This window comes from Brevundimonas sp. SS2672 (assembly GCF_059579685.1).
Genome location: NZ_CM184201.1, coordinates 2,249,512 through 2,689,459, shown reverse-complemented (window position 1 = coordinate 2,689,459; position 439,948 = coordinate 2,249,512). Strand labels below are relative to the sequence as shown.

General features: G+C 66.9%; 456 protein-coding genes, 5 tRNA genes, 1 other RNA gene, 6 pseudogenes and 3 riboswitches (2 of these 471 running past the window's edge). Of the genes and pseudogenes, 269 read left to right on the top strand and 199 right to left on the bottom strand.

Annotated features, from left to right (window positions below; genetic code table 11):
• Positions 1-133, bottom strand: partial view of a ribonucleoside-diphosphate reductase subunit alpha gene (locus AC52GN_RS13560; RefSeq protein WP_496527430.1) — the beginning only. Its footprint begins 1,757 nt before the window's first position; the window shows 133 of its 1,890 coding nt (coding positions 1-133); its start codon is at positions 131-133; its stop codon lies off the left edge, out of view.
• Between the two features lie 273 nt (positions 134-406).
• Between AC52GN_RS13560 and AC52GN_RS13555 the strand changes: the two genes are divergently transcribed.
• The 3 genes from AC52GN_RS13555 (at position 407) to AC52GN_RS13545 (ending at position 4,727) form a co-directional block, all read left to right on the top strand.
• Positions 407-1,144 carry a phosphatase PAP2 family protein gene (locus AC52GN_RS13555; RefSeq protein ID WP_496527429.1) on the top strand — a complete coding sequence of 246 codons (738 nt, stop codon included), beginning with the start codon at positions 407-409 and terminating at the stop codon, positions 1,142-1,144.
• 83 nt (positions 1,145-1,227) lie between these two features.
• On the top strand, positions 1,228-2,547 hold the full coding sequence (locus AC52GN_RS13550; protein WP_496527428.1) for an acetyl-CoA hydrolase/transferase family protein: 1,320 nt from the start codon (positions 1,228-1,230) through the stop codon (positions 2,545-2,547).
• A gap of 71 nt (positions 2,548-2,618) precedes the next feature.
• Positions 2,619-4,727, top strand: coding sequence for a response regulator (locus tag AC52GN_RS13545; RefSeq protein ID WP_496527427.1), 2,109 nt, complete (start codon positions 2,619-2,621; stop codon positions 4,725-4,727).
• 11 nt (positions 4,728-4,738) lie between these two features.
• Here AC52GN_RS13545 and AC52GN_RS13540 read toward each other — a convergent pair whose 3' ends face one another.
• The gene (locus tag AC52GN_RS13540) at positions 4,739-5,395 is read right to left on the bottom strand and encodes a glutathione S-transferase family protein (protein ID WP_496527426.1); all 657 of its coding nucleotides are present in this window, start codon (positions 5,393-5,395) and stop codon (positions 4,739-4,741) included.
• A gap of 149 nt (positions 5,396-5,544) precedes the next feature.
• On the opposite strand from AC52GN_RS13540, the gene AC52GN_RS13535 reads away from it, so the two are divergent.
• Positions 5,545-6,591: a ribonucleotide-diphosphate reductase subunit beta gene (locus tag AC52GN_RS13535; protein WP_312218584.1), complete on the top strand. Its 1,047-nt coding sequence runs from the start codon at positions 5,545-5,547 to the stop codon at positions 6,589-6,591.
• 68 nt (positions 6,592-6,659) lie between these two features.
• On the opposite strand, the gene AC52GN_RS13530 is transcribed toward AC52GN_RS13535, so the two are convergent.
• From AC52GN_RS13530 to AC52GN_RS13520, 3 genes are all read right to left on the bottom strand, one after another.
• A complete protein-coding gene (locus tag AC52GN_RS13530; protein ID WP_496527425.1) occupies positions 6,660-7,175 on the bottom strand; it encodes a cell wall hydrolase in 516 nt (171 codons plus the stop codon).
• Between the two features lie 104 nt (positions 7,176-7,279).
• Positions 7,280-8,782 (bottom strand): sensor histidine kinase, encoded by a 1,503-nt coding sequence (locus tag AC52GN_RS13525; RefSeq protein WP_496527424.1) that lies wholly within the window; start codon positions 8,780-8,782, stop codon positions 7,280-7,282.
• Positions 8,779-9,507 (bottom strand): TVP38/TMEM64 family protein, encoded by a 729-nt coding sequence (locus AC52GN_RS13520; RefSeq protein WP_496527423.1) that lies wholly within the window; start codon positions 9,505-9,507, stop codon positions 8,779-8,781. Before AC52GN_RS13520 ends, AC52GN_RS13525 begins: the two co-directional genes overlap by 4 nt.
• A gap of 180 nt (positions 9,508-9,687) precedes the next feature.
• Here AC52GN_RS13520 and rpmH point away from each other — a divergent pair, with 180 nt between their 5' ends.
• The 6 genes and pseudogenes from rpmH (at position 9,688) to AC52GN_RS13490 (ending at position 14,413) form a co-directional block, all read left to right on the top strand.
• Complete coding sequence (gene rpmH, locus AC52GN_RS13515) at positions 9,688-9,822, top strand: 50S ribosomal protein L34 (RefSeq protein WP_003164000.1); 135 nt, start codon at positions 9,688-9,690, stop codon at positions 9,820-9,822.
• A gap of 34 nt (positions 9,823-9,856) precedes the next feature.
• Positions 9,857-10,285 carry a ribonuclease P protein component gene (gene rnpA, locus AC52GN_RS13510; RefSeq protein WP_346486145.1) on the top strand — a complete coding sequence of 143 codons (429 nt, stop codon included), beginning with the start codon at positions 9,857-9,859 and terminating at the stop codon, positions 10,283-10,285.
• Between the two features lie 5 nt (positions 10,286-10,290).
• Positions 10,291-12,092: pseudogene (gene yidC / locus AC52GN_RS13505) on the top strand (membrane protein insertase YidC).
• Between the two features lie 4 nt (positions 12,093-12,096).
• On the top strand, positions 12,097-12,765 hold the full coding sequence (yihA, locus tag AC52GN_RS13500; RefSeq protein WP_312218592.1) for a ribosome biogenesis GTP-binding protein YihA/YsxC: 669 nt from the start codon (positions 12,097-12,099) through the stop codon (positions 12,763-12,765).
• A 73-nt stretch (positions 12,766-12,838) separates the two neighbouring features.
• On the top strand, positions 12,839-13,342 hold the full coding sequence (locus tag AC52GN_RS13495; protein WP_496527422.1) for a DUF3617 domain-containing protein: 504 nt from the start codon (positions 12,839-12,841) through the stop codon (positions 13,340-13,342).
• 75 nt (positions 13,343-13,417) lie between these two features.
• Positions 13,418-14,413, top strand: a complete 996-nt coding sequence (locus AC52GN_RS13490) for an LLM class flavin-dependent oxidoreductase (RefSeq protein ID WP_346486143.1) — start codon at positions 13,418-13,420, stop codon at positions 14,411-14,413.
• On the opposite strand, the gene AC52GN_RS13485 is transcribed toward AC52GN_RS13490, so the two are convergent.
• Genes AC52GN_RS13485 through AC52GN_RS13470 form a run of 4 tightly spaced genes read right to left on the bottom strand, consistent with a single transcriptional unit; the run spans position 14,410 to position 18,364 of the window.
• Positions 14,410-14,916: a hypothetical protein gene (locus AC52GN_RS13485; protein WP_496527421.1), complete on the bottom strand. Its 507-nt coding sequence runs from the start codon at positions 14,914-14,916 to the stop codon at positions 14,410-14,412. The genes AC52GN_RS13490 and AC52GN_RS13485 overlap by 4 nt on opposite strands.
• A gap of 5 nt (positions 14,917-14,921) precedes the next feature.
• Entirely contained in the window at positions 14,922-16,067 is a 1,146-nt protein-coding gene (locus AC52GN_RS13480) for a polysaccharide biosynthesis/export family protein (protein ID WP_346519874.1), read from the bottom strand.
• 21 nt (positions 16,068-16,088) lie between these two features.
• A complete protein-coding gene (locus AC52GN_RS13475; RefSeq protein WP_496527420.1) occupies positions 16,089-17,369 on the bottom strand; it encodes a glycosyltransferase family 4 protein in 1,281 nt (426 codons plus the stop codon).
• On the bottom strand, positions 17,369-18,364 hold the full coding sequence (locus AC52GN_RS13470) for a KpsF/GutQ family sugar-phosphate isomerase (RefSeq protein ID WP_496527419.1): 996 nt from the start codon (positions 18,362-18,364) through the stop codon (positions 17,369-17,371). Before AC52GN_RS13470 ends, AC52GN_RS13475 begins: the two co-directional genes overlap by 1 nt.
• A 179-nt stretch (positions 18,365-18,543) precedes the next feature.
• On the opposite strand from AC52GN_RS13470, the gene otsB reads away from it, so the two are divergent.
• From otsB to aguB, 8 genes are all read left to right on the top strand, one after another.
• The gene (otsB, locus tag AC52GN_RS13465) at positions 18,544-19,329 is read left to right on the top strand and encodes a trehalose-phosphatase (RefSeq protein WP_452111072.1); all 786 of its coding nucleotides are present in this window, start codon (positions 18,544-18,546) and stop codon (positions 19,327-19,329) included.
• The gene (locus AC52GN_RS13460) at positions 19,326-21,110 is read left to right on the top strand and encodes a glycoside hydrolase family 15 protein (RefSeq protein ID WP_291782983.1); all 1,785 of its coding nucleotides are present in this window, start codon (positions 19,326-19,328) and stop codon (positions 21,108-21,110) included. Before otsB ends, AC52GN_RS13460 begins: the two co-directional genes overlap by 4 nt.
• Positions 21,107-22,480: an alpha,alpha-trehalose-phosphate synthase (UDP-forming) gene (locus tag AC52GN_RS13455; protein WP_496527418.1), complete on the top strand. Its 1,374-nt coding sequence runs from the start codon at positions 21,107-21,109 to the stop codon at positions 22,478-22,480. The genes AC52GN_RS13460 and AC52GN_RS13455 overlap by 4 nt, the downstream gene beginning before the upstream one ends.
• A 240-nt stretch (positions 22,481-22,720) precedes the next feature.
• A complete protein-coding gene (locus tag AC52GN_RS13450) occupies positions 22,721-23,869 on the top strand; it encodes an outer membrane beta-barrel protein (RefSeq protein WP_496527417.1) in 1,149 nt (382 codons plus the stop codon).
• A gap of 285 nt (positions 23,870-24,154) precedes the next feature.
• Positions 24,155-25,285, top strand: a complete 1,131-nt coding sequence (locus tag AC52GN_RS13445; RefSeq protein WP_496527416.1) for a capsular polysaccharide export protein, LipB/KpsS family — start codon at positions 24,155-24,157, stop codon at positions 25,283-25,285.
• A 169-nt stretch (positions 25,286-25,454) separates the two neighbouring features.
• The gene (locus AC52GN_RS13440) at positions 25,455-28,742 is read left to right on the top strand and encodes a TonB-dependent receptor (protein ID WP_496527415.1); all 3,288 of its coding nucleotides are present in this window, start codon (positions 25,455-25,457) and stop codon (positions 28,740-28,742) included.
• A 173-nt stretch (positions 28,743-28,915) separates the two neighbouring features.
• The gene (locus AC52GN_RS13435; protein WP_496527414.1) at positions 28,916-29,917 is read left to right on the top strand and encodes an agmatine deiminase family protein; all 1,002 of its coding nucleotides are present in this window, start codon (positions 28,916-28,918) and stop codon (positions 29,915-29,917) included.
• A complete protein-coding gene (aguB, locus tag AC52GN_RS13430) occupies positions 29,917-30,783 on the top strand; it encodes an N-carbamoylputrescine amidase (RefSeq protein ID WP_496527413.1) in 867 nt (288 codons plus the stop codon). The genes AC52GN_RS13435 and aguB overlap by 1 nt, the downstream gene beginning before the upstream one ends.
• An 85-nt stretch (positions 30,784-30,868) precedes the next feature.
• On the opposite strand, the gene AC52GN_RS13425 is transcribed toward aguB, so the two are convergent.
• The 7 genes from AC52GN_RS13425 to AC52GN_RS13395 form a co-directional block, all read right to left on the bottom strand.
• On the bottom strand, positions 30,869-33,814 hold the full coding sequence (locus AC52GN_RS13425; RefSeq protein ID WP_496527412.1) for a TonB-dependent receptor domain-containing protein: 2,946 nt from the start codon (positions 33,812-33,814) through the stop codon (positions 30,869-30,871).
• 216 nt (positions 33,815-34,030) lie between these two features.
• Positions 34,031-35,002 carry a right-handed parallel beta-helix repeat-containing protein gene (locus AC52GN_RS13420; protein ID WP_496527411.1) on the bottom strand — a complete coding sequence of 324 codons (972 nt, stop codon included), beginning with the start codon at positions 35,000-35,002 and terminating at the stop codon, positions 34,031-34,033.
• Positions 35,002-35,820, bottom strand: a complete 819-nt coding sequence (locus AC52GN_RS13415) for a phosphatase PAP2 family protein (RefSeq protein WP_496527410.1) — start codon at positions 35,818-35,820, stop codon at positions 35,002-35,004. Before AC52GN_RS13415 ends, AC52GN_RS13420 begins: the two co-directional genes overlap by 1 nt.
• On the bottom strand, positions 35,817-36,314 hold the full coding sequence (locus tag AC52GN_RS13410; protein WP_338576960.1) for a hypothetical protein: 498 nt from the start codon (positions 36,312-36,314) through the stop codon (positions 35,817-35,819). Before AC52GN_RS13410 ends, AC52GN_RS13415 begins: the two co-directional genes overlap by 4 nt.
• 70 nt (positions 36,315-36,384) lie before the next feature.
• The gene (locus AC52GN_RS13405; protein ID WP_291783352.1) at positions 36,385-36,705 is read right to left on the bottom strand and encodes a ribonuclease; all 321 of its coding nucleotides are present in this window, start codon (positions 36,703-36,705) and stop codon (positions 36,385-36,387) included.
• A gap of 134 nt (positions 36,706-36,839) precedes the next feature.
• The gene (locus AC52GN_RS13400) at positions 36,840-37,892 is read right to left on the bottom strand and encodes a 1,9-bis(guanidino)-5-aza-nonane synthase (RefSeq protein ID WP_291783350.1); all 1,053 of its coding nucleotides are present in this window, start codon (positions 37,890-37,892) and stop codon (positions 36,840-36,842) included.
• 126 nt (positions 37,893-38,018) lie between these two features.
• Complete coding sequence (locus tag AC52GN_RS13395; RefSeq protein WP_338576956.1) at positions 38,019-39,281, bottom strand: type III PLP-dependent enzyme; 1,263 nt, start codon at positions 39,279-39,281, stop codon at positions 38,019-38,021.
• Positions 39,282-39,555: 274 nt separating this feature from the next.
• Here AC52GN_RS13395 and phnC point away from each other — a divergent pair, with 274 nt between their 5' ends.
• The 4 genes from phnC to AC52GN_RS13375 all read left to right on the top strand — a co-directional run bounded on the left by phnC (position 39,556) and on the right by AC52GN_RS13375 (position 43,345).
• Positions 39,556-40,350 (top strand): phosphonate ABC transporter ATP-binding protein, encoded by a 795-nt coding sequence (gene phnC, locus AC52GN_RS13390; RefSeq protein WP_291783344.1) that lies wholly within the window; start codon positions 39,556-39,558, stop codon positions 40,348-40,350.
• Entirely contained in the window at positions 40,347-41,351 is a 1,005-nt protein-coding gene (phnD, locus tag AC52GN_RS13385) for a phosphate/phosphite/phosphonate ABC transporter substrate-binding protein (RefSeq protein WP_291783342.1), read from the top strand. Before phnC ends, phnD begins: the two co-directional genes overlap by 4 nt.
• Before the next feature lie 71 nt (positions 41,352-41,422).
• On the top strand, positions 41,423-42,166 hold the full coding sequence (phnE, locus tag AC52GN_RS13380) for a phosphonate ABC transporter, permease protein PhnE (protein WP_291783384.1): 744 nt from the start codon (positions 41,423-41,425) through the stop codon (positions 42,164-42,166).
• 105 nt (positions 42,167-42,271) lie between these two features.
• Positions 42,272-43,345 carry a substrate-binding domain-containing protein gene (locus tag AC52GN_RS13375; protein ID WP_343829853.1) on the top strand — a complete coding sequence of 358 codons (1,074 nt, stop codon included), beginning with the start codon at positions 42,272-42,274 and terminating at the stop codon, positions 43,343-43,345.
• A 66-nt stretch (positions 43,346-43,411) separates the two neighbouring features.
• On the opposite strand, the gene AC52GN_RS13370 is transcribed toward AC52GN_RS13375, so the two are convergent.
• A complete protein-coding gene (locus AC52GN_RS13370) occupies positions 43,412-44,497 on the bottom strand; it encodes a glycosyltransferase family 4 protein (protein ID WP_496527409.1) in 1,086 nt (361 codons plus the stop codon).
• 264 nt (positions 44,498-44,761) lie between these two features.
• On the opposite strand from AC52GN_RS13370, the gene putA reads away from it, so the two are divergent.
• From putA to AC52GN_RS13335, 7 genes are all read left to right on the top strand, one after another.
• Positions 44,762-47,872, top strand: coding sequence for a bifunctional proline dehydrogenase/L-glutamate gamma-semialdehyde dehydrogenase PutA (gene putA, locus AC52GN_RS13365; RefSeq protein WP_496527408.1), 3,111 nt, complete (start codon positions 44,762-44,764; stop codon positions 47,870-47,872).
• Between the two features lie 166 nt (positions 47,873-48,038).
• Positions 48,039-49,328: a glycosyltransferase family 4 protein gene (locus AC52GN_RS13360; protein ID WP_496528815.1), complete on the top strand. Its 1,290-nt coding sequence runs from the start codon at positions 48,039-48,041 to the stop codon at positions 49,326-49,328.
• Positions 49,329-49,537: 209 nt separating this feature from the next.
• The gene (locus tag AC52GN_RS13355) at positions 49,538-50,266 is read left to right on the top strand and encodes an ABC transporter permease (protein ID WP_496527407.1); all 729 of its coding nucleotides are present in this window, start codon (positions 49,538-49,540) and stop codon (positions 50,264-50,266) included.
• Between the two features lie 35 nt (positions 50,267-50,301).
• On the top strand, positions 50,302-51,465 hold the full coding sequence (locus AC52GN_RS13350; RefSeq protein WP_496527406.1) for a KpsE/RkpR family capsule polysaccharide export protein: 1,164 nt from the start codon (positions 50,302-50,304) through the stop codon (positions 51,463-51,465).
• A complete protein-coding gene (locus AC52GN_RS13345; protein WP_496527405.1) occupies positions 51,465-51,770 on the top strand; it encodes an ATP-binding cassette domain-containing protein in 306 nt (101 codons plus the stop codon). The genes AC52GN_RS13350 and AC52GN_RS13345 overlap by 1 nt, the downstream gene beginning before the upstream one ends.
• The gene (locus tag AC52GN_RS13340; RefSeq protein WP_496527404.1) at positions 51,715-52,170 is read left to right on the top strand and encodes an ABC transporter ATP-binding protein; all 456 of its coding nucleotides are present in this window, start codon (positions 51,715-51,717) and stop codon (positions 52,168-52,170) included. Before AC52GN_RS13345 ends, AC52GN_RS13340 begins: the two co-directional genes overlap by 56 nt.
• Positions 52,152-53,003, top strand: coding sequence for a hypothetical protein (locus tag AC52GN_RS13335; protein ID WP_496527403.1), 852 nt, complete (start codon positions 52,152-52,154; stop codon positions 53,001-53,003). Before AC52GN_RS13340 ends, AC52GN_RS13335 begins: the two co-directional genes overlap by 19 nt.
• Before the next feature lie 3 nt (positions 53,004-53,006).
• Here AC52GN_RS13335 and AC52GN_RS13330 read toward each other — a convergent pair whose 3' ends face one another.
• A complete protein-coding gene (locus AC52GN_RS13330; protein ID WP_496527402.1) occupies positions 53,007-54,143 on the bottom strand; it encodes a glycosyltransferase in 1,137 nt (378 codons plus the stop codon).
• A complete protein-coding gene (locus tag AC52GN_RS13325) occupies positions 54,140-54,460 on the bottom strand; it encodes a hypothetical protein (protein ID WP_496527401.1) in 321 nt (106 codons plus the stop codon). The genes AC52GN_RS13330 and AC52GN_RS13325 overlap by 4 nt, the downstream gene beginning before the upstream one ends.
• 146 nt (positions 54,461-54,606) lie before the next feature.
• Here AC52GN_RS13325 and AC52GN_RS13320 point away from each other — a divergent pair, with 146 nt between their 5' ends.
• The 12 genes from AC52GN_RS13320 (at position 54,607) to AC52GN_RS13265 (ending at position 64,012) form a co-directional block, all read left to right on the top strand.
• The gene (locus tag AC52GN_RS13320) at positions 54,607-55,431 is read left to right on the top strand and encodes a hypothetical protein (protein WP_496527400.1); all 825 of its coding nucleotides are present in this window, start codon (positions 54,607-54,609) and stop codon (positions 55,429-55,431) included.
• Positions 55,416-55,883, top strand: a complete 468-nt coding sequence (locus AC52GN_RS13315; protein WP_496527399.1) for a hypothetical protein — start codon at positions 55,416-55,418, stop codon at positions 55,881-55,883. The genes AC52GN_RS13320 and AC52GN_RS13315 overlap by 16 nt, the downstream gene beginning before the upstream one ends.
• Positions 55,829-56,563, top strand: coding sequence for a hypothetical protein (locus tag AC52GN_RS13310; protein WP_496527398.1), 735 nt, complete (start codon positions 55,829-55,831; stop codon positions 56,561-56,563). Before AC52GN_RS13315 ends, AC52GN_RS13310 begins: the two co-directional genes overlap by 55 nt.
• Positions 56,560-57,753 (top strand): glycosyltransferase, encoded by a 1,194-nt coding sequence (locus tag AC52GN_RS13305; RefSeq protein WP_496527397.1) that lies wholly within the window; start codon positions 56,560-56,562, stop codon positions 57,751-57,753. Before AC52GN_RS13310 ends, AC52GN_RS13305 begins: the two co-directional genes overlap by 4 nt.
• The gene (locus tag AC52GN_RS13300) at positions 57,750-58,811 is read left to right on the top strand and encodes a WcbI family polysaccharide biosynthesis putative acetyltransferase (RefSeq protein ID WP_496527396.1); all 1,062 of its coding nucleotides are present in this window, start codon (positions 57,750-57,752) and stop codon (positions 58,809-58,811) included. Before AC52GN_RS13305 ends, AC52GN_RS13300 begins: the two co-directional genes overlap by 4 nt.
• Positions 58,812-58,816: 5 nt before the next feature.
• On the top strand, positions 58,817-59,554 hold the full coding sequence (locus AC52GN_RS13295; protein WP_496527395.1) for a glycosyltransferase family 2 protein: 738 nt from the start codon (positions 58,817-58,819) through the stop codon (positions 59,552-59,554).
• Positions 59,551-60,165: a PI-PLC domain-containing protein gene (locus AC52GN_RS13290; protein WP_496527394.1), complete on the top strand. Its 615-nt coding sequence runs from the start codon at positions 59,551-59,553 to the stop codon at positions 60,163-60,165. Before AC52GN_RS13295 ends, AC52GN_RS13290 begins: the two co-directional genes overlap by 4 nt.
• Positions 60,162-60,788: an HAD family hydrolase gene (locus AC52GN_RS13285; protein WP_496527393.1), complete on the top strand. Its 627-nt coding sequence runs from the start codon at positions 60,162-60,164 to the stop codon at positions 60,786-60,788. Before AC52GN_RS13290 ends, AC52GN_RS13285 begins: the two co-directional genes overlap by 4 nt.
• Positions 60,785-61,522, top strand: coding sequence for a glycosyltransferase family protein (locus tag AC52GN_RS13280; RefSeq protein ID WP_496527392.1), 738 nt, complete (start codon positions 60,785-60,787; stop codon positions 61,520-61,522). The genes AC52GN_RS13285 and AC52GN_RS13280 overlap by 4 nt, the downstream gene beginning before the upstream one ends.
• Positions 61,497-61,856 (top strand): hypothetical protein, encoded by a 360-nt coding sequence (locus AC52GN_RS13275; RefSeq protein WP_496527391.1) that lies wholly within the window; start codon positions 61,497-61,499, stop codon positions 61,854-61,856. Before AC52GN_RS13280 ends, AC52GN_RS13275 begins: the two co-directional genes overlap by 26 nt.
• A 31-nt stretch (positions 61,857-61,887) precedes the next feature.
• The gene (gene gmd / locus AC52GN_RS13270; RefSeq protein ID WP_496527390.1) at positions 61,888-62,871 is read left to right on the top strand and encodes a GDP-mannose 4,6-dehydratase; all 984 of its coding nucleotides are present in this window, start codon (positions 61,888-61,890) and stop codon (positions 62,869-62,871) included.
• A gap of 157 nt (positions 62,872-63,028) precedes the next feature.
• A complete protein-coding gene (locus AC52GN_RS13265; protein ID WP_496528814.1) occupies positions 63,029-64,012 on the top strand; it encodes a WcbI family polysaccharide biosynthesis putative acetyltransferase in 984 nt (327 codons plus the stop codon).
• 416 nt (positions 64,013-64,428) lie between these two features.
• Here the strand turns inward: AC52GN_RS13265 and AC52GN_RS13260 are convergent, their stop codons facing one another.
• The 6 genes from AC52GN_RS13260 to AC52GN_RS13235 form a co-directional block, all read right to left on the bottom strand.
• Complete coding sequence (locus AC52GN_RS13260) at positions 64,429-65,127, bottom strand: DUF1796 family putative cysteine peptidase (RefSeq protein WP_496527389.1); 699 nt, start codon at positions 65,125-65,127, stop codon at positions 64,429-64,431.
• A 141-nt stretch (positions 65,128-65,268) separates the two neighbouring features.
• Positions 65,269-66,141 (bottom strand): NAD-dependent epimerase/dehydratase family protein, encoded by an 873-nt coding sequence (locus tag AC52GN_RS13255; protein ID WP_496527388.1) that lies wholly within the window; start codon positions 66,139-66,141, stop codon positions 65,269-65,271.
• Between the two features lie 31 nt (positions 66,142-66,172).
• Complete coding sequence (locus AC52GN_RS13250; protein ID WP_496527387.1) at positions 66,173-66,850, bottom strand: glycosyltransferase; 678 nt, start codon at positions 66,848-66,850, stop codon at positions 66,173-66,175.
• Positions 66,736-69,219: a glycosyltransferase gene (locus AC52GN_RS13245; protein WP_496527386.1), complete on the bottom strand. Its 2,484-nt coding sequence runs from the start codon at positions 69,217-69,219 to the stop codon at positions 66,736-66,738. Before AC52GN_RS13245 ends, AC52GN_RS13250 begins: the two co-directional genes overlap by 115 nt.
• Before the next feature lie 304 nt (positions 69,220-69,523).
• A complete protein-coding gene (locus tag AC52GN_RS13240; RefSeq protein ID WP_496527385.1) occupies positions 69,524-70,444 on the bottom strand; it encodes a hydroxymethylglutaryl-CoA lyase in 921 nt (306 codons plus the stop codon).
• The gene (locus tag AC52GN_RS13235; protein ID WP_496527384.1) at positions 70,441-72,117 is read right to left on the bottom strand and encodes an ArnT family glycosyltransferase; all 1,677 of its coding nucleotides are present in this window, start codon (positions 72,115-72,117) and stop codon (positions 70,441-70,443) included. Before AC52GN_RS13235 ends, AC52GN_RS13240 begins: the two co-directional genes overlap by 4 nt.
• 103 nt (positions 72,118-72,220) lie before the next feature.
• Between AC52GN_RS13235 and AC52GN_RS13230 the strand changes: the two are divergent.
• Positions 72,221-72,959 (top strand): annotated as a pseudogene (locus tag AC52GN_RS13230) (glycosyltransferase family 2 protein).
• 274 nt (positions 72,960-73,233) lie between these two features.
• Here the strand turns inward: AC52GN_RS13230 and AC52GN_RS13225 are convergent.
• The 3 genes from AC52GN_RS13225 to trhA all read right to left on the bottom strand — a co-directional run bounded on the left by AC52GN_RS13225 (position 73,234) and on the right by trhA (position 75,006).
• Positions 73,234-73,599, bottom strand: coding sequence for a hypothetical protein (locus AC52GN_RS13225; protein ID WP_346486104.1), 366 nt, complete (start codon positions 73,597-73,599; stop codon positions 73,234-73,236).
• Between the two features lie 8 nt (positions 73,600-73,607).
• Positions 73,608-74,192 (bottom strand): polyhydroxyalkanoate synthesis repressor PhaR, encoded by a 585-nt coding sequence (gene phaR / locus AC52GN_RS13220; RefSeq protein ID WP_291783382.1) that lies wholly within the window; start codon positions 74,190-74,192, stop codon positions 73,608-73,610.
• A gap of 118 nt (positions 74,193-74,310) precedes the next feature.
• A complete protein-coding gene (gene trhA, locus AC52GN_RS13215) occupies positions 74,311-75,006 on the bottom strand; it encodes a PAQR family membrane homeostasis protein TrhA (RefSeq protein WP_313418649.1) in 696 nt (231 codons plus the stop codon).
• A 183-nt stretch (positions 75,007-75,189) separates the two neighbouring features.
• Between trhA and AC52GN_RS13210 the strand changes: the two genes are divergently transcribed.
• A complete protein-coding gene (locus AC52GN_RS13210) occupies positions 75,190-76,362 on the top strand; it encodes an acetyl-CoA C-acetyltransferase (RefSeq protein ID WP_496527383.1) in 1,173 nt (390 codons plus the stop codon).
• A gap of 229 nt (positions 76,363-76,591) precedes the next feature.
• Here the strand turns inward: AC52GN_RS13210 and AC52GN_RS13205 are convergent, their stop codons facing one another.
• The 4 genes from AC52GN_RS13205 to argB all read right to left on the bottom strand — a co-directional run bounded on the left by AC52GN_RS13205 (position 76,592) and on the right by argB (position 81,477).
• Entirely contained in the window at positions 76,592-78,607 is a 2,016-nt protein-coding gene (locus AC52GN_RS13205; protein WP_496527382.1) for a S8 family peptidase, read from the bottom strand.
• A 349-nt stretch (positions 78,608-78,956) separates the two neighbouring features.
• Positions 78,957-79,826, bottom strand: coding sequence for a 2,3,4,5-tetrahydropyridine-2,6-dicarboxylate N-succinyltransferase (gene dapD, locus AC52GN_RS13200; protein WP_496527381.1), 870 nt, complete (start codon positions 79,824-79,826; stop codon positions 78,957-78,959).
• Positions 79,823-80,551: a pyrimidine 5'-nucleotidase gene (locus AC52GN_RS13195; RefSeq protein ID WP_291783233.1), complete on the bottom strand. Its 729-nt coding sequence runs from the start codon at positions 80,549-80,551 to the stop codon at positions 79,823-79,825. Before AC52GN_RS13195 ends, dapD begins: the two co-directional genes overlap by 4 nt.
• On the bottom strand, positions 80,548-81,477 hold the full coding sequence (gene argB / locus AC52GN_RS13190) for an acetylglutamate kinase (protein WP_496527380.1): 930 nt from the start codon (positions 81,475-81,477) through the stop codon (positions 80,548-80,550). The genes AC52GN_RS13195 and argB overlap by 4 nt, the downstream gene beginning before the upstream one ends.
• Positions 81,478-81,613: 136 nt before the next feature.
• Between argB and AC52GN_RS13185 the strand changes: the two are divergent.
• The 5 genes and pseudogenes from AC52GN_RS13185 to AC52GN_RS13165 form a co-directional block, all read left to right on the top strand.
• A pseudogene (locus tag AC52GN_RS13185) lies at positions 81,614-81,817 on the top strand (sugar phosphate nucleotidyltransferase); the annotation flags it as partial.
• A gap of 10 nt (positions 81,818-81,827) precedes the next feature.
• Positions 81,828-83,564, top strand: a complete 1,737-nt coding sequence (locus AC52GN_RS13180; protein ID WP_496527379.1) for an AGE family epimerase/isomerase — start codon at positions 81,828-81,830, stop codon at positions 83,562-83,564.
• A complete protein-coding gene (locus tag AC52GN_RS13175; protein ID WP_496528813.1) occupies positions 83,561-83,818 on the top strand; it encodes a hypothetical protein in 258 nt (85 codons plus the stop codon). The genes AC52GN_RS13180 and AC52GN_RS13175 overlap by 4 nt, the downstream gene beginning before the upstream one ends.
• A gap of 158 nt (positions 83,819-83,976) precedes the next feature.
• Entirely contained in the window at positions 83,977-85,134 is a 1,158-nt protein-coding gene (locus AC52GN_RS13170) for an outer membrane beta-barrel protein (protein WP_496527378.1), read from the top strand.
• 185 nt (positions 85,135-85,319) lie between these two features.
• Positions 85,320-86,636, top strand: a complete 1,317-nt coding sequence (locus AC52GN_RS13165; protein WP_496527377.1) for a UDP-glucose dehydrogenase family protein — start codon at positions 85,320-85,322, stop codon at positions 86,634-86,636.
• Positions 86,637-86,912: 276 nt separating this feature from the next.
• Here AC52GN_RS13165 and AC52GN_RS13160 read toward each other — a convergent pair whose 3' ends face one another.
• Positions 86,913-87,587 (bottom strand): YiaD family glycine zipper/OmpA-like lipoprotein, encoded by a 675-nt coding sequence (locus tag AC52GN_RS13160; protein WP_291777117.1) that lies wholly within the window; start codon positions 87,585-87,587, stop codon positions 86,913-86,915.
• A gap of 194 nt (positions 87,588-87,781) precedes the next feature.
• Here AC52GN_RS13160 and AC52GN_RS13155 point away from each other — a divergent pair, with 194 nt between their 5' ends.
• The gene (locus AC52GN_RS13155) at positions 87,782-88,201 is read left to right on the top strand and encodes an Hsp20 family protein (RefSeq protein WP_313415869.1); all 420 of its coding nucleotides are present in this window, start codon (positions 87,782-87,784) and stop codon (positions 88,199-88,201) included.
• A gap of 60 nt (positions 88,202-88,261) precedes the next feature.
• On the top strand, positions 88,262-88,531 hold the full coding sequence (locus AC52GN_RS13150) for a DUF1150 family protein (protein ID WP_312218280.1): 270 nt from the start codon (positions 88,262-88,264) through the stop codon (positions 88,529-88,531).
• 83 nt (positions 88,532-88,614) lie between these two features.
• Here AC52GN_RS13150 and AC52GN_RS13145 read toward each other — a convergent pair whose 3' ends face one another.
• The 11 genes from AC52GN_RS13145 to rplU all read right to left on the bottom strand — a co-directional run bounded on the left by AC52GN_RS13145 (position 88,615) and on the right by rplU (position 96,055).
• Positions 88,615-89,079: a PTS sugar transporter subunit IIA gene (locus AC52GN_RS13145; RefSeq protein ID WP_291777126.1), complete on the bottom strand. Its 465-nt coding sequence runs from the start codon at positions 89,077-89,079 to the stop codon at positions 88,615-88,617.
• A 77-nt stretch (positions 89,080-89,156) separates the two neighbouring features.
• Positions 89,157-89,807: a ribosome hibernation-promoting factor, HPF/YfiA family gene (hpf, locus tag AC52GN_RS13140; protein WP_291777129.1), complete on the bottom strand. Its 651-nt coding sequence runs from the start codon at positions 89,805-89,807 to the stop codon at positions 89,157-89,159.
• A 71-nt stretch (positions 89,808-89,878) separates the two neighbouring features.
• On the bottom strand, positions 89,879-91,402 hold the full coding sequence (rpoN, locus tag AC52GN_RS13135) for an RNA polymerase factor sigma-54 (RefSeq protein WP_496527376.1): 1,524 nt from the start codon (positions 91,400-91,402) through the stop codon (positions 89,879-89,881).
• A 95-nt stretch (positions 91,403-91,497) separates the two neighbouring features.
• A complete protein-coding gene (gene lptB, locus AC52GN_RS13130) occupies positions 91,498-92,295 on the bottom strand; it encodes an LPS export ABC transporter ATP-binding protein (protein ID WP_291777135.1) in 798 nt (265 codons plus the stop codon).
• Positions 92,296-92,301: 6 nt separating this feature from the next.
• Positions 92,302-92,802, bottom strand: coding sequence for an LptA/OstA family protein (locus AC52GN_RS13125; RefSeq protein ID WP_291777138.1), 501 nt, complete (start codon positions 92,800-92,802; stop codon positions 92,302-92,304).
• A complete protein-coding gene (gene lptC, locus AC52GN_RS13120) occupies positions 92,799-93,461 on the bottom strand; it encodes an LPS export ABC transporter periplasmic protein LptC (RefSeq protein ID WP_496527375.1) in 663 nt (220 codons plus the stop codon). The genes AC52GN_RS13125 and lptC overlap by 4 nt, the downstream gene beginning before the upstream one ends.
• A 20-nt stretch (positions 93,462-93,481) precedes the next feature.
• Entirely contained in the window at positions 93,482-94,096 is a 615-nt protein-coding gene (locus AC52GN_RS13115; protein WP_496527374.1) for a ribonuclease D, read from the bottom strand.
• Positions 94,097-94,257: 161 nt separating this feature from the next.
• Positions 94,258-94,344, bottom strand: a tRNA-Leu gene (locus AC52GN_RS13110).
• Positions 94,345-94,467: 123 nt separating this feature from the next.
• Positions 94,468-95,001 carry a GNAT family N-acetyltransferase gene (locus AC52GN_RS13105; RefSeq protein WP_291777148.1) on the bottom strand — a complete coding sequence of 178 codons (534 nt, stop codon included), beginning with the start codon at positions 94,999-95,001 and terminating at the stop codon, positions 94,468-94,470.
• Positions 95,002-95,178: 177 nt separating this feature from the next.
• On the bottom strand, positions 95,179-95,463 hold the full coding sequence (rpmA, locus tag AC52GN_RS13100) for a 50S ribosomal protein L27 (protein WP_040344569.1): 285 nt from the start codon (positions 95,461-95,463) through the stop codon (positions 95,179-95,181).
• A 97-nt stretch (positions 95,464-95,560) separates the two neighbouring features.
• Positions 95,561-96,055, bottom strand: coding sequence for a 50S ribosomal protein L21 (gene rplU, locus AC52GN_RS13095; protein WP_496527373.1), 495 nt, complete (start codon positions 96,053-96,055; stop codon positions 95,561-95,563).
• A 291-nt stretch (positions 96,056-96,346) separates the two neighbouring features.
• Between rplU and AC52GN_RS13090 the strand changes: the two genes are divergently transcribed.
• The 4 genes from AC52GN_RS13090 (at position 96,347) to AC52GN_RS13075 (ending at position 99,413) form a co-directional block, all read left to right on the top strand.
• Entirely contained in the window at positions 96,347-97,006 is a 660-nt protein-coding gene (locus AC52GN_RS13090) for a hypothetical protein (RefSeq protein WP_291777162.1), read from the top strand.
• Positions 97,007-97,091: 85 nt separating this feature from the next.
• Positions 97,092-98,087 carry a cation diffusion facilitator family transporter gene (locus AC52GN_RS13085; RefSeq protein WP_496527372.1) on the top strand — a complete coding sequence of 332 codons (996 nt, stop codon included), beginning with the start codon at positions 97,092-97,094 and terminating at the stop codon, positions 98,085-98,087.
• 49 nt (positions 98,088-98,136) lie between these two features.
• Positions 98,137-99,219, top strand: coding sequence for a CobW family GTP-binding protein (locus AC52GN_RS13080; RefSeq protein WP_343830467.1), 1,083 nt, complete (start codon positions 98,137-98,139; stop codon positions 99,217-99,219).
• Entirely contained in the window at positions 99,216-99,413 is a 198-nt protein-coding gene (locus tag AC52GN_RS13075) for a DUF2093 domain-containing protein (RefSeq protein WP_312218272.1), read from the top strand. The genes AC52GN_RS13080 and AC52GN_RS13075 overlap by 4 nt, the downstream gene beginning before the upstream one ends.
• Before the next feature lie 193 nt (positions 99,414-99,606).
• On the opposite strand, the gene AC52GN_RS13070 is transcribed toward AC52GN_RS13075, so the two are convergent.
• The gene (locus tag AC52GN_RS13070) at positions 99,607-100,293 is read right to left on the bottom strand and encodes an alpha/beta fold hydrolase (protein ID WP_496527371.1); all 687 of its coding nucleotides are present in this window, start codon (positions 100,291-100,293) and stop codon (positions 99,607-99,609) included.
• Between the two features lie 88 nt (positions 100,294-100,381).
• On the opposite strand from AC52GN_RS13070, the gene AC52GN_RS13065 reads away from it, so the two are divergent.
• From AC52GN_RS13065 to AC52GN_RS13055, 3 genes are all read left to right on the top strand, one after another.
• A complete protein-coding gene (locus AC52GN_RS13065) occupies positions 100,382-101,347 on the top strand; it encodes a WD40 repeat domain-containing protein (protein ID WP_496527370.1) in 966 nt (321 codons plus the stop codon).
• Between the two features lie 40 nt (positions 101,348-101,387).
• Positions 101,388-102,095: a monofunctional biosynthetic peptidoglycan transglycosylase gene (gene mtgA, locus AC52GN_RS13060; protein ID WP_496527369.1), complete on the top strand. Its 708-nt coding sequence runs from the start codon at positions 101,388-101,390 to the stop codon at positions 102,093-102,095.
• Between the two features lie 125 nt (positions 102,096-102,220).
• On the top strand, positions 102,221-104,122 hold the full coding sequence (locus AC52GN_RS13055) for a ubiquitin-activating E1 FCCH domain-containing protein (RefSeq protein WP_496527368.1): 1,902 nt from the start codon (positions 102,221-102,223) through the stop codon (positions 104,120-104,122).
• A 75-nt stretch (positions 104,123-104,197) separates the two neighbouring features.
• On the opposite strand, the gene AC52GN_RS13050 is transcribed toward AC52GN_RS13055, so the two are convergent.
• The 5 genes from AC52GN_RS13050 to AC52GN_RS13030 form a co-directional block, all read right to left on the bottom strand.
• Entirely contained in the window at positions 104,198-105,220 is a 1,023-nt protein-coding gene (locus tag AC52GN_RS13050; protein WP_496527367.1) for an isopenicillin N synthase family dioxygenase, read from the bottom strand.
• Positions 105,221-105,273: 53 nt separating this feature from the next.
• A complete protein-coding gene (locus AC52GN_RS13045) occupies positions 105,274-106,086 on the bottom strand; it encodes a DUF4908 domain-containing protein (RefSeq protein WP_496527366.1) in 813 nt (270 codons plus the stop codon).
• 69 nt (positions 106,087-106,155) lie between these two features.
• Positions 106,156-106,881 (bottom strand): acetoacetyl-CoA reductase, encoded by a 726-nt coding sequence (gene phbB, locus AC52GN_RS13040; protein ID WP_496527365.1) that lies wholly within the window; start codon positions 106,879-106,881, stop codon positions 106,156-106,158.
• A gap of 100 nt (positions 106,882-106,981) precedes the next feature.
• Positions 106,982-108,052, bottom strand: coding sequence for an NAD(P)-dependent alcohol dehydrogenase (locus AC52GN_RS13035; protein ID WP_496527364.1), 1,071 nt, complete (start codon positions 108,050-108,052; stop codon positions 106,982-106,984).
• A 4-nt stretch (positions 108,053-108,056) separates the two neighbouring features.
• A complete protein-coding gene (locus tag AC52GN_RS13030; protein ID WP_312204346.1) occupies positions 108,057-108,809 on the bottom strand; it encodes a DUF72 domain-containing protein in 753 nt (250 codons plus the stop codon).
• 135 nt (positions 108,810-108,944) lie between these two features.
• On the opposite strand from AC52GN_RS13030, the gene AC52GN_RS13025 reads away from it, so the two are divergent.
• Positions 108,945-109,313 (top strand): hypothetical protein, encoded by a 369-nt coding sequence (locus AC52GN_RS13025; protein ID WP_496527363.1) that lies wholly within the window; start codon positions 108,945-108,947, stop codon positions 109,311-109,313.
• Between the two features lie 81 nt (positions 109,314-109,394).
• Positions 109,395-110,186: a TSUP family transporter gene (locus tag AC52GN_RS13020; RefSeq protein WP_496527362.1), complete on the top strand. Its 792-nt coding sequence runs from the start codon at positions 109,395-109,397 to the stop codon at positions 110,184-110,186.
• Here the strand turns inward: AC52GN_RS13020 and AC52GN_RS13015 are convergent.
• From AC52GN_RS13015 to AC52GN_RS12980, 8 genes are all read right to left on the bottom strand, one after another.
• The gene (locus AC52GN_RS13015; protein WP_496527361.1) at positions 110,183-111,790 is read right to left on the bottom strand and encodes an ATP-binding protein; all 1,608 of its coding nucleotides are present in this window, start codon (positions 111,788-111,790) and stop codon (positions 110,183-110,185) included. The genes AC52GN_RS13020 and AC52GN_RS13015 overlap by 4 nt on opposite strands.
• A gap of 94 nt (positions 111,791-111,884) precedes the next feature.
• Entirely contained in the window at positions 111,885-113,246 is a 1,362-nt protein-coding gene (locus AC52GN_RS13010; RefSeq protein WP_496527360.1) for a glutamate--cysteine ligase, read from the bottom strand.
• 69 nt (positions 113,247-113,315) lie between these two features.
• On the bottom strand, positions 113,316-114,035 hold the full coding sequence (locus tag AC52GN_RS13005) for a 16S rRNA (uracil(1498)-N(3))-methyltransferase (RefSeq protein WP_496527359.1): 720 nt from the start codon (positions 114,033-114,035) through the stop codon (positions 113,316-113,318).
• Between the two features lie 14 nt (positions 114,036-114,049).
• Entirely contained in the window at positions 114,050-115,213 is a 1,164-nt protein-coding gene (locus tag AC52GN_RS13000) for an acyl-CoA dehydrogenase family protein (protein WP_496527358.1), read from the bottom strand.
• Between the two features lie 100 nt (positions 115,214-115,313).
• A complete protein-coding gene (locus AC52GN_RS12995; RefSeq protein WP_496527357.1) occupies positions 115,314-117,095 on the bottom strand; it encodes an acyl-CoA dehydrogenase C-terminal domain-containing protein in 1,782 nt (593 codons plus the stop codon).
• A gap of 4 nt (positions 117,096-117,099) precedes the next feature.
• Positions 117,100-117,588, bottom strand: coding sequence for a MerR family transcriptional regulator (locus AC52GN_RS12990; RefSeq protein WP_291777208.1), 489 nt, complete (start codon positions 117,586-117,588; stop codon positions 117,100-117,102).
• Between the two features lie 178 nt (positions 117,589-117,766).
• On the bottom strand, positions 117,767-118,180 hold the full coding sequence (locus tag AC52GN_RS12985; protein WP_291777211.1) for a DoxX family protein: 414 nt from the start codon (positions 118,178-118,180) through the stop codon (positions 117,767-117,769).
• Between the two features lie 204 nt (positions 118,181-118,384).
• Positions 118,385-119,893, bottom strand: coding sequence for a protein adenylyltransferase SelO family protein (locus AC52GN_RS12980; RefSeq protein WP_496527356.1), 1,509 nt, complete (start codon positions 119,891-119,893; stop codon positions 118,385-118,387).
• 222 nt (positions 119,894-120,115) lie between these two features.
• On the opposite strand from AC52GN_RS12980, the gene nhaA reads away from it, so the two are divergent.
• The 3 genes from nhaA to AC52GN_RS12965 all read left to right on the top strand — a co-directional run bounded on the left by nhaA (position 120,116) and on the right by AC52GN_RS12965 (position 124,846).
• A complete protein-coding gene (nhaA, locus tag AC52GN_RS12975) occupies positions 120,116-121,327 on the top strand; it encodes a Na+/H+ antiporter NhaA (RefSeq protein ID WP_496527355.1) in 1,212 nt (403 codons plus the stop codon).
• 232 nt (positions 121,328-121,559) lie between these two features.
• Positions 121,560-124,154 (top strand): TonB-dependent receptor, encoded by a 2,595-nt coding sequence (locus AC52GN_RS12970; protein ID WP_496527354.1) that lies wholly within the window; start codon positions 121,560-121,562, stop codon positions 124,152-124,154.
• A 116-nt stretch (positions 124,155-124,270) separates the two neighbouring features.
• Entirely contained in the window at positions 124,271-124,846 is a 576-nt protein-coding gene (locus tag AC52GN_RS12965) for a hypothetical protein (RefSeq protein ID WP_496527353.1), read from the top strand.
• Between the two features lie 81 nt (positions 124,847-124,927).
• On the opposite strand, the pseudogene AC52GN_RS12960 reads toward AC52GN_RS12965, so the two are convergent.
• From AC52GN_RS12960 to AC52GN_RS12920, 9 genes and pseudogenes are all read right to left on the bottom strand, one after another.
• Positions 124,928-128,018 (bottom strand): annotated as a pseudogene (locus AC52GN_RS12960) (efflux RND transporter permease subunit).
• Positions 128,019-128,027: 9 nt separating this feature from the next.
• Positions 128,028-129,188, bottom strand: a complete 1,161-nt coding sequence (locus AC52GN_RS12955; protein ID WP_496527352.1) for an efflux RND transporter periplasmic adaptor subunit — start codon at positions 129,186-129,188, stop codon at positions 128,028-128,030.
• A gap of 169 nt (positions 129,189-129,357) precedes the next feature.
• Positions 129,358-129,774, bottom strand: coding sequence for a DUF6491 family protein (locus tag AC52GN_RS12950; protein ID WP_496527351.1), 417 nt, complete (start codon positions 129,772-129,774; stop codon positions 129,358-129,360).
• A gap of 135 nt (positions 129,775-129,909) precedes the next feature.
• Complete coding sequence (mnmC1, locus tag AC52GN_RS12945; protein ID WP_496527350.1) at positions 129,910-131,730, bottom strand: FAD-dependent 5-carboxymethylaminomethyl-2-thiouridine(34) oxidoreductase MnmC1; 1,821 nt, start codon at positions 131,728-131,730, stop codon at positions 129,910-129,912.
• A gap of 136 nt (positions 131,731-131,866) precedes the next feature.
• Positions 131,867-132,142 carry a hypothetical protein gene (locus tag AC52GN_RS12940; RefSeq protein WP_291777233.1) on the bottom strand — a complete coding sequence of 92 codons (276 nt, stop codon included), beginning with the start codon at positions 132,140-132,142 and terminating at the stop codon, positions 131,867-131,869.
• A 173-nt stretch (positions 132,143-132,315) separates the two neighbouring features.
• A complete protein-coding gene (locus AC52GN_RS12935; protein ID WP_291777236.1) occupies positions 132,316-132,642 on the bottom strand; it encodes a hypothetical protein in 327 nt (108 codons plus the stop codon).
• A gap of 91 nt (positions 132,643-132,733) precedes the next feature.
• The gene (gene motA, locus AC52GN_RS12930; RefSeq protein ID WP_291777239.1) at positions 132,734-133,603 is read right to left on the bottom strand and encodes a flagellar motor stator protein MotA; all 870 of its coding nucleotides are present in this window, start codon (positions 133,601-133,603) and stop codon (positions 132,734-132,736) included.
• Positions 133,604-133,897: 294 nt separating this feature from the next.
• Entirely contained in the window at positions 133,898-135,697 is a 1,800-nt protein-coding gene (locus AC52GN_RS12925; RefSeq protein ID WP_496527349.1) for a long-chain-acyl-CoA synthetase, read from the bottom strand.
• 257 nt (positions 135,698-135,954) lie between these two features.
• On the bottom strand, positions 135,955-137,286 hold the full coding sequence (locus AC52GN_RS12920) for a PQQ-dependent sugar dehydrogenase (protein WP_496527348.1): 1,332 nt from the start codon (positions 137,284-137,286) through the stop codon (positions 135,955-135,957).
• A gap of 109 nt (positions 137,287-137,395) precedes the next feature.
• Here AC52GN_RS12920 and AC52GN_RS12915 point away from each other — a divergent pair, with 109 nt between their 5' ends.
• From AC52GN_RS12915 to AC52GN_RS12905, 3 genes are all read left to right on the top strand, one after another.
• Entirely contained in the window at positions 137,396-138,331 is a 936-nt protein-coding gene (locus tag AC52GN_RS12915) for an ABC transporter ATP-binding protein (protein ID WP_291777249.1), read from the top strand.
• On the top strand, positions 138,331-139,098 hold the full coding sequence (locus AC52GN_RS12910; protein ID WP_291777252.1) for an ABC transporter permease: 768 nt from the start codon (positions 138,331-138,333) through the stop codon (positions 139,096-139,098). The genes AC52GN_RS12915 and AC52GN_RS12910 overlap by 1 nt, the downstream gene beginning before the upstream one ends.
• Before the next feature lie 92 nt (positions 139,099-139,190).
• Positions 139,191-140,288 (top strand): hypothetical protein, encoded by a 1,098-nt coding sequence (locus AC52GN_RS12905; protein ID WP_496527347.1) that lies wholly within the window; start codon positions 139,191-139,193, stop codon positions 140,286-140,288.
• A 15-nt stretch (positions 140,289-140,303) separates the two neighbouring features.
• Here the strand turns inward: AC52GN_RS12905 and AC52GN_RS12900 are convergent, their stop codons facing one another.
• From AC52GN_RS12900 to AC52GN_RS12890, 3 genes are read right to left on the bottom strand one after another with little or no spacing between them, the layout of a single operon-like run.
• Complete coding sequence (locus AC52GN_RS12900; protein ID WP_496527346.1) at positions 140,304-141,086, bottom strand: TonB family protein; 783 nt, start codon at positions 141,084-141,086, stop codon at positions 140,304-140,306.
• 17 nt (positions 141,087-141,103) lie between these two features.
• Positions 141,104-141,481 (bottom strand): hypothetical protein, encoded by a 378-nt coding sequence (locus tag AC52GN_RS12895; protein WP_346486038.1) that lies wholly within the window; start codon positions 141,479-141,481, stop codon positions 141,104-141,106.
• Positions 141,482-141,527: 46 nt separating this feature from the next.
• The gene (locus tag AC52GN_RS12890) at positions 141,528-142,310 is read right to left on the bottom strand and encodes a ribonuclease T2 family protein (protein WP_496527345.1); all 783 of its coding nucleotides are present in this window, start codon (positions 142,308-142,310) and stop codon (positions 141,528-141,530) included.
• 93 nt (positions 142,311-142,403) lie between these two features.
• On the opposite strand from AC52GN_RS12890, the gene AC52GN_RS12885 reads away from it, so the two are divergent.
• Positions 142,404-142,688 carry a hypothetical protein gene (locus AC52GN_RS12885; RefSeq protein ID WP_496527344.1) on the top strand — a complete coding sequence of 95 codons (285 nt, stop codon included), beginning with the start codon at positions 142,404-142,406 and terminating at the stop codon, positions 142,686-142,688.
• A gap of 26 nt (positions 142,689-142,714) precedes the next feature.
• Here AC52GN_RS12885 and cuyB read toward each other — a convergent pair whose 3' ends face one another.
• Positions 142,715-143,377, bottom strand: a complete 663-nt coding sequence (cuyB, locus tag AC52GN_RS12880) for a cysteate racemase (RefSeq protein WP_496527343.1) — start codon at positions 143,375-143,377, stop codon at positions 142,715-142,717.
• Between the two features lie 272 nt (positions 143,378-143,649).
• A riboswitch (TPP riboswitch) is annotated at positions 143,650-143,758 on the top strand.
• A gap of 67 nt (positions 143,759-143,825) precedes the next feature.
• On the opposite strand from cuyB, the gene thiC reads away from it, so the two are divergent.
• The 4 genes from thiC to AC52GN_RS12860 all read left to right on the top strand — a co-directional run bounded on the left by thiC (position 143,826) and on the right by AC52GN_RS12860 (position 148,432).
• Complete coding sequence (gene thiC, locus AC52GN_RS12875; protein ID WP_496527342.1) at positions 143,826-145,733, top strand: phosphomethylpyrimidine synthase ThiC; 1,908 nt, start codon at positions 143,826-143,828, stop codon at positions 145,731-145,733.
• Between the two features lie 42 nt (positions 145,734-145,775).
• A complete protein-coding gene (locus AC52GN_RS12870; protein ID WP_496527341.1) occupies positions 145,776-146,663 on the top strand; it encodes a hypothetical protein in 888 nt (295 codons plus the stop codon).
• A 12-nt stretch (positions 146,664-146,675) separates the two neighbouring features.
• Positions 146,676-147,497 (top strand): DUF7946 domain-containing protein, encoded by an 822-nt coding sequence (locus AC52GN_RS12865; protein WP_496527340.1) that lies wholly within the window; start codon positions 146,676-146,678, stop codon positions 147,495-147,497.
• 107 nt (positions 147,498-147,604) lie between these two features.
• Positions 147,605-148,432 carry a hypothetical protein gene (locus AC52GN_RS12860; RefSeq protein ID WP_496527339.1) on the top strand — a complete coding sequence of 276 codons (828 nt, stop codon included), beginning with the start codon at positions 147,605-147,607 and terminating at the stop codon, positions 148,430-148,432.
• 110 nt (positions 148,433-148,542) lie between these two features.
• On the opposite strand, the gene AC52GN_RS12855 is transcribed toward AC52GN_RS12860, so the two are convergent.
• Entirely contained in the window at positions 148,543-149,214 is a 672-nt protein-coding gene (locus AC52GN_RS12855; protein ID WP_454005587.1) for a DsbA family oxidoreductase, read from the bottom strand.
• A gap of 111 nt (positions 149,215-149,325) precedes the next feature.
• On the opposite strand from AC52GN_RS12855, the gene AC52GN_RS12850 reads away from it, so the two are divergent.
• Both AC52GN_RS12850 and AC52GN_RS12845 read left to right on the top strand, forming a co-directional pair.
• The gene (locus AC52GN_RS12850; RefSeq protein WP_496527338.1) at positions 149,326-150,261 is read left to right on the top strand and encodes a nucleoside hydrolase; all 936 of its coding nucleotides are present in this window, start codon (positions 149,326-149,328) and stop codon (positions 150,259-150,261) included.
• Positions 150,258-151,103, top strand: a complete 846-nt coding sequence (locus AC52GN_RS12845; RefSeq protein WP_341023373.1) for a ribokinase — start codon at positions 150,258-150,260, stop codon at positions 151,101-151,103. Before AC52GN_RS12850 ends, AC52GN_RS12845 begins: the two co-directional genes overlap by 4 nt.
• A gap of 6 nt (positions 151,104-151,109) precedes the next feature.
• Here AC52GN_RS12845 and ruvB read toward each other — a convergent pair whose 3' ends face one another.
• From ruvB to AC52GN_RS12805, 8 genes are all read right to left on the bottom strand, one after another.
• A complete protein-coding gene (gene ruvB / locus AC52GN_RS12840; RefSeq protein ID WP_496527337.1) occupies positions 151,110-152,141 on the bottom strand; it encodes a Holliday junction branch migration DNA helicase RuvB in 1,032 nt (343 codons plus the stop codon).
• Positions 152,142-152,151: 10 nt separating this feature from the next.
• The gene (gene ruvA, locus AC52GN_RS12835; RefSeq protein ID WP_496527336.1) at positions 152,152-152,775 is read right to left on the bottom strand and encodes a Holliday junction branch migration protein RuvA; all 624 of its coding nucleotides are present in this window, start codon (positions 152,773-152,775) and stop codon (positions 152,152-152,154) included.
• A complete protein-coding gene (ruvC, locus tag AC52GN_RS12830; protein ID WP_496527335.1) occupies positions 152,772-153,284 on the bottom strand; it encodes a crossover junction endodeoxyribonuclease RuvC in 513 nt (170 codons plus the stop codon). Before ruvC ends, ruvA begins: the two co-directional genes overlap by 4 nt.
• Before the next feature lie 71 nt (positions 153,285-153,355).
• Positions 153,356-153,601: a hypothetical protein gene (locus tag AC52GN_RS12825; RefSeq protein ID WP_496527334.1), complete on the bottom strand. Its 246-nt coding sequence runs from the start codon at positions 153,599-153,601 to the stop codon at positions 153,356-153,358.
• Position 153,602: 1 nt separating this feature from the next.
• Positions 153,603-154,325 carry an MgtC/SapB family protein gene (locus tag AC52GN_RS12820; RefSeq protein ID WP_291777307.1) on the bottom strand — a complete coding sequence of 241 codons (723 nt, stop codon included), beginning with the start codon at positions 154,323-154,325 and terminating at the stop codon, positions 153,603-153,605.
• Between the two features lie 59 nt (positions 154,326-154,384).
• Entirely contained in the window at positions 154,385-155,086 is a 702-nt protein-coding gene (locus AC52GN_RS12815; RefSeq protein ID WP_346486017.1) for an MgtC/SapB family protein, read from the bottom strand.
• A complete protein-coding gene (locus tag AC52GN_RS12810) occupies positions 155,079-155,597 on the bottom strand; it encodes a hemerythrin domain-containing protein (RefSeq protein WP_346486016.1) in 519 nt (172 codons plus the stop codon). The genes AC52GN_RS12815 and AC52GN_RS12810 overlap by 8 nt, the downstream gene beginning before the upstream one ends.
• 123 nt (positions 155,598-155,720) lie before the next feature.
• Positions 155,721-156,494, bottom strand: coding sequence for a YebC/PmpR family DNA-binding transcriptional regulator (locus AC52GN_RS12805; protein ID WP_291777318.1), 774 nt, complete (start codon positions 156,492-156,494; stop codon positions 155,721-155,723).
• 127 nt (positions 156,495-156,621) lie between these two features.
• Here AC52GN_RS12805 and AC52GN_RS12800 point away from each other — a divergent pair, with 127 nt between their 5' ends.
• The 13 genes from AC52GN_RS12800 (at position 156,622) to ftsH (ending at position 167,775) form a co-directional block, all read left to right on the top strand.
• Positions 156,622-156,831 carry a hypothetical protein gene (locus tag AC52GN_RS12800; protein WP_291777321.1) on the top strand — a complete coding sequence of 70 codons (210 nt, stop codon included), beginning with the start codon at positions 156,622-156,624 and terminating at the stop codon, positions 156,829-156,831.
• A gap of 162 nt (positions 156,832-156,993) precedes the next feature.
• Positions 156,994-157,350 carry a hypothetical protein gene (locus tag AC52GN_RS12795; protein WP_291777324.1) on the top strand — a complete coding sequence of 119 codons (357 nt, stop codon included), beginning with the start codon at positions 156,994-156,996 and terminating at the stop codon, positions 157,348-157,350.
• A 3-nt stretch (positions 157,351-157,353) separates the two neighbouring features.
• Complete coding sequence (ybgC, locus tag AC52GN_RS12790) at positions 157,354-157,809, top strand: tol-pal system-associated acyl-CoA thioesterase (RefSeq protein WP_496527333.1); 456 nt, start codon at positions 157,354-157,356, stop codon at positions 157,807-157,809.
• 124 nt (positions 157,810-157,933) lie between these two features.
• Complete coding sequence (tolQ, locus tag AC52GN_RS12785) at positions 157,934-158,686, top strand: protein TolQ (protein ID WP_291777331.1); 753 nt, start codon at positions 157,934-157,936, stop codon at positions 158,684-158,686.
• Between the two features lie 3 nt (positions 158,687-158,689).
• Complete coding sequence (locus tag AC52GN_RS12780; RefSeq protein WP_291777333.1) at positions 158,690-159,151, top strand: ExbD/TolR family protein; 462 nt, start codon at positions 158,690-158,692, stop codon at positions 159,149-159,151.
• Between the two features lie 121 nt (positions 159,152-159,272).
• Positions 159,273-159,980: a cell envelope integrity protein TolA gene (gene tolA, locus AC52GN_RS12775; RefSeq protein WP_496527332.1), complete on the top strand. Its 708-nt coding sequence runs from the start codon at positions 159,273-159,275 to the stop codon at positions 159,978-159,980.
• Between the two features lie 281 nt (positions 159,981-160,261).
• A complete protein-coding gene (gene tolB, locus AC52GN_RS12770) occupies positions 160,262-161,635 on the top strand; it encodes a Tol-Pal system beta propeller repeat protein TolB (RefSeq protein WP_496527331.1) in 1,374 nt (457 codons plus the stop codon).
• Positions 161,636-161,787: 152 nt separating this feature from the next.
• On the top strand, positions 161,788-162,342 hold the full coding sequence (pal, locus tag AC52GN_RS12765; protein WP_291777342.1) for a peptidoglycan-associated lipoprotein Pal: 555 nt from the start codon (positions 161,788-161,790) through the stop codon (positions 162,340-162,342).
• Positions 162,343-162,448: 106 nt separating this feature from the next.
• Positions 162,449-163,597 (top strand): DUF3667 domain-containing protein, encoded by a 1,149-nt coding sequence (locus AC52GN_RS12760; protein WP_496527330.1) that lies wholly within the window; start codon positions 162,449-162,451, stop codon positions 163,595-163,597.
• A gap of 43 nt (positions 163,598-163,640) precedes the next feature.
• Positions 163,641-164,489 (top strand): tol-pal system YbgF family protein, encoded by an 849-nt coding sequence (locus tag AC52GN_RS12755; RefSeq protein ID WP_291777347.1) that lies wholly within the window; start codon positions 163,641-163,643, stop codon positions 164,487-164,489.
• Positions 164,489-164,653, top strand: coding sequence for a hypothetical protein (locus tag AC52GN_RS12750; RefSeq protein ID WP_496527329.1), 165 nt, complete (start codon positions 164,489-164,491; stop codon positions 164,651-164,653). The genes AC52GN_RS12755 and AC52GN_RS12750 overlap by 1 nt, the downstream gene beginning before the upstream one ends.
• Positions 164,590-165,780 carry a PP-loop family protein gene (locus AC52GN_RS12745; protein ID WP_496528812.1) on the top strand — a complete coding sequence of 397 codons (1,191 nt, stop codon included), beginning with the start codon at positions 164,590-164,592 and terminating at the stop codon, positions 165,778-165,780. Before AC52GN_RS12750 ends, AC52GN_RS12745 begins: the two co-directional genes overlap by 64 nt.
• Positions 165,781-165,822: 42 nt before the next feature.
• Positions 165,823-167,775: an ATP-dependent zinc metalloprotease FtsH gene (gene ftsH / locus AC52GN_RS12740; protein WP_312220300.1), complete on the top strand. Its 1,953-nt coding sequence runs from the start codon at positions 165,823-165,825 to the stop codon at positions 167,773-167,775.
• A 78-nt stretch (positions 167,776-167,853) separates the two neighbouring features.
• Here the strand turns inward: ftsH and rnk are convergent, their stop codons facing one another.
• The gene (rnk, locus tag AC52GN_RS12735) at positions 167,854-168,261 is read right to left on the bottom strand and encodes a nucleoside diphosphate kinase regulator (RefSeq protein WP_291777357.1); all 408 of its coding nucleotides are present in this window, start codon (positions 168,259-168,261) and stop codon (positions 167,854-167,856) included.
• Positions 168,262-168,291: 30 nt separating this feature from the next.
• Positions 168,292-168,465: a hypothetical protein gene (locus AC52GN_RS12730; RefSeq protein WP_312220304.1), complete on the bottom strand. Its 174-nt coding sequence runs from the start codon at positions 168,463-168,465 to the stop codon at positions 168,292-168,294.
• Between the two features lie 259 nt (positions 168,466-168,724).
• Here AC52GN_RS12730 and folP point away from each other — a divergent pair, with 259 nt between their 5' ends.
• Positions 168,725-169,555, top strand: coding sequence for a dihydropteroate synthase (gene folP / locus AC52GN_RS12725; protein WP_496527328.1), 831 nt, complete (start codon positions 168,725-168,727; stop codon positions 169,553-169,555).
• Here the strand turns inward: folP and AC52GN_RS12720 are convergent.
• Positions 169,552-170,019: an SRPBCC domain-containing protein gene (locus tag AC52GN_RS12720; protein ID WP_496527327.1), complete on the bottom strand. Its 468-nt coding sequence runs from the start codon at positions 170,017-170,019 to the stop codon at positions 169,552-169,554. The genes folP and AC52GN_RS12720 overlap by 4 nt on opposite strands.
• Positions 170,020-170,145: 126 nt before the next feature.
• Between AC52GN_RS12720 and AC52GN_RS12715 the strand changes: the two genes are divergently transcribed.
• From AC52GN_RS12715 to AC52GN_RS12705, 3 genes are all read left to right on the top strand, one after another.
• On the top strand, positions 170,146-170,490 hold the full coding sequence (locus AC52GN_RS12715) for a DMT family transporter (RefSeq protein ID WP_291777365.1): 345 nt from the start codon (positions 170,146-170,148) through the stop codon (positions 170,488-170,490).
• A 116-nt stretch (positions 170,491-170,606) separates the two neighbouring features.
• On the top strand, positions 170,607-171,386 hold the full coding sequence (gene thiD, locus AC52GN_RS12710; RefSeq protein WP_452111006.1) for a bifunctional hydroxymethylpyrimidine kinase/phosphomethylpyrimidine kinase: 780 nt from the start codon (positions 170,607-170,609) through the stop codon (positions 171,384-171,386).
• 41 nt (positions 171,387-171,427) lie between these two features.
• On the top strand, positions 171,428-172,009 hold the full coding sequence (locus tag AC52GN_RS12705) for a nucleotidyltransferase family protein (protein WP_496527326.1): 582 nt from the start codon (positions 171,428-171,430) through the stop codon (positions 172,007-172,009).
• Here AC52GN_RS12705 and AC52GN_RS12700 read toward each other — a convergent pair.
• Positions 171,994-172,539: a hypothetical protein gene (locus AC52GN_RS12700; protein WP_496527325.1), complete on the bottom strand. Its 546-nt coding sequence runs from the start codon at positions 172,537-172,539 to the stop codon at positions 171,994-171,996. The genes AC52GN_RS12705 and AC52GN_RS12700 overlap by 16 nt on opposite strands.
• A gap of 267 nt (positions 172,540-172,806) precedes the next feature.
• On the opposite strand from AC52GN_RS12700, the gene pelA reads away from it, so the two are divergent.
• The gene (pelA, locus tag AC52GN_RS12695; RefSeq protein WP_496527324.1) at positions 172,807-174,021 is read left to right on the top strand and encodes a pectate lyase; all 1,215 of its coding nucleotides are present in this window, start codon (positions 172,807-172,809) and stop codon (positions 174,019-174,021) included.
• Positions 174,022-174,081: 60 nt separating this feature from the next.
• On the opposite strand, the gene AC52GN_RS12690 is transcribed toward pelA, so the two are convergent.
• Complete coding sequence (locus tag AC52GN_RS12690) at positions 174,082-175,458, bottom strand: trimethylamine monooxygenase (protein WP_496527323.1); 1,377 nt, start codon at positions 175,456-175,458, stop codon at positions 174,082-174,084.
• A gap of 539 nt (positions 175,459-175,997) precedes the next feature.
• Here AC52GN_RS12690 and AC52GN_RS12685 point away from each other — a divergent pair.
• The 3 genes from AC52GN_RS12685 (at position 175,998) to AC52GN_RS12675 (ending at position 179,091) form a co-directional block, all read left to right on the top strand.
• A complete protein-coding gene (locus AC52GN_RS12685; protein WP_338576717.1) occupies positions 175,998-176,954 on the top strand; it encodes a glycosyltransferase family 9 protein in 957 nt (318 codons plus the stop codon).
• A gap of 68 nt (positions 176,955-177,022) precedes the next feature.
• On the top strand, positions 177,023-178,360 hold the full coding sequence (locus AC52GN_RS12680; RefSeq protein WP_496527322.1) for a dihydroorotase: 1,338 nt from the start codon (positions 177,023-177,025) through the stop codon (positions 178,358-178,360).
• Positions 178,357-179,091, top strand: coding sequence for a prephenate dehydrogenase/arogenate dehydrogenase family protein (locus AC52GN_RS12675; protein WP_496527321.1), 735 nt, complete (start codon positions 178,357-178,359; stop codon positions 179,089-179,091). Before AC52GN_RS12680 ends, AC52GN_RS12675 begins: the two co-directional genes overlap by 4 nt.
• Before the next feature lie 32 nt (positions 179,092-179,123).
• Here the strand turns inward: AC52GN_RS12675 and AC52GN_RS12670 are convergent, their stop codons facing one another.
• Genes AC52GN_RS12670 through AC52GN_RS12660 form a run of 3 tightly spaced genes read right to left on the bottom strand, consistent with a single transcriptional unit; the run spans position 179,124 to position 181,034 of the window.
• Positions 179,124-180,053, bottom strand: coding sequence for an alpha/beta hydrolase (locus AC52GN_RS12670; RefSeq protein ID WP_496527320.1), 930 nt, complete (start codon positions 180,051-180,053; stop codon positions 179,124-179,126).
• Positions 180,054-180,082: 29 nt separating this feature from the next.
• Complete coding sequence (locus AC52GN_RS12665) at positions 180,083-180,754, bottom strand: SdpI family protein (protein WP_496527319.1); 672 nt, start codon at positions 180,752-180,754, stop codon at positions 180,083-180,085.
• Complete coding sequence (locus tag AC52GN_RS12660) at positions 180,747-181,034, bottom strand: metalloregulator ArsR/SmtB family transcription factor (RefSeq protein WP_312220071.1); 288 nt, start codon at positions 181,032-181,034, stop codon at positions 180,747-180,749. The genes AC52GN_RS12665 and AC52GN_RS12660 overlap by 8 nt, the downstream gene beginning before the upstream one ends.
• Positions 181,035-181,151: 117 nt before the next feature.
• Here AC52GN_RS12660 and AC52GN_RS12655 point away from each other — a divergent pair, with 117 nt between their 5' ends.
• The gene (locus AC52GN_RS12655; RefSeq protein WP_496527318.1) at positions 181,152-181,910 is read left to right on the top strand and encodes a 3-oxoacyl-ACP reductase; all 759 of its coding nucleotides are present in this window, start codon (positions 181,152-181,154) and stop codon (positions 181,908-181,910) included.
• 38 nt (positions 181,911-181,948) lie between these two features.
• Positions 181,949-182,698 (top strand): SDR family NAD(P)-dependent oxidoreductase, encoded by a 750-nt coding sequence (locus AC52GN_RS12650; RefSeq protein ID WP_346485988.1) that lies wholly within the window; start codon positions 181,949-181,951, stop codon positions 182,696-182,698.
• 18 nt (positions 182,699-182,716) lie between these two features.
• Here the strand turns inward: AC52GN_RS12650 and gltB are convergent, their stop codons facing one another.
• From gltB to AC52GN_RS12630, 4 genes are all read right to left on the bottom strand, one after another.
• Complete coding sequence (gene gltB / locus AC52GN_RS12645; RefSeq protein WP_496527317.1) at positions 182,717-187,243, bottom strand: glutamate synthase large subunit; 4,527 nt, start codon at positions 187,241-187,243, stop codon at positions 182,717-182,719.
• Positions 187,240-188,673, bottom strand: a complete 1,434-nt coding sequence (locus AC52GN_RS12640) for an NAD(P)-dependent oxidoreductase (protein WP_496527316.1) — start codon at positions 188,671-188,673, stop codon at positions 187,240-187,242. Before AC52GN_RS12640 ends, gltB begins: the two co-directional genes overlap by 4 nt.
• A 217-nt stretch (positions 188,674-188,890) precedes the next feature.
• Positions 188,891-190,189, bottom strand: coding sequence for a sigma-54-dependent transcriptional regulator (locus AC52GN_RS12635; RefSeq protein ID WP_496528811.1), 1,299 nt, complete (start codon positions 190,187-190,189; stop codon positions 188,891-188,893).
• A gap of 31 nt (positions 190,190-190,220) precedes the next feature.
• A complete protein-coding gene (locus AC52GN_RS12630) occupies positions 190,221-191,978 on the bottom strand; it encodes a sensor histidine kinase (protein WP_496527315.1) in 1,758 nt (585 codons plus the stop codon).
• Between the two features lie 309 nt (positions 191,979-192,287).
• On the opposite strand from AC52GN_RS12630, the gene AC52GN_RS12625 reads away from it, so the two are divergent.
• From AC52GN_RS12625 to AC52GN_RS12595, 7 genes are all read left to right on the top strand, one after another.
• On the top strand, positions 192,288-193,571 hold the full coding sequence (locus AC52GN_RS12625) for an MFS transporter (RefSeq protein WP_496527314.1): 1,284 nt from the start codon (positions 192,288-192,290) through the stop codon (positions 193,569-193,571).
• 111 nt (positions 193,572-193,682) lie between these two features.
• On the top strand, positions 193,683-196,193 hold the full coding sequence (locus AC52GN_RS12620) for a TonB-dependent receptor plug domain-containing protein (protein WP_496527313.1): 2,511 nt from the start codon (positions 193,683-193,685) through the stop codon (positions 196,191-196,193).
• A 66-nt stretch (positions 196,194-196,259) separates the two neighbouring features.
• Positions 196,260-198,422, top strand: a complete 2,163-nt coding sequence (locus AC52GN_RS12615) for an acylase (RefSeq protein ID WP_496527312.1) — start codon at positions 196,260-196,262, stop codon at positions 198,420-198,422.
• A 72-nt stretch (positions 198,423-198,494) separates the two neighbouring features.
• Positions 198,495-199,949: a CRTAC1 family protein gene (locus tag AC52GN_RS12610; protein WP_496528810.1), complete on the top strand. Its 1,455-nt coding sequence runs from the start codon at positions 198,495-198,497 to the stop codon at positions 199,947-199,949.
• A gap of 225 nt (positions 199,950-200,174) precedes the next feature.
• Positions 200,175-201,209 carry a tRNA dihydrouridine(20/20a) synthase DusA gene (gene dusA, locus AC52GN_RS12605; protein ID WP_496527311.1) on the top strand — a complete coding sequence of 345 codons (1,035 nt, stop codon included), beginning with the start codon at positions 200,175-200,177 and terminating at the stop codon, positions 201,207-201,209.
• Positions 201,210-201,391: 182 nt separating this feature from the next.
• On the top strand, positions 201,392-202,216 hold the full coding sequence (locus AC52GN_RS12600; RefSeq protein ID WP_496527310.1) for a sulfite exporter TauE/SafE family protein: 825 nt from the start codon (positions 201,392-201,394) through the stop codon (positions 202,214-202,216).
• A gap of 98 nt (positions 202,217-202,314) precedes the next feature.
• Positions 202,315-204,138, top strand: coding sequence for a methyl-accepting chemotaxis protein (locus tag AC52GN_RS12595; RefSeq protein ID WP_496527309.1), 1,824 nt, complete (start codon positions 202,315-202,317; stop codon positions 204,136-204,138).
• Positions 204,139-204,434: 296 nt separating this feature from the next.
• On the opposite strand, the gene metB is transcribed toward AC52GN_RS12595, so the two are convergent.
• Positions 204,435-205,613 (bottom strand): cystathionine gamma-synthase, encoded by a 1,179-nt coding sequence (gene metB / locus AC52GN_RS12590; RefSeq protein WP_496527308.1) that lies wholly within the window; start codon positions 205,611-205,613, stop codon positions 204,435-204,437.
• Positions 205,610-206,674 (bottom strand): homoserine O-succinyltransferase MetX, encoded by a 1,065-nt coding sequence (metX, locus tag AC52GN_RS12585; RefSeq protein ID WP_496527307.1) that lies wholly within the window; start codon positions 206,672-206,674, stop codon positions 205,610-205,612. The genes metB and metX overlap by 4 nt, the downstream gene beginning before the upstream one ends.
• Before the next feature lie 82 nt (positions 206,675-206,756).
• Positions 206,757-206,883, bottom strand: a riboswitch (SAM riboswitch).
• 455 nt (positions 206,884-207,338) lie between these two features.
• Here metX and AC52GN_RS12580 point away from each other — a divergent pair.
• Positions 207,339-209,075 carry an amino acid kinase family protein gene (locus AC52GN_RS12580; RefSeq protein WP_496527306.1) on the top strand — a complete coding sequence of 579 codons (1,737 nt, stop codon included), beginning with the start codon at positions 207,339-207,341 and terminating at the stop codon, positions 209,073-209,075.
• Between the two features lie 2 nt (positions 209,076-209,077).
• Positions 209,078-210,040 (top strand): homoserine kinase, encoded by a 963-nt coding sequence (locus AC52GN_RS12575; RefSeq protein WP_496527305.1) that lies wholly within the window; start codon positions 209,078-209,080, stop codon positions 210,038-210,040.
• Positions 210,041-210,043: 3 nt separating this feature from the next.
• Here the strand turns inward: AC52GN_RS12575 and AC52GN_RS12570 are convergent, their stop codons facing one another.
• Both AC52GN_RS12570 and thrC read right to left on the bottom strand, forming a co-directional pair.
• Positions 210,044-210,790 (bottom strand): glutaredoxin family protein, encoded by a 747-nt coding sequence (locus AC52GN_RS12570; protein ID WP_291777523.1) that lies wholly within the window; start codon positions 210,788-210,790, stop codon positions 210,044-210,046.
• Between the two features lie 62 nt (positions 210,791-210,852).
• The gene (gene thrC / locus AC52GN_RS12565; protein WP_496527304.1) at positions 210,853-212,241 is read right to left on the bottom strand and encodes a threonine synthase; all 1,389 of its coding nucleotides are present in this window, start codon (positions 212,239-212,241) and stop codon (positions 210,853-210,855) included.
• A gap of 177 nt (positions 212,242-212,418) precedes the next feature.
• Here thrC and AC52GN_RS12560 point away from each other — a divergent pair, with 177 nt between their 5' ends.
• The gene (locus AC52GN_RS12560; protein ID WP_496527303.1) at positions 212,419-213,363 is read left to right on the top strand and encodes an aspartyl protease family protein; all 945 of its coding nucleotides are present in this window, start codon (positions 212,419-212,421) and stop codon (positions 213,361-213,363) included.
• A 65-nt stretch (positions 213,364-213,428) separates the two neighbouring features.
• A complete protein-coding gene (locus AC52GN_RS12555) occupies positions 213,429-214,730 on the top strand; it encodes a DUF418 domain-containing protein (protein ID WP_346520142.1) in 1,302 nt (433 codons plus the stop codon).
• Between the two features lie 22 nt (positions 214,731-214,752).
• Here AC52GN_RS12555 and ypfJ read toward each other — a convergent pair whose 3' ends face one another.
• Both ypfJ and AC52GN_RS12545 read right to left on the bottom strand, forming a co-directional pair.
• Entirely contained in the window at positions 214,753-215,604 is an 852-nt protein-coding gene (gene ypfJ, locus AC52GN_RS12550) for a KPN_02809 family neutral zinc metallopeptidase (RefSeq protein ID WP_343830710.1), read from the bottom strand.
• Positions 215,605-215,697: 93 nt separating this feature from the next.
• Positions 215,698-216,093: a hypothetical protein gene (locus tag AC52GN_RS12545; RefSeq protein ID WP_496527302.1), complete on the bottom strand. Its 396-nt coding sequence runs from the start codon at positions 216,091-216,093 to the stop codon at positions 215,698-215,700.
• 115 nt (positions 216,094-216,208) lie between these two features.
• Between AC52GN_RS12545 and AC52GN_RS12540 the strand changes: the two genes are divergently transcribed.
• Complete coding sequence (locus AC52GN_RS12540) at positions 216,209-216,817, top strand: type 1 glutamine amidotransferase domain-containing protein (RefSeq protein WP_496527301.1); 609 nt, start codon at positions 216,209-216,211, stop codon at positions 216,815-216,817.
• A gap of 23 nt (positions 216,818-216,840) precedes the next feature.
• On the opposite strand, the gene AC52GN_RS12535 is transcribed toward AC52GN_RS12540, so the two are convergent.
• Positions 216,841-217,188, bottom strand: a complete 348-nt coding sequence (locus AC52GN_RS12535) for a HesB/IscA family protein (RefSeq protein ID WP_312220022.1) — start codon at positions 217,186-217,188, stop codon at positions 216,841-216,843.
• A 108-nt stretch (positions 217,189-217,296) separates the two neighbouring features.
• Here AC52GN_RS12535 and AC52GN_RS12530 point away from each other — a divergent pair, with 108 nt between their 5' ends.
• The 10 genes from AC52GN_RS12530 (at position 217,297) to AC52GN_RS12485 (ending at position 224,721) form a co-directional block, all read left to right on the top strand.
• Positions 217,297-218,484: a deoxyguanosinetriphosphate triphosphohydrolase gene (locus AC52GN_RS12530; RefSeq protein ID WP_496527300.1), complete on the top strand. Its 1,188-nt coding sequence runs from the start codon at positions 217,297-217,299 to the stop codon at positions 218,482-218,484.
• A gap of 86 nt (positions 218,485-218,570) precedes the next feature.
• Entirely contained in the window at positions 218,571-219,368 is a 798-nt protein-coding gene (locus AC52GN_RS12525) for an SPOR domain-containing protein (protein ID WP_496527299.1), read from the top strand.
• Between the two features lie 13 nt (positions 219,369-219,381).
• Positions 219,382-220,431: a beta-N-acetylhexosaminidase gene (gene nagZ, locus AC52GN_RS12520; protein WP_496527298.1), complete on the top strand. Its 1,050-nt coding sequence runs from the start codon at positions 219,382-219,384 to the stop codon at positions 220,429-220,431.
• Between the two features lie 16 nt (positions 220,432-220,447).
• The gene (locus AC52GN_RS12515; RefSeq protein WP_278448315.1) at positions 220,448-221,272 is read left to right on the top strand and encodes a segregation and condensation protein A; all 825 of its coding nucleotides are present in this window, start codon (positions 220,448-220,450) and stop codon (positions 221,270-221,272) included.
• A complete protein-coding gene (scpB, locus tag AC52GN_RS12510; RefSeq protein WP_496527297.1) occupies positions 221,269-221,949 on the top strand; it encodes an SMC-Scp complex subunit ScpB in 681 nt (226 codons plus the stop codon). Before AC52GN_RS12515 ends, scpB begins: the two co-directional genes overlap by 4 nt.
• Positions 221,950-222,103: 154 nt before the next feature.
• The gene (locus tag AC52GN_RS12505; RefSeq protein ID WP_291777558.1) at positions 222,104-222,475 is read left to right on the top strand and encodes an AtpZ/AtpI family protein; all 372 of its coding nucleotides are present in this window, start codon (positions 222,104-222,106) and stop codon (positions 222,473-222,475) included.
• Positions 222,476-222,480: 5 nt separating this feature from the next.
• Positions 222,481-223,269, top strand: coding sequence for a F0F1 ATP synthase subunit A (locus AC52GN_RS12500; protein WP_291777561.1), 789 nt, complete (start codon positions 222,481-222,483; stop codon positions 223,267-223,269).
• Between the two features lie 58 nt (positions 223,270-223,327).
• Positions 223,328-223,552, top strand: a complete 225-nt coding sequence (locus AC52GN_RS12495; protein WP_003168985.1) for a F0F1 ATP synthase subunit C — start codon at positions 223,328-223,330, stop codon at positions 223,550-223,552.
• Positions 223,553-223,633: 81 nt separating this feature from the next.
• Positions 223,634-224,206 (top strand): F0F1 ATP synthase subunit B family protein, encoded by a 573-nt coding sequence (locus tag AC52GN_RS12490; RefSeq protein WP_291777570.1) that lies wholly within the window; start codon positions 223,634-223,636, stop codon positions 224,204-224,206.
• Complete coding sequence (locus AC52GN_RS12485; RefSeq protein WP_496527296.1) at positions 224,206-224,721, top strand: F0F1 ATP synthase subunit B; 516 nt, start codon at positions 224,206-224,208, stop codon at positions 224,719-224,721. Before AC52GN_RS12490 ends, AC52GN_RS12485 begins: the two co-directional genes overlap by 1 nt.
• A 112-nt stretch (positions 224,722-224,833) precedes the next feature.
• Here AC52GN_RS12485 and AC52GN_RS12480 read toward each other — a convergent pair whose 3' ends face one another.
• From AC52GN_RS12480 to gcvT, 6 genes are all read right to left on the bottom strand, one after another.
• Positions 224,834-225,244, bottom strand: a complete 411-nt coding sequence (locus AC52GN_RS12480) for a DUF6789 family protein (protein ID WP_496527295.1) — start codon at positions 225,242-225,244, stop codon at positions 224,834-224,836.
• A 176-nt stretch (positions 225,245-225,420) separates the two neighbouring features.
• Positions 225,421-225,825 (bottom strand): PGPGW domain-containing protein, encoded by a 405-nt coding sequence (locus AC52GN_RS12475; protein WP_312219998.1) that lies wholly within the window; start codon positions 225,823-225,825, stop codon positions 225,421-225,423.
• Positions 225,826-225,996: 171 nt separating this feature from the next.
• Positions 225,997-227,574, bottom strand: a complete 1,578-nt coding sequence (gene gcvPB / locus AC52GN_RS12470; RefSeq protein ID WP_496527294.1) for an aminomethyl-transferring glycine dehydrogenase subunit GcvPB — start codon at positions 227,572-227,574, stop codon at positions 225,997-225,999.
• A gap of 15 nt (positions 227,575-227,589) precedes the next feature.
• Positions 227,590-228,936 (bottom strand): aminomethyl-transferring glycine dehydrogenase subunit GcvPA, encoded by a 1,347-nt coding sequence (gcvPA, locus tag AC52GN_RS12465; protein ID WP_496527293.1) that lies wholly within the window; start codon positions 228,934-228,936, stop codon positions 227,590-227,592.
• Between the two features lie 116 nt (positions 228,937-229,052).
• Complete coding sequence (gene gcvH, locus AC52GN_RS12460) at positions 229,053-229,418, bottom strand: glycine cleavage system protein GcvH (RefSeq protein ID WP_496527292.1); 366 nt, start codon at positions 229,416-229,418, stop codon at positions 229,053-229,055.
• A gap of 133 nt (positions 229,419-229,551) precedes the next feature.
• The gene (gcvT, locus tag AC52GN_RS12455) at positions 229,552-230,661 is read right to left on the bottom strand and encodes a glycine cleavage system aminomethyltransferase GcvT (protein ID WP_496527291.1); all 1,110 of its coding nucleotides are present in this window, start codon (positions 230,659-230,661) and stop codon (positions 229,552-229,554) included.
• A gap of 160 nt (positions 230,662-230,821) precedes the next feature.
• A riboswitch (glycine riboswitch) is annotated at positions 230,822-230,918 on the bottom strand.
• Between the two features lie 114 nt (positions 230,919-231,032).
• On the opposite strand from gcvT, the gene AC52GN_RS12450 reads away from it, so the two are divergent.
• Together AC52GN_RS12450 and pncA are read left to right on the top strand one after the other, a co-directional pair.
• Positions 231,033-232,001, top strand: a complete 969-nt coding sequence (locus tag AC52GN_RS12450; RefSeq protein ID WP_496527290.1) for a class 1 fructose-bisphosphatase — start codon at positions 231,033-231,035, stop codon at positions 231,999-232,001.
• A gap of 4 nt (positions 232,002-232,005) precedes the next feature.
• Positions 232,006-232,635 carry a bifunctional nicotinamidase/pyrazinamidase gene (gene pncA / locus AC52GN_RS12445; protein ID WP_496527289.1) on the top strand — a complete coding sequence of 210 codons (630 nt, stop codon included), beginning with the start codon at positions 232,006-232,008 and terminating at the stop codon, positions 232,633-232,635.
• Between the two features lie 156 nt (positions 232,636-232,791).
• Here the strand turns inward: pncA and AC52GN_RS12440 are convergent, their stop codons facing one another.
• Genes AC52GN_RS12440 through AC52GN_RS12430 form a run of 3 tightly spaced genes read right to left on the bottom strand, consistent with a single transcriptional unit; the run spans position 232,792 to position 236,291 of the window.
• Positions 232,792-233,802, bottom strand: a complete 1,011-nt coding sequence (locus AC52GN_RS12440; protein WP_496527288.1) for an adenosine deaminase — start codon at positions 233,800-233,802, stop codon at positions 232,792-232,794.
• Positions 233,803-233,840: 38 nt separating this feature from the next.
• Positions 233,841-235,640 carry an arginine--tRNA ligase gene (gene argS / locus AC52GN_RS12435; protein ID WP_496527287.1) on the bottom strand — a complete coding sequence of 600 codons (1,800 nt, stop codon included), beginning with the start codon at positions 235,638-235,640 and terminating at the stop codon, positions 233,841-233,843.
• A 3-nt stretch (positions 235,641-235,643) separates the two neighbouring features.
• Positions 235,644-236,291 carry a Tat pathway signal sequence domain protein gene (locus tag AC52GN_RS12430; RefSeq protein WP_291777603.1) on the bottom strand — a complete coding sequence of 216 codons (648 nt, stop codon included), beginning with the start codon at positions 236,289-236,291 and terminating at the stop codon, positions 235,644-235,646.
• A 149-nt stretch (positions 236,292-236,440) separates the two neighbouring features.
• Here AC52GN_RS12430 and ispH point away from each other — a divergent pair, with 149 nt between their 5' ends.
• The 3 genes from ispH to AC52GN_RS12415 all read left to right on the top strand — a co-directional run bounded on the left by ispH (position 236,441) and on the right by AC52GN_RS12415 (position 238,253).
• Positions 236,441-237,412, top strand: a complete 972-nt coding sequence (gene ispH, locus AC52GN_RS12425) for a 4-hydroxy-3-methylbut-2-enyl diphosphate reductase (protein WP_496527286.1) — start codon at positions 236,441-236,443, stop codon at positions 237,410-237,412.
• A 34-nt stretch (positions 237,413-237,446) separates the two neighbouring features.
• A complete protein-coding gene (locus AC52GN_RS12420; RefSeq protein WP_291777607.1) occupies positions 237,447-237,902 on the top strand; it encodes an Lrp/AsnC family transcriptional regulator in 456 nt (151 codons plus the stop codon).
• Positions 237,903-238,013: 111 nt separating this feature from the next.
• A complete protein-coding gene (locus tag AC52GN_RS12415; protein WP_312219631.1) occupies positions 238,014-238,253 on the top strand; it encodes a DUF6356 family protein in 240 nt (79 codons plus the stop codon).
• 22 nt (positions 238,254-238,275) lie between these two features.
• Here AC52GN_RS12415 and AC52GN_RS12410 read toward each other — a convergent pair whose 3' ends face one another.
• Positions 238,276-238,683: a protein tyrosine phosphatase family protein gene (locus AC52GN_RS12410; protein WP_312219630.1), complete on the bottom strand. Its 408-nt coding sequence runs from the start codon at positions 238,681-238,683 to the stop codon at positions 238,276-238,278.
• 193 nt (positions 238,684-238,876) lie between these two features.
• Between AC52GN_RS12410 and AC52GN_RS12405 the strand changes: the two genes are divergently transcribed.
• Positions 238,877-240,016: an ABC transporter substrate-binding protein gene (locus tag AC52GN_RS12405; protein ID WP_496527285.1), complete on the top strand. Its 1,140-nt coding sequence runs from the start codon at positions 238,877-238,879 to the stop codon at positions 240,014-240,016.
• A 23-nt stretch (positions 240,017-240,039) separates the two neighbouring features.
• Complete coding sequence (locus tag AC52GN_RS12400) at positions 240,040-241,107, top strand: YncE family protein (protein ID WP_496527284.1); 1,068 nt, start codon at positions 240,040-240,042, stop codon at positions 241,105-241,107.
• Between the two features lie 230 nt (positions 241,108-241,337).
• Here AC52GN_RS12400 and AC52GN_RS12395 read toward each other — a convergent pair whose 3' ends face one another.
• Positions 241,338-242,123 carry an ABC transporter ATP-binding protein gene (locus tag AC52GN_RS12395; RefSeq protein ID WP_496527283.1) on the bottom strand — a complete coding sequence of 262 codons (786 nt, stop codon included), beginning with the start codon at positions 242,121-242,123 and terminating at the stop codon, positions 241,338-241,340.
• Positions 242,120-243,178, bottom strand: coding sequence for a FecCD family ABC transporter permease (locus AC52GN_RS12390; RefSeq protein WP_496527282.1), 1,059 nt, complete (start codon positions 243,176-243,178; stop codon positions 242,120-242,122). The genes AC52GN_RS12395 and AC52GN_RS12390 overlap by 4 nt, the downstream gene beginning before the upstream one ends.
• A 67-nt stretch (positions 243,179-243,245) precedes the next feature.
• On the opposite strand from AC52GN_RS12390, the gene AC52GN_RS12385 reads away from it, so the two are divergent.
• Entirely contained in the window at positions 243,246-244,016 is a 771-nt protein-coding gene (locus tag AC52GN_RS12385; protein ID WP_496527281.1) for an alpha/beta hydrolase, read from the top strand.
• A gap of 47 nt (positions 244,017-244,063) precedes the next feature.
• Here the strand turns inward: AC52GN_RS12385 and AC52GN_RS12380 are convergent, their stop codons facing one another.
• Positions 244,064-245,485, bottom strand: coding sequence for a YncE family protein (locus tag AC52GN_RS12380; RefSeq protein ID WP_496527280.1), 1,422 nt, complete (start codon positions 245,483-245,485; stop codon positions 244,064-244,066).
• A gap of 18 nt (positions 245,486-245,503) precedes the next feature.
• Positions 245,504-247,573, bottom strand: a complete 2,070-nt coding sequence (locus AC52GN_RS12375) for a TonB-dependent receptor domain-containing protein (RefSeq protein ID WP_496527279.1) — start codon at positions 247,571-247,573, stop codon at positions 245,504-245,506.
• Between the two features lie 308 nt (positions 247,574-247,881).
• On the opposite strand from AC52GN_RS12375, the gene AC52GN_RS12370 reads away from it, so the two are divergent.
• The gene (locus tag AC52GN_RS12370; RefSeq protein ID WP_496527278.1) at positions 247,882-248,817 is read left to right on the top strand and encodes a LysR family transcriptional regulator; all 936 of its coding nucleotides are present in this window, start codon (positions 247,882-247,884) and stop codon (positions 248,815-248,817) included.
• Here the strand turns inward: AC52GN_RS12370 and AC52GN_RS12365 are convergent.
• Genes AC52GN_RS12365 through AC52GN_RS12355 form a run of 3 tightly spaced genes read right to left on the bottom strand, consistent with a single transcriptional unit; the run spans position 248,804 to position 252,125 of the window.
• A complete protein-coding gene (locus AC52GN_RS12365; RefSeq protein WP_496527277.1) occupies positions 248,804-250,006 on the bottom strand; it encodes an MFS transporter in 1,203 nt (400 codons plus the stop codon). The genes AC52GN_RS12370 and AC52GN_RS12365 overlap by 14 nt on opposite strands.
• 57 nt (positions 250,007-250,063) lie before the next feature.
• Positions 250,064-251,470: a sensor histidine kinase gene (locus tag AC52GN_RS12360; RefSeq protein ID WP_496527276.1), complete on the bottom strand. Its 1,407-nt coding sequence runs from the start codon at positions 251,468-251,470 to the stop codon at positions 250,064-250,066.
• Positions 251,448-252,125 (bottom strand): response regulator, encoded by a 678-nt coding sequence (locus AC52GN_RS12355; protein WP_496527275.1) that lies wholly within the window; start codon positions 252,123-252,125, stop codon positions 251,448-251,450. The genes AC52GN_RS12360 and AC52GN_RS12355 overlap by 23 nt, the downstream gene beginning before the upstream one ends.
• 140 nt (positions 252,126-252,265) lie before the next feature.
• Here AC52GN_RS12355 and AC52GN_RS12350 point away from each other — a divergent pair, with 140 nt between their 5' ends.
• From AC52GN_RS12350 to AC52GN_RS12320, 7 genes are read left to right on the top strand one after another with little or no spacing between them, the layout of a single operon-like run.
• The gene (locus AC52GN_RS12350; protein WP_496527274.1) at positions 252,266-253,513 is read left to right on the top strand and encodes an isochorismate synthase; all 1,248 of its coding nucleotides are present in this window, start codon (positions 252,266-252,268) and stop codon (positions 253,511-253,513) included.
• Entirely contained in the window at positions 253,510-255,138 is a 1,629-nt protein-coding gene (locus AC52GN_RS12345) for a (2,3-dihydroxybenzoyl)adenylate synthase (protein WP_496527273.1), read from the top strand. The genes AC52GN_RS12350 and AC52GN_RS12345 overlap by 4 nt, the downstream gene beginning before the upstream one ends.
• Positions 255,135-255,782: an isochorismatase family protein gene (locus tag AC52GN_RS12340; RefSeq protein WP_496527272.1), complete on the top strand. Its 648-nt coding sequence runs from the start codon at positions 255,135-255,137 to the stop codon at positions 255,780-255,782. Before AC52GN_RS12345 ends, AC52GN_RS12340 begins: the two co-directional genes overlap by 4 nt.
• A complete protein-coding gene (locus AC52GN_RS12335; RefSeq protein ID WP_024353927.1) occupies positions 255,779-256,042 on the top strand; it encodes a phosphopantetheine-binding protein in 264 nt (87 codons plus the stop codon). Before AC52GN_RS12340 ends, AC52GN_RS12335 begins: the two co-directional genes overlap by 4 nt.
• A gap of 10 nt (positions 256,043-256,052) precedes the next feature.
• Positions 256,053-257,930, top strand: a complete 1,878-nt coding sequence (locus AC52GN_RS12330; protein ID WP_496527271.1) for a condensation domain-containing protein — start codon at positions 256,053-256,055, stop codon at positions 257,928-257,930.
• Positions 257,842-259,941: an alpha/beta fold hydrolase gene (locus tag AC52GN_RS12325; RefSeq protein WP_496528809.1), complete on the top strand. Its 2,100-nt coding sequence runs from the start codon at positions 257,842-257,844 to the stop codon at positions 259,939-259,941. Before AC52GN_RS12330 ends, AC52GN_RS12325 begins: the two co-directional genes overlap by 89 nt.
• Complete coding sequence (locus AC52GN_RS12320) at positions 259,938-260,708, top strand: 2,3-dihydro-2,3-dihydroxybenzoate dehydrogenase (RefSeq protein WP_313573743.1); 771 nt, start codon at positions 259,938-259,940, stop codon at positions 260,706-260,708. Before AC52GN_RS12325 ends, AC52GN_RS12320 begins: the two co-directional genes overlap by 4 nt.
• A 21-nt stretch (positions 260,709-260,729) precedes the next feature.
• Here AC52GN_RS12320 and AC52GN_RS12315 read toward each other — a convergent pair whose 3' ends face one another.
• Positions 260,730-261,881, bottom strand: coding sequence for an amidohydrolase (locus AC52GN_RS12315; RefSeq protein WP_496527270.1), 1,152 nt, complete (start codon positions 261,879-261,881; stop codon positions 260,730-260,732).
• Between the two features lie 185 nt (positions 261,882-262,066).
• On the opposite strand from AC52GN_RS12315, the gene AC52GN_RS12310 reads away from it, so the two are divergent.
• From AC52GN_RS12310 to AC52GN_RS12295, 4 genes are read left to right on the top strand one after another with little or no spacing between them, the layout of a single operon-like run.
• On the top strand, positions 262,067-264,562 hold the full coding sequence (locus AC52GN_RS12310) for a heavy metal translocating P-type ATPase (protein ID WP_496527269.1): 2,496 nt from the start codon (positions 262,067-262,069) through the stop codon (positions 264,560-264,562).
• Positions 264,562-264,981 carry a Cu(I)-responsive transcriptional regulator gene (gene cueR / locus AC52GN_RS12305; RefSeq protein ID WP_346485791.1) on the top strand — a complete coding sequence of 140 codons (420 nt, stop codon included), beginning with the start codon at positions 264,562-264,564 and terminating at the stop codon, positions 264,979-264,981. Before AC52GN_RS12310 ends, cueR begins: the two co-directional genes overlap by 1 nt.
• 60 nt (positions 264,982-265,041) lie before the next feature.
• The gene (locus AC52GN_RS12300; protein WP_346485790.1) at positions 265,042-265,239 is read left to right on the top strand and encodes a heavy-metal-associated domain-containing protein; all 198 of its coding nucleotides are present in this window, start codon (positions 265,042-265,044) and stop codon (positions 265,237-265,239) included.
• Between the two features lie 2 nt (positions 265,240-265,241).
• Positions 265,242-265,727, top strand: a complete 486-nt coding sequence (locus AC52GN_RS12295; RefSeq protein ID WP_496527268.1) for a DUF411 domain-containing protein — start codon at positions 265,242-265,244, stop codon at positions 265,725-265,727.
• Positions 265,728-265,829: 102 nt separating this feature from the next.
• Here the strand turns inward: AC52GN_RS12295 and AC52GN_RS12290 are convergent, their stop codons facing one another.
• Positions 265,830-266,390 carry an OmpA family protein gene (locus AC52GN_RS12290; RefSeq protein ID WP_291778398.1) on the bottom strand — a complete coding sequence of 187 codons (561 nt, stop codon included), beginning with the start codon at positions 266,388-266,390 and terminating at the stop codon, positions 265,830-265,832.
• Between the two features lie 303 nt (positions 266,391-266,693).
• Between AC52GN_RS12290 and AC52GN_RS12285 the strand changes: the two genes are divergently transcribed.
• Positions 266,694-267,587 (top strand): hypothetical protein, encoded by an 894-nt coding sequence (locus AC52GN_RS12285; RefSeq protein WP_496527267.1) that lies wholly within the window; start codon positions 266,694-266,696, stop codon positions 267,585-267,587.
• Here the strand turns inward: AC52GN_RS12285 and AC52GN_RS12280 are convergent.
• On the bottom strand, positions 267,584-268,375 hold the full coding sequence (locus AC52GN_RS12280) for a prepilin peptidase (RefSeq protein WP_496527266.1): 792 nt from the start codon (positions 268,373-268,375) through the stop codon (positions 267,584-267,586). The genes AC52GN_RS12285 and AC52GN_RS12280 overlap by 4 nt on opposite strands.
• A 179-nt stretch (positions 268,376-268,554) precedes the next feature.
• Here AC52GN_RS12280 and AC52GN_RS12275 point away from each other — a divergent pair, with 179 nt between their 5' ends.
• The 5 genes from AC52GN_RS12275 to AC52GN_RS12255 all read left to right on the top strand — a co-directional run bounded on the left by AC52GN_RS12275 (position 268,555) and on the right by AC52GN_RS12255 (position 273,610).
• Positions 268,555-269,049 carry a helix-turn-helix domain-containing protein gene (locus AC52GN_RS12275; protein ID WP_312220047.1) on the top strand — a complete coding sequence of 165 codons (495 nt, stop codon included), beginning with the start codon at positions 268,555-268,557 and terminating at the stop codon, positions 269,047-269,049.
• A 101-nt stretch (positions 269,050-269,150) separates the two neighbouring features.
• Positions 269,151-269,897 carry a hypothetical protein gene (locus AC52GN_RS12270; protein ID WP_496527265.1) on the top strand — a complete coding sequence of 249 codons (747 nt, stop codon included), beginning with the start codon at positions 269,151-269,153 and terminating at the stop codon, positions 269,895-269,897.
• A gap of 117 nt (positions 269,898-270,014) precedes the next feature.
• Positions 270,015-272,390, top strand: a complete 2,376-nt coding sequence (locus AC52GN_RS12265; protein WP_496527264.1) for a TonB-dependent receptor — start codon at positions 270,015-270,017, stop codon at positions 272,388-272,390.
• Positions 272,391-272,605: 215 nt separating this feature from the next.
• Positions 272,606-272,926 carry a DMT family transporter gene (locus AC52GN_RS12260; protein WP_291777693.1) on the top strand — a complete coding sequence of 107 codons (321 nt, stop codon included), beginning with the start codon at positions 272,606-272,608 and terminating at the stop codon, positions 272,924-272,926.
• A gap of 27 nt (positions 272,927-272,953) precedes the next feature.
• On the top strand, positions 272,954-273,610 hold the full coding sequence (locus tag AC52GN_RS12255; RefSeq protein ID WP_496527263.1) for a glutathione S-transferase: 657 nt from the start codon (positions 272,954-272,956) through the stop codon (positions 273,608-273,610).
• A 201-nt stretch (positions 273,611-273,811) separates the two neighbouring features.
• On the opposite strand, the gene AC52GN_RS12250 is transcribed toward AC52GN_RS12255, so the two are convergent.
• Positions 273,812-275,521 carry a lytic transglycosylase domain-containing protein gene (locus tag AC52GN_RS12250; protein ID WP_496527262.1) on the bottom strand — a complete coding sequence of 570 codons (1,710 nt, stop codon included), beginning with the start codon at positions 275,519-275,521 and terminating at the stop codon, positions 273,812-273,814.
• Between the two features lie 95 nt (positions 275,522-275,616).
• A complete protein-coding gene (locus AC52GN_RS12245) occupies positions 275,617-276,426 on the bottom strand; it encodes a uracil-DNA glycosylase (RefSeq protein WP_496527261.1) in 810 nt (269 codons plus the stop codon).
• A 189-nt stretch (positions 276,427-276,615) separates the two neighbouring features.
• On the opposite strand from AC52GN_RS12245, the gene AC52GN_RS12240 reads away from it, so the two are divergent.
• The 4 genes from AC52GN_RS12240 (at position 276,616) to AC52GN_RS12225 (ending at position 282,269) form a co-directional block, all read left to right on the top strand.
• A complete protein-coding gene (locus AC52GN_RS12240; protein ID WP_496528808.1) occupies positions 276,616-278,271 on the top strand; it encodes an electron transfer flavoprotein-ubiquinone oxidoreductase in 1,656 nt (551 codons plus the stop codon).
• 273 nt (positions 278,272-278,544) lie between these two features.
• Positions 278,545-280,434, top strand: coding sequence for a tetratricopeptide repeat protein (locus tag AC52GN_RS12235; RefSeq protein WP_496527260.1), 1,890 nt, complete (start codon positions 278,545-278,547; stop codon positions 280,432-280,434).
• A gap of 7 nt (positions 280,435-280,441) precedes the next feature.
• A complete protein-coding gene (locus AC52GN_RS12230; RefSeq protein WP_496527259.1) occupies positions 280,442-281,341 on the top strand; it encodes a 4-(cytidine 5'-diphospho)-2-C-methyl-D-erythritol kinase in 900 nt (299 codons plus the stop codon).
• Positions 281,342-281,375: 34 nt separating this feature from the next.
• Positions 281,376-282,269 carry a hypothetical protein gene (locus AC52GN_RS12225; protein ID WP_496527258.1) on the top strand — a complete coding sequence of 298 codons (894 nt, stop codon included), beginning with the start codon at positions 281,376-281,378 and terminating at the stop codon, positions 282,267-282,269.
• Here the strand turns inward: AC52GN_RS12225 and AC52GN_RS12220 are convergent.
• Entirely contained in the window at positions 282,266-283,015 is a 750-nt protein-coding gene (locus tag AC52GN_RS12220; RefSeq protein WP_496527257.1) for a polysaccharide deacetylase family protein, read from the bottom strand. The genes AC52GN_RS12225 and AC52GN_RS12220 overlap by 4 nt on opposite strands.
• Positions 283,016-283,126: 111 nt before the next feature.
• On the opposite strand from AC52GN_RS12220, the gene AC52GN_RS12215 reads away from it, so the two are divergent.
• Together AC52GN_RS12215 and glyS are read left to right on the top strand one after the other, a co-directional pair.
• Positions 283,127-284,026, top strand: a complete 900-nt coding sequence (locus AC52GN_RS12215) for a glycine--tRNA ligase subunit alpha (RefSeq protein ID WP_496527256.1) — start codon at positions 283,127-283,129, stop codon at positions 284,024-284,026.
• Complete coding sequence (glyS, locus tag AC52GN_RS12210) at positions 284,026-286,227, top strand: glycine--tRNA ligase subunit beta (RefSeq protein ID WP_496527255.1); 2,202 nt, start codon at positions 284,026-284,028, stop codon at positions 286,225-286,227. Before AC52GN_RS12215 ends, glyS begins: the two co-directional genes overlap by 1 nt.
• Before the next feature lie 153 nt (positions 286,228-286,380).
• Here glyS and AC52GN_RS12205 read toward each other — a convergent pair whose 3' ends face one another.
• The 5 genes from AC52GN_RS12205 to AC52GN_RS12185 form a co-directional block, all read right to left on the bottom strand.
• Positions 286,381-286,806 carry an acyl-CoA thioesterase gene (locus AC52GN_RS12205; protein ID WP_496527254.1) on the bottom strand — a complete coding sequence of 142 codons (426 nt, stop codon included), beginning with the start codon at positions 286,804-286,806 and terminating at the stop codon, positions 286,381-286,383.
• A gap of 5 nt (positions 286,807-286,811) precedes the next feature.
• Positions 286,812-287,162 carry a Grx4 family monothiol glutaredoxin gene (grxD, locus tag AC52GN_RS12200; RefSeq protein ID WP_291777723.1) on the bottom strand — a complete coding sequence of 117 codons (351 nt, stop codon included), beginning with the start codon at positions 287,160-287,162 and terminating at the stop codon, positions 286,812-286,814.
• 85 nt (positions 287,163-287,247) lie between these two features.
• A complete protein-coding gene (locus AC52GN_RS12195) occupies positions 287,248-288,525 on the bottom strand; it encodes a hypothetical protein (RefSeq protein WP_496527253.1) in 1,278 nt (425 codons plus the stop codon).
• A gap of 104 nt (positions 288,526-288,629) precedes the next feature.
• Positions 288,630-288,998, bottom strand: coding sequence for a hypothetical protein (locus AC52GN_RS12190; protein WP_291777729.1), 369 nt, complete (start codon positions 288,996-288,998; stop codon positions 288,630-288,632).
• Between the two features lie 119 nt (positions 288,999-289,117).
• Positions 289,118-290,032: a LysR family transcriptional regulator gene (locus tag AC52GN_RS12185; RefSeq protein ID WP_496527252.1), complete on the bottom strand. Its 915-nt coding sequence runs from the start codon at positions 290,030-290,032 to the stop codon at positions 289,118-289,120.
• Positions 290,033-290,088: 56 nt separating this feature from the next.
• On the opposite strand from AC52GN_RS12185, the gene AC52GN_RS12180 reads away from it, so the two are divergent.
• From AC52GN_RS12180 to AC52GN_RS12170, 3 genes are all read left to right on the top strand, one after another.
• Complete coding sequence (locus AC52GN_RS12180) at positions 290,089-291,240, top strand: MFS transporter (protein ID WP_496527251.1); 1,152 nt, start codon at positions 290,089-290,091, stop codon at positions 291,238-291,240.
• A gap of 30 nt (positions 291,241-291,270) precedes the next feature.
• Entirely contained in the window at positions 291,271-291,879 is a 609-nt protein-coding gene (gene yczE / locus AC52GN_RS12175) for a membrane protein YczE (protein ID WP_496527250.1), read from the top strand.
• A 108-nt stretch (positions 291,880-291,987) separates the two neighbouring features.
• The gene (locus AC52GN_RS12170) at positions 291,988-293,142 is read left to right on the top strand and encodes a Fic family protein (protein WP_496527249.1); all 1,155 of its coding nucleotides are present in this window, start codon (positions 291,988-291,990) and stop codon (positions 293,140-293,142) included.
• On the opposite strand, the gene AC52GN_RS12165 is transcribed toward AC52GN_RS12170, so the two are convergent.
• A complete protein-coding gene (locus tag AC52GN_RS12165) occupies positions 293,143-294,771 on the bottom strand; it encodes a peptide chain release factor 3 (RefSeq protein ID WP_496527248.1) in 1,629 nt (542 codons plus the stop codon).
• Between the two features lie 158 nt (positions 294,772-294,929).
• Between AC52GN_RS12165 and AC52GN_RS12160 the strand changes: the two genes are divergently transcribed.
• The gene (locus AC52GN_RS12160) at positions 294,930-295,070 is read left to right on the top strand and encodes a hypothetical protein (RefSeq protein WP_343830819.1); all 141 of its coding nucleotides are present in this window, start codon (positions 294,930-294,932) and stop codon (positions 295,068-295,070) included.
• A gap of 12 nt (positions 295,071-295,082) precedes the next feature.
• On the opposite strand, the gene AC52GN_RS12155 is transcribed toward AC52GN_RS12160, so the two are convergent.
• From AC52GN_RS12155 to AC52GN_RS12145, 3 genes are all read right to left on the bottom strand, one after another.
• Entirely contained in the window at positions 295,083-296,453 is a 1,371-nt protein-coding gene (locus AC52GN_RS12155) for a DUF1570 domain-containing protein (RefSeq protein ID WP_496527247.1), read from the bottom strand.
• Positions 296,454-296,791: 338 nt separating this feature from the next.
• Positions 296,792-297,172: a hypothetical protein gene (locus tag AC52GN_RS12150; RefSeq protein ID WP_003165872.1), complete on the bottom strand. Its 381-nt coding sequence runs from the start codon at positions 297,170-297,172 to the stop codon at positions 296,792-296,794.
• 368 nt (positions 297,173-297,540) lie between these two features.
• The gene (locus AC52GN_RS12145; protein WP_427789021.1) at positions 297,541-297,870 is read right to left on the bottom strand and encodes a DUF1491 family protein; all 330 of its coding nucleotides are present in this window, start codon (positions 297,868-297,870) and stop codon (positions 297,541-297,543) included.
• A 55-nt stretch (positions 297,871-297,925) separates the two neighbouring features.
• On the opposite strand from AC52GN_RS12145, the gene AC52GN_RS12140 reads away from it, so the two are divergent.
• Positions 297,926-298,789: a hypothetical protein gene (locus AC52GN_RS12140; protein ID WP_496527246.1), complete on the top strand. Its 864-nt coding sequence runs from the start codon at positions 297,926-297,928 to the stop codon at positions 298,787-298,789.
• Between the two features lie 8 nt (positions 298,790-298,797).
• Here the strand turns inward: AC52GN_RS12140 and AC52GN_RS12135 are convergent, their stop codons facing one another.
• Complete coding sequence (locus AC52GN_RS12135; RefSeq protein ID WP_496527245.1) at positions 298,798-299,739, bottom strand: S41 family peptidase; 942 nt, start codon at positions 299,737-299,739, stop codon at positions 298,798-298,800.
• Between the two features lie 50 nt (positions 299,740-299,789).
• Here AC52GN_RS12135 and AC52GN_RS12130 point away from each other — a divergent pair, with 50 nt between their 5' ends.
• Both AC52GN_RS12130 and AC52GN_RS12125 read left to right on the top strand, forming a co-directional pair.
• Positions 299,790-300,263, top strand: a complete 474-nt coding sequence (locus AC52GN_RS12130; protein WP_496527244.1) for a MarR family transcriptional regulator — start codon at positions 299,790-299,792, stop codon at positions 300,261-300,263.
• Positions 300,264-300,322: 59 nt separating this feature from the next.
• Positions 300,323-300,946, top strand: a complete 624-nt coding sequence (locus tag AC52GN_RS12125; RefSeq protein WP_496527243.1) for a LysE family translocator — start codon at positions 300,323-300,325, stop codon at positions 300,944-300,946.
• Positions 300,947-300,949: 3 nt separating this feature from the next.
• Here the strand turns inward: AC52GN_RS12125 and AC52GN_RS12120 are convergent, their stop codons facing one another.
• Entirely contained in the window at positions 300,950-302,587 is a 1,638-nt protein-coding gene (locus tag AC52GN_RS12120) for a sensor histidine kinase (RefSeq protein WP_496527242.1), read from the bottom strand.
• Positions 302,588-302,733: 146 nt separating this feature from the next.
• Between AC52GN_RS12120 and AC52GN_RS12115 the strand changes: the two genes are divergently transcribed.
• Both AC52GN_RS12115 and AC52GN_RS12110 read left to right on the top strand, forming a co-directional pair.
• The gene (locus tag AC52GN_RS12115; protein WP_496527241.1) at positions 302,734-303,171 is read left to right on the top strand and encodes a SufE family protein; all 438 of its coding nucleotides are present in this window, start codon (positions 302,734-302,736) and stop codon (positions 303,169-303,171) included.
• A 234-nt stretch (positions 303,172-303,405) separates the two neighbouring features.
• On the top strand, positions 303,406-303,699 hold the full coding sequence (locus tag AC52GN_RS12110; protein WP_496527240.1) for a hypothetical protein: 294 nt from the start codon (positions 303,406-303,408) through the stop codon (positions 303,697-303,699).
• Between the two features lie 22 nt (positions 303,700-303,721).
• On the opposite strand, the gene AC52GN_RS12105 is transcribed toward AC52GN_RS12110, so the two are convergent.
• The 4 genes from AC52GN_RS12105 to AC52GN_RS12090 form a co-directional block, all read right to left on the bottom strand.
• Positions 303,722-304,780 (bottom strand): linear amide C-N hydrolase, encoded by a 1,059-nt coding sequence (locus AC52GN_RS12105; RefSeq protein WP_496527239.1) that lies wholly within the window; start codon positions 304,778-304,780, stop codon positions 303,722-303,724.
• A gap of 41 nt (positions 304,781-304,821) precedes the next feature.
• Positions 304,822-305,613 (bottom strand): hypothetical protein, encoded by a 792-nt coding sequence (locus tag AC52GN_RS12100; RefSeq protein ID WP_453989530.1) that lies wholly within the window; start codon positions 305,611-305,613, stop codon positions 304,822-304,824.
• A 110-nt stretch (positions 305,614-305,723) separates the two neighbouring features.
• Positions 305,724-306,437 carry a DUF6456 domain-containing protein gene (locus AC52GN_RS12095; protein ID WP_496527238.1) on the bottom strand — a complete coding sequence of 238 codons (714 nt, stop codon included), beginning with the start codon at positions 306,435-306,437 and terminating at the stop codon, positions 305,724-305,726.
• Positions 306,434-306,805: a chromosomal replication initiator DnaA gene (locus AC52GN_RS12090; protein ID WP_496527237.1), complete on the bottom strand. Its 372-nt coding sequence runs from the start codon at positions 306,803-306,805 to the stop codon at positions 306,434-306,436. The genes AC52GN_RS12095 and AC52GN_RS12090 overlap by 4 nt, the downstream gene beginning before the upstream one ends.
• 375 nt (positions 306,806-307,180) lie before the next feature.
• Between AC52GN_RS12090 and ctrA the strand changes: the two genes are divergently transcribed.
• From ctrA to AC52GN_RS12070, 4 genes are all read left to right on the top strand, one after another.
• A complete protein-coding gene (ctrA, locus tag AC52GN_RS12085; protein ID WP_003165857.1) occupies positions 307,181-307,882 on the top strand; it encodes a response regulator transcription factor CtrA in 702 nt (233 codons plus the stop codon).
• 449 nt (positions 307,883-308,331) lie between these two features.
• Positions 308,332-311,022 carry a pyruvate, phosphate dikinase gene (gene ppdK, locus AC52GN_RS12080; protein WP_496527236.1) on the top strand — a complete coding sequence of 897 codons (2,691 nt, stop codon included), beginning with the start codon at positions 308,332-308,334 and terminating at the stop codon, positions 311,020-311,022.
• Between the two features lie 219 nt (positions 311,023-311,241).
• Entirely contained in the window at positions 311,242-311,775 is a 534-nt protein-coding gene (locus tag AC52GN_RS12075) for a porin family protein (RefSeq protein ID WP_496527235.1), read from the top strand.
• Positions 311,776-311,986: 211 nt separating this feature from the next.
• The gene (locus tag AC52GN_RS12070; RefSeq protein WP_040346021.1) at positions 311,987-312,514 is read left to right on the top strand and encodes a porin family protein; all 528 of its coding nucleotides are present in this window, start codon (positions 311,987-311,989) and stop codon (positions 312,512-312,514) included.
• A gap of 73 nt (positions 312,515-312,587) precedes the next feature.
• On the opposite strand, the gene AC52GN_RS12065 is transcribed toward AC52GN_RS12070, so the two are convergent.
• From AC52GN_RS12065 to AC52GN_RS12025, 9 genes and pseudogenes are all read right to left on the bottom strand, one after another.
• Positions 312,588-312,854: a hypothetical protein gene (locus tag AC52GN_RS12065; RefSeq protein ID WP_291777814.1), complete on the bottom strand. Its 267-nt coding sequence runs from the start codon at positions 312,852-312,854 to the stop codon at positions 312,588-312,590.
• 98 nt (positions 312,855-312,952) lie between these two features.
• Positions 312,953-314,098 carry a beta-ketoacyl-ACP synthase III gene (locus tag AC52GN_RS12060; RefSeq protein WP_496527234.1) on the bottom strand — a complete coding sequence of 382 codons (1,146 nt, stop codon included), beginning with the start codon at positions 314,096-314,098 and terminating at the stop codon, positions 312,953-312,955.
• Between the two features lie 149 nt (positions 314,099-314,247).
• A complete protein-coding gene (locus tag AC52GN_RS12055; RefSeq protein WP_496527233.1) occupies positions 314,248-316,311 on the bottom strand; it encodes a capsule polysaccharide biogenesis protein in 2,064 nt (687 codons plus the stop codon).
• Between the two features lie 80 nt (positions 316,312-316,391).
• On the bottom strand, positions 316,392-317,210 hold the full coding sequence (locus tag AC52GN_RS12050; protein WP_496527232.1) for an HpcH/HpaI aldolase/citrate lyase family protein: 819 nt from the start codon (positions 317,208-317,210) through the stop codon (positions 316,392-316,394).
• Complete coding sequence (locus tag AC52GN_RS12045; RefSeq protein WP_496527231.1) at positions 317,210-317,887, bottom strand: SDR family NAD(P)-dependent oxidoreductase; 678 nt, start codon at positions 317,885-317,887, stop codon at positions 317,210-317,212. The genes AC52GN_RS12050 and AC52GN_RS12045 overlap by 1 nt, the downstream gene beginning before the upstream one ends.
• Positions 317,888-317,950: 63 nt before the next feature.
• Positions 317,951-318,845, bottom strand: a pseudogene (locus tag AC52GN_RS12040) (ROK family protein).
• Positions 318,846-319,105: 260 nt separating this feature from the next.
• A complete protein-coding gene (locus AC52GN_RS12035) occupies positions 319,106-319,603 on the bottom strand; it encodes a GAF domain-containing protein (protein ID WP_496527230.1) in 498 nt (165 codons plus the stop codon).
• Positions 319,604-319,621: 18 nt separating this feature from the next.
• Positions 319,622-320,377, bottom strand: a complete 756-nt coding sequence (locus tag AC52GN_RS12030; protein WP_496527229.1) for a hypothetical protein — start codon at positions 320,375-320,377, stop codon at positions 319,622-319,624.
• 191 nt (positions 320,378-320,568) lie between these two features.
• A complete protein-coding gene (locus tag AC52GN_RS12025; protein WP_496527228.1) occupies positions 320,569-320,841 on the bottom strand; it encodes a hypothetical protein in 273 nt (90 codons plus the stop codon).
• 147 nt (positions 320,842-320,988) lie between these two features.
• Between AC52GN_RS12025 and AC52GN_RS12020 the strand changes: the two genes are divergently transcribed.
• The gene (locus AC52GN_RS12020) at positions 320,989-321,264 is read left to right on the top strand and encodes an excalibur calcium-binding domain-containing protein (RefSeq protein WP_496527227.1); all 276 of its coding nucleotides are present in this window, start codon (positions 320,989-320,991) and stop codon (positions 321,262-321,264) included.
• Positions 321,265-321,868: 604 nt separating this feature from the next.
• Here AC52GN_RS12020 and AC52GN_RS12015 read toward each other — a convergent pair.
• A tRNA-Ile gene (locus AC52GN_RS12015) sits at positions 321,869-321,944 on the bottom strand.
• Between the two features lie 189 nt (positions 321,945-322,133).
• Here AC52GN_RS12015 and AC52GN_RS12010 point away from each other — a divergent pair.
• The 16 genes from AC52GN_RS12010 to AC52GN_RS11935 all read left to right on the top strand — a co-directional run bounded on the left by AC52GN_RS12010 (position 322,134) and on the right by AC52GN_RS11935 (position 339,448).
• Positions 322,134-322,904, top strand: coding sequence for an SIMPL domain-containing protein (locus tag AC52GN_RS12010; protein ID WP_496527226.1), 771 nt, complete (start codon positions 322,134-322,136; stop codon positions 322,902-322,904).
• A gap of 152 nt (positions 322,905-323,056) precedes the next feature.
• On the top strand, positions 323,057-324,856 hold the full coding sequence (gene sppA / locus AC52GN_RS12005; RefSeq protein ID WP_496527225.1) for a signal peptide peptidase SppA: 1,800 nt from the start codon (positions 323,057-323,059) through the stop codon (positions 324,854-324,856).
• A gap of 121 nt (positions 324,857-324,977) precedes the next feature.
• Positions 324,978-325,301, top strand: coding sequence for a hypothetical protein (locus AC52GN_RS12000; RefSeq protein WP_291777845.1), 324 nt, complete (start codon positions 324,978-324,980; stop codon positions 325,299-325,301).
• A gap of 10 nt (positions 325,302-325,311) precedes the next feature.
• Positions 325,312-326,073, top strand: coding sequence for an N-acetylmuramoyl-L-alanine amidase (locus AC52GN_RS11995; protein ID WP_496527224.1), 762 nt, complete (start codon positions 325,312-325,314; stop codon positions 326,071-326,073).
• 32 nt (positions 326,074-326,105) lie between these two features.
• Positions 326,106-326,482, top strand: an RNA gene (gene rnpB / locus AC52GN_RS11990) — RNase P RNA component class A.
• Between the two features lie 303 nt (positions 326,483-326,785).
• Positions 326,786-327,316 (top strand): division/cell wall cluster transcriptional repressor MraZ, encoded by a 531-nt coding sequence (locus tag AC52GN_RS11985; protein WP_496527223.1) that lies wholly within the window; start codon positions 326,786-326,788, stop codon positions 327,314-327,316.
• Positions 327,258-328,220 (top strand): 16S rRNA (cytosine(1402)-N(4))-methyltransferase RsmH, encoded by a 963-nt coding sequence (rsmH, locus tag AC52GN_RS11980; RefSeq protein WP_496527222.1) that lies wholly within the window; start codon positions 327,258-327,260, stop codon positions 328,218-328,220. Before AC52GN_RS11985 ends, rsmH begins: the two co-directional genes overlap by 59 nt.
• Positions 328,217-328,615 carry a cell division protein FtsL gene (ftsL, locus tag AC52GN_RS11975; protein ID WP_496527221.1) on the top strand — a complete coding sequence of 133 codons (399 nt, stop codon included), beginning with the start codon at positions 328,217-328,219 and terminating at the stop codon, positions 328,613-328,615. Before rsmH ends, ftsL begins: the two co-directional genes overlap by 4 nt.
• Positions 328,612-330,390 carry a peptidoglycan D,D-transpeptidase FtsI family protein gene (locus tag AC52GN_RS11970; RefSeq protein WP_496527220.1) on the top strand — a complete coding sequence of 593 codons (1,779 nt, stop codon included), beginning with the start codon at positions 328,612-328,614 and terminating at the stop codon, positions 330,388-330,390. The genes ftsL and AC52GN_RS11970 overlap by 4 nt, the downstream gene beginning before the upstream one ends.
• Positions 330,387-331,844: a UDP-N-acetylmuramoyl-L-alanyl-D-glutamate--2,6-diaminopimelate ligase gene (locus AC52GN_RS11965; protein ID WP_496527219.1), complete on the top strand. Its 1,458-nt coding sequence runs from the start codon at positions 330,387-330,389 to the stop codon at positions 331,842-331,844. The genes AC52GN_RS11970 and AC52GN_RS11965 overlap by 4 nt, the downstream gene beginning before the upstream one ends.
• Complete coding sequence (locus AC52GN_RS11960; RefSeq protein ID WP_496527218.1) at positions 331,837-333,276, top strand: UDP-N-acetylmuramoyl-tripeptide--D-alanyl-D-alanine ligase; 1,440 nt, start codon at positions 331,837-331,839, stop codon at positions 333,274-333,276. The genes AC52GN_RS11965 and AC52GN_RS11960 overlap by 8 nt, the downstream gene beginning before the upstream one ends.
• Positions 333,276-334,385 carry a phospho-N-acetylmuramoyl-pentapeptide-transferase gene (mraY, locus tag AC52GN_RS11955; protein ID WP_286949962.1) on the top strand — a complete coding sequence of 370 codons (1,110 nt, stop codon included), beginning with the start codon at positions 333,276-333,278 and terminating at the stop codon, positions 334,383-334,385. The genes AC52GN_RS11960 and mraY overlap by 1 nt, the downstream gene beginning before the upstream one ends.
• A 4-nt stretch (positions 334,386-334,389) precedes the next feature.
• Positions 334,390-335,868 carry a UDP-N-acetylmuramoyl-L-alanine--D-glutamate ligase gene (gene murD / locus AC52GN_RS11950; protein ID WP_496527217.1) on the top strand — a complete coding sequence of 493 codons (1,479 nt, stop codon included), beginning with the start codon at positions 334,390-334,392 and terminating at the stop codon, positions 335,866-335,868.
• Positions 335,865-337,046: a putative lipid II flippase FtsW gene (ftsW, locus tag AC52GN_RS11945; RefSeq protein ID WP_291777877.1), complete on the top strand. Its 1,182-nt coding sequence runs from the start codon at positions 335,865-335,867 to the stop codon at positions 337,044-337,046. Before murD ends, ftsW begins: the two co-directional genes overlap by 4 nt.
• 13 nt (positions 337,047-337,059) lie before the next feature.
• A complete protein-coding gene (murG, locus tag AC52GN_RS11940) occupies positions 337,060-338,145 on the top strand; it encodes an undecaprenyldiphospho-muramoylpentapeptide beta-N-acetylglucosaminyltransferase (RefSeq protein ID WP_496527216.1) in 1,086 nt (361 codons plus the stop codon).
• Between the two features lie 172 nt (positions 338,146-338,317).
• On the top strand, positions 338,318-339,448 hold the full coding sequence (locus AC52GN_RS11935) for a mechanosensitive ion channel family protein (protein WP_496527215.1): 1,131 nt from the start codon (positions 338,318-338,320) through the stop codon (positions 339,446-339,448).
• A 1-nt stretch (position 339,449) separates the two neighbouring features.
• Here AC52GN_RS11935 and AC52GN_RS11930 read toward each other — a convergent pair whose 3' ends face one another.
• From AC52GN_RS11930 to AC52GN_RS11910, 5 genes are all read right to left on the bottom strand, one after another.
• Positions 339,450-340,580 carry a DUF2336 domain-containing protein gene (locus AC52GN_RS11930; protein WP_496527214.1) on the bottom strand — a complete coding sequence of 377 codons (1,131 nt, stop codon included), beginning with the start codon at positions 340,578-340,580 and terminating at the stop codon, positions 339,450-339,452.
• Positions 340,577-341,998, bottom strand: coding sequence for a hypothetical protein (locus AC52GN_RS11925; protein ID WP_496527213.1), 1,422 nt, complete (start codon positions 341,996-341,998; stop codon positions 340,577-340,579). Before AC52GN_RS11925 ends, AC52GN_RS11930 begins: the two co-directional genes overlap by 4 nt.
• A 172-nt stretch (positions 341,999-342,170) precedes the next feature.
• Positions 342,171-343,199 carry an ABC transporter substrate-binding protein gene (locus tag AC52GN_RS11920; protein WP_496527212.1) on the bottom strand — a complete coding sequence of 343 codons (1,029 nt, stop codon included), beginning with the start codon at positions 343,197-343,199 and terminating at the stop codon, positions 342,171-342,173.
• 718 nt (positions 343,200-343,917) lie between these two features.
• Positions 343,918-345,459 carry a S10 family peptidase gene (locus AC52GN_RS11915; RefSeq protein WP_343830885.1) on the bottom strand — a complete coding sequence of 514 codons (1,542 nt, stop codon included), beginning with the start codon at positions 345,457-345,459 and terminating at the stop codon, positions 343,918-343,920.
• Between the two features lie 187 nt (positions 345,460-345,646).
• The gene (locus tag AC52GN_RS11910; protein ID WP_496528807.1) at positions 345,647-347,473 is read right to left on the bottom strand and encodes an ABC-F family ATP-binding cassette domain-containing protein; all 1,827 of its coding nucleotides are present in this window, start codon (positions 347,471-347,473) and stop codon (positions 345,647-345,649) included.
• 171 nt (positions 347,474-347,644) lie between these two features.
• Between AC52GN_RS11910 and AC52GN_RS11905 the strand changes: the two genes are divergently transcribed.
• The 6 genes from AC52GN_RS11905 to AC52GN_RS11880 all read left to right on the top strand — a co-directional run bounded on the left by AC52GN_RS11905 (position 347,645) and on the right by AC52GN_RS11880 (position 353,904).
• Positions 347,645-348,154 carry a hypothetical protein gene (locus tag AC52GN_RS11905; RefSeq protein ID WP_496527211.1) on the top strand — a complete coding sequence of 170 codons (510 nt, stop codon included), beginning with the start codon at positions 347,645-347,647 and terminating at the stop codon, positions 348,152-348,154.
• Between the two features lie 47 nt (positions 348,155-348,201).
• A complete protein-coding gene (locus tag AC52GN_RS11900; RefSeq protein WP_291777905.1) occupies positions 348,202-348,792 on the top strand; it encodes a TetR/AcrR family transcriptional regulator in 591 nt (196 codons plus the stop codon).
• Positions 348,789-349,127, top strand: a complete 339-nt coding sequence (locus AC52GN_RS11895) for a DMT family transporter (RefSeq protein WP_496527210.1) — start codon at positions 348,789-348,791, stop codon at positions 349,125-349,127. Before AC52GN_RS11900 ends, AC52GN_RS11895 begins: the two co-directional genes overlap by 4 nt.
• A 44-nt stretch (positions 349,128-349,171) precedes the next feature.
• The gene (locus AC52GN_RS11890) at positions 349,172-349,657 is read left to right on the top strand and encodes a YcgN family cysteine cluster protein (protein WP_496527209.1); all 486 of its coding nucleotides are present in this window, start codon (positions 349,172-349,174) and stop codon (positions 349,655-349,657) included.
• Between the two features lie 66 nt (positions 349,658-349,723).
• Positions 349,724-352,132 carry a hybrid sensor histidine kinase/response regulator gene (locus AC52GN_RS11885; protein ID WP_496527208.1) on the top strand — a complete coding sequence of 803 codons (2,409 nt, stop codon included), beginning with the start codon at positions 349,724-349,726 and terminating at the stop codon, positions 352,130-352,132.
• A 386-nt stretch (positions 352,133-352,518) separates the two neighbouring features.
• Positions 352,519-353,904, top strand: coding sequence for a hypothetical protein (locus AC52GN_RS11880; RefSeq protein WP_496527207.1), 1,386 nt, complete (start codon positions 352,519-352,521; stop codon positions 353,902-353,904).
• 563 nt (positions 353,905-354,467) lie between these two features.
• Here AC52GN_RS11880 and AC52GN_RS11875 read toward each other — a convergent pair.
• The 9 genes from AC52GN_RS11875 to AC52GN_RS11835 all read right to left on the bottom strand — a co-directional run bounded on the left by AC52GN_RS11875 (position 354,468) and on the right by AC52GN_RS11835 (position 359,042).
• Positions 354,468-354,653: a helix-turn-helix domain-containing protein gene (locus AC52GN_RS11875; protein WP_496527206.1), complete on the bottom strand. Its 186-nt coding sequence runs from the start codon at positions 354,651-354,653 to the stop codon at positions 354,468-354,470.
• Positions 354,650-355,069 (bottom strand): thermonuclease family protein, encoded by a 420-nt coding sequence (locus AC52GN_RS11870; RefSeq protein ID WP_496527205.1) that lies wholly within the window; start codon positions 355,067-355,069, stop codon positions 354,650-354,652. Before AC52GN_RS11870 ends, AC52GN_RS11875 begins: the two co-directional genes overlap by 4 nt.
• Positions 355,066-355,311 carry a hypothetical protein gene (locus AC52GN_RS11865; RefSeq protein ID WP_346532475.1) on the bottom strand — a complete coding sequence of 82 codons (246 nt, stop codon included), beginning with the start codon at positions 355,309-355,311 and terminating at the stop codon, positions 355,066-355,068. Before AC52GN_RS11865 ends, AC52GN_RS11870 begins: the two co-directional genes overlap by 4 nt.
• Positions 355,308-355,853: an HD domain-containing protein gene (locus tag AC52GN_RS11860; protein ID WP_496527204.1), complete on the bottom strand. Its 546-nt coding sequence runs from the start codon at positions 355,851-355,853 to the stop codon at positions 355,308-355,310. The genes AC52GN_RS11865 and AC52GN_RS11860 overlap by 4 nt, the downstream gene beginning before the upstream one ends.
• 7 nt (positions 355,854-355,860) lie before the next feature.
• Positions 355,861-356,538 (bottom strand): hypothetical protein, encoded by a 678-nt coding sequence (locus tag AC52GN_RS11855; RefSeq protein ID WP_496527203.1) that lies wholly within the window; start codon positions 356,536-356,538, stop codon positions 355,861-355,863.
• Positions 356,538-357,374, bottom strand: a complete 837-nt coding sequence (locus AC52GN_RS11850) for a hypothetical protein (RefSeq protein ID WP_496527202.1) — start codon at positions 357,372-357,374, stop codon at positions 356,538-356,540. The genes AC52GN_RS11855 and AC52GN_RS11850 overlap by 1 nt, the downstream gene beginning before the upstream one ends.
• A complete protein-coding gene (locus tag AC52GN_RS11845; RefSeq protein WP_496527201.1) occupies positions 357,371-358,222 on the bottom strand; it encodes a DNA cytosine methyltransferase in 852 nt (283 codons plus the stop codon). The genes AC52GN_RS11850 and AC52GN_RS11845 overlap by 4 nt, the downstream gene beginning before the upstream one ends.
• Complete coding sequence (locus AC52GN_RS11840; protein WP_496527200.1) at positions 358,219-358,449, bottom strand: XkdD/Y8K6 family phage-associated protein; 231 nt, start codon at positions 358,447-358,449, stop codon at positions 358,219-358,221. Before AC52GN_RS11840 ends, AC52GN_RS11845 begins: the two co-directional genes overlap by 4 nt.
• Positions 358,450-358,709: 260 nt before the next feature.
• Positions 358,710-359,042 (bottom strand): hypothetical protein, encoded by a 333-nt coding sequence (locus AC52GN_RS11835; protein WP_496527199.1) that lies wholly within the window; start codon positions 359,040-359,042, stop codon positions 358,710-358,712.
• A 184-nt stretch (positions 359,043-359,226) separates the two neighbouring features.
• Here AC52GN_RS11835 and AC52GN_RS11830 point away from each other — a divergent pair, with 184 nt between their 5' ends.
• Positions 359,227-359,676, top strand: coding sequence for a hypothetical protein (locus tag AC52GN_RS11830; protein WP_496527198.1), 450 nt, complete (start codon positions 359,227-359,229; stop codon positions 359,674-359,676).
• A 94-nt stretch (positions 359,677-359,770) separates the two neighbouring features.
• Here AC52GN_RS11830 and AC52GN_RS11825 read toward each other — a convergent pair whose 3' ends face one another.
• The 10 genes from AC52GN_RS11825 to AC52GN_RS11780 form a co-directional block, all read right to left on the bottom strand.
• Positions 359,771-360,157, bottom strand: a complete 387-nt coding sequence (locus AC52GN_RS11825) for a DUF7831 domain-containing protein (protein ID WP_496527197.1) — start codon at positions 360,155-360,157, stop codon at positions 359,771-359,773.
• Entirely contained in the window at positions 360,150-360,524 is a 375-nt protein-coding gene (locus AC52GN_RS11820) for an HNH endonuclease (protein WP_496527196.1), read from the bottom strand. Before AC52GN_RS11820 ends, AC52GN_RS11825 begins: the two co-directional genes overlap by 8 nt.
• A complete protein-coding gene (locus AC52GN_RS11815) occupies positions 360,524-361,237 on the bottom strand; it encodes an exonuclease domain-containing protein (RefSeq protein WP_496527195.1) in 714 nt (237 codons plus the stop codon). The genes AC52GN_RS11820 and AC52GN_RS11815 overlap by 1 nt, the downstream gene beginning before the upstream one ends.
• Positions 361,238-361,240: 3 nt before the next feature.
• On the bottom strand, positions 361,241-361,393 hold the full coding sequence (locus AC52GN_RS11810) for a hypothetical protein (protein WP_496527194.1): 153 nt from the start codon (positions 361,391-361,393) through the stop codon (positions 361,241-361,243).
• A complete protein-coding gene (locus tag AC52GN_RS11805; RefSeq protein ID WP_496527193.1) occupies positions 361,390-362,277 on the bottom strand; it encodes a recombinase family protein in 888 nt (295 codons plus the stop codon). Before AC52GN_RS11805 ends, AC52GN_RS11810 begins: the two co-directional genes overlap by 4 nt.
• The gene (locus tag AC52GN_RS11800) at positions 362,274-363,248 is read right to left on the bottom strand and encodes a PD-(D/E)XK nuclease-like domain-containing protein (RefSeq protein WP_496527192.1); all 975 of its coding nucleotides are present in this window, start codon (positions 363,246-363,248) and stop codon (positions 362,274-362,276) included. Before AC52GN_RS11800 ends, AC52GN_RS11805 begins: the two co-directional genes overlap by 4 nt.
• Positions 363,245-363,475, bottom strand: coding sequence for a hypothetical protein (locus AC52GN_RS11795; protein WP_496527191.1), 231 nt, complete (start codon positions 363,473-363,475; stop codon positions 363,245-363,247). Before AC52GN_RS11795 ends, AC52GN_RS11800 begins: the two co-directional genes overlap by 4 nt.
• A 100-nt stretch (positions 363,476-363,575) precedes the next feature.
• Positions 363,576-363,899 carry a hypothetical protein gene (locus AC52GN_RS11790; protein ID WP_496527190.1) on the bottom strand — a complete coding sequence of 108 codons (324 nt, stop codon included), beginning with the start codon at positions 363,897-363,899 and terminating at the stop codon, positions 363,576-363,578.
• Positions 363,896-364,201: a hypothetical protein gene (locus AC52GN_RS11785; RefSeq protein ID WP_496527189.1), complete on the bottom strand. Its 306-nt coding sequence runs from the start codon at positions 364,199-364,201 to the stop codon at positions 363,896-363,898. The genes AC52GN_RS11790 and AC52GN_RS11785 overlap by 4 nt, the downstream gene beginning before the upstream one ends.
• On the bottom strand, positions 364,201-364,521 hold the full coding sequence (locus tag AC52GN_RS11780) for a TetR/AcrR family transcriptional regulator (protein ID WP_496527188.1): 321 nt from the start codon (positions 364,519-364,521) through the stop codon (positions 364,201-364,203). Before AC52GN_RS11780 ends, AC52GN_RS11785 begins: the two co-directional genes overlap by 1 nt.
• 175 nt (positions 364,522-364,696) lie before the next feature.
• Here AC52GN_RS11780 and AC52GN_RS11775 point away from each other — a divergent pair, with 175 nt between their 5' ends.
• From AC52GN_RS11775 to AC52GN_RS11765, 3 genes are all read left to right on the top strand, one after another.
• Complete coding sequence (locus tag AC52GN_RS11775; RefSeq protein ID WP_496527187.1) at positions 364,697-365,059, top strand: hypothetical protein; 363 nt, start codon at positions 364,697-364,699, stop codon at positions 365,057-365,059.
• Positions 365,060-365,113: 54 nt separating this feature from the next.
• Positions 365,114-365,641 (top strand): SH3 domain-containing protein, encoded by a 528-nt coding sequence (locus tag AC52GN_RS11770; RefSeq protein ID WP_496527186.1) that lies wholly within the window; start codon positions 365,114-365,116, stop codon positions 365,639-365,641.
• Positions 365,642-365,744: 103 nt separating this feature from the next.
• Entirely contained in the window at positions 365,745-366,014 is a 270-nt protein-coding gene (locus tag AC52GN_RS11765; protein ID WP_496527185.1) for a hypothetical protein, read from the top strand.
• Positions 366,015-366,079: 65 nt separating this feature from the next.
• Here AC52GN_RS11765 and AC52GN_RS11760 read toward each other — a convergent pair whose 3' ends face one another.
• Positions 366,080-366,307, bottom strand: coding sequence for a hypothetical protein (locus tag AC52GN_RS11760; RefSeq protein WP_496527184.1), 228 nt, complete (start codon positions 366,305-366,307; stop codon positions 366,080-366,082).
• 431 nt (positions 366,308-366,738) lie between these two features.
• Here AC52GN_RS11760 and AC52GN_RS11755 point away from each other — a divergent pair, with 431 nt between their 5' ends.
• Entirely contained in the window at positions 366,739-368,190 is a 1,452-nt protein-coding gene (locus AC52GN_RS11755) for an ATP-binding protein (RefSeq protein ID WP_496527183.1), read from the top strand.
• Positions 368,191-368,237: 47 nt separating this feature from the next.
• On the opposite strand, the gene AC52GN_RS11750 is transcribed toward AC52GN_RS11755, so the two are convergent.
• Positions 368,238-368,498 (bottom strand): hypothetical protein, encoded by a 261-nt coding sequence (locus AC52GN_RS11750; protein WP_496527182.1) that lies wholly within the window; start codon positions 368,496-368,498, stop codon positions 368,238-368,240.
• Between the two features lie 82 nt (positions 368,499-368,580).
• Positions 368,581-369,018 carry a helix-turn-helix domain-containing protein gene (locus AC52GN_RS11745; protein WP_496527181.1) on the bottom strand — a complete coding sequence of 146 codons (438 nt, stop codon included), beginning with the start codon at positions 369,016-369,018 and terminating at the stop codon, positions 368,581-368,583.
• A gap of 51 nt (positions 369,019-369,069) precedes the next feature.
• On the opposite strand from AC52GN_RS11745, the gene AC52GN_RS11740 reads away from it, so the two are divergent.
• Genes AC52GN_RS11740 through AC52GN_RS11690 form a run of 11 tightly spaced genes read left to right on the top strand, consistent with a single transcriptional unit; the run spans position 369,070 to position 374,869 of the window.
• Entirely contained in the window at positions 369,070-369,327 is a 258-nt protein-coding gene (locus tag AC52GN_RS11740) for a helix-turn-helix domain-containing protein (protein WP_496527180.1), read from the top strand.
• 1 nt (position 369,328) lies between these two features.
• Positions 369,329-369,664, top strand: a complete 336-nt coding sequence (locus tag AC52GN_RS11735) for a hypothetical protein (RefSeq protein ID WP_496527179.1) — start codon at positions 369,329-369,331, stop codon at positions 369,662-369,664.
• 38 nt (positions 369,665-369,702) lie between these two features.
• Positions 369,703-370,176, top strand: coding sequence for a hypothetical protein (locus tag AC52GN_RS11730; protein ID WP_343828689.1), 474 nt, complete (start codon positions 369,703-369,705; stop codon positions 370,174-370,176).
• A gap of 47 nt (positions 370,177-370,223) precedes the next feature.
• Positions 370,224-370,868, top strand: a complete 645-nt coding sequence (locus tag AC52GN_RS11725) for a hypothetical protein (protein ID WP_496527178.1) — start codon at positions 370,224-370,226, stop codon at positions 370,866-370,868.
• Positions 370,868-371,317 carry a RusA family crossover junction endodeoxyribonuclease gene (locus AC52GN_RS11720; protein ID WP_496527177.1) on the top strand — a complete coding sequence of 150 codons (450 nt, stop codon included), beginning with the start codon at positions 370,868-370,870 and terminating at the stop codon, positions 371,315-371,317. Before AC52GN_RS11725 ends, AC52GN_RS11720 begins: the two co-directional genes overlap by 1 nt.
• Positions 371,314-371,946, top strand: coding sequence for a GcrA family cell cycle regulator (locus tag AC52GN_RS11715; protein WP_496527176.1), 633 nt, complete (start codon positions 371,314-371,316; stop codon positions 371,944-371,946). Before AC52GN_RS11720 ends, AC52GN_RS11715 begins: the two co-directional genes overlap by 4 nt.
• The gene (locus tag AC52GN_RS11710; protein ID WP_496527175.1) at positions 371,943-372,302 is read left to right on the top strand and encodes a hypothetical protein; all 360 of its coding nucleotides are present in this window, start codon (positions 371,943-371,945) and stop codon (positions 372,300-372,302) included. The genes AC52GN_RS11715 and AC52GN_RS11710 overlap by 4 nt, the downstream gene beginning before the upstream one ends.
• The gene (locus tag AC52GN_RS11705; RefSeq protein WP_416019792.1) at positions 372,299-372,517 is read left to right on the top strand and encodes a hypothetical protein; all 219 of its coding nucleotides are present in this window, start codon (positions 372,299-372,301) and stop codon (positions 372,515-372,517) included. The genes AC52GN_RS11710 and AC52GN_RS11705 overlap by 4 nt, the downstream gene beginning before the upstream one ends.
• Positions 372,514-372,699 (top strand): hypothetical protein, encoded by a 186-nt coding sequence (locus AC52GN_RS11700; protein ID WP_496527174.1) that lies wholly within the window; start codon positions 372,514-372,516, stop codon positions 372,697-372,699. The genes AC52GN_RS11705 and AC52GN_RS11700 overlap by 4 nt, the downstream gene beginning before the upstream one ends.
• Positions 372,699-374,117, top strand: a complete 1,419-nt coding sequence (locus AC52GN_RS11695) for a DnaB-like helicase C-terminal domain-containing protein (RefSeq protein ID WP_496527173.1) — start codon at positions 372,699-372,701, stop codon at positions 374,115-374,117. Before AC52GN_RS11700 ends, AC52GN_RS11695 begins: the two co-directional genes overlap by 1 nt.
• A complete protein-coding gene (locus AC52GN_RS11690; RefSeq protein ID WP_496527172.1) occupies positions 374,114-374,869 on the top strand; it encodes a hypothetical protein in 756 nt (251 codons plus the stop codon). The genes AC52GN_RS11695 and AC52GN_RS11690 overlap by 4 nt, the downstream gene beginning before the upstream one ends.
• A gap of 11 nt (positions 374,870-374,880) precedes the next feature.
• Here the strand turns inward: AC52GN_RS11690 and AC52GN_RS11685 are convergent, their stop codons facing one another.
• Complete coding sequence (locus AC52GN_RS11685; protein ID WP_496527171.1) at positions 374,881-375,423, bottom strand: hypothetical protein; 543 nt, start codon at positions 375,421-375,423, stop codon at positions 374,881-374,883.
• Between the two features lie 47 nt (positions 375,424-375,470).
• On the opposite strand from AC52GN_RS11685, the gene AC52GN_RS11680 reads away from it, so the two are divergent.
• The 32 genes from AC52GN_RS11680 (at position 375,471) to AC52GN_RS11525 (ending at position 397,783) form a co-directional block, all read left to right on the top strand.
• Complete coding sequence (locus AC52GN_RS11680; protein ID WP_496527170.1) at positions 375,471-376,277, top strand: hypothetical protein; 807 nt, start codon at positions 375,471-375,473, stop codon at positions 376,275-376,277.
• A 15-nt stretch (positions 376,278-376,292) separates the two neighbouring features.
• Entirely contained in the window at positions 376,293-377,177 is an 885-nt protein-coding gene (locus AC52GN_RS11675) for a hypothetical protein (RefSeq protein WP_496527169.1), read from the top strand.
• Positions 377,178-377,336: 159 nt separating this feature from the next.
• A complete protein-coding gene (locus AC52GN_RS11670; protein ID WP_496527168.1) occupies positions 377,337-377,516 on the top strand; it encodes a hypothetical protein in 180 nt (59 codons plus the stop codon).
• A 13-nt stretch (positions 377,517-377,529) separates the two neighbouring features.
• Positions 377,530-377,979 carry a terminase small subunit-like protein gene (locus AC52GN_RS11665; RefSeq protein ID WP_496527167.1) on the top strand — a complete coding sequence of 150 codons (450 nt, stop codon included), beginning with the start codon at positions 377,530-377,532 and terminating at the stop codon, positions 377,977-377,979.
• Positions 377,903-379,477: a phage terminase large subunit gene (terL, locus tag AC52GN_RS11660; RefSeq protein WP_496527166.1), complete on the top strand. Its 1,575-nt coding sequence runs from the start codon at positions 377,903-377,905 to the stop codon at positions 379,475-379,477. The genes AC52GN_RS11665 and terL overlap by 77 nt, the downstream gene beginning before the upstream one ends.
• Before the next feature lie 97 nt (positions 379,478-379,574).
• The gene (locus tag AC52GN_RS11655) at positions 379,575-380,873 is read left to right on the top strand and encodes a DUF4055 domain-containing protein (protein WP_496528806.1); all 1,299 of its coding nucleotides are present in this window, start codon (positions 379,575-379,577) and stop codon (positions 380,871-380,873) included.
• Positions 380,870-381,307: a hypothetical protein gene (locus AC52GN_RS11650; RefSeq protein WP_496527165.1), complete on the top strand. Its 438-nt coding sequence runs from the start codon at positions 380,870-380,872 to the stop codon at positions 381,305-381,307. Before AC52GN_RS11655 ends, AC52GN_RS11650 begins: the two co-directional genes overlap by 4 nt.
• A complete protein-coding gene (locus tag AC52GN_RS11645; RefSeq protein ID WP_496527164.1) occupies positions 381,307-382,302 on the top strand; it encodes a minor capsid protein in 996 nt (331 codons plus the stop codon). The genes AC52GN_RS11650 and AC52GN_RS11645 overlap by 1 nt, the downstream gene beginning before the upstream one ends.
• Positions 382,303-382,309: 7 nt before the next feature.
• Positions 382,310-382,543 (top strand): hypothetical protein, encoded by a 234-nt coding sequence (locus AC52GN_RS11640; protein ID WP_496527163.1) that lies wholly within the window; start codon positions 382,310-382,312, stop codon positions 382,541-382,543.
• A gap of 120 nt (positions 382,544-382,663) precedes the next feature.
• A complete protein-coding gene (locus tag AC52GN_RS11635; RefSeq protein ID WP_496527162.1) occupies positions 382,664-382,939 on the top strand; it encodes a hypothetical protein in 276 nt (91 codons plus the stop codon).
• Between the two features lie 19 nt (positions 382,940-382,958).
• Positions 382,959-383,744: a hypothetical protein gene (locus AC52GN_RS11630; RefSeq protein ID WP_496527161.1), complete on the top strand. Its 786-nt coding sequence runs from the start codon at positions 382,959-382,961 to the stop codon at positions 383,742-383,744.
• Between the two features lie 65 nt (positions 383,745-383,809).
• Positions 383,810-384,823, top strand: a complete 1,014-nt coding sequence (locus tag AC52GN_RS11625; protein WP_496527160.1) for a hypothetical protein — start codon at positions 383,810-383,812, stop codon at positions 384,821-384,823.
• A 62-nt stretch (positions 384,824-384,885) separates the two neighbouring features.
• The gene (locus AC52GN_RS11620) at positions 384,886-385,461 is read left to right on the top strand and encodes a hypothetical protein (RefSeq protein ID WP_496527159.1); all 576 of its coding nucleotides are present in this window, start codon (positions 384,886-384,888) and stop codon (positions 385,459-385,461) included.
• Positions 385,461-385,910 (top strand): DnaT-like ssDNA-binding protein, encoded by a 450-nt coding sequence (locus AC52GN_RS11615; protein ID WP_496527158.1) that lies wholly within the window; start codon positions 385,461-385,463, stop codon positions 385,908-385,910. Before AC52GN_RS11620 ends, AC52GN_RS11615 begins: the two co-directional genes overlap by 1 nt.
• A complete protein-coding gene (locus tag AC52GN_RS11610; RefSeq protein WP_496527157.1) occupies positions 385,907-386,254 on the top strand; it encodes a hypothetical protein in 348 nt (115 codons plus the stop codon). The genes AC52GN_RS11615 and AC52GN_RS11610 overlap by 4 nt, the downstream gene beginning before the upstream one ends.
• Positions 386,254-386,649, top strand: a complete 396-nt coding sequence (locus AC52GN_RS11605) for an HK97 gp10 family phage protein (RefSeq protein ID WP_496527156.1) — start codon at positions 386,254-386,256, stop codon at positions 386,647-386,649. The genes AC52GN_RS11610 and AC52GN_RS11605 overlap by 1 nt, the downstream gene beginning before the upstream one ends.
• Positions 386,646-386,834, top strand: coding sequence for a hypothetical protein (locus tag AC52GN_RS11600; RefSeq protein ID WP_496527155.1), 189 nt, complete (start codon positions 386,646-386,648; stop codon positions 386,832-386,834). The genes AC52GN_RS11605 and AC52GN_RS11600 overlap by 4 nt, the downstream gene beginning before the upstream one ends.
• Positions 386,831-387,262: a hypothetical protein gene (locus AC52GN_RS11595; protein WP_496527154.1), complete on the top strand. Its 432-nt coding sequence runs from the start codon at positions 386,831-386,833 to the stop codon at positions 387,260-387,262. The genes AC52GN_RS11600 and AC52GN_RS11595 overlap by 4 nt, the downstream gene beginning before the upstream one ends.
• A 79-nt stretch (positions 387,263-387,341) precedes the next feature.
• Positions 387,342-387,788: a phage tail tube protein gene (locus AC52GN_RS11590; RefSeq protein WP_496527153.1), complete on the top strand. Its 447-nt coding sequence runs from the start codon at positions 387,342-387,344 to the stop codon at positions 387,786-387,788.
• Positions 387,788-388,189 (top strand): hypothetical protein, encoded by a 402-nt coding sequence (locus AC52GN_RS11585; protein ID WP_496527152.1) that lies wholly within the window; start codon positions 387,788-387,790, stop codon positions 388,187-388,189. The genes AC52GN_RS11590 and AC52GN_RS11585 overlap by 1 nt, the downstream gene beginning before the upstream one ends.
• A gap of 86 nt (positions 388,190-388,275) precedes the next feature.
• The gene (locus AC52GN_RS11580; RefSeq protein ID WP_496527151.1) at positions 388,276-388,452 is read left to right on the top strand and encodes a hypothetical protein; all 177 of its coding nucleotides are present in this window, start codon (positions 388,276-388,278) and stop codon (positions 388,450-388,452) included.
• Between the two features lie 30 nt (positions 388,453-388,482).
• Positions 388,483-388,890 (top strand): DUF2513 domain-containing protein, encoded by a 408-nt coding sequence (locus AC52GN_RS11575; protein ID WP_496527150.1) that lies wholly within the window; start codon positions 388,483-388,485, stop codon positions 388,888-388,890.
• A 108-nt stretch (positions 388,891-388,998) separates the two neighbouring features.
• Positions 388,999-389,496, top strand: coding sequence for a hypothetical protein (locus AC52GN_RS11570; RefSeq protein ID WP_496527149.1), 498 nt, complete (start codon positions 388,999-389,001; stop codon positions 389,494-389,496).
• A gap of 123 nt (positions 389,497-389,619) precedes the next feature.
• Positions 389,620-389,772 (top strand): hypothetical protein, encoded by a 153-nt coding sequence (locus AC52GN_RS11565; RefSeq protein ID WP_496527148.1) that lies wholly within the window; start codon positions 389,620-389,622, stop codon positions 389,770-389,772.
• Between the two features lie 89 nt (positions 389,773-389,861).
• The gene (locus AC52GN_RS11560; protein WP_496527147.1) at positions 389,862-390,848 is read left to right on the top strand and encodes a hypothetical protein; all 987 of its coding nucleotides are present in this window, start codon (positions 389,862-389,864) and stop codon (positions 390,846-390,848) included.
• Positions 390,849-391,140: 292 nt separating this feature from the next.
• Positions 391,141-391,485, top strand: coding sequence for a hypothetical protein (locus AC52GN_RS11555; protein WP_496527146.1), 345 nt, complete (start codon positions 391,141-391,143; stop codon positions 391,483-391,485).
• Entirely contained in the window at positions 391,485-392,231 is a 747-nt protein-coding gene (locus AC52GN_RS11550; protein ID WP_496527145.1) for a phage antirepressor KilAC domain-containing protein, read from the top strand. The genes AC52GN_RS11555 and AC52GN_RS11550 overlap by 1 nt, the downstream gene beginning before the upstream one ends.
• Positions 392,228-393,418, top strand: a complete 1,191-nt coding sequence (locus tag AC52GN_RS11545; protein ID WP_496527144.1) for a DNA cytosine methyltransferase — start codon at positions 392,228-392,230, stop codon at positions 393,416-393,418. The genes AC52GN_RS11550 and AC52GN_RS11545 overlap by 4 nt, the downstream gene beginning before the upstream one ends.
• Positions 393,419-393,495: 77 nt before the next feature.
• A complete protein-coding gene (locus AC52GN_RS11540) occupies positions 393,496-394,587 on the top strand; it encodes a DUF262 domain-containing protein (protein WP_496527143.1) in 1,092 nt (363 codons plus the stop codon).
• Positions 394,584-395,300: an MAE_28990/MAE_18760 family HEPN-like nuclease gene (locus AC52GN_RS11535; protein WP_496527142.1), complete on the top strand. Its 717-nt coding sequence runs from the start codon at positions 394,584-394,586 to the stop codon at positions 395,298-395,300. Before AC52GN_RS11540 ends, AC52GN_RS11535 begins: the two co-directional genes overlap by 4 nt.
• 84 nt (positions 395,301-395,384) lie before the next feature.
• Positions 395,385-397,448: a hypothetical protein gene (locus tag AC52GN_RS11530; RefSeq protein WP_496527141.1), complete on the top strand. Its 2,064-nt coding sequence runs from the start codon at positions 395,385-395,387 to the stop codon at positions 397,446-397,448.
• 17 nt (positions 397,449-397,465) lie between these two features.
• Positions 397,466-397,783: a hypothetical protein gene (locus AC52GN_RS11525; RefSeq protein WP_496527140.1), complete on the top strand. Its 318-nt coding sequence runs from the start codon at positions 397,466-397,468 to the stop codon at positions 397,781-397,783.
• 29 nt (positions 397,784-397,812) lie between these two features.
• Here AC52GN_RS11525 and AC52GN_RS11520 read toward each other — a convergent pair whose 3' ends face one another.
• Positions 397,813-398,202 (bottom strand): DUF805 domain-containing protein, encoded by a 390-nt coding sequence (locus AC52GN_RS11520; protein ID WP_496527139.1) that lies wholly within the window; start codon positions 398,200-398,202, stop codon positions 397,813-397,815.
• Between the two features lie 112 nt (positions 398,203-398,314).
• Between AC52GN_RS11520 and AC52GN_RS11515 the strand changes: the two genes are divergently transcribed.
• The 12 genes from AC52GN_RS11515 to AC52GN_RS11460 all read left to right on the top strand — a co-directional run bounded on the left by AC52GN_RS11515 (position 398,315) and on the right by AC52GN_RS11460 (position 407,666).
• Positions 398,315-398,902, top strand: a complete 588-nt coding sequence (locus AC52GN_RS11515; RefSeq protein ID WP_496527138.1) for a hypothetical protein — start codon at positions 398,315-398,317, stop codon at positions 398,900-398,902.
• Positions 398,902-399,552, top strand: a complete 651-nt coding sequence (locus tag AC52GN_RS11510; RefSeq protein WP_496527137.1) for a hypothetical protein — start codon at positions 398,902-398,904, stop codon at positions 399,550-399,552. The genes AC52GN_RS11515 and AC52GN_RS11510 overlap by 1 nt, the downstream gene beginning before the upstream one ends.
• Positions 399,553-399,558: 6 nt before the next feature.
• Positions 399,559-399,987, top strand: a complete 429-nt coding sequence (locus tag AC52GN_RS11505; protein ID WP_496527136.1) for a DUF6950 family protein — start codon at positions 399,559-399,561, stop codon at positions 399,985-399,987.
• Positions 399,987-403,508: a fibronectin type III domain-containing protein gene (locus AC52GN_RS11500; protein WP_496527135.1), complete on the top strand. Its 3,522-nt coding sequence runs from the start codon at positions 399,987-399,989 to the stop codon at positions 403,506-403,508. The genes AC52GN_RS11505 and AC52GN_RS11500 overlap by 1 nt, the downstream gene beginning before the upstream one ends.
• Positions 403,509-403,511: 3 nt before the next feature.
• Positions 403,512-403,853 carry a hypothetical protein gene (locus AC52GN_RS11495; RefSeq protein ID WP_496527134.1) on the top strand — a complete coding sequence of 114 codons (342 nt, stop codon included), beginning with the start codon at positions 403,512-403,514 and terminating at the stop codon, positions 403,851-403,853.
• A 46-nt stretch (positions 403,854-403,899) separates the two neighbouring features.
• Positions 403,900-404,349 (top strand): hypothetical protein, encoded by a 450-nt coding sequence (locus AC52GN_RS11490; RefSeq protein WP_496527133.1) that lies wholly within the window; start codon positions 403,900-403,902, stop codon positions 404,347-404,349.
• The gene (locus AC52GN_RS11485) at positions 404,346-404,633 is read left to right on the top strand and encodes a hypothetical protein (protein ID WP_496527132.1); all 288 of its coding nucleotides are present in this window, start codon (positions 404,346-404,348) and stop codon (positions 404,631-404,633) included. The genes AC52GN_RS11490 and AC52GN_RS11485 overlap by 4 nt, the downstream gene beginning before the upstream one ends.
• A 492-nt stretch (positions 404,634-405,125) precedes the next feature.
• Positions 405,126-405,728, top strand: coding sequence for a glycoside hydrolase family 19 protein (locus AC52GN_RS11480; RefSeq protein WP_496527131.1), 603 nt, complete (start codon positions 405,126-405,128; stop codon positions 405,726-405,728).
• The gene (locus AC52GN_RS11475; protein ID WP_496527130.1) at positions 405,725-406,006 is read left to right on the top strand and encodes a ubiquitination-like system serine protease family protein; all 282 of its coding nucleotides are present in this window, start codon (positions 405,725-405,727) and stop codon (positions 406,004-406,006) included. The genes AC52GN_RS11480 and AC52GN_RS11475 overlap by 4 nt, the downstream gene beginning before the upstream one ends.
• Positions 406,000-406,374: a hypothetical protein gene (locus tag AC52GN_RS11470; protein ID WP_496527129.1), complete on the top strand. Its 375-nt coding sequence runs from the start codon at positions 406,000-406,002 to the stop codon at positions 406,372-406,374. The genes AC52GN_RS11475 and AC52GN_RS11470 overlap by 7 nt, the downstream gene beginning before the upstream one ends.
• Positions 406,375-406,739: 365 nt before the next feature.
• Entirely contained in the window at positions 406,740-407,285 is a 546-nt protein-coding gene (locus tag AC52GN_RS11465; RefSeq protein ID WP_496527128.1) for a DUF4760 domain-containing protein, read from the top strand.
• 201 nt (positions 407,286-407,486) lie between these two features.
• Positions 407,487-407,666: a hypothetical protein gene (locus tag AC52GN_RS11460; protein ID WP_496527127.1), complete on the top strand. Its 180-nt coding sequence runs from the start codon at positions 407,487-407,489 to the stop codon at positions 407,664-407,666.
• Between the two features lie 156 nt (positions 407,667-407,822).
• Here the strand turns inward: AC52GN_RS11460 and AC52GN_RS11455 are convergent, their stop codons facing one another.
• The 9 genes from AC52GN_RS11455 to AC52GN_RS11415 form a co-directional block, all read right to left on the bottom strand.
• Complete coding sequence (locus tag AC52GN_RS11455; protein ID WP_496527126.1) at positions 407,823-408,116, bottom strand: hypothetical protein; 294 nt, start codon at positions 408,114-408,116, stop codon at positions 407,823-407,825.
• Positions 408,117-408,231: 115 nt separating this feature from the next.
• Positions 408,232-408,504, bottom strand: coding sequence for a hypothetical protein (locus AC52GN_RS11450; RefSeq protein WP_496527125.1), 273 nt, complete (start codon positions 408,502-408,504; stop codon positions 408,232-408,234).
• Positions 408,505-408,696: 192 nt separating this feature from the next.
• Positions 408,697-409,398, bottom strand: coding sequence for an SOS response-associated peptidase family protein (locus AC52GN_RS11445; RefSeq protein WP_496527124.1), 702 nt, complete (start codon positions 409,396-409,398; stop codon positions 408,697-408,699).
• A 10-nt stretch (positions 409,399-409,408) separates the two neighbouring features.
• Positions 409,409-409,684: a hypothetical protein gene (locus tag AC52GN_RS11440; RefSeq protein WP_496527123.1), complete on the bottom strand. Its 276-nt coding sequence runs from the start codon at positions 409,682-409,684 to the stop codon at positions 409,409-409,411.
• Positions 409,685-409,693: 9 nt separating this feature from the next.
• Positions 409,694-410,227, bottom strand: a complete 534-nt coding sequence (locus tag AC52GN_RS11435) for a hypothetical protein (RefSeq protein WP_496527122.1) — start codon at positions 410,225-410,227, stop codon at positions 409,694-409,696.
• Positions 410,228-410,230: 3 nt separating this feature from the next.
• On the bottom strand, positions 410,231-410,410 hold the full coding sequence (locus tag AC52GN_RS11430) for a hypothetical protein (RefSeq protein ID WP_496527121.1): 180 nt from the start codon (positions 410,408-410,410) through the stop codon (positions 410,231-410,233).
• Complete coding sequence (locus AC52GN_RS11425) at positions 410,407-410,568, bottom strand: hypothetical protein (protein WP_496527120.1); 162 nt, start codon at positions 410,566-410,568, stop codon at positions 410,407-410,409. Before AC52GN_RS11425 ends, AC52GN_RS11430 begins: the two co-directional genes overlap by 4 nt.
• Positions 410,569-410,576: 8 nt before the next feature.
• A complete protein-coding gene (locus AC52GN_RS11420; RefSeq protein ID WP_496527119.1) occupies positions 410,577-411,764 on the bottom strand; it encodes a tyrosine-type recombinase/integrase in 1,188 nt (395 codons plus the stop codon).
• A 187-nt stretch (positions 411,765-411,951) separates the two neighbouring features.
• Positions 411,952-412,041, bottom strand: a tRNA-Ser gene (locus AC52GN_RS11415).
• A 145-nt stretch (positions 412,042-412,186) separates the two neighbouring features.
• On the opposite strand from AC52GN_RS11415, the gene msrA reads away from it, so the two are divergent.
• Positions 412,187-412,837, top strand: coding sequence for a peptide-methionine (S)-S-oxide reductase MsrA (gene msrA, locus AC52GN_RS11410; protein ID WP_496527118.1), 651 nt, complete (start codon positions 412,187-412,189; stop codon positions 412,835-412,837).
• A gap of 1 nt (position 412,838) precedes the next feature.
• A pseudogene (locus AC52GN_RS11405) lies at positions 412,839-413,179 on the top strand (MmcQ/YjbR family DNA-binding protein).
• On the opposite strand, the gene AC52GN_RS11400 reads toward AC52GN_RS11405, so the two are convergent.
• From AC52GN_RS11400 to flgF, 9 genes are all read right to left on the bottom strand, one after another.
• Positions 413,176-413,544 carry a hypothetical protein gene (locus tag AC52GN_RS11400; RefSeq protein ID WP_496527117.1) on the bottom strand — a complete coding sequence of 123 codons (369 nt, stop codon included), beginning with the start codon at positions 413,542-413,544 and terminating at the stop codon, positions 413,176-413,178. The pseudogene AC52GN_RS11405 and the gene AC52GN_RS11400 sit on opposite strands and share 4 nt — an antisense overlap.
• Positions 413,545-413,561: 17 nt before the next feature.
• Complete coding sequence (locus AC52GN_RS11395) at positions 413,562-415,352, bottom strand: DUF885 domain-containing protein (protein WP_496527116.1); 1,791 nt, start codon at positions 415,350-415,352, stop codon at positions 413,562-413,564.
• A gap of 63 nt (positions 415,353-415,415) precedes the next feature.
• Positions 415,416-415,928: a hypothetical protein gene (locus tag AC52GN_RS11390; RefSeq protein ID WP_496527115.1), complete on the bottom strand. Its 513-nt coding sequence runs from the start codon at positions 415,926-415,928 to the stop codon at positions 415,416-415,418.
• 8 nt (positions 415,929-415,936) lie between these two features.
• Positions 415,937-416,440, bottom strand: coding sequence for a hypothetical protein (locus tag AC52GN_RS11385; RefSeq protein ID WP_312218449.1), 504 nt, complete (start codon positions 416,438-416,440; stop codon positions 415,937-415,939).
• A 37-nt stretch (positions 416,441-416,477) separates the two neighbouring features.
• Positions 416,478-416,954: a hypothetical protein gene (locus AC52GN_RS11380; protein ID WP_496527114.1), complete on the bottom strand. Its 477-nt coding sequence runs from the start codon at positions 416,952-416,954 to the stop codon at positions 416,478-416,480.
• Positions 416,955-417,078: 124 nt separating this feature from the next.
• Positions 417,079-417,804, bottom strand: a complete 726-nt coding sequence (gene flgH / locus AC52GN_RS11375; RefSeq protein ID WP_256968228.1) for a flagellar basal body L-ring protein FlgH — start codon at positions 417,802-417,804, stop codon at positions 417,079-417,081.
• Positions 417,805-417,815: 11 nt separating this feature from the next.
• The gene (gene flgA, locus AC52GN_RS11370; protein ID WP_496527113.1) at positions 417,816-418,622 is read right to left on the bottom strand and encodes a flagellar basal body P-ring formation chaperone FlgA; all 807 of its coding nucleotides are present in this window, start codon (positions 418,620-418,622) and stop codon (positions 417,816-417,818) included.
• Positions 418,623-418,637: 15 nt separating this feature from the next.
• Positions 418,638-419,426: a flagellar basal-body rod protein FlgG gene (gene flgG / locus AC52GN_RS11365; RefSeq protein ID WP_496527112.1), complete on the bottom strand. Its 789-nt coding sequence runs from the start codon at positions 419,424-419,426 to the stop codon at positions 418,638-418,640.
• Positions 419,427-419,440: 14 nt separating this feature from the next.
• Positions 419,441-420,178, bottom strand: a complete 738-nt coding sequence (gene flgF, locus AC52GN_RS11360; protein WP_312218447.1) for a flagellar basal-body rod protein FlgF — start codon at positions 420,176-420,178, stop codon at positions 419,441-419,443.
• 179 nt (positions 420,179-420,357) lie between these two features.
• On the opposite strand from flgF, the gene AC52GN_RS11355 reads away from it, so the two are divergent.
• The 11 genes from AC52GN_RS11355 (at position 420,358) to AC52GN_RS11305 (ending at position 427,413) form a co-directional block, all read left to right on the top strand.
• On the top strand, positions 420,358-420,999 hold the full coding sequence (locus tag AC52GN_RS11355; protein ID WP_312218445.1) for a flagellar basal body-associated FliL family protein: 642 nt from the start codon (positions 420,358-420,360) through the stop codon (positions 420,997-420,999).
• 2 nt (positions 421,000-421,001) lie between these two features.
• Positions 421,002-422,072: a flagellar motor switch protein FliM gene (fliM, locus tag AC52GN_RS11350; protein WP_291776873.1), complete on the top strand. Its 1,071-nt coding sequence runs from the start codon at positions 421,002-421,004 to the stop codon at positions 422,070-422,072.
• Between the two features lies 1 nt (position 422,073).
• Positions 422,074-422,682, top strand: a complete 609-nt coding sequence (locus tag AC52GN_RS11345; protein ID WP_496527111.1) for a DUF6468 domain-containing protein — start codon at positions 422,074-422,076, stop codon at positions 422,680-422,682.
• Between the two features lie 105 nt (positions 422,683-422,787).
• On the top strand, positions 422,788-423,684 hold the full coding sequence (locus AC52GN_RS11340; RefSeq protein ID WP_496527110.1) for a MotE family protein: 897 nt from the start codon (positions 422,788-422,790) through the stop codon (positions 423,682-423,684).
• A gap of 66 nt (positions 423,685-423,750) precedes the next feature.
• Entirely contained in the window at positions 423,751-423,990 is a 240-nt protein-coding gene (locus AC52GN_RS11335; protein WP_024354808.1) for a DUF3297 family protein, read from the top strand.
• Between the two features lie 109 nt (positions 423,991-424,099).
• Positions 424,100-425,506: a M28 family peptidase gene (locus tag AC52GN_RS11330; RefSeq protein ID WP_496527109.1), complete on the top strand. Its 1,407-nt coding sequence runs from the start codon at positions 424,100-424,102 to the stop codon at positions 425,504-425,506.
• A 10-nt stretch (positions 425,507-425,516) separates the two neighbouring features.
• Positions 425,517-425,601: transfer RNA gene (locus tag AC52GN_RS11325), tRNA-Leu, on the top strand.
• Between the two features lie 587 nt (positions 425,602-426,188).
• A complete protein-coding gene (locus AC52GN_RS11320) occupies positions 426,189-426,605 on the top strand; it encodes a hypothetical protein (protein WP_496527108.1) in 417 nt (138 codons plus the stop codon).
• Positions 426,606-426,622: 17 nt separating this feature from the next.
• The gene (locus AC52GN_RS11315) at positions 426,623-426,793 is read left to right on the top strand and encodes a phage tail assembly chaperone (RefSeq protein WP_496527107.1); all 171 of its coding nucleotides are present in this window, start codon (positions 426,623-426,625) and stop codon (positions 426,791-426,793) included.
• Positions 426,794-426,998: 205 nt separating this feature from the next.
• A complete protein-coding gene (locus AC52GN_RS11310; protein ID WP_496527106.1) occupies positions 426,999-427,205 on the top strand; it encodes a hypothetical protein in 207 nt (68 codons plus the stop codon).
• A gap of 10 nt (positions 427,206-427,215) precedes the next feature.
• Positions 427,216-427,413 (top strand): hypothetical protein, encoded by a 198-nt coding sequence (locus AC52GN_RS11305; protein WP_496527105.1) that lies wholly within the window; start codon positions 427,216-427,218, stop codon positions 427,411-427,413.
• Positions 427,414-427,550: 137 nt separating this feature from the next.
• Here AC52GN_RS11305 and AC52GN_RS11300 read toward each other — a convergent pair whose 3' ends face one another.
• The gene (locus tag AC52GN_RS11300) at positions 427,551-427,802 is read right to left on the bottom strand and encodes a hypothetical protein (RefSeq protein ID WP_496527104.1); all 252 of its coding nucleotides are present in this window, start codon (positions 427,800-427,802) and stop codon (positions 427,551-427,553) included.
• Positions 427,803-428,078: 276 nt separating this feature from the next.
• Positions 428,079-428,372: a PraA/PraB family alkane oxidation protein activator gene (locus AC52GN_RS11295; protein WP_496527103.1), complete on the bottom strand. Its 294-nt coding sequence runs from the start codon at positions 428,370-428,372 to the stop codon at positions 428,079-428,081.
• Positions 428,373-428,765: 393 nt separating this feature from the next.
• Here AC52GN_RS11295 and AC52GN_RS11290 point away from each other — a divergent pair, with 393 nt between their 5' ends.
• Complete coding sequence (locus AC52GN_RS11290; protein ID WP_496528805.1) at positions 428,766-429,152, top strand: ImmA/IrrE family metallo-endopeptidase; 387 nt, start codon at positions 428,766-428,768, stop codon at positions 429,150-429,152.
• A gap of 39 nt (positions 429,153-429,191) precedes the next feature.
• Positions 429,192-430,271, top strand: coding sequence for a hypothetical protein (locus tag AC52GN_RS11285; RefSeq protein ID WP_496527102.1), 1,080 nt, complete (start codon positions 429,192-429,194; stop codon positions 430,269-430,271).
• Here AC52GN_RS11285 and AC52GN_RS11280 read toward each other — a convergent pair.
• On the bottom strand, positions 430,245-430,784 hold the full coding sequence (locus tag AC52GN_RS11280; RefSeq protein ID WP_496527101.1) for a Pycsar system effector family protein: 540 nt from the start codon (positions 430,782-430,784) through the stop codon (positions 430,245-430,247). The two genes, AC52GN_RS11285 and AC52GN_RS11280, sit on opposite strands and share 27 nt — an antisense overlap.
• Positions 430,785-430,893: 109 nt before the next feature.
• On the opposite strand from AC52GN_RS11280, the gene AC52GN_RS11275 reads away from it, so the two are divergent.
• The 9 genes from AC52GN_RS11275 (at position 430,894) to AC52GN_RS11235 (ending at position 438,969) form a co-directional block, all read left to right on the top strand.
• Positions 430,894-431,325, top strand: coding sequence for a hypothetical protein (locus AC52GN_RS11275; protein WP_496527100.1), 432 nt, complete (start codon positions 430,894-430,896; stop codon positions 431,323-431,325).
• A 29-nt stretch (positions 431,326-431,354) separates the two neighbouring features.
• Entirely contained in the window at positions 431,355-431,582 is a 228-nt protein-coding gene (locus tag AC52GN_RS11270; protein WP_496527099.1) for a phage tail length tape measure family protein, read from the top strand.
• Between the two features lie 124 nt (positions 431,583-431,706).
• A tRNA-Leu gene (locus tag AC52GN_RS11265) sits at positions 431,707-431,821 on the top strand.
• A 585-nt stretch (positions 431,822-432,406) separates the two neighbouring features.
• The gene (locus AC52GN_RS11260; RefSeq protein ID WP_496527098.1) at positions 432,407-434,110 is read left to right on the top strand and encodes a sodium:solute symporter family protein; all 1,704 of its coding nucleotides are present in this window, start codon (positions 432,407-432,409) and stop codon (positions 434,108-434,110) included.
• Positions 434,111-434,122: 12 nt separating this feature from the next.
• A complete protein-coding gene (locus AC52GN_RS11255; RefSeq protein WP_291776856.1) occupies positions 434,123-434,254 on the top strand; it encodes a putative transporter small subunit in 132 nt (43 codons plus the stop codon).
• A gap of 111 nt (positions 434,255-434,365) precedes the next feature.
• Positions 434,366-436,060 carry an alkaline phosphatase family protein gene (locus AC52GN_RS11250; RefSeq protein WP_496527097.1) on the top strand — a complete coding sequence of 565 codons (1,695 nt, stop codon included), beginning with the start codon at positions 434,366-434,368 and terminating at the stop codon, positions 436,058-436,060.
• Between the two features lie 158 nt (positions 436,061-436,218).
• The gene (gene pyk, locus AC52GN_RS11245) at positions 436,219-437,685 is read left to right on the top strand and encodes a pyruvate kinase (RefSeq protein WP_312219815.1); all 1,467 of its coding nucleotides are present in this window, start codon (positions 436,219-436,221) and stop codon (positions 437,683-437,685) included.
• A 9-nt stretch (positions 437,686-437,694) separates the two neighbouring features.
• The gene (locus AC52GN_RS11240; RefSeq protein ID WP_343828754.1) at positions 437,695-438,735 is read left to right on the top strand and encodes a DNA adenine methylase; all 1,041 of its coding nucleotides are present in this window, start codon (positions 437,695-437,697) and stop codon (positions 438,733-438,735) included.
• 111 nt (positions 438,736-438,846) lie between these two features.
• Complete coding sequence (locus tag AC52GN_RS11235; RefSeq protein ID WP_312219813.1) at positions 438,847-438,969, top strand: hypothetical protein; 123 nt, start codon at positions 438,847-438,849, stop codon at positions 438,967-438,969.
• Between the two features lie 9 nt (positions 438,970-438,978).
• On the opposite strand, the gene rnhB is transcribed toward AC52GN_RS11235, so the two are convergent.
• Both rnhB and AC52GN_RS11225 read right to left on the bottom strand, forming a co-directional pair.
• On the bottom strand, positions 438,979-439,629 hold the full coding sequence (rnhB, locus tag AC52GN_RS11230) for a ribonuclease HII (RefSeq protein WP_496527096.1): 651 nt from the start codon (positions 439,627-439,629) through the stop codon (positions 438,979-438,981).
• 116 nt (positions 439,630-439,745) lie between these two features.
• Positions 439,746-439,948: the final stretch of a DUF4350 domain-containing protein gene (locus AC52GN_RS11225; protein ID WP_496527095.1), read on the bottom strand. Its footprint extends 808 nt past the window's final position; 203 of the gene's 1,011 nt are visible here — the last part of the coding sequence; the start codon falls outside the window, past its right edge; it ends in the stop codon at positions 439,746-439,748.

Here is a 439,948-nt window from a genome sequence, read left to right as displayed (position 1 = left end):
TCAGAAGGGCGTCGCGCGTGCGGTCCAGTTTCAGGCCGCCGACCACCGTCAGCTGAGGCTTGCCCTCCGGCGGCGCCGAGGAAACCGTAGAGAATTCCGTCGTCTGCAGAGCTTCGCCGCCAGCCATTTTCATCCCTGTCCCGAACAAATCGATTAGAAGGCCGTACCGGTTTGAGACACTACATCTAGTGGCTGCTCGCCGGTGTTCGGCTAGATATATGGGTGCATATCCCTAACCGCAGGTAAAGCTCTTGACGGGAGCTTTTCTGACGAGATCGGTGGGCGGCTGATCACACCCTGTGGAAATGACTCAGGAATTGGGGGTGATCACATTTTTCACCGAACCGTCGTCGATTTCTGCGAGGCCTGAAAGGGAACGTCGCAACAGCTTGGCCGTTAGCGCCCCATGGCTCCGCATCCCACCGCCTTCCTGACGCGCGCCCTGCGGGTCGCCCGCACAGAAATCGCCGCTGTGGCCGCCATGCTGGTGGTCGCCCTGGGGGTGCTGATCTTCATCGAGGTGGCCGACGACATGCGCGAGGCGGACGGCCAGGCCTTCGATCAGGCCGTGCTGGCGGCGGTCCGACCCTTCGCCGATGATCCGGGTCGACCCTGGGGGCCGTGGTGGCTGCACGAGGCGGCGGCGGACCTGACCTCGCTCGGCGGCATATCCGTTCTGACCCTGTTCGCCGTCATCGCCATCGGCTTCCTGCTGATCATGGGCAAGCGGCTGTCGGCCCTCATGCTGATCGTCGGCCTGGCCGGCGGGGTGGCCCTGAGCGAGGGGCTGAAGGCCCTGTTCGAGCGCGAGCGGCCGCCGCAGATCTATCAGGCGGTGGAGACGCTGAACGCCAGCTTCCCCTCGGGCCACGCCCTGCTGTCGACCGTCTTCTACCTGACGCTGGGCGTCATGCTGACACGCGCCTTTCCGCGCAAGCGGCTGAAGGCCTATGTTCTGGGCTGCGCGGTGGTGATCGCCCTTCTGATCGGGCTGACGCAGATCTACCTGGGCGCGCACTGGGCGTCGGACGTGTTTGCTGGCTGGAGCGTGGGCGCCGCCTGGTCGATGGCCCTGTGGCTGGTCGCCTACGCCGCCGAGCGCCGCCAGCGTCTGCATGACGCGCCGCTTCAGGATGCGCCCTAGCCGTCCTTCCTTAGACCAAGGTCTAGCGCCGCGACGGCGCGCGGCTGACGGATAAGGAAGGACGACGCTTCAGGAGTTTCCCCATGACTGATTTCGCCGCCCTCTACGCCGAACGGCTGACGACGCCCGAGGCGGCGGCCGCCCTGATCCCCTCAGGCGCGAAGGTCGCCATGGCCCTGGGCGTCGGCCAGCCGCCCGCCCTGCTGAAGGCCCTGGCCGACCGGGCCGAGGCGCGGCAGGTGGGCGACGTCAACCTCTACTACCTGCTGTCCACCGCCACCGCGGGCGAGACGGTGATGCGCTACGAGCTGACCGACCGCATCCGCCCGCACAGCCTGTTCCACGGCGCCATCGAACGGAAGCTGGAGGCGCGCGCGATCGAGGAAGGCCGTCGCGCCGTCTGGTTCGTGCCGACCGGCTTTCAGCAGACGCCGCGCGTGCTGACGCGCGAGATCGGCGTCGACACCCTGCTGGCGACCGTCTCGCCGATGGACGCCGAAGGGTATTTCAGCCTGGGGACCAACACCGACTACGCCCTGGCCGTGTCGAAGACGGCCGAGCGGGTGATCCTGGAGGTCAATCCGCACATGCCGCGCGTGTTCGGCGACTGCCGCGTCCATGTTTCGCAGGTCGCGGCCCTGGTCGAGCATTCGGCGCCCCTGCTGGAGGCGGGCAAGGCGCCTCAGCAGCCGCAGGATCTGGCCATCGGCGCCCTGATCGCGGGACTGGTCGAGGACGGGGCGACGCTGCAGATGGGCATCGGCGCCCTGCCGGACGCCGTTTGCGCGGCCCTGCATGACCATCGCGATCTGGGCATCCATACCGAAATGCTGACGCCTGGCCTGGTCGAACTGATGAAGGCGGGCGTCGCCACCAACGCCCGCAAGACCCTGCATCCGGGCAAGACGGTGTTCACCTTCTCCATGGGGGACCGATCCACCTACGAATTCCTGCATGAGAATCCGGCCGTCGAGGCTCACCCGGTCGACTATGTGAACGATCCCGCCGTCATCGCCCGCAATGACCGGATGATTTCGGTCAACGCCACCTTGCAGATCGACCTGTTCGGCGCCTGCTGTTCCGAACATCTGAACGGGCGGCAGTATACGGCGGCGGGCGGGCAGCTGGACTTCGTGCGCGGCGCGGCGGCGTCGCAGGGCGGCAAGTCGATCATCGCCTGCCATTCGACGGCGGCGAAGGGGACGGCCTCGCGCATTGTGGCCCGGCTGGACGGTCCGGTGACGACGCCCCGCAACGACATCCACTACGTCGTCACCGAGCATGGGGCCGCCAATCTGAAGGGGCTGACCGACGACGCCCGCGCCCGCGCCCTGATCGGCCTGGCCGCGCCCGAGTTTCGCAAGGGGCTGGAGGAAGACGCGAAGGCGATGGGTCTGCTTTAAAGGCCGCCCGAAGGAGGCTTTTTTACAATTCCCGTACAGACTGCCCGCAAACGGGGGAGAGAAGACCAGTTATGCACGGGCGCTGGCGATTGTTTCGTCATGCGGCCGGCCGCGAGGCCGGTCCGCCGGCGGTCGCCTATGTGGCGCTGTTCGCCCTTTGCCTTCTGGTCGGCCAGTGGAGCGTCGACGCCTATAAGGCGGTGATCGTCTGGCCGGCGAACGGGGTGTTGCTGGCCGCCTACCTGCAATTGCCGCGTCGCAAGGCGTTCGCCGTGCTGCTGCTCTGCCTGGGCCTGAACCTGGGCAGCACGGTGATGCGAGGGGACGGGCCGCCCTACGTCTGGCTCAATCCCCTGCTGAACCTGACCCAGGTGTTGATCGCCGGCGTGTTGGCGCGGCGACTTTGCGGCGCCGCCCTGGATCTGCGGCGTCCCCGCCGTCTTCTCACCTTTGCTCTCGGCGCGGCGGTTCCGGCGGTGCTTGTCACCAGTACGGCGTCGGTTCTGCTGGCGGTCTGGGTGCGCGGCTATTCGCCCGAGCTGGCCGTCTTCGTCTGGACGCACCTGGTCATGATGGAGACGCTGGGTCTGCTGGTCGTCACCCCCAGTCTGCTGTTCCTGGCGCGGGCGCATCGTTTCCGGGGCGAGACCGCCTCGCCCTGGCTGTCTCTCAGTCTCCTGGCGTTGACGGCGGTGGTGGTTTCCGCAGTGTTCCTGCAGTCGGGATCGCTGCTGTTTCTCATCTTTCCGCCCCTCATGCTGGCGGCCTATCTCCTGTCGCCGCCCTGGATGGCGGCGACCCTTCTCGCGGCGGCTGGCGTCAGCTGCATCCTGACCCTGGAAGGGCATGGGCCCGTGGCTGCGGCGCAGGTGTCCGAGGTGGCGGCGCTGGTCCATGTGCCGGGGCGGCTGCGGCAGATGTCGCTGTACCACGGCTTTCTTCTGGTCGCGGTTCTGTGCTCCCTGCCCCTCAGCGCCCTGATGGCCGAAAGGCGCGCGGCGGCGAAGCGGCTGGCCCAACGCACCGCCCTGGCGCTGGCGCAGCGGCGGCGAGCCGAGGCCGCCGCGGCCGCCAAGGCCCGCTTTCTGGCCCTCATGAGCCATGAGATGCGCACCCCGCTGAACGGGGTCAGCGGCTATGCCGACCTTCTGTCCCGGCGGGCGGGCCTGACGGACGAGGCGCGCGCCCAGGTCGTCGCCGTGCGCGATGCGGGCGAAGCCATGCTCAGGCTGGTGGAGGACGTGCTGGACGCCTCCGACGATGACGCCGCAGTGCGATCCGAGATCTTCCCCGTCGCGGCCCTCGTGCGCGAAGCTGGCGAATCCGCCGCCATGGCCGCTGAGGCCAAGGGGCTGGCCTTCGATCTCGACCTGGACGTGGATGAGGCGGTCAGGGGCAGAGGCGATCCTCATCGACTGGCGGCCGCCCTGCGTCACCTCCTGTCCAACGCCGTCGAATTCACCGACCAGGGACGCGTGGCCCTCAAGGCGCGCCTGGACGGCGGTCGGCTGACCCTGACGGTGCAGGACATGGGGCCGGGGATCGCGCCGGAGCTGGAGCCGGTGCTGTTCGACCTGTTCCAGTTGGGCGATGATTCCCTGAACCGTCGCCATGGCGGCGCGGGCCTGGGCCTGCCGGCCGCTCGGCGACACGCCAGGGCCATGGGCGGCGACGTGATCTTGAGCCGGACCTCGGCGCAGGGCTCCGTCTTCACCCTGACGGCGCAACTGGACTTGAGTGCGATTGAAACAGACGTCGAGAGCCCGGGCGGATTGACGGATGCGGCGTCGTCGCTTCGGGTTCTGGTGGTGGACGACCATCCGACCAATCGTCTGATGCTGCGGACCATGATGGAGGCGGCGGGCTGCGCCGTGGCGGAGGCCGTGGACGGACGCGACGCTGTCGGTCGGGCCGCCCTGGAGATCTTCGACCTGATTCTGATGGATGTGCGGATGCCGCGCCTGAACGGGCTGGAGGCGACGCAGATGATCCGCGACGGCGGCGCGGCCTCCGCGCAGGCGGTGGTTTTGGCGGTGACCGCCGACGCCATGCCCGAGGACGCCGCGCGATGCCTGGGCGTGGGCATGGACGGCCATCTGGCCAAGCCGGTCACCCATGATCGGCTTTACGCCGCCGTGGACCAGGCCTTCCGAGCCGCCCAGGCGCGTCTGGCCGCCTAGTCTATGGCCGCCTAGCCTTCCCAGCCGTCCTCGAAGGGGAAGCGTTCCGACCAGAAGGCCTGAAGCGCGGGCAGGGCGTCGACGCGGCGCACCACTTCGGCCATGCGGGGCGCCTCGGCGTAGAAGCGTCGCCGCTGCGGCGTCCAGCGGCTGGCGGTCGCGACATAGAGGTCCAGCACCGTCATCTCCTCGCCCAGCAGGAAGCGGCCCGGCGCGACCTGGGCGTCCATCATCCGCCAGCAATCGGCGATGCGGTCGATGGTGCGGCGCTGGATTTCGGTCTGGGCTTCAAGGTTGTCGCCGACAAGCCGCGCGGGTTCGTCGCGCACCCAGAACATCGAATAGATGGAGGCGGGGATGAAGCTCATCCAGCGCAGGAACTGCGCCCGACGCGGATCGTCGAGCGCGGGCGACAACCGCGCCTGTGGATGGGAATCGGCCAGCCAGATCAGGATGGCGGCGCTTTCGGTGATGATCTCGCCGCCGGGCGTGACCAGGGCCGGCACCTGGCGCATGGGATTGACCGCCGCCACCTTGTCTCGCTCGGCCTCGCCTTCCCAGGTCGGCGCCTCGACCACCCGATAGTCCTGTCCGATCAGCCGCAGCGTCGCTTCGACCGGAACCGAGCCTGACCCGGCTGCGCCGTAGAGTGTGAAAACCATCCCCATCTTCCTCCCCAGTTTCCTGTCATCGAAACACCATATCTAGCGGTCTGATGAAAAGTGATCGCTAGATGTGCGCATCTTCCCTTGTCCCCGCGCGCCGGCGGACGCATGGTGGAACGCACCTTCTCCGGATTCGCCTCAGGTCTTCTACGATGAACGCTCCCGCCACGATCATTCGTCCCGGCACGCCCGGCCTGCTAACCCCCTCGGCCGCCTACAAGCCCTTCCGCTACCCGTGGGCCTTCGACATGTGGAAGAAGCAGCAGCAGGTCCACTGGATGCCCGAGGAAGTCCCGATGGGCGAGGACGTCAAGGACTGGGCCGCCAATCTGAACGACGGCGAGCGCAACCTGCTGACCCAGATCTTCCGCTTCTTCACCCAGGCGGACATCGAGGTGCAGGACAACTACATGGAGCGCTACGGCCGGGTCTTCAAACCGACCGAGGTGAAGATGATGCTGGCCGCCTTCGCCAATATGGAGACCATCCATATCGCGGCCTATGCCTTGCTGCTCGAGACGATCGGGATGCCGGACAGCGAGTTCGGCGCCTTCATGGAATACGAGGCCATGAAGGACAAGCACGACTACATGGGCCAGTTCGGGGTCGACAGCGACGCCGACATCTGCCGCACCCTGGCCATGTTCGGGGGCTTCTCGGAAGGGCTGCAACTGTTCGCCAGCTTCGCCATGCTGATGAACTTCCCGCGCCAGTCCAAGATGAAGGGCATGGGCCAGATCGTGTCCTGGTCGGTGCGCGATGAAAGCCTGCACTGCGAAGGCATCATCAAGCTGTACCACGCCTTCAACAAGGAGACGGGCGCCGTCACCAAGGCCGTGGCCGACGACATCGTCGACTGCTGCAAGACGGTGATCGAGATGGAGGACAAGTTCATCGACCTGGCCTTCGAAATGGGCCCGGTGAACGGCATGACGCCGGACGACATCAAGGCCTACATCCGCTTCATCGCCGACTGGCGCCTGCGCCAGCTGAACCTGCCGGAAGTCTACGGCGTGACCGAGAACCCGCTGCCGTGGCTGCAGTCGCTGCTGTCGGGCGTGGAGCACGCCAACTTCTTCGAGGCGCGCGCTACCGAATACTCCAAGGCGGCGACGCAAGGGTCGTGGCACGGCGCCGACGGCGTCTGGGACAGCTTCGACAACATGATGAAGCGCCGCACGGAACCGGCCGAGGCCTGAACCCCGCGGTCACGCGATCAGGGGCGCCCCGACGAAAGGTCGGCGGCGCCCTTTTCTTTTCAAGCGTCTCAGTTCGGCGCCTGACGCCCCGCGTTGCAGCGCGCCGTATCGCCACGCTCGCAGGCGGCCACGGTGGCCCGCCAGTCGGCCATGTCGCGTTCATAGCGGGCTTGGGCTTCCTCGGCCGCGCGCAGTTCGGCCTCGTGTCGTTCCTGGGCGAGACGAGCGTCGGCCTGGGTCTGATCGACCTCGGCCTGCCAGCGGCGCTGGGCGTCGGCCTGAGCGGCCTGGTTGGCCCGGTCCTCGTTCTCGGCCAGGTCGTTCTGGGCGACGATCTCGGCGTTGAGGGCCTGGGTCTCACGCAGTTCCTGGGGGGTCTGGGCTGAATCCGGCGCGCGGTGATAGCGCTCGCCCTTGGCCAGCATCTCGGCCACGGGGTCCTTGGGCGCCGGGGGCGTGGCGCCCTGATTCTGGCTTTGGGCGTAGCTCGCGCCGGCGCTCAGGGCGAGCGCCAGCGCCGAAGGCAGCATCAACGCCGTCCAGACGCGCGAGGGGAGGGGGCGCGAAGGCGTGTGACGGATCATGAGGTCTCTCCTTTGCAGGGCGAGGATGCGAAAGGCCGCAAGCTTGGCGCTTCCGACGCTTGATGGAAACAACGTTCCGGAACGGGGAAGGCTGCGCCTGCGCCTCACTGCGGCAGCAGAAGCTCGAAGCGCGTGCCCTGGGGGCCGGTGTCCAGCAGGACCAGGGCGCCGCCGTGGTTGGCCGCCAGCTCGCGCGAGATGGTCAGGCCCAGGCCTGTGCCGTCGGCCCCGCCGCCGCTGACGAAGGGTTCGAACAGGCGGTCGGCCAGACGCGGCGGGATGCCGGGACCGTCGTCGCGCACGCCGATGGCGGCCATGCCGTCGCGAAGCTCGGCGCTGACGGTGATCGCGCCCTTGCCCTTGTTGAGGCCTCCGGCAGCGGACTCGATGGCCTGGCGGGCGTTGCGCATCAGATTGACGAGGATGCGGTGCAACTGATCCGGATCGGCGTTGACGGTGAAGCGAGCGGGCAGATCGCGCACCAGGCGCACGCCGTCGGGCTCCAGCCCAGCGTCCTCGGCGGCGGCGGCCACGGCGCGGGCCAGCAGCATCTTCTGAAGCTGGGGCGCTGGCTCCTCGGTCTTGCCGTAGGCCAGGACGTTGCGCGCCAGGGTCGAGGCGCGGCCCAGCGCCCGCTCCAACCGGGGCAGGGCGGTCGCCACCAGGGGATCGGACGAGGTCGACAGCCGCTCGGACGCCATCTGGGCCGAGGTCAGCATGTTGCGCAGATCGTGGTTGATCTTGGCCACCGCCTCGCCCAGCGCCGCCAGACGGGCGCGTGAGCGCAGGGACTGACGCACCTCCTCCTGCATCCGAGCCAGTTCGCGCTCGACCCGGCCGATCTCGTCCTTGCGGTCCGAGGGCGTTTCGGCCGGGCTTTCTGGATTGGCGGCGAAACGCTCGATCGAGCGGGTGACGCGGCGCAGGGGCTGCAGCACCAGCATCGACAGGGCGGCGTACAGCAGGCCGCCCGCCACCGCCGCGATCAGCAGCGACATCATCAGGCTGTTGACCAGGAAGCTCTCCAGCTCCTTCTTCAGCGGCTGGGCTGGGGCCAGGATCTCGATCAGGTCGCCCGAGCGATAGCGCGGCGCCGCCTGCACCCGCAGCGAGCGGTCGGGGTGGCCGAACAGGGTCTTCCACGGGTCCAGCAGCCGGGCGCCGACGCTGCGCTGGCGCAGGTCGATCAGTTCGGGCGCGCGCGGCAGGTTGGGGGCCTGCAGCAGAAGGCGCCGCACCCCCTGTTCGCCGATGACCACCGACTGCACCCCGCCGATGCTCAGCAACTGTTCAGCGGTGGAATCCTCGACGGCGGAATAGGGCAGGGCCTCGACCCCGACCGAGGCCAGTTCGGCCGCCTGCAGCCGGTCCATCAGCCACCGCTCCTGGAAGGAGGCGGCGCTGGGCACGATGATCAGGGCGGCGACCGCCAGGGTGAAGGCGACCGTCAGCAGCAGCAGTCGGCTGGACAGGCCGTCGGGCGCCCGCGGCTTCAGCCGCCGGCGCAGGGCGCTCCACCGGGCGGGCAGGGCCGCAGGCGTCCTGGCGTGCGTCGCCGGGGGCAGGGGCGTCTGCAGGTCGGTCGGAAGGGCCTCGCGCTCGGTCATGACGCCTCCGCGCGAGGGCGCGTGCGCAGCTTCTGGGCCAGCTTGAGCAGCAGGGGCAGCAGCATGGACAGGAAGGCGACTCCCATCAGAGGCCAGAAGAATTCCGCGAACAGGCTCCGAATGTCGGGATTCGGGTCCGTGACCAGAACGTCGTGCAGGCTGTCGCCGATCCAGCAATAGATGGTGTGGGCGGGCAACAGGCCGATGAAGGTGGCGATCACATAGGGCCGCAGCGGCGCCGCCATCACGCCGGCCGCCACATTGATCATGTGGAACGGCACGGTGACCACCAGCCGCGCGACCAGCACATACCAGAAGGTGTTCTTGTCCACCCCGGCGCAGACCTTGTTCAACAGGCCCGTATCGGCGGCGGCGCGGCGGCGCAGGGAATCGCCCAGGGCGGTGCGCCCCACATAGTAGACGGCCAGGGCGCCGACGGTGGCGGCGAAGGCGGTGGCGACGCCGCCGACCCACGGCCCGAACAGATAGCCCGCCGTCACGGTGATGAAGACCACCCCCGGCACCACGCTGGCCGTCAGCAGAGCGAAGACCAGCATCAGCGCGCCGAGCATCAACAGATAATGTCGGGCGGTCAGGGCCTCCAGCGCCGTTCCATGCTCGCGCAGGGTGTCCAGCGACAGATAGCGATTCCAGCCCATGCCGAAGATCAGGGCGACGGCGGCCAGCAGCACGGCCAGGGGCAGAAATCTTTTGACCCGGTCCAAGCCGCGCTCCGTCCTCTTCTTCCTGACATCCTTAGCGTATTTCCAGACGCCGTGCGCCCCTGTCGGCGATGTGGAAAAGCCGCTTCGGCGTTGACTCTCGTCCTGCCGCCGCTTATACGCCCGCCTCTCTCGCGGCTGACGCTTGTGTCTGTCGCCAACCCCAGTAACCCGGAGCCGACCGTGAAGCGGACCTATCAGCCGTCGCGACTCGTGCGCAAGCGCCGTCACGGCTTCCGTTCTCGGATGGCCACCAAGAACGGTCAAAAGATTGTCGCGCGTCGCCGCGCCAAGGGCCGCAAGCGCCTGACGGCCTGACGTCACGCGCCCATTTCCCTTCAGGGCGGGGCGCATGACCGATCTGATGAAAATCGATCGCCTGTTGCGGCGGCCCCAGTTTCTGGCGGCCGCCAAAGGCGTTTCCCAGGCCCGCGGCGCCGTGGTGGTCCAGCAGTTGGATCGCGCCGACGGCGACCCGACGGTGCGCCTGGGATTCACCGCCACCCGCAAGATCGGCGGCGCCGTGATCCGCAACCGCGCCAAGCGGCGCCTGCGCGAGGCCGCCCGCCTGCTGACCCCGCTGCACGGCCGGGCCGGGTGCGACTATGTATTCATCGCCCGGATGGGCACGGCGGACCGCGACTGGGACCGTTTGCTTGACGACGTGAAATCGGCCCTTACAAGGCTCGCAACCCCGCGCGCGGCTTCCGATATGGGAGACCGGGCCGCTTCGACCGCCCGCGTCGCCCCCGACCCGCGCCCCGCCGACCAGGACCGCTGATCCCGATGCAGAACCAGAATTCGCGCAACACCATCATCTTCTTCGTGTGCGCGGCCCTGATCATGGGCGTCTACTACTTCATGGTGATGCGCCCGCAGGCCGAGGCGCGTCGCCAGGCTCAGGTCGTCGCCGCCGAGCAGCAGAAGGCGCGCGAGGCTTCGGCCGACGCCGGTCTGACGCCGTCGAGCGCCGCGCCGGGCGTCTTCATCAAGGAGCGCGCCGAGGCCCTGGGCACGGTCGCGCGCGTGCCGATCCAGACCCCGACCCTGAAGGGCTCGCTGTCGCTGCAGGGCGCGCGCATCGACGACCTGTACCTGACCAACTACAAGGAAACGCTCGACAGGAATTCGCCCCGGTCGAGCTGTTCCGCCCGCAGGGCATGGAGCACGCCTATTTCGCCCAGTTCGGCTGGAGCGGCCCGAACGTCCCCGGCGGCGTGCCCGGCCCCAACACCGTCTGGCGCCTGACCCAGGGTTCGACCCTGACGCCGACCACCCCGGTCGAGCTGACCTGGGACAACGGCTCGGGCCTGCGCTTCACCCGCGTCGTCTCGATCGACGACCAGTATATGTTCACGGTCAAGGACACGGTGGCCAACCTGGGAACCCAGGCCATCGCCATCGCTCCCTACGGCCGCGTCGAGCGCCAGGGCGTGCCGGTCGACCTGGGCAAGCAGATGATCCTGCACGAGGGCGCGATCGGCGCCTTCGGTTCGGACGGCAAGTTCACCACCGAACAGGTCAAGTACAAGGACTGGGCCAAGAAGCCGCGCATCGAGAAGGACTCGACCGGCGGCTGGCTGGGCATCACCGACAAATACTGGCTGGCGGCCCTGATCCCGACCCAGGACGAGGCCATCGAAGGCCGCTTCTCGGTGCGCGACGCCGACGGGATGAACATCCACGAAGCCGCCATGCTGGGGGCCACCCACACCATCCAGCCGGGCCGCCAGATCGAGGAGACCCAGCGTCTGTTCGCCGGCGCCAAGCGCGCCGAGGTGCTGAAGGGCTATGAGGAATCGCTGGGCCTGCCGCGCTTCGTCTACGCCATCGACTGGGGCATGTTCTGGTTCCTGACGCGTCCGATCTTCACGGTGGTGGAGTTCTTCTACGGCGTTCTGGGCAACTTCGGCCTGGCCATTCTGGCCCTGACGGTCGTGGTCAAGCTGATCCTCTTCCCGCTGGCCAACAAGTCCTATGAGAGCCTGTCCAAGATGCGGACCCTCCAGCCCAAGATGGAGGAGATCAAGAAGAAGCACGGCTCCGATCCGCAGAAGCAGCAGCAGGAGATGATGGCCCTCTATCAGCGGGAGAAGATCAATCCGCTGGCGGGCTGTCTGCCGATGGTGGTGCAGATCCCGGTCTTCTACGCCCTGTACAAGGTGCTGTTCGTGACCATCGAAATGCGTCACGCGCCCTTCTTCGGCTGGATCCGCGACCTGTCGGCGCGCGACCCTTCGACGATCTGGAACCTGTTCGGCGCCGTGCCGTGGGACCCGGCCACCCTGCCGATCCTCGGCGGCATCCTGAACGGCCCGCTGCACCTGGGCGTCCTGCCGCTCGTCTACGGCTTCACCATGTGGCTGCAGATGGCGATGAACCCGCCGGCGCAGGACCCGATGCAGCGTCAGATTTTCGCCCTGATGCCGATCGTCTTCACCTTCATCATGGCCCCGTTCGCGGCCGGCCTGCTGATCTACTGGGCGTGGAACAACGTGCTGTCGATCATCCAGCAGTATGTGATCATGCATCGCTTCGGCGCCGAGAACCCGATCGACAGCTTCATCGCCCGCTTCAAGAAGGCCTAATCGGTTGGACGCTTCGGACGAGCCCAAGGTCGGAGAATACTCGGACGCCGAGGTCGAGGCGGCGCGCATCCTGTTCGCGCGCCCCGCGACCTTCATCATGGGCTGCGCCAAGATCGAGCAGCTGCCGACGCCGGACCTGCCCGAGATCGCCTTCGCCGGCCGCTCCAACGTCGGCAAGTCCAGCCTGATCAACGGGCTGGTGGGGATGCACAAGCTGGCGCGCGCCTCGAACGAGCCGGGCCGCACGCGCGAGGTGAACTTCTTCGACCTGGACGGGCGGATGCGCCTGGTCGACCTGCCCGGCTACGGTTGGGCCAAGGCGTCCAAGACCACGGTCAAGAAGTTCCAGGATCTGGGCCGCGACTATCTGCGCGGCCGGGTGACGCTGAAGCGCGTCTATCTGCTGATCGACGCCCGCCACGGCCTGAAGAAGGTGGACGACGAGGCCCTGGATGCGCTGGACCTGTCGGCCGTCTCCTACCAGATCGTCCTGACCAAGGCCGACAAGCTGAAGAAGGGCGAGGCGGAGAAGGTCCAGGCGGCGACGCTGAAAGCCATCTCCAAACGCCCGGCGGCCTATCCGCATGTCGCCGTCACCTCCTCGGAAAAGGGCTTCGGCCTGCCCGAGCTGCGCGCGGAGATCATGCGCACCACCGGCGTCGTTCTCGACTGAATCTCACGTTGGCGTGAACCGTTAAGCCAGACCTGCGTTGTCCCCTCGGTTCTTAACGAGAGGGGAGCGCTCCATGCGTTCAGCGATCATCGGCGGCGTCGCCGTCGCCTGCCTGCTGGGTCTGTCGGCCTGCGGAAACAACAACAAGGCCGAAAGCCCGGCCGCCGACGGGGCCGAGACCGCCTCGACGGCTCCTGCGGCGACGCTCGACGCGCCCAAGCCGGGCCTGTGGCGCGTGTCCACCGCCATGGAAGGCATGCCGGGCGGCGCAGCCATCGCGCCCCAGGAAGTCTGCATCAAGGAAGCCAAGCTGGAGGCTCCGGCCAACACCCAGCAGCCGGGCGCCGATTGCACCACCCAGCCCTTCACGCGCCAGGGCGACGCCATGGTCGCGACGTCGACCTGCACCCTGCCGGGCAATATGAAGGCCGACTCCACCATCCGCGTGACCGGCGACTTCAACAGCCGCTACGTCACCGAGGTCACCACCAAGATGGACCCCGCGCCGACGCCGCAGATGGCCCAGACCAAGGTCACCATGACGGCCGAGCGCATCGGCGACTGCCCCGCCGCCTGATCGCGGCCTGCCGGATAACGACATGATCGTCACGGCCGGTATGGCGTCGCTGAAAAGCGGCCCCATATCGGTCGGATGATCCCTCTGTCCATTCTCGACCTCGCCCCCGTGCCGGAAGGCTCCGACGTGGGCCAGGCGCTCGCCAACACCATCGATCTGGCCCGCCACGCCGAGAGGCTGGGCTACAACCGCTACTGGCTGGCCGAGCATCACAACATGCCGGGCATCGCCAGCGCCGCGACCTCCGTCGTCATCGGCGCGGTGGCGGCGGCGACGAAGACCATCCGCGTCGGCGCCGGCGGAGTCATGCTGCCCAACCACGCCCCCCTGGTCATCGCCGAACAGTTCGGCACCCTTAACGCCCTTCATCCCGGCCGGATCGACCTGGGCCTCGGTCGTGCGCCCGGATCGGATCAGGCGACGGCGCGCGCCTTGCGCCGCACGCTTCAGGGCGACCACGACGCCTTCCCGCAGGACGTGATGGAGCTGATGCAGTGGTTTGCGCCCGCCACGCCGGATCAGCGCATCATCGCCAATCCGGGCGAGGGTCAGGCCGTGCCGATCTGGATTCTCGGCTCCTCGACCTACGGCGCTCAGCTGGCGGCGCATCTGGGCCTGCCCTACGCCTTCGCCAGCCATTTCGCACCGGGCGAGATGATGCGGGCCCTCGACATCTATCGCCAGACCTTCCGCCCGTCGCCGTATCTCGAGAAGCCCTATGTCATGCTGGGCTACAACGCCTTCGTGGCCGAGACGGATGAGGCGGCGCGCCTGCTGTTCACCTCGGTCCAGCAAGCCTTCGTCAACCTGAGGACCGGTCGCCCCGGCAAGCTGCCGCCGCCGGTCGAGGGCTATTACGAGCGGCTGGACGGCGCGGCGCGCGGCATGATCGACGCCGCCCTGGCCTGCTCGGCGGTAGGCGCGCCAGCGACGGCCAAGGCCGCCCTCGACGCCTTCATCGCCCAGACCGACGCCGACGAGCTGATGCTCACCAGCCAAATCTGGGACCCGCCCGCCCGCGTGCGATCGATCGAACTGCTGGCGGGGGCGACGGGACTGGCGGCTGCCTAACGCTCGCTTTCGGGCGCCTGGAACAGCAGGGGCGAGGCGACGCTCTCGGCGTCCAGATGACGCCAGGCTGCGCCCAGGCGGATGGCGTCGGCCAGGTCCTGCGGGGATATGGGCTCGGCCTCCGTCAGACGCTGGCGCAGCCCGGCGCAGGCCGCCAGCACGGCGGCGGCGCGCCGCACCTCGGGGACCGACGATCGGGCGCCCAGGCCGTCCAGAGACGCGAAGCGCCACCCCTCATCGGGCGGGGCCGCCTGGATGAGCGCCCATTTCTCGGCGGGGGAAAGGCGGTCGGACAATCGCTCCCAGACGCCGTCGTCGCCCCGTCGGCGATACTGGCCCGGTTGAGCGGGCAGGCCGTGCCGACCATAGACCTCGCACGCGGCCGCCTCGATGGCGGCGACCTCCGCCAGCAGACTTTCCACGCCGTCCATAGGCGCCTCTCGAGGGGCGACGGCGCGCGGGTCGCCTCGGTCGTCGCGACGGCGTCCGAAGCGACCCAGCATGAGCCTTAGCGGCTCAGCGTGCTGGTGACCGAGACGTCGTAGACCACGCGGGTGATGCTCTGGACCACCTCGAAGAATTTGCGCATCTCGGCCGCGCCGGCGCGCGGCGTGTAGAGGAGGTCGTCGGGCTGCATCTGGAAGTTGCTGGCGATGAAGAAGCCCTCGCCCTCGGTCAGGTTCAGGCGATAGACCACCGGCACGCCGCGTGAGGTCGCGGGTTGCTGGATGCCCAGCGCCTGGGCCACTTCCGGCCGCTCGAAGCGGAAGACCAGCACCGACTTGGCGTCGGCCAGGTTGGAGTCCAGCCCGCCGACGCCGCTGAGGGCCTCGGCCAGGGTCAGCGGACCGGGCGGCAGTTCGCTGCGCGCCACGGCGTTGAAGGCGCCGAAGGAGCTGAACCGGCGCGGTTGATAGACCAGGTTCACCTGATCGCCGCGCTGCAGGCGGACGTTCTCGTTGAACTCGGTCGTGACGATCGACATCGGGGCCGTATAGGTGCGGCCCTGGCGCTGGATCTGGACATTGACGTCATAGATGGAACGCGAAGAGCCGCCGGCGGCGGCGATGATGTCCAGGATGCGGTCATGGTTGGCCGACAGAGGCTGGCGGCCGGGGTTGCGCACCTCGCCCAGCACGGTCACGGCGTTGGAGGTATTGCCCGCCACGGTGACGATCACCTGGGGATTGGCGACCTTGCCGACCAGGGCGCGACGCACGGCCGCCGAGGCCTGTTCCGGGGTCAGTCCCTCGACCCGGACGTCTCCGGCGAAAGGCACGGGCACGGCGCCGTTGCGATTCACCACCAGGGGCGGAAGGGTCTGATTGCCAGACGCCGCGGGCGCCGTGGCGCTGCCGCCGCCGAACAGGGAGCCGCCGGGCTCGAAGATGCTGACGGCCAGGGTGTCGCCGATGCCGATCACATCGGTGGGGGCCTCGCTGGAGGCCAGGGCCAGACTGCTGAACGAGGGGGGCGGCGCGGCCTTCAGGCGTTCGCTCAGCTCGAAGTCCAGATTGACCAGGGCGTAGTCGCCTGCACGCTCGGGCGAGGCGGCGCTCCCGACCACGTTGCGGCCCGACGGTCCGTCGCGCGGCAGGGTGGAGCAGCCCGCGAGCAGGGCGACGATCATCAGGCTGGCGGCGGTTCTGGTCATGACGGCCCTATTGCAGTTTGATCAGTTGCTTACTCGCAGGGCGTCCGCGCCGCCAGAGGGCGGCAGCACCTGTTGCTCCACGACTTCGAAATGCCGTTCCCACGTCGGAGCGGAATAGGACGGGGCCACGGGCGCGGTGCGTGTCCATTCCTCCAGGGCGGTTAGCCAGCCCAGGCCGTCCAGCGGATCGATCAGGCGGGCGTGCGGCACCAGTTCGCGGTGGGCGGCGATGTCCGAGGCGATCAGGGGAATTCCCATGGCGCTGGCCTCGACGGCGGGCAGGTCGAAGCCTTCGGTCGACGAGGGCGCGACCACGGCGCGGGCTCCCCGCATCAGGGCCGACAGGGCGCAGTCGGGCAGGTTCTCGGCCTGATGGACCAGGCCCTGCAGATTAGGCGAGCGCTGCAGCAGATCGAGCACCGCTTCATTCTCCCAGCCGTAGCGTCCGACCAGGACCAGACGCGGGGCCTCGGCGCCCATCCTTTCCTGCAGGCGACGCCACACCGTCAGCAGGAAGGCGAGATTCTTGCGGGCCTCGATGGTGCCGACATGGACGAAATAGGGATGGGCGGCTCCGACCACGACGCTGCCGTTCAGGGTGCGCTCCAGGCCCAGGTGGGCGACATCGACTGGCGGCGACGTCAGGCCGGATCGTCCGGCGAAGGCCAGAAGCTCATCGGCCGTGTGCTGGGAGTTGACGATGATCCTTGAGGCGTGGCGAAGAACATTCACCACCCGGCGCTCATGCTTGGTCCGGTCGCCCGGTCGGCAGAACTCGGGATGGGTGATGGGAATCAGGTCGTGCACCATGACGACCCGTTCGATGTTTCCAGCGTCCAGGGCGGTCAGGATATCCGGCGTGTTCAGGCTGGTGTGGCCGACATTGACATAGGCTCGGGCGGCCGGCGGCGCCTTGACGCTGCGGGTGCGGAAATACTGCTTCCAGACGCGGCGCTTGATCCGCTTGGGCGGAGCGTCCTCGTCGGGTACGCGGCCGAGGATGGACGCCCCGTTGTCCGAAGAGCGTAGGGCGGCGAACAGGCGCTGGGCCTCGGGGCTCAACTCGCTGACCCTGCCCGGGCCGGTCCAGCGTGCGCGCAGTTCGGCGATCCGGTCGCGGAACCACTCATCATCGACGCGCGCCAACTGATCATGACGCGCCCGAACCGGCACCATGCGATAAACGGGATGCTCGATCAGCCATTCTGCATAGGCCAGGCAGACGCGATCCACACCGGTCGGTGCGCTTCGCTCCGTGCGGCTGAGCAGTCGGCTGGCGTCGAACAGGATATCCTCAGGCATCAGGACACATAGCCCGCCTGCATCAGTTCGGCGATATGGATGATGGCGACCGGACGGCGTTCCTCGATAACGAACAGATTGCTGATCTTGTTCGCCGTCAGCAGATCGACCACGTCGCTCATCCGCGCTTCCGGATCGACGACGATTGGACTACGGCTCATGATGTCCGCAGCGCGCAGGGTCGAGATGTCGTTGGCGAAAGCTCGGCGCACATCGCCGTCGGTGATAATGCCGGCCAAAGCTCCGTCCGGCGCCAAGACGGCGACCGCTCCTTTACGCCCCTGAGTGATCGCCGAGACCACCGCGCTGAAGTCCGCGTCCAGCGGCACGCTGGCTGGGGCGGCGGCGTTGTCGCCCATCCATTCGCGCACGGTCTGCAGGCTCATGCCCAGGGCCCCGCCCGGATGGTGCAGGCCGAAATCCTCGCGCGTGAAGCCGCGACGGTCCATCAGCACCATGGCCAGGGCGTCGCCGATGGCCAGGTTCATCAGCGTCGAGGTCGTCGGCGCCAGGCCGTTGGGGCAGGCCTCGGCCACCTTGGGCATGGTCAGGCAGACGTCCGAATGGCGGCCCAGGAAGCTCTGGGGCCTCTGGGTGACGCCGATCACCGGAATGTCGTTGCGGGCGCAGAAGAGCAGCGGATCGCGCAATTCGCGGCTTTCGCCCGAGTTGGAGATGGCCAGAAGCGTCGTGTCGGGGCGCAGCATCCCCAGGTCGCCATGGCTCATCTCGGCCGGGTGAACGAAGAAGGAATTGGTTCCGGTGGAGGCCAGGGTGGCGGCGATCTTGCCGCCGATATGGCCCGACTTGCCCATGCCCGTCACCACGACATAGCCGGGACGCGACAGGATGACGTCGGCGGCGCGCGCGATGGAGGAGTCCAGCGAACGCTCCAGCGCCTCCAGCGCCTCTATGTTCAGGCGTACGACTTCGCGCGCCCGATCGGACATGGCGGTCAATTGTTCCGGAGAGGAGGGGGCGGAAAAAGCAGTCATGACGGCTCCAGACGCCAGGGCCGCTTCGGCGGCTCTTCATAGCGCAGTGGCAAATGCCTCATTCGCGAGTTCGATACAATGGCGCCGTCGCGGGTGAATGGTCGATGAATAAATGACAACCAAAGCGACCCTCATGCGTTGCAATACGTCCTGGGGATAGAAAAAGAATCTTGAGACGTATGTCATCACCACAGGGGCTCGCCTGCCCTCGACTGCCCGCGCCGCCTGCCCGACTGGCCGAGGCTGCGCTTTTTCTCGATCTGGACGGGGTGCTGGCGCCCCTGGCGCCGACGCCCGACGCCGTGGGGCCGGAGCCGCGTCGCACCCGCACCCTCACGCAATTGACACAGGCCCTGGGCGGGCGGGTCGCCGTCGTCAGCGGCCGCACCCTGGCGGAGATCGACCGCATCGTCGACGGCGCGGCGAGCGCGGCGTCCGGGGTGCATGGGTTGGAGCGGCGCCGCGCCGACGGCGCCCTGAGCGCGCGGGCTCCGGCGCCTTCGGTGCGGACCGCCGTGGCCGCCTTTGAGGATTTCGCCCAGAGTCGCCCCGGAGTGATTGTCGAGGACAAGGGGCTGTCGGCCGGGCTGCATTTCCGTCAGGCTCCGAACGAGGCGGCTGCGGCCCTGACCCTCGCGACAGCCCTGGCGGATCAGACCGGCCTGACGCTTCAGCCGGGCTCCATGGTGCTGGAGCTCAAGACCCCCGGCGCGGACAAGGGCGTCGCGGTCGCGGCCTTCATGACCGAGCCGCCCTTCAACGGCGCCACGCCTGTCATGGTGGGGGACGACCTGACCGACGAGGCGGGCTTTCGGGCGGCCGAGGCGCTGGGCGGTTTCGGCGTCCTGGTGGGGCCCGAGCGGCCCACCGCCGCCCGCTACAGGCTGGAGAATGTGGAGGCGGTGCTCGACTGGCTCGGCGCCCTGGCCTCCTCCGCCGCAGAGGAGAAGGAGGCGCGCGCATGACGCCCAACCTGGATCTGGCGCCCATCGGCAACTGTTCGGTCAGCGCCCTGATCGACCGTCAGGGGCGGTTTGTCTGGGCCTGCGCCCCGCGCATCGACGGCGATCCTGTCTTCTCCGCCCTGATGGACGGCGCCGCCCCCGAGCACGGCTTCTGGGCGATCGAACTGGAAGGCCAGGTCTCCGTCGAGCAGGAATACGTCCGCAACACCGCCGTCCTGCGGACGGTGCTGACGGCGGCGGACGGCGCCGCGATGGAGATCATCGACTTCTGCCCGCGCCACCTGAAGCATTCGCGTATCTACCGCCCGGTGGCCTTCGCGCGCGTGGTGCGTCCGCTGGTCGGAACGCCGCGCGTCACCATACGCCTGCGCCCTTCGGCCGACTGGGGCGCGAGCCGCGCTCAGCATACCTCGGGCTCCAACCACATCCGCTATCTGTGCAGCGATGTGACCCTGCGGCTGACCACCAACTGCCCGGTCAGCCATGTGCTGAACGAGCGGACCTTCCGTCTGGAGGAGGAGATGGCCTTCTTCCTGGGGCCGGATGAAGGTTATGACCAATCGGTCCTGGCCGGCGTCAACGCCGCCCTGGACCTGACCATTGCGCACTGGAAGCACTGGACCAGGACCCTCTACCTGCCTCTGGACTGGCAGGAAGCGGTGATCCGCGCCGCCATCGCCCTGAAGCTGTGCGTCTATGAAGAGACCGGCGCCATCGTCGCCGCGATGACCACCTCCGTGCCGGAATTCCCCGAAAGCGGGCGCAACTGGGACTATCGCTACTGCTGGATCCGCGACGCCTACTATACGGTGCGGGCGCTCAACCGGCTGGGCGCGGTGGACATCCTGGAGAGCTACCTCGGCTACCTGCGCAATCTGGTCGACGCCTCTGCGGGAGGGCATGTCCAGCCGGTCTATGGGGTAGGGCTGGAGCCGGCCATCGTCGAGCGTATCGTCGACAGCGTCGAAGGCTATCGCGGCATGAAGCCGGTGCGCGTCGGCAATCAGGCGCACGAGCATCTTCAGCACGACGTCTACGGCCAGATCGTCCTGCCCTTGGTCCAGGCCTTCTTCGATCATCGCCTGCTGCGTCCCGGCACGATCGAGGACTTCCGCGCCCTGGAGAAGGTCGGCGAGCGCGCCTTCGCCATGCACGATCAGGTCGACGCCGGATTGTGGGAGTTCCGCACCATCGCCCGGGTTCATACCTATTCCTCGGTCATGTGTTGGGCGGCCTGCGATCGCCTGGCGCGGGCGGCGCATCATCTGGGTCTGGACGACCGCTGCGAGCTGTGGCGCGAGCGGGCGCGCATCATCCGCGAGCGCATCGAAGCCGAAGCCTACTTGCCCGACGAAGGCCGTTTCGCCGCCAGCTTCGGCGGGACGGAGCTGGACGCCGCCCTTCTGCAGATGACGGACCTTGGCTTCCTCGACGCCCACGATCCGCGTCAGGTGAAGACCTTCGAGGCGGTCGAGCGCGATCTGAAGCGCGGTCCCTACCTGTTCCGCTACGCCCACGCGGACGACTTCGGCGAGCCGGAGACCGCCTTCAACTTCTGCACCTTCTGGTACATTGAGGCCCTGGCCCTGAACGGCCGAGTCGAGGAGGCGCGCGTCATCTTCGAGGAGATGCTCAGCCGCCGCACCCATGCGGGCCTGCTCAGCGAGGACATCTCGATCCAGGACGGCGAGCTGTGGGGCAACTACCCGCAGACCTATTCCCTGGTCGGGATCATCAACTGCGCGGTCCTGCTCAGTCGCTCGTGGACGGACGCCCGATGAGCCGCCTGATCGTCGTCTCGAACCGCGTCTCGGCGCCCAAGGACCCCGCGGCGGGTTCCGCCGGAGGCCTGGCCATGGCCCTGTCGGCGGCGCTGCGGAAGTATGAGGGGCTGTGGTTCGGCTGGTCCGGCGAGACGGTTGAGCATTTCACCGGCGAACTGAATGTCGAGGACCGGGCCGGCGTGACGGTCGCCACCGTCGACCTGGAGCCTCAGGACGTCGACGAATACTACAACGGCTACGCCAACAAGACGTTGTGGCCCCTGTTTCATCACCGGGTCGACCTGACGGCTTATGAACGGTCCTACGGCGAGGGCTACGAGCGGACCAACCGGCGCTTCGCCGAGGTGCTCGAGCCGCTGCTCAAGCCTGACGACGTCATCTGGATTCACGATTACCACATGATTCCCATGGCGCGGGATCTGCGGCGGCTGGGCGTGAAGAACCGCATCGGCTTCTTCCTGCACACGCCCTGGCCCGCGCGTCAGTTGCTGGTGACGCTGCCGCATCACCGTCGGCTGGTGGAATCCATGTTCGACTTCGACCTGCTGGGTTTCCAGACGCGCGAATGGCTGGGGCTGTTCCAGCGCTATGTCGAGGTCGAGGCGCGCGGCCGGGTGCTGGACGACGGCCGCCTCGAAGCCTTCGGCCGCAGCGTCCGGGCCGGGGTCTTCCCCATCGGCATCGATGTGGACGGCTTTCTGGCGGCGCGCGATTCTCCGCTGGGACAACGGACCTATGACCGGATGGCGGCCTCGGCTGTTTTTCGCTCGGTGATCGTGGGGGTTGATCGGCTGGACTACTCCAAGGGGCTGGAGCAGCGCCTGCTAGGCTATGAGCAGTTCCTGGAGGACAACCCCGACCAGCGCGGTCAGGTTTTCCTGCTGCAGGTCACGCCCATTTCGCGCGATGAGGTGGATACGTATCAGGACATGCGGGTGCGGCTGGAGGCTCTGGCGGGACGGGTCAACGGCGCCTACGCCGAAATGGACTGGCAGCCGGTCCGCTATCTGAACCGCACCTTTCGCCGCGACCAACTGGCGGGCCTCTATCGCGCGGCGCGGGTCGGACTGGTGACGCCTCTGCGCGACGGTATGAATCTGGTGGCCAAGGAATATGTGGCGGCTCAGGACCCGGATGATCCGGGCGTCCTCATCCTGTCGCGCTTCGCGGGCGCGGCCGAACAGATGGGCGAGGCGCTCCTGGTCAATCCTTTCAGCCGCGAAGAGTTGTCCGAGGCGATCCAGAAGGCTCTCACCATGCCCTTGTCGGAACGCATCCGAAAGTGGAAGGCGCTGATGCAGGTCGTGCGGGACACAGACGTCGCGCGCTGGCGCGATGACTATGTCCGGGCCTTGCTGGCGACTTGAGTGATCTCGAAACGACGTCTTGATCATCTCATATTGTAAACTCGATGCGGGCTTGATGTTTCAAAATGACCAGGTTTCGGGGACTTGGGCGGCGATGAAGGCATTATGTGTTGAAACGGCGCCACAGTGGACACATTCAGCGCCCAAATGGGGAACCGCTGCACTGCAATACCGTTCGGCTTTCGAGCGCCTTCGCGGTAACGCATGGGCTTTCGGATCAACCAAGAGTGTGAGGACACCATGAAGCTGAAACTTCTGGCCAGTGTCGCTGCCGCGGGGCTGTTCGCAGCCGGTGCTGCATCGGCGGAGCCCGATGGCTGGTACGGCGCGATCGACGCTGGCTACCACATCATCGACGACATCAACACCGAAGCGTCGGCGACCGGCCACAACTGGAACTGGGAAGTCAACGACGGCTGGGCGGCGTTCGCTCGCCTGGGCTACCGTTTCAACCCGAACTGGCGCGTTGAACTCGAAGGCGGCTACCGCTCGGGCGACATCGGTCGCGTGCGCGCCGTCTCGGGCCCGAACGGCCTGTGCAACATGACCCCGGCCACCGGCCCGTGCCACTCGCCGGAAGGCGACATCACGTCGACGACGCTGATGGCCAACGTCCTGTACGACTTCGGTTCGCCGGACTGGACCATCCGTCCGTTCGTCGGCCTGGGCGTGGGCGTGAACCGCGTCAACACCGACACCGCCGGCCGTCTGCGCCAGAACCCGGGCGTCGCCTTCACCGCCGACGACAGCTCGACCAAGTTCGCCGCTCAGGCGATCGCCGGTCTGGCCTGGGCCGTGTCGGACCGCGCCAACATCGACCTGACGTACCGTTACCTGACGGGCGACATGGAGTTCGACACCAACCAGTCGGCCGCTCCGGCCTTCGGGACGCTGTCGGGCGACTACGACCAGTCGCACACCGTGACGCTGGGCCTGCGCTATGCGTTCGGCGCCGAGCCGGTGGCCCCGCCGCCGCCGCCGCCGCCGCCGCCCCCGCCGCCGCCGCCTCCTCCGCCGCCGCCTCCGCCGCCTCCGCCGCCTCCGGCCAAGCCGGCTGCGCGTCAGTTCGTGGTCTACTTCGACTTCGACCGTTCGGACCTGACGGCGGAAGCCCGCTCGGTGGTGACGCAAGCCGCCAACTACGCCAAGTCGGGCGCTCCGACGCGCGTGCTGGTGGTCGGCCACACCGACACTTCGGGCAACGCGGCCTACAACATGGGCCTGTCGAACCGCCGTGCGCGCACCGTGGCTGACGCCCTGGTCGCTCAAGGCGTCAACGGCGGCGTGATCTCGCTGGACGGCAAGGGCGAGACCCAGCTGGCCAAGCCGACCGCCGACGGCGTGCGCGAGCCGCTGAACCGTCGCGCCACCGTCGACATCAACTTCTAAGCCCTGAGGGGGCCGGTCGCGATCGGTCCCCGAAGGCTGTGTTGATGAGGGTTAAGGCCGCCGAGCTCCGTCGGGTTCGGCGGCCTTGATTCAATAGCTTAGGCCCCATTTCGCCTTGCCAAGACGTCGGCCTGGCTATTAATAGGGCCTGCCTTCGAGAGATATCAGCGTTTGCTCGCGCCCTTTGACCCCGACCAGTCCGAGCTAAGTCTTCAGATCTCAGTGGATCTGACGGGCCGTCGCTTTCTTATCGTGTCCGCGCCCTTCGGTGGTTTCGGACGCGCGTTGGCGCGCGCCATCGAGTCGCGCGGCGGCGAGGTGCGACGCATGTTGTTCAATGCGGGCGACGTGTCGAACTGGGGGCGTTCCGGCGGCTTGGCGTTCCGCGAGAAGGCGGAGCTCTGGCCTGAACGGCTGTCCGCCCTCTCCGCCGAGTTCACCGACATTATCGTGTTCGGAGAAGGCGGCCCCTACAATCAGGGCGTGCTCAGCCAGGCGGATCGCTTGAAAGCGCGTGTCTGGGTGCTCGAAAATGGGTATTTCCGACCCGACTGGATCACCCTGGAGCGCAACGGCGTCAACGCTTCCAGCGCCTTACCGCGCTCGGCTGCAGGCTATCCGCCGCCGCCGCCGGAATTGCCGGTGTCCCGACCTGTCGGCAGAATCCTGCCGCATCATGTCATCAACATCAGTCTCTATCATGCGGTTCAGCCGCTGGGGCGGCTGCTGTTTCCCCAGTACCGCCATCACTATTCGGCCTCGCCCTGGCGTCAGTGCCTGGGTCACGTGCGCCGCTATCTTGAGTTGGGCCTGCGCCCCCGAGGCGCCAGCGACGCCGGGCGCCTGAGGGCCAAGGGCCCCTTCTTCATCGCCTGTCTGCAGCGCGACGGCGACGCGCAACTGCTGCGCTATTCCGACATTCACGACAACCTGTCCTTCCTGGCGCAGGTGATGGACAGCTTCGCCGCCAGCGCGCCGGCAGGCAGCCGCCTCGTGGTCAAGAATCATCCGCTTGATCCGGGCATCATCAACCTGGCGCGCGAGACGCGTCGGATGGCCGAGGCGCGCAGTCTGCAGGACCGCGTCGACTTCATCGACGGCGGCAACCTGGCTCAGCTCTGCCGCGCTTCGCAGGGCATGGTGGTCAACAATTCCAGCGCCGCCCTGTCGGCTCTGGGCTTCGGTACGCCGGTCAAGGTGCTGGGGCAGGCCTTCTTCGATTTCGAAGGGCTGGCGGATCAACAGTCGCTGGACGGTTTCTGGCGGGCGCCGCAGCCGGCCGATCTCAAACTGTTCGCGGCGTTCCGCGCTTATGTGATCAATCGCACCCAGATCAACGGCAACTATCATGAGCCGCGCGCCATGATCGCCACGGCCGAACGCGTGGCCGACGCCTTGGAGACCCGGCTGGCCTAGATCGCCGAACGGCTGTTTCCGGGTGTGGCTCTCAGGCCACCCTTTGGCGCTGTCATGATTCTGTCATCTAGCTGTCGCCCGAGCGTCGGATGGCGGGCTTAAAGCCGCCCCATCAATGACCGCGCTGATCGTCGTTCTGGCATCCGCGTCGAAAGGGATCACAGCACCAATGTTGAACCGCAACCTCGCCTATGGGGTTTCCGCCGCAGCCATCCTGCTGGCGACTTCCAGCGCCGCCTTCGCCCAGGAAACCACGGGCGGCATTCGGGGCGTGATCACGGACGCGGCGGGCGCGCCGGTCGCTAACACGGCTGTCGTCGTCACTCACATTCCGTCGGGCACCAGCACCACGACGGTGACCAATGAAGACGGTCTCTACACGGCCCGCAACCTGCGCGTGGGCGGCCCGTACGCCGTGACCGTGGTTGTCGACGGCCAGACCGAGACGGCGCAGCTGGGTAGCGTCGGCATCGGCGCTCCGACGGTCTTCGATGTCACCGTCTCGGCCGTCGCGGCCGATACGGACGCGACGGAAGTCGCCGAGGTGGTCGTGCGCGGGGTCCGCGCCGTCCGCACTTCGCCGACGGCTCGCCTGAATCTGGAAGATATTGAGACGCTGCCTTCGATCAGCCGCGACATCAAGGACATCGTGCGCACGACGCCGTTCGCCACGGTGGATCCGACGAACAACGACGCCCTTTCGATCGGCGGCCAGAACACTCGCTACAACGCGATGCTGATCGACGGCATCAAGCAGGGCGACGACTTCGGTCTGAACGGCAACGGCTATCCGACCCTTCGCTCGCCGATCTCGCGTTCGGTGCTTCAAGCGGTGAGCGTCGACGTCGCTCCCTATGGCGTGCAGTACGGCAGCTTCACCGGCGGCGTGATCAACTCGGTCACCAAGTCGGGCGGCAACGAGTTCCACGGCGAAGCCTTCTGGGAAGTCACCAACGACAGCCTGCGCGGCGACAGCTTCAGCTACAAGGATTTCGTCTCGGGCGAGCGTCAGAACCGCTCCTTGACCGGCGAGTTTGAAGAAAAGACCTGGGGCGCCACTCTCAGCGGCCCGATCATCAAGGACCGTCTGTTCTTCCTGCTGAACTACGAAAAATATGAATCGACCCAGCCGGTCCTGTCGGGTCCGGAAGGTTCGGGCGCCGTCAACCAGGTGCCGGGCATCACCCAGGCCCAGGTCGATCAGGTCCGCGATATCGCCAAGCGCATCTACGGTTATGATCCGCTCGACTGGTCGGCCGACGCCCTGACGGTTCAGGACGAGAAATACTTCGCCAAGCTGGACTGGAATATCAACGACCAGCACCGCGCGGTCTTCTCGTACCAGCAGACCAAGGGTAGCGATCTGCGCCTGAACAACACGGTCACCAGCGGCAATTATGTCAGCGTCGGCCTGCTGTCGTCGGCCTATCAGATCGACCAGAACCTGACGGCCTACAAGGCCCAGCTGTTCTCGGACTGGACCGACACCTTCTCGACCGAGTTCTCGATCAGCCGCAAGGAAACCGAGAACCTGTCGAACGGCCTCGGCGGCAACGACTTCGCCGCCATGCAGGTCTATCTGGATGACCCGACCGGCCCGAACACCGGCGTGCGCCGCTCGATCCGTTTCGGGCCTGAGCGTTCGCGTCATGCCAACATGCTGACGGTCGACACGATGCAGTACCGCCTGGTCGGCAACTGGGAAGCCGGCTTCGGTCACCGCTTCACTGGCGGTTACGAGCGTGAAGAGCAGGACATCTTCAACCTGTTCGTCCAGGTCGCGAACGCTGAGTACGAGTTCGCGTCGCTCGCCGATTTCGAAGACCGCAAGGCTGCTTCGGTCGGCTACACCAACGCCGCGAGCAACAACAAGAACGACGGCGGCGCCAGCTTCAGCTACGCGCTGAACACCCTGTTCCTGCAGGACGAGTGGTCGGTCAGCCCCAACCTGACCCTGACGGCGGGCCTGCGCTACGACTGGTACACCTCGGATGATAAGCCGAAGTACAACCAGGCTTTCTATGACCGCTTTGGCTTCGGCAACGACACCAACCTGGACGGCATCAGCATCCTGCAGCCGCGCTTCGGCTTCAACTGGCGCCCGGATCCCAGCCTGACCGTCTACGGCGGCTTCGGTCGCTTCCAGGGCGGTTCGCCCAACGTCTGGATCTCGAACTCCTATTCGAACCCCGGCAACCTGACGGGCTCGTTCCAGTGCAAGACGGCCGCTGACTACCAGTCGCAGTTCGCCGGCGGCTTCGGCGTCTGCCCGGACGGTTCCTATCTGACCAACGTCGATGGTTTGAACCCGAACCAGCAGCTCAAAGACAAGGTCACCGAAAGCGCCGAACTGGGCACCGGCAACATCAACTTGATCAGCCCGGCGTTCAAGACGCCGTCGATCTGGAAGACCTCGCTGGGCGTCAACAAGATCTTCGATCTGAGCCGCTTCAACATGGGCGCAGGCTGGAGCGTGACCGCCGAGTACGTCCACTCGGAACTGGAAAACGCCATTGGCTGGGTCGACCTCAGCATGGCCGAAACCCAGAACGGCACGGCTCCGGACGGACGTCCGACCTTTGACCCGAATCCGGTTCGTCGCGGCCAGCAGGTGCTGATGCTGACGAACCTGAACGGCGGCAAGACCGACCAGTTCGCCATCGGCCTGGACAAGGCTTGGTACGAAGGCTGGCTGAACGGCGCGGGCTTCAACCTGTCCTACACCTATCTGGACAGCACGGATCGCTCGCCGGCCACGTCGTCGACGGCCAGCTCCAACTTCGGCAACATCGCCCTGTCGGACCCGAATGACCCGACCCTGGCGACCTCGAACTATGAGATCGAGCACGCGCTGAAGCTGAACCTGACCTACGCGCGGGCCTTCTTCGGCGACTACCGCACGCGCTTCAATCTGTACGCTCAGCGCCGTTCGGGCCTGCCCTACAGCTACACCTTCGGCTCCAGCCCGGCGATGTATGGCGAGTATGTCTCGACCCAGCGTCAACTGCTGTACGTGCCGACGGCGGACTCGTCGGGCAACGTCACGGCGACCAGCGATCCGCTGGTCACCTATGGTCCGAACTTCAACGTCGGCGCCTTCAACGACTTCCTGCACTCGACGGGTCTGATCAAGTACGCCGGGGAAATCTCGCCGCGGAACGCCTTCAACTCGCCGTATGTGACGACGGTCGACCTGCACATTTCGCAGGAACTGCCCGCCTTCTTCCCGGGCGGCGCCAAGCTTGAGGGCTACCTCGACGTCAAGAATCTGGGCAACCTGATCAACGACGAGTGGGGCACGATCCAACAGATCGGCTTCCCCTACACCTCGAACAACGTTGCGGCCTCGATCGTGGACGGCAAGTACAACTTCACGGGCTTCACGCCGCGTAGCGCGACCACCTTCGGCACCGAGTCGGTGTGGCAGGTAAAGGTCGGCGTCCGCTACCGTTTCTAAGCGACGCATCTATTGAGACAGGGAAGGGCGGTCCGGCGACGGGCCGCCCTTTCTTCTTTTGGCTTAGGGCGAACTCCGCCTTGCCGCCATTGAACCCAGGGGCGTCAGGGCCTATCTCGCCCCCTTCGTGCTTCATCCCTTTATGTGGACGTTTTCGCCCCATGACTTCGCCCATGACCCTGCCTATTCCTGCCGAATGGACGCCGCATCGCGCGATGTGGGTCGGTTGGCCCAGTCACGCCGATCTGTGGGAAGACAACCTCGAACCGGCGCAGGCCGAGGTCGAGGCCCTGGTCCGCGCCCTCGCTGGCCCCGGCCGGGAGCAGGTCAAGCTGATGGTCGGCAATGACGAGGCCCTGGCCGACGCCCAGGCGCGCTTCGCCGACGTGGCGGGGGTGACGGTTGTGGCCGGACGCTTCGGCGACATTTGGCTGCGCGACACCGGGCCGATCTTCGGCGCCGGCTCGGCTTCGGCTCAGGCCTTCGTCTTCAACGGCTGGGGCGGCAAATACGACCTGCCGCATGACGACGAGGTCGCCGACCAGATCGGCGAACAGACGGGCGTCGCCCTGACCCGTCACGACTTCATCCTGGAAGGCGGCGCCGTCGATCATGACGGCGAGGGCACGGTGCTGACCACCCGCCAGTGCGTGCTGAACCGCAACCGCAACACCGGCTGGACGCAAGAGGCGGCCGAAGCCGCCTTTGCGCAGGCTCTGGGCGCCACGAAGGTGCTGTGGCTGGGCGACGGCCTGCTGAACGACCACACCGACGGCCACGTCGACAACCTAGCCCGCTTCGTCGCGCCGGGCGTGGTCGCCTGTCCGATCGGCTTCGGCCCCAAGGATCCCAACGCCGACGTCTATGACGAGACGGCCCAGGTCCTGTCCGCCATGACCGACGCCGCCGGCCGCCCTGTCCAGGTGCTGCGCATCCCTTCGCCGGGTCTGGTGCTGGACGAGGACGAGCGCCCGGTTCCGGCCAGCCATATGAACTTCCTGATCGCGGACAGCGCCGTCATTGTGCCCACCTATGGCAATGACATGGCCGCCCGCCTGGCCTGCGAGGCCCTGGCGACCGTCTTCACCGATCGCGAGATCATCCCCCTGCCGTCGACCGCCATCCTGTCGGGCGGCGGCTCGTTCCACTGCATCAGCCAGCAGGAGCCCGCCTGATGACCCGTCAGATCACCGTCGCCGCCATCCAGACCGCCTACGGCGAGGACATGCAGGCGAACATCGACAAGACCATCGGCTTTATCCGCGCGGCGGCGGCCAAGGGCGCCCAGGTCATCCTGGCGCCGGAGCTGTTTCAGGGGCCGTATTTCTGCGTCTCGCAGGAGGAGAAGTGGTTCGGCGCCGCCTATCCGTGGCGCGAGCATCCGGCCGTGACCCAGCTCCAGCCGGTGGCCAGGGAACTGGGCGTGGTCCTGCCCGTCTCCATCTTCGAGCGCGAGGGGCCGCACTACTTCAACAGCCTGGTGATGATCGACGCCGACGGCGAGCTGATGGGCGTCTATCGCAAGAGCCACATCCCTGACGGCCCCGGCTATCAGGAGAAGTACTACTTCCGCCCCGGCGACACCGGCTTCAAGGTCTGGGACACGCGCTTCGGCCGTATCGGCGTCGGCATCTGCTGGGACCAGTGGTACCCCGAAACGGCCCGCGCCATGATGCTGCAGGGCGCCGAGGTGCTGCTGTACCCGACCGCCATCGGCACCGAGCCGCATGACGATACCCTGGACACCGCCGCCCCGTGGCGGCGCGCCATGCAGGGCCATGCCGTATCGAACGTCGTGCCGGTCGTCGGCGCCAACCGCATCGGCCACGAGCAGGTGACCGAGGCGGGCCAGACCTACTACGGCCACTCCTTCATCGCCGATCATCGCGGCGACCTGGTCGAGAGCCTGGACCGGGAGGAGGGCGTGCTGGTCCACACCTTCGACCTGGACTTCCTGGACCGTCACCGCGCGGCCTGGGGCTTCTTCCGCGATCGTCGGACGGATCTGTACGGCGCCCTGGCGACAGGCCGCCCGGCCTGACCCGCTCTAACGGAAACCAGATCCAAAAGAAAAGAGGCGGAAGACCGGGGTCTTCCGCCTCTCTCATTTCACGCGTTGAACGCTATCAGAACTTCAGCGTGGCGCCGAAGGTGAAGTAGCGGCCGATCGCGTCGTAGGTCTGCGGGAAGGTGTTCCCGTTGTTCGCCGACGTGGTGCCGATCTGCGAACCGACGACTGGCGGGGCCTTGTCGAACAGGTTGTTGATCGTCGCCGTTAGACGGACCGTCTGGGTGATGTCCCAGCGGCCGCTCAGGTCGAAGTAGTCATAGCTGTCGATCTGGGCGTAGTCCGGGAACCACTTGGTGTTGCTCGGCTCGACTTCGACGCCCGACAGGTGGCGCCACATCAGAGAGGCCGAGTAGTCGCCCATCGTCCAGGTCGCGCGGCTGTTCCAGCGTTGCTTGACCTTGGGTTCGCCGCACGACACCGAGTAGTAGCCGACGCAATCGCGCAGCGTGGACGCCGGGTTGGACTGGGTTTCATGCTTGGTGACGATGTTGCCGTTGACGCTTAGGTCGACACGACCGATGTCCCAGCCGAAGTCGGCCAGTTCAACACGGTAGTTGGCGGCCAGGTCGAAGCCCGAGACGCGTTCGTTGCCGGCGTTGGTCAACGGGCGGATCACGCCCTTGGCGTCGACGCCGTTCAATGAACCGTTGGCGGCGCTGCGCTGAATGGCCTGGCAGGTTTCGTTGAACGCCAGGGTCGGGTTCAGGGCCTTATCGTAGCAGCCATTCATGACATCATCCAGGCTGGGGCTGTTGATCGTCTTGTCGATCTTGATGTCATAGTAGTCGAGGCTCAGGCGCAGGCTCGGCACGAAGGCCGGTTGCCAGACGGCGCCCACGGTCCAGGTGTCGGCTTCTTCCGGACCCAGGTTCGGGTTGCCGCCGGTCTGCTGGTTGATCTGACCCGAGTTGGGCTTGGCCACATAGCCGATCGCGCCTTCCGGCACGCCGGTCAGACGGCACAGGTTGCTGAGCGTGCCAGCGGTGTGGGCGTCGGCGGCGTTGATCAGGTCCAACTGGCACGGATCAATGGCGCGGTTGCCCAGGCCGGTGACCTGCGGGTTGAACAGTTCGCCGATGTTGGGCGCACGGGTGGCGCGCTGGTACATGGCGCGAACGCGGATGTCTTCGGTCGGGGACCAGTCGCCGCCCAGCTTGTAGCTGCCGTATTGCGACTTGTGTCCGGCGGCCTTGAACTCGGTCTGACGGTAGCCCGCTTCCAGGTTCATGCTGTGGATGAAGGGCAGGTTCTCGATCAGCGGCACCGCGAACTCAGCGAAAGCTTCACGCATTTCGAACTGGCCGTTGCGATCCGGAACCGGCGCTCCGGTGCCCAGGATCTCGCCATTGGCCTGCGAAGCCGCGTCACCACGCGTGCCGGCGCTGGAACGACGCCATTCGGCGCCGAAGGCGACGGCGATCTGGCGATCGCTCCACGGGCTGCTCAGGTTTTCCGGCAGGACGCCTGAGATCGAGCCTGAGGCCACGTCTTGCTTGATCGTGGTTTTGCTCATCGACGACAGGTTGATGTAGTCGATCATTTCCTGGGTGATCGTGCCTTCGGGACCGAAGACGTTGATCGGCACGCAGCCGGCGACAGCTGTCGTGGCGCCGGGCACCATGCACTCGGTCGCGGAGACGGTGTTCAGCGCGTTACGCAGCTTGGACAGCGAGCCCCAGTTGCGGCGCGTCAGCAGTTGCTGGGTTTCACCGTGCGAGATGTAGGCGTCGTAGTTCCAGTCCGCGTTGATGTCGCCGCGAACACCGGCCAGCAGCTGGACCGTCTTGTTCTCGATATCGACCGGACGGGTGCCCATCTCGGTGAATCGGCGGTTGATGGTCAGGTCCATCATGGTGTCGCCGGCCGCGCCGGAGACGCACTTGGCCGGATCGATCAACAGGGCGCCGCAGAATTGCTGGCGCATGGCGTCCGGGATGAACGGGTTGCCGATCGGCACCTTGTAGGTGTTGCCGAAGGTGCCGCTCGACGCGTTGTCCAGCGAGACGTCGCTCTGAACATAGGTCAGGTGGCTGTAGACTTCCGCCGCCGAGTTGATCCTGAAGCTGCCCAGGCCGTTGATCTGGTAGCGGCTCAGCGGCGTTTGGTACAGGTTGTACGGGTTGTAGTTGTAGCCGGCCGAGTTGTAGTTCGGGTGATCCGAACCGATCAGGGCGCCCGTGGTGGGGTCCAGTTCCGCGCCTGACGGCAGAGCGACGCCGCCGTTGACGGGGGTCAGGTCGAAACGGCCGGGAACCGAGGTGCCCGAGCCCAGCGGATTGCCGGTCGTCGAAGAGAGCGCGACCTCGCCCCAGGGACGACGCACCTGGTACAGCGGGTCGGTCTTGGTGTAGCCGAAGCTGACGACGGCGTTGCCGCGGTCATCGGCAAAGTTGCCGCCCAGGGTGACGTCGAACTTGCGACGGACAGCGTCGTCTTCACCCGAGAAGCCGTAGGAGGAGTTGACTTCAACGCCTTCGAAATTGTTCTTCAGGATGAAGTTGACCACGCCGGCGACGGCGTCAGCGCCGTACACGGCGGAGGCGCCGCCGGTGACGGTGTCGACGCGCTCGACCAGGGCCAGCGGGATGGTGTTGGTGTCGACCACGCCTTCGAGGTTGAACGGCACCACGCGGCGGCCGTTGATCAGCACCAGGGTCCGGTTGGTGCCCAGGCCGCGCAGGTTGATGGTCGCGCCGCCGCCCGAGCCGTTGTTGGTGGCCGAACCGACGGCCGGCACGGCGGCCGGCAGGTCCTTGACCAGTTCTTCAACAGCCACCGGCTGCGACATGGCGATGGTTTCAGAGCTCATCGAGGTGATGGGGCTGGACGCCTCATAGCCCGGCTGGCGGATGCGCGAGCCGGTGACGACGATAGAGCTGACTTCGGAAACTTCTTCTTCGACCGATTGGGCGAAAGCCGGCGTGGCGGCCATGAAGCTGAGGGCGGCGCCCCCGATGATGGTCGAGGCGAGCAAGGACTCGCGGATAATTCTCTTTTTCAAAAGAGACCCTCTCCTGAACAAAACAAGCCGTCGCCCGCCCCCTTACGACGAGGGCTGAACCGACGGCTCGCGGCACATGCAGGACCGTGTGGCCTGCGACGGAGACATTACGGCGAGGCTTGCCTCAGACAAGTCAGAATTGCGTCAATAATGGCACAGATCGGAAAAAATTACCATTGTTCGAAGCATATTCGGAAATATTGGCAAAAATTACGCTCATTTTCCGAAATTCAGACTAACGATGTTCTCTGATGCGCCGTCCCGATCATCGGCGCTGCTGCCCCAAGGGTAGCCCCTGTCGGCCCCGCAGTAGGGACGGCGGCCCTGTCGGGCGTTCTCGACCACCAGGCGCGGGCGCAGGCGGGCGGCGCCCGTGAAGACATTGTCGGTGATGACATTGTGGGAAGGCGTCTGGTGGCGGATGACGCCGCGCTCGCCGCAGTTGCGATAGAGAAGGACGCCGGGGCGCCCGCCCAGTTCGAAGCGGTTGCCCGTGATCCGGTTCCGCGCCGAGCCGTCGACGGCGATCATCTCCCGCCCGGTGCGCGTGCGAAAAAGGTTGTCCTCAATCCGATTGTCGGCGCTTTCAGCGTCCAGATAGAGGGCGGTGGCGACGCTGCGCCCCTCCAGGGTCGAGCGGGTCAGGCTCACTCCCGTGACGCCGGGGCCGACATAGAGGGGGATGGAGCCCGTGCCGCGAACGGTCACCTGTTCGAGGATGATGTGGCTGGGCGCGGCGGCCTGGGCGACGGACGTATGTTCGGCCGTGCGGGACGAGGCGCGCAGGTCGTCATAGCTCCCGTCCGCCCCCATGCCCCAGATTCGCACCGAACCGTGGATCAGGCAGTGCGACAGGCGCACGTCGGTCGGGCGGCTCCAACGGTCGGCGGCGAGGCGGCGCGACCAGACGGCGATGGTCGGCGAGCGGGTGGTGACGGCGGCGCCGGGGCGGCCGACGGCGCCCCCCGCGCAGTCCAGCCCTGCGCCCGAGGCTTCGGCGCCTTCGATCAACACGGGGCGCACGACCGCCTGCCCTGGTGTCAGAACCGCGCGACAGGTCAGACGATAGGGCGCCCTGGTCTCGGCCGTCAGCTCGCCCAGTTCCGAGGCGGAGCAGGGACGGGCGGCAGGCAGGGACCAGGCCTGGAGGCCGCCGGCCAGGATCATTCCCGCCAGCAGCATCGCCATCAGGGCAGGGGCGTGGCCAGCGCCAGGGCCTCGGACGCGCAGCCGGGAGCCCCGGGGCCTTGCGCCCGCAGAGCCGTCAGTTCGGCGCGGGCGGCGGCCAGGTCGGTTGCGAATTCCGGCTGGTCAGCGGCGCCGGCGTAGACGAGGCGCCCCAGATCCTCGCCGGCGGCGACGTCGCTGGGATAGTGCATGCCGCACACCAGCCGGCTCTGGCCGATCTCATGGGCCATGCGGCGAATCTCGGCCGCGCGGTCGGGGGCCAGGGCGGCGAAGGCCTCGCCGTAGGCGACGGCGACCGTCGAGCTGCCGGACGGATAGGAGGCGCTGCGTCGACCGGCCTCGGTCAGGCGCTGGCAGGCCTGACGGGACGGATCGTCGCCCACCGGTCGGGCGCGGAAGGCGCGCGCCTTGACCGTTTCCGCCGCCGCATCGGCGTCGTGAAACAGCCGCTGCATGAGACGGGTCAGCTCAGGCGTCTGCTGCGGCTCCAGCCGCACGCCCAGGACGCAGTTGAAATGCTGCAGCGCCAGGGGCGGACGCAGTTCGGCATGGGCCGTGGCCAGCAGCCAGCGGTCGGTGTTCTCCAGCGTCGCCATGCGCGTCGAACGATCCTTGTCGGACTGATCGACGGCGGAGCCGGGCGCGGGCGGCGGGGGCGCGGCGGCGGCCAGCGCCTCCACCTCTGCGGCGTCGAGGTAGCCCGGCGGCGCGGCGGCGACCCGCGCCGCTTCGGGACGCAGAGCCGCCGGGGTGCCGGCGCAGGCGCTCAGCAGAAGCGCCGCCGCCGCAGTCGTCGCCAACGCCGGGCGGCGGATCACGCGCCGCTGTTCCAGCTCAGTTGCACCGAGGTCAGGCCGCCTTCGCCCGGCGCGGCCACGACCTGAAGGCTGGCGCCCTTCTCGGCGCGGGCGGAGGCGCCGTAGGCGCGGGCCTCGCCCTGGTTCATGGCCATGATCGGAGACAGGCCCGCCTTCTCGGCGCGCTGACGATAGAAGTCGATCACCGCATCGGGCGTGGCGTCGGTGGTGAAGGTGATGATGCCGCCCGGACCTTCGGGGCCCGACGCCATGAGGGGCGCCCCGTCGGTCTGGGCGCCGGGATAGAGGGCGGCGAAGGTCGGCGCGCCGTCGATGGCGGCGCCCGGCGCCTCAGGCGTCGACGGCGTCGGAGCTGCCGCAGGCGCGGCGGTTTCGGCCGGCTCGGCGGCGGCGATCGACGGCGATTCGCCTTCGGGCGCGGCCTGACTGCGGTCATCGCACGCCGCCAGGCCGACGCTGAGCGCCAAGACGACGGTTGCCACGCTACGCTTCATTCAGCCTACGTCCTTAATCCTATGCGACTATCTGCACCGTGGCCTATCCGTGCGGCGGCAGCAAGGCGGTTCAACCGGTAGGGGCGTCCACATCATCGCCGGGCTGGCCCGTGGACTTGCGCGCCTGCTCCGGTCCGCCGGCCGGGCGGGCGGGCGGGTCGGACATCTCACGCCCCTGACGCGCGATGTCGGCGTTGATGGCGTCCTGATCCGGGTCGATCTCCGAGCCGGACGCCGATCCGCCCCGCAGCGAGCCGGCGCGGGTGTCCGAGCCGGAATCGGTGCCTTGGAGGGCCTTCTTCAAGGCGTCTTCGACATGGCCCAGGTCGGGTTTCTCGCCCATGGCGGCGGCCTCACGGGCGTCTTCGTTCTCGGCGGCGGGATCGGTCATGGATGGTCTCCTTGCTCGTGCAAGACAAGCGGACCGGCCGTCCGGAGGTTCCCGATCGCGCAGGCCGCGCGCGCCAAAGGAAAAGGGCCGGCGGATCTCTCCGCCGGCCCCCTCCATCTTACGTACCGATCGTCTTACTTGACGAACAGCTTGTTCCAGCGGCGCGGCTGGCGCTTCTTCCAGGCGCCGCGGTGATAGGCGTCCGAACCGATCAGCGGCACGACGGTCGTGGCTTCGGCGTAGACCATCTGTTCGTAGGTGGTCTGGACCTTGCCCCACGAGGCGGCTTCCTGCAGCGTCGAGGACGAGCAGGCGCCGTCGCGCACGTCGGCGACCGTGATCTGCACGGCGTAGCGGTGCATGTCGGCGTCGACGCCGAGGATCTCGGCGCAGACGACGGTGTCCTGGGCGAAGTTCTTCGGCACGCCGCCGCCGACCATGAACAGGCCGGTGACGCCCGCCGCGATCTTGATGTCGGTCAGTTCGCGGAAGTCCGCGACCGCGTCGATCATCATGTAGGGCTTGCCCTCGGCCATGCGCTCCTTCTGGTGCTTGACCAGGCCGAAACCGGCCGAGGAGTCGACGAAGGCCGGGCAGAAGATCGGCGCGCCTTCTTCATAGGCGGTCTGGATCAGCGAGCCGGGCTTCTTGGCGTTGCCTTCCGACAGCCACTTGCCCATCTCCCAGATGAACTCGCGCGAGGAATAGCCGCGCGGCTCTAGGCGGCTGGCGATCTCATAGATCGCGTGGTCGCAGGCCTGCAGTTCTTCTTCGTCGATGTAGGTGTCGTAGATGCGGTCGATGTAGTGCGAGCGCAGGATGTTGTCGTCCACCTCGCCGGCGGCCTGATAGTGCTTGTAGCCAAGGGCCTCGAAGAAATCCATGTCGACGATGGAGGCGCCGGTGGCGACCACGGCGTCGACCATGCCGAACTTCACCATGTCGCGGTAGACGTCCATGCAGCCGCCGGCCGAGGTCGAACCGGCCAGGATCAGCCACGGCGAGCAGGCCTCGTCTTCCAGGGCCATGTTGAAGATGTCGGCCGCGCGGGCGGTGTCGCGCGAGCTGAAGGACATCTTGCGCATGGAATCGATGATCGGGCGCGCGTCGAAGCTGGTGATGTCGATGTGCTCGACAGTGGTGGCCAACAGCTCCGCCTTGGCGTTGGAACGAACCGGTGCGTTCATCTCTCGGGTTTCCCTTTGGTTTGAGCGCCCGTCGTCAATAAGGAACAGCGGCCCGGACGGAGCGACGGGCCGCTGCTTGTATCAAAGCCTTGAGACATTTTTCAGTTCAAGGCGTGATGCGATGGATCAGCGCTTGCGCTTGCGCTGGCCGGCCTTGCCCTTGGGGCGCGACAGGCGGACGACCTTGCGGGCGTTCTCCTCGGCCGTGGTGCGCACGGTCGGGATGGAGCGCGGCGCCAGGCCGTACATCGAACCCATGGGGGCGTCCTCGACCACGGCGATCTCGTGTTCGCCATAGCCGTTGAAGCCCGTGGTCATGGCCACGCCATAGGCGCCCAGCATGCCGATCTCGATGAAGTCGCCTTCCTGGACATCGGCCGGCAGCCAGAACGGGCCCGGCATGTGGTCGATGCTGTCGCAGGTCGGGCCATAGAAGCGGAAGGGCTTCAGCTCCGACGAGGATTCACCGTCCCGGACCAGCTTGGTCGGGAAGGGCCAGCGCGAGTGGGTGGCGTCGAACAGCGAGCCGTACGACCCGTCGTTCAGATACAGGGCGTCGCCCTTGCGCAGGTCCACGCGGCACAGCACCGACGACGATTCCGCCACCAGCGCCCGGCCGGGCTCGCACCACAGCTCGGTCGTTTCCGACACCGGCATCTCATTGAAGCCGCGATGGATGGCGTCGGCGTATTCGCTCAGGTCCGGCGGGACCATGCCCGGATAGACCGAAGGGAAGCCGCCGCCGACATCGACGATGTCGACGAAGACGCCCGCCTTCTTGATGGCGCGGCCGACCTGGGTCATCGCCGCCTCGTAGGCCGAGGGGCGCATGCACTGCGAACCGACGTGGAACGACACGCCCATCAGGCCGTCCTTGACCGCGTGGCGCGCGGCCAGCAGCAGGGCGGGGGCCTGATCCGGGGTGACGCCGAACTTGCCCGACAGGGAATAGGCGGCGCCGTCGGCCGACACGCCCATGCGCACGATCAGGTTCAGGTCCTCGGCGTGGCCGGTGGCCTCGAGGATCTTGTTCAGTTCGTCATGGCTGTCGAGCACGAAGGTGCGCACGCCGTGGTCGGCGTAGGCCGCACGGATCGCGCCGCGGCTCTTGACCGGGTGCATGAAGGCCAGACGCGCGTTTGGGCTGACCGACCGAACAAGTTCGATCTCGGCCAGGGACGCGACGTCGAAGGCGTTGACGCCGTTCTCGACCAGGGTCTCGATGACCCAGCGCGAAGGGTTCGCCTTCACCGCATAGAAGACGTCGGCTTTCAGATTATCCTGGAACCACTGCGCCGCTACGGCAACGGAGCGGGGACGCACGAGTGCGACCGGACGCTCCGGGGACCGCTGACGGACCAGGTCCAGGGGAAGCTGGTACGTGTGCAACTCACGTAACCCCCTGATGATTGTTAACCCAGACCCGGCGTTAGCGGCGCAAGTTAGGACCTACGGGGTCCGCCGGAACGCGCGATATGGGGATATTGGGCTGTCATGTAAAGCGGAAATTTCATGGCGGGGTTGCATGGGGACGGCGCTGGGCCGTTCCGCAGAATCTGCGCCGCACTGGACGAAATCGACGCAGACATGCCATTAAGACTTGCCCTTGCGCCCATCTCGCGTCATGCGGCGCCCCCTTTGTCGCAACCTCATCCATAGGTTCATGAGTTCTTCAACAGCCGCCGTCGCGTCCGTTCGCGACGTCTCGAAGACCTACGGGGCCAGAAAGGCGCTCGACGGCGTGTCCGTCGAGGTCGGCGCCGGTGAAATGGTCGCCCTGATCGGTCCCTCCGGTTCGGGCAAGTCCACCCTGCTGCGCTCGATCACGGGTCTTCACCCCATCGATCCCGGCGGAACCATCACCGTCTTCGGCGATGTCGTTCAGCAGAACGGCCGCGTCACGGGCGCCGTGCGCCGCGCGCGCAGCCGCCTGGGCATGATCTTCCAGCAGTTCAACCTGGTGGGGCGGCTGAGCCTGTTCTCCAACGTCATGCTGGGCGCCCTGGGGCGACTGCCGTCGTGGCGCGGCCTGTTCGGCGTCTGGCCGGGCGCGGACAAGGCCAAGGCCATGGCGGCCCTGCACCGCGTCGGCGTGTCCGACTACGCCGCCCAGCGCGCCAACACCCTGTCGGGCGGCCAGCAGCAGCGCGGCGCCATCGCCCGCGCCATCGTCCAGGGCGCCAAGGCCATTCTGGCCGATGAGCCGGTCGCCTCGCTCGACCCCGTGTCGGCCCGAAAAGTGATGGAGCTGCTGGTCGAGCTGAACAAGCGCGACGGCATGGGCGTGATCGTCACCCTGCACCAGGTCGACTACGCCATCCGCTACTGCAACCGCGTCATCGCCCTGCAGAAGGGCAAGGTGGTCTATGATGGTCCGTCGACGGGCCTGGACACCAAGCGCCTGATCGAAATCTACGGTCCCGAATACGAGGACGCGTTCTGGGAAGCCAAGGCATGACCCGCACCGCCATCACCCGCCGCCTGCTGGGCGCCGCTGCCATCGCCGTCACCCTGGGCCTCGTCGGCTGCGGCCAGGGCGAACAGGCCAAGTCCGGCGCCGCCCCCAGCGAAATCACCTTCTCCATCCTGTCGGCGGAAGGCCAGGCCTCGGCCGGCCCGCTGTGGCAGCCGCTGCTGGACGACATGTCCAAGGCGATCGGCGTGCCGGTGAAGCCCTATTTCGGCTCGAACTACACCGTGCTGGTCGAGGCCATGCGCGGCAACCACACCCAGGTCGGCTGGTTCTCGGCCAAGCCCGAGGTCGAGGCCATCGACCGCGCCAACGCCGAGGTCATCGCCCGCACCGTCAACCGTGAGGGGCTGGACTCCTACCAGTCGACCCTGATCGTCAAGAAGGGCTCGGGCATCACGCTGGACAAGGTGCTGGCCTGCGGCAAGGTCTACAACTTCGGCATCGGCGACGCCCAGTCGACCTCGGGCACCCTGGCGCCCATGACCTTCCTGTTCAACGAGCGCGGCGTCGTCCCGGCCCAGTGCTTCAAGACCGTGCGCTCGGCCAACCACCAGGCGAACGCCTTCGGCGTGGCCACCGGCGTGATCGACGTCGCCACCTCCAACAGCGTCAACCTGGTCTTCATGCGCCGCGAGAACGCCCAACTGGCCGACCAGATCGAGGAGATCTGGACCTCGCCGCCCGTGCCCGAGAGCGGCATCGTCGTGCGTCAGGATCTGGACCCGGCCCTGAAGGAGAAGATTCGCAGCTTCTTCCTGACCTATGGCCAGGGCGAGGGGCCTGAAGCCGAGCGTCAGCGCAAGGTGCTGGCGGGGCTGGAGTATTCCCGGTTCGCCCCGGCTGACGATTCCTATCTCAACCCGATCCGCGAGATGATCGCCGACCAGAAGCGCGGCGAAGCCGAAGCCAAGGGCGACAAGGCCGGCGTCGCCGCCGCCGAGGCGGAAATCCAGCGCCTGCGCAGCCTGCGCGAGGTCCAACCTTGACCGAGGCCCCCCTTCCGACCTCGGCGTCGCCGGTTCCGGCCGCGCCGCAGAAGTCCGCCGTCTCCTGGGCGATGGACGTCCTGGTCTGGGGCGGCGTGATCGCCGTCCTGCTGTACAGCGTCAACGCCGTCGATCTGGGCAACATCTCGCGCCTGTTCTCGGGCAACGACAGCATGAAGATGTTCGTCCACGACCTGCTGCGGCCGGACTTCTCCGACTGGAGGATGTTCGTCGCCAAGATGTGGGAGACGATCCAGATCGCCCTGTGGGGCACCTTCCTGGCCGTGCTGTTCGGCATTCCGCTGGGCCTGGCGGCGGCCCGCAACATGGCGCCCCAATGGGTCGTGACCCCGGTGCGCTGGATCATGAACCTGCTGCGCTCGGTGCCGGACCTGGTGATCGGTCTGCTGTTCGTCACCGCCGTGGGCCTGGGCCCGCTGGCCGGCGTCCTGGCCATCACCCTGAATACGGCCGGCGTTCTGGCCAAGCTGTTCTCCGAAGCGGTCGAGTCGATCGACAAGGGGCCGGTCGAGGGCGTGCGCGCCACCGGCGCCTCCAAGCTGCACGAGATCGTCTGGGGCGTGATTCCCCAGGTGGCCCCGCTGTGGACCTCCTTCGCCCTCTACCGTTTCGAATCGAACAGCCGCTCGGCCACCGTGCTGGGCCTGATCGGCGCGGGCGGCATCGGCCAGGTGCTGTTCGACAGCATGAACGCCTTCAACTTCAAGGCCGTGTCCGCCATCGTCATCATCGTGGTCATCGCCGTGACCCTGATCGACACCCTGTCGCAGATCATGCGCAAACGCCTGCTCTGACGACGCATCGAGTCAGGTTTGCCCTGACTGTCACAAAGGTCTGGCCGGACCGTCACATTCTCCTGCTTTAAGCGTCGCACACTGACGACTGGAGAAGGTCCGGCCATGATCCGTACACTGAAGTTCACGGCCTGCGCGGCCGCCCTGCTGGCCCTGGCGGCCTGCGGAAACAACGAGGGCGGCGCTCCCGGTTCGCAGAAGGCCCGCACGGGCATCTGGGCCGCCGGCTCTTCGACCGTCTTCCCCTTCGCCACCCGCGTGGCTGAGACCTTCGCCCGCAACGGCGGCGGCGGTTCGGCCCCCCGCGTCGAATCCCTGGGCACCGGCGGCGGCATCCAGGCCTTCTGCGCCGGCATCGGCCCCTCGACCCCGGACATCGCCAACGCCTCGCGCCCGATGAAGCAGAGCGAGTTCGACCGCTGCGTCGAGAACGGCGTCACCGACATCGTCGAGATCAAGATCGGCTATGACGGCATCGTCGTCGCCACCGCCCGCACGGGTCAGAGCTTTAATCTCGAGCTGAACGACCTCTACGAGGCCCTGGCCAAGGAAACGCCGGGCGCCGACGGCCAGTTGGGCGCCAACGCGGCCAAGACCTGGAACGACGTCAACAAGGCCCTGCCGGCGACCCGCATCCAGGTCTACGGCCCGCCGCCGACCTCGGGCACGCGCGACGCCTTCCTCGAACTGGGCATGGCGCCGGGCGCCAAGCTGATCCCGGCGGTCGCCGCCATCGAGGCGCAGGACAAGACCCGCTTCGAGACCGTGGCCCACACCCTGCGCGAAGACGGCGCCTGGATCGACTCGGGCGAGAACGACAACGCCATCGTCCAGACCCTGACCCGCACGCCGGGTTCGCTGGGCGTGTTCGGCTTCTCCTTCCTCGAGCAGAACATGGACACGGTGAAGGCCGAGACCATCGACGGCGTGGCCCCCTCGGTCGCCACCATCGCCGACGGCTCCTATCCCCTGGCCCGCAGCCTCTACATCTACGTCAAGAAGGCCCACATCGGCGTGACGCCGGGCCTGGAGCAGTTCGTCCAGGAGTTCATGTCCGAAGGCGCCGCCGGCCGCGGCGGCTATCTGCAGGACCGCGGCCTGGTGCCGCTCGTCGCCGAGGAGCTGACGGCGGAACGCGCCAAGGCTTCGGCCATGACCTCGATGGCCCGTCCGAACTGAGGCGGCTGAATGCGAAACGCCCCGGACATCGTCCGGGGCGTTTTTGCTTTCTCGCGAGGCCCGTGGTTAGGCCGCCGCGCGGCGTCTCAGCCGCGCCACCCGGCGCAGGCGGCGCCAGAAGCGGCCGCGCGCGGGCTCGGGATAGGGCTGCAGGTTCTCGATGAACTGCTCGGCTGAGGCACGCCAGCTGAACTTCTCCGCATAGGCGCGGACGTCCTTGCGGTCGAGCTCCAGGCATTTCAGGCAGGCGGTCTTCAGGTCCTCGTCGATGAAGCCCGCGCCGGAACCGGGGATGATGTCGATCGGGCCGTGGGCCGGATAGGCGGCGACCGGGGTGCCCGTGCCCATGGCCTCCAGGATCACCAGGCCGAAGGTGTCGGTCCAGCTGGGGAAGACGAAGACGTCGGCGTCGGCGAAGCAGCGCGCCAGGTCCTCGCCGAAGCGGGCGCCCAGGAATTTCGCCTCGGGGTATTTCTCTTCCAGCTCGGCGCGGGCCGGGCCGTCGCCGACGATGATCTTGGTGCCCGGCAGGTCCAGCTCGAGGAAGGTCTCGATGTTCTTCTCGACCGCCACCCGGCCGACATTGAGGAAGAAGGGGCGGGGCCAGTTCTCGCCGCCCATCTCCCTGTAGATCGGCTCGAGGTCGGGGCGGAACAGTTCAGTGTCCACCCCGCGTGTCCAGGGCGAGACGTTCTTGAAGCCGTGCTCGACCAGCTCGTCACGCAGGGTCGGCGTGGCCACCATCAGCCGCCCCGACGGCTTGTGGAACCACTTCATATAGGCGTAGCCGACCTGCACCGGGATCGGGAAGCGGGCCGAGACGTACTCGGGGAATTTGGTGTGATAGCTGGTGGTGAACGGCAGCTTCCACTCCACGCAGATGCGCCGCGTGGCGATGCCCAGCGGGCCTTCGGTGGCGATGTGGACGGCTTCGGGCTCGAAGGCGCGCAGGCGCTCGCGAATCTCTTCCTCGGCGCCCAGGGCCAGCCGGATCTCGGGATAGGTGGGGCAGGGGATGGTCTTGAACTGGCTGGGCTCGATGACCTCCACCTCATGGCCCATGGCGCGGCATTCAGCCACGGTGCGGGTCAGGGTGCGGACGACGCCGTTGACCTGGGGCTCCCAGGCGTCGGTGACCAGAACAATGCGCATGAAGTCGATAGGGCCTTGAGCCGTTTCGCGAAGGCGAAACTTCTAGACGCTCCTCATGACGAAGGCGAGACGGCATGATAGAGCAGGGTTCGAACAGGGTTCACCTCTTCGCGAACGGCCACGTTTAGCCGGACCTCATCTTCGAATGAGGCTTTCCCCAGAAGATTTTCCGCTTTCCCGAATTCTATGCGGCTGATGGCGGGATGATGCGATGCACATTCGGGCGTAGTCGCCATATATGCGGAAATTCACAGGATGGATTTCATGACGCCGACCGATCTTCGCCATTGGGATGAGCTGGACCGGAACAAGTACCGGGACGAACGTGAGGTGGTGGCCGAACTGCTGGCCGCTGAACCCCTGACGCCTGACGGTCGCGCGGCGGTCCTGAACGACGCCATCGGCCTGGTCGAAAGCGCCCGCAAGAGTCAGAAGCGCCAGGGCGTGGTCGAAAGCTTCCTGCAGGAATTCAGCCTGGGCACCCGCGAAGGTCTGGCCCTGATGTGCCTGGCCGAGGCCCTGCTGCGCACGCCCGACGCCGACACCCGCGACCGCCTGATCGCCGAGAAGATCGGCTCGGCCGACTGGGCCAGTCATATGGGCCAGTCCGACAGCCTGTTCGTCAACGCCTCGACCTGGGGCCTGATGTTGACCGGCAAGCTGGTCGACGTCGACGACGAGGCGCGCAGCGACCTGCCGAACTTCCTCAAGCGTCTGGTCGGGCGTCTGGGCGAGCCGGTCATCCGCCAGGCCGTCGCCACCGCCGTGAAGATCATGGGCGAGCAGTTCGTCGTCGGCCGCACCATCGACGCGGCCCTGAAGCGCTCGGATCGCGAAAACTGGCTGTGCAGCTTCGACATGCTGGGCGAGGGCGCCCGCACCGCCGCCGACGCCGAACGCTATGAAAAGATCTACGCCGACGCCATCGAGGCCGTGGGCAAGACCGCCAAGGGCGAAGGCCCCGAGCGCGGCCACGGCGTCTCGGTCAAGCTGTCGGCCCTGTCGCCGCGCTATCAGGCGGTGCAGGAGGACCGGGTGTGGGAAGAGCTCTATCCCCGCATCCTGCGTCTGGCGCTGATCGCCGCCAAATACGACATCAACTACACCATCGACGCCGAAGAGGCCGACCGTCTGGCCCTGTCGCTGAAGCTGCTGGAGCGGCTGGCGCGCGAACCGGCGCTGGGCGACTGGCAGGGTCTGGGCCTCGCCGTTCAGGCCTATCAGAAGCGCACGACCGAGACGGTGGCCAAGCTGGCCGAACTGGCCAAGTCCTCGGGCCGTCGCCTGATGGTGCGCCTGGTCAAGGGCGCCTATTGGGACACTGAGATCAAGCTGGCCCAGGTCAACGGCCGTACGGACTATCCGGTCTTCACGACCAAGCCGGCGACCGACCTGAACTATCTGGTCTGCGCCAAGGCGCTGATCGAGGCCTCGCCCTACATCTTCGCCCAGTTCGCCACCCACAACGCCCACACCCTGGCCGCCGTGCACCGCATGGCCGCCGATCGCGGCGTGACCATCGAGTTCCAGCGCCTGCACGGCATGGGCGAGGCCCTGTATGACGGCGCCAAGGTCGAGTGGGGCGACGTCGTCGTGCGCGCCTACGCCCCCGTCGGCGGCCACGAAGAACTGCTGCCCTATCTGGTGCGCCGCCTGCTTGAGAACGGCGCCAACTCCTCCTTCGTCCACGCCCTGCTGGACGAGCGCGTGCCTGCGGCCGACGTGGCCGCCGATCCCATCACCTCGGTCGAGGCCCAGCCCGACCGCCATCCGAAGATCCCTGTACCCATGAACATCTACGGTGACCGCCAGAACTCCCTCGGCCGCGACTATTCGCAGGCGACCGACCGCGAGCGCCATGCGGCGGCTCTGGAGCGCGTCGACAGCGAGAAGCTGACCGCCGGCCCGATCATCGGCGGCAAGCTGCGCGCCGGCGTGAACGCCCAGGACGTCACCAATCCCTACGACCGCACCCGCATCCTTGGCCATGTGTCGGAAGCCTCGGTCGAGGACGTCGACGCCGCCGTCAACGCCGCCGCCAACGCCCAGGTCGCCTGGGACCGTCTGGGCGGCGCGGGCCGCGCACCCGTCCTGCGCGCCATGGCCGACGCGCTGGAGGCCGATCTGGACCGTCTGGTCGCCCTGCTGTCGCGTGAAGCGGGCAAGACGCTGAACGACGGCGTGGCCGAGGTGCGCGAAGCCGCCGACTTCTGCCGCTACTACGCCCTGCTGGCCGAGCGCGACTTCGGCGGCCGCCAGACCCTGAAGGGTCCGACCGGCGAGACGAACGAACTGGTCCTGCACGGCCGTGGCGTCTTCGGCTGCATCAGCCCGTGGAACTTCCCGCTGGCCATCTTCACCGGCCAGATCGCCGCCGCCCTCGCCGCCGGCAACGCCGTTGTGGCCAAGCCCGCCGAGCAGACGCCGCTGATCGCCGCCGAAGCTGTGCGCCTCTATTACAAGGCCGGTCTGAACCCCGACCTGCTGGCCCTGGTCCCCGGTCGCGGCGAGACGGTCGGCGCGGCCCTGACCAACCATCCGGGCATCGACGGCGTGGCCTTCACCGGCGGCACCGACACCGCCTCGGCGATCAACCGCGGCCTGGCCGCGCGTCCGGGCGCCATCATCCCCTTCATCGCTGAAACGGGCGGCCTGAACGGCATGTTCGTCGACACAACGGCGCTGAAGGAACAGATCATCGACGACGTCATCCTGTCGGCCTTCGGTTCGGCGGGGCAGCGCTGCTCGGCCCTGCGCGTCCTCTATGCGCCCAAGGATTCGGCCGACGCCCTGATCGAAGGCCTGAAGGGCGCCCTGGCCGCCCAGGTGCTGGGCGATCCGACCGACGCCAGGACCGACATCGGCCCGGTGATCGACGCCGAAAGCCGCGCCAACCTGGAAGCCCACGTCGAGCGCCTGTCGAAGGAAGCCAAGATCATCGCCCGCGCCGAACTGCCGGCGGGCACCGACAAGGGCGACCTGTTCGCCCCGGTCATCGCCGAAATCCCGACCCCGGACTTCCTCGAGCGTGAAGTCTTCGGCCCGATCCTGCACGTTTACCGCTACGAGCCGAAGGACCTGGAAAAGGTCGCGGGCAAGCTGGCGGCGCGCGGCTTTGGCCTGACGCTGGGCGTCCACAGCCGCATCGACGCCTTCGCCAAGGAGGTGATGGAGCTGGTCCCAGCGGGCAACGTCTACGTCAACCGCTCGATCATCGGCGCAGTGGTCGGCGTCCAGCCCTTCGGCGGCGAAGGCCTCAGCGGCACGGGCCCCAAGGCCGGCGGCCCCAACAGCCTGATCCGCTACGCAGCCGAAAAGGCCATCAGCATCAACATCGCCGCCCAGGGCGGCGACCCGGCGCTGCTGAATTTGTGACGTCGGTCATGGCTCGCCAGAATTGGCGGCGTTGCGGCAGGTTCACGCTGGCGGTATGAAGCCACCTTGGTCGATCTATCGGCGGCGTGGATTTAGTCAGATTTGTATCATGGCCCGGCTTTTTCGTCCGCGATAGACTTCACCGTCGCTCGAAAGTCGGGACTTGATGACGTCTGTTTGCCTTGATGGTTATAATCTGGCCCTGCCTTCGGGTACGGGGATAGCTACTTACGCGCGGACCCTTATCGCTGCCGCCCATGGAATGGCGTTTTCTCCGCAACTGCTGCATGGCCCACAAATGCGCCAGCGCGGGGATCCGCTCATGGCTCAGTTGGCGCTGACCGACGCGCGTCGAATTGTTAAACCCGGGCGGTCGGTGCGCCATCTCGAGGTCGCCGCTGCGTGGGCTGGACGCACGGCGCGGCGCGTGGAAGCTACGGACGAAATATTTTGGCCTACGCCTGATGGCCGGCCCGAGGTCGACGCTTTCTGGATCGCACCAGATCTGTACCGTATCGCTGCAAAGGCTCACGCTAAATATGGCGCGATTACCCTTGTCAATTTCGCCCCGTTTCGGTCTGCGCCGGACATTATGCATTGGACCATGCCCACGCCCCTTCGGGCGAAGGGGGTACCGAATATCTACACGTTCCATGATCTGATCCCGCTTCGATTGCCGCACACAACCTCCGAGAACAAGGCGCGCTATCTTCAAATGTGTCGCGAACTGGCGCGGCGGGCGGACCATGTGGTCACCGTCTCTGAAACCACTCGAAACGATGTCGTGAGGCTGCTCGGGATTTCGCCCGATCGCGTAACGAACACATTCCAAGCCGTCCCTCCCGTAGACGTTTCTAATAGGTCGGACGAGACAGTCGCGGCGACGTTGGAGGATACTTTTGGGTTGAGGTGGAAAGACTATTTTATCCACTTCGGAGCGGTAGAGCCCAAGAAGAATCTCGGTCGAGTGGTGGAGGGCTATGTGCGCGCGGACGTCAGGTCGCCTCTGGTCGTTGTGGAGGGGCGCGCTTGGCTGGAGCAGCCCGAGATCGCCTTGCTGGAGGCTATTGAGGCCTTTCCCGAGGCGAGGGCCGCCAAGCGCATTCACAGACTACGCTATCTGCCGCGTTCGTTGCTTCAGGACCTGATCCGCGGGGCTCGCGCGACGGTGTTTCCTTCGCTGTATGAAGGTTTTGGTTTGCCTATCCTGGAGTCTATGGGGCTGGGGACGGCGGTCTTGACGGCCAATCTTGGCGCAGCCGTTGAGGTTGCGGGAGAGGCGGCGCTTCTCGTCAATCCCTACGACGCTGACGCCATCGGCGCAGGAATGCGCAGGCTGGAGCAGGATGATGCGTTCCGCCTTCATCTTGAACGTCTTGGCCATGGACAGGCCAGAAAATTTGGAATGGACCTTTATCGGGAGAGGCTGCACGATGTGTATCGCGCCGTCGTCTAGAAGGAGCGCTGTTCACACTTGCACAGGTCGCTTGCCGGGGTATGTACACTGCCGGCGATGCCGCTGAGTTTTAACGTTTTTTTCGGCGCGCTTGCATTGCGCTGCGCTGTTGATGGCAGATATTATTGTCCCCCACTTCTCCGAATAGCACTCTGGCACGTTTCAAGCCGTCGGAACTTGTCCGGCAGGCCAACATAATCGGCGCGCTCATGATGCGCGAAATTAGCACGCGGTTCGGCCGGGAAGGGCTGGGTTTCGCGTGGCTTGTCCTTGAACCTCTTGCCTTCTGCATCGGCGTGATCATTCTCTGGTCCGCCACTAAACCAGCGTATGAACATGGGATACGCGTCGCAGCCTTCACCATGACCGGCTATATGTGCGTGGTCCTGTTTCGGCACCAGATCATGTACAGCGTTGCAGCTCTGCAGGCGAATATCGGGCTGCTGCATCACCGGCAAGTGAAGCCGGTGCATATATTCGTTTCTCGAAATCTCCTGGAGTTTGCAGGCGCGACAATAGCCTTCATTGTCGTTTACGTCGCGCTGCTTGGGTTGGGTCAAATCGAGCTGCCCAAAGATTATCTGCTGGTTTATCTGGGATGGATGCTCCTCGGCTGGAACGGCATGGGCCTCGCTATGTTGATGGCAGGCTTGGCTATGAGGTTTGAGATTCTTGAACGGGTGATCCAACTGATCACCTATATCCTGATACCGCTTTCGGGCGCTTTCTCCATGGTGGCATGGGTGCCAGCCCACCTTCAGGCCGCCTATCTTTTCCTTCCTCTTCCTCATTGTATCGAAATGCTCCGAGCTGGAGTGTTTGGTGAATTTGTTCCAACACACTATGACGCTCTCTATGCTTTGGCCTGGGGCACTTCGCTGAACATCTTGGGGTTGCTTCTGATCGCCAGCGCCAGAGATCTTCTAGATGTCGAATAAGCCCCGTTTTCTTTACTTGATCGTCAAGAGTTCCAATGTCTGACGCCGAACTGAAATATCTGGGTCCCGTGCCCAAGGCCTTGGAAGGGCCTGTCCGGACGAAGCCTTGGTGGCGCGGTCTTCCGGTAGCATTTTTCATTGTCGTCGTGGCGCCCACGGTGATTGCTTGCATCTACTATTTGTTGCTGGCGTCGCCGCGTTATGTTTCGGAAGCTCGATTTATCGTTCGCGCACCATCGCAAGGTCAGCCGTCGTCACTGGGTGTAGCCCTGCAAGGCGTGGGCCTGTCGTCGGGGCCCGTGGATTCATTCGCTGTCCATGAGTTCATCAATTCTCGCGATGGATTGCGCGCCGCGCTTAAGCTTGTCGATGTGAGAGCAATGCTCTCTGATCAGGGGGCGGACGCTCTTTCGCGATATCCTCGTCCTTTCGAGACGCCCTCGGAAGACGGCTTGTTCAAGGCCTACCAGCGATTTGTAATCGTAGGGTACGATTCGACGACGGGTATCAGCACGCTTCGCGTTGAGGCCTTCCGCCCGGAAGACGCCCAGCGTTTGTCCGGAGCTTTGCTCGCTGGTGGTGAGGGGTTTGTGAACGCCTTGAACGAGCGTTCCCAAGCAGATGCTGTTGTGGCCGCTAAAAGCGCACAAACTGTTGCACGAGAAAGACTTTCAGCTGCGCAGGCTCGGCTTGTCGCTTTTCGAAACCAGGAGGGGTTGATCGACCCGCGAACCGCAGTTGAAGAATCCGGGGCCATCATAACTTCGCTGCAGGCGACTGTTTCGAAACTGAAGGCCGAGCGCGACCGACTGGCCGCAGAGGCTCCTAGCAGCCCTCAACTGGCTCCTCTCTCCGGGCAAATCGCCGCTTATGAACGGCAGGTTGCAGCCGAGCGTGCGAAGATGACGGGCAATAGCCAGTCCTTGGCTCCTCGAATTTCGACGTATGAAGATCTCACTCTTGAGCGAGAATTCGCGGGCAAAGAACTCACTCAAGCTAACGCCGCTGTCTTGTCTGCAGAACAGGATGCTCGCAGGCAGCGCCTCTATCTCGAGCGTATCGTCAGTCCGAACCTGGCTGACAAGCCGACCGAACCGCGTCGTTGGCGTGCGATTCTCACGGTCCTGCTTTCCAGCTTGCTTGCCTATGGTGTTGGTTGGTTGATGTGGTCGGGCGTAAGGGAGCACAAGCAGCACTGATGCTTGTTGATGTAACGCCCAGAATCGGAGCGGAGGCCGCGCCAGACACGGATCCAGGTCTTGTTGTGACGGGGCTTTCGAAAACCTATCCCAAAAGCCCGAGGCCGTTGTTTACCGACCTCTCCTTCTCGGTAGAACGGCAGGGCCGGCTCGCGTTGCTTGGGCGAAACGGTCAAGGGAAGTCCACCCTTATCAAACTTCTGGGGGGTTTTGCCCTCGTCGTCTGGTTTGATCGATTGGAGGATGAGCGTGTCATGGCCGATCGGTTTCGGCGGGGGGTTCCAAGGCAGTCTAACCGGAATTGACAACGTTCAATTTCTTGCACGTCTCTACAACAAACCCTTTCGGGAACTATTGGATCGTGTTGACGATTTTGCCGAGTTGGGCGCGGCGCTGCGACGGCCGGTTAAGCACTACTCATCCGGAATGCGTGCCCGTCTGGCTTTCGGTCTTTCGCTGGCTATCGAGTTCGACAGCTACCTGATCGACGAGGTCGTTGCGGTCGGCGATGCCCGTTTTCAGAAGAAGTGTGAAGAGGAACTGTTCCAGCGTCGAGGAGACCGCGCTTTGCTGATGGCTTCGCATGACACGCATCTGATAGCGCGCCACTGCGACAGGGCTCTGATAATAGAGAGCGGAAAGGCCAAGATGTTCGATGACATCGATGAAGCCATTGATGTCTACACATGGCTGCGAGCGGCATGATGTCCTCGCAACTTTGTGTCGTCATTTTGCCCTCGGCAAATCAGATGGGATGGTTTGAGGCAATTTCGTCGGCGGCAGATGCCGGCGGTTGGACAGCATCTCCCTCCGAGATAGGGACCAAGCCGTTTCTGGTTATTTGCACTAATGCCGAGAGTGTCGTCGGATGGGCGGGGCAGGATGTCGTGGTCATCGGCTCTTCGACCAAAGCCGCCATCAAGGCAACGGTCGACGCCAACCAGACGGATTACCTGACCGCCGTGCGAAATGTAGCAGCACAGTATGCTTATGCCGAACGCCTTCAATCCGACGGCGCCGTTTGGTTGTCGGCAGATGCCGATGTGTTGGACTTTCCTTTCGGGTCGGTTCGAAATCCCGGCCCGAACAATCTGTCTCCGGACGCCAGCGGCCGGGAGGTTTTGTCTCACCTTGACGGCGTGCACGCAGGCGGTTCGCTACAGGGGGTCTGGCCGTCTCATCTCTTTCTTCACGAAAGACCGGGCTTGCCGGACAAGGATGGAGAAATTTTTGATCTGACCGGCCGCCGGCGAGTCATCCGATACGGTCCCTACATTGAAATGCCTGCTGGAGTTTGGCAGGCCAAGGTGCCGTTCACTCTTTGGATCGATCATGCGATCGTCGAGATCAGAGTTGAATGGGGATCAGGTCTTGATGTGACGTCCGTGACGGAAGTTATTCGGAACTCTGGACGGTACGAGGTGACGCTAGTCCGAGAGTGGCGTCAAGTGGAGGTTTGTGAGATCCGGATCTGGCTGGATCGCGGGGTTTTTGATGGCACGATACAGTTGCACGATCCCAGCATCATTCGCCTTTGAGTTTCACAGGGACTTAGTCCAGCATCTGGCGCGCACCAGAGCGCAGATTGCCGTGTCAAATTCGGATGGCGAGAAGTGATCGACATAGGCGTTTGCTCTGTCGTCGAATTCGGCGGCATAGATGTCGCCGATATCTATCCGTAGCTGCTGGCCTTCATGCAGATCCTGCATGAGGTTGATAAGTTGTGTCGCTAGGGCGGCGGGCGTCATATCGTCCGCTAACCGGCCCAGGCCGCCAGCGATGAAGCGCAGATTACTGATGTTGTAACTGACAGGTAGGCAACCGGCAGCAAGCGCTTCGATGACGGGAACACAGAAGCCTTCGTGGCGAGAGCCAGTTACGTAAATGTGCGCCCTGCCATACGCTTCGGCCAACTCATGCTGCGTGACCGAGCCGACGAAATCGACGTGTTCCTGGACATTCAGCCGTTGGATTTCATTCCGGACCGACGCGACGTAGTCCGGGTCCGAAAAATTCAGGTTCCCGAGCAGGCGAATACGGAAGGGTATGTCCGAACGCTCGCGCAACAATGCGGCCGCACGCACGACGTCCAGGACCCCCTTGGACTCGAAGAAGCGACCGACGTAGAGCATCTCGATCCTCTTGGTCGGCTTTTCGGCCAATCGCGCGCGAACCAGCGGGGTGACGGCGAGGGGCACGATAAGGGTTCTGGCCTCGTAGTCGCCTTGCCTCAGAAGTTCTTCGAAATTCTCCCTGCTATCAGCCCAGATCTCGTCTGCGTGAGAGAAGTTGGCGATCTGGACAAACGAACGATCAATAATCGGCCAGTGCTTTTCAGGCATCAGCGCCTTGGGGGTGACGTTGTGAAACCTGACTATTTGCTGAGCTTTTCCATTGCCGACCAGCAAGGCGTCGAAGAGCTCATGATAAACTGCGAACACGTAGATCAGGACATCAGCTTCCAGGAATGTCGGCTCCAGCAGCATATCGGCGACGCCGTTGACCTTGGTTCCCACGACATCGCTGTAGTCATTGGACGTATAGATGGCGGAGACATCGAACGCTTCGTTGTCTTTGAGCGAAAGGTAGGTGTCCCGTGCAGCCGCACCCACAGCGTCCCGGGCGAAAAACCAGGGGCAGACGACGACTACTTTGAAGCGAGGTACGCTTTGGCTCATTTTCGGTTTGAAGGTTCAAGCTTTGCGAGGCGTTTCTCGATATCGCGGTAGCTGGCGTTCATGCGCGCGGAAAGGCGATCTACATCCTGCCTCAAGGCATCGATCCGCGCATGCACGTCGTCGCTAGCCTTGGCGTCATTTTCCGCCACTGAGATCGCATCGAGGATTCTGGGGATATGCTGGCGCCAGCCGGATTCGAGCCGGCGGATGTCAGCCTCCAATTGATCCGTCGATATGCCGCAAACATGCGCGCTGCCCCGGGAAGTCCGTAGCTGTTGCCGCAGCGGATAGGTCAGACGAGCAAGCGCTTTCTTCATGCCTAAAGGCCCTTCGATCTCAAGGCTTTGCTAGAGGGCGGTCCGCCGCCGGTCAACCTCACGGTATCTCATGTGTTAGCCGCCTTGACCCGGATGCGCCCAATGGTCAGGAAGAAGATCGCACACTAAACGGAGTGACCTGCGCCTTGGGGCCCGTCCATCAAGATATTCTGGAGATGCTGACTGAGGGGCCCGCATTCTGGGCTGGTAGCCGCCCGCCGCAGGGAAGCATGATGGCCTCGGAGGCGATTTACGACCCGGATAGCGACTTCAGACTTCCGTCGAGGCTGCATCAGACCTTCAGGCTCGCCTATTTGGTTGAGCGCGATCTGGGGCGCATAAAACAATGGCCTCTGGTCCTCGATGAGGGGCTGAGGCTCCTTCAACCGGGTGGCGTGCTGCGAGTTCGCTTTTCCGAATCGGCGCTGCTTTCCGTGTTTCAGTTTGCGAACTTCCTCCAGAAATGGACAGGAGGCGCACTGGAACTGGTGAGCCAGTCGAGACGGATCTCCGACTATGTGTTCTCCGTGCGGCTCACCCACCGGGTTGAGCGCGACGCCAAGGTCGGCGACCTCAGTTTCGCGGTCGTCACGGATGGCCGAAAGCCGGAGGGGGTGCGCAAATTCGTCAACAGTGTTCGTCGTGCGTGCGCAAGACGGAAACAGGGGTATGAGATACTCATCTCCGGTCCGCCGTCAGTGCTGGATGATCTTGGAGCGCCGGCTGACGTGATTTTCGTGCCCCAGCCCGAAGCGTTCACGCAGGCTGGCTGGATATCCGAGAAGAAAAACCTTCTGGTGGACGCGGCCTCTGCTCCGATCATAATCGTCACTCATGACCGATATGAGGTTCCCGATGGATTTGTGGAGGCGCTGGATACGTTCGGGGGGGATTTCGACGTGTTGGCTCCCCGTCAGATCACGAGTGGGGAGACCCAATCCCTGACTGGGTCACTTTGTCTGACGAACTGAACTGGACCACGCCAGCCTGGATGCAGCATGGCGACTATCATCCCTATGCCTACGTCAACGGTGGAGCGGTTATCGCTCGCACATCAAGACTCAGGCAGGTTCGCTGGAGCCCGTTGCTGTTCTGGGGGCAGGGGGAGGATGTGGATCTGAGCCGGCGACTTGCTGACGCAGGGGCGGTTCTACGGTTCTCCCGCGATGTGATGCTGGTCAGTGCGCCTCCGCGCGCGGGCTTCATCGAAGGCTTCGAGCGCCTGCCCTGGCTTGATGATTCCTATGCCCAATCGGCTCCGACTCCGGGCATCGTTCGCCGTGGGCCGCTGGGTGTTGATCGGAAGCCGACACCGCCAGCGATTGTCGGCCAGGATGTCAATCTGAAGGGAGTGAAGCCCGAAGATGCGTGCGTGTCCGGCTTCGTCTTCCCACGGTCCTGGCGCTCGACGCCTGGGGGCTGAAAGGGCGGGAAGGGGTGCTTGGCGATGCGTTGAATTGGTTCAGCTTCCGGATCCCGGACACGGGCGGAACCTATTCACTCTATCTTGAGCACAGGGGCTCTTCGGCGCCCCGGTTAATCGTCAACGGCGCCTTATGCGAGGCTTCCGGGTATAGGGATGGCATCAGTCGTTTCGAGCTGCCGAACGCGGTCTGGCGGCAGAGCCGGATCGTTCATATCGTCGTCCAGGCGAGGGCGGTGGGAGATCTCGTTCTTGCCCGAGTACGTCTCGAAGGAGATGATCGCAGGCTCGCTCTGGATCGCACCCTGGTGTTTACGCCGAAGACGCCCGAGACGGAGTGGCTGGCGCAGGGGTGGAGATCAGCTCCTGACGGCGCGCAAATGGTCGCCGAGCGATCCACGCTGATGTTGCCGTTTGCAAAACGCCCTGCGTCCGACTTGACGGCCGTCGTCGAGATGAAGTCATCGAGAGTCGGCGCCGAATTTTCGGTCGACGTTCTTCTCGACGGTGTTCCCGTCGCAGAGGTGACTTCGGCGGCGGAAGATGGAAGCTCGCGGACGCGGTTCGTCATTGCGCGTCCGTCCGGGCGAAAGATCAGGATTGATTTTGTTCGACGCCCGAGAGGCGAGGGGGACGTGGATCCCATCCTGACGTTGCTGCGTCTGGCAGGCACGAAATGAAGACTTGCCTACTTATTGTCGAGCACGACTTTTTGCATGTCCATGTCGGGGTGAGACGTGTGATCCTTCACTGCTGGGCGGAACTGGAACGACGCGGCTTCCGTGTCGCTTTGGCAGCGCCTGACGGAGGGCGGCTGCGCCTAGGGCATTTCGAACTCGCGCAGATTCTCCAATCGGTGCGCAAGGAAAGGATGGACGCCCCGCAATGGACATCCGGAAACCGAGTGCTGAGAAAATCCTTGTTTCCCAAGATCGTTCATGGACGTTGGACCTCACGCGAAGCTAGGCTTGATGATTACGATGTGACTGTCGTGACCAACCCGTGGCTCTGTCGGGCCGGGTTGCCCGAAGGGCGTGTCTCGGCCGGTATCGTCTACGATATGGTGCCAAACATGGTCGCGACGGGCGTACTCGACTTCGGGCGCCCGCTGGACGTTTACGATTTCGCACACGCTCATGATGTCGGCTACCGACTGTACCAGGATCGTGCGGAAACGATCCTCTGCATCAGCGAGAGCACGCGGAACGATTTTATCAGGTTCTACCAGAGCGATGTTGCGGAGCAGCGCAAGATAAGGGCGTTTCTTCCCTATGCCGCGCCCATTATGCTCCCGCCTAGACGGCGCCCAGCCCTGGATGGGCAAAGGCGTCGCCTCCTGATGGTCAATGTCCTGGACCCTCGAAAAAATTTCGAGGGTATCCGAAATGCGCTGAAGTCGATCAGCCCGGACGTGCCGTTCGATATCGATATCGTCGGCTCCGAGCGGATTGGGTTGCCCGAAGCGCTTCGCTTCCTGAACGAACTGGCGGACACGGGCCGCGAGGTGCGCTGGTATCGGCAGGCATCGGATGCTTGTCTTGCCAGGCTAAATGAAGACGCCGATCTTCTGGTTTTCCCTTCCCTTTACGAGGGGTTGGGCTTGCCGATCCTTGAAGCCCAGACCCATGGCGTGCCGGTGATCTGCTCCAATCTGTCATCTTGTCCAGAGATCAACATGAATCCGGATCTCTGCTTGAATCCTGAAGATCACGCGCTCATGGGCGCTGTAATGGGGGCCGTGCTGACGGAACGGACTGCGAGCCAACGGCAAGGTGAGGCATTGCAGGTGGCGCTTGCCGAATATATCGGCCAGAGACCGACCTTCTGCACTGCTATCGGCTTGGAAGAGGCGCTGGAGATGAGGGTGTGAGCCTGAACATCTATGTCCATGGCAACTGTCAGGCCACGGCGATCGCCTCACTTCTCCAAGAAGCGTTGGAAGATAAAGCGTCGATAGAGGCGCGCGAGGTGTTCAGTGTCAATCTTGATCAGGGCGATGACATCACTTGCCTAGTCGAGAATGCCGACGTGATCATATCCCAGCCAATTGGCGCTGGTTATCGGGGGGTAGAATTCCTGTCCACCGCATGGATCGGCGCGCACGTCAAAGCAGGCGGTTGTCTCCTGAAGGTGCCGGTCATTTATGATCGGACTCATCTGCCGCAGTGCTTTCCTCTGGCGGGGTTGCATGACGGACGTCTTGCTTATCACGACGCCCATGCACTCGACTATTTTCTGCGTGGGCTGTCAGCCGATGAATTCCTCCGGGATACAGGGCGTAGCGACTTCCTTTCCGATAGTTTCGTACTGTCAGAAGCCATCCGTTCTCTAAATGAGATCCTGCGACGGGAGCGCGACGCGAACGTTGATGTCCGGGTATCCGACAGCCTTGTTGAAGCTCTCGCCGTTCGACAGCCGATGTCTAGCGTCAATCACCCGGACCGCGGCCTTCTAGTGGAAGTGACCAATCGCCTTCTGACGAAGATGGGGCGATCCGAGAGGGTGGCGGTCGACGGCGAACCTCTACTCGATCATTTTGTCATTCCGCCCTATCTCTCTACGGTTCTGGCCTTGGGTCACACAGGGGCCGGGATGGATTTTGAGCGGGTGCGACACGATGCGCGCTGGGAGGATCGTCACGAGTACTTCAAGGAAGTCTTCTCGACCTATGCAGTCATAGGTCAGGAAAAATTAGGTGAAGCGTGCGCCTCCCAGTATGAACTAGGTGCCTACTTGGCTCGGCGCCAGCACTCCATTGGGGCTGCTTTTCAAGACTCGCGAGCGCTGGTCGAGGGAATGTACCGCGGCTTCTTCGGTCGCAATCCGGATACCAGAGAAGTCCTTCACCATCTGAAGGTCTTGGAGCAAGCCGGGTTCGAGGTGCTGCTCAGCCAGTTCCTGACATTATCAAAGGCAAACAGGGGCTGATCAGCATGTTTACCATCATTATTCCAATGGCAGGTCACGGAAGCCGCTTCAGCGCTGCGGGATACCGCGATCCCAAACCCCTGATTGATGTGCGCGGCCAACCGATGATCCAGAGGGTTATCCGGAACCTGACGCCCTCCCGTGCGCACCGCTTCGTATTCATCTGTCAGGCCTCGCACCTTGCCGAATACAACCTGGAGGAAAAGCTGTCGCTGTGGGCGCCCGGATGCAAGGTCGTGTCTACGGATGACGTTACAGAAGGCGCCGCCTGCACCGTTCTGTTGGCGCGTGAACATATCGACGCCGCGCCGCTTATGATCGCTAACAGCGATCAATATCTGGCCCTCGACATCGACACATATCTGTCTGCAAGCGATGCGGCGCCTGATGGTATGATCATGACTATGAAGGCGGACGATCCAAAATGGTCGTTTGTGGCTCGCGACGCGTCCGGATGGGTGACGCGCGTCGTGGAGAAAGAAGTCATTTCGGAAGAGGCTACGGTCGGCGTTTACAACTTCCGTCGAGGCGACGACTTCATCCTTGCGGCCGAGGAAATGATTGCCCGGGATTGGCGCGTCAACGGCGAGTTCTATGTGGCACCCGCCTACAACCTGATGATCGAGAATGCCGCCAAGATCGGTGTTTTCAACATCGGCCCCGTTGGCAGGGCGATGCACGGATTGGGTACGCCAGCCGACCTGGATGCCTTTCTAGCGTTGGGCGAAAGCGCAGTGAGATGATTATTCTGAGCCATAGGGGCATGTGGGTCGACTCTTCAGAGAAGAACAGCCTGGCCGCATTCGAGCGTACGCTCGATATGAGATACGGCACTGAGACCGACGTGCGGGATCAGGGCGGCCTGTTGGTGGTTTCCCACGACCCTGCTGATGGAAGCGCCATGTCGTGGGGCGACTTGCTGGAAATGTTCGACGGCAGCGGTCTCCCGCTCGCCGTCAATGTGAAGGCTGATGGCCTGTCGGAGATGCTGGCGCGCAGTTTCGTCGGAAGGAAGATTGACGCGTTCATGTTTGACATGTCGGGTCCAGAGACGGTCCGCTATGCGCGTGCAGGGCTGCCGTTCTTCACGCGGCACAGCGACGTGGAGCACAGCCCCATTGTGTACGATTCCGCGAGCGGCGTTTGGCTTGATTCCTTTGGACCTGAATGGTTCGACGGTGACGTGATTGAGCGACACCTCGCCCACGGGAAAAAGGTGTGCGTGGTATCGTCGGAATTGCACGGGCGTGATTACCGAAGGTTGTGGGATATGCTGGATGCGTACAGGCATGTGGAGGGGGTGATGATCTGCACGGATCTGCCGGTCCAGGCCGCAGAAAGGTTCGCGTCGTGATCAAGGCTGTCATTTTCGACATGGACGGCGTGCTGATCGATGCACGAGAGTGGCATTATGACGCGTTAAATCGGGCGTTAAGGCTCTTCGGGCAGGAAATCAGCCGAACGGAACATCTCTTGACGTTCGATGGCCTCCCTACCCGGCGAAAGCTTGAAATTCTCTCCTCGACGAGAGGTTTCCCTAAGAATCTGCACGCTTTCGTGAACCAGTTGAAGCAGCAATATACGATGGAAATCGTCTACGGGCGCTGCAAGCCTGTCTTCGCCCGCGAGTTTGCGTTGTCTCAACTGAAAGCGCGAGGCTTCCAGCTTGCGGTGGCGTCCAACTCTGTCAGGGAGAGCGTGGAGGCCATGATGACGCAGTCGAACCTCATGGGCTATCTAGATCTCGTGCTTTCAAATGAGGATGTGATCCGCTCGAAGCCCGATCCGGAAATTTACCTCGCAGCGATGAAGGGGCTCAGCGTGACGCCGGAGGAAACCCTGATCATCGAAGATAACGATCATGGAGTGCGCGCGGCGCGATCTTCCGGCGCCCATGTTATGGTCGTGCGAGGCGTCGATGAGGTCAATTTAGAGGCCATCAATCACGCGTTGGCCAGTCATGGGACGATGCTGTGAACATTTTGATCCTCGCCGCTGGCGACACACGCAACGGCGACGCTAGGGCCTATCCGATCTGGTTGGAGGAGATGGATGGCCGTCTCATGTTGGAGCGCCAAGCAGAGGCTCTACAGCTAAAGGAGGAGGCGCATTTCATCTATGCATTTCGTAGCGTGGATATTGTCAATTTTCACGTCGACAACATCGTCAGCCAGATCGCCCCGGATGTGGCGATCGTCGAAATTCAAAACGATACCTGCGGCGCTGCCTGTACAGCTCTCCTGGCCATTGATCAGGTGCGCATGGATGCAGAACTAATTGTGACCAGCGCTACCGACTTCAGTGCTGTGGACTACGACGCTGTGCTGACCCGCTTCCGCGAGGTCGGCGCGGACGTTGGCGTGTTAGCGTTTGAATCACTCCACCCACGCTATTCCTACCTCAGGCTGAGAGAGGAGTGCTGGGTCGAGGAGGCCGCTGAAAAACGCCCCATTAGCAGGCATGCCAACGCTGGATTCTATTGGTACGCCCGGGCAGGAGATTTCTTCTCGAGCCTTCAGGCGATGATCGCTAAGGATGTGCAGACTGACGGGGTGTTCTACATCAGCCCGTCCTTGAACGAACTCGTCCTCCAAGGACGGAAGATAATGGCTTGGCGGCTGGGCCCTGACGAGTACCGTCCCCTGAAGGACCAGAGGCAGGTTAACACCTTTACCCAGGCTATCGATGGACGAGACCGCCATGCGACATGATCGACTTGATGACATGACGAAGGGTTGGTTCGTCGGCGACTTCGTTCCTGCCGCCATCCGGACCAAAGAATGTGAGGTCGCAGTCAAACATTACCGCTCAGGTGACTTCGAAGCCACGCACTATCATAGCATCGTAACCGAGGTGACAGTTATCGTTTCGGGCGAGGCGCGCATGTTTGAGCGCGTCTGGCGGGCAGGCGATATTGTCACTATAGGGCCCGGAGAGGCGACCTCGTTTCTGGCCGTCACTGATGTAACCACCGTAGTTGTAAAACTTCCCTCAGCGCCCGACGATAAACATTTCGTCCAAGCTGAATCCCAAACGCCAAATTGATTGGCATATTACTCTCAGGACTAATTCGATCATGACGAAGAAATGCGCCGTGATAACCGGCATCACAGGCCAAGATGGCGCTTATCTAGCCCAGCTTCTGCTGGCCAAGGACTACAAGGTTGTAGGTGTGGTTCGCCGTTCTAGCCACTTTGGTGTAGCCACGCACCGACTGGATTGGCTTGGCATTGCCGATCAGGTGGAACTGGTCGACGGTGACCTCTTGGATCTCGGTGGCCTTTCGCGCATCATTCGCGAACACCAACCGGACGAAGTTTACAACTTGGCGGCGCAGTCTTTTGTGAAGACGTCCTGGTCGCAGCCTTCACTGACGGCGCAGGCGACGGGCGTCGGAGTGGTCAACATGCTGGAGGCTGTGCGGGCTGAAGCGCCGACGGCTCGGTTTTACCAGGCGTCATCCTCGGAGATGTACGGTCTGATCCAGGAAGCCGAACAAAGCGAAGCGACACCGTTCTACCCTCGCTCGCCCTATGCGGTGGCGAAGCTCATGGGGCACTGGATGACCGTGAATTATCGCGAGAGCTTTGGCATGTTTGCGTGCTCGGGCATTCTGTTCAATCACGAGTCGCCTCTGCGTGGTCTCGAGTTTGTGACCCGGAAGGTTACGGACGCGGCCGCCAGGATCCACCTTGGATTGGCGAACGAGTTGGCGATGGGCAATATTGACGCCAAACGCGATTGGGGCCACGCGCGAGACTATGTTCGAGCGATGTGGATGATGCTGCAGCATGACACGCCCGACGACTATGTCGTGGCGACGGGGCGCACCGTTACCGTGCGTGATATGGTCAATGTAGCCTTCTCGCACGTTGGGCTGGAACCTGAAAAATATCTTCGCATCGATCCGCAATTCTTCCGTCCGGCGGAAGTGGATGTGCTGCTTGGCAATCCGGAAAAGGCTCGCAGGGTGCTTGGATGGGAAGCGACGACCTCTATGGAAGACATGATCCGCGAAATGGTTGATGCGGACATCGCGCGTCACCGCGCGGCGAAATGATAGGTCCCCCATCCAGCCGTCGTGCTGGATGGGGGACCTGTCCATCATGGCGTCCGGTTAAGTTCGGCGGTTCAGATTGAGAATACATTTTCAAGGGAATGCGCAGGCCAAAGTCTTATCGGATTTTGCCCGATCTGGTTTAGGCGCTTGCGCATCGGTGACGTATTCAGGCCATGTGGGTCAAGCGAGGCCGGATGGGCATCCCCATCCGGCGGAAGACGCAGATGTCATTGTGGCGCAAGCTGGCCGAAACGCAGCTGGCGCCTTGGACACTCGACACATTGATTGGATCGGGAGATTGAGGCGTCCTGAAGCACGTCTCATTGTGATCCCGTTTGTCAGTTGTCGTGCATTGACGCCGCAGTATTTCTATATCCCAGAACTCGAATCAAGTTTGTGTGGGTATCATGATGTGCACGCGATGCAGTTTTTTCTCAACGACCTTGGTGTTTCACAGTTTCTGGGACGAACGGATAGTAGTGACTTTTTTTCAGAATATTTTGCCTGCCAAGAGTTGCACTCATCGCTGTTAGACCTTGTTGACTTGGAGAGAGGCTCTGGGGCCAACGTCACCGTTTCGGATCTCTTGGTTGAAGCGGTAGTGCAGCGGCAGGGGTTTTTGGCTCCTGACCGTCCCGACATGCAGCTTCTTGGCGAGTTCTCGCGGAGGATACTGATGGCTATGGGCAAGAAGTCCGATGGTAATCCTGCGAATTGTGATTGGGAGGACGAAGTTGTCTTACCTCCTTACTTATCGACCTTGCTTGGACTTAATCATGAAAGCCATGACGTCGACATAGGTGTTATTAAGTTATTTGGCAATAATGTTATGAGGGAGGATTATTTTGAAGAAATATTTAGGTTATATAAGGGGCGTGGTCGCGATAGGGTGATCGACCTACTTCAATGTAGGGCAGACATTTCTAGGTATATCAATCGATATCATGCGTGTCGGAAACGATGTCATGGAAATGATACTCGTCAGATAGTTTCCGCAGTTTATGAGCATTGCTTCGGTCGACGGCCTACGAGTTCAGAAGTGTATCATCAGGTGCGTTATTATAATCGGTTTGGGATTGAGGCTCTAGTGTCATTCTATAAAAGCTTGCCTACTTTTGTAAATCTATACGCACCTGTGTAACGTGGCCTAAGGATTACGAGACTACTGAAATTTTTGGCAGAGCGACTTTTTCGATTTCCTTTGGTGCGATGATTTCTGGCGTGGATCGGGGCGCATGCGCCGTTGTGCTCGCCCAAAGTACGAGCGACGCGACAGTAAAATTTTCTGCCGACTGCGACGTAAAAATTGCGCCACGATAGGCTGGCCGGGTTGCTGGGGGCTTGGAGTCGTTGCAACGCGCTGGGCGTGCGTAGGGCTCTGGGCGTCCTGGCGAGATCGATGACGTGTATGTTTTTAGGAAGTGCACCCCTGCCGTGAAGGCTCCTCGCGGAGTGCGCACGCCGCTCTACCCGAGCCGTCGAAGGAACGCCTAACTTGGCGGGCTTCGATTGCTCGGGTCATGAGTGTGAAATTGGCAAAGCGTCGTCCGGAAACCTCTAGGCGCTCTTGAGCTGGAGCGTAGGCGCTACTGGTAGGCTTTCCGTCTGAGGCTCAGCAAGGCGAAATTGTTGACGCGCCAGCATTTGATCCCAGGCGGCGTCGCTGCCTGACCATATGCCAGCGCCCTCGCCGTAGGTGCTTACGCTATCAAATGTAAGATTGGGTCGCTCGCCAAAGATTGGCACGTCCATAAGCAGCACGTGATATTCTAGGTTTGGATTCAGACGTGAAAGGGCTGATGTAAAACGATCGTACATGTTTTCATCAATTTCTGAATTGTGCCCAAAGTATTTTACATGCCCGCCGCCAACTCGAACGAAAAGAACCTTTCCCTCCAGGGATAGAAATTTTCGAACTAGATGTTCATACTTTGGTAGGATGGATTGGCATCCAGCGCGAACAAGGAAAGGATTGTATTTATCTTTTACTTTTGCGTTGTAAAAATCATGATAGTGCATAAGCCCGTAACGACTGCACATCACCGCTTCGCCAGCATCCTCTGCCACGATCCTCATATTTTCCGGCAACAAGAGGTCGGAAAAACCGGTCTCGAGAAGGTCGATTAAGGCTCTAGATGGTGTCACCCACCAGTCGAAAACATGTGCGCCGCGATCTCCAAAAAGTCTTCGAAGCTGATAGGCCGTTTGGCAGAAGCTTCCCAAGCTAATGATGTGATCAAAATCTTGCCCAATCATTCTCGCTCTCCACTTAGTACTTTGTGCCTTTTCTAGAAGGCGGATGGCCGATGTTTTCCTTGGTGTTCTCAGCGTCTCTGTAGGGCTATGGGGCCGCTGCAGCGCCACTATGATCCGGCCGCGCGGATCATTCGGGCGATTTTACGCTGACGACATCATTTCTTCCAGAACCTCGCTCAGATCCGGCGGCGTTATCCAGCAGTCCTCTTCGATCAATCGTTTGTTCGAGCCGATCAATCGCCAGACTTCTGACTGCCGCACGAAGGCGGGGTCGACAACCACCTTGATCTCATAACCGGCGATCTTAGACATGTGTTGAAGGAGTTCGTCGAGCGAGGTCGCGCGCCCCGCGCATAGGTTCAGAGTTTGTCCCACGGTGTTTGAATTTTCAGCGATCCGCACCAGCATCTCGCTTGCGGTCCGTAGGTCGATGTAATCGCGGTAAACGTTGGTGTTGCCCAGCCGAACGGAAGGGCTTCGAGCGGCGAAGGCGCGCATCAGCTTCGGGACGATGAAAGCTTCTTGTTGGCCCGCTCCGATGATGTTGAACGGTCGGACAATCGTGATGTCCAAGGCGTCGCCATGCATCACGGCCAAACGTTCACAGGCAAATTTGCTGATGCCGTAGTGATGGACGGGGGCTGGATGGAGATCCTCAGTCAGTTCGCCTGTGGGTTGGTTCCCATAAACGCCTGCGGTGCTGATAAGGACCACTCTCCGTCGACGGCCAGATGCTGCTCGAAGCACGTTCTCGGTGCCGATAACATTGACGGTATAATAGTCGATCGGTCGACCGGAGGTGACGCTCGATAACGCCGCGCTGTGAATGATGACGTCAGGATCGACGTCATTCACTACCCTTTCGACAGCGTCGTAGTCCACGATGTCGCACTCTATCAATGGCCCGCCGGACCGCGTGGTGGTGCCCACCACGTCGTAACCGCTTGCCGCGAACGCCTCCATCATTCCTTTGCCAAAGAAGCCGCTGCCTCCCGTTACGAGCACCTTGGTCATTGCTTCTTAGCTCCCTGAAATGTCCCGGGCATCATGCGTCGAACTGAGTCTTGTGGGCGCGTTGCAGCACGTCGATCAAATCCGATGTGGCGCTTTCCCACGATTTCGGATTCCATTCCTTCTTGATGCGGGCAACGCGCTTGCTGACCTCGCGCGGATGGTTCGCATAGTATTCGATCCGTTCGGCCCATCTGAAGGTGTCAAGCGGGTCAATGTACTCGACGAGATCGCCGCCAGTTTCGCGCAGGGGGTCCACGTTGGACACCAGGCAGAATTTCCCGTGGCTGAGTTTCTCAGGCAGCGTCAAGCTCCAGCCTTCATAGAAGCTAGCCAGAAGCGTGAAGGCTGAGTGGCGATAGAGAACCTCGAGTTGGTCGTCCGTCGGCGTCAACCAGAGCAGCTTGCCCTTGATCCTGTCGTCCGCGAGCAAGGTCGCCAGGAAGTCGTCCGTCTTCCAGCCGCGATGTCCAACGAAGATCATCTGCAGCGGTTCCTTGAGTTGGTCGCGCTTGAGAATCTCAAGGTAGGCCTTGTAGAGCATCTCATGATTTTTACGGGGCTCGATCGTTCCGACGGTCATGACGAACCTTGACGTCACGCCGAGCTCGGCCAGAATCTTGTCGTCGTTGGTGGTGTCGACGTCGGAGTTGTTGCCGGCGATCGTGATGTCGGATCCGAATTCCACGAAGTTGCTGGCGGGGGAGCGCACCCTCTCTCTTTTTGGATGTGGATGCCGTCGCGCTGCGCCGTTCGGCCGCCATAGACGATGTGATCGTAATTTTCCGAGATGAACTCGAAGAAGGGCACATAGCCTTCCGGCGTCTGCGGGATATGGAACTGCGGCAGCAGGAAGGGAGTGAAGTCATAGAAGACCTGTGAGGTCATGACTCGCCGGTCTGCGGACACCAGACTCAGCAACTCCCCGGTGCGATGAACACCGAAATCGATGCCGGCGAGAAAGACGATGGAGTTGTCGGGGAAGGCCGTCAGATAGGCGGAATGGCCTGTGTGCGGACGCCCGAGGCCGAATGGATTGCGATAGGCGCTGCCTTCGCGTTCGCGTGGCAGCCAGAAATCGTGGAACTGCTTATAGGCCGTGGTGAGATCTGTCGCATCGAACAGCCACATCAGCATTTCGTCGGGGATTTCGATAAAATAGGAACCTTCCGCATGCGCCTGCCAAGCGAAGAAGCGCGTGTCGGGCGCCAACTTCTTGAGGTGATAGGCATAGGTCAGTTCAGCCCGGATCACTCCGGTCACACCCTTTTCCCACTGCAGGAAGGTCAGGGTCAGGTCCATCCAGATTGTCGGCTTGCTGAGATAGCGTTTCTGACGTTGCTGGGCGTGTTTGTGCGTTTGACCGAGATCGTCGATGGCGTTTTTTACCATCACGGCGGTGTCAGACCAGCGGATGGGCGTCCATTCCGTACGAATTCTAGTTTCGCGAGCGCTCAGAAGTTCTGGGTGAGAAGCGTAGCTCAATATGGCTTCGGCCCAGCCGCGAACGTCGTAGGGCTGGACGTAATCAACGAGATCACGCCCGACTTCTCTCAGCGGCGCGACATCGGAAGCAAGACAGAATTTTCCGGCCTGCAGACTCTCGGGCAAGGTTAGACTCCAGCCTTCATATAGGCTGGGCAGAACCGTAAAGAGACAACTGCGGTAAAGGGCGGCGAGCTCCAGGTCGGAAGGGGTGATGCGGATCACTTTACCCTTCAGCCTGGGGTCCCGATCGAACCGATCTACGAGATCGTCGGCACGATAGGGGCGTCCGCAGATGACCAGCATCGGTAGATGATCGGCGTCTTCCTGAAGCGCTAGAAGGTAGGCTCGGTAGAGTGTTTCGTGGTTCTTTCGCCCTTCGATGGAACCGACTGTCATGATGAAGGGGCTGGTGACGCCCATTGCGTTCAGCATTGCGGCATCGTTCTCAGCGCCGGCGTATTCTCCGACGATATCTGCGCCGAACTTCACGGCGCGTCCATCGGGTGAAGGCCAGTTCTGCTGCTGCTGCAGCGCCATCATGTCTCGCTTCGCTGTTTCTCCGCCAAACAAGAGAAAGTCGGCGTTTTGAGATGCCCAGGCGAGATATTTCATGAACCGGTCGCAGTCGTGAGCCGGGTAGAAGTGTTTAGTCTGCTCCAAAACCATGATGATGTCGTAGATCAGGTAGGATATGCGAACATCTGCACCGGTAGATTTCAGAATTTCGAAATAACGTTCTTTCTGACTATCAATCCATCCAAGCGAAAGGACAATGTCACCAGCCGAGTAGGGATGGAAGAAAGCGGATGTCTCAGGTACATCAACGGTGATGTGTTGGGAGTTGTCGTACTGACCTGGATTTCGTCCGAAGAAATTCATATAGGCGTCTGTGACATTCGACGCATTTAGCAGCCAGTAAATCTGCTCTTCGGCAATTTCTACAAACCCCTCGCCATACTGCATCGAGAAGCCGATTTGCGGATTGAGCGCCTTGAGGTTTCGGGCCATCTCCAGTTCGGCGCGCACGATGCCGACCACTCCGCCTTGCCATTCGAAGGCTGTGGTCATGTCCAGCCAGAGGCGTCCGCCGGGTTTTGGTTTCGGGGCTGTCCATGCCGGGGTGGCGCGCGCAACGACGGTGGGTTTGCGCTGGGAAGGAGCGTGCGAACCTTCGCGTCGTTCCACGGTTGGAAGCTGGAGGTTGCCGCCCGCCGAAACGGCGAGCTGTTCGCCAACCGTCGTCAGCAGAGCTGACATCTGTTCGTCGAGGCGCGCACTAGCGACTAAATTCTCGAGTTTTGCTTGTAAAACTTCTCTCGCGAGCGGCGAGATATGGCTTTTCTTCTCATGCGCTTCTGCTGAACGCGCGATGTGATACGCGATGTCCACCTGATCCATGCCTTCGTCCAGCATGCGAAGGTGGACCATCATACCGCCTTCATCTGCCGGCCGGTACAAAAGGCTTAGGTAGCAGCACTCGACAAAGCGTTCGCGGGTCAGAGTGAGTAATTCTGTGAGTGTCGTGACTGGGCTCACATCCTTTAAGGAGTCGAAATCGATAACAAGCGAGGGCGTGCCAGAAGATTTTGACATAGGTTCTTATCACTACAACGATGACGGGAAAAAAGAGCGCGTGCCCTCATGTGGCCAGTCCTTACATGAAAATGCGAGGCTTATCACTTGGCGCTTTGGGGTAGCGGAGATATTTTGAAATATAGAGGTTCCCCGGTCGGGAGGGCTGGCCGTTTGCCCACCCCAAAGCCCGACTGGCAGCCGCTGTCGTCAATAGGGTGAGGAGTCGTCGGTTTGTCCTACTCGCGAACTCTCCAGTGAACCCAGCCCGTTGTCGCCGGCCAACACGGGGAAGGTTATTGAGCATAGGTCACTGGTTTTAGAGCTAACTTTGAGGAGGCCAACCGCCCGCGCGGCTGAGGGCGCTGGGGTTGGGCTTGCCGATCTGGCCGCCGATCCAGCGCGCCGTAGCGATAAGGGCGTCCAGGTCGTAGCCGGTCGAATAGCCCGCGCGCTCCAGCATATAGACCAGATCCTCGGTGGCGATGTTGCCGGTCGCGCCGGGGGCGAAGGGGCAGCCGCCGATGCCGCCGACCGAGGCGTCCAGCACGTCCACGCCCGCCTCGACGCCCGCATAGGCGTTGGCAAGGCCCGTGTTGCGGGTGTCGTGGAAATGCAGGCGCAACGTGGCGTCAGGCGCGGCCTGGCGGGCGGCTTCGACCTTCTTCGTCACGCTCCACGGATCGCCGACGCCGATGGTGTCGGCCAGGGCGATCTCCTCGACGCCGAGCGCCGCGATGCGGGCGACAAGGTCGCTGACCTGCTGCACCGAGACCTCGCCGTCGAACGGGCAGCCCCAGACGCAGGACAGGGTGGCCGACAGCTTGGGCGTCGCGCCCGGCGCGCCGTCTGCATTGGCGCGGCCCGCCACGATCTCGGACAGCATCTGCACCTGCTGGTCGACGCTGAGGCCCTGGTTCTTCAGGCCGAAGCCGTCGGTGGCGGACATGGCGACGTTGACCTCGTCCACCGCCGTGCCCAGCGCGCGGTCATAGCCCTTGCCGTTCAAAACAAGGCCGATGCGGCTGTGGCCCTCAGTGCGGGGCAGGGCGGCCATGACCTCTTCGGCGCCTGCCATCTGTGGCACGTATTTGGGGTGGACGAAGCTGACGGCCTCGATGCGTCTGGCTCCCGCCGCCTCGAGCCGCTGGACGAAGTCGGCGCGGGCGGCCGGCTCCAGCACCGTCTTCTCGTTCTGCAGGCCGTCGCGCGGGCCGACCTCGACGATCTGGATGAAGCGGCTCATCGGGCGATGCTCCTTTGGCCGGGCCCGGCCGGGGCGTAGACGGTCAGGCGCACGTCGTCGCCCGAGGAGTAGTTGTGGCCGCTGACCACGCCGACGGCCCGCCCGGCGGCGCCCAGGTCGGCCAGGGCGCGGCGGAAGGCTTCGTCGTCTCGGGCCTCGACGATGGCCGGGCGGCCTTCAGCCAGGGCGCGGGCGGCGCCGGCGCCGTCGGTCAGCTGGGTGTCCTTGCCGGTCAGGAAGACGAAGCTGGGCTCATGGAAGGTGGTGATGGCCACCGGCCCCGGATAGCGGCCTTGGGCGGGGTTCAGCTCGGCCGAGTCCAGCGTCTGCACCAGGCGCGGCGCGATCGACAGGGGGCGCAACTGCCGGATGGTCCCGGCCAGCCCCGCGTGGGCCAGAACGCCGAAGACGACGGCGATCAGCACCCCGGTGATCGCCGCGCGGTTGACCAGCAGGAAGCCTCCCACGGCGGCGGCCATGACGGCGAAGACGATGGTGACCGTAGCCCAGGTCTGGGCGGTCGAGCGGCCGAACTCGGTCAGGCCGTAGACGGTGATCAGACAGATGACCACGGCGGCGAACAGGCCCAGCAGGGCGCCGGTGACGCGCGAGACTTTGCCGATCGGCTGGGTCAGGGCGGCGGCGGCCAGCAGGGCGATCGCCCCGAAGGTCGGCAGGGTGTAGTGCCACAGCTTGGTCGGAGCCAGTTCGAACATCAGCCAGGCTGGGACCAGCCAGCAGACGGCGAAGCGGATCGCGGGCTCGGCCCGGCGATGCCAGCCCGTCGACAGGGCGGCGGGCAGCATCAGGGTGACGGGGAACAGCAGCAGCGGCGACAGCAGCACATACATGCCGGGGAAGCCGCCGTGACTTTCATGAGCGCCTGCGATCTTGGGCGCCAGATCCCCGCCGATGGCCTCGCGCCAGAATCCGCCGTCGGTGGCGATGGTGATGGCGATGGCCCATGGCCCGACCAGCAGGGCCACCAGCGGCAGGCCCCAGCCCCAGCCCAGCTGCCCCAGCCACCGGATGTTCCGGTCCCACAGCGACAGGGCGATGATGGTCAGGGCCACGACCAGCAGGCCGATCGGCCCCTTGATCAGTATGGACAGACCGATGCCCGCCCAGAACAGCAGCTTGTGCAGCCGGTTCGCCTTCTCGCCCGCTCGCGTCGCCATATAGATGCGCGCCAGCGCCGCCATCGACAGGGTGGTCAGACCCGCCAGCATGGCGTCGGTCTTGGCGATGCCCGCCTCGGTCGACAACAGGAAGGTCGCGCCCAGCATGACGCCGGCCAGGAAGCCCGCCCTCTGACCGAACAGGGCGGCGCCCGCCCAGGCCACGGCCCAGGCCGCCAGCATGGCGCCCAGCAGCGACGGCAGGCGATAGGGCTGGATGTTGCGGTCCTCGACGTCCGAGGTCGCGGCCACGGCCGCCGCCTGCATCCAGTAGATGCCGATGGGCTTCTTCCAGCGCGGATCGTCCTGGAAGCGGATGTCGACATAGTCGCCGCCCTCCAGCATCTGGGCGGTGGCCTGGGCGAAGCGGCTCTCGTCCCGATCCAGCGGCGGCAGCAGCAGCAGGCCGGGCAGGCCGGCGATCAGGGCCAGCAGGGCCGCAAGGACAGGGCCGCGCCAGCCGGCGATGTAGCGATCCAGGTTCGGGCGGTTCATGCCGCTGTCGTATCACGCCGGGTGCGGCCCCGGAAGCTTCACCTTCCTCATCGCTTGTGGACGCGCCGTTTCGCCCAGGCGCGGCCTGCGCTAAAGAGCGTCGATGATCGACCGCTCCGCTTCTTCGCCCGACATTTCCGTCGTCGTGCCCGTGCATGACGAATCCGGCGCCGCCGTGCTCCTGGCGCGCGAGATCGCCGAGGCCTTCGCCGGGCGGTCCTATGAGATGATCTTCGTCAACGACGCCAGCCGGGATCTCGACCCTGGCCGAGCTGCAGGCGGCGATGGCGGAACTGCCCGCCCTGCGGGTGCTGTCGCACGGAACCAATGCGGGGCAGAGCCGGGCGGTGCGCACCGGCGTCCTGGCCGCGCGGGCGCCGATCGTGGTGACCCTGGACGGCGACGGCCAGAACCCGCCCGCCGACGCGCCGCGTCTGGTCGACGCCCTGCTGGCCGCCCCTCCCAGCGTCGCGCTGGTCGGCGGGGTGCGCGCCAAGCGCCAGGACACCAACGCCAAGCGTCAGGCGTCGCTATGGGCCAACCGCATCCGCAAGAAGCTGCTGGGCGACGACGCCGACGACACCGGCTGCGGGCTGAAGGCGTTTCGCCGCGACGTCTTCCTGCGCCTGCCCTACTTCGATCACATCCACCGCTACCTGCCCGCCCTGATGATCCGCGAGGGGTATGAGAACCGCTACCTCGACGTCGATCACCGCCACCGCGAGACGGGCCGGTCGAAATACACCAACTGGGGACGACTGCGGGCGTCCTTCTCGGACCTGCTGGGCGTGATGTGGTTGAAGTCCCGCTCGCGGCGTCCGGGCGACATCCGCGAGTTCTGAGAACGCTACCCCTACGCCGTCATCCTCGGGTCAAGCCCGAGGATCCAGTTGTCCGCCTGCCCGACGGCCGGGAGTGAGGGCGTCGCTGCGCTCGATCCTCGGGGCAAGCCCGAGGATGACGGCGGGAGGGGAGGAGCCTCCTAGCTGAACGCCAGAAAGATCACGGCCACCACGGTCACGTCGAACAGGCGGGAGGCAAGGCTGAAAGCGGCGGGCATGGCGCGATCCGAAAGCGGTTGAGCCTTCGTCTACGCAAGTCGCGCGCCAGTCGCCCTCAGATCTCGGTCTTGCGCGACCGTCCGGGCGAGGGGCGCCGATCGTGCCGCCCCGAATATTCCCGGCCCAGATAGGTGGTGCGCGCCGCATCCAGCACCGGCGCCCCGCCCTTCAGCCCGCGCTTCTGCCCCGACTGGCCCAGCACCTGGGCGGCGAAGGCGGCGGGCGGCGGAGGCGGGGTGACGGCAGGCTTTGCCGGGGAGGCGGCAGGATCGGCCGCCTCGTCCGACGTCTCGGCCTCGGTCGGGACCAGGGCGCGGGCGCGCCGCCGCTCGCGACGGCGACGGTCGCCCTCGCGGCGGTCGTCCACGACGGGATCGTTCAGCGGTCCCGCCGCGCCGATGGGACGGATCTCGTCCGTCACGGGCGGCCTCAGCCCTTGGACTGGGCGAGGCGGTCGATCTGGGCCCGCATCTCGTCCATCTGGCGGCGCATCTCGTCCAGGGCCGCCCCGTCCTTCGCCGGTTCGGCCTTGGCCTCGGCGGCCGCAGGCGTCTCGGCCGCTTCGCCTTCGGGGCGGCCGTAGGCGAAGCCGGGGAACATCCGCATGGCGCGCTCGAACATGGCCATGTTCTGGCGCACGGCCTCTTCCATCAGATTGCCGCCGGGCGCCGAGGCGAAGGCGCGCGTGAACTGGCCGCGCAACTGCTCCTGCTGGCGGGTGAAGCTGTCCAGCGACATCTCCAGATATGACGGCAGCACCCCCTGCATGGAGTTGCCGTAGAAGCCGATCAGCTGACGCAGGAACTGCACCGGCAGCAGGGCCTCGCCCCGGCTTTCTTCCTCGAAGATGATCTGGGTCAGGATCTGGCGCGTCAGATCGTCATTGGTCTTGGCGTCGTAGACGGTGAACTCCACGCCCTCGCGCACCATGCGGGCCAAATCATCCAGCGTCACATAGGCGCTGGTGGCGGTGTTGTAGAGCCGCCGGTTCGCATACTTCTTGATGACGACCATGCCGTCACGGGTTTTTCCGCCCTCGGATTTCTTGTCGGTCACGCTTGTTCTCGCGATGTTGCAACGCCCAAGCATCCCGCATTGCGCGCGCGAAGGCGAGTCCCGTCTTTGACGCGGCTCAGACGTTCACCAGCACCACGCCGATCAGCACGGCGGCCCAGTGCACCCCGGCCCCCGTGACGACGAAGCCGTGCCAGATGGCCCGGCGGAACCTGACCTTCTGGCGGATGAAGACGAAGACGCCGGCCGTATAGATCAGCCCGCCGGCTACCAGCAGGCCCAGCGCCAGCGGATGCACCGTCTCGATCATCGGCTTCAGCGCGAACACCGCCACCCAGCCGAACAGGACGTAGATCACGCTCCAGAAGGCGTCGGACAGGCGCGGCGCCAGCATCTTCACGCCCGCGCCGACGATGGCCATGGTCCACACCGCCAGGGTGAAGCCCACGGACCATGCCCCCTCGAAGCGCACGGTCGTAAAGGGCGTGTAGCTGCCCGCGATCATCAGGAAGATGGCCGCCTCGTCCAACCGCCGCAGCACCGGCCGCGCCGCACACGGATGGGTCAGGTTGTAGATGGTCGAGGCCGTCAGCATGGCCACCAGACACAGGGCGTAGATGGCCGTCGAGACCGCCGCGCCCACCCCCGCATAGACGCCGGCCAGCACCGCGAGCACCACGCCTCCCGCCGCCGCCAGGGCCAGACCCACGGCGTGCACCCACAGATCGGCCAGCCGCTCGGCCCGCGTCTGATAGTGTTCGATCATGTCCAGATCGTCGGGGGTGCAGATGCGGCGGGCCAGACGTTTCAGCATGTGGGGGCTTTCGGCAAGGTCGCGTCTCCTTCTCCTTCTGAAAGCGCGGCTGCGGGCATCGTTCCCGGCGGATGCTGCGGCGCGGCGATGACGTTTTGCTGATTGCTGCATCGCAACAGGTGACGAGCGCCTGCGAATGCGGCACAACCTCGCGCAAAGAATTTCTCCAGGGAGTGAATAAAAATGACCGACGTCGTCATCGTCTCCGCCGCCCGCACGCCGGTCGGCTCCTTCCTCGGCGCCCTGTCGACCCTGCCGGCCTCCAAGCTGGGCGAGGTCGCCATCAAGGCGGCGCTGGAGCGCGCAGGCGTGGCCGCCGCTGATGTGGACGAGGTGATCCTGGGCCAGGTGCTGCAGGCGGGCGCGGGCCAGGGCCCGGCGCGTCAGGCCGCCATCGGCGCGGGCCTGGCCAATGAAACCCCGGCCTGGAGCCTGAACCAGCTGTGCGGCTCGGGCCTGCGTGCCGTGGCCCTGGCCTATCAGCAGATCGTGCAGGGCGATGCGAAGATCGTCGTCGCCGGCGGCCAGGAAAGCATGAGCCAGTCGCCGCACACGGCCCAGCTGCGCAACGGCCAGAAGATGGGCGAGCTGGCCTTCAAGGACAGCATGCTGCAGGACGGCCTGATCGACGCCTTCCACGGCTATCACATGGGCCAGACGGCCGAGAACATAGCCGCCAAATGGTCGATCGACCGCGCGTCTCAGGACGCCTTCGCCGTCGCCTCGCAGAACAAGGCCGAGGCCGCCCAGAAGGCGGGCAAGTTCGCCGACGAAATCGTTCCCGTCACCATCTCGACCCGCAAGGGCGACGTGGTCGTGGATCAGGACGAATACATCCGCCACGGCGCGACCCTCGAGGCGATGGAGAAGCTGAAGCCCGCCTTCGTCAAGGACGGCACGGTGACGGCGGCCAACGCCTCGGGCATCAACGACGGCGCCGCCGCTCTGGTGCTGATGTCGGCCGATGAAGCCAAGGCGCGCGGGCTTGAGCCGTTGGCCCGCATCGCGTCGTGGGCCACCGCGGGCGTCGATCCGGCCATCATGGGCACCGGCCCGATCCCGGCCTCGAAGAAGGCGCTGGAGAAGGCGGGCTGGACCGTCGCCGATCTGGACCTGATCGAATCCAACGAGGCCTTCGCCGCCCAGTCGCTGTGCGTGGTCAAGGAGCTGGGCCTCGACCCGGCCAAGGTCAACGTCAACGGCGGCGCCATCGCCATCGGCCACCCGGTCGGCGCCTCGGGCGCGCGCATCCTGACCACCCTGCTGCACGAGATGAAGCGCTTGGGCGCGAAGAAGGGCCTGGCCACCCTGTGCATCGGCGGCGGCATGGGCGTGGCGATGTGCGTGGAGTGCTAAGAGCTTTAACGATAGACTGAAACTGTAAAGGCCGGCGAGCGATCGTCGGCCTTTTTTGTTGCGCCCTATCACCCCGCTCATCCCGGCGGACGCCGGGACCCAGTGCTTTTGGCTTCAGGCGCTTCGTCTTGGCTTTGCTGCTTCAAGAACCCTGAAGACTGATGTGCGTCGTTCGCACTGGATCCCGGCGTCCGCCGGGACGAGCGGGTGGTGATGGCAGAGCCTCGTCTCAGAACCCCCGCCGCCAGCTGCCGAGCAGGGCGTAGCCGGTCGGGGCGTCGGCGCGGTGCTGTTCTTCGCGGCTGGCGACGGCCTCCAACTGTAGCCACGACCCGCCCGGCAGGGCGTGCAGGCTGCGGACGCTGAAGTCGATCTGCCGCCCTGACGGCGCGGCCGAGAAACGCCGCTCCGAGAAGGTCACCGGATCGAAATAGTCCAGCGGCGCGTCGGCCAGATAGGCGCTGAACGTCCCGTCCTCGATCCGCAGGGGCTGGGAAATTTCCCACGTCAGGCTGCGGCAGCCGAGGGCCTTGGCGAAGGACCACGTCGGACAGGCCGACTGCAGCGACGCGCGCCAGGTCGAGCTGAGCGCCGGGGCCGACAGGTGCAGGAACCGCCCCTCCAGTTCGGTGCGGCCGAAACCCGCCTCGCCCGACAGGGTGAAGCCGCGCCCCAGGTCCACATCCGCCCCGACCGCCGCAAAGCGGGTACGCGACGGCAGGGCGAAGTCCGACTGCGTCGGCAAGTAGGCCCCCAGCGGCCCCATCCGCTCGTCCAGCGCGCCCAGACTGAACGAAAGGCCGCCGTTCTCGGCGCGCCAGTCCAGCCCGGCGCGGGCGTAGGTCGAGGCGTCTCGCTCGACCGGACGTAAGGGAGCGCGCCGGTCGCCGGACCCGCTCTCGGCGCTGAAGGTCAGGGCGCCGAAGTTCAGGGCCCCGCGTAGGGCGTGATCCGCCTGGCTCAGGGCCACGAAGCCGTCGCCGGACCCGCTGCGGAACGGCGATCGCGCCCCGCCCTGGCCCTGCCACGCCGCGAACGACAGCCGCCCGGCTTGAACGTCGAACAGTGCCTCGCCGCGCGTCTCGTCGCCCAGCCACGGCGCGTCATAAGGGCTGTAGCGCGCCGCCACGGGCTCGGGGGTGGCCACGGGCGTGGCGGCGGCCAACGACAGTCGCGTTCCGCCCGGCGTGTCGAGCGTCACCTGCGACTGCTGCATGGGGGTTGGGTTGCTGGGCTGGTAGCTGCGGCGCGGCGCGGGGCCGTAGGCGGCGCCGAGGTCCACCCGAAACAGCCGTTCATACTCGTCGTAGGCGATGGTGCCGAGCGCCCCTGTGCGGCCCATCGCGTCCCCGAACGGCCCGCCGACATGGGCGCCGGGCGCCACGGCGATGCTCACGGGCGTCCCCGCCGCCATGGGCGAGGCGGTCGCGCCCACCGGCTGGAAGGCGCGGGCGATGTCCAGGGCGCCGCGTCCGAAGATGATGTCCGTCCCCGCATCGCCCAGGTCCGCTCCGGTACGCAGCAGGATGTCCACCGCTTCACGACCGGTCAGATTGGGAAAGGCCTCCAGCAAAAGGGCCAGGGCGCCCGCCACGGCGGGGGAGGCGAAGGAGGTGCCTCCGCCCTTCCAGCACTGGTCGCCTTCGCAATTGAAGACGACCTCGACGCCCGGCGCGGTCAGATAGGCGCTCTGGGACACGCCGGCCCTGTTGGAGAAGTCGCCGAGCTGGCGCGCGCGATCATGGGCGCCGACGACGATGATCGAGCCGGCGAAGCGCGGATCGCTGGCGTAGCGGCCGGGCCATTCGGGATTGACGCCGGCCTCATTGCCGGCGGCGACGGCGAAGACGACTCCTGCGTTGACCGCCCGCTGCAGGGCCGCCTCGAACTGCGAGCCCAGCGGCCCTTCGCCGCCCAGGGACAGGTTGATGATCCGGGCGCCGTTCTGCACGGCGTAGTCCAGGGAGCGCGTCAGGTCGGACGAACGGAAGCAGATCTTGTCGTCGGGATCGGTGCAGTCGCTGACGTCGGCGCGGATCGACATGATGGTGGCGTTGAAGGCCACGCCGACCGTGCCGTAGTTGTTGAACGGCGCGGCGATGATGCTGGCGACGCTGGCTCCGTGGTCGTCCGTGCCCTCGGGCTGGTTGCGGCCGGGCACGACGTCGGTGGACAGGGGCGAGATGTTCACGCCCAGGTCCCGGTGGTTCAGCTTGATGCCGCTGTCGACTACGGCGACGGTCATGCCGCGCCCGGTCGCGCCCTGTCGCCAGGCGCTGATGGCCCCGGTGTCTCCGACGCCCCAGTTGCGCAGATATTCCGATGACGTCGCGCTGGGGATCGCCGGAGGTGGGGGAGGAGGCGGAGGTGGTGGCGGTGGAGGCGGCGGCGACGGCGTGACGACGCCTCCGCCCATTCCTCCGCCTCCGCCGCCCCCGCAAGCCGCCAATGGCAGGGCCAGAAGGCCCAGGACGCTGATCGAGATCGCGTATCGTCGCAGTCGTTGAACGGACATGGTTTCCTCTCCCGAAACCTATCCAGCTATTAGGCGGGTTTCGAAGAGATTGACGAGTCCGCTCGGTCGAGCGCTCAGGTCAGTCGCGCAGCAGTTCATTCACGCCGGTCTTGGCGCGGGTCTGGGCGTCGACGCGCTTGACGATGACGGCGCAATACAGGCTGGGACCGCCGTTCGGGTCGGGCAGGGCGCCCGGCACGACGACAGAGTAAGCCGGGACCTCGCCGCGGAAGATCTCGCCCGTCGCCCGGTCGACGATCTTGGTCGAGGCCGACAGATAGACGCCCATGGCCAGGACCGCGCCCTCGCGAACGATGACGCCTTCGGCCACCTCGGCGCGGGCGCCGATGAAGCAGCCGTCTTCGATGATGGTCGGGTTGGCCTGCAGCGGCTCCAGCACGCCGCCGATCCCCGCGCCGCCCGACAGGTGGACGTTCTTGCCGATCTGCGCGCAGGAGCCGACCGTGGCCCAGGCGTCGACCATCGAGCCTTCATCGACATAGGCGCCGATGTTCACGAAGGACGGCATCAGCACGACGTTCTTGCCGACATAGGCGCCGCGACGGACGACGGCGCCCGGCACCGAGCGGAAGCCGGCGGCCTGATAGTCGGCGGCGCTCCAGTCGCCGAACTTGTTGGGCACCTTGTCCCAGAAGGGGCCGATTCCCGCCGGGTGATCGGCCGACAGCGGCAAGGTCGGGGCGTGGCCGGCGCGCATGATGACGTTTTCGTTCAGGCGGAAGGACAGCAGCACCGCCTTCTTCAGCCACTGGTGCGTGCTCCACACGCCGTTCTCGCTGCGCGAGGCGACGCGCGCCTGGCCGGAATCCAGCAGGGCCAGGGCGGTGTCGACGGCGTCGCGCACCTCGCCGCGCGTGGCGGGCGAGACCTCGGCGCGGGCTTCCCAGGCGGCCTCGATGACGGATTCCAGGTGGGTCAGGTCGGTCATTGCGGATCTCCGTCCAGCATGGCGGTGGTCAGGAAGGGGCCGAGGGAGGCGGCCCGGTGTTGGATGTGGTCGCCCTCGGCGGTGAAGGCCTTAGGCCCGACCAGGACGGTGGTCATGCCCAGGTCGCGCGCCGGCTCCAGGTTCTTGGGCGTGTCCTCGAAGAAACAGGCGGTCGCCGGATCGACGCCGAAGCGCGTCAGCATCTTGTGGAAGGTGCGCGGGTCCGGCTTGGGGATCAGGTCGGCGTCCTCCAACGCGAACACTCCGTCGAAGAAGGGCGTCAGCTCCAGCTTCTCCATCACCCGCCTGGCGTGACCGGCCGAGCCGTTGGTGAAGATCAGACGCGGGCCGTTCAACCGCGCCAGCGCCGCGTGCAGGCCGGGATCGGGCGCTAGCACGTCCAGCGGCACGTCGTGGACCTCGGCCAGGAAGTGATGCGGGTCGATCTCATAGTGCATCATCAGCCCGGCGAGGGAGGTGCCGTAGTCATGCAGATAACCGCGCTGCACCGACAGGGCCTCGGCCGATTCCAGACCGGACGTCCGCACGACGTACTGATTGATGCGCTGCTCCACCTGACGCAGGAACTGCGTCTCGGGCGGATACAGGGTGTTGTCCAGGTCGAAGACCCAGGACCGGACATGACGCAGGTCTGCGGCGATCTCCGTCGAGGCGGAGTCCGGCCGGGCGGTTTCGGGCGCCGTCTTCGACGCCGAACCCGTCACTTCCTTTTGACCAGGGTGCCGGCGCCGTGCTCGGTGAACAGTTCGACCAGCATGGCGTGCGGCCGGCGCCCGTCCAGGATGACCACGGCCTCGACGCCCGCGCGGACGGCGGCCATGGCCGTCTCCAGCTTGGGGATCATGCCGCCGGTGGCGACGCCCGCGTCGATCAGGCCTTGCGCCTCGTCCAGCGTCATCTGGCGGATGATCTCGCCGTCGGCGCCCTTGACCCCCGGCACGTCGGTCAGCAGCAGCATCCGCTTGGCGTGCAGGGCGCCCGCCACGGCCCCGGCCACGGTGTCGGCGTTGACGTTGTAGGTCTGGCCGTCCTCGGCCACGCCGATGGGGGCGATGACCGGCACCCAGTCCTCGGTCTCCGAGGCGATCAGACCCTTGATCAGCTTGGGATCGACCTTGGTCGGTTCGCCGACGAAGCCCAGATCGACTTCATGCTCGATCATGCTGTCGGGGTCGCGCTTGGTCCGGCGCGTCTTCTCGACCGTCATCAGGCCGGCGTCCTTGCCCGACAGGCCCACGCCGCGCACGTCGGCTTCCTTGCCGGCGACGGTGATCCAGTGGGCGATCTCTTTGTTGACGGCGCCGGACAGGACCATCTCGGCCACCGTCATGGTGTCCCTGTCCGTCACGCGCAGGCCGTCGACGAAGGCCGACTTCACCCCCGCCTTGTCCAGCATGGCGCTGATCTGAGGGCCGCCGCCGTGAACGACCACGGGGTTCACTCCCATCAGCTTCAGCAGCACCACGTCCGCGGCGAACTGCTTCGCCACCGCGCTCTCGCCCATGGCGTGGCCGCCGTATTTGATGACCACGGTCTCGCGGTCATAAACTTGGATATAGGGCAGGGCCTCGGCGAGCGTCTTCGCCGTCTCCCAGCCGCGTTCCTCGGATTGCCGATCAGTCTCTATCATCGTGCGGGCTCGATAGCCCCAAGGGCGACGGGAGTCACGGGCGAAGGTGCTGTTGAAGTTAGCGAGGGTTGTCATTCTTTCGTAATTCTATGATCGGGTACTTCCTTTCTGCGCGATTCAGATTAGGCATCCTCGCATGAGATTATATCCTGTCATTATGTGCGGCGGTGCGGGAACCAGGCTTTGGCCGGCCTCTCGCCCCTCAAGGCCTAAGCAGTTCATCCCGCTTTCAGGTAACCGCTCCCTTTTTCAGGAAGCCGTTTTGCGAACGCAGCCGCTGGTTTCCGGTGGTGGGCGCATTATTGTTATTGGCGGCCAGACGCATCGCAGCGCCATTCTAGAACAGCTTCATGAAATCGACGTCGTTGCTCAAGTCCTGCTTGAGCCTGAGGCGCGAGATCTCGGCAGCCGCTATGGCGGCGGCGGCGGCATGGACGGAGCAACACGACGCGGACGGCGTGAACGTTTTTGTCGCGTCAGATCACCATATTCCGGACCATGGCGCCTTCTGCGAAGCCGTACGAAAGGCGAGCGAAGGCGCGTTGAAGGGGCATATCGTCACTCTGGGTGTCAAGCCGACAGAACCCTCGACAGCTTATGGATACATTCAGCCAGCTACGAGTAAGCTTGCTCCAGTGCAACAGTTTGTTGAAAAGCCGGACCGAAATGTAGCTCGAGATTACATTGAAAAAGGTTTTCTTTGGAATAGCGGAAATTTCATACTTTCCGCCAAGGTGCTGCTTTCTGAGCTCGCGCATTATGCTCCCGATGTTCTTCAATCGGCGAGAGCGTCGGTTAATGGTTGTGCTGGAGATGTCTTTGATCTTGGTGTGGATTTTCGTTCAGCGCCTAAGATTTCAATCGACTATGCCTTGATGGAGCGTACGCAGCGAGCTTGGGTCTTGCCGGTCGATTTCCAATGGTCGGATCTGGGAGCTTGGGACGCGGTCGCCGCAACGGGCGAAGGGGAATTCGGCGGCCATATCTTCGAGGACGCTGAAGGATGCATGGCTCGCGCACCCGAAGGCGTGGTTGTCGCGGCGCTTGGGGTTCGAAACCTGGCCATTGTGGTTGAAGGCGACGCTGTCTTGGTATGCGATCTGTCTCGGGCTCAAGACGTGAAGAAGGTGGTGGAGCGACTGCGAAAGTCTTCTCCGCAGCATATAGACTTCGTCAAACCGGAAATGGAGACGCTTGAAGCTGGTGCGCGCCGATTCCGGGAGTGGTTGCGCTTACGCGCATTGCCGCTTTGGTCGTCTGTGGGGCAGGCTGAGAATGGATCGTTTGCGGAATTACTCAATCTTGATGGACGAAGTGTAGCGGCGGAGCGACGTGCGCGCGTTCAGGCTCGGCAGATTTATGTTTTCGCGCAGGCTGGATTACTTGGATGGCAAGGGTCTTGGCGTCAGAACGTCATGGACGGGCTTGCATATCTGGAACGAACCTTCCTGCGTCCGGACGGCTTCATGCGAACGTTGGTGGCGCATGACGGCTCGCCTCTGGACGACGATTTCCGTGTCTACGATCAGGCTTTTCTCCTGCTCGCGCTAGCGACGGCTAAGAAAGCGGGCGTTGACTGGGAGGGGCGTGCTGAAACGGTCGCCCATGAGGTGAGGAGGCGGTTGCTGGAAAGGGCGGATGACGGTGGAGCCATCGTCGAAGCCGGAGACCAGCCGTACCAGTCAAACGCCCACATGCACCTGCTGGAGGCGGCCTTGGCTTGGTCCGAGGTCAGCGATGATCCGGCGTGGAGTACGCTTGTAGAGCAGGTTGCGGGCTTGGCCACGACTGTTTTCATGGATTCGAAGACCGGCCGGTTGAGAGAGTTTTTCGAGGCTGACTGGACGCCCGCTTCCGGCGAGAAAGGGCGTCTTGTCGAGCCGGGTCATCAATTCGAATGGGCTTGGTTGTTGGCGCGCTTGCACCGTAGCGGCGGAGATCCGAGGTGGCTGACGGCCGCTAGAACTCTATTTGATCGTGGGGTGGAGGGAGTGGATGCGCGCGGTCAAGTCGCCGTAGACGCTTTGGATGAGGAAGGGGAGTTCGTGTACGGCGCGCTCGTCTATGGCCTCAGACGGAGTGGCTGAAAGCCTCCCTGCTTCTTGCTGATCTGTGTCCGTCAGATGAAGATCGTTTTCTTTCGGAGGCGGCTCGCGCTCAGCGCGCCGTTTGGACATATCTGACCCACGATGGACTTTGGCGGGATAAGAGGCTTGAAAACGGCCGCTTCATTGATGAAGCTGCGCCTGCCAGTTCATTGTATCATATTGTTTCCGCCTTTACGCAGGTCGCTGAAGCGGGAACCTTGGGGAGCGGCGCTCCCTCACTTGCTCTGAGCTAAAGAGGCACTGGGTTTTTGTAGCTTTTGGAACACGCTTGTGTTGCCTAAAGCTTGTAGCGAGCGTTTCGTGCTCGACCCGCTATGGTGACGCTGGTAAGGGTCGCCTCAGGCGGTGACTTAATCGCCCACCTATCAATAACCTCGGAGGGCCGCATCCTATGCGTGTCAAGAGTTTGATCCTGGCGTCGAGCGCAGCGGCCGCCCTGGCCTTGTCGGCCGGCGCTGCATCGGCGGAGCCCGATGGCTGGTACGGCGCGATCGACGCTGGCTACCACATCATCGACGACATCAACACCGAAGCGTCGGCGACCGGCCACAACTGGAACTGGGAAGTCAACGACGGCTGGGCGGCGTTCGCTCGCCTGGGCTACCGTTTCAACCCGAACTGGCGCGTTGAACTCGAAGGCGGCTACCGCTCGGGCGACATCGGTCGCGTGCGCGCCGTCTCGGGCCCGAACGGCCTGTGCAACATGACCCCGGCCACCGGCCCGTGCCACTCGCCGGAAGGCGACATCACGTCGACGACGCTGATGGCCAACGTCCTGTACGACTTCGGTTCGCCGGACTGGACCATCCGTCCGTTCGTCGGCCTGGGCGTGGGCGTGAACCGCGTCAACACCGACACCGCCGGCCGTCTGCGCCAGAACCCGGGCGTCGCCTTCACCGCCGACGACAGCTCGACCAAGTTCGCCGCTCAGGCGATCGCCGGTCTGGCCTGGGCCGTGTCGGACCGCGCCAACATCGACCTGACGTACCGTTACCTGACGGGCGACATGGAGTTCGACACCAACCAGTCGGCCGCTCCGGCCTTCGGGACGCTGTCGGGCGACTACGACCAGTCGCACACCGTGACGCTGGGCCTGCGCTATGCGTTCGGCGCCGAGCCGGTGGCCCCGCCGCCGCCGCCGCCGCCGCCGCCCCCGCCGCCGCCGCCTCCTCCGCCGCCGCCTCCGCCGCCTCCGCCGCCTCCGGCCAAGCCGGCTGCGCGTCAGTTCGTGGTCTACTTCGACTTCGACCGTTCGGACCTGACGGCGGAAGCCCGCTCGGTGGTGACGCAAGCCGCCAACTACGCCAAGTCGGGCGCTCCGACGCGCGTGCTGGTGGTCGGCCACACCGACACTTCGGGCAACGCGGCCTACAACATGGGCCTGTCGAACCGCCGTGCGCGCACCGTGGCTGACGCCCTGGTCGCTCAAGGCGTCAACGGCGGCGTGATCTCGCTGGACGGCAAGGGCGAGACCCAGCTGGCCAAGCCGACCGCCGACGGCGTGCGCGAGCCGCTGAACCGTCGCGCCACCGTCGACATCAACTTCTAAGCCCTGAGGGGGCCGGTCTCGATCGGCCCCCGAAGGCTTCCAGGTTGAAAGACATCAAGGACGGTCGATCCATCGGGTCGGCCGTCCTTTTTCTTTGGCTTTCTTCGACCTGCGTCGGCGGGACGCTGGCGAAGCGCCTCGACCGGGGCTATTGCGGCAGAGACGGTTGATGAGAGGAGCCATCCATGCGCGTCGCCATGATCGGAACCGGCTATGTCGGCCTGGTGTCGGGCGCCTGTTTCGCCGACTTCGGCCACACGGTGACCTGCGTCGACAAGGACGCCTCCAAGATCGAGCGTCTGCACCAGAACATCATGCCCATCTACGAGCCGGGGCTGGATGATCTGGTCGCTAGCAACGTCCGCGACGGACGGCTGGCCTTCGCCGTCGACGGGGCTGAGGCGATTCGCGCGGCAGACGCCGTCTTCATCGCCGTGGGCACGCCTTCGCGGCGCGGCGACGGTCATGCGGACCTGTCCTACGTCTACGCCGCGGCCGAAGAGATCGCCGACCTGATGGACGGCTTCACCGTCGTGGTGACCAAGTCGACCGTCCCCGTCGGCACCGGCGACGAGATCGAGCGCATCATCCGTCAGCGGCGACCCGATGCGGACTTCGCCGTCGTCTCCAACCCGGAGTTCCTGCGTGAAGGCGCCGCCATCGGCGACTTCAAGCGCCCTGACCGGGTGGTGGTCGGAACAAACGACGAGCGCGCCCGCGCCGTCATGGCCGAGCTCTACCGGCCGCTGAATCTCAATGAGACGCCGATCATGTTCACCGGGCGGCGCACGTCCGAGCTGATCAAATATGCGGCCAACGCCTTCCTGGCCATGAAGATCACCTTCATCAACGAGGTCGCCGATCTGTGCGAGGCGGTCGGCGCCGATGTGCAGCAGGTCGCGCGCGGCATCGGTCTGGACAACCGCATCGGCTCCAAATTCCTCCACGCGGGGCCGGGTTACGGCGGCTCCTGCTTCCCGAAGGACACCCTGGCCCTGGTGCGCACGGCGACCGACGCCGGTTCGCCGCTGAAGCTGATTGAGACCACGGTGGCCATCAACGACGCGCGCAAGAAGGCCATGGCCGACCGCGTCGCCGAGGCCCTGGGCGGCGAGCTGAAGGGCAAGACGGTCGCCCTGCTGGGCCTGACGTTCAAGCCGAACACCGACGACATGCGCGACGCCCCCTCTCTGGACGTGGCCCCGACCCTGATCGCGCGCGGCGCGCGGGTTCAGGCCTTCGACCCGGAGGGCATGGAGGAGGCGGCCAAACTTCTGGACGGCGTGGTCTTCACGGACGGTCCTTATGACGCCCTGGCGGGTGCGGACGCCGCCGTCATCATGACCGAATGGAACCAGTTCCGCGCTCTGGACCTGGACCGGATCAAGCTGCTGTTGAAACAGCCGGTCATGGTCGACCTGCGCAACGTCTACCGTCCGGAGGACATGCGGGCGCGCGGTTTCCGCTACTTCTCCATCGGCCGCCCCCTCGACGCGGCCTAGCTAGAGAAGCAGGCGGCCGATCGCGATGACCGCAGCGGCGACCACGACGGCGGTCGCCGCCGCGATGCCGATCAGCCTTATCGTCCTGCCCAGCCCGTCGCCGTCCATCGGAATCTCCTGCCGACACAGCAGGCCGACAGTGAACCGGCCAAGGCAAGGGGATAGAGGTCAAGCTAGGCCGTTTCTTTCGTCCCGGCCGCCGGACTGACGGCCAGACATGAAAAAGGGGCGGCGCCGAACGGGCCGCCCCTTCCTGTTTCAGGCCGTTCCGGCCGATCAGCCCGTGAAGGGGCGGATCAGGATCTCGACGCGACGGTTCTGGGCCTTGCCCTCGACCGTGTCGTTGGAGGCGATGGGGTTGCGGGCGCTCATGCCGGCCACATAGATGCGTTCGCGCATCACGCCCCGGTCGATCAGATAGGAGGCGACCGAGGAGGCGCGACGTTCGGACAGCGGCTGGTTGATGGCGTCGCCGCCCGAGGAGTCGGTGTGGCCGACCACATCGACCATGGACCGGTCGTATTCGTTCAGCACGCGGGCCACGTCGTCCAGCACCGGCAGGAAGCGGGCGTCCAGCGACGACTGGTTGGTGGCGAAGGTCACGTCGGAGGGCATGCGCAGCACCAGGTTGTCGCCCTGACGGGCCACGCCGACGCCGGTGCCCGACAGCTCGGCTTCCAGGGCGCGCTGCTGACGGTCCATGTACTGACCGACGCCGGCGCCGGCCAGGGCGCCGATGCCCGCGCCGATCAGGGCGTTCTTGCGGCCCTGTTCGCCGCTCGAGGTGTTGGTCAGATAGCCGAGCAGGGCGCCGCCCACGGCCCCGGCGATGGCGCCGGTTCCCGTGTTGTTGCGGCGAGGGGCGGAGCTGTAGGGATCGGTCGTGGTGCAGGCGGCGGCGCCCAGCAGGGCGGCGATGCTGACGCCGACGACGGCGAGCTTGGCGCTCATGGGGAATTCCTTTCGATGGTCGCGATCTTCGCGAAAAACGCGAAGCATATGGTGAAGGTTCCAACCTGTATGCGGAGTGAACGAAGGTCCGGCGTTGACCCGAAGGCCCCATCTTCCCATCTATCCTTCAGGCCGGATCTTCTGCCGATGTCGGGGAAGATCGGACGGCCGAGGTCGCTTCGTTAGAGGGCCCCATGACTACGCGCACCCTGCTGTTCGACAGCCCCTTTCTGTTGGGCTTCGATCATACCCGAGCCCTGATCGACCGGGCCGCCAAGGCGGCGGCCGAATCCTACCCGCCCTATAATGTGGAGCAACTCGGCGACGCCGCCGTGCGCATCACCCTGGCTGTGGCGGGGTTCACGCCGGAGGAGCTGTCCGTCACCGTCGAGGGACGGCAACTGACCATCACCGGCAAACGAGAGGACGCCGGGCGCGACCCTCAAGCCTTTCTGCATCGCGGCATCGCGGCGCGGGGCTTTGTCCGCAGTTTCGTCCTGGCCGATGGACTGGAGATCGCGGGCGCCCGGCTGGAGCACGGTCTGCTGCACGTGGACCTGATCCGCCCGGAGCAGGAACGCAGCGTGCGGCGCATTCCCATCACGACGGGCTGAGCCCAGCCGTCGAACCGCCTGGCTCTGCAGGCGTTCAGTCAAGCGTAAGGAGGCGGTCTTATGACGCCCACCATGAAGATGCCCAATACGAAGATCCCCGACTTCGCCGATTTCGGCGCCCCGGATCTGGTCTATGTGCGCGCGATCCGCGCCTCCGACGTTCTGGCCGACGCTCGCGTCGAGACCGCGTCCGATCTGGAGATCGATCCCGATCAGATTCTCTACGCCGTGCACGGCGCTGACGGCGAACGTCTGGCGGTCATGCTGGATCGCGAAACCGCCTTCGCCGCCGCCGTCGCCCATGACCTGGAGCCGATGTCGGTTCATTAGACTCGGCTCGGATGGAATCGATCCGAACTCCGATATTCGCTCCGGGCGGCGGACGTTCGCCCTTCCTGTAAAGGGAAGGCCGCTCAGGCGGCGGTCTTCGACACGTCCTTGACGAACAGGGCGCGGATGGCGTCGACCGTCCGCGCCTGACGCAGTTGTTCGCGCAGTTCCGGCGAGCGCAGGGCGCGCGACACGGCCGCCAGGGCGCGCAGGTGTTCGGCCCCGGCCTCCAGCGGCGCGAACAGGGCGAACAGCAGGTCGACCGGACGATCGTCCAGCGACTCATAGGCCACCGGCGTGTCCAATCGCACGAAGACGGCACAGACGCGGTCCAGTCCCTGGATGCGGGCGTGCGGCACGGCGACGCCCGAGCCCAGGCCCGTCGAACCCAGGGCCTCGCGCTCCTGCAGCGCCTCGAACGCCTTGTCGGCGTCCATGTCGAAGGCGGCGCCGAAGGCTTCGGCCACGGCGTGAAGGGCCTGACGTTTGGATGACGCGCCGCCCCGCAGGACGATCCCGTCCGACGACAGCAAATCAGCGATGTCCATGCTTACCCCGAAAATCGAACCCGACATTGGCGGAAGGGCGAGTGCTCTTTAGCCTCTTCGCCCTTCCTGAGGAAGCCTCAGCCGACGGCTTGCGCCGCCGCGCCCTTGGTCGTGCGTTGCGGATCGATCCAGCCGACGTTGCCGTCGGGCCGGCGATAGACCACGGCCAGACCGCCGTGGGCGGCGTTGCGGAACATCACCAGCGGATAGCCGGTCATGTCCAGTTCGGCCACGGCGCGTCCCACGGTCAGGGTGCGGATCTCCGACTCGGTCTCGGCGATGACCATGCCCACGGGCGGCGGTTCGCCAGGCAGGCCGGCGTCGCCGAAGGCCTCGTCCTCGACCGTGTCGGGATCCCGGAAGATGGTCATGGCGGCGACTTCACGCGCGGCGTTTTCGGTCTTCTCGGGCGACAGGCCCTTGGGACCGATATGGTGGTCCTTCAGGCGGCGCTTGTAGCGGCGCACGCGCTTTTCCAGCTTGTCCAGGCTGTCCGAGAAGGCGGCCTGGGCGTCGCCGCCGAAACCTGTCGTCACCAGGGACTGGCCCGAGGCCAGACGCACCCAGCAATCGACCCGGAAGCCGTGTCGATCCTTGGACACCACGACCTCGGCGTCTTGAGCGCCGCGGGCGAAATATTTGCCGACTCCCTCTTCGAGTTCCTGGGAGATGCGCGAGCTTAGCGCTTCGCCGACATCCACTTGCTTGCCGCTGACTTGGATCTTCATGTCCCTAGAACGCGACTGACCGGCTTTGGTGTCAATGGCGATCACCGATTTGTGGTGACGCTTGGTCGCAGTCAGCCGGCCTTCAGCAGGCGGCGACGCTGGATCGACGAGGGAATGCGCAGGGCTTCGCGATATTTCGCCACAGTGCGTCGGGCGATGTCGATTCCCGCCTCGTTCAGGATCTCGACGATGCGGTCGTCGCTCAGCACGTCGCCGTCGCCGGATTCGCCGTCGATCATGGTCTTGATTCTCTGGCGCACGGCCTCGGCCGAGTGGGCCGCGCCGCCGTCGCTGGACTGGATGGCGGCGGTGAAGAAGAACTTCAGCTCGAACACCCCGCGCGGGGTGGCCACGTATTTGTTCGAGGTGACGCGGCTGACCGTCGATTCGTGCATCTCGATGGCTTCGGCCACCGTCTTCAGCGTCAGGGGGCGCAGGAACTCGACGCCGAAGGCCAGGAAGGCGTCCTGCTGGCGCACGATCTCGGACGCCACCTTCATGATGGTGCGGGCGCGCTGGTCCAGCGACTTGACCAGCCAGCTGGCCTGGGCCGCGCAGTCGGCGACGAAGGTCTTCTCGACGTCCGAACGAGCGCCCGCCGCCACCACGGCGTGATAGCGTTTGTCGACCAGCAGGCGGGGCAGGGTGTCGGTGTTCAGCTCGACCCGCCAGCCGCCCGCCGGATCGGGACGCACATGGACGTCGGGCACGACCGTCTGGGCCGGTTCGCCGCCGAAGCCTGCGCCGGGGCGCGGCGTCAGGGCCTTCAGCTCGGCGATCATCTCGGCCAGATCCTCGCCGTCGACGCCGCAGACCTTGCGCAGGGCGGTCAGGTCGCGTCGCGCCAGCAGCTCCAGATTGTCCAGCAGGGCCCCCATGGCCGGGTCGAAGCGGTTGCGCTCGATCAACTGCAGCTTCAGGCATTCGGGAATGGAGCGGGCCATGACGCCCGTCGGCTCGAAGCCGTGGCAGACGGCCAGCACCGTCTCGATGCGCGCCGCATCGACGCCCAGCCGTTCGGCGATCTCGTCGAGGTCGGCGCGCAGATAGCCGCCCTCGTCCGTGGCGTCGATCAGGGTCAGGGCGATGGCGTGGTCGGCCGGGCCGAACCCGGCGGCCGAGGCCTGGGCCTGCAGATGCTCCCACAGGGTCTCGTCCCGATGGTCGGGCCGCTCGCGCTCCTCGCCGTCGGCCAGGCCGCCGCCCGAGCCTGCGCGGGACCAGTCGGTCAGGCCGGGCTGGTCGGTCGCCTGGTCGCCCTGGCGGTCGCCGACGCGTTCGCCGGGGGCGGCGTCGCCGTAGAGGTCGTCGGCGCCGGCGTCCAGGGTCTGGGCGTGGGCGTCCGAGCCTTCGACGAAGCGCAGTTCGCCCTCGTCGCCGCCGTCGGCGGTTGCGGCGTCCTGGGAAGCCTCGGGCGCGGCGTCGACGCCGGGTTCGCCCTCGTCCCGTTGCAGCAGGGGATTGCGCTCCAGTTCGCCCTCGACGAAGGCCTCCAGCTCAAGGTTCGACAGTTGCAGCAGCTTGATCGCCTGCTGCAGCTGGGGCGTGATGACCAGCCCCTGCCCCTGTCTGACCTCCAGCCTCTGCCCGATCACGTCGTTCCACCCCGCACGCAGGCGCTGTTGGCCCGCTTCTTGCTGGGATCATGATCCGAAGCTGTTAACGTCAGGCGAACGGCGGCCTTTCGACGTCAGGCGTACATCTCGCCCAGGTAGACGCGGCGCACCTCGGCGTCGGCCACCGCCTCGTCGGCCGTGCCCTCGAACAGGACGGAGCCGGACGAGATGATCGAGACGCGGTCGATGATGTCCAGGGTCTCGCGCACATTGTGGTCGGTGATCAGCACGCCGATGCCCTGACCCGACAGATAGCGGATCACCTGGCGGATGTCGGCGATCGCCAGCGGATCGATGCCGGCGAAGGGTTCGTCCAGCAGCATGAAGCTGGGCCGGGCGGCCAGGGCGCGGGCGATCTCGACGCGCCGGCGCTCGCCGCCGGACAGGCCGGTGGCCGGGGCGTGGCGCAGATGGTCGATGCGCAGCTCCTCCAGCAGGCGGGTGGTCTCGTCCCGCACGCCGGCGGCCGTCGTCTCGCGCAGTTCGACCACGGCCTTGACGTTCTGCTCGACCGTCATGCCGCGAAAGATCGAGGCTTCCTGCGCCAGATAGCCCAGGCCCATGCGCGCGCGCTGGTACATGGGCTGTTGGGTGATGTCCTCATTGTCCAGCCAGATCGAGCCGCTGTCGGCGGGGATCAGGCCGGTGATCATGTAGAAGCAGGTCGTCTTGCCTGCCCCGTTGGGTCCCAGCAGGCCGCAGACCTCGCCGCGCTGGACGTTCAGGGAGACGTCGCGCACCACCTGACGCTGGCCGAAGCTGCGGGCGATGTGCTCGACGCGCAGCCCGGTGGGACGCGCCTCCTCAAGCGCCGTCGTCTCTGCGGCGGCGGGGGCGTCCCGGTTGAGGGCGGAGAGTTCCTTGCGCGCCACGCGGGGTCAGTTCCCTTGCGGATAGAAGACGCCCTGGACGCGGCCGTTGGCGCCCCCGCCCTCGATGCGGGCCGTCTCGGTGCGGACGTTGTAGACGAGGCGGTTGCCGGTCAGGACGCTCTTGCCCTGGGTCAGGATCACGTCGCCGGTCACCACGACGTTGCCGTCGTTCAGCGTATAGACGGCGCGGTCGCCCTTCATGCTCTGGTCCGGGGTGACGAAGTAGACGCCGCCGCTCGCCTCGATGCGGGTCAGGTCGCCGTTGGCGGTGAAGCCGCGGATGGCGTCGGCGCGCAGGCGGTTCGACCCCTGCGTCACCTCGGCCCGGCCCCGCAGGGAGAAGCCGTCGGGCGTGTATTCGCCGGCGTCGGCGCCGTACTGGACCGGCTGGCGGCTGGCGTCGGCGCGGTTGGCTGATGCGTTCTGGGCGCCCGAAACGGCGGGCAGGGCCAGGGCGGTCAGCAGGGCGACGCCCGCGAGCGTCAGTTTGGACTTGGACATGTTCATCTGTCGGCTCCGGCGGGATTGATGGTCCCGCGCACCTTGTTTTCGCCCTGGCCGTTGAAGACGACCCGCTGGCCCTGATCATAGATCGCATAAGACGAAGCATCGATGCTTCCAAGGGGGCCGCGACCCTGCACCCCCTTGTCGCCGGTGACGACGCCGGTGTCCGTGTCGACCACGGCTTCCGGCGTGGTCAGCTCCCAGCCCGTGCCGCCGTCGGAGATCTTGACGTTAGGGCCGATGACGACCTTGCGCTGCGTCTCGATATAGGCGCCGGCGTCGGCGCTCAACTCCGTCGTCTTTCGCGCGCCCAGGTTCAACCGCAGCAGAGGGCCGATCAGGCGGAAATGGCCGGTCGCCGGGTCGCGCACCGCGCCCTGGGCGCCGATGACGAAGGAGCGCCCCTGCGCGTCCTGGCCGTGGAACATGGGGTTGTCCAGGCGGATCTCGCGGCTCTCGCTGGCCTTGCGCTCCACCCCCGACATGACGGTGCGGAACACGGTCCAGGTCAGTGCGCCCCCCGCCAGCATCAGGATGACGATGGGCAGGACGCGCCGATACAGCTTCACCCGTCGCGAGCGCGTGCGCCAGCGTTCGCCGGCGCGGGCGACGCGCGCCTCGTCGGCGCGCTTCTGCTCGTCCTGGGCGTGCTGTTCGCTCATCGGCGTTTCAGGTCCGTCCTTCAGGCGTGGGCGAAGATGTCGATCTCGTCCCAACCGGCCAGGTCGAGGCGCGAACGCATGGGCAGGAAGTCGAAGCAGGCCTGGGCCAGTTCCATGCGGCCCTCGCGGACCAGCATCTCGTTCAGCCGGTTCTTGATGGCGTGCAGGTAGAGAACGTCCGAGGCGGCGTAGTCCATCTGCGCCTGGCTCAGTTCGGCCGCCCCCCAGTCCGAGCTCTGCTGCGCCTTGGACATGTCGACCCCGGCCAGTTCGCGCGCCACGTCCTTCAGGCCGTGCCGGTCGGTATAGGTGCGCGCCAGCTTGGACGCGATCTTGGTGCAGTAGACCGGCCGCGTCTCGACGCCCAGGTGCAGTTCGAACATGCCGATGTCGAAGCGGCCGAAGTGGAAGATCTTCAGCACCTTCGGATCGGTCAGCAGCCGCTTCAGGTTGGGGCAGTCATAGGCGGGGCGGTTCAGGCGCACAATGTGGGCGTTCCCGTCGCCGGACGACAGCTGCACCACGCAGAGCGGGTCGCGACGGAAGCGCAGGCCCATCGTCTCGGAATCGATCGCAACCTCGGGGCCCAGGTCGAGGCCGTCGGGCAGGTCGCCCTCGTGGAAATAAACCGTCATGCGCGCAAACTCGTCAGTCGTTCAGGCCGTAACATAGACGAACCGCGCGCTATCGCCAGAACGCAGGCTCGACCTTTGCTGTCGCGGCCATCGAAAGGGAAGGGGAGGGCCGAAATGACAAACGGCGCCGCATCCGGTCGGATACAGCGCCGTTTGAGAAATGGTGCCCAGGAGAGGACTCGAACCTCCACGGCCGTTAAGCCACTGGCACCTGAAGCCAGCGCGTCTACCAATTCCGCCACCTGGGCCCGGTGGGTCGCCCCGCCGAGGCGCGGACTAATAGGGGGACCCTCGGGGCGGTCAACAGCCTTTTTCCGCTTTCGTGAAAAAACTGCGTCGCTGACCGAAAGCCCCGCGATTTCCGCGTCCTATCAGGCCAGCCAGACCATCATCCGCGTATCGGCGCTTTCGCCCCGGGCGCGGCTGAAGGCCGGACGGGTCTCGCCGGTGTAGAGGAAGCCCGCCTTCTCCAGCACCCGGCCCGAGGCGGGGTTGTCAGAGAAGTGGCCGGCCATCAGGGCGCGGCGCTTCCACCGCGTCGAGGCCCAGACCAGGGCGCCTTGCAGCGCCTCGGTCGCATAGCCGCGACCCCAGAACTCCCGTCCGATCCAATAGCCCGCTTCGGGCACGGCGTCGGCGTCGTGGAACATGCCGATGACGCCCACCGGGCCGTGATCCTCATGCTCGATCAGGAAGGTGTTGGCCTTCTTCGGGTCCTGGGACGCCACCTGCAGCACGAAGTCCTCGGCGTGGTCGACGCCGAAGGGGTGGGGCATCCGCTTGGTCATGCGGGCGATGTCGTGGTCATTGGCCAGGGTCGCGATCCGCGACACGTCCTGGGCGCCGGGGGCGCGCAGCAGCAGGCGCCGCGTCTCGACGACGGGAGAGGTTTCGATCACGCACATGGTTCGGCCTCGATGTCTTCGGCGCCGCCTCCTTGGAGGGCTCGGGCGGCTTCGAGGCGGGGAAACGCAAACGGGGAGCCTGGTGATCCAGACTCCCCGCGGAAAATTTTCCCTTGGTCCGGATCGGGCTGCTGTCGAGAGCAACGCGATCCGGGGAAATACTGTCCTGGCTTCGCGTTACTCGGCGGCCATCGCCTGGGCGTCGTCGTTGGCCGGGAGAATCGACACGTAACAACGGCCGCCACGTTTGGTGGTGAACTGCACCGCGCCGGTCGCCGTGGCGAACAGGGTGTGGTCGCGGCCCAGGCCGACGTTGGCGCCCGGGTGGAATTTGGTGCCGCGCTGACGCACGAGGATGTTGCCGGCCAGCACGCGCTCGCCGCCGAACTTCTTCACGCCAAGGCGCTTCGACTCGGAGTCGCGACCGTTGCGCGACGAACCGCCGGATTTCTTGTGAGCCATCTTGCTGCTCCTCTTCTTGGGGCGCTATCGGCCATTCGGCCTGCTTGAGCGCACCCTCACGATCTGGACTGGCGCTGATCCAGCGCCGGTGAAACTCTTAGGCTTCGGCGCCTTCGGCGGCGTCAGCCTTCTTGGCGGCGGCCTTCTTGGCCGGAGCCTTCTTGGCCTTCGGAGCCTCGGCTTCGACAGCCTCGACGCGCGGGGCCAGGCCACGGGCGCGGGCGTTGATTTCCGCCTTGGTGATCAGCTCGACCTTGCCGTCCCACTTGGCCTTCTCGCCGGCGCCTTCGATGCCGGTGATGCGCAGGACCGATTCCATCTGGCGATGGCCGTTCGTGCGGCGATAGCCCTGACGACGGATCTTCTTGAAGATCTTGATCTTCTCGCCCTTGCGGGTCTCGATCAGCGTGGCTGCGACAGCGGCGCCGTCGATCAGCGGAGAGCCGACCGTAACACCCTTGTCGCCGCCCAGCATGAGGACTTCACCGAAATTGACGGCAGCGCCAGCGTCGCCGTCGATCTTCTCGACAACAATCACATCGCCCGGTTGAACCCGGTACTGCTTTCCGCCGGTCTTGATCACCGCGTACATTAGGAAGCCTCAGCGTGAACGCAAAAATGGATGCGCCCGCCAGGAGACCCTGCGGGCGAAGAGCGGCGACATATACGGATGGTCACGGAAGAGTCAACGTGAAACGGACGCCTGCCGGGCCAAAACCCGCATGAAACCGGTTCCTGGCGGACTCTGTGGCCGGATCGCACGGACCACGCAAGCCGATAGGCGCGCATGGGGGCATATAGAGAGCGCGGCGTGACGCCGCGCATGAAGATTCTTCGCCGATTCTTCTCGACTGTTATAAGATAACATTCTAAGGGAGCGGCCATGTCTTCTCCCGATCTCGCCGAGCCGGTGCTGCTGTCGCTTCTGGGCGGCGGCTTCGTCGCGGCCTTCCTGCACGCGGCCCTGCCGACCCACTGGCTGCCTTTCGTCCTCGTCGGCCGCGCCCAGCGCTGGAGCGTGGCGCGGGTGATGACGGCCGTGGTCACGGCCGGTCTGGCGCATATCGTATCGACCGCCGTGGTCGGCTCGCTGATCGTGGCGGCCGGTCTGGCGCTGAACCGCTGGGTGGAGGGGCTGCTGCCCCACCTGTCGGCGGCCCTTTTGTTCCTGTTCGGCGCCTTCTACCTGGCCAGGGCCTCGCTGAGGCGCCCGGCGACCGCAGGCGGGCCCGCGACCGAACTGGCCGAGCCGGCGGTGTCGGATCGCGCCGCCTTCTGGGGCTTGGTGCTGATGATGGCCGTGACGCCGGGCGAGGTGCTGCTGCCCATCTATCTGTCTTCGGCGACCGAGGGCGTGGGGGCGCTGGCCCTTCTGACTCTCGCCTTCACGGCCGGGACGGTGCTGGGCATGACCCTGCTGGCGGCCCTGGCGACCGCAGGCTACTCCATCCTGCGGCTGGAGCGGTGGGCGCGTTACGAGGGAGCCATCCTGGGCGGAGCCCTGATCCTGATCGGCTTCCTGGTGCTGACGCACCAGCACTGAGTTTCGATAGGTTATATATTTACATTCAAAGACTTATCCTGGCGGGTCTTGACCTTCCCGCGAGGGAGGATCTAGCTGAACGGACATGGCGCACGATCACGCACACGGCCATGACGGCCACGATCATCACGATCATTCCCACAGCCATGCTCACGGGCATTCGCACGGCCATTCCCATGGCCATTCCCATGGTCTGGGCGGGCATCATCACCATCATGGCCCGACCGACACGGGCGACTGGCGCTACGCCGTCGGCCTGATCGTCAACCTGGCCTTTGTCGTCGCCGAGTTCACGGCGGGCTTCATCGCCGATTCCACCGCCCTGATGGCCGATGCGGGTCACAATCTTTCGGACGTGCTGGGTCTGGCCATGGCGGGCGGGGCGGCCTGGCTGGCGCGGCGCGCGGCGGGGCCGAAGCGCACCTACGGCTATGGCAAGGCGACGGTCCTGGCGGCCCTGGGCAACGCCCTTCTGCTGATCTTCGCCTGTGGCGCCATCGCCTTCGAGGCGGTGCGCCGCCTGGCCGAGCCCGCGCCGGTGTCGTCGGGCGTCATCATCGCCGTGGCGGGGATCGGCTTCGTCATCAACCTGGGCACCGCCTTGCTGTTCATGAAGGACCAGCACAAGGACCTGAACGTGCGCGGCGCCTATCTGCACATGATGGCCGACGCCGCCGTGTCGCTGGGCGTGGTGATCGCCGGGGCGGTCATCCTGTTGACCGGCTGGTCGATGATCGACGGGATCGTCAGCCTGCTCATCGTCGCCGTCATCATGATCGGCACCTGGGGCCTGCTGAAGGATTCGGTGAACCTTGCGCTGGACGCCGCGCCGAACGGCCTGGACGTGGGCGAGATTCGCGCCGCCTTCCTGGTCCTGCCGGGGGTGACGGCGGTGCACGACCTGCACGTCTGGGGCCTGTCGACCACCGATGCGGCGCTGACCGCCCATATCGTCCACCAGCGTCCCGACGGCGACGCCCTTCTGGCCGAGGCGCAAAGCCTGGCGCGCGGTCGATTCGACATCAGCCACACGACCCTTCAGCTGGAAACGGCGGTCCTGCCGGATTGTCCGACCTGCTGAGCGGTTTCGCCTCTTCCCAAGGCGGCCCTCAGCCGCCATCTAGCGAGCCATGACCCAGAAGACACCCGTGACCGTCCTCACCGGCTACCTCGGCGCCGGCAAGACCACCCTGCTGAACCGCATCCTCACCGAGGACCACGGCAAGCGCTACGCCGTCATCGTCAACGAGTTCGGCGAGATCGGCATCGACAACGACCTGGTGGTCGGCGCCGACGAGGACGTGTTCGAGATGAACAACGGCTGCGTCTGCTGCACGGTGCGCGGCGACCTGATCCGCGTGGTCAACGGCCTGATGAAGCGCCAGCGTCCCGGCAAGCCCGCCTTTGACGCCATCATCGTCGAGACCACCGGCCTGGCCGACCCCGGCCCGGTGGCCCAGACCTTCTTCGTCGACGACGAGGTCAAGGCCAAGACCCAGTTGGACAGCGTCACCGCCCTGGTCGACGCCAAACACGTCATGGCGCGTCTGGACGACTCCAAGGAGGCGCGCGAGCAGGTCGCCTTCGCCGACCGCATCATCCTGAACAAGATCGACCTGGTGGACGAGGCCGCTCTGGCCGATGTCGAGGCCCGCCTGCGCGCGCTGAACCCGCTGGCCCCCATCGTCCGCGCCGAGCGCTCGAACGTGCCGCTGGATCAGGTGCTGGGCCTGCACGCCTTCGATCTGGACCGCATCCTCGAGGTCAAGCCGGACTTCGTGAACCCGCCCCACGGCGCCGAGGGCCACGTCCACGACGAGCATTGCGGCCATGATCACCACCATCATGATCACGCGCACGATCATGACCATCACGATCATGGGCATGACCACGGCCCGCGCGGCCACGCCCATGAGGACGACATCAAGGGGATTTCCCTGACGCTGGACCGCCCGCTGGACGGCGCCCGCTTCACGGCGTGGCTGGACAAACTTCTGGGCGAGCAGGGCCAGAACATCCTGCGCGCCAAGGGCATCATCGACGTGGCCGGCGAGGACCGCCGCCTGGTGTTCCAGGCCGTGCACATGATCCTCGAAGGCGACCTCCAGAAGCCCTGGGGCGAAAAGGAGCGCCGCTGGAGCCGCGCCGTCTTCATCGGCCGTGATCTGGACGAAGCCGCCCTGAAGGCCGGGTTCGAGGCCTGCGCGGCATGACGGGGCGTGTGGAGGCCAGATTGATCTACGGCACGCCCGATTTCGAGATCCTGCAGCGCGGCGACTTCGTCCGCTGCGCCGTCTCGGGCGCCCCGATCCCGCTGGAGGCCCTCAACTACTGGAGCGTCGAGCTTCAGGAGGCCTATGCGTCCGGCGAACTGATGACGAAGCGCTGGGTCGAGACGCACAAGTAACATTGGCATTCATAGTGGGTGTTGGCGAACCGTTACCCTGACCCGCTCATCCCCGCGGAGGCGGGGACCCAGTGCTTTGGCTTCAAGGCGCTTCGATCAATGAGAGGCCAACTGTTTGGCGCTCTCACTGGGTCCCCGCCTCCGCGGGGATGAGGGGAATGGGACCGCTCACCGCAGATAAAGCCCTCTCCCCTCAGGAGAGGGTTTTCAGCCACTCTGTCATAACCCGCGCCAGCGCCTTCGGCTGTTCCAGCGGGATCATGTGGCCGGTGTGCGTCACCGTCTCCAGCGTCGAGCCTGCGATCCCGCGGTGCAGTTCCTCCGCCTCCTCAGCGCTGCGCAGCCGATCCGCATCCGCCGCCACGATCAGCGTCGGCTGAGCGATCTCTCCCAGCCGCTCCAGATCGCCCGCCCGCGCCATCGCCGACTGACGGTGAAACACCTCGCCGCCCAGCCGCAAGCCCATGTCGCGCACCCGCGTGATCATCGCCTCGTCGTCCGCCAGATCGGGGTGCAGGGACGAGACGATGGCCGGTCGGCTCAACCCCTTGAAGGCCTTCGGCGGCGCCTTCAGGGCCGAGCGCCGTTGGCGGATCAGTTCGTCGGTATCTCCCCGCGCCGAGGTAGCGATCAGGATCAGGGCTTCCACCCGCTGCGGCGCGATCCGCGCCAGTTCGCGCGCCACATAGCCGCCCATGGAGAAGCCCACGGGGACGAACCGTTCGGGCGCGTCGCTCAGGATCGCCGCCGCCATGCTCTCTATATCCTCGCCCCGGCTGAGGTCGGTGGCGACCAGCGGCCCGAACGGGGCCAGATCGTCTTTCAGGGCGTCCCACAGGGTCGCATCGGCCATGAAGCCGGGAATGAGCAGCAGGGTCATGGCCCCCTCATAGACCCGCCACGCGACAGACGCGACGGGGGAGGTTATGAGGCGCATCCGACTTCTTTTTCGCCCTGCGTGAGCCGACATGACGACCTTCTCCTTCGACGCCCAGGTCACCGCCGCCCTGTTCGACAAGACCGGCGCGATCTTCGCCCTGGGCGACGGCTCGGTGCGGTTCGAGAGCGGCGCCCGCAGCGAGGTCCATGACGGCGCCGTCCTGTGCGCCTGCGTCCACCCCTCGGGCGAGGGCGTCGTCACCGGCGGCGACGACGGCAAGCTGGTCTGGAGCCGCGAGGGCGAGGCCGTCCTGCTGGCCCAGACCAAGGGCCAATGGATCGACGCCGTCGCCGCCTCGGCCGAGTCGGGGCTGATCGCCTTCTCCTCAGGCCGCACCCTGAGCGTGCTCGACGTCAAGGACCCGCACTTCCGCCGCGACTTCCAGCACGAGCGCACCGTCTCGGGCGTGGCCTTCGACCCCAAGGGCCGCCGCATCGCCGCCTCGACCTATGGCGGCGCCTGGCTGTGGTACGCCCGCATCGAGCAGCAGCAGCCGACGAAGCTGGCCTGGGCCGGATCGCATCTGGCGGTCGGCTTCTCGACCGACGGCGCCTTTGTCGTCACCTCGATGCAGGACAACCAACTGCACGGCTGGCGCCTGAAGGATCAGAAGAACATGCGGATGGGCGGCTATCCGTCCAAGATCAAGAGCTTCGCCTTCATGGCCAAGGGGCAGCTTCTGGCCACTTCGGGCGCGCAGGGCGTGGTGCTGTGGCCCTTCGTCGGCTCCAACGGCCCGATGGGCCGCGAGGCGACCGAGATCGGCTATGACGAGACGACCCTGATCGCCCAGGTCGCCGCCGCCCCCGCCCATGGCCGTCTGGCGGCGGGGCTGGAAGACGGGCGCGTCTGGTGGGCCGATCCGGCCGGGCGCGGCCTTCAGTTCGTCAAGCAGGACAAGGGCGCCACCATCACCGCCCTGGCCATGAGTTCCGGCGCCGCCCGCATCGCCTGGGCCGACGAGGACGGCCACGCGGGCGTGGCCTCGCTCTGATCGCGCTTGCGCTGAAGCTTGGCTGAGGCAGGATGACGGCATGACCCGCGCAAAGGGCCGCAGGCGGCGGCCGATCCTGACCCTGCTCGTGATCCTGGCTCTGTTCCCGCTGGCCGGAGTGGCGGTGCATCGCTTCCTGCCGCCTCTCGCCACGATCCTGATGGTCCAGCAGGCGGCGGCCGGGCACGGCATGGACTATCGCTGGCGCTCGCTGGACCGCATCTCGCCGCGTCTGGTCGAAGCGGTGATCGCCGCCGAGGACGCCCGCTTCTGCCGGCACCACGGCTTCGACGTCGAAGCGATCCAGAAGGCGATGGAGGCCAACGAACGCGCCGAACAGCGCGGCTCGGACAAGAGGCGCGGCGCTTCGACCATCAGCCAGCAGACCGCCAAGAACGTCTTCCTGTGGCCCGGCCGCGACTGGGTCAGGAAGGGGCTGGAGGTCGGCTACACCGGCCTGATCGAGATCGGCTGGGGCAAGCGGCGGATCATGGAGATGTATCTGAACGTCGCCGAATGGGCGCCGGGCGTCTACGGCGCCGAGGCCGCCTCGCGCCACTGGTTTGACAAGAGCGCCGACAAGCTGACCGCGCAGGAGGCCGCCCGCCTGGCCGCCATCCTGCCCAGCCCGCGCCGCTACAACGCCGGATCGCCTGGCCCCTATGTCCGTCGCCGCGCCGCCCGCATCCAGGCCGCCATGGGCACGGTGCGCGAACAGGGGCTGGACGCCTGCGTCGACCGCCGCTGAGGACGCAGGTTTCGCAACCCGCCGTTAACCGTGAGCTTGGGGCCAAGCCTTAACGTACCCGCGTCATGCTGGGGACGACGGCGGACCCCAGCGTCCGCGCCAGGGCAGCCGGGGTTGGCGACACGATGGACCGATTGACACGCGCCCGCGCCGCCGCCGGGCTGAAGCGACTGACCGCGCGCTTTCTGCGCCAGACCCAGGGCAATGTGGCGATGATGTTCGCCCTGGCCCTGCCGGTGCTGCTGATGATCACCCTGGGCGCCATCGACATCCACCAGGCCTCCAAGGTGAAGGCCCAGCTTCAGGACGCGCTGGACGCCGCCGCCCTGGCCGCCGCCCGTTCGACCTTCACGGACGACGTCAACATCAACAAGGTCGGCCTTGCGGCGCTCAAGGCCAACATGCCCGGCTATTTCGGCGAGACCTCGGGCGACACGGCCAACTTCGTCCTGCTCAACAACCGCGTCACCGGCGACGCCAGGGTCAACGTCAAGGTTCTGGTCGCCAACATCGTCCTGCCCCCCTACGGCAAGCTGCTGGACGACTACCTCCCGGTCAGCACCCGCTCGGAAGTCCTGCGCGCGTCGCGCAACGTCGAGGTGGCCATGGTGCTGGACACCACGGGATCGATGAGCGGCAGCATCGGCGACCTGCGCGAAGCGGCCAAGGAATTGGTCAAGATCGTCGTGCAGGATCAGCAGTCGCCCTTCTATTCCCGCGCGGCCGTGGCCCCCTACGACTGGGCGGTGAAGCTGGACGCCAGCGCCACCCTGCCGGGGACGTTGGCCAAGGCGGCTCGCGGCGACCTGCGCCGGCCGACCGCGATCACCGACATACGTTATTATGACGTTGCGGGGGCTGTCTCGTCAGTCTCGCGCGCAAGTCCCGCTCGGGTGACGACCTCGACGAATCACGGCCTGAAAACGGGGGATCGGGTGGCGATCTCGGGGGTGTCCAACACCACCAACATCAACGACAGCGCGTTCAGCGTCACCGTTATCAATACGAATACCTTCAGTCTGAACGGCTCTGACACGTCCAGATACTCCAGAAACGGGTCCGGCGGCGCGTTTTCGAAATGCCTCAGGGCGGACTGCAACCTCGTCGTGACCTCCGCAGGGCACGGTCTGGCAGGCAATGACTATGTTCACATCGACGGCGTTTCCGGCCTGAACCGACGCACCAACAACGCGCCGCACATCAACGGCAACTTCGCTCCGATCGAAATTCTCGACGCAGATCGTTTCGTCATCGATCGTTTCGGCCCGAACTACGATCCCTATGTGAAAACCGCTGACGGTCAGGCCTATTGCACCCTGCGGGGCTGTGAATACTTCGTCTTCAGGAATTCCGCAGGCTCTATGTCCAGCCTGCCCGCAACCAATTGCGTGAGCGAGCGGACCGGCGAGGATGCTTACAAGGATACTGCGCCTGGCGTGGCTCCTGTGGGGCGGGTCTATGCGACCAACTGCAACTCGCAGCCGATCCTGCCGTTGACCAGCGTTCGCGGGGATCTCGAAGACCGTATCAATTCGCTCGGGGCTGCGGGCAACACCGCCGGACAGATCGGCATCGCCTGGGGCTGGTATCTGGTGTCGCCCACTTTCGGGTCGATCTTCACGGGCGACGGCCAGCCGGCCCCCTATGATACGTCCAGGACTCTCAAGGCCGTGGTCCTGATGACGGACGGTGAGTTCAATGCGCCCTATTGCCAGGACGTCGCCGCCAATACGGGCGGGCGTTCGACAAGCCGCATCTATTGCGCGGCCACCAACGGGGACCCCTTCCAGCAGTCGGTGAAGCTGTGCGAAGGGATGAAGGCTCAGAACATCGTCGTTTACACGGTGGGCTTCAACCTTGGAAACGGCACGGGGAAGGCCAACGTCGTCGATACCGCCCTGGACGTCATGCGCGCCTGCGCCACAAACGAAGACACCCATTTCTTCAAGGCTGACAGCGGCACGGATCTGCGTGACGCTTTCCGCGCCATCGGCCGCGACATCACCCGCCTGCGCATCGCCCGCTGACGCCGGCGCCGCCGCAAGCAAAAGGGCCGGCGGATCGCTCCGTCGGCCCTTCATGCTTTCAGCCGTCCCGCCCGGTCAGATCAGGCGGATCTCCTTCAGCCGCTCGGTCAGGAAGTCCTCGGCCAGGATCGTCTTGCCCGCATAGCGGTCGGGGTTGTCCGGCGTGATCGTCGACGGCAGGGTCTCGATCGGGAAGTCCGGGTTGAAGTGCAGGAAGAAGGGCGTCGAATAGCGGGCGAAGCCGCGACGCTCGGGCGCCGGATTGACCACGCGGTGCGTCGTCGACGGCAGGACGTGGTTGACCAGCCGCTGCAGCATGTCGCCGATGTTGACCACCAGCGCGCCCGGCGGCGGGGCGATGTCCAGCCATTCGCCGTCCGAGTCCTTCAGCTGCAGCCCGGCCTCCTCGGCGCCCAGCAGCAGGGTGATGACGTTGATGTCCTCATGGGCGCCCGCGCGCACGCCTTCGGCGTCGGCCGGGATCGGCGGATAGTGCAGCAGGCGCAGCACGCTGTTGCCCAGCTGGACCTTGTCCTCGAAATAGGCGTCGTCCAGCTTCAGATAGCGGGCGATGGCCTTCAGGATGCGGCGGCCCAGCGTGTCCAGACCGTCGTACAGGCCGTAGACGTGCTCGTGGAAGCCCGCGACCTCGGTCGGCCAGACGTTGTCGCGCATGTATCGGCGATAGGGATGGCCTTCCGGCAGTTCGCGGCCCGTGTGCCAGAACTCCTTCAGATCGACGGCCTTGGCGCCCTTGGCCGCTTCGACGCCGAACGGCGTCAGGCCGCGCGCGCCGCCGGTGCCGGGCTGGTGATACTGGCGCTTCACCTCCTCGGGCAGGGCGAAGAAGGTCTTGGCGTCGGTCACGGCGGCGTCGATCAGGCCCTGGTCCAGGCCGTGGTCGGCGATGACGGCGAAGCCGTAGCGGGCGAACGAGGCGCCCAGGGCGTCGGCGAAGGCCTGGAAGTCGGCGTCATAGCCCTTCATCGACACCGGAACGATGGCGCGGGTCCTGGCCTTGTCCTCGGCGGAAACGGCGGTGAGGGAAGAGGTCACTGTGAAATCAGCCTCTCTGATGGTGAATATGGCGGCCCTCATACGCCCAATGGGCGCGAAAGGGCAGATGGGGCGGCCTGGGCCTTTGGTCCACGTCAGTCCTGCGGGATGACGGCCCGGATGACGCGCGCCGACGACGGACGACCGGCGATGCCGCGCCGGGGATCGACCACGACGCGCAGGTCGCCGCTGGCGTAGGTCACGCTCGCGCGCTGGCCCTCGACCACGGTGATGCTGCGCAGCCGGTCCAGGAAGGGGCGGGCGCTGGGCGAGCGGGCGATGCGGACCACGGCGTCGGTGGTGACGATCAGCGCCTCGATGCACAGGGCCTCGGATTCCTCGCCGAAGACGTTGATGCGGACCAGCCGGCCCATGGCTTCCGAGACCAGGCTGCTGCGCCGGGTCATCAGGTTGAACATCTGCACCGGGCCGAGCGAGGGCGGCTCCAGGCTGACCGGCGGCCCGGCCAGGGAGACCGGCGAGCCGCCGGGCGTGCGCGTCGTATAGACGGTGACGCCGCCGCCGGCGGTGACGCGCAGCACCTGATCGCCCGCGTCGTTGCGATAGATGGTGTCGCCGCGCGGGGCCGAGGACGGACGCAGGGCCCAGGTCTCGGTCGAGCGCTCGAACCGCAGCAGGGTCAGCGACCCCGCCCGGTCCAGGATGAAGGCCTGCCCCGCCTCGGAGACATAGCGTCCCGGCGGCGGGGTGGTGCGGGTCACCGACTGGTCGCGGATGACGCGGCTCTGTTCAGCCTGGACGTTGGAGCGGGTCTGGGCCTCGGCCCTGACGGCGCCCGCCAGGCCCGCAACGGCCATCGCCAGTCCCGTGATGCAGAGCAGGCGCAGGCCGGCGCCCGTCGCGGCGCTGGGCGCGGCGACGGCGAAGAGAGGCGGCTTCTCCGCCACGGCTTCGACCGCAATCCTCATGATTTAAGAGGTGATACGCCCGAACGGCGGATTTTGGGCGAACGCGGCTTATCCAACCAGGTACTGCCCGCCGTTAAGCGACAAGGTGCAGCCTGTGACATATCCGGCACGCTCGCCCGACAGCCAGGACACCATGTCGGCGATCTCCTCGCCCTTGCCCAGGCGGCCGACCGGAATCTGGGCCACGATGCCGTCCAGCACCTTCTGGTCCATGGCGCCGACCATTTCGGTGTCGATGTAGCCCGGCGCGATGCAGTTGACGGTCACGCCCTTGCGCGCGTTCTCCAGCGCCAGCGCCTTGGTGAAGCCGATCATCCCGGCCTTGGCGGCTGAATAGTTGGTCTGGCCGATCTGGCCCTTCTGGCCGTTGATCGAGGAGATGTTGACGATGCGGCCGAAGCCCCGGTCGCGCATCCCGTTGATCACCTGGCGCGTCATGTTGAACACGCTGTCCATGTTGACGCGGATCACGTCGGACCACTGGTCCGCGCTCATCTTGTGGAAGAAGCCGTCACGGGTGATGCCCGCATTGTTCACCAGAACGTCGATGGGACCGAACTGCGCCTCGACCTCCTGCACCGCCCGGGCGCAGTCGTCGAAAGAGCCGACGTTGCCCTTCACCACCATGACGCCCAGTTCGCGGGCGGTGGCCTCTGCGGCCTCGGTGTTGCCGGAATAGCCGGCGGCGACCTGCAGCCCGTCTTCCTTCAGTCGTTGAACGATCGCCTTGCCGATGCCCCGGGTGCCCCCGGTGACGAATGCGGTACGCGTCATGACCTCTCCCTGTCCTGTGCGGCGGCCGTCGTGGTCGCGACGCCGTCCGCCTCCCTTGCCGACAGCCTTAGCGCGGCTGGAGACGAACGAGAAGACGGGGTTACGCCGTTGCGGTCATGCGGCCCATGTCGATGACGAAGCGGTAGCGCACGTCCGACCGCTCCATCCGTTCATAAGCCTGGTTGATCTGATCGGGGGCGATCACCTCAATATCGCACACGATCCCGTGTTCGCCGCAGAAGTCGAGCATCTCCTGCGTCTCGCGGACGCCGCCGATCAGCGAGCCGGCGATGCGGCGGCGCCGCCACAGCAGAGGCATGGCGAAGACCGGCAGCCCCTCGGTCGTCAGGCCCAGCATGACCATGGTCCCGTCCCGCGCCAGCAGATTGACGTGGCTGGCGATCTCATGCGTGGCCGAGACGGTGTTGATGATCAGGTCGAACTGCTCGGCCGCCGCCTTCATGGCGTCTGCGTCCGAGTTGATCAGGAAATGCCGGGCGCCCATCCGCTCGGCGTCGGCCTTCTTGCGGTCCGAGGTCGACAGCACCGTCACCTCGGCGCCCAGGGCGGCGGCCAGCTTGACCGCCATATGGCCCAGCCCGCCTAGGCCGATCACCGCCACCTTCGAGCCCGGCCCCACGCCCCAGGTCTTCAGCGGCGACCATGTGGTCACGCCCGCGCACAGCAGGGGCGCCGCCGCATCCAACGGCAGGCTGTCGGGAATCTTCAGCACGAAGGCCTGATCCACCGTGATGCGGTCGGAATAGCCGCCCTGGGTGATGGTCTGGCCGACGCCGGCGCCCTTGGGATCGCGCGAGCCGTAGGTCTGGGTCATGCCCGGCTCGCAATACTGCTCCAGCCCCTCGCGGCAGGCCGAACAGGTCCGGCAGCTGTCGACCATGCAGCCGACGCCGACGCGGTCGCCTTCCTTGAACAGGGTGACGTTGGCGCCGACCGCCGTCACCACCCCGGCGATCTCATGGCCCGGCACGATGGGATAGCGCGTCCCGCCCAGGTCGTTCTTCACCACATGCAGGTCCGAGTGGCAGACGCCGCAGTATTTGATCTCGATGGCCACGTCGTCCGGGCCGGGATCGCGGCGCTCGAAGCTGTAGGGGCTCAGCGGCTGGTCGGCGGCGGTCGCGGCGAAGGCGCGCGTGGCGATGGGCATGGGTTCAGTCCTTCAGCTTGGCGATCAGCGCCTGGGCCGCCGCCGGGTTCCGCACCTTGGCCCCCGAGATGAAGTAGGCGAAGACGTCGCCGCGCTCGGCCCAGCCGCGCGCCTGTTTCGCCACGGCGTCCAACTCTCCTGAGGTCATGCCCGTCGGCTCGTCTTCGCGGCTGGACATCAGCCGCGCATAGGTAAAGTCCGCCGTCGCCTCGTCGATCTGGGGCCAGGTCGGCTCCTCGTCGTCGACCGCATAGACGACGGCCGCGCCGTATTTGCGCGCCAGATCATAGAACTGCTCGGTGGCGAAGGTCGGATTGCGCACCTCCAGCGCGTGGCGCAGTCGCACCCCGTCCTTCTCCTTGGGCAACAGCTTCAGGAAGCCTTCGAAGTCCTCGGGCTCGAACTTCTTCGTCCCCATGAACTGCCAGTTGATCGGCCCCAGCTTGTCGCCCAGCACCGTCAGCCCCTGCGACAGGAACCGCTCGAAACTCTCAGCGCCGTCGGACAGAACCTTTCTATTGGTGCAATAGCGGCTGGCCTTGACCGAAAAGACGAAGCCGTCGGGCGTCTCGTCGCGCCACTTCGCCCAACTGTCGGGCTTGAAGGTCGAATAGTAGGTGCCGTTGATCTCGATGGAGGTCAGCGCCCGGCTGGCGAACTCCAGCTCCCGCTTCTGCACCAGCCCCTCGGGATAGAAGACCCCGCGCCACGGCTCAAAGGTCCAGCCGCCGACGCCGATATGGATGGATCCTGTCATGATCGAACCTCCTGCCAGACCGTCTTGATCGCAGGATTTCAACCTCGACGCCACGGAAAGGCGGCGCCGCGCGTCCAAAGGCTTGGCCGTTCCTTCACTCTATGCATAGTGGTGGTCGTTCAGCGGAGGTCGGTCATGTTGTTGGCGGTTCTGTTCTACGGCGTTACGGCGCTTGGCGGCCAGACGGGGACCAATCCCGCGCCGCCTTCCTCCAATCATCAGGTCATCGGTCCCAGCGCGGACAGGGCGGACACCACCATGTGGCGCTTTCGCGAGATGGATGATCGTCGCATCATCGATGAATTGCGCCGCGAGCGTGTCCGCCTGAACTATGAGGCCGCCGTGATCAACCAGCGCTGGCAACTGGCCGACGAACTGGACAGGCTGATCGCCGCCAATGAATGCGGTCAGGCGACCGAACTGGCTCACCGCGCCGGATATCGCGACATCCGCGAGGGTGTCGCCAACGCCTGTCAGGCCAGGGCGACGGCGCCTAAGTCCTGAGTCTGGACTCATTTCGCGCCAGAGCGTGGCGGTCCGCAACGCGCGGGTCTATAGCGCCAGCCTGACCGGAGTGCTGCGCGCGTGTTTGAACTGACGCCTGAGATCATCGCCCTGTTGGGCGTCGCGTCGGTGATCGCCGGCTTCATCGACGCCATCGCGGGGGGCGGGGGGCTGATCTCCTTGCCGGCCCTGCTGTCAGTGGGGCTGAACCCGGTCGCCGCCATCGCCACCAACAAGGTTCAGGGCAGCGTCGGCACGGCCTCGGCCCTGTGGGATTTCTGGCGCAAGGGGCGGGTGGATTTTCGCCTGATCCGCTGGCCGATGCTGTTGACGGCGATCGGGGCGGGGCTGGGCGCCTTCGCCGTCACCCTGGTGGACACGCGCTGGCTGATGATCCTGCTGCCCGTGCTGCTGGTCGGCATCGCCCTGTATTTCCTGCTCGGCCCCAAGGCGGCCGACGAGGACGCCCACGCCCGGCTGACGCCGCTGGCCTACGCCGTCGTGGCGGGCGGGATCGGCTTCTACGACGGCTTCTTCGGACCGGGGACGGGGTCCTTCTTCGCGCTGAGCCTCGTCATGCTGCTGGGCATGGGGCTGACGCGGGCGACGGCGCACACCAAGGCGCTGAACCTGATGAGCAATGTCGTCGGCATCGTCGTCCTGGCGGTCGGCGGCCACATTGTCTGGGTGCTGGCCGGGATCATGGCGGTGGGCCAGTTCATCGGCGGCCGCCTGGGCTCGCACGCGGCCATGCGCTTCGGGCCGCGGTTGATCCGGCCCCTGCTGGTGGTCATCTCCCTGGCCATGACGGCGCGGCTGCTGTCCGATCCGGCCAACCCGCTGCGGGCCATGATCGCCGGCTGGCTGGGTTAGGCCGCGCGGCCGCCCAGGGTCAGGGCCTTGCGGACGGCGCCGGTCAGGGCCTCGGCCGTGACGGGCTTGGCCAGGTGAAGGTCGGCGCCCGCCTGGGCGGCCTGTTCCTGATGCTCGGCCATGGCATTGGCGCTCAGCATGATGACCGGCGTGCGCGGACGCGCCGGATCGGCGGCCTCGATCCCGCGCAGGGCGCGCGTGGCGCTCAGCCCGTCCATCGCCGGCATCTGCATGTCCATCAGCACCAGGTCGAACCGCTCAGCGGCGAAGACGGCTGCCGCCTGCTCCCCGTTCTCGACCACGGTCAGCTCGACGCTGTCGCCCAGGATCAGCTGCACCACCCGCTGGTTGATCGGGTGATCCTCGGCCAGCAGGACGCGGGGGCGGGCGCGGGAAGGCGATAGGTCTGACGCCGCCTCTTCGCCGCCGGCCGTCTCGAACGGCGCGGGGACGGGGATGCGCGTCAGCGGCAGCTCGACCCGGAAACGGCTGCCTTCGCCCAGGGCCGACTCGGCCTCGATGCGTCCGCCCATCATCTCCGTCAGGGCGTGGCAGATGGACAGGCCCAGCCCCGCCCCGCCGAACCGCCGGGTGATGGAGGCGTCGGCCTGGCTGAACCGCTGGAACAGCTGCGCCGCATGGTCGGCGCCGAAGCCGATGCCGGTGTCGCGCACCTCCAGCGTCAGCAGGGCGGCGTCGTCGCCCCTGTCCAGCAGGTCGATATGGGCTGAGACCTGGCCCTGTGCGGTGAATTTGACGGCGTTGGACAGCAGATTGCCCAGGATCTGGCGGATCCGCACCACGTCGCCGTTGAAGACGCCGCATGCGCTCTCGGCGCGCTCGATGCGGAAGATCAGGCCCTTCTCCTCGGCCAGGCCGCGCAGGGGCGCGATGGTCGGGATCAGGGCGTCGTCCAGGTCGAAGGGGCGGACCTCCAGCGTCATTCGCCCGGATTCGATGCGCGACACGTCCAGGATGTCCGTGACCAGCCGCTCCAGTGTCACGCCGGAACTGCGGACCAGTTCGACCATTTCGGCCTGCTGGGGCGACAGCGGCGTGCGCGCCAGGGCGTCGATGACGCCAATGACCCCGTTCAGCGGCGTGCGGATCTCATGGCTCATATTGGCCAGGAAATCGGACTTGGCGCGGTTGGAGGCTTCGGCCGCCGCCTTGGCCTCGAGCAGGGCGCGCTCCGCCGCCGCCTTGGCCGTCACGTCGCGGGCCACGGCGTAGATGCGGTCGCCGAACTTCTGCGCCCGCCATTCCAGGGTGACGTAGCCGCCGTCCTTGTGGCGATAGCGGTTGACGTGGCCCAGCACCGGATCGCCGGGGCGGCGCGTCTCGACCTCGGTCACGCTGTCCAGGGTGCCGGGCAGGTCGTCGGGGTGGACCAGGGTCAGTATGGCCAGGCCGACCAGCTCCTGGGGCTGATAGCCCAGGGTCGAGGCCCAGGAGGCGCTGACCCGCACGATCCGCCCCTCCAGGTCGCGGATCACCAGCAGGTCCAGGGAGACGTCGAAGAAGGTCGCCAGATCGACCACGGCGTCAGGAGGCGGCTGCGGCTGTCCCGTCGATGAAGGGGCGGCGGCCGGAGTGAAGGGCATGGGCGGTCCTGAGGCGCGGTCCTGAAGGCAGGCTGGACCCTATCCTAGCGTCTGCCGGTTAAGGGCGCCTTGCGGCTCGCGTCTCAGGAGAGCTTCAGTAGGCGCAATCGCGATAGACGCGGCTGATATCGCCGCCCCATTCGCCGTTGTAGAGCTCCAGCAGGCGGTCGGCCGAGGTCACGCCGCTGTCGGCGATGTCTTCCAGTTCGGTGATGTAGCCGCGCTCGTCCACCATGCCGCCCGAGAAACGGGCGCGGTTCTTCAGGCCCTGCTTGGCGATGTTGACCATGTCGACGGCGATGTCGCGTACGCTGCGGCCGTTGACCTCGGCCTTCAGGCCCAGCCGCGTCACGTCGCGGCGCAGGCGCTCGTGATCGGCGATGTCCCAGTCCTTGCACAGGTCCCACGCCGCCGCGAGCGACGGGGCGTCGTACAGGATTCCGGCCCACAGGGCGGGCAGGGCGCAGATGCGGCTCCACGGCCCGCCGTCGGCGCCGCGCATCTCAAGATACTGTTTCAGACGCACCTCGGGGAACAGGGTGGTCAGGTGGTCGGCCCAGTCCTGCGCCGTCGCCCGGTCGCCCGGCAGGGCGTCCAGCTTTCCGTCCATGAAGGCGCGGAACGACTGGCCCGACAGGTCGACATAGGTCTCGCCGCGCTTGGCGAAATACATCGGCGCGTCCAGCGCATAGTCGGCGTAGCGCTCATAGCCGAATCCGTCCTCGAAGACGAAGTCCAGCATTCCGGTGCGGTCCGGGTCGGTGTCGGTCCAGACGTTGGCGCGCGCCGACAGGAAGCCGTTCGGCTTGCCTTCGGTGAAGGGGCTGTTGGCGAACAGGGCCGTGGCGATGGGCTGCAGCGCCAGCGACGTGCGGAACTTCATCACCATGTCGGCTTCGGAGTCGAAGTCGAGGTTCGCCTGGATGGTGCAGGTGCGCAGCATCATGTCCAGGCCCAGCCTGCCCTTCTTGGGCATGTAGGCGCGCATGACGTCATAGCGGCCCTTGGGCATGACGGGGATGTCCTCACGCCGCCACATCGGGTCGAAGCCCAGGCCCAGGAAGCCCAGGTTCAGCTGGTCCGCGACCTGTTTGACCTCCATCAGGTGCTGGCCGGTCTCGTTGCAGATGTCGTGGATGTCTTTCAGCGGGGCGCCCGACAGTTCGAACTGTCCGCCCGGCTCCAGGCTGATCGAGGCGCTGAAGCCCTCGGCGTTCCTGCGCTCCAGGGCGATGACGTGGCCCGCTTCCTCCACCGGCGTCCAGCCGAAGCGCGTCAGCCCGTCCAGCATGGCCTTGATGCCGCCGGGACCGTCATAGGCCGGGCGGCGCAGGGTCGACTTGTCGAAGCCGAATTTCTCGTGCTCTGCGCCGATACGCCACTGGTCGCGGGGTTTCTCGCCCTTCGACATGGCGTGGATCAGCTGGTCTCTGGAAAGGGGCGCCGTGTCGGACATCTGTAACCTCTGCTGTCGCGGCTAGATGGGCCAGCCGGCGGCCGGGCTCAAGGGGCTGGGCGGAATCTTCTAGCGTTCCCAGTCGCCGACCGCCGCCTGCCACAGCGTCATGGCGGCGATGGCGGCGGTGTCGGCCCGCAGGATGCGCGGCCCCAGCGAGACGGCGGTGGTGAAGGGCAGGGACCGCAGCCGCTCGCCCTCCTCGGGCGAGAATCCGCCCTCCGGCCCGATCAATATGGCCCACTTGCCGTCGCCTGCGGCGGTCAACGCCGATACGGCGGGCGCGCCGCCCGTCTCGTCGCAGAACATCAGCCGACGCCCGTCCTCCCAGCTGTCCAGCAGGGCGTCCAGCTTCACCGGATCATCCACCGCCGGCACGTCCAGGCGGCCGGTCTGCTCGGCCGCCTCCTCGGCGATGGCGTCCAGCCGATCGAGACGCAGGCGGTCGGCGTTGGTGCGGTGGGTCAGGACCAGCCGTACCCGTTTGGCGCCCAGTTCGGCGGCCTTCTCGACGATGGTCTCGACGCGGGCCTTCTTCACCACGGCGACGATCAGCTCCAGATCGGGGCCGTAGGCCTGCGGCCGTGTCTGCTCCTCGGCGCGCAGGATCACGCCCTTCTTCAGCACCTCGGCGACGCTGACGCGCCACTCGCCGTCGCGGCCGTTGAAGACCAGCAGTTCGTCGCCCGCCTTCAACCGCATCACCTGGGTCAGATAGCGCGACTGGTCGAGCGTGGGCGCCACGGCGGCGCCGGGGGCGAGGTCGCCCTGAACATGAAGACGGATCATGCCCCTCAATGGGCTCAGAGCGTCCGCGCGATCAAGAGCTTCATGATCTCGTTCGTGCCGCCGTAGATGCGCTGGACGCGGGCGTCCTTGTACAGCTGGGCGATCGGATATTCGGTCATGTAGCCGTAGCCGCCGAAGAGCTGGAGCATCTCGTCGATGGTCTCGCCCTGGATATCCGTGACCCAGTATTTGGCCATTGAGGCCGTGGCGGCGTCCAGTTGGCCCTTCAGGTGAAGGCCGATGCAGTGGTCGACGAAGACCTTGGCGACGGTCAGCTTGGTCTTGATCTCGGCCAGTTTGAACTGGGTGTTCTGGAAGTCGATGACCCGCTTGCCGAACGCCTTGCGTTCCTTGACGTAGGCCAGGGTCGCTTCCAGCCCGCGCTCGGCGGCGGCCACGCCCTGAACGGCGATGTTCAGACGCTCCTGCGGCAGTTGCTGCATCAGCTGGACGAAGCCCATGCCCTCGGTCCCGCCGATGGCGTTCTCCAGCGGAACCTTCACGTCGTTGAAGAACAGCTCGGAGGTGTCGTTCGCCTCCATGCCGATCTTGTGCAGGTTGCGGCCGCGCTCGAACCCTTCGGCGCCGTCCGTTTCGAGGCAGATCAGGCTGGTGCCCTTGGCGCCCTCGGCCGGGTCGGTCTTGGCGACCACGATGATGAAGTTGGCCAGCTGGCCGTTGGTGATGAAGGTCTTGGAGCCGTTCAGGACATAGTGGTCGCCCTGCTTCACCGCGGTGGTCTTGACCCCCTGCAGGTCGGACCCGGCGCCCGGCTCGGTCATGGCGATGGCGCCGACCAGTTCGCCCGATTGCAGGCGCGGCAGCCAGCGCGCCTTCTGCTCGGCCGTGCCGTAGTGCCAGATGTAGGGCATGACGATGGCGTTGTGCAGCGAGATGCCGAAGTGGTCCGCGCCCTTCCAGCCCAGTTGGCGCATCAGCACGACTTCGTGTCGGTAATCGCCGCCGAAGCCGCCGTCCTCTTCCGGCAGCGACAGACCCAGCAGGCCGGCGTCGCCCGCCGCGTTCCACAGCCCGCGCGGCACCGAGGAGGCGGCGATCCACTGCTGGAACTTCTCCTGCGGGGCGTGCTCGTCGATCCATTTGGCGACGGAGTCGGAGAAGAGGACGATCTCCTCTTCCTTCATGAAGTCGGGTTCGGGGCTGCCAAGGACGTTCATGGGGTGTTTCCTGCTGACGCGGGCGGTCTGCGCCGCCCTTCTGCAATAAAGAAAAGGCCTCTCCCGCCGTGGCGAGAGAGGCCCCTGGATCAGAAGCGGATCAGAACGCCTCGGCGGGCATCTGCATCAGCACCTCGGCGCCGGACTTCAGCTTCTTCAGGTGCGCCCCGGCGTCGGGCAGGATGCGCTCGACGAAGTAGCGGCCGGTCATCAGCTTGTTGGCGTAATAGGGATCGGCGTCACCGGCCGCGATCTTCTCTTGCGCCGCCTTGGCCATCTGGGCCCACAGGAAGGCGTAGGCCGTCAGGCCGAAGATGTGCAGGTAGTCGGTCGAGGCGGCGGCGGCGTTGTCCGGGTTGGCCATGCCGTTCTGCATCAGCCACATGGTGGCCTCCTGCAGCTTCTTCTTGGCGTCGGCCAGGCCGTCGACGAAGGGCTTGATCGCCTCGTCCTCGCCGTTCTCGCCGACGAAGGCGTCGATGTCGGCGAACCAACTCATGATCGCGCGGCCGCCGTTGGCGGGCAGCTTGCGGCCGACCAGATCCAGCGCCTGGATGCCGTTGGTGCCTTCATAGATCATGGTGATCCGCGCATCGCGCAGATACTGCGAGGCGGGGAAGTGCTCGGTGTAGCCCGAGCCGCCGTGGACCTGCATCGCCAGAGAGGCGACGTGGAATCCCTTGTCGGTCAGATAGGCCTTCAGCACGGGCGTGATCAGGCCCATGTAGTCCTTGGCCTTGGTGGCGACGGCCTCGTCGGCGGCCTTCTGCAGGTCCGCTTGCAGCGCGGTCCACAGGATGAAGGCGCGGCCGCCTTCGACATAGGCCTTCGATTCCAGCAGCATCCGGCGCACGTCCGGGTGGACCATGATCGGGTCGGCCGGGCCGTCCGGGTTCTTCGGTCCGGTCAGGCTGCGGCCCTGCAGGCGGTCGTTGGCGAACTCGACGGCGGCCTGATAGGCGGCGTCGCCGATGGCCAGCCCCTGCAGGCCGGTGCCCAGGCGCGCCTCGTTCATGACCACGAACATGTTGTTCATGCCTCGGCCTTCTTCGCCGATCAGCCAGCCCTTGGCGTTCTCATAGGCCATGACGGCGGTGGCGTTGCCGTGGATGCCCATCTTGTGTTCGAGGCCTGCGCAGGCCACCCCGTTGCGCTCGCCCAGCGACCCGTCCTCGTTCACCAGGAACTTCGGCACCACGAACAGGGACAGGCCCTTGATGCCCGCAACCGCGCCTTCGACGCGGGCCAGCACCGTGTGGATGATGTTGTCGGCGAAGTCGTGCTCGCCCGCCGAGATCCAGATCTTCTGGCCGGTGATCGAATAGGAGCCGTCGCCGTTCGGAACCGCCTTGGTGCGGACCATGCCCAGGTCCGTGCCGCACTGCGGCTCGGTCAGGTTCATGGTGCCGGTCCATTCGCCCGACGCCATCTTCGGCAGATACTTCTGCTTGATCTCGTCCGAGGCGCTGGCCTCGATGCCGTGGAAGGCGCCGCTGGTCAGGCCCGGATACATGGAGAAGGCGGCGCTGGCGCCGGCGGTGAACTGGCCCACCGCGCTCGACACCACCGAAGGCATCCCCTGGCCGCCGAACTCGGTGCTGAAGCCCAGCGAGGGCCAGCCCGCCTCGACCATCTGGTGATAGGCGTCCTTCCAGCCCTTGGGCGTCGTCACCACGTCGCCCTCGATGTGACAGCCTTCCTGATCGCCGGTGCGGTTGATCGGGGCGATGACCTCTTCGGCGAACTTGCCGCCTTCCTCGACGATCTGGTCGATCAGGTCGCGCGACAGATCGGCGTCGGGCAGCAGATTGCCGAAATTCTCGACCTGCAGCACGTCGTGCAGGACGAAGGACAGGTCGCGGACAGGCGCCTTGTAGGCCATGGGATCACGCTCTCGCTTTGAAGGTCTGGAAGTGGTCGTCGGGGTCGTTGAGGCGTTCGCTCAGCAGGCTGGCGTAGGCCTCTGCGCCCGGCAGAAGATCGGGACGGTGTTCCGACAGCTTGGACTCCATCCAGGCGCAGGCGGCCTCGGCCGTCTCGATCGCGCCTTCGATGTCCTCGAGCTGCTGCTTCAGCGCCTGGATGCGGGCGCGGTGGCGCGGCAGGGCGATGGCCATCTGATGGACGTTGTGGTCCTTCTGGTCATACAGATCCAGCATCTCCTGGATCTCGACCAGGGTGAAGCCGATGCGCCGTCCGCGCATGATCAGCTTCAGCCGGGCGCGGTCGCGCGGGCCGTAGACCCGCGTCTGCCCTTTGCGCGACGGCGTCAGCAGGCCCTTGTCCTCATAGAAGCGCAGGGCCCGCGCCGTGGCGCCGAACTCCCGGCACAGCTGCCGGATCGAATAGGTGCGGTGGTCGTCAGCAATCGGCATGACGTCTTCATAACTTGACGCGGACGTAAAGGGAAGCTTTTCGCGCGCCGGGCTACGAAGTTGTGAACGGCTCAAAAGAAAAGGCCGCGACCGGGGACGGGTCGCGGCCTTCGTATTCGCAGGCCCTCAGGGGAGGGGGAGAAGCGAGCCTGCAAATCGGGTCAGGAAGGCGCGCCGCTCATCGGCGACGCAGCCACAGCACCGGCGCCGTGATGGCGATCAGAAAGACGTTGGTCAGGCTCAACCCCAGATCCAGGCCGAAGGCGTGGACGCCCAGGGCGATCGTCTCCAGGGCCAGCAGACCCGCCGCCGCCGTCAGCAGCAGGGGGCGGCCGAACCGCCATGAGACCAGCGGCGTCAGAACCATGACGGCCAGCACGATCTCGGCGACGCCCAGGCCGCGCACGAAGGCCTCGCCGGTCATGGCGGGCCACTGCATCAGGACGATCAGATTCTCCATCGACTCGGTCAGCTTGGCGTAGCCGGCGGCGATGAAGAACATGGCGATCCAGCCCTGGAAGGTCCAAAGCGTGATGTTCAGATAGTCGGCGCGGGCGCGCGCCTGGTGAGGGGTCAAGGTGGTCGTCGTCATGGCCGTAACCGTTAATTCGCAACAGTCACAAGATCAGTTCCTGTGATCCCGTTTGCAAGCGGCGGAAACAATCTGTGATCACGGTCGGGAAGGGACGTGGCGACAGCAGGGCCGAAACCACAATTCCTCGTAACCCAGCCGGGATCACCCGCCTCTACGCCCGGGCGGATTTCGAGTCAACGGCCGATGACATCAATTGATGACTTATAGGCTCCAGGCGGCCTTCGCGGCCTCCAGCCGGGCTAGTTTGGCCTTCAGCGGCGCCCAGTCGTCGGCCGTGTCGATGGCGCTCCACAGGGCCTCGACCTCGTCGATCAGCATCTCTTCGGGCTCGGGGGCGGCGAACATCGGATGCTCCAGCCGGTCGGGCCGGTCCGGCTCATGCTCCATCAGGGCGAAGCGGAAGGCGTCGAAGGCCTCGCCCTGATAGGTCTTGCCGCGCGGACCGCCCAGCGCCCGCGCCGCCGAGCTGAAGCCGCCGAACCAGTCGAAGAAGAGCGGCTCCCAGCGCAGGGCCTCCTTCTTCTCGCGCGCCAGCGCCAGCGTGGCGTCCAGCAGCCGCTGGTCCGCCGCCTCGCCCAGGCTCTGCACGCCCAGCCGGTTTAGGAAGGCCGCTCGCAGATGACGGATATAGGCCGGGCCGAACGCATTCAGCGCCGCCGCCAGCGGTTCCGGCTCGGCGATCAGTTTCAGACACCCCGCCAGCTGGGTCAGGTTCCAGAACACCGCCTCGGGCTGGCGCGCGAAGGCGTAGAGGCCGTTCTGGTCGAAATAGGCGGCGGTGAAGCCCGGCTCATAGTGGGGCAGGAAGCGCCAGGGGCCGTAGTCGAAGCTCTCGCCGGTGACGTTCAGATTGTCGGTGTTCAGCACCCCGTGGACGAAGCCCGCCGCGATCCACTTCGCCGTCAGCGCCGCCGAGGCCTCGACCACCGCCGCCAGGAAGCCCGCCGCGTCGCCCGGCGCGACCGCCGGATGATACAGGCTGCGCGCGTGCTCCATCAGCACGTCGATCTGGTCCTTGCGCCCGTAGTAGGCGGCGCGCTGGAAGGTCCCGAACCGGATGTGGCTGTGCGACAGCCGCACCATGACCGCCGACCGCGTCGGCGACGGCTCGTCGTGCCGCTCAAGGTCTTCGCCCGTCTCGATCAGCGACAGGATGCGGCAGGTGGGCACGCCCAGACTGTCCAGCATGGCCGCCGCCAGCGCCTCGCGCACCCCGCCCTTCAGCGTCAGCCGCCCGTCCGCATGGCGCGACCACGGCGTCTGTCCCGAGCCTTTGGTTCCCAGGTCGAGAAGTCGACCTGGAAGAGCGCTATCGCTCGCGACGCGGTCGCTCGCTGCTTGAGCGCCGCTTCCCTCGCGGAGGGAAGCGGCTTTAGGGAGGCCGGCGTCCTTATCGGCTTGAGGGACTTCCCGCATCTGCGCCGCCAGGAAGCCGCGCCCGTCGCCGATCTCGGGGTTGTAAACGCGGAACTGGTGGCCGTGATAGCGCATGGCCACGGGGCCGGGCTGGCCGGGCAGGGGCTCGAACCGGCCGAAATGGGCGATCCATTCGGCGTCGCTCAATGTCTCCAGCCCGACCTCGGCCGCCGCCCGGTCGTTGCGCAGGCGCAAGATGGTCTGGGGAAAATCGGCCGCCTTCACGGCGTCGCCGTAGTCGGCGCCCAGGTCGAAGAAGCGGGGTTCGGGGCGATAGGCGGGGGAGACGGGCATGGGCGGCAGATGCCCCTTCGCCGCGCATTTCGCAACTGCGGCGCGGAAGGGGCGGATCGGGGTTGAACCTTGGCGGCCGATCCGTATTTTCACTCGCAGACATCAGGCCTCGTGCGATCCGATCCCGAGGCCAGGCCGGCGCCGCCTTGCGCGCGAATCCGGTCCGGCGTCCGTCGATAACCTGACGCCACGACAGACCCTCTCAGTGTTTCGGAGACCTTCGTGGCCAGAAAATTCACCCTCGCCTTCCTCAAGACCGAGGCCGGTTCCGGCGCCGTCCTCGGCCTCGCCGCCGTCGCCGCCCTGATCGTCGCCAACTCGCCCTGGTCGGCCGACTACTTCGCCTGGCTCAAGAGCGTCCACGCTGTCCAGATCGGCCCGCTGCGGCTGGAGGAGACGATCTCCGACTGGATCAAGGAAGGCCTGATGGCCGTCTTCTTCCTCGTCGTCGGCCTGGAGATCAAATACGAGATACTCAAGGGCGAGCTCAGCAATCCCAAGAAGCTGGCCCTGCCCATTCTGGCCGCGCTCGGCGGCATGGCGGTTCCGGGTCTGGTCTATCTGGCGATCGCCGGGGCGCTGGGCGGCCCGCACCAGGGGTGGCCCATTCCCCTGGCCACCGACATCGCCTTCGCCCTGGCCGTCTTCGCCGTGGTGGGGCGCAGTCTGCCGTCCTCCCTGCGCGTCTTCCTGCTGACCCTGGCCATCGTCGACGACCTGGGCGCCATCGCCCTGATCGCCGTCCTGTTCAGCCAGGGCGTGCAGTGGATTCCGCTGCTGGCGGCGCTGGGCGTCACCGCCGTCTTCGCCGTTCTGGGGCGGCGCCGGATGGCCGCCGCCTTCTGGGTGCTGGGCTTTGCGGCCGTCTGGTATCTGACGGTGCAGTCGGGCCTGTCGACGTCGCTGACCGCCGTGGCCTTCGCCCTGATCGTGCCGGTCGAGCCGCGCCGCGAGACCTCGCAGAGCCCGCTCAAGGACGCCATGCACGACCTGCACCCCTATGTGGCCTATCTGGTCCTGCCCCTGTTCGCCTTCGCCAAGGCGGGCGTCTCCTTCGCCGGCCTGTCGCTGGAGCAGGCCTTCGCCCCCCTGGTCATCGCCATCGCGCTCGGCCTCTTCATCGGCAAGCAGGCGGGCGTCTTCGGCGTGGCCTGGCTGGCGGTGAAGCTGGGTCTGGGCGACAAGCCCTCGGGCGCGGGCTGGATGCAGCTCTACGGCGTCAGCCTGCTGTGCGGCATCGGCTTCACCATGAGCCTGTTCATCGGCGTCCTGGCCTTCCCCGGCGCCGTGGATTCGCCGGAACAGATCGAGGTCAAGCTGGGCGTCATCGGCGGTTCGGTGCTGTCGGCCCTGACGGCGGCGATGATTCTCGCCCTGGCCGAGGCCGGTCGAAAGAAAAGACGCGATGAAAAATCAGTCGCTTCGGCTGAGTGATCGCTGATAACATTGACCTAACGTCAGTATATTTGTCTCTTTATCGCCACAGGTGGGGCGGGCTTGGGTGAAATTATCGTTCTCCAGGCGGCCTTTCCTTGTCGGTGACTCGACCATGGACTACCCCTTTTGAGTGAGAACTCGCGTCGTTCAATGAGCGCGAGTCATCAGGGACAGGAATCGCGCACGGCCGCGAAACGCGGCCGGGCCCATAGAGTCGGGGAGCCGCCTTATGCGTTTGAACCACATCCTTCGCTGCACCGCTTCGGTCGCCGTCGTCGGCGTCGCGGCCTTCGGCTTCGCCGGGGCCGCCGCCGCCCAGGAGGGGCCCACCACGGTCGACGACATCATCGTCACCGCCCAGAAGCGTGAACAGAGCCTGCAGGACGTGCCGATCGTGGTCACGACCCTGTCGCAGGAGGCGCTGGACGGCGCCGGGGTCCGCGACATCAAGGATCTGCAGATCCTGACGCCGGGCATGACCGTCACCTCGACCCAGTCGGAAACCGCCACCACCGCCCGCATCCGCGGCGTCGGCACCGTCGGCGACAACCCCGGCCTGGAAAGCTCAGTCGGCGTGGTCATCGACGGCGTCTATCGTTCGCGCAACGGCGTCGGCTTCGGCGACCTGGGCGAACTCAGCCGCATCGAGGTGCTGAAGGGCCCGCAGGGCACCCTGTTCGGCAAGAACACCTCGGCGGGCGTCATCAACATCATCACCGAGGCCCCGTCCTTCACGCCGGGCTTCAGCGCCGAGGCCACCTACGGCAACTTCAACGCCTGGGGTCTGGCCGGGTCGATCACCGGCCCGATCACGGACAAGGTCGCCGGCCGCCTCTACATGGCCAAGCGTCAGCGCGACGGCTTCTACGACGTCGTCACCGGTCCCGGCCCGCGCCAGGAGACCGATGATCAGAACCAGGACTTCTGGACCGCGCGCGGCCAGTTGCTGATCCTGCCCTCGGACGACGTCTCGATCCGCCTGATCGCCGACTACTCCAAGCGCGACGAATACTGCTGCGTCTCCACCCAGGTCCGCACCGGCCCGACCTACGGCATCATCACCGCCATCGGCGGCCAGCAGGCGGCCCCGGCGCCGGGCTTCGGCGCTCTGCCCTTCTCGCGCACGGCCTACGCCAACCGCGGCACGGGCCAGACCATGGAAGACATGGGCTTTTCGGCCGAGGCCAACATCGACATTCCGTCGTGGAACGCCACCTTCACCTCGCTGACCTCGTGGCGGAACTGGTCGGGCGTCAACGGCATGGACCTCGACTACACCACCGCCGACCTGCTCTATCGCCAGGACGACGGCGGCTATGGCTTCGAGCTTGAGAACCTGACCCAGGAGTTCCGCCTGGCGGGCGCCACCGATCGCCTCGACTGGCTGGTCGGCGCCTTCCTGACGCGCGAAAGCATCGCGCGTGACGACAGCTATTGGTACGGCGCGGGCTACACGCCCTATATGTCGCTGCTGTTGGGTTCGCGTCTGAACCTGACCAATCCGGCGGCCGTGAACTGCGTTACCGGACCGGGCGCAACGCCGATGGGCATTGTTGGCTGCCTTACGGGGGCGACGGCGCCCACGGGGCCGGGCTTCGGCATCGGCCAGGGCGTGAAGGACCATTACAGCCAGACCACCGAATCCATCGCCTTCTTCACCAACAACACGGTGAAGCTGACCGACAAGTTCGACGTCACCCTGGGCCTGCGCTACTCCAATGACCACAAGCGCCTGCTGGCCCTGCAGGACAATGTCGGCACGAACGGCGCGGCCTGCGGCGGCGCTCTGGGCAACGCCGGCGCCATCGGCGGCGCCATCGGCCTGGCCGACCCCACGTTGACGCCAGCGCAGATTCAGGCCCTGGCCTCGACCCTGGTCGGCACCATCTGTCTGCCCTGGGCCAACCCTCAGTTCGACAACCGCCGCATCTCGGAATCGAACAACGGCGGCGAGTTCTCGGGCACGATCAAGGGCAGCTATCGTTTCAACGACAGCGTCATGGCCTACGCCTCCTACGCCCACGGCTACAAGTCGTTCGGCTACAACATGGACCGGGTGCAGGCGGGCGTGACGCCGACCTCGTCGCTCTACTTCCCGTCCGAGACGGTCAACAGCTATGAAGTCGGGCTGAAGAACACCCTGTTCAACCGCTCGGTGCTGCTGAACCTCACCTACTTCAATCAGAAGTTCGAGGACTTCCAGCTCAACACCTTCCTGGGCACAGCCTTCGTCGTTGAGTCCATTCCCGAGGTCACCACCGAGGGCGTCGACGCCGACTTCGTGTGGTTCACCCCGGTCGAGGGCCTGTCCTTCTCGGGCGGCGTGACCTACGCCGACACCAAATATGGGAACTTCGTCGCTTCGGACCTGACCAACCCGGCCAACTTCCCGCAGCTGTCCCTGCTGCCGGGCGCCCGCGCCTCGTTCGCGCCGGAATGGTCGGCGACGGCCTCCATGGCCTTCGACCGCTCGATCGGCGCGGGGCTGAAGCTGGGCCTGAACCTGTCGGCCAAATACTCGACCGAGTTCAACACCGGCTCCGACCTGCTGCCCTACAAGATGCAGGACGCCATGACCCTGGTGAACGGCCGCATCACCCTGGGCGCCGAGGACGAGACCTGGGCGCTGGACATCTGGGGCCAGAATCTGACGGACGAGGAATACATGCAGGTGGCGATCAACGCCCCTCTGCAGGGCTCGGCCTTCCAGACCACGGTCCAGCCGAACGGCACCTTCTACAACCCGGCGCTGGACACCCAGACCTACAACGCCTTCATGGGCCAGCCGCGCACCTACGGCATGACCCTGCGCGTCCGCTACTGATCTCGCGCCGGCCAGCCGGCGCTCTGATCCTTCTGGGGCGGTTCGATCTTGGTCGGACCGCCCTTTTTGCAAGGTCTAGCCATGCCGCCTTGTTCATCGCCATACGGTAGGGTGTCATGCGGCGTCCGCTAGGCGACGGTGTGCTGGTGACGGCCTACGCCGTCCTCCTGATCGGGGGGCTGGCGCTATTCTGGAGCGGCCCCCTGTGGGAGCGTCTGGATCTGGGAACGCCGGCGGCGGCGGCCTGGGTGTCTGCGCTCGGCACGGTGTTGGGCGTCGGCGTCGCGGCGGCGGGGGTCTGGCTGGCGCCTACATTGGCCGATCGGGCGTCGGCGCGTAAGGCGCGCCGTCAGTCAACCTATGCGCTCAAGGCCTGCGCCGAGGGCGTGGCGCATCTGGGCGTCAAATTGCGTTCGGCCGCCCATAAGACGACGACCTGGCCGCCGGATTCCGTGGCATGGGAGGTCGAACCCTATCGCAGCATGCTGCAGCCCCACCTTGTGGCGGACACGGGCTCTGATGCGGCGGCTGAGGCGTTCGCGCGGATGGGGGCCTGTCTGAACACGGCCGAGGCTTTTCTGAGCGGCTATAATCGTTTGCGAAGTCAGCCCTATTTCTCGCGTTCGGAAATCGACGACAAGTTCCCGAGGATTCAGGCGCTCGCCGAGGAGATCGCCGCCACGCGCTTGTGAACACGTCCCCTGCGGCCCCACGAAAAAGCCCCCGATCGCATGGACCGGGGGCTTTCCTCATTCATTCGCGAGCCTGTCGTCTCACTCCGCCGGCGTGCGGTCTTCTCCCGCCAACCTTCGCTGTCCGGCGAACATCCGGTGCAGCAGCCGCCGTCCGAAGCCGGCGATGTCGTCGACGATGGTGAACACCGCCGGGATGTAGAGTAGGGACAGGAAGGTCGAGGAGATCAACCCTCCCACCACGGCCACGGCCATGGGCGAGCGGAACTCCACGTCGGCGCCCCAGCCGATGGCGATGGGCACCATACCCGCCCCCATGGCGAAGGTGGTCATCAGGATCGGCCGGGCCCGTTTGTGGGCGGCGTCCATGATGGCGTCGAAACGGCTCAGGCCGCTCTTCTCGGCCATGATGATGTAGTCGACCAGCAGGATGGAGTTCTTGGCCGCGATCCCCATCAGCATCAGCACACCGATCAGGGCGGACATGGAGAAGCTCTTGCCCGCGATCACCAGGGCGATGAAGGCGCCGCCGATGGCCAGGGGCAGGGCCGCCATGATGGTGACCGGATAGGCGAAGCTTTTGAACAGCAGGGTCAGAACCGCGTACATCAGCAGGATGCCCGACAGGAAGGCGATGCCGAAGCCCACCAGCATCTCCTGGATGAACTCGGCGTCCCCGGCGGGCACCTGACGCACGCCGTTCGGCAGGTTCTTCGCCGCCGGCAGGCGATTGACCGCCTGGCCCGCCGCGCCGGTGGTCAGGCCGTCGAGCTCGGCCGAGATGGAGGCGATGCGCGAGCGGTCCTGACGGCTGACCGTGGCCGGGCCGGCGCCGAACTCGATGTCGGCCACGGCGCTCAGGGGCACGGCGGCGCCCGAGGCGGTCGGGACGCGCAGGGTCTCCAGCACGTTCAGGTCTTCGCGCGCTTCCTCGGTCAGCTGAAGGCGGATCGGGATCTGTCGATCGCCCAGATTGTATTTGGGCAGGTTCTGATCGATGTCGCCGATGGTGGCGACGCGCACGGCCTGGGAGATGGCGCCCGCCGAGACGCCCAGCAACGCCGCCTCGTCCGGTCGCGGCGTGACCAGGATTTCCGGACGGGCGATGGCCGCGGTGTTGACGATGTTGGCCAGGCCCTGGACTCCGCGCATCTCGTCCTCGACCTTGCGGGCCGCCGCCTCCAGCGTCGCCGGGTCGTCGCCCAGGATGGAGAAGGTGTAGCTGGTGCCGTCGCCGGGGCCGCCGCCCTGCTGGGCGATGCCGGCGCGTATGCGGGCGCCGGGGATCTGCTTCAGCTCGTCGACCATGACTCGGGCGAAGGCCTGCTGGCTCAGCTCGCGCTTACCCTTGGGCACCATGTCGGCGTAGACGTTGGCCTGGTTGACGGACTGGCCGCCGATGGCGGCGTAGACCGAGGTGACCTCCGGCCGGGCGTTCAGCTTCTGGGTCACCTGCTGCACCACGGCGTCGGTCTGGCGCAGGGTGGCGCCCGGCGGCAGCTCGACCTGGAAGGCGGCGCGGCCCTCGTCGGCGGGCGACATGAACTCGAACGACATCTTGGCCGCGATCGACAGGCCGATGGAGCCGAACAGGAAGACGCCGCCCATGACGAAGACGATCCAGCGGTGCTTCAGGCACCACCTCAGCGAGCGCAGATAGCCGCCCATCCAGAAGGGATCCTTGTCCTCATGATGGGTGTGCTTGAGCAGATAGGCCGCCATCAGCGGCGTCAGCAGACGCGCCACCACCAGGGAGAAGAAGACGCTGATGCAGGCGGCCAGGGCGAAGGCCTTGAAGAACTGGCCGATGATGCCGGGCATGAAGCCCACGGGCGCGAACACGGCGATGATGGTGCCGGTCGTCGCCACGACCGCCAGGCCGATCTCGTCGGCCGCCTCGAAGGCGGCGTCATAGGGCGGCTTGCCGTCGCGCATGTGGCGGACGATGTTCTCGATCTCGACGATGGCGTCGTCGACCAGGATGCCGATGGTCAGCGACAGGGCCAGCAGCGTCACCACGTTCAGCGACTGGTCCATCGGCCCCAGGATGGCGAAGGTCGGGATCAGCGACATCGGCATGGCCGTCGCCGCGATCAGGGTCGCCCGCCAGTCGCGCAGGAAGATCCACACCACGATGACCGCCAGGACCGCGCCCAGGATCAGCGCCTCCAGCGAGGCGAGGTAGGATTCCTCGATGTATTTCACGCTCGAGGTGACCTGTTCGATGGTCAGTTCGGGGTGGGCCTCGTCGATCTTCTCGACCTCGGCGCGGACCTTTTCCGAGACCTTGACCTCGCTGGCCTCGCGCGAGCGCAGGAAGTTGAAGGTCACGGCCTCCTGGCCGTTGTAGCGGGCCAGGCGGCGCGGCTCGCTCCACTTGTCGACCACCGCGCCCAGATCGCCCAGGCGCACGTTCTTGCCGTCGCCGACGGGCACCAGGGTCTCGCGCAGCTGTTCGACCGAGCCGGCGGCGCCCAGGGTGCGCACGGCGCGTTCAGACCCGGCGATGGTGACGCGCCCGCCCGGCAGGTTGTTGTTGACGTTGGTCAGGGCCTGGCTGACCTGGGCCGCCGTGACGCCGTAGGCGCTGAGCCGCTGGGGGTCCAGTTCGACGCGGATCTCGCGGTCCACCCCGCCGGAGCGGTTAACCTCGCCGACGCCGCCCAGCGCCAGCAGGGCGCGGCTCATCTCATTGTCGATGAACCAACTGATCTGCTCGGGCGTCATCGTCTCCGAGCGCACGACATAGGTGATCAGGGCGTCCCCGGTGATGTCGATGCGCTGGACCGTCGGCTCCTGCATGTCCTGAGGCAGGCTGGCGCGCACCCCGCTCATGGCGTTGCGGACGTCGTTGGTGGCGCGCTCGGTGTCGGTGCCCAGTTCGAACTCGATGGTGGTCGAGGACACCCCGTCCGAGACGTTGGAATAGATATGGCGCACGCCCGACAGGCCGGCGATCGAGATCTTCGATCACCCGCGTGACCTGCACCTCCATTTCGGTCGGGGCGGCGCCGGGGCGCGCGGCCGTGACCGCGACTAGGGGGAAGTCGATGTCGGGGTTGTTGTTGATCCGCATCCCGGCGAAGCCGGTCACGCCGCCCAGCGTCAGCAGCAGGAACAGCAGGATGATGGGGATGGGGTTCTTGATCGCCCAGGCGGAAATCTGGTTCATGGCCGGGCCTTACTTCTTGGCGGGCGCTTGGGCGGCGGGGGCGGCGGCCGGAGCGGCGGTCGCGGCGGCGCGCGGCGCGGCCACCGTCACCTTGTCGCCGTCGTTCAGGAAGCCGGCGCCGGCCACCACGACCCGCGCGCCGGCGTCCACGCCGTCCACCGAGGTCTGGTCGTCGCGCCGCGACAGCACCGTCACCGGGGTGAAGCGCACCGAGGAATCGGCGTTCAGCACGAACACCCCTGACCTGTTGCTGCGATACAGGACCGCATCGGTCGGCACGACCGTGGCCGGGCGGGCGCCGGCCTCGATGGCGGCGCGGGCGAACATGCCGGGCTTCAGCGCGCTGCCGGGGGCCAGGCTGATGCGGGCCAGGCCGAGGCGGGTCTGAGGATCGACCTCGGGCGTGACGATGCGGACCGTGCCGGTGGTCGATCCGGCCTGGCTGGAGGTGACGGCCGCGCTCTGACCGGCCTGGATCAGCGGAAGTTCGGTCTCGGGCACCTGGGCGTCCAGCTCCAGGCGGCCGTCGCGCACCATGCGGAACAGCTCGGTCCCGGCGGCGATGATCTGGCCCTTGGTGACGCTGCGGCTGATGATCAGGCCGCTGACCGGCGCGCGGATGGTGGCCTGGGACAGGCGGGTCTGGGTTTCGGACAGGGCGGCCTGCGCCGAGGCCAGATTGGCCGCCGAGGCGCGCTGGTTGGCCAGGGCCGTGTCCAGCGAGGCCTGGCTGAGGAAGCCGCGCTCCTTCAGTTCCTGCGCGCGGGTCAGGGCGGCGTCGTCGCGGGCGGCGTTGGCCTCGGCCGTCTGCACCGCCGCCTGCTGCTGGCGCACCTGGGCCTTCAGCAGGACGTCGTTCATCTGCACCAGGGGCTGGCCCTGGCGGACGTAGGAGCCTTCATCGACATAGAGGGTCGTCGCCGTCAGCCCGCCGGTCTCGGCGCCGACCGGCACCTCCTCCCAGGCCGAGACGGTGCCCGAGGCGACCACGGTGCGAGGCAGGGCGACCGAGATCGCCGTCGTGGCGCTGACCGTCTGGCGCGAGGCCCCGCCTTCCCTTTCCTTGGGGGCGTCGCCGTGTCCGCCGCAGGCGGCCAGGGTCAGGCTCGCGGCGAAAGCCACGGCCATGGCGGAGGTCAGTCGGGCCGGAAAGCGTCGAGAGGTCGCCACGTGCGGATATCCTGGGAGATTGAGCGTTCAGTCAGGCGCGCGCCAACCTTCTGTCCGGCGTCGCGGGCATAGCAAGGCTGTTTACCCGTTCAGCGACCCGCGCTCAAACGACTCATTCGCAATTACAGAGAAGTAATCTGCAACCGGCGCGAGCATGGATCGAGCGCGGTCAGGGCCGGTCGCGCGCGGGCAGGGCGGCGACCTCGGCTTCGGTCAGGCCCTTGACCATGCGAACGCTGCACGACGTATCAGCGAAATCCCTGGGCGCCGACACGATGCGGGTCCAATCGCCTACGCACAGGCTGGTCAGGCCGCCGTTCGGCCTGAAGCCGATAGCGAGCGCATTCTCCAGGTCCGGACAGACGCCCAAGGTCTCTAGCTGATAGACGGATTTCATTCCCGTGCGCACATAGACGTTCCGTCCGTCGTTCGAGACGCGGAAATTGCGAATATCCCGCTGGAAGATGCACTGACGAGGCGCAGCGCTTGCGGCGGTCTGGTCGCCTGCGCCGCTGACGGGCGCGCAGCCGGCGATGGTGAAGGTTGCGGCCAGGAGGGCCGGAGCCATAGCGAGACGACGGATCATGGCGCTTCCTCGGTTGGAGCCGATATACGGCGGTGCGGCCAGCTCGAACCGGGCTGGAGGAACTATGCTGGACAACGCCGTGCGCGCTTTCCGGTTTCGCACAAACGGCGTTACTTCTTTCGGCTCATCGGCCCGCTATCTGATCGGAGACAATCGGCGGGCGGCTTCGTCGGGCAGGGGCGAGGGACGGCCTGTAAGGCGAGCGGCCAGGTATTCTCCCAGCAAGGGGGCGACGCAGAAGCCGCGCGAACCGAGCCCCGTCAACACGAACAGGCGGGGGCGCAATTCGCCGCACAGGGGCAGGCGGTCCGGCGTGGTTGCGCGCACGGCGACGCGGCGGCCGCGGACGGGCGCTTGCTCCACGCCTGCAGCGCGTTCAGGCAGGGCGGCGGCCAGGGTCGCGCGGTTGCGGGCGCTGGCCGCATCCGAGGCCTCGGGCGCGTCGATCCCCCGCTCGTGGGTGGCGCCGTACAGCATCCCTCGCCCCGTCGGCGCGGCGTAACCGCCCCAGGCGACGGCCGGCGGCGACGTCGCGCCCTCGATCCAGTCCGCCTGCCCGGCCACGGGCGAGAGCGGCGAATCGGGCGCCAGTCGCGCCGAGCCCCAGCCGGCGGCCACAACCACGGCGTCCGCCTCGACCAGGACGGCGTCGTCCGCGCCCCGCACGCGCCAGCCCTCCGTCGTGGCCTCCAGCCGCTCCGCCCTGGCCTCGATCCGCTCGGCGCCCGCCAGCCACGGCTCCAGTATGGCGTCGGACCGCACCGTCAGCGCCGTCTTCATCATCAGCCCGCCGCGCGTGACAGGCTCGCCTAGGCGCGCGGAACAGGCGGCCGCGTCCAGCCGCTGCATGACGGCTTCGGGCCACAGGGTCTGGGCGGCGATCTTGTCGAAGCGGGCGGCGTCGCGCGGCGCCTGTTCCAGTTGCAGCACCCCTTCGGCGACGACGGCGCCGGGCAGGGCGCGATAAAGCGCGCCCGCGCGTTCCAGGGCCTGGGCGTGGAGGCCCGCGATCAGGGCGTCGCCCGCGTCCAGGCGCGGCGTGACCAGGGAGGCCGGAAAGCCCGAGGCCCCGGCGCCCGCCCGCTCGGCCTCGATGACGGTGACGCGGACGCCTTCGGCGATCAGGGCGCGCGTGACGGCGGCTCCGGCGATTCCGGCGCCGACGACGGCGACGTGGCGAGGACTTGGGTCAGAACTGGGGTCAGGGCTGGGGTCAGAACTGGGGCCCGCCATGCGCGCCTCGAGCCGCTCGCGCTTCCTGCCATGGCCCGGCTTCTTCTCGACCGTGAAGCCGTGATCGGCCAGGCCGCGCCGCACCGCTCCGGCGACGGTGAAGGTGGCCAGCCGGGCGCCGGCCCCGGAGCGCGCCGCGACTAGGGCCAGGATCTCGGGCGACCACATGCCGGGGTTCAGCGCGGGCGAGAAACCGTCCAGGAACCAGGCGTCGGCCGGTCCCGACCATTGCTCCAGCGCCCATCGGGCGTCGCCGACGGCCAGGTCGATCGTCGCGCCCCACTGCGGCAGGTCCAGTCGGTGAAAACCCGGCGTCCCGGCAGGCCAGACCGCCAGCATCCCGGCGGCCGTCTCGGCCAATTCCGGCCAGGCGGCCAGGGCGCGCGCGGCCTCTTCGCGCGTCAGGGGGAAGCCCTCGACGGAGAAGACCTTGAGACGTCCGCCTTCGGGCCGCGCGCGCCGCCACAGGTCCAGCAGGGCGACGATGTTCAGCCCCGTGCCGAAGCCCAGTTCGGCCACGGTGAAGGCGGAGCGCCCGGTCCAGGCTTCGGGCAGGCCGCAGCCCTGCAGAAAGACCGCGCGGGTCTCCGCCAGGCCGTCGTCCTTGGAAAAATACACATCGCCGAATCGACCCGAGCGAGGCGAACCGTCGTCCGCCCACAGCAGTTGAGGCGAGGCGTCGTCGTCCATCGGCGGGGCGGTGATGTCGGGGGAACGGGTCATGACAGCCGTCTATCGACCCCGGCGGCGGGACGGAAGCGCCATCGACCCGGCAGGCGCCCATGAAAAAAGGGACCGTCCGAAGACGATCCCTTTCTCCATCACGATCCGCAGGACCGCGATTTAAGACTGTGAAGTCTTAGGCAGCCGGGGCAGCCGGAGCAGCGGCCGGAGCGGCGGCGGCGTCAGCGGCCGGAGCAGCGTCGGCGGCCTTGGCGGCTTCGCCAGCGGCTTCGCCAGCAGCGGCGGCAGCGTCGGTGGCGGCGGCGTCAGCCGTAGCAGCGGCGTCGGCAGCGGTGTCGGCGGCGGCGGTGGCGTCGGCAGCGGCGTCTTCAGCCTTGTCGGTGGCGGCCGGTTGGCAAGCAGCCAGGGCCAGAGCGGCGGCCGAAGCGGCGATCAGAGCGGTGATGCGCATAGGTTTCTTCCTTCAGAAGGTAAAAGCGAGACCATGAACCTCGCTGAGGGAGTGATAACGGCTTCGTGAGGAGAAGCGCAAGCGATTTCTCACGCGTTCGTGAAGGCGGGTGAGGCCGCAGGGCTTCGACCGGCAGTTCAGGCCAGAGTTCAGGCCAGAGTTCAGGCCAGAGCTCAGGCCCCGTCGGGCGGGACCGGGCGCGGCGCGGTCGGGTCCATGGGATCGGGCGGCGTCGGTTCGTTCGGGTCCGGCGGCAGGGTCGGCGGCGAGGGGACCGGCGCGGCCTCTCCCGGCGGCGGGGTCGCCGTTCCGGTCGAATCGGGCGCGGGCACGGGGCTGACGGGCGGCGCGGCCGCTGCAGGCGCGGCGTCCGTCACGGGGGCGGGCGGCTCGGGCGCCCGCTCGTTGCAGGCGGCGACGAGGGTCAGAATCGACAGGCCGCCGAGCGTGGCCGCGCAACGGCCGAGGCGGGAAGGGCGGGGTGAGGGACGCGCAGGCATGGGACGGCTCCAGGCGTAGGGCCGCGCACGCGGCCGTGATCCTGAGAGAACCGTCGTGAACGCGCCGTGTTCCGAAAACGCCTGAAAGGCGTCAGGCGTCCATCGGCGCGGCGGCCAGGGCCTCTTCCATCTCGGTGAAGGACGGCTGGGCGGTCGAGGGGATGTCGCCGCGACCGATTTCGACCGAGATCTGGGCCGCATTGCCGTGCAGGTGAGCGACTAGCACCGACTGGATGATCTTGTAGTAGGCGCCTTCCTCCTCGACGATGGCGTTCAGGCGCGAGGCGAACGGCCCCACCAGCCCATAGGCCAGGAAGACGCCCAGGAAGGTGCCGACCAGGGCGCCGCCGATCATGCTGCCCAGAATTTCCGGCGGCTCGGTGATCGACCCCATGGTCTTGATGATGCCAAGCACGGCGGCGACGATGCCGAGCGCCGGCAGGCCGTCGGCCAGGGTCTGCAGCGCGTGGGCCGGGGCCAGGGCCTCGTGGTGGTGCTTCTCCAGCTGTTTCTCCATGGCGTCCTCGATCTGGTGCGGATCCTCGAGGTTCATGGTCATCATCCGCAGGGTGTCGCAGATGAAGTCGGTGGCGAAGTGGTCCTTCAGCACCTTGGGATACTTCTGGAAGATGGCGCTCTCGGCGGGCTTCTCGATGTGGTTCTCCAGGGCGATCACGCCCTTGGACTTCATCGTCTTGGTCAGCTGGAACAGCAGGCTGAGCAGGTCCTTGTAGTCCTGCTTCTTCCACTTCGGCCCGGCGAAGCACTTGCCCAGGCCGCCGAGGGTGGCCTTGATGACCGGCAGGCTGTTGGAGATCAGGAAGGCCGCGATCCCCGCCCCGAAGATGGCCATCAGCTCATAGGGCAGCGAATAGAGGATCGTCGCCATCTTGCCGCCGTGCAGCAGGAAGCTGCCGAACACCATGGCGAACAGCATGACGATGCCGATGATCTGGAACATGAGGCGAGCAGGCGTCCTGGAGCCGAAAGGGTCGGGAGGCCGTTATCGCCGTTAATGCTTAAGGGCGCGTTTCGCGAATCCCGGTTCGGGACAAAAAGAACAGAGACCCTTCTCCCTTCCCTTCATGGGGAGGGTGGTCGCATAGCGACCGGGTGGGGAGGGCTTGGAGATCCTGGGCGCAAGGTTCCACAGACTTGGTTGTCCTTCCGGCCTTCGGCGCTTGTCCAGACCTGCCGCCCCCACCCGTCTTCGGCTTCGCCTCAGCCACCCTCCCCATAAAGGGGAGGGAGACAATTACAGCCGCGTCGCGCCGCTGAGGATGTTCTCGCGCGCCTTGGCGGTCAGCTTCTGATAGCCGGCCTTGCCGCCGCGCACATAGACGGCGCCGTCGACCTTTTCCGGGTCGAAGCCGTCGGCGACCAGGTCGACCTTGCGGTATTTGAAGGTGCCGGTGGTGTCGGCCGACTTCAGCATCCGCACGAACACCGGCCGGGCGTAGGTCGGCAGTTGCTCGTCAGCCCAGGCGGCGAAGCTGGCGGCGTCGAACTTGCCGTCCAGCACCAGGCCGACCATGCCCGCCTTGCCCTCCTGGCCGGGCACTTCGACGCCATAGGCGATGACCTCCTGCACGCCCGGCGCCTCGGACAGGCGCTGTTCGACCTCGGCGGTCGAGACGTTCTCGCCCTTCCAGCGGAAGGTGTCGCCCAGTCGGTCCATGAAGTAGAGGTAGCCCTCGCGGTCCTGGCGCATCAGGTCGCCGGTGCGGAACCAGCGGTCGCCCTTCTTGAACACGTCGGTCAGGATCTTCTTCTCCGACGCCTTCTTGTCGGCGTAGCCCGAGAAGTCGTGGCGGATGTCGCTGCCGATCTGGCCGATGGCCTCGCCGGTCTCGCCGATGGAGACCGGAACGCACAGACCGTTCGGTCCGCGCAGGGGCTCGCCCGTCTCGGGGTCCAGGGCGATCAGACGGATGTTGATCTGCGACTTCAGATAGCCCGGCACCCGACCGATGGCGCCCGCCTTGCCGTCGAAGTTGAACAGGGAGACGTTGCCCTCGGTCGAGCCGTAGAACTCAAGGATGTCCTTGATGCCGAAGCGGCTCTGGAACTCGGGCCAGACGTCGGGACGCAGGCCGTTGCCGAAGGCCAGCCGCAGCTTGTGGCCCTTCTCGTCCGGGTGTTCCGGGCTGTTGACCAGATAGCGGCACAGCTCGCCGATATAGACGAACATGGTCGCGCCAGTCGCCTTGACGTCCGGCCAGAAATGGGTGGCCGAGAAACGTCGCCGCGTCACCATCCGTCCGCCGTTCAGCAGCACCGAACCGACCCCGACCAGCCCTCCGGTCGAGTGATACAGCGGCAGGACGTTGAACAGCACGTCCTTGGGCGTCGAGGCCGTGGCGCCGGCGAAGGCGCGCATATAGGTCCGCACCCGCGAATGCGGCATCCGCGCCGCCTTCGGCAGGCCCGTCGTGCCCGAGGTGTAGATGTAGAGCGCCGTGTCGCGGTTGGTCATGCCCTGGCGCAGCGAGCGTTCGGGCCGAACCGAGGAGGCGCTGCGCACGGCGTTGTCCAGGTCGCGGCGCGTATTGGTCTCGTTCTCCTCGCCCAGGCCGTGGACCCAGATCATCAGGTTGCGGTCGACCAGGCCGCGCGCGTCCTCGACCGCCTGCCAGCAGTCCTCGTCCGTCACCACGTTGAAGGCCGTCGAAATGGTCAGGCAGTGGGCCAGGGCCGCGCCGGTCAGATTGTTGTTGATCAGGGCGGTGGCCACCCCGACCTTGGAGAAGCCGAACCAGGCCGCGACGTATTCCACGCGGTTGTGCATCACCAGGGCGATGACGTCGCTGCGCTTCAGATTGCGGCTCTTGGCCCAGTTGGCGTAGCGGTTCGCCAGGGCCTCGAACTCGCGATAGGTCAGCTTGCGGGTCTCGTCCTCGACGGCGATGTTGGGGCCGAACTTGTCGACCGCCTCCTCGATGTCGTCACAGGCCAGCACGTCGCTGTCGAGGGTGATGGGCTTGATGCGCTTCAGAAGCCGGAACAGCCCGCTCGCGAACTTGATGTCACGCCGGATGTTTGCCGCCAGTCCCATGGGTGCGCCGCCTCTTCCCGATTTGCCCTTGCCACGGTGATGGACGGCGAGGGGCGGCGGGTCAACCGGCGGCGGGGACGCAGGCCGGGTCATTCTGAAAAAAGACAAGCTTTCGCGTGCTTTTCAATGACGTAAGGTCAAGTCGAAGGCCGACGCAACGTCAACCTGATGCTGGGATGACGGCGGCGTTCACACTGGGTCGTCTACAGAGGAAATCAGACGAACGTCGTCATGACTGATGACGCCGCCGCCGCATCTCAGCGCGCGGCGGGCGCCACGCGCCAGATCGCGTCGCCCACGTCGTCGGCGACCAGCAGGGCGCCGCGCCCGTCGACCGCCACCCCGACCGGCCGCCCCATGGCCTCGCCCTTCTCATTGCGGAAGCCGGTCAGCACGTCCTGCGGCGGCCCGTCCGGCCGCCCGTCGCGGAAGGGCACGAAGATGACCTTGTAGCCGGACGGCGGATTGCGGTTCCACGAGCCGTGCTGGCCGATGATCGCCCCGTTTCGCCACTGCGGCAGCAGCGCCCCCGTATAGAAGGTCAGGCCCAGCGACGCCGTGTGCGGCCCCAGGGCGTAGTCGGGCTTGATCGCCCTGGCGACCATGTCGGGCCGGGCGGGCTGCACCCGCTCGTCGACGTTCTGGCCGTAATAGCTCCACGGCCAGCCGTAGAAGGCGCCCGGCGTGACCGAGGTCATATAGTCGGGGACCAGATCGTTCCCCAGGGCGTCGCGCTCATTGACCGAGGTCCACAGGCGGCCGTCCTGCGGGTTCCAGGCCAGGCCGACGGGGTTTCTCAGCCCCGAGGCGAAGACGCGCCGCGCGCCCGTCGCCGCGTCGATCTCCAGGATCGCGGCGCGGTCGACCTCCTCGTCCAGCCCGTTCTCGCCGATGTTGGAGTTGGAGCCGACGCCGACATAGAGCTTGGTCCCGTCGGCCGAGGCGACCAGGCTCTTGGTCCAGTGGTGATTGCGCCCGGCCGGCAGGTCCGCGACCTTGACCGGCGCCGCGTCGATGCGCGTCTGGCCTGTCTGATAGGGGACCATGACCACGGCGTCGGCGTCGGCGACGTACAGCCGCTCTCCGACCAGGGCCATGCCGAAGGGCGAGGTCAGGCCGCCCAGGAAGACGGTCTTCGTCTCCGCCGTCCCGTCGCCGTCGGCGTCGCGCAGCAGGCTGATGCGGTCGGCGCTGGGCCGTTCGCCCGACCCGGCGCGCGCCATCACCAATCCCTCGATCCAGCCGCGCAGGCCCCCCTTCTTCTCCTTCGGCCTGGCGGGCGCCTGGGACTCGGCGACCAGCACGTCGCCGTTGGGCAGGACGTAGAGCCAGCGCGGATGGTCCAGCCCTGTCGCAAAGGCGTTCACCGCCAGCCCCGCCGCTGGGATCGGCGTCCGGCCTTCCGGCCAGCCGACGGCGGGGGCGATCTTCACCATGGGGACTCGCTGCGGCTGCGGCGCCGGCAGGTTGGGCGCGGCGCCGAACCCGTCCGTTTCCGGCAGCACGCTTTCGGTCTCGCAGGCCGCCAGACCGAGTGCGGCGACGAGGGGCAGGGCGAGGAAGAGGGGGCGAACAGACATGACGGACATCCTGAACGATTGCCCTTCATCATACGCCGTTTCGCGCGAGAAGGGGCCTCCCCCTTGAGCGGGCGGGGCGCCCTGCCTATCTGCCATCCCCGAAGCCGGGAGGGGCTCCATGCCAGCCGTCATTTCCATCGAAGGTCTGACCAAGACCTACAAGTCCGGCCATCAGGCCCTGAAGCGCGTCGATCTGGAGATCGAGAAGGGCGAGATCTTCGCCCTGCTGGGTCCGAACGGGGCGGGCAAGACGACGATGATCTCCATCGTCTGCGGCATCGTCACCCCGTCCAGCGGAACCATCATCGCCGACGGTCACGACATTCAGTCCGACTACCGCGCCGCCCGCACCCGCATCGGCCTGGTCCCGCAGGAGCTGACGACCGACGCCTTCGAGACCGTCTGGGCCACTGTCGCCTTCAGCCGGGGCCTGTTCGGCAAGGCGCCGAACCCGGCCTATGTCGAACAGATCCTTCGCGACCTTTCCTTGTGGGACAAGAAGGACGCCAAGATCATGACCCTGTCGGGCGGGATGAAGCGCCGCGTCATGATCGCCAAGGCCCTGAGCCACGAACCGGAAATCCTCTTCCTGGACGAGCCTACGGCGGGCGTGGACGTCGAACTGCGCCGCGACATGTGGGCCCTGGTGCGCCGCCTGCGCGATCGCGGCGTGACCATCATCCTGACCACCCACTACATCGAGGAAGCCGAGGAGATGGCCGACCGCGTCGGCGTCATCCTCAAGGGCGAGCTGATCCTGGTCGAGAAGACCGCCGACCTGATGCAGAAGCTGGGCCGCAAGACCCTGACCCTGAACCTGCAGGAGCCGCTGGCCGCCCTGCCGCCCGAACTGGCCGAGTGGCCGCTGGAGCTCAAGAATGACGGCGGCGAGATCGAATACGTCTTCGACTCCAACGCCGAGCGCACCGGCGTCCCGTCCCTGATGCGCCGCCTGTCGGACCTCGGCATCGGCTTCAAGGATCTCAGCACCCGCCAGAGCTCGCTCGAGGACATCTTCGTCGGCCTGGTCCATCAGGATCGGGAGGCCGCGTGATGAGCTTCAACGGATATGGCGTCTGGGCCATCTACCGCTTCGAGATGGCGCGGGCCTTGCGCACGCTGTGGCAGTCGCTGGTGACGCCGGTCATCACGACCTCGCTCTATTTCGTCGTCTTCGGCGGCGCCATCGGCAGCCGCATGACCGAGGTGGACGGCGTCCCCTACGGCGCCTTCATCGTGCCGGGGCTGATCATGCTCAGCCTGTTCACCCAGTCGATCTTCAACGCCTCCTTCGGCATCTACTTCCCCAAGTTCACCGGGACGATCTACGAGATCCTGTCCGCCCCCGTCTCGCCGCTGGAGATCGTCCTGGCCTATGTCGGGGCGGCGGCGACCAAGTCGGCGATCCTGGGCCTGATCATCCTGGCCACGGCGGCCTTCTTCGTGCCGCTGGAGATCCTGCATCCCTTCTGGATGCTGGCCTTCCTCATCCTGATCTCGACCACCTTCGCCCTGTTCGGCTTCATCATCGGGGTTTGGGCGCAGAATTTCGAGCAGCTCCAGTTCATTCCCATGCTGATCGTCACGCCCCTGACCTTCCTGGGCGGCGCCTTCTATTCGATCGAGATGCTGCCCGAGGGCTGGCGCACGCTCGCCCTGTTCAACCCGGTGGTCTATCTGATCTCGGGCTTCCGCTGGGCCTTCTACGGCGTGGGCGACGTCAGCGTTCAGGTCAGCCTTCTGGCCACGCTGGGCTTCTTCTTCGCCTGTCTGGCGGTGGTGGGCTGGATCTTCAAGACGGGCTATCGTCTGAAGAACTGAAGGCCACGAAAGCGCCGAACTCGGCGCTCACCGTCGTGGCCCTCTAACGCCTTTTCGACCTGATGCGCGCTCGCCTGAGCGCCGGAGACCGAATGTCCGACGCCGACGACAAGCCCCAGACGACCGATAATCCGGCGCCGCAAACGCAGCCCGAACCCTTCCGCCGGGGCCAGATCACCTGGGGCAGCCCGCCCCAGGCCGCCTTCCACGTCGGCCCGCTGCCGCGCGACGAGGGTCTGGCCCGCCTGACCGCCATGCCGCCCCATCCGAAGCCGTCGCAGGCCAGGCCCGCCCAGACCCAGCCTGCGCAGCCGCGCCCGCAGGCGGCTCAGCCTGCCGCCGCTCGCCCGGCCGCGCCCGCGGGTCGTCCCTCCGGCGTCTTCGGCGGCTCCATGGTGCCGCGCCGCCAGCCCGCGCCGACCGCTTCGGCTCCGCAACCCGCCGCTCCGCCGGCGCCGCAGGCCGCCCCCGCCCCCGCCGCAGACCTGACGCCGCGGCCGCTGCCGGACGCTGCGCCTCAGTCCGCGCCTGTCGTCGCGGCTGCGACGGCCGCGCCTGTGGCGGAAGCCGCTTCGGCGTCGTTCGTCCAGGCCGAGCCCGCGCCCGTCGGCGCGCCGCCGGCCGCCATGGCGGCCTCCCCGGCGACCTCCCTGGCGCCCAAGCCTCGCTCGCGCTGGCCGCTTTACGCCGGCGCAGCGGCCGCCGCCGTCCTGGTTCCTGTGGCGGTGTGGCTGCTGGCCCGTTCGGGCGCGGACGACGCCGCGCCACCGCCGCCTGCCGCCATGACGGAACCTGCGGTCGAGACCCCCGCGATCCCTGTCGAAACGTCGGCGCCGACGCCGCAACCCGCCCCGACCGTCGTCGAGACGCCCGCCGCCGCGCCCGTCGCGCGCGCGCCTTCGCCGCGAACCGCAGCCGCGTCGCCTGCGCCCGCGCGCCCGACGCCCGCTCCATCCCGACCGGTTCCGGTTCCGGCACCGACCTCCGCGACCTCGACCTCCGCGACTCCGGCCCCCGCCGCCCAGGCCCCGGCCGCCGCGACGCCCGCGCCGGTGGTGGTCGTCACGCCTCCCGGCGCGCCCCAGCCCGACGTCCCGGTCCAGGCCGACGGCCCGCCGCCGACCCAGGCCCGACCGGCCCAGACCGATCCCAACGCCCCGATCGTCACCCGGCCCCAGCGACTGGACTGATCGACAAACGAAGCCCTAGCGTAAGGAGAAGGCTAGGCGGCTGACCGTCAGTCGCCCCGGCTCCACGCCATGTCCCAGCCGCAGACGCGCTCTATGCAAGGCTTTAAGGGCTTCGGCCCCGAAGCCCGCATTCGCGGGATTTTCCGTTTCGATGCGACAGTCTTCCAGAGCGCCCTGCGCGGCGACGATGCAGCTATAGATGACTTCCCCATGGCTCAGTCGCATGGCTCTGGATGGATAGGCGGGCGCGGGAGCGGAGGCCCAGATCTCCCGCAGACTGGCTGGACGAGAGAACGAAGGCTCGGTCTCCAGCAAGCCGTCACGCGCTGAATCCGGGTCTGTCCCGCAAGCGTCCCGGACCGCGTCAATGGCGCTGTTGTCGGAAGGCAGAGGCAGTCGGAGGCGCTCTCGGGGCCGTCCCGGCTCGACCGGGGTCGTGGATGACGGATGAATGACCAGGTCGCCGCCTTGGTGGAACAATCGGGCGACGCGGCCCGGCCGGATGGCGGCCATGACGGCCTGTCCGGGGATGTTGATCCAGGTCTGACGCTCCTCCTGGCCGTTCTGCGTCCAGGTCAGGGGCCGCAGGCCGGGAGCGGCTTCGACAGGAAAGCCGACCAGCAGGGCCTCCAGTCTGTTGTTGAAGCAGCGCAGGATGAGGCTTTGTCCGCCTTCATAGCTGACGCTGGCGCTCGGCCCTTTGTCGGTCTGGGCCATATCCCAGCCATCCGTCGCCTGCGCCTGGGCGGGCGCCCCGGCGAGCAGTAGGGGCAGGGCGAGCAGGATGATCGCGCGCATCGGGTCGGCCTTCTTGGCTATTTCAGCGGCAGATAGCCCCGCTCCACCATGCGGCGCAGGGCGTCGAAGGCCTCGCTCAGTTCGTCATAGGCGGTGCGGGCGGCGGTCAGGCGGGCGACCTGATCGGGGGTGGCCGGCGCGCCGGATTCGGCCAGGCGGATGGCCTCGGCGCCCCAGCGCGCCCGCGCCTGGGCCGTCAGCACCGCCAGTTTCTGAAAGGCGGCGACGTCGACCTGGGCCAGGGCGTGGCCGATCAGTTCGCGGTTGGCGACATAGGCGGCGTAGTCGATCTGCTCCAGCAGGCCGCGCAGGCGGCGCTGCTCCTGCGGCTCCATGTCCTCGGGCTGGAAATGGTCGCTGGAACGACGGCGGGACTGGGTCAGCATGGTCGACATGACGGCCTCGGGCGAAACAGCAGGCCGCAGCCTGACCCTGCTTTGGTTAACCGCCCGTTTGCGCGCCTTGCCGGAGGCCGGTCTGGGCGCCGGTCTGGACGCCTCTGGGGGCCAGCTTCAGCCGCTCGCGATCCGGCGCGCCCAGGCCGCGCGGGCAGCGCATCGGCCGATAGTCCTTGGAATAGCAGAGCCGCGCCTCGCGGAACCAGCCTTCTGTGGTGGCGATGAAGACCCCGTCGCGCGGGAAGCCGGGATTGGCGGCGACGAAGGCGTCGCGGATCGCGCCGGCGGTCAGGCGCTGGGCCGGGATGGCTTCCAGGTCCGGCTTGTCCAGTCCGTCCCACATCCTCGCCGCCTGGGCGAAATAGGCCTCGGGGCTGTCCCAGCCGCAGGTCCCGTGCGCGGCCCACTCGTGCTGCTGCAGGCTGGGTGAGGGCGTCATGCAGAAATGCCGCCGCACCGTCTCGACCGGAATGGCCGGGCCGGGCGCGGCGCAGTAGCGCGGGTGCCTGTTGTCGGCGCCGTTGGGCCACAGCCCGTGCAAGGTCAGGCCGAAGGCGTTGCCGGCGCACTGATAGCGTTCGTCGGGATAGTCCTTGCCGCTGCGGCACGCCTGCGGCGACCAGCTGACCGCCAGCATGTTGAAGGCGACCGGCACGTCCGGCGCCGCCTCGTCCTGCGGGATGCGATAGGGGCGGGCCGGGCGCAGGTCGTCCGGCACGTCGCAGACGGCGCCCGCGGCCTCGGTCCGCTCCGGCGTCGCCTCCTGCGAGGCGGTGCAGGCGGTCAGCAGGACCATCAGGGCGGCGGAGACGAAAAGAGGGCGCATGGCGGTCTCGTAAACCCTGCGTGATCGACGGCCAAGGCGGAACCGGCGCCCGGCCCCGCTCATTGATAAGCGTAAGCATAAGAGGATGAGTCCATGCCCGATCAAGCCGCCTTCGAAGCCGCCCTCGAGGAAGCCATCGCCCTGTTCGAGCAGGGCGAGACCATGAACCAGGCGCGCTTCGACGACCTTCTGGCGGAGTTGCAGGCGCGTCTGCCGACCCTGGCTTCGGCGCCGGAACACGATCCCCGCGCCGAGAAGGCCCGCGCCCTGGCGGTTCGCGCCGCCGCCCTGGAGAAACGCGCCGCCGTCGGCCACGGCCAGATGGACGAGGTCAACAGCCTGTTGTCGCCCCTGATGGGCAGGAAGACGGAGGACTAGACCGTTATCGGTTCAGATCGATCCTCTCAGCGGCACGCCGCGACGCAGGCCTGCGCCAGCACTTCGGCCGAGTCGACTAGCGGCGCGTCGACATCGCCCTGATCCAGCAGCAGCGGCACCTCGGTGCAGCCGCCGATCACCGCCTCGGCGCCCGCCGCGATCAGGGCCTGGGCCAGAGCGCGCATGGCCGCGCGCTGGTCGGCGCCGACGTCGCCGGCCTTGACCCCGAACACCACCTGCATGAAGCGCTCGCCCTCGGCCGGGGAGGGGGCGACCCTCTCCAGCCCCTCGGCGGCCAGGGCCTCGGCGTAGAGGCGCGCGGCGCCCGGCGTGGCCAGCACCCCGACCCGGCGCGCTCCGGCCGCGCTCGCCGCCTTCGCTGTTTCCGCGATCATATCGATGAAGGGCGGGCCCGCCGCGCGGATGGCGTCGGCATGGGCGTGGGCCGTGTTGCACGGCATGGCCAGCACTTGCGCGCCCGCCGTCTTCAGCGCCCGCGCCATCTGGCCCAGCGTCCGGCCCGCCGCCTCGGGCTGAGTATGGCGATTGGGCACCTGGGGGTTGATGTCGGCGATGATGCGGATGTGGTCCTCGTCGCCCGTCGCCGGGGTCAGGGCCTGCACCCGCGCCAGAAAGGCTGTCGTCGCCGCCGGCCCCATGCCGCCCAGAACGCCCAGAACGCGCGCCATGCTTCTACTGTCCTGCTGAACCCCCGCGATCCCAAGTAAAACGGGCGCAGAGGGAAAAATGATTATTGTTCGACAAAGAGCGTTAACACGCTGAAATGGGCGGAACCAACCGCGCGGCCGGGGATTGTGCAATCGGACACGTCGGACGCCCCCCCAACCCCGACGAAGTCTGCGGCGGCCCGGCCTTAACGCCCCCCGACTGAGAAGCCGGGCCGCCCCCTCTCTTCCCCACATCGCTTCGCTTGACCCGCCCCGCAAACGGGCTAGGCTTGCCGCGTTCTCCGGGGGTCGCAATCGAGCGGCTGAGATTGAGGTTTCTCCTCTGACCCGTCGAACCTGATCCGGGTCATGCCGGCGAAGGGACGAGTTCACCGCCTCCACGCCGGGAAACCGACAAGGGGCGCTCAAACCGCGCCGGCGGTCCCTCTTTCGTCGAAGAGGCCGCCAAATGAATATTCACGTTTCCAACGAACAGCCGCACGAGCCGCAGGTCGATCTGGCCCTCGCTGACGCCCGCAAGGAAGTCGCGTCCGAGCACGGCACCATCCCCACCGGCCCCCGCGCAGGCAGCCAGAAGGTCTATGTCGCGGGCGAGCTCTTCCCCGACATCCGCGTCCCCTTCCGCGAGGTCGCCGTCCACCCGAGCGCCAATGAGCCGCCGGTGACGATGTATGACTCCTCCGGCCCCTACACCGACCCGTCCGTCATCATCGACATCAAGAAGGGCCTGCCGCGCGTCAAGTCCAGCTGGCAGCTGGACCGCGGCGACATCGCCCCCGTCGCGAACCCGCGCGAGGTCAAGCCTGAGGATAACGGTCACGCCAGCGGCAAGCACCTCGCCCCCCGCTTCGACGTCTCCAACCACCGCGTGTTCAAGGGCGTCGAGGGCCGCCCCGTCACCCAGTACGAATACGCCAAGGCCGGGATCATCACGCCCGAGATGGAATACGTCGCCATCCGCGAGAACCTGCGCCGCGAACAGACCGCCCCCTGTATCCGCGACGGCGAAGACTTCGGCGCCTCGATCCCCGACTTCGTCACGCCTGAGTTCGTGCGTCAGGAAATCGCGCGCGGCCGCGCCATCATCCCGCACAACATCAACCACCCCGAAGTCGAGCCGATGATCATCGGCCGCAACTTCCTGGTGAAGATCAACGCCAACATCGGCAACTCGGCCGTCCTCTCATCCGTCGATGACGAGGTGGACAAACTGGTCTGGGCCACCCGCTGGGGCGCCGACAACGTCATGGACCTGTCGACGGGCCGCAACATCCACAACATCCGCGACTGGATCATCCGCAACTCGTCCGTCCCCATCGGCACCGTGCCCATCTATCAGGCGCTGGAAAAGGTGAACGGCATTGCCGAAGACCTGACCTGGGAAGTCTTCCGCGACACCCTGATCGAACAGGCCGAACAGGGCGTCGACTACTTCACCATCCACGCGGGCGTGCGTCTGCCCTTCGTGCCGATGACGGCCAAGCGCGTGACGGGCATCGTCTCGCGCGGCGGCTCCATCATGGCCAAGTGGTGCCTGTCCCACCACAAGGAGAGCTTCCTCTACGAGCATTTCGAGGACATCTGCGACATCATGCGCGCCTATGATGTCAGCTTCTCGCTCGGCGACGGCCTGCGCCCCGGCTCCATCGCCGACGCCAATGACGAGGCCCAGTTCGCCGAGCTGCGCACCCTCGGCGAACTGACCAAGATCGCCTGGGCCAAGGGCTGCCAGGTCATGATCGAAGGCCCCGGCCACGTGCCGATGCACAAGATCAAGGCCAACATGGATGAGCAACTCAAGCACTGCCACGAGGCGCCCTTCTATACGCTCGGGCCGCTGACCACCGACATCGCCCCCGGCTATGACCACATCACGTCCGCCATCGGGGCGGCCATGATCGGCTGGTTCGGCACGGCCATGCTCTGCTACGTCACGCCCAAGGAGCATCTGGGCCTGCCCGACCGTCAGGACGTCAAGGACGGCGTCATCACCTACAAGATCGCCGCCCACGCCGCCGACCTGGCCAAGGGCCACCCCGGCGCCCGCGCCCACGACGACGCCCTCAGCCGCGCGCGCTTCGAGTTCCGCTGGGAGGACCAGTTCAACCTCTCCCTGGACCCCGAGACCGCCCGCAAATTCCATGACGAGACCCTGCCGAAGGAGGCCCACAAGACCGCCCACTTCTGCTCCATGTGCGGCCCCAAGTTCTGCAGCATGAAGATCAGCCAGGACATCCGCGACGCCGCCAAGGCCCAGAACGACGCGGGCGCCAGCCTGACGGATGCCGAGGCGGGCATGGCCGAGATGAGCGCCAAGTTCAGAGCGGGGGGCGGGGAGATTGAGGTGAAGGTGTGAGTGAGAGTTGACGCTACTTATTGAGGTACGCAACAATGGCGTGTGTGCGACAATATTCTCGAGCTCATTGCTGTAATTTTTGGCGCTGCAGAAATTTCTGCAGCGATAGTGATCGCATCAATGTTCCTGGGCTGCTTCCAGCAATTTAAATTTCCACAGTTAACTATAGATCAGATAATCGCACTAACGGCATCAGTGGGTAGCCTTGCTGCTGCCGTTGCCACTTATCTAACAGTTCGGGAAATGAAAGCAGGCCGGGTTTTGGGCGCTAGAGCGAGATTGACCACGCCTGGCACCGACCAGCAGATCGCTTTCGCATGGGCCAGGGCACCTAAAAATTATGTGCAATCGCCATCGAAAGTCAGGATTATCATTCGGAATGCTTCGCAAGGCGTAGCACATAAAATCCGTCTAAACTGGCGATTAGAAAATCCAATAGATGCCGCAGGATTGAAGGATATACAACGTTGGTTACCTGATGGTCAGTCTGTCAATATTGTAGGCGGGCACTCGGCGCAGTTCTGCGATGCCGACATAATCGGCAGCGTTCTGGCGGTGGGAGGAGAAAGTTCAGCGTATCTAGGTGATTTGGGTCCTAATCAAGAGGCATATGCCGACGTCCCTGAAGTAATACTGAATTCTATATTTCTTAAGTGGATGCAGCTTCTGACAACTGTCGCTGACGGAGGTTCGATTAGTTTTGAGCAGGTTCCTTCTGTAGAAATGAATCTGGATCACAGTTCTCCTTATGAAGATTGCATAGTCGATAGCCATCGTGTTCGTTTTGAACTGATCGATGAGAAGTTCAAATTGAGAGCAGTAAAGTCGCCCACGGAAGCATTGGGCGGCGGATGGAAAAATTTTGAGCTAACGTTGGCGTTTGAAACAACGTCGCGCACGATGTATGAGATTCCTAGGGTTGTGGTCTAGGGGGATAAAATCGTGCTGGTTGAGACGCCATTTCGTCTGAAAATGACAGGCGGGGACGCTGATCGTCATATGTTTCAAGCGTATGATGGCTACACTGCGCTTGCTGGGTTCTCCTTAACGCTATCGCTGGTCACCAACTATGTTGAGACTGGAGAAATCCGTCACCGAGGCAACTTCGAGGGGCGAGGCCTCGTCAAGGCTCGCCCTATCGAAGAGGGGAGCGTTGTTGCCGATTTCGTCGTGAAACTGGCGAAGGCATCAGTTCTTGGCATGGTAGGTGTCAGTGAAACTGCCGCTAGTCGTCTTTTGGTCGATCTGACGAAGAGAACCATTGATCGAAATCTTGGTAATCAAACCGATGCGGCGTCTCCCGAGCTGCAAATGCTCGAAGAAGGCCGTGATACTAGAGGTGATCTAGAAGCCTTGGTGGCTGCAACAGAGCCCTCCGTGAAGCAAACGCACAATGTAATAGGATTTGGTGCCCAATCATTGGATATTTACGGCGGCACAAAGAAGCTCGGAAATTACAACACATCTACTAAGGCTTATGTTAGTGGTAGTTATTTGGACAAAAATATTAGAGAAAAAAATGTTTCAGTTGCATCATTTAATGTTAATACTGGTTCCGGTGGGGTTTATGATTTTGAATTGAAGAGAGTTATACCGATATCAGTAAATAAAGACACACTATCTTCGGCCAAGTCAATCTTGACGTGGGGTATAGATCAGTACGCTAATACTACTGGCGGGTTGGTCACTTTGAGATATCAGACGATATTGGCGCTTGACGATACCGTAAAAAAATACATCGTAATTGACGCTTCTATCGCATGATGTCGAGCCCGGTTAGTGAGGCGAGGTCAGGGAGAAGAAGCAACCTTTCTGTCCGCTCCTGACGCACCCGTCCTCCATCCTCCGCCTTTCAGGCAGGAGACGGCGCGATGGACGATCAGGCTTCGGGCGGGCGGGAGAAGGACTGGCCCGAGAAAGACTGGCATGAGGAGGCGCCGCGCATCATCGCCTCCGGCCGGTGGGAGCAGGACGAGTACGGCGACACCACCTACATCCCCGACCATGTGCGGCCCTCGACCGCCGAGCGGGCCGAGACGGCTGACGCCCCGCGCGGCCATTATTACGAAGACCCGGCGCCGAGGGACGGCTATCGCGTCCGCTCCGAGGCGGTCTGGGCGGCGGCGCGGCGCGACTATCTGGCCGGGGATACGGCCGAGGCCGTCTGCGACCGCTATGGGCTGAAGCTGGGGACGCTGCGGTCCCGCGCCGCGCGCGAGGGCTGGCGTCGCTGCGACGCGGGCGACCCGGATCCGTGGCCTGACGAGGGGGATCCGGTCGAGGATGCGGCGGCGGACGCCCCCGATCTGGCCGCGATGGCGGCTCAGGCCCTGATGCGGCTGAACCGGGCGGTGCGGCGCGGCCGGGCGGCCGAGGCGGCGTCGTGGCTGCGCACCTGGCGCGCGTTGACGGACCCGGCCCTGCTGGCCGCCGCCGAGCCTGAAAGCCCGCCGCCTGCGCCTGAGCCTGACCCGCTCGATACGCTGGAAGCCGACATGAAGGCGGTCGCCGCCGTCGCCCGCGACGCCGCCCGTCTGGCCCCCGACGACCACGCCGGCCGCCGCGCCGTCGAGGCTCGCATCGCCGCCCTCAGCGCCCGCCTCGCGCCGGAAGAGATGGCGGCGATTTCAGACGATTCAGACGAATTGGACTCTGTTTTTCCCGATCCTTCTCCCCTTGTGGGAGAAGGTGGCCCGTAAGGGCCGGATGAGGGGTCTCTCACCGGCCGATACATGGGGCAGACACGGCGTCGCCACCCCTCATCCGTCCGGCTTCGCCGTCCACCTTCTCCCACAAGGGGAGAAGGGCCTTAGGCCTTGCCCGCGATTTCGCGCAGGGCGTTGACGAACACCTGCGTCGGCTGGCCGCCGGAGATCAGATATTTGTCCTCCACAACCACGGCGGGGACGGAGGTGATGCCCCGCGCGCGCCACAGGGCCTGCGCCGTGCGGACCTCCTGCATGTAGCGGCCGGACGCCAGCACCTCGGCCGCCTCGGCGCGGTCCAGTCCGGCGGCCTGCGCCGCCTCGGTCAGGACGCCGGCGTCCGAGACGTTGCGGCCCTGCGTAAAGTGGGCGCCGAACAGGGCGTGCTTCAGCGCCGCCTGCTTGTCCGGCGCCGTCAGCCCGGCCCAGTGCAGCAGGCGGTGGGCGTCGAAGGTGTTCCACATGCGGCTGTCGTCGCGGAAGTTCATCTCGACCCCGACCTCGGCGGCGCGGGCGGTGATGGCGGCGCGGTTGGCGGCCGACTGTTCGGGGGTGGAGCCGTATTTGCGGGCCAGGTGCTCGCCCATGTTCTCGCCCTCGGGCGCGATGTCGGGGTTCAGCTCGAACGGCTGGAAGGCGATGTCAGCGGCGATCCCTTCGCCTTCCAGACGCTCCAAAGCTTGTTCGAGCCCGCCCAGCCCCACGGCGCACCACGGGCACATGACGTCGGAGACGAAGTCGATCTTCAGCGGCTTGAGCGGGGCGGCGTCGGTCATGGCGGCGGCTTTCTGGAACAGCGTGTGTGACGAAGCATATGGGCGTGCGGCGGAAGGAGGCAAGGCGCGCCGGGCATTGATTCACGGCCTGCCAACCGGCACACCGGATCGGTGAAACAGAGCCTGATCATTGATTGCGACCCCGGCGTGGACGACGCCACGGGGCTGCTGACCGCCTTCGCCTCTGCTGACCTGGACCTGCTGGCCGTGACCACGGTCGGGGGCAATGTCAGCGCCGAAAGGACCGCGCGCAACGCCCGCATCCTGCGCCAGATCGCCGGGCGCGAGGACGTGCCGGTGTTCGCGGGCGCCGACCGCCCCCTGCGCCGCGACCCGGCCGGGGCGGGCGAGTTCCACGGGCCTGAGGGGCTGGGCGACTTGATCCCGTTCGAGCCCGCCGCGCCTGCGGCTGAGGGCGCGGCGGCTGAGGCCATCGTGCGGCTGGTGATGGCGCGACCTGCGGGTTCCGTGGCGCTGGCCGTCATGGGGCCGATGACCAATCTGGCGCTGGCCATGCGGGCCGAGCCGGCGCTGGCGGCGCATCTGGGGCCGGTCGTGGTCATGGGCGGGGCGCGATCGGAAGGCGGCAACATCACCGCCTCGGCCGAGTTCAACATCTGGGCCGACCCGGACGCGGCGGCCGAGGTCTTCGCCTCGGGCTGCCGCATGATCGTCATGGGGCTGGACGCCACCCATCAGGTGCGGGCGACCGAGGACCGGATCGCGGCGATCGAGGCCCTGCCCACGGCCTCGGCCCGCACGGCGGCGGCCATGCTGCGCTTCTCCCAGCGGGTGGAGCGGCGGATCGTGGGCTGGGACGCGGGGCCGCTGCACGACCCCTGCACCGTCGCCTGGCTGCTGAAGCCGGAGCTGTTTGAGCTGACGCCCTGCCGCATCGCGGTGGAGACGGACAGCGACCTGACCCGAGGCCACACGGCGGTCGAGTTCCGCGTCGAGGCGGCCGGGGCGAACCATTTCTGGGCGACCAAGGCCGACGCGGCCGGGGTCTTCGCCCTGATCACGCAGAGGCTGGGAGAGGGCGTATGAGGATCACCGTCGTCGGCTCGATCAATCTGGATATGGTGGCGGCGGCGCCGTCCCTGCCTGCGCCGGGCGAGACGGTGACGGGGGCGACCCTGTCGCGCCATCCCGGCGGCAAGGGCGCCAATCAGGCTCTGGCCGCGCGTCGGCTGGGCGCCGAAGTCTCGCTGATCGGCCGGGTCGGCGACGACGAGATGTCGGGCGCGGCGGTGGCCCTGATGCTGGCGCACGGCGTCGACCTGTCGGGGGTGGAGACGGACCTCGCCGCCCCGACCGGCGTGGCCCTGATCACCGTCGATCCGACCGGCGAGAACCAGATCACCGTGGCCGCCGGGGCCAACCACTTCGTCACGCCGGAGCAACTGCCCGCCCGGATCGAGACGCCGCTGATCGCCCAGCTGGAGCTGCCGATCGAGACGGTGGAGGCGGCGGTGGGCCGGGCGACGGACTTCGTCTGCGTCAATCTGGCGCCCGCCGCGCCGGTGTCGGAGGCCCTGCTGCGCCGCGCGGACCTGCTGGTGGTCAATGAGACGGAAGCCGCCTTCTACGGCGACGCCCTGCACGTCGGCGGCGGGCTGGTGGTCGTGACCAAGGGCGCGCGCGGGGCGGTCATGTATCGGCGCGGGGTGGCGATGGCCTGGGCCACGCCGCCGCGCATCACGGCCGTGGACGCGGTGGGGGCGGGCGACGCCTTCGTCGGGGCGATCGCCGTGGCCCTGCTGGAGGGCATGGAGCCGGACGCCGCGCTTCACTTCGCCTGCGCCGCCGGGGCGCTGGCGGCGACCCGGCCGGGGGCGCAGCCGTCGCTGGGCGACCGCGCCGAGGTCGAGGCCCTGATGGCGGGGTAGGGCCTTCTACTTCCCGAACAGGTCGGGCGCGGCGGCGGGCGGCGCCTGGGGCGTTTCCAGCCCCAGATGTTCATAGGCGCGCGCGCAGGCCATGCGGCCGCGCGGCGTGCGCTGGATGAAGCCCTGCTGCAGCAGATAGGGCTCGATCACGTCCTCGACCGCGTCGCGCGCCTCGGCGATCGCCGCCGCCAAAGTGTCCATGCCGACCGGCCCGCCGCCGTAGTTCTCGATCAGGGCCTTGAGGAAGCGGCGGTCCAGACTGTCCAGCCCGGCCTCGTCCACCTCCAGCCGCGCCAGCGCCCGCGCCGCCGCCAGTTGGTCGATGGCTCCGCCTTCAGCATCCGCAAAGTCCCGCACCCGCCGCAGCAGGCGCCCGGCGATGCGCGGGGTGCCGCGCGCGCGACGCGCGATCTCCATCGCCCCATCCTCGGTGATGGCCGCGCCCATCTTGCGCGCCGCCCCCCGGATCACCGCCGTCAGCTCTTCGGGCGTATAGAACTCCAGCCGCAGCGGAATGCCGAAGCGGTCGCGCAGCGGCGTGGCCAGCAGGCCCGCCCGGGTCGTGGCCCCGACCAGGGTGAAGGGCGCCAGGTCGATGCGCACGCTGCGCGCCGACGGTCCCTCGCCGATGATCAGGTCCAGCACATGATCCTCCATCGCCGGATAGAGGATCTCCTCCACCTGGGGCGCCATGCGGTGGATCTCGTCGATGAACAGGACGTCGCGCGGTTCGAGGTTGGTCAGGATGGCCGCCAGATCGCCCGCCTTGGCCAGAATGGGGCCGGAGGTGGCGCGAAAGCCCACGCCCAGTTCGCGCGCCACGATCTGCGCCAGCGTCGTCTTGCCCAGCCCCGGAGGCCCGAACAGCAGGACGTGGTCCAGCGCCTCGGAGCGCGCGCGGGCGGCGTCGATGAAGACCTTCAGATTGCCCTTGGCCGCCGACTGGCCGACGAACTCGGACAGGGTCTGGGGTCGCAGGGCGCGGTCGTGCTGCTCGCCGGGCGCGGGGGCGGGCGAGATGATGCGGTCGTCGGTCATGCGGCGGCCCTCACCGTCCCAGCTCCTGCAGGGCCGTGCGGATGACCAGCGGCAGTTCGGCCTCCTCGCCCAGCTTGATCAGGGCGTGATCGACGGCGCGGCGGGCGTTGACCTCGGCGATGCCCAGCCCCAGCAGGGCGGCGACCGCCTCGCCAGTGACGCTGGGCGGCGGCGGGGCGACGGCGGCTTCGACATGGACGCCCGGTGCGGTCGGGGCGAAGGCGCCGTCGGTCAGGCTCTTGCCCTTCAGTTCGGTGACGATGCGCAGCGCCAGCTTGGGCCCCACGCCGTTGGCGCGGCCGACGGCGGCCTTGTCCTCGCGCGCGACGGCGGCGGCCAGTTCGGCAGGCGGCAGCACGTCCAGCACTCCCAGCGCCGCCTTCGGCCCCACGCCTTGGATGGTCTGCAGGAGGGTGAAGACCTTGCGTTCGTCGCGGGTCAGGAAGCCATAGAGACGCGGTCCCTGATCCTGGCTCCACTGGCTGTGAATGAACAGGGTGGTCTCGTCGCCTGGCGCGGGCAGACGGCCCAGCGTCCGCGCCCCGCAGGTGGCGACATAGCCGACCCCGCCGCAGTCGATCAGGCACTCCGCCTCGCCGACCTCGGCCAGAATCCCACGCAGGCGGCCGATCATGCCGCGCCTCGCACCGCGACCGCCTTGAACCGGCGATGATGGGCGTGGGTGACGGCCACGGCCAGCGCGTCGGCGGCGTCGGCCTTCACATCGCCCGAGGCGGGCAGCAGGCGTTTGACCATGAAGGCGATCTGGCTCTTGTCGGCCTGACCGGCCCCCACCACGGCCTTCTTGATCAGGCTCGGGGCGTATTCGGCGACGGAAAGGCCCGCCCGCGCCGGGGCCAGCATGACCGCGGCCCGCGCATGGCCCAGCTTCAGCGTCGAGGCTGGATTGACGTTGACGAAGACCTCTTCGATCGCCGCCTCGTCGCAACTATAGGCGGCGCAGACCTCGCCCACCTGCTCCAGCAGATGCAGCAGCCGCTCGGAGAAGGGCGCCTTCTCATTGGGCGCGACGACGCCGTGCGCGACCCAGCGCAGACGGTTGCCTTCGCTTTCGATGACGCCCCAGCCGGTGCGGCGCAGGCCGGGGTCCAGCCCCAGGATCCGAGTCGTTTCGTTCGCCATCCGTTCCTCTTGCCCCAAAGAGGGTTAGCGAACAATGACCGGGTGCTTGGTCAGTCTATAGAATGATCGAGTCAGGATCTGAGATTGCGAGCTATCGCGCCGCGTATCAGCCACATCAGGCCACTGATCGTAAAAGCGATTATGGTGAACAGCGTCCCTATCCAGAAGCCTTCAGGAAATGAACGGGTCAGGATTGCTTCACCGAAATTCAAAATTCCGCTCACGCTGCCGATGAAGATTCCGCCCAGCATGGGAAGGAAAAGCCCTGCCCGGGCGTCCTGCTTGAACTTACGCCATGGTGGAGCCTTATCGTGCATTTCAGTCATCTCTGGGCATCACCGAAAAGCCCGCCAGACCCGCCTGTTCGCCCAGGGCGTGGGACAGGGCGTCGACCTTCAGCGGCATCGGGCCGCGCGCCTTGACGTGATGTTCGTGGATCTGGCCGTCGGGGCTGACGACGTGGCCGATGCGCGTAGGCTTGAGGCCGTTCTCGGCCAGAAGGGCGCGCAGGACCTTCTCGGCCGGCGCTGCGCCGCGCGTCCAGCGCAGGGTGACGTCCATTACGCCGACATGCGGCAGGCGGGCGTCGAGAAAGCGCAGGATGGCCAGCACCAGCAGGGTCGCGCCCGCCGCGATCAGCCCCAGCTTCCATAGGCCCACGCCGAACATCACCCCGATGGCCGAGGTGGTCCACAGCGACGCCGCCGTGGTCAGGCCGTGGACCGAGAAGCGCTCGCGGAAGATCACTCCGGCGCACAGGAAGCCGATGCCGGTCAGTATGCCGTGCGCCATCCGCGTCGGGTCGATCACCAGCCGCTGCTCGGGCAGGGCGACGAAGGCCCAGCTGGCCTGATGCATGGCCGCCAGCATCAGGACGCAGGAGGTCATGCAGACCAGGATGTGGGTGCGGAAACCCGCCGGATGGCCGTGATAGGTCCGCTCGATGCCGATCAGCCCGCCCGTGACCATGGCCGAAGCCACCGGCGCCATCAGGCTCAGCTCCTCGACGCCCCAATGCGTCACGCCCCAGTCGATCGCCATGGTCCAAACGCTCCCAACGACCGCTCAGGTTGGACCGCGCCGGGGCGCCCGGCAAGCCGTCAGTCGTCGCGTGGGTCCAGCACGTAGCCGCAGACGGCGGGCAGGGCGGCCAGCCGCGCCGCCAGGGTCTTCAGCGCGGCCTCGCCCTCGGCGCGGACGCGCCAGCTGCGGCGCACCACGGCGCCGTCGTCGATCAGTTCGAAACGGTCATGCGCGGGCGCCGGATCGACGGCGCGCAGGGCGGCCTCGACCTCCATCTCGGGCGAGGGAGCGTCCCGGCGCCAGCGCACCTCGACGTCGGTCAGGGTGCGGTCGGGCAGGCGCGCGCTGACCAGTCTCAGCGCGACCAGGATCAGGCCGGTGATCACCGTCCCGGCCGTCCCCAGGGCGAACAGCCCCGCCCCGAACAGCAGGCCGATGGCCGAGGTGATCCACAGCGAGGCCGCCGTCGTCAGGCCGTGGATGGAGAAGCCGGTGCGGAAGATCACGCCGGCGCACAGGAAGCCGATCCCCGTCAGCACCCCGTGGGCCATGCGGGTCGGGTCGGTGACGATGTTCTCGTCCGGCAGGGCGCGGAAGGCCCAGTCGGCCTGGGTCATGGCCGCCAGCATCAGCAGGCAGGACGCCAGGCTGACCAGGATGTGGGTGCGGAATCCCGCCGGCCGTCCGCGCCACTCGCGCTCGAAGCCGATCATCCCGCCGGCGATCAGCGCCCCGGCGATGGGCAGGACGACGCCCTCAAGCCAGGCGGCGTCAGCCATGTTTCTCGACGTAGCCTTCCGGGTCCTTGTTGACCGGCTTCACCCCGGTGATGTGGCGGGCCTGAAAGGCGGCGAAGCGCACGCCCAGGTCGTGCCGCGTCTGCAGATCGGCGTTCAGGCGGAAGTCGGTCAGCCCCTGCCGCTCCTCCTCGCCCATGTGCTTGGAGTTGATGACGTTGGCCTCGCCGATCGCATCGAACCAGGCCTTTGCGCCCACCTTGTGCGCCGCCACCGCCTTGACCGCGTCGCGCAGCTTGTTGTGGTCTTCGATGGCGTCCTCGGTCTCGCCCTCGACCGTGCCGTCCTCGGCGTCGTTGGCGCCTTCGCCCAGCTTCAGCAGTTCGGGATAGAAATGCCGTTCCTCGGCTTCCGCGTGGGCGTCCAGAAAGGCCGACAGCCGCCCCCAGACCGCCTCCAGCGCCTCGACGTCGCTCGCGTCGATCTCCTCGATCAGGGAGAAGAGTCTTCGCTGTTCGGCGTGGTCGTCCAGGATCAGTTGGGTGATGTCCATGAGCACGGGCTCCTTGCAGCAAGGCTTGAGCTGCTAGAAGCCTCCGGACTCAGGTCCGGTTCCTGATCCCTCGACGCGCTCCCGCAGGGGAAGGGCGTCGAGATCAGGATCATTGCGTGCGGATCAGCCCGCGAACTTGGCCGCGTCCTCGTCCGAGACGTTCTCGTTGGAATAGACCTGCTGCACGTCGTCCTCGGCGTCCAGCGCGTCGAGCAGCTTGAACAGGACGCCGACGGGGTCGCCGGTCAGGTCGATCTCCGACTGCGGCTTCCACACGATGGCGGTCGACTTGGGATCGCCCAGCACCTTGGACATGGCCTCGGCCACCTCGTTCAGGTCCTCGAAGGCGGTCCAGATGGTGTGGCCCGGCGCGTCTTCATAGATGTCGGGCTTGACCAGATCGCTCTCGACGTCCTGGGCGCCCGCCTCGATCGCGGCCTCCATGACGGCGTCCTCGGTGCCCGCCTCGGCCGGGTAGTCGATCTTGCCGACCCGGTCCCACATGAAGGTGACCGAGCCGCTTTCGCCCAGGGCGCCGCCGTTCTTGGCGAAGGCCGAGCGCACGCCCGAGGCGGCGCGGTTGCGGTTGTCCGTCAGGACCTCGACGATGATCTGGACGCCGCCGGGGCCGCGGCCCTCATAGCGGATCTCCTCCATCGCATCGACTTCGCCGCCGGAGGCCTTCTTGATGGCGCGCTCGATGTTGTCCTTCGGCATCGATTCGGCCTTGGCGTTGTTCACCGCCAGACGCAGGCGCGGGTTCATCGCCGGGTCGGGCATCCCCGACTTGGCCGCCACGGTGATTTCCCGTGACAGGCGCGAAAAGAGCTTGGAGCGGACCGCGTCGGCGCGGCCCTTGCGGTGCATGATGTTCTTGAATTTGGAATGGCCGGCCATGGAGTCGCTCGCCCGAAGTCAAATATGCTGGAGGGCGCCCTTTACTGGATGCCGCTTCCTCTGTCACGAGAGGGGGAACCGCCCGAACGCGCCGGGGATTATGCGCAGGCAAGAATTGGAGACGCCGATGGCCGCCGCCGACGACACCTATCTGGACGACGCTTATGACGAGGGCATCGACCACGCCCACGCCGGCGAGATCGTCCAGTGGTACGCCAAGCGGCCTGTCACGGTGTCGACCGCGGCGGCCACGGGCTCGCTGGTCGGCGCGTTTGCGCTGGGCGTGCTGACAACCATCGGCGCCCTGGCGGTGCTGCGCCTCTACGATCGGGACTAGGCCGTTATCGGTTCGGACTGAACAACCCGTCCGCCTGACCGAAGAGGCGAGGGAGAACCGCGACTCTTTCGCAAAAAAGGCTTCACCTGCCCGGCGAAGCCGGTCATTCTTCCTGTCCGAGTAAGGAGGCCGCCCTTGGCGCATCCCCGCAGGATGGAGCGAATGATCGCCGTGCTCGGCGTGGCGGTCCTCGTGTTGGGCGGGTTCAGCCTCTACGCCCTGACCCAGGGCGCGCGCTTCGGACCGCGCCAGGCGACGGCGGCCGAACGCGCCCTGACCCAGGTGCGCGAGCAGATGGGGCCCCAGGCCGAGGTGCGGCATGTCGAGGCGGGACGCGGCCGCGCGGCCTGCGGCTATGCGGGGTTGAAGGGCAGCAGGGAGGCCGTGGCCTTCGTCTCGCGCCCCAATCGCATCCTGATGAGCCATGACCCCCTGAAGGGCGAGTTCGCGACGCTCAAATCGCGTTATTGTCCGGGCTTCGACGCCCCCGCGCCCGCCGCCGTCTCCGGCAAGAGCTGAATCATGACCGACCAACCCAGCGCCGGCCGCTTCGACGGCCGCGATCACCTGTTGCCCGTGCGGGTCTATTACGAGGACACGGACTTCACCGGCCTCGTCTATCACGCCAACTATGTCCGCTACTTCGAGCGGGGACGATCGGACTTCCTGCGTCTGGCCGGCGTCGGACACGTCGACCTGCTGGAGCAGGACGAGCCGCTGGCCTTCGTGGTGTCGGACCTGGCGATCAAATACCTGAAGCCCGCGCGGATCGACGACGCCCTGATGGTTCGCACCCGCTATGAGGCGATCAAGGGGCCGCGCCTGATCATCCGCCAGACGGTCGAGCGCGGCGGCGAGGTGCTGTGCCGGGCCGATGTCACGGCCGTCTGCATCCATCTGGACGGGCGTCCGCGCCGCCCGACGAGGCGGTTGGTCGAACTGGTGACGCCCTGGCTGTCCGGCGAAGTATCGCAATAACGAGGTTGTCAGCCTCAAGGCTGATGACGCGGGCCGCGACGCCCGTTAGACCCGCCGCCATGAAACCGCCACGACCGCCCGCTGCAACTGGCGGAATAAACGGACTCTTCGCCAAGGACCACGCATGACTCCGCCCGTCGACGCCTCCCTGCTGAATCCCATCGAGCTGTTCATGACCGCCGACTGGGTGGTCAAGACGGTGATGATCGGCCTGGCCGCGGCCTCGGTCTGGTCCTGGACCATCATTATCGACAAGGCGGTGCGCTTTTCGCGCATGAACGCTCGCGCGACCGAGTTCGAAAAGCAGGTCGAGAGCGGCCGCTCCCTGGAGGAGGTCGCCGCCCAGGCCGGACCCCAGCCCGCCGATCCTCTGCCGCGCATGCTGGTCCTGACCCTGCAGGACTGGCGCGAGGCCCGCGCGCGCGGCGCGATGACGGATACGCAAGGCTCCATGCTGATCGCCCGTATCGACCGGGCGCTGGATTCGGTCATCGCCCGTGAGAGCCAGAAGATCGAGAACGGCCTGGGCGTGCTGTCGGTGGTCGCCACCGCCTCGCCCTTCATCGGCCTGTTCGGCACGGTCTGGGGCATCATGAACGCCTTCGACAGCATCGCGGCGGCGGGCAACACCAATCTGACCACCGTGGCCCCGGCCATCGCCGAGGCCCTGTTCGCCACGGCTATCGGCCTGGCGGCGGCCATCCCGGCCTATATCGCCTTCAACGCCTTTTCGGTGTCGGCGGGCAAGTTCACGGGCCGCCTGGAAGCCTTCGCCGACGACCTGCAGGCGGCCATCGCGCGACGCCTGGGCGCGCCGGCGACCCCGCCGCCTCCGCCGCCGCCGTCTTCCGATCTGAACCTGCGCCGGGGCGCCTGATCCATGGCCATGGGTGGTGCAGGAGGCTCCAGCGGCGGTCGCGGTCGTCGCCGCGCGCGCAAGCGGCCGCTGAGCGAGATCAACGTCACGCCGCTGGTGGACGTCATGCTGGTGCTGCTGATCATCTTCATGATCTCGGCGCCCCTGCTGACGGTCGGGGTGCCGGTCGAGCTGCCCAAGACCGAGGCCAGCGCGGTCGAGACGACCGACAAGCCGGTCACGGTCAGCATCGACCAGAACGGCGCCATCTTCATCGGCGAGAGCGAGGTCCGCTGGGAGCAGCTGGCCCTGCGCGTGGCCGAAGAGGGCGGCGAGAACGCGCGCGACAAGGCCATCTTCATCCGCGCAGACGGCCGCGCCCCCTATCAGGCCGTGGCGCGCGTGATGGCGCGCCTGTCCGCCTCGGGCTTCACCAAGCTGAACCTGATCACCGACACCGCCGCCGACGAGCCGACGGAGGGCTGACGGACCTTGCGCCGCCCCAGTCCCGCCATCCTCGGCTCCATCGCCCTGCACGCGGGGGTGGTGGCGCTCGCCTTCGTGTCGTGGTCGTCGAAGGACGAGATGAAGCCGCTGGTGAATCTCGGTGCCGGTCTCGATCGTCTCCGACGTCGAGATCGCCGCCGCTCCGGCCGACAATCCGCAGGAAGAGCCTTCGCTGGAAGACGGCGAGACGGCCCCCGTCGAAGCGCCGCCCGAGCCGACTCCGCCCGAGCCGGAACCCACGCCGCCGACGCCACAGCCGCAACCGCGCCCGACGCCGCGACCGACCCCCGCGCCGCCGGAGAAGAAGGCGCCGACGCCGCGTCCCACGCCTGCGCCGCCTGAGAAAAAGGCGCCGGCGCCCCGGCCGACGCCGACCCCGCCTGAAAAGAAGGCGCCCGCCCGTCCGGCGCCGGGGCTGGACCTCGACGCCCTGGCCGGCCCGTCGCGCCCGACCCAGAATCGCGGCCGGCCGGCGACGGGGCAGCAGGGGACGGGACAGGCGTCTCAGGCCACAGGGCCGCAGATCACGGCGATCTTCAATCAGGTCTATCCGAACTGGATTCTGCCCTGTGATATTCCCGGTGCGAACGAGCTCCGCATCCAGGTCGATCTCACCCTGTCGGCCGACGGGCGGATCACTCGGGGGCCGACCCTGGTGAACCCTCAGTCCAGCGCGGTCTATCGCGCAGCGGCGGACGGCGCCTTGCGGGCGCTTCGCCAGACCGCGCCCTTCGATGTTCCGGCGGGCTTCCCCGGCGGAGCCTATCGCCCGACCTTCAACACCGAACGCGCCTGCGCCAATCGGTGATCAGGTGAAACGTTTCTCCCTCCCCTTCATGGGGAGGGTGGCTGAGCCCGAAGGGCGAAGTCGGGTGGGGGCGGCAAGTCTGTTCAGACGCCGAGCCCCGATCGTCTGGCCCTCCCCACCCGGTCGCTGCGCGACCACCCTCCCCATAAAGGGGAGGGAGAGGCGTCGCCAAAGTCTGAAAGTCGCCCCATTCCGGGGCAAGCTTGTTTTTCGCAATCTGGTTTTTGTCATACGGTCTGGCGATAAGGACCGACGAGCCGTCCAACTTCAGGGAGCCCCCTATGCGTCTGCACCTTCTCCTCGCCTCGGCCGCCGCGGTCCTCATGGCGGGCCCGGCGACGGCCCAGACGCAACCTGCCGCCGCGCCGCAGCAGTCGGGTCCGGTCGAGGTCGAGATCGACCAGGGCGTGCTGCGCCCGCTTCAGATCGCGGTCGTGCCCTTCACCGGCCAGAGCGGGTCGCAGATCTCGGGCGTCATCAGCGGCAACCTCAAGCGCTCGGGCTTCTTCGATCCGCTGAACCCGGCCAGCTTCATCGAGACCGGCCTGACCCTGGCCAATGCGCCGAACTTCCCGCAGTGGACCTCCATCGGCGCCCAGGCGGTGCTTTACGGCGGGGTGACGCCGCGCGCGGACGGGCGGATCGACGTGGGCTTCCGCCTGTATGACCCCTATCGCCAGTGCCAGCTGGTCTCCTACCAGTTCACCGCCACCTCCGAGCAGTGGCGCCGCATCGCCCACAAGATTTCGGATGTCGTCTATCAGCGCCTGACCGGCGAGGCGGGCTTCTTCGATTCGCGCGTCCTGTTCGTCTCTGAAAGCGGCACTCAGCTGAACAAGCTGTCGCGCCTGACCATCGTCGACCAGGACGGCTACAACCCCGTCTTCCTGACCCAGGGCGACGAGGTGATCATGTCGCCGCGCTTCTCGGCCTCGAACCCGGACGAAGTGACCTATGTGGCGCTGGGCAAGGACTACAGCCGCATCTACCTCTACAATCTGTCGACCGGGCGCCGCGAAAGCCTGGGCGAGTTCGACGGCCAGGTGCTGGCGCCGCGCTTCTCGAACGACGGGTCCAAGATGGCCTTCTCGATCATCCGGGGCGGCAACACCGACGTCTATGTGATGAACCTGCGCAGCCGTCAGCTGTCGCGCCTGACGACCGATCCGGGCATCGACACCTCGCCCTCGTTCAGCCCCGACGGCAATCAGATCGTCTTCACCTCGGACCGCTCGGGCTCGGCGCGCCTCTACACCATGCGGGCCGACGGCTCGGGCCAGCGCCCGATCAGCCGCGGCGGCGGCCTCTACACCGCCCCGGCCTGGAGCCCGCGCGGCGACCTGATCGCCTTCACCAAGCAGCAGGGCGGCCGCTTCCACATCGGCGTGATGAAGTCCGACGGCACGGGCGAGCGCATCCTGTCGTCCTCCTATTTCGAGGAAGGCCCGTCCTGGGCGCCGAACGGCCGCTACATCGCCTTCGCGCGCCAGAGCCCCGGCGGCGACACCCGCCTGTGGACCGTGGACCTGTCGGGCCGGGTGGTGTCTCAGGCCGGCTATGACGGACGCGGTTCGGACCCCGCCTGGTCGGGTCTGCTGGACGCCCCGCCGGTCAATCTGGGCATCGGCCAGGGGCCGGATTCCTGCCCGGCGTAACGCGGTTACGTTTTCGTGACATCGACCAGCGGAGCCGTTTGCGTAAACTGTGCGTTATCGCTGCTGGCGCGGGCCTTCGCGACGGGCTAGCAGGCCGTGTAAGGCCAAGCTTCAGGCCGCTGTTCTCGGACCCCAATCAAGGAGACGACCTTATGAAGACCTCCCATATGTTCAGGCTCGCCGCCGTGGGCGCGGCCGTGGCGGCGATGGCCGCCTGCGCTCCCAAGCCCAAGGTCGAACCGGCCGTGCCGGTCGAGCCGGCGCCGCCTGCCGGCCCGCAGTACCCGACCGCCCCGACCGGCCCCGTCAGCGGCGGCAACGTCGGCGCTCCCGCGCCTGGCTCGGAGCAGGACTTCGTCGTCAACGTCGGCGACCGCGTCTATTTCGACCTCGACTCCTATTCGGTCCGCACCGAGGCCCAGCCGCGTCTGGACGCCCAGGCCGCCTGGCTGGCCCGCTATCCGCAGGTCACGGTCCGCATCGAAGGCAACGCCGACGAACGCGGCACGCGCGAATACAACCTGGCCCTGGGCGCCCGCCGCGCCGAGGCCGTGCGCTCCTATCTGATCAGCCGCGGCGTGCCCGCCGCCCGCATCGACACCATCAGCTTCGGCAAGGAACGTCCGATCGCGGAAGGCTCGAACGAGTCGGCCTGGGCCCAGAACCGCAACGCCCACACCGCCATCGTGTCGGGCGCGCCGCGCTAAGCCGTACGGCGAAAAAGCGACGGATGGAGGCGTCGGCGCAAGCCGGCGCCTCTTTTCTTTGCGCCCCGCCGCCGTCAAAGTCCGCCGCGAATCCGGGAGGGACGGCATGGATCTGGAAGCGGCAGGCGGAGCGGTGACGGCGGGCGTCATCGCCGGGGCGATCGAGAAACCGGGCGGCCGTGCAGGCGAGCCGCACGGCGCCTGCGCCGACTGCGGGGCCGAGGTCACGGGCAATTTCTGCTCCAACTGCGGCCAGGCGGCCCATGTCCACCGCACCCTGCTGCATCTGGGCGAAGAGCTGCTGCACGGGGTCATGCATTTCGATGGACGGCTGTGGCGCACCCTGCCGTTGCTGATCACGAATCCGGGGCGGCTGACGCGTGAATGGGTGCAGGGCAGGCGGACTCGCTACGTCTCCCCGTTGGCGATGTTCCTGTTCACCCTCTTCGTCATGTTCTTCGCCCTCAGCTTCATGCCGCATCAGGCGGTGACCCTGCCGTCCCTGCCGCAGCAGATCGAGGCGCAGAAGACGGCGATCGCCGAGGCGGAGCAGCTGGTCGCCGCCGCCCGACAGGAGGCCGCCGCGGCAGAGGTCGCCGTCAGCCCCGCCGATGGTTCGCCCCCGTCGGTGGACAGCGGCGCCCGCGCGGGCGTCGCGGCCGGCGTCCTGGCCGGAGCCGAGGCGGCTCTCATCGGTGAGAAGGCCAAGCTGGAGCGTCTGCAGAAGGATGCGATCGAGGGCCGCAAGGACGGCCTGACGTCCGGCAGCTGGCAGGCGCAGGTGGCGGACGTCGCCGCCAGCCTCGGCACGGACGGTCAGACAAACGGCCTGACCAAGACGGTGGCGAAGAAGCTGAAGAACCCCGACCTGGCGCTCTACAAGCTGCAGCAGACCATCTACAAATTCGCCTTCCTGCTGGTGCCGCTGTCGATCCCGTTTGTGGCCCTGATGTTCCTGTGGAAGCGGGGCTTCACCCTGTACGACCACGGGGTCTTCGTCCTCTATTCCCTGACCTTCATGTCGCTGCTGCTGATGGCGGTGGTGCTGGTCGCCACGACGCTGAAGGGCGCGGGGGCGGCGGCCGGGACGATCGCGGTCATGATCGTGCCGGCGCACATGTTCGCCCAGCTGAAGGGCGCCTACAGCCTGAAGGTCTTTTCGACCCTGTGGCGGACGATCGCCTTGCTGATCTTCTGCGAGATCGCGGCGACGCTGTTCATCGTCTCCATCATCTATCTGGGCCTCGGACATTGATCGGGGCCTTGCCGTCGCCGCAAATCGATGGGACGACAGGACCATGCTGAAGACGCCATTCCGCCTCACCAAACCCGCCGTCCTGACGGCGATCGGCCTGACCCTGATCGGAGGCGCGGTCGTCGCCCAGGTCCAGCCGATGGAGCCGGTCCAGTGGGACAAGCGCCGACTGGACCAACTGGACCGCAACGTTCGTCGCCTGGAGCGCGCCCTGACCCAGCGCAACGCCGCCGGTCAGCCCGTTCTGGTCGAGCCGGATCCCGAGGTCGTCGCCCTGCAGGGGCAGGTCTCCATCATGGAGCGCCGCCTGGGCGACGTGGAGCAGACCTTCCAGCGCATGAACGCCGACACTGAACGCCTGACCTTCCAGCTGGACGAGGCGACGCGCGAGAATACGCAGCTGAGCCGCCGCCTGCGCGACCTTGAAGGCCGCGTCGAGCGCGCCGAAAAGGCCGCCGAGGAAGCCGCCGAACTGAACGGGCCGATCGTCGCCAACTCGCCCACCGGCGATGCGGCGCAGGATCTTCAGGCCGCCATGCGCCTGGCCGGCGAGGACGCCGCGCGCGGCGGCCGCGCGCTGGAGACGGTCATCGTCACCTGGCCGAACACGCCCCAGGCGCGCGAGGCCAACAGCCGTCTGGGCGATCTGCACGTCGCCGCGCGCGACAACGCCTCGGCGGTCCAGGCCTACGCCGCCGCCCTGAACGGCTGGCCGCGCACGCCGTGGGCGCCCGAGACGACGCTGAAGCTGGCCGAGGCCCTGCGCGCCACCGACCGCGCGACCCAGGCCTGCGGCGCCCTGACCGAGTTCGGCCGCCGCTACGCCGAGGCGGCCACGGCGGCGCAGAAGACCCGCGCGACCCAGCTGCGGACGCGCGCCAGCTGCAACTGATGAGCGACCTGGCCGGCCGGGTCTTCACCCGGCTGGACGCACGCCTGAACCATGCCGGACCTGAGCCGGTCGCCCTGGCCCTGTCGGGCGGGGGCGATTCATTGGCCCTGCTGGACCTCGCCGCCGCCTGGGCGAGGGCGAGGAGCGGCGGCTGCTGGCCCTGACGGTCGACCACAATCTCAACCCCGACAGCGCGGACTGGACCCGTTTCGCCGCCGAAGCCGCGCGCGCGGCGGGCGCAGACTGGCGGGGGCTGGCGTGGGAGGACGCGCGCGGCGGGCCGGGCGTTCCGGCGCGGGCGCGAGCGGCGCGCCACGCCCTGCTGGCCGAGGCGGTGAGGGAGGCCGGCGCGCGCATCATCCTGACCGGTCACACGGCCGATGATGTCGCCGAGGGCGACTGGATGCGGGCGGATGGCGCCACTCTGGGCCGCTTGCGCGAGGCGTCGCCGTCGCCGGCCTGGCCGGAAGGACGGGGGCTGCTGCTGCTGCGCCCTGTGCTGGACGAGCGGCGTGAGACGCTGCGGGATCATCTGCGCGCGCGAGGTCTGGCATGGCTGGAAGACCCTGCCAACGACGACCTGCGCTATGGACGGGGCAGGGCGCGGGCGGCTTTGGCGCAGGCGTCTGATCCTGTTGCGCCTTCTTCGGCCCTTGTCTTTACGCACGGAGCGTATGACCCGGGCGATCAGGCTTGGGCCGGGGTTCTGCCTCTGTCGCGCGACCTGTCGGCATCGACGCTGGCCGCCGTGTTGCTGTGCGCGAGCGGCGGCGCGACGCCCCCGAGAGGCGACCGGCTGGCGGCGCTTCAGGCGCGATTGGCGTCCGGAGAGGATTTCACCGCCGTCCTGTGCGGCGCCCGCGTCGAGGCGTCAGGAGCACGAGTTCAGGCGATGCGCGAACCGGGCGAGTGGAAGCGCCGTCCGCCTGCCTCTCTGGCCCTGACGCCGGGGCGGCCGGCCGTCTGGGACGGGCGTTTCGAGATCAAGACCGAACAGCTGGGTCTGCGTGTCGCAGCGGCGGCTGGACGGCTGGCGCAGTTGTCGGAGCGGGATCGCGCGGCTCTGGCGCCGCTTCCGCCCGCCGCGCGGGCCGCCGCGCCGGTGTTGGTCGAGGGCGAAGGGCGCCCTGTCCTGGCCTGGCGTGCGGCGGATGTCCGGGCGCTGGGCGGGCGTCGTTTGGCGCTCGCCCTGGCGGGTTTCGGGGGCGAAACGACGCAGGAAGACGGACTCTTTCAAACCCTTCATGGCGAAACGCCGCCGTCTGACCTATTTTCAGACGAAGACTGCTGATCGACGGGCCGAGCGCGGCCCCGTCGAGGAACCGAGGACCGAATGAACCTGCGCAATTTCGCCATCTGGGGCGTCATCCTTCTGGGACTGGTGACGGTCTACGCCGCGATCAGCCAGAACGGCGGCGCGCCCGCCATGCCCGGCGCCAAGGGCGCGGCGGCCGCCGGCCGTCCCGAGCCCATCACCTATTCCCAGCTGATGACCGCCGTGGAGCGTCAGGAGATCAAGTCGATCGTCGCGCGCGGCGAGACGATCACCGGCGTCTTCAAGAACGACAGCAAATTCACCGCCGTGACGCCGGTGCCGAACGCCGAGCTGGTCGAGCAGATCCGCAAGTCGGGTGTCGAGGTCGAGACCAAGAGCACGCGTCAGCCGTGGTGGTCGGGCCTGCTGGGCCTGCTGCTGCCGGTGGCGCTGATCATCGGCTTCTGGCTGTTCATCATGAACCGGATGCAGGGCGGGGCGAAGGGCGCCATGGGCTTCGGCAAGTCCAAGGCCAAGCTGCTGACCGAGCACAAGGGCCGCAAGACCTTCGACGACGTCGCCGGCGTGGACGAGGCCAAGGACGAGCTGCAGGAAGTCGTCGACTTCCTGAAGGATCCGGCCAAGTTCCAGCGTCTGGGCGGCAAGATTCCCAAGGGCGCCCTGCTGGTCGGCCCTCCGGGTACGGGTAAGACCCTGCTGGCGCGCGCGGTGGCGGGCGAGGCGGGCGTGCCCTTCTTCTCGATCTCGGGTTCGGACTTCGTCGAGATGTTCGTCGGCGTCGGCGCCAGCCGCGTCCGCGACATGTTCGAACAGGCCAAGAAGAACGCGCCGTGCATCATCTTCATCGATGAGATAGACGCCGTCGGTCGTCACCGCGGCGCGGGCCTGGGCGGCGGCAACGACGAGCGCGAGCAGACGCTGAACCAGCTGCTGGTCGAGATGGACGGCTTCGAGGCGTCCGAGAACATCATCCTGATCGCCGCGACCAACCGTCCTGACGTGCTGGACCCGGCCCTGCTGCGTCCCGGCCGCTTCGACCGTCAGGTCGTGGTGCCCAACCCGGACGTCTCGGGCCGCGAGCGCATCCTGCGCGTTCACATGAAGGACGTGCCCCTGGCCGCCGACGTCAACGTCAAGACCCTGGCGCGCGGCACGCCGGGCTTCTCGGGCGCGGACCTGGCCAACCTGGTCAACGAGGCGGCCCTGATGGCGGCGCGCAAGGACCGTCGCATGGTCACGCACCGCGACTTCGAGGACGCCAAGGACAAGGTCATGATGGGCTCCGAACGGAAGTCCATGGCCATGAACGAGGAAGAACGCCGCCTGACCGCCTATCACGAAGCCGGTCACGCCATCGTCGCCATCAACGTCAAGATGGCCGACCCGGTGCACAAGGCGACCATCGTCCCGCGCGGCCGCGCTCTGGGCATGGTGATGCAACTGCCGGAAGGCGACCGCTATTCGATGAAGTTCCAGCAGATGATCGATCGCATCGCCATCATGGCGGGCGGCCGCGTCGCCGAAGAGCTGATCTTCGGGCCGGAGAGCATCACCTCGGGCGCCAGCTCGGACATCGAACAGGCGACCAAGCTGGCGCGGGCCATGGTCACGCGCTGGGGCTTCTCCGAGAAGCTGGGCACGGTGGCCTATGGCGAGAACCAGGAGGAGGTCTTCCTGGGCCACTCGGTGTCGCGCAGCCAGAACGTCTCGGAAGAGACGGCCCGCATCATCGACGAAGAGGTCCGCCGCATCGTCACCGAAGGCTGGGAAGAGGCGCGCCGCATCCTGACGGAGAAGGCAGGCGACCACGAGAAGCTGTCCCAGGCCTTGCTGGAGTACGAGACCCTGTCGGGCGACGAGATCAAGGACCTGCTGGAGAACGGCCAGCCGCCCAGGCGCGACGACGACAACGACACGGTCGTCGGCCCGTCCCTGTCGGTTCCGGCCACGCCGGAAGACGAACCGGCGGCGGAGCCTCAGGCCGCCGCCCAGCCCGCGCCGAGCGCCTGAGGGCGATCGGGACGACGGATATGAAAAGGGCGCGCCCGCCGGGCGCGCCCTTCTTTTTTTGTCCTGATGCGATGAGGCTCAGTTCGTCGCTTCGGGCTCCTCGAGCTTGACCAGGGTCAGCTTGCGCACGGCGCCGGAGGTGTCCGGCCAGGCGATCGACTGGCCTTCCTTCAGGCCGATCAGGCCGGCGCCGACAAAGGACAGGATGGAGACGCGGCCCGCGTCGATGTCGGCGTCCTTGGGCAGGACCAGCTGCACGCGGCGCACCTCGGGACTGTGGTCGTCGGAGTAGTGCAGCCAGCGGTTCAGGGTGACGACGTTCTTGGGCATGGCCTTGGGCTCGCACACCTTGGCGCGGTCGAGCTCCTGTTGCAGCAGGCCGGCGGGGCCCGTGCCGGGCAGGTCGCCGACCAGGCGGTCCAGGGCGTCGAAGTCGTCGCTGCGAAGCGTGATGGCGGGCAGGGCGCCCTTGCGAGGGGTGGTCATGAAGAAAACTTTCTGGAAATTCGGGCGACGTCAGGCGGCTGAGGGGCCGTCATCGTCGGGATGTTCTGGATCGGTCGTTTCGTGATCGGCGGGCGACGCGGGCGGTGCGGCGGGCGCGATCGGCCTTCGAAACGGGATGATGTCGGCGCCGCGCGGCGCTTCGCCGGTGCGGCTCTCGTCCGTGGTGTCTGGGCGGCGTGTCATGGCGCAAATCTTCGCGAACGGCCCCAGGCCGGCGCGGTCCTGCAGAATGAAGAGGTGGAAGTAGAACTTTAAGCAACTGGGTCCCGTAGCGGGCGCCCGGCGCAGGGCGCACGGCGGGACCGCTACGGGTTAAAGGCCTTCGACGCGGCGTCCCGCGTGGGTGAGGCGTCGAGCCTGGCTGACGAAGCGTTCCATTGCCGTTAGAGGCTGGACCCAGGCGCGGTGAAAGTCAAACCGCGCTCTTCGGAGCTGCTGTCGCATGACCCATCAATCCCTCGTGAAGCCCCCGCTCGTCATGGGGATCGTCAACGTCACGCCGGACAGCTTTTCCGACGGGGGGCGGCTCGCCACCCATGAGGCCGCCCTGGCCCACGCCCTGAGGTTGATCGATCAGGGCGCCGACGTGCTGGACGTGGGCGGCGAAAGCACGCGTCCGGGCTCGGACCCGGTCGGCGAGGCGGAGGAGATCTCCCGCGTCGTCCCGCTGATCGCCGCCCTTCGCGCGCGGTGGGACGGGGCGATCAGCATCGACACCATGAAGCCCGCCGTGGCCCGCGTCGCCGTCACCGCCGGCGCGACGATATGGAACGACGTGACCGCGCTTCGCCACGCGCCCGACAGTCTGGCGACCGCCGCCCAACTGGGCTGCGAGGTGGTGCTGATGCATATGAAGGGGGCGCCCAAGACGATGCAGGACGACCCGCACTATGACGACGTCGTGGCCGAGGTCGCCGGGTTTCTGGCGGGACGCGCCGAGGCGGCCCTGGCGGCGGGGGTCGCGCGCGAGAAGATATGGCTGGACCCCGGCGTCGGCTTCGCCAAGACGACGGCGCATAATCTGGCGCTGACGGCGCGTCTGGACGCCCTGGTCGATCAGGGCTTTCCGGTGCTCTACGCCGCCAGCCGCAAGCGCCTCATCCAGGGGGTGGACGAAACGGCGACGGAGGCGACCGACCGCCTGGGCGGCTCATTGGCCCTGGCGCTGGAGGGGGCGCGCCGCGGCGCCCGAATGGTGCGGGTTCACGACGTGCGCGAGACGGTTCAGGCGTTGAAGATTCAGGCGGCGGTCGCGGCGGCGGCCCGGCCCTAGCGTTTCCAGTCCGGCGACACCTGATCGGGGAAGCGGTCGACGATGAAGGCCGGTTCGATCGCCCGCTCCAGCCACAGCTTGGCGCCGGCCAGCACCAGGGTGAAGCCCTCCATAACGTCCAGAGCCGCCGCCACGCCTTCATCCGTCGCGGCGAAGCCCCGGTTGAAGATCTCGACCCAGCTCGTCCGGTCGCGCGCCTGGAAACGCCATTCGACCTCGGTCGGCTGATCGTCCAGATTCCAGTCGATGAGGATGCGGCTGTTGACCTGGACGTCCTTCACGGCGACGCGAGTGGACACGCCGTACATCCCCCAGGTCCACGTCGCCCTGGCGCCGGGCGACAGACGTCGGTCGCCGTGAGTGAACCAGAACCACGAGGTCACGGCGGGCTCGGTAAAGGCCTGGTAGACCTCATCGACCGGGCGGCGGATCAGCATTCCGGTGCGGACTTCAGGGGCGCGCATTCGATCCCGACCTCTTCAGCGACTGAGGCGGCAACGCACGCCGTCTCCAATTTGTTTCCCGAGACGGGCGCCGAGCAGCAGGCGAGGGCTCTTGTCTGGAGGCGCGCCATCCGCCATTCAGCCGCCATGTCTTGGCTTCTGTCTCTCAATCCCTGGCTGGTTCTCGTCGTGGCGGGGCTGTTCGAAGTGGGCTGGGCGTCCGGCGTGAAATACGTCGGGGTGCAGCGTCCGCTGATTTCCCTGGGGGTGGCCTTGGCGCTGGCCGCCAGCATGATCGGCCTGTGGGCGGCGACGCAGCGTCTGCCGGTCGGCACGGCCTACGCCGTCTGGACCGGCATCGGCGCCGTGGGCGCGGCGGTGATCGGGGTCGCCGTCTATGGCGAGCCGGCGACGGCGGTGCGGGCGGTCTGCATCCTGCTGATCGTAGCGGGCATCGTCGGGCTGAAGCTGTTTTCGGGCGTGACGGCATGAGCCAGGCCCAATCCCCTCAAGCCGTCTCCGGCCGCGCCGGAGAGAAGAAGGGCGCCAATCCCCCTCAAGCAGTCTCCGGCCGCGCCGGAGACGATAGGGGAAACAAAAAAGGCCGGGTGCTGATCCTGGCCGGCTCCGACTCCGGGGGCGGGGCGGGGATTCAGGCCGACATCAAGGCCGTGACCATGCTGGGCGGGTTCGCCGCCACGGCCATCACCGCCGTCACCGTTCAGAACACCCTGGGCGTTCACGGGGTCCATCCCCTGCCGCTCGACGTCATCGAGGCCCAGGCAAGGGCCGTGCTGGACGACATCGGCGCCGACGCCCTGAAGACCGGCATGTTGGGCTCGGTCGAGGTGGTCGAGACCGTCGCGGGTCTGATCGACTATGCGGCGGGCGTTCCGGCGGTGGTCGATCCGGTGATGATCGCCAAGGGCGGCTCGCCCCTGCTGGCGGAAACGGCGGTGGAGGCGGTGCGTCGCCTTATGGTTCCCCGCGCCTTTCTGCTGACCCCCAATGCGCCCGAGGCCGAGGCCCTGACCGGACTGGCGGTCGCCGATCTGGACGGCCAGCGTCGGGCGGGCGAGGCGCTGCTGAAGATGGGCGCGCGCGCCGTCCTCATGAAGGGCGGCCATGTGCCGGGCGCGACGGTCGTCGACCTGCTGCTGACCGCTGACGGCGAGACGGTGCTGGAGAGCGAGCGGGTCGAGACGCGTCACACCCACGGCACCGGCTGCACCCTGGCCAGCGCCTGTGCGGCGGGGATCGCCAAGGGGCTGCCCCTGCCGGTCGCGGTCGCGGAAGGCTGGGCCTATGTGGCCGAGGCCATCCGTCGCGCGCCGGGCCTGGGCCAGGGCCACGGCCCGCTGGACCACGCCTGGCCGGTGCGGGGTTGAGGCCGCTTGGCCAGCCGGCGGAATCGCCCTCACAGGACGGCATGACCCTGGAAACTCGCCTGACCGAGATCGTCCGCGCCGACGCGGGCCTGATGCATGTGCTGACCGTGGTGCGGGACCTGAACCTGCCTGACTGGCGGCTGTTCTCGGGCGCTGTCTATCAGGCGGTGTGGAACGTCCAGACGGGCCGTCCGATCGGCTATGGAATCAAGGACTACGACATCGGCTATTTTGACGCCGACACCTCCTGGGACGCCGAGGACGTCGTCATCAAGCGCGTCGCCGCCGCCTTCGCGCCGCCGGTGCGCGATCAGGTCGAGGTGCGCAACCAGGCGCGGGTCCACCTGTGGTTCGAGGGCAAGTTCGGCGAACCCTATACGCCTCTGACCTGCACCGACGACGCTCCGGCCCGCTTCGTCGCCCCGGCCTTCGCCGTCGGGGTGCGGCTGGAGGCTGACGACGCGATCAGCGTGCTCGCGCCCTTCGGGCTGGAGGACGTGTTCGACATGGTCATTCGCCCCAATCCCACGCGCGGCCTGGCCAGGGGCTGGGAGCGCGTGATCGCCAACGCCCGCGGCCGCTGGCCCGAGATCACGGTCGTGGAGTCTCAGGCGACGGCGTAGCGCGCCGTGATCCCGTCCGGCTGGAAGTCATGCTGCGCCAGTCGGTCCAGCGAGGCGAGGACGCGTGCGGCGAAGGCGTCGGGATCGCCCTCCTCGATGGCGGGCCGCAGCCAGTCGGTCACGACGGCGCGGGCCGGATAGGTTCCGACCGGGCCGGGGACGCTGAGCGCCACCTCGATGCCTTCGGCGATCCAGCCCGCCACGGCGGCGAAGAAGTCGATCCCGATCAGGAAGTCCGAGCGGCGCAGGACATAGAGGGTGATGACGCCGTCCTCGACCCCGTCGGGCCGCACGATCACGCCGCTGCGGTCCGGCCGCCAGTCGTCCGACAGCTCCACCGCGCGCCACAGGCAGAACCAGATGCGGCAGGTCTGGGGGCGGATCCGATGCACCGAACAACCCGCGCCGTCGACGCAGTAGGCGCACAGTTCGCCCGTCGGCTTGGCCAGTTCCGGCAGGTCGAGCGGGATCACGCGGCAGCATTCGACGCAGCCGCCGCAGGTCCGATCGGGAAGAAGGGGCAGGGACATGGCCGGGGTCTAGCGCATCGCGGCCGGGAAGCGGAGAGGGGACGGCGTCCCGCGTCCGGGCCGGCGCACAAAACCGCGCCGGCGGCCGTCTGGGTGCTTGCCCATCGAATGTCACCATGCAAAATGATGGACTACATAATGGAATGATGTTCGGAACGAACGCAGTCGGGAAACGCCTCAGTGAAACACGCCCTCGCCTTTTCCTTGTTAGCCTTGGCCGTTGCGGCGGCTCCCGGCGCCGACGGCGCGCACGCCGAAGTTCTTCGGATGAATACGCCGGCGCTCGGACTGACCTTCGACCGCATCGGCGCCCTGCCGGACGACGAGCGCCCGGCGTGGCAGGCCTATCTGGAGCGGTCGCAGGCCCAGATGAAGGCGGACCGTGCGGCCCTGGCCGCCGAACTGCCGGCCGGCGCGACGCCGCCGCCGCCGCCGTTGGCCATCCGCGGCAACAGCTCTCACATGCCGCTGGATCGGCCGGCTGAATGGTACGCCGGGGCCGAGGCCCGCGCCGTCGCCGACGCGGTCGTCAGCTTCCAGACCCCGGCGGGCGGCTGGAGCAAGAACCAGGACCGCAGCATCGTCCGACTGCCGGGGCAGCGTTTCTCCAACGACGCCGAAACCATGGAGCAGAATCCGGCCAATTTTGACGCTCCGGCGGACCGCTTCTGGACCTTCGTCGGCACGCTGGACAATGACTCCACCTGGACCGAGATGCGCTATCTGGCCAAGGTCGCGGCCCAGGCGCCCGGCCCCGAGGGCGACGCCTGGCGCGCCAGCGTGATCCGGGGCGTCCATTATCTGTTGAACGCCCAGTATCCGAACGGCGGCTGGCCGCAGAACTGGCCGCTGGAAGGCGGCTTCCACGATTCCATCACCTTCAACGACAACGCCGTGGCCAATGCGGCCATGGTGTTGCGCGACGTGGCCCAGGGCACGGAAGGCTTCGACTTCGTCCCCGCCGACCTGGAGGCGCGCGCCGCCGAGGCGGTGAAGAAGGCCATCGACGTCACCCTGGCCGCCCAGGTTCGAAAGGGCGATCAGCTTCAGGGCTGGCCGCAGCAGGTCGAACCGATGCGCCTGGTGCCCACCAGCGCCCGCAACTACGAACCCCGCTCGATCGCCAGCGGCGAGACGACCGACGTGCTCGAGTTCCTGATGGCCGAGCCGAACCCGTCGCCGGAGGTCAAGGCGGCGATCCGCGGGGCCGTGGCCTGGCTGGAGTCGGTGCGCGTCTATGACAAGTCGTTCGAGATGACCGACGACGGCCGCAAGCTGATCAACAAGCCCGGCGCGGGACCGATCTGGTCGCGCAACTATGACCTGGTCACGGGGCAGCCCATCTTCGGCGACAAGGATCAGACGATCCACGACGACGTCAACGGCATCTCGATCGGTCGTCGCAACGGCTATTCCTGGTGGATCGGTTCGCCTCAGCGGGCGCTGGACGCCTATGCGGCCTGGTCTGCGGCCAATCCCTGATCCGGGCCTGACATGAGCATGATCCCCTCCGAACGCTTGTCGTTCGGAGGGGATGTTGCATCAGGCGCGCGCGGCTTGGCTGCGGGTCGAGGGCAGGCGCAGATAGGCCTCGAGCGAATCGTCGAACGCCTTCATCCACGGCACATGGTGGCGCGCCGCCAGGGTGCCGGTCAGGACCGACCGGTAGCATTTGTCGCGATAGCCCATGATGTCGGCCTTCTTGTCCTTCTTCCACTGCAGGAAGATCCGGTTGATGTTGTCGACATCAAGATCCGGATAGTCGGTCTGGGCGATCAGGCGCTTGATGTAGTCGCCCTGATATTCAAAGGCCTGCTCATCCGTGCGGATGGCGACTTCCTTCTCGCGCCAGAGGTCGTTGGCGGCCTCCATGTCGGCGCGTGACGGAAGGGCGATGCGGTCCATGATGATGTCGCGCGTCAGCCAGGCCTGGGCGTCGAACATGTTGAAGCTGTACCAGAGGTCCTGCATCCCCAGGTAGAACAGCTTGGGGTTCGGCGTGAAAGCCACCCCTTCGTACAGGTTCAGCGGCCACAGGCGGTTGCTGGTCTTCAGCCGCAGCGCATCCGGCAGGAAGGGGAAGTGGTGCTTGTAGCCGGTGCACAGGATGATGGCGTCGACGTCGCGGCGCGTGCCGTCGCTGAAGTGGGCGGTCTTGCCGTCCACGCGCGTCAGGCAGGGCTTTTCCTCCCAGCCCTTGGGCCAGTCATAGCCCATCGGCTGGCTGCGATAGCTGGTGGTGACCGACTTCGCGCCGTACTTGTAGCACTGTGAGCCGATGTCCTCGGCCGAATAGCTGGAGCCGATCAGCAGGACGTCCTTGCCCTTGAACTCGGCCGCGTCGCGGAAGTCGTGGGCGTGCAGGATACGGCCGGGGAACAGGTCGAAGCCCGGATAGGACGGGGCGTTCGGCGTCGAGAAGTGGCCGGTGGCGACGATCACATGGTCGAACGTCTGCGAGGTGCGGCGACCGGCGGAATAGTCCTGGGCCGTCACGGTGAACTGGCCCGACGCCTGGTCGAAGGCCACGTCCTTCACCGCCGTGTTGAAGCGGATGTAGCGGCGGATGTTCGCCTTCTTCACGCGGCCCTGGATGTAGTCCCACAGGACTTCGCGCGGGGGATAGGAGGAGATCGTCTTCTTGAAATGCTCGTCGAAGGTGTAGTCGGCGAACTCAAGGCATTCCTTGGGGCCGTTCGACCACAGATAACGGTACATGCTGCCGTGAACGGGCTCGCCGTTCTCATCGATGCCGGTGCGCCAGCTGTAGTTCCACATGCCGCCCCAGTCCTTCTGCTTCTCGTAGCAGACGATTTCGGGGATGTCCGCGCCCTTGTCCTGGGCGGATTGGAAGGCGCGCAACAGGGCCAGGCCGGACGGGCCGGCGCCGATGACGGCGATACGTTTTTGCTTGGGCATATTCACCTTGGTCTGATGGGGGAGAAGTCCCGGGCGCAGGGCGGCGCGGCGGCCGAAAAACCCATGGGACTGCAGGAGAGCCGAACCACCGGAACGGGTAATGATTGAGCTGTAATTCGGTGGTCGGTGATGGTGATGAAAATCATTTCAATACATTAGAGTTCATGCGCGCGAGGCGTCATGATTGATCGTTCCACTTTGTCGAAAACTGACAATGATCAAGCAAACTGCGATCTAAAAGCTATCTCAAGGATAGTCGCTGAAGAGGCTGCATATTGTCATATCAATATGGGACATATGCCTATTTGCTGGGCGTAAGGCAAGTTTCTGACCTCACATCACTGTGAAGGTGAGGCGGTTCCCTGCAAGGGCGTCGCCTGTCGAGTCGCAAGAGCGTCGAGCTTCCCCAGCCCGCTGCGCGGGCCGGAAGACGATGGCCGGGCTGCGGATTCACGATGCGCAGGGCCTTGGAGCGAGGTGATGAAGGCCCGCGCCATCTTCCCGCTGAATTCCGAAGGGAATCCGGCTAGACTCGCCTCATGCATGGTCGTTTTCCGATCCTCTACATCGCCGAGGCGGACGCCGAGGAGGCGGTCCTGTCGTCGGGGGCGCTGGCCCAACTGGTCGAGGCTGTCCCCCAGGCGACCTTCACCGTCGTCGGCTCGCCGGCCAGCGCGCCGCTGTTCGCCGATCTGCCGCGCCTTCAGCGACTGATCACGCTTGATCGCGACGGGCGCTGGGACTGGATCGCCCTGTGGAACCAGGTGCGCGAGACCAACTGGGGCCTGGTGGTCGACATGCGCGGCTCGACCCTGTCGGGCAAGCTGCGGCGCCAGCGGCGGGCGGTGAAGGGCAAGCCCCTGCCGGGCGTCCACCTGGTCGAACAGGCGGCGCGGACCCTGCAACTGGACGAAATTCCCGCTCCCCGCCTGTTCATCGGGCGCGATACGCAGGAGGCTGCCGACGCCCTGATCCCGCCGGGCGACGGTCCGATCCTGGCGATCGGACCGGGCGCCGACTGGATCGGCAAGCGCTGGCCGGCCGATCGCTACGCCAAGATCGCCATCTCCCTGCTGGGCGAGGGCGGGCCGCTGGCCGGCGGGCGGCTGATGATCGTGGGCGAGGAGGCGGACCGCGACGCGGCCCAGACCGTCCGCTCGGCGGTCAAGCGCGACCGGGTGATCGAACTGCAGGGACGGCTGACGCGGTTGCAGACGGCGGCCGCTCTGTCGCACGCGACCCTCTATCTGGGCGGCGACTCCCTGTGGACCCAACTGGCCGTGGCGGCGGGCGTTCCGGCGGTGGCGGTCTTCGGCCCTTCGGATGAGACGCTGAAGCGCCCCTGGACCGGCGTCGCCGTGCGCGGCCCGCGCACGCTTCAGGAATTTCAGGACCTGGACCCGCGCCTGAACCAGCACATTCAGCACATGATGGACCTGCCCTATGAGCGGGTGCTGAAGGCGACGAAAAAGCTGCTGGCGGAACGGGCGGCCTGATCGCCGCTCGGCTTGCGCTCCCGGCTGTTCGGCGCGCATAAGCGCCGAAGTTTCAGGAGATGCGCGCGATGACCCAGACCTATGACCTGATCGTTCGGGGCGGCGAGGTGGCCAACCACGCCGGGCGGGGCAAGGCCGACGTCGGCGTCATCGACGGCCGCATCGCCTTCATCGGCGACCTGTCACAGGCCTCGGCCGGAGAGGTGTTCGACGCGACCGGCCTGACCGTCCTGCCCGGCGTCATCGACACCCAGGTCCACTTCCGCGAGCCGGGGCTGGAATGGAAGGAAGACCTGGAGACCGGCAGCCGCGCGGCGGCCCTGGGCGGCGTCGTCGCCGTATTCGAGATGCCGAACACCAACCCCAACACGACCGATCCGACCACGCTGGAGGACAAGCTGGCGCGGGCGCGCGACCGGATGTGGACGGACCACGCCTTCTACATCGGCGGCACGCATGAGAACGCCGACCATCTGGCCGATCTGGAGCGCCTGCCGGGCTGCTGCGGGGTCAAGGTCTTCATGGGCGCCTCGACCGGCGACCTGCTGATCGCCGACGACGAAGGGGTGCGCAAGGTTCTGTCCAACGTGCGCCGCCGCGCCACCTTCCATTCCGAGGACGAATACCGCCTGGTCGACCGTCGCAATCTGGCCCGCACCGGCGACTGGACCAGCCACCCGGAAGTCCGCGACGCCGAAAGCGCCATCATGTCCACCCGCCGTCTGGTCGGACTGGCCAAGGAGACCGGCGCCCGCATCCACGTCCTGCACGTCACGACCAAGGACGAGATGGAATACCTGCGCTTCCACAAGGACGTCGCCACCGTCGAGATCACGCCCCAGCACCTGACGCTGGTTGCGCCCGAAGCCTATGAGCGCCTCGGCGCCTACGCCCAGATGAACCCGCCGATCCGCTCGCAGGAACACGTCGACGCCCTGTGGCTGTGGGGGATGCAGCAGGGCGTGGCCGACGTGCTGGGCTCGGACCACGCGCCGCACACCAAGGAAGAAAAGTCCAAGCCCTATCCGGCCTCGCCGTCGGGGATGCCGGGGGTGCAGACCCTGGTGCCGCTGATGCTGACGCACGTCGCGAACGGCCGCCTGTCGCTGGAACGCTTCATCGACCTGACCTCGGGCGGGGCGCAGCGCGTGTTCGGCACGGCTAACAAGGGCCGGATGGCCGTCAGCTATGACGCCGATCTGACCATCGTCGACCTGAAGGCGAAGAAGACCATCACGCACGACCAGCAGGCCAGCCGCTGCGGCTGGACCCCCTTCGACGGCTTCGAGGCCACCGGCTGGCCGGTGGCCACCATCGTGCGCGGCCGCGTGGTGATGAAGGACGGCGAACTGATCGGTCAGGCCCACGGCCAGCCGGTGCGGTTCCAGGAGACGCTGGCCGGGTGAGCAGCGCGAAGCCAACGCTCGGCCTGATCGGCTTCGGCGCCTTCGGGCGTCTGACCGCGAAGCATCTGTCGCCGTGGTTCGACATCCTCGCCCATGATCCGGCGGTCAGCGACGGCGAGGGGCTCGCCCGAATGACGACGCTGGAGGAGGCGGCCGCCTGTCCGACGGTGGTGCTGGCCGTGCCGGTAGGCGTCCTGGCCGAGACGGTCGCGGCGATCGCGCCGCATCTGGCGCCGGGCGCGCTGATCCTCGATGTCGGCTCGGTGAAGGTGAAGCCGGCCGAGGTGATGCTGGACGGCCTGCCTGAAGGCGTCGCCATCGTCGGCACCCACCCCCTGTTCGGCCCTCAGAGCGGCAAGGACGGCATCGCCGGGCTGAGGATCGCCGTCTGTCCGGTGCGCGGCGACAAGGCGGCGTGGCGCGTCGCCGCCTTCTGTAGGAAGGCGCTGGGGCTCAAGGTCTTCGTCGTCACGCCCGAGGATCACGACCGCGAGGCGGCGACGGTGCAGGGCCTGACCCACCTGATCGCCAAGGTGCTGCTGGCCATGGAGCCGCTGCCGACGCGCATGACCACGACCAGTTTCGAACGCGTCGTGCAGGGCGTCGACATGGTTCGCCACGACAGCGCGGCGGTGTTCCGCGCCATCGAACACGACAACCCCTTCGCCGCTGAAGTCCGCCGTCGCTTCTTCGACCTGGCCGAGCAGGCGCGGGCGGAACTGGACGGGTGACCGCTTTCCTTCTCCCCATGCGGGAGAAGGGCTTACTTCAGCACGAAATCCGCCACCGCCTCGACCACGCCGGGCGCCAGCGGCAGGGCGGGGTCCATATAGGTCGCGATATTGGCGGCGCGCTCGGCGGGCGCGACCTTCAGGACGTGGTTCACTCCGTCCCAGATCGCCAGTTCGGCGCGCGGCTGGGCGGTCTTCAGCGCCTCGGCGTCGGCGACCGTCACCTGAAGGTCCGTCGTCCCCTGACCGATGAAGATCGGGCCCTCATAGGCGGCCGCCAGCTTCGCCGGGTCCAGCGTCAGCCAGGAGATGAGGTAGGGCTGGACGGAGGGCCGGAACAGCGCGGCCAGCGACGCGGGCGGATCGGCGACCGTGCGGCCCGCTTCCAGTTCGTCGACGGCGGCATAGGCTTCGGTCTTCAACGGTTCGGGCAGGGCGTTCAGCTGTTCGCGCAGTACGACGCCCGCCGGGCGACCGGCGCCGGACAGCAGCACCAGGCCGCAGACCTTGTCGCCCTCTCCGTCGGGTTTGGCGGCGACAGCGGCCAGGGCGACCAGCGCGCCCTCGCTGTGGCCGATCAGCCAGGCGCAGGGGCGGCCCGTCTTCGCCGCCGCCTCGGTCGCCCAGGCGCGGGCGTCCTCGGCATAGGTTGAGAAGCGCAGGTCGGCTTCGGAGGGACCGGCGGCGGCGCTCTCGCCGATGCCGCGCTTGTCGATGCGGACGGTGGCGACGCCGCGCTCGGCCAGGCCTTCGGCCAGCAGGCGATAGGTCGCGGCCTGAATGCCGAACTGCGGGCTGTTCCCGTCGCGATCCGTCGGTCCGGAGCCGGGAATGATGACGGCGGCGGCGCGCGTCTCGCCTTCGGGCGTCAGCAGGGTTCCGTGCAAGGGCGCAGGGCTGGACGTCGACTCGACCGGCGTCGAAACCGGTGAGAGGAGCAGGGCGGCGGCGAGGGTCAGCATGCTTGTCTCCGTCGTCAGATGGGCAGGGGTCAGAAGGGCTGTCGGTCCGGATCGGCGCGCCACACGCGCCAGCTCTCGAACACCGACCAGGCGGTCGCGATCAGGACGCCGATGATCAGGGCGCTGAACCCCAGAGGCTGGGGCGCGATCGGCGCGGCGACCAGTCCGGCCAGACCCAGGCCGAACATCAGCCGTCCGGCCAAGCGGTTGGAGCGTTCCCACGCCAGCTTGCTCTTGTAGTTCCACGGGGTGCGCACCCCGACGGCGACGTTGGGCCCGACGCGGCCGAGGAAGGCGCCGACCGCCAGCAACAGCAGGGCGGTCAGGGCCATGTGCGCGCCCTGGCTGGGTGGGACGGCGCTGAACAAGGGAAAGGCGATCAGGCCGATGCAGCCGGCGAAGGCCAGCAGGCTGACCAACTGGGCGCTCTTGAGGCTGCGTCGGCGCGCGGGATCGGCCTGTGCTCGCCGCGCGTAAAGGCTGCACCCGCCCACGGTCGCGGCGGCGACTACGCCGAGGCCGCCGATCATCCACGCGACCTGGCCGCGCGGGGCCCAGCCGTCGGCTTCTCCCGCCAGGTTGAAATGGATGGGGATCGGCGTCGTCGGGCCTGCGGTTCCGACCCAGATCGCCAGGGAGGCGACGGCGACGATCAGAACGATCGAGGCCAGGTCCAGGGCGTCCGGTTTCAGTCTAGTCATGACGGTCCTCCTCCTTTGCTGCGCCCGTCCCGCTCAGATCCATCAGGAAGGCCAGAGCCTCCTCGACCGCCGAAATCTCCAGCCGATAGCGGATCGACTGCCCTTCGCGCTCGGGGCTGACCAGACCGGCCTCCTTGAGCGCGTTGAGGTGGCCGGTGATGGTCGGCCAACTCATGTCGAAGGCGGCGGCGATGTCGCCGGACGCCAGCGGCCCCTTGCGCAGCATGGCGATGATGCGCCGCCGCACCGGGTGGGACAGGGCCTTGAACAGGCTGTTCATGGAAAAAGCGTACTTAGGATATATCCTAAATACAACCCATGTTCGGCGAGGCGTGCTGGCGTTCACGGCAGGCGCGGCCTATGGCTGAGGTCGGTTCAGAAGCTGCGAGTTGTTCTCATGGAAATCCGCGATCAGATCGTTCTCATCACCGGTGGCGCGCGCGGCGTGGGCGCGGCGGCGGCGCGGGCCTTCGTCGGGCAGGGCGCGCGGGTGGCGATCAACTGGCGCAACAGCGGCGAGCAGGCCGAGGCGCTGGCGGCGGAACTGGGCGAGCGCGCCCTGACTGTTCAGGCCGACGTGACGGATCGTGCAGGCGTTGACGCCATGGTCGCCGGGGTCGAGGCGCATTTCGGCGGACCGGTCAGCACGGTGGTCAACAATGCGCTGGACTACAGCTTCAACGGCGACGCCCGCGCCCAGATGGCCGATATCCCGTGGGCGGACATGGAGCGTCAGTTCGCGACCGTGATCCGCGGCGCCCTGAACGTCATCCAGGCGACGGCGCCGGGCATGACGGCGCAAGAATTCGGCCGGGTGGTCAACATCGGCACCAACCTGTTCCAGAATCCGGTCGTGCCCTATCACGACTACACGGCCGCCAAGGCCGCCCTGCTCAGCCTGACGCGGACGGCGGCGGGCGATCTGGGGCCGTCGGGCATCACCGTCAACATGATCTCGGGCGGCCTGCTGCGCACGACCGACGCCAGCGCGGCGACTCCGGAAGCCGTGTTCGACCTGATCGCCAGCATGACGCCGTTGCGCTCGGTCACCACGCCGGAAGAGTTCGCCGACGCCGCCCTGTTCTTCGCCTCGCCGTGGAGCCGAGCGGTGACGGGGCAGAATCTGGTGGTCGACGGCGGCCTGGTGCGGGATTAAGTCACCCCCACAGCAAAGCCTCAGCCAGGACGGATATCATGAGCGGCGTCATTCTGATCACCGGAGCCACCTCGGGCATCGGCCGGGCGGCGGCGCGCCGTTTCGCCGGTGCGGGCTGGAAGGTGATCGCCACCGGCCGCCGTCAGGAACGTCTGGACGAACTGGTCGCCGAACTGGGCGCGGATCGGGTTCACGCCGCCGCCTTCGATATGCGGGACGAAGCCGCCATCGACGCGGCGCTGGACGCCTTGCCCGAGGGCTTCCGCGACATCGACGTGCTGATCAACAACGCCGGTCTGGCGCTGGGCACGGCGACGGCGCAGGAGGCTGATCTGGCCCAGTGGCGCCAGATGATCGACACCAACATCACCGGCCTGGTGACGCTGACCCACCGTCTGCTGCCGCGCCTGATCGCGCGCAAGGGGGCGATCCTGAACATCAGTTCGGTGGCCGCGACCTATCCTTACAAGGGCGGCAACGCCTATGGCGGGACCAAGGCCTTCGTGCGCCAGTTCTCGCTGGGCCTGCGATCGGACCTGCACGGGACGGGGGTGCGCGTCACCTCCATCGAGCCGGGCATGGCCGAGACGGAGTTCACCCTGGTCCGCACCGGCGGCGACCAGGCGGCGTCCGACGCCCTCTATGGCGGCGCTCAGCCCATGACCGGCGAGGACATCGCCGAGACCCTGTTCTGGGTCGCGACCCTGCCGGCGCACCTGAACATCAATGCGCTGGAGCTGATGCCGGTCAGCCAGTCCTTCGCCGGCTTCCAGGTGGCGCGCGCCTGACCCGACGGGGGAATGACGTCAGGCCGGTTGGGCCAGCCTGACGTTGGTTTCGGCGGCTTCGGCGGCGAGGACGGTTTTCGGCGCGATCCGGACGAAGCGCGGCGCGTACTTCGGCCAATCCGCCAGGATGCGCTGGGCCAGGGGCGAGGCGGTGGCGCTGGCGTGGGCCTCGATCAGGGTCTTCAGCCGGGAGTCGGCTTCAGCATCGATGCGGCCGATCCCGGCCAGGTCGCCGTTCAGGGCCTGGGCGGCGCGACCGTCGACATCGAGCACGAACAGTTCGCCGCCGCTCATGCCCGCGGCCAGGTTCCAGCCGACCGCGCCGAGCACCACCACCCGGCCGCCGGTCATGTATTCGCAGCCGTGCGCGCCCAGGCCCTCGACCACGGCCTCGGCGCCGGAGTTACGGACGGCGAAGCGTTCGCCCGCCGCGCCCGCCACGAACAGACGGCCTGACGTCGCGCCATACAGGGTGGTGTTGCCGCAGACCTGCTGGTTCTCGCGCCACTCATGGGGGCGGACGTGGATGTCGGCGCCGGACAGGCCCTTGCCGACGTAGTCGTTGACCTCGCCCGTGACGTCGAGGATCAGGCCGCGCGCGCCGAAGGCGCCGAAGCTCTGACCGGCTATGCCTTCCAGCTTCAGCTTCAGACGGCCTTGCGGGCCCTCGGGGCCGAACTTGCGGACGATGGCCGAGGACACGCCGGCGCCGGCCGTGCGCTGGGTGTTGTTCAGCGGATAGGACAGCTCCAGCGTCTGGCCGCGCTCCAGGAAGGCGCCCGCGTCCTTCAGCACCTGGGCGTCCAGGCTCTCGGGGACGGACTGGCGCGCCTTGTCGGCCCAGCGGCCGGGCCGGTCGACGTCGACCTTCATCAGCAGCGGATTGAGGTCCAGGTCGTCCAGATGCGAACCGCCGCGCCGTGTCTGACGCAGCAGGTCGGTACGGCCCACAATTTCATCGATCGTGCGGGCGCCGATGGAGGCCAGGATCTCGCGGACCTCCTCGGCGATGAAGGTGAACAGGTTGACCACCTTCTCCGGCGTGCCGGTGAACTTGGCACGCAGGCGCTCGTCCTGCGAGCAGACGCCGACCGGGCAGGTGTTGGAATGGCACTGGCGCACCATCAGGCAGCCCATGGCGATCAGGCCCGAGGTGCCGATGCCGTATTCCTCGGCCCCCAGCAGGGCGGCCAGGACCACGTCGCGGCCGGTGCGGATGCCGCCGTCGGCACGCAAGGACACGGAGGAACGCAGGTGGTTCAGGCTGAGCACCTGATGGGCTTCGGCCAGACCGATCTCCCACGGCATTCCGGCATGCTTGACCGAGGTCTGGGGCGAGGCGCCCGTGCCGCCGTTGTGGCCGGCGATCAGGATGGCGTCGGCCTTGGCCTTGGCGACCCCGGACGCAATGGCGCCGATGCCGGTGGCCGAGACCAGTTTCACCGTGATCTTGGCGTCGGGGTTGATCGCCTTTAGGTCGTAGATCAGCTGGGCCAGATCCTCGATCGAATAGATATCGTGGTGCGGCGGCGGGCTGATCAGGGTGGTGCCCGGAACGGCGTGGCGCATCCGGCCGATGAACTCGGTGACCTTGAAGCCGGGCAGCTGGCCGCCTTCGCCGGGCTTGGCGCCCTGGGCCACCTTGATCTCGATCTCGCGGCACTGGTTCAGGTATTCGGCGGTGACGCCGAAGCGGCCCGAGGCCACCTGCTTGACCGCCGAGTTGGCGTTGTCGCCGTTCGGACGCGGGACATAGCGCGCCGGGTCCTCGCCGCCCTCGCCGGAGACGGCGCGTGCGCCCATCCGGTTCATGGCGATGTTCAGGGTCTCGTGGGCCTCGGGCGACAGGGCGCCCAGCGACATGGCCTGGGACAGGAATCGGCGGCGGATGTCCGAGACGCTCTCGACCTCGTGCAGCTGGACCGGGGTCAGGCCGTCCTTGAAGTCCAGCAGGTCGCGCAGGGCCAGGTCCGGCTGCTCGCGGACGGCGGCGGAGTATTGCTTGAAGCGCTTGTAGTCGCCGCGGTTCACCGCGTCCTGCAAGAGGTGGATCGTCTTCGCGTCATGGGCGTGGGCCTCGCCGCCCGCACGAATGCGGAAGAAGCCGCCCATCGAGGGGGAAGGCACGGCCGCGCCGAAGGCGACCGAGTGACGCTTGAGCGCGGCCTGCTCCAGACCGGCCAGACCGATGCCGGAGATGCGCGACGGGGCGCCGGGGAAGAACTCGGCGGCCAGAGCCCGCGACAGGCCCAGGACCTCGAACTCGCAGCCGCCGCGATAGGCGGAGATGATGCTGATGCCCTTGCGCGCCAGGACCTTGAGCAGACCGGCCTCGATGCCGTGCTTGTAGTTCAGGCAGGCGTCGTGGAGCGTCAGGCCCGGATAGGCGCCGCGATCCAGACGCTCCTGGAACAGTTCCTGCGCCAGCCACGGGTTGACGGCGGTGGCGCCGACCCCGACCAGAACGGCGAAGGCATGGGGGTCCAGGGTCTCGGCCGAACGCACGACCAGAGAGCAATAGGTGCGCAGGCCCGCCGCGATCAGGCGGCCGTGGGTCCCGGCGGTGGCCAGGATCATCGGCGCGGCCAGACGCTCGGCCGAGGCGTGCTCGTCGGTCAGGACGATCAGGGTGGCGCCGTCGCGGGCGGCGGCCTCGGCCTCGTCGCGGATGCGGTCGAGCGCCTGACGCAGGCCGGCGCCGGGGCGGTCGCCTTCGGCCGGGACGGGATAGGTGCAGTCGATCACCGTGGTCGAGCCGTCGGCGACGACGCCCAGCAGGCGCTGGTACATGCCGGTGGTCAGGACCGGGCTGTCCAGCACGAAGACCTCGGTCTGGGCCTCGTCCTGGGCCAGGATGTTGCCGAGGTTCTTGAAGCGGGTCTTCAGGCTCATGGCCCCGGCTTCGCGCAGGGGGTCGATGGGTGGGTTGGTGACCTGGCTGAAGTTCTGGCGGAAATAGTGCGCCAGCGGGCGCGGCAGGCTGGACAGGACGGCGGGCGGGGCGTCGTCGCCCATGGACCCCACGGCCTCCTTGCCGTCGCGGACCAGAGCGTCCAGCAGCAGGTCCAGGTCCTCGCGGCTGAAACCGGCGGCGATCTGGCGACGGATCAGGGCCTCGCCGGTGGCGGCGCGCGGCTCGGGTCCGGGCCCGATGATCGGCTCCAGATCGACCATGTTGTCCAGCCAGTCCGAATAGGGCTGGGCGGCGGCCAGGGCGTCGACGGCCTCATGCTCGTCGTAGATGCGGCCGTGCTTCAGATCGACGGCGATCAGCTTGCCGGGGCCGATATGCAGGCGGCGCTTGATGCGGCCCTCGGGCAGGGGGACCAGACCGGCCTCCGAGCCCGCCAGCAGCAGGCCGTCCACGGTCTCGACGGCGCGCAAGGGGCGCAGGCCGTTGCGGTCCTTGCCCGCCACGACCCAGCGACCGTCGACGGCGCACAGGGCGGCGGGGCCGTCCCACGGCTCCATCACCGCGTTGCAATAGGCGTAGAGGGCGCGGTGCTCGGGCTTCATCACCACGTCGTCCGAGGACCAGGCTTCGGGGACCAGCAGGGCCTTGGCCAGGGGGGCGGGCCGCCCGGCGCGGACCAGAACCTCGAAGACATTGTCCAGGGCCGCCGAGTCCGAGCCGCCGGGCTGGACCACCGGCTTGACCTCCTGGTCGCGGTCGCCGAAGGCCGAGGCCGCCATGCGGATCTCGTGGCTGCGCATCCAGTTCAGATTGCCCTGAAGCGTGTTGATCTCGCCGTTGTGGGCCAGCATGCGGAAGGGCTGGGCCAGCTTCCATTCGGGGAATGTGTTGGTCGAGTAGCGCTGGTGGAAGACGGCGTAGCCGGCCTCGACCGTGGGGTCGTTCAGGTCGTGATAAAGCTGGCCCAGCAGCTCGGCGCGGACCATGCCCTTGTAGACGATGGAGCGGGCCGACAGGGAGCACAGATAGAAGCCGTTCAGGCCCGACGACTGGACCGCCTTTTCGATGCGACGGCGGCACAGGAAGAGCTCGCGCTCCAGCGCCTCGCCGTCCAGGCCCTCGGGCGCGGCCAGCATGATCTGCTCGATCTCGGGCCGGGTGGCGTCGGCGCGGACGCCCACGACCGACAGGTCCATCGGCGTCTGACGCCAGCCGTAGATGTAGAAGCCCGAGCGGATAGCCTCGGCCTCGACGATAGCGCGGGCGTGGTCCTGGGCGCCCAGGTCGGTGCGCGGCAGGAAGACCTGACCCACGGCGATGGGGCCGGGGCGCAGGGTCTGGCCGACGGCGCGCACCTGGGCCGCGAAGAAGGCCTGGGGCAGTTCGATCATGACCCCGGCGCCGTCGCCGGACAGGCCGTCGGCGTCGACCGCGCCGCGGTGGGCCACAGCCTTCAGCGACTTGATCGCCATCTCGACGATCTCGCGGCGCGGCTTGCCGTCGATGGCGCAGACCAGACCCACGCCGCAGGCGTCGCGTTCCGAGGACGGATCATAGGCGCCGCCTTCGATCAGGCGGGCGCGGTTCTCGTCGTACTGGGCCAGCCAGTTCTGTTGCGATGCGTTGGTCATGCTGCGGCTTCCTCGGTACGCGCGCGCAGGTAACGGTCGATCTCAGCCGCAGCGTCCTGGCCGTCGCGCACGGCCCAGACAACCAGAGAGGCGCCGCGAACGGCGTCCCCGGCGGCGAACACGCCGGGCAGGGTGGTGGCGAACCCGCCGCGCGCCACCTGCAGGGTGTTCCATTTGGTCAGGCCGAGGCCCGCGTCGAGCTGTTCGGCGAAGGCCTCCGGCTCGAAGCCGAGGGCCTCGATCACCAGATCGGCGGGCAGGTCGAAGTCCGAGCCGGGAACGGGGGCGATGTCGCGCCGCCCTGCGGCGGAAGCTTCGGTCAGGGCCATGCGCTGGGCGCGCACTGCGACGACGGCCTCGCCCTTGGACATCAGGGCCTTGGGCGCGCCCAGCCATTCGAAGCGGACGCCTTCCTCCTCGGCGTTCTGCACCTCGCGGGCCGAGCCGGGCATGTTCTCGCGGTCGCGGCGATACAGGCAGACGACGCTGGCGGCGCCCTGGCGGACGGCGGTGCGGACGCAGTCCATGGCCGTGTCGCCGCCGCCGACGACCACCACGTTGCGACCGGCCGCATGGGGCGCAGAGGCATCGGCGGCGTCGCCGCAGTCGACGCGGTTCTGGGCGATCAGGAAGTCGAGCGCGGCGACGGTGTCGTTCGGACCGCGACCGGGAACGCTCAGGGTGCGGGCCTGATAGACGCCCATGGCCAGAAGGACGGCGTCGTGGCGCGCGCGCAGCTCGTCCATCGTCACATCGACGCCGACATTGGTATTCAGCATGAACTCGACCCCGCTTTCGATCAGGCGGTCGACGCGGCGCTGGACGATGCGCTTCTCCAGCTTGAAGCCGGGGATGCCGTAGGTCAGCAGGCCGCCGGCGCGGTCGTGGCGGTCATAGACGACGACGGCGTAGCCTTCGCTGCGCAGGCGATCGGCGGCGGCCAGACCGGCGGGGCCGGAGCCGACGATGGCCACGCTCTGGCCGCGTTCGGCCAGGGGACGGATGGGCTCGACCCAGCCGTTGTCGAAGGCCGCGTCGGCGACCCAGGCCTCGACCGAACCGATGGTGACGCCGTCCCAGCCGGACTGCTGCAGGGTGCAGGCGCCTTCGCACAGACGGTCCTGCGGACAGATGCGGCCGCAGATTTCGGGCATGGTCGAGGTGGCCGAGGCGATGCGCCAGGCCTCGCGCAGGTCGCCGTCCGCCGACAACGCCAGCCAGTCGGGGATGTTGTTCTGAAGCGGACAGGCGTTCTGGCAGAACGGCACGCCGCAGTCGGTGCAGCGCGACGCCTGGGCCGTACCGCGCTCGGCGGTCGGTTTGAGCGTGATCTCCGTGAAGGCGCGTACGCGCTGCTCGGCCGGCTGTTTCTCAAGCCGCCGCTGTTCAATCAGGAAACCGCCTGGGTTGGATCGTCCGCCTTTTTGCATCCGCTCATTAAACGGTGTGGCGAGGCGACTGACAAAATATTTTTTCTCAATCTGGCCAAAAATGTAATCAACTGGAAGATTTTTTCTCTAGCTTGCTATTTTCTGGTGTCAATGGGTCTTTCTGTGGTGTGCGATGCGGTGGGTTTTGTGAGCGTCGGTCAGGGCGCGCAACGCGTCTCGCCGGAGCGTATCCCACGAAGCGGTCGCGAAAGTCGGGCTAGCGATAGTCCGCCGGATCGATGTTGAGGCGCTTGAACTTGCCGTAAAGCGTCTTCCTGGGCGTCGCCAGGCGGGCGATGACCTCGGAGACGTTGCCCCTGGCGGCCTGCAAGGCTTCGCGGATCAGAGCCGCCTCGAAGGCGTCCACCCGATCCGTGAGACTTTGAGGCGACGGCGTCGCGGCGGGTTCGACGTCCGGGGCGTTGACCAGGGTGCTGAGGGCGAAATTGCGCAACTCCCGCACATTGCCGGGCCAGCTATGCTCCATAAGGTGTCGGCGAATGGGGTCGGATACGGCGTAGGCGTCCATCTCCGTCCCCTGCTTTCGGTCCGCCAGGAAATGCGCGAACAGCGGAAGGATATCCTCTCGTCGTTCGCGCAGCGGGGGCATCCGCAAACGCACGACGTTCAGGCGATAGAACAGGTCGGATCGGAAAGCGCCCTCTCGAGCCGCGCCTTCCAGATCCCGTTTCGAAGCGGCGATGACCCGGATATCGACAGGATAGGGCTCGCCGCCCGGCGTCAGGGTGCGTTCCTCGAGGACGCGCAACAGCTTGACCTGGACGCCGGGGCTCATGCTGTCGATCTCGTCAAGGAACAGCGTGCCCTTGTCCGCCGCCTCGATCCGGCCGACCTGGGCGGTGCGACGATAACCGGAGCCGTCCAGCGTCTGGCCGAACAGCTCGACCTCGGCGAAGTGATCGGGGATGGCGCCGCAGTTGACCGGTATGAAGCTCTTGCCGCGTCGCTTGCTGAGGCGGTGCAGGGTCAGGGCCGCCAGCTCCTTGCCGGTGCCGGTTTCCCCTTCGACCAGAACGTCCAGATCCGATGCGGCGATGCGGGCGATGGCCTCGCGCAGGGCGACCATGGCGGCGCTTTCGCCGATCAGCAGGGCGTTGGCGTGGGCGGCGGCTTCCGTCGCCGCGCGGAGCGCGCGATGCGCCAGGGCGCGGGTCCGATAGTCCTGCGCCTGATTCACGGCGTTGATCAGCCGATCCATGGCGAAGGGTTTGGTCAGGAAATCGAAGGCGCCGTCCTGCAGCGCCTGAACCGCCACCGGAACATCGGCGTGCCCGCTGATCAGAATGACGGGAATCTGCGAATCCAGTTCGCGAATGCGTGAGAACAGCTCCAGTCCGTCCATGCCCGGCATGCGGATGTCGGACACCACCACGCCGCGGAACTGAGGCGTCAGGGCGGCCAGGGCCTGGGCGGCGTCAGGCAGGGCCTGAACGACGATGGATTCAAGATCCAGCGCGTCGACGATCGCGCGCCGCAACTCGGCGTCATCCTCGATGAACAGAACCGAGGGGGAGTTTCCGGAGTCGTCATGCGCGTCTCAATCGAACACGAAACGCAGCGCCGCCCAAGGGCGAAGCCGCCAGGGAAAGGGAGCCGCCGAACTCACGGGCGATGTCTCGGGCGATGCCGAGGCCGAGGCCCAATCCAGTCGGCTTGCTGGTGACGAAAGGCGTGAAGAGGGACCCCGCCAGCTCGGGAGAGACGCCTGGACCGTTGTCGGCGATGACAATGGAAACATCCTCTTCGCCGATCTCCATGACGACGGCGATGGTCGGGTCGGGCCGACCCTGCAAGGCGTCGGTCGCATTCTGGATCAGGTTGATGAAGATCTGCTCCAGCCGCATCTTGTCGGCGCAGACTCGCAGAGTCTCCACAGGCGGGGTCCAGTCCAGGCGAACGCCGGCCGTGCGTAAACGGTCGCCGATCAGCAGCAGGGCGCCGTCCAGCGCCTCGTTCAGGCTGACCTCGTCCACCAGCGGGGTCCGCTTACGTGAAAAGGAGCGCAGCTCCGTCGTGATCCGCGCGACGCGGTCGGTCAGATCGACTATGGACGCCAGATCGTCCTGAACCTTGGCGATGCTGCCGCGCTGCAGATAGCGCGCGCCGTTTTCGGCGAAGGCGCGGATCGCGGCGATCGGCTGGTTGATCTCGTGGGCGACGCCGGCCGTGACCTGGCCGATCAGGCCGAGGCGGTTGGCCTGAGCCAGTTCTTCGCTGGCGGCGCGCCACCGACGGTCGGCCGCGAGGCGCCCTTGTGATTCCTCGCGCAGACGGCGATTGGCGTCGCGCAACTCGCTGGTGCGCGCATCGACTTCCTCCTCCAGGGCCTGACGGGCGCGAACCTGGGCCAGGCGGCCCATGTGGATGCGCCAATAGGCGGCGAAGGCCATGACGGCGGCGGCCAGGACGGCGAAGACGACCAGGCGGGCCTGGAGGTTGGCGCTCCTGTAGGCCGGCTCCAGCGAAGCCACATGCAGCAGGGATGCGCCTTCGATGGCGGCAGCCGTTCTCGACGAACGAAAGCGGCCTTCCGCATCGGCCATGCTCAGGTCCCCGTCTCTATTCTGCATGAACCGGAGCGGCGACAGCGGCAGGGAGGCGAACTGAAGGGCGCTGCGGATGCCCTGATGATCTTCAGGCGTCAGCGGCCGTGTGGCGCGAAATCGCCAGGGGGCGTGGTCGGTGATGATGACGACGCCGCGAGGATCGACGACCAGTGTGTGCTCGGCCGTTCCGCTCCATTGCGCTTCCAGGTCGGCGAAATCGATTTTGACGACGATGACGCCCAGGGTTCGAGCGCCGTCGTCGATCCTGCGGGCGATGAAGAAGCCTGGGCGCCCGGTGACCGAGCCGACCGCAAAGAGTTCGGCCTCCCCATGGGCCATGGCGTTGAGGAAGTAAGGGCGATAGCTGAAATTCTGCCCGACGAAGCTGCCGGGCTCGTTCCAGTTGTTCGCCGCCAGCGTCAGGCCGTTCGGCGCGATGACATAGATGGCGGCCGCGTCGGTCCGCTCCGCCAGCAGCGCCAGCTTGCCGTTCAGGCGCGCCACGGAATCGGGACGGGCGTCGCTGAGCACGGCGTGGACGTCGGGATATTCGCTCAGCACCAGGGGAAGGAGGCGGAATTTCTGGAGGGCGCCGGCCAGTTGACGCGCGCGCTTGTCCGCCTGCTCCGCGGCGGCGGCGTCCGTCGCCAGCCGGGCCTGGCGCGCAGCCCAGTAGGCGCCGCTCCAGACCGCCAGTCCGCAGCCCAGGATGAGGCTGACCGCCACCAGCGTCAGCATGCGGTGTCGCGGCTGCAGGGCGTTTCGCACGGAACTGTGTGGTTTGCGGGACAAAAGGCGGTCTCACATGGGCGGTTTTCGGCACGCCGGAGCGGCGCGGGATCGGGACGAGACAGGCGTTAAAGTGAAGAGAAACATCGTGTTGTGAAGTTTTCGCGCGACTGCGTTGCCGCCCCGATCATCCCCATGACTATCATTCTTCATCGAGCCGTCGCAGAGCGGTTTAAGGGATTGGGGGCGCGGATATGTCAGATTTGATGAGCCGGGATCACTTCGATTGCAAGAATAGATTCTCCCGGAGTCGGTGATATGTCTTCAATGACTAACGCGCGCCGCCTCAAGAACATCATAGGCGGATCAACAGGCAATCTAGTCGAGTGGTTTGACTGGTATGCCTATGCTGCGTTCGCGCTTTATTTTGCGCCGATATTTTTCCCGAGTGAGGATGGAACGGCCCAACTTCTGGGCGCCGCGGCCGTTTTTGCGGTCGGTTTCCTGATGCGGCCCATCGGCGCCTGGATCATGGGCGTCTACGCCGACAGGCGAGGCCGCAAGGCCGGCCTGACCTTGTCGGTCACCCTGATGTGCGCCGGCTCCCTGCTGATCGGCTGCACGCCGGGGTACGCCCAGATCGGCATCGCCGCGCCGGCCCTGCTGCTGGTCGCCCGGCTGTTGCAGGGCATCAGCGTCGGCGGAGAATACGGTTCTTCGGCCACCTACCTGTCCGAGATGGCGACGGCCAAGAACCGCGGCTTCTGGTCCAGTTTCCAGTATGTGACCCTGATCTCGGGCCAGCTTCTGGCCCTGCTGTTGCTCATCGTCCTGCAGGCGACGATGACGGATGAGGCGCTGAGCGCCTGGGGCTGGCGCATTCCCTTCTTCGTCGGGGCGGGCCTGGCCGTGGTGGTGTTCTGGCTGCGCCGGGGTCTGGATGAGACCAACGCCTTCAAGGCGGAAGACACCCGCGCCGCGCCGAAATCCAGCGCCATGCTGCTGATCCTCAAGCACCCGAAGGAAGCGCTTCTGGTGATGGGGCTGACGGCCGGCGGCACGCTCGCCTTCTATACGTACACCACCTATCTGCAGAAGTTCCTGGTCAACACGTCGGGCTTTTCCAAGGACGCGGCCACCCAGATCAGCGCTGCGGCCCTCCTGGTCTTCATGCTGCTGCAGCCCGTCGTCGGAGCCTTGTCGGACCGGATCGGGCGGCGGCCGGTGATGATCGCCTTCGGCGTGCTGGGCGTGCTGTTCACCGTGCCGATCATGTCGGCCCTGGCCACGGTGAACAGCGCGCCGGCGGCCTTCGCCCTGGCTCTTGCGGCCCTCGTGATCGTGTCCGGCTACACCGCCATCAACGCCGTGGTGAAGGCCGAACTGTTCCCGGCGCATGTGCGGGCCCTGGGCGTGGCCCTGCCTTACGCCATCGCCAACGCTCTGTTCGGCGGCACGGCCGAGTACGCCGCTCTGTGGTTCAAGTCACAGAATAACGAGAGCGCCTACTTTTGGTACGTGACGGTCATGATCGGCATATCGCTCATCGTTTTTGTTTTCATGAGGGATACTAAACATAAGACCATGATTACTCACGATTGAAATCAGTATTAGCGAGCGTAATCACAAAACCCGGCTGCGCAGCGAGGGGCTGTAACGCAGGTCTGGAGTGGGAGGGACTGAGCGATGATTAGGGATTTCAGTGAAGTTGGCTTGAAAGCGGCGAGCCTGGCGTCAGCCAGTCTGCTCAGCCTGACGGCGGGGACGGCGTTCGCTCAGGAACGAGCGCAGCCTGAAACCGCCGAGGCCGCGCGGGTGGACGACATCATCGTCACCGGCGTGCGCGGAGCGCCGCGCACGGCGATCGAGAGCCCGACGCCCATCGACGTGTTCAACGCCGAACAGTTGCAGCAGGGGGCTCAGACCGGCGTGTTCGAGTCGGTGCGTTATCTGGTGCCGTCCTTCAACCTGCCGGCGCGATCAGGCGGCGGCAGCTCCACCGTCATCGCCACCGGGGCGCTGCGAGGCCTGAACCCGGACCAGACGCTGGTGCTGGTCAATGGGAAGCGTCGTCACCGGACGGCGCTGATCAATTCGGTTTCGACGCTCTACAACGGCTCGGTCGGGGTCGACCTGAACATGATCCCGTCCAGCGCCATCGCCCGGGTCGAGGTGCTCCGCGACGGGGCCGCCGCCCAGTACGGTTCGGACGCCGTGGCGGGCGTCATCAACGTCATGCTGAACTCCAGCGCCCAGGGCGGCAGCGTCTCGGTCGCCCATGGTCGAAACTTCGACCGCAATGACGGCCGCTATGTGAACCTGGACGCCAACCTCGGTCTGGCGCTGGGCGAGGACGGCTTCCTGAACCTGTCGTACAGCTTCATGGATCGCGGCGCGTCGAACCGGGCGGAGCGCATCGCCGATTCCGTGCGCCTGTATCCGCTGTTGCCCGACGGTTCGCTCGACCCGCGCGAAGCGATCATCGACCGGATGGTGACGACCAACTACGGCACCATGCCTCAGGTCTCCAACGTCTTCGGGGCGAATGCGGCCTATACGGTCAGCAACGATCTCGAACTCTACGCCTTCGGCACCTACGGTCAGCGCAAGTCCGACCTGAGCTGGACGTGGCGGCCGCCCACCAACATCACCGTCCTGCCCGAGATCGCGCCGGACGGCCTGCGCACCCTGACCGTCATCAAGGACAAGGACTATGAGGCGGTCGTCGGCGCCCGTGGCGCTCTGGCCGGCTGGGATTGGGACCTGTCGACGGGCTACGGCTCGAACGTTTCGGACTGGGAGAACTACAGCCTGAACGCCAGCCTGGGGCCGAGCAGTCCGCGTCATTTCTACATCGGACAATTGGCGTCGGCCGAGTGGGTCAATGCGCTGGATGTGACGCGCGGCTTCACGCTCGAGAACGCCGGCGAGTTGCAGGTGTCCTTCGGCCTGCAACACCGCTGGGAGAACTACACGATCGAGCAGGGGGACGAGGCGAGCTGGATCCAGGGCGATTACGTCCGTCCGCCGGGCCAGCCGTTCGCGGGCCAGCCCCTGCCTCCCGGCACGCAGTCCACGCCGGGGTTCCGGCCTGAAGACGAGGCCGACGTCAGCCGCAACAACTACAGCGTCTATGGCGAACTGGGCTGGAACCCGACTGAGCGGTTCTATCTCGGCGGGGCCGTGCGCTACGAGAATTTCGACGACTCGGCCGGCGACACCACCATCTACAAGATCAGCAGCCGGTATGAGTTGAACGACTGGGCCGCGCTGCGGGCTTCGTTCAACACGGGCTTCCGCGCTCCCAGCCTGGCGCAGCAGGCCTATTCCGCCACCACCAGCCAGTTGCGCGACATCCGGGGCACCGGGGTGGCCGAGTCCCTGCGGTTGAAGAACTTCCAGGTCAATTCGCCGGAGGCGATCGCCCTGGGCGCGAAGCCGCTGACGCCGGAAATGTCGGAGAACCTGAGCGTGGGCTTCACCCTGACGCCCTTCTCAAACTTCGTCCTGACGTTTGACGCCTATCAGATCGACGTCGCCGATCGCATCGCCGTCACCACGACCTTCTCGCCGATCGATACGCGTCTGTCGGCGGACGGGGTGACGACTATCGGCGAACAGCTTCAGGCCATCATGGTGGCCAACGGCCTGTCGCCGGATGTCAGCGGTCAATACTACACCAACGCCATCGACACGCGGACGCGCGGCTTCGACGTCGTGGCGACCTACAAATACGGCACGGTCGGTTTCGGCGATTTCGATTTCAGCTTTGGCTACAATCAGAACGAAACCGAGATCACCGGCATCATCGACAATCCGCCGGAGCTGGCGGCGCTGGGCGATATCGTCATCTTCGACCGCAGCAAGCAGGCGGCGCTGACGGAATCCTTGCCGAAATCCAAGATCTCGCTCAACGGCGGTTGGACGCTGGATCGGCTCAGCGCCAACCTGCGTCTGACGCGGTTCGGCGAATACACCACGCGACACTCGTCCAATCCGGCATTGGACCGCGAGATCGAAGCCGCCTGGATCACCGATCTTCAGGTCAACTACGACGTGACGGACGCCGTTCGCCTGACGCTGGGCGCCAACAACATCTTCAACGTCTACCCGACCAAGATTCAGGAGCCGTCGGCCGACCTGGGCAATGGGATGTACAGCGGGCTTGCGCCGTTCGGCTTCACCGGCGGATCCTGGTTCGTACGCGCCGCCTACAAGTGGTGATCTAGGGGAACGTTCCGGGGGCGTCGCTGCAACGGCGTCTCCGGATCTGGGTGAGAGGGGAGATCCATGCTGAGAGTTCTGCACCGGGCGACGTCCGCACTGGTTATGGCGACTGTGATCGGCCTTGCGCCCGGCGTCGCCCTTGCGCTGGCCGAGCCGACCTCGACGCCGCAGGCGCCGATTGCGGCCTATAAACCGAGAAGCAATGAGATCCTGTGGGACGGCTACGGCGTCCCGCACATCTACGGCGTCGACGCGCCCTCCGCCTTCTACGGCTACGGCTGGGCCCAGGCGCGCAGCCACGGCGACAATATCCTGCGCCTGTATGGAGAAGCGCGGGGCAAGGGGGCCGAATACTGGGGCCCGGATTACGAACAGACGACCGTCTGGCTGCTGACCAACGGCGTGCCGGAGCGCGCCCAGCAGTGGTATGCGCAGCAGTCGCCTGATTTCCGCGCCAACCTCGACGCCTTCGCGGCGGGCATCAACGCCTATGCGCAGCAGAACCCCGACGACATCTCGCCCGAGGTGCGGCAGGTGCTGCCGGTCTCCGGCGCCGACGTGGTGGCCCACGCCCATCGCCTGATGAACTTCCTCTATGTCGCGTCGCCCGGCCGCACCCTGGGCGAGGGCGATCCGCCGGACCTGGCCGATCAGGGGTCCAACTCCTGGGCTGTGGCGCCGGGCAAGACGGCGAACGGGAACGCCCTGCTGCTGCAGAACCCGCACCTGTCCTGGACGACGGACTACTTCACCTACTACGAGGCGCATCTCGTCACGCCGGACTTCGAAATCTATGGCGCGACCCAGATCGGCCTGCCGGTCATCCGCTTCGCTTTCAACCAGCGGATGGGCATCACCAATACCGTCAACGGCATGGTGGGGGCCACCAACTATCGGCTGACGCTTCAGGACGGCGGCTATCTGTATGACGGTCAGGTGCGGCCGTTCGAGCGGCGTCAGGCTTCGTATCGCCTACGTCAGGCGGACGGGTCGACGATCGACAAGCCGTTGGAGATCCGCTCCAGCGTCCATGGCCCGGTCTTCGAGCGCGCGGACGGCACGGCCGTCGCCGTTCGGGTCGCCGGCCTGGATCGGCCGGGCATGCTCGAGCAGTATTTCGACATGATCACGGCCGACAGCTTCGACGACTACGAAGCCGCTATGGCGCGGATGCAGGTGCCGACCTTCAACATCGTCTACGCCGACCGCGAAGGGACCATCAACTACAGCTTCAACGGCGTGGCGCCCAAACGGGCCGAGGGCGACATCGCCTTCTGGCAGGGGCTCGTGCCGGGCGATTCCTCGCGTTACCTGTGGACCGAGACACACCCGCTGGACGATCTGCCGCGCGTCACCAATCCGCCGGGCGGCTTCGTGCAGAACTCCAATGATCCGCCGTGGACGCCGACCTGGCCCGTCACCTACACGCCCAGGGACTTCCCCTCCTATCTGGCGCCCCAGACGCCGCACTCCCTGCGCGCTCAGCAAAGCGTGCGTCTGATGTCCGAGAACGACGACCTGACGCTGGAGCGCTTCATGGCGCTGCAGCTGAGCCACCGCGCCGTCATGGCCGACCGCACCTTGCCGGACCTGATCCCGGCCGCCCTGATCGACCCCGATCCCGAGGTCCAGGCGGCGGCGCGCCTGCTGGCGGCGTGGGATCGCGAGTTCACCAGCGACAGCCGCGCCGCCCTGCTGTTCGAGGAATGGGCGCGTCTGTTCGCCGGCCAGAATTTCGCCGGCCAGGCGGGTTTCGCCACGCCCTGGTCGCTGGATAAGCCGGTCAGCACCCCCTACGGCGTCCGCGACCCCAAGGCCGCCGTCGATCAACTGCGGACCGCCATCGCCAACACCAAGCGCAAATACGGCGCGATCGACCGGCCGTTCGGCGACGCCTCGCGCATGATCCTGAACGATGTGAATGTTCCGGGCGCCGCCGGCTACGGCAACCTGGGTTCCTTCCGGGTCTTCACCTGGTCCGATCCTGACGAAAACGGGGTTCGCACGCCCGTCCACGGCGAGACGTGGGTGGCGATGATCGAGTTCTCCACGCCGGTGCGGGCCTATGGCCTGATGAGCTACGGCAACTCTCGCCAGCCGGGCACGACGCACTACAGCGATCAGATCGAACGCGTGTCGCGCGCCGACTTCCGCGAACTGTTGCTGCGGCGAGAGCAGGTCGAGGCCGCCGTCCAGGAACGCACGCCCTTCAACTTCAAGCCATGAAAGGCCTGACCATGACACGACGGATTGGGTATTCGGCGGGCGCGGCGTCGCTGGCGCTGATGGTCGCCGCCTCTGGAGCGGCGGCGGGCGAGCCGGCCTTCACTTCGGTTCAGGTCGAGGGCTTTTCGGTACCGGGCGCTCTGTCGAACGCCTGGGCCGACTTCGACAACGACGGCGACCTGGACCTGGCCGTCTCCTGGAAGAGCGGCGAAGTTCGCCTCTATCGCAACGACGGCGGCGCTTTCGTCAACATCGGCCCGGAGATGGGCCTGCCGACCTCGGGCATCGAGATCTCGGGGGCTGAGCTGGGGCGACTTCGACGGCGACGGGTTCGTCGACCTGATGGGCGGATCGAACGTCATGGGCGATCGCGCGGCCAATCGCTCCTTCGTCTGGCGCAACGACGGCGGTCTGCGTTTTGTGGAGCAGGCCGAGACGCTGGGCCTTGTCGTGCCGGGGCGGATGAGCCGCCAGGCCAACTGGATCGACTACGACAACGACGGCGCGCTGGACTTCTATGCGGCGGACCGCGCAGGGCCGAACCAGCTCTTCCGCAATCAGGACGGCCGTTTCGTTCCGGTGATGGGGGAGGGCGGCGTCAATGACGTTCGCGCCACCGTCGGGGCCTGTTGGCTGGACTATGACCGCGACGGCGACCTGGACCTGTTCCTGGCCAACCAGTCCGGCTCCACCGACGCCTTGTGGCGCAATGACGGGGGCAGCTTCGTCGATGTGGCGCCGGCCCTGGGCATGGATCAGGCTGGGCGGGATCGCAGCACGGGCGGCGTCGGTTGCGCGGTCGGCGACTATGACAACGACGGGAACCTCGACCTCTTCGTCGCCGTCTATGGCGCGGACCTGCTGTACCGCAATAATGGCGACGGGACGTTTTCCGAAGTCGCGGCCCAGGCTGGGCTGGACCACGGCGGCCACGCCGTGGCGGCGGCCTGGGGCGACTACGACAATGACGGCTGGCTGGACCTCTTCGTCACCCATTATGAAGGCGAGCCGGGCAAGCAGATTCCCGTCAATCTGCTCTACCGCAATCTCGGCGACGGCCGGTTTGAACAGGTCCTGACCCGCGAGAGCCTGTTGAACGCCGGCGATCACGGCGTCGAATGGATCGACTACGACAACGACGGCGCGTTGGACCTATCGCTGACCGACGGATACGGCGACGAGGGCGGCCACTTCCTTTTCCATAACGACCTGGCTGAGCCGGCCCGCTCACGCAGCCTCAGCGTTCTGGTCCTGGACGAGGGCGGAAAGCGTATTCCGCCAGGCGCGGAAGTGCGGCTGTTTGACCGGGAGGGCCAAATTCTCGGAACCCGGCAGGTCTCGACGGGGGGCGGCTATAACGCCCAAAGCGCCGGTCCCGTGCATTTCGGCCTGGCCAGGATGCAGCCGGTTCGGGTCGAGGTCAGCTATATGGGCGGCAAGCGGGTCGTGATCGAAGATGTCGATCCTCAAGCCTTCACCGGCCGGCGATTGGCCGTGACGCCGGCGGGCCTGCTGAAACAGCCATAGGCCTGCCGTTGCGATCACGAAGCGGCTGATAAGCGCCCCCTTCGCCGTCGCCGAGATCGGCCCTCGGCCTTGGTCGCACGCGCGTCATCGCGTTTGCGGAAGGTCTCGCCTATATAGCGACCCTTCCGTGTCGTGCGGATCGGCCACGTTCCTGACGGGAGTTTCGAGTACGTCGTCGTTTCGCGTGCGCTCCGTGTGCGCCAGTGTTTTGATCTTTCTAGACAAATGACGATAAAACAACCGCATAGGCTATCCGTCGCGCCCATGATGGACTGGACCGACCGCAATTGTCGGGCGTTTCATCGTGCGCTGAGCGCGCGCGCCCTGCTCTATACGGAGATGGTCACGGCGCTGGCGGTGATCCACGGCGATCGCGACCGCCTGCTGGGCTTCGACGCGGTCGAGCATCCGGTGGCGCTGCAACTGGGCGGGTCGGACCCGGCGCAGCTGGCCGAGGCGGCGAAGATCGGCGAGGCCTATGGCTATGACGAGATCAATCTGAACGTCGGCTGTCCGTCGGACCGGGTGCAGTCGGGCCGGTTCGGCGCCTGTCTGATGCGCGAGCCGGAGCTGGTGGCCGACTGCATGGCGGCGATCAGGGAAGCCGTCAGCGTCCCGGCCACCGTCAAATGCCGCATCGGCGTCGATGATCAGGACCCGGAGGTCAGCCTGTTCGCCACGGTCGACGACTCGGCGGCGGTGGGGATCGACAGCTTCGTCGTCCACGCGCGCAAGGCGTGGCTGAAGGGGCTGTCGCCCAAGGAGAACCGCGACGTGCCGCCGCTGGACTATGCGCTGGTGCGGCGGTTGAAGCGCGAGCGGCCGCATCTGACCATCTGCATCAACGGCGGGATCGGCGATCTGGATCAGGCTGAGGCGCATCTGAAGGCCGACGACGGGGTGCAGCTGGACGGCGTCATGCTGGGCCGCGCCGCCTATCACGAGCCGGCGCTGATGGGACAGGTGGATCGCCGCATCTTCGGCGAGTCGACGCCCGACGTGGACGTGTTCGGGGCGCTGGAGCGTTACCGCCCCTATATGGCTGCGCGGCTCGACGAGGGCGCCAATCTGGCGAGCATGACCCGGCACATGCTGGGCCTGATGCACGGCCGGGCCGGCGCGCGCGCCTTCCGTCGCATCCTGACCGTCGAGGGCGTGAAGCCCGGCGCGGGGCTGGAGGTCGTGGATCGCGCGGTCGAGGCCGTGCGCGAGGCCGAGGCGCGTCGGGCTCGGCTGGGCGAGACCGACGAAGCCGCCTGAACCTCAATTTCCGTCATTTTCCGGCAAGCCGAGAAGCGGCGCTGAACGGGGAACCTAGCGGCGCCCGGAGGGCGACCTTCACGCGCCGCGCCCCCGGTCTCGCCCTGCTCGCCGGGGGATGACGAAGGCCAGGGGGCCTTTCCGGTGATGACGCTGGCGGGTTGTACCGCTATGCCCAAGCTATGAGCGCGCTCCCCCTGTCCGAAATCGCCCTGATGCTCGCCGCCCTGGCTGGAGCCGGCGCGATCGCGGGCGTGATCGGCGGCCTGTTCGGCGTCGGCGGCGGGACGGTGCTGGTGCCGGCGCTGTTCTACGCCTTCTCGGTGCTGGGCGTGGGGGGCGAAAGCAATCTGCACGTCGCCATCGGCACCTCGCTGCTGACCATCGTCGCCACCTCGCTTCGGTCCCTGGCCACGCACCGCGCGCATGGGGCGGTGGACGAAACGGTCTTGAAGACCTGGACGCCCTGGGTGGCGTTCGGCGGCCTGGTCGGGGCGGCGATCGCCGGCTTCACCTCGATGGAGGGGCTGGCCGTCGTCTACGGCGCCTGCCTGCTGCTGGTCGCGACGCAGATGGGATTGACGCCCGAGCGGTTCACCCTGCGAAAGGACCTGCCCACGGGCTGGGGGCGGCGCGGCGTGGGCACGGGCATCGGCCTGCTGTCGGCCATGATGGGCGTCGGCGGGGGCAGTCTGGGCGGCATGACCATGACCCTGTGCGGGCGGCCGATCCATCAGGCGGTGGCGACGGCCTCGGGCTTCGGCCTGGCCATCGGGGCGGCGGCGGCCCTTGGCTTCATCGTCTTCGGCTGGGATGCGCCGGGGCGGCCGCCCTTGTCGCTGGGCTACGTCAATGTGCCGGCGGCCGTCATCATGGGGCTGCTGACGGCGCTGACGGCGCCCTATGGGGCGCGGCTGGCGCACCGGCTGGACCGCAAGATCCTGCGCCGAGCCTTCGCCGTCTATCTGCTGCTGACCGCCCTGTCGGTGGTCCTGAAGGCGCTGTGACCGCGATTAAGTAGATGCCCGCAGGCGGGCGCTAACACTTTGCGAACAGGCGCAGGTTAGGAGCGGTGCTGAACCTCCCTCCCCCGAGCCTTGAAGTCATGCTGCAGAACCTGTCCGTCCCCAAGAAGCTGATCCTGTCCTTCATGGCGGTGATCGCGGCGTGCGGGGCGGCCACCCTGATCGTCCTGTGGTGCGTGGCGTCCCTGCAGCGCGCCGATGCGGCGGACCTGACCTCGCGCGAGGTGATGAAGGCGTCGGACCGTTTGATGGCCGCCGCCGTCGAGCAGCAGAACGCCATGCGCGGTTACGTCGCCAATCGCGACCCCGGCTTCGTCGAGGCCTTCAACCAGGGCGGCGCCGATGTGAAGGCGCGGATGGCGGACCTGGCTGCGTCCGACGTCGAGGGCGCCTACGCCGGCGAGCAGCAGAGCCTGATCGCCGCCGCCGCCGCCTTTGAAAAGAGCGCCTCGGACGTCATGGCCCTGGCGCGCGATCCGGCGACGCAGGGCGCCGCCCTGGCCCAGGTCGCCTCGGCGGCGCGCCTGACCGACATTCGCCAGGCGGTCGGTTCGATCCGCGAGAAGGAGGCCGTTCAGGCCCAGGCGCGCGCCGAAGCCAAGGCCTCCGCCTTCACCCAGGCCTACGTCGCCTTCGCCATCGGCGGGGTGCTGGCGCTGGGCATCGCCATGACGGCGGCCCTGTGGCTGATCGGCGCCTTGAGCCGCCCGGTGGAGGCCATGACCCGCGCCATGGGCCGTCTGGCCGGCGGCGATCTGAACGTCGCCATCCCGGCGGTCGGCCGTCGCGACGAGATCGGCCGTATGGCCGACGCCGTCCTGACCTTCAGGCAGAACGCCGAGGAGAAGGTGCGGCTGGAAGCCGAGGCCGAGGCCGCGCGCCTCGCCGCCGATGCTGAACGCGAGGCCCAGGCCGAGCGCGACGCCGAGGCCGCCCGCCAGCAGGCCCGCGTGGTCGAGGGCGTGGCCAGGGGGCTGGATAAGCTGTCGCACGGCCAGTTGGCCTTCCGTCTCAACGACCCGTTCGCGCCGGAATATGAAGCCCTGCGCGCCGACTTCAACGCGGCGATGGACAAGCTGCAGGGCGTGATGCGGGTGATCGTCGAACGCGCGGCGGCCATCGGCGCCAGCGCCCGCGAGATATCACAGGCTTCCGACGACCTGTCGCGCCGCACCGAACAGCAGGCGGCCAGCCTGGAAGAGACCGCGGCCGCCCTTGAGCAGATCACCGCCACCGTGGCGCGCTCGGCCGAGGGCGCGACGGAGGCGGGCGGCGTGGTGCGCGGCGCCCAGTCGGAAGCGGTCGAAGGACAGGCCGTGGTCGGCCGCGCCATCGCCGCCATGGGCGAGATCGAGCGCTCTTCGTCCGAGATCGGGGCCATCATCGGCGTGATCGACGAGATCGCCTTCCAAACCAATCTGCTGGCGCTGAACGCAGGCGTCGAGGCGGCGCGCGCGGGCGACGCCGGTCGCGGCTTCGCCGTCGTGGCGTCGGAGGTTCGCGCCCTGGCTCAGCGTTCGGCTTCGGCGGCGAAGGAGATCAAGACCTTGATCAACGAGTCGGGCCGCCAGGTCGGGACGGGCGTCGCCCTGGTCGGCGACACCGGCCATGCGCTGGAGCGCATCGCCGGTCAGATCCAGCGCCTGACCGTCATCGCCGAAGAGATCGCCGCCTCCTCGCAGGAGCAGTCCAGCGGTCTGCAGCAGGTCAACATCGCCGTGAACCAGATGGATCAGGTCACGCAACAGAATGCTGCGATGGTCGAACAGTCGACCGCCGCCAGCCACGCCCTGGCCTCCGACGCGGTCGAGCTGGACCGCATGATGGGCCAGTTCGCCCTGGACGACGCTCGCGATCTGGACGCCCGCGGGCGGATGGAAGCCCTGGCGCGAGCCGTGGCTTAAGCGCTGAATTCTCCCTCCCCTTCATGGGGAGGGTGGTCGCGTAGCGGCCGGGTGGGGAGGATGATCCTGACATCCGCCGTCATTCTCGGGCTTGACCCGAGAATCCAGCGCCGCAACGCCTGAACCGTCTTGAGGGTCGATGTGGTCGCCGTCATGCCTGCTGGATTCTCGGGTCAAGCCCGAGAATGACGGCAAGATAGAAGACGCGCTCATCGTCCCGCCGCCCCCACCCGACTTCGCCTTGCAGGCTCAGCCACCCTCCCCATGAAGGGGAGGGAGAAGCGCGCGCCTGGCGTTTACGCCGCCGCCTTCAGCGACACCGCATCCAGCGCCTGGGTCAGGTCGGCCAGGATGTCGTCCTGATGCTCCAGACCGACCGACAGGCGCAGCAGGCCGTCGGTGATGCCCGCCGTCACGCGCGCCTCGGGCGTCATGGCGGCGTGGGTCATGGTGGCCGGGTGGGCGACCAGGCTTTCGACCCCGCCCAGGGATTCGGCCAGGGTGAAGACCTCCAGCCGCTCGATCACCTGGCGCACCGCCTCGGTTCCGCCGTTCAGTTCGAAGCTGAGCATGGCGCCCGGCCCCGACTGCTGGCGCTCCGCCAGATCATGGCCGGGGTGGCTGGTCAGGCCCGGATAGTGGACGGCCTTGACCGCCGGGTGCAGCTCCAGAACCGCCGCGGCCAGGCCGGCCGTCGCCTGCTGGCGCTCGATGCGGGTGAACAGGGTCCGCAGCCCGCGCAGGGTCTGATAGGCGTCGAACGGCGAGCCGGTGACGCCTAGGCAGTTGGCCCACCAAGCCAGCTGTTCATGGTCGGCCGGATCGGCCGCGATCACGGCGCCGCCGACCACGTCGGAATGGCCGTTGATGTATTTGGTGGTCGAGTGGACCACGATGTCGGCGCCCAGCTCCAACGGCCGTTGCAGGGCCGGCGACAGGAAGGTGTTGTCGCACACCACCTTGGCCCCCACGGCGTGGGCGCGGCGACAGACCTCGGCGATGTCGGTGACGCGCAGCAGGGGGTTGGACGGCGTCTCGACCAGCACCAGCTTGCAGCCGTCGGCCAGGGCGGCGTCCAGGGCCGCGCCGTCGTTCTGGTCGACGAAGGCGACGCGGAAGTGGCCCTTCCTCGCGCGGGCGCACAGCAGGCGGTGGGTGCCGCCGTAGCAGTCGTGCGGCGCGATCAGCAGGTCGCCGGGCTCCAGCAGGCTGAGCGGCAGGTCGACCGCCGCCATGCCGGTGGCGGTGACCACGGCGCCGGCGCCGCCTTCCAGCTCGGCCAGGGTCTGGGCCAGGACGTCGCGGGTCGGATTGCCCGAGCGCGAATAGTCGTATTTGCGCGGCTGGCCGAAGGCGGCGAAGGAATAGTTGGACGACAGATACAGCGCCGGCATGACCGCGCCGTGGGCCGTGTCCGTATCGACGCCCGAGCGGGCGGCGATGGTGCGGGGATCGGCGGGACGGGCGCGGCTCATTGGTCGATGTCCTTCAGTACGGAGGTCAGGATGTCGGCGACCAGGACGTCTTCCTTCAGGAAGGCGTCGTGGCCGTAGACGGAGGGGTGCTGTTCGAAGCGCCAGAGGTTGGGCAGGCGGTCGGCCAGCTCCCTCATGTCGTCGATGGGGCACAGGCGGTCGGTGGTGAAGCCGACCAGGGTGACGGGGGCGGTGATCGCCTCGGGCTCGACGCGGTGGCGGTCGATGGAGTCCGACAGGCTGAGCCAGCGGGCGGGGGTGGTGCGGTCGCGATAGGCCCGGCCGCGCGCCTGCAGATAGTCGCACACCGGATAGGCCTGGCCCGCATGGCTGGGGGCCTCGGAATCGAAGCGGTCGCCGAACTCTTCCTGGGTGCGATAGGTGGTCATGGCCAGTTCGCGCGCCAGGCCGACGGCCTGATCCACGCGGCCCGTCTCCAGGCCCAGTTGCAGGATGCGGCGCTGGATGCCGCGCCAGGCGGTGGCCAGCGGGTGGGGCCGGTGGGCGGCGGACACGACCACCAGCTGCTCGGCCCAGTCGGGGAAGATCTCGCCGAAGGCCAGGGCGATCATGCCGCCGTAGGAACAGCCGACGAAGGCGGCGACCTTCTCCACCCCCAGATGGTCCAGCAACAGGGCCAGCAGCCGGGCCTGATCCTGGGTGGTGATGGTCAGCGGCGTTTTCGGCTCCTTCACGCCTTCGCCGAATTCAGGTGCGAAATCAAAGGCCAGGACGCGGAAGCGGGTCAGGTCGATCGGCGCGCGCACGCCCACGGCGCCGGACCACCAGCCCAGCCCCTTTGTCTCGGTGCGGTGGACGTAGCGATCGGCGGAAATGCCGCCCGCGACCACGATCAGGGGGGCGTCAGCCTTGCCGTGCAGGCGGCCGATGACCTGCTTCTGGGTCAGGGTTCCGCCGAAATCCAGCTCGAAACCGTCGGGGATCGGAACCACGACGTCATGGGCTCCGTCGCGTTGCAGCAGCTCGGACGGACGGCGCGCGGAAGCGGGACGACAGGCGGGCTCTTCAGCGGGAGCGGGGTCGATCAGGGCCAGGGTCATGGGTCTTGGTCACTCAGCAAATACGGCTCGCCAAGGAACCCATGCAGTGACAGACCTGTGGAGCGTCGCCTCGTCGATGCTCCACCCATCTCTCGCGGTCCTATCAGGCAAGCCCGAAGAACCCCGCAGGAGTTGGCACCGTTTCGGGCGGAACCCGATGGTTGCCCCGGCGTCAAAGGGCCTAATCCCTCAGCCGGTCTTGATGAGTGAGCTTACGGTGCGGTTGCGAAGAGCGCCGGTCAAGCGAAAAATTTCACCCCGTTTCACCGAAAGCGCCTCGGTGCGATGGTGAAATAGGCCCCTTGAGGCGATGTCGCGAAAAATTATTCCGACACGGGGTTGACGCGACGCGGCGCCCTGGCTCACCCTAAGGCACGATTTTCAACCGGACGCCGCCTGTGCCTTACCGCCTCGCCAGCATGAAGACGACTGCGATCGCCGCCTCGGCGACGGGCCTCTTCGCGTCCATGATTACCACCACCGGTACCACCACCATGCCCTTGCGGGCGGGGACCGGATGATGCGCGCCGTCTAGGCGAGACAACGCAGAAAACCGATCACCCGCCCGGACCTCCGGGCGGGTTTTTTATTGGCCCGAACCCACCTCGATCACCGCCGACCTCCTTTCGAAATCCTCCCAGATCCAGCCTTCAGGAAACCGCCCATGTCCGCCTCTCTCGCCCTCGTCGCCGATCAGTCGAAACCGGTCGCAGCGCTCGCCCCCGCCGCCGATGTGGTGGTGCTGAAGTTCGGCTCCTCGGTCCTGCGCGATGCGTCCCAGGCCCCCGCCGTCGCCAGCGAAATCTACGGCCACGTCCGCGCCGGGCGTAAGGTTGTGGCGGTGGTTTCGGCCCTGGCCGGGCAGACGGATCAGCTGCTGGCCGACGCCCGCAGCCTGGGTCTGGATCACGAGAACGAGCTGCTGCCCGCCTATGTCGTGCTGGGCGAGGAAAAGGCCGCCGCCCTGGTGGCCGTGGCCTGCGACCGGGTAGGGCTGGACGCCATCGGCCTGTCGGTGCGCGAACTGGGCATCGTCGCGGAAGGCCCGGCCCAGCACGCCCGCCCCGTGTCGCTGAAGGGCGAGCGTCTGCATCAGGCCCTGGCCGAGCATGAGGTGGTGGTGGTTCCGGGCTTCGGCGCGGTGCGTTCGAACGGCCGCGTGGCCCTGCTGGGCCGCGGCGGATCGGACCTGACGGCGGTGGTCCTGGCCGCCGAACTGGGTCTGAAGCGGGTGCGTCTGGTGAAGGACGTCGACGGCTTGTACGACCGCGATCCGGCCTCGGAAACGGGCACGCCGCTGCGCTATCGCCGCGCCAGCTGGGACACGGCGCGTCAGGTCGGGGGCGCCCTGGTCCAGCACGACGCCATCGACCTGGCCGAGGCGCGGGGCGTCGATATCGAAGTCGCCGCGCTCGGCCGCGCCGAAGGCACGATCGTCGGCGAACGCGGGGCGCCTCCGGGCCCGGTGCAGGCGGCGGCGCCGCTGAAGGTCGCCGTGGCGGGCTGCGGCGTCGTCGGCGGCGGCCTGCTCAGCCGCCTGCTGCCGGACAGTCGCTTTGAAGTGGTCGGTGTCCTGGTCCGCAACCCCTTGAAAAAACGTGACGTATCGGCGCCCGCCGAACTGTTCACCAACGACGTCGAGGCCCTGCTCGCCAAGAAGCCGGACCTGGTGCTGGAGGCCCTGTCCGAGGGCGAGGCGGGGCACGCCCTGATCCGCCGCGCGCTGGAGGCGGGCTGCGACGTCGTCAGCGCCAACAAGCAGGCCGTGGCGCGCGATCCCAAGGGGCTTCAGGCCCTGGCTGACGTCAACGGCTGTCGCGTCGCCTGGTCGGCCTCGGTCGGCGGCGGCTCGCCGATGATCGAGACCCTGCGCGCCGCCCGCGCCGCCGGTCCGGTGGTCGGTTTCGAGGCGGTGCTGAACGGCACGGTCAACTTCATGCTGCAACGTCTGGGCGAGGGGGCGACCTTCTCCGACGCCCTGGCCGACGCCCGCGCCGCCGGTTTCGCCGAGGAAGACCCCTCGTCGGACCTGGAAGGCTTTGACGCAGAGGCCAAGGTCAAGCTGCTGTCGTTCGAGGCCTTCGGCCGCTCGCCCGAGGACCTGCCGCGCGACGTGCTGGCCGCCGAGACGCCGCTGGGCGAGGCGCCGGTGCGCCAGATCGGAGCCTGTTTCGAGCGCGAGGGCGCCCTGGACGCCTATGTCCGTCTTGACGGCGCGCTGGAGGACGCGCTCTTCCTGTCGCTGAACGGAGAGCGCAACGCCTTGAAGGTCTATGGTCAGGACGGCCGGGTGTGGACGTGCAAGGGGCGCGGCGCCGGGCGCTGGGCCACGACCGAGAGCGTGCTGGCCGATGTGGCCGACGTCATGCGCGCCCGACGCGCCGCTGCGGAGCTTGTCTAGTCATGGCCGTCTTCACGCCCGTCACGCCGCAACAGGCCGACGACTATCTCATGCGCTACCCTCTCGGCGGGTTGGTCGAACTGACCCCGATCGCCGAGGGGGTCGAGAACACCAACTATCGTCTGGTGACGGAGAAGGGCGCCTATGTCCTGACCCTGTTCGAGGGGCGGACCGAGGCCTCGGCCCTGCCGTTCTGCCTGGGCCTGACCGGGCGGCTGGCGGCGCAGGGCTTTCCGACGCCCGCGCCCGTCGCGGATCATCGAGGCCAGGTGATCGGCCGTCTGAACGATCGCGCCGCCGCCATCGTCGAATGGACGCCCGGCGCCTGGAAGCGCCAGCCGACGGACAAGGATCAGTATCGCGCCGGTCAGGTTCTGGCCCTGCTGCACCTGGACGCGGCCGACTATGACGGCGTGCGCGAGAATCCGGTCGGGCCGCGCGCCTGGGCGGACCTGGCCGCACGTTGCGATACGGTCGCCAGAGGCGAGGACCGCCGGATGCTGGAGCAGATGCAGCGCCTGCTGCCCGATCTGGCCCGACCGTGGAGCGATCCGGCCTTGCCGCGCGGGCCGATCCACGCCGACTACTTCCCCGACAACGTGCTGTTCGCGACGAATGAGCACGGGGCGACGGATGTCGGCGGGGTGATCGACTTCTACTTCGCCTGCGTCGACGTGCTGGCCTATGACCTGGCCATCGCGCTGAGCGCCTGGGGGTTCGACGCCGAGGGACGGCCTCTGCCGTCGGCTCTGCGCGCTTTCCAGAAGGGCTATGAGTCGGTGCGGCCCCTGTCGGACGCCGAGCGCCACGCCCTGCCGGAACTCGGCGCGGCGGCGGCGGTGCGCTTCACCCTGACGCGCCTGCACGATCGGCTGTTCCACGACCCGGCCAACCTGGTCACGCCCAAGGACCCGGCGCCCTTCTTCCGGCGGCTGGACTACTGGAAGGCGGCGGAACCGGCCTAGGTCTCACATACGCGCCAGCATCCATACGGCCATGGCGATCATCATCAGGTTCTCGGTCAGCGACAGGAAGCCGAGCGGAACCTTGCTGTCCCCGCCGACGCAGGCGCACTTCAACTCGCGCCTGTCGATATAGACGGCCTTGAACACCGAGGCGGCGCCGATGCCGCCGATGAAGAGGGCTACGGGCGCGGATAGCCAGGTGAGGGCGTGGGCGGTCATCAGCACCCCCGCGCCCGTCTCCGCGAAGGGGTAGACCCAGCCGTAGGGAACCCAGCGCCGCGCCAGAAGGTCGTAGTTCAGGAACATGGTGGCGAACCCGTCCAGGTTCTGCAGCTTCAACATGCCCAGGACGCACATGCTGAATGAGATGAACCACTCAATCGTCCGGCCGGTCAGCGGCGCGCCATAGGCGGCATGGCTGGCGGCCAGCGCCGTCAGAGCCGTGACCGCGAAGACGACCAGAACGGGCGTATAGCTGGTCGCCTCGGGGTCGCGCACCCGAAGCCCGAAAAAGCGACGCAGGTCGTCGAATCCGCCGATGCGGCGCCCGTCGATGAAGGTCTGCGGCGTGGTTTTCACCCCATGCTCGGCCTTGAAGGCGTCGGTCGCTTCGCGGGTCTCCAGCCAACGGTCATCGACCTGATAACCTTTGGATTTCAGCAGGTGTCGCGCTCTCAGGCCCCAGGGGCAGACATGATCGGGCATGACCATGCGATAGAGGACAGCGACGGGACGTGTGTTGCGAGGCATCGGCGTCTCCTTCACCGATGACAACGAACCAGGACGGTTCAGGCTCCTCCGGGGATGGGGCCCTACCCGGCGAACCCCTTCACCGCCGCCAGGGCCGCTTCGGGCGTGTTCTCGATCACCGTCAGCCGCTCGGGACGGTCGCCCAGGGCGCGGATGACGGGGGCCGGTTCCGGCTCGACGCCGATGACGTCCGAGACGAAGGCGCCGAACTTGGACGGGTGGGCCGTGGACAGGGCGACGATGGGCGCGCCGTTGCGGTCCAGGCGGCGCGCGGCGGCCAGGGCGACCGCCGTGTGCGGGCAGACGACGCGACCCCAGGCGGTGTGGGCGTGGGCGATCTCGGCTCTGGTCGTGGCCTCGTCGACTGAGACGGCCGAGACCTCGGCGCGCAGGGCGGCCAGCAGGTCGGCGGGCAGGGTGACGGACCCCTCGCGCGCGAAGGTTTCGAATACGGCGCGGGTCGTCTCGGCGTCGCGGCCGGAGGCTTCATAGACCAGACGTTCGAAGTTCGACGGCGCCTGCACGTCCATCGACACGCTGCCGCTCTCGACTGCCGGGCGACGGGCGTAAACGCCGTCGTTGATGGCGCGGGCCAGGGCGTCGTTCTGATTGACGGCGGCGACGAAGCCGGCGGCGGGCAGGCCCATCTTCTTGGCGGCGATCCCGGCGAAGGCGTCGCCGAAATTGCCGGTCGGCACCACGAAGGTCGCCGCCTGGCCCAGTTGGGCCGTGGCCGAGACGTAATAGGGAATCTGGCCCGCTAGACGGCCCCAGTTGATCGAGTTGACCGAGGACAGGCGGCCTTGTTCGCGTAAGCGTTCCTCGGCCAGCAGGCCCTTCACCAGACGCTGGCAGTCGTCGAAATCGCCGCGCACGGCCAGGTTCAGGACGTTGTCGGCCTCGACCGTCGTCATCTGCTTGCGCTGCACCGGCGAGACGCGGTCCAGCGGGTGCAGGACGACCAGTTTGATGCGCTCGGCGCCTGCAAAGGCGCGTACGGCGGCGGCGCCGGTGTCGCCGCTGGTGGCGGTCAGCAGGGTCAGGGTCTCGCCCGTCGCGGCCAGGGCCTCGTCCGACAGGGCGGCCACCAACTGCATGGCCAGGTCCTTGAACGCCGCCGTCGGGCCGTGGAACAGCTCCAGCACGAACAGGCCGGGCTCCAGCTCGACCAGCGGCGTCACCAGCGGATGGTCGAAGCCCTTGGTCAGGCGGTCCAGGGCGCGGTCCAGCGCGCCCGCAGGCAGGGCGTCGCCGATGAAGGGCGCCATCGCCGTCTTGGCGATCTCGGCGTAGCTGCGGCCGGGACGCGTGGCGTCGGCGGGCAGGGCGGGCCAGGCCTGCGGCATGTAGAGGCCGCCGTCCGGCGCGATGCCGCGCAGCAGGGCGTCGCTGAAGCGGGTCGGGGCGGCGTCGCCGCGCGTCGAGATGTAGCGATCAGGGGAGGTCGTCATATCGGGGTCGTTTCTAGCTGCGATCCGGCGCTTCGTCATGATTATTTTGCGCATGCGAAAGGAATTTTCGCGAGATGACGCAACAACCTGGCTCAGCGGGCGGCGGGCGCACGCCTTGACCGCGCGGGGCGGGAAAAGGGACTGGCGTCGCGCGGCGGCCCGGTTCATGTCAGACGGATGAACCGCCGTTCCCTTCTCATTCGCGCCGGGGCCGCCGCCGCCGCCGTCGGCGGCGGGCTGTGGCTGAAGGATCATGTGCTGTGGCGGCGACCCAGGGTGACCTTCGGCGCCGATGGGACCAGCGGCTGGCTGGGCTTCGTCGTTCCCCGGACCCTGTTGCCGACGGTGCGCGTGCGCCTGGCGGGGCGAGATCTGACCGCCCTGGTCGACAGCGGGGCCCAGTATTCGGTGATCGACCGCCGACTGGTGGCGGAACTGGGGTTGGACAACCTCTTCGACATGCCCCTGATCGCCTATGGCGTGGACGGGCGCGCCCAGATGGGGCGGGGCGTCACCCTGGATCTGGCCGTAGGGGCGGCGCGCGTGGGTCGCCTGCGCGCCGGGATTCTGGATCTGGGGCCCCTGTCGGAGGAGGAGGGGCTGGGAGCGCCCTTGATCCTGGGGCAGGACCTGCTGATGGAGGCGGCGCTGGAGATGGACCTGCGCCAGCGGCGCCTAAGGCTGGTTGATGCGGCCCAAAGGGCGCCGTCGTCCGCCTATCGCCCCCTGCCGGTGCGGCGTTCGGGCACCGCCCTGGTCGCGCAGGCCGTGGTCGAGGGCGCGCCGGTCAAGGCGGTGGTGGACACTGGATCGTCCGCCCTGCTGGCCCTGAGCGAAGGCGTCGCGCAATCGGCGGGCCTGCTGGACGGTCGGCCCGAGCGGGCCGGGTCGAGCATCGTCCTGGGCGGGGTGGCCAGGGCGCGGATGATCCAGGCCCGGACCGTGGCCCTGGGGGGCGAGACGTGGCGCGATGTGACGACCGCCGTCTACGCCGATCAGGCCTTGCCCAACTATCCGGACGCCCTGTTGGGCATGGCGGCTTTCGCGGGCCGGGACGTTTTTCTGGATCTCAGCGACGGACAGCTTCACCTCGCGCCGTTGATGGATGTGACCATTGTTTAGTTTTGTCCTCTCCCCGGTGGGAGAATCCGTTTCGTTCGCGGCTTGAAGGGGGATAAGCGGCCGACATGACCGCCTTGCCGTCCATGACATCGGTGTCGCCTAGCCAGAGGCTGGAGAGTCTGGATCTCCTGCGCGGGTTCGCCCTGTGCGGCATCCTGCTGGTCAACATCATGATGATGGGCGGCTTCTGGGGCCAGTATCATCCGGATCTGCCGCCGACCCTGGCCAACCCCGACTGGTCGGCGTGGATCATCCAGCACCTGTTCGTGCAGGGATCGATGCGGGGCTTGTTCACCCTGCTGTTCGGCGCGGGGATGCTGCTGATCACCCTGCGCGGAGAAGACGGACGCGGCACGATCCAGGCGGCGGACGTCTATTTCCGACGCTGCATGGCGCTTCTGGCTCTGGGCGTGTTCAACGCCACCATCCTGCTGTTTCCGGGGGACATCCTCTATGTCTACGGCCTGTCGGGATTCCTGCTGTTCGTGTTCCGCACCGCGCGGCCGCGCACGTTGATCGCCCTGTCGGCGGCCCTGCTTCTGCTGCTGACGGCCGAGTCGACGGTGGTCGGGGCCTATCAGGCGATGGAGGCGCGGCAAGGGGCGGATCTGGCCAGCCAGGCGGAGACGGGCGCGGCCCTTTCGCCCGCCGACGCCGAAGCCTTGAAAGCCTACGTCCGCGCTCAGGAGGCGCAGAGCCTGTCGCCGGAGACCGCCGTCGAGGAAACCGCCGTACGCACGGGGAGCGCCCTGGGCCTGCTGAAATGGAGCGTGCGGACCTGGCTGGACTACGCCGCCTCCAGCTACACCATCACCCTGGTCATTGAATCGGTCGCCTTCATGCTGCTGGGCATGGCGTTGTTCAAGCTGGGCGTTCTGGGCGGGGCGCGGTCGCTGGGCTTCTACCTGGCCCTGGCGGGCGGCGGTTACGCCCTCGGGCTGGCGGTCAACGGGGGACAGGCCGTCATGCTGTGGAACAGCCAGTTCTCGTCCGAATCCTGGGCGGCGCAGACCAGCTATGAACTGGGGCGTTGCGCCATGACGCTGGGCCATGTCGGCCTGCTGCTGTCGCTTTGGAAGATGAACATGCTCGGCTTCGTGGGGCGGGCCTTGCGGAGCCTGGGCCGGATGGCCCTGACCAACTATCTGGGCCAGTCGGCGATCGCGGGCCTGCTGTTCTATGGTCTGGGCCTGTGGGGCAGGCTGGACTGGTGGGGCCTGTGGGGCGTGGCGGCGGCGATCTGGGTGGTCCAGATGATCTTCAGCGCGCTCTGGCTGCGAGCCTTCAACATGGGGCCGCTGGAATGGGCGCTGCGCTGGTTCGCCTACGGGCGACCCTCGCCTCTCAGACGCGCCAAGGCCGCCTGACTTCCCAGGTCTAGGGCCGGGCCTAGAGCTGGGAGAAGGTGTCGCAGGCGGCCGGATCGCCGGTCTGATAGCCGCGCTGCAGCCATTCGACCCGCTGGGCCGAGGAGCCGTGGGTGAAGCTTTCGGGCGAGACGCGCCCGCCGCCGCGGCGTTGCAGCGCATCGTCGCCGATGGCCTGGGCGGTCTTCATGCCCTCCTCCAGATCGCCTGGCTCCAGCGCCACCTCTCCATTCGAGACGGCGGCGGCGTTGCGGGCCCAGACGCCGGCGTAGCAGTCGGCCTGAAGCTCCAGGGCGACGGAATAGCGGTTGCCCTCCGCCTGGCTGCGCGCCGACCGCTGGGCCTGTTGCACCTGCTGGCTGGCTCCCGTCAGGGTCTGGACGTGGTGGCCGAATTCATGGGCGATGACATAGGCCTTGGCGAAGTCGGCGCCGGACGCGCCCAGCTTGCTCTCCATCTCGCGCCAGAAGCTGAGGTCCAGATAGACCTTCTGATCCGCCGGGCAGTAGAAGGGGCCCATGGCGGCCTGGCCGTAGCCGCAGCCGGTCTGGGTGCCCTGTTCGTACAGGACCGTGGTCGGCGCGGTGTAGCCTTTCAGCTTCGTGCGCCAGACGTCGTTGATGTTGGAGCCGACGACCTCGACGAACTGGCCGGCCTGATCCTCGGGCGAGCCCATCTGGCCCTGCTGTTCCGCCTGGCCGGCGCCGCCGAACTGGCTGGCCAGCTGCTGGGTGGTGTTGGGGTCTATGCCGAAGACGAAATAGCCGATGGCCGCCAGCACCAGGACGCCGATGCCGCCGCCCGCGACCGCGCCTCCGCCCATGCCGCGCCGATCCTCGACCCCGCCGCCGCGTCGTCCGCCCTGCCAACGCATCTGTCGCTCTCCGCTGTGCCGTCCGTCTCAAGCTAGGCTGAAACGCAGGGCGAGGTGAAGAGATGCAAATGTAACGCTCTTGATCCTTGGGGATCAGTGCGGTTGTCGGTTCAGCCAGGCGTCGATCTCGGGCACGCCCGCCGCGCCCTGATCGACGGGCGGCGAAAGGGACGCCGGCGGGGGCAGGGGCGCAGGACGCGGCGTATAGGCCGTCGCGGGGGGCGTCGTGGGAGCCGGACTCCGCGCGGCTTCAAGCTGGCGCAGGGCGCGGTCCGTCTGAAGCCGCTGCCGCGCGGCGTCGGCCTGGCGCTGGTCGGCCTGCAGCCGCAACTGCTCGATCGCTTGCCGATGCTGTTCGGCGGCCGCCGCATGAGGGTCGTAGCCGGGCGGCGGCGGACCGGGCCAGCCCGGCCAGGTCTGCGCCTGGGCCAGACCGGCCGCGCCCCACTGGGCGATGATCAATGACAGAACGAGCGGCAGCCGGCGCATGGGATGAAGATGGGCGCTGCGCCCCGCCGCGCCAAGCGGGGCCGCAACCTCTGGTCGGACGAGCGGTTAAGGGCGGACGCCCCTCGCCATTCCCCTCATCCTCAAGGAGCACGTCATGCCCGACAACGCCGACAAGACCCTGGCTGGAAAGACCATCGCCGTCCTGGCCGCCGACGGCGTCGAGCAGATCGAGCTTCAGGAGCCGGTCAAGGCGCTGCGCGCGGAAGGCGCGACGGTCGAGGTGATCTCGCTCGAACCGGGCTGGATCCAGGGCTTCGACCACCTGACGCCCGACGAGATGATCGCGGTCGACCGGACGCTGAAGACGACGGACGCCTCCCTCTATGACGGTCTGGTCCTGCCGGGCGGGGTGGCCAACCCGGATCGGTTGCGCACGGAGGAGGCGGCGCTGAAGTTCGTCCGCGCCTTCTTCGACGCGGGAAAACCGGTGGCCGCCATCTGTCACGCGCCCTGGATTCTGATCGAGGCGGGCGTCGCCGAGGGGCGGACCCTGACGGCCTACAAGTCCATTCGCACCGATCTGCGCAACGCCGGCGCCGAGGTGGTGGACAAGGAGGTGGTGGTCGACGACGGCCTGATCACCAGCCGCTGTCCCGATGACCTGCCCGCCTTCAACGCGGCGATGGTCGAGGCCTTCGCCCAGCCGCCGCGCCGCAGCCGACGCAAGGCGGCGTCCGACGAGACGCGGCCGTCAGCCCACTAGGCCCAACCCGTCAGGTCAGCGCGTCAGATCGAGAAGCTGACGCCGCAGCCGCAGCTGGAGGCGGCGTTGGGATTGCGGATCACGAACTGGGCGCCGGCCAGTTCGTCGACGAAGGCGATCTCGGAATCCTTGAGGAAGGGGACGGAGACCGCGTCGATGACCACGGCCTGGCCGTCGCGGCGCACCACCAAGTCGTCGGCCTCGGGGCCGTCCACCAGCTCGAAGCGGTACTGGAAGCCCGAGCAGCCGCCGCCGTCGACGGCGACGCGCAGCAGGACGGGTTTGCCTTCCGCCTCGGACAGCCGGGCCAGACGGCGCGCGCCGCTTTCGGCCAGGGTGATCCCCTCGGGCGATCGGGTTGCGACCGACAGCGACAGGTCGCGGGCTGATTCTGTGGATTGGACGGTGCTCACGGCCCTCTATATGAGGGTCCGACAGGCGTTCGCAAAGGCCTGTCGCCATCACGAAGTCCCGCCGTCTTGAGCCAGACCCGCGCCCCCTACGCCGAAAACCCCGCCGCCAGCCGCGGCCGCCGCGTTTTCGAGCCCGCCAGCCGCACCCGCACCGCCTTCGCCCGCGACCGCGATCGCATCATCCACGCCACCGCCTTCCGCCGCCTGAAGGAGAAGACCCAGGTCTTCGTGGCGCATGAGGGCGACCACTACCGCACCCGGCTGACGCACAGTCTGGAGGTGGCGCAGATCGCCCGCTCCCTGGCCCACGCCCTGCGGCTGGACGACGACCTGGCCGAGACGGTCGCCCTGGCCCACGATCTGGGCCACCCGCCGTTCAGCCACGCGGGCGAGGACGAGCTGCACGAACAGATGAAGGCCTTCGGCGGCTTCGACCACAACGTCCAGAGTTTCCGCGTCGTCACCGAGCTGGAGACCCGCTATCCCGGCTTCCCCGGCCTGAACCTGAGCTGGGAGACGGTCGAGGGCGTGGTCAAGCACAACGGCCCGGTGGCGCACCAGCTGTCGGACCCGGCGTGGAAGGCGGTCGCCGCCTATGCGCCGGGCGGGGCGGCCGACTGGGACCTGCGCCTGAGCACCTTCGCCTCGCTGGAGGCCCAGTGCGCGGCCATCGCCGACGACATCGCCTATAACAACCACGACGTGGACGACGGGGTGCAGGCGGGGCTGTTCAGCCTGTCCGATCTGGCCGACGTGCCGCTGATCGGGCGCTGTATCGCCAGCGCGCGCGCCGACTGGCCCGATGTCGACGAACGGATGCTGCGGCTGGAGGCCGTGCGCCGCATGATCGGCGTCATGGTCGACGACGTCCTGACCGAGACGGAGGCCCGCCTGGCCAAGCACCGCATCGAGACGGTCGAGGACGTCCGCAAGGCGCCCGAGACCCTGGTGCAGTTCTCAAGCGGCATGATGGCGGAACTGGCGGTGTTGCGCCGCTTCCTGTTCGAGCGGATGTATCGCCATTACCGCGTCAACCGCACCCGCAGTCAGGCCCGCCGGGTTCTGGCCCAGCTGTTCCAGCTGTTCATGGCCGAGCCGGAGGTCATGCCCCCGGAATGGCAGGTCACGGCGCTGACCGACGACCGGGACGCGCGGGCGCGGGCGGTGTGCGACTACATCGCCGGCATGACAGATCGTTACGCTATCGAGGTGCATCGCAAGCTGTTCAGCCTCGACCTCGCCCTCGATCTGTGATTCGAAACCCGCCGGGGGCGGGTTAGACTGAACATCCCCGCGCGCCGATTCGCGCGCGGGCCATAGAGACCACCAAGGCGCGACCCATGTCCTACGACGATGATCACCGAGGCCACCCCAACGCCGGCCGCGACCGGGGCGCCTATACGCCGCCGACCGACGACGACCTGCCCTTCACGCGCGGCGGCTACGACCCGCGCCGAGCCCCGGCCGCCAAGTCGCCGCCGATCACCCTGATCATCAGTGCGGTCGTCCTGCTGCTGCTGATCGTGGCCGTGGTGGTCTTCTATCGCTCGGGCGTGCGCTCCTCGACGGATGCGCCGCCCGCCGTCGGCACGCCGGTCGAGAGCATGAAGGTCGAGGCCCCGCTGGACGCCCAGCCGGTCGACCCGGAAGCCGACATCCGCGTCTATCGCGACGGCGCCGCGCCGACCGACGCCGCGCCGACCTTCACCCCCGGCCCGGAGGAGGTGCTGCCGCGCCCCGCGCCGACGACCCCGGCCGCGCCGGTCGAATCCTCGACCCTGCCGCCCGCCGCGCCCGCGCCGGCGACCAAGGCTCCGGCCGCGCCTGCGCCCGCAGCGCCGGCTCCGGCGACGAAGGCTCCGACCCCTGCGCCCGCTCCGGCCCCGGCCGCGACGGGCGGGTCGTCGGGCGTGCAGATCGGCGCCTTCTCCTCGACCGCCATCGCCGACCGTGAATACGCCGCCGTCGCCGCCCGCTTCGGCCAGTACGCCTCGGGCGCCGAGAAGCGCGTGCAGGAGGTGACGACGGCCTCGGGTTCGACCGTCTACCGCACCACCTTCACCGGCATGAGCCGTGAGCGCGCCGTCGCCTTCTGCAATGCGCTGAAGGCCGCGGGCCGCGACTGCATCGTCCGCTAAGGATCGCGCAAGCATGACCTCCGCCGCCATCTACGGCTGTTCCGGCCACCGGCTGACGGCGGAGGAGCGCGCCTTCTACGCCGAGGCCAAACCGTGGAGCTTCATCCTGTTCCGCCGCAACGTGGACAGCCCCGAGCAGGTGAAGGCGCTGGTGTCCGAACTGCGCGACAGCGTGGGTCGGGACGATGCTCCGGTCCTGATCGATCAGGAGGGCGGTCGGGTCCAGCGCCTCGGCCCGCCGCATTGGCCGAAATATCCGCCGGGCGCCGCCTATCTGAAGGCGACCAAGGACCCGGCGGCGGCGCGCGAACTGGTGCGTCTGGGCGCGCGGCTGATCGCCCATGACCTGCGCGAACTGGGCATCACGGTCGACTGCGTCCCGGTGCTGGACGTGCCGGTGCCGGGCGCCCACGACATCATCGGCGACCGCGCCTATGCGCAGGATCCCGCCACCGTGACCCAACTGGGCCGGGCGGCCGCCGAGGGCCTTCTGGCGGGCGGCGTCCTGCCGATCATCAAGCACATTCCCGGCCACGGCCGCGCCTTCTCGGACAGCCACCACGACCTGCCGGTGGTCGAGACGGCGATCGAGGAACTGGACGCTTGGGACTTCGCGCCGTTCAAGGCCTTGTCGGATATGCCGATGGCGATGACGGCCCACGTCGTCTTCACCGCCGTCGACGCCAAGCGCCCGGCCACGACGTCGAAGAAGGCGATCCGCCTGATGCGCGAGCGGCTGGGCTTCTCCGGCCTGATCCTGTCCGACGACCTGTCGATGCAGGCCTTGTCGGGCACGCTGACCGAGCGGGCCGAGCAGTCGCTGAAGGCGGGCTGCGACGTGGTGCTTCACTGCAACGGCGACCTGAAGCAGATGGCGGAGGTCGCCAAGGCGACGAAGAAGCTGAAGGGCGAGGCCAAGCGCCGCGCCGAGGCCGCGCTGAACCGCATCGTCCGCACGCCCGAGCCGCTGGACGTCGCCGAGGCCCGCGCCCGGCTGGAGGCGGCGCTGACCGGCCGCTTCGACGCCGCCAAGGGGCCGGACGTCGGCGAGGCGCAAGGGTGACCGACGGGGAGGGCGCATGAGCGAGGCCTTCCAGCCGAATCTCGACTTCACCGCCGTCGAACAGGTCGAGGCGCAGGAGGCTTTCGTCGTCGATCTGGAGGGCTATGAAGGCCCTCTGCACGTCCTTCTGGCCCTGGCGCGTACGCAGAAGGTGGACCTGTTGAAGCTGTCCATCACCCGTCTGGCCGAACAGTATCTGGCCTTCGTGCATGAGGCGCGGCGGCGGAATTTCGCCCTGGCGGCCGACTACCTCGTGATGGCGTCGTGGCTGGCCTATCTGAAGTCGCGCCTGCTGATCCCGCGCAACGAGAAGGACAAGCCGGAGGAGCCGCCCGCCGAAGAGATCGCCGCCGCCCTGGCCTTCCGCCTGCAGAAGCTGGAGGCCATGCGCACGGCGGTGGAGGCCATCACTCGCCGTCCGCAGCTGAAACGCGACGTCTTCACGCGCGGCGACCCGCAGGCGACGGTCATCATCCCGTCGGACCGGGTGGACGCCAGCCTCTATGAGCTGATGAGCGCCTATGTCGCCCAGCGCCGCCGCGAGGAGCGCCGCAAATACGCCCCCGGCCAGCGGGTCGAGGCCTTCCAGTTGGAGGCCGCGCGCGACTGGCTGCGCGAGATCATGCCGCGCCTGGCCGAATGGACGCCGCTGGAGCGCGTCGCGCCGCAGAAGCCGGAGGGGCAGGAAGGCCCCAGCCAGGCCAGCTATACCGCCTCCACCCTGTCGGCCAGCCTGGAGCTGGTGAAGGAGGGCGGCATGGACATCCGCCAGGAGCGGCCATTCGACGCGGTGTGGCTGAAACGCAGAGGGCTGGGCCAGCCGTTGGAGCTGACGCCGTGACCCTCGACTTCACCCCGGACCACCTCGAGATCGAACGCCGTGTCGAGGCCCTGCTGTTCGCCGCCGCCGCGCCGCTGTCGCTGGCCGAGATCGCGCGCCGCCTGCCCGAGGGCGCCGACGTCGGCGGGGCGCTGACCGCGCTTCAGGCGCGCTATCAGGGACGCGGTGTCGAGCTGGACTGCGTGGCCGAGCGCTGGCGCTTCCGCACCGCGCCCGACCTCGGCTTCCTGATGACCGAGGAGCGCGAGGAGCCGCGCCGCCTGTCGAAGGCCGCGCTCGAGACACTGGCCATCATCGCCTACCACCAGCCCTGCACCCGCGCCGAGATCGAGAGCGTGCGCGGGGTCTCCCTGTCCAAGGGCACGCTGGACCTGCTGCTGGAGATGGATTTCGTGCGGTTGCGCGGGCGGCGCCGCACGCCGGGACGGCCGGTGACCTACGCCACGACCGACCGTTTCCTGGAGCATTTCAGCCTGGCCGGTCTCTATGACCTGCCGGGCGTGCAGGAGATGAAGGCGGCGGGCCTTCTGGACCTGTCCATGCCGGTCGGTTTCGAGGTGCCGGACCCATTGCGCGTGGGTGACGAGGAGGGCGAGGACCTGCTCACGGGGCTGGACGACGCCGCGCCCGAGTTCGCCCAGGATTTCGTCAGCGAGGACGAAGAGTCGCAACCGTGACCGGGACGGAACGTCGCGCCCCCAAGAAGCGCCGAAAAGTCATGGACTTAAGTCCAAGGCGCGCCGCCTTGACCTGAGACCGTCTCGCCTATAGGTTCCGCGCCGAAATTCAGACCCGTTCCGGCCCTGCGCCGGGCGCTGAGCGAACAGGCCCATGTCCCCGACGAAGGAATCGCGCGAAGAGGCGATCAAACGCCTCCACGAAAGCGCATCCGCACTGGAGGCGAAGGTTCAGGCGGACAAGTCCGTCGAGGTCGCTGCGCAGAAGGTCGTCGGCCAGGCCTATCGTATCATCGCCGAACTGCTCGGCGGGGTGTTGATCGGTCTCGCACTTGGTTTTGGCGTCGACCGGCTGTTCGGGACGACGCCGATAGGCGTTGTGGGCGGGGTCCTTCTGGGCTTCGCCTTATCGGTTTATATGGCGCGCCGCACAGCCAATCGGCTGATGGCGCAGGCCAAGGCGGCGGGCGTGCCCCAACAGGGCGAACCCATCGTCGAGGCTGACGAAGAAAACAGGGAACGATAGGCTTAATGGCCGGTCCGATTGAACAATTTGAGGTCAAGCCGCTCGTCGAGTTCGGCACGGTCAATGTTCCCGTCCTGGGCGAGCAGGTGATCGCCATCACCAATTCGCACGTGGCCATGACCATCGCCTTCGTGGGCGTCGTCGGCTTCCTGACCCTGGCGACCTCGGGCGCCAAGGTGGTGCCGGGCCGGATGCAGGCCGCGGGCGAGAGCCTGTTCGGCATGGTCGACAACCTGGCCAACTCCATCATCGGTCATGAAGGCCGGAAGTATTTCCCCTTCGCCTTCACCATGTTCCTGCTGGTGCTGACGATGAACCTGCTGGGCATGTTCCTGACGTTCACCGCCACCTCTCAGTTGGCCGTGACCGCGACCCTGGGCCTGTTGACCATCCTGGTGGTCATCACGGTCGGCATCGTCAAGAACGGCGTCGGCTTCCTCAAGCTGTTCTGGCCGACGGGTGCGCCGCTGCTGTTGCGGCCGATCGTCGGCGCCATTGAGTTCGTCTCCTTCCTGCTGCGTCCGGCCACCCTGGCCCTTCGTCTGTTCGGCAACATGCTGGGCGGTCACGTGGCGCTGAAGATCTTCGCCCAGTTCGTCGTTCAACTGGGCGCGGTGGCCATCGTCACCGGCGGCCTGGCCTACGCCTTCATCCCCGTCGCGGCCCTGTCGCTGGGGATGGTGGTGGCCATGACGGCGCTTGAGTTCCTCGTGGCCTTCCTTCAGGCCTTCGTTTTCACCGTTCTGACCTGCATCTACCTCAACGATGTGGTCAACCTGGGCGAGGGCCATTAAGGCTCTGGTTCAGCACTAACCCCACCCTCCAACGCTCCAAAGAACTAGGAATATCATCATGGACGCTGAAGCCGCCAAGTACATCGGCGCTGGTCTGGCCACCCTCGGCATGATCGGCTCGGCCCTGGCCGTCGGCAACATCTTCGGCAACTTCCTGGCGGGCGCCCTGCGCAACCCGGCGGCGGCTGCCTCGCAAGTCGGCAACCTGTTCGTCGGCGCGGCTCTGGCCGAAGCCCTGGGCATCCTGGCCTTCGTGCTGGGCGTCCTGATGATCTTCGGCTGATCCCAGCCCACGATCTTTCAGAATAGACGGCGCGCGGGCCAGTCCTGCGCGCCGTTGTCCTGACTTAGCGATAGACGGTTCATGGCCATCACCCCCACACACGACGTTCAGATCCCGGCGCACGGCGACCTTCATGCGGAGACGCAGGCGGCGGCCGAACATGCCTCGGGCGGACTGCCCCAGTTCGAATTCCAGCATTGGGCCGGCCAGATCGGCTATCTGCTGATCCTGTTCGTCATCCTCTATGTGCTGGTGGCCAAGGTGTTCACGCCGCGCCTGCGCAAGGTGATGGACGAGCGCGCCCAGACCATCGACAGCGCCATCGCCGCCGCCCGCTCGGTTCAGGCCGAAGCCGCCGAACAGGCCGAGGCCGCCCGCGCCGAGGTCGAAAAGGCCCGCGCCGACGCCCGCGCCACCGCTGCTGCCGCCAAGCAGCGCGTCACCGAAGAATTCAACGCCCGTCTGGCTGCGGACGAAGCCGTGGTGAACGCCCGCATCGCTGATGCCGAGAGCGCCATCGCCAAGACGCGCGACGCCGCCATGACCAATGTCGCGACCATTGCGGCCGACGCCGCCGGCGCCATGCTGGACCGTCTGACCGGCTCCAAGGCCACCGACGCCGAACTGGCCGCCGCGATCAAGGGAGCCGTCTGATGCCCGCCTTCCTGACCAGTCATTTCTACGACATCGCCAATCCCGAGCTGTGGGTCGCCGTCGGCCTGCTGGTCTTCATCGCCATCGTGGTGATGGCCGGGGTGCCCAAGCTGGTCGCGACCAGCCTGGACGCCAAGGCGGCCAAGATTCAGGGCGATCTGGACGAGGCCGCCCGTCTGCGCGCCGAAGCCGAAGCCATGCTGGCCCAGATCCGTCAGGAGAAGGCCGAGGCCGAGGCCCAGGCCGCGGACCTGCTGGCCACCGCCCAGGCCGACGCCAAGCGCCTGGAAGCCGACGCCAAGGCGCGGATCGAGGAATCGACCGCTCGCCGCCAGGCCCTGGCCGAGCGCCGCATCGCCCAGGCCGAGGCTGAGGCCGCCCAAGAGGTCAAGGCTGCAGCCGCCGACCTGGCCGCCAAGGCCGCGCAACAGATTCTGGCGACGCGCATCGCCGGCGCCAAGACCGACCCGCTGATCGACCAGGCCATCGGCCAGATCGGCGGCAAGCTGAACTGATCGCCTCTGGCGTCGAGTCGGCCCCGAAAAGCATCAGGCCCCGCCGGCGACGGCGGGGCCTTTTGCTTGTCCGGATCCGGTTGTCGGGATCGAGACGTCTAGTGCGTCGGGGCTAGTGGGCCGGGGCGGCTCCGATCGGGGCCGCGCCGCGCTTCTCGCGCTCGACCAGCCGGGCGTAGACATTGCCCAGGACGGCGCCGAAGACCATGTGCAGCGCCAGCATCCACCCGAAGGTGCCGAAGCCGGAAGAGCCGGTGAAGGTCCGGTAGTCGCCGACCATGGTGATGAACAGCATCATCGCCACCCAGGCGCCGACGGCGAAGACGATGCCCTTGGTGATCGGCGTGGCGGTCGGCAGCCGCGGATAGGCTATGCCGAACAACGACCCCAGCACGACGGTGCCCATCACTAGGTGAATGGCCCAACCGGCGGCCATGTTGCCCGGCATGCCGAACATCTGGGCCACGACCCCCGGAAAGGGATCGAACAGGTGATTGAGGAACAGATTGACGAGCTCAAGCACGGAAACCACGACGGTAGCGACGAAGCCGGCGATGATTCCTTTTTTACGCGTGACATCATGTGAACAGCGCCTCCCAACGCTTTCAACTTCGAGACTACGCAAGGGGGAGCATACGCCGTTCCGGGCGGAAACGGCGTGAACGTCGTTCACATTGCCGTGTTTGCCTTGGCTTGGCCTTATTGTCGAAAGGCGCGCCAGGCCCGACGCAGGCGGCGGCGGAAGCGGGCCAGGGGGCGACGACGACGGCGCAGCACCATCTTCTCGGCGCGCAGGGTCTGCTGCCAGAAGACGGGAGCGATCTCGGGCTTCTTCCGCATCAGGCGGCGGAAGGGATAGACCCATTTGGGTCGGGCGCGCTGGGCGCGGATGAACTGACGCTTGGCCCACCAGGAGTTGCGCAGGACGATGACGAGACCCAGGGCGATGACCGGCACGCCGCCGGGGCCGGGCAGGGGCGCAATCAGCACGCCCAGCAGGATGACCACGAAGCCCACGGCCATCAGGGCCAGGCGACGCAGACGCCGCGCCAGCCCCGGACGGGGCGGCGGAGGCGGGCGCAGCGATGGCAGGACCAGGGTCACGGGGCGGCGTCTCGAACAAGGATTCGGCCAGGGAGGGCCGACAATCAGTAAACGCACGAGACAAGGCCGAAAGGCGGCGTCGCCATGACGCTTTCGTAAGTCGGTCCAGAAATGCAGAACGCCGTGTCCCGAAAGACACGGCGTTCCCTGAACTCAGGCTTGCAGGCCCGATCAGCCGGCGCGGTTGGAGCCTTCCGGCGCGGCCCAGCGCAGACGCGGCGAACGCGCGGCGCGGGTCTCGTCCAGACGCCGCAGGGGCGCATGGAAGGGCGCGCCCTTGAAGCGTTCGACGTCGCCGGCCTTGGCGGCGCCCGCCAGCAGGCGCATGGCCTCGATGAAGCGATCCAGTTCGGCCTTGGACTCCGTCTCGGTCGGCTCGATCAGCATGGCTCCGTGGACGACCAGAGGGAAATACATGGTCATGGGGTGGAAGCCCTCGTCGATCATCGCCTTGGCGAAGTCGAGCGTGGTGATGTCCGTGCCCTTCAGCCATTCGTCGTCGAACAGGGCCTCGTGCATGCAGGGGCCGTCGGGGAAGGCCGGGCTCATCAGGTCTTCGAGGCGGACCTTGATGTAGTTGGCGTTCAGCACGGCGTCCTCGGCCACCTGACGCAGACCGTCCGAGCCGTGGGACATCATGTAGCTGAGGGCGCGCACATACATGCCCATCTGCCCCTGGAAGGCGCACAGGCGTCCGAAGGCCTGTTCGGCCTCGTCTTCCTCACGCTCGACCAGCTTGTAGCCGTCGCCCGTGTTCACGACCCAAGGAGCGGGGGCGAAGGGGGCCAGGGCCTCCGACAGCACGACCGGACCCGCGCCCGGACCGCCGCCGCCGTGCGGCGTCGAGAAGGTCTTGTGCAGGTTGATGTGCATGGCGTCGACGCCCAGGTCGCCGGGGCGCACCCGGCCGACGATGGCGTTGAAGTTGGCGCCGTCGCAGTAGAAGTAGGCGCCCGCCTCGTGGGTCAGGCGGCTGATCTCCAGGATGTCGCGCTCGAACAGGCCACAGGTGTTCGGGTTCGTCACCATGATGGCCGCCACGTCCGGACCCAGCTTCGACGCCAGATCGGCCACGTCGACGCGGCCGTCGTCGGTCTGGGCCACTTCGACCACCGAATAGCCGACGAAAGCGGCCGTGGCCGGGTTGGTGCCGTGGGCCGAGGTCGGGACCAGCACCTTGCGGCGCTGCTCATGCTCGCCCTTGGCCTGGTGGGCGGCGCGGATGGCCATCAGGCCGCACAGTTCGCCGTGGGCGCCGGCCTTGGGCGATAGGGCCACCGCAGGCATCCCCGTCAGCGTCGTCAGCCAGTGGGCTAGCTGGTCCATCAGCTCCAGCGCGCCCTGCACCGTCGACTGCGGCTGCAGCGGGTGAATGTCCGAGAAGCCCGGCAGGCGCGCCATCTTTTCGTTCAGGCGCGGGTTGTGCTTCATCGTGCACGAACCCAGCGGATAGATGGCCAGGTCGATGGCGTGGTTCTTCTGGCTCAGGCGCACGTAGTGGCGCATGGCCTCGGGCTCCGACAGGCCGGGCAGGCCGATCGGATCCTTGCGGACCAGGTCGCCCAGGTCCGAGCCGTCGGTCTTGGCTTGCGGCAGATCGACCCCGGTCTTGCCCCAGCCTTCGCCTTCGAAGATCAGCGGCTCGTCCTGCAGCAGGCCGCGCCCGCCGGTCAGGGTGGCGGGCTTGTAGGAAGCGTCCGAGGCGGCGTTCGGGGCGGTCGGGCGGCCGACAGTGTTCATCGTGCTCATGGTTCCAATCTCCCCTTAGGCGGCCAGAACCTTGGCGAGCGCACCCGCCAGGATCTTGATGTCGGCGTCCAGCGTCGTCTCGGTGGCGGCGACCAGCAGGACGTCGTCGAGGCCCGCATCGGGCGCCAGACGGCTGTAGGGCACGCCGCACAGGACGCCGTTGTCCGCCATCGTCTGCACCACCTCAGCGGCGTTCTTCGGCAGCTTGACCGCGAACTCGTTGAAGAAGCGCGGGGTCAGGATCTCGACGCCCGGAATGGCGGCCAGGGCGTCGCGCGTGGCGAGCGCCTTCTCGTGGTTCAGCAGGGCCAGCTGGCGCAGGCCCGTCTCGCCCAGCAGGCTCATGTGGATGGTGAAGGCCAGGCAGCACAGGCCCGAGTTGGTGCAGATGTTCGACGTCGCCTTGTCGCGGCGGATGTGCTGCTCGCGCGTCGACAGGGTCAGGACGAAGCCGCGCCTGCCCTCGGCGTCCACCGTCTCGCCGCAGTAGCGGCCGGGCGTCTGGCGCAGCAGCTTCTCGCGGGTGGCGAACAGGCCGATGTAGGGGCCGCCGAAGTTCAGGGCGTTGCCGATCGACTGACCCTCGGCCGCGACGATGTCGGCGCCCATCTCGCCGGGCGACTTCAGCAGGCCCATCGACACGGCCTCGGTCGTCACCACGATCAGCAGGGCGCCCGCAGCGTGGGCGGCCTCGGCGATCTTCGTCACGTCGGTGGCCGTGCCGAAGACGTTCGGGGTCTGGACGACGACGCAGGCCGTGTCCTTGCCGATGGCGGCGATGACGGCGTCTTCGGCGTCGACGGCGGCGGTCAGGGCTTCAGTCTCGACGCCGACGGCGTGGACCACGGTCTCGGTCGCCTTGACGTAGTGCGGGTGGACCCCGCCCGAGATGACGGCCTTGTTGCGGCGGGTCACGCGGGTGGCCATCAGCACGCCCTCGGCCATCGCCGTCGACCCATCGTAGAGCGAGGCGTTGGCGACTTCCATGCCGGTCAGGTTGGCGACCTGGGTCTGGAACTCGTAGAGATATTGCAGGGTCCCTTGCGCGATTTCCGGCTGATAGGGGGTGTAGCTGGTCAGGAACTCCGACCGCTGGATTACGTGATCGACCGTGGCCGGGACGTGGTGCTTGTAGGCCCCGGCGCCGCAGAAGAAGGGCACGGTTCCGGCCGTGGCGTTCTTGCTCGCCATGGTCGAGAGGGCGCGTTCGACCTCCAGCTCGCCCGCCACGCGGGGCAGGTCGACGAAGCCGTCGCGGCGCGCGGCCTGCGGCACGTCGATGAACAGGTCGTCGATGGATTTGGCGCCGATGGCGGCCAGCATGGCCTCACGGTCGTCGGGCGTCAGGGGGAGGTAGCGCATTCTATATTCCGCTCATCCCCGCGGAAGCGGGGACCCAGGTTTAAGCTTCAAACACCGCTGCTTGACCCCAAGGAACTGGGTCCCCGCTTCCGCGGGGATGAGCGGAGAGGGAGACCTTACAGGGTGGTCAGATATTCGTCGTAGGCGGCGCGGTCCATCAGGCCGTCCAGCACCGAGGCGTCGGACACCTTGATCTTGGCGAACCAGCCTTCGCCTTCGGGATCGGCGTTGACGGTTTCCGGGGCGTCGGCCAGGGCGGCGTTGCCCTCGATCACTTCGCCCGCGATGGGGGCGTAGACGTCCGAGGCGGCCTTGACCGATTCCACGACGGCGAAGCTGTCGCCGACCGAGACGGTCTTGCCGGCTTCCGGCGTCTCGACGAACACCACGTCGCCCAGGGCGTCAGCGGCGTGCTTGGAGATGCCGACCGTGGCGACGTCGCCGTCGAGGCGAACCCACTCGTGATCCTTGGTGAACTTCATCTTGGTCTTCCCTTTTGTCGTCATCCTCGGGTTTGACCCGAGGATCGAGCCCTGGAGCGGGCGGTTGGTCTAGAACTTCCAGCGTCGAGCGGCGGACCGCCCGGCCCTCGGGGCGAGCCCGAGGGTGACGGTCTTATTTCGGCTTGCGGTAGTAGCGGGTCGCCACGAAAGGCGTGGCGACGACTTCGGCGGCGGCGGGGCGGCCGCGCACCAGAACCTTCAGTTCCGCGCCCAACTCGGCGAAGGCCGGCGGCACATAGCCCATGGCGATGTTGTGTCCCAGCGTCGGCGAGGGGCCGCCCGAGGTGACCTTGCCGATCACGGCGCCGTCCATGTCGGCGATCTCGGCGCCTTCGCGGGCGGGAGCGCCTTCCTTGACGTGCAGGCCGACGCGGACGCGGGCCGGGCCGTCGGCCAGTTGTTTCAGAATGGTCTCGGCGCCGGCGAAGTCGGCGCGTTCCTTGCGCGACTTGGACAGGGCGAAGGTCAGCCCCGCCTCGACCGGGGTGATCGTTGCGTCGACATCGTGGCCGTGCAGCGGCAGACCGGCTTCCAGACGCAAGGAGTCGCGCGCGCCCAGGCCGACCGGCTTCACCCGCGCGTCCGACAGCAGCAGGCCCCACACGCGCTCTGCGGCGGCGGCCGGAACTGAAATCTCATAGCCGTCCTCACCGGTGTAGCCCGAGCGCGAGACGATGCAGTCCTCGTCGAACAGGCGGATGGCGCGGCAGTCCATGAAGCCCATGTCGGCCAGTTCCGCCGAATGGGCGGCCATGACGGCGGCCGCTTCAGGCCCCTGAATGGCCAGCAGGGCGCGGTCCAGCACCTCCAGCTTGGCGTCGCCCGACAGATGGGCGTTCAGGAAGGCGAAGTCGGCGTCCTTATTGCCCGCGTTGACGACGATGTAGAGGCCGTCCTCGAACGGCTTGCCCGCCATCAGATCGTCCATGACGCCGCCCTGTTCGTTCAGCAGCAGGGTGTATTTCTGCTTGCCGGGCTTCACGATCGCATAGTCGCCGGGGACGAAGCGCTCGAACTGCGCGATGGCGTCGGCGCCGGTGATGCGCGCCTGGCCCATGTGGGAGACATCGAACAGGCCGGCGTGCTCGCGGGTCCAGCGGTGCTCGGCCAGCACGCCTTCATACTGGACCGGCATGTCATAGCCGCCGAAGCCGACCATGCGGGCGCCAAGCGCGCGATGCGCGGCGTTGAGGGGGGTAGTCTTAAGGGCCTGATCGCTCATGGCGTCGCCTCCGGGTCGCAGGTTGCGGCGATAGCTTCGCCGTCGTTGCGCCCCCGCTGTCCTGAAGCCTGAGAGATTCCGACCGTTCCCGAAAAGGTTCGGCCTTGCTCCGTCGGCGCGCGTCGGGACCCTCCGTCCTTCGGCGACTTTCCAGCGTCCGTGCGCTTTCGCGGTCCTTTTGCCTGAGCGTTTCCGGGGCGGTTGCGCCTTCGGCTCCGGGCGCCGCGAACGGACCCGATCTCTCCCGCGAGAGCGTTCGACCTAAGGCCCCGACTCCGGCGCAGAGTCAAGCGGCGCCGGACTTGCCGCCGTCGATCCTAAGGGCCATGAGGGGCGGAACCGCGCTTCGCCCACAGGATTTGAAGGACGTCATGACCGCCCGCACCGATCTCGCCGCCCACCTCGCCTCCCTCGACCTGCCGCAGGGTCTGGTCGAGACGCTGACGACGGCGGCCGCCGCCTGTGTCGAGATCCGCCAGGTGGTGGCGGGCGGCGCCCTGGTCGGCGCCCTGGGCGCGTCGGGCGCCGTCAATGTGCAGGACGAAGAGCAGAAGAAGCTCGACGTCATCGCCGACGACATCCTGACTGACGCCCTGTTGGCCTGCCCGGCCGTGGCGGGGGTGGCGTCCGAGGAAAAGGACACGATGCAGCCCTCGGCGAACGCGGCGGGCGAATATCTGGTGCTGTTCGATCCGCTGGACGGCTCGTCCAACATCGACATCAATGCCCCGGTCGGCACCATCGTCTCGGTGCTGAAGGCGCCGTCGGCCCAGCCGAGCGAGGCCGACTTCCTGCAATCGGGCCGCCATCAGGTCGCGGCGCTCTACGCCGTCTACGCCGGTCAGGCCATGCTGGTGCTGACGACGGGCAAGGGCGTGGCGGGCTTCACCCTGGCGCCGGACGGCCGCTGGCTGATGACGCATGAGGACGTGCGCATTCCGGCCGATACGAAGGAATTCGCCATCAACATGTCGAACCAGCGCCACTGGGCCGAGAGCGTCCAGCGCTATGTCGACGGCTGCCTGAAGGGCGCCGAGGGGCCGCGCGGCAAGAACTTCAACATGCGCTGGGTCGCCGCCATGGTGGCCGACGTGCACCGCATCCTGATGCGCGGCGGCGTCTTCCTCTATCCGTGGGACAAGCGCGAGCCGAACAAGCCGGGCAAGCTGCGCCTGATGTATGAGGGCAACCCCATGTCCTTCCTGGTCGAACAGGCGGGCGGCAAGTCCACCACCGACGGCAAACAGGCCATCATGGACGTGACCCCGACCGAGCTGCACCAGCGGGTGCCGGTCGTGCTCGGCTCGGCCAACGAAGTCGACCAGATCGCGGCGGCCTGACGCCATGCAGATCGCCGCCACAGATGCGCTCCTTGTCATCGACGCCCAGAACGATTTCTGCGAGGGCGGCGCCCTGGCGGTTCAGGGCGGGGCGGCGATCATGCCCCTGATCAATCGGCTGGCCGAGCGGTTCGCCGCCGTCATCGCCACCCAGGACTGGCACACGCCGGACCAGATCAGCTTCGCCTCCAACCACGCGGGCGCGGCGCCCTTCACGCAGATTGAGGTCGCCTACGGGCCTCAGATGCTGTGGCCGGATCACTGCGTGCAGGGCACGCCGGGGGCGGATTTCCACCCCGACGCGGCGCCTGCCGTGACCAAGGCGCTGGCCATGGTCCGCAAGGGCTACAACCCGGCGGTCGATTCCTATTCCGGCTTCTATGAGAACGACCACAGGACGGCGACGGGTCTGGCGGGCCTGCTGCGCGATCTGGGGGTGAAGCGCGTCTTCCTGTGCGGCCTGGCCTATGACTACTGCGTGCGCTTCACCGCCGAGGACGCGGTGCGCGAGGGCTTTGAGGCCGTGGTCATCGAAGACGCCTGTCGCGCCATCGCCCCGGACACGGCGGCGGCGGCCAAGGCCGGGTTTGCGACGCTGGGCGTGGCGGAGATCGAGGCCGATCGTCTTTTCTAGCCGCCCCGCTTCCCATTCCGCTCATCCCGGCGGACTCCGGGATCCAGTTCTTTGGTGACAGGCATCGCCGATGCCGACGGGCATCCTGTGCCGTGGAGCGCGTTGCTCTCACTGGATCCCGGCGTCCGCCGGGATGAGCGGTAGAGTGGAGCCAGCTCAGTTCGCCGCCGCGTAGGCCTCGACCTCGGCGATCCGTGCGGCCTTGTCGGCGTCGCTGAGGAAACTGCCCTCAAAGCTGTTCTTCGCCAGTTGCACGACCTGTTCGCGTGTGAGGCCGACCGCCTTGGCCAGTTCGATATAGTTCGCGTTCACATAGCCGCCGAAATAGGACGGATCGTCCGAGTTCAGGGTGACGTGCAGACCCCGACGCAGCATCTCGGGGACCGAGTGGTCCTTCAGATCCCTGACCACGCGCAGCTTCAGGTTCGACAGGGGGCAGACGGTCAGCGTCATCTGCTCGGCGGCCAGACGGGCGATCAGGGCCTCGTCCTCCATCGAGCGGTTGCCGTGGTCCATGCGGTCGATGTGCAGCAGGTCCAGGGCCTCGCGCACGTATTCGGGCGGACCTTCCTCGCCGGCGTGGGCGCACAGCTTCAGGCCCAGGTCGCGCGCGGCGGCGAAGACGCGCTGGAATTTCGACGGCGGGTGACCGACCTCGGACGAATCCAGTCCGACGCCGATGAAGTGATGAAGATAGGGCTCGGCGGCCTCCAGCGTGGCGAAGGCTTCGTCCTCGCTGAGGTGGCGCAGGAAGCTGAGGATCAGGCCGCTGGTGACGCCCAGCTCATTCTTCGCCCGGTCCATGCCCGCGATCAGGCCCTCGACCACGACGGCGAAGGGCACGCCCCGGTCGGTGTGGGTCTGGGGGTCGAAGAAGATCTCGGCGTGGCGGACGTTGTCGGCGGCGGCGCGCTGGAAATAGGCGAAGGCCAGGTCCTCGAAGTCCTGACGCGTCAGCAGCACGGCCGCGCCCGCGTAATAGATGTCGAGGAAGTCCTGCAGGTTCGAGAAGTCATAGGCCGCGCGCACGGCCTCGACGCTGTCATAGGGGATGGCGACGCCGTTGCGCTGCGCCAGTTCGAACATCAGTTCGGGCTCGAGCGAGCCCTCGATGTGCAGGTGCAGTTCGGCCTTGGGCAGGCGCGCGATGAAGGCGTCGAGGGACATGGGGGAGGCTCCTTGGCGGTCGCCTCCCCCTTATCACATTACATCCGCTCGGGCGTCTCGATGCCCAGCAGGCGCAGCGCCGTCTCCAGCTGGTGCAGGGTCGCGGCGGCCAGGGCCAGACGCGAGCCCTTGGTCGCGGCGTCCGGCGCGACCAAGATCGGGCAGGCGGCGTAGAATTCCGAGAAGCTCTGCGCCAGCCGATAGGCGTGCTCGGCGATCAGGTTGGGCGAACGCTTGTCATAGGCGTCGGCCGTGGCCGCGTCGAAGGCGTCCAGCGTCAGGGCCAGGTCGCGCTCGGCGGCTTCCTCGATGACGATGGGGGCCAGGGGCACGCCCTGTTCCGCCGCCTTGCGCAGCAGGGATTTCACCCGCACGGCCTGATACAGCAGATAGGGGCCGGTCTTGCCCTCGAAACTCATGAAGCGGTCGAGGTCGAAGACGTAAGAGGTCGTGCGGTTGTTCGACAGGTCCGAGAACTTCAGCGCGGCGACCGCCACCTTGTGGGCGATGTCCTCGAACTCCTCGGCGGGCAGGTCGTCGCCCAGCTTGGCCTCGTGCAGACGCTCGCGCGCCTTGTCGGTCGCCATGTCGATCAGGTCGCGCAGCTTCAGCACGCCGCCGGCGCGGGTCTTGAACGGCTTGCCGTCCGCGCCGTTCATGGTGCCGAAGCCGAGGTGCTCCAGCGACTTCTCGGGGGCGTATCCGGCCAGATAGGCGGCGCGGAAGACCTGTTCGAAATGCTCGGCCTGACGTTCGTCGACGACGTAGAGGATCAGGTCGGGATCAATGGACTTGTGGCGGTCCAGAATGGTGGCCAGGTCGGTCGTGCCGTACATGGCCGAGCCTTCCGAGCTGATGACCAGCAGGGGCGGGGGCGACGGCGCCTCGATTACCGAGCCGTCGGCCAACTTCTTCTTGCGCGTCTCGCCGTCGCGGGCGACGTGGACCACCTGGGCGCCGTCGTCCTCGACCAGCAGGCCCTTGGCCTTCAGGTCGGCGATCATCTCGTCCATCAGGGGATCGGCGTCGCTCTCGCCGTTCCACAGGTCGAAGTCGACCGACAGGTCGTCATATTCGCGCTTCAGCGCCTCGCGGCTGACGGCGACGAAGTGCGACCACAGGGCGCGATAGCCGGGGCGGCCGCCCTGCAGTTCGGCGGTCGCCTTGCGGGCGCGGTCGCGGAAGGCGGGATCTTCCTTGGCCTTGCCCGCCGCCAGCGGATAGAGGCGGTCGAGGTCGGCCAGCGTCACCGGCGTCTCGGCCGGGAAGGGACCGTCGCCCTCGGCCATGAAGGCGTCGGCCAGACCTTCGTCGCCGCAGGCGGTGATCAGCAGGCCCATCTGGAAGCCCCAGTCGCCGAAGTGGGCGTCGCCGGTCACCTCGTCGCCGCGCAGGCGGAACAGCCGCTTCAGGCTCTCGCCGATGATGGCGCTGCGCAGGTGGCCGACGTGCATGGGCTTGGCCACGTTCGGGCCGCCGTAGTCGATCACCACCTTGCGCGGCTCGACGCGCGAGGCGCCGGCCAGGTCTTCATCCGCCGCGACCTCGGCCGCGCGCCGGGCCAGGGCCGCGTTCGACAGCTTCATGTTGATGAAGCCGGGACCGGCGACCTCGACCGAGGACAGGCGCGGATCGGCGGCCAGACGCTCGGCCACCTTGGCGGCCAGTTCGCGCGGGTTGGCTTTCAGCGCCTTTGCGGCGGCCAGGGCGCCGTTCGACTGGAAGTCGGCCAGATCGGGACGGTCGGAGGCGGTGACGCGGGCCAGGGCCTTGTCCACGCCTTCGGCGGCGAAGGCGGCTCCGACCGCTTCGCCGAGAGAAGTCTTGAGGTCGGTCATGTCTTAGTTGGTCTGCTGGCCCGCAGTCGGACGGAATCGGCTGCCGGATCGGTTGAACTCGGCCATCTGGGGCGTGACGTCGAAGCCGATGAGGACTTCGAAATTGCCGCCGCTGGTGGAGGCGTCGGCGCGCGGGATGACGATGGTCTGGCTGGCCTCGGCCTGGGTGCGGTCGGCGCCGCCGAAGGTCACGGGCAGGTCGAAATATTCCTTGGCCAGGACGGCGGAGTTCCGCTCGGTCACGGCGATCCAGTAGCGATAGGTGCGGGCGTCGCCTTCGGCCTGCGGACCCTTGCCCAGGCTGAACAGCAGGTTCATGTCCAGGCGGATCGGATCGTCTTCGCGGTAGACGCAGTCGGAACTGACGCCCTCGATCTCGCCGGTGAAGCCGACGCCGGTGGTCGTCGGGCGCTCATAATCCGACAGTTCGACGTAGCGAGCCGCGTCGTAGAGAATCTTCACATAGGGGCAGGGGCCGGCGTTGGCGCGGCGGCTCAGAGGCGCGAAACGCATCGGGCGAGACGGGGCCTTTTCAGCCTGCTGGCCGCCCTGTTGGCCGCCCTGGGGGCGTCCGCTCTGGGCCTCGGCGGCGTGAGGGATCAGCGCGGCCGTAAGGGAGAGGGCGGCGAGGGCGGTCAGGACGCGACGCATCAGGAGCTTTCCGGCAGTCGATGAAGGCGGGGCCGATCGGACGCCCGAACGGGCCACGCTGGGTGGTGATAGCGGCTAAAGCGAGGCGCGGCAAACGGCGTGCGGACTTCCGGTGGCGATCCGGCGCGCAAAGCCTTAAGTTCGCACCCATGAACGCGCTTGTCCCCCCTTCGCAGTTTCAACGCCGGCCCCTGTCCGTCCGCATGGCGACGCCGCGCGGCTTCTGCGCCGGGGTGGATCGGGCCATCCAGATCGTCGAGCGGGCGATCGAGAAATACGGCGCCCCCGTCTATGTCAGGCATGAGATCGTCCACAACCGCCACGTCGTCGACCGGCTGAAGGGCCTGGGCGCCGTTTTCGTCAAGGAGCTGGACGAGTGCCCGGACGACCGTCCGGTGGTCTTCTCGGCTCACGGGGTGCCCAAGTCGGTGCCCGCGACGGCGCGTTCGCGCGAGATGCTGTTTTTGGACGCCACCTGTCCCCTGGTGTCCAAGGTCCATGTCGAGGCCGAGCGCAATTTCGCAGCAGGGCGCCACGTCATCCTGATCGGCCACGCGGGCCACCCCGAGGTCGTCGGCACCATGGGCCAGCTGCCCGCCGGGGCCATCAGCCTGGTCGAGACGGTCGAGGATGCGGAAGGCTTCCAGCGCCCCGGCGACCAGCCGCTGGCCTACGCCACCCAGACGACGCTGTCGGTGGACGACACGGCCGAGATTCTGGCGGCGCTGAAGCGGCGCTTCCCCGAACTGCCCGACCCGCACAAGGAAGACATCTGCTACGCCACCACCAACCGTCAGGAGGCGGTCAAGCGGCTGGGCGAGGGCTGCGGCCTGGTGCTGGTGGTGGGATCGAAGAACTCGTCCAACTCGGCGCGGCTGGTGGATGTGGCGCTGAAGGCCGGCGCAGGCGACGCGCGTCTGGTCGATGACGCGGGCGATCTGGACTGGGGCTGGTTCGACGGGGTCGAGACGGTCGGTCTGACCGCCGGGGCTTCGGCGCCCGAGCCGCTGGTCCTGGGGGTGATCGAGGCGCTGCGCACGCGCTTCGACGTGACGGTGACCGAGGACGACGGCGCCCGCGAGACGGTGACCTTCAAACTGCCGCGCGCCCTGACGGCCTGAGACGACGGCGTGGTCGGCCGGGGAGGGCCGTGACATGAGCGCACTGGACGCCATCGACCGCCGCCTGCTGGCCATACTGCAGGACGACGCCACCGTTCCCATCGCCGAACTGGCCGAGCGGGTGGGCCTGTCGCAGACGCCGTGCTGGAAACGGGTGAAGCGGCTTCAGGACACGGGGATCATCGCCGCGCGCGTGGCCCTGCTGGACCGCGAGGCGCTGGACCTGCCTCTGGTGGTCTTCGTCTCGGTCAAGACGCGCCGGCACGACGCCGAATGGCTGGAGGCGTTCAAGGCGGCCGCCGCCCTGCCCGAAGTGGTGGAGTTCTACCGGATGAGCGGCGACGTCGACTATCTGCTCAAGGTGCTGGTCAAGGACATCGCCGCCTATGACCGCTTCTATCGCCGTCTGATCGCCATCGCCCCGCTGGACGACGTCTCCTCCAGCTTCGCCATGGAACAGATCAAGTTCACCACGGCCCTTCCGCTCTGATGGGCGGGCAGGCGAGAATATTATTCTCCTGAGCCATCAAATTCGGGGAACAGGCAGAAATGATTCTCTTCGGTGATCGGAATACCTTCCGCAGTCTGTAGCGGAGGGTTCATGTTCAAGCGTCTGTTCGTCGATCACCCGGCCTCGGTCGGAGAGAGCTATGTGGAGCATATGGGCGTCGCCGCCTCGTTCGGCGCGGCCATGTTCGTCGGCTCCTTGGCCTGCTTCGTCCATGCGGTGTTTCCGGGCCTGTGCGTCAAGACCGGCAGCGGGGTGGTCACGACCCTGCATCGCCGCATGGTGACCCACCGCGTCGACCCCGCCCGGCTGACGGCGCCGGAGCAGGACTGAGGCCGCGGCTTCCTCGCGGGCTCTATAGGCGCGAGGCGAGAGGCGAGACGTCGTAGCCGGCCTGGGCGGCCAGGGTGATGATCTCCTCGGCCGGGCGTTCGCCCGCCTGGGACAGGGCCCAGAGATAGGTGGTGCGCGTGCCCGAGCGGCAGTAGCCGAGGATCGGGTGGGGCAGGTCCGCCAGGGCGGCCTTGAAACGAGCCACGTCGTCCGGCGTCATGGCGCCGCCGCGAATGGGGATGTGGACGAAGGGCAGGCCCGCAGCCTCGGCGGCGGCGCGGATGTCCTCGGTCATCGGCTGGCCCGGCTCCTCGGCGTCGGGGCGGTTGGAGATGATGGCGCGATAGCCCTGGGCGGCGGCGGTCGGCACGTCTTCGGGCTGGATCTGCGGCGAGACGTGCAGACGGTCTTCCAATGGGCGGATGTTCATGGCGCGGGTCTCTGCTCAAGGGGCGGAAGGGACGGAGGCGGGGCGGTGAAAGCAGCCCTAGCATGAAAACGGGCCCGCGGATGGTCGTGCGTCCGCTGCGACAAATCAGCGATTGAAGCTGACACTGATTATCATTAAGCGTCGCTCGTGAAACGCCGCTGGCGTTGCTGATGAATGGGCGGAGAACGGGCCGATGGTCGAGGTGAGGTTGGGGCGTCGGGCCCTGCTGCTGGGCGCCGCCGCCCTGATGGCGACCGGGGCGGCCGCCTGCACGCGTCGCGACCAGGCCGGGCCGTCCTCCCTGCTGACCGATCTGCGCGACCGGCCGCTGGCGATCACTCCGCCGGTGACGAAGCTGTCGATCGACGACAGCCGCTTCCTGATCGCCCTGTCGCTGATCCATCCCGATCCGGTCAGTCTGCTGGCGGCCTGGGCGGGCGACGTGAACCGACTCAGCCCCGAAATCTACGCCGCCTACCTGGAGAGGTCGCCGGCGCTGGCGACCTTGCCGAAGACGCCGAGCTCGGCCGCCGCCTTCAACGTCGAGGCGGTGCTGGGCGCCCAGCCGCAGGTGGCCCTGGTGTCGCTGGATTCCGGCCCGACCGACGCCCAAACCGCCCAGTTGGAGCAGGCGGGCGTGCGCGTGGCCTATATCGACTTCTTCCAGCACCCGTTTGAAAATCAGTCGCGCAGCCTGTCCCTGTTGGGATCCATGATCGGCCGCGAGGACCAGGCGCAGGCCTACAACGCCTTCCGCGCCGCCCGGTTGAAGGTCATCTCCGACCGCGTGGCGGGTCTTACGGATGCGCAGAAGCCGACGGTCTTCCTGGAAGCCCACGCGGGCAACGGGCCGGACTGCTGCAACTCGGTGGGCGCCGGGAACATCGGCGACTATCTGAGCTTCGTCGGCGCTCGCAACATCGGCGCCGAGGTGTTGAAACAGCCGTCGGGCAAGCTGAACCTGGAGTTCGTGGTCGAGCGCGATCCCGACATCTACATCGCCACCGGCGGCCCGCACCTTGAGAAGAGCGGCGGCTTCGTCGTCGGCCCGAAATATGACGTGGAGACCTCGCGCGCCTCGTTGCGCCGCGTGGCCGGGCGGCGCGGCCTGTCGACCCTGAAGGCGGTGCGCGAGGGCAAGGTGCACGGCCTGTCGCACCAGCTGATCAACTCGCCCATCGACATCGTCGCCACCGAAGTCCTGGCCAAGTGGATCCAGCCCGAACTGTTCGCCGATCTGGACCCGCGCGCGACGCTGGACACGATCAACAAGGACTTCCTGGCCGTCCCCTATCGCGGGGACTACTGGACCGATCTGGTCCCGGCCGCCTGATGATTTCACCACGGAGAATCGCCATGACCACCCTGCGCAACGGCCTGATGACCGTCGCCGCCTTCGCCGCCCTGGCGATCGCTTCGACCGCCTCCGCCCAGACGATCGAGAAGACCGTCAAGGTCGAGCACGGCGGCCTGTATGAGATCGTCTTCAACCCGGCCGACAACGACCTCTATGTCGCCGCCGTCGGCCCGCGCGGCGCCAACCAGGCGCAGATCATCCGCCTGCAAGGCCAGACGCTGGAGCCGGAGTCCTCGATCGACGTCTCGGCCAATCCGCTCTACGGCCTGAATCTGAACACCCGCACCCAGATCCTGTACGGCACCGACACCCGCGCGGGCGTGATCACGGCCATCAACGCCCGCACGGGCGAAGTGATCGGCTCGGTCCGCAATGGCGAGAACGGCGGCCACGTCCGCCAGGTCGTCGTCGATGAGGCGAACAACAAGGTCTACATCACCGACGTCGGCGGCGAAGCGGGCGACGCCGCCAAGCCGAACCTCGTCTGGGTCATCGACGGGGCGACCAACACCCTGGAACGCACCATCCCGGTTCAGGTCGGCACCCTGATGGGCGCCGCGCTCGATGCGTCGACGAACCGCCTCTATGTCACGGGCATGGGCAGCAACGAAGTCGCCGCCATCGATCTGGCCACGGGCGAAACCGTCGGCCAATGGCCGTCGGGCGCCGACGCGGCGATCAATATCGCCGTGGATTCCGAGGGCCGCCGCCTGTTCGTGGCGCATCAGAAGTCGGGCGAGCTGACGGTTCTGAACGCCGACACCGGCGCCCTGATCCACAAGGTCGTCACCGGCGCGGGCGCCCTGAGCGTCGCGTACAACGGCGCGGTCAAGCAGATCTACGTCGCCAACCGGCAGGCGGGCACGGTGACGGTGCTGGATTCGGACACTTATGCCGTGAAGGCGAACCTGGAGACGGGCACCTTCCCCCAGACCATCGCCATCGATCGCGCCACCAACGCCGTCTACATCACGAACAAGGCGCGCGGCCTGCCGCGCAACGCCCCGGCCGGCACCCCGGTCCCGGTCGACCCGACCGGCGACGTGGTGACGCTGATCCGTCCGTAAAGACGCTTGTCGCCCTCTCCCGGTGGGAGAGGGCTTGAGCCTCCAAGAGCGAAGCGATTGGCTAAGGCGAAAGGGTGAGGGTTCGCGGGTGAAGTCGGCCGAAGGCCGTGGTGCTGAAGCTGGTGCTGCGGCTTACGCCGAAGGCAAGTACGGAACCCTCACCCTTTCGCGCCAGAGCGACGGCTGCGCCGCCGCGCGCTCAAGCCCTCTCCCATCGGGAGAGGGAAGCCTTAACCCAGCACGTCGTCGATCATGACCTGCAGCGCGCCGCGGTCGCAGCGCTGGACGCGGGCCGAGACGCGATAGACCTCGGCCAGGATATCGGGCGTGATCGCCTCGTCCGGCGTTCCGAAGGCGACCAGCTGTCCCTTGGCCATGACGGCGATCCGGTCCGAGACGCGCGCCGCCGCCTGAAGGTCGTGCAAAACGATCATCACCGTCATGCCCCGTTCGGCCGCGGCCTCGCGCGCCAGGTCCAGCACGCGCAACTGATAGTGCAGGTCCAGGGCGCTGGTGGGCTCGTCCAGCAGCAACAGGCGCGGCTCGCGCGCCAGGGCCTGGGCCAGACCCGTCAGCTGTTTCTGGCCGCCCGACAGTCGGTCCAGCCGCTGTCCGGCCAGCGCCTCGGCGTTGATCCGTTGCAGCACCTCATAGGCGCGTTCGGCCGCCTGGGCGTCGGTGTAGACGGCGCCGCGCAGGGGCGTGGCGCGGATCGAGGCCACCACCGTCTCCAACACCGTCAGAGCCACGCCCTGCGGCAGGGTCTGCGGCATGTAGGTGACGCGCTTGGCCCGGTCGGCCAGCGACAGCCGGGTCAGCTCCGCCTCGTCCAGACGGATCGAGCCGTGCGCCGGGATCAGCCCCGCTAGACTGCGCAGCAGGGTGCTCTTGCCCGCGCCGTTGGGGCCGACGACCGACACCACTTCACCGGCGGTCAGGGGCGGCAGGCTGAAGCCGCTGATGATGGGCTGGCCGCCGTATCCGGCGTCGAGGCCGCTGATCGACAGTTCGCTCATGCCCGGCCTCCGTTGCGGAAGATCAGCAGCAGGAAGACCGGCACCCCGATCACGGCGGTGACGATGCCGACGGGCATCAGCACGCCCGGCACGATGATCTTGGACGCCGCCGAGGCCAGCGACATGATGACCGCCCCGGCCAGCACGCTGGCGGGCAGGAAGTAGCGGTGATCCTCGCCGACCAGCAGGCGGGCGATGTGCGGCCCGACCAGGCCGATGAAGCCGATGGCGCCGACGAAGGCCACGGCCGTCGCCGACAGCAGGCTGACCCGCAGCAGCGACAGGAAGCGCAGCCGCTTCACATCGACGCCGAAGCTCATGGCCCGGTCCTCGCCCAGCCGCAGCGCCGTCAGGGCGCGCGACGACAGAAGAGAGAAGGGCGTGACCACGACCAGCACGACCGCCAGGGCCGCGACATTGCTCCAGGTCGCGCGCGACAGCGATCCCATGGTCCAGAACACCAGTTGCTGCAGCGCCTCGGCCGAGGACAGGAACTGCACCAGCGCCGTCAGGGCGTTGAAGGCGAAAACGAGCGCGATGCCGAACAGGACGATGCTCTCGATGCCCGACCCCTTCATCCGCGCCAGGGCCTGAAGCGCCAGCACCGAACCGAAGGCGAAGACGAAGGCGTTCAGCGGCACCAGCCAGTCCGCCCCGATGAAGGACGATCCCAGACCCAGCACGATCGCCAGCGACGCCCCAAACGACGCCGCCGAGGAGACGCCCAGCGTAAAGGGGCTGGCCAGCGGATTGTTCAGCACCGTCTGCATCTCGGCGCCCGCCAGGGCCAGCGCCGCGCCGACCATCATCGCCATCAGGGCGTAGGGCAGGCGCACCTGCCAGACGATGGCCTGCTGGGCTGTGCTCAGGCTGGACGGATCGAACACCCCTTGCAGCACCGTCAGGGGCGAGATCGACGACGGGCCGGTGGCGATGTCGAGCAGCAGGGCCGCCACAGCCATGACGGCCAGAACGGCGATGGCGAACAGCTTGGTCCGCACGCTTCGGGAATAGGCGACGACCGCCTCGGGCAGGGCGTTTTCAGCGTTCGCCAATTCACGAACTCCACTCAGAGAATGCGTCGCAATACATATCAATGGCCAGATAGGCTAGGGTGGCCGTATGACGCTGACCTCGCCCGCCCCTGCCGACACATCGCCGAACGCCATGGCTCCCGACACGACCCAGCCCTACGCCATCCGCCTGCCCGCTGTCGATGGCGCGCCCGCCGTGGATGTGCAGGTGGCGACGCCTCAGGGCGAACGGCCGCCCGGCGGCTGGCCGGTTCTGGTGCTGCTGGAGGGGGAGGCCTTCTTCGACACGGCCGCCCAGGTGTCCGGACGGCTGCTGCGGCGCTCGGCCAAGACGCGGGTGGATGCGATGATGACGGCGGGGGTGTCGTTGTCGGGGGTGACCGACCGTGTCGCCGCCTACGCCTTCACGCCGGGGCCGCAGGGCCAGGCGCCCGAGCCGCGCGGCGCGGCCCTGCTGGCGCGCCTGAGTTCGGAGGTGCTGCCGCAACTGGCGGCCCTGGGCGCCGATCCCGCGCAGGCGGTGCTGATGGGTCATTCCATGTCGGGCCTTTTCGTCCTCGAGGCGCGAGCAGCCGGGGCGCCCTTCGCCCGCTACGCCGCCATCAGCCCATCGATCTGGTGGAACCCGGCGGTGGTCGCCGCCCAGCCCGAGCGCGCGAATCTGCTGGTCGCGGTCGGCGCCCGTGAGGAGATGGCCGGGCTGCCGCCCGCGCACCTGGCCCGGCGCATGGTCTCCAACGCCCGCGATCTGGAGGCCCGTGGGGCGAGCCTGCGGGTGCTGGAGGACGAGGATCACGGCTCGACGCCCTATGCGGCCCTGCCGGCCGTGCTGCGGTTCGCCGCGCCTTATCGAGGCTAGGCGACGGGGCAAGAAAAAGCCCCGCGCCGGGCGCGGGGCTGTTCGGATCAACGCGCCGGGCGGATACGCAGCACGGAGTCGTTTCCGTCCGTGGTCCAGCCGGACTTGACCGCGACATAGACGTTGCCGCGTCCGTCGGTCGAGACGTGGTTCGCCACCGGCGGGGCGGGCAGGTTGGCGACGATGCGGCCGTCGACATCCGTCACCGTCACCGTGCCCGCGCCGAAGGTGCTGACGAAGGCGCGACGCGACTTCGGCTCGAACACCACGTTCAGGGCGCCCGCGCCGACCGGGGTGTCGGCCACGACTGAACCGTCCGAACCGTTCAGCACCACCAGGTTGTCGGTGCCCTGGGCCGCGACGAAGATGCGGTCGGTCTGCGGATCGTGCGAGACGCCGATCACGCTGCGCGCGCCGGGCACGGGGAAGACGTTCAGCACCGTGTCCGCCGCCGCGTCGATGACCGCGACCTCATTGGTCGAGTTGGAGGCGACGTACAGGCGGCGCGCCTCGCGATCATAGGAGACGCTGGCGGCCGAGAAGGTCTCGCCGCGCACGGTCGAGTCGATCTTGATGCGCTTGGCGACCGTCAGGGCGGCGGTGTCGAACACCACGACCTCGGGCTCGAAGGTGGCGCTGGCGTAGGCCTTGCCGTGCTCTTCGTCGATGACGACGTCACGGGCGTGGTTGACGGTGCCCGGCTCGAACTGGCGCACCAGCGACAGGTCCGACTGGCGATAGACGGCCACCGTGTTCTGGCGGCTGTTGGAGACCCAGACGGTGTCGTTGGCGTCATCGACGCCGACGCCGTAGACGGCGAAGACGCCGCCGTCCTGGGGCTGGCCGTCGCGGCCGGTGCGGCCCGGCGCGGCGGCCGGGGTGACGCGGGCCTCGACCGCCAGGGTGTCGGCGTTCAGACGCAGCAGCTCCGACTGGCGCACCGGCGGGCGGCCGACGGCTGAGGTGGCGAAGACGGCGTTGCGCTTGGCGCTATAGGCGGTCTGGTACAGGCCGCGCGTCGGCTGGATGCTGGTGATCCGATAGGCCGCCTCATTCGATAGCGGCACGTTCGGCGAAATCTTCAGATCGGCCAGGACGGCGTTGTAGGGCGACTGCGACACCGCCACGATCGGGTGGTTGCCGGGCTGGGCGTTCGCCGGCAGCGTCAGGCGCGCCTCGAAGCCGCCCTCGGCGTTGGCCGTGATCGGGCCGGTCGACAGCGGCGTCTGGCCGTACATCAGGACGATGCTCTGGCCCGGATGGAAGCCGCGGCCATTGGCCACGACCGGACCGCCCGGCAGGACGGGCTTGCCGCGCTCGCCGGACGAGAAGCCGACCTGGCCGCCGTCCAGGCGCTCGGGCGCCGAGAACAGGGCCTGGGCCGAAGCCAGGGTCGGCACGGCGACGGCCGAAGCCGCCAGAAGGGCGCCGAGGGCGGCGCCGCGAAGGGATTTGCTCAGGGTAGTCATGATCGCAGTTTCTCCGGATCAGAAGCGGGTGGTCAGGCCAACGAAGAAGCGGCGGCCGGGCGAGTAGTAGCCGTCGCCGGCGGTGCCGCTGACCTTCTCGTTGAAGAGGTTGGAGACACCGGCCCGCAGCGTCACCGTGTCGGACGCCTCATAGGCGGTGGTCAGGTCGAACTCGGTGCGGGCGTTGGTCAGGGTCGAGCCGCCGCTGAGTTGTTCGCCGGTGTACTGGGCCGACAGCATGAGCCCCAGGCGGTCCGTGGCCCGCCAGTCCAGCGAGGCGTATCCCGACCATTCCGGCGTGGTGATCAGGCTGGCCCCGGTGTCCAGGTTCTTGGCCTCGATCATCCAGGTGGCGTTGCCGCGCAGGGTCAGGTCGTAGGGCAGGGCCGCAGAACCGCTGAGTTCCAGGCCCTTGGTGCGGGCGCGCTGGACGTTCTCGTTCTTGGTCCACCAGCGGCCTTCGAAATAGCCCAGCGGCGCGTACTGGATCTTGTTCTCGAAGTCGGTGTGGAAATAGGTGGCGGCGAAGCTGTAGGCGGCGCCGTCATAGGCGAAGCCGAACTCGTAGCTGGTGCTTTCCTCGGGCTTGAGGTTCGGATTGCCCGCCATCCAGCAACTGCCCGAGGTGTAGATCAGCGGATTGCCGTTTCCGTCCAGGATCGGGTCGCCGTTCTTGTCCTTGGCGGCCATGCCGATCAGACCCCGGCAGCCGTTGCCGCCCGAGTTGGTCGCGGCGCCGGCGCTGTTTTCCTTCAGGGACGGGGCGCGGAAGCCCTTGGAGACGCCGCCGCGCAGGGTCCAGGCCTCGGCCGGATGCCAGACCAGATAGGCGCGCGGGCTGAAGTGCTCGCCGTATTTATCGTGGCTGTCCAGACGGCCGCCGAGCGTCAGGAGCAGGTTCTCGCGCAGGGTGATCTGGTCCTCGGCGAAGATGGCCGCCGTGTCCCCCTTCAGCGTGGCCCCGGTAATGACGTTGCCGTCATAGTCGATCGGCACCGTGCCGATGGTGTCGGTGTTGGTCAGCTCTTCCTGGCGATACTGGGCGCCGAGGGCGAACTTGTGCAGCCAGACGAAATTCTTCTCGAAGTTCCACAGGCCGTCGACGATCCACTCCTCGAACTCGCCGGAGCCGCCGTACTCGCCCATCGCCTTGTTCTCGAAGGCGTTGCGATAGACGTCCAGACGCGTCTTGCCGAAGGACCATTCGCCCTCGTGGCTGGCGCGGAAATTGGTGCGTTCGGTCTCGGAGCCGAAGGCCCCCTGCGGCGTCAGTTCGCCGTTGCGGTTCGGCACCAGCAGCTTGGGCGCCAGGGGCTCCTCCACCCCGTAGTTGGCCTCGAACGAGAAGTTGTGATTCTCGACCGGCGCCCAGTTCAGCACGCCGTTCAGGCTCTTGTTGACGACGCCGCCCGCGCCGTTGTTGCTCGAGATGTTCACCTCGTCCGGATTGGTGCGGGCGTAGGTCGCGCCCAGGCGCAGGCCCAGGTTTTCCGTGAGGGGGCCGGCCACGTTGACGCCCAGCTGATAGGCGTCGCCGCGTTCGGAATCCTCGGACCAAGTGTAGCTGGTGTTGGCCGAGCCGCGCCACGTCGGGGCGATCTTGCGGGTGATGATGTTGATGACCCCGCCCATGGCGTCGGAGCCGTAGAGGGACGACATCGGCCCGCGCACCACCTCGATACGCTCGATCATGTCGGGCGAGATCCAGTTCAGGTCCTGGCGGCCCAGGTCGGGGCGATAGCTGATGTCGCGCGAATTGCCGACGCGACGCCCGTCGACCAGCACCAGGGTGTAGTTGTCCGGCAGGCCGCGGATGGTGATCTTGGACATGGCGCCGGTCGGGCTGACGCCGCCGGTCACGCCGGGCAGACGGCCCAGCAGTTCGCCCAGGCTCTGCACCGGCTGGCGCTCGATCTCGTCGCGGGTGATGACGCTGACCGAGGCGGGGGCGTTGCGGACGTCCACGGCCGTGCCTGACGCCGTGACGATGACGTCGCCGACCGAGGTGGCCTGGGGATCGACGCCGGAGGCGTCCGGCAGGGCGGTCTCGGCCAGAGCCGGCGAGGCGGCGAGAAGGGTTGATGTCATCAGGCCCAGCCCGATGCGGCGTTTCGATAGGTGCATCTGCGCCCCCAGAGGCGTGCGTTAGGCGGGCGCCAGGCGCCCGGGGAGGGGAGGAAAGCTCGACCGTGCGAGCGACTCGCTCCTAATAATCATTCGCAATATTGTCTCAATGTCGGATTCGGCATGGGGCCTATTCGCCTGGCTGCATGAGGGCGCGGCCGTCGGGAAGCGGCGAGAAACGGGGCGCGAACCACAGGGCGAGTGTGTTGCAATTAAGAGGCGTTCTTAATACAGCCGGGGACGACGCGCCGGGCGTCATGCAGCGAGGCCATATGTCGGGGCGACTTCCCCACCGCGTCGATTTCACCCTGCTTCAGCATCTTCAGGTGCTGATCGAGCAGCGCAGCGTCTCGCGCGCGGCCGAGCGTCTGGGCATCGGCCAGCCGGCGATGAGCCGCATCCTGGCCCGGCTGCGCGATCAGTTCGACGACCCCCTGCTGGTGCGCGGTCCGCGCGGCATGATGCCGACGCCGCGCGCCGAGGCCTTGTCCGGCCCCCTGCGCGCCTGGCTTGAGGCGGGGGAGAGCCTGCTGCGCGATCCCGACCTGGATCTCGGACGCATGAAGCGGGTGTTCCGTCTGGCTTCCACCGACTTCGGCCTGCTCAGCGTCCTGACGCCCGCCATCGCGCGCATTGCTCAGGAGGCGGCCGGGGTGGAGCTGGACGTCGAGCCTCTGTCGGATGCCAGCCTGAGGCGGCTTGAGGACGGGCGGCTGGATCTGGTGCTGACCGGCTGGAATCCCGAGGGCGCGGGGCTGAAGTCGCGCTGGCTGTTCCGTGAGACTCATCTGGGCCTGGCGCGGCCGGACCATCCTGTGCATCAGGCGACGCCGACGCACGCCGAACTGCTGCGGTGGCCCCATGTCGCGCCGTCGGCCGGGGACGGCTTCGGCGACTGGGTGGCGGACGACCTGCCGGACATGGCCGAGCGCCGCGTCCTGGTGCGAGCCGAGAGCTTCGCCCTGGTCCCCTATCTGTTGCAGACGAGCGAGGCGGTGGCCCTGCTGCCGCGCCGGGCGGCCGAGCATTTCGCCGCCGCGCATGGCCTGCGCGTCTTCCCGGCGCCGCAGGAGATGCGGCCGTTCGACTATCACCTAGTCTGGCACGAACGCTCTGACGGCGACGCCGGAACCCGGTGGCTGGCCGACGCCCTGTCCGCCGGGTTCGAGGTCGGGCAAGCCGACCTTGACGCGCTTAGCCGACCTTAACGCGCGTGGCGGGCCACAGCGCCGCGATCAGGATCATCACCGCCGATACGGCGTAGGGCGCGCCGTGCGCCGCCTGATAGGCCAAGGTTCCGGCCAGCGGCCCCAGCACGGCGCCCAGTCCCTGCGCGGCCCCGACGGCCCCGGCGGCGGCGCCTTGCTCATGGGCCTCGACCGCATTGGCGGCCAGCGCCGATTGCGAGGGATAGACCCAGCCCATGCCTGCCGCGATGACGCCATAGGCGGCCCACAGTTGCAGCGGCGTGGCGGCGAAGGCGGCGCCGACGAAGCCGACGGCGGCGACGCTCCCGCCGATGCGGATGAAGCGCGAGGGCGTCCAGTTCAACCGGCGCAGCACCATCTGGGCCGAGAACAGCACCACGCCGACCACGGCCAGGGCGATTCCCGCCGTGCGCGCCGCCTCGTTGGGCGACAGGCCGAAGCGGTCCAGAGCCAGGAAGCCGACCACCACCTGGCAGACGACGACGCCGCACATGGCGGCGAAGGCGGTGACGACGGCGCGGCGGATGCGCGCGTCCGACAGCTTCAGCGCCGACTTCCTGCGGGTCTCATGCGGCGCGTCGGCGGGCAGGAACCGCCACACGGCGATGAAGGCCAGGACGGGCAGGGCGGAGATGATGATCAGGGAGGCGCTGAGGCTCCATCCGGCCAGCAGGCCCGCCGCACCCGGTCCGAAGACGATGCCCAGCGAACTGGCCGCGCCGACGGCGCCCATGGCGCGAGCGCGCTCGTGGGGCGCCGTGTGGTCGGCGACCACGGCGGCGCAGATCGGCGGCACGGCGGCGTAGAAGGCCCCGGCGGCGGTGCGCGCCGCCGTCATGCCCAGGAAGCTGACGATGGCCGCCGGAACCAGGGCCAGGGCCGCGCTCATGAACAGGCCCAGCGCCGCATAGCTGACGGCGAACCCGGCCAGGGCGATCAACAGCACCTTGCGCCGTCCGACCTCGTCGCTGCGCGCGCCCCAGAAGCGGGCCATCAGCATCCAGGCCAGACCCGCCGCCGTCACCGCCGCGCCGACATGCCAGGGCTGCAGGCCCAGCAGCCGCGCCATCGGCCCGACCACGGCGACGAAGGCCATCATCGACATGCTGCCGACGCCCGCGGTGAACAGCAGGGGCTTCAGGCTGAAGGCGCCGCCGGGGGCTGCGACAGTCGTGGTGGCGGAGGTCATGAGCGGCTCTTGCACGGAAAGGAGCGGCTTGATCGACTAATTGAGAACGAATTGCAACTAGGGCTTGGCCATTGTGACCGGCAGCGACAGCTCCACCGCCAGTCCAGGCCGGTTGTCGTCCAGCCGCAGTTCGCCGCCGTGCGCCCGCGCCACCGCCGCCACCATGGCCAGGCCCAGCCCCGCGCCCGAGGCATGGCCGGTCTCCCCCTGATCAAGGCGATAGAAGCGGCGCAGGATCTTCTCGCGTTCGGCTTCCGGCACGCCGGCCCCCTGATCGGCGACGCGGACGACCGCCCGGCCGCCTTCGCTGGACGTCGAGACCTCGATCCGCCCGCCGCCGTGGAAGACGGCGTTCTCGATCAGATTGGCCAGGGCCTGTTGGATAAGGGCAGGGTCGGCCTCGACCGTTCCTGCAGGGGCGAGGCCGACGGTCAGCCGCCCGCCCGCCTCTTCGACGAAGGGGCTGTAGATGTCGGCCACGGCGCCGGTCAGCGCCGCGAGATCCAGCCGTTCGGTCTTCAGGGCGGCGTCGCCGCTCTCGATCCGCGCCAGGGTCAGCAGGGCCTCGAACAGGGCGCTGACCTGGTCCGTCTCCTCCAGCGCGCGTTCGACGGCGGCCTCGCGCGCCTGGGCGTCGTCCAGATTGGCGGCCAGATCCTCCAGCCGATTGCGGACCCGGTTCAGCGGCGCGCGCAGTTCATGGGCCACGCCCTCGGACAGGGTCTTCAGCGTCGTCAACGCCGCCTCCTGCCGGTCCAGCATCCGGTTGAGGTTGGCCGACAGTTCGTTGAACTCGCGCCCCAGGCCGACGGCGGGCAGGCGGGCCGAATCCTGTCCGGCGATGATGCGTCCGACCGCCTGATTGACGTCCTCCAGCCGTCGCAGGAACAGCCGTCCCGCGAACCAGCCGCCGGCCAGGGCCAGCAGGATCAGGACGATCCCGCTCATCAGGGCACAGCGGCGGATGCCGCCGCGCAGTTCGTCCAGGTGCTGGATATCGCGCCCGACCGCCAACAGGCCGCCGTCGGAGGCCCGCGCGCTCAGCGCCAGCATGTTCGGCGTCTGGTCGGGCCAGCGGGCGGGGCGCGCCTTGTTGGGCAGGTTGCGACGGAAGCCCGTCTCATTGACCGCCAGCCGCGTCAGGCCGTTGGAGAAGGTGCTGCCGTCCGGCGCCTCGACCAGCAGCAGATAGCGCCGGGCGTCGCGGTTGCGGGCCTCGGCGTTCAACTCCTGCACCAGCTGGGCCGTGCCGTGCCGGTCAGCGTCGGCGCGCATGACGTCCATCTGATGGTTCAGCCCGTCGCGGACCTCGGCCTCGGCGAAGCGCATCAGGCCGTAGTCCACCCCCGCGATCATCACCGCCGCGCCCAGGCCGAACAGGGCCGAGAAGGCGGCGGCGTAGCGCAGGCTGGCCGTGGACCAGACCGACGGGCGTTTCGGCTCAGTCCGAGGCCTTGAGGACATAGCCCACCCCCCGGATGGTGTGGATCAGCTCCTGATCGAAGCCGCGATCCACCTTGGCCCGCAGGCGGCTGATGTGGGCGTCGATCAGATTGGCGCGCGGGTCGAAGTGGAAGCCCCACAGGCTTTCCAGCAGCATGGTGCGCGTCACCGCATGACCGGCGTTGCGGGCCAGTCGCTCCAGCAGTTTGAACTCATGCGGGGTCAGGTCCAGCGTCCGGCCCGCGCGGGTCGCCCGGTGGGCGGTCACGTCGACCTCCAGATCGGCCACCCGATGCCGCGTCGTCGCCTCGGCCAGCGGGGGGCGGCGCACCAGCGCCTGAAGACGCGCGCTCAGTTCGCTGAAGGCGAAGGGCTTGACCAGATAGTCGTCGGCGCCCGCGTTCAGCCCCGCCACCCGGTCGTCGACCGAGCCCAGCGCCGTCAGCATCAGCACCGGCGTCTTCAGCCCGCCCGCGCGCATGGCCTGGACCGCTTCCAGACCGGGCAGGCCGGGCATCATGCGGTCGGCGACGATGGCGTCGTAGTCGCCCTCCATCGCCATATGCAGACCGGCTTCGCCGTCGCCCGCCTCATCGACGGTATGCCCCTGCTGGCGCAGGCCTTCGGCCACAAAGGCGCGGGTTCGGGCATCATCGTCAATGACAAGCATTCGCATGAGCGCCCTTCTAAACCTCTGCGGCGAAACGACCAGACCGGCTTGGAATTAATCTCACCGCAAGACAACGCGAAGGTTGCTCCGCTATAGGCCGGTTGTTGCGAATGATATGCAACAGCTTGAGTGCAGCAGGGATCAGCATGGAGTCGAGAGTAGCGGAATTCTGGGGCGCGCCCGATCTGTCGGTTCAGATCGGCGGCGGCGCATCCGAACGGCATGAGGCCGCCGCGCCGAAGGACGACATGGACTGGGCTTTTGGACTGACCACGCCCGAGCTGCGGCTCTTCACCACGGGTCTGAAGCGGCGTCTGACGCCGGGGCCGGCGGCGACCCTGGGCGCGCGCGTGCGCGGCTTCTTCGCCGATCTGCCGGTTGCCCCGGAAACCGATGAGCCGTCGCCGCGCCTGCTGGTAGGCGCCCTGCCGTTTGACCGCAGCGCCGACGACTGCCTGTTCCTGCCCGAGCGCGCCGCCAACCGCATCTGGGACATGCCCTCAAGCGCATTTCGCCCCTCGATCCGCGCCCTGACGCCCGAACCTTCGCGTGCGGCCTATGAGGCGGCGGTGACGCAGGCGCTTGAGGCCATGCGCGCCTCTCAGGGCGGCGACGAGCCGGTCGACAAGGTGGTGCTGTCGCGCAGCCTGAAGGTTCAGGGCGACGGCGCGATCGATCCCTTCGCCCTGTGGCGCGACCTGAAGGCCGACCCGACCGCCGCGCGCTTCCTGACGCCGCTGGGCGAGGGGGCTGGCGGGGCCATGCGCCGTCTGGTCGGCGCCACGCCCGAACTGCTGGCGTCCAAGCGCGGCCCGGCCGTCTTCTCTCATCCTCTGGCCGGATCGGCCCGCCGGAGCACCGACGTGGTGCAGGACGAGGCGGCGGCGCAAGGCCTGCTGGCCTCGGACAAGGACCGCCGCGAACACGCCCTGGTGGTCGAGGCCATCATGGACCTGTTGGCGCCCTACTGCAGCGACCTGCGCGCGCCGCCCGGCCCGGCGCTGGTCTCGACCCGGACCATGTGGCACCTGGGCACCCGCATCGAGGGACGGCTGCATCGCCCCGATGAAACCTCCGCCGCGGAACTGGCCGCCCTGCTGCATCCGACGCCCGCCGTCTGCGGCTCGCCGCGCGATCAGGCGGCCGAGATGATCCACGCGCTTGAAGGCTATGACCGGGGCTTCTATGCCGGGGCCGTGGGCTGGACCAACGCCTTCGGCGACGGCGCGTGGTACGTCTCGCTGCGCTGCGCCGAAACGTGCGGCGATCAGGCGCGTCTCTATGCCGGGGCGGGCATTGTCGAAGGCTCCGATCCCGCCGCCGAGGCGGACGAGACGTCGGGTAAGTTCCAGGCCGTTCTGCGCGCACTGGGCGTGGATGAGGCAAGCGTATGATTCCCCTGCAACAGGTCTGGCCGGACGACATGGCGGCGCATTATCGGGCCAAGGGCTATTGGCGCGGCGAGACATTCTCCCAACTGCTGCGCAGCCGGGCGGAGGCGCAGCCTGACGCCGTCGCCGTGGTCGGCATGGACCAGCGCTGGACCTACGGCGAACTGCTGGAAAAGGCCGAGACGGCCGCCGCCGGTTTCCTGGCGCTGGGGCTGAAACCGGGCGACCGGGTGGTGGTGCAACTGCCGAACCTGCCCGAGTTCCTCAGCGTGATCTTCGGCCTGTTCCGGGCGAAGCTGATCCCCGTCTATGCCCTGCCTGCGCACCGTTCGACCGAGATTGTCCACTTCCTGACGCGCGCTGAAGCATCGGCCTACGTCGTGGCCGACCGGCATGAAGGCTTCGACTACCGCGCCCTGGCCCGCGCCGTTCAGGCCGAGGTTCCTGAACTGCGCCATGTGGTCGTGGTGGGCGAGGCGGAAGAGTTCGCATCCTTCGACGGTTTCCGCGCCGATCCGGCCTCCCTGCCGACGGACGACGCCGATCCGTCCGACGTGGCCTTCCTGCAGATTTCGGGCGGCTCGACCGGCCTGTCCAAGCTGATCCCGCGCACACACGACGACTATCTCTACAGCGTGCGCGAGAGCGCCGACATCTCGGCGCTGGAGCCGGAGAGCGTCTACCTGACGGCCCTGCCCGCCGCGCATAACTTCCCGATGAGCTCGCCGGGCTATCTGGGCGCCCTCTATGTCGGGGCGACCGTCGTGATGGCGCCGTCGCCGTCGCCGGACGTCTGCTTCCCCCTGATCGAGCGCGAGGGCGTGACGATCACCGGACTGGTGCCGCCTCTGGCCCTGCTGTGGATGCAGGCGGCGGCCCGGAAGGCGCACGACCTGTCCAGCCTTCAGGTGCTGCTGGTCGGCGGCGCGAAATTCCTGCCCGAGGCGGCGCGTCGCGTGCGCCCGGAGCTGGGCTGCACCCTGCAGCAGGTGTTCGGCATGGCCGAGGGGCTGGTCAACTACACCCGGCTGGACGACTTCGAGAGCCTGATCGTGGAGACGCAGGGGCGACCGATCAGCCCCGACGACGAAATCCTGATCGTCGACGACGCAGGCGCGCCGGTGGCCGAGGGCGAGCCGGGCAATCTGCTGACGCGCGGGCCCTATACGATCCGCGCCTATCACAACGAACCGGCGGCCAATGCGCGGTCCTTCACCGAGGACGGCTTCTATCGCACCGGCGACGTGGTGCGCCGCACGCCCGAGGGCTATCTGGTGGTCATGGGCCGGACCACCGACCACATCAACCGCGCGGGCGAGAAGATCTCGGCCGAGGAGGTCGAGGACCATCTGCTGGCCCATCCGGCCGTGTTCGACGCCGCCGTGGTGTCGGTGCCCGACGACTATCTGGGCGAGCGCATCTGTGCCTTCGTCATCCCCGATGGCGCCGCGCCGCGCGGCGTCGAGCTGAAGGCCTGGATGCGCAAGCGCGACATCGCCGACTTCAAGGTGCCGGACCAGATCGTCTTCGTCGACGACTTCGCCGTGACCGCCGTGGGCAAGGTCAGCCGCCGCGAACTGCGCGCCGCCCTGCGTCAGCGCATCCTGGAAGAGGAGGGCAAGGCGTGAGCGCTTCTAAAGGTCTGCCGACCGTCCCGGCCTACGCCCTGCCGACCGAGGCGGAGATCCCCGCCTCGCGTGCCCAGTGGACGTTGCAGCGCCATCGCGCCGCCCTGCTGGTCCACGACATGCAGCGCTATTTCATGCGCCCCTATGCGCCGGGCGCCGAGCCTCTGCCGGGCCTGATCGCCAACATCGCCCGCCTGATCGCGGCGGCGCGTGCGGCGGGCGTTCCGGTCTTCTACACCGCCCAGCATGGCGATCAGGATCGCCGCGACCGGGGCCTGCAGGCCGACCTGTGGGGGCCGGGCATGAGCCGCGCGCCTGAGCATGAAGACATCCTGCCCGAACTGGCCCCGGCGGCGGGCGACTTCCCCCTGGTCAAGCACCGCTACAGCGCCTTCCAGCGCAGCAACCTCGAGACGCTGATGCGCGTGCGGGGGCGGGACCAGCTGATCGTCTGCGGCGTCTACGCCCACATCGGCTGCCAGTTGACGGCGGCCGAGGCGTTTCAGCGCGATATCGAACCCTTCTTCGTCGCCGATGCGCTTGGCGACTTCTCGCGCGACAAGCATATGGGCGCGGTGGCCTGGGCCGCCGACACCTGCGCCGTGGCCCTTTCGACGGCGCGCGTTCTGGAACGACTGACATGACCAAGCTGACCCCGCAGGACCTGACGCTGGAGCGGATGCGCGCCGATGTCGCCGCCGTGCTGCACGAAACGCCGGACTCCATTCTGGATGACGACAATCTGATGGACCTGGGCGTCGATTCCTTGCGCGCCCTCAACCTGTCGCTGGCGTGGAGCGAGGCCGTGCCGCTGGAGTTCAGCGAACTGGCCGAACACACCACGCTGGCAGGCTGGTGGAGCGTGGTTCAGGCGCGCCTGCGCGCCGCCGGTCACGACGCCTGACGCCAGTATCATGGACGACGGACGCATGGCGGCGGTGCTGGAACACCCGCTGACGGAAGCCCAATCCGGCCTGTGGTTCGCCCAGAGGCTGGACCCGGCCAATCCGATCTTCAACACGGCCCACTATCTCGACATCCGGGGCGATCTGGATGTCGAGGCCTTCCGCGCCGCCGTCGATCAGACCGCCGCCGAGGCCGAGGCCCTGTCGCTGCGTTTCGTCGAGAAGAACGGCGAGGTGTTCCAGACCCTCGATCCGACCCATCGTCCCCTGTTGCAGATCGTCGACGTGTCCGCCGCCGCCGATCCGGTCGCCGAGGCCATGGCCGCCATGCGCCGCGATCACGAGACGCCGCTGGACCCGACGCGCGACCCGCTGGCCGCCAACATCCTGTTCCGCATGGGAGCGCAACGTTTCCTGTGGAGCCTGCGCGTCCACCATCTGGCCACCGACGGCTTCGGCATGGCCCTGCTGACCAACCGCGTCGCCGAGCTTTACAACGCCTCGGGCGGCGGCCCGGCGCCCGGCCCGGTCTTCAACCCCATCGCCAAGGTGTGGGAGGAAGACGCCGCCTATCGCGCCTCCGACAAACGCACGGCCGACGCCGCTTACTGGCGCGAGATCATGGGCGACGCGCCCGAGGTCGCCTCCCTGGCGCCCGGCAAGGCGACGACCGCCCACCGATTCCACCGCATCGAACGCGCCCTGCCGCCTGAGGTCACGACCCGCCTGCGCGCCCGCGCCGATGCCGGGCGCCTGTCATGGCCCGACGTGCTGACCGCCATCGGCGCCGCCTATGTCCGCCGTTTCTCGGGCGCGGAAGAGGCGGTGATCGGCGTGCCGTGGATGGGCCGCATGGGCAGCGCCTCGGCGCGCACGCCGGCCATGATCATGAATGTCCCGCCGCTGCGCCTGACGCTGGACGAGGACGCGCCGCTGGACGAGCAGCTGATCCTCGCCTCCAAGGCCCTGATCAAGACCCGCCGCCACGGCCGCTACCGCAGCGAGCAGCTGCGGCGCGATCTGGGCCTGATCGGCGGGGCGCGGCGTCTGTATGGGCCGCTGGTCAACGTCCTGCCGTTCGACCTGCCGCCGCGCTTTGCCGGGCTGGACACCACGCTGAAGGTGCTGGGCACCGGCCCGGTCGACGACATCAGCTTCACCTTCCGCGGCGACGCCGCCCCGGCCCTGACGCTGGAGGTCGACGCCAACCCCGACCTCTATACGCTGGACGAAGCCGCCGCCCACGCAGAGCGTCTGGCCGCCTTCCTGACCAACGCGCTGGACGCCCAGACGCTGGGCGAGGTTCCCATCGCCACGCCGGGCGAGGCCGCGCGCGAACTCGAAGCCTTCAACGCCACCGCCCATCCGGTCCCCGACACGACGCTGACCGCCCTGCTGGAGGCGGCCATGCAGGCGACGCCGGACGCCACGGCCCTGACCTTCGGTGAGCAGACCCTGACCTACGTCGAACTGGACCGCCGCACGGCGGCGCTGGCCTCGGCGCTGGCGGCGCGCGGCGTGGGGCGTGAGAGCCTCGTCGCCGTGGCCCTGCCGCGTTCGCTGGAGCTGGTCATCGCCCTCGTCGCGACTCTGCGGGCGGGCGGGGCCTATCTGCCGCTCGATCTGGAGCATCCGGCCGAGCGCATCGCCGCCATCGCCCGCGCCGCCGGGCCGAGCGTCGTGCTGGCGCATGAAGATATCGGCGGCGCGTTCGGCGAGGCCCTGCTGGCGCCCGCCGACTGGCCGCTGGACGGGGCGGCGCCTGCCGTCGCGCAAGGGCGAGGACGCCGCCTATGTCATCTACACCTCGGGGTCGACCGGCGATCCCAAGGGGGTGCTGGTCGAGCATCGGGCCATCGTCAACCGCCTGCTGTGGATGCAGGCTGAATACGGCATCGGCGCCCAGACCCGCATCCTGCAGAAGACGCCCGCCACCTTCGACGTGTCGGTGTGGGAGTTCTTCCTGGCGCTGATTTCGGGCGGAGAACTGGTCGTGGCCCCGCCCGGCGCGCACCGCGATCCGGCGGCCATCGCCCAGCTGATCCGCCGCCATGCGATCACCGACCTGCACTTCGTCCCTTCCATGCTGTCGGCTTTTCTGGCCGATCCGGCGGCCAACGGCATCGCGGTCGCCCACGTCTTCTGCAGCGGCGAGGAGCTGCCCGCCGAGCTGCGCGATCGGTTCCACCAGACGGTTAGCGCCGAACTGCACAACCTCTACGGCCCGACCGAGGCGGCGGTGGACGTCAGCTATTGGGCCGCCGGGCCGGATGATACGTCGCGGCCCATGCCCATCGGCTGGCCGGTGTGGAACACGCGGCTGGTCATTCTGGACGAGCGCCTGCGCCCGGTGGCGCCCGGCATGGGCGGCCATCTGCATCTGGGCGGGGTGCAGCTGGCGCGCGGTTATCTGAACCGGCCCGACCTGACCGAGGACCGCTTCATCCCCGATCCGCACCATCCGGGCCAGCGTCTGTATCGCACCGGCGACGTGGCGCGCAGGCGGGCCGACGGAGCCGTGGTCTATCTGGGCCGCAGCGACCATCAGGTGAAGATCCGCGGCCTGCGCATCGAACTGGGCGAGATCGAAGCCGCCGTCATCGCCAGCGGTCTGGCGCGTGAGACGGTGGTGCTGGCCCGAGAAGACCGTCCGGGCGAACGCCGTCTGGTCGCCTATCTGGTCCCGGCCGAGGGCTATGACCCCGCCGCCCTGAAGGTGAAGCTGGCCGCGCGCCTGCCTGATTACATGGTCCCGGCCGCCATCGTGGCGCTGGACGCCCTGCCGACGACCTCCAACGGCAAGCTGGACCGCAAGGCGCTGCCCGCCCCGGTGTTCGAGGCCGCAGCAGGCCGGGCGGCCGAGACGCCGACCGAGAAGGTCATCGCCGAACTGTTCGCCGAGACGCTGGGCAGGGCCGAACCGGCGGGCGCCGACGACGACTTCTTCACTCTGGGCGGCGACTCCCTTCTGGCCGTGCATCTGATGATGTTGATCCGCGAGCGGCTGGGGCGCGATCCGGGGCTGGGCGCCCTGTTCGACCGGCCGCGCGTGGCTGAACTGGCCGCCCTGATCGACGCCGAGGCGCTGGACTTCGACAACGGGCTGGGCGTGCTGATCCGTCTGGCTGAGGGCGATGCGGCCCTGCCGCCGCTGTTCCTGATCCACCCGGCGGGGGGGCTGTCGTGGGGCTATCGCACCCTGGCGCGCGCCCTGTCGCCGCGCCGCACGGTGTGGGGCGTGCAGTCGCCTGCGTTGGACCCCGATAACGCCCTGCCGGATGGGATCGACGCGTTGGCGTCGGTCTATGTCGATCATATTCTGGCCTTGGGCGCTCCAGGACCGGTCCACATCGCGGGTTGGTCCGTCGGCGGCATCATCGCCCAGGCGGTGGCGGTCGAGCTGGAGCGGCGCGGGGTCAAGGTCGGGCTGATGGCCATGCTGGACTCCTATCCGGCCGAGTGCTGGCGCGCCGAGCCTGAGCCGGACCCCGTCGACGCCCTGCGCGCCCTTCTGGCCATCGCCGGATATGATCCGACCCAGTATCCCGAACTGCGCAGCCGTGAGGCCATCCTCGCCTTCCTGAAGGCGGGCGACAGCGCCCTGGGCGGCCTGCCCGAGGCGGCGCTGGACGGAGTGATCCGCGTGGTGCTCGACACCAACCGCCTGGTGCGTGAACACCACCATCAGCCCTTCGGCGGCCGCACCACCCACGTCCGCGCGGCGCTGGATCATAAGGAGCGCGCCCTGACGCCGGGCCTGTGGCGCGCTTACGCCGCCGAACTGGACGTGGTCGAGGTTCCCTTCCTGCACCCGCAACTGACCGGCCCGGCGGCGACGGCCCTGATCGCCCCCGCTCTGGACGCCCGCATGACCGCCGCAGAGGATATGACACGATGAGAGACAGCGGACTGTCCGGCCGTCTGGCCCTGGTCACGGGCGCGGGCGGCGGCATCGGCGCCGCCGTGGTGCGCCTGCTGGTCGAGGAGGGCGCGCGCGTGGTCGCCACCGACCTGCCGTCGACGGCCCTGTCGGGTCTGGCGTTTCTGAACGGCGTGCGCGTCGAGCCGCTGGACGTGTCCGACGGCGCGGCGGTCGAGGCCCTGTTCGACCGCATCGAGGCCGAAGACGGCCCGATCGACCTCGTCGCCAGCGTGGCGGGCGTCCTGTCCAATGTGACGGTGGATCAGACCTCCGACGCCGAATGGCGCCGCGTCTTCGCCGTCAATACGGACGGGGTCTTCCATCTGGGCCGCGCGGCGTCGCGCCGGATGGGCGAGCGGGGCAAAGGGGCTTTCGTCACCGTCAGCTCGAACGCGGCGGGCGTACCGCGTCATGCGATGGCGGCCTATGCCGCGTCCAAGGCGGCGGCGACCATGTTCACCCGCTGTCTGGGGCTGGAGCTGGGGCCGAAGGGCGTTCGCTGCAACATCGTCGCCCCAGGCTCGACCCTGACCCCGATGCAGACCGGCATGTGGGCCGATGAGGACGGCGCCGCCCGCGTCATCGCCGGCTCGCCCGAGACGTTCAAGGCGGGCATTCCGCTGCAGAAGCTGGCGACGCCCGAGGACATCGCCGAGGCGGTGGTCTTCCTGCTGTCCGACCGGGCCGCCCACATCACCATGACGGACCTGTACGTCGACGGCGGAGCCACGCTGCGCGCCTGATCCCGCCGTTCGCGCCTGCCTTCAGGACAGCTTCGCCTCGACGATCCGGGCGAAGACCGAGGCCACGTTGGGCAGCAGGTCGTCGTTGAAGTCATAGGCGGTCTGGTGGACCATCGTCCCGCCCTGGCCGACGAAGAAGTAAGCCCCCGGCGCGATCTGCAGCATGTAGGCGAAGTCGTCGGTGAACGGATACGGCTTCAGGTCGCGGTGCACCTTGTCCGCGCCGAACACGCCGCCTGCCGCCGCCGCCGCCACATCGGCCTGAGCCGCGGCGTTGAAGACGGGCGGCACGCCCGCCGTCTCGCGCACCGTGACGGTGCAGCCGGTCATGACGCCGACGCCCGCACAGATGTCCTGAAGCTTCTGCCACATCGTTTCGATCACGTCGGATGAGGTGGCGCGCAGGGTGCCCGCCAGACTGGCTTCGTGCGGCACGACGTTGTGCGACGATCCGGCCTGAAGCTTGGTGACGGTGATCAGGGCCGGCTCCATCGGATCGACGTGGCGGCCGACGATGGACGAAATTTCCGAGGCCACGCGCACGGCGGCCTGAACGGGGTCTTTGGTCTTGTGCGGGGCGGCGCCGTGGCCGCCGACACCCTGAATCTCGATCTCCCACACCTTATAGCCGTTCATGGTCGGGCCTGTGTGGACCGCCGCCTCGCCCAGCGGCAGCAGCGGCATGTTGTGATAGCCGTAGACCTCGTCGCACGGGTAGCGCTCGAACAGGCCGTCCTTGATCATGGCGAGGGCGCCCAGACCCGTCTCTTCCGCCGGTTGGAAGATCAGCACCACGCGCCCGCGCGCAGGCGGGTTGGCGGCCAGATGGCGCGCCACGCCCAGCAGGGTCGCCGTATGGCCGTCGTGGCCGCAGGCGTGCGAGACGCCGGGCTTGGTCGAGGCGTGGGGGACGTTGCTGTCGTCGTTCATGGGCAGGGCGTCCATGTCGGCGCGCAGGCCGATGGACGGGCCGGGCTCGCGCCCTTCGACGACGGCGACCACGCCTTCGCCGCCGACGCCGCCCTCGGGCTTCAGGCCCAGCCCTTCCAGCACCTCGAACACCAGTTTCGCGGTGCGCGATTCCTCACCGGACAGCTCCGGGTGGGCGTGGATGTCCCGGCGCCAGGCGGTCATTTCGGGGGCCAGGGCGGCGAGGGCGGGCAGGGGCGTCATAAGGGGCTCACGCATCCGTCGAAAGGGGAGGGGCGGCAAGCTATCACCACCCCTCTTCAAACGACATAGCCGCATCCGGGCGCGAGAGGCGCGGGCGTCCGACAACCGTCAACGGTGGGCGCTTGACCTTCCCTTGATGGGAAGGTTTAGAGGTGTCGTCGTCAAGGATTTGCGAGGACGACGCCATGGCCGCCGAAGGCTTGAAAACACTGGATCTGCCCGTGCTGGGCATGACCTGCGCCAGCTGCGTGGGGCGGGTCGAAAAGGCCATCCGCGCCGTGCCGGGCGTGACGCAGGCGCAGGTCAATCTGGCCGCCGAGCGGGCGCAGGTGTCGCTGTCGCCCGACGGTTCCGCCGCTGCTGTCGCCGCCGCCATCAAGAGCGCGGGCTATGAGCCGATGGAGGAGGAGGTCGTCTATCCCGTGCGGGAGATGACCTGCGCCTCCTGTGTCGGACGCGTCGAAAAGGCCCTGGCCGGCGTGCCGGGCGTGCTGTCGGCCAGCGTCAATCTGGCGACCGAGCGGGCGACGGTGCGCTTCCTGTCGGGAGCGACGACGTTCCAGGATCTGGCCGCCGCCGTCGAACAGGCAGGCTATGTGCTGGAGGCGCCCGAGGACGCCGGGCCGGACGCCAGCGACCGCGAACAGGCCGCCCGTGACGCCGAGATCAGGAAGTTGGGCCGCGCGGTGCTGATCGCGGGCGCGGCGACCCTGCCGCTGTTCGTGCTGGAGATGGGCTCGCACTTCGTGCCGGGGATGCACCACTGGATCGGCGAGACCATCGGCGCCTTCAACTGGAAGGTGATCAGCTTCGTGCTGGCGACCTTCGTGCTGTTCGTGCCGGGGATCATCTTCTACCGCAAGGGCGTGCCCGCCCTGCTGCGCGCGGCGCCGGACATGAACTCCCTCGTCGTGCTGGGCGCGACGGCGGCCTGGGCCTTCTCGACGGTGGCGACCTTTGCGCCGCAGTGGCTGCCTGAAGGCACGGCCAACATCTATTTCGAGGCGGCGGCGGTGATCGTCACCCTGATCCTGGTTGGGCGCTGGATCGAGGCGCGGGCCAAGGGGCGAACGGGTCAGGCGATCCGTCGCCTGATGTCGCTGCAGGCCAAGACCGCGCGCGTGGTGCGCGACGACGTCGAACAGGACGTGGCCGTCGATGCGGTTCAGGTCGGCGACGTGGTCGTGGTGCGCCCCGGCGAGCGGGTGCCGGTCGACGGCGTGGTCACGGACGGCGCCTCCTTCGTCGATGAATCCATGCTGACGGGCGAGCCGATCCCGGTCGAGAAGACCGCCGGGGCTGACGTCACGGGCGGCACGCTGAACACCACGGGCGCCTTCCGCTTCGAGGCGCGCCAGGTCGGCTCGCAGACCGTGCTGGCCCAGATCGTCAAGATGGTCGAGGCCGCCCAGGGGGCCAAGCTGCCGATCCAGGCGCTGGTGGACAAGGTGACGGGCTGGTTCGTCCCGGTGGTCATGGCCATCGCCGCCCTGACCTTTGCAGTTTGGTTCCTGTTCGGACCCGATCCGGCGATGGGCATGGCCCTGGTCGCGACGGTGTCCGTGCTGATCATCGCCTGCCCGTGCGCCATGGGTCTGGCGACGCCGACTTCCATCATGGTGGGCGTGGGGCGTGCGGCCGAGCTGGGCGTGCTGTTCCGCAAGGGCGAGGCGCTTCAGGCCCTGCAGGGCGTGGACGTCGTCGCCTTCGACAAGACCGGCACCCTGACCGAAGGCAAGCCGACGCTGACCGATCTGGTCACGGCCGAAGGTTTTGATGAGACGACGGTTCTGGCCCAGGTCGCGGCGCTGGAGATCCGCTCTGAACACCCGGTGGCTCGCGCCCTGGTCGCGGCGGCCGAGGCGCGCGGCGTGACGGTGGTCGATCCGCAGGACTTCGCCTCCATCCCCGGCAAGGGCGTGACGGGTCTGGTCGACGGGGCGCGTGTCGCCGTCGGCGCCGACCGCTATATGGCCGAGCTGGGCTGCGACGTGGCCGTGTTCGCCGAGGCGGCGGCCCGTCTGGGCGACGAGGGCAAGACGCCGCTCTACGCCGCTGTGGACGGTCGACTGGCCGCCATCATCGCCGTGGCCGATCCGGTCAAGGCGACGACGGCCGAGGCCATCGCCGCCCTGCACGAACTGGGGCTGAAGGTGGCGGTCATCAGCGGCGACAACCGCCGAACCGCCGCCGCCGTCGCGCGTCGTCTGGGCATCGACGAAGTCCATGCCGAGGTCATGCCGGACGGCAAGGTGGCGGTGATCGAAGAGCTGAAGAAGGGCGGGCGCAAGATCGCCTTCGTCGGCGACGGAGTGAACGACGCCCCGGCTCTGGCGGCGGCGGACGTGGGTCTGGCGGTCGGCGGCGGCTCGGACGTGGCGATCGAGAGCGCGGACGTGGTCCTGACGGGCGGCGACCTGCGCGGGGCGGTCAGCGCCATCGGCCTGTCGCGGGCGACCATGGGCAACATCCGCCAGAACCTGGCCTGGGCGTTCGGCTACAACGTCCTGCTGATCCCGGTGGCGGCGGGGGTGCTGTATCCAGTCTTCGGCGTGATGCTGTCGCCCATGCTGGCGGCGGGGGCGATGGCCCTGTCCAGCGTCAGCGTGGTGCTGAACGCCCTGCGCCTGAAGACCTTCAAGCCCCATATCGGCGCGAACAACCTGAATGGAGCCGCGTGATGAACATCGGCAAGGCGGCCCAGACGACCGGCGTCTCGGCCAAGATGATCCGTTATTATGAGGCGCAGGGGCTGATCCGCCCGGCGGACCGGACCGAGGGCAATTATCGTGATTTCAGCGACCGCGATCTGAACGATCTGCGCTTCATCCGTCGGGCGCGCGGGCTGGGTTTCTCGATTGAGGAGATCAGTCGCCTTCTGTCCCTGTGGCGCGACAACGCCCGGCCCAGCCGCGAGGTCAAGGCGATGGCCGAAAAGCACCTGGCTGACCTGGACGCCCGCATCCGTGAAATGTGCGAGATGGCCGACACCCTGCGCCATCTGGCCCATTGCTGCGCGGGAGACGAACGGCCCGACTGCCCCATCCTGTCCGATCTGGCGGGCGATCGGCCGCAGGGCGTTCACGCCGGAAACGCTTGACCCTGCCACGACGGCAAGGGGTCGGATGAACTGTCGCGTATCAAGAAAGGGAGCATCATCATGATCTCGCTGAACATTCCGAAAATCCGCTGCGGCGGCTGCGTCGCCTCCGTGGAAAAGGCCGTCCTGTCCGTCGATCCGGCGGCCACGCTTACAGCCGACGTCCCGGCGCGCCGGGTCGAGGTCGAGACGACGGCGACGCGGCAAGCCCTCGCCGACGCCCTGGCAGCGGCCGGCTATCCCGTGCAGGAGCACTGAAGATGAAGATGTCTGTAAAGCTGGCGGCCATCGCCCTCGGAGCCGCAGTCGTCGGCGGCGGCTTTGTCCTGGCCGAGGGGGTGGTCAGGCCCGCCGAGGCGGGCGAGATGACCGTCTACAAGAGCGACTCCTGCGGCTGCTGCGGCGGCTGGGTCGAGCATATGCGGCGCTCGGGCTACCAAGTGCGCGTGGTCCCCACTGATGACCTCGCCCCCATCAAGCAGCAGTTGAACGTGCCGCAGTCGCTGTGGAGCTGTCATACGGCCGTGATCGACGGCAAGATCGTCGAGGGCCACGTCCCGGCGACGGCCGTGAAGGCCTTCCTGAAGACCCCCGGAGAGGCGCGGGGCGTCGGCGTGGGCGGCATGCCCATCGGTTCGCCGGGCATGGAGGCGCCCGGTCATGCGTCCGAACCTTATGACGTCATGAGCTTCGGCGCGGGCGCGCCGATGCGCTTCATGACCTTCGTGGGGGCTGATCCGGCCTGACGCCGATCTCGAGATGAAAAACGATGACGGCGGCGCCCTTGCGGGACGCCGCCGTTTCTCGTTCCGGCCGGGGCATGAGGCCGGAACGAAAGCCGTCAGCCGTTAGGCCAGAACCATGATGGCGACGCGGCGGTTTTGCGCGCGGCCTTCACGGGTGTTGTTCGGCGCCACCGGCTTGGTGGAGCCGTAGGAAATGGTCGCCATGCGGTTCAGGGCGATGCCCTGGTCGCTCAGGAAGCGACGAACGGCCTCGGCGCGTTCCTGGCCCAGACGCTCGTTGATCTGGTCGTTGCCCGTCGAGTCGGTGTGACCCTGGATCTCCAGATACACGTTGGCGTTTTCGGCGCGCAGGCGCTGGACCAGTTCGGCCAGGCGCTGCTCGGCTTCGGGGGACAGCTCGGTGTGGTTGACCGGGAACTTCACGGAATCGTCCGACAGAACGACTTCGTACAAGAACTTGCCTTGGGCCAGTTTATGCGCGGCGTTGGCGCGGGCCAGGGCTTCGCCCGCCGTGCCTTCGACCTGGGTCAGGTGGGCGTCGACGCCGTCGACACGTTCGTTCACGACCTGGACGTTGTCGCGGACGAACCGGTGGCTGGCGCAGCCGCTGACGGCGATGCCGAGAACGGCGACAGCGCCGACGAGAGCGGTCCTAGATGCCAATTTGATCAAATCAAGTCTCCTTCGTGCCCGGCCCAACTCCGGGGGATGTTACGCGCCGCACCGGTGTCGGTTGCAAAACGGCGGAGCAAAGACGCGCGAAGAAGTGAAAAGGTTCAGCTTGACTGTAAAAAAATTTCAATAATCGACGTTCTTGCTGTTCTGGCGAATACAGCTCTGGCTTGAAGGCGCCATCTTCCTGACGCTCTCTGGTGGTGGACTCTGACTGTAAAAGGGCGAGGAGCGTCTATTGAAAGCCTGGGTGTTTCCGTCTCCCCGTAACTGCAAGGCCAGGAGGGCCTGGGGGTGAAGACCGGGCTTCGCCGTAATCGAAACAAGGCCGGACGAAACAAGGCCGGGCCGGTCCTCGCCAGTCTGGCCGCGCACGGCCTGGTGCTGGCGATCATCTGGGCCGCGCCGGTCGAACGTCCGCCGCAAGCGCCTGTTCCGCCTGTGGTGGAGGTGATGCTGATCGATCCTCCGCCGCCTCCGCCGCCTTCAGAGCCCGCGCCGGGGGATGCGCCGGCGGGCGGCTCAGAGCCTGCGCCCGCGCCGAAGCCGGAACCCGCTCCCGCGCCTCCGGCTCCGGTCCCACCCGCCGTTCCCGCCAAGACGCCCGAGAAGGCCCGCGCGGCTCCGACGGCGCCGACCCCCCGGCCCAGTCGCCCGACGCCGCCTCAGACGCAGGTGGAGCCTCTGCCGATCTCGGCGCCCGAGCCGAGCGTCTCCTTCGTCCTGCTGGGCGACGGCGCCCTGAGCGGCGCCCTGACCGCCGGCCAGGGCGCGGGCGGCGGCGGAGGCGCGGGAGCCGGCGTGGGCGGCGGCAGCGGCGGCGGCTCGGGCTCGGGAATAGGCGGCGGTTCGGGCCAGGGCTGCGACATGGTCAAGCGCATCCAGGACGCCCTGCGCAACGACGCCCGCATCAACGCCGCCATCGGTCAGGCCTATCGCACCTCCGGCGCCTCGGGCCGCGCCATCCTGATGTGGAACGGCGACTGGCTGCAAAGCCCTGGCGAGGAGGGCAAGGGTCTGGCCGGCGTGCGTCAGGCCATCGCCGTGACGGTCGGCTTCTCGTCCCGCGCCTGCAAGGCCGAGACGGTCAACGGCTATGTGTTGCTGACGCTCAGCGACCAGCCGGGCGCGCCGCGCGTGGCTTTGGGCGGCGGTCGCTGGCGCTGGTCCGACTTGCTGTCGCTCTAGCCGAGAGCGCCCAGGCCCAGCGGGCCGTAGAGCCAGGTCATCCACGCCCCGACGGCCAGGAAGACGCCGAAGGGCAGGCGATCGGCGGAGGTCACGGGACGGCGCAGCACAAGCTTGGCCGCCACGACGGCGAGACCGGCCGCCGAGGCCCATAGCAGCACGCTGGGCAGGCCCGCCCATCCGACCCAGGCGCCGATGGCGCCCAGCAGGAAGGGGTCTCCGCCGCCCAGGCCGTCCCGACCGCGCACGCGTCTGTAAAGGAAGGCCAGAAGCCACAGGCCGCCGAAGCCGACGGCCGCACCGATCAAGGGCGGCGTCAGCGGCCCGACCAGCGACCATTGCAGCCCGCTCTGGACGTTCGCCGGGTCCAGCGCCACGGCGGCGAACAGGCCGCTGAGAAACAGCGGCAGCGTCAGGGCGTCGGGCAGCCAGAAGTGCTCGGCGTCGATCACGGCGATCAACAGAAGCTGCCAGCCCAGGACCGCCGTCGCCAGGGCGTGCGCCGGGTCCGGAAAGCACAGGGCTGCCCATGCGCCGACGGCGCCGGCCGCCAGTTCGATCAAGGGATAGCGCACAGGGATGACGGCGCCGCAGTCGCTGCATTTGCCGCGTGACAGCGCCCAACTGACGACGGGAACCATCCGCCAGGGCTTCAGCGGGCGACCGCATCCCCCGCACCGCGACCGCCCGAGCATGACGCCTTCGCCGCGCGGCAGGCGCAGGCTGACAAGACCCAGAAAACTGCCCACGATCAGGCCCAGACCGCCCATCAGAAGCGCCAGCATCATGCGTTCGACATCCCCCGCCTTGAATGAACGTCCTATTGCGCCGCCGGGGCGAGGCGGCGCAATCAAAATGCCTGACTTCACGTTAAGTGTCGGCCCCGCTCCAGTTGTGTCGCGCGGCGGCGACACTCCCTTCGGAACGACGATCCAGGCAAACGAGGGCTGGACGCTAGGCCCGTCCCATGGATAGTCACATCCCTGTGAAAAGTCCTGCGCTCATCGACAGCCTGACCCCGCGCGAACGTGAGATTCTGCGTCTGGCCGCCCTGCGCCTGGGCGACAAGGAGATCGCGCAGCAATTGAGCCTCTCGCCCCGAACGGTCCAGAACCACCTGCATCGGGCCTATGAAAAGCTGGGCGTTTCCAATCGTATACAAGCGTCTCGGCTGCTGAGTGATCATTACTCAGGGGAATCAATCACAATGTCGCCGCCTGCGCCGATCACGGCAGATAGGGGCGTCACCGAGGCGGCGATCAAGCCTCTCGAGGATGGGAAGGCGCCGGGGGGCGTGCTCTATCGGCGCTATGCTGCGCTGAACGAGTGGCGTCGCCCCCGCAAGCTGGGCGGCTCCGTACTGTGGTTGATCCTGCTCTGGGCGCTGGCCTGGATCGTGATCGCCCTCGTCGGCGCCGGCCTGATCAATCCCGTCCTGGAGTCGATCGACCGTCTGCGATGACGTCTTTGACGGCGGAGCGACGCATGATTCATCAAGGTTAGAACTGATCGTATGCGCAGCGGGATCGTTACGTCGCGAAACGCACGACGCGAGAGCGTCTGATGCATCCTGTCCAGATCATTCTGCTGGCGGCCAACGCCATCGCCTTTCCGCTTCTGTTGTGGCGCGGACGCGGGGCGGATCGATTGGCGACGCTGGCCATGATCGCGGCTCCGATGTTGTCCCACTTCGCCTACGACCTGAACTGGAACGGCGTCTACGCGGGCATCTTCATGGTCGATGTCCTCTTCTTCATCAGCCTCTGGCTGTTGGCCGAGCGCGGCGGGCGCTGGTGGATCGTGGCGATCGCCGGCTTCCAGCTGATCGGGACGCTGGGACATCTCGCGCCCTTCCTCGCGCATCAGCGCCTGGCCTGGGCTTACTTCACGCTGATGTGGGCGGTGTGGGCGCTCATCAGCGTGACGGCATTCTTTGGCGTCTGGGAGGTCGAGGCCGACCGGCGCTACGCCCTGGGGGGCGTCATGGCTCGAAAATGGTCGATGGAGGCGGCGCGGGCGCTGCTGCGGCAATGGAATAAGCGCGCCGTCGAGGCGTCGGTGCAGAGCGGCGGCCTGACCGCCGACCTGAACGCGGTCGAGGCCTGGCTGCTGGATCAGCGGCCCGAGACTCTGGAGGAGGCCGAGCGGTTGCTGGACCTCATCGTCTCGCACGAGGCCGGCGGGGGGCGGGGCCTGGAACAGCTCTGCCGAGTCGGCGGCGCGGTCCGCAACGACGTGGACCCGCACCGCAGCCGGGTGGAGCACAGCTTCGCGCCGCGCGCCTCGGGCCCTCTGGCGGGACGGGCGTGAAAGTCATCGTCTGATGATCCGTGAGCGGGGTTTCTCCGCCCCGGCTTGACTGTTACATCCGCTGACAGTCCGCGACGAAGCCTTGCGCCGTCGCTCCGCCAAGCGGTTTTTCCTCCCATGATTTCTGCTGTTCGCGCCGCGTCTCTCGCGTCCGCCTCCCTGTCCGTGCTCGCTTTCGCCGCGCCTGCTCTGGCGGATGCGCCCGCTGACGCCGGACCGATCCAGGTGTCCGAGATCGTGGTGACGGCCGAGCGGCGCGAGGCGCCTCTGGCGGCGACGCCGCTGTCGCTGACGGTGGCCGCCCAGCCCCTGCTGGACGACGTCGGCGTGCGCGACATCAAGGATCTGCAGATTCTGGCGCCGGGCCTGATCGTCGCCTCGACCTCGAACCAGACCTTCACCACCGCCCGCATCCGCGGCGTCGGCACGGTGGGCGACAATCCGGGCGTGGAGAGCTCGGTCGGCGTCATGATCGACGGCGTCTATCGTCCGCGCAACGGCGCCGCCCTAGGCGATCTGGGCGAGGTCGAGCGCATCGAGGTGCTCAAAGGCCCGCAGGCGACCCTGTTCGGCAAGAACACCTCGGCGGGCGTCATCAACGTCGTCACCGCCGCGCCGTCGTTCGACGCGCGCATGGCGGGCGAGGCGACGTTCGGCGACTATGGGACGCATGGCGGTTCCGTCTCCCTGACCGGCCCGATCGTGGACGAGGTTCTGGCCGGGCGGCTGTATGTCGCCGCGCGTCGCCGCGACGGCCTCTATGACGTGAAGACCGGGGAGGGGCCGCGCACCTCGACCGACGATCAGACCGAGAATTACGACACCGTGCGCGGTCAGTTGCTGTGGCGCGCCACGCCGAACCTGACCGCCCGCCTGACCGCCGACTGGACCGAGCGGGACGAACGCTGCTGCGTCGGCGTGCAGATCGTCACGGGCGATACGGCGCCCCTGCTGGCGACCTTCGCGCCCGACGGCGGCGTGGCGGCGTCGCCGAAGCCGTGGGATCGCACAGCCTGGTCGAACCGCGACACCAACACCCGCATCCGCGACAAGGGCCTGGCCCTGCACCTGAACGCCGACCTGGGCTGGGCGACGCTGGAAAGCACCTCGGCGGTGCGCGACTGGCGCGGCGTCATCAGCCAGGACTGGGACTTCACCTCGGCCGATCTGGCCTATCGTCCGGACGACGGCAGCTGGTCGAACCGCTTCCGCACCCTGACGCAGGAGTTCCGCCTGTCGGGCCGGCGCGGAAAGCTGGACTGGTCGGCCGGCGCCTTCTTCGCCGATGAGAAGCTGACCCGGCGCGACAGCCTGTTCTATGGCGCTGATTACGAAGGCTATGTCAGCCGTCTGCTGTCGCGCTCGGCGTCGAACCCGCTGGGCGATCCGGCCTTTGTGTCGGGCCTGACCGGCCTGCCCGTCGGCCAAAGCTTCGTCGAGGGCGAGGGTCAGTTGGACCGCTATTGGCAGACGGCCCGCAGCGCCGCCCTGTTCGGTCAGCTTTCTTATGCCGTGACCGACCGCCTGACCCTGACCGGGGGCCTGCGCCGTACCCATGAGAAGAAGGAGATGACGGCCGCCTATCACAACACCGACGGCGGGCGGGCCTGCGCGGCGGCGCTGGCCAACGGCGTCAGCAACGTCATGCTCTGCCTGCCGTGGTCGAACCCGGCCTTCAACGGTCTGAGCCAGTCCGAGACCGTCAAGGACGAGGCCTGGACCGGCATGGCCCGCGCCGAGTTCAAGGCGACCGAGGGCGTGCGCCTCTACGCCTCCTGGTCGCGAGGGCGCAAGAACGGCGGCTTCAACCTGGACCGGGGGCAGACCAATCTGGTCCCCGACGCCTCGCGCGCCTTCCCGGCCGAGAGCGCCGACGCCTTCGAGGCGGGGATCAAGAGCGTGATGCTGGACCGGCGCCTGCTGGTCTCGGCCGCGGCCTTCCGCCAGACCTATGACGACTTCCAGCTGAACACCTTCCTGGGCACGACCTTCCTGGTCCGCTCCATCCCCGAGGTGCGGGCCAAGGGCGTCGAGGCGGACTTCATGTTCCTGCCGTTCGAGGGCCTGTCGCTGCAGGGCGGCCTGACCTACGCCCAGACCGAATACGGCGACGACGCCGTGCCGGGCCTGCCGCTGCTGGCGGGCAAGCGGATGAATTTCGCGCCGTTGTGGAGCGGGTCGCTGGCCGGAACCTATGAGCGGCCGGTGGCGGCGGGGCTGATGGGCCGCGTCACCCTGGCGGCCAAATATTCGTCGGAATACAACACAGGCTCGGACCTGGACCCGGCCAAGAGCCAGTCGGGCTTCTGGCTGGTCGACGGGCGCGTTGCGCTAGCGCGAGACGACGCCTGGAGCGTTGAGCTGTGGGGCCGTAATCTGTTCGATCAGGACTACCGCCAGGTGGCCTTCGGCGCGCCGTTCCAGACGGGCACGCTGGGCGCCTTCCTGGGCGCGCCGCGCACGGTGGGCGTGACCCTGCGCGTCATGCGTTGATGACCGGCGGGGGGCAGGCGAGGGCCGCCTGCTCCTCCTCCACTGATGCAAAATGGCCTCCACCGGAGGGCATTTTGCGTCTGCGAAAGCCCTCACGGTATGCAAGCCTTGACTTGAAACCCGCCTGTCCCAGATAGGCGGGGTCAGAGGACGACCTCTCCCGTTATTGGGCATGACGCTGGGACGACCCGGCACGCCATGCAAGGGAGCACGTCATGGCCTGGATATTCCTCCTTCTCGCCGGTCTGTTCGAGATCGTCTGGGCCTTCCTGATGAAGGCGTCCGAGGGCTTCACCAAGCCCTGGCCGACCATCGGCACCATCGGCTTCATGATCGTCAGCTTCGGCCTGTTGTCGATCGCGATGAAGACGCTGCCGCTGGGCACAGCCTATGTGATCTGGACCGGCATCGGCGCCGTCGGGGCCTTCCTGGTCGGCATCGCCGTGCTGGGCGAGCCGGTCACGCCGATGCGCGTCATCGGCGCTGTCCTGATCGTCAGCGGCCTGGTTGTGCTGAAGCTCGCTTCCAGCCAATAAACGCGGCGACAGCCTCGGAGCCTCGCCATGGAACTGATCATCGGGCCGCGCCTCTTCTCCACCTGGTCCCTGCGGGCCTGGCTGGTGCTGAGGCGCGCAGGCGCCGCCTTCGCGACGCGCGAGATCTGGTATCGCTCCGAGGCTGAAAAGGCCGAACTGCGGCGCCTGTCGCCCTCGGGCTTCGTACCGCTGCTGAAGGTCGAGGGCGAGACGATCTGGGACACCCTGGCGATCGGGGAATGGGCGGCGGAGCGCTATCCCGCGGCGAAGCTCTGGCCGGTCGATCCCACGGCGCGCGCCCTGGCTCGCGCGGCCACGGCCGAGATGCATTCCGGCTTTGCCGCCCTGCGCGACCTGTGCGGCATGAGTCCAAGCCATCCGATCGCGGGCGAAGCGCGCAGCACGGCGCCGTCCGATCCGGGGCTGGACCGAGAGCTGGCGCGGCTGGTCGAACTGTGGACGCAGATGCGCGGCCGCTTCGGCGCAGGCGGGCCGTGGCTGTTCGGCGACTGGTCGATCGCTGACGCCTTCTTCACCCCCGTGGCGGCGCGGGTGCGTCACTATCAGATCGACCTGTCGGCCCATGGCGACGACGGGACGGCCGCCGACTATGTCGCCGCGCTGCTGGCCCAGCCGCACTTCCGCGAGTGGGAGGCGGCGGCTCTGTCATCTAACGTTGATTAACCGATCCTGAGAACGCGGGTTTAAGAGAGCGGACTTACAGTCCAGCTTGTTCTCGGAGGGGCGGAGCCATGCGTACGATCAGCAGAAACACCGATTGGGCGCGCACGGCGCGCGCCTATGGCCTGGCGGCTATCGTCCTGGCCCTGGTCTGGGCCTCGCTGGCGTCCCTGATGATCTGAGGCCGCGCCTCAGATCATTGTTCTAGCGCGAGCCGCCGCCCAGCACGGCCTCGGCCACCCGCAGGGGCGCCGGGGCGGGCGGGACATAGTCCAGGCGGATCGGCACGGCGCGCGCGCCCGAGGCCAAGGCGTCCAGCGTCTTCACCGGCCCGCCCATCATGCGCTGATAGATCCAGTAGGCCGCGACGACCTTCTCGACGTATTCGCGCGCCTGGGGCACGTCGATGGTCTCGATCAGCAGCAGCGGATCGGCGTCGGCGCCCAGTTTGCGGATCGCCGCCAGCATCGGTCCCGGCCCGGCGTTGTAGGAGGCCACCGCCTTCAGCAGATCGCCCTGGAAGGACTCGATCTGGAACAGGCGGTTCACATAGTCCTGGCCCAGCTTCATGTTCACGGCCGGGTCCAGCAGGCGCTGGGGCGTGCGGACATAGCCCTGGTCGCCGGTCATGTGCGCGGCCGTGGTCGGCATCACCTGCATCAGCCCATAGGCGCCGGCGCCGGAACGGGCGTTGGCGTTGAAGTCCGTCTCCTTGCGCGCGATGGCGTAGACGAGCGCCTTCTCGATGGTGAAGCCGCCCATCGGCTGAAGGTCCGGCATCGGATAGCGCAGGGCGTCGATGCGGCCGGCCTCGGACTGGGCGGCGCGGCCGGGTGCGACCAGGCGATAGAGGCCGACCCACATCTGGCGCGCGGCGCTGTCGCCGCTGGCGGCGCGCAGGCCGTTGCGGGCCGCCAGTTCGGCGTCGTTGCGACGGCCGACTTCGTACAGGGCCACGGTGCGGCGGGCGTCCTCGTCCGACTGGATGAAGGCGTTGAGCGCGCGCGTGTCGACGCCGAGAGGCTCGGGCGTCAGGGAGGCGCGCTGCAGCGTCGCCTCATAGGGGCGCGGCCCCTGGTTCTCGATCACCGGCTCCTCGCCCAGCTGGCGCAGGGCGATCTGGCCGTAGAAGGTGGCCGGCCAGCGTGCGGCCTGACGCAGATACTCGGCCACGCGGTCCTGGCGTCCCGACTGGCCCGCCGCCCGCGCCGCCCAGAAGGCGCCGCCCGAGCGGACCCACGGATCCTCGGTCGGGTCCTGGGCGACGTGCTCGAAAGCGCGGAAGGCGTCGGAGTGCTGCTCCATCCGCCAGGCGGCCAGACCCGCCGTCCACCAGTCGCCGATCTGCTGGCCCATGGCGTAAGCGCCGGGCAGGTCGTCGTTGTTCAGGGCCACGCGCGCCGCCTTGGCCGGGTCGTTGACGCCGCCGTCGCCGGAGCCCGAGCTGGTCAGGCTGGCCCAGGTGCGGGTCAGAAGGCCGCCGGGACGCTTCGGCTCGGCCGCGCCGTCGGGCAGGCGGCGCATGGCCAGGGTATAGACCCGATCGGCCATCGGCAGGTCGGAATAGGTCTCGAGCCAGGCCGTCAGCTCTTCATAGGTGGCGACATGGCTGGGGTGGAACAGGCGCTCGAACTCGACCTGGCCCAGCAGGACGCGGTCCTTGGCCTGACGCGCCGAGGCGCGGGCCAGCTCCAGGTCGCCGCGCCGCAGGGCGTCGAAGGCGGTGGTGTAGCTGAGGCGGTCCTCGCTGCTCAGCGCCGTAGGCGACGGCGAGGCGTCCGCGCTCGTCTCGGCGCTCGCCTCGGCGTAGGGGCGGGAGGCATCGACGTCCTCGGCATGGGCGACGGTCGCAGCCGTGGCGCAAAGGGCGAAGGCGAACAGGGACGCATGACGCGTCCGGCGGAAAGAATACATGACGCGGCGGCCCCCTTCGTCGGCGTCGGCCCCGTCTCGATTCGGGATTCTACGACGCTCTGCGGACTGGTCTCCAAGGACGCAGGATGCCTGAATCAGGCGCTCGGCTCAACCACTTCGCCGCGCAGGCGAGCGGACAAATCCAGAATGTCCTTCCAAACCAGCCCCTTGGCCTGCGGCTGACGCAGCAGGAAGGCGGGGTGGAGGGTGGCCATGACGGGCGCGGCGATTCCGCCTTCGGCTAATCGCCATTCGCGCCATTGGCCGCGGGTGCGCATGATGCCGTCGTCGGTCTTGAGCACCGCCTTGGCCGCAGCCGCCCCGACCAGCAGCACCGCCTTCGGCTTCAGCAGGGCCAGGGTCCGCTCGACGAAGGGGGCGCAGGCGGCCTGTTCCTGGGGCGTCGGGGTGCGGTTGCCCGGCGGGCGCCAGAAGACGGTGTTGGTGATGAAGGCCTCGTCCAGCAGGTCCGCCGCCGTCAGGATGCGGTCCAGAAGCTGACCCGCCTTGCCGACGAAGGGTTGGCCGCGCGCGTCCTCCTCGGCGCCGGGGCCTTCGCCGACGATCATCAGCGACCCTTGCGGATTGCCGCGCGCGAACACGGCCTGACGCGCGCCCATTCCGCGCAAGGGGCAGCCCTCGAAGGCGGCGATCGCCTCGGCCAATTCGTCCAGGGTGGTCGCCGCGGCGGCCAGCCGCCGCGCCTCGGCCGCCGCCTCGCCGACGGACGGCGCGCCGCCGGGGGCGCGCAGGGGCGTGATCGTGGCCGGACCCTTGGCCGCGACGGGGGCCACGAAGACGGTGCGGTCGATCGGCGCATCCTCGTAACAGGCGTCCACGCCCGCATCGCGCCAGAAGGCGAGCAGGGCTTCGGTTGCGGCCATGTCCAAGGGTTGGGCGTTCATCTATCAAGGCAATAAGCCTTGACCGCCGTCGCGTCACCTCACGATAAGGCGGATAACCACGACGACAACAAGGATTCAGGGGACATGGCTGAGGAAATGATCGAAGGCGGCGCCAGGAACGCATGGCAGGAAGCCGTCATCGATAATCTGCCGCCGCTGGAGGCCCTGGCGGGCGTCGAGCGCGAGGTCATGGAATATGACGTCGTCATCGTCGGCGGCGGCCCCGCCGGTCTGTCCGCCGCCATCCGCCTTAAGCAGCGGGCCGAAAAGGACGGGAAGGACATCTCCGTCGCCGTGCTGGAGAAATCGGCCGAGATCGGCGGCCACGTCCTGTCGGGCGCGGTGATCGACCCCAGGGCGCTGAACGAGCTCTTCCCCGACTGGAAGGAACGCGGCGCCCCGCTGGAGACGCCGGTGACCAAGGACAAGTTCCTGGTGCTGGGCCCGCAGGGGCAGGCCTCCCTGCCGATGTTCGCCATGCCGCCCTTCATGCACAACGACGGCTGCTACATCGCCTCTCTGGGCAATGTCGCGCGCTGGCTGGCCGAACAGGCCGAAACCATGGGCGTCGAAGTCTATCCCGGCATGGCCGCCAGCCATGTGGTCTGGGAGGAAGAGACCGGCCGGGTGAAGGGCGTCGTCGCCGGCGTCTTCGGCATCGACCGCGAGGGCAAGCCGACCGGCGAGTTCCAGCCGGGGTTGGAGCTGCACGGCAAATACGTCTTCATCGCCGAGGGCGTGCGCGGCTCGCTGGCCAAGACCATCATGGCCCGCCACAACCTGTGCGACGCCGCCGATCCCCAGAAGTTCGGCATCGGCCTGAAGGAGCTGTGGCAGATCCCGGCCGAGAAGCACCAGCCCGGCCTGGTCCAGCACACCACCGGCTGGCCGCTGGACGACAAGACGGGCGGCGGCTCGTTCCTGTATCACTTCGGCGATCGCTATGTGTCCGTCGGCTTCGTCGTCCACCTGAACTACAAGAACCCCTTCCTTTCGCCGTTCGACGAGTTCCAGCAGTTCAAGCACCACCCGGCCATCGCCGAGCATCTGGAGGGCGGCACGCGCGTCTCCTACGGCGCCCGCGCCATCACCGAAGGCGGCTTCCAGTCGGTGCCGAAACTGGCCTTCCCCGGCGGGGCCTTGATCGGCTGTTCGGCGGGCTTCGTGAACGTGCCGCGCATCAAGGGCAGCCATAACGCCATGAAGACCGGCATGCTGGCCGCCGACGCCGCCTATGACGCCGTCATGGAAGGCCGTTCGGGCGACGTGCTCGACGCCTATCAGGCCGCCTATCTGCGCTCGTGGGTCCATAAGGAGCTGAAGGTCGTCCGCAACGCCAAGCCCCTGCTGTCCAAGCTGGGCACCATGATGGGCGGGGCGGTCGGCATGTTCGACCTGTGGGTCAACCACCTGACGGGCGGCTTCTCCTTCTTCGGCACCATGCGCCACGGCAAGACCGACGCGGCCTCGACCGAGCCCGCTTCGCAGCACAAGCCGATCGTCTATCCCAAGCCGGACGGGAAGCTGTCGTTCGACAAGCTGTCGAGCGTCTTCATCTCCAACACCAACCACGCCGAAGACCAGCCCGCGCACCTGAAGCTGCTGGACCCGTCCGTGCCCATCAACGTCAACCTGCCGAAATACGGCGAGCCGGCGCGGCTGTACTGCCCGGCCGGGGTGTATGAAGTCGTCTATGCGGACGAGGCGAACCGCGCCGATCCGCGCTTCGTCATCAACGCCCAGAACTGCGTCCACTGCAAAACCTGCGACATCAAGGACCCGTCGCAGAACATCGTCTGGACCACCCCCGAAGGCGGCGGCGGCCCGAACTATCCGAACATGTAAGTCTTAACCCTCTCCCGGCGGGAGAGGGCTTGAGCGCACGGCGGCGCAGCCGTCGTTCTTGCGCGAAAGGGTGAGGGGCTTGTCCTGCCCGTCGGCGCAAGCCGTTGTGGATACGTTTAGCCACGGCCTTCGGCCGCCTTCACCCGCGAACCCTCACCCTTTCGCCTTCGCCAATCGCCTTCGGCTCTTGGAGGCTCAAGCCCTCTCCCAACAGGAGAGGGATTTGCGTGGCGAACTCTTGCGGGCGAAAGGGAAAGCGTGAAGGGTCCGGCCATGCGTTTCGTCTCTTCTCGCCCTGTCCTGTTCCTGGCGGTCTCCGCCCTTGCGCTGTCTCTGGCCGCGCCGTCGCCGGCGCAGGAGGCGCCTGAGCCCGCGCCGGAAACGCCGGCCGAAGCTCCGGCCGAAGCTACGGCGGACGCGCAGGACGTCGAACCGAACGGCGACCCCGTTCCGCACATCATCATCGCCGACGAGCCGGAAACGCCCGAAGAGCCGAAGGTCGCGCCCATTCCCGCCGTGTGGGCGCCGATCCCGCTCGACGCCCAGAAGAACAGCGCCTACGGCCTCTATCTGGCGGCGCGCAACGCCCTGACCAGCGGCGAGAGCGCGGTCGGGGCCGCCTATCTGGCCCGCGTCTACGCCCTGACGCCGGAACAGCCGCGCGTGCGCGAACAGGCCTTCACCGCCGCCCTCCTGGCTGGAGACCTGGACGAGGCGGGCCGCATCGCCCCGACCGATCCCGAGGTCTCGCCGGTCATCGTCCAGGCCGGGCGCCTGGTTCAGGCGGTGCAGGCCTATGCCGGGGGCGACGCCCGGCGCGCCGACGATCTGCTGAAGGCCGCCCCCGTGGGCGAACCGCACGATCGCGCGGGCTTCTACGTCCAGGGGTGGATCGCGGCGGCGGCCAAGGACTGGGACCGCGCCCTGGCCATGCCGCCGACCGACTTCGATCCGGTCAGCGCCCTGGTGGCGCGCAGCAACCGCGCCCGCCTGCTGGAGCAGCGTCGCCGCTATGACGAGGCCGACGCCGAGTGGCGCGACCTGACCAGCCACGCCATCGCCGGCGCCCTGTTCCGCCAGCCCTATGGCGAGTTCCTGGAGCGGCGCGGTCGCCGTGACGAGGCCCTGGTCCAGTATGACGCCGCCGTCACCGCCGGAACGGCTGACCGTCGCGTGATTCAGGGACGCGAGCGGGTGCTGGCCAAGGGCCGTCCGCCTGCCCTGCCGAGCTTCCACGAGGGCGCGGCCCAGGCGCTGCGCACGGCTGCGGATCAGATGATCGCCCAGCGCGCCCATGAGTTCGGCGTCGTCTACCTGCGCCTGGCCCAGAATCTGGACCCGAGCGACAACACCCAGCTTCTGGTCGGCCAGACCCTGATTCAGGGGATCGAACCGGCGGGCCGCGCCGCCCTGGCCCAGGTCAGCGAGGCCTCGCCCGCCCTCTACGCCGCCGCCCGCATCCAGACGGCCATCAGCCTGGGCAAGGCGGATCGCGACGAGGAGGCTCTGGCCGAACTGCGCCGCGCCGCCGCCGTCCGCCCCGACGAGGCGGGCGTGGCCTATATGCTGGCCGGGCAGCTGATGCAGATGAACCGCTATGAAGAGGCGCTGGACCTGCTGAACGGCCCGCTGCTGAATACGGCGGATCAGGGCTATGAGGTCCATTTCCTGCGCGGCGCCGCCTATGAATCCCTTGATCGGGACACCGAGGCCGAGGCCGAGCTGTGGGCCGCCCTGCAGATGCAGCCCGACAATCCGACCCTGCTGAACTACCTCGGCTATCTGTGGGTCGACACGGGCGCGCGGGTGCAGGAAGGCGCCGCCATGATCGCCCGCGCCCACGCCGCCGAGCCCAAGGACGGCAACATTCAGGACTCGCTCGGCTGGGCCCAGTTCCGTCAGGGACAGTATGAGGCGGCGGTGGTTAATCTGGAGGGCGCCGTCGACAAGGAGCCCGCCAACGCCGAGATCAACGACCATCTGGGCGACGCCTATTGGGCCGTGGGGCGTCAGCGCGAGGCGGGCTTCCAGTGGAACCGCGTCTTGACCCTGGACGTCGACGACAAGCGCAAGGCCGAGGTCGAAGGCAAGCTGCGCGATCGCCTGGGCCAGGATCCGACCGGGGACAAGGGGCTGGGGTCCGCAGGCGGCGCGGACGACTGACGCCGTCATGTCTGTTTCCGACGCTCTGAGCGGCCTGGCGCCGGCCAAGATCAATCTGTTGCTGCACGTCGGGCCGCTGCAGGCCCACGGCTATCACCCCCTGGTCAGCCTGGCCGCCTTCGCCGACGTCGGCGACCGGGTGACGGTGCGCCGCGCCGAGGCCCTGTCCCTGACGGTCGAGGGGCCGTTCGCGGCGGGGCTGGACGGGCAGGGGGACAATCTGATCCTCAAGGCCCTGCGCGCCCTGGGCGAGGCGGCGGGGATCGACGAACCGCCCGTGGCCGTGACCCTGGACAAGCGTCTGCCCATCGCGGCGGGACTGGGCGGCGGTTCGGCGGACGCGGGTACGGCGCTGCGTCTGACCGCGCGCCTGCTGGACCTCGACATGCCTGAGGCGGAACTGGAGCGCCTCGCCCTGGCCGCCGGGGCGGACGGCCCCATGTGCCTGCGCGCGCGTCCGGCCTGGGCGTCGGGGATCGGCGAGGTGCTGGAGGACGAGCCGCGCCTGCCGACGCTGCACGGCGTGTTGCTGAACCCCGGTCTGCCGTCGCCGACGGGCGGGGTTTACCGCGCCTATGACGCCTCGCCCGTCGGGGCGGCGGATCGACCCGCGTCGCCCGCCGACTGGTCTGTCGCCTCCGTCATCGCCTGGCTGGCGGCGCAGAGAAACGATCTGGAGGCGCCCGCCCTGGCCGTCACGCCGGGGATAGAGGAGGCGCTGGCCGCCATGCGCGCCGCGCCGGCCTGTCGCCTGACGCGGATGTCGGGATCGGGGGCCACCGTTTTCGGCCTGTTCGACGACCGGGCGGCGGCGATCGAGGCGGCCTTCGCCCTGGATCGGCCGGGCTGGTGGGCGCGGCCGGTGGTGCTGGGCGCGCCGGATATCGAACCGCGTGCGGTAATTTAACCGGATTTACAGCCCCTGCGGCCAAGCTGGCGTCATGACCCAGCTCTCGCCCGAACAGAACGCCGCCTTTGAACGCGCCCTGTCGCGCCTGTCGCCCGTCGACCGCGCCCGCGTCGAAGAGATCAAGGACGGCGCCGCCCGCGCCGCCGCTGAGGTCGCGCCGCACTGGGACTTCGAACTGGCCGCCCGCACCGTCGACGGTCTGCTGGGCGAGGGCGCGAACGACGACCAGAGGCGCGGCCTGATCGCCGCCTGGGCGCTGGAGCTGCCCGACCGCATCGCCGCCGAGCGCCTGCCGCAGGCCGTGCTGGCGGGGTATCCGACCTATGTGGACCGGCTCGCGGCCTATCTGGACAGCGGGGCGGACCCGTATGATCCCGACTTCTGGGCCAAGGACGTGCGCGTCTCACTGGCGCTCAGCGTGCCGGGCAGCAACACCCAGATGCTGGACCTGTCCTCGCCCGTCGGGCCGGGGCTAGTGGTGCGGCACATGCTGGGCGGGCGCGGTCCCGGTCCGCTGATCGGCTGGGTCCAGGCGGGCGGCTGGCGACCTTGGCTGGAGACGCATACGGAGGCGCGCGACCTGTCGGACTTCAACGAAGCGGGCTGGGAGCGCAACTGGGCCGCCGCCGCCGCCCTGTTGAAGACGCGGCCGGAACTGGCGGGCGTCATCGGCTCCAGCTGGTTCTTCGATCCGCCGCTGGAGACCATCAGCCCGCGCCTGACCTATCTGCGGACCACGCCCGTGAACAACGGCGCCTTCATGATCCATCAGGGCGGCGGAGAGATTCATGACGAGCGCGCCTCCGCTTCCTCGCCCACGCGCCGCGCCATGATCGAGAAGGGCGAATACGTCGCCTGCTCCTGGCTGCTGTGCTGGCCGCGCAGGCCGCTGATCCGCTGGGCCGAGGCGAAGGGCCTGATCTAGGCGTCGCCGCCCAACCGCTCCCACGCCTCGCCGACCGGCAGGATCTCCAGCCCGGCCGCCTTGGCCAGGCGGATCAGGCGGTCCAAATCCTCGGGCGTGCAGCCGTAGGGGGTGGGGTCGCTCTCGACATCATGGCCATAGGCGATCAGCCAACCGGGCGCCTCCACAGCGCCGGCGACCAGGCCCTCAAGATCATAGTGGGGCAGGCGGCGCGCTTCCAGGCCGATGGCCTGCAGACTGGCCCGGTCGGCGCGCCCGGCGTTGACCCCGTCGCGCACGCCGCGCCCCAGCAGGAAGCGCTCGTCGATCACCGCCTTGGCGCCCAGGGCCACGTCGCCGAAGGGCCAGGCGAAGGTGGTCATGACGTGGCCGTCCAGCCGTTCGGCGACCCAGGCGGCGTTCTTCGCCAGCTGGTCCGTCAGTTCGGCGGGGCTCAGACGCAGGGCGCTGACGTGGTCGAAGGTGTGGCAGCCGATCTCGTGTCCCGCCTCATGCGCGGCCTGAAGGTGCTCGACCTCGAACTGGGCCTTGCCGATGTTCTCGCCCCCGCACAGGCCGCCCGCGACGTAATAGGTCGCCCTGATCCCGTGTTCGGCCAGGATCGGCCCGGCCTCGGTCCAGGCGCTGGCCGGAAAATCATCGAAGCTGAGGCTGAGAATCCCCCGCTCGGGCGCGACCGTCACCGGCCTGACGCCCAGGTAGCGCGCCGCCCGGCGGCGCATCTGATCGATCCGTTGCTGCATCATGGCCGACTTCTAGCGCATCCGCGCTTGCAGAAGGGTGAAGGATTGCACCGCCTCGCCTTGCTGGCGAAGCGTGGCGGCCCTATGGTCCGCGCCTCCCGAAATCGGACCGAAATGTCGACCGTGGCCGCTGCTGAACCTCTCTCGTTTCAGGACCTAATCCTGACCCTGCACCACTATTGGAGCGAGCAGGGCTGCGCCATCCTGCAGCCCTATGACATCGAGGTCGGCGCCGGCACCCTGCACCCCGCCACCGTGCTGCGGGCGCTGGGCAAGAAGCCCTGGAAGGCCGCCTATGTCCAGCCGTCGCGCCGCCCCGGCGACGGCCGATACGGCGAGAACCCCAACCGGCTGCAGCACTATTACCAGTATCAGGTCATCCTGAAGCCGAACCCCGACAACCTGCAGGAGCTGTATCTGAACTCCCTGCGCGCCATCGGCATCGACCCCAGCCTGCACGACATCCGCTTTGTCGAGGACGACTGGGAAAACCCCACCGTCGGCGCCTGGGGCCTGGGCTGGGAGGTCTGGTGCGACGGCATGGAGGTGACGCAGTTCACCTATTTCCAGGGCGTCGGCGGCATCGAGGTCGACGTGGTCTCGGGCGAGCTGACCTACGGGCTGGAGCGTCTGGCCATGTATGTTCAGGGCGTCGACAACGTCTATGACCTGAAGTTCAACAAGGAGGGCCTGACCTATGGCGAAGTCTTCCTCGAGAACGAGCGCCAGCAGTCGGAAGCCAACTTCCACGGCTATGACGTCGCCGCGCTGAAGCGCCGCTTCGAGGACATGGAGCGCGAGGCCGCCCATTTCCTGACCATGAAGGGGCCGCAAGGCCAGCCGCTGGTCCTGCCCGCCTATGACCAGGTGCTGAAGGCTTCGCACCTGTTCAACCTGATGGACGCTCGCGGCGCCATCGCCGTCGCCGAACGCCAGAGCTACATCGGCCGCATCCGCGACCTGTGCAAAGCCTGCGCCCTCGCTCAAGTCAAACACGAACGGGCGACCGCCTGATGCCCCAGCTTCTCCTCGAAATCTTCTCCGAAGAAATCCCCGCCCGCATGCAGCAGGGCGCCGCGCGCGATCTGGAGCGCATGGCCTCCGACCGCCTGAAGGCTGCGGGCCTGACCTGGGACGCGCTGACGACCTACGCCGGGCCGCGCCGCCTGACGCTGGTCATCGACGGCCTGCCCGCCGCCACGCCCGACCGCAATGAAGAGCTGAAGGGGCCGAAGACTTCGGCCCCGGCCCAGGCGCTGGAGGGCTTCCTGCGCAAGACCGGCCTGACGCAGGATCAACTGGTCGAGCGCGACGGCGTCTGGTTCGCCGAGATCAGCAGCAAGGGTCGCGCGACGACCGAGGTCGTGGCCGAGAGCGTCGACGACATCATCCGCCACTTCCCCTGGCCCAAGTCGATGCGCTGGGGCACGGGCACCCTGCGTTGGGTGCGGCCGATCAAGCGCATCCTGGCCCTGTTCGACGGGGCGGTGATCCCGTTTGAAGTGGATGGAATCCCATCGGGCGACGTGACCGAGGGCCACCGCTTCATGGGCGCGGGCCAGCCGTTCGCGGTCAAGGATTTCGCCGACTATCGCCAGAAGCTGGAGCGCAACTTCGTCCTGCTGGACGCCGCCGACCGCAAGCTGCGCATCCTCGAGGGGGCCCGCGCCGTGTGCGCGGCCAAGGGGCTGGCCCTGGTCGATGACGACGGCCTGCTGGACGAGGTGTCGGGCCTGGCCGAATGGCCGACGCCGATCCTGGGCGACATGGACCCGCAGTTCCTGGCCCTGCCGCCGGAAGTGGTCCAGCTGTCGATGAAGGTGCACCAGAAGTATTTCGCCGTGCGCGAACCGGGCAAGGAGGGGCTGGCGCCGCACTTCGTCGTCGTCGCCAACGTCGAGGCGACCGACGGCGGTGCGGCCCTGGCCGCAGGCAACGCCAAGGTGCTGTCGGCGCGTCTGAGCGACGCCGAGTTCTTCTGGACCGAGGACCAGAAGGTCGGCTTCGACGCCTGGAACGCCAAGCTGAAGGACGTCACCTTCCACGCCAAGCTGGGCACGCTGGCCGAGCGGGTGGACCGCATCGCGGCGTTGGCGCGCGAGATCGCCCCGCTGGTCGGCGCCGACGCGGCTCAGGCCGAACAGGCCGCGCGCCTGTCCAAGGCCGACCTGGCCTCGGGCATGGTGGGCGAGTTCCCGGAACTGCAGGGGATCATGGGCGGCTACTACGCCCGCCTGGCCGGTCAGCCCGAAGCCGTGGCCGACGCCATCCGCGACCACTACAAGCCGCAGGGACCGGGCGACACCGTCCCGACCGCCCCGGTCACCGTCGCCGTCGCCATGGCCGAAAAGCTCGACACCTTGGTCGGCTTCTTCGCCATCGACGAAAAGCCCACGGGGTCGAAGGATCCCTATGCGCTGCGCCGCGCGGCGCTGGGCGTGATCCGGCTGGTGCTGGAGAATGGGGCTAGGTTCGGTTTGGTTGATGTGACCGCTCGTCCTGCGGCCCGTGTACTTTTGGAGGGGGCAAGGCGCGCCGCTGAACAAAAATGGCAACAGGTCGAAGATCTGAAGGGAATACCTGCGGACAAGGCGGGTAAAATTTTCTCTCGGATGCGCGAAATCGCCGAGAAATTTGAGCAAGCTGACGATCTCTCTGAGCTTGGTTACGAGGTTCTTCGGGAGAATGAGCTGGCTGACCTCCTCGCTTTCTTCGCCGATCGCCTGACCGTCCTGCTACGCGACAAGGGCCAGCGTCACGACCTCGTGGCGGCCGTCTTTGCGCTGGGCGACGACGATCTGGTGCGGATCGTGCGTCGGGTGGAGGCGCTGGCCGCCTTCCTGGCGACGGACGACGGGGCGAACCTGCTGGCGGGCTACAAGCGCGCCGCCCAACTGCTCAAGGCCGAGGAGAAGAAGGGGCCGCTGCCCTATGGCGCCGTCGCGACCGGTCTGCCGAACCAGCCGGCGGAAGAGACCGCCCTGGCCTTCGCCGCCGCCGCCGCCGCCTCGGCCGTGGACGCGGCGCTGGAGGCCGAGGACTTCGCCGCCGCCATGACGGCGCTGGCCGCCCTGCGCGGTCCGGTGGACGCCTTCTTCACCGCCGTCATGGTCAACTCCGACGTGGCCGAGGAGCGTGAAAACCGCCTGAAGCTGCTGGTCCAGGTGCGCGGCGTGATGAACCGGGTGGCCGACTTCGGCCAGATCGCGGGCTGATCCATCGTCCTTCTCCCTTGTGGGAGAAGGTGGCCCGTCAGGGCCGGATGAGGGGTCTTGCGACGGTGAATGAGGGGGCGAGGCGAATGTCCCGCTACCCCTCATCCGTCTCGCTTCGCGAGCCACCTTCTCCCACAGGGGGAGAAGGGAGGTTTAGGCGGTGAACGGTCCCAGCATCTCAGCGGGAATGCGGGCGGGGCGCAGGGTCTTGGCGTCGACCAGGCACCATTCGGACAGGCCTTGCGCGCACAGACGGCCCTCGGCGTCCTCGATGCGGACATAGCGGTTGAAGCGCGGCCCTTGCGGATCGCCGACCCAGGTGCGGGCGACGACGCCGGTCGAGTCGGGCGCGATGGCGCGCAGGTAGTCGATCTCGTGCCTCAGGGCGATCCACGACCAGCGGGCGCGCGTCTCGTCGTCGAAGCGCGCGTTCCAGTGAGCCGTGCCCACGTCCTGCAGCCAGCCGACGTAGACGACGTTGTTGACGTGGTTGTTCTCGTCGATGTGTTCCGGCCGCACGTCCAGCGGGACGACGAAGACCTCGCGGTCCTCACGCGGTTGCAACTGCGGCCGGGCCATCAGGCTCAGGCTTCGCCGAGGGCGACGCCCTTCTCGGCCATCAGGGCGGCCAGTTCGCCCGACTGGAACATCTCGCGCACGATGTCCGAGCCGCCGACGAACTCGCCCTTCACATAGAGCTGGGGGATGGTCGGCCAGTCGGTGAAGGCCTTGATGCCTTCGCGCAGGGCTTCGTCCTGCAGCACGTCGACGCCGACGAAGGGGGCGCCCACGTGGTCCAGGATCTGGACCGTCACCGAGGAGAAGCCGCAGCGCGGCGAATCCGGCGTGCCCTTCATGAAGAGCACCACGTCATGCTCGGCCACCGTCTGGGCGATGAAGGCGTGGACGGGATCGGCGGCGGTTTGTTCGGTCACTGTGTCGGAACCCTTCTGCGAAGCCCGTGAGCTAGGCGCCCAATGGGGCCGGGTCAAGGCCGGGCGGCGTCTCGGCGCCCCCCGATCAGACGGTTTGCGGGCGCGGCGCCAGACGCTCGGCGCGTTCGGCCAGGCTGGAGGCGCCGTGTTCGCGCGCGGTCTGGGCCGCCTCGGCCAACATCAGGCCGACGGCGCGGGGCGTCTCGCCGGTCCAGCGGGCGCGGGCCAGGGCGATGCGCGCCAGGCCGATCTGCTCGGCCGCCCAGTCCAGGGGCGTGGCCGAGACCGAGGGCCGCACCAGCCGGCGCCGCAGCGACCCCTCGATCTCCAGCAGGGCCGACAGGTCGCCGACGGCGCCCGCGCGCGCGGCTTCCTGGGCCACGCGCTGCTCGTGGGCGAGGGCGCCCAGGATCAGACCGCCGCCCTCGGTCAGGGCCTCGGCTTGGACCAGCACCAGCGGCGGCAGGGCCTCGCGTTCGGCGCGCATCACCTGGATGGCGGCCCAGTCCAGCGGGCTGTGGTCGGGGGTGAACAGCTGGGCGGCGGCGTCGAACAGGGCCTGGGCCTGATCGCGGGCGGCGGCGTCCTCGGCCACGGCGGCCAGGGCGGCCATGCCCGCGCCGCACAGGGCCAGGGCGCGGGCGCGGCTCAAGGGCCGCTGTTCCGGCGAGGCGGCTTCGACCAAGGCGCGCAGGTCGCGGCCCGCCTGATCCAGCAGGCGCGGGTCGCGGGCGATCAGCCCGGCTTCCAGCGTCACGACGGCGCGATCCATGCGCAGCTCGTCCTCGACCGCGCGTCCGGTCTTCAGCCGCGCCAGGGCGGCGTCCAGCAGGGCCGTCGCCTCGGTCAGGTCGGGCAGGCGGCCCGACAGCAGGGCCTGACGCGCGCGCAGCCGGGCGTGCAGGGCGGCCATGGCGGCGGCCGTATCGGTGCGGCGCGCGGTCGGCAGGTCGGCCAGCAGCTCCAGCGCCGCCGTCAGCCGCTCGGGCCCGCCGCGCAGGTCGAAAGCCAGCATCCCGGTTTGGGCCATGTCGAGGGCGGCGCGGATTCCCTGGTCGTCGTTGGCGGCGGCCTTGGCGGCGTCGCGTCCGGCGGCCTCGGCGCGGTCGATGCTGGCGGCGGCGCCGCAGCGACGGGCGTGCTCGCGCCACAGGGCGGCGGCGCGCAGGGCGGCGTCGTAGGGCCGGGCGCAGGAGACGCGGCCCGCGTCGACGGCCTGTTGCCGGGCTTCGACCTCGACCAGACCCGCGCCGATCAGCTCCAGCCAGCCGAGGTCGTCGCTGTCGCGCGCCTTCTCGAACAGCCGTCTCAGATCTCTGCCGAATTCGAACATGGCGCTCCAGTCGTCCCGCTTCGGGATCACGAGGGTGATCCGGGGGTCGTCCAAGCAAACGCAGCGCCGTTCGAAGGGTTCGGCTTAACCATATGACAAGAAAAAATCGCCGCCCGCTCGGGCGTCGCCCGGCCCTAGCCCAGTCGCGGCGCGGCGCGGCGGCACCGTTGCAGGCCGGCGCGGGCTTCGGCGTCGCCGGCTGACAGGCGCCGCACGGACTGGAGCCGGGCGCGCGTCTGGTCGTTCTCGGCCGCCGTGGGATCGCGGCCCGCGACGGTCGCCGCCTGCATGGCCGCCAACGACCAATAGAGGGCGGCGTCGTAAAGCTCCCGGCCATAACGGCTTTCACCGCCTTCCAGCTCGGATCCGGCCTGAGTCAGGCCGGCGCACCGCACCGCCTCGTCATAGGAGACGAGGCGCGGGGCCGGAGCTTCGGTCCGTCCCTGGGCCTGAGACTGAGCCTGAGCCAGCGCCAGGGCGGCGGTGAAGGCGACGAGAAGCATCTGAACTCCACAGGGGGCCGCAAATTCGGCGATCCATCATGATGATGCAGCGGGGCCGATTTGCGTCCTCTTAGAGAACCACGTCCCCGCGAAGGATGAAAGACGTGTTCAGCTAAGCTTCAGGTTGCATCCGGCGCGGCGGGCATGGCGCGCCCCTGGTCCGTCAGCCAGCGCAGGAACAGCCGCCGCCCCTGCGACATCTCGCCTGCGCCCGGAATGGCCGCCACGGCGCCGTCGTCGCGCGCGAAGCCGAAGGGCGCCAGCAGCCGCCCGTCCGCCACGGCCTCGGCCGTCAGCGCCCAGGGCAGGACCGCCGCGCCCCAGCCCGCCAGGGCGCCGTCCAGGGCGAAATGCAGGTGGGCCACGGCCCGCTCGGGCGCATCGGGCGGACGCCGCCCGGTCAGATCGGCCCAGTCCCGCCAGGCGGAAAGGTGTGTCCGCGGGACCAGGCGCGGCGCGGTCAGGGCGTCGGAACGGGCGTCTTCCTTGACCAGGGCGGGCGCGATCACCGGCCCGACCGCATTGGGGATGACGGCGACGGCTCCCAGAGCCTCGATCCGGCGCGTGTCCAGCAGCCGCAGCAGCAGGTCGGCTCCGCGCCGGCTGACCGCGTGCGGCGCCAGTTCGACCAGATGGACCCGCACCTGGGGGTGCAGGCGGTTGAAGTCGGCCAGGCGCGGGATCAGCCATTTGACCGCCAGGCTGGCGTTGGCGGCGACGTGCAGATCGCGCCCGGTCCCGCGCGCCTCGGCCACGGCGGCGGCGATCTGGTCGAAGGCGACGGTCAGGCCGGGCAGAAGGCCGCGCCCGGCCTCGGTCAGCGTCAGGGCGTGACGCGGCCCCTCGAACAGGCGCAGGCCCAGCTGCGCCTCCAGCGCCTTGACCTGCCGGCTGACGGCGCTGTGGGTCACGTTCAGTTCGGCCGCCGCGCGCGTGGCGCTGCCGGTGCGCGCCATGGCCTCGAAGGCGCGCAGGGCGTTCAGCGACGGCAGGGCGCCGCTGGGGGCGCCGGAGGTTGTGAGGTTTTCGAACATCCGGCGTTCGATAGGTCGCTTTCGCCAGGCGGGCAAATCCGCTGACAGAGCGCGCCATGTCGCACCTCGCCGTTTCTCGCCTGATCATTCCCGTCCTGGGCCTGGGGATGATCGTCTCCTTCGCCTCCAGCTACTACCTGCTCGGAGTCTTGGCCGAGCCTCTGGCGGCGGGCGTGGGGACGACGCCCGGCGTGGTGTTCTCGGCCCTGTCGGGGGCCTTCCTGGTCTCGGCGGCGCTCAGCCCGTTCGGCGGACGCTGGATCGACCGGCGCGGCGGGCGCGAGGCGCTGTCGGCGGCGGCCGTGATCTTCGCCCTGGCCCTGACGCTGCTGGGGCTGGCGCGCGAGCCGACGGCGATGGTCGCGGGCGTGCTGATGCTGGGCGCGGGCATGGGGGTGGGGCTGTACGGTCCGGCCTACGCCGTCCTGGTGGCCCTGCACGGCGAAGCGGCGAAGAAGCCGATCACCGCCGTCTCCCTGCTGGGCGCCTTCGGCGGCGCGCTGGGCTGGCCGCTGACGTTGCTGATGATCCAGACCCTGGGTTGGCGCGGCGCCTGTTTCGTCTGGGCGGGGGCGCATCTGCTGCTGTGCCTGCCGCTGTATGCGGCGGTGCTGCCGGATGGACGGGCCGGCGCCCGGCCGCCGGCGTCCGGCCGCGTGCGCTGGGACGGGACCATGATCCGCCTGGCCGTCCTGTTCGCCGGGGCCTGGTGGGTGGCGACGGCCATGAGCGCCCATCTGCCGCGTCTGCTGACCCGCCTGGGCCTGACGCCTGCCGAGGCGGCCCTGGCGGCCGGATTGATGGCGAGCGCGGCCATCGCCGTGCGCCTGATCGCCCTGGCGGCGCCGGGGAAGGGTTCGCCCGTCGCGGCGGCGCGGACGGCGACCCTGCTGCATCCGCTCGGCGCCCTGATCGCCTCTGTCGGGGGCAAGGGCGCGGCCGGCGCGGTCGCTCTGGGCCAGGGGGCGGGCAACGGCCTGCTGGCGGTGGCCTCGGGAGTCCTGCCGCTGCATCTGTTCGGGCGCGAGAACTACGGCGCGCGCCAGGCTCTGGTGCTGACGCCCGCGCGTTTCGTCCAGGCGGCGGCGCCGGCGCTTTACGGCCTGGTGCTGGACCGTTCGGCGGGTCTGGCCCTGCTGGTCTCCAGCGGCGTCTGCCTGGTCATGTTCGCCATGACCTTCGGCCTCAGACGAAAGCCGGACCTTTAAATCCTGGCCCAATGAGGCAGAAGGGGCTGCATGTGGATCCGTCGCTTCATTCAACTTCAGCTGGGGCTTTGCCTATTCGGCTTTTCAGGCGCCCTCATGGTGCGCTCCGGCCTGGGCCTGGACCCTTGGAACGTCTTTCACCAGGGCCTGTCGGAACAGACGGGCCTGCGTCTCGGCGTCGTCGTCATCCTGATGGGGATCGCGGTGATGCTGATGTGGATTCCGCTGCGCCAGAAGCCGGGCGTCGGGACCCTGTGCAACATCTTCGTCATCGGCCTGGCGCTGGACGCGTCGCTGGCGGTCCTGCCCGAGGCCGAGGGACTGGCCATGCGCGTGGTCATGATGGCGGCGGGCGTGACGCTGAACGCAGTCGCCAGCGCGGCCTATATCGGCGCGGGCATGGGGCCGGGCCCGCGGGACGGCCTGATGACAGGGCTGAATCAGCGGCTCGGGTGGTCCATCCGGGCGGCGCGCCTGAGCGTCGAGATCCTTGTCCTCGGCGCCGGCTGGCTGCTGGGCGGCGCCGTCGGTCTGGGCACCGTCGCCTACGCCCTGGCCATCGGACCGCTGATCCAGGTCTTCCTGCCGTGGTTCCAGGCGCTGGGGCGCGGCGAGAGGCGCGTGGCGCGAGCCGGATAGGCTCCAGCTATTTTTCAGATGGAAAACGAAATCGGGCCTGGATTGTTATATTAAACAAATTGGATAATATGACCGTCGTTCTTTGATCTTGTTTGAGAGATGAAAAACATGAGCGATGTCGGCCGGGTCAATCGCGCCGGACGGTATGTGCGGCAGTTATGCGGCTATCGCGCCTTCATCCCCGAGGCCCTGCCGCCGACGCCTCTGGACGTCTCAGGCGCCATGGCCCTCGCCCTGAGCAAGGCGGATGTGGCCTTGGGACGGCTGGACGGGGCGGTTGGGACCTTGCCTCATCCTGAGTTGTTCACCGCCATGTACGTGCGGCGCGAAGCCGTTCTGTCGAGCCAGATCGAAGGCACGCAGGCGTCGATGGATGATCTGCTCGCGGCCGAAGCGCGGTTTTCGGGCGAGCAGCCGGTGGGGGACGTCAATGAGGTGATCAACTACGTCGCGGCGCTCAACGAGGGGATCGAGCGATTGAAGACCCTGCCGCTCTCCTCGCGTCTGCTCAGGGAGATTCATGCGCGGCTGATGCGGGATGTCCGTGGAGGCCATGCGACGCCCGGCGAGTTTCGGACCACGCAGAATTGGATCGGCCCACAGGGCGCGACCCTGGCGAATGCCGTTTTCGTTCCGCCGCCGCCCGAGACGGTGGCGGACCACGTGGCCGATCTCGAGCGTTTTCTGCACGCGCCCAGCGATCTCGCCCTGTTGATCCGCATCGGTCTGGCGCACGCGCAATTCGAAACCATCCATCCCTTTGTCGACGGCAACGGGCGTCTCGGCCGTCTGCTGATCACCTTTCTCTTGTGCGAGAACAATGTGCTCGCCAAGCCGGTCCTCTATGTCTCTCTGGCGCTGAAGAAGCGGCGTCAGGAATATTATGAGCGTCTTCAGGCTGTCCGGGACAATGGCGACTGGGAGGCGTGGCTGGTCTTCTTTCTCGAATGCGTCACAGAGGCGGCCGAAGACGCCGCCCGCACGGTGCGCAATATCCTCACCTTGCGGGAGGAACATCGCGATGCCGTCGTCAGCGCCCTGGGCGCCAGGGTCGGTAAGGCGTTGACCCTGCTCGAGGGGCTCTTCCAGGACCCGTATCTCGACGTGAACCAGGCGGCGAAAACGCTCGGTGTCAGCTTCGTCAACGCCAACAACATCGTCGCCGAGATGGCGCGGCTGGGCATTCTGCGTGAGATTACCGGGCAGAAGCGGCACCGGCTGTTTGTCTACGAACGCTATCTCGCCCTGTTCCGGGACATCTGATCAGCCCCGCTCCTTGGTCTTGGTGAAGGCCACCTTGGGGAAGCGCTCGGAGACATAGCCCGTCTCCCAGGCCGACTTGGCCAGGAAGACCGGGTTCTGGTCGATGTCGGTCGCCATCTGGGGCCGATACTTCCCGGCGAAGTCCTCAAGGTCGGCCTTGGCGCCTGACACCCAACGGGCTTCGGCGTAGGGCGACGGCTCGAAAATGACGTCCAGGCCGTATTCCTCGCCCAGACGATCGGCCATGACCTCGAACTGCAACTGGCCTACGGCGCCGACGATGAAGTCCGCCCCCAGGTCCGGGCGGAACAGCTGGGTCACGCCTTCCTCGGCCAGACCGACCAGCGCCTTCTGCAGATGCTTGGCCTTCAGCGGGTCCTTGACGCGGACGCGCTGCAGGATTTCCGGGGCGAAGTTCGGCAGGCCGGCGAACCGCACCAGACCGCTCTCCGACAGGCTGTCGCCGACGCGCAGCACGCCGTGGTTCGGAATGCCGATGACGTCGCCCGCATAGGCCTCTTCGGCCAGTTCTCGATCCGAGGCGAAGAACATGATGGGGGCGTTCACCGACAGCTGCTTGCCGGTGTTCTGGACCTTCAGCTTCATGCCGCGTTTGAAGCTGCCCGAGGCCATGCGGAACATGGCGATGCGGTCGCGGTGGTTGGGGTCCATGTTGGCCTGGACCTTGAAGACGAAGCCGGTGACTTCGTCCGTGCTCGGCTCGACCGTGATGTCTTCGGGCGCAGGGGCGTTGCGGGTCTCGGGCGGGGCTTCCTTGCGGGCCTTCTGGCTCTTGGGCGGCGGCGCCCATTCGCCGATGGCCTTCAGCAGTTCCTCGATGCCGAAGTGGCGCAGGGCCGAGCCCCACAGCACAGGCGTCATATGCCCTTCCAGGAAGGCCTGACGGTCGAACGGCTTGTATCCCGCCTCGACCAACTCCAGCGCATCGACCATGTCGGCCCGTTCCGTCCCCTCGAAGTAGGAGGCGGCGTCGTCGAAGGGCAGGGGGGCGGGGTGTTCGCCGTCGTTGTCGGCGGTCTTGCGCGTATAGGGCTGGAACCGGCCCTGACCGCCGACCTCGGCCAGACCGCGCAGGCGGGCGCCGCTCTCGGCCGGCCACCAGATGGGCGAGGGGTCCAACTGCAGACGCGATGCGATCTCGTCCAGCAGGGCCATCGGGTCCTGCGCCTCGCGGTCCAGCTTGTTGATGAAGGTGATGATCGGAATGTCGCGCAGGCGGCAGACCTCGAACAGCTTCAGCGTCTGCGGCTCGATGCCCTTGGCGGCGTCCAGCACCATGATGGCGCAGTCGGCGGCGGTCAGGGTGCGATAGGTATCTTCCGAGAAGTCTTCGTGCCCCGGCGTGTCCAGCAGGTTGAACATCTTGCCGTCGTGCTCGAACGTCATGACCGAGGCGGTGACCGAGATGCCCCGTTCCTTCTCGATCTTCATCCAGTCGGAGCGGGCGCGGCGGTTCTCCCCGCGCGCCTTGACCGCGCCGGCTGCGCGCACGGCGCCGCCCGCCAGCAGGATGTGCTCGGTCAGGGTCGTCTTGCCCGCGTCCGGGTGAGCGATGATGGCGAAGGTCCTGCGGCGCAGGGCCTCCTGGGCGAGGGTGAGTTTGGACATGGAGCTTCCTTCAGGACGCGCGACCTAGCGCGCCACGGCCCGATTGTCGACGTTCACGATGCCGTGAGAGATCCTTCGCGTATGAGGGTTATTCGAGGCATGCTCGTTTTCGGGAGACGGCGGGCCATGAGTCCGCCGCACTAGGGAAGGGAAACATCATGGCTCTGGTCCACCCAGGCAAGTCCGCGCCCGTACAGCACGAGCGCAAGATTCACCCGCTGGTCTGCTTTCTGGCGGGGTTCGCCCTGATCGTCCTGGCGGCGGCGTTGGTGCACACGGTGTTCGGCATCCTGCTCTAGAGCACAGTCAGGTCAGGCTGCGTCGGATACAGACGTTTCGTCGGCCTCCTCGAGCTCGCCCGTCGCTTCAAGCGGGGCTTGGCCCAATGCTTGCCGTGCACGGTCGATCATGGCCCGCGCCTGACGCTTGTAACCGCTGGAGTGCGGGCTGTTGGACACCGGCGTCAGGACTGCGATAGCTTCAGCATTCATTTCGCGCGCCATATAGGCGTGGCCCAGCCGAGTGCGGCAGTCGAACGACTGCGGAGCCAAGGCGCAGGCGACCTCCAGCGTGGAGATGTCGTTGTCCGTCGGATAGCGGGGCTGCCCGCGCCGTACGTCGTTCAGGCCCAGATAGATGCGGAAATCCAGCGGTTCAGAATCCATGGCCCGGGCTAGATAGGCGGCGGCCTGACGGCGAAGGTCGTTGGCGTCGTCAACGGAGGCCGCCGACTCGGTCTGATCCAGCAGGGCAAGGGCGGCGACGCGTAGGATTTGGGCGTTAGTCGTCTGGCCGTCAAGGCTGGGCTTCAGCACCGCCAACGCCCGGTCGGGGCGCTGTGACAGGCGATGGGCGCGGGCCAGGAGCAGCCGTCCGACGTCGGAAGCCGCATGGTGTTCACCTAGGGCTAAGGCAGAGCGGATAAGTTCGTCGCGGTTCTCTTCGGTCTGTCGTCGATCACGAGCCCGCCGCGCCTTCTGGGCGTCGGTCTGGGTTTCGCCGTCGGTCTCTTCCTCGGCAGGAAGCTTGATCGGTGCGTTATCCAGGCGAACGTCCAACCAGATGGCGTCGGCCTCGGCTTTCGACAGTTGGCTGATCGTCACTTCGGGATGGGTGACCGCAATCTGCGGCGAGGTCACATTTATGGAGCCTGAAATATAGCGCCATACGTCGTCCTGAAGTTGAGCGGGAGTTCGGCCTGTCGCCGCCTGCATCGCTACGACGGAGTCTTCGCCATCGGCCACAGCCGCCAGATAACGTCCCAGCATCTGGGTGCGTTCGGGCGTACTCATGAAGTAGTGGGTCATCGCCCAGGACTGAGCATAGTAGAGGTGCGCTGGGAAACGTCCCGAATCCGAAATTCGCCACTTGAGAACATCTTCCATCTTGGCCCAGGAGCTGAAGCCCGAGGTCAGAGAGTTCATGCGGCTGGGGTTATGACGTCCGAACTGGATGCGCTCGTCGGTGAGATTGGCGGTCGAATAGTACTCTGCAAAGCCTTCAACGAACCATGATGGATAGGCGTTTGCTTTCATCTGAAACATGAAGTGGTGCGCATACTCGTGGAAGACGACGACGTCGCCCATCGAGCTGCGCATATCGACAACCGTATAGATGCGGCCGCTATTGGGCGAATAATAGCCTGCGACGCCTGCACTGATGCCGGGGGACATGCGGTTCATGTCCCGTCGTCCCTCGGCCATGAAGATCTCCAGCTTCGGGATCTCATGGTCGGTCTGGATGGGGTAGTAGGTTCGCAGCAGGGCGTCGAAACGCTCGACCTTTTGAGCGTAGCGCCGAAGACTGCCCTCAGAGGCGTCGCCATAGACGATAAAGTGTTCGGTTTCCGCCCGACGCCATTCGGCCAGGGCCGGCGATGCGGCGAGGCTTCCCAGAGCTATCGCCGCGCCTAGCGCAGCACCGCGCGTCAGATGAAACCGCGTTTTCTTGTTCATCGCCTCTCGTCCCCTCCGAGTCTGAAGGAGATGACCTAAAGAACGACGGTGTTCTATGGAAGCCCCTAGGCGGCCAGACGGCTCCAGACCGCCTTGTCCGCCGTGGCGGCGTTCAGGGCGCCGCGGCGGGCGCGTTGTTGCAGGTGGTGCAGAACGACCTCGGGCAAGGCGCAGAAACGCGGCTCGACCAGTTCGGGGGCGCAAGCCTTTTCGGGCGCGGCGAACAGGGCGGCGTTGACGCCTTCCGCCTTGTGCGCGATCAGCCAGGCCAGACGACGCGCGCGGGCCGGGTCGGTCCGGTGCAGCAGCGGGTCTTCGGCGAACAGCTCGCAGCCCATTTCCAGCACATAGTCGAAGGACAGGCTCTCGAACCGACGCACGTCGTGGCTCGGGGCCGGGCAGGCCTCGTCCAGATCGAAGACGACATCGTTCAAGAGAAACAGCATGGACCGCGTCCGCTCGCAGGACCGTTCTGGCCCCAGGCGTCGGGTTGTAGGGCGCCTGCGCTTGCGGTCCGGTTCACGAACGCGGTGAACGGGCCGGTTACCATTTTGAGCGGCCCTAACGCGCCTTGCGCTGCTTGAGGGCGGTTTGAGAACGTATGACCCTCTCCCGGCGGGAGAGGGCTTGAGCCTCCAAGAGCGTAGCGATTGGCTAAGGCGAAAGGGTGAGGGGCTTGTTCTGTCAGTCGGCGTGAGCCGTCGCACCACGGCCTACAGCCGACGTCGCCCGTGAACCCTCACCCTTTCGCTTAGCGGCTCGCCTTCGGCTCTCCGAAGCTCAAGCCCTCTCCCATCGGGAGAGGGTTCAACGATTAGCCTTGCGTCTTCTCGGTCAGGAAGTGGCGGCCCTGCCGGTCCTCGATCTCGACGATCCAGAGGTCGGGGTCGTAGCGGCGCTGGCGATCCAGATAGGCGTCCAGTTCGCTCTCGGTCTCGCTGGCGACGGGTTGGATCCACAGGGGTTCGCCGTCCTGGCCGGTCGCCTCGGTCCACAGGCGGGCGGTGCGGGTCGCGGTGTCATAGGCCTTGACGATGACGGCCCCGGCGCGGGCGTCGCCCTTCTTCACCACCACGGCGTTGGCGCCCTCCAGTTCGGCGCGGCGGATCAGGGCGCCGACCCAGACGTCAGTGGAAAGAAGCAATTGGTTCACCCTGTTTGGACACGGACCCGGAACCGGCGGCGGCTAGGGTGGGGCCATGAAGATAGCGCCGTCGCCCCGCATAGTCAGCAGAACGCTGGCCGCGATCGTCGCCCTGACCCTCGCGGCGGGGACGGCGACCGCGGCCGGCGACGTCTATTATGAGCGCGCCTTCGTGCGGGCGGCGCAGGACAAGTGCCGCCTGTTCGAGCCGCGTCTGACCCAGGCGCTGGAGACGGCGACCCTGCAGGCGCGCGGAGCGGCCCTGCGCGCCGGACGCCCGGCGACCGAACTGGCCGCCACGGCCGGGCGGGCCAAGGCGCGAGCCGCAGCTACTCCCTGCAACGACGCCGAGTTGGACCGGGTCAAGACGCGGGTGCGCCACGCCTTCGCCGGATGGTCGCGCGCGGCGCGGATCAACTTCCCCGGCGACAAGGCCGGCTGGAGCGCCGACCGTTTCGAAAGCGCCCGCGACGGCTGGCGTCTGTTTCAGGACGGGGCGACCGGCGCCTCGCCCGTGCGGTTCGGCCTGACCGGCAGAGCGCCCCAGGATGCGCGCCCGGCGGCGGTCGTCTCCTTCGTCGGCAAGCCCCGGCCCTATGCCGCGCGTATCGTCATGCGCGACGCGTCGCGCTCACCCCGGCCGTGGCTGGGCACGGACGGCCTGCCGCCCGAGGCCGCGCGCCGCGCCGTCTTCGCCGCCGGTTCCGACATCGCGCCGCGCGATCTGCTGGCGTCCGGCGCGCGGGCGGGCGAAGTCTGGCGCTTTCCCGACAGCGCGGCCGAGGCTCTGGCGGCGCTGGACCCGCGCGAGCCCTTTCTGATCGAGTTCCTGTTCCGCGACGACAGCGTGGCGACCGCCCGTTTCGAGGCGGGCGACTTCGCCGCCGCCCGCGCCTTCCTGGCCATGGGGCCGGTCTAGGCGGCCGTTCAGGTCTGCGGCGTTCGGCCCAGCTTCGCCAGCAGGCGGTCGCGGGCGGTCAGCAGGGGATCGTCGCCGCCGGGCGCGTCGGGACGGACGCCGCCGCCTTCCCAGTTCTTTCCCGTGACGGCGTTGACGGGGCGGGCGTCCGGCACGCTGACGGCGTAGCCGTGGGGCAGGGGCTGCGGCGGTCCCAGCATGTGGGCGGCGCCGCCCGACCGGTCGCCGATCACCTCGGCCCGCCCGACCGCCTGCAGCGTATAGGCGGTGAACTCGGCCGCCGAGCCTGAGCGGCGATCGATCAGGACGGCGACCGGCGTGTCGGTCCGGACGGCGGGCAGGGCGCGGGGCGGCGCGGCGTGAGGAAGCCGGCCCTCGCGTCGTTCGATCCAGCCGAACGCGGCCCCTTCGGGCAGCAGACTGGCGACCAGTTGATCGGCCGTGCGTCCATCCCCGCCGCCGTTGCGGCGCAGGTCGATGATGAGGCCGTCGACATCTCCCAACAGGGTCAGGGCGGCGGCCAGGCGCGTCTCGACCAGGTCCCAGGGATAGAAGGCGCTGAGCCGCAGATAGCCGATGTTGCCCTCCAGCACCCGCACCTCGCGCACGCCGCCGCCTGCGGCGCGGGCCTCGTCGCGCCAGGCCTGCAGGGAGGCGGGGGCGGGACCGGTTGACGGTCCTGAAGGCGGCGGGGGCGTCAGGCGGAAGTGCCCGTCCAGCGTGCGCAGGTCGCGCGTCGCCGCCTCGGCGAAGGCGGCCGGGTCGTCGCATTGTTCGGCATAGCGCCCCTCCGCGGCCCAGTCGCGGACGCGGCGCGCCACGGCCTGCCCCTCGGTCTGGGTGATGTAGCCGGCTCCTATGCGGTCGGCGGCGGCGTTCAGAACCTCGACCTGCAGGGGGCAGGTCGTCAGGGCGACGGCCAGGAAGGGATGGACAAGCGCGGAGAGCATGGGGCCTCGCATGGGTTGATTTATAACAGCCCTTATATATTTATGAGGCCATGTCCGAACGCCCGTCAAGTCTTGGAGCCCTGCTGCGGCGTCTGGCCGACCGTCTCGACGGCGAGGTGGAGGCCGCCTACGCCGCGCGCGGGCTGGCGTTCAGGCCGCGCTATACGGTGATCATGCGCGCCCTGATGGAGGCCGAGCGGGCGGCGGAAGAACCGAGGGCGCTCAGCATCAAGGCCCTGGCCGAGGCCGCGGGCCTGACCCATTCGGCGCTCAGTCAGACGGCGGCGCAGATGACCCGCGAGGGATGGCTGGTTTCCGGCCGTGCGGCGGACGGACGACAGCGCGCGGTCATGCTGTCGGATCAGGCGCGCGCGGCCTTGCCGGCCCTGACCGATCAATGGCGCGCGACCAGGCGGGCGGCGCGGTCGCTGGATCAGGATCTGGGACTGGAGCTTGAGGCGGTTCTCACGGCGGCGTTGAGGGCGCTGGACGCGCGCGGCTACCGCGACCGCATGGAGGGATGAGGCGGCCGGGTTGAGATCGGACGTTGTCACCTTCGCTCCGCGCATGATCTAGTGCGCCCATGTTCGATCCCGCCCTGTTCGCCGCCTTCCTGGTCGCCATCACCATTCTGACGATCACGCCGGGGGTGGACACGGCCATGGTGCTGCGCTCGGCGGCGGCCGAAGGCGGGCGTTCGGCCGTCTTCGCCGGGGCGGGCATCCTGCTGGGCTGTCTGATCTGGGGCGCGGCGGTGTCGCTGGGGTTCGGGGCGCTGCTGCGGGTGTCGGAGCTGGCCTATACGGTGGTGAAGTGGGCGGGCGCGGCCTATCTGGTCTGGCTCGGCGCGCAGATGCTGTTCAAGCCGCGCAGGAGCCTGGGCGAGCCGGGCGCCGCATTACCCCCCAGTGGTCCCGTCGCCTTCCGGCGCGGCCTGCTGACCAATCTGCTGAACCCCAAGATCGGCGTCTTCTACGTGACCTTCCTGCCCCAGTTCGTCCCGCAGGGGGCCAATGTGGCGGCCTTCACCTTCTTCCTGGTGGGGGTCCATGTGGCGCTGACCATCGTCTGGTTCGCCGGGCTGATCCTGGCGACGGCCCCGCTGGGCCGGTTTCTGCGTCGCCCGACCGTGGTGCGGACGATGGACCGGGTGGTGGGCGTCGTCTTCATCGGCTTCGGTCTGAAGCTGGCCGCCTCGCGCGTCTGAGGTTCAGGCGTCCGGCGTCTCGAGCGGCAGACGCACCGTCGCCGCCGTGCCGACGCCCAGAGCGCTGTCCAGCGCCAGCGTTCCCCCGTGGAGCCCGGCCAGGGCGCGCACCAGCGCCAGCCCCAGCCCTGAACCCTGCGCCCGCTGTTCGGCGTCGCCGGCCTGCTCATAGGGGCGGCCTAGACGCGCCAGATCTTCGGCCGAGATGCCGACGCCGGTGTCGGCCACCGTCACCTCCAACGCATCATCCGCCGCCTGAACCGACACGGTGACCGTCCCGCCCGGCGGGGTGAACTTCACCGCATTGGCCAGCAGGTTCAGCGCCATCTGCTTCAGCGCGCGACGGTCGGCGCGGACGCTCAGCGCCTCGGGCGGCAGGACGGCGGCCAGTTCGACGCCCTTGTCGTCGGCCTGAATGCGCACCAGGGCCAGCGCCGCCAGCACCGGCTCACGCGCGTCGAAGCGTTCCAGCGACAGCTCATAGCGGTCGGCCTCGATGCGGCTGACGTCCAGCACGTCGTTGATCAGGTCCAGCAGGTGGCCGCCCGCTTCGTGGATCGAGGCGGCGTAGTCGGCGTAGCGCGGCGGGACGGGGCCGAACAGCTCCTGCCGCATGGCGTCGGAGAAGCCGACCACGGCGTTCAGCGGGGTGCGCAGCTCATGGCTCATGTGGGCCAGGAAGCGGGTCTTGCCGAGGTTCTGGGTCTCGGCCTCGGCGCGGGCGGCGTCCAGCTCGGCCTCGCGCGCGTGCTGCAAGGTGGCGTCCAACGCCTGGACGATCAGGCGCGGCCCCTTATCGAGCCGTCGGGCGACCAGCAGGATGCGGCGGTCCAGCGCCAGGCGCGGGGTGAAGCGGACCTGGGCCTCGGCGCCGCCGCGCGCGCGGGCCAGGGCGGCGATGACGGCGGGACGGTCGGCCTCGTCCACGACGGCCAGCAGCCCGTCCTCAAACAGCAGATCGACGGGCAGGGCGGCGGGCGCGGCGCCATAGGCGGACAGGGCGCGATGGCGGCCTTCGGCGTCCAGCGTCAGGGTCAGGCCCGGCTGACCGGACAGGACGGCCTCGACCCGCGCCACGGCGGCCTCGGCGAGGGAAAGGCGGCGCGTCTGGCGACGAAGGCCCAGAACCAGGCCGAGCAGGGCGGCGCCCGCCGTGATCAGGGCCGAGGCGCCGGCCAGGCCGCCGCCCGGCGTCGCGGGTCCGACGGCCAGGGTGGAGACCAGGCCGACCAGGGCCGCGCCGACCGAGGCCAGGGCGCCGAGGCCCGCGCGGCGCCGTCCGCCCAGCGCCAGCCCCGCCGCCAGGGGGGCGAAGACGAAGCCGGCCAGCGGCCCCGCCGCGCCGCCCGCCAGGCCCGCCGCCGTCAGGGCCGCCAGGGCCCACAGCGTCATCAGCCCCGCTCTCAACGCCGTCGTGTCGCGCGCCAGCAGGGCCAGGCCCGCCACGCCCGGCGCGGCCGTCACCGCCAGCGCCAGCGCCTCGGGCGCGGCCAGGGGGCGCCCCAGCCAGGCGGCGGCCAGGGCCGTCAGCCCGACGACCGCCGTCCATCCGGCGTGCCAGGCGGCCACGGCGGCGCCGTCCCCGGCCTGGGCGGCTTCGGGGCGGCGGATGGGATCGAGAAGGGCGGTCCGAGACGTCACGGCCATCCGGGCGCAAGGGTTGAATCAGCCGTATAACCTAGACCGCGCCCCAGACGCTCCCTAGCGCGCTCGCCTGTCGGGGGAGCGCAGGGCCGGTTGTGAGTGAGGCGGTTGTGGCGAGGGCGCGCGCGGCCTATGTCGCGCCCATGACTTCCACCGCCGCTCCCGCCCGCTCCATCGACGACACCCTGGCCGAACTGGTCGAGGAGTTCGACCTGCTGGGCGATTGGGAGGGGCGCATCGAATACGTCATCGACCTGGGCAAGGACTTGCCGCCCCTGCCCGAAGAGGCGCGGATCGAGGCGAACAAGGTGCCGGGCTGCGCGGCCCAGGTCTGGCTGTCGACGCGGGCCGAGGGCGATCGCCTGTTCTTTGACGCCGACAGCGACAGCGCCCTGTCGAAGGGCAACATCGCCCTGTTGCTGCGGCTCTATTCGGGGCGGCTCCCGGCCGAGATTCTGGATTTTGACGCCAGGGCGGCGCTGGACCGTCTGGGCCTGCCTTCGGCCCTGACGCGGCAACGCGCCAACGGCCTGAACAGCATGGTCGGCCGCATCCGCGAAGCGGCGCTGGCGGCTGGCTGACGCTTCTCCCTCCCCTTCATGGGGAGTGTGGTCGCGAAGCGACCGGGTGGGGAGGGCTGGGCGATCCTGGCCTCGACGTTTCGAACAGACTTGCCGCCCCACCCGACTTCGCCCTGACGGGCTCAGCCACCCTCCCCATGAAGGGGAGGGAGAGGCGTCGCGTGCGTGTCTTCGCTTCCGATTGCGCGCGATCGGGCGCATGATGAGACGTCTCATCCTGTGCGGAGCGGTCCGATGTCGGTCCTGATGAAACGCGCGCCCTCCTTCTTCAATCCGATCCGAACGGCCGGCTGGAGCGCGGTCGGGCTGATCCTGCTGACGCCGCTGGCGGCCATGCAGTTCACCTCCGAGGTCGCCTGGGACGCGCTGGACTTCCTGTTCGCCGCCGTCCTGCTGATCGGGGCGGGCCTGCTGCTGGAGCTGTTGCTGTGGAAGGCGCGGACTCCGCTGGTGCGGCTGATGCTGGCCGCAGCGGTGATCCTGTCCGTGCTGCTGATCTGGGCCGAAGCGGCGGTCGGGATCTTCTGAACCCCGACCGCGCTCCGGCGCCTCAGGATTGCGGACCCAGGAAAGGGAAGGCCCGGGCGTTGCTGAATTCGGCGGTGGCGTCGCCTGCATGGGTGTGGATCTGGTTCTCCCCCAGCTCCAGCCGCTTGACCGGGGCGCGCTCTGAGAAGTCGATCTTCTTCAGGTCCACCCAGAAGGTGTTCGGCGTCAGGGCCGACTCGAAGAAATACAGCTTGCGCTTGTGGTCCACGACCGTCCGCCAGCGGGTCGAGGAGATGTTCGGCTGGTCCGGGGTCGAGATGCCGAACGGCACCGAGACGTTGCGGATCACGCTGAACACGCTGGCCAGGGCCATGTTCTGGTCTTCGAACTTGGGGATGGCGTTGACGTAGAAGGCGGCCCGCGCATAGCGGTCGGCCGCCCGGTTGGTGCCCGGCAGCATGACCGTGCCGCCGATGCCCTGCCAATAGGTGTTCAGCGCCAGCTGCTGGTCGAAGGTCGGCGAGTTGGTCATCACCTGGTAGTCGCGGCTGTGGTGGATCACCAGCTTGCCGTCGATGTATTCGAAGATGGCGCTGTCGCCGCCGGAATCCGACAGGGACAGGTGCAGGGTGGTCAGGCGGTCCTGACCCGGCACATTGTCGCTGACCAGAACGAAGGGCTCGTCGCGCAGGGCTTCGACCGCCTCGGCCACGGTGGCGAAATTGTCGAGGGCGTACTGGGCCCAGGCGGCGATGCTGAGCGCGGGCTTGTTCGGGTCGTAGGCCGGGTATTCCGACTCCACCAGCCACAGGACGTTGGCGACCAGGCCCATCTCGTTCACGCCGTCGACGGTCGAGATGTCATAGCCGCTGGCGATGACGCTGCCGTATTTGGACGTCCAGGTCAGGGAGTTGGGACCGCCGGACCCGTCCCGCGCCATGCCGCGCGGAAAGATCCAGAGATTGGTCATGATCTCGTCCTTCCAGTCCATCGACCGGGCCGTGATCACGGCGCCGTCGTGGCCGTGGTAGACAAGGCGCGTGCACGCCTCGGCCGCCGGAACGGCCACCATGAAGGCGGCGGCCAGGGCGGCGACGCCCTTCTTCATTCCGTTGCGCATGTCGTCTCCTGAGGTGAGGGGATCGTCGGGGGGATGAGGGGTCAGTAGGTCAGCGACAGGCCCAGGACCGGGCCGTGGCGGGTCACCTTCCAGTCGAAGCGCTGGCCGGTGAAATCGTCCTGCTCATAGTTCTGATGCAGCAGGCGGTAGCCGGCGTTGATCGAGACGGCGCCGCCCGCCAGCGGGGTGCGATAGGAGGCCAGGGCCTGCCAGGCCAGGCTGTGGCGGTCGTCGTCGCCCAGGCCGCCGGCGTCGACCTGGGCGCGCAGGGTCCAGCGCTCGGACACGTCGCCCTCGACCCTCAGGCCCAGCAGCAGGTCGGTCCATTCGGCGCCCTTGTGCACGGCGCCCAGCGGGGTGTTCAGATCGGCCCGCAGCTGGCTCCAGCGGGCGCCGACCAGAGGCTCGACGCGGAAGCTGCGCGCGTCGCCGAAGGCGGTGCGACCGCCCAGCGGGTCGTCGATCAGGCGGAAGAGCACCCCGCCCGAGACGGTGGTCGAGCGGGTTCCCAGTTCGGCCGGGACGCCCATCAGGGACACGCCCTCATGGGTCTTGGCGTATTGATAGTCGACGAAGGCGCCCCAGCGGCCCTTGCGCACCTCGACGTCGCCCATGACCACGCTCTCCAGCTGGTCGAAGGCGTCCGAGGCGGACACGTCCACCGGCGCCTTGTGGCCCGCCAGCGTGACGTTTCCGTCCAGCGAAGTGGCCCAGACATAGGGGCTGACCGTCACACGCCACTGATCCTCGGCGCTGGTCTGGGCGACGGCGGCGCCGGCGAGGGCGGTCGCCGCCAGACCAGGAAGAAGCGAGGCTGGGCGGAAGAACGTCATGGGGAGTCTGCTCACGGCGACCGAGGGGATGGTCTCTGGATAGAACGGCCATGCTTAAGTAATCGTGGACCGGCAATCTGTGATTGTATTTCGCCGATCGTCGTGCGCCGTCACCCGATGCCGTAATGCTCGGCCAGAGCCTGCAATCCCTGTTTCAGCAGGGTCTTGCCCTGTCGGCGGCGCAAGGACAGGGCCTGTTCCGCCAGTTGCAGGGACGTGCCGTGGATGCAGACCTGCTCGACCATGGCGCGCAGACGCGGGCCGCAGGCGTCCAGCGCCGCCTGCACCCGCGCCGAGGCCGACAGGGCGCGGTCGCCCGGTTCGATCCGCACGCCCCCGCCGGAACGCGAGGTCGGCAAGGCGTCCCAGCGCATGGTCAGGGAGGGTCCGGCGGCCGCGATCTCGGCCTCGGCGCGCAGCCGTTCGCCCGCCGCGACCTCGGCCGGCGTCAGCCACGGACGGCCCGACTGGTCCTTGCGCCGGGCCAGCCACAGGATCGGGCTCTCGCCCAGATTGGCGCGGCGGGTGGTCAGGCGGCCGTCGCCCTCCATCATGGCGCGCTCGCCCTCGATGACGCCGGGGCGTCCGGGCGGGGGCGCGGGTCGGGCATGGTCGTTGGCCGCGCGGGGCAGCCAGCCGCCGCCTTCGCGCAGGCGCAGCCCCGGCCGCTCGATCACGGCGCGGAAGACGGCCTCGTCCAGGGTCAGCACCACCCGGCTGCGCCGGTCGCGGCCAAGGCGCAAGGGATAGGCGCCGTTCGCCTGGTCCAGCCAGGCGCCGGGGCGTTGCAGCAGGCTGCGGGCGCGTTCCAGCTGGCGGCTCATCGAAGGGCTCCGATCTCGGGCGCCAGATCGACCAGGGGCAGCTCCATCACCGCCCGCAGCGACCCCTCCAGGCCGTCCATCAGGGCGTCGTAGTCGGGACGGTCGCGCTCATCCTCGGCCCAGCGGCAGGCGGCGCCGGCCGTCGCCCGGTTCAGGCCGAAGGCGTGGGCCACCCGCTCCAGCGGCCAGCCGAAGGAGACGTGCGCCAGATACATGGCCGACCAGCGCGCGCGACACGCCCTGGGCCGCACCCGCTCGCGCCGCGTCATCTCGGCGACAGGCACGCCCAGGGCCAGACCCGACAGCGACAGGGCCGCGTCCGCCCGGATGCGGTCGCCCTCCGTCACCGGCACGCGATAGGGTTCCATGATCTGCGCTTCCTCCCCGCCATTCCTGTGGATGCCGCCATTATGAGTGCGTCGGGCGGTTGGGTTAGGAATGTTGTCCTATGAAGCGTCAGAAACGGTCGCTTCGACAGGCGGGGCACGGCATTGACGGGGGCGGTTGTGCACGCCCCCTGTGGAAGACGCGTCAGACGTCAACAGGGGAATGAGGGAGCGGCACCGAATAAATTAACGAATCCTTGACTCGGGACTCTGGACGGCGATCTCGCAAATCACCTTAGGCGTTTCATATCGGGATGCGTTAACCCTTCTTAAGGTTTTGGCCCGTTAACGTTGGAACAAGGTTACCCGGCCGCATGCCATGTGCGGCCATCCCAAGCTTTGCCTGGAGGGGCATGAATGCGCGTCCTGTTGATCGAAGACGACCACGCGACGGCTCAAAGCATCGAACTGATGCTGAAGTCGGAAGGGTTTAACGTCTACACCACCGACCTGGGTGAGGAAGGCATCGATCTGGGCAAGATCTATGACTACGACCTCATTCTGCTGGACCTGAACCTGCCGGACATGAGCGGCCTCGAGGTTCTGCGTCAGCTGCGCAACGGCAAGATCAATACGCCGGTGATGATCCTCTCGGGCAGCCATGAGATCGACACCAAGGTCAAGACCTTCGGCGGCGGCGCTGACGACTATCTGACCAAGCCGTTCCACAAGGACGAACTGATCGCGCGCACCCACGCCGTGGTCCGCCGCTCCAAGGGCCACGCCCAGGCCATCATCCACACCGGCGAGATCGCGGTGAACCTGGACGCCAAGACTGTCGAGGTGAACGGCCACCGCGTGCATCTGACCGGCAAGGAATATCAGATGCTGGAGTTGCTCTCCCTGCGCAAGGGCACGACCCTGACCAAGGAGATGTTCCTGAACCACCTGTACGGCGGCATGGACGAACCCGAGCTGAAGATCATCGACGTCTTCATTTGCAAGCTGCGCAAGAAGCTGGCGACGGCTGCGGGCGGCAAGCACTACATCGAGACCGTCTGGGGCCGCGGCTATGTCCTGCGCGACCCGGCCGAGGGTGCGATCACCGTCGCCGCTTGAACGGATCCGGCCTGAGCCTCCACTCAGGACGCATGGAATGCAAACGCCCGCCAGGAAACCGGCGGGCGTTTTCCTTTGGCCGAATTCACCTTGTGTGTTGGCGCAGATGCCTGATTTCCGCTCATCCCGGCGGACGCCGGGATCCAGTGCTTTGGCTTCAGGCTCCGGGCTCCACAGTCAGGCCTCAGTTTGGCTTACTCACTGGGTCCCGGCGTCCGCCGGGATGAGCGGGGATGAAAAGGGCAAGACCCGCATCTGATATCGAGCCGGCATTTTTCTTTGGCCGCTCCGGGGCTTGGACGAGGTTAGGGCAGGGCAGGGGCGCCAAACGATACATCCCCTCACGGATTGTTACGCCTTCGGCCTCGCCTTCGCAGGTGCAGCGCGCTAGTGAAACCCCACATAAGGCGGGACTCAACCTCGCAAAACCACGGTTCAGGAACTACGAAATGACCAAGTGGGTGTACGGCTTCGGCGGCGGATCCGCCGATGGCGATGCGTCGATGAAGAACCTTCTGGGCGGCAAGGGGGCGAACCTGGCCGAGATGTCGTCCCTCGGCCTGCCGGTGCCGCCCGGCTTCACCATCACCACCGAGGTCTGCACCTGGTATTACGCCAACCAGGAAACCTATCCGTCCGATCTGACCGATCAGGTCAAGGCGGCCCTGGCCCACGTCGAGGGCGTGGTGGGCAAGACCTTCGGCGACGCCGCCAACCCCCTGCTGGTGTCGGTGCGTTCGGGCGCCCGCGCCTCCATGCCGGGCATGATGGACACTGTGCTGAACCTGGGCCTGAACGACGAGACGGTGGAGGGTCTGGCCAAGCTGTCGGGCGACCGCCGCTTCGCCTTCGATTCCTATCGCCGCTTCATCACCATGTACTCCAACGTGGTGCTGGGCCTGGGCCACGACTATTTCGAAGAGGTTCTCGACGATCACAAGGATCGCCTGGGCGTCTCGGTCGACACCGAACTGACCGCCGAGAACTGGGAGAAGGTGGTCGCGGACTACAAGGCCCTGGTCGAACGCGAACTGGGCAAGCCCTTCCCGCAGGAGCCGCAGGCCCAGCTGTGGGGCGCCGTCGGCGCCGTGTTCGAAAGCTGGATGAACGACCGGGCGAAATTCTATCGCCGCATGCACGACATCCCCGAAAGCTGGGGCACGGCCGTCAACGTCCAGTCGATGGTGTTCGGCAACATGGGCGAGACCTCGGCCACCGGCGTCGCCTTCACCCGCAACCCCTCGACCGGCGAGAACAAGCTGTACGGCGAGTTCCTGATCAACGCCCAGGGCGAGGACGTGGTGGCGGGCATCCGCACGCCGCAGTCCCTGACCAAGGCGGGCCGCGAGGAGATGGGCGAAACGGCTCCCTCGATGGAAGAGGCTATGCCCGAGGTCTTCGCCCAGTTCGTCGACGTGGTGGGTCGGCTGGAAAGCCACTACCGCGACATGCAGGATATCGAGTTCACGGTCGAGCAGGGCCGTCTGTGGATGCTGCAGACCCGCAACGGCAAGCGCACGGCCAAGTCGGCGCTGAAGATCGCCGTGGACCTGGCCTCCGAGGGCGTCATCTCTCAGGACGAGGCGGTCAGCCGCGTCGAACCGGCCGCGCTGGACCAGTTGCTGCACCCGACGCTGGACCCCAAGGCGGCGCGCACCGTCGTGGCGGCGGGCCTGCCCGCCTCGCCGGGCGCGGCGACCGGCAAGATCGTCTTCGACGCCGATGAGGCCGAACGTCTGGGCCAGCAGGGCGACGCCGTCATCCTGGTCCGCGACGAGACCAGCCCCGAAGACATCCACGGCATGCACGCGGCGCGCGGCATCGTCACGGCGCGCGGCGGCATGACCAGCCACGCGGCGGTCGTGGCGCGCGGCATGGGGCGCCCCTGCGTCTCGGGCGCGGGCGAGATCGCCATCAATGAGAAGGCCGGAACCTTCACCGCGCGCGGCCGCACCTTCAAGGCGGGCGAGGTCATCACCATCGACGGCGGCAAGGGCGAGGTGCTGGACGGCGCCGTGCCCATGATCGAGCCGGAGCTGACGGGCGACTTCCAGACCCTGATGGGCTGGGCTGACGGCATCCGCCGCCTGAAGGTCCGCGCCAACGCCGAGACTCCGCTGGACGCCAAGACCGCGCGCGGCTTCGGCGCCGAGGGCATCGGGCTGTCGCGCACCGAGCACATGTTCTTCGACGAGGCCCGCATCGCCGCCGTGCGCGAGATGATCCTGGCCGACGACGAGGCGGGCCGCCGCGTGGCTCTGGCCAAGATCGCCCCGTTCCAGAAGGCCGACTTCGTCGAGCTGTTCACCATCATGAGCGGCCTGCCGGTGACGGTGCGCCTGCTGGACCCGCCGCTGCACGAGTTCATTCCGCACACCGACGCCGACATCGACGCCCTGGCGGCGACGCAAGGCCTGGACGCGGCCAAGCTGAAGCGCCGCGCCCGCGAACTGCATGAGACCAACCCCATGCTGGGCCACCGCGGCTGCCGCCTGGGCGTGGCCTATCCGGAAATCTACGAGATGCAGGTCCGCGCCATCCTCGAGGCGGCGCTGCAGGTGAAGGCGTCTTCGGGCGTCGCCCCGATCCCGGAGATCATGCACCCGCTGGTCGCCCTTGGGCTGGAGATGAAGTATCTGCGCGAACTGACCGACCGCACGGCCAAGGCCGTCTTCGCGGACGCGGGCGACAGCGTGGAATATCTGGTCGGCACCATGGTCGAGCTGCCCCGCGCGGCCCTGCGCGCCGCCGATCTGGCCGAGCACGCCGAGTTCTTCAGCTTCGGCACCAACGACCTGACGCAGACGACCTTCGGCATCAGCCGCGACGATTCCGGCCACTTCCTGCAGGCCTATCTGGACAAGGGCATCTTCGAGAACGACCCCTTCGTCCGTCTGGACCAGAGCGGCGTGGGCGATCTGATCCGCATCGCCGAGGAGCGCGGCCGTGCGGTCAAGCCGGGCATGAAGATGGGCATCTGCGGCGAGCATGGCGGCGATCCCGCCTCCATCGCCTTCTGCGAGACGGTCGGCCTCGACTACGTCTCCTGCTCGCCCTACCGCGTGCCGATCGCCCGTCTGGCCGCGGCGCAGGCGGCCCTGGCGGCGCGTTCGGGCGAGGAGCGTGAAAAGGACCGCTGAGGCCCGTTCAATCGTCGACAAGAGAAGGGCGACCCGAAAGGGTCGCCTTTTTCATGCCCTGAAATGGTCGCCCTTGACGGAACGCGGTGTGTGCCTTCTCCCGCACAGTTCTCGCTCCCTCGTTCAAGCACAGGGAACGGCTATGGGCGCTTGAGATTTGTTTCTCCGCAAGGTGGTCAGGCCGGTCCTGCTCATCGCAATAAGGAGTGATTGAAGCTCATGCGTAACGTTATTCTCGCCGCCGCCGCCCTTTCTGTATTCGCCCTTCCCGCTGCGGCCCAGGTCGTGCAGCCGGGCGGTCCCACCTACTACGGCACGCTCGGCTATTCGCAGCTGGACCATTCGGATGGCGATCTCGGCGCCGTCACCGGCCGCCTGGGCGCCAAGCTCAACCCCTATTTCGGCGTCGAGGGCGAAGGCTCGATCGGGGTGAAGGACGACGACTTCACCATCGCCGGGGCCCAGGGCAAGATCGAGCACGACTATGACCTGGCCGCCTATGCGGTCGGCACGTTTCCGGTCACGCCCAATTTCGAACTGTTCGCGCGCGGCGGCTACGGCACCACCCAGATGAAGGCCGAACTGGCCGGGGTCGAGCGCAAGGCCGACGGCGAAAGCTGGAACTACGGCGTCGGCGCCAACTACTACTTCGACGGCCAGAACGGCCTGCGCGGCGACTGGACCCGTCGCGACTTCACCGACGACGGCGGCGAAGTGGACGTCTACTCGGTCAACTACGTCCGTCGTTTCTGATCCGATTCCCGGCGGATCGGTTGGGCGCGCTCCCCGGCGGGGCGCGCCCATTCTTTTGCGCCATTTAGGTAACGCCGTGTGTGTCTTTCGCGTAACTTTCGTCGTTCGTGGTTGATGCGCCTATGGAACGGGGATGCAGGCGCAACCATTTAAGCTTCGTTGGATGGGGCATGTGATCAAAGAAGTCACATCATCTAAGGAGTATGAAATAATGCGTAACGTTCTTCTCGCCGCCGCCGCTGTATCTGTTCTCGCCGCTCCGGCGTTTGCTCAATCGAATCCCGAGCCGCGCGGTTATGGTTCGCTGGGTTACACGCACATGGAAGGCGATGCGGCCCAGACCGGCGCCGTGTCCGGCCGCCTGGGCGTCAACCTGAACCGCTACCTGGCCGTGGAGACCGAGGTCGGCGTGGGGGTCAAGGACAAGGACATCACCGTCGCCGGCGTCGACGGCCAGATCAAGCACGAGTGGGACGCCGCCGGCTATGTCGTCGGCAAGTATCCCGTCGGCGACAAGCTGGAGCTGTTCGCCCGCGGCGGCTACGGCCACACCGAGCTGAAGCAGGAACTGGCCGGCTCTGAGAGCAAGGTCGGCGGCGACAGCTGGAACTACGGCGTCGGCGCCAACTACTACCTGGACGGCGTCAACGGCGTCCGCGCCGACTGGACCCGTCGTGACTTCCGCGACGATCGCGGCGAGGCTGACGCCTATTCGGTCAGCTACATCCGCCGCTTCTAAGCGGAGGGTCTGAAACGACGAAGGCCCGCTCCAGTCGGAGCGGGCCTTTTTCGTTGGTCGATTTTTGAGGCGGTCAGGCGACGCCCGGCGCTAGGGCCCAGCGCAAGGAGCCCTCGCCGAAGGGGCGGATGAAGAAGTCGCGATAGCGTTCGAACACCTCGATGATCTTCATCTTGAGGTCTTGAGTCACCGACTCGCCGCGTTGGCGTTTCAGCGCCGCGACGCAGTTGATCACCATATCCTGATGGGCCGAACCGCCCATGCGCTGCAGCACCGTCGCCACGTCGTGCGCCAGCGGATCACTGAGTTTTTCAGCCCAGGGCAAAGCTGTCTGAGTCATTCGGGCGTCGTCCCCCCTGTTTCTCGACGCGTAACGGTTTGCAAAAATTTCCGAACAGTGCAAGCGCCGCCGGAAATATTGATTCCTATTCGGGGCGATCAGGGGCGCTTTTGCACAAAAACCGTGCCCGCCGAATAACCTGCGCCGAAGCTGCAGATCAGACCCGTATCGCCCGGCGCGAAGCCGTCGTGGTGCAGGTGGAAGGCGATGATCGATCCGGCCGAGGAGGTGTTGGCGTAGTCGTCCAGGATGATGACGTTCTCGCTCGGCGCGGGGTCGCGGCCCAGCACCTTCTTGCCGATCAGGGTGTTCATGTTGATGTTGGCCTGGTGCAGCCACAGGCGCTTCAGCCCGTGCGTGTCCAGCTTCAGCTCGGCAGCGTGATCCAGGATCATGGTCGAGACCATCGGCACCACCTCCTTGAACACCTTGCGGCCCTGCTGGACGAACATCTTGTCGGTCAGGCCGTCCGAAGACACGGGCTCGTTCGCGTCGGTCGGCAGGGCGGCGCGGTTCAGGAAGCCGAAATTGTTGCGGATGTTGTTGGAGAAGCTGGTCTGAAGCTTCGTGCCCAGAATGTCCCAGCCGCCCGGCCCGGCCTGATCTTCGGCCTCGATGATGACGGCGGTGGCGACGTCGCCGAAGATGAAGTGGCTGTCGCGATCCTTGAAGTTCAGGTGCGCCGAGCAGATTTCCGGGTTCACCATCAGCACGGCCTTGACCGATCCCGAGGCCACGAAGTCCGCCGCCGTCTTGATGCCGAAGGTCGCTGACGAACAGGCCACGTTCATGTCGAAGGCGAAGCCCTCGATCCCCAGCGCCTGCTGCACCTCGATAGCCATGGCGGGGTAGGGGCGCTGCATGTTCGACGCGGCGCAGATGACGGCGCCGATCTCGCTGACCGGCTTGCCCCAGGCCTTGATGGCGTCCTCAGCGGCCTTCACCGCCATCTCGGCCAGGATCGACAGTTCGTCGTCGCCGCGCGCGGGCAGGTGGGGCAACATCCGCTCGGGGTCGATGATCCCCGACTTGTCCATGACGTAGCGCGCCTTGATGCCCGAGGCCTTTTCGATGAAGGCTTCGGACGAGGGCGTCTTGGCCTCCAGCTCTCCGGCGGCGATGGCCTCGGCGTTGGCGGCGTTCCAGCCTTCGGCCCAGGCGTTGTAGGCGCCGACCAGCTCCTCGTTCGAGATCGACTGTTCCGGGGTGAACAGGCCGGTTGCGGAGATGACGGCTTTTTTCACTGTATGGTTCCCTGACGCTCGGCGCGCGGCGCCTCGCTGCATGAGGGAACATGGAGTCCCCGGCGCTCGACAAGCCTTATGTCGGCGCCTCGCGGCGAAGTTCGGGCGCCTCGCGGGCCGGACTCAGTCCGTTGCGATGACGAACGTCCTCAATAGGCCGGGGGAAGGCTGCGGTCGAGACTGGCCTTTATGCCGCGCCACCAGCGATTGATGCGGCCGCGCGGCGGGGCGGGCAGGGGATGGTCGCGCGCGGCGATCAGGGCCTCGACCAGATCCTCGGCCTCGCACGGCCAGCCGTCCGGCGTGACATAGACCGGATAGCCGATCAGGGCGGCGTGGATGATGTTTTGCAGGCTGGCGCGACGGGTGCGGCGCTCGAAGCTCAGCCGGTCGTCGGTCAGGCCCCATCCGGCATAGAAGGGGCGGCCATAGATGCTGACCGGCTTATTCCGCATCAGGGCCTCGAACCCGGTCAGGGAGGTCAGGGTCGCCAGCCGGTCGCAGGCGTTCAGGCAGTCGATGATGTCCAGATCGTCGGCCGAGGCGTCGACCTCTTCCATCGCCGCATGGTCCAGCAGGCCGGGGCGGTTGCCCGCCGTCACGTCCGGGTGGTTGCGATAGATCAGGAAGGCGTCCGGATGATCCGCCCGCGCCGCCTTCACCAGGCCGGAGTTGGTGCGCAGGTCCGGCCCGCAGCCCATCAGGATCGAACGGTCGTTCTCGACCTGACCGACGACCAGCAGAATCGGCTTGTCCTTGGGCCAGTGCGCCGGGACGCCCGCCCCCTTCAGATTGTATTTCGACAGGCCCGCCTCGACCACCCGAACACGAAGCGCCTCGGCGCGCGCGGCCTGATCCGGCGACGGCTCGCCCGCCTCGATCAGGCTCTCCAGACGGCTGGGCCGGGTCGGGTCGTAATAGACGCCCTGATCGTCCAGGGCGACCGACAGGGCGCCGAAGAAGTCGGAGCCCAGGCCGCGCGAGCGGATGAAGCCGTCCTCCATCCGCACGACCGGCCCCTCGAAGGCGTCGGCGGCGGCGCGGATCTGCGGCGTCTCCTTGCCGGCCCACCAGATCAGCTTGCCGCCCGTCGCCCGCGCATGGGCGACGGCGGCGGACGAGCGCCAGAAATAGCGGACGCGGCCCTTGGGCGAGTTCAGCAGGCGGCGCACCGGCGGCCGCTTGGCCGGGGCGAAGCCGACGGCGGCCCAGTCGCCTGCCAGACGGTCGGCGCGGTCGCGCAGGGCGATCAGCCGGTCCAGCGCCTGTTCGGCCTCGCACCGCTGGCCGGTGACGGGGTCGACATAGCGGGTGTAGGCGATCAGGGCCGCCGCCGCGATCTGCTCCAGATCGCGCGGGGCGCCGCGCCGACCGGTCTGGACGGCGTCCGTCGTCAGACCCCAGCCCGAATAGAAGGGCGCGCCGAAGCAGCGCACCGGCAGGCCGCGCAGCAGGGCCTCGAACCCCAGCGCCGAGGTCACGACATAGACCGCATCCACCGCCGCCAGCAGATCGGCGGGCCGCACGTCCGTATCGATCAGGGTGACGCCCTGAAGCTGGTCCGCCGGGATGCAGCCCTGCTTGCGCCCTGCGGCCACGGCGGGGTGGCGCTTGACGATCAACTGGGCGTCCGGCTCGTCGCGCCGGGCGGTCGCCAGCATGTCGGAGAAGCTCTGCTCGCTGGCCAGTCCATAGCCGATGGAGGCGTCGCCGAAGGTCTGGTCCACGATCAGCACCCGGCGGCCGGGCCTGAGCAGGCTTGCGTCCAGCGGCCCGCCCATATTGGTCTTGGACACGCCGGAGGCGACGATGCGGTCGATCAACGCGCGCGACCGACCGCGCATCGCATCGTCGCACCAGTCGGGGGCGGTCTGGATCAGATGCTCCAGCCGACTGGGTCGGGTGGCGTCGTAATAGACGCCCAGATCATCGACGATGAGACTGAGGCTGGTCGCTCCGCTCTCGCCGATCCCGACCGAGCGCAGGAAGCCGTCCTCCAGCGCCACATACGGTTTGCCGTGCTTCGCCGCCCAGCGTCGGCCCGCCTCTGCCGTCGGCTTCATGCCCCAGCCGAGGACGGCCTCGATCGACGATCCGGGCAGGGCGGACAGGTCGTAATCGGGCAGGAAGGCAGACAGGAACGGTACCTTCAACACCCCCGGCGCACAGACCCAGGCGCGGGTTTTCGACGAGGGCGGAAGCGGTGCGGTCATGGGATGGTGTCTACGGTTTGTAGAGTCAGGGCGCTACCCCACGACCGCTCATCCCGGCGGAGGCCGGGATGAGCGGAGAGTTAGAGGTCGGCCAGAAGTGTTTCGGCGGCGTGCAGATGCAGCCGCTCCACCATCTCGCCCTCGACGCGGAGGACGCCCAGCCCAGCGGCTTCGGGCGCGGCGAAGGCGGCCACGACCTTGCGCGCCCATTCGATCTCGTCAGGCGACGGACCGAACGCCGCGTTCGCCCCCTCGATCTGCGACGGATGGATCAGGCTCTTGCCGTCGAAGCCATACAGCCGCCCCTGCGCGCACTCGGCGGCGAAACCCGCCTCGTCCTTGATGCGGTTGAACACGCCGTCGATGACGTTCAGGCCGTTGGCGCGGGCGTGGGCCACGACCGCCGCCAGCCACGGCTTCAGCGGCTCCCGGTCGGGCGTGGGGCCGGTCTTCAGGTCCTTGGCCAGATCGTTCACGCCCAGCATCAGGCCGCTCAAGGCCCCGTCCGCTTCGGCGATGTCGCGCAACTCCACCAGGGCGCGCGGCGTCTCGATCATGGCCCACAGATCGACGCCGGGGCGCAGCGCCGCCGACAGGGCGTGGACCATGGCCGCGCTCTCGACCTTGGGCGCGACGATCAACTCGACCGGGGCGCCTTGCAGCGCTTTCAGGTCGTCGGCGCCCCACGGCGTGTCCAGCCCGTTGATCCGCACGCCGAGGCGCGGGCCGAAGCCGCCCTCGTGCGCCGCCGCGACGGCGGCCGCGCGGGCCTGCGCCTTCATTTCAGGCGCGACGGCGTCCTCCAGATCCAGCACCGCCACGTCGCAGGGCAGGGTGCGCGCCTTCGCCACCGCTCTTTCATTCGAGGCGGGCAGGTAGAGGACGCTGCGCGCGCGCATCAGACCTTGCCTGTCACGGGGATCAGGGCGCCGGTCACCGCCCGCGCCTCGGGCGAGGCCAGGAACAGGATGACGGCGGCCAGATCGGCGGGCGCGACCCATTTCGACGGATCGGCGTCGGGCATGTCGGCGCGGTTGGCCGCCGTGTCGATGATGGAGGGCAGGACGGCGTTGACCGTCACCGGGGTCGACTTCAGCTCTTCGGCCAGAGCCTCGGTCAGGCGGTGGACCCCAGCCTTGGAGGCGGCGTAGGCGCCCATGCCGTGCCCGGCCTTGATCGCCCCGTTGGCGCCGATGTTGACGATGCGGCCTTCGCTTGACGCCTTTAGATGGGGCAGGGCGGCGCGGCTGGCGTTCAGCGTCGTCTTGACGTTGAGGGCGTGCATCCGGTCGAATTCATCGCCATCGCTCTCGACCGGGCTCCAGACGAAGCCGCCGGCGATGTTCAGCAGGGCGTCCAGGCGGCCGAAATGGGCGACGACGGACTCGATTGCGGTTTTCGCCTGCGCGGGGTCGGTCAGGTCGACGCCGTTGATCTCGAACACGTCGGGATTCGGCTGGCGCGGCGGGGTGCGGCCGATGACGGCGACCGACAGGCCGCGCGCCTGCGCCGCCTCGACGACCGCCCGGCCAAGGGCGCCGTATCCGCCGGTGATCGCGACGACTCTCTGGCTCATGCTTCCTGCTCCTGTCGGTTCGGCGCGGACCATAGCGGGGCGCGCGGCCCAATCAATCGACGATCAGGCGTCCCACAGACGCGCGGCGCCGCGCACGCCAGAGGAATCGCCCCACTTCGCCGGGACGATCCGCCCCTCCCAGTGGTCGGAGAAGACATGGCGGGCCACGACGGCGGGCAGGCGGTCATAAAGCTCGCCCACGTTCGACATGCCGCCGCCCAGCACGAAGACCTCCGGGTCGGCCAGATTGACGACCATGGCCAGAGCCCGCCCCAGCCGGTCGATGTAGCGGTCCAGTGCGTCAGCCGCGCCGGCGTCGCCCGCGCGCGCGGCCTCGACCACGGCCTGCGCTTTCCAGTCCCGACCGGTCGCCGCTTGATGGTCGCGCTGGAAGCCGGTTCCGGAGATCCAGGTCTCGAGGCAGCCCCGCAGGCCGCACCAGCAGGCGGGGCCGGGCGCCTCGTCCGCCGAGGGCCACGGCAGGGAGATGTGGCCGATTTCGGCGGCGACAGCGTGCGCGCCCTCGATCAGCCTGCCGTCGATGACCAGCCCGCCGCCGCAGCCGGTGCCCAGGATGACGCCGAACAGGCTGGCCGCATCCGCGCCGGCTCCGTCGGCGGCCTCGGACAGGGCCAGGCAGTTGGCGTCGTTGGCCAGCCGCACCGGGCCGCCCAGCACGGCCTGCAGATCAGCGCCGAAGGGGGCGCCGTTCAGATAGGTGGAGTTGGCGTTGCGGATCAGGCCGGTGCGCGGCGAGGGCGATCCGGGAATGGCCAGACCGACCGATTGCGCAGGGCCTGCTTCGGCCTCGACCCGCGCGATCAGGTCGGCGACCAGGCGGATGGCGGCGTCATAGCTTCCGGGGTTCGGCTCGCGGATCTCGAGCCGCGAAGGCGCCCGCCGCGTCCAGCGCCGCCGCCTCGATCTTGGTGCCGCCGAAGTCGATTCCGATCCGCATGGGGCAGGAGGTAGCACGGGCGGGGGCAGGCGTCGTGTCGGAACCCGCTCCTGACCCCTTCGCCGTCATCCTCGGGCTTGACCCGAGAATCCAGCGTGGTGCGGACAGTCGGTTGATGATGATGCGCCGCCGTCGCGCTTCTCACGGGCGAGGTCCAGGGCGCGGGCGGCTGGATCCTCGGGTCAAGCCCGAGGATGACGGCAGGGGGCGGAGGGTGGAGTAGTGGAGGAGTGGAGGAGCGGAGGGGAACGAGGCGCGCTTCACCCCGCGCCGAACACCCTGGCCATCAGCCGCTCCAGCGCCTCGGCGTCCACGGCGTCGAAGGCGGCCTTTTCGGTTGCGTCCACGTCCAGCACAGCGATCAAGGCGCCCGAGGCGTCCAGCACGGGAACCACGATCTCGCTGGCCGAGCGGCTGTCGCAGGCGATGTGGCCGGGGAAGGCGTCGACGTCCTCGACCACCTGGGTCTGGCGCGTTTTCGCCGCCGCGCCGCAGACGCCGCGCCCGAACGGGATGCGCAGGCAGCCCAGCGTGCCCTGATAGGGGCCGACGACCAGTTCATCGCCCTTGGCCGCGTCCACGACGTAGAAGCCGGTCCAGAAGAAGGCGGGAAAGGCGTCCGCCAGCATGGAGGCCACGGTGGCCATGCGCGCCGTCAGGTTCGGCTCGCTGTCCAGCACGGCCAGGATTTCGGCCTCGACCTCGGCGTAGCGTTCGGCCTTGTCGGCGGGGCGGTCGTCACGGGCGACATAGGACATCGGGCGGGCTCGGAGAAACTAGGGAACGGTGTAGGCGCTGCAATCGGGCAGGGGCGCGTCTGCAACATAGGCCTTTGCGGCTCGATCGAAAGTGAAGACGCGCTGCACCGTGCATTCGGCGTCGACGGCCTTGACCAGGTCCTCGGGCTTCAGCGGCGGCTTGACCAGGGAGTCCTCGTCTCGCGACACCCGGCCGGGGAAGGTGGCGGCGGTCGAGGCGTAGGTCAGGCGCGGCGGGAAGGCGTCGCCCTCGGCCTTCAGCTCGGCGGCGAACTCATATTCGTCATGGCAGGCGCCGGCCCGCTGTTTCATGTCCTCTTCGCCGAAGCAGGCGCGGATCATCAGCGAGCCGGACATCGGGACGGTCAGGATTTCCTGCGGCGTCTCGCCGGGCGTGAAGCGCACCAGGGTCCGGTAGGAGGACATCCCGCCGCCGCCCGAATACATGGCCTGCAGCTCCATGTCGGCGCCGAGGATGACGTCGTCGCTTCCGGCGCGGCGCAGAATGACGCCGGGCTTCCAGAAGCCTTCGGAGGCCTCGCTTTCGATGAGGTGGGAGGCCGCGGGCGCACGGCCGTCCGGCGTTCCGTCATACAGGCGCAACACCAGCTGTTCGTCCGTCTCGTCCGTCTCGATCAGGGCGCACCAGCGGCGATCGGCGGTGCAGGCGGGAATGGCCTCGCCCTGAGCCGCCGCCGGAATCGGCTCCAGCGTCTCGAAGGCGGGCGTCTGAACGATGGCGGCCAAGGCGGCGCTGAGGAGAGGGAAGATCATGGAACGGAACTCGACGTTGGGCAGTCACGGCAATGGTAGACTGCCGCGTTCGACGATGGCGAGCGATCATCGTCGATGCGGCCCGCAAGGTTCGCCGTCCTGCTCCTGGATCAATGCGCCCGAGCCGGCCCGCCTGGGAGCGACTTCGACGCCCTTCGGCATCGAAGTCGCCGAGCCGATGGCCGCCGGGATCAGGGGGTGCCGGGAAGACCTTCGCAGATTGCATCGCGGCGAGCATCAACACATTGCATCTTCGCCAGCGGATCGTCGGGATGTTGAGCCATGCAGATGGTCAGGCTTTCTCGCATGCACTCTTGGTAGGTGTAGCGAACCTTCTTCACCAAGGTCCGCTTGGCTGAAAATTCGGGCGAGGGTTGGGGCGTCTTGGACACGTGAGCCGAGACAGCGCCGCCAATACCCATGAGCGTGATCGCAGTGATTGCGCCAAGTAATTGCAACTTCATCGTTTCCTCCCGTGCGGACGAAAGCGCCGCCAAGACTTCCTCAGGAATATCAAGACATAAGCGGGTCAAACCAGCCTTGATGCAACTTAACACAATCAAAGGGTTAGGCCTCCATCGTCAACCCAGCTGGCGCTGAGGGAATGGTAAATGTCGAGGAACAGGAGACGGGATAGCGTTGAAATCGTGCTTGCTGGCGTGCTGTGCATTGGCCTGTTTGGGGCGGTGGTCCTATGGCCTGAGAAGCCTGCACACGAGCGACCCTTCTCACCAACAGAGAAGGTAAGGCACGTTCTCGCCAAGCCAAGCTGTTCTGCTGCACGTCTGGTGCGCCTAGCTCCTGCTAGAAGGGGTGAGCCGGGCTACTATCTGGAACATGACAGAGACCGTGACGGTTGGGCCTGTGAACCCATGCCCCGTAGGTGAAGATAGGCTCCAAAGTAAAAGGCCGCCCCGAAGGACGGCCTTGATGCTATCGACTAGGAGCATCCTCTGTAACTGTGACTGCCCCTCCGTGAAGAAGGGCCGCGTCTACGATCCGGCAGCCTAGGCTTGACGCCTGAGGGTCCACATAGCCAACTTCTACAGGTCCGAATGGGATTGTCGATTTGGCCGGTACGCGCTTTAGGATCATCGTATCGTACCGTTTGATGACCTTTCCGGTTTCAGCCCGCACCTGACACTTCAGCTTGAAATTCCCAATAGGATAGCTGGATGAGTTAGTCAGGGTGCCCTTGATGCGCCCAATGCCAAATTGAACCTCATACTGGTCGCGCATGGCGACATATGTCTCAGGTTTGGCTTCCACATGATCGTAGGTGTCATGTTTGGCCTCGGCTCGTGCCTGTTGCAGCCGTCCTAGGTCACCGAACGCTTGATGAGGTCGAAACCTATACGCGCGACGCAGATCAGGGCCGCCTAGCAGAAAGGGCTTTCTCCCGGCTTGAGGGCAAAGCGTGAACGTCTGATGTCAAACCTTGCTGTCAAACCTGACGGCAGTACTTGATTTATAAGGAGAAAATGGTGGGGGTGGTAGGCCCGGAGGGACTCGAACCCCCAACCAGACCGTTATGAGCGGTCGGCTCTAACCATTGAGCTACGGGCCCCCGAAGCACACGAAGGCGTGCCTAGCAGGCGGCGCGGCGGCTGCAAAGCCGCCTTGGACCCGTCGCGCTTTTCACGCCGATGAACGGAACCTGCACAGGGGTCTTTTGCGTTCGTTCAGCTTGAAACGGTCAAGTTAGGCCGTGGCTGGCGAACACGTCCGCCCGAATGAATTCGACGGAGACCTCGTAATGACCCGCACCGCACGCGCCCTGATGCTGGGCACGGCCCTGATGACCTTGGCGGCGCCGGCCGTCGCATCCGCCGCTTCTGGCGCTCAATCCCAGCCCGGCGGCGCTTCCCCGATGCAGGTGCACGCCATGGCCCAACAACCCGCCCTGAACCTGTCGGCCTACGGCGAGGTCAAGGTCGCGCCGGATCAGGCCACGATCAACTTCGGCGTGGTGACCGAGGCCCCGACGGCCCAGGAAGCCATGGCCCAGAACGCCCAGCAGATGACTCGCGTCGTCGCCGCTCTGCGTCGCGCCGGGATCGCCGAGCGCGACATCCAGACCTCGGGTCTGAACCTGTCGGCCCAGTACGACTATCAGCAGAACGAGCCGCCCAAGCTGCGCGGCTACCAGGCCTCGAACCGGGTTACGGTGACGATCCAGGATCTGAGCAAGGTCGGGACGACCGCCGACGCCGTGGTCACGGCCGGCGTCAATCAGATCGACGGCATCGCCTTTGGCTTGAAGGACCCGAAGGCGGCCGAGGACCAGGCTCGCGTGCTGGCCGTGCGCGCCCTGCAGGACAAGGCGCGTCTGTACGCCCAGGCCCTGGGCGTCGACCTGGGGCCGGTGCGTTCGCTGACCGAGGGCGGCGGTTATGCGCCTGAGGTGCGGCCGCAGGCCATGTACGCTCGCGCCGCCATGGATGCGGGCGGCGCCTCGACCCCGGTCTCAGCCGGCGAGCTGACGGTCCGCATCGATATCAGCGGAACCTACGACATCGGCCGCTGATCGCGATCCGGCGATGAAACGAGAAGGGCCCGCCGGAAACGGCGGGTCCTTTTTCGTAAGTTTATTACCGTCCGTTCATTTGACGCGCGGGGCGCGGCCTCTATCCTCACGCTTGGCCGCCTCTGGCCGCGATCCTGGACGCCCGCCTTCCCATGAAGCAGTTCTTCCTCACCATGCTGGGCGTCTTCGCCGGGCTTGTGGCCTTCTTCGTCGTGTTGCCGGTGGTGGCGCTGATCTTCTTCGCCATGGCGGCCGGGGCCTCCAAGCCGACCACGCCCGCCCATACGGTGCTGGAGCTGGACCTGCGCAGCGGCCTGACGGATCAGACGCCGGTCAATCCCTTCGCGGCCTTCAGCGGCCCCAGCCTGTCGGTGGTCCAGGTCGTGGACGTGCTGGCTCAGGCGACCGCCGACGACAACGTCAAGGTGCTGTTGCTGCGCGCGCCCGAAGCCGGCATGACGCCCGCCTCGGCCGACGAGGTGCGTCAGGCGATCGCCCGCTTCCGCGCCTCGGGCAAGACGGTCATCGCGCACAGCCAGGGCTTCATGCCCGTGGGCGCGGTGATGTCCAGCTATATGGTCGCCTCCAGCGCCGATCAGCTGTGGCTGCAGAACACGGCGAACTTCCAGGCTGTGGGCCTGTCGGCGGACAGCGTCTTCCTGGGCCGCGCCTTCCAGAAATACGGCGTCAAGGCCGACTTCGAGCAGCGCTACGAATACAAGAACGCCGTCAACGAATATACGCAGAGCGATTTCACCGCCCCGCACCGTGAAGCCATGCTGGCCTGGATGGGCTCCATCTACGACAGCGCCGTCGCCAACATCGCCCGCGACCGCAAGACCACGCCCGAGGCCTTGAAGGCCGTCATCGAGGCCGGGCCCTATTCGGCCGATCAGGCCCTGTCGCTGAAGCTGGTCGACAAGATCGGCCAGGTCGAGGAAGCCGAGGCCGCCGCCAAGGAAAAAGCGGGCAAGAACGCCAAGATCGTCAAGTTCGGCGACTACGCCTCGCTGAAGGGGACGCGCACGACCTCGGGCTCGGGCTCGGCCAAGTCCGCCATCGCCATCGTCGGCGGCGAGGGCGCCATCATGACCGGCCGCGGCTCCAACGACTCGCCCTTCGGCGGCGGCTCCAACATCCGGTCGGACGATACGGCCAAAGCCATCTATCAGGCCATCGAGGACAAGGACGTGAAGGCCATCGTCTTCCGCGTCTCCTCGCCGGGCGGCTCGCCGGAAGCGTCGGAACAGGTTCTGGCGGCCGTGCGCGCGGCCAAGGCGGCGGGCAAGCCGGTGGTGGTGTCCATGGGCGCCTACGCCGCCTCGGGCGGCTACTGGATCAGCTCGGAAGCCGACTGGATCGTGGCCCAGCCCTCGACCCTGACCGGCTCGATCGGCGTGTTCGGCGGCAAGTTCGTGCTGGCTGACGCCCTGGGCCGCTTCGGCGTCGACATGCGCGGCCTGTCGGTCGGCGGCGACTACGCCGACGCCTTCTCGCCGGTGCAGGGCTTCGATCAGGGCCAGCGCGCCGCCTTCGCCGCCTCGATGGACCGCATCTACGAAGAGTTCGTCGCCCGCGTGGCCAAGGGCCGCAAGCTGCCGGTCGAGCGCGTGCGCGAGATCGCCAAGGGCCGCGTCTGGACCGGCGCCCAGGCCCACGGTCTGGGTCTGGTCGATCAACTCGGCGGTCTGGAGGAGGCCGTGGCCAAGGCGCGCCAACTGGCCAAGATTCCTTCGTCCGAGACCGTCCGCTTCAAGCGCTTCCCGCAGCCGCAGTCGCCGTGGGAGGCCCTGGCGACGGCCTTCGGCGCTTCGGGCCAGGCCGCCGAGGCCATGGTCAAGGTCGGCCAGGTCATGGGCGATCCCGCCGCCCAGGCCATGCTGAACCGCGTTGAGACCGACCGGATGCGCAGCCGCGGTTCCGTCGTCCTGGCGGACCAGCCGGCCTTCTGAGGCGCGGCTGGATCAGCAAATGTGACTGGTGCGTGATGTCGCAGTGCATTGACCGTTCAGGTCGATGGACCGACATTACGCCTCAGGCGTTCATCAGGACGCTGAGAGAGGCTTTGAGTTCATGATCAACTCCGACCCGATGGGCCAGCTGGGTTTCAATGCGCGCCGTCGGCCCGGTTCCGGCCTGCTGGCGCCCTTCGTCTGGGCCGCCGGTCTGATCGCCACCGCCCTGGCTGTGACGGTCGGCGCCTTGCTGGCCGTCTTCACCGCCGCCGCCGTAGCCATGATCGCCGTGGTTGGGGGCGTGCTGGTCTTCTTCGCCGGTTTCGCCCTGCGCGCCCGCCGCGCCATGACCGCGCGCCGCCGTCGCGACGACGGGGTCATCGACGCCAGGAAGGTCGGCGACACCTGGGTGGCCTACGGCTGGGAAAAGGAAGGGCGCTGACAGGCCCCTCATGATCGCCTTCACCGACGCGCCGTCCCCGAATTTCGACGCCCGGCGCGGCCCGCCGGACATTCTGGTTCTGCACTACACCGGCATGGAGACCGCCGAGGCGGCGATCGAGCGCCTGCGGGATCCGGAAGCCAAGGTTTCGGCCCACTATGTCGTCGACGAGGACGGCGCCGTCCTGCGCCTGGTGGCCGAAGAGCGCCGGGCCTGGCACGCCGGGCGCGGCGCCTGGCAGGGCGAGACCGACGTCAACGCCGCCTCCATCGGCGTCGAGATCGTCAATCCGGGCCATGAGTTCGGCTACCGCCCCTTTCCCGAGGCCCAGGTCCGGGCGGTGATCGCCCTGGCGGCGGACATCCGCACCCGCTGGTCCATTCCCGACGCCCGCATCATCGCCCATTCCGACCTGGCGCCCGAGCGCAAGCAGGACCCTGGCGAACTCTTCCCGTGGAAGCGGCTGGCCGAGGCCGGGCACGGCCTGTGGTTCGAACCGGCGCCGGAGCGCGTCGGCGCCCTGGGCGCGCCTCTGTCGCCGGGCGACGAGGGACTGGGCGTCATTGTCCTGCGCTCGGGTCTGCACCGGCTGGGCTATGGGCTGCAGCCGGCCGGCGCCTATGACGAGGAGACCCGCCTGACGGTCGAGGCCTTCCAGCGCCACTGGCGGCCGGATCGGGTCGACGGCGTGGCCGACGGCGAGACGCGGGCGCGTCTGGTCGGCCTGCTCCAACTGGCTTCGGTCGAGAGCGTCACGGGCGTTCTGGATTGACGCGGCGTCCCATCGCGCGCATCTAGCGCTCGCCAGACGGCCGGGCGGTCGCGGCGGGGGCTTGCTCCCGTCGAGGAAAGTCCGGGCTCCACGGTGAAAAGGCGGCGGGTAACGCCCGCCCGGGGCGACCCGAGGGACAGCGCCACAGAAAGCAAACCGCCCCGGTCCGCCGGGGCAAGGGTGAAAGGGTGGGGTAAGAGCCCACCGCGTCGGCGGCAACGTCGACGGCATGGCAAGCCCCGCCTGGAGCAAGACCAAATAGGGACATCGCGCGGGGCTCGCCCCGCAGGGTTCACCGCCCCAGATGTCCGGGTAGGTCGCGAGAGCCGTCCAGCAATGGGCGGCCCAGAGGAATGATCGTCGCCGCTTTCGGGCGGAACAGAACCCGGCTTACAGGCCGTCTGGCTTTATATTTCGCCCTACCGCGCATTCGCGCTGCTTGAGGGCGCGCCGTTAACCATTCCGTTTAAATCAAGGCCTTAGAACCCGTCCACAGGCTGTGAATACTCATTTTGTTCTGTGTATGTTCCGATTTTACAGTCGTGACGACGTCATCGGAACCGCAAATTAGGTTAAAGGGCGTCAACTAATCCCATTGAGGCCCATTCTATCCCATGCTATCCCAATAGCTCATGAGTGAGGGCCAAGGCCCGACGCGTGGGCTTTTTCATCGGATTTCAGGGACGGGCCGCAGGGTTCGATAGGGCAGGGCGTGTTTCTCTCGACCTACGAGAAGCAGCTGGACGGCAAGCGCCGTCTCCTGATCCCTCAGGAATTCCGCACGGCCGAGAACGGCGCCGAACATGGCGTCTTCTGTTTCCCCTCCATCGAAGCGGACTGTCTGGAAGCGGGCGGCGACAAGCTGTTCGCCGAATATCGCGCGGTGATCGAAAGCCTGCCGTTCGGCGATCCGTACCGCTCGGCGCTGGAAGCTTCGATCTTCGGCGAGCAGAAGCCGCTGGCCTATGACTCGGGCGGGCGCATCACCCTGCCGGAGCATCTGTGCGCCGAGGTCGACCTGTCCGACACGGTCGTCATCTACGGCGTCGGCGAGCGCTTCCAGATCTGGAACAAGGACAAGTGGGCCGCGCACCGCGCCGAGCAGCGCCGCATGGCGCGCGAGGGCCTCAAGCAGTTCGGCGAGATGCGCCGTCAGGCGATGGCGGCGAAGACGGGGGAGCGGCATGACTTCTCCGCACGCGCCCGTTCTGCTGGCCGAGGTGATCGAGGCGCTGGCGCCTAAGGCGGGCGATGTGATCATCGACGCCACCTTCGGCGCGGGCGGCTATACGCGCGCCATTCTGGAGCGCGGCGCGGATGTGGTGGCGCTGGATCGCGACCCGACGGTGCAGCCGTTCGCGGACGCCGTGGCGCGTGACTTTCCCGAGCATTTCCAGCTGATCCGCACGCCGTTTTCCGGTCTGGCCGAGGCGTTCGAGGAGAGCGACAAGGCCAAGCTGGACGGCGCCGTCTTCGATATCGGCGTCTCGTCCATGCAACTGGATCAGGCCGAACGCGGCTTCTCCTTCATGCGCGACGGGCCGCTGGACATGCGGATGTCGGATGAGGGCGAAACCGCCGCCGACATCGTCAACACCTGGGACCACGGGCCGCTGGCCCATATCTTCAAGCTGTACGGCGACGAGCGCCAGTCGGGCCGGGTCGCCACGGCCATCCTGCGTCGCCGGGTTGAGCAGCCCTTCACCCGCACCCTGGATCTGGCCGAGGTGGTGGAGAAGGCTCTGGGCGGGCGTCGCGGCGCCGCCATCCATCCGGCCACCCGCGTGTTTCAGGCCCTGCGCATCGCCGTCAACGACGAGCTGGGCGAGCTGGAGCGCGGGCTGGAGGCGGCCGAGGCGACGCTGGCGCCCGGCGGGCGGCTGGTCGTCGTCACCTTCCATTCCCTGGAAGACCGCATGGTCAAGGCCTTCCTGACCGAGCGCACCGGCAATGCGCCGGGCGGGTCGCGTCATGCGCCGGTCGCGGTCGAGACGCGCAAGCCCAGCTTCGACCTTCTGTTCAAGGGCGCGCGCGAGGCGGGCGAGGCCGAACTGGCCGCCAACCCCCGCGCCCGCTCGGCCAAGATCCGCGCGGCGGTTCGGACCGACGCCCCGGCCTGGGGCGCGATGAAGGGGAGGGCCGCATGATCGCCATGCCCGCCCCCGTCAAACGCCTGTTCGAGTGGAAGGTGCGCGGCGTGCGCTGCGTCGAGATCATCGGCGTGGCCTGCGTGCTGGCGCTGGTCTTCTCGGTCTACATCGCCAAGGCGGCCGCCGCGCGCGAGAGCGCCGAGATCAGCCGTATCGAGCGTGACATCCGCGAAAACCGCGAGCGGGTCCGCCTGCTGCGCGCCGAGGTCACGCGGCTGGAGCAGCCCGCGCGGCTGGAGGCCCTGTCGCGCGAGATCGGCCTGGGGCCGGTCGATGTGAAGAAGCAGGCGGGCGAGGCGGCCTTGACCGAGATCGCACCGCCGCCGGTCGAGAAGCCGGTTGAAAAGGCCCCTGTCGCGCCGCCCGCCGCCGCTACGGAGGCCGTGCAATGAGCGTGCATGACCACCACGGCATGGGCTATCGCGGCCGCCCGCAGGCGACCTTCGGCGGCGCCGTCTCGGCCTGGGGGCGGTGGGTCGCCTCCCTGGTGTGGAACCTGGAGCACTCGTTCGAGCGCGCCCGCGCCGATGCGCGGCCGGAAGAAGACACCCGCGTCCGCATCTTCCTGATCATGGCGGCCTTCTGCGCCGTCTTCGCCTGCCTGGCGCTGGGCGCGGCGCACGCGGCGCTGCTGACGCCGCGCGGCGGGGCGGGGGCGGGCTTCCATCCCGGCGCTCTGACGCGCGCCGACCTGGTGGACCGCAACGGCCGGCTGCTGGCGACCAACATCACCCACTACGGCCTCTATATCGACCCGCGCGAGGTCTGGGACATTCCGGCCGCCAAGGCGCAGTTGCGCCGCGCCCTGCCGCGCATTTCCGCCGCGCGTCTGGACCGGGTGATGAGCGGCGAGCGCCGCCTGATTGCGCTGACGGGTCTGACGCCGTCGGAGCGCCGGGCGGTTCATGCGCTGGCGCTGGGCGGGGTGACGTTCGAGCCGGAGGACCGCCGCGTCTATCCGCTGGGGACCTCCGCCGTGCATCTGATCGGCCGTTCGGACACGGGCGGCGAAGGCGTGGCGGGCGCCGAGCTGGCCTTCAACCAGGAAATCCGCGCGGCGGGCGTCGCGGGCGAGGACTTCCCCCTGTCGATCGACCTGCGCATTCAGGGCGTGGTCGAGAACGAGCTGGCCATCGCCGCCGAGGAGCACAAGGTCAAGGGCGCCGTCGCCGTCGTCGCCGACGTGCAGACGGGCGAGATTCTGGCGATGGCCTCGTGGCCGACCTATGACGCCAACCGTCGCAACGCCGCGCCGGAAGAGGCGACGCTGAACCGCGTCACCTCGGCCCACTATGAGATGGGCTCGGTGTTCAAGAGCTTCACCGTCGCCGCCGGCATCGACACCGGCCGGGCCGACATGAACACCCTGTTCGACGCCTCTCAGGCCCTGCAGATCGGCAAGCGTCGCATCACCGACTTCCACGCCACCAACAAGGTGCTGACGCTGGAGGAGGTCTATCTGCATTCGTCCAACATCGGCACCTCGCGACTGGCGGTCGAGATGGGCGGCGATGTGATGCGCGACTATTTCCGCCGTCTGGGCCTGCTGGACGCCGCGCCGATCGAGCTGAAGGAATCGGCCGCTCCGCCCAAGGTGCGCAAGTGGGACGACAGCACCCTGGCGTCGCTGTCCTTCGGCTACGGCATCATGGTCACGCCGATCCAGTATGTGGCGGCCTATGGGGCGCTGAGCAACGGCGGCCGCTATGTGGCGCCGACCCTGCGCAAGGGCGGCCGTCCGAACGCCCAGACGCATCAGGTCGTTTCGGCCGAGACGTCGGCGACCATGCTGGACCTGATGCGCCGCAACGTGACGCGCGGTTCGGGCCGGTTCGCCGATGCGCCGGGCCTGCGCATGGGCGGCAAGACGGGTTCGGCCAACAAGCTGGTCAACGGCCGCTATAATCCGGCGGTGGCCGTCGGCTCCTTCGCCGGGGTCTTCCCCGCCGACGGGCCGGTGGACGCCAAGCGCTACACCGTCTTCGTCCTGATGGACGAGCCGGGCGTCTATCCGCGCACCGGCGGCTATGTCGCTGCGCCCGCCGTGGGCCGGATCGCCAACCGCATCGCCGGCTTCCTGGGCGTCGAGCGCAAGGCCGACCGCTGGTCCACCGCGCTAGGCGAAAAGATCCCCGAGTTCCAGGACGTGGAGGGCGACGGCCGATGAGCCAGTTGCGCCTTTCCGAACTGCTGCGCCGGGACGTGGTCTCGGACCCTGAGATCACCGCCGTCACCGCCGACAGCCGTCAGGTCGTGCCCGGCGCCCTGTTCGTCGCCCTGCCGGGAACGCAGGCCGACGGCCGCGCCTTCATTCCGCAGGCCCTGGCCAAGGGCGCGGCGGCCGTGCTGGCGCCGTCCGATACGCCTGAAGGCGCGGCGCCGGTTCTGGTCGGATCGGGCGACGTGCATCGGGCCTACGCCATCGCCGCGCGCGCGTTCTACGGCGCCCAGCCGCGCACTTGCGTCGCCGTGACCGGCACCAACGGCAAGACCTCGGTCGCCAACTTCTGCCGTCAGATCTGGGCGGGCATGGGCCTGAAGTCGGCCAGCATGGGCACCCTGGGCGTTGTCGGCCAGAAGGGCGACAGGACCTACGCCCTGACCGGCCCTGGCCTGACGAGCCCCGACGCCGCCGAGGCCGCGCGCCTGCTGGCCGAACTGGCCCGCAAGGAGGTCACCCATCTGGCGCTGGAGGCTTCGTCCCACGGCATCGACCAGCGGCGTCTGGACGGGGTGGCGATCAAGGCGGCGGGCTTCACCAACCTGACGCAGGATCACCTCGACTATCACGGCACGATGGAGGACTACCGCGCCGCCAAGATGCGCCTGTTCGAGGCCCTGCTGCCGCGCGGGCGCACGGCGGTTCTGAACGCGGATTCCGACGCCTATTCGGCCTTCGCCTCGGCCTCGATCATGGCGGGGCTGGGCGTGATGGGCGTCGGCGAACGCGGGCGCGACCTGACGCTGCTGGCGCGCCGCGCGACGCCGGAAGGCCAGCGCCTGACCCTCGACGCGCGCGGCCGGGTGCATGACATTCTGCTGCCTCTCGCGGGCGCCTTCCAGGCGTCCAACGCCCTGGTGGCCGCTGGTCTGTGCATCGCGGGCGGCGAGGACCCGGACCGCGTGATCCCGGCGCTGGAGTTGATCCAGGGCGCGCAGGGCCGTCTGCAACGCATCCCCGGCGGCGCGCGCGGCGGCGAGGTCTATGTCGACTACGCCCACACCCCCGACGGGCTGGAGACAGTTCTGAACGCCCTGCGTCCGCACGCGACGGGCCGCCTGATCGTCGTCTTCGGCGCGGGCGGCGACCGCGACCGGGCCAAGCGTCCGCTGATGGGCGAGATCGCGGGGCGTATGGCCGATACGACCATCGTCACTGACGACAACCCGCGTTCCGAAGACCCCGCCTCCATTCGGGCTCAGGTCCGCGCAGGCTGCCCCGACGCGCTGGAGATCGGCGACCGCCGCGAGGCTATCCGCCACGCCGTCTCCCTGATGCGCGAAGGAGATGTGGTCGTGATCGCCGGAAAAGGGCATGAACAGGGTCAGATCGTCGGCGGGGTCGTGCATCCCTTCGACGACGCCGCCGAAGCGACCGAAGCCCTGAAAGACCATGCCTGACGCACACACGCCGCTCTGGACCGCCGAAGCGATCGCCTCGGCGACCGGAGGACGGCTTCATGGACCCGACTCTGAAGTCTCGGGCCTGACCTACAACAGCCGCGAGATTCAGCCGGGTGACCTGTTCCTGGCCCTGCACGGCGCGCGCGACGGGCATGAGTTCGCCGAGGCCGCCTTTGCGGCGGGCGCGACGGTTGCGCTGGTCGACCGGCCGGTCGAGGGCGGGTCTTATGTCCTGGTGCCCGACACCCTGAAGGGCTTGGAGGCGCTGGGCGTCGCCGCCCGCGATCGCGCCCGCCTGCGCGGCGCCGTCACCGGCAGCGTCGGCAAGACCAGCGTGACCCAGGCCATCAAGGCGGGCCTTGATCTGGCCGGATCAAGCCACGCATCGATCAAGAGCTACAACAACCATATCGGCGTGCCGCTGACGCTGGCGCGCATGCCTCAGGGCACGGACCGCGCCGTGTTCGAGATCGGCATGAACCATCCGGGCGAGATCGGGCCGCTGTCGCAGTTCGTGCGTCCGCACGCCGCCTGCGTCACCACGGTCGGGCCGGTGCACATCGAAGCCTTCGCCGACGGCGAGGCGGGCGTGGCGCGTGAAAAGGCCGCCATCTTCGAGGGGCTGGCGCCGGGCGGGATCGCCGTGGTCAACGCCGCCGACGCCCATGCCGACATCGTGCGTCAGGGGGCGGGAAAGGCTGGGGCCGTGGTGCGGACCTTCGGCCATGAAGCGGGCTGCGACGCGCGCCTGCTGGACTTCGTGGCCGACAGCGAGGGCGCGACCGTCACGGCCGAGCTGGACGGGCGGCGCCTCGAATACCGGCTGGCCCAGTCGGGCGTGCACTGGGGGCTGAACAGCCTGTGCGTCATCCTGATGCTGCAGGCGCTGGACGTGTCGCTGGAGACGGCGCTGCAGGCGCTGGCGGGCTTTCAGCCTCTGGCCGGGCGCGGGCAGGAGCGGACGGTCGCTGTGCCCGGCGGCGCCTTCACCCTGATCGACGAGAGCTACAACGCCAATCCGCTGTCGATGAAGGCGGGCTTCGTCAGCCTGGGCGCCAAGCCGGTGGGGCCCGGCGGCCGCCGCGTCGTCGTGCTGACCGACATGCTGGAGCTGGGCGAGCACAGCCGCGCCCTGCACGAGGGGCTGGCTCCCGCCATTGTCGCCGCCGGGCTGGACCTGGTGCATACGGCCGGGCCGCAGATGCGCCTGCTGCATGAGGCCCTGCCGCCGTCGCTGCGCGGACAATGGCGCGAGACCGCCGCCGAACTGGCCGCCGAGGCCGCCTTGCTGGTGCAGCCCGGCGACGTGGTCATGGTCAAGGGCTCGAACGGATCGAAGGCGTCGCTCGTTGCGGCCGCGCTTGCAAATCTCGGCGTGGCCGAACAAGAGGCGCGCGTCGCCGCCGAGGCCCAAGGGAAGCCTGCCTGATGTTCTACCTGCTCTATCTCTATTACGCGGACATCGCGCAGGAATATCCGCTGCTCCACCTGATCCAGTATCAGACGGTGCGCGTGGCCCTGGCCATGGCCACGGCCATGATCGTGGCGGTGGCCATGGGCAGCCGCTTCATCAACTGGATCCGCGCCAAGCAGGGCCGGGGCCAGCCGATCCGCGACGACGGCCCGGTGTCCCACCTGTCCAAGGTCGGCACCCCGACCATGGGCGGGCTGATGATCCTGGCGGGCATCGGCGTGGCCGTTCTGCTGTGGGGCGACCTGACCAACCCCTATATCTGGATCGTCTCGGGCGTGACGGCGGCGTTCGGCGTGCTGGGCTTCATCGACGACTACGCCAAGGTGACGAAGCAGACCTCGGCCGGGCTGACGTCCAAGCAGAAGCTGCTGGCCCAGACGGTCGTGGCCGTGATCGCAGGCGTGCTGACCGTGTTGTGGATGACCCAGTCGCCGACCTCGCCGGGGCTTGAGACCTCGATCGCCTTCCCCTTCCTGAAGGCGGTGCTGCTGAACATCGGCTGGTTCTATGTGGCCTTTGCGGCCTTCACCATCATCGGCTTCTCGAACGCGGTGAACCTGACGGACGGGCTGGACGGCCTGGCCATCGTGCCGGTGATGATGGCGGCGGGCGCCTTCGGCATCATCAGCTATCTGGTCGGCAACTTCCTGTTTGCGGACTATCTGCAGGTCCACCATGTGCCCGGTGCGGGCGAGCTGGCCATCTTCTGCGCCGCCATCATCGGCGGGGGCATGGGCTTCCTGTGGTACAATGCGCCCCCCGCCAAGATCTTCATGGGCGACACCGGCTCGCTGGCCCTGGGCGGCGCCCTGGGCTCCATGGCCGTGGCGACCAAGCACGAGCTGGTGCTGGGCATCGTCGGCGGCCTGTTCGTGGTCGAGGCGGCCTCGGTGATGATCCAGGTCGGCTACTTCAAGCTGACGGGCAAGCGCATCTTCCTGATGGCGCCGATCCACCACCATTTCGAGAAGATGGGCTGGCCGGAATCGACCGTGGTGATCCGCTTCTGGATCGTCGCCGCCATGCTGGCCCTGGCCGGTCTGGCCACGCTGAAGCTGCGTTGATCCGATGATCCCCGTTCCCGGCTTCGAGGGGCGTCGCGTTGCGGTCTTCGGCCTGGGGCGGTCGGGGATTACGGCGGCGCGCGCGCTTCAGGCCGGGGGCGCGATCCCCGTGCTGTGGGACGACGGCGTCTCGGGCCGGATGCAGGCCGAGGCCGAAGGGTTCCTGGTCGAGGATCTGACCCGCGCTGACTGGTCCGGGTTCGCCGCGCTTGTACTGTCGCCGGGCGCGCCGCTGACCCATCCGAAACCGCATTGGAGCGTCGAGCGCGCCCATGAGGCGAGCGTGCCGGTCATCGGCGACGTGGAGCTGTTCGCGCGGGCGCTGGCCGCCTTGCCGCAAGGGGAACGGCCGCGCGTGGTCGCCATCACCGGCACCAACGGCAAGTCGACGACCACGGCTCTGATCGGCTGGGTGCTGAAGCAGGCGGGCCTGACCGTTCATATCGGCGGCAATATCGGCATCGGGGTGCTGGCCTTGCCGGAGCCGACGGCGGATGCGGTCTATGTGATCGAGGTGTCGTCCTATCAGCTGGACCTGACGACGGGCTTTGCGCCGGACGTGGCGATCCTGACCAATGTGTCGCCGGACCATCTGGACCGCCACGGCGGGCTGAAGGGCTACGTCGCCGCCAAGCGCCGGATTTTTCAGGCGCAGGACGGTGAGGCGCTGGCGCTGATCGGCGTGGATGAAGAATGGGGCCGGAAGGCTGCGGCGGACCTGCGGGCGCAGGGGCGGCGGGTTTGCACCGTCTCTACATCCGCTCATCCCCGCGGAGGCGGGGACCCAGAAAGAGCCGTCTCCACGACGCCGACCGGGGGGCTGCAGCCAAAGAACTGGGTCCCCGCCTCCGCGGGGATGAGCGGGATAGGGGCTAAGCCCGGCGCCTTGATCGTTGAGGGCGCCGTGCTGGCCGATTTGACCGCCGCGCGTTCGCTTCCCGGTCGCCACAATGCACAGAACGCAGCCTTCGCCTACGCCACGGCGCGGGCGCTGGGCGTGTCGCATGAGGCGGCGGTCGAGGGCCTGCTGACCTTCCCCGGCCTGTCGCACCGGATGGAGGCCGTAGGCCGCCTCGGCGCGGTGCGCTTCATCAACGACTCCAAGGCCACCAACGCCGATGCGGCGCGGCAGGCGCTGGCCTCCTACCCTTCCGTCTTCTGGATCGCGGGAGGCAAGGCCAAGGACGGCGGCATCGAGACCCTGCACGATCTCTTCCCGCGCGTGACCAAGGCCTATCTGATCGGAGAGGCGGCGGACGCCTTCGCCGTCACTCTGGCCGACACGCCGCACGTCGTCGCCCATACGATGGAGCGGGCCGTCGAATTGGCCGCCGCCGATGCCGCTGCCGCTGGAGGCGAGCAGGTGGTCCTGCTGTCGCCCGCCTGCGCCAGCTTTGATCAGTTCCCTGATTTCGAGGTCCGGGGCGAGGCGTTCCGCGCCGCCGTCCTGAGCCTGGGCGCACGGCCGGAGCCCGCCGCATGACCCACAACAGCTACAGCCATCCCTTTTCGCGCAACGACCAGAGCCTGATCGCGCGCTGGTTCTGGACGGTGGATCGCGGCCTGCTGGGCGCGGCGCTGACGCTGGTGGCGCTGGGCGTGGCGCTGAGCTTCGCCTCCAGCCCGGCGGCGATCGCGGCGGACGAATCCATCACCGATCCATTCCACTATTCGTGGCGGATGATGGTCTTCTCGACCATGGGGCTGTTCGTCATGCTGAGCGCCTCGCTGCTGTCGCCGCGGGGGGTCAGACGGATCGCGGTGCTGGCCTTGCTGTGCGCCATCGTGGTCATGGCGGCCCTGCCCTTCATCGGCGACACGGTGAAGGGAGCGGCGCGCTGGATCAATCTGGGGCCGTTCAGCCTGCAGCCGTCCGAGTTCGCCAAGCCCGGCCTGATCGTCTTCGCCGCCTGGATGTTCGCCGAGGCCCAGAAAGGCGAGGGCGTGCCCGGCGTCAGCATCGCCTTCGGCCTGTGGGCGCTGACGGTGGGCCTGCTTCTGATCCAGCCGGACATCGGCCAGACCCTGTTGATCACCACCACCTTCATGGCCGTCTTCTTCATGGCGGGAGTGCCGCTGAAATGGGTGGCGGCCCTGGCGGCGGTCGGCGCGGGCGGGGTGGTGTCGCTGTATTTCATGTTCAGCCACATGCGTGACCGCCTGAGCCGCTTCCTGTCGCCCGAGACGACCGACACCCACCAGATCGACCGCGCGTCCGAGGCGATCCGCGCCGGGGGGCTGGTCGGGCGCGGCATCGGCGAGGGGGTGATGAAGCGCCACGTCCCCGACCTGCACACCGACTTCATCTATTCCGTCGGGGCTGAGGAGTTCGGCCTGGTGCTGTCGCTGATCATGATCGGGCTTTACGCCTTCATCGTCATTCGCGGGATGCGGCGGGCGATGAAGCTGAACGACTCCTTCGAACAGACGGCGGCGGCGGGGCTGTTCATGCTGATCGGGCTGCAGGCCTGCATCAACATCGCGGTGAACCTGAACCTGATCCCCACCAAGGGGATGACGTTGCCCTTCATCAGCTACGGCGGGTCGTCCATGATGGCCATGGGGCTGACGATGGGGTTCGCCCTGGCCCTGACCCGGCGTCGTCCGGGCGCCTATGAACTGGGGTCGAACGTCGCCCCGCGTCGTCGCCTGCTGCCGTAAGAGAGTACCGCCCATGACCAAGGTCTGCGTCGTCGCCGCCGGGGGCACCGGCGGCCATATGTTCCCCGCCGAGGCCCTGGCCCGCGAGATGACGGCGCGCGGCTGGCGCGTGGTGCTGGCGACCGACAAGCGCGGCGAGCAGTACGCCCACGCCTTCCCCGCCGAAGAGCGTCTGGCGCTGGACGCGGCGACCGGGCGCGGTCCGATCGGCCTGCTGAAGGCGGGCGTCGCCATCCTGAAAGGCGTGGGGCAGGCCAAGGCCGCCTTCGACAGGCTGGGGGCGGACGTGGTGGTCGGGTTCGGCGGCTATCCGTCGGCGCCCGCCCTGGTCGCGGCGGTGGCGACGCGGCGGCCGACGGTGATCCATGAGCAGAACGCCGTCCTGGGCCGCACCAACCGGATGCTGGCCTCGACCGTCGGCACGGTGGCGGCGGCCTTTCCGACGCTGTGGCGGGCGCCGGCCAGGGTCGGCGCCCGCGCGCGCCTCGTGGGCAATCCGGTGCGGCCGGACATCCGCGCCCTGTTCGACCGGGCCTATGTCGCGCCGGTCGAGGATGGGCCGATCCATGTGCTGGTGACGGGCGGCAGTCAGGGCGCGCGCATCCTGTCCGAGACCGCCCCGCGCGCCCTGGCGGCCCTGCCCGAAGGCATCCGCAACCGGCTGAAGGTGCAGCAGCAGTCGCGGCCCGAGACGCTGGAGGCCGCGCGCCAGATCTATCTGGACGCCGGGATCGAGGCCGAGGTCGCGCCCTTCTTCCGCGACATGGCCGACCGGCTGTCGAAGGCGCATCTGGTGATCGGGCGGGCGGGGGCCTCGACCTGTTCGGAACTGGCCGTGGCGGCCCTGCCGTCGGTGCTGATTCCGCTGAAGATCGCCATGGACGACCACCAGACCCTGAACGCGCGGGCCCTGTCCGAGGCGGGCGCGGCGAAGGTGATCGCCGAGGACGATCTGACCGTCCAGAGCCTGACGGCGGCCCTGGGAGAGATGCTGTCCGATCCGTCGGGGCTGGCGGCCATGTCGGCGGCGGCGCGCTCGGTGGCGATCCCGGATGCGGCGCAAAGGCTGGCCGATCTGGTGGAGGCGGCGGCCCGATAAGACCCTTCTCCCCGCCGGGGGAGAAGGTGGGCGGCGAAGCCGCTCGGATGAGGGGGACGCTTCCCTCATCCGGACGGGTTGATGCGGGGGTGCGTCATTTGGCGTCCCCCTCATCCGTCTCGCTGCGCGAGCCACCTTCTCCCCCGGCGGGGAGAAGGGCTATGGTCGAGCCATGCCCCAGTTCGTCGTCGATCTGACCAACACCGTCTTTGCGCTCTGGCGTCAGTTCCACTGGCTGCCGGAATGGGCCGTGGTGTCGATCATCACCGTGGTCTTCGTCTTCATCGGCTGGGCGGCCAATCAGGTGGTGTTCGCCCTGCTGAAACTGGCGGTGCGCAACCGCGACGAATTCTGGAAGGGGATGCTGAAGCGCGCCCGGCTGAAGGTGCGGATCGCGGTGATGATCATCGCCCTGGCCCTGGCCGTGACCGTGTCGCCGCTGGATCCCGAGCCGTCGCTGTTCATCCGGCGCACCCTGCTGTTCGGCTTCATCCTGGTGTGCGGCTGGATGCTGGCGGGAGCGGTGGACGCGGGGGCGGTGGTTCACCTCAAGAAGTTCAACATGGAGGCGGAGGACAACCTCTACGCCCGCAAGCACGTCACCCAGACGCGCATCCTGCAGCGGGTGGCCGCCATCCTGATCGGCCTGATCACCCTGGGGCTGGCGCTGTTGACCATTCCCGGCGTCAAGCAGTGGGGCCTGTCGCTGCTGGCCTCGGCCGGGGTGGTCGGCATCGTCGCCGGTCTGGCGCTGCAGCCCTTCCTGACCAATCTGATCGCGGGCATCCAGATCGCCACCTCCCAGCCGATCCGGCTGGACGACGCCGTCATCGTCGAGGGCGAATGGGGCCGGGTCGAGGAGATCACCTCGACCTATGTGGTGGTCAAGCTGTGGGATTGGCGGCGCATGGTCCTGCCGCTGACCTACTTCATCCAGAAGCCGTTCCAGAACTGGACCCGCGAGGATTCGCGGCTGATCGGCGTGTCCTTCCTCTATGTGGATTACGAGGCGCCCATAGACCGGCTGCGGGTCAAGCTGGAGCAGATCGCCCACGCCTCGCCGCACTGGGACGGCGACGTGGTGGCCTTGCAGGTCACGGACGTCACCGAGCGGACGGCCCAGGTCCGCTGCCTGACCAGCGCGCGCAACGCCTCGGTCGCCTTCGACCTGCGAGCCGAGGTGCGCGAGAAGATGCTGGCCTTCATGCGGGACGAATGCCCCGAGGCCCTGCCGCGCGACCGGATGGATTTCGACCGCGAGCGCCGCCGTCCGGCGCCGCGCCCGACCGGCTACGACGAGTAGATCAGGCCGCCTGCATCGCCTTGCGGGCGCGCCAGAAGCGCAGGGTCCGCAGGGCCGCCTCGCGCGTCAGTTCGTTGTACATCCCGGCGTAGGCCCGGGCCTTGCCCATGGCGTTGTCGTCGGTGTTCAGCAGCACCACGGCGTAGGTCAGGAACAGGGCGCGATCCAGGTCCGCCGCCTTGCAGATGACGGCCAGGGCGTCCAACTCGCGCCGCTCGATGATTTGGCGGGCGGTGTGAAAGTCGACGTCGGCCAGTTGCGACAGGGCGATCAGGAAGGCGGTCTGGCCGCCCGAGCGCAGGAAGCGGGCCAGCACCTGGGGCGTCAGCTGACCGGCGGCGCGCAGTTCCTCGACATAGGCCAGGCTCTCGGCGTAGTCGGCGGGCAGGGCGCCGTCCTCGGCGGCGACGCGGGTGCGGCCGGCGGCCAGGGCGCTTTCCAGCAGGGCCGGGTCCAGGCGGGCGTTCTGCTCCAGGATGCGCTGACGCAGCCGGGCCTCGACGTCGAAATAGAGGTCGTTCAGCAGATCGGGCGGCAGGCTGGCGCGCTCGACCGTGACGGCGTGCAGAGCCGGGTTGGCGCGGGCGCGCTCGACGGCGGTCTCGGAGGCGGCGCGCGACAGGCTGGCGCCTTCGTTGCCGAGCAGGACGCCCAGGGTCTCGTCGTCGCCGCGTTCGACGATGGCGTCGGACACGGCCTCGGACACGGCGGCGCGGCGGCTGACGGCGCGCATATGGCCCTGGCCGCGCGAGCGCACCACGCCGATCAGATCGGCCTCGGTCAGCACCGGCGAGGCGCTGAGAACGGGGGCGGCGACGGTCTCGGCCTCATCATTGGCCAGGCGGCGGATCAGCTGATGCGGGGCGTCCGGCGCCTCGGCGAACCGCTCGGCCAGCTCGGCGCGCACGGCCGTCTCCATGGCGTCGGTCAGGTCGGACAGGACGGCGCCGTAGAGGGCGGTCTCGGACTCCGTGCGCTCGGCGGCACCGAAGAAGCAGTCGGTCAGCTCACGCAGCAGGGCGCGGCGCTTGGGGCTGGACGCTTCCTGCGCCAGGGCGATCAGGTCGGGCAGGCGCGAGCCGGTCTCGGCCGGGGCGGCGGCGACGGGAGAGGAGGCGGCGCCGTCGCTCATGGGAGCATCGGCCCGTCGGTCACGGGATCGTCGGCCATGGGGGCCGCGCGCAGGCGGCCCTGGGCGTCGCGCATGACGGCGGGCGCTTCGGGCGGCTGGGCGAGGTCGTCCGAGGCGATCGGTTGATCCAGCTCGACCGGCAGGGCGTCCAGGTAGTTGGGCGCGGGCAGAGGCGTGGCGTCCGGCTGACGGCCCGCCTGGCGGTGGACCGAATAGTAGCGGGCGCCGCTTTGGGCCGGGGCGTCATCCGACACGGGCTGAGGCGCAGGTTGGGGCGCGGGTTGCGCCGCGGGCGCCGCGTTCGGAGCGGGAGGCGCAGGAGCGGGAGCAGGCGTCGGGGCGGCCGGTTGGGGCGTGTTCCGCTGCAGTTGGAAGATCGGCGCGTCGCGTCGAGGGGCCATCGGATCGAAGGCCGGGTCAGCCGGGACAGGCGCCGGCATGGGTTGCGGCGCCGGCTGGACGGGTGGTTGAACCGGAGGTTGAACGGGCGGCACCGGTTCGAGAATCGGCGCGGGCTGCCGGACCGGCTCTGGCGCGGGCTGGGGGGCCGGTTGGAGCGCGGGCGCAGGCGCGACAGCGCGCGGGGCGGGCTGGACCGGCGCGGGCGGCGTCGGCATCGGCCGCACGGGTTCGGGCATCGGCGCGGGCGTCGGCTCAGGGGCGGGCGTGCGCTGGACCGGCGGCGCGGGTTGCGGCTCCGGCTGGGGTTGCGGGCGCGTCCAGGGGGCGTGGCTGGGCGCTGGGGCGCGCTCCATCGGCTGAGGCTGAGGCCGGGCCTCGGGCATGTGGGGCGCAGGGGCGTAGTCCGTCGGCGGCGGCGCGACGGGTTGCGGTTGAGCCGAGAGGGGCTGACGCGCCCAGGGCGCGGGTTGATGGGTCGGCTGATACGGCGCCGGGGGCATGTAGGCAGGCGCGGGGGGCTCGCCCGGGGGCGCGACATAGGGGCCCCAGGTCGCATCGGGATGGCTGGTCACCGGGCGGAAGTCCGGCGCGGGCGTCAGGGCGTTGGCTGAGGGCGGCGGGGCCGGGATCGGCGGCGGCGCGCCCCAGGTCTGGGCGGGCGTCAGCTGGCGGCTGTAGCCGGGCGCTCCGGCGCGCCAGGGATAGCCGCCATGCGGGATGACAGGCGGGCGCGCGACCGATGACGGGGCGTAAGAACGGACGACGGGCGCCGCCGCATAGGCCGCCTCCGGCGGCGGGGCGAAGCTGTCGGCGGCGGCGGTCGGATAGGCGGGGGCGGACTGGACGGACGGGTGGTTCTGGGCGCGGCCAGGCCAGGACAGGGGGCGTCCATAGGCGGCCGACGGATAGGGCGATTGGACGGTCTGGGAGGCGTCTTGCGGGACGCCCTGCGCCCAGGCGGCCGTGGCCGCGCCGAGCGCGGGCAGAAGGGCGGCTATGGTCAGGGGGCGGGGCACCGGCGCCTCGTGAAAGGTGAAGAGGTTCAGCCGATCAGCCTAGACGGCGCGGCTTAATCCTCGCCTAACGCCGGGCGGTCTTAGGGCGAAATCGGTTCACATGCGATCGCGCATGAACCCGGATAATCGCTCAAGGGATTGATCTGGACCGATAATGGTCTCGGGCGAATGCCTAGCCGCGCGAGGGCAGGTACTGGCTGGTGAAGGCCTCGCGCCAGTCCGGGACGGACGAATAGGCGCTCTGGGTCTGTTCGGCGAAGGCCTGCCAGCGTTCGGGCGTCATGGCCCCCAGGCCGTAGAGCGCCGCATCGCCGCCGTCGACCATGGCCTGGGCGCGCAGGGCCGTACGCGCGGCGTCCAGAACCCGTTGGGGCAGGTCGGGATTGGCGCGGCGGATCAGGGCGTCGCCCCTGGCCCCGTCGCCGTGAACGTAGTCGCGCCAGCCCTCGACCGAGGCGGCGATGAAGTCGCGCAGGGCCTGGCCGTTGTCGCGGGCGAAGGCGTTGGGCGCCAGCACCAGGCCGGAGTAGGAGGGGTAGCCGTCCTCGGCCGGGATCAGGACCAGGGGTTGGAAGCCGACCTCGCGCGCGATCGCCTCGGGCGCGCCGTCGGTCAGCCGCGCGATCAGGACGCTCTCGCGATCCTCGCGGAAGGCCTTCAGATTGTCCTCGGCCGCGCCGACGCGGGCCTGGTCGGACGCCAGGTCGAAGCGGGCGCGCAGCCATAGCCAGAAACTGTCCTGGTCGCCGGGCTCCATCAGGATGCGGCGACCGCGCAGGACGGTCAGATCCTCCAGCTCCTGGTCCGGATGGGCCAGCAGGACGACGGGATCTTTCTGCAGGAAGGCGGCCACGGCCTTGACCGGCGCCCGGTCGGCGACCAGCCGCAGGGGCAGGAAGCTGTCGCGCCCGACGGCCAGTTCGACCGCGCTGGCGGCCAGAAGGGCGGGGATGTCGGCGCCCGACGGCCCGCTCAGGATCTCGACGTTGAGGCCGCGCCGTTCATAGGCCCCGGTCGCGACGGCTTGATAGAAGCCGCCGTGCAGGGCGCCCGCCGGACCGCCCGCGGCCACCCGCAGGCGCACCCGCCCGGCCTCGTCTGTCTGGGCCGGAGTGCGGCCACACGCGGTCAGGACGCCCAGGGCGGTCAGGCCGAGGGCGCCGGCCATCAGGCCGCGTCGGTGCAGGCGGGGGCGAGTCATCACGTCTAGGGTGTAGGGGGGCGGGCCGCGCTTGGAAAGGCGGCGGGCGTCGCCGGGACCGATTCCGACCCGGAAATCGAGCACCTCACCCCGCAAGGCCGGCGCCGGGATTGAGCGAGGGGACGTAACCCTTGAACCAGACCGTCGCCGGTCGGATCGCGGATCGCGTCCCCTCGCCAAGTCCGGGTTGGACTTGGCCGCTATCGGGTCGGAACTCGGCCTCAGCGTCGACGGGCGAACCCGGCGTCGTTCGGCAACCCTTCCGTCGGCTCCTGGTCTTCGGCGTTCCGCAAGGCGAACCTCGCGCCGTCCGTCAATCCCGGCCTGGTTCTCCGTGATCCCTGCGCCGAAGCGCTAGAGGATCGGGAGCCTGGGCCCTGCGTCGGTGTTTCCGCGTCCTCCGAAGAGGCTTGGAACCCTGGGTCAGAGAGCCGGACCGGTCCGCTTGATCTCCGGGTCTCCCCGGATTTCCGCGCCGCCGTGTCCCTCGGCCTGTTGACGTTCCCGCGAAATCCGTTATTGGGCAAGCGCCCAAATCAGAGCGTCTGTGCGGAATTCTCCCGGACCCGGTGGGCAAGTCTGTGGATATCTGTGGGCGGACGAAATTCGCGAAGGCGGATCAGCGCCTTGTGTTGTCCACAGCAAAAAGGGGCCGCCGTGAGGCAGCCCCTGGATAGGCGACCGCCACCCGCTCGCAGGAGCGGATGGCGGCGGATCATCAGCGATTGCGGATGAAGGTGCGGATGTCGTTGGACAGCTTCTTCAGGTCGTCGTCGCGGACGTACATCATGTGGCCGGCGTGGTAGTAGTGCCACTCGATGCGGCCGTCGGTCGGGAAGCCCGGACGGTTCAGCGAATATTCGGCGCCGAAGAAGGGCGTGGCGAAGTCGTAGTAGCCCTGACCGACCCAGACGCGCAGGCCGCTGTTCTCACGCAGGGCGCGGCCGATATAGGGGGCCACGTTCAGATACTCTGCGCCGCCGCGCCCGGCGGACGGGAGGTTCCAGTCCCAGTTCCGGGTGCCGCCGATCGAGGAATAGACCACGTCGGGCGAATATTTCAGGCCCTCGCGCGACCAGGCGTTCATGGCGGCGGTATAGGCGCCGTCGATGCCGTAGAAGCTGGGATCGTTGTCCGGGCGGTCGCCGGCGTTGTCGTAGTCGACGCCGGTGTAGCGGGTGTCCAGGCGGCCGATGGTCAGGCCGCGATCCCGCAGCAGCTCCTTGTAGAAGCGGCTGGGCGACAGGCGCAGGTTGGCGTTGCTCAGATAGGTCTGCGACACGCCGGTGTAGCGCGACAACTGCTGCAGGATGGTCGCCCGCTCGTCGGCCGTCAGGTCGTTGCCCTTCAACAGAGCCGTGGCGTAGGGGCCGATGGCCCAGGCGCGGGCCTCGGCGACGAACTCCTCGACCGTGGCGGGCTTGTTGGGGACCTTGTCGTGATACCAGGCCGTTGCGGCCATGGAGGGCAGGTTGGTGACGTAGCCCAACTCATTGCCCTGGGAGTCGGCGGCCAGGCTGAAGTCGAGGATCGACGAGATCAGCAGGATGCCGTTGATGGCGACGTCGGTGTATGTGCCTTCCAGCTCATTGATGACGGCGGCCGAGCGGGTGGTGCCGTAGCTTTCGCCGCCGATGAATTTCGGCGCGTTCCAGCGGCCGTGCTCGTTCAGCCACAGGCGGATGAACTCGGCCATGGACTTGGCGTCCTTGGTCACGCCCCAATAGTCGGCCGGGTCCTTGTCGCCCAGGGCGCGGCTGAAGCCGGTGCCGATCGGGTCGATGAAGACGATGTCGGTGACGTCCAGCAGGGAGTCGACGTTGTCGATGATCGGATAGGGGGCGGCGCCGTCGTCCTTGGCGTCCGAAGGCACGACCACGCGCTTGGGTCCGAAGGCGCCCATGTGCAGCCACAGGGAGCCTGAGCCGGGGCCGCCGTTCCACAGGAAGGTGACGGGACGGTTGGGGTCCGTCGGGCCTTCCTTGATGTAGCTGTAGGAGACCATGGCCGCGAGCGGCTTGCCTTCCTTGTCCTTCAGATAGGTCTCGCCGGCGATGGCGCGGTAGGCGATGCGCTGACCGCCGAAGACGCCGGTGTGGCGGGTCTCGGACATGACGGGCGGCGGAATGGCGGCTTCGGTGCGGTTCGCGGCGGCGTCGGCGCGCGGCGCGCCTTGAGGCCCGCTCTGGCCCCCGCTTTGCGCCATGGCCGGCCCGGCCAGGGCCAGCGCCGAAGCGGCGACGACAAGCAGTCTCTTCATGGATAAACCCCCAGTTGGTCTACGCGGCTCCCCCTCGAGAGCCGGGCGCGCGAACGACGCCGCCCAGCTTGAGATGAGGCGGCAAGCCGGGCCGAATGTAAACCGTGGGTTCCGGCCTAATCGCAGGAGAGTTGGCTGGACGCGGAGCAATTCCGCGAAGAATGTCCGGATAGGGCGAGGGCTGCCTCTAGCCCGCCAGGGCGGCTTTCTTTTCTTCCAGCTCCAGCCAGTCCAGTTCGGCGGCCTCCAGCTCGGCGCGGGCCTTTTCGGCGGCCTTCATGGCGCGGTCGAAGGCGGCGGGGTCGCGCGAATAGAGGTCGGGATCGGCCAGGAGGGCGTCCTGTCGGGCGATCTCGACCGGCAGGGTCTCCATCAGTTTCTCGACCTCCTCCAGACGGCGGGCGTCCTTGTAGGAGAGCTTGGCCTGTTTCTTGGGGGCGCGGTCGGAAGGCTCCGCCTTCTCGACCCGACGCGCCGCTGAGGGGGCGGCGTCAGCGTGGGTCGGGGGCGGGGCGAGGAAGCCGGGGTTCTGGCGCAGGAAGTCCTGCCAGCCGCCGGGGGTCTCGACCACGTCGCCGCGACCGTTCAGGGCGATGGTCGAGGTGGCCAGGCGGTCGACGAAATCGCGGTCGTGCGACACCAGGATCAGGGTGCCGTCGTAGGATTCGAGCAGTTCCTCCAGCTTCTCCAGCGTGTCCATGTCGAGGTCGTTGGTCGGCTCGTCGAGGATCAGCATATTGGCGGGCTGGGCCAGCGCCCGCGCCAGCAGCAGCCGGTTGCGCTCGCCGCCCGACAGGGTGGAGATGGGCTGTTTCAGCTGGGCTTCCTGGAACAGGAAGTCCTTGGCGTAGGCGGCGACGTGCATGGAGCGGCCGCGCACCAGGATGGAGTCGCCGCCGCCCGGCGTCAGGGCGTCCCACAGGGTCATGTCCGACTTCAGCCCCTCGCGCGACTGGTCGAGGTAGAGGGGTTCGAGGTTGGCGCCCATGCGGACCGTGCCTTCGTCCGGCGCCAGTTCGCCCAGCAGCACCTTGACCAGGGTGGTCTTGCCCGCGCCGTTGGGGCCGACGATGGCCAGCCGGTCGCCGCGGATGATGCGGGTGGTCAGGTTCCTGAAGATGGTCCGGTCGCCGAACGCCTTGCTGACGCCCTTGATGTCGGCGACCAGCTTGCCCGAGACGGCGCCGGAATCGACGCCCAGGTTCAGCTCGCGCGGCAGGTCCTTGACCCGTTCGGCGCGGTCCAGACGCATCTGCCGCAGGGCGCGGGCGCGACCCTCGTTGCGGGTGCGCTGGGCGGTGATGGAGCGGTAGAAGGTGTAGGTCTCGGCCTCGATGCGCTTGGTCAGGCGGCGCAGGGATTCGGCCTCTTCGTCCATGACCTTGGCGGCCCAGTCGTCGAACTCGACGAAGCCCTTGTTCAATGTGCGGACCTTGCGGCCTTCCAGCCAGTGGACGGTGTCGGTGACGCGGTTCAGGAAGGCGCGGTCGTGGCTGACCACCAGCAAGGCGAAACGGGCCTGGATCAGCTCGTTCTCCAGCAGTTCGATGGCCAGGATGTCGAGGTGGTTGGTCGGCTCGTCCAGCAGCAGCAGGTCGGGCTCTTCGGCGAAGGCCTTGGCGAGGGCGGCGCGGCGGATCTCGCCGCCCGACAGGCCCTGGGTGGACTTGTTGGGGTCGAGGCCGAAGGTCTCCAGCCAGCTTTCGGCGGTCCAGCGCTCGGCCTCGCCCGAGGCGGCGTAGTCGGCCAGGGTCTCGCCGGTGATGACGGGCTCCTGCGGGACATAGGCGAAGCGGGTGCCGGCCTGGACCGAGCGGTCGCCCGAGTCCGGCTCGATCAGGCCCATGACCACCTTCATCAGGGTGGATTTGCCCACCCCGTTGCGGCCGACCAGGGCGGCGCGGCTGCGCGGCTCCATCGCCATGTCGACGCCGTCGAACAGCGGGCGGGGGCCGTCCTGGAGACGGACATCTTTGAGAGCGACGAGGGGGGTCTGGCGGCCATGGGGGCGCATATAGCGACTGACCGTCGCTTCGGCCATCGGCGTTGACGCTTCCCTGACGGCGGGCTGTAGTCGAGGGCGATGACGACGGAGGGTGGAATGGATCTGAGCGCCTCGGCGTGAGATAGTCGCGCCGCGAGGAAGGGGCCGGGCCGGGGCTGGTACGCCTTGGCGGCGTTGCCCATGATCTGCGGGTTCGCGGCCATGGGCGCGGTGCTGTTCACGCAACTGTCGAAGCTGGATGACGGGCTGGAGCAGATCGTCGTGCCGGGCGCGCGCGAACTGCGGCTGGAGCCGGGCCGGCACACGGTCTTTCTGGAGTACCGCAGCGTCGTCGACGGCCGGGTCTATGCGGTCGATCAAGTGCCCGGTCTGGCCATTCATGTCGAGGCGGCTGACGGCGCGCCGGTGGCGGTGAGCGCGCCCATGGGAAGCTCCACCTATTCAATGGGCGGGCGTCAGGGCGAGGCCATCAATGTGTTCAGCGTCGAACGGGCCGGAACCTACAGGATCTCGGCCGACTATGACGGGCAGGTCGGGCCGCAGACGGTGATCGCCGTGGGACAGGGCTTCATGGGGCAGTTGTTCGCCACGGTCTTCCTGGGGCTGGGGGCTGTCTTCCTGGGCATGATCCTGACGGTGGCGACTGTGGTCGGGGTCTATCTGGCGCGGCGGAGAGCGAGACAGGCCTGAGCAAGTCTCGGCTTGACGCATACCGTCCAGTTGGTATGTAAAGCGTCATGGACACGCAGACCTTCCGCCGCACGCCCGAAGACACCCGCCGCCAGATCATCGAGGCGGCCATCGAACTGGCCGCCGAAGAGGGGGCGATGGCGGTGACGCTGGACGCCGTGGTGGCGCGGCTGCCGTTCAGCAAGGGCGCCTTGCTGCATCACTTTCCGAACAAGCTGGCCCTGCTGGAAGGGGTGATCGACTATCTCGCCACCGAGATGGCGGCCGCGGTGCTGGCCGAGGCGGCGCGCGACCCCAATCCCTATGGCCGCAACGCCCGGGCCTATCTGCGGGCGGTCGTCAATGAGCCGGCCACGGAGCGGGACGTCAGCATCGGTCGGGCGGCCCTGGCCGCCTGCGCCATAGAGCCGAGCCTGATCCCGCGTTGGCGTGCGGCGATGAAGACCCTGGCCGCCGATGACCCGGAAGACCTGGCAGGCAAGGACGACGCCCTGATGCTGCGGCTGATCGCCGACGGCCTGTGGATGACCGACCTGTTCGGCACCCATGAGGTGTCGCCGGAGCAGAGGAAGGCTCTGCTGTCGCTGCTGACGCCGGGCAGCCTGTTGACGGACGCCTATGGAGGAGCGGCCGCGTGAACCCGACCACCTGGCTGGCCCTGCTGGGCGCGATCGGCTTCGAGGTGATGGGGACGACCCTGTTGCAGCAGTCGCAGCAGTTCACCAGGCCCTGGCCCACGGCGGGGCTGGCGGTGTGCTACGGGATCGCCTTCTATTTGCTGACCCTGGCGCTGAAGCAGATGCCGGTGGGGTTGGCCTACGCCATCTGGAGCGGGCTGGGGGTGGTGCTGATCTCGGTGATCGGCCTGTTCCTGTTCAAGCAGAAGCTGGACCCGCCCGCGATCATCGGCCTGGCGCTGATCATCGGCGGGGTGGTGGTGATCAACGTCTTCTCCAAGAGCGTGACGCACTAGGCAGAGGGCGACAGATGCGCCCTGGAGGGGTATAGGGCGCGGCCATGAAATCCACGCCTGCCAAGCCGTTCTGGGAAACCAAGACGCTCGCCGAGATGTCTCCGGCCGAGTGGGAGAGCCTGTGCGACGGCTGCGGCCTGTGCTGCGTCATCCGTTTCGAGGATGAGGACACCGGCCAGATCATTCCGACGCACGTCCACTGCAAGCTGTTCGACCCGGACCGCTGCACCTGCACCGATTACGCCCAGCGCCAGGCCGAGGTGCCGGATTGCGTGCAACTGACCCCGGACAATATCGAACGGCTGAAGTGGATGCCCCTGTCGTGCGCCTATCGCCGTTTGCACGAGGGACGGCCGCTGGCCTGGTGGCATCCGCTGGTGTCGGGCGACCCGGAGACGGTGCACACGGCGGGGGTGTCGGTGCGCCGCCAGACGGTGTGCGAGACGGCGCTGAGGGAAGCCGAGGACGCTCTCGATTTCGAGGCGCCGGAGTGGATGGCCGAGCGGGGAACGCAGCCCCGGCCGGCCTGATCGGGTCCGCTAACGAATATTTCGGGGTTAGGCGCGACAAGGAACAACCGAGCGGGGGAACGCGAGTTGTCATTCACCAAGAGCATAGAGGCGTTGGAAGGCCCCGGCGGGCCGTTTCAGCGCCTGGTGGATTTCGCCGCGACCCTGTTCGATTGCCGGGCGGCGGTGGTGACCCTGCTGACCGAGCGGGATGCGGTCATCCGCTCGAGCGCGGGCGTGTGCATGCAGCGCATTCCGCAGGAGGACAGTCTGGCGCCCATCCTGACGGCGATGGGGCCGGGGGCCACGCTGGTGTCGATCGATCCACAGGGCGACCCGCGTCTGAAGAACCACGCCCTCGTCCGCAAGACGCCGCATCTGAGGTTCGTCGTGGTCGCGACCCTGTGCCATCCGGCCGGGCGGCCGGTCGGCGCCTTCAGCATCCTGGACGACCGGGAGCGGCCGGAGCCGACCTCGAAGCAGATGGAGCAGCTGGCCAGTCTGGTGGGCATGGCCGAGGACATCATCGCCGGTCTGGACGCCGCGCGCATCCGGGACGAGCGTCTGGAGACGCTGCGCCTGGTCGAGCAGATGTCGGGCGTCGGCCACTGGCGGCTGGAACGGAAGCGGCGGGTGATGGAATGGTCCGATGAGGTCTATCGCATTCACGGCGTCGAACGCGGCCGGTTCGTCACGGATCTGGACCAGACGCTGGCCTTCTATGGGGAAGAGGACAAGACGCGGCTGGGCGAGCTGATCGAGACGGCCCTGACCGAGGGCCGTCCCTATATGGCCAAGCTGACCCTGATCCGGGCCGACGGCGAGGAGCGGCGTGTTCTGACCCACGCCGAGACCGAGCGCGGAGAGGACGGCCAGGTCTCGGCCATCTTCGGCGTCTTCCAGGACGTAACCGACCAGGAGAAGGTGCTGGAGCGGGCGCGCCGCGACGAGGGGCGTTATCGCCTGCTGGCCGAGAACGTCGGCGACGTCATCACCCGCGTGAAGATGGACGGGTCGAGCAAATACATCTCGCCCGCGATCAAGCAGCTTCTAGGCTGGACCCTGGAAGAGATGAGCGGCCAGTCGACCGACTATGTGCACCCTGAGGACAAGCACCTGGTCCTCAAGGCCATCGGGGAGGCGGTGAAGACCGGAACGCCCACCCGCCTGGAGCATCGCGCGGTGCACCGGGACGGCCATACGGTCTGGGTGGAATGCACCTTCAAGGCTCTGAAGGACGAGCACGGCCACGTGGACGACGTGGTGGTGGTGATCCGCGACATGACCCAGCGCAAGCTGCTGGAGGACGAGGTCATCGAGGCCAAGGAGCGCGCCGAGAAGGCGGCCCGGGCCAAGAGCGAATTCCTGGCCAATATGAGCCATGAGCTGCGGACGCCGCTGACCAGCGTCATCGGCTTTTCGGGTCTGCTGCACGGTTCGGAGCACCTGCCGCCGGAAGAGCGCATCTATGTCGAGCGCATCGCCACGGCGTCGGAGGCCCTGCTGGGCGTCATCAACGACATCCTCGACTATTCCAAGCTGGAAGCCGACGCCATCGAGATGGACCCCGAGCCGTTCGACACGCGGGCCCTGGTGGACGGCGCCGCCGCCATCATTGAGAGCCAGTGCTCGCTAAAGGGGTTGATCCTGCGCGTCGTGGTCGCCGCCGACACGCCCGAGCGGCTGACCGGCGACAAGGGGCGGCTGAGGCAGGTGATCCTCAACTTCCTGTCCAATGCGGTGAAGTTCACGGCCCGCGGCGAGGTGACGCTGGAACTGGGCGGCCGGTTGGACGAGAACGGCCAATGGCGGATGCGGGCGGCGGTCCGCGACACCGGCATCGGCATTCCGGCCGAGAAGATCGAGGAGCTGTTCCACCGCTTCACCCAGGCCGACGCCTCGACGACGCGGGTCTATGGCGGGACGGGGCTGGGGCTGGCCATCTCGCGCCGTCTGGTCGAGCTGATGGGCGGAGAGATCGGCGTCGACAGCACGCCGGGCCAGGGCTCGACCTTCTGGTTCGAGGCGCCGTTGGCCGTGGCCGCCGCCGGTGACCAGGTGATCGAGACACGTCAGGGACGAGCGGCCGAGCAAACGATCCGGGGCCGGGTGCTGATGGCTGACGACGCGGCGGCCAACCGCGAACTGGTCAGCGCCATCCTGCGGAATCTGGGGCTGGAGATCGACACGGTCGCCGACGGCGCGGAGGCGGTCCATGCGGTCCAGTCGGGCGCCTATGACCTGGTGCTGATGGACGTGCATATGCCGGTCATGGACGGGCTGAAGGCGACCCGCGAAATTCGCCGGATGCAGGCGGGGAGCGGGCGCCGGACGCCGATTCTGGCCCTGACCGCCAACGTCCAGGCCGAGCAGGTTACGCGCTGCCTGGAGGCGGGCATGGACGGCCATCTGGCCAAACCCATCCAGATCGCGGAGCTGGCCGCGGCCCTGACCCGGTGGCTGTCGGGCGGCGATCCGGCGGCGATGGCGGTCTAGGCGTCGGCCATTGCGTCGCGGCTATCGCAGCCGAGGGCGCGGATCCCTGTGATTTCCCGGCTTTGGGTGGTTCTGGAGGCTGTTCGCCAGCCTGAGGACGCTGGTCCGCTATGGTTCGGTCATGGCGGGAAAAGGGGACGAGGCGGAGCGGGCGGCGGCGGTCGCGCAGTGGCTGGACGGGGCGCTGGGGCGGCTGATGCAGCTGACCGATGAGGCGATCGCCGTGGTGGCCGCCGCAGAGCCTCCGGCCGACGTGGCCGAGGCCGAGAAGCGGGGGCGCGCCATCGGCGTGCTGGCCCGCACGGCCAAGGCGGTGGCCGCGCTGGCGGCGGCGTCTCCTCGCAGGACCCGCGATCCCGAAGAGGACGCAATGAGCGAAGACGATCGTGAACTCAGCGACGATGAAGAACGGGCAGTGCGGGCAGAGCTCGAGTCTCGTCTCGATCATCTTCTCGGGGTCGCCGAGCGCAAGGGATTTGGCGCAGCAGCGGCTGAAACGGGCGACGCGCGAGGAGCTGCTGCGGCTGCTGGGCTTGACGGCGGGAGCCGCAGCAAGGGCCGCCGCGCCTTCGCCGGTGAGGATTGCCAGCGTCGCCACCCGCATGTTCGACTGGGACGCAGTGTTTCTCGCATTGCAGGAATACAAGCTGCTAAAGGCCTGGAGCAATCTTCGGCTGGACCGGCAACGCCTGATCGACTTTTGTACTGGCAGCGACGCTTGGTACACGTTGTTCATTCCCCAAGCAGAGCTGGCCATTAACCGCTTTGCCGATGTCACCAAGCAGCAGGACATTCTGGTCCAACTGCTGACCGAATATACTGACCGCTTCTATCGAGCCCTGAAAGCCGGGTATGAAGGGCAGTTTTATGACGTCGCCTACATGACCGACGATCACGGCTCGATGCTCAAGCTCTATCAGTTCGAAATCGACGCCACTGACGATGGCCGGCGCCTGAGGGGCCCCAACGGCGCCAAAGACGAGTTCCTCCTCGCCGCCACCGCCCAGACCCACCGGGATCGACCGTTGCGGTCTGCGGATCTGCCGCTGAAGGGGCTTGTCCACGACGCCGACGGCCATCGCATGAGCCCGTCCTTCGGCTACGGGCGAGGCGGCAAGGTCTATCGCTATTACGTCTCGGCGCCGCTGCAGCAGGGCGGCAAGCTTGATCGCCGCGATGGCGCTTTGCGCCGGGTGCGGGCGGAGGCTTTGCACGAGGTCGTGGAGGCGGCGCTGGTTTCTCGCCATAGTCATGGGAGCGAACTGCCTCTGGCGGCGCGCCTGGCGCCGGTGACGCGTATTGATCTTTTAGCCGAAGAGGTCCGGATCACATTTCGGGCCGATCGCCTTCTCCCTGCCGCCCGCAGGGGGCTGGAGCCGGTGACCGGCGACGCCGCCGCTCTGGCGCTTGTCCTACCGGTGCGGTGCCAGGCGCGGGGCGGGCGGGTCGAGCAGGTTGGGCCCGATGGCCGTCCGCTGGTTCATCGCCATCGGCGGGATCCGGTTCTCATCAAAGGGCTGCGTCGGGCGCACCAGTTGGCCTGTGGGCTCGGCTGGAATGCGAGCGATGGCGCCCTGCGTCAGGTCGATGTCGCCGCACCTGCCAGCGCCTATGACCGGAAGCTGGTCCGGCTAGCCTTTCTGGCCCCCGATCTGCAGCGCGCCATTCTGGAGGGGCGTCAGGCTCCAGGCCTGACCCTCAGCCGCCTACTGGATGAACCGATCTCACCGGACTGGGATCGTCAGCGGCGGATGTTCGGGGCAGCTGCTTAGCCGCGCCAATCCATCATTGGCGACGGGAAGATTACTATCCGTTACTATGAAATTATCGTCGCTCTGCGGGATGTTTATCGCCTCTCAAGCGGTCGATATCGTTTTTCAGGCCCTGTTCTGCACATTTGAGCGCCCTGTTGTGCGGGACTTAGTTCCCTGTTCTTGGCTGGTGAATTCCCTGTTTCGAGGCGCAGGGATTGAGCGCCATCCTCGCGAAACGCTCTGAAACATCGAAGGAAATAGGGCCTCGCGGCCTCTTTCGGCCGGTCTTTCGAAAAAGACGAAACAGGGAAATCGCCAAACTCCACCACCTCCGGACCTGCCAGAGACTGGAGGCCCGAAGGCCCTCGAAAACGGGTGCATAAGGCTAGAAACCAGGGCGAACCACGGCGGTTTGGCGAGGAATAAGATGGAGATTACGGAGGGTTGGCCCTCAGCCCCGCAGCTAGAGACAAGCTATGCGGGGTGTGTGGCGGACAGAGAGACCGTCTAAACCACCCCAGAAACACTGGATTTCCGGGGCGATCTAGAGGTTCTCCCTAACTTTCTCCCTACCCGCAAACTCAGGCCGCGCGCGGCGTTTCCTCGAAAAGGCGCTCTAGCGACTTCTTGGGGATAAGTGTCCGGGTGCCGAGTTTCACCACGTCGACGCGCCGTTTTTTGATGAGGGTGTAGAGGGTCGATCGACCGATGCCGGTGGCGTCGCAAGCCTCCTTGATCGTGTACGCGATCTTGAAGTCGTCGTTCACTGCCACATCCCCCTTCCTCTCTCTCGGGCTTGGTTCTCTTGCTGGCGGTAGGGGTCGCCGTAGTTGGTTTCGGAGATGGCCAGGCCCTCACGGACGAGGATGGCGCCCAGGTCGCGGCCGTTGACCGTGCAGGTGGCCACAATGCGCTGATAGCGGTCGCGGGACTGGACGGTGCAGCGGGCGCCGTTGGCTGCGAGCTGACGGGCTCGCGTGGTCGCTGCCGGTCCGCTGGCCTTAGCCTTGGGAGAGCAGGCCCAGACGTTCGGCCGCTGGCGGCACCGGGTGAAGGGCGAGATCTCCCCGGCGTCGATGCCGGCCAGCCGAACGCGGTGTCGTTCTCCGTCAGCCGTATGGCACCGGCCGCTGTCTCCGTCGCTCATGGCCAGGGTGGCGCAGATCAGGACGATGGGGGTCATGCTGGCCCTCCGAATGCCGGGGTGATGGCGACGCGCGACAGGCGCCAGCCGCGGCGATAGGCCCGTTGCCAGACCTTCGAGGCGGACATTCCGTCATGCGCATCGTATCGCCATGAGGCGACGAAGTTGTGCATGGCCGACTCGCGGGTGAATGACACGCTGTCGATGGCCGGTGCGCCAGGGCAGCCAAACCCGCGATCCTCGGGGTAGAGGACAGCCCAGCCGAACGATGTTGCCGTCATTCCCCCTCTCCCTGTTTGGCGCGAAGGATGGCGTTGACATATCGAAGCCAAACGAAATTTGGGACGTAGGGCTTGAGCGCAGCCGTGAATGCTTCGTCCTCGCGAAGGTAACGCGCAGCGTGTTCGGAACCGGGTTCCGCCGCCTCGATGTTGGCTATCCGATCGGCCACCTTCACGACCGCCGCGCCACCGTCCTTCACCACCTTGGCGTAAATAGACGCCATGCGCTCGTCGCGAGTTCCGTCCTCGGCTGTGACTGCCCACACCATGTCAGCGACGCGCTGCCCGAAAGTCGAGGCGATCTCCGCCCTGGTGATGGAGGTGTCCTCGATTACATCGTGCAGATAAGCAGCATCCAGCATAGCGCCCTGGAAGCCCCATGAAGCGACCACGCTAGCCACTGCGTCGAGATGACGGATATAGGGCTGGTCGCCATATTGCTGATCGCCGTGCGCGACGAAGGCGAAGCTTCTGGCCGCTGAGGCTATCGACGCAGCCCCACCCTCGACAGGTATGGAGCCGCTTGCGGCGGAATGAACCATGCTATTCTCACCCACGTTCGGCCTCCTTGCTGAGGAAGGTTCGGAACTTCTCGGGGCTGATGCACACGGCGCCATTATCAACGCCGTTGCGGTCCCTCGTGATCGTCACCGCTGCATTGATCGCTGCGAAAATCTGGCCGTCCGTCAGATGCTTTAGCCCCACCGCCTCAGCCAGCTTGCGCTCAGCCTCTGCCTTATCCGCCTTGAGCGTTGAGACGAGAAGGTCAGCGGTGGTGCGGTGTTCGGAGAGTTCGCGCTCTGCTTCTGTGGCTCGGTTGTCCGCATTGATAGAGGCGATCTCCCAATGACGAGATCGGTCGGTCGCTCGGTTATGAAGAGACCTTACGTGATCCAGTTCACCCCGCAGCGCCGCGTTCTCTGCGATGAGGGCGGTAATGGCCCGAGACGCCTCTTCGCGCTCTTGGTCTGCGTCCTTCCAGCGTAGAGACACATTCATCAGTCTGTCCGCCAGTTCCGCATGATCGCCGGAGCCGGATGCGAGGGCGGTGAGAACCAGGCCGGCGCTTTCATCGCGCTCGGCGTCGTCGGCATCAATCACACCACAGGCCTCGTCACGTTCCTTCAGGAACGCCGCCACCTTCTCGCGCGGGGTGAGGGGGTGGGTCGGCTCACAGTCGCACATGACGTGAGACTGGAATCCGCGCTTGCACTTCGTTTCAGCCATCACGCACCGCCCTTCTGTTCGACTTGCAGGGCGGAAATGGTTCGGCTGACCAACTCTTGCACGTCGATGCGCTTGATGGTCACGCCGCTATAGGTGCGCATGCCGGTAAACGCAGCTTCCAGCTTCGCCCGCAGCGCGTCGGGGGCGGGGTGGGTGCTATATTTCCTTCCGGCCTGGTAAATCAGTTCCGCAAGCTGGGACGCGTTGTGGAGGCCATCGTCACCGCAATCTGCATGTCGGTCGATGATGTTGGCTATGTCGTTCGGTTTAAGTTCAAACGGCGTCCAATCGTCCTCGCGGGCTTGCGGCTGGGCGCGGAGGGCTTCGATCAGGCGCTTTATGGCGTCGGGATTTGCTGCGGAGATGAAGGCTGCGTTGGCTTTCACCTCTCTGGCAGTGACGAGTTGATTGTCTTCGTCCGGCCAATCGCACGCCGCGATCCACTTCCAATCGTAGACGGGCGCTTCTGGGTTCGCGACGATGGTCAAGCAGTGATCCATCGGGTCTTCAACGCTCCATGATCCCGCTGACGCCGCATCAGCCAGCTTCCAAAGCGCAGACCATTCATCCTCCCCCGCCTCTGCCGGGGCTTCCTCGCGGGTGGCGAGGGCGGCTAGACGGCGATGCACCGCGCGCATGACCTCCCAGCCAGTCGTGCCCAAGTCGACGGGGCCACGCTCCATCCGCGCAATATCGGCGTCCATTGTCGCTGCTTCGACGTGATCGGTGACGGTCGCGCGAACTTCCCTGATCGCCTCAAGCATCACCGATTGGATTTGCTCGTTCGTCAGGTCCGGCGTCGGCTCAACCGGCACGGTAACGCGAGGGGTGGTCATGCGGCTGACCTTTCGATCTGAGTGTGAGGAATGGCGTCCACCTGGGCGATGCGCTCTCCGATCCAGCGCATGACAGGGACGGCCATGGAGTTGCCGAGGGCCTTGTAGCGGGGCGTGTCGGAGGACAGCTTCCCTCGATACGGAACCAGCGTGTAATCGTCGGGGAAACCGAAGCAGCGCTCGATTTCCAGTGGGGTCATATGGCGCGGAGACGAGCCCTCAACGACGTATGTTTCTCGGTCGTCGAGAGAACCCGGCCCACGTCTAGTGATACAAACCGACACGTCCTGCGAACGTCCCGGGACAGGACGCCCCTCAAGGCTCGCTCGCTCAAAAAGTATCGCTGCGGCACGTTGCGCTGTAGGGCCGCCAACAAGGATGACGCGCGGGCGTTTCTGGGGGACGCCGAAGAACTCAGCGTCCAGCACTCGCCAGGCGAACCCATACCCGAGCTCGACCATCGCCCCGAGGATGGAGCCAAAGTCCCGCCCTCTGTGCGAGGACAAAACGCCGGGCACGTTCTCCCAGACCAGCCATCGGGGGCGAAGTCGGTCAGCCAGCCTAAAATACTGGAGCGCGAGGTTGCCGCGTTCATCACCCAAGCCGCCTCGGAGTCCTCCGATGGAAAACGACTGGCAAGGTGTTCCTCCGACCAGAAGGTCGATTGGCTCGTATTCATCGGCGTGGATCGTCGTGAAGTCGCCATGCAACGGCACCTCCGGGTAGTGGTGGGAGAGGACCGTGCGCGGAAACGCCTCGATTTCGGACAGGAAGGAGGCGCGCCAGCCGAGCGGATGCCAGGCGACGGACGCGGCTTCGATCCCGGAACAGACAGAGCCGAAAATCATGATGCGCCCCCGTCCTGCTCACCACGGGCGCGGGCGATGGCGGCGTCAAAGGCGTCGCTGGCATGGCGGACGCGCGACAGGTTCTCGGCGCTGGGGGCCAGCTTGTGTGCCTTGCGGGCGGCCTGGAGTTCAGCGCCAGCCTCCAGCAGATCAGGCGCGGCGGCGAAGATTGCCGACACGGGATGGTGAACATCAACGAACGCCAAGCATTCGTCGTCCTGATCCATAATGCGGCCGTCAAAGAAGTGGCTGTTCGCGCCATTTTCGATCTCGCAGCGTATGCTTCACCCCGCTCATGCCTCACCCCCACGGCGGGAGGCTTGGCGGAGGGCGGAAAGGAACGCGGTAGTTTCCACGCCAAGCGTCGTGTCGTAGACAGCGGCGCTATCCTTCATGCGGACTAGTCGCCGCTCTTCTTGGTGCCTCTCCAGCAGATCAGCAGCCGCCTCCAGCACCTCTGCCGGGCTCTTGGTTGATTCAGGCATGGTCATTGCGTGACCTCCGCAGCAGGAGCGGAAGCCGGACGGCCGTGCACGTCGACCTCATAGACCGGGGCGCAGCAGCCCTTCGCCTTCACCTTGTCGGGGTAGCGGCCGTTGGGATGAACGACAATGTCGTCCAGGCGCACCGGGCAGGCGAGGTAGCGTTCTGCGTTGATGAACTGGAGCGTGTGAACGGGCGACGGCGAGAAGTAGAGCGCCCCTTCTGCGCACTCGGGCTCGGGCTTGAACACCGGAACAGAGGGCGTCGTGCCGGGAGTGTAGTCACCGCCACGGCCTGACTTGTAGTTGGCGTCGACACCCTTGAAGAGGGTCGCCACGCCGTTCGAAACCTCAACGCCATGGAAGGCGCACCAATCAGCCGCGCTGGCAGGATTGGGTTGGACGACAGGCGCCACTCCCACCACGTCGCAGGCTGGGCCGCATTGGGCCACGATGACGGTTGGTGCAGCGTTGACATGGACGTGGGCCGTCCAGGTCTGGACGAAGGCGTAGCCCCACGCCGTGACCGTGGAGGAGTCGTACGCCCTGACCGTGGAGGAGTCGTACGCCCTGACCGTGGAGGAGCCGTACGCCGTGACCGTGGAGGAGCCGGACGCCCTGACCGTGGAGGAGCCGTACGCCGTGACCGTGGAGGAGCCGTACGCCGTGACCGTGGAGGAGCCGGACGCCCTGACCGTGGAGGAGCCGTACGCCGTGACCGTGGAGGAGTCGTACGCCCTGACCGTGGAGGAGTCGTACGCCCTGACCGTGGAGGAGCCGTACGCCGTGACCGTGGAGGAGCCGGACGCCCTGACCGTGGAGGAGCCGGACGCCCTGACCGTGGAGGAGCCGTACGCCGTGACCGTGGAGGAGCCGTACGCCGTGACCGTGGAGGAGCCGGACGCAATCGAAACGTCCAGGCTGGCGCCGAGCGCTACGATCAGCGCCAGGCCCTCAGCCTTTTCGAGATAGAGGCTCAGCGAGCCTTTGACGATCTTGATTTCGCCGGAGGGGTTTTCTTTGACGGCCTTGTTGAGCTGGGCCTGTGTCTTGACTTCAATCATGATCAGGCCTCCCCGGCCGATTTGAGTTCGTTGGTGCGTTGTTGGAGATGCGCCCAGGTGGTGGGGCTTCTGCGTTCGAGATCCGCGAGGCCGGAGCCGATGCCGTCGAGCGGGAAGACGACAGTTCGACCGGCGCGTAGGGCGGCGAAGAGCGGCGCCATGTCTGCGTCGATGACAGCGCACTGGCGGGCTGCGTCGTCCTCCGCCCAGAAGACGCCCGGAGCCTTGAGCGTGGCGACGCCGATAGCATTCGGTTCGTCGCGCATCTCAGCAGCCTGACCGCCTCGGCCCCAACGCTCTTCGTTGTCGCCGAAGACGTAGAGGATGGAGGGGTTGGCCCGCAGGTCCGCGCGGTAGATGCGGTGCTGAAGGATCAGGCGGTCAGCCATGGTCGTGGGACTCCTGGGGCTGGGGGCGGGCGACGGCGAACTTCCTCGACGGCCAGCGGGTTTTGGATTTCGGCCAGATGCCGAGGTGCTTCGCCCGCATCCGGGCGGTCTTCGATTTGACCGCCACGTCCTGAGCCGTCTTCTCGCGGTGCTTGTCGCGAAGGGCCGGGGCGAGGTTGCTCTCACGGTTCTCGCCGCCGTTGATCAGGGCGATGACGTGGTCACAGTCCCAGGGCTCTCCGGCTCCGATCTTGCGGCCAGAGATGTGGCAGCGGCCGCCGTGGGCCTCGAACACTCGGGCCCTGACGCGGGCGGGGATGGGGCTGTCGTCGGTCTTGCCGATCCATTCGTCGACGGTGCGAGACATCAGGCGCGCCTCCGCTCAAGTTCGCGGCGGGCGTTCCACTTGAGGTCTTCCTCCATCGTCGCCTGAGCGAGCATCCAGTTCAGGAATCCCGCCTCGACGTCAGCCCACTTCTGGCCGCGGAATTTGCCGATCGGGCAGGTGGGCAGCAGGCGCGGCTCTTTCGTCCACGCGACCATGTCCTTGCCGGTGGCGCCGGCCGCGAGGAGGGCCTTGAGAATGTGCGCCGTGACATAGGCGTCGGGTCCGGCCCGGTGCGGCGGCATGGCCGTCTCGTGGTCGAGCGACAGCAAGCCCTGATCCTCCAGCCAGTAGCGGAGGACGCCGTTTGAATGGCCTGGCGCATCAGGCCAGACCCGCAGGGCGGCTTTCAGGGTGCAGATGGCCAGGGCGCCATACTGACCAAGGAAACGGTCCTCGAAATCCAGATTGTGGGCCACGACAGCCGACAGAACCGGGTCGCCGTCGAACAGTCGGCTTCGGGTCTCGGCGAAGGCCGGGAGGCCGGCCACTTCGTCCGCTCGGATATGATGGACTGCCCGCGTTTCAGGCGGGACCGACTGAACGCCGCACAACCAAGACACCGGCTTGCCAACGGTCCATGAGGACGGGTCTTCACCCTGGCCGATTAGGTCGCAATACCCGACCTCGATCACCTCGGCCGCTGGCGGCTCCATGCCCGTCGTTTCGAAATCGATGACGCGAAGAACGACCATGCCTCAGCCCTCCGTCGCGGCTTGGATGGCGCGCTCGAGTTCACGAGCCTTGTCCATGTCAGTGGCCTTGAGGACGGCGAACTTCGCCAGCTCCTTCCGGTCGGTTTCGAGAGCTTCGATCTGCTCTGGCCGCAGGAAGGGCAAGTCAGCGATCAAGCGATCCGCCCAAGCGATGGTGTCGACAGCCAGCGACGTCCCTTCATCGGCGTTGGCCTCAGCGCCGCTGGCTGTCGTATCCTCGGCGGGGGGAGGTCGCCGGGGAAAGAGTCGCCCGCGTCTGACGGGTCGGAGGCGGGGTCAGACGCGGGCTTATTCGACGCGGCGTCGGAGGAGGGCTCCGCGTCGAAATCAGGGATGGTGTCTTCGGGATCGATGCCGTGGACGGCGCTGAAACCTTCGCGCGGCGCGTCGTTCGGGGCGGCCAGGCGAGCGGCGAGGTTCGGGCGCTCAGCCGGAACGGCGCGGGCCGTGACGTTCTGATAGTCCTCGACCTCCTCGCGCACCTGGAAGCCGCGAAGCATGTCCGCGCAGCCGTCGCGCAGAGCCCAGGCGCGGGCGCGCATCTGGAGCATGCGCTTGGGGTATTGCTGCCACGGGCCCTGCTTGTTCCAGAGGCCCGCCTTCTTGGCATCGGAGACCGAGAACGAACGGGCGATGGTCTCGCCGGTGTCGGGGCGTGTGACCTCGCAGTGAGCCACGGCCGCGTCGCCTTCGCCGTCGATCCATTCCTGCGCCTTGATGCCTTGGGCGCGAGCGACAGCCATCAGGCCGTCACCCCAGAGTGTCGGGCGGTTGTTGACGATGGCGAACGACTGGAGCGCCTGGAACGGGGCGAGGCCCAGCTCCGCACCGGCCATGATCGCGACCATGACCTGTTCCGGCTTGTCGAGGCCGCGAGGGGCGAGGCCCGATGCCGCGATTGCTTGGGCGACGCGGAAGGCTTCGTCGAGCGACTGCGGGACCAATGCGGCGACAGCACCGCCTGCCATAATCGGTGGTCTGGGCGCAGCCGGACGGGTTGCGGGGACTTGAGCGTTCATGCCGCGATCTCGCTGTTCGGGGTGTTGTCGTTGGCTTCGGCGGCGATGACTTCGAGCCGCTGGTCGATCTGCTTCGCCGCCCAAGGCGGGAGGGTCAGATATTCGGCGTCCTGGCGATCACCGCCGGGGCCGGGCCAGATGCCCGTTTCCACGCACTGCGCGAACTGGTCGATCGCGCGGCGCAACTGCATCCGGCCGCGGTCCAGATCGGCGCCGGTCAGAACGGTGACGCGGACGCAGTGGGGAGGGGCTTTCTCGACCCAGACGAGCGCGAACTCTTCCATCGGGCGGCCGAGAACCGCTTCGGAGGCCATGCCGACCAGGGCGGCCTGCATGTGGTAGCCGAACCCGGCGAGCGACCGTTCCAGGCTCTCGTCGGACACGCTGTCGGCCGTCTTCAGGTCAGCGAACAGGCCGGAATGTCCGGGGATGTTGTCGGGGCGGCTCTTAAGCCAGACGCCCGTCTTCTCGTCCTTGAAGATCAGGGATCGCTCCACGGCTCCGTCGAGGATGCCGAGGCGTCCTTCCTGACCCTTAACCAGAGGATGGGCCGCAAGCGTCCGCGCCATGCCGGTGATGGCTTCCAGCTCGCCGTCGGTGACGACGGTCTTGCCGGCCTTGATCTGCTCGGCTTTCCAATCCTGGGCGGCCTTCGTGCGCCAGTCCTTCCACTCACTCGGGCGGACGACGAACTCTTCATCGAAGCCCTTGCGGCCCAGGTACAGCAGATGGTGCGCGGCCTTCCCGATGGAGAAGTGCGCACGCTCCTTCGGCTCAGGCCGGTTGGGGTTGTAGGGGCTGTCGTACCAGTAGTGCGCTGGCGACTGGCTCCAGATCGTGCGCAGGCCAGAAGATGAGACAGAGGGGCTGTCGCAACAGTCGCCGTGATACTCGGCCATGCTGAGGTCATAGACGCCCGGCTCGCCGATCTTGCCCGACGTGGGCATGGGCAGGGGGTTGTGCAGGGTCATGCCGCCGCTCCCATGGCCGGGATGTTGAAGGGCTGGGCGGGCCTCGGGCGCGGCCGATAGACCCGCCGTGTGGTGACGACGGTCTCGACTTCCAGCAGCTCCAGACGGCCGTAGAACGACGAGTTCTCGCGGACCCAAGCCCGACCAATCTCGATGTCAGAGAAAGTCTTCACGATCCGGCCGACGCGGTTGACGGCCTGATAGTCGGTGGAGGCTTCGCGGTTCATGGCCACCTCGGTTCGGATAGAGCGCCGGCGACGATCGCAACGGCGACGGTGAAAAGGATGCAAGCGGCTATGGCGGCGCCGTTCTCGAGAGCGCGGCGCATCAGGCGGCTCGCGCCATGCTCGCCGGGGGCAGCGGGTCGTTCTCGGCCTCCCGCGCGTCGCGGATGGCCCAAGCCAACGCATTGACGACCGGGATCAGCAGGCCGGGGTCTTCGGCTGCCGCCAGTTCACTGGCGAGGCGCAGCATTTCCTGCGTGGCCTGATCGACCGTCATCCGGCGCCGGGTGCGGCGGTCCAGAATCTTCGGGCCTTCGACCACGAACAGCGGCGTGCGGCTCGGCGGGACCAGAGCGAGGTTCACATTCCCGGCTTTGGCGATCCCGGCCACGACGCCGGGCATGATTTCGGAGATGTGTTGCATCACGCAGCGCTCCTCAGAGGCTCGAGGGCCGAGGCGAGCATGTCGCCGGGAACGGTGATCACGACGCCCGCGAGGCCGTTCTCGACCTGCACATCCCACTTGCCTGCGCCGCTGTTGGACGGAGCGAGTATGACGCCTCGCGCCAAGCCGTTGATGACGGCGTCACCGATGAAGGCGAGGGTGTATTGGCTCCAGCGAGTCTCGATGAGGGCGCGGCCCCAATCGCCCAGACCAGCGCCAACAGGATGCACGACGCGCGCGGGGATCAGGACGGCTTCGCCGGGGGTGAAGGTTGCCGGGCCCATTACGCAGCCCACCGTGCTTGAGCGGCCTGGACCTTCAGCGCGGCGCGAACAGCCTCGCAGTCCACCGGCGGCTCGTAACCCATGGCTTCGCGCCACAGCTCTTCCTTGCCGGTCCAGTTCGCGAAGATCGCGCCTGTCGACATGCCAGCGGCAGCGGCAATGTCGCGGATGGTGACGGGGCCATAACTGCCCGTCGGGGCCCAGAGCACGCGGGCGGTGTGCAGCAGCTTCTCGCGCGTCGCCGCCTTCGCGAGCTGGCGCTTGTTCAGCTTCGGGGCGTCGTCGTTCGCGGCGACAGTGATTTCGGTCTTGGATGACATGGTTCGTCTCCCGGTGATGGAAGAAAGTTTGCATATGCCGAACATGATCGCAAGAAGAAAGTTTGCATATGCCGAACCAGATGGCGTCATTAACGGACGCACCCTGTAGCCAGTCGCATTGACTCAACGCCGTTCGGCGTGGCGATTGGGATGTTAACTTTTGGAGGGATCAGGCATGCCGCGCCGGCTGCACTATTACGCGCAACCGTTCTGGGGTCATCGCCGGGTGCTAGCCCAGCGGTACGAGTTCGCGTGCGCAGTTGATGCAGAAGAAGGCGGCGAGATTCTCGCGCGTTCAGCCGATGGCGTACTTGTCTATCAGCAGTGGGCCGACCTTGAGCTTGAGCTTTTTGGAGAGGTCGAGGTGCTGGCCCAGCATGGGTCTGTCCCGCGCGGAGCGACGGGGATCGACCCTGATGGCCGTGACCCTTGGCTGGATGACATCGCCTACTTCAAGATCGACTGCAGCGCTGCTGGGGACGTTTGGACCCAGGTGGATCCTATGGTGCGCGACGTGGAGGACGAGGAGGCGGCGTGACTCGACTTCCTGTATGCGCCTAGATAGCGTCGTTCTGCTTCTGGGGAGGGGCAGATGGCGAACAACAATGCCGCTGGTTGCGGCGGATGGATCGTGGCGCTTCTGCTGGGCATTGGGCTGCTCAGCCAGTGCGGCAAGGATGGCGCTCCTCGCTCGAACTCAGGCAGCAGCATCAACAGTCTGGCGTCGATGCCCACGGAGACACCCAGCCGCTACATGTACGTCCAGGCGAACACGCTGAACTGCCGTGCTGACGCGTCAACCTCCAGCCCCGTCGTCGCAAAGCTGTCAGTGAATGATCAGGTGCCCGTCCTGGAAGACCGAGACGGATGGTCATTGGCCAAGCGATCTGAGAACTGCTGGGTTCGCACCAGCTATCTCGCCGCGAGCCGGAAATATATCCCGCCACCTCGGGCGACGCCCCAGCGGAGCTATTCCGGCACCAGCTCTTCGAGATCCTCTTCGCGCCGATCTTATGGAGACGCCGGCATCTGCCCGTGCCGAGGCAACAATGTCTGCATCGGCCCCAGGGGAGGGCGCTACTGCATCACTTCGGGAGGCAATAAGCGGTACGGCGTTTGATAGGGAGCGACCGAACGTCACGGTCACGGACTCTTGTTTTGTAAAATGATCGTGGCCTGCTGAGGTGCTTCTGCGGACTAATCCGCTGGAGGGGAGGATTGCTATGAAGAAGATCAGAACCATGATCCCAGTAGGCATTGTCGCTGGGATCGGCTTGCTGGCTGCTGGTTCGGCTTCGATTTCGTCGCCTACCGAAGCACGTGATTTTGAAGAGTATTCCCGCTGCTATGTGCAGGGGCAGTGGGAATGCTACCCGAGAACCCCGGGCGGGATGGTGTATCTGCCAAACCCCGGCTCGCCTGAAGAGGCGGCTTACGAGCTCTGCATGGTTGAGGTCGAGGCGCGCTGTTCGGTTTACCTGGACGCACCCTGAGGCCTGCATCTAACAGAACGGCGGCTCCATCAGGAGCTGCCGTTTCCAATTGACTTGCTGATCGATCAGCTTGGGTTAGCGATCGGCGGCGTTGCCGGTGGAGCTTTTGCTGCTTCCTCCTCCAGCTTTCGGCGCTGGTCAGGGTTTTCATCCGGCTGAGGCGTGGTGACGCTGGGATCGGGCTCTCGTCGCCGGCGCTCGGCTTCGTCGGTCTCGCGTCGGGCCTGTTCTTGCAGGCTGTCTTTGTCGGCAGGGCCGCGATAGTTCGGATCGTTTGGCGGGACGTCGGTCATGGGCATCTCCTCTCTAGGGTTGCCCTTAACCAAGCGGTGGGCGCCGATCCCGTTCCTGCTGTTGCGCTTCAGCGGCTTTGCCCCAGCTTCAACTGAAAGGGCGATGATAGGCTGCGTCCATGCTCGAAGGCGGCATCCAGCACGATCCACCTATCGTATCGCTTGGTCATGGGGCGCGCCTAGACGTTCATTAAGCCACGCCAGAACAATAAGAATTCAGACGGAGGAATGGACATCCTACTGTACCAAATCGTAGACGGCATATGGGTGCCAGTCAGGGTGTTAAAAACCAAAGGTTGGTCAAACGCAGGATAAAAGTCTTATGCCTTCGTTAACCTATGGCCATTGTTTTTATTAGAGAATTTTGTCACTTCGCCGATGCCGCATGAGTGAAAAATAGTTGGGCTGATATAAGGGGGATAAAAGCCGCCATGGGGATTCAGGATCCTGGAGCGCTGTTGAAAAGACTCTGCGAAGAGCCGTCGGAAAGCGCATGGGTGGAATTCAAAGAGAATAACGCAAACCCCGATATGATCGGGCGCTGGATTTCAGCTAGCGCGAATGGTGCCATCTTGGCTGGAAGGGATCGCGCATTCCTAGTTTTCGGCGTCCGCGATAGTGATCACGCGTGTGTGGGGACGTCGGTGCGAATCTCCACGATGAAAAACGGCGGCGAGAATCTCCAGCACTGGCTCAGCAGGTCGATGTCTCCGAAACTCATGATAGAGCTGATCGACTTCCAGCATGAGGGGAAAAACTTCGCGATAATTTCAATAGAAACCTCCTACGAGCGCCCTGTTCGTTTTATCGATAACGAATGGATTAGAATCGGCGAGAATATAAAGAAGCTCTCCGAATTCCCCGAGCACGAACGAGCGCTGTGGCTTGCAACCGGTCGTCGACGTTTTGAAGACGCTGTCGCGCTAAGCCATCAGTCCGCTGAACAGGTGCTTAGCTTGCTAGACGTGGGTACGTACTACACGCTATCCAAAATCCCTCGGCCGAGCGCAAACGAAGAAATAATATCTTCTTTTTGCAAGCGCGGGTTCATCAAGGATGATCTTGAGGGAACTTACGATATTACTAATTTAGGGGCGTTACTGTTCGCGAAAGATGTTGAATTGTTCCCGTCCATCTCGCGAAAAACGGTGCGGGTAGTTAAGTATGTTGGACGAGACAAAAGAAAATCAATTGGAGAGATGGAAGGAAAGAAGGGGTATGCTGTTGGCTTCAGCGGTCTTTTACAGCACATAAAAAGCCTTCTTCCCTACGACGAGCAGTATCGTGGAGGTGTTCGAGTGGAGGAGTCGGTGTATCCCGAGACTGCCCTGCGAGAGGTGATTGCCAATGCGCTAATACACCAAGACTTTACGGTAAGTGGGGCTTGCCCCGTAATAGACATCTACAGCGATCGTGTGGAGGTTACCAATCCTGGAAACTCGCTAATCGAGCTTGATCGGATCATTGACGAGAGGCGATCTCGAAACGAAAAGTTGGCCTCGACGATGCGTAGTCTCGGGCTGTGTGAAGAGCGCGGCGGTGGGTTAGACAAGGCGTTGCTGGAAATCGAGGAAATGAATCTTCCGGCTCCAGATTTTCATTCGTCAATCGATTCAATGAGAGTTGTCTTGTTTGGGGCTCGACCATTCAAGCAATTGGCGAAAACAGAAAAGCTTAGAGCGTGCTTCTATCACTGTATCCTTCGATGGATTGCATCTGATCCTATGAGTAATGCCACTTTGCGAGAGCGTTTCCGTCTTCAAGCTGATGATTATCAGGCGGTTTCCGCCATCATCGCAGAGTCTATTAAGGCTGGGCGGATCAAGCCTCTTGAAGAGGGCCAGGGTAAAAGAAACGCCCGCTACGTCCCCTATTTTGCCTAGGCTGGGTGAGAGGGCATGGCTTCGCTCACCAGCCTTAGCCATGCATTTTACCCCGTGCGGTCGCGTCGGCGCATGAGACTTCGCCCACCGAGCACGACTAGGAAAACTGCCGCGCCGATCCAGCCCACCCACGAAGGTGCCCCAGAGCGCTGAGCCCACAGCGATACAAAGCCAATGGCAAAGCCTATAGCGGCGCCGACTAACGCACCAAGCAGGCGGCCCTTCCAGGGCAGCTTGAGGAAGGCCAGCATGGTGATGGCGAAGATCACCGGCTGGGCGATCAGCTTCCAAATCTCCGCTTCGGTCATGTTCCAGCCTTAGCTATGCAGTCCTTGCGGGGTTCGGATCGCCGTCAGCAGTAGGTGGCGCCCGACATTCGGCTGTGAATGGTTATCCGTCCGTGCCGGTGCGTCCGGCCCACGACTCCGCCATGCTCAGTACGGCCTGCTGACCCGCCTCATCCAGCTTGGCAATGACAGAGCTTAGACGCTCCATACGCTCGTTCAGACTGAAGGGATTGACATCGATCAGACGTCCTCCAGTCGTGCCCACGACAGCGGCAACCTGCTCAATAAGATCGCGGTTGAAGCGGGTAGCCGGACGCCCGGCCCTGACCGCGCCGGTTTCAAGGTCCGAAATATAGCCCTTGGACCTGCCGAGTTCCGCCGCGAGATCCTCTAGCGTGAGGCCTGCATGGTCCCGCCACGCGGCAAGATACCAACCGCTCTTGGCTCGATAGTCCTCATAGACTTCGGCCGGCCTGGATCTGCGGGGTTTCTGCGACATGTTCGGAGTATGCAAACCGAACGGGCGTCCGTCAGTCTGCATATGCCGAACTTCAGGCTTGTCGAAATGTTCGGCATATGCAAACTTATTCGCATGGACATCGCAGCCCTCCGAAAAGATCTCGGCCTGTCGCTGGACGCGTTCGCAGCGCGGATCGGCCTGAAGAGTCGCGGTCAAATGAGCAGCCTTGAAAGCGGCGCTCGCAAGCCGAGCGTCCGCGTGGCCCTTGAGATCGAGCGGCTGTCTAGCGGACGCATCAAGGCGGCTGAACTGAACCCCGACATCGCGCTCATTGAGCGCTTCAGAGCTGAAGCCGCCAACGACGACGCCCCCGCCAGCGAGGCAGCATGACATGCTGTCATCGGCCGCCCTCCAGTTTCGACGCCAGGAAGTCTTGATCAACGCGGGGACGGTCTACGGCCTGATCATCGGCGCCAACGAGCTGGCCGTCCAAGGTCGCGAGACTGATGCACTGAAGGCGCTGGCGACGATCACCGGCGCGCTCCCGTTCGAGATCGACGCCATCAAGGAAGTCCTCGCCGCCGAGCGTGAGGCCGCAAAGGCTCGTGACCTGACGCAGCGGACGCTCGCTCCCTTCTTCCCGCGCGTACCCGCTGAACATCCGCACGCCGCGAATGACGAAGCTCAATCGCCTTCTCCCGAACAACCAAGCCCGACCGTCGCCTGAGCGCGGCAGCGGATCACCCAAAATCGAGCCCGGAACAAATGGGATACAGGACTTACAAGCCAGCCATCAGTCACAGGGAGCATGCGCGCCTGGCTGAACTGCTGATCGACGCGAACGGCGGGACCCTGGAAGCCTCTCGCGCCTGTCGCGTCAGCCCCGGCGTGCTGTCGACCTACCAGAACCCGAACCGGCCGGAGTGCATGATGCCGGCCGACGTCATCGCCGATCTGGAGAAGGCCTGCGGGGAGGGGATCTACAGCGTCGCCCTGGCCGAGCTGCAGAAGCCCCAACCCATCACCGGCTGCTTGAAGGAACTGGCCTTCGACCTCGCCCAGGAGAGCATGGACGTTGTCGCTGTCGTCCGCGAGGCGCTTGCCGACGGACGCCTGTCGAACAACGACCTCGACGCCATCGCGGCGGCCGAGCGCGATGCAGAGCAAGCCCTTGAGCGGGTTCGCGGCGTCCGCCGGGCCATCGAGGCCGCAACTCCTACGCCGCAGCGAGCGGCGTGACCGAACGGGACCGACCGCCCCGTTGAGCGGTCTTGATGGAGGGCCAGATGGCCAAAGACAACGACGAGTATCCCGAAGTCCAAGGGACGATCGGAAGCATCCCGAACGAAGCCCCTTCGAACGGCTTGCCCAGCCATGACGAAATCCGCATGGCGGCCAACGAACAGGTGCAATGGAACCTGAAGCGCAAGGCCCTGAACGATCAGATCAGCGCCTTCCGCAAGGGCCTGAAGGCCAAGGGTCACATCCTCGGCAAGCTGGACGACGAGGTCCGCAAACTCGAATGGTCGCCTGAGGAATACAAGGCCGACCGCGTCGCCAGCGACCACTACGCCGAAGCGATGGCCCAGCCCGTTGGCACCCAGCTTGAGCTGTACGGCACTGAGGCCACGCCTGATCCCGTCCGCACCCAGCTCAAGTGGCGACAGCTCGGCGTCAAGCACGGCATCGCCGGCATCGGCTGGGCCAACGAGCCGCCAGAGGATTGCCCGTTCGACTGCGCTCAGTCCTACGGCGAGGGCCATGAAGAAGGCCAGGGCACCGTGCGCCGCGCCTTCCAAACCCGTCTGGAAGAAGCCAAGGCGACCGCTGCCGCCGCCGGTGATGACGACGGCGATGACGACGACGGTCAGATCGACATCGAGGACGTTGCCAACGACGACGCCGAAATCGAACACGGCGAGGCAGCCTGATGACGGGGCTGGCCTTTACCATTCCGGGCGACCCTCGCGGTAAGGGCCGGCCCCGCGCCACCGTGTTCAAGGTGGGCGGCCATCACTCGGCGCGCATGTTCACCGACAGCAAGACCGCCAGCTACGAGAACCTCGTCAAGATGGCGGCGTCTCGCGCTCTTGGCGACCGGACGCCTCTCGATTGCCCTCTGACGGTCATCGTCACCGTTCGGATGACCCCTGCCGCTTCCAGCAGCCGCAAGAAGCGCTGCGCCATGCTGGCTGGGGAGATCGCCCCAACCAAGCTTCCCGACCTCGACAACGTCGTGAAGGCCGTTCTCGACGGCTGCAACAAGGTCGCGTTCAGAGACGACGCCCTGGTCGTCAGCCTGATCGCTCGCAAGCGCTACGCCGAAGTTTCCGGCGTCGATGTCGAAATCCGTCCCACCATTCTGAAGGCCGCAGCATGAACTTTCACGGCAACAACGACCCTTGGCCGCACCACGAGGTCGAGGCGCTCCGCAAGCTTTGGACTGAGGGCAAATCGGCGGCGGATATCTCGAAGATAATCCCCGGCCGCTCACGCTCGGCTGTGGTCGCCAAGGTCCATCGCATGGGATGGTCTGGGCCCGATGCGGCTGCGCGATTGTCGCGCCGCGAGCCTTCGGCGCCTCCGGTCAAACGCAACCGGGCGACCGGCGGGATCAAGATCGACAAGCCAGCGCCGGCTTCGAGCTTCGGCCGGTTTGCTCCTTCCAGCCCTGAGGAGGCGGCAAAGAAGCGCCAGCATTTCGCCAAGCATGGCGCCGGGATCATCGACGGCTTCGCTGAAGCTGCAAATGACACTTCGATCCTGCTAATCGACCGCCGCCGGTTCCAGTGCTCATGGCCGGTCGGAGATGTCTCGGGCGCAAAGCAGATGTGCTGCGGTCAGCCGGTCGATCCCGCCGCCACTGGCGCAACCGAGACCTATTGCCCAGTCCATCACAAGCGCGCGGTCGGCAGGGTGCTCGCCGCGTCTAAGGCCTTCGGGTTCGGTGAGCGTCGCCCGGCCCGTCGCGCGGAGTCCACCCCTTGGGACCAGGGGAGGGCTGCGTGAGCCAGCGTGAAAAGTACCTCGTCGAGCGGATCGATCGCAGTCGGGAGAACGCGACCAGCCAACAGGCTCGCTCCTCTCGCGCGATGTTCCTACGCATGACCGCGCGCCGGACGGTGCGTTCGCTGATGCAGGACGTGGCAGATCCGAAGGAACAGGCCGCGCTTCTCGGCGACCTGATCGATATTGCCGCCGAGTTCCGTTGGCCGCTGATCGGCCGCGTTGAGACGGCCACAGCGCTGAACTCGGTCGCGGCCGACGTGTGCGCTATCTACCGCCTGCCCAAGGCCGCGAGGAACGCTGCTGCCGAACACGCCTGGAGCAGGCTGACGGCGGCGAACGATGGGGGCGAGGAATGAAGCCCCAGGTTCTGATCCATTGGGATGCGACTGGCATGCAGCGCACAGGTGCCACGGAAGGCGTCGAGGTCGTCTACGTCGACGAGCGTGTACCGCACGACCGCGTCTACCGCAGCATGGGCAGTGTCACCCCCGAACTGATCGAGCTTCTCGCCTCCGGGCAGTTCAAGGACGTCGATGACGCCCTGAACCATATCGATGGAGGAGGCGCATGAATCGCCGCGACCTCCTCGACCTCGAACTGAACTACGCCCGGATGCTGCGCCGTGAAGCCAAGTCGCGCGCCAAGCGCTACCCGGCCCTGGCCGAGCAACTGAACCGCTGGGCGGACGCCGCCGCCAGCCGCGCCGAAGCCATCCGTTCCGGCCCGCTGTTCGACACGGAGCGCGCGGCATGATGGATGATCCCCGCGACGCAGAGGAAGCGGCCAATGCCCTCCCGTTGAATCTGGAGGCTGAGCAAGCCCTGCTGGGCCAACTGATGTTCGACAACGACGTCCACCGCCAGGTGCATGACGTCGTCACAGCCGAGGACTTCAGCGAGCCGTTCCATCAGCGGCTCTACGCGGCCATTGCCGCTGCGATCACAGCTGGAAGGCTGGCGGACCCGACTATCCTTCGGACTGAGTTCGAGCACGACCCGGCGTTTATCGAGTTCGACGGGCCGTTCTACCTGATGGACATGGTCGACCGGGCGCCACCGGCAAACCGCGCCCGCGACTACGCCGCCTTGGTGGCGGATACGGCCGTGCGCCGGCGCCTGATCAAGATGGCTGCCGAAACCATGCATCAGGCGCGCAACCCGGAAGTGACTGGCTATCAGGCCGTCGCCCAAGCCCGCGCCGAGTTGGAAGCGGCAGAGCGTGGCGCTGCGCCAGAAGACGCCCTGTTCGTGAACGCCCATGACGCCGCCCTGGCGCGTATGGACCGGCTGGAACTGGAAGTCGCCACCGGCAAGCCCAAGGGCGTGCAGACCGGCCTGTCGTCGATCGACAAGCGCCTCGGCGGCCTGATGCCGGGATCGGTGATCGTGATGGCAGGGCGGCCGGGCATGGGTAAGACGGCCCTTCTCGGCAACGTCCTCTACGGCGCCGCCCTGCGGAACCCGACCAAGCTGTTCGCGGGCTTCTCGCTGGAGATGGACACCGACCAGCTGAATGACCGGGCCCTGTCCCGTCTGACGGCCGCCCATGAGCAGCCCGTCAGCTTCTCGGACATCGCCAAGGTGGCTCCGCTGACCTCTTTCGACCTGCACACCCTACATGCCGTGAAGGGCGAGATCCCGAAGAACCTCTGGCTCAGAGACAGGGCAGGGGTGTCCATCGAGGATGTCTCCCGCGCCGTCTGGGCCATGAAGCGCCGGGGCGACCTGGCCGCTATCGGGATCGACTACCTCCAGCTCATGCGCCGGCCTGCGTTGGCAGGGCGCAACGAAGCCTCCGCCATCGCAGAGATGACCGGGGCGCTGAAGACGCTCGCCCGCGAAGCCAAGATCGCGATCATCTTACTGTCGCAACTGAACCGCTCGGTCGAGCAGCGCGACGACAAGCGGCCGATGCTCTCAGACCTGAGGGAGTCCGGCTCCATCGAGCAGGATGCCGACGCCGTCCTCTTCCCTTTCCGCGAGGTCTACTACCTCCAGAAGGCCGAACCGAAGGCTGGGACCGAGGAGCACATGCTCTGGGAGGCCGAGGTCGCCCTGAAGCGCACGGTGATGGATGTCATCATCGCCAAGAACCGCCACGGCTCCGAGGGCTCCGAGCCCCAGCAGTACCGGGCTGAGATCGACCTCATTGCTGACAGGAGCGCGGCATGAGTACCGTCGCCTTCATCAAGAACATGATCGACCTAGGGTTCTCCGCCGAGGACGCTATTCGCGCTGCCGAAGCCTATGAGGCTACGACGGCCACTGCTCCGCGCGCACGGTCGAAGGGCGCCGATCGGCAGGCCCGTTACGAGGAGCGTAAGCGTCAGAAAGCGTCAGAAAACGTCAGGTCTGACGCTTCTGACGTCACTGACGATGCTGACGCCTCCCTCCCTCTCCCTCCTTCCCCCCAGACCCCCCAACCACCCACACCCTCCCGCGAGTATAATCCCCCCTTACCCCCCAAGGCCGGTTCTCGTCGGAAGCCCAAGGTTTCGCTGCCGGATGGTTTCCCGACTGCCGAGCTGATCGCCGAGCAACAGGCCAAGGCCCGTGAGGTCGGTGCGAACTTCGACGTCCAGCGGTTCGCCGCCAGGTTCCGCGATCAGTGCATCGCCAAGGATCATCGCTACGCTGAGTGGCCTGCGGCGTGGCGGAACTGGTGCCGGACCGAGATCGAGCGCGCCCCGAAGACGGCCCTGGCCGCCTCGCAGAGCCGATCCACGCCATCCGAGACCGACCGCTGGCGCCGCTGGCTGCGGGAGTACCGCCTGAACGGCCACTGGCCGTCCGATGACGCTGGGCCCAGGCCGGGCCATCCCGCTTGCCGTGTCCCGTCCGCCCTGCTGGCCGAGTTCGGGCACGCGCCGGCGCCGGCCAACGATCCGAAACCTGACCTGTTCGCCCATGGAGACGCAGCATGACATCCGAAAGGCTAGAACGGTCCTCCTCGACGCAGAATTCTGTGGGCTTCGGCGTCCATTTGGTCCGCGTAAGAGGCCAAGCTATCAGCGGCCTTCGCGATTTCTTCGGGAAGGGTGCGAAGCGCGTAGCCGCCCTTCTTGAGGCTATCCCTCATGTCATCGTCGATGAGCAACAGAACGCCCTTTCCCCCTCCGAGCGCGTCGATGACGCGAGCAGATGGAAGGGTGGTCACTGTCACGGCCTCCAAGGCGTCCGATTGGGCTTTGATGCCTCCTGCCTTAAGCATAGCGTCTACCGCGACCTCAGTGGGATAGCCCGCGTCAATTTGCTCAAGGCCGTGCCAGAGGATTTTCGCTGCCGTCCCAAATGCATGCGCGACAGCCAGCAGAATGGCGGCATCACGTCTTCGCCGGTCTCGGTTAGCAGCGTCAGCCAGATACAGTGCACCTGCGAAGGTGGCGACTGTGCCCAATGCACCGAGGGCCTCCCAATGAACCAGAGAAGTCACGCCAGCCCACCAATTCCACCACGGCATCAGCCAGTCCGGAATCATTTCTATCTCCAAAACGCTTTCCGAACCGTAGCCATAGGAGCCCCAGCATGAGCAAGGCCGACCGCGCCAAGAAGCGCCAGCAACGGAAGCGCTACGCCAAGCCCTCCATGCCGAGGATGATCGGGGCGAACGACAACATCGAGGCGGCGAACGACAACACGGCGCCGGTATCGATCAGGGGCGTCCGACTGACCGACAGCCAGGCGCTGCGGTTCATGGCGGCTGAGGCCAAGGTCGCGTCGCCGGATTTGGACCAGCAGCGGGACGGTCAGCGCATGTTCCGCGCCCTGGACGCTGAGATCGACGCCCGCATCCTCGAGCGGGATGCGAAGGCGAACCTAGAGGAGCTGCGGAGCCTGGAGGCCCTGCGCGGTTTCGACATCGGCGTGTCGGATCATGAGAAGGCGAGGGGAGCGCCTCGGGCTTCGCGGGATGGGTTGGAGACCCTGCTGACGGCCGGGTCGATCACGCGCACCCAGCACGCGGCCGGGCTCCGCTATCGGGCGGACTACGAACTGCTGGACCCAGAGAAAGGCCTGACCCCTCCGACGCTGGACCCGGCCCTGCGCAACATCGTCCGCGGCGGCGAAGGCTTCGCCCAAAAGCGCCGGGAGCGGGAGGAGTTCGTGCGCGATCTGGAAGCGATGATCCAGGAGGAAGACCGCACCTTCCGCGGCGCGCTGGGCCGGTCGGATGTGGAGCGGATCGGGCGGGCGGTCTGGGCTCTGCGGGAGATCGCGGGCAAGGGGGCGAACCTGCGGGCGCTATCCAGCAGCGGCTCTGTGATAACCGCGTCATCCGAAGCCTTGCAGGACGCACTGGACTGTGCAGCTATCGCGTATGGGCTGGAATAGCGTGTAGGGGGTTATGTGACGAAGGAACGGACGGAAACAGCGGCGAGCCAGAACGAGAAGGTAGAGTGCGGCCTGATCATGCCGATCTCCCAAACGGCAGGACACTCCGAGCAACACTGGGCAGACGTCCAGACCCTTCTTCACCGCGCCATCGCCCAAGCGGGGATGGTACCCAACAATGTGTGGGCTGGAGATCTCAAGGACCGCGTGTCTGAGCGGATTATTGGCAATATTTTCAGACACGAAGTGATCGTCGCCGATATCAGCGACTTGAACCCAAATGTAATGTTGGAGCTCGGGTTAAGGCTCGCATCCAAGAAGCCAACAATAGTAGTCGTTGAAGCCGGAGGAACCATACCCTTCGACATAAGGGATTTTCACGCCCTGCAGTACCCGCCCGATCTAAACATAATCGGGATGGAGAAATTTTTCGCTATATTCGCGACTACCCTAAGATCAAAGTTGGATGCGTACAGATCATCTCAATACAAACCGTTCCTCGGAGACATGGTCGTTGAGGTCCTGGAGCCTTCAACAAAAAATGTTTCCGCAGAGAATCTCATCATTGAGAGACTTGACGAAATAGGGCGGCGGATCTCGCGCATTGAGCAAGACCGGCCTAGGTACGCTAATGCCCTAGCAGGCATCACTGCCGCAGGATCGAATCGATCACCACTTTCGCGTCGTCTCTATTTCCGAGGGTCAGCGACGCTCATCGAGGGACTTGCCGATATGATCGGGCCCCTTGGGGTTGAATATGACATGCTGCATGAAGGCGACATCGCCTTACTGAGAGCGAAGGCACAAGGCCCGCAGGCCAACAGGGTAATCGAGTTGGCCGAAGCGCTAGGACTAGACCGGCTGCATCCTGAAGTGGGTCGAGGACACTTCCCGGATTGACACCGGAACGGTAATCGCGGACACAACCCATGGTGCAGCAATGCGCCGAGAGGCCCCAGACCCTGTGTCCGGGGCCTTTTCTTTTGCCCTCCGACCACGTTCTGAGCTGCGGCGTACGGCTGGATCGGCGGACACCCCCACGACATTCGGAGATCGCCCATGGTCCCCATGAAAGCCCTCGTCGGCTTCTCCCTGTCGGACGGCTCGGCCGCCGCTGGAGCCACCTTCAACGCCAAGGACGCTAAGGCAGCGGATCGCCTGGAGGCGGCTGGCGTTGCGGAACGGGTGAAGCCTGAGCCCCAGCCCAAGCCGAAGGCCCCGGATGCCAAGGCCGCTTGAGTTCAACGAGGCCGTGGCGGACGCCATCTGCGAACGCCTGGCCGATGGCGAAAGCCTTCGCTCGATCTGCCGCGATGACGAGATGCCGGCCAAGTCGACCGTCTTCAAATGGCTCGGTCTGATTCCAGCGTTCGCGGACCAATACGCGAGAGCCCGTGAGACGCAGGCTGATAGCCTGGCCGACGACATCGTCGATATCGCGGACGACAAGAAGCTGGAGCCGAACGACAAACGGGTCCGCATCGACGCTCGGAAATGGCTGGCCGGGAAGCTGCGACCCAAGGCTTACGGCGACAAGGTCGCGGTCGTCGGTGGCGACAAGACCGACGCTCCGATCCGCCATTCCCATTCCTTCGACCTGAGCGCAGCGAGCGACGAGGAGCTGGATGTCATCGAGCGCTTCATTCGTCGATCTGCCAACGCTGGAGGAGATCAGGGCGGAGAGGGCGCGTCGGAAGGCTGAGGCTGACCGGAAGCGCCTGATCGAACACCAGGGCGAGATCCGCGCCCGCTGCGACAGCCTGCATGGCTTCATCGAGGAGCATTGGTCCATCCTCGAGCCCAAGCGCCCGTTCAAGTCGGGCTGGGCGCTCCGGGCGATGTGCAAGCACCTGGAGGCGGTGACGGCCGGGCGCATCCAGTTCCTGCTCATGACCGTGCCGCCGGGCATGATGAAGTCCCTGCTGCTGGTCTTCTGGACCGCATGGGAGTGGGGCCCGAAGGCGCGGCCGGACCTGCAGACGCTGGCGACCTCCTACAGCCAAGCCAACGTGCTGCGGGACAACCTCAAGCTCCGGCGCTTGGTCGAGAGCGACAAGTATCAGGCGCTCTGGCCGATCCAGCTTCGGGCCGACCAGAACGCCAAGGGCAAGTTCGAGAACACCGAGAACGGGTTCAGCGAGGCACGTCCGTTCAGTTCGATGACCGGCGGCCGGGGCGACCGGGTGAAGGTCGATGACCCCCATTCGACCGAGACCGCCGAGTCTGACACCGAGCGGGCCAATGCGGTGCGCATCTTCCGCGAAGGCATCTCCGACCGTCTGAACGACGTCACCACCTCGGCCATCGTCATCATCATGCAGCGGCTCCACGCCAAGGATGTGGCGGCCGTGGCTCTGGAACTGGACATCGGCTTTGTCCACCTGAACCTACCGATGGAGTTCGAGGCCGAGCGGATCGGCGAAGACGGCAAGGTGACGGGCGGCGCCTGTCGGACCTACGTCGACGGCGAACTGTTCTTCGAGGACCCGCGGACCGAAGAGGGCGAGCTTCTCTTCCCGGAGCGCTTCCCCGCGGCCGAAGTCGCCAAGCTCAAGAAGGCCAAGGGCTCATACGCTTGGGCCGGTCAGTATCAGCAGCGACCCTCCCCGCGCGACGGCGGCATCTTCCGGCGGGAGTGGTTCAAGCCGGTCTCGGTCATGCCTGCCGGGCCCAAGCGCACAGTCCGCGCCTGGGACGTGGGCGCCACTGAAGGCGGAGGCGACCCTAGCGCCGGCGTCCGCTGTACGCAGGTCGGATATGGCGAAGAAGCCACCTACTACTTCACCGACGCCAAGGTCGGGCAGTGGAGCCCGGCGCAGTTTGAGGCCCAGCTGAAGCTGACGGCGGCGGCCGACACTACAGAGGTCACGGTTCGCCTCCCACAGGACCCTGGCGCTGCCGGCAAGGGCTACGTCCTGACGCTGGTGAAGAAGCTGCCCGGCTATACCGTCCGGTACGAACAGCCCACCGGCTCCAAGCTTACGCGAGCCACTGCACTGGCCACCCAGGCCGAGGCCGGAAACGTCTTCATCCTCACGACGGGGGACCCCATGCGCGATGTCTGGATTGAGCCCTTCCTCGACGAGCTTTGCACGTTCCCGTCAGCGGCTCACGACGACCAAGTCGATGCTGCTGCGGACGCTTTCAATGAACTGGCGCTCGGCTCTCGCCCCGCTCGCAAGGTGAAGGTCAGCTTCTGATGGCGGTGAACGAGCGCGATCCTGCTTGGGAGGTCCATGCTGGCGCCCGAAAAAGGTCCACGACCTGCTTAGCGGTCGAGAGGATGCGTTGGGCTATGTGCGCGCTCTGCCAGGTCACGACGAGGCCACGGCGAAACGATTTCGCGAGGGCGCCTATTACCTGCCGGTCACTGCCCGCACCGCCGAGGCCTTCAGCGGCCTTGTGTTCGGCAAGACCCCAACGCGCTCGAACCTCGACGCTCTGGACGCCTATCTCGGCGACGTGACGGGCTCTGGCCAGGACATCGATCGGTTTGCCGAGCAGGGTTTCGACGGCATCCTTTCGACCGGCGCCGTCATGGTGCTGGTGGACTATCCCGACGCACCGGACGGTGCGACCAAGGCCGACGCCGAGGCCGAGGGTGTTCGGCCGACGCTGAAGCTCTACGACGCCACAGCGATCCTTGCGGCCCGCGTTCAGAAGGTGGGGGCGGCGCTGAAGCTCTCGCACATCCGTGTCGCGGAGATCGTCGAAGAGAAGGACGTGGCGGACGAGTTCAAGCTGACGCAGGTGGCGCAGGTCCGTGTGCTGGATCTCGATGAGGCTGGCCACTACCGCCAGCGCGTCTTCCGGCAGTTAGACAGCCGGTGGGTGCAGTTCGGCGATACCGTCGAGCCTAAGCGCCAGAACGCGCGGCTGAACGTGATCCCGGCCTTTTTCAGCAATCCGCGCGACGGCGAACCCAACCCGGCCCGGCCGCCACTGGACGACATTGCAGACATCAGCGTGGCGCATCTGAACAACTCGGCCGCCCTGGAATGGGCGCTGCTGTGGACGGCCAACCCGACGCCGGTCTTCAAGGGGCTTAACATCGGAGAGGGCGAGACGATCAAGCTCGGTTCGTCCGAAGGCCTGATCGTCACCGAGGGCGGCGACGCCAAGTTCATGGAGTTCACCGGCTCGGGCCTGTCGGAGCTGCGTCTGGCCCTAGAGGCGAAGCGGAAGGATGCGGCTCTGATGGGCGCCCGGATGCTGCTGGAAACCGGGAGAGCGGCCATCGCAGCCGAGACGGCGCGGATCGAGCGGGCAGGCGAGACGTCGGTCGTCTCTGGCATCGCCAATGCACTGTCGGACTGCCTGACGAAGGCGCTGACCTTCATGGCGGATTGGGCTGGTGTGTCGAGCGAGGGCATCCAGTACTGGCTCAACACCGATCTGAACCCGGCCGGCCTATCGGCGCAGGAACTGACCGCTCTCCTTGCCGCCTGGCAGTCGGGCGCGATCACGCTGGAAGACCTGTTCGAGAACCTGCAGCGAGCTGAGATCGTCGACCCGGCCAAGAGCTTTGAGGATCACCGGGAGGCGCTGGATGAAGAGGGTGGCGGCCTCGGCGGCCTGGAGGATGACGCGGCATGACGAAAGCCCTCGCGCGCGACGCCGCTGTCATCTGGTGCGATCGGGGCTGGCAGCCGGTCTATTTCGGCTTCTGCCCGTCGCGGAAGGCATGGACCCGCGAAATGCGGAAGATGGGCTGCAAGGAGCCTTATCCGGCCAATGATGGCTGCGCCACGACCTTCACGCAGAAGGACGGCAAGGTCTGCATCATCGTGACGCTCGGCAAGGGTCAGCACGCCGAGGGCCGCTCTCGCGTCGAGATCGCTGGGCTGCTTTGCCACGAGGCGACGCACATCTGGCAGGAGGTGCGCAAGGTTATGGGCGAGAAGGAGCCTTCTATCGAGTTCGAGGCGTACTCCATGCAGGCCATTTTCCAAGGGCTCTATCAGGCGTGGCTGGATACGGCGGCGCCCGAGGAAATGCTGGCTCGGGGCGCTAAGCGGGAAGCCGCCTGATGGCCTCCCCAGCCGAGCGCCTGATCGACGAGGCGGTCAAGCACAGGATCGCGCTGTCCCGCTATTCGACGGCGACAGTTCGCAAGGTTCTGGCTTTCCTGAACCGCACCGACGCACGGTTGGTCGAGCGCATCCTGCGGGCCGACAACGAGGGCCGCGACCCGGTTCAGTTGGAGCGGCTGCTGGAAGAGGTGAGGGCGCTTCAGTCGGACGGCTGGACCGTGCTGCGCGGTCGGCTCAACGAGGACGTGGCGGCCCTGGCGGACGCCGAACGGCTGTTCACTGAGCGCATGGTTCACGTCGGCCAGCGATCGGTCGGCTTGGCCACCGTCACGAATGCACCGACGACGGCCCAGGTCGTGGCGGCGGTGAACGCCCGTCCGTTCCAGGGCCGCTATTTGCGGGGTTGGCTGGACGAGGCAGAGGCTGGCGCCGCCAAGCGCGTCAGGGAGGCGCTGAGGCAGGGGTTTGTCGAGGGCCGGTCGGTCACGGCATTGGTCCGCGAGATCAGAGGGACCCGCGCGCTCCAATACAAGGACGGGGTGCTCGAGATCAGCCGGCGCGGAGCCGAGGCGATGGTTCGCACGACCCTGACGCATACGGCCGCCGTGGCATCGAAAGAGACGTATTCGGCCCTCGGTGTCGATCAGGTTCGCTTCATCGCCACGCTGGACGCCCGAACGACCATCACCTGCGGCGCGCTGCACAACTCAGTCCATCCGCTGGAAACCTTCCCCTGGCCGCCCCGGCACGTGAACTGCCGATCCACGACGGCGCCGGTCATCAAGGGCCTGCCGTCCATCGAGGCCCCTTCCTACTCGGATTGGCTGATGCGCCAGCCGGTCGAGGTTCAGAACGAGGTGCTCGGCGTCCGCAAGGCCCAACTGTTTCGCTCGGGCAATCTGACGCTGGACCGCTTCGTCGACAGCAAGGGCCGCGTCCTCACGCTGGAGGAACTCAAGAAGCGTGACGCGGCGGCGTTCGAGGGCCTATAGTTTCAGGGTGAGCACGCCCTTCAAGGTCATCGACGGGACGCCGGAGCCGGAAGGCCCGCTGAAGCGCGTGAAGGCGTCGGTTCCTGACACGCCGATTGTCCGCTGCCCTCGCTGCACAGGCCTCGCGATGATCGAGGTGAAGCTCGGCATGGTCTGGAAGAACGGGAAGCCGACCGGCGGCCAGAAGCAGATCGTCTGCGGAACCTGTCTGGCGCGGGGCGAGCATGTCGTGGTCACCTGAACAACTGGGCTAGTCAGTCGGATTGCTCCTGGGCTGGCCGCCAGCCTGAAGGAACTCCCGAATTAGGCCTCGGGCAGCCGCATCTACGGCTTCTGCGTCATCGTCTGTGCCGGTGAGGTCATGCACCTCCTGGTGCTCAACGAAAGCTTCGTAGCCGGTGACGACCGCGCTGTTGTCGTCGAAGATTCGGACGATCCACCGAGCGGTGCTGCGGTCGTATTCAGTGCGTGCCCAATAGCGATCTGGGCCGCAATTGAACTCGATGGCGTCAAGGTCCGTCACTGGTTTGGTCTCCCGGTTTCCCCTTTCCGCAACACCCCGTTGCTGAAATCGCTCCGTGCAGAGCCGGAGCATCCACCAGGGCGTGAGCTGAGCAGCGCCCCCTCTGTCCGCTGAGCGGGAGGAACTACCCACCATGAACACCACCAAGAACCGCCTTCTGGGCGGCGGCTCCGTGCTGCCTGTCATCGGCCGGATGACGCCGCGCGAGCGCGCCATGGGCCGCTATCTGCGCGGGCCTGACGATCACCCGCCTGCTGGTCCCGGCACGGGCGAGGAAGATGAGCCCAAACCCATCGATCCCGCCGCTCACGCTGCGCTGGCCTCGGCCCATGAGCGGCTGAAGAAGGACGCCAAAGCCGACCGCGACGCGCTGAAGGAGTTGAACGACCGGCTCGCCGCAATCGAGGCCGAGAAGGAACAGGCCGAGGCGGACAAGGCCAAGGCCAGCGGCGACGTCGAAGCCGTCCGCACCCAACTTGAGACCAAGCATGGCCGGGAACTGAAGGCAGCTACCGATCGCGCCGAGAAGGCCGAGCGCCAGGTCGAGAAGCTCGTCATCGACAACGGCCTGTCCGCCGCCTTGGACGAGGCCCGCGTGAAGCCCGAACTGAAGCGCGCTGCCGCCGCCCTGCTGCGTGAAGGCGTCGAGCTGAAGGACGATGACGGCGAGCCGGTCGCTTACAAGGGCGGTCTCCCGTTGGCCGAGGCAATCAAGCTCTGGGCCGAAGGCGACGAGGGCAAGCCGTTCGTGCTGGCCGGCAACAGCGGCGGCGGCGCCCCCGGCGGCGGCAAAGGCGCCCACTCCGGCCCCAACCCCTGGAAGCAAGGCCCGTCCTTCTCCCTGACCGAACAGGACCGCATCGCCCGGGACAAACCGGACCTGGCGAAGCGCCTGATGGCCGAAGCCGAGGCGGCTTAACCCTCGGCGCTCCCTGAAGCGCGCGCCTCTGACGGCCGCGTCTGATCCCACCGAAAGGAAACGACATGGCCGTCACTCGGCTTTCCGATCTCGTCTTCGGCGAGAACTTCAACACCTACACCGTCGAGCGATCGACGCGCCGCAACGCCTTCGTGGCCGCGGGCGTGATGGTAGTGGACCCGGCCATTGCTGCGTTCATGAGCGGCCAGGGCTTCCTGGTGAACATGCCGCACTTCAAGCGTCTGGCGAACGACGAGCCGAACGCGTCCTCGGACAACCCGGCCGACGTGGCCGTGCCGAAGAAGATCGGCACGGGCAACGAGATCGCCCGGAAGCTGATGCGCAACCAAGGCTGGTCTTCGGCTGACCTGACGGCGGCCTTCATCGCCCGCGACCCGCTGGACGCCATCTCCAGCCAGATCGCGGACTATTGGGCGGGCGTGAACCAGACGACGCTGCTCAAGATTTGCCAAGGCATCCTGGCCGACAACATCGCCAATGACGGCGGCGACATGGTGAAAGCCGTTGCGACCGACGCCACTGGCGATCCCGTCGACGGGGAGCTGTTCGGCTCGGACGTGCTGATCGACGCCGCCCAGACCATGGGCGACGCCAAGGGCTCGCTTCGCGCTATCGCGGTCCACTCCGTCATCCACGCCCGCATGCAGAAGATCGGCGCCCTGGTCGAGAACTACGACCCGGAAACCGGCCGCCTGCTGTACGAGTCCTTCCAGGGCAAGCGCGTCATTATCGACGACGACATGCCTGTGGTTCAGGGCACGAACCGGAAGACCTACACCTCGATCCTGTTCGGGGATGCGTCTTTCCGCTCGGGTCTCGGCACGCCGAAGACCCCGAACGCCGTCTCGCGCGAAGAGGCTGAGGGCAACGGTGAAGGCGTCGAGACGCTGTGGAACCGCCGCCACGAGGTCATCCACCCGACCGGCTTCGCTGTCGCCGGCACGCAGATCAGCAGCAACGCCACCCCGAGCTATTCGGCTCTGGCCACTGCGTCGAACTGGAACCGCGTGTTCGACCGCAAGAACATCCCGCTGGCGTTCATCCAGACCAACGGCTGACCCAGGGGCCGGCTGCGGTCGGCCCTGCCATCTCCCGTCTTCCTGACATGAAAGGATAGGCCATGCGCCTTCTCCATCTCTCGGCGCTGAGTTGCGCCGCCCTCTGCCTTGCGGCCAATGCTGACGCTGGCAGCCAGCCGATCAGCGCCCCGCTGGACGGTCAGATCGCGCTCACTGCGCACAACAACGGCGACGGCACCTGGGCCGTGAAGCGCGGCCCCGATGGTCCGATCCTAAAGGACGGTCTGGCGCGCGAAGAAGCCCTCGCCATCGTGGGCGCCCCGACCGGCCCGCATGAGCCTGACACCGCCGAAGAAGAGACGGCCGCCCAGAAGCGCTCGGCTCTGGAGAAGAAAGAGGCCAAGCGCGAGGCCACCGAAATCTTCCAGTCCGACGCGGAAGCCGGAGAGCCGTCGAAGGTGGCGAACAGCGACCTGCAGAAGGCCAACGACGAGAACGCAGACCTGCGCCGCTCCATCGCCTCCAAGGACGAAGAGATCCGCCAGCTGCGCGAGCAGGTGTCGAAGTTCGATCCTAACGGCGACAGTAAGGTCGGTGGCGGGACCAAGGGGGCGGCTTCGGCTGTCGCCAAGACCGCCGGCGAAGGTCCGTCGAAAGCCAAGAACGGCGACGCCTGATGCTGATCGTCGAGAATGGCGTGGTGAGCTGGCCCTCGGGTCCGCTCGCTACGGTCGAAAAGGCAGACGCTTACGCTCAGGCCCGTGGCTGGTCCGATTGGGCCGCCCTGACGCCTGAGCAGAAGAGCGGCGCCATTCTCGACGCATCGACCTACGTGCGGGCCTCTTACCGGCCGCCAGCCAAGGCCAACACTGCGGTGGCGGAACAGATCAGCGAGGCCGTCATCGAGGCGGCGCGGCTGGCCCTGACCTCGCCCCTCATCGGCGGCGACAAGGCGGCCCAGGCGGCGCGGAAGTCGGTGAAGGCTGGCTCTGTGGCTGTGGAATACGAAACGTCATCTGCGGAAAGCCGCAGCGCGGCGCGTCTGGCGCTCGTGGCGGGCCTTCTGCGCTATGCAGGCGTCTATCCCATCGGCTCCGGCGTGAACGTCCGACTGGGCAAGTCGTGAGTATCCTCGACGACCTGCCCGACGCTATCGCCGAGGCGCTGGACGACGTGTTCCGCCCCGGTGTGCTGAAGGTGCCGGGACAGGCGACATCAGACGGGCAGGGCGGCTGGATACCGGGCACCCCGACCTCACACCCATGCAAGGCGCTGGTCGATGACTACAGCGACATGCGGCGGGCAACGGTGGGCATCCCAGCCCATGACCGAAAGATCATCATCCTGGCGGCCGGTCTGAGCGTGGCTCCGGCTGTCGGGCACACCATCAACGCCGAGGGCAGGGACTGGCAGATCATAGCCCTGTCCCGCGACCCGGCCGGGGCGACCTGGGAGGTTCAGGGGCGCTGATGGCCACCGTCACGATCAACCTCGCCGCCCTTGAGCGCATCGCCGAAGAGAAGGCCGTGAAGGGCATCCAGCGGGCCGCTCTGGCCGGCGAAGCGATCACCAAGGCCAACCTGTCACGGCCCGGCTCTGGCCGGATTTATGGGAAGCACCAGGCGTCGGCACCGGGTGAGCCGCCCGCCGTCGACACCGGACGCCTGCGCAACGCGACCCAGGCCGACACGCAGGTTCGCCGGGATGGCGACGACCTTGTCGGTCGGGTGGTGGCGAACACCGAGTATGCCCTCGCCCTGGAGGTCGGGACCGAGCGGATCGCGCCGCGCCCGTTCCTCGGCCTGCTGGGCACCGACCATGCCGACGATCTGCGGGACGCTTTTGTTGCGGGAGCAAGAGAATGACCAAGCTGACCATCCGAACGCTTCAGACTCCGACCGGCCCGAAGGTGATGCTCTGCGATGCGGGGGGCGCGCCGCTTCCCCTGCAACGCGAGACCACCATCAACTGCGGCATCGACCAGATCGACAGCATCACGGTGACCTTCGCTATCGACGGCGAGCGCGTCGTTCTCGAGCCGAACGGATGAACTCCACCGCCACGATCTTCGCCCGCCTGGCTGCCGTCGCCCCCTCACTGGCCGCCTGGAACGGTGCCCCGGCCATCTTCAACGAGACTGCGCCCGACGACTTCCTCGACCAGGAGCCGAAGCCGTCAAAGCCGTTCCTGATCATCGCCGTGCCAAGCCGTGACGAAGCGCTGGAGACCTTCACCGAGACCGGCCGCCTGATCGTGCAGGACGTGCGCGGCTATCAGCGCAGGACCGGCTCAGCCGCCCAACTCGACACGCTGATGCGTCAGGTCCGTGACCTCTTCCATAACCGCCCCGGAGAACTCGTCGTCACCGGCGGCAAATGCGACGTGGCCCGCGTCACCGGGCCCGTCCAATCTCCGACGACAGACGAGGCCTACACCGGCCGCCGCGTCACGATCCGGCTGGATCTCCGCAACACCTGAACCCCGGCCCAGCCGGTCCCCCAACGCGCCCAGGGCAGGCTGTGCGCGGCCTTTTCCATGCCTGCAAGGGAACTGAGCAATGGCTGTCAAAACGAAAAACAACATCGGGCTGCGGGTAAATCTCGGCAGCGCCTCGACCCCTGACTTTAAGACCGTGCCTGGTGCGTTCACGCTCGACGGCGGCGGCACCACGACCGATCGCATTGACGTGACGGACTTCGCCAGTCCGGGCAACAGCCGCGTCTATATCGGCGGCCTGTCCGAAGAGAATCCGATCTCCTACGAGATGAATTACGTTCCGGGCGATGAAGTTCAGGTCGCGATCCGCTCGGCTAACTCGGCGGGCGAGACCCTGGAGTTCCAACTGGTTTTCGGACTGGCGGCCGCCCCGACCGAAGCCGAGGCCTACAACGTGCCCTGCCTTGTCTCGAGCTACGGCCTGCCGACCGGCCCCATCGAAGGAAAGCTGTCGGTCGCGGTGCAACTGACGCCGACACAGGCCGGTGAATGGGGCGAGCCTGACTGATGGGGCCGACCGACGAACGCCTTGGTATTGTCCGCCTGCCCTTGCCGGATGGGCGGTCAGTGCCGCTGCAACTGACCTACGCCGCTCTGGACGCCAAAGGCCATGATTGGCTGCTGGAGCAGTTCAAGGCCATGCAGAAGGGCAAAACGGGCTCTCTTCGCGCCATGGCTGATGCCTTGGACCTTTTGAGCGCCAGCGTGATCCAGGCCGACGAGGTTATGGCCTCGCCGATGGCGGCCTATCCCATGGCGGATGTTCTCCGCTCCTGCTGGAAGGCGTGGGAGTTGGCGCAGTACGGCCCACAAGGGAGGTCCGTCGAAGCCGACACCGAGAGCCCTCAGAAGAGCGCCCGGCCGACTTGGTTGAGGCGCATTTTCGGGCGGCAGTTCGAGCGGGCCTAACCGAAGGCGAGTTCTGGAGCCTGACACCGTACAGGCTGTCGTTGCGGCTTCAGGAGGTTGGCAAAGCGCGAATAGAGAGTGCTTGGTTGAACGAGCGTCTAGCCCGCGAGAAGGCCCTCAATCCGCTGGTCCACTATACGGCCGAGAAGCCCGTTGAGACTGTCGACGTGGCTGCGGCCATGCGGGATTGGGCCAAGCAGAACGATGCGAGATTTAAGGCGAGGGTGCCGAAGGGAATCGAGGTGGTGGCGGCTCCAGAGTGATATGGTCACGCTGAATCAGGAGGTGAAACTGTGCGTCGCGATATGGATTTAATCCGAAGCCTGCTGCTTGAGATTGAGGAGGGGAAGCGGGTCTTCAAAACCCTCTCAAAGGATGTGGCGGAGATAATCGGCGTCAATCCTGCCGAAGCACTGCCCGAGGCAGAGGCTGAGCGATTGAAGTATCATCTCTTCCTGCTTTCTGATGCAGGCTTTGTGACGTTCACTCAGCACAGCGGAGGTCTTTGGCAGGTTGGGCATATCACGTGGACTGGCCAAGAGTTCCTTGCAGCGGTTCGCGATCCAGAAATCTGGCGCCAGACCAAAGCAGGCGCGGCAAAGGTCGGAAGCTTCTCGGTTAAGACGCTTGCCGATGTGGCCGTCGCACTGGCCAAGGCCCGGCTGGAGCAGTTCATCGCCACGGGCCAGATTGGCGGATAGAGTGGTCAACCCACCAAAAAATACGCTGGAGCGAGTGCAATGACTGCGATCCCATTATGCCCTACGCAAGACCCACTTTTCGGGTGGAAACAGAAGTTTGCACGACAAGTGCCTCTCAGCGATCTTGAGCTCGGAAAGCTTGGATTGCTCGCCTATGCGGAAGCCCAATGTAAGAGCGAGATGCTCTTGGTGCTTAAAGCCCTTTCTGGCTTCACGCAGGAAGAATGGAGGCGGTGGGAGCCCCGGCAGTTCAAGCAGATTGTGGATGCTGTCCGAGATGCCGCTCAAGTGGATGGCGTACTGGCAGATCTTGTTGCGAAAGTAGAGCTAAGCTACCCAGCTGCACTTAGCGCTCGAAATCAGCATATCCACACGCTTTGGGCTCACGGCGAGAATGAAAGCGTAGCGGGCCTAGACATTCGCCGCAATCAGAAGCTCGACGTTTCAGGGTTTGATGATGCGCTTGAGCAGATGGCGAAACTGACCCATCTGGTACTCGCCTGCATTAATCGGATTGGCGAGCTCCTCGTCGCTGGCGCAGTGCAAGAATCCGCTGAGGACAGGGGGCCACATATCTACGCTGGCGGCCGGTGGAGAAAAATTTGATCTTCTGAGTAACAATTCTCCCCGACGGGCAGATCACGGCCAAGACGGCATTGTAGATACCTGTTCAGTCTTGCCTCCCATGTCCCATCGAATAGGGTTCACTCAACCTAAAGGGGGCGAGACATGATCGGTATTACCTGGAAACGCGTGCTGGGCTGGTCGTTCATGGCAGGCATCGGCTTCACGACTGGTGCAGTTGTGGTTCGGCTTATCGTCTGGCTGCTCAACTGGGGCCTAGCTCTAGATCAAATACCCGCCTGGCTTTCGGGCGCCTAACATATGCGATGCCCCAGTTGGGTCGCCGAGATGAGGGCGGACACCTGCCCCCACTGGCCTGAAAAACAGATCAGCAGTCCCCTGCTGCCGTGAGTACAGAGGTTTATTTTGCGCGGGCGGAGCGGGTCATTGACCTCCTTCCAAAAGTTTCTGGACCGTCATTTTATCAGATTGCTGATCTCCGAAGCGCTAATGCCGTCACAGCTTGGCGCTTGGCGTATGAAGAGCTTGCGGCGATGGGGAGGTCGATTGGAGCACCAAAAAGCGCCTACTTTTTACGGTGGGCTGCCGATGTCCTCACAGCTCTAGGGGAACTTGAGCACGCGCTGCGTACCATGCCGAGACCTGCGGTGGGTAGCAGGGGAGCTGCTCAAACTGACAGGCTTTTAACGCTGAAACACAGCGTTGGTGAGCTCGTCACTGGCAGCGACATCGCCACTCTGTTTGGGCCTAAGGTAACTAAGTTCGGACGCGCAAACCTCGAAGAGGTTGTCTCCTTCCTTAATGTGCAAGTTGAAGCTCTGCAGCTTCGCCAAGGGCGTAACCTGCTTTCAGAGTGGTTCGTTGATGCGCACGTCATCGGCTTGGGGGCACCACTATTTGCTGGCGTCTGCGGTCACGTAATTGCTCCGGCCGTGCCCGCGATCTCTTTCAGCCTATCCCCCACCGCCGAACGGCTATGCTCCGAACTATTGCGAGAGGCCGAAAACACCCTCCGGGAAGAGAGGGAGATTCCTCGAGTAGGGGAGGGGTGGATAGCTGAGACGGTGCTCTTCTATGAGATAAAAGAGGCGTTCGCTGGCGAACCGGTCATTCAACACGCCCGGCCCGGATGGCTAGGGCGTCAGCACCTCGACATCTTCCTTCCAGTACGCAAAGTGGCAGTTGAGTATCAGGGTGCCCAGCATGATCGGCCTGTGGCGTTCTTCGGAGGAGAAGAAGCCTTTATGCGAACGGTCCAGCGTGATCGCCGGAAACTCTTATTGTGCAAGCAGAATGATGTGTCGCTAATCTATGTCCGCCCAGGATATTCGCTTCGCGAGCTACTAGAAGAAATTCGGCGACTAAATAGCTAGGCGTCCCGGTCTGCGCTCCCAAGAAGAGCGCTCTCGACCAACCTGCGGATTGCTTCGGGGCGGGTTGGCAAATCATCTTGCTTCGCCCGCCACGTATCGACCTGTTCAAGCGCATCGGGCTGCAAACGGACGCCGATGAGAGTTCCCGTCCCCGTAGCCGGGCGCCCCCGTTTCGATTTTATGTTATCACCGCTTGACTTCATGCTTTCGCGATAACATAAAAGACGGACCAGAGGGAAGCGCCAACTTCCTCTCCGGCCCTAACCGCAACGGATCGTCAGAGGATCACGCCATGGCTGCACAAGCCTTTATCACGCCTACGCGTCTACTGACACGCGACTGGATCATTCATCACGGCGTTAATGCGCCGGTTCCCTCGGGAACAAAGATCGAAGCCGAACTTTTCAGCGGCGACCGGCTCACTTTCACAACCGGCGCTGTCATGTTTGACGACGACGGCAATGCCGAGCCGCAGACGGGCCCGACGCGTTACAGCGCCTGGAAGTTCCACGACGGCGGGCCGATGGACCCGAAGATCAGGGCTTACCGGCTGCTGGGCTGCGAGATGGAGCGCGAAAGCTACGCGGACATCATGCGCGCCGAAAAGCTCGCTCACGATCTGGTGGGAGCGCACTGATGAACGCCGCACCCATGAAGGAGCCGTTGGTGTTTCTCCCAGCCGCGACCGACGCAAACGGCATTCAGACAATGTCCAGCCGGGAAATCGCTGATCTGTGCGAGGCGCGGCACAACGATGTCGTCGTCACTATCCAGCGTCTTTTCGAGAAAGGGGTTTTACGGGAAAGTCGTAAAACTACCCGGACACACCGACCTGAGCGTGGCGGCCGCCCAACCGAAGTTTATGATCTGACGAAGCGAGACACCCTGGTGGTGGTCTCTGGCTACAATGACGAACTCCGCGCTCGCATCATCGACAAATGGGAAGAGCTGGAACGCGCCGCGCGCCGCCCGGTGATGCCCGACCTCAACAACCCGGCAACGCTCCGTCTTCTGCTAGCCGACTACGCCAACGACAAGATCGCGCTGGAAGAGCAGGTCGCGGAGCTGGCGCCCAAAGCCGAGGCCCTGGACCGGATCGCGACGGCTGATGGCTCGATGTGCATCACGGACGCCGCCAAGACCCTCCAGGTCCAACCCAAGGCCGCCTTCCAATTCCTGCGCGCCCATCGATGGATCTACAGCCGTCAGGGTGGGGGAGACATCGCCTATCAGGACAAGCTGGCCAGCGGCCTGCTGGAGCACAAGACGACGACCATCCATCGGTCGGACGGCAGCGAGAAGGTCACGACGCAGGTTCGGGTGACGCCGAAGGGCTTAGCTCGTCTGGCGAAGGAACTGCAGCCGGTCGTGAGGGCCGCATGAGAAAGGCTCTTTACCCTACGACCGAACATGTCGACTCTGGGCGTTATGACGGCGCTGCCGATGAGTGCGGCAGCGTATCGGATGGGGTCAACAGAATCATGGGACGTGCTACTCCCTCCGAAATGACTGCCCCCGCCCAGCTTCCTCTTGATCGCGATCCGATCGTTAAGGTCGTGGACTTGTTCTGCGGAGCAGGGGGCCTCGCCTACGGACTAAAAGAGGCTGGCCTCACGATCGCCGCTGGCGTCGATCTCGATCCTGCATGTGAGTTCCCTTTCAAAGAGAACTGCGGAGGGCATTTCGAGGAAAAGAGCGTAGCCGATCTGACGAAGGCGGAGCTGGATGGGTGGTTCGCGGGCGCCGATGTGCGCGTCCTAGCTGGATGCGCGCCGTGCCAGCCGTTTTCCACATACTCGCAGAGCCGCAAGACGCCTGACAAACGGTGGGATTTGCTCCGTTCATTCCTGCGACTGGCTGTCGAACTGAAGCCAGAGATCGTCACGATGGAAAACGTGCGCGGTCTCGCGGCAAGGCCAATCTGGAAGGAGTTCGTCCGCGGCCTTCAAGAGGCCGGTTATTACGTCGCGTGGGATGAGGTCCTCTGCACTGATTTTGGCGTTCCTCAGTCTCGGAAGCGCTTGGTGCTGATCGCATCAATGTTGGGGCCAATCGACATGCCGAAGGCCGCCACCGGGGAGGTGCCGGTCACTGTGCGACAGGCGATCGCCGATCTTCCAATGCTGAAGGCCGGGCAGGGCTCCAAGACCGACCTGCTCCACATCGCTAGCAAGCTCAGCGAGACGAACCTTAAACGCATTAAAGCATCTAAACCTGGCGGCACTTGGCGCGATTGGCCTGAGAGCCTGCGAGCCGCGTGCCACAAGAAAGAGACCGGAGAAACATACCCTTCGGTATACGGGCGCATGTCCTGGGATGAACCGGCTCCGACGATGACTACCCAGTGTTTCGGTTATGGAAATGGGCGCTTCGGCCACCCTGAACAGCATCGTGCTATCACTCTGCGCGAGGCTGCGATCCTCCAGTCGTTCCCCCGAAACTACAGCTTCTTGCCTGATGGAGAAGCGCCGACCTTTGCAAAGGTGGGGATGCTGATCGGCAATGCAGTACCACCTAAGCTGGGGCAGGCGATCGGTAACGCTATCACGGCGCACCTGCAGGCGGTGTAGCCGCAGCTGTCTTTCCTTCCGGCGCGGCTCCGGCTAGTCGATAGTCTTGCAGATTGTTTGCGGCTGGGGAGAATCGAGTGGCGAAGCGAAGGGAGAAGAGCGCGGATGAGGTCGCCGCTGCCGAAGCGGCTATCTCCACGGTGTCTCGTCAGGTAAAATTCACGGTCGCTGAGTATCCCGTGTCAATCTACGTCTCTCGATTTGAAGACGATGTCACTGGTCGTTTCTTCGTGCCAGAGTACCAACGCAATTTAGCATGGCATCCGGGGCAGCAATCGTCATTCATCGAGTCACTGCTTGTTGGCCTGCCCATACCATTCCTGTTCTTCTATCAGGCTCCGGATGGGCGGATGGAGATCGTGGACGGGTCACAGCGAATGCGCGCGATGCGCGCCTTCCTCAAAGAAGGTCTCCGCTTATCGGATTTGGTGCTTCTCCCCGAGCTTAACGGGTTTGCCTTCGGTGATCTTCCAGCAGACCGCCGGAACAAATTTGAAGACGTCACCATCAGGACGATAGTGCTGGACACGAGCACTGATCCTTCGACGCGGGCCGAAATGTTCGCGCGCATCAACAAATCGGGCACTGTCGCCAACGAAGCCGAAATACGCCGCGGTTCACTTCCAGGTCCGGTAACGGAGTTGATACGGGAGTTAGCTGAGAGCCCTCAACTCGCCGCTGCGACGCCTATGTCACAGAAGGTGGTTGACCAACGAGAGCGCGAGGAACTTGTGACGCGGTTCTTCGCCTACCTTGAAGGGTGGGATACTCCGGATGGTCATTTCCCAAATTATCGGGATCGCCCCAAAAAGTACCTTTACGACTATCTGAAGTCTGCAAACGATGCTGCCGACCAGGATGACGACTTAGTCAACAGGATGCGCAATGAATTCAACAGCATGTTGAATTTCGTTGTCGGGCATTTCCCGAATGGATTTCGGAAAAACTCTACAGCTAATACCGTTCCGCGCGTTCGGTTCGAAGCCATCGCCATCGGCACTGCGCTGGCACTGCGCGAGAACGCCCACTTGAGGCTAACCCCAGAGCAGATCGTCGCTCGCATGGAAGAGCAGGAGTTCGACAAAGTCGTCGTATCCGGTAGCGCCAATGTTCGAAGCAAGCTTGAAGGGCGGATTGATATTGTCAGATCCCTGCTGTTAGCTGCATGAGCACGCTATCATTCGCTTTGGAAACTCGACGTGAGGAGTTTGACGGGCATTTTGCACTAGCAAAAGCGCTCGAGGACCGAATGATGCTAGAGGCGGATTCATCTCTAGGCAGCGTCAGTATTTCAACGAGACATATAAATACAGTAAAATCAGGTTTGATTGTTCACCTCTACAACATTGAAGAGGCGATCATGACACAAGGGTTGCACTTTCTTGGCACGGCGCTTGGGAATTCTGAGCCAAGGCGCTGGACCCCACATTCACTTAAAGAATGGCTGCGTCAGGCTGTCGTCAGCCGTATGGGCGATGGCGGTGAAGAAGGCCGGCTCGAGACCGTTTTCGAGTCCTCCACCCAATTAATGGGCGTATCCTTTCCTGGGCCTCAAAAACTCAAAAAGCCCTCTGGCACATGGGATGACAAAGCTATCGCTCTCTTCATGCGGCGGGTGAGCATGAGATGCGACCTGCCTCCAGAAATGTGGCGTCGCATTAGGGCAGCTCCTCAATATGGCGACGAGACACCTCTCCAATTTTTGGCCGACCGACGGAACGCTATTGCGCATGGACGACGCTCGTTCGAAGAGGGGGCTAACGACCTTCAACTAAGCGACATAAGAACCCTTGCCGATGTCGTGCTCGACTACATGGGCCACATCGTTCAAGCGTTTCAGGACCACGTTGATAGCAGCTCTCACTTAGTGCCAGCTGCTTAACCTTGACCATAGAGTAACGAACAAGGCTCGCTCCGGCGGGCCTTTTTCATGCCCGCATCTCACCCCTAATCCCGGAGCCTCCCCATGTCCGACGCCCCCGTTGTGGGTTCGGCAGCCTTTGAGCTGCGCGCCACCAAGAAGAAGCTCGGCGAGGACATTCGAGCCTACGAGCGCGATCTGAAGGCCTCGATGGGCCGGATCGAAGACGATGCGAACCGAAGCTCCAAGAGCATCGGCAACTCCATCAGTGGGATGGCTCGCGGCATCGCTCTTGGGTTCACCGCTTTGACGGCCGTGTTCGCCGCCGGTCTCGCGATGGCGCTCAAGTTCGGTCAGGCCAGCTTGAAGATGGCTGATGAACTGGCCAGCTCGGCCCAACGGATCGGCATGTCCACGACGGCCCTGCAAGAGTGGCAGTATGTGGCGCGAAAATCTGGCTCCAGCGCGGCAGAGGCCAGCAGAGACCTAGAGAGCTTTGCTCTCAAATGGGAGCAGGCGCAGGCCGGGCTGAACAAGGAGGCCATGAAGTCGTTCGCGGCGCTGGGTTTCTCTCGGGAGGAGTTGCGATCCTTCAAGGATGCCGAAGAGGCACTGACCAAAACGACGGACGGGATCGTGGCGCTGGGCTCGCAGGCAGACCGGGCTGCTATCTCGGAACGGTTGGGGCTGGGGGCCTTCGCGGTAGCCCTTCGAGAAGGGGCCGAGGAGGTGGACCGCTTGCGAGACGAGGCGGCTGCCCTTGGTTTCGTGATGGACGCGGAGCTGATTAAAAAAGGTGCCGAAGCCCAGGGGCGACTTGAAGACCTCTCTCAGGTTGTCGGCATTCAGATGGCCGAAGCGTTTATCAATCTCAGCGATGAGGTTCTGATCTTCACCGATAAGATCGCCAAGGCGATTACGAAACTTAACGAGTTCACCAGCGGCTACGCTAAAGCTCGTCAGCAGGTGATTGAAGAACGCGGGATACAGGATCCACATTTCACAACCGTCCTTGGCCGGCAATATGAAGCGCCCTGGGTCAAGCACTTGCCATGGGTGAAGGCGCAGCGCGAGGCTGCAGCGCGAGGTGTCGATCAAGATGACCCGGCGCTTCTTCGCCAGCAGATGGCTGTTGAAGATTATGAGGCTTCAACCCGCAGAAATAGGCGCAGCCCTAAGGCGCTTACAGAGCTTAACCTGCCTTCGTCTAAGGTTCCCGTAGACCGCGCCGCCGAACGCGAGGCTCGCCGCGCTGAACGGGTCGAGCAGGAAATCTTCCGCGCCCGCCAGCGTGCCCTGGGCATCATCGATGATGAGATGATGACCGTGAAACAGCGCTATGACTTGGCTCAGAGACAGGTTGCGTTGGAACGCGAGGCCGAGGACGCGCAACTAAAAAGCCGTCTTGCGCGAGGCGACATCAACAAGGAGGAGTTCAAGAAGCTCGATGGCATCCGCAGGGAAAGCCAGCTTCAGGAAGATCGTATCGCTCAGGACATTCTTGCCCGCGACATTCAGGATGAGCGGGTAGCGAATGAACGCCTTCTCGCAGACCTAACAGCCGACCTCATCGCTCTTCAGATCGGATCGGCTCGATCTGCGGCTGAGCGTCTGACCCTTGAGCGCCAGCTTCTGGAGATTACGCAACGGCAGCGCCGAGAGAGCCTTCAAACTGAGCTCGATCGAAACACCAGCATGTCGCAGGAGCAAAAGAAACAGGCCCTGTCTGACAACAAGCGCCGTGACGACATGGAGCGAGAAGCCGTCGCTCGGGACAACATGACACCCCTTCAGAAGTGGCGAGACCAGAGCCTCACTTCAATCGCACAGGTGCAGGAAGCGTACGAGAGCGTCGCAACGCGCGGTCTGGACGCGCTGAACGACGGTCTCGTCGATGCCATCATGAACACCCGCTCGCTGGGCGACGTGTTCAAGAACGTGGCGAAGCAAATCCTGGCCGACCTGCTGTCCATTTCGGTGCGTCAGTCGATTGTCGAGCCTCTAGCCGCCGCCCTGTTTGGCGGGGGCGGCGGCGCTGCTCCGGCGCCCTCGGACGGCGCGGGCGGAGGCGGCTGGCTGAAGAAAGCTCTGGGCTGGGGGCGCTCTCTCTTCGGCTTCTCCGAGGGGGGTACACGGGCGACGGCGGCAAGCATGAGCCCGCTGGCCTAGTCCACAAGGGCGAGTACGTGTTCAGCCAAGAGGCGGTGCAGCGTATCGGCGCCGCTCGTCTCGACGCCATGCACAAGAACCTGAAGGGCTACTCGCTCGGCGGCCTTGTCGGCATGTCCCTCCCGTCTCTGAGCATCCCCGGCTTCTCGGGTGCAGCGGCGACCCAGCGCGTCCAGCACGAGGTCATCGTCAGGCCGGAGCGGGACAGCTTCATCGAGCTGTCAACCGAGACGGCCGCGCCCCTGTCGGCTCAGGCCGGGGTGGCATCGTATCAAGCGAGTGAGGGCCAGCGGCAGCGGGCCGTTCGGATCGCGCCCTACCGCAGGGGGCGGTGAGGGAGCCTGATGGGCGCTAGGTTTGCGGCCTACGTCGGCGCCTTGGCGTTGGGCGTGAAGCTGATGCCCGGACCCGGAGGCTGTCCGTACTGGTTCGCATGAGGCTGGCCCTTGAGGCTGCCCAGCCAGATCGTGAATGCGAGAGAAGCCAGCGTCACTAGACCGAGTCCAATCGACTGCAGGCTCTCAGCAGAGAGCGAAACTGCAATCGCTGCGGCAGCCTGAGCTCCGAAAACAAGCAGGACCCATTTTCCTGTCCGGCCTAGGTCATGAAAACGCATGATGTAGACCATCGCAGCAACTACCCACGTGCCGCCGCCTGCTGCACTGAAGAAGCTGATCACGAATGCAAACGCCATGATCAAGGCGATGGCCAGCCAGTACGTCGCACGATTGATGCGCTGCTTAAGAAAACTCATCGCCGCCCCACGGTGAAGGTTGAGCGGGCAGACTGCCCTGATCACCCCACAGCGTCACCCTGAACAGAACTCGAACGGCCTCGCTCCGGCGGCCATTTCCTCAGGAGGCTTTATGGCCATCCTCGCGCTTCCGTCTGTCCCTGCGCCTGCGGGTATGGGCATCGAACTGCTGACCAACAAGAACGTACTCGTCTCGGCTCTTGGCGGTGATGAGCAAGAGCGCCAGCGCAAGGGCTCCCGCTATGCCCTGACCTTCACCATGCCGCCCATGACCTACGTCACCTCCATGGCGTGGGACGACTTGAACGCCGAGGGCGCGACGGTTCTGATGGCGGTCTATCAGCCGGGGTTTGACGTTGGATCGCCAGGCACTCCGCGCGTGAACGGGGCGGGGCAGGGCGGCATCTTCCTGACGGTCGATGGCCTGACGCCTGGCTATGTGGTCCGCAAGGGCCAGTTCCTGAACGTCGTCACTCTGGGGCGCCACTACCTCTATCGGGCGGCTGCGGATGCGACCGCGAACGCTTCAGGCCAAGCGCAAATCCAACTGCGGACCATGCTGCGCTTCCCGCCCCAGGACAACGATGTGGTGAAGCTGGCCGCCCCCATGATCGAGGGCTTTGTGCGCGACATGAAGAGCTGGGAGGTCGGTGTCGACCGACTGGTCATGATCCAGTTCAAGGTGAGGGAGGCCGCCTGATGGATCCGGTCCTCTCCAACGCCCAGCGCCAGCCGGCCTATGTTCCATGCGTGCTGGTTCGTATGGAACTGCGCTCCGGTGTGGTCCGGCTGACGGACGGCGGGTTCGCGGTTTATGGCGGCGAACTCTATCTGGCGGCGCATCCAGGCATCGGGTCGCTAGACACCATTGGTCAACTGACCGAAGGCGGATCAGGCACGACGACCCGGTCTGAACTGATGATCAACGCCGAGAGCGACGTCGCCGTCGCAGCGCTGGCCGATCCTCTGAACCAAACGGGCCTTGTCCAGTGGTGGGAAGGCTCGATCGATCCGGCGACGGGGCTCCTGATCGGCCAACCCCTCCTGAAGTTCCAAGGGCAGTACGACAAGGCCCGGTTCAGCGTCGATGAGAGCAGTTGGTCGGTCGTCATCGAGTGCGGCACCGAGTCCGAGCTGCAGTTGATCCCCAACACGGACTGGCGCGCGAACGACGCGATGCACCGGAAAATCTGGAGCGAGCTGGGCCACGCCAATGTCTCGCGCCTGACCGATGCCGACTACTGGCGCACCGAGGCGCCTCCGGGGGCGATCAGCTCCAGCCGTCCCGCGCCCGGCGGGGGAGGCGGCGGTTTCCGCGACTGGCCCGGCGTCATCCAAAACCAAGTCTGAGGTCTCATGAATATCTGGGATGAAAGGGTGCGGGTCGCCCAGCAATGTGCTGCGCGCTTCATCGGCAAGCCCCTCGACTTCAAGCAATACGACTGCGTGCGCCAGGCTCGCTACGTCATGCACCTGCGCAAACAGTCCACTGGCCTGCTCAAGGGCGTGAAGTGGGGCTCCGAAGCAGGGGCCTATCGCGCCATGCGCAAGTTGGGCTTCGCCTCTCTCATTGAGGGTGTGGATGCGGCCGGGTTGCTGGCGATCCCGTTTTCGATGGCCCGTCCCGCCGATCTGGTGGCGATGCCGGGTGATGACGCCTTCGGATGCAGCATCGGCGTCTACCTCGGGGACGGCCATGTCAGTGGCTACCAGGACGGCGTCGATGTCGGGGTGGCGATTAAGCTCGCCCCCGACTTTGTCCCCCTGAAGGTTTGGATGGTCTGATGGCGAAGGCTGTGAAAGCGGTCGGCACGGCGATCATGATCGTCGGTGCGGTCGTGGCTACCGGAGGCATGGCGCTGGCGATGGGCGCCGGCGTCGGTCTGTTGGGTTCGGCCAGCCTCGCGACCAGTGCTGTCCTGTCGGTGGGGAGCTTCAGCGTCTCGGCCGGAGCCCTGCTTTCGGTCGGCACTCTCGTATCGAGCATCGGCGGCTCTTTGGCCCAGCCGAAGGTCTCGAGCGCGGGCGGCGCGCTTGGGTGGGTCGGTGATCCGAACGGCCCCTTGCACTTCGCCGCGGGACGGATCGCGGTGGGTGGCGACCTGCGGCACAAGGCCGCCTATGGCCCGAACGACCGCATGTATTTCAGCGCGGTCACGGTCGTCTCCGATGCCGGGCCAATCGACGCGTTCGAGAGCTTCACGGCAAACGACATTCCCGTCACCTTTGATGCGAGTGGGAAGGCGGTCACCTCCTACTACGCCAATGTCATGTGGCGCAGGACGCAGTTGGGACAGCAGCCGGAGCCGTCCTATCTTTCGTCACCTGCCGGGCTAGAGAACGGCGCGGCCCTGCCCAATTGGGGGCCGTCTCATAAGCTCTCGGCGAAGGCAGGCTTCATCCTGACCATGGCCGAGAACAGCAAGGGTTCGGCCTACAAAGGGCAGTACGCCAAGCCGCGCTCGGTCATCCGGGGCCTGCGTGTCTATGACTGGCGCCGAGACAGCACAGTGCCGGGGGGCGAGGGTCCCTGTCGGCTCAACGAGCCGTCCACCTGGCCCTACAGCGCAAACCCGATCCTGTGGTCTGTGAAGTGGCTGCTGGGCCTCTGGGAGGGACCGACGGGCAAAGGCACCCCTCAGGTCGACTATCAGGTCGGTGGCATCGGTACTCGCTGGGAGAATATCGACATCGCCGCCTTCACCGAAGCGGCGAACATCGCGGACACGCACGGCTGGACGTGTGCCGCTTGGCCCTCGACCGATGACGACAAAGCCCAGGTGCTGGACGCCTTCCTGCAGGCGGGCGGGGCCTATTACATCGAGCGCGCGGGCAAGGCGTCGTGCATCCACCGTGCGGCTCCGCGCGTCAGCGTAGCGACGATCACGGCGGCCGACACCGCGGGACCGATCGAACTCGACACCAGCGCCAGCTATCTGGATCGCAAGAACACCGGCGTCGCGACCTATTTGTCCGAGGCCGACGGATGGAAGATGACGGCCCTGCCGGAAGTCTCTTCGTCCCAATGGGTGACGGAGGATGGCGGCCGTAAGCGGTCAGTGCCTGTCACCTATAGCTACGTCGATAAGGCTAAGCAGGCGGCCGAACTCATCTGCCTGGGGCTCGCCCATACTCGGGAGGGCATCTCGGGTCGCATCCCGCTCAAATCCTACATGCAAGGGATCGGCCCGGGATCGGCCTTCACGATCACCGAGCCCGAGTTCGTGCTGGACGGGCTGAAGTGTCTCTGCCTGGAGACCAGCTACGACGCGAACACCGGCGTCCACATGGTCACCTTCGTCTCCGAGACGGATGCCAAATACCCCTACGCATTCGGGCAAACGCCTAGTCCGCCTCCGCCGCCTGCCTTGACGCCGGTCGACCCCACGCATGTGTCGCCCCCGCTCCCCGGCGATTGGACGATCACACCGCGTCCGCCCGCGCCGGGAGGCGGCCAACTGCCGGGCTTCGACCTTGGCGGGGGCGTCTCCAACGAGACGGCGACAGCGGTTATCGTTGAACACGGGCCGACAGCGATGGGGCCGTGGAAGCAGGCCTACCAGGGGCCTCCAACGGTCACGACGATCCCGATCGACGGCCTCCAGCCGGGCGCGACCTATTTCGTCGCTATTCGCTATCAGCGCGACCAGAACTACTCGGAACGGTACATCTACGGCCCCTACACGGCGCCGCTGCTGGACCCGTCCCCGACTGCCCCGACCATCGTCGGCCTGCAAGACCAGATCACCACGGCCTTCGGCGACATCTTCGACGTGTCGGAGCTGTTGGCCGATGCGCGAACCGAGCTGGACGCGCAGGGGGCCGAGATCGCTGCGGCGCGCGGAGGGGAAGCCAACCTCAGCGCGCGCATTTCTGGCGTGAATCAGGCGCGTATCGATGGCGATCAGGCCAACGCCCTGGCGATCAGCGGCGTTGAGGCTCGGACGACCAACACCGAAGCCGATATCATCGACCTGGAGAACGCTCTTGCGACCGAAGTGAACGCCAGGGCCGAGGCGATCAACCAGGTCTCGGCGCGCTCGGTGGGTATTCAGAACCTGATCGAGAACGGCAACTTCGCACGCGGTTTGACGGGCTGGTATCAGGACGGCGGCCCTAACTCGGGCGCTTACGTCGATCCGCAGTTCGGGCCGTTCGCCTATGTAGACGACTACATCGCCTCCAAGTCCTATCCCATCGGGGCAGGCGCCCAACTGGCCGTCAGCTGGTCGGGCTTCCAGACGGGCGCGAATGGAAACATCTGGATTCAGGCGCAGCCCTCCGGCGAGGTCGTTGCACGCGCAATGTGCGAGCCGGGGAGCTACTGGAACACGCGCAACCGGTCGACGGTGTCGGCCCCCATGCCGCCCGGCACCTACTCATGGCGCGCTGTGTTCGATCCCGGTACGGGCGAGCTTTACGCCACCAACATCAAGGTCAACGGGGGCGCGGTAGCTACCGACTGGTCTGACGAGGCGACGGCAAAGGATCTGTCCGCGTCGGTGACCGAGCAGTCTCTTGCCATCATTGACCTGGAGAACCAGCAGGCGCTGGCGAGCTTCCGCAAGATCGCGGAGGCTAGCGGTGCTGCTCCGGCGTTTTACGAGTTCGTCTCGTCCACGAGCGGTGGATATGCGGCAATTGCCGCCCCGCTTGTCGCGCTGCTGAACAGCATCCCCGGCGGCGACCCGCTCGTTGCCATGCAGGCGATTGGTGGAGAGGTGTTCTTTCCCCGTCCCGTCTATGTGGACCTCGGGGGTCGCCGTCTTATCGTGGGGCCAGGCAATGGCTGGGTCCTTTGGTTCGGCCCAGACACGATTACCGCACCGTTAGCTACCAGAACGAATGGCTACTTCGCTCTAGGGTCCGATGGGAAGGTCTATTACGGTAGTGCTGAACTGAACGGCTCCGCCCCATCGGGAGCGGTCGTCAAAAGCGGGAACTTCGGGCCAGCGTCAGCCGGGAGCGGGGCCAGCACAATCGCGCAGTTCCAGGTCAACAGCGTCCCGGCGAGGCCGACGATCAACGTCTCGCTGCTCATGGGCCTGCCTTCGGTCTCTGGAGGGACGTGGAGCGGCGACATCCGCCTATACGAGATCAAGGACGCCACCCGGAACCTGCTGGCGAGCCAGGGGCTCACGGTCGACAACGGCGGCGAATACTCGCCCTCGCCGGCGTTTGCGGCGCAGGGCCTTCTGACGGGAACCGTCATCTACGAAGTCGAGATGGTCCGAACCTCTGGGTCCGCCACCGTCACCAGCACCGGCGGCGGTTCCTATGATTTCAACGCCATCACAACGGGGTAAGAAATGACCGAACTGACCGATGCCGAAAAGCTGGCCGCTGCCGAGGCCGCCATGAAAGCGGCCGCCGAAGCGGCAAAGGCAGCGCGCCTTCCTTCCGCCACCGCTGCGGTCGCGCTGCTGGAGAGCGAAGCCGGCGCCGCGTTTCTGGCCGACCTGAAGGTCGCCATATCCCAGAGCGTGGATGACCTGCCTCGCCCGCTGGGCACGCCCGGCGCCGAGGGCACCAAGCAGATGCTCCAACGCATTGTCACGTCGATGGAAAGCGGTCTGTCCGCCGCTCAGGCGCGAGTTCAGGCTCTGCAGCCGACGCCTGCGCCTGAAGCCCCGGCCGAGCCGGAAGCCTGACGAACCCGGTTCATCTCCCCACACAACCCATCGCGTAGGAGCCCGCATGTCCGCAGGCCACCACCTCAACATGCCCCTCGCGTCGTGGGAGGGCGTCGTCACGCTTCTGACAGCCCTGGGGCTGGGCGGGGTGCTGACGGCCTTGGTCAACCGGCCGTCGCGTCGGGCCGTCGATGCTACGGCCTCCAAGGAGCATGCGACCGGAGAGGCCGCCGTCATCACCGCCACGGCTTCGGCCTTTACAGAGGTGACGAGTGGGCTGCGGGAGGAGATCGAACGGCTTCAGCGGGTGGCGGTGACGTTCGAGGCGGACCTCGCCGCTGCGCATGACCGGGCGGTGGCGCTCGACGCCCAGGTCAGGAAACTGACTGCCGATCTGGACCGCGTCCGCCAGGAGCGAGACGCCGCGCTGGAGAAGGCGGAGCAGAAGGAAGGCGAAATCCGCCAGCTCCAACAGGTGATCGCGTCGCTGCGACGCTCGGAGGACATTGAATGACCGACAAGCCCATTCAGCCGCCGGCGACCCGGCTCGAGCGCATCAAGAGCTTCATCGGCGATCTGGCCCGGCCCTTCGCCATCATCGCTACGTCGTTCGCAGCGTCCTGGGCGACGATCGTCATCGCCTATCGGGTCGAGAACGGGAACGACGGCGCGATCTTCATCGGCGGCGTCTTCGCGGGCGTTGGCGCCCTCTACATCGGCAAGGCGTGGGAACTGGCGAAGACCGGTAAGCAGAACGCCGAGGTCGAGATCGCGAAGGCGAAGACCGAAGCCGGTTGACCGCTAGAGAAGGCGCTCATTCCCAGTCAGGCGTTTAAAGAGGCTGTCGAGCGCCGCGAGCAGATATCCACCAAATCCAGTCATATCAAGCCAACAGCCTGCGCCGGATTTGGTTGCGGCTGGCACGGCGGCCGGTCCTAGACCACGCCAGCCGTCCACATGGCGCCCATGATGCAGGCGAGGCTCATCACGCAGAGAGAAGCCTCAAACGGCGAGAGCCGCCAGGCTGAGCGATTGCGGTGTTTTCGTGTGGGCATGACGGCCTCTCGGTTTCGAGGATGATGCGCAGGGCCAACGAAGAAGCGCCGCGTAGAGGCAGCGGCTCGCCGTAAAGGCCGCGCCAAAGCGTGTCTAGCGCCTGATCTGTTTCCCCCAAGGGTTCCATCGAATCACCCCGCCACAGGCCCGGGCGGTCTGTCGTTAACAATTGAGGCCTCGACCGAACAACGGTCGTTTTTGTGCCTCGCTCCTGAAACTGAACTGGAGACAACCATGCTCGACGCACGTCGATTGCAGGGCCGCCTCGGCGTGCCCGCTGACGGCATAACCGGCCCCGGAACCTTGACGGCGCTGTTCGCGCGGATGGGGGCGCAGAAGCCGATTGCGGAGGAGCTGGGCCTCGCGGCCAACGTCCACTTCCGCACCTACGGCATCCTCGATAGCGGCCTGCGCCTGGCGCACTTCATGGGCCAGTGCGCCCACGAGAGCGGCGGCTTCCGTTTCATGGAGGAGATCGCCAGCGGCGCCGCCTATGAGGGGCGCGTAGATCTCGGCAACACCCAGCCGGGCGACGGCCGCCGGTTCAAGGGGCGCGGCCCGATCCAGACTACGGGACGCGATAATTATCGCCGTGACGGCCGCGCCCTTGGGATTGACCTGGAGCGCTACCCGCATCTCCTGTCGATCCCGTCTTTGGGGCTTCTGGCCAGCACGCTCTTCTGGTCGCGCATGGGCCTGAACGCCTATGCCGATCAGGACAACGGCGCGGCCTGTTCCCGCGGCGTGAACCGGGGCAATCCGAAGTCCGCCAAGGCGGCGAACCACGAACCTGAGCGCGCCGCCCTGACCGCCAAGGCCAAGGGGCTGATCCTGTGATCCGCGCTCTCATTGTCGAGGACGTCGATCACCACCACGACACGCCCGGCGCTATCGAAATCCGCTCCTATCCTGACGGTAGCGTCGGCGGGATCGCCTTCATCTGCCCCTGCGGCTGTAAGCGTGAAGGCTATCTGCCGGTTAAGCCTGATGATCCCGGCCCCCGCTGGGATTGGAACGGCGACCCGGAGCGGCCGACCCTGACGCCTTCGGTCCTATTCCGAGGCGGGTGCGAGTGGCACGGCTTCTTGACGGTCGGGGAGTGGCGGCAATGCTAAACTTCCGTGCATTGACCGCCACCGGCTGGCTCGCCGTCGCCTGCCTGGCGCTCGCCCTGATCCTGCTGGCCATGTGCGCCGCCAATGGCCGCCAGAGGGCCGCTGACAAGCTTCGACAGGCAGAGGCGGGCAAGACCTTGGCCGATGGACGCACGGCCGCTGCGCAGGACGCCAGCGCCATCCGGGACCGGGCCGACGCCCGAGACCAGTCCACCGCTTCCATCGTCACCCAGGCCGAAAAGGAAATCCGCCATGCGCCTGACCGCAATGCTGCCGCTGATGCTGCTCGCCGCAGGGTGTGCCAGCTCTCCGATTACCGTGATGCACAGTGCGCCGTGTTCCGCGCTGATCCCGGCCGGGTGGACTGAGCCTGTCCCGTCCGCCGCCCTTCCGCAGGAGCCCTCTGACGAGCGGGACTGGATGGCGTTCGGGGTGGCGCAGACCGGCGCCCTCAGGACGGCCAATGGGCGAACGGCGGATGTGATCGGGATCGTGCGGGCCTGCGAGGCGCGGGACGCGCAGGCCGTGGAACGAATAGGGCGGCCGTGGTGGAGATTGCGATAACGCGAATCAACGGGCATTAAAAAAGCCCCGGACATTTTGCCCGGGGCTCGGATTATTTTAGCTCCGCGTCGTTTTCACCATCCGGTGTCGATTTCGCGAAAGATCTTGGTCTTGGTGCTGAAAATCCGAGCCATTGCGTGGTCCTCCTTGGATAACGAAAACGAACGTAGTGACGAAAAGATGCCTTGGCTATAATTTGTTGCCGCAGCATGCGGTCCTAATTGGCGCAGCCTTGGCAACAGCGGGTTGGCTTTACACTGCCAGACGGCAACGTACGCTAGCCCGTAAGCAACACACCCTGAACGTCATTCTTCAAGCGCGAAACAGCAAGGAATTTGCTGAAGCGCAGGCAACCGTACGTCCAGACATCCTAGGAAAGTGTTGTCCCGATATCGCTAACGGAAACCATGAGCATAAAGATCACTACCGGCTCGTGCTGAACCATTATGAGCTGGTAGCTATGGGCATCCGGAACGGTGATTTCGATGAAAGGATGGTCAAGGATATCCAGAGAGGAACCCTGCTAGCTGTTTGGGAAGCGTGCGAGACGAACATCTTCAAGATGCGAGACGCCAGGCGTCGACGCACCACGTACGAGCATTTCGAATGGCTTTACAAAAGGTGGGAGACCAAACGCCCAGGATGGGGGCAGCGATTCATTGAATGGATAAGAGGCGCCCCATTCGGTGGCCGCCGTGTCGATCCGCATGAGTAAGGGGCACCATCTGGCTCCGCTATCGAGGCCCGCTCTCTTCGGAGGGCGGGCCTTTTCAGTTTATGCGTTGACGCTTTGCTTGGCGACGGTTGCCGCTCCGTGCGCCAGCAGACTTCCTCCGATCAGAAGGGGAGAATCGTCGCCTGACAGCGGCGGGAGACAAACGAAACGAGCGGCCTTTGTGCCGTTCCGCAGGAACAGATGAATCTCGACGTGGTCGCCGGCGGCAGCCAGCGCCTCCGCGATGCTTTTGGCGGCATCTTCAGCGGCTCGACCGCGCGCAAACAGTTGGGGTTCGACCTCGTCCACACGGACGGCCCAGGCATCGCCAAAGGGTTCTACAACGACGGTGCGCATCGAAGCATCTCCAGTGAAGATTGAAGGCGAGGGCTATTTGGAGAGCGCCGGCGGAGCGTCAAGTGGGAACGAAGAAGTGCGGCGCGAGTTGGCTCACTGCAGCCCGTCCCATCCTCTGGGGCTGCCTCTGTTGAACCGCCGAGCCCCTCGCCGGATGCCCCAAGCGCCGGCGAGGGGTTTTCAGTTCTGCAGGACGCCGCGCTCGATCAGGCCGAGGACGACGGGGTCCTGAAGGGAGGCGTCGACCTCGCGCGCGAAAGCGCGGTGCGCTTCGGCCTCATCCATGATTAGGCGTTTGCTGCCGTCTCGATGCGACGACAGCCGAAAGGAAATTTCGCGCTGCTGTTTGGCCAGGCGCTCTATCCGAACGAGTTTCACCCCGGCCTGATCGCGCAGGGTGGCGCGTGAACTGACGACCATGTTCGACCTCCTGAACGAGCCGATAAAGCTCGGGAGGCTGCGGACGGTTCCCACGCATGGAACTCTTCAGCGCTGGGCTGGTTGGCACACAGCGTCGCGCTTGCTGGCCCCGTGCGGCGCTCCGGGGAGACGAGCGCCCTCCGCTGTTATCCTGGCGGCGGAGCGGCGCTCAACCGCTAGGCAGGAGGTCTCGATAGGGTTCGCCTCGATCGCCTGCCTCGGCTCTGGTCAGCACCTTGGTTTCCTGCTGCGATCCGACGTGGATGACGATGTCCCGATGGCGCAGGCCATCGTGTAGGGCCGTGCATTTGGCCCGCACGGCAGACAACACATTGACCCAGTGGTCAGTCTCGACCGTGATCAGGCCCGGCAGAAGGTTGGGGTCATCGCCAGCCGCTGCGGCCATAGCGTCGAGGGTGTCGTTCAGTTGGTCGGGCGTCATGGCGCCGCGTGTAGCTGAGTCGCCCTGTCACGGCCTAGCGTCGGCGCCGCAGCAGGCGCGCCGCCTCTTCCTTCCACAGCGCACGAAAGCGCAGGACGATTGACGCGGGCAGGCTGGCCGCCGCGCGGGATCGGCGGTGTAGCTCCTTAGCCTCGCCCTCGAAGCGGGTCGCTTTGTCCTGAGCGCTCTCGTTCACTGAATCACCAGAGCGCCATCCGGCAGCGCACGTTGCAGCTCCCTGGCGATCTCCCATGGCGCGTTCATCCACGCTTCGATCTCTTCCGGCTCCGTCAGGATCGCCGGCATGGCCTTGGGGTGGACCGACTTCACCGGCTCGCTGGGTTCGGTGGTCAGGAAGGCGAACAGGTCGCAGGTCTCTTGGCCGTCCTTGATCTTCCGCACGCAGGTCCAGTCCATGACGTGGATGCCGGCGAAGAAGGCGAGCGGTTCAGGATCGTCGCCCGCCAGCCTGAACCATACGGGACGATACCTGCCTTCGGCGTCGCGGCCGGGCTCGCTGAAGGCCGTGAAGGGGACGAGGCAGCGGTTTTCAGGCTTGAGCCATGGGCGCCAGTGAGCCGAGCTGGTGTTGCGCACGTTCGTCGTGCCGCTGTCGGGTTCCATCTCCAGCAGCTTGGGGAAGTCCACCTCCTTGTTCTTGGCGCGTAGCTTGTCGGCCCGCTTGGTGGCGGCGTCCATCAGCGCCTTGCGTGACGAGGGCATTCCCCAGCGGGCGGCAGTCAGGATGCGGTCGTTGCCCTCCCAGCGCACGATGGGAGCCGCGTAGTCGGGGTAGATGTCGCGCGGCTCCATATTGCCTACGTCGGATCGCATGGCCTTGGCGGCGTCCATGATGGCCTGTGGGCCAGAACGCTGGCGGTAGAGGTTGCACATGGGCGGCTCCCTAGAACATCTCGACCTTAAGGCCGCGACCTTCAGGCGGGTAGGTCCAGAAACACATACGCCCCTGACAGTGCCGGCGGCGGCAGCGCGCGGTCTGGCCCCAAAGCACGAAGTCCTCGCCGAGCGCCCTGCGCACGACGGCCAGGTCGACGGTCATCTCCAGATTACAATGCAGGCAGCAGGCGACGACGGGCCAGCCCTGGCGCTGAAGGTCGCCGACCTTGGCGGCGCGGCCCATCCACTGAGCGCGCGTCCAGTTGTTGTAGCGGGGGTTCATGCCCATGGATCATTCGCCGCGCTTCGCCGCCAGACGAGACCTGGGCCAGTAGTCGGCGCAGTGATGGCCGCCGTAGCTGAACAGGCTGACCACCTCTTGCGGCATCCCCGCTTCTTTAAGGCGGACGTGGTCGACGTCGCGCAACAGGTAGGCCACGTCGTCCAGGCGCAGGCCGCCCTCGGGCAACCAAGCGATCAGGCGGCGCATTCTCAGCACGTCTGAGGTGTCGCGGTGACTTGAACGGAAGCCGTCGGCGTTCGGATCATTCGCCATCGACACCGACAGGCGGCGCGAGCCGCAGTTGTCGCAGCGCAGGGCGCAAGCCCACTCGCACGCGTCGCGCGTCAGCCAGTCGGGAAACTGCCTGATCAGGTCCAAACCGGTGAAGCGCCCCTCACGGCGGCAGACACAGCACAGGACTTGAAGCTGTGAGCCCCGATCCGGCACCTCGATCAGGGGAAAGTGGTGCAGGCCGATCGGGAAATCGTCGTCCGGCGTCGCCCCGATGCCGCGCCAGAAGGGGGTGTCTTCTTCCTGAGACATGGCTCAATGCGCCGTCGCGCCCCGCGTCGTGCAGGCCGAGCGGAGCCGGGCCAAAGCCCCTGGGGCTTTCGTCTCGATCTCGCGCAGAATGCACCCGGCGCCAGCTCGGCCGTCCGCCGTGGTCAGGTCCAGCCCGGTCAGCTGCAGCATCAGGGTGGCGAGTTCCTTGTCTCGGTCACTCACTGAGGCCGCCCCACAAGCCGCATGCCCGCCACCAGGCCGGCGATCAGATCGACCGTCGGAGCTGGGATGTTCGCGCGCTCGCGCTGTTCAAGCTCGCGGTCCAGTTCCTCCAGATCGCGGGCGAAGGCCTCGTCTGGGCCAAGGGGCTTCGTTTCCATCTTCGTCCTCATGCGCGCTTCTGGAAGGGGGTGACGGTGCCGGCCTTGCCGGAGCAGTAGTCGCTCCAGGCGTCCATGAGCGCGCGGCGCTTCTCCATGGCCTGGCCGCGGCGATAGGCCCGGCGCACCGCCGACCCGACGGTATGGGCGAGGGCTTCTTCACTGATCTCGTCTGCGAAGCTCGTGCAGTCGACAGCCCAGTCTTTGAAGGCCGAGCGAAAGCCGTGCGGCGTGGCGTCCGTGACGCCCATTTTCCGCATAGCCATCGCCAGCGCCATGTCGGAGAGCGGCCCTTTGAGGCCGGGGAAAATCAGACCGCTTCGGTGGCCTCTATCTACGCGAGCAAGAACGCTCAGCGCGGCTTCAGACAGTGGAACGCGGTGTTCGGCACCGGCCTTCATGCGGGCGGCGGGAACAATCCACACGTCGCCGTCGATCTCTTCCCAAACAGCGCCGCGCACCTCGCCAGAGCGGGCCGCGGTGAAGATGAGGAAGGCCAGGGCAAACGCCGAGACGCTCTTCCGGGTGCCCAGTAGTTCTATGAAGGCGGGGACGTCTTGATAGGGCATGGCCGCATGATGCCCGCCGCCGCGCTTGGTCGCCGGTAGCAGCTTGTCGAGGTGCCCCTTCCACCGGGCGGGGTTGTCGCCTGTTCGCAAGCCCTTGGCTGTTGCTGCATCAAGAATACGTTCAATGCGATTGCGCACGCGCCGAGCTGTCTCCGGCCTCGAAGTCCAGACTTTCCGCAGGTCGCGGAGGACCATCTCGGTATCCACGTCCGTGACCGATGAACGCCACACCGTCGGGGCGTGCTGTTTGAGCGACGCCTCCCATTGAGGTCGCTGCTTGGCGGATCGCCACGTCGGCTCAAGATCATCCATCAGATCCGACGCCACACGCGCGAAGGGCGTGCGCTCCACAGCCGCGCGTTCCTCTCGCCTCGTCTCGATGGGGTCGATGCCGTCGCGAAGAAGGCGTCGCGCGTCATCAGCACGATGCCGGGCCTCCTTGAGGTCTACGTCGATAAGAGAGCCCAGGCCCATCTCACGGCGCCGTCCACGGAATTTGAAGATCAGCACCCAAAACCGTCCGCCAGCCTGATCGACGCGCACATAGAGACCGCGCCCGTCGAGGTGCAGCCCTGGCTCGCGGATCGCCTTGAGCGTGACGTTGGTGAGAAGGTTGTAGGAAGCCATATCCTCTCCGAGAACGGAACCAGAACATAGCATCACGACGGGAGCGGTCGCCTCCCTAACTCTCTCCCTACCCGAAGAGCGCAACTGCCCGTGGACGCTGACGGACACCAGCGGACGAAAATGCCCGTGGCGCAAGGGTTTCAGCGGGTTGGATATGGATAGCTGCGGACGCCGATGGACAGGGATGTGGCGGACAGAGAGGGATTCGAACCCTCGATAGAGTTGCCCCTATACACGCGTTCCAGGCGTGCGCCTTCAACCACTCGGCCACCTGTCCATTCCACCTGGGCCCGGATGCATCCGGGGCGGAACCGTCGGGAGCGGACCGACGGGAGGGGCTGATTAGAGCATGACGTCCCCATGGGCAAGCGCCCTTGAAGCCTCCATATAGACGAAGACGCTGTTTTCGCGGAGTTCGCGCCATGTTGTTGAAGAAGACCGATGAACTGCCCACGCCTGAGACGGCTCTGCCGGGTCGGGCCGAGGCGTTGCCGACCGATGAGACCCACTTCGTCCTGGGTCATGCGCTGAAGGGGCCGCATCCGGCGGGGATGGAGACGGCCGTGTTCGGCATGGGCTGTTTCTGGGGCGTGGAGCGGGTGTTCTGGCAGCTGCCGGGCGTGTGGACGACGTCGGCCGGCTATGCGGGCGGGACCACGCCCAATCCGACCTATGAGGAGGTCTGCTCGGGCCGCACCGGCCATGCGGAGGTGGTGCAGGTGGTGTTCGATCCGACCAGGATCACCTACGGCGACCTGCTCAAGGCGTTCTGGGAGAACCATGACCCGACGCAGGGGATGCGCCAGGGCAATGATCTGGGCACCCAGTATCGCTCGGCGATCTATACGCTGAATGATGCGCAGCAGGCGGAAGCCGAGGCTTCGCGCGACGCCTATCAGGCGGCGCTGAGCGCGGCGGGGCGAGGCGTGATCACGACCGAGATCGAACCGGCCGGGCCCTACTACTTCGCCGAGGACTATCATCAGGGCTATCTGGCCAAGAACCCGGCGGGCTATTGCGGCATCGGCGGGACGGGCGTGGTCTGCCCGATCGGCCTGGGCGTCGGGGCCTAGGATGGATCGCGCGGGCGTCGGCGAGGTCTGCCTGGCCTTGCCGGCGGCGACGATGGATCACCCGTTCGGGCCGGGCCATGACGCCTATAAGGTCGGGGGCAAGATGTTCGCCCTGATCGGGGCCGAAGGCGGGCTGTCGTTCAAGGTCTCCGATATCGCCTATGAAGTGCTGACCGAGGAGGGGCGGGCCGCGCCGGCCCCTATCTGGCGCGGGCGAAATGGGTGCATCTGGCCGATCCGGGCGACTGGCCGGACGACGAGCTGGCCGATCATCTGAAATCGGCCCACGCCCTGATCGCCGCCAAGCTGACGAAGAAGGCGCGGGCCGAACTGGGGCTTTAGGCGGCGGCGTTCCGCGACCGGAACCACAGGTAGAGAATCCCCAGGGGCGCGATGAAGATCGAGAAGCCCCACAGGAAGAGGTTCACGATCAGCTTCAGGAACATCAGGATGAAGGCGTTCATGAAGAAGACGGTCTCGCCCATCATCACCCGCTTGATCTCGTCCCAGACCAGTTTGGAGAAGGGGAACAGCAGGGCGCCGACGCCGAAGACGGCCAGGGTGGCGGCGCGGTCATGCAGGGGCTGGGCGCCGCCCGCCGACAGCGTCATCCAGACCATCAGCGCCATGAAGGCGGCGCTGAGCACATAGGCGCGGATCAGATAGCGCGGCTGCACAGAGCCGAAGATGCGCTTGATGAAATGCATGTCTGAGGGACGCTTTTTTACTGGGCCTTGGTTTTCTGTTCGGCGATCCAGCGGTCCATGCGGGCGTCCAGCAGGGCCAGGGGCAGGGCGCCGTCGACCAGCAGGGCGTCGTGGAAGGTCCGCACGTCGAAACGGTCGCCCAGTTCGCGCTCGGCCTTCTGGCGGATATCGCGCAGGCGGATTTCGCCGATCTTATAGGCCGTGGCCTGGCCGGGATCGCCGATGTAGCGCTGCAGTTCGGTCTCGATGTTGTGCGCGGACAGGGCCGAGTTGTCGCGGAAGCAGGCGCGGGCCTGTTCCTCGCTCCAACCCAGCCAGTGCAGGCCGGTGTCGGCCACCAGACGACAGGCGCGCCACATCTCATAGCTGAGGCGGCCGAACCGCTCATAGGGCGTGCGATAGATGCCCATTTCCTCGCCCAGGAACTCGGAATAGAGGCCCCAGCCTTCGCTGAAGGCCGTGACCGAGGCGCGGCGGCGGTAATAGGGCTGGTCGGCGGCTTCCTGCTGCAGGGCTATCTGCAGGTGGTGGCCCGGAACGGCCTCGTGCACCGTGAGGGCGGGCAGTTCATACAGGGGCCGCTGGTCCAGCTTGCCGGTGTTGACGATGTAGCCGCCGGCCACGCCCGTCGCCATCGAGCCGGAGTTGTAGCGGCCGGTGGTGTAGGTCTCCTCCATCTCGATCGGCACCGGACGCACGCCATAGGGCAGGCGCGGCAGGGTGGCGAACAGGGACGGCAGGCGGTCGTCCGAGCGCTTGGCGATCTCGGACGCCTTCTCCAGCAGTTCTTCGCGCGACTGGGCGTAGAATTGCGGGTCGGTGCGCAGGAAGGTCAGGAAGCCGGCGAAGTCGCCGGTCCAGCCGGCGGCGCGCATCTCCGTCTCCATGCGGGCGCGGATGCGGGCGACTTCTTCAACGCCGATCTGATGCACCTGATCGGGCGTCAGGTCGGTGGTGGTGTGGCTGCGGACGAGGAAGGCGTACAGGTCGCGGCCGCCGGGGCGGTGGACCAGACCCGGCTCCTGCGGGGCCTTGGGCGCGTATTCGTCGCGTAGCAGGTCGCGCCAGGCGGTGCGGCGGGCGGTGATCGGTCCCTCGACCAGGGCGCGGGCGCGGTCGCGGAACTGTTCCTGCTGGGCGGCGGGGATGGTGGCGGGCAGGGCGTTGAACGGGCGCAGCAGGACATCGCCCGCTTCGCCCGGCGTCAGGTCGCGCTCGGCCTGGGCCAGGGCGCTGTCGACGACCGAACGGGCCTGGATCAGGCCGGTCTCCAACCCGCGCCGGGTGTTGGCGATCCCGGCGTCGTAATAGGCGGGCGCCGCCTCCAGCCGGGCCAGCCAGGCCTCGGCGTCGGCCGCCGTGGCGATGCGCGTGGCGGGGGCCAGATAGGCCAGCAGCTGGCCGGGGCCGCCTTCGGAGTCGAAGGCCAGACGCGACGGGTCCAGTTCGATCCGCTCCAGCTCGCGGCCGATCAGATAGCCGACGAAGGCGTGATTCAGGCGGTGGGCTTCGTCCAGAGAGGCCGGGTTGATGGCCTCCAGCCGCGCTGTCAGGGCGTTCAGCGGGGCGCGGCGGGCCAGTTCGCCCGCGCGGCTGGCGTCGGGCAGACGCGACAGGGCGGCGCGGTCGCCGTCCATGCCCGAACCGATAGGATCGTTCTGGCGCAGATACGCCTCATAATCGACCAGCAGGGCGTCCAGCGCGGCGGCGGGCGAAGGGCTTTGAACGACGGCGGCCTGGGTCGGCAGGGCGGCGGCGCCTGCAAGGCTCGACAGGCCGATCCCGGCGGCGAGAAGAAGATGACGCATGAACTAAAGCCCTCCCAAGAACTGGCGGGGAGGGGAGCGGACGTCGCCGCTGCGGTCAAGCCTTCAGCGACATAACTCCAGGAAACGCGCCGCACGGCCTTCCGAACCGGGCTGGGCGGCCATCATCGCGCGCTGATCGCCGTCCCACACCGCCAGCCAGCCGAGGCGGTAAAACCGCTGGAAGACGGGATCGGAGGCGGGAGCGGAGGCGATCAGGTGGACGCCGTCGTGCACGTCGGCCGCTTCGACGCGTGCGGCGTAGGTTTCGGTATCGCCGCCCGATTCCAGGGTGATGGAGCGGCGGGCGGGCGCCGGGTCCGCAGCCAGGGACAGGCCGATCTTGCCCGAACCGGGCGCGCACATGAGGCTGAGCGGCACGTCGTCCGACTGGGCCAGGCCATAGGACAGGCGCGGCTCGTCCAGGTCTTCGTTCAGGAACCAGTCGTAGCCCGCGACGGGCACGGGCGCGCCGTTGGCCTTCAGCGGGGCGACGCTGGGCGCGCAGGCTCCCAAGGCGGCGGAAAGGGCGGCCATGAGGGTGAAGGCGGCGGCGGTCGGCCAGCGGGTAGGGCGCATCCTCGTCCTTATCCGGTGCACAGTTCGGCGAAGCGGCGCAGCTTGGACAGATTCGCCCGGTCGATCTCGACGGCCTTGGTCTGGTCGCCGAGGGACAGGGTCAGCCGTCCGGACGCCAGGAAGGCGGCGAAAACGGGATGGTCGGCGCGCAGGGTCGCCTCCAGCCGCCCGCGTCGAGCACGGGCCTCCACCTCGGCCGAGGCGGCGCCGGAGCGGATAACGGCGAAGCCGTCGGCGCCCGGCGCGTCATGGAAGGCCAGTCGCACGACGCTAGAGCCCGGCGCGCATTCCAGCGTGGTGCGCAGGCGCGGCGTGTCGGGAATCTCATTGGCCAGGACCAGAGGGCCGTCGCCGCTGTAGAGGGTCCAGGTCCAGCCTTCCGACGCGCGCGTCGATCGTGCGGGCGTCGCGGCCTGCGGACGTTCGGCGGGCGGTTGCGCGCCGTTCTGAGGGGCCGCCTGGACGACCAGGGCGAGCGCCATGGCCTGGGCGAGGCCGAGCAGTGAGGTCATGTTTCAGCCCCCGCTGAGGAAAACGGGGGGACTGTGGTCAGGCATGTCCCGAAGCGCAATAGCTAAGAAACCCCTGCACCATGCGCCGCTCGGCGCGGGTGGCGGTCAACTGGCGGTCGCCGGCCTCGGTCTGGACGGTCATCCGGCCGCCTCGCGCCAGGCCGGTCAGGGCCGCGTCGCCGATCGGCAGGCGCGCCTCGAAGGCTTCGCCGTTCGACAGCGGATCGATGAGCTGCGGCCCGTGTGAAGCCAGAATCAGGCCCGCGCTGCGCGGCTGGACGTCGCCATAGACCACGGCGGCGCCGTCGCCAGGCGCGCAGGTCAGCATCAGGGCCAACTGGTCTGAATCCGGCAGGCCATAGGCCAGTTTGGCCATCGGCCCCTCGTGCAGCATGTGCCAGCCGGCGGCGGCCTCGCCGCCGTGGCGGGGCGAGGAGGGAACATAGGTCGCCGCGTGGGCCGCAACGGCGGCCAGGCCCACGGCGGCCAGGATGGGAAAGGCGGTTTTACGCATGACAAGCTCACTCGCGTTCGACAGAACAAACGCGGGTCGCTTGTTAAGAGTTCACGGCTCCGCTGGGCCGCGCGCGATTCAGTGATGCGGTGCGGCCGGAATCACACGTTTCGGTGAACGCAGGTCAGAACGGGCTGAACCGCTCGACCAGGGACTGGGCGGCGGGCGTCGCCTGCATCCGACTGATGTCGCCGCGCCCGCCGTAGCTGATGCGCGCTTCGGCGATCTGGCTGTGGCGAATGGTGTTGGCGCTGGAGATGTCCTCGGGCCGGACGATGCCGGCCACGGTCAGCTCGCGCACCTCGCGGTTGGTGCGCACTTCTTGCCGACCCTGGATGACCAGGTTGCCGTTGGGCATGACGGCGGTGACGACGGCGGCGACCGTCAGGTTCACCCGCTCGGAGCGGTTGACGCTGCCCGAACCGTTGGCGTTCACGGCCCCTTCCGTGCCGATCATGTTTGCGGCGTCGAAGCCGCCGGGGAAGGCGCGGCCCAGGCTGTTCTCCAGGCCGAAGAAGTTGGTCACCCCGCCCGAGGCGCTGTTGGTGCGGTTGCGCTGGGTGGTGTTCTGGGTCTGGGCGCGGTCGTTGATGTCGATGGAGACGGTCAGGATGTCGCCGACGCGCCGCGCCCGCTGATCGCCGAAGAAGCTGCGCGCGCCGGTGCGCCACAGGCTGTTGGCGCTGGCCGAGGTCGGTTCGGGCAGATAGGCCTGCTCGACCGGGACCAGGGCGGCCGGATAGCCGATGGGCGCCAGCTCCGGCCCCTTCACCGCCTCGATGGCGGTGGAGCAGGCGGCCAGGCTGAGGGCGGACAACGACAGGGCGGCGACGGTGATGGGGCGCATGATGGAACTCTCGCTCAACGGGCGGCGAACTGTTGCGGGTTGCGGCGGGCGATCTGGGCGGCGGGACCGGCGACGGCCCGGCCGGGGGCGACCGCCACGGCGTCGATGGTGCGGTTGGACTGGACGTTCAGGATCGGCACGGCCTCGCCGGCCGAGGCGTTGCGGGTCGCCTTGCCGGTGACGGTCAGCTCGACGCCGTCGTTGATGTAGGCGACCTCGACCATGTCGTTGCGGGCGATCACCTGGGGCGAGGCCAGGTCGCGCGGACCGACGGGCGTTCCGGCGCGCAGGGCGCGTTTGGCCTCGAGGCCGATCACCGCCTCGGCGTCCTGCGGCGCGCCGGCGGGGGCCAGGTGCGACTGGACCGAAGCCCAGATCACGTCCTCGGGCTGGATCACGTCCCCGGCCGCCAGACTGCGGGCGTAGGTCAGAACCTCGACATTGACGCCTGCGCGGGCCGACACAGGGGCTGGCGCGCCGACGCTGGCGGCGGCGGGACGGGCCGAGGCCTCCGCCGCCAAAGCCTCGCTGGGAAGCGCCCCGCCTTCGCGCACCACGATGCGGCGCAGACCGTTGGGGTTGCTCCATTGCAGTCCGGCCCGGCGGGCGGCGATCTGCACCTGCGAGGCCTCCAGAACGGCCGTGGCGCCGACGCGACGGCCGACCACCACGCCTGAGGCGGCGCCGGCCTCGTCGAACAGCTCGCCCAGGGTGATGCGGCCGTCGTCGTCGACCGGATCGAACCGAAGGCTGACCGGGCCCGCGACCGCCGGGGCGGCGAAGGCGGTCAAGGCTGCGGCGAGGATCAGGGCGCGCGTCATGGCTCAGCCTTCCCCTTAGTTCTTCAACTGGGTCGAGACGGACAGCATTTCGTCGGCGGTGGTGATGACCTTGGAGTTCATCTCATAGGCGCGCTGGGCCACGATCAGGGCGGTGATCTCGCTGACCGCGTCCACGTTCGACGCCTCGGTATAGTGTTGCAGCAGGGTGCCGTAGCCGACCTCGCCCGGCGCTCCGACCGTGGCCGGGCCCGAGGCCGCCGTCTCCAGCAGCAGATTGTCGCCGATGGCTTCCAGGCCCGCCTCGTTGAAGAAGGTCGCCAGTTCCAGCTGGCCTACGACCTGGGGTTCGGGCTGGCCTTCGGTGGTCACCTGAACCTGGCCGGACTTGGAGATGGAGATGTCCAGGGCGTCCTGGGGAATGGCGATGGCCGGCTCGACCGCATAGCCGTCGTCGGTCACCAGCTGCCCTTCGCCGTTGACGGTGAAGTTGCCCGCGCGGGTATAGGCCAGCTCGCCCGAGGGCAGGGTGATCTGGAAGTAGCCCTTGCCCTGGATGGCGATGTCGTAGGTGTTGCCGGTGCGGTTCGGGCTGCCCTGTTCGGTGATGCGATAGACGCTGCCCGCCTTCACGCCCGAGCCGATCTGGATGCCGGTCGGCACCACGGTGCCCTGCGTCGAGGACTGGGCCCCCATGCGCTCGACGTTCTGATACAGCAGGTCCTGAAACTCGGCCCGCTGACGCTTGAAGCCGACCGTGTTCATGTTGGCGATGTTGTTGGAGATGACCTCCACGTTCAGCTGCTGGGCGGCCATGCCGGTGGCGGCGGTGCGAAGCGCGCGCATGTCTCAGCTCTCCCTTACGAAACCCGGCCCAGCCGCTCGACGGAGCGGCGTGACAGGTCGTTGGCGTTCTCGATCATCTTGGTCACGCGCTCATAGGCGCGGCTGATCTCGATGAGGTTGGTGATTTCCACGAGGGTGTTGACGTTCGAGCCTTCCAGCATCCCCTGGCGGACCTGGGCGTCGGTCGCGTCCATCGGCTGGGCGTTGGAGGCGTTGCGATACAGGCCCTCGCCGGACTTCTGCAGCACTGACAGGGCGTCGAAACGCACCACGGTCAGGCGGCCGACGGGCTGGCCTTCCTGGCTGATCGTGCCGTCGTGGGCGACGCTGGCGGGGCCGCGCTGCGGGTCCAGCACGATTTCGGCGCCGTCGGCCAGGACGGGCAGGCCCTGCTTGGTCGTCAGACGGCCTTCGGGATCGGTCACGAAGGCGCCGTCGCGGGTATAGGCGGGGCCGGTCGGGGTCTGCACCGTGAAGAAGGCGCCTTCGCCCTCGATGGCGAAGTCCAGGTCGCGGCCGGTCTGCTTCAGCGAGCCCTGGCCGAAGTCGCGGCCCACCCCCTTGTCCAGCACGAAGCTGGCCGAGGGGCGGATGGCGTCGTTGCGGGCGCGCTGGCCGATCTCGGTCCCGACCATCAGCTGCTCGACCTTGAAGCCGGTGGTGTCGGCGTTGGCGACGTTGTTGGCCACGATGTCCAGTTCGCGGCGAAGCGTCATCTGGCGCGACAGTCCGATATAGGCGGCGTTTTCCACGAGGCGGCTCCTTTCGCCGCTGTGCGACGCAACGACCGTGCCAACAGGGTTAACGCCCGTGGAATGGGGCTTTGAGCGGTTTTCGACGGTTCGGCGCCCGGCAGGATTTGCCGATCGTAAACGCCTCGTTAACCAAAATCGGCCCACACCCGGCATGTGAGGATCGGGGCGGCTTACGCATGCTGAAACTGAAGCTGGGCAAGAAGAAGAGCGAGGCGCCGGCCGGCGACGACGCGAACCTGCCTGCCGTGAGCGACGGCGCCGAAGGGGCAGGCGGCGATGACGGCGCGCCCGCCAGGAAGAAGATCCCGCTGCTGTTCATCATCATCCCGGCGGCCCTGGTGGTGCTGGGCGGCGGCGGCGCGACCGCCTTCCTGATGATGAAGCCCAAGCCCGCCGAGGCGGCCGGCGGCCACGCGGCCCCTGCCAAGGAAGAGAAGAAGGGCGGGCACGGGGACGGCGGCAAGGAAGGCGAGGCGGCCACCGGGGCGGGCAAGGTGGCGGCCGGACCCGACGGCGTGACCTTCTACACCCTGCCCGACATGATCGTGAACATTCAGTCGGTCGACGGTCGCCCGACCTATCTGAAGCTGCGCCTGACGCTGGAGATGAAGGACGCCGCCGTCGCCTCGCACCTGCAGGCCGAGGCCCCGCGGATGCAGGACATGTTCCAGGGTTTCCTGCGCGAACTGCGCCCTGAGGATCTGGCCGGCTCGGCCGGGTCCTATCAGCTGCGCGCCGAAATCCTGCGCCGGGTCAACCTGATCGCCGCGCCGGGCAAGGTCGACGCCGTGCTGATCGAAGAGATGCTGGTGCAGTAGGGATGACGGACACCCTGGCTCCCGACAACGAACTGGACCCCTTCGGCGGCGAAGCGGACCTGGGCGCCGATCCGGGCGCGACCCTGTCCGAACGGGTGCTGAACCAGGACGAGATCGACAGCCTGCTGGGCTTCGACATGGGCGGCGGCGACGACGCCGAGCGCAGCGGCATCCGCGCCATCATCAACTCGGCCCTGGTCTCCTACGAGCGCCTGCCGATGCTCGAGATCGTCTTCGACCGCCTGGTGCGGCTGATGACGACCAGCCTTCGCAACTTCACCTCCGACAACGTCGAGGTCAGCCTCGACACCATCAGCTCCATCCGCTTCGGCGACTATCTGAACTCCATCCCGCTTCCGGCCATCCTGGCGGTGTTCCGGGCCGAGGAGCTGGACAACTACGGCCTGCTGACGGTCGATTCCAACCTGATCTATTCGATCGTCGACGTCCTGCTGGGCGGGCGTCGCGGGACGGCGGCCCTGCGTATCGAAGGGCGGCCCTACACCACCATCGAGCGGGCGTTGGTGCAGCGGATGGTCGAGGTCATCCTGAACGACGCGCGCCAGGCGTTCGAGCCCCTGACCCCCGTCCACTTCAACCTGGACCGGCTGGAGACCAATCCGCGCTTCGCCGCCATCGCGCGTCCGGCCAACGCCGCCATTCTGGTCAAGCTGCGCATCGACATGGAAGATCGCGGCGGCCGCGTCGAACTGCTGCTGCCCTATTCGACGCTGGAGCCCATCCGCAAGATGCTGCTGCAGCAGTTCATGGGCGAGAAGTTCGGCCGCGACAACATCTGGGAAGGCCACCTGGCCACCGAGCTCTGGACCACCGAGACCGAGGTGCGCTGCGTGCTGGACGAGCAGCAGATGCCCCTGTCCAAGGTGCTGGATCTGAAGGTCGGCGACACCCTGATGCTGAACGTGAGCCCTGAGTCCGAGGTGTCGGTGCGCGCGGGCTCCATCCCACTGACGACCGGCCGCATGGGCCGCAAGGGTCAGCACATCGCCGTCCGCGTCGAGGGACCCATCAGCACCGACGCCGCCGCCCGCATCGCCAGAGGGAACAGCTGACATGACCGGCATCATCCTCGACTCCATTCTCATGCTGCTGCTGGTCGCCGCCATCGGCTACGGCATCAAGCTGGAGCGCAAGCTCAAGACCCTGCGCGAGGGCCAGCTGGCCTTCGCCGCCGCCGTGACCGAGCTGAACAGCGCCGCCGGCCGCGCCGAACAGGCCCTGGCCACCCTGCGCGCCTCGGGCCAGGAGACGGACCTGCTGCACGACCGCATCATCAAGGCCCGCGCCGTGAAGCAGGAGCTGGAAGTGCTGATCGCCCGCGCCCCGGCCCGCCCGGCCGACAGCCGCATCGAGACGCGCGAGGACGAACGCCGCGCCGCCGCCCGCGCGCCGGTCGAGATGGAGTCGGTTGTCGAGGCTGAACCCGTCCGCACCTCTTCGGTCGCGCCCTTGCTGGACGACGAGGCCCGCGCGCGCCGCATGGCCTCGCTGATGGAGCGCATCGAAGGCGCGCGCGCGGTCATGAAGGCGCCGTCGCCGAAGCCCGCGCCTGTCGCCGAGCGCGCCTCGCCGGTGATGCAGGCCCTGGCCGCTAACCATGCTGCGCAACAGAGCCTAAACCGCGCCCGCCGTAGTCTGGACGACGACCTTTTCGCTGCTTGATGCCTTTAAGCGCCCTATGTCCGACACGCGGTGTCGGACGACGTGAGGGGCGAAGTTTTTCCTACCCGGCGTGTTTGGCGCCGAACCGTTCGCTGAGTTTGACCGATGAGCAAGCTGCCTCGCCTTCTGCCCCTGATCGCCGTCGCCATCGGCGGCGTCGTGGCCGTGCGCGCCGCGGGCGTGGCGCCGGACCTGTTCCAGGGGGCGACCGCCTGGGCTCAGGAGGCGGTCGCCGGGGAAGGCGAGGGGGCCAAGGCCGAGGCCAGGCCCGCCCCCGCCGTCTGCGCTCTGACGCCCGAACAACTGGCTCAGCAGGCGGGCATTTCTCCGGCTGAACTGCGGATCATCCAATCCCTGTCCAAGCGCCGCGACCAGCTGGACGCGCGCGACGCCGATTTCGCCACCACCCTGCCGCTGATGGTGGCCGCCGAGCAGAAGCTGGACGCCAAGCTGCAGGCGCTGGAGGCCCTCAAGGGCGAGATCAGCGCCCTGGTCGGCCAGGTCGACGAGAAGGAAAAGGCCGAGGCCGATCGTCTGGTCGCCGTCTATTCCGCCATGCGGCCCAAGGAGGCGGCGGCCGTCTTCGCCACTCTGGACGACAGCGTGCGCCTGCCCGTCGCCTCGGCCATGCGCCCGCGCACCCTGGCCGCCATCATGGCCCAGATGCAGCCCGCCGCCGCGCGCGAACTGACCGAAAAGCTGGCCAAACGCTTCCAGGCCCAGCAGTACGCCGCCCGCGCCGCCGCCGTGGCCGCGCCGACCGAGGCTGCGCCCGCTCCGACGCCTGCCGCCCAGCCTGCCTCTCAGCCCGCCGCCGCCCCTGCGCCCGCGCCGACTCGCGCTGCGCAGCAGACCGCGCCGCGTCGCACCCCGACGCCCGCCGCCGCTCGCCCGGCGGCGCAACCCGCGGCCAAGGCGCCGGCGCCCGTCGAGACCGGTCCGCGCCCCTATGCGGCGGTCGCCGCCGACGCCCCGGCCGCCGCGCGCCAGTCGGTGCAATAGGCGACGGTTGTCGCACAGGCCTTGCGCGGCTATTCAGCCCGCTTCGATTTTTCGCGAGACCTCTCCATGTCCGACGCCCTGCCTGACCGCCTTTCGGTCGATCCCGACAGCCCCTTCCACGACGCCGAACTCTTGGCGCGCGGCGTAGGCATCCGCTTCAAGGGCGAGGAAAAGACCAACGTCGAGGAATACTGCGTCTCGGAAGGCTGGGTGCGTCTGGCCGTCGGCAATCGCGTCGACCGTCGCGGCAAGGCCCTGACCGTCAAGCTGCAAGGCCCGGTCGAGCCCTTCATCAAGGGCGAGTGATTTCCGTCCTGGCGGCGAAGCTGAGACTTTCGGTCGCAGGCTTCGCCCGCTAGGGTCCGCGCCTCATTGTTGAGTTGGGGAGGCGCACTTGTCGTTCAATGCTCGTCTTATGGCCGCCAGCGCTGTGGCGCTCGGCCTGATCGCCACGCCGGTTCTGGCCCAGGACGCCGGGACCATCCGCGCCGCCGAACAGGTGCGCGACCAGGCGCTGAAGGGCAATATCGCCCTCGACTACGTCACCCAGATCACCACCCGCTTCGGCCCGCGCCCAGCGGGCTCTCGCGCCGAGCAGGACGCCTCCGCCTGGGCCGCCGACTACATGCGCGCGCACGGCTTCCAGAACGTCCGCATCGAAACCTTCCCCCTGGTCGGCTGGGAGCGGGGCGAGGAGAGCGCTGAAATCCTGGGCGCCCGGCCTCAGAAGCTGGTCGCCGCCGCCCTGGGCCACTCCATCGCCACCCCCGCCGAGGGGATCGAGGCGGACGTCGTCTTCTTCGACGGCCTGGATGCGCTGCTGGCGGCGGCCGCCGGATCGCTGAACGGCAAGATCGCCATGGTCGACGGCGGCCAGATGGTGCGGATGCAGGACGGCTCGGGCTATGGTCCCCTGTCGCGTCTGCGCAGCCAGGGGCCGTCCGAGGCCGCCAAGCGCGGCGCCGTCGCCTTCATCATGCGCTCGGCCGGGTCGGACGAACACCGGATGCCGCACACCGGCACCACCCGCTATGTCGACGGCAAGGTGCCGCTGCCGTCGTTTGCGCTCAGCGCCCCGGACGCCGATCAGGTAGCGCGTCTGGTCGGCATGGGCGAGACGGTGCGCCTGCGCCTGAAATCCACCGCCCGCACCTATGAGACCGTCAGCCAGAACGTCATCGGCGACATCGTCGGCGCCTCGCGTCCGGACGAGATCATCGTCCTGGGCTCGCACATGGACAGCTGGGATCTGGGAACCGGCGCCATCGACGACGCGGCGGGCGGCGCCATCACCCTGGCGGCGGCCAAGCTGATCGCCGAGCAGGGCCGACCGGCCCGTACGGTTCGTGTGGTCCTGTACGGCTCTGAAGAGGTCGCCCAGCCGACCGACCACGGCAACGGCGGCGGCGCCTATGTCCGCAACATCGGCGCGGGCGTCGAGAAGCACGTCGTCGCCGGCGAGAGCGATTTCGGCGCCGACCGCGTCTACGCCCTCGGCCTGCCGCCCGGTTCGCAGAACACAGACTTCGCCAAGATCGCCCTGCGGGTCCTGCATCCCCTGGGCGTGCTGCCGGGCGAGGCGGAGCTGTTCGGCGGCGTCGACATCGGCCCGCTGGCCCAGGCGGGCGTTCCGGTCTTCGGCCTGCGCCAGGACGGCACGCGCTATTTCGACCTGCACCACACGGCCGACGACACCCTGGACAAGATCGACCCGGCCCAGATGACCCAGAACGTCGCCGCCTGGGCGGCCCTGGTGCGCCTGATCGCCGATTCAGATGTGGACTTCCGGGCCGCCCGTGCGGCACAGGAGGCCAAGCGCTGAGGCGCACGCCGCGAGCGTGGCGGAACTGGTAGACGCAAGCGACTTAAAATCGCTCGACTTCGGTCGTGCGGGTTCGATTCCCGCCGCTCGCACCATTAATGTTTTCAATGGGTTATGCCCGTTGGGGCGGGCGAAAAGGGCCTTTTGGTCTCTTTTCGCCACCCCATTGAATTATCACACCTTTCCGACAGCTTCCGAATACTCCCGCGCACTCCGAGCGCCGCGAGAGCGCAGCAATGTTCGTCAGGCGTTCCCTTGGCTGATGATCTCGTTCGCTGGCCTGCGCGATGGCATCGTCTTCGTCTTCGTCACGCCAAAGGTGGCTGTAGGTGTCCATCGTCATTTTGAGCGTGGCGTGGCCGGAGCGTCGAACCCGCCGAGCGGTCGAAGTTGATCCAGTCTGCTTGACGATGTCGTCCAACAATCCCTGGATCATCGGCGCGCGCAGTTCTGAAAGGCGCTTCCTGGCGATCGGATGAGGCTTTACGTGAGTGTCTAGAATCGACTGATAGCCATTGACCGTGGTGGCGCGCCGGTCACGTCAGAAGACTTCAGCGAGCCATCGACACCGACATCCACGAAGTCCCGGCCGAAGCGGGCACGCCGTAACGCCACCTTCCAGCTCTCCCCTATAACTCAACGGTCGGGTCGCGCCCGGCCGTCCTTTTGACAGGACACCATCATGGATCTCTCCACCCTCGACACTGCCGAACTGGCGAACCAAGGCGCGCTTCTGGAGCTGCGCGATCCTGCCGGCAATCCGGTGCTCCAGGAAGACGGTTCGCCCGTCACCCTTACGCTGTTGGGTGAGGACTCCGACGTCGTCACTCAGATCAACAACCGCAATGCCAACCAGTTTCTCCGCGGGACGGCCGGTTCTGGCCAATCCGTCACAGCCGAGATGAGCCGCACAAACGAGATCAACAAGTTCGCCGTCGCCCCCGTTGCTTGGAGCGGCATCGTGGTTGATGGCGAGCCTGTGAAGTTCTCTTCGGATGCAGCAAAGGCCCTCTACCGTCGCTTCCCATGGATCCGCGACCAAGTCCGCGCCTTCATCGGTGATCGGGCAAATTTCACGAAGGCCTCGCGGAAGAGCTGATTGCCTACGCGGGGGCGGTGCAGGCGAACAAGCGTGAACTGCCTCCGTTTCCGCGCCCTCTTGAACACGTCTGGCGCTGCTATGCCAGACTGGCTGCGACGCGGCCGGTGGCTCCAGTGATCGCGCCAATCAGCTATTTCGAAATCGAGGCCTTCAACCGATCTACCTGCGCAAGCCTCTCCCCTTGAGACGTTCTGCTCATTCGTCGGATCGATGACCACGCCCGCGCTATCGCGCTCGGCGAAGCGAACCCCACCAGTCAGATCAACGCGCGGAACGGCAAGGGTATAGCCGGGATGCTTCGGGGCCTGGCGGCCCGTAAAAAGCAGAAAGGTGACGCCGCTGCGACGCCATGACAGGGGCGACCGTTCCATTTCACGATAGGCTACAGAAATGACGGAAACTCTGAACGACGGCCATTGGGTCGAAGCCCTACACGCAACGCACATGGCTGAAACGATCGTGGAAACTCATGTCCGCCAACATCCGGCGATCGCACAGACGCCGGAATTAGCGGCTAAGGCCGACGCCGTGCTGGAGGCCCTGGGGGAGCTGTATCAGGCAGTAGGTCAGGCGGCGCCGGAGTCTGGCCGTGAATGAGCCTACAGTTGTGGGGGCTGTCATCGTCGCCTTGGCGCTGGCCGCATTCGTGGTGGCGGCCTGGAAGGTCTCATCGTGGCTGACGCGCAGGGGCCATGTGGTGCGCCCGCTCACGATGATGGATCATCACATGACGCAGATCGAGAAGCGATCGGCCCAGGATCGATCCAAGCAGGCAGCGGACCGGGGCACGAAGGAACAGCCCTAAGTTCGCTTCCCCAAGGCGATCACCATGACCGCGGCCGATCCTTACGGGTGCCCTTTTCTCCTCGACACCACGAAAAAAGCCCCTCGACATTGGCCAAGGGGCTTTCATCTGAACGAGCTGATCAGGCGCGGATCAGCTTAGGGACACATGGAGTAGGTCGTCCAAACCGAATAATCGTAGTTGGTCGTATCCCCGTAGGATAGGTCGGGGCTGTTGCAGTAGAGCTCCGTGTAACCGACGGGCTGGCCGCCGCGAATGTAGGTGATGACGGCCCAGGGCTCTTCCATCGCTACAGCGGCTGACGCGCTGGTCGGAACAAGAGTTGTGGCGCCGATCGCTGAAGAGGCGACCAAAGCCGCGGCAAGGGCGAGATGCACGATTTTCTTCATGGGTATTCCTCCTATGAGCCTTCCTCCCGAAGGCAGGGGAACGATCATAGGTTGTGCAGTTAAATACCAATGATCTTTGTGTGATCGGCGGGGCCATGTCTGAGGAGGGGTGGGCGTTAGATCGAGAAGTTCAGATTTAAATTACCGTCCAACTTGCACGGTATAGTGCTGGGGAATGCTGCGGGCACTGTCTCATTGAAGAGGCGCAAAGTCCCAGAACTCATCTGAACGACTACATCGCCCCTACAAGATCCGCTGGTTGTGAACATATGGATGTTAACTTTCACATAGGACGAGTTTCCTGGAATAGTTTTCACTGTCCATTTTAAATTCTGAAGTCGATGCGCAATTTATGCCCCCGCTAAATTTCACTGATGTGAATTCGGCAGTGCTTGAAGTTAGAATGTTTCCGCTCAACGATGTTGCGCAATAGTTCGACCCAAGAGGGCTTGTCACATGCAGAGTCCCAGCGCCTGTGGCTGGCCCTGAGCTCGGAGTGAAGGATTGGGCAAGTGCCGGCGTAGCGGAAAATAGCAGCGCCGATAGCGCCAAGGCAGGAAGCTTGGTCATTGCGAGATCTCCGTTCGGATAGCCTGATAGTGACGCTACCGTTAATAGTCCGTCTGTCAACTAACGGGGTTATGCAGGAGGTTGCCGGGAGATCACCATGACTGAGGAAGAGGCGAGGGGTGGCCCGCAAGTCGTAACCAAATCAACAGGTTGCCTTGGTCAATAGGAACAAACAATAAACATTAGCGTTTTGCTAACCGAAACGGTAACATAATTCGCTGAGAATCACGCTTGGGCAGACATGATCGCACGCGCCGGATATCGAGAAGCGGAGCCGTCCTGGCTAACAAAGCCTGTGATCCACGGCTTCGCAGAGGACGTGTCGTCCAGCCTCAACTATAAACCGGAAGCGGACCTCTCAGCGTTGGTGGAGAGCTTGGGGGGCGAGTTCGTATTGAAAATACTCTCCTCGAAGATCCAGAGCAATCGGGCAGTCTGTTTGTAGACGGTCCTGCAGATTTCACGATCATCGTTCCTTCTCACACTAGCCTGCTGCGTGATCGATTCACGGTTGCCCACGAGTTGGGCCATTATTACGTCCATTACGTATATCCGAAGCACATCGGTTCCTTGAGTGCGGACCGCATTATGGCTCTTCGCAAAGGAAGTAACCGGATAGAGTGGGAGGCAAATTGGTTTGCCGCTGCATTCCTCATGCCCTCCGCATCGTTCAAGGCTTCTTTCATGCGGAATGGGAGTGATGTTGCCCTAACTGCGAGAGAATACAACGTGTCTCGACGGGCAGTTGAGGTGCGTGCCCAGGATTTAAGGCTCCTCTAGTCTGCGATGGAGGGCTATCCAGAGTTCTTAAAGCCGAGATTGCGCCTGTTCCTGAGCGCTGACATCGTTGGCTCGACTGCGCTAAAGCAGTCTCCCCGTAGCATCGCGAAGGCCAGTAGTGAGTGGTTTCCGGTAATCCAAGGATTTTACCTGGAAACCCAGCGAGAGTTCTCGAAGGCTTGGGAAGCGGCCGAGCGGGAAGATCAATCACGAACGCCTTGGGGCCCCAAACCAGAGCTTTGGAAAGTGATCGGCGATGAGATCGTCTTCGCCAAACACCTGACGGATAACCGTCAACTGGCCTGCACGCTTTCAGTCTGGCTAAAGGCCGTGGACATGGCGCGCGCATTCGTAAAAACGATCGATCCTAGGCTTGACGTTAAATGTACAGCCTGGACCGCAGGCTTCCCTGTAATGAACAAGGAAGTTGTAGTTGCGACCTCGGCTACGGCTGATATATCGGAGCTTGTAAATTACTATAAAGATAGCGGCGGGATCCTAGAGCGTCGTTATAGTGGCGATAATGTAGACGGATTTACTGTAGATTATGTTGGTCCATCTATTGATATCGGATTTCGACTAGCTACCCAAGCAACTGCCAGGAGGTTCGTTGTTAGTGTCGGCGTAGCCTACATACTTTCTATGACGAACAGGCCGGCGCACGACCATAATCGCCTGCCCGCCCTTCATTATGCAGGCGCCACACCCTTGAAGGGTGTCTTTGGCGGGGCAAGTTATCCAATCTTTTGGCTCGACATGGCCAAAGAGGGGGAGTTGGAAAGGCTTGAGGACAAGCTTCTGGTGCCTCGAACCACCACGAACGATGACATCCATAAATTTTGTGCGCAGTTCTTTTCTGTGACTAGTGCCTACACTTTTCCGCCGTTTATCTTCTCCGAAACGGAGGCGCAGATTACTGTGTGGCCCACTGATTATGAAGAGAAGCTTGCGGCGTTGGCCGAGAACTACGCGTTTGAAGTTCTGCCTGATAAGGAATCAGAAGAAGAGGCGGAAAAGCAATCAAGCCCTACTGATGAGGCTGGTCAGCTAGATCCGAAGGTTGCAATCAGCCAAATTGTAAGCTTGGCGGGATCAAGAGCTGGGGATGAAGCTCAGTAGGATTGAGGCGTAGTTGATCACGACAAAAGTCAGTAATGACAATGTTGCGAACCACGATCCATATTTGAACATGCGAAACTTGTCCCGCGCAATCTTGCTATTCACTACGATCTGGTCGCAGAGATCGCGATGATAATTTGCGGGCGTTTTGTATAGATATTTGACGTGATTGAAGTATTGCTTATCTAGGTCAGCAATGTCGCCGTAAAATAAAGTGTTGAAACGGTGAGTGGGTGCGATAGCCGATAGCGCAGGGATACGCGGCACCAGAGATCGTATTGCGAAGACAATAGCGAATACGAGCAAAAGAGTAGAGATCGCCAATGCTACTTCAGTGTGGTCGCCAACCTCTCTGCCGCTAAACGCAAGGCCGCCCATTGCGAGAAGCCAGGCGGAGCAGAAGGTGAGCAGCGCGGCATTTTTGGTTTCAGCGAACTTCAGCCAGTCCACAGTGCGGGACAATGTGTCCTTCAAGATAAGCTCAAATTTCTCGTCGCCTAAGTTGACCTGCACAACGTGCCTCCCACCAGTTGGCGGTGTTTGTCAGATCGACGTTCTTTAGTCACCCTGAACAGAATTCGAACAAGGCTCGCTCCGGCGGGCCTTTTTCTTTGGAGGCTCCATGGCTGACCTTGCCGAGCTGGGCATTCGTATATCTTCGGAAGAGGCCGCGGTTGCCGATCAGCGCCTGGATTCTCTCGAACAGTCGGCTGTGTCGGCCGAGCGCGCCACAGACAGTCTGTCCGTGGCTGCGCGAGGGCTCGGCAATGCTCTACTCCCGACGCTCACATCCATTGACGCTTCCGTTCGCGAACTGCTGGAGCTTCAGCGAGTTCAGCAAGGTGTGGTCGGGGCGTCGGTCCAACAGGTCGCTGCTACCCAGGCGGTGGCCCGGGAAACAGCAGAGGCGACGGCCGCCGTCAGCTTCTACAGCGCCAGTTTTCGCACTGTTCAGGACACAATGGGAGGGGCGGCGGCGGCGAGGATTGGGGAGCGGCGGTGGCCCAGGCCGACGCTCACGTGCTCGCTTACCGCCAGCATCTGGAAGGCCTGAACGACACACTCGTCCAGCAAGACGCTCACATGACAGCCTATCGTACGCACCTTGCCGAAGTGCGGTCTGGATTCCGCCTGACCGCGAACGAGGGGCTCAATATGTCCCGGCAGATAGCGGATATTGGCGTGCAGGCTTCGATGGGCGCGAGCTTGTTGATGATTGCAATTATGCAAGGCCCGCAGCTTTTCGAAGTCTTTCAGATGGCGGCGATCCGGGCTGGCATCTCGATCCGCGCGGCGACGAACTGCGTCTGATCGACGACCTTGCGCGTGATGCCGGACAGGGCATGGCGTCGGCGTTTGGCGAGTCAATTGTTCCGCCTTTGTTCTCATCAGGGGCGGCCGGCCGATCCGGCTATTCGAGAGGACTAAAAATCGTGCGAGCGCCGTGAGAGCGCCGCGTTCCCGATATGCGCTTGAAATCCCTCAGGGCCTTGGCGACTTAAAATCGCTCGACTTCGGTCGTGCGGGTTCGATTCCCGCCGCTTGCACCACTATCGGCCGGACGTGATCCGGCTCTGCCCATAAGACGACTGCGTCTATGAGGCCGTTTCAGCGCCTGCGTTCGTGAACGCAGGCGTTTTGCGTATTCGATCGGGCCTGGGGCGGCGCCGCAAGCCAGCGGGGGCGTCGCTCTGCCGACGCTGGATGAATACAGCTTTCGTCCTTTGCCGAATTCTTCATGCTGATTTGGTATTCATTGCGATAAAAGTATAGATTCTCATGAATATGATTTCAGTCGATATTCAATGCCTTTTAGATCGTGATGAATGATCGTGAGTTTCTCCTCCTTTCATTTTAGTGAAATGAGCCGAATTTCTGTCAAGCCTACCGCATTGCACAAAAACTTTATCTCGGCTTTGCCGTTGGTGTATTAAGGTCTCTTCTCGTGGCTTGAGGGGTTTGGCCGCGCCGGCGCGCTCGACGCGCCTTTCATTGCGCCGGGCATTCATGTCGGGCGCGAACGCAACCGTGACATTCCGTCTGCCTGCGCCTGTGGCGCGGCGGCGTCTTTGCGGCTGCGCGGATGGCGGGCCGGGGGCTCGCCGGAAGTAGAAGAGACAGGAGCGCAGGCGCGCGTGGACGACGTACAACTTCAACAATTGGGCGGGCCGCTGACGGTCGGCCTCCTGGTGCTGTTTTTCGGCCTGACCATGCTGATTTCTCTGAGGATCAGCCGACGCAAGGAAAACGCCGACGCCTATATGACGGCCGGGAACGGCATCGGTCTGGGCGTCTCGGCCGCTTCGATGACGGCGACCTGGATCTGGGCGGCGTCGATGTATGCGTCCGCCACCTCGGGCTATGTCTACGGCATATCGGGGCCGATCCACTATGGGTTGTGGGGGGCGTTGATGATCCTGTTCATCTACCCCTATGGCCGCCGCATCCGCGCCGTGGCGCCGCGCGCCCACACCCTGGCCGAGGTCATGTACGCCCGGCACGGCCGTTCCAGCCAACTGATGCTGGCGGGGTCCAACATCCTGGGCAGCGTCATCAGCCTGACGTCCAACTTCATCGCCGGCGGCGCCCTGATCGCCATGCTGTCGCCGTTCAGCTTCAGCCAGGGCATCGTCGTCATCGCGGGCGGCGTGCTGCTTTACACCCTGTGGTCGGGGTTCCGGGCCTCGGTGCTGACCGACTTCATTCAGGTGTGCGCCATGCTGGGCGCCGTGGTGGTGGTCATCCCGGCCATCTTCTTCGCCATGGGCGGCCCGGCCGTCTTTGTTGAGGGCGCGTCCAACCTGACGCCGCAGCAGACCAGCTTCTTCTCGTCCGACGCCTTCCTGAACCAGGGCGCGCCCTATATCGCCGCCGTCCTGGCCTACGCCATCGGCAACCAGACCATCGCCCAGCGCCTGTTCGCCGTGCGCGAGGACCTGATCAAGCCGACCTTCATCACCGCCACCATCGGCTATGGGGCGACGATCATCGGCATCGGCATGCTGGGCGTCGTGGCCCTGTATGCCGGGATCAATCCGATGGAGGGCGACCTCAACAACCTGATCCCGCAACTGGCCGGGACCTATTTCGGGCCGGTGCTGCTGAGCATCTTCTTCATCATGATCATCGGGTCGCTGGCCTCGACAGCGGACTCCGATCTGTCGGCCCTGTCGTCGATCATGATGGCCGACGTCTATGGCCGGGCGGGCAAGCGCAAGGCCGATCCGCGCCTGATGCTGACCGTCGGGCGGGCGACCATGGTCATCGCCACCGGCGCGGCCCTCTATTTCGCCGGAGCCCGCATGAACATCCTGGACCTGCTGGTCCTGGTCGGCGCCATCTGGGGCGCGCTGGTCTTCCCCGTCATCGCCAGCTTCTATTGGGAGAAGGTGACCAACAAGGCCTTCACCGTCTCGGTGCTGGCGGCGCTGGCGCTCTTCTTCCCCGTGCGGTTCGGCTGGATCCCGATGGACGGCGCGGTCGGCTATGTCTTCGATGTCGTCGCCGTGGTCGGCGTCGGCGTGGTCGCGGGCCTGATGACCTTCGGCTTCTTCGGCGCGCGCCTGGCGCGGATCGTCGGGGTGATCGCCGCCCTGGCCGTCGCGCCCTTCGCCATCGGCTTCCTGCATGATTATGCCGTGCTGAGCGGTTCGCTGATCGCCTATGCCGTCAGCACCGTGGTCTGCACCGTCATGTCCCTGTCCAACCGGACCGGCTTCGACTTCTCGCGCATCGCCCGCATGACCGGGGACTTCGACGTGGAGGAAGGCGAAGACCTTGCGACCGCGTCGGCGCGCGCAGCGATCGGCGCCGAACAACAGCTTCCTCAATCCCGCTAACAGGAGATCGCCATGAGCGCCTTTTGGCTCACCGCCTATGTTCTGATGTGGCCCGTCATCGTCGCGGGCGTGCTCGCCTTCATCGCCCGCGCCTTCTTCCGGGAGTGGCTGGAGGCCCGCCGGCGTGGCGAGCCGATGATCTGAAGTCCCGAGGGAGGCTGCGGCCTCCCTCTTTTTTCATGGCCGCGCTGTCTTGGCCCCGTCATGGCGGCGGCGTAGGGGTTCGATGACCTTATGCTTCGCTTGGTGTTTCCGATGATCCGCAGCCGCCTTCTCGCCTCCGCCCTGGGCCTGACCTTGGGCCTCGTCGCCGTGAACGCAGCCGCGCAGGCGACGGAGACGGCGGCCCAGCCCGCGATCACGGCGCCGGCGGCCGAACGGGCCTCGCCCTCGCTGATCGTCACCGTGGTGGTCGACCAGTTGAGCGCCAATCTGTTCAATCAGTACCGCAGCCAGTTCACCGGCGGGCTGAAGACCCTGGCTGATCAGGGCATGGTCTCGATCAACGGTTATCAGACCCACGGCGTGACGGTGACTTGCGCCGGGCACTCGACCGTCCTGACCGGCGCCCATCCGGCGCGCAGCGGCATTCCGGCCAACGACTGGATCGACACGACGACGGGGCAGGAGACTTATTGCCTGGCCGCGCCGCAGAACACCCTGGCCCACGGCAAGAACACCGACAACGGCCCGGTCGGCCCCGAGCAGTTGAGCGCCTCGACCCTGGGCGACTGGCTGAAGACGGAGAGCCCGGAAAGCCGCGTCTACGGCGTGTCGGGCAAGGATCGCGGCGCCATCAACCTGGCCGGACACAAGGCGGACGGCGCCTTCTGGCTGACGGACAATTTCGGCTTCACCACCTATGTCGAGCCGGGCCAGTCGGCTGAGGCGCGTCTGGCCCCGGTGACGGCCCTGAACGCCCGCATGATCGACCGCTTCACGCGAGAGGCGCCCAGCTGGACCTATTCCAACGCCGCCTGCCGTCGTCTGGAAGGGCGGTGGACCATCGCGGGCCAGACCTTCGATTCCAAGGTGCCGCCGGCCGACTTCCGCCTCGACAACTCGCCCATCCTGGACGAGCTGACGATCGAGGGCGCAATCGAACTGCTGGACAGCCAGCAACTGGGCCGTCGCGGCGTCACGGACATGCTGGGCGTCAGCCTGTCGGCCACGGACCGGATCGGCCACAGCTACGGCACCCAGGGGCCGGAGATGTGCGAGCAGATGCTGCGTCTGGACGCGGCGCTGGGCGTTTTCCTGGACAGGCTGTCGACCATTCCGGGCGGCGCCATCGTCGTTCTGACGGCCGACCACGGCGGTTCGGACTTTCCCGAGCGTTCGGCGGTCGAGGGCTATCCCGACGCCGGCCGAGTGGACCGCGCCCTGCAACCGCGCGTCAACGCGGCGCTGAAGGCCCGCTTCGGTCTGGACGCAGATCCGGTGGTGTCCTCGGGGGGCGGCTTCGTCATCGTCGACAAGGATCGCAAGTCGCTGGCCGAGCCGCTGCGTTCGCAGGTTCTGGCCGCGGCGATCGAGCTGCTGAACGGCGAGCCGCAAGTGGCCCTGGCCGTCGCCCGCGACGAACTGCTGGCCGAGCCGGTTCCGGCCTCCGACAATCCAGAGGAGCTGTCATTGCGCCAGCGCCTGCGCCTGTCGGCCGTGGCGGGCCGTTCGCCCGACATCCTGCGCGCCTGGCAGTCGGGCCTGACCGGCCAGGGCCGCGTCGGCGGCGCCATCTCCAGCCACGGCTCGCCCTGGGATTACGACCGCCGCGTGCCCATCGTCTTCTGGTGGCCGGGCGCACAGGGGCAGGAGCGCTTCCTGCCCATGCGCACCATCGACATCGCCCCGACCCTGGCCAATCTGATCGGGGTCAAGCCGGACGCTCCGATCGACGGTCGCTGCATGGATCTGCCCCAGTTCGCCAAGGGCCGCTGCGAGACGAAGTAGGCTGGAGTGCGGCCGTAACTTCGTGTTTCGCGGTCATAAACTCGTGTTTCCGCGCCGGGGGGCGCTCTTACGCCTCCCGCGTTTCATTGGCACAAAGGGCTGAGAAGCGCTTCTGAGGGGAGGCGCCGGCCGTCAGAGCCATAAGAGGAAACCCGTTCATGCAAAGAGCCCGCCGCGCGCGCATCGTCGCGACCCTTGGACCCGCCAGCCGCGCGCCGGGAACGGTCAAGGCGCTGGCCCAGGCGGGGGTGGACGTCTTTCGCCTGAACTTCAGCCACGGCTCGCACGACGACCACGCCGCCGCCTTCAAGGCCGTGCGCGGGGCCGAGATGGCCCTGAAGCGGCCGCTGGGCGTCTTGGCCGACCTGCAGGGGCCCAAGCTGCGCCTGGGCCGCTTCGCCGATGTCGAGATCGAGGTGAAGCCGGGCCACACGATGCGTTTCGACCTGAATCCGGCGCTCGGCGACGAGACGCGGGTGCAGATGCCGCATCCGGAGATCTTCAAGGCGTTGCGCACCGGAATGCTGCTGCTGCTGGACGATGGCCGGGTGCGGCTGCGCGTGGGCGAGCGCACCGACGAATGGTGCGACGTCACGGTCGAGAGCGGCTCGAAACTGTCGGACCGCAAGGGGGTGGCGGTGCCCGAGGCGGTCATCCCGGTCTCGGCCCTGACGCCCAAGGATCGCGAGGACCTGGCCTTCGCCCTGCGTCTGGGCGTCGACTGGGTGGCCCTCAGCTTCGTGCAGAAGGCCGAGGACATGGCCGAGCTGAAGCAGATCGTCGACGGCCAGGCCGCCTGCCTGGCCAAGATCGAGAAGCCCCAGGCGCTGAACGACCTGGAGAGCATCCTCGACTACTGCGACGGCGTCATGGTCGCGCGCGGCGATCTGGGGGTCGAGATGGACCCCGAGGAAGTGCCGGTCGCCCAGAAGAAGATCCTGCGCGCCGCTCGCCAGCGCGGCGTGCCCGCGATCGTCGCCACTCAGATGCTGGAGTCGATGACCAGCGCTCCGGCCCCGACGCGCGCCGAGGCCTCGGACGTGGCCAACGCCGTATATGAGGGCGCCGACGCCCTGATGCTGTCGGCCGAGACGGCGGCGGGCGACTATCCGCTCGAAGCGGTGACCATCATGAACCGAATCATGGAGCGGGTGGAGCGCGACCCCCTGTGGCCGGGCCTGATGGACGCCGATCATGCGGGCATGGACATTCACGACGTCGACGCCCTGGTCGCCGCGGCGAGGAAGGCGGCCGAGGCCTCCTCGACCGCCTGCATGGTTGTGTTCACCACCCTGGGGGGCACGGCGCGGCGGATGTCGCGCGAGCGGCCCCTGCAACCGGTCCTGGCCCTGACGCCCAAGCCGGAGACGGCGCGCCGCCTGGCCTTGGTCTGGGGCCTGGAGCCGCGTCTGGGCGACCAGCCGACCTCGCTGGAAGGCCTGACCGATGACGCCGTCGAGGCGGCCATGCTCTATGGCCTGGCCGAGCCGGGGCAGCGCATCCTGATCCTGGCGGGAACGCCTTTCGGCGCGCCCGGCGCGGCGAATCTGTTGCGTCTGGCCCATGCTCCGGCCCATGCTGCGCCCCGCAGCGGACAAGGGGCGAAGCGCGCCCGCAGGACCTGACGGGACGGAATGATCAAATACATCGGCTCAAAGCGCGCGCTTCTGGGCCAGGTGATCGGCGCGGTGCGAGCGGCTCAGCCGCAGGGCGGGACGGTCTGCGACCTATTCTCCGGCACCGCGCGCGTGGGCCATGCGCTGAAGCGCGAGGGGTTCCGCGTCTGGTCCAATGATCACAACGCCTATGCCCACGCCCTCGCCACAGCCTATGTCCAGGCTGATCGCGAGACCTGGGCCGAGCGAGCCGAGGCCGTGCTGGCCGAACTGCGCGCCGTGGCGCCTGCGCCGGGCTGGTTCACCAGGACCTATTGCGAGGAGGCCCGCTTTTTCCATCCCGACAACGGCGCCCGCATCGACGCCATGCGCGAGCGGATCGAGGCCATGGGGCTGGAGCCCGAGTTGAAGGCGGTGGCTCTGGTCGCCCTGATGGAGGCGGCCGACCGGGTGGATTCCACGGCGGGCCTGCAGATGGCCTTTATGAAGCAGTGGGCGCCGCGCGCGCTGAAGCCGCTGGAGCTGCGCCTGCCGGACCTGTTGCCCGGCGTGGCGGCCGGGCCGTGCCTCGCCACCCAAGGCGACGCGGTCGAGATGGCGGCCGAGGTCGAGGCGGACCTCGTCTATCTGGACCCGCCCTATAACCAGCACTCCTACCTGGGCAACTACCACTGCTGGGAAAGCCTGGTGCTGTGGGACAAGCCGGAAACCTATGGCGTGGCGCGCAAGCGGGTTGATGTGAAGACACGCAAGTCCGCCTTCAACTCCAAGCCCGGCATCGGCCCGGCCCTGCAGACCGTCATCGAACGGCTGAGGGCGCCGAACCTGATCGTCAGCTTCAACGACGAGGGCTATCTGACCCGCGACGACCTGACCGCCATGCTGTCGGCGCGCGGCCACGTCCAGGTGGTCGAGATTCCGCGTCCCCGCTACGTCGGCGCCCGCATCGGCATCCACAATCTGAAGGGCCAGAAGGTGGGTTCGGTCGGCCGGCTGAGAAATGTGGAATATCTCTTCGTGGTCACCCAGCAACCTGTGGAGTTGCCGGTCGCGGCGTGACGGGAACGAAAGCCGGGCGCTCGCCGTTTTGGCCGTATGCGTACGCTTTCCGGTCTTCCTCCCGCCGCTTCTCGCTTTGATTCTCGAGGTTTCGACGCCCGAGGCGAGACCTTGCGTCCGGCCCGTCCGTCGCTTCGGCGCGGCCGCGGGCTGGACAATTGGACCATCCTGCTGATCGGCGCGATCGTGGCCGGCCTGATGGGGATGCTGCTGGGCGGCGCCCTGTCGGTCTGAGTCTTCCGCCTACGCCGCGTCCAGCAGGGCCTTGATCGGCGCCCAGCTGCGCCGGTGTGCGGGGCAGGGGCCCAGCGTCTGCAAGGCCTTCTGGTGGATCGGCGCATTGTAGCCCTTGTGGCTGGCGAAGCCGTAGCCGGGATAGACCGTATCCATCTCGATCATCAGCCGATCGCGCGCCGTCTTGGCCAGGATCGACGCCGCCGCGATGGACAGGGACAGGCTGTCGCCCTTGACCACGGGGGTCACGGCGCAGGGCAGTTGGAAGCGATAGTTGCCGTCCACCAGGGCGTGCGCCGGCGGATGGGCCAGGGCCTCGACCGCCCGCCGCATGGCCAGGCCGGTGGCGTGCAGGATGTTCAGCTCATCGATTTCCTCGACCGAGGCGAAGCCGACGCCCCAGGCCACGGCGCGGCTCTTGATCTCGAGCTCCAGCGCCGTGCGGCGCTTTTCCGTCAGGGCCTTGGAGTCGTCGATGCCCGACGGCAGGTCGTCGGCGTTCAGGATCACCGCCGCCGCCGACACCGGCCCGGCCCACGGCCCGCGCCCGGCTTCATCCACCCCGCACACGTGACCGTTCCAGGTCGCACGCGCCTCCAACTCCAGCATCAGGGTGGGCAAGGGGCGGTCGGTCTTGGCGGGAACGGTACGCGCGAGCATTGGGCGTCAGTGCCACGAACCGGGGCACGGGGGAAGGCGGTCGTAGGGTCTCGTTGTTTCGTGAGAAGCGGCTGTGTCGAGTGTCAGCTGTGGGTGGGAAGCGGAAGTCAGGGTTCCTAGTCAGCGTGGCCTAGAGGAAGCACTCCTGAAAGCCAGCGAATGACATTCAGGGCAAACTGCTGATTGTCGTGCCCGTCATCGGTGTTCAAGCCGAAGCGGAAAGGTTCTCCTTCTGGCTGGTCTGGGAAGTGGAGGATTTGCGCCGTAAGCATTGCTGCCTCGCCAAGCACGACGACGCGCCCTTGGCCGAACGAAAACG

Excerpts from the sequence above, each read along its gene's own strand:
- AC52GN_RS13555 (WP_496527429.1), top strand. The coding sequence starts at position 407 with ATGGCTCCGCATCCCACCGCCTTCCTGACGCGCGCCCTGCGGGTCGCC.
- AC52GN_RS13550 (WP_496527428.1), top strand. The coding sequence starts at position 1,228 with ATGACTGATTTCGCCGCCCTCTACGCCGAACGGCTGACGACGCCCGAG.
- AC52GN_RS13545 (WP_496527427.1), top strand. The coding sequence starts at position 2,619 with ATGCACGGGCGCTGGCGATTGTTTCGTCATGCGGCCGGCCGCGAGGCC.
- AC52GN_RS13540 (WP_496527426.1), bottom strand. The coding sequence starts at position 5,395 with ATGGGGATGGTTTTCACACTCTACGGCGCAGCCGGGTCAGGCTCGGTT.
- AC52GN_RS13535 (WP_312218584.1), top strand. The coding sequence starts at position 5,545 with ATGAACGCTCCCGCCACGATCATTCGTCCCGGCACGCCCGGCCTGCTA.
- AC52GN_RS13530 (WP_496527425.1), bottom strand. The coding sequence starts at position 7,175 with ATGATCCGTCACACGCCTTCGCGCCCCCTCCCCTCGCGCGTCTGGACG.
- AC52GN_RS13525 (WP_496527424.1), bottom strand. The coding sequence starts at position 8,782 with ATGACCGAGCGCGAGGCCCTTCCGACCGACCTGCAGACGCCCCTGCCC.
- rnpA (WP_346486145.1), top strand. The coding sequence starts at position 9,857 with ATGACCGATCTGATGAAAATCGATCGCCTGTTGCGGCGGCCCCAGTTT.
- AC52GN_RS13495 (WP_496527422.1), top strand. The coding sequence starts at position 12,839 with ATGCGTTCAGCGATCATCGGCGGCGTCGCCGTCGCCTGCCTGCTGGGT.
- AC52GN_RS13490 (WP_346486143.1), top strand. The coding sequence starts at position 13,418 with ATGATCCCTCTGTCCATTCTCGACCTCGCCCCCGTGCCGGAAGGCTCC.
- AC52GN_RS13485 (WP_496527421.1), bottom strand. The coding sequence starts at position 14,916 with ATGCTGGGTCGCTTCGGACGCCGTCGCGACGACCGAGGCGACCCGCGC.
- AC52GN_RS13480 (WP_346519874.1), bottom strand. The coding sequence starts at position 16,067 with ATGACCAGAACCGCCGCCAGCCTGATGATCGTCGCCCTGCTCGCGGGC.
- AC52GN_RS13475 (WP_496527420.1), bottom strand. The coding sequence starts at position 17,369 with ATGCCTGAGGATATCCTGTTCGACGCCAGCCGACTGCTCAGCCGCACG.
- AC52GN_RS13470 (WP_496527419.1), bottom strand. The coding sequence starts at position 18,364 with ATGACTGCTTTTTCCGCCCCCTCCTCTCCGGAACAATTGACCGCCATG.
- otsB (WP_452111072.1), top strand. The coding sequence starts at position 18,544 with ATGTCATCACCACAGGGGCTCGCCTGCCCTCGACTGCCCGCGCCGCCT.
- AC52GN_RS13460 (WP_291782983.1), top strand. The coding sequence starts at position 19,326 with ATGACGCCCAACCTGGATCTGGCGCCCATCGGCAACTGTTCGGTCAGC.
- AC52GN_RS13455 (WP_496527418.1), top strand. The coding sequence starts at position 21,107 with ATGAGCCGCCTGATCGTCGTCTCGAACCGCGTCTCGGCGCCCAAGGAC.
- AC52GN_RS13450 (WP_496527417.1), top strand. The coding sequence starts at position 22,721 with ATGAAGCTGAAACTTCTGGCCAGTGTCGCTGCCGCGGGGCTGTTCGCA.
- AC52GN_RS13440 (WP_496527415.1), top strand. The coding sequence starts at position 25,455 with ATGTTGAACCGCAACCTCGCCTATGGGGTTTCCGCCGCAGCCATCCTG.
- AC52GN_RS13435 (WP_496527414.1), top strand. The coding sequence starts at position 28,916 with ATGACCCTGCCTATTCCTGCCGAATGGACGCCGCATCGCGCGATGTGG.
- aguB (WP_496527413.1), top strand. The coding sequence starts at position 29,917 with ATGACCCGTCAGATCACCGTCGCCGCCATCCAGACCGCCTACGGCGAG.
- AC52GN_RS13420 (WP_496527411.1), bottom strand. The coding sequence starts at position 35,002 with ATGGCGATGCTGCTGGCGGGAATGATCCTGGCCGGCGGCCTCCAGGCC.
- AC52GN_RS13410 (WP_338576960.1), bottom strand. The coding sequence starts at position 36,314 with ATGAAGCGTAGCGTGGCAACCGTCGTCTTGGCGCTCAGCGTCGGCCTG.
- AC52GN_RS13405 (WP_291783352.1), bottom strand. The coding sequence starts at position 36,705 with ATGACCGATCCCGCCGCCGAGAACGAAGACGCCCGTGAGGCCGCCGCC.
- AC52GN_RS13400 (WP_291783350.1), bottom strand. The coding sequence starts at position 37,892 with ATGAACGCACCGGTTCGTTCCAACGCCAAGGCGGAGCTGTTGGCCACC.
- phnC (WP_291783344.1), top strand. The coding sequence starts at position 39,556 with ATGAGTTCTTCAACAGCCGCCGTCGCGTCCGTTCGCGACGTCTCGAAG.
- phnD (WP_291783342.1), top strand. The coding sequence starts at position 40,347 with ATGACCCGCACCGCCATCACCCGCCGCCTGCTGGGCGCCGCTGCCATC.
- phnE (WP_291783384.1), top strand. The coding sequence starts at position 41,423 with ATGGACGTCCTGGTCTGGGGCGGCGTGATCGCCGTCCTGCTGTACAGC.
- AC52GN_RS13375 (WP_343829853.1), top strand. The coding sequence starts at position 42,272 with ATGATCCGTACACTGAAGTTCACGGCCTGCGCGGCCGCCCTGCTGGCC.
- AC52GN_RS13370 (WP_496527409.1), bottom strand. The coding sequence starts at position 44,497 with ATGCGCATTGTTCTGGTCACCGACGCCTGGGAGCCCCAGGTCAACGGC.
- putA (WP_496527408.1), top strand. The coding sequence starts at position 44,762 with ATGACGCCGACCGATCTTCGCCATTGGGATGAGCTGGACCGGAACAAG.
- AC52GN_RS13360 (WP_496528815.1), top strand. The coding sequence starts at position 48,039 with ATGACGTCTGTTTGCCTTGATGGTTATAATCTGGCCCTGCCTTCGGGT.
- AC52GN_RS13355 (WP_496527407.1), top strand. The coding sequence starts at position 49,538 with ATGATGCGCGAAATTAGCACGCGGTTCGGCCGGGAAGGGCTGGGTTTC.
- AC52GN_RS13350 (WP_496527406.1), top strand. The coding sequence starts at position 50,302 with ATGTCTGACGCCGAACTGAAATATCTGGGTCCCGTGCCCAAGGCCTTG.
- AC52GN_RS13345 (WP_496527405.1), top strand. The coding sequence starts at position 51,465 with ATGCTTGTTGATGTAACGCCCAGAATCGGAGCGGAGGCCGCGCCAGAC.
- AC52GN_RS13335 (WP_496527403.1), top strand. The coding sequence starts at position 52,152 with ATGGCTGCGAGCGGCATGATGTCCTCGCAACTTTGTGTCGTCATTTTG.
- AC52GN_RS13330 (WP_496527402.1), bottom strand. The coding sequence starts at position 54,143 with ATGAGCCAAAGCGTACCTCGCTTCAAAGTAGTCGTCGTCTGCCCCTGG.
- AC52GN_RS13325 (WP_496527401.1), bottom strand. The coding sequence starts at position 54,460 with ATGAAGAAAGCGCTTGCTCGTCTGACCTATCCGCTGCGGCAACAGCTA.
- AC52GN_RS13305 (WP_496527397.1), top strand. The coding sequence starts at position 56,560 with ATGAAGACTTGCCTACTTATTGTCGAGCACGACTTTTTGCATGTCCAT.
- AC52GN_RS13295 (WP_496527395.1), top strand. The coding sequence starts at position 58,817 with ATGTTTACCATCATTATTCCAATGGCAGGTCACGGAAGCCGCTTCAGC.
- AC52GN_RS13290 (WP_496527394.1), top strand. The coding sequence starts at position 59,551 with ATGATTATTCTGAGCCATAGGGGCATGTGGGTCGACTCTTCAGAGAAG.
- AC52GN_RS13275 (WP_496527391.1), top strand. The coding sequence starts at position 61,497 with ATGGACGAGACCGCCATGCGACATGATCGACTTGATGACATGACGAAG.
- gmd (WP_496527390.1), top strand. The coding sequence starts at position 61,888 with ATGACGAAGAAATGCGCCGTGATAACCGGCATCACAGGCCAAGATGGC.
- AC52GN_RS13260 (WP_496527389.1), bottom strand. The coding sequence starts at position 65,127 with ATGATTGGGCAAGATTTTGATCACATCATTAGCTTGGGAAGCTTCTGC.
- AC52GN_RS13255 (WP_496527388.1), bottom strand. The coding sequence starts at position 66,141 with ATGACCAAGGTGCTCGTAACGGGAGGCAGCGGCTTCTTTGGCAAAGGA.
- AC52GN_RS13245 (WP_496527386.1), bottom strand. The coding sequence starts at position 69,219 with ATGTCAAAATCTTCTGGCACGCCCTCGCTTGTTATCGATTTCGACTCC.
- AC52GN_RS13240 (WP_496527385.1), bottom strand. The coding sequence starts at position 70,444 with ATGAGCCGCTTCATCCAGATCGTCGAGGTCGGCCCGCGCGACGGCCTG.
- AC52GN_RS13235 (WP_496527384.1), bottom strand. The coding sequence starts at position 72,117 with ATGAACCGCCCGAACCTGGATCGCTACATCGCCGGCTGGCGCGGCCCT.
- phaR (WP_291783382.1), bottom strand. The coding sequence starts at position 74,192 with ATGGTCGTCATCAAGAAGTATGCGAACCGGCGGCTCTACAACACCGCC.
- trhA (WP_313418649.1), bottom strand. The coding sequence starts at position 75,006 with ATGCTGAAACGTCTGGCCCGCCGCATCTGCACCCCCGACGATCTGGAC.
- AC52GN_RS13210 (WP_496527383.1), top strand. The coding sequence starts at position 75,190 with ATGACCGACGTCGTCATCGTCTCCGCCGCCCGCACGCCGGTCGGCTCC.
- AC52GN_RS13205 (WP_496527382.1), bottom strand. The coding sequence starts at position 78,607 with ATGACCGTCGCCGTAGTCGACAGCGGCATCAAGCTGAACCACCGGGAC.
- dapD (WP_496527381.1), bottom strand. The coding sequence starts at position 79,826 with ATGACCGACCTGACCCACCTGGAATCCGTCATCGAGGCCGCCTGGGAA.
- argB (WP_496527380.1), bottom strand. The coding sequence starts at position 81,477 with ATGATAGAGACTGATCGGCAATCCGAGGAACGCGGCTGGGAGACGGCG.
- AC52GN_RS13180 (WP_496527379.1), top strand. The coding sequence starts at position 81,828 with ATGAAATCGACGTCGTTGCTCAAGTCCTGCTTGAGCCTGAGGCGCGAG.
- AC52GN_RS13170 (WP_496527378.1), top strand. The coding sequence starts at position 83,977 with ATGCGTGTCAAGAGTTTGATCCTGGCGTCGAGCGCAGCGGCCGCCCTG.
- AC52GN_RS13165 (WP_496527377.1), top strand. The coding sequence starts at position 85,320 with ATGCGCGTCGCCATGATCGGAACCGGCTATGTCGGCCTGGTGTCGGGC.
- AC52GN_RS13160 (WP_291777117.1), bottom strand. The coding sequence starts at position 87,587 with ATGAGCGCCAAGCTCGCCGTCGTCGGCGTCAGCATCGCCGCCCTGCTG.
- AC52GN_RS13155 (WP_313415869.1), top strand. The coding sequence starts at position 87,782 with ATGACTACGCGCACCCTGCTGTTCGACAGCCCCTTTCTGTTGGGCTTC.
- AC52GN_RS13150 (WP_312218280.1), top strand. The coding sequence starts at position 88,262 with ATGACGCCCACCATGAAGATGCCCAATACGAAGATCCCCGACTTCGCC.
- AC52GN_RS13145 (WP_291777126.1), bottom strand. The coding sequence starts at position 89,079 with ATGGACATCGCTGATTTGCTGTCGTCGGACGGGATCGTCCTGCGGGGC.
- hpf (WP_291777129.1), bottom strand. The coding sequence starts at position 89,807 with ATGAAGATCCAAGTCAGCGGCAAGCAAGTGGATGTCGGCGAAGCGCTA.
- AC52GN_RS13125 (WP_291777138.1), bottom strand. The coding sequence starts at position 92,802 with ATGAACATGTCCAAGTCCAAACTGACGCTCGCGGGCGTCGCCCTGCTG.
- lptC (WP_496527375.1), bottom strand. The coding sequence starts at position 93,461 with ATGAGCGAACAGCACGCCCAGGACGAGCAGAAGCGCGCCGACGAGGCG.
- AC52GN_RS13115 (WP_496527374.1), bottom strand. The coding sequence starts at position 94,096 with ATGACGGTTTATTTCCACGAGGGCGACCTGCCCGACGGCCTCGACCTG.
- AC52GN_RS13105 (WP_291777148.1), bottom strand. The coding sequence starts at position 95,001 with ATGTGCGTGATCGAAACCTCTCCCGTCGTCGAGACGCGGCGCCTGCTG.
- rpmA (WP_040344569.1), bottom strand. The coding sequence starts at position 95,463 with ATGGCTCACAAGAAATCCGGCGGTTCGTCGCGCAACGGTCGCGACTCC.
- rplU (WP_496527373.1), bottom strand. The coding sequence starts at position 96,055 with ATGTACGCGGTGATCAAGACCGGCGGAAAGCAGTACCGGGTTCAACCG.
- AC52GN_RS13090 (WP_291777162.1), top strand. The coding sequence starts at position 96,347 with ATGTCTTCTCCCGATCTCGCCGAGCCGGTGCTGCTGTCGCTTCTGGGC.
- AC52GN_RS13085 (WP_496527372.1), top strand. The coding sequence starts at position 97,092 with ATGGCGCACGATCACGCACACGGCCATGACGGCCACGATCATCACGAT.
- AC52GN_RS13080 (WP_343830467.1), top strand. The coding sequence starts at position 98,137 with ATGACCCAGAAGACACCCGTGACCGTCCTCACCGGCTACCTCGGCGCC.
- AC52GN_RS13075 (WP_312218272.1), top strand. The coding sequence starts at position 99,216 with ATGACGGGGCGTGTGGAGGCCAGATTGATCTACGGCACGCCCGATTTC.
- AC52GN_RS13070 (WP_496527371.1), bottom strand. The coding sequence starts at position 100,293 with ATGACCCTGCTGCTCATTCCCGGCTTCATGGCCGATGCGACCCTGTGG.
- AC52GN_RS13065 (WP_496527370.1), top strand. The coding sequence starts at position 100,382 with ATGACGACCTTCTCCTTCGACGCCCAGGTCACCGCCGCCCTGTTCGAC.
- mtgA (WP_496527369.1), top strand. The coding sequence starts at position 101,388 with ATGACCCGCGCAAAGGGCCGCAGGCGGCGGCCGATCCTGACCCTGCTC.
- AC52GN_RS13055 (WP_496527368.1), top strand. The coding sequence starts at position 102,221 with ATGGACCGATTGACACGCGCCCGCGCCGCCGCCGGGCTGAAGCGACTG.
- AC52GN_RS13050 (WP_496527367.1), bottom strand. The coding sequence starts at position 105,220 with ATGAGGGCCGCCATATTCACCATCAGAGAGGCTGATTTCACAGTGACC.
- phbB (WP_496527365.1), bottom strand. The coding sequence starts at position 106,881 with ATGACGCGTACCGCATTCGTCACCGGGGGCACCCGGGGCATCGGCAAG.
- AC52GN_RS13035 (WP_496527364.1), bottom strand. The coding sequence starts at position 108,052 with ATGCCCATCGCCACGCGCGCCTTCGCCGCGACCGCCGCCGACCAGCCG.
- AC52GN_RS13030 (WP_312204346.1), bottom strand. The coding sequence starts at position 108,809 with ATGACAGGATCCATCCATATCGGCGTCGGCGGCTGGACCTTTGAGCCG.
- AC52GN_RS13025 (WP_496527363.1), top strand. The coding sequence starts at position 108,945 with ATGTTGTTGGCGGTTCTGTTCTACGGCGTTACGGCGCTTGGCGGCCAG.
- AC52GN_RS13015 (WP_496527361.1), bottom strand. The coding sequence starts at position 111,790 with ATGCCCTTCACTCCGGCCGCCGCCCCTTCATCGACGGGACAGCCGCAG.
- AC52GN_RS13010 (WP_496527360.1), bottom strand. The coding sequence starts at position 113,246 with ATGTCCGACACGGCGCCCCTTTCCAGAGACCAGCTGATCCACGCCATG.
- AC52GN_RS13005 (WP_496527359.1), bottom strand. The coding sequence starts at position 114,035 with ATGATCCGTCTTCATGTTCAGGGCGACCTCGCCCCCGGCGCCGCCGTG.
- AC52GN_RS13000 (WP_496527358.1), bottom strand. The coding sequence starts at position 115,213 with ATGAACGTCCTTGGCAGCCCCGAACCCGACTTCATGAAGGAAGAGGAG.
- AC52GN_RS12995 (WP_496527357.1), bottom strand. The coding sequence starts at position 117,095 with ATGGCCTACAAGGCGCCTGTCCGCGACCTGTCCTTCGTCCTGCACGAC.
- AC52GN_RS12990 (WP_291777208.1), bottom strand. The coding sequence starts at position 117,588 with ATGCCGATTGCTGACGACCACCGCACCTATTCGATCCGGCAGCTGTGC.
- AC52GN_RS12985 (WP_291777211.1), bottom strand. The coding sequence starts at position 118,180 with ATGACGACGACCACCTTGACCCCTCACCAGGCGCGCGCCCGCGCCGAC.
- AC52GN_RS12980 (WP_496527356.1), bottom strand. The coding sequence starts at position 119,893 with ATGCCCGTCTCCCCCGCCTATCGCCCCGAACCCCGCTTCTTCGACCTG.
- AC52GN_RS12970 (WP_496527354.1), top strand. The coding sequence starts at position 121,560 with ATGCGTTTGAACCACATCCTTCGCTGCACCGCTTCGGTCGCCGTCGTC.
- AC52GN_RS12965 (WP_496527353.1), top strand. The coding sequence starts at position 124,271 with ATGCGGCGTCCGCTAGGCGACGGTGTGCTGGTGACGGCCTACGCCGTC.
- AC52GN_RS12950 (WP_496527351.1), bottom strand. The coding sequence starts at position 129,774 with ATGATCCGTCGTCTCGCTATGGCTCCGGCCCTCCTGGCCGCAACCTTC.
- mnmC1 (WP_496527350.1), bottom strand. The coding sequence starts at position 131,730 with ATGACCCGTTCCCCCGACATCACCGCCCCGCCGATGGACGACGACGCC.
- AC52GN_RS12940 (WP_291777233.1), bottom strand. The coding sequence starts at position 132,142 with ATGCGCATCACCGCTCTGATCGCCGCTTCGGCCGCCGCTCTGGCCCTG.
- AC52GN_RS12935 (WP_291777236.1), bottom strand. The coding sequence starts at position 132,642 with ATGCCTGCGCGTCCCTCACCCCGCCCTTCCCGCCTCGGCCGTTGCGCG.
- motA (WP_291777239.1), bottom strand. The coding sequence starts at position 133,603 with ATGTTCCAGATCATCGGCATCGTCATGCTGTTCGCCATGGTGTTCGGC.
- AC52GN_RS12925 (WP_496527349.1), bottom strand. The coding sequence starts at position 135,697 with ATGGGACTGGCGGCAAACATCCGGCGTGACATCAAGTTCGCGAGCGGG.
- AC52GN_RS12920 (WP_496527348.1), bottom strand. The coding sequence starts at position 137,286 with ATGTCCGTCATGTCTGTTCGCCCCCTCTTCCTCGCCCTGCCCCTCGTC.
- AC52GN_RS12915 (WP_291777249.1), top strand. The coding sequence starts at position 137,396 with ATGCCAGCCGTCATTTCCATCGAAGGTCTGACCAAGACCTACAAGTCC.
- AC52GN_RS12910 (WP_291777252.1), top strand. The coding sequence starts at position 138,331 with ATGAGCTTCAACGGATATGGCGTCTGGGCCATCTACCGCTTCGAGATG.
- AC52GN_RS12905 (WP_496527347.1), top strand. The coding sequence starts at position 139,191 with ATGTCCGACGCCGACGACAAGCCCCAGACGACCGATAATCCGGCGCCG.
- AC52GN_RS12900 (WP_496527346.1), bottom strand. The coding sequence starts at position 141,086 with ATGCGCGCGATCATCCTGCTCGCCCTGCCCCTACTGCTCGCCGGGGCG.
- AC52GN_RS12895 (WP_346486038.1), bottom strand. The coding sequence starts at position 141,481 with ATGTCGACCATGCTGACCCAGTCCCGCCGTCGTTCCAGCGACCATTTC.
- AC52GN_RS12890 (WP_496527345.1), bottom strand. The coding sequence starts at position 142,310 with ATGCGCCCTCTTTTCGTCTCCGCCGCCCTGATGGTCCTGCTGACCGCC.
- AC52GN_RS12885 (WP_496527344.1), top strand. The coding sequence starts at position 142,404 with ATGCCCGATCAAGCCGCCTTCGAAGCCGCCCTCGAGGAAGCCATCGCC.
- cuyB (WP_496527343.1), bottom strand. The coding sequence starts at position 143,377 with ATGGCGCGCGTTCTGGGCGTTCTGGGCGGCATGGGGCCGGCGGCGACG.
- thiC (WP_496527342.1), top strand. The coding sequence starts at position 143,826 with ATGAATATTCACGTTTCCAACGAACAGCCGCACGAGCCGCAGGTCGAT.
- AC52GN_RS12860 (WP_496527339.1), top strand. The coding sequence starts at position 147,605 with ATGGACGATCAGGCTTCGGGCGGGCGGGAGAAGGACTGGCCCGAGAAA.
- AC52GN_RS12855 (WP_454005587.1), bottom strand. The coding sequence starts at position 149,214 with ATGACCGACGCCGCCCCGCTCAAGCCGCTGAAGATCGACTTCGTCTCC.
- AC52GN_RS12845 (WP_341023373.1), top strand. The coding sequence starts at position 150,258 with ATGAGGATCACCGTCGTCGGCTCGATCAATCTGGATATGGTGGCGGCG.
- ruvB (WP_496527337.1), bottom strand. The coding sequence starts at position 152,141 with ATGACCGACGACCGCATCATCTCGCCCGCCCCCGCGCCCGGCGAGCAG.
- ruvA (WP_496527336.1), bottom strand. The coding sequence starts at position 152,775 with ATGATCGGCCGCCTGCGTGGGATTCTGGCCGAGGTCGGCGAGGCGGAG.
- ruvC (WP_496527335.1), bottom strand. The coding sequence starts at position 153,284 with ATGGCGAACGAAACGACTCGGATCCTGGGGCTGGACCCCGGCCTGCGC.
- AC52GN_RS12825 (WP_496527334.1), bottom strand. The coding sequence starts at position 153,601 with ATGCACGATAAGGCTCCACCATGGCGTAAGTTCAAGCAGGACGCCCGG.
- AC52GN_RS12820 (WP_291777307.1), bottom strand. The coding sequence starts at position 154,325 with ATGGCGATCGACTGGGGCGTGACGCATTGGGGCGTCGAGGAGCTGAGC.
- AC52GN_RS12815 (WP_346486017.1), bottom strand. The coding sequence starts at position 155,086 with ATGGCTGACGCCGCCTGGCTTGAGGGCGTCGTCCTGCCCATCGCCGGG.
- AC52GN_RS12810 (WP_346486016.1), bottom strand. The coding sequence starts at position 155,597 with ATGGACATCACCCAACTGATCCTGGACGACCACGCCGAACAGCGAAGA.
- AC52GN_RS12805 (WP_291777318.1), bottom strand. The coding sequence starts at position 156,494 with ATGGCCGGCCATTCCAAATTCAAGAACATCATGCACCGCAAGGGCCGC.
- AC52GN_RS12800 (WP_291777321.1), top strand. The coding sequence starts at position 156,622 with ATGGCCGCCGCCGACGACACCTATCTGGACGACGCTTATGACGAGGGC.
- AC52GN_RS12795 (WP_291777324.1), top strand. The coding sequence starts at position 156,994 with ATGATCGCCGTGCTCGGCGTGGCGGTCCTCGTGTTGGGCGGGTTCAGC.
- ybgC (WP_496527333.1), top strand. The coding sequence starts at position 157,354 with ATGACCGACCAACCCAGCGCCGGCCGCTTCGACGGCCGCGATCACCTG.
- tolQ (WP_291777331.1), top strand. The coding sequence starts at position 157,934 with ATGACTCCGCCCGTCGACGCCTCCCTGCTGAATCCCATCGAGCTGTTC.
- AC52GN_RS12780 (WP_291777333.1), top strand. The coding sequence starts at position 158,690 with ATGGCCATGGGTGGTGCAGGAGGCTCCAGCGGCGGTCGCGGTCGTCGC.
- tolB (WP_496527331.1), top strand. The coding sequence starts at position 160,262 with ATGCGTCTGCACCTTCTCCTCGCCTCGGCCGCCGCGGTCCTCATGGCG.
- pal (WP_291777342.1), top strand. The coding sequence starts at position 161,788 with ATGAAGACCTCCCATATGTTCAGGCTCGCCGCCGTGGGCGCGGCCGTG.
- AC52GN_RS12760 (WP_496527330.1), top strand. The coding sequence starts at position 162,449 with ATGGATCTGGAAGCGGCAGGCGGAGCGGTGACGGCGGGCGTCATCGCC.
- AC52GN_RS12755 (WP_291777347.1), top strand. The coding sequence starts at position 163,641 with ATGCTGAAGACGCCATTCCGCCTCACCAAACCCGCCGTCCTGACGGCG.
- AC52GN_RS12750 (WP_496527329.1), top strand. The coding sequence starts at position 164,489 with ATGAGCGACCTGGCCGGCCGGGTCTTCACCCGGCTGGACGCACGCCTG.
- ftsH (WP_312220300.1), top strand. The coding sequence starts at position 165,823 with ATGAACCTGCGCAATTTCGCCATCTGGGGCGTCATCCTTCTGGGACTG.
- rnk (WP_291777357.1), bottom strand. The coding sequence starts at position 168,261 with ATGACCACCCCTCGCAAGGGCGCCCTGCCCGCCATCACGCTTCGCAGC.
- AC52GN_RS12730 (WP_312220304.1), bottom strand. The coding sequence starts at position 168,465 with ATGACACGCCGCCCAGACACCACGGACGAGAGCCGCACCGGCGAAGCG.
- folP (WP_496527328.1), top strand. The coding sequence starts at position 168,725 with ATGACCCATCAATCCCTCGTGAAGCCCCCGCTCGTCATGGGGATCGTC.
- AC52GN_RS12720 (WP_496527327.1), bottom strand. The coding sequence starts at position 170,019 with ATGCGCGCCCCTGAAGTCCGCACCGGAATGCTGATCCGCCGCCCGGTC.
- AC52GN_RS12715 (WP_291777365.1), top strand. The coding sequence starts at position 170,146 with ATGTCTTGGCTTCTGTCTCTCAATCCCTGGCTGGTTCTCGTCGTGGCG.
- AC52GN_RS12705 (WP_496527326.1), top strand. The coding sequence starts at position 171,428 with ATGACCCTGGAAACTCGCCTGACCGAGATCGTCCGCGCCGACGCGGGC.
- AC52GN_RS12700 (WP_496527325.1), bottom strand. The coding sequence starts at position 172,539 with ATGTCCCTGCCCCTTCTTCCCGATCGGACCTGCGGCGGCTGCGTCGAA.
- pelA (WP_496527324.1), top strand. The coding sequence starts at position 172,807 with ATGAATACGCCGGCGCTCGGACTGACCTTCGACCGCATCGGCGCCCTG.
- AC52GN_RS12690 (WP_496527323.1), bottom strand. The coding sequence starts at position 175,458 with ATGCCCAAGCAAAAACGTATCGCCGTCATCGGCGCCGGCCCGTCCGGC.
- AC52GN_RS12685 (WP_338576717.1), top strand. The coding sequence starts at position 175,998 with ATGCATGGTCGTTTTCCGATCCTCTACATCGCCGAGGCGGACGCCGAG.
- AC52GN_RS12680 (WP_496527322.1), top strand. The coding sequence starts at position 177,023 with ATGACCCAGACCTATGACCTGATCGTTCGGGGCGGCGAGGTGGCCAAC.
- AC52GN_RS12670 (WP_496527320.1), bottom strand. The coding sequence starts at position 180,053 with ATGCTGACCCTCGCCGCCGCCCTGCTCCTCTCACCGGTTTCGACGCCG.
- AC52GN_RS12665 (WP_496527319.1), bottom strand. The coding sequence starts at position 180,754 with ATGACTAGACTGAAACCGGACGCCCTGGACCTGGCCTCGATCGTTCTG.
- AC52GN_RS12660 (WP_312220071.1), bottom strand. The coding sequence starts at position 181,034 with ATGAACAGCCTGTTCAAGGCCCTGTCCCACCCGGTGCGGCGGCGCATC.
- AC52GN_RS12655 (WP_496527318.1), top strand. The coding sequence starts at position 181,152 with ATGGAAATCCGCGATCAGATCGTTCTCATCACCGGTGGCGCGCGCGGC.
- AC52GN_RS12650 (WP_346485988.1), top strand. The coding sequence starts at position 181,949 with ATGAGCGGCGTCATTCTGATCACCGGAGCCACCTCGGGCATCGGCCGG.
- gltB (WP_496527317.1), bottom strand. The coding sequence starts at position 187,243 with ATGACCAACGCATCGCAACAGAACTGGCTGGCCCAGTACGACGAGAAC.
- AC52GN_RS12640 (WP_496527316.1), bottom strand. The coding sequence starts at position 188,673 with ATGCAAAAAGGCGGACGATCCAACCCAGGCGGTTTCCTGATTGAACAG.
- AC52GN_RS12630 (WP_496527315.1), bottom strand. The coding sequence starts at position 191,978 with ATGCTGACGCTGGTGGCGGTCAGCCTCATCCTGGGCTGCGGACTGGCG.
- AC52GN_RS12625 (WP_496527314.1), top strand. The coding sequence starts at position 192,288 with ATGTCTTCAATGACTAACGCGCGCCGCCTCAAGAACATCATAGGCGGA.
- AC52GN_RS12615 (WP_496527312.1), top strand. The coding sequence starts at position 196,260 with ATGCTGAGAGTTCTGCACCGGGCGACGTCCGCACTGGTTATGGCGACT.
- dusA (WP_496527311.1), top strand. The coding sequence starts at position 200,175 with ATGACGATAAAACAACCGCATAGGCTATCCGTCGCGCCCATGATGGAC.
- AC52GN_RS12600 (WP_496527310.1), top strand. The coding sequence starts at position 201,392 with ATGAGCGCGCTCCCCCTGTCCGAAATCGCCCTGATGCTCGCCGCCCTG.
- AC52GN_RS12595 (WP_496527309.1), top strand. The coding sequence starts at position 202,315 with ATGCTGCAGAACCTGTCCGTCCCCAAGAAGCTGATCCTGTCCTTCATG.
- metB (WP_496527308.1), bottom strand. The coding sequence starts at position 205,613 with ATGAGCCGCGCCCGTCCCGCCGATCCCCGCACCATCGCCGCCCGCTCG.
- metX (WP_496527307.1), bottom strand. The coding sequence starts at position 206,674 with ATGACCCTGGCCCTGATCGACCCCGCTCCCGCTGAAGAGCCCGCCTGT.
- AC52GN_RS12580 (WP_496527306.1), top strand. The coding sequence starts at position 207,339 with ATGTCCGCCTCTCTCGCCCTCGTCGCCGATCAGTCGAAACCGGTCGCA.
- AC52GN_RS12575 (WP_496527305.1), top strand. The coding sequence starts at position 209,078 with ATGGCCGTCTTCACGCCCGTCACGCCGCAACAGGCCGACGACTATCTC.
- AC52GN_RS12570 (WP_291777523.1), bottom strand. The coding sequence starts at position 210,790 with ATGCCTCGCAACACACGTCCCGTCGCTGTCCTCTATCGCATGGTCATG.
- thrC (WP_496527304.1), bottom strand. The coding sequence starts at position 212,241 with ATGACGACCTCCCCTGATCGCTACATCTCGACGCGCGGCGACGCCGCC.
- AC52GN_RS12560 (WP_496527303.1), top strand. The coding sequence starts at position 212,419 with ATGAACCGCCGTTCCCTTCTCATTCGCGCCGGGGCCGCCGCCGCCGCC.
- AC52GN_RS12555 (WP_346520142.1), top strand. The coding sequence starts at position 213,429 with ATGACCGCCTTGCCGTCCATGACATCGGTGTCGCCTAGCCAGAGGCTG.
- ypfJ (WP_343830710.1), bottom strand. The coding sequence starts at position 215,604 with ATGCGTTGGCAGGGCGGACGACGCGGCGGCGGGGTCGAGGATCGGCGC.
- AC52GN_RS12545 (WP_496527302.1), bottom strand. The coding sequence starts at position 216,093 with ATGCGCCGGCTGCCGCTCGTTCTGTCATTGATCATCGCCCAGTGGGGC.
- AC52GN_RS12540 (WP_496527301.1), top strand. The coding sequence starts at position 216,209 with ATGCCCGACAACGCCGACAAGACCCTGGCTGGAAAGACCATCGCCGTC.
- AC52GN_RS12525 (WP_496527299.1), top strand. The coding sequence starts at position 218,571 with ATGTCCTACGACGATGATCACCGAGGCCACCCCAACGCCGGCCGCGAC.
- nagZ (WP_496527298.1), top strand. The coding sequence starts at position 219,382 with ATGACCTCCGCCGCCATCTACGGCTGTTCCGGCCACCGGCTGACGGCG.
- AC52GN_RS12515 (WP_278448315.1), top strand. The coding sequence starts at position 220,448 with ATGAGCGAGGCCTTCCAGCCGAATCTCGACTTCACCGCCGTCGAACAG.
- AC52GN_RS12505 (WP_291777558.1), top strand. The coding sequence starts at position 222,104 with ATGTCCCCGACGAAGGAATCGCGCGAAGAGGCGATCAAACGCCTCCAC.
- AC52GN_RS12500 (WP_291777561.1), top strand. The coding sequence starts at position 222,481 with ATGGCCGGTCCGATTGAACAATTTGAGGTCAAGCCGCTCGTCGAGTTC.
- AC52GN_RS12495 (WP_003168985.1), top strand. The coding sequence starts at position 223,328 with ATGGACGCTGAAGCCGCCAAGTACATCGGCGCTGGTCTGGCCACCCTC.
- AC52GN_RS12490 (WP_291777570.1), top strand. The coding sequence starts at position 223,634 with ATGGCCATCACCCCCACACACGACGTTCAGATCCCGGCGCACGGCGAC.
- AC52GN_RS12485 (WP_496527296.1), top strand. The coding sequence starts at position 224,206 with ATGCCCGCCTTCCTGACCAGTCATTTCTACGACATCGCCAATCCCGAG.
- gcvPB (WP_496527294.1), bottom strand. The coding sequence starts at position 227,574 with ATGAGCACGATGAACACTGTCGGCCGCCCGACCGCCCCGAACGCCGCC.
- gcvPA (WP_496527293.1), bottom strand. The coding sequence starts at position 228,936 with ATGCGCTACCTCCCCCTGACGCCCGACGACCGTGAGGCCATGCTGGCC.
- gcvH (WP_496527292.1), bottom strand. The coding sequence starts at position 229,418 with ATGAAGTTCACCAAGGATCACGAGTGGGTTCGCCTCGACGGCGACGTC.
- gcvT (WP_496527291.1), bottom strand. The coding sequence starts at position 230,661 with ATGAGCGATCAGGCCCTTAAGACTACCCCCCTCAACGCCGCGCATCGC.
- AC52GN_RS12450 (WP_496527290.1), top strand. The coding sequence starts at position 231,033 with ATGACCGCCCGCACCGATCTCGCCGCCCACCTCGCCTCCCTCGACCTG.
- pncA (WP_496527289.1), top strand. The coding sequence starts at position 232,006 with ATGCAGATCGCCGCCACAGATGCGCTCCTTGTCATCGACGCCCAGAAC.
- AC52GN_RS12440 (WP_496527288.1), bottom strand. The coding sequence starts at position 233,802 with ATGTCCCTCGACGCCTTCATCGCGCGCCTGCCCAAGGCCGAACTGCAC.
- argS (WP_496527287.1), bottom strand. The coding sequence starts at position 235,640 with ATGACCGACCTCAAGACTTCTCTCGGCGAAGCGGTCGGAGCCGCCTTC.
- AC52GN_RS12430 (WP_291777603.1), bottom strand. The coding sequence starts at position 236,291 with ATGCGTCGCGTCCTGACCGCCCTCGCCGCCCTCTCCCTTACGGCCGCG.
- ispH (WP_496527286.1), top strand. The coding sequence starts at position 236,441 with ATGAACGCGCTTGTCCCCCCTTCGCAGTTTCAACGCCGGCCCCTGTCC.
- AC52GN_RS12420 (WP_291777607.1), top strand. The coding sequence starts at position 237,447 with ATGAGCGCACTGGACGCCATCGACCGCCGCCTGCTGGCCATACTGCAG.
- AC52GN_RS12415 (WP_312219631.1), top strand. The coding sequence starts at position 238,014 with ATGTTCAAGCGTCTGTTCGTCGATCACCCGGCCTCGGTCGGAGAGAGC.
- AC52GN_RS12410 (WP_312219630.1), bottom strand. The coding sequence starts at position 238,683 with ATGAACATCCGCCCATTGGAAGACCGTCTGCACGTCTCGCCGCAGATC.
- AC52GN_RS12405 (WP_496527285.1), top strand. The coding sequence starts at position 238,877 with ATGGTCGAGGTGAGGTTGGGGCGTCGGGCCCTGCTGCTGGGCGCCGCC.
- AC52GN_RS12400 (WP_496527284.1), top strand. The coding sequence starts at position 240,040 with ATGACCACCCTGCGCAACGGCCTGATGACCGTCGCCGCCTTCGCCGCC.
- AC52GN_RS12395 (WP_496527283.1), bottom strand. The coding sequence starts at position 242,123 with ATGAGCGAACTGTCGATCAGCGGCCTCGACGCCGGATACGGCGGCCAG.
- AC52GN_RS12385 (WP_496527281.1), top strand. The coding sequence starts at position 243,246 with ATGACGCTGACCTCGCCCGCCCCTGCCGACACATCGCCGAACGCCATG.
- AC52GN_RS12380 (WP_496527280.1), bottom strand. The coding sequence starts at position 245,485 with ATGACTACCCTGAGCAAATCCCTTCGCGGCGCCGCCCTCGGCGCCCTT.
- AC52GN_RS12375 (WP_496527279.1), bottom strand. The coding sequence starts at position 247,573 with ATGACATCAACCCTTCTCGCCGCCTCGCCGGCTCTGGCCGAGACCGCC.
- AC52GN_RS12370 (WP_496527278.1), top strand. The coding sequence starts at position 247,882 with ATGTCGGGGCGACTTCCCCACCGCGTCGATTTCACCCTGCTTCAGCAT.
- AC52GN_RS12365 (WP_496527277.1), bottom strand. The coding sequence starts at position 250,006 with ATGACCTCCGCCACCACGACTGTCGCAGCCCCCGGCGGCGCCTTCAGC.
- AC52GN_RS12360 (WP_496527276.1), bottom strand. The coding sequence starts at position 251,470 with ATGTCCTCAAGGCCTCGGACTGAGCCGAAACGCCCGTCGGTCTGGTCC.
- AC52GN_RS12355 (WP_496527275.1), bottom strand. The coding sequence starts at position 252,125 with ATGCGAATGCTTGTCATTGACGATGATGCCCGAACCCGCGCCTTTGTG.
- AC52GN_RS12350 (WP_496527274.1), top strand. The coding sequence starts at position 252,266 with ATGGAGTCGAGAGTAGCGGAATTCTGGGGCGCGCCCGATCTGTCGGTT.
- AC52GN_RS12345 (WP_496527273.1), top strand. The coding sequence starts at position 253,510 with ATGATTCCCCTGCAACAGGTCTGGCCGGACGACATGGCGGCGCATTAT.
- AC52GN_RS12335 (WP_024353927.1), top strand. The coding sequence starts at position 255,779 with ATGACCAAGCTGACCCCGCAGGACCTGACGCTGGAGCGGATGCGCGCC.
- AC52GN_RS12330 (WP_496527271.1), top strand. The coding sequence starts at position 256,053 with ATGGACGACGGACGCATGGCGGCGGTGCTGGAACACCCGCTGACGGAA.
- AC52GN_RS12320 (WP_313573743.1), top strand. The coding sequence starts at position 259,938 with ATGAGAGACAGCGGACTGTCCGGCCGTCTGGCCCTGGTCACGGGCGCG.
- AC52GN_RS12315 (WP_496527270.1), bottom strand. The coding sequence starts at position 261,881 with ATGACGCCCCTGCCCGCCCTCGCCGCCCTGGCCCCCGAAATGACCGCC.
- AC52GN_RS12310 (WP_496527269.1), top strand. The coding sequence starts at position 262,067 with ATGGCCGCCGAAGGCTTGAAAACACTGGATCTGCCCGTGCTGGGCATG.
- cueR (WP_346485791.1), top strand. The coding sequence starts at position 264,562 with ATGAACATCGGCAAGGCGGCCCAGACGACCGGCGTCTCGGCCAAGATG.
- AC52GN_RS12300 (WP_346485790.1), top strand. The coding sequence starts at position 265,042 with ATGATCTCGCTGAACATTCCGAAAATCCGCTGCGGCGGCTGCGTCGCC.
- AC52GN_RS12295 (WP_496527268.1), top strand. The coding sequence starts at position 265,242 with ATGAAGATGTCTGTAAAGCTGGCGGCCATCGCCCTCGGAGCCGCAGTC.
- AC52GN_RS12280 (WP_496527266.1), bottom strand. The coding sequence starts at position 268,375 with ATGATGCTGGCGCTTCTGATGGGCGGTCTGGGCCTGATCGTGGGCAGT.
- AC52GN_RS12275 (WP_312220047.1), top strand. The coding sequence starts at position 268,555 with ATGGATAGTCACATCCCTGTGAAAAGTCCTGCGCTCATCGACAGCCTG.
- AC52GN_RS12270 (WP_496527265.1), top strand. The coding sequence starts at position 269,151 with ATGCATCCTGTCCAGATCATTCTGCTGGCGGCCAACGCCATCGCCTTT.
- AC52GN_RS12265 (WP_496527264.1), top strand. The coding sequence starts at position 270,015 with ATGATTTCTGCTGTTCGCGCCGCGTCTCTCGCGTCCGCCTCCCTGTCC.
- AC52GN_RS12260 (WP_291777693.1), top strand. The coding sequence starts at position 272,606 with ATGGCCTGGATATTCCTCCTTCTCGCCGGTCTGTTCGAGATCGTCTGG.
- AC52GN_RS12255 (WP_496527263.1), top strand. The coding sequence starts at position 272,954 with ATGGAACTGATCATCGGGCCGCGCCTCTTCTCCACCTGGTCCCTGCGG.
- AC52GN_RS12250 (WP_496527262.1), bottom strand. The coding sequence starts at position 275,521 with ATGTATTCTTTCCGCCGGACGCGTCATGCGTCCCTGTTCGCCTTCGCC.
- AC52GN_RS12245 (WP_496527261.1), bottom strand. The coding sequence starts at position 276,426 with ATGAACGCCCAACCCTTGGACATGGCCGCAACCGAAGCCCTGCTCGCC.
- AC52GN_RS12240 (WP_496528808.1), top strand. The coding sequence starts at position 276,616 with ATGGAATATGACGTCGTCATCGTCGGCGGCGGCCCCGCCGGTCTGTCC.
- AC52GN_RS12235 (WP_496527260.1), top strand. The coding sequence starts at position 278,545 with ATGCGTTTCGTCTCTTCTCGCCCTGTCCTGTTCCTGGCGGTCTCCGCC.
- AC52GN_RS12230 (WP_496527259.1), top strand. The coding sequence starts at position 280,442 with ATGTCTGTTTCCGACGCTCTGAGCGGCCTGGCGCCGGCCAAGATCAAT.
- AC52GN_RS12225 (WP_496527258.1), top strand. The coding sequence starts at position 281,376 with ATGACCCAGCTCTCGCCCGAACAGAACGCCGCCTTTGAACGCGCCCTG.
- AC52GN_RS12220 (WP_496527257.1), bottom strand. The coding sequence starts at position 283,015 with ATGATGCAGCAACGGATCGATCAGATGCGCCGCCGGGCGGCGCGCTAC.
- AC52GN_RS12215 (WP_496527256.1), top strand. The coding sequence starts at position 283,127 with ATGTCGACCGTGGCCGCTGCTGAACCTCTCTCGTTTCAGGACCTAATC.
- glyS (WP_496527255.1), top strand. The coding sequence starts at position 284,026 with ATGCCCCAGCTTCTCCTCGAAATCTTCTCCGAAGAAATCCCCGCCCGC.
- AC52GN_RS12205 (WP_496527254.1), bottom strand. The coding sequence starts at position 286,806 with ATGGCCCGGCCGCAGTTGCAACCGCGTGAGGACCGCGAGGTCTTCGTC.
- AC52GN_RS12190 (WP_291777729.1), bottom strand. The coding sequence starts at position 288,998 with ATGCTTCTCGTCGCCTTCACCGCCGCCCTGGCGCTGGCTCAGGCTCAG.
- AC52GN_RS12185 (WP_496527252.1), bottom strand. The coding sequence starts at position 290,032 with ATGTTCGAAAACCTCACAACCTCCGGCGCCCCCAGCGGCGCCCTGCCG.
- AC52GN_RS12180 (WP_496527251.1), top strand. The coding sequence starts at position 290,089 with ATGTCGCACCTCGCCGTTTCTCGCCTGATCATTCCCGTCCTGGGCCTG.
- yczE (WP_496527250.1), top strand. The coding sequence starts at position 291,271 with ATGTGGATCCGTCGCTTCATTCAACTTCAGCTGGGGCTTTGCCTATTC.
- AC52GN_RS12170 (WP_496527249.1), top strand. The coding sequence starts at position 291,988 with ATGAGCGATGTCGGCCGGGTCAATCGCGCCGGACGGTATGTGCGGCAG.
- AC52GN_RS12165 (WP_496527248.1), bottom strand. The coding sequence starts at position 294,771 with ATGTCCAAACTCACCCTCGCCCAGGAGGCCCTGCGCCGCAGGACCTTC.
- AC52GN_RS12160 (WP_343830819.1), top strand. The coding sequence starts at position 294,930 with ATGGCTCTGGTCCACCCAGGCAAGTCCGCGCCCGTACAGCACGAGCGC.
- AC52GN_RS12155 (WP_496527247.1), bottom strand. The coding sequence starts at position 296,453 with ATGAACCGCATGTCCCCCGGCATCAGTGCAGGCGTCGCAGGCTATTAT.
- AC52GN_RS12150 (WP_003165872.1), bottom strand. The coding sequence starts at position 297,172 with ATGCTGTTTCTCTTGAACGATGTCGTCTTCGATCTGGACGAGGCCTGC.
- AC52GN_RS12140 (WP_496527246.1), top strand. The coding sequence starts at position 297,926 with ATGAAGATAGCGCCGTCGCCCCGCATAGTCAGCAGAACGCTGGCCGCG.
- AC52GN_RS12135 (WP_496527245.1), bottom strand. The coding sequence starts at position 299,739 with ATGCTCTCCGCGCTTGTCCATCCCTTCCTGGCCGTCGCCCTGACGACC.
- AC52GN_RS12130 (WP_496527244.1), top strand. The coding sequence starts at position 299,790 with ATGTCCGAACGCCCGTCAAGTCTTGGAGCCCTGCTGCGGCGTCTGGCC.
- AC52GN_RS12125 (WP_496527243.1), top strand. The coding sequence starts at position 300,323 with ATGTTCGATCCCGCCCTGTTCGCCGCCTTCCTGGTCGCCATCACCATT.
- AC52GN_RS12115 (WP_496527241.1), top strand. The coding sequence starts at position 302,734 with ATGACTTCCACCGCCGCTCCCGCCCGCTCCATCGACGACACCCTGGCC.
- AC52GN_RS12110 (WP_496527240.1), top strand. The coding sequence starts at position 303,406 with ATGTCGGTCCTGATGAAACGCGCGCCCTCCTTCTTCAATCCGATCCGA.
- AC52GN_RS12105 (WP_496527239.1), bottom strand. The coding sequence starts at position 304,780 with ATGCGCAACGGAATGAAGAAGGGCGTCGCCGCCCTGGCCGCCGCCTTC.
- AC52GN_RS12100 (WP_453989530.1), bottom strand. The coding sequence starts at position 305,613 with ATGACGTTCTTCCGCCCAGCCTCGCTTCTTCCTGGTCTGGCGGCGACC.
- AC52GN_RS12095 (WP_496527238.1), bottom strand. The coding sequence starts at position 306,437 with ATGAGCCGCCAGCTGGAACGCGCCCGCAGCCTGCTGCAACGCCCCGGC.
- AC52GN_RS12090 (WP_496527237.1), bottom strand. The coding sequence starts at position 306,805 with ATGGAACCCTATCGCGTGCCGGTGACGGAGGGCGACCGCATCCGGGCG.
- ctrA (WP_003165857.1), top strand. The coding sequence starts at position 307,181 with ATGCGCGTCCTGTTGATCGAAGACGACCACGCGACGGCTCAAAGCATC.
- ppdK (WP_496527236.1), top strand. The coding sequence starts at position 308,332 with ATGACCAAGTGGGTGTACGGCTTCGGCGGCGGATCCGCCGATGGCGAT.
- AC52GN_RS12075 (WP_496527235.1), top strand. The coding sequence starts at position 311,242 with ATGCGTAACGTTATTCTCGCCGCCGCCGCCCTTTCTGTATTCGCCCTT.
- AC52GN_RS12070 (WP_040346021.1), top strand. The coding sequence starts at position 311,987 with ATGCGTAACGTTCTTCTCGCCGCCGCCGCTGTATCTGTTCTCGCCGCT.
- AC52GN_RS12065 (WP_291777814.1), bottom strand. The coding sequence starts at position 312,854 with ATGACTCAGACAGCTTTGCCCTGGGCTGAAAAACTCAGTGATCCGCTG.
- AC52GN_RS12055 (WP_496527233.1), bottom strand. The coding sequence starts at position 316,311 with ATGACCGCACCGCTTCCGCCCTCGTCGAAAACCCGCGCCTGGGTCTGT.
- AC52GN_RS12050 (WP_496527232.1), bottom strand. The coding sequence starts at position 317,210 with ATGCGCGCGCGCAGCGTCCTCTACCTGCCCGCCTCGAATGAAAGAGCG.
- AC52GN_RS12045 (WP_496527231.1), bottom strand. The coding sequence starts at position 317,887 with ATGAGCCAGAGAGTCGTCGCGATCACCGGCGGATACGGCGCCCTTGGC.
- AC52GN_RS12035 (WP_496527230.1), bottom strand. The coding sequence starts at position 319,603 with ATGTCCTATGTCGCCCGTGACGACCGCCCCGCCGACAAGGCCGAACGC.
- AC52GN_RS12030 (WP_496527229.1), bottom strand. The coding sequence starts at position 320,377 with ATGATCTTCCCTCTCCTCAGCGCCGCCTTGGCCGCCATCGTTCAGACG.
- AC52GN_RS12025 (WP_496527228.1), bottom strand. The coding sequence starts at position 320,841 with ATGAAGTTGCAATTACTTGGCGCAATCACTGCGATCACGCTCATGGGT.
- AC52GN_RS12020 (WP_496527227.1), top strand. The coding sequence starts at position 320,989 with ATGTCGAGGAACAGGAGACGGGATAGCGTTGAAATCGTGCTTGCTGGC.
- AC52GN_RS12010 (WP_496527226.1), top strand. The coding sequence starts at position 322,134 with ATGACCCGCACCGCACGCGCCCTGATGCTGGGCACGGCCCTGATGACC.
- sppA (WP_496527225.1), top strand. The coding sequence starts at position 323,057 with ATGAAGCAGTTCTTCCTCACCATGCTGGGCGTCTTCGCCGGGCTTGTG.
- AC52GN_RS12000 (WP_291777845.1), top strand. The coding sequence starts at position 324,978 with ATGATCAACTCCGACCCGATGGGCCAGCTGGGTTTCAATGCGCGCCGT.
- AC52GN_RS11995 (WP_496527224.1), top strand. The coding sequence starts at position 325,312 with ATGATCGCCTTCACCGACGCGCCGTCCCCGAATTTCGACGCCCGGCGC.
- rsmH (WP_496527222.1), top strand. The coding sequence starts at position 327,258 with ATGACTTCTCCGCACGCGCCCGTTCTGCTGGCCGAGGTGATCGAGGCG.
- ftsL (WP_496527221.1), top strand. The coding sequence starts at position 328,217 with ATGATCGCCATGCCCGCCCCCGTCAAACGCCTGTTCGAGTGGAAGGTG.
- AC52GN_RS11970 (WP_496527220.1), top strand. The coding sequence starts at position 328,612 with ATGAGCGTGCATGACCACCACGGCATGGGCTATCGCGGCCGCCCGCAG.
- AC52GN_RS11965 (WP_496527219.1), top strand. The coding sequence starts at position 330,387 with ATGAGCCAGTTGCGCCTTTCCGAACTGCTGCGCCGGGACGTGGTCTCG.
- AC52GN_RS11960 (WP_496527218.1), top strand. The coding sequence starts at position 331,837 with ATGCCTGACGCACACACGCCGCTCTGGACCGCCGAAGCGATCGCCTCG.
- mraY (WP_286949962.1), top strand. The coding sequence starts at position 333,276 with ATGTTCTACCTGCTCTATCTCTATTACGCGGACATCGCGCAGGAATAT.
- murD (WP_496527217.1), top strand. The coding sequence starts at position 334,390 with ATGATCCCCGTTCCCGGCTTCGAGGGGCGTCGCGTTGCGGTCTTCGGC.
- ftsW (WP_291777877.1), top strand. The coding sequence starts at position 335,865 with ATGACCCACAACAGCTACAGCCATCCCTTTTCGCGCAACGACCAGAGC.
- murG (WP_496527216.1), top strand. The coding sequence starts at position 337,060 with ATGACCAAGGTCTGCGTCGTCGCCGCCGGGGGCACCGGCGGCCATATG.
- AC52GN_RS11935 (WP_496527215.1), top strand. The coding sequence starts at position 338,318 with ATGCCCCAGTTCGTCGTCGATCTGACCAACACCGTCTTTGCGCTCTGG.
- AC52GN_RS11930 (WP_496527214.1), bottom strand. The coding sequence starts at position 340,580 with ATGAGCGACGGCGCCGCCTCCTCTCCCGTCGCCGCCGCCCCGGCCGAG.
- AC52GN_RS11920 (WP_496527212.1), bottom strand. The coding sequence starts at position 343,199 with ATGACTCGCCCCCGCCTGCACCGACGCGGCCTGATGGCCGGCGCCCTC.
- AC52GN_RS11915 (WP_343830885.1), bottom strand. The coding sequence starts at position 345,459 with ATGAAGAGACTGCTTGTCGTCGCCGCTTCGGCGCTGGCCCTGGCCGGG.
- AC52GN_RS11910 (WP_496528807.1), bottom strand. The coding sequence starts at position 347,473 with ATGCGCCCCCATGGCCGCCAGACCCCCCTCGTCGCTCTCAAAGATGTC.
- AC52GN_RS11905 (WP_496527211.1), top strand. The coding sequence starts at position 347,645 with ATGATCTGCGGGTTCGCGGCCATGGGCGCGGTGCTGTTCACGCAACTG.
- AC52GN_RS11900 (WP_291777905.1), top strand. The coding sequence starts at position 348,202 with ATGGACACGCAGACCTTCCGCCGCACGCCCGAAGACACCCGCCGCCAG.
- AC52GN_RS11890 (WP_496527209.1), top strand. The coding sequence starts at position 349,172 with ATGAAATCCACGCCTGCCAAGCCGTTCTGGGAAACCAAGACGCTCGCC.
- AC52GN_RS11870 (WP_496527205.1), bottom strand. The coding sequence starts at position 355,069 with ATGACCCCCATCGTCCTGATCTGCGCCACCCTGGCCATGAGCGACGGA.
- AC52GN_RS11865 (WP_346532475.1), bottom strand. The coding sequence starts at position 355,311 with ATGACGGCAACATCGTTCGGCTGGGCTGTCCTCTACCCCGAGGATCGC.
- AC52GN_RS11860 (WP_496527204.1), bottom strand. The coding sequence starts at position 355,853 with ATGGTTCATTCCGCCGCAAGCGGCTCCATACCTGTCGAGGGTGGGGCT.
- AC52GN_RS11855 (WP_496527203.1), bottom strand. The coding sequence starts at position 356,538 with ATGGCTGAAACGAAGTGCAAGCGCGGATTCCAGTCTCACGTCATGTGC.
- AC52GN_RS11850 (WP_496527202.1), bottom strand. The coding sequence starts at position 357,374 with ATGACCACCCCTCGCGTTACCGTGCCGGTTGAGCCGACGCCGGACCTG.
- AC52GN_RS11845 (WP_496527201.1), bottom strand. The coding sequence starts at position 358,222 with ATGATTTTCGGCTCTGTCTGTTCCGGGATCGAAGCCGCGTCCGTCGCC.
- AC52GN_RS11840 (WP_496527200.1), bottom strand. The coding sequence starts at position 358,449 with ATGGATCAGGACGACGAATGCTTGGCGTTCGTTGATGTTCACCATCCC.
- AC52GN_RS11825 (WP_496527197.1), bottom strand. The coding sequence starts at position 360,157 with ATGGCTGACCGCCTGATCCTTCAGCACCGCATCTACCGCGCGGACCTG.
- AC52GN_RS11820 (WP_496527196.1), bottom strand. The coding sequence starts at position 360,524 with ATGTCTCGCACCGTCGACGAATGGATCGGCAAGACCGACGACAGCCCC.
- AC52GN_RS11815 (WP_496527195.1), bottom strand. The coding sequence starts at position 361,237 with ATGGTCGTTCTTCGCGTCATCGATTTCGAAACGACGGGCATGGAGCCG.
- AC52GN_RS11805 (WP_496527193.1), bottom strand. The coding sequence starts at position 362,277 with ATGAACGCTCAAGTCCCCGCAACCCGTCCGGCTGCGCCCAGACCACCG.
- AC52GN_RS11800 (WP_496527192.1), bottom strand. The coding sequence starts at position 363,248 with ATGACCCTGCACAACCCCCTGCCCATGCCCACGTCGGGCAAGATCGGC.
- AC52GN_RS11795 (WP_496527191.1), bottom strand. The coding sequence starts at position 363,475 with ATGAACCGCGAAGCCTCCACCGACTATCAGGCCGTCAACCGCGTCGGC.
- AC52GN_RS11785 (WP_496527189.1), bottom strand. The coding sequence starts at position 364,201 with ATGGGCCCGGCAACCTTCACCCCCGGCGAAGCCGTCCTGATCCCCGCG.
- AC52GN_RS11780 (WP_496527188.1), bottom strand. The coding sequence starts at position 364,521 with ATGTCATCCAAGACCGAAATCACTGTCGCCGCGAACGACGACGCCCCG.
- AC52GN_RS11775 (WP_496527187.1), top strand. The coding sequence starts at position 364,697 with ATGCCGCGCCGGCTGCACTATTACGCGCAACCGTTCTGGGGTCATCGC.
- AC52GN_RS11770 (WP_496527186.1), top strand. The coding sequence starts at position 365,114 with ATGGCGAACAACAATGCCGCTGGTTGCGGCGGATGGATCGTGGCGCTT.
- AC52GN_RS11765 (WP_496527185.1), top strand. The coding sequence starts at position 365,745 with ATGAAGAAGATCAGAACCATGATCCCAGTAGGCATTGTCGCTGGGATC.
- AC52GN_RS11760 (WP_496527184.1), bottom strand. The coding sequence starts at position 366,307 with ATGACCGACGTCCCGCCAAACGATCCGAACTATCGCGGCCCTGCCGAC.
- AC52GN_RS11755 (WP_496527183.1), top strand. The coding sequence starts at position 366,739 with ATGGGGATTCAGGATCCTGGAGCGCTGTTGAAAAGACTCTGCGAAGAG.
- AC52GN_RS11750 (WP_496527182.1), bottom strand. The coding sequence starts at position 368,498 with ATGACCGAAGCGGAGATTTGGAAGCTGATCGCCCAGCCGGTGATCTTC.
- AC52GN_RS11745 (WP_496527181.1), bottom strand. The coding sequence starts at position 369,018 with ATGCAGACTGACGGACGCCCGTTCGGTTTGCATACTCCGAACATGTCG.
- AC52GN_RS11740 (WP_496527180.1), top strand. The coding sequence starts at position 369,070 with ATGGACATCGCAGCCCTCCGAAAAGATCTCGGCCTGTCGCTGGACGCG.
- AC52GN_RS11735 (WP_496527179.1), top strand. The coding sequence starts at position 369,329 with ATGCTGTCATCGGCCGCCCTCCAGTTTCGACGCCAGGAAGTCTTGATC.
- AC52GN_RS11730 (WP_343828689.1), top strand. The coding sequence starts at position 369,703 with ATGGGATACAGGACTTACAAGCCAGCCATCAGTCACAGGGAGCATGCG.
- AC52GN_RS11725 (WP_496527178.1), top strand. The coding sequence starts at position 370,224 with ATGGCCAAAGACAACGACGAGTATCCCGAAGTCCAAGGGACGATCGGA.
- AC52GN_RS11720 (WP_496527177.1), top strand. The coding sequence starts at position 370,868 with ATGACGGGGCTGGCCTTTACCATTCCGGGCGACCCTCGCGGTAAGGGC.
- AC52GN_RS11715 (WP_496527176.1), top strand. The coding sequence starts at position 371,314 with ATGAACTTTCACGGCAACAACGACCCTTGGCCGCACCACGAGGTCGAG.
- AC52GN_RS11705 (WP_416019792.1), top strand. The coding sequence starts at position 372,299 with ATGAAGCCCCAGGTTCTGATCCATTGGGATGCGACTGGCATGCAGCGC.
- AC52GN_RS11700 (WP_496527174.1), top strand. The coding sequence starts at position 372,514 with ATGAATCGCCGCGACCTCCTCGACCTCGAACTGAACTACGCCCGGATG.
- AC52GN_RS11695 (WP_496527173.1), top strand. The coding sequence starts at position 372,699 with ATGGATGATCCCCGCGACGCAGAGGAAGCGGCCAATGCCCTCCCGTTG.
- AC52GN_RS11690 (WP_496527172.1), top strand. The coding sequence starts at position 374,114 with ATGAGTACCGTCGCCTTCATCAAGAACATGATCGACCTAGGGTTCTCC.
- AC52GN_RS11685 (WP_496527171.1), bottom strand. The coding sequence starts at position 375,423 with ATGATTCCGGACTGGCTGATGCCGTGGTGGAATTGGTGGGCTGGCGTG.
- AC52GN_RS11680 (WP_496527170.1), top strand. The coding sequence starts at position 375,471 with ATGAGCAAGGCCGACCGCGCCAAGAAGCGCCAGCAACGGAAGCGCTAC.
- AC52GN_RS11670 (WP_496527168.1), top strand. The coding sequence starts at position 377,337 with ATGGTCCCCATGAAAGCCCTCGTCGGCTTCTCCCTGTCGGACGGCTCG.
- terL (WP_496527166.1), top strand. The coding sequence starts at position 377,903 with ATGTCATCGAGCGCTTCATTCGTCGATCTGCCAACGCTGGAGGAGATC.
- AC52GN_RS11650 (WP_496527165.1), top strand. The coding sequence starts at position 380,870 with ATGACGAAAGCCCTCGCGCGCGACGCCGCTGTCATCTGGTGCGATCGG.
- AC52GN_RS11645 (WP_496527164.1), top strand. The coding sequence starts at position 381,307 with ATGGCCTCCCCAGCCGAGCGCCTGATCGACGAGGCGGTCAAGCACAGG.
- AC52GN_RS11635 (WP_496527162.1), top strand. The coding sequence starts at position 382,664 with ATGCACCTCCTGGTGCTCAACGAAAGCTTCGTAGCCGGTGACGACCGC.
- AC52GN_RS11630 (WP_496527161.1), top strand. The coding sequence starts at position 382,959 with ATGAACACCACCAAGAACCGCCTTCTGGGCGGCGGCTCCGTGCTGCCT.
- AC52GN_RS11625 (WP_496527160.1), top strand. The coding sequence starts at position 383,810 with ATGGCCGTCACTCGGCTTTCCGATCTCGTCTTCGGCGAGAACTTCAAC.
- AC52GN_RS11620 (WP_496527159.1), top strand. The coding sequence starts at position 384,886 with ATGCGCCTTCTCCATCTCTCGGCGCTGAGTTGCGCCGCCCTCTGCCTT.
- AC52GN_RS11615 (WP_496527158.1), top strand. The coding sequence starts at position 385,461 with ATGCTGATCGTCGAGAATGGCGTGGTGAGCTGGCCCTCGGGTCCGCTC.
- AC52GN_RS11605 (WP_496527156.1), top strand. The coding sequence starts at position 386,254 with ATGGCCACCGTCACGATCAACCTCGCCGCCCTTGAGCGCATCGCCGAA.
- AC52GN_RS11600 (WP_496527155.1), top strand. The coding sequence starts at position 386,646 with ATGACCAAGCTGACCATCCGAACGCTTCAGACTCCGACCGGCCCGAAG.
- AC52GN_RS11595 (WP_496527154.1), top strand. The coding sequence starts at position 386,831 with ATGAACTCCACCGCCACGATCTTCGCCCGCCTGGCTGCCGTCGCCCCC.
- AC52GN_RS11590 (WP_496527153.1), top strand. The coding sequence starts at position 387,342 with ATGGCTGTCAAAACGAAAAACAACATCGGGCTGCGGGTAAATCTCGGC.
- AC52GN_RS11585 (WP_496527152.1), top strand. The coding sequence starts at position 387,788 with ATGGGGCCGACCGACGAACGCCTTGGTATTGTCCGCCTGCCCTTGCCG.
- AC52GN_RS11565 (WP_496527148.1), top strand. The coding sequence starts at position 389,620 with ATGATCGGTATTACCTGGAAACGCGTGCTGGGCTGGTCGTTCATGGCA.
- AC52GN_RS11555 (WP_496527146.1), top strand. The coding sequence starts at position 391,141 with ATGGCTGCACAAGCCTTTATCACGCCTACGCGTCTACTGACACGCGAC.
- AC52GN_RS11550 (WP_496527145.1), top strand. The coding sequence starts at position 391,485 with ATGAACGCCGCACCCATGAAGGAGCCGTTGGTGTTTCTCCCAGCCGCG.
- AC52GN_RS11545 (WP_496527144.1), top strand. The coding sequence starts at position 392,228 with ATGAGAAAGGCTCTTTACCCTACGACCGAACATGTCGACTCTGGGCGT.
- AC52GN_RS11535 (WP_496527142.1), top strand. The coding sequence starts at position 394,584 with ATGAGCACGCTATCATTCGCTTTGGAAACTCGACGTGAGGAGTTTGAC.
- AC52GN_RS11530 (WP_496527141.1), top strand. The coding sequence starts at position 395,385 with ATGTCCGACGCCCCCGTTGTGGGTTCGGCAGCCTTTGAGCTGCGCGCC.
- AC52GN_RS11520 (WP_496527139.1), bottom strand. The coding sequence starts at position 398,202 with ATGAGTTTTCTTAAGCAGCGCATCAATCGTGCGACGTACTGGCTGGCC.
- AC52GN_RS11515 (WP_496527138.1), top strand. The coding sequence starts at position 398,315 with ATGGCCATCCTCGCGCTTCCGTCTGTCCCTGCGCCTGCGGGTATGGGC.
- AC52GN_RS11510 (WP_496527137.1), top strand. The coding sequence starts at position 398,902 with ATGGATCCGGTCCTCTCCAACGCCCAGCGCCAGCCGGCCTATGTTCCA.
- AC52GN_RS11505 (WP_496527136.1), top strand. The coding sequence starts at position 399,559 with ATGAATATCTGGGATGAAAGGGTGCGGGTCGCCCAGCAATGTGCTGCG.
- AC52GN_RS11500 (WP_496527135.1), top strand. The coding sequence starts at position 399,987 with ATGGCGAAGGCTGTGAAAGCGGTCGGCACGGCGATCATGATCGTCGGT.
- AC52GN_RS11495 (WP_496527134.1), top strand. The coding sequence starts at position 403,512 with ATGACCGAACTGACCGATGCCGAAAAGCTGGCCGCTGCCGAGGCCGCC.
- AC52GN_RS11490 (WP_496527133.1), top strand. The coding sequence starts at position 403,900 with ATGTCCGCAGGCCACCACCTCAACATGCCCCTCGCGTCGTGGGAGGGC.
- AC52GN_RS11485 (WP_496527132.1), top strand. The coding sequence starts at position 404,346 with ATGACCGACAAGCCCATTCAGCCGCCGGCGACCCGGCTCGAGCGCATC.
- AC52GN_RS11480 (WP_496527131.1), top strand. The coding sequence starts at position 405,126 with ATGCTCGACGCACGTCGATTGCAGGGCCGCCTCGGCGTGCCCGCTGAC.
- AC52GN_RS11470 (WP_496527129.1), top strand. The coding sequence starts at position 406,000 with ATGCTAAACTTCCGTGCATTGACCGCCACCGGCTGGCTCGCCGTCGCC.
- AC52GN_RS11460 (WP_496527127.1), top strand. The coding sequence starts at position 407,487 with ATGAATCTCGACGTGGTCGCCGGCGGCAGCCAGCGCCTCCGCGATGCT.
- AC52GN_RS11450 (WP_496527125.1), bottom strand. The coding sequence starts at position 408,504 with ATGACGCCCGACCAACTGAACGACACCCTCGACGCTATGGCCGCAGCG.
- AC52GN_RS11445 (WP_496527124.1), bottom strand. The coding sequence starts at position 409,398 with ATGTGCAACCTCTACCGCCAGCGTTCTGGCCCACAGGCCATCATGGAC.
- AC52GN_RS11440 (WP_496527123.1), bottom strand. The coding sequence starts at position 409,684 with ATGAACCCCCGCTACAACAACTGGACGCGCGCTCAGTGGATGGGCCGC.
- AC52GN_RS11435 (WP_496527122.1), bottom strand. The coding sequence starts at position 410,227 with ATGTCTCAGGAAGAAGACACCCCCTTCTGGCGCGGCATCGGGGCGACG.
- AC52GN_RS11425 (WP_496527120.1), bottom strand. The coding sequence starts at position 410,568 with ATGGAAACGAAGCCCCTTGGCCCAGACGAGGCCTTCGCCCGCGATCTG.
- AC52GN_RS11420 (WP_496527119.1), bottom strand. The coding sequence starts at position 411,764 with ATGGCTTCCTACAACCTTCTCACCAACGTCACGCTCAAGGCGATCCGC.
- msrA (WP_496527118.1), top strand. The coding sequence starts at position 412,187 with ATGTTGTTGAAGAAGACCGATGAACTGCCCACGCCTGAGACGGCTCTG.
- AC52GN_RS11400 (WP_496527117.1), bottom strand. The coding sequence starts at position 413,544 with ATGCATTTCATCAAGCGCATCTTCGGCTCTGTGCAGCCGCGCTATCTG.
- AC52GN_RS11395 (WP_496527116.1), bottom strand. The coding sequence starts at position 415,352 with ATGCGTCATCTTCTTCTCGCCGCCGGGATCGGCCTGTCGAGCCTTGCA.
- AC52GN_RS11390 (WP_496527115.1), bottom strand. The coding sequence starts at position 415,928 with ATGCGCCCTACCCGCTGGCCGACCGCCGCCGCCTTCACCCTCATGGCC.
- AC52GN_RS11385 (WP_312218449.1), bottom strand. The coding sequence starts at position 416,440 with ATGACCTCACTGCTCGGCCTCGCCCAGGCCATGGCGCTCGCCCTGGTC.
- AC52GN_RS11380 (WP_496527114.1), bottom strand. The coding sequence starts at position 416,954 with ATGCGTAAAACCGCCTTTCCCATCCTGGCCGCCGTGGGCCTGGCCGCC.
- flgA (WP_496527113.1), bottom strand. The coding sequence starts at position 418,622 with ATGACGCGCGCCCTGATCCTCGCCGCAGCCTTGACCGCCTTCGCCGCC.
- flgG (WP_496527112.1), bottom strand. The coding sequence starts at position 419,426 with ATGCGCGCGCTTCGCACCGCCGCCACCGGCATGGCCGCCCAGCAGCTG.
- AC52GN_RS11355 (WP_312218445.1), top strand. The coding sequence starts at position 420,358 with ATGCTGAAACTGAAGCTGGGCAAGAAGAAGAGCGAGGCGCCGGCCGGC.
- fliM (WP_291776873.1), top strand. The coding sequence starts at position 421,002 with ATGACGGACACCCTGGCTCCCGACAACGAACTGGACCCCTTCGGCGGC.
- AC52GN_RS11345 (WP_496527111.1), top strand. The coding sequence starts at position 422,074 with ATGACCGGCATCATCCTCGACTCCATTCTCATGCTGCTGCTGGTCGCC.
- AC52GN_RS11340 (WP_496527110.1), top strand. The coding sequence starts at position 422,788 with ATGAGCAAGCTGCCTCGCCTTCTGCCCCTGATCGCCGTCGCCATCGGC.
- AC52GN_RS11335 (WP_024354808.1), top strand. The coding sequence starts at position 423,751 with ATGTCCGACGCCCTGCCTGACCGCCTTTCGGTCGATCCCGACAGCCCC.
- AC52GN_RS11330 (WP_496527109.1), top strand. The coding sequence starts at position 424,100 with ATGGCCGCCAGCGCTGTGGCGCTCGGCCTGATCGCCACGCCGGTTCTG.
- AC52GN_RS11320 (WP_496527108.1), top strand. The coding sequence starts at position 426,189 with ATGGATCTCTCCACCCTCGACACTGCCGAACTGGCGAACCAAGGCGCG.
- AC52GN_RS11310 (WP_496527106.1), top strand. The coding sequence starts at position 426,999 with ATGACGGAAACTCTGAACGACGGCCATTGGGTCGAAGCCCTACACGCA.
- AC52GN_RS11300 (WP_496527104.1), bottom strand. The coding sequence starts at position 427,802 with ATGAAGAAAATCGTGCATCTCGCCCTTGCCGCGGCTTTGGTCGCCTCT.
- AC52GN_RS11295 (WP_496527103.1), bottom strand. The coding sequence starts at position 428,372 with ATGACCAAGCTTCCTGCCTTGGCGCTATCGGCGCTGCTATTTTCCGCT.
- AC52GN_RS11275 (WP_496527100.1), top strand. The coding sequence starts at position 430,894 with ATGGCTGACCTTGCCGAGCTGGGCATTCGTATATCTTCGGAAGAGGCC.
- AC52GN_RS11270 (WP_496527099.1), top strand. The coding sequence starts at position 431,355 with ATGACAGCCTATCGTACGCACCTTGCCGAAGTGCGGTCTGGATTCCGC.
- AC52GN_RS11255 (WP_291776856.1), top strand. The coding sequence starts at position 434,123 with ATGAGCGCCTTTTGGCTCACCGCCTATGTTCTGATGTGGCCCGTCATC.
- AC52GN_RS11250 (WP_496527097.1), top strand. The coding sequence starts at position 434,366 with ATGATCCGCAGCCGCCTTCTCGCCTCCGCCCTGGGCCTGACCTTGGGC.
- pyk (WP_312219815.1), top strand. The coding sequence starts at position 436,219 with ATGCAAAGAGCCCGCCGCGCGCGCATCGTCGCGACCCTTGGACCCGCC.
- AC52GN_RS11240 (WP_343828754.1), top strand. The coding sequence starts at position 437,695 with ATGATCAAATACATCGGCTCAAAGCGCGCGCTTCTGGGCCAGGTGATC.
- rnhB (WP_496527096.1), bottom strand. The coding sequence starts at position 439,629 with ATGCTCGCGCGTACCGTTCCCGCCAAGACCGACCGCCCCTTGCCCACC.